We start from the raw sequence: 455,879 nt of genomic DNA on the forward strand, positions 1-455,879 counted from the left end.
TCTTCAAGACAGGCCGGCAAAAAGCTCGCCTGGTCACGGTCAACAGCTTCAACGAAACGTCCCATATGGCACCCCCGAAGCAGTGCCAGATCATAGCATCATCAGGGGTTTTCACACAGCCTCGGGTCGGGAGCTGCCCTCAGCCCAAACGGCGCCAAACGGCGGCTATTCGATCCTGGCGTCCCGAAAGCTGACAGACTGCAGGCGGCCCCCACCCCGCCATCACAGGTGGTCGCGATGCGAGAGCACGTGCTGGGCAGCGTATTGCTACCCAACACCTTGAAGGGATACTTGCGGTTGCGGACTGGCTGACGGGCGGCAATCCAATGATGTGTCCAGCATCGTCACTGTGTCGTCGCCGCCCCGCGGTGTGCCGGACCCGGTCACGTCTAAAACGGCGCGTCCCGCGTGCTCGCCTAGTACATAGAGGTTCACAGCGAGCCAGAGCACCTCCATGTTAAAGGAAAAGCTATGGCGCTTCTTGTGGAAACGATCCATGGGGATTTCGCTGCGGCCGACGAGGCGGCGGTCTGGTATCCCTGCACTCGCTTGATGGCGACGGCTTCGACGAGTTCTGCGATGCGATAGAGCAGATCGCGGTGAGCCGCAAGGACCGCACCGCGGGAAGCGACGCGTTCGCTACTGCCCCAAGGATAATCGACGGGCAGGTGTTTGGCACCAAACCCGTCGAGTTTCCCGAGCACATTGGCACAAGAGTTGCGGGAGAAAGGAGCATGCCCAATGGCTTCCTACTACGTAAACCGGAACGAACAGACCAATGGCGATCATGAGGTCCATATCCAGACCTGCTACTGCCTGCCGCTGGCTGAAAATCGCATTTACCTTGGCGAATTTTCAGACTGCCGTCCTGCTGTAGCTTCTGCGAAGACCTACTATACGCAGGTCAACGGCTGTTTTTACTGCTGCCCTACCTGTCACACTCAGTAAATAGCAGCATGCAGCGAGGGCCTCCGGCCCTCGCTTGCTTAGGCGCGAAGCGTAGCGCAGCCTCGAACCACGGGGGCGCAGCCCCGATGCCGTCCATAGCACCCACTGCGAGTCCAGCAAGCCGCCCCGTCCTTCGAGGCCGCTGCGCGGCACCTCAGGATGAGGGCTGCCGCAAGGGCGGGGAAAACCGACGCCCCCAGAACCGATCTCCCACCCAGCATTACCGCCCCCTAGCCCTCATCGTGAGGCGCGAAGCGCAGCGCAGCCTCGAACCACGAGGGCGCAGCCCCCATGCCGTCCATAGCACCCACCGCGATTTCAGCAAGCCGCCCCCGTCCTTCGAGGCCGCTGCGCGGCACCTCAGGATGAGGGCTCCCAACACGCCTTGGTAATGGCCGCGCAAGCCCCTTGCACCCACCCCGTTTCCGCCCCAGCATCAGGCTCCGGAGGGCATCATGGAAGTCACCGTTTACCTGCTGCGCTGCTCGGATGGCTCCTTTTACACCGGCCTCACCAAAAAGCCGGTCGAACAGCGGGTTTGGGAACACAATGAGGGGCTCACTGAAGGCTACACCAAAAGCCGCCGCCCCGTGGAACTGGTGTTCACCGAAACCTATGAGCGGATCGTCGATGCCATCGAGCGCGAGCGGCAGATCAAGGGCTGAAGCCGGCGCAAGAAGGAAGCGCTGATCAGCTATGATTATGAGGCACTGCCTGCTCTGGCCAGCCGCAAGGAGCGGTGATTGCCGCCTTTGCCCTTCGAGCCCGCTACGCGGCACCTCAGGATGAGGGCTCATCGAGGTCCCGCAACGACCAGATCCATCCGGAGCCCTCATGGTGAGGTGCGCAGCGCAGCGCAGCCTCGAACCACGAGGGCGGCCAACACCGGTCCCACGGCGCGCCCCCACCCCACAAACTTATCCCCGCCCCCGAAAACCTCAGGCACAATCCCCCTTGTTCCTGGGCAAGCTGCGCGGTCGCGACGAACGGTCGGTGCGGGAATATCGGATGAGTTTGGGGTCGCCCAAGCTCCTTCGGGACGAGGATGATCCGGGACCGATTTCATCCCCCGGTCCATGAAGCCTCAGGGCTTCTGGCGTTTGGCACGGGTCTAGCCACGGACGGTCCTCACCGAAGAGTCTCCGATGGAGCATGGGGCGAAGCTTGCTTCACCTTCTACCCTTTTGCCGGACGACCGGCACCGAGGCGAACTTCGCCCCATGTCGCAGTTCTTGCTGCGATGCCCGCCTGCCCATACCCGCACGGCCCAAGGCCGGTGCGGCTTCAGGCGCACCCAGCAGCCGATGGGGCCTGCTAGGCCTTTGGCTCGACCCCCTGGCAGATGCCGATCGAGGTCCAGCCGCCCTCGCACTGCGTACCGTCACGGCCCGGCTCAACCAGAGACTGATGCTGGCGCCCTCCAGGGTCGTCATCACCTCCGTGATCGCGATCGGGGGGGTGCGACCGCTGGTTTCCCGGTCAACCGCATTGTGCCGGTTGCCAATAGCAGCTTCCTTGCCGATAACCTCGCTGCCGCAAAGCTGCTGGAAATCGCTGCTATCGCGCTCCCTGCGGTGAAACAATGGTGCCGGCAGCACCAAGGCATCGAACAGCAGGATGCCGGCTGGATTGCGAATAATCCCCACCTGGTTCCGCTTCCTTGGGCGAGGCCGCACGGCATCAACCAACTGGTCGCGAGCCGGTCTGGCTTGGGACCGCTTCTGCGGTTCCGGGTTTTAACATTAGCACAAGGGCCGGAGAAACACATGCTGCGATCCATTCGCCCAATCCTGCCGGTGCTGGCCAGCGTCGCCATCCTCATGCTGGGCAATGGGGCGCTCAGCACCCTGATTGGCCTGCGCATGACCAATACCGGGGCAAGCTCGCTCGCTGTGGGCGCCGTGACGGCCGCGTTCTTTGCCGGCCTGACCTTTGGCTCGCTGCAGTGCTTCCGTTTCATCAAGCAGGCGGGCCATATCCGCGCCTTCGCGGCATTCGCCTCGGTCTATTCCGCCGCCTCGCTCGGCCACGCCCTCTCGGACAATCTCATCCTGTGGGCGGCCTTGCGCTTTGCCGAAGGCGTGTGCCTTGCCGGCATCTATATGTGCATCGAGAGTTGGCTCAATGCCGAAGCCAGCAACAAGACGCGCGGCCTGATCGTGTCGTCCTACATGGTCACGCTCTACGCGGCGATGGCTGCAGGCCAGCAATTACTGAACCTCAATGCCAGCGGCAGCCCACTCTTGTTCATGATCATCTCGATCCTGCTTTCGCTGTCGCTGGTGCCGGTCTGCCTGACCCGCTCGGCGCCCCCGTCGCTGCCTGATGTCAGCTCCTTCAGCCTCCGCGCCCTCTACCAAGCCTCTCCACTGGGGTTGGTTGGCGTGTTCCTCAGCGGCGGCGTGATCGGGGCCATCTATGGCCTCGCGCCCGTCTATGCGGCCTCGACGGGCCTCGGCATGACGGGGACGGCAACCTTCATGACCGTGCTGATCGCTGGGGGCGTGCTGTTGCAATTTCCCCTGGGCAAACTCTCCGACGCCTTCGACCGACGCACCATCATCATCGGTGTATGCGGGGCCCTGGCGCTCTTGAGCATTGCCATGCTTACCTCCGGCTATGGCAGCTGGATGTTCCTGCTTTCTACCCTGTTGTTTGGCGGCATTTCCTTCAGCATCTATCCGCTCTGCCTCGCCCACGCCAACGACCACGTCGCCAGGGCCGATCTGGTGGCGGCGAGCGGCGGGCTGATCCTGCTCAATTCCGTGGGTTCGATCCTCGGCCCGCTGATCGCATCTTTCAGCATATCGCTGTTCGGACCCGATGGGCTCTTCATCTTTTCCGCTGCCATGGGTCTCGCAGCTGGTGGCTTTGGCATCTGGCGCACCCGGATCCGACCGTCCCCGCAAGCCAGCGACCAGGCCATATTCCGAACCATCCCCCAGACTACCCCGGTGGTCGCGCCCCTCCATGCCGACGCTGAGGCGCCGGCAAAACCGGCAAACTAGAAAAGCCCATCAGAAGGTCGAGTAAGTCCCGCCCGAAGGGCGACGCCGGCTACAACTCGCGCAGCAGCCGGGCCGGTGCAGCCGTGGTGGCGCGCAGCAAGGTCGCCGCCCCCAATGCGCCGGTAAGCGCAATGCTGGCGATCACGACGCTGAACAGCGTGGCCGCCTCGGCGGTAAATTCCACATCAGTCAACAGCCGGCTGACGAGCCAGCCCAGGCCAAGTCCCACCACCATTGCGGGGATCGCCGCCAGCAGCCCCAGCACAAGATACTGCACCAGCGCCGTGGTCAGGATGGTTGGCCGGGCCTTGCCCAGCATCTTGTTGATCACGGCATCAGCCTCCCGCTGCTTGAGGCCGGTCGCAATGCTGCCCAGCACTACCAGCAGCCCATTACCGACCGCCAATCCACCCACCAGCAAGGCGGCAAAGGAAAGTTGCTGCAGCGCGTCCGTCACCTGCTTGAGCGTTTCACCCACTGGGATGAAGTTCACGTCCGGCAAGGTGCTGGCAAGCGCGCGCTCCACTGGCTCCTCGGCGCCGGGTGCCGCCGTCACCGCGGCAAACAGCGTCGTTGGATACTCCTCCAGCACCCCGGGCGAGAAGGTGGCGAGAAAGTCGATGCCGCCCTGCCAGGAATAATCGCGGAAGCTCGCGACCGTAACAGTGATCGGCTCGCCGAATATGCTGAAGGTCAGCTCGTCGCCAATATCGACACCAAGCCCCTCCCGCAGGCTCCGGTGCAGCGAAACCAGGCCGGGCCCTTCATAGTTCGCCGGCCACCACTCGCCCGCCGTCACCACCGAGGAGGTCGGCAAGGCATCGCGATAGGTCAGGGGCACTTCGCCCGACAGCAGGAACGTGGCTTCGGGGCCGCGCGGCCGCAGCGTGTCCACGGGCTCACCAGCCACCTCGGCCAGCGCGCCGCGGAGCATGGGGGTTGCCACGACAGCTTCGATCCCCGCCGTGGTTGCCCGCATGGCCTCGAGATCTTCCATCTCGTCAGGGAACAGGTCTGAGGCCACCAGCGTGGGGACATCAAAGGCCGAAGCGCCGAGGAACTCCTGGCGCAGATTGCCCTGCAGCACGAGCACGATGATCAGCATGGTCAGCGTCATGCCTACCGCCGTGACGATCGAGGCGGCCGCCGTTTGCGACACTGCAATGGACCGCACGGCATGCCGCAGCACCTGCCCCGGCATTTCGGGCAGTCCGGCAATCGTCGCCCGTACTGCGCGGACAAAGAGCTGGAACAGCACCACCGAGAGCGCACTCGCCACGGCGAAGGCCGCGACCAGCAGTGCATCGCCGGTGATCAGATAAGCCAGCCAGAAGAGGCCAATACCGGCGATGATCATCGGCAGGCCCTGCGGCATGCGCAACAGATCGGTCCACTTGGCGCTGCCAACGTCCAGCCCCTTGGCGCGGAACAGCAGGATGGGCCGGATCGCCTGCGTGCGCTGCAGCGGCTGGAAGGAAAACGCGAAGGCGGTCAAGATCCCTGCCGCAGCTGCAACCAGCAGCGGTTGCGGATTGATGCTCGGCCGCAGGCCGATACCCATGGCTTCGCCCACATAAGGCAGCACGAAATAAGCAACACCGCCGCCAATGGCGATGCCAGCCACCACGCCAACCAGCGCCAGCGCGCCCACTTGGGACAGGAAGTGCACCAACACCCGGTTATGCGTCGCACCAATACTGCGCAGCACCGCAATCACCTGGGTGCGCTCGGCGATATAAGCCTGCATGCTGGTCCAGACGCTGACGCCCCCGATCAGCAGTGAACCCAACCCGACAATCATCAGGAAGCGCATGAACTGGTCGTAATAGCGCACCATGTCGCCCAGCCCGTCACGGGCGGTGCGGATGGTCCAGCCGGTATCAGCCAGTGCCGTAGCGATCTCCCCCTGCACCGCTTCGGCGTCACCTTCCTCGAGCAGCAGCTTGTAGCGATACCATACGCCCAAACCCGGCAGCGGCGAGGTCCGATCCGATACGGTGGCAAAAGCATCGGTTGAAATCAGCGTCGTCAGACCCAGCTTGAAGCCGCGCACCGCCGCATCGGGCAACCTCGACAAGGTGCCGCGCGCCTCGAACTCGGTGCCCCCGAGCTGGAAGCGATCACCGACGCCGATCCCCAACTGGTCCAGCATCACCGCGTCAACCAGCGCGCCGAACGCACCGTCCTGCTCGCTCAAAAATTCGTTGGCGGCGGCATTCCCCAATTCCGGGCTGACCACATGCCCCACCAGCGGATACCCCTCGCCAGCCGCCACCAGGTCGACAAAGGCGTCCGCTTCAGCCCCCTTGGCGCGCAGATTGGTGTCCACGATCGGCGCAATCCGGCCGAACTGGCGCATCGCGTCAAGTTCCTCGGGGGTAGCGGGGCGATCGGCCCGCGACAACTCCAGATCACCGCCCATCAGTTCGGCGGCGCTGCGGTCCATCGCCTCGGTGATGCTGGCGCCGATCGAGCCAACCCCGCCAATCAGCGCGGTACCGATAGCAAGGCACGCGACCAGCAGCACAAAGCGGCGAAGATCGCCGCGCATATCCAGCAACCCAACCCGGATGGCTCGCAACAAAGAGCTCATCGAGCCGCCGTGGTTTCGGTAAGGTGTCCTTGGCTCATGGTCAGCACCCGGTCGGCGCGCGCCGCGAGTTTGGGATCATGGGTGACCAGCACCACGGCGGTCTGATTCTTCCGGGCAAGGCCGAACATCAGCTCGATCACCACTTCGCCGGTCTTCTCGTCAAGATTGCCAGTGGGCTCATCGGCCAGCAACAGGGGCGGATTGGCGATCATAGCGCGAGCAAGGCCAACGCGCTGCTGTTCGCCCCCCGAAAGCGCGGATGGCCGGTGATCGGCCCGGCCACCCAGGCCCACCGCTTCGAGCGCCTCAGCGGCGCGGCGGCGCACCTCTGCCAAAGCCAGTTCAGGCGAGGCGATTTCGAGCGCCAGCCCGACATTCTCGACCGCGGTCAGCGATGGAATGAGGTGGAAGCTCTGGAATACGATACCAAGGGAGCCCCTGCGGAACCGGGCAAGCTCGTCCTCGCCCATCGTGCCAAGGTCGGTGCCGCGCACCAGGATCTTGCCTGAAGTTGCCCGGTCCAGCCCCGCCAGCAGCATCAGCAGCGAAGTCTTGCCGCTGCCTGACGCGCCGACAATGGCGACAACTTCGGCGGGCCGAACCACCAGGTTGACATCGTGCAAAATGTTGAGCGGCCGGGACGCGACATTGAGCGTGTAACCAACGTCATGCCCCTCGATGACGTTTTGGTCCTGTCGGGCCAGGGCATTGCTCCCCATCTCATTCATTGATTCAATCCAACTCTGGCCATTACGAGGCCAGGCCAGACTGCCACGGATCTGTTCCGAGGAACAGAGCCGCAGCGTCGCGTCACCTGTCTGTCTTGAACTAGCGGTTGAAGGGGACCTGGGCGGTAAGCACCTCGCCCGAATTGTTGAACTCGACCTCGAAGTCCACCCGCACCTGATCATTCTTCAAGATGATCGTAGCGCCGATCCGCACATCGCTGCCGCCGCGATCCTTTTGCTGCTCACGCAGGTTGAAGGTGATGTCGCTGCCCCGCTGCTGGCCAACAGCCGTGCCGGTAAAGCCGGCATTGGAGCTCATCGCCGCTTCGTAGCGGTCGGCCTGCCCGTTATAAGCGATGGTGCCGCTCACCGACAGCGTCGAGCGCGCCAGATTGCAGCGGCCCGAATAGTTGATCTTGCCGGCATTGCCTCTGGTGATGTTCAGCCGGCAGCGCAGCGCCTCGGGCTCGTCCCCGCCCACCAAAGCACCGTTGCCGCGCCAGTCACCCGTGTAGGATGCAAGCAATGCCATGTTGGATTCGGCCGCGCTGGCCGGCGCGAGCATGGAGCCAATTTGCAACAAAGCGGCCAGGGCTGCGGTCACTACGTATTTTTTCATCGTCCAGATCATCTCTCAAAGGAACGCATGCAAACGCATGGTTTCGCGCTCGGATGCACTATGCCTATCAATTCATAAGATAAGCAATGAAACAGCGTTAAGGGTTCCCCGGCAGGTACACGAATCCGGCACCGCGACAACGCGCCCCCACCCTTGAAGCCGCTGCGGCGCCCGCCAGCAACTATTCCAAGTGTGCCCCTAGGCCACTAAGGCAGGCGAGCTGCCGCCGGCTGCGCCCCACCCTGTGATTCCTCTTTGGCATAGGGCCAGGCCGTGGGGTCGATATCGAGATCGCTGAAATTTTCGGGCCGGAATACTGGACGCTCGACCCCTTGCTTTAGCTGGGCGCGGAAGTCGTTGAGAATGCGCAGCGCCACCGGGAACAGCATCATGATTGCCATGAGATTGACCAAAGCGAGGACCCCCATCAACGGGTCCGAGAAAAAGAACACGGCCGTGGCTGCCGGTGCCGAGGCGCCCAGAAACACGACAAGGACAATGCCAAAACGCAGAGCGTGCAGTGCCGCATCGTTCCCCGTGATCACCTTGAGCGCGGTTTCACCCAGATAGTAATTGTAGATGATCGAGCTGAACGCAAACAGCAGGATCGCAAAGGTCAGCAGATATTGCGACCATCCACCTAGCTGGCTGACGAGCGACTGCTGCGTCAGCACCACCCCGTCCACTCCCTCGACGCCGGGCACGTAAACCGGACTCAGCAGAATGATGAAGGCGGTGCAGGAACAAACGACGATGGTATCGATGAACACCGAAAAGGACTGCGTGATCCCCTGGCTGATCGGGTGCCTGACATCTGCGGTTGCCGCGACATTGGGCGCCGAACCGAGGCCCGCCTCGTTGGAAAACAAGCCCCGTCGCAGCCCCTGCGCCAGCGCCGCGCCGACCCCACCACCCACAACCTCCTCCAAGCCGAAGGCATTGGCAAAGATCGACCACAGCACCCCCGGCAGCGCCGTGATGTTGAGGGCGATCACCAATAGGGCCATCCCGATATAGGCAACGGCCATGATCGGGATGATCACATCGGCGACCTTGGCGATGCGGCGAATGCCGCCATAAACGATGAGCCCGGTCACCACGGCGAGGAAGGCGCCGGTCCAGATCCGGTCGATGCCAAGGCTGTCATTGGCCGCGCCGGCAAAGGTATTGCCCTGGAATGCATTGAACCCGAGCCCAAACGCCGCCAGCAGGCAAACGGCATACACCACTGCCAACCACCGGTACTGCGCCCCCAGCCCATGAATGATGTAAGCGGCCGGGCCACCCCGATAGGTGCCATCGCCATTGGCGCGCTTATAGAGCTGCGCCAGTGAGGATTCGACGAGACTCGTCGCCATTCCCAGCAGGGCCACGGCCCACATCCAGAATACCGCCCCCGGGCCGCCCAGTGTGATCGCCACCGCCACCCCGGCAATATTGCCGCCGCCGACGCGGCCGCCCACCGAGACCAGCAGGGCTTCCCGCGCACTGATCGCATTGGGATCCCCGCTCTGGTTCTTGGACGACAGCACCCGGAACATGCGCCCGAAATACTCGATCTGCACAAACCCGCTCATGACGGTGATGAAGCCGCCAAAGATGATAAGGATGGGGATCAGCGACCACCCCCAGGTGAACTCTTCGATAAGACTGAACAGCTGATTGAGAAGGTCCACGATTCCTATCCTCTAACTGGGTTGGTCGAGGTGCCGCCTTCAGCCCAGGTCCAAGCTCGGCAAACGGGTGAGACCCTAAGGTTTACGCGCGGCGGGCGGAAACGAAGCCGAAACCGGCGCAAGTTTGTCCAACCATGGTTTCCGCTTCCATTCGTGCACCTGTTGGGAATGGTGCCAACCGGCTCGGCAGGCCGGCCCCTTACTTCTCCCCGCTCCGAAAACCTCAGGCACAATCCCCCCTGCTCCCGCACAAGCTGCGCCGTCGCAACGAACGGTGGGCAGAGGATATCGGATGAGTTTGGGGGAAACATCGACACGCCGCCGGCTCTCTCGCGCTACAGGGGTGCGCGCGCAACACCGGCGTGCTAGGCCACAGCCGCTTGTGAACCCCACACTGGAACCGCCATGCTGACCATCACCCGCCTCGATATCACCGACGCCCACACCATCATCGCGGGCGCCCGCGCCAAGGCTGAATCGATTGGCGTGCCGATGTGCATTGCCGTAACCGATGAAAGCGGCAATCTGATCGCCTTTGAGCGGATGGATGGCGGCAAGATCACCAGCATCACCATTGCCATCGACAAATCCTTCACCGCCTCGGCGGCCAAGAAGGCGACGCACGAATATGGCGCGGCCAGCCAACCGGGCGCCCCCGCCTATGGCATCGGTTCAGCTATCGGTGGCCGCCTGATGGTGGTCGGCGGTGGCCTGCCGATCCTCGTCGATGGCGCTGTGGTGGGCGGCATTGGCGTCAGCTCCGGCACCCCGGCGCAGGACACCGAAGTCGCCCAGGCCGGCATCGACCACTTCACCGCCTCGCTGCAATAATGAACGCTTCGGGGCGGCTGCTTGCGGCCGCCCTCCTCGTTATCCCGCGATAGTGTGCCGGCGCAACTGACTTGGTGTCATGCCATAGGCCTTGCGGAAATGCTCATAAAACTGAGTTTGGCTGCTGAAGCCGGATTGAAAGGCGACATTGGCCACCGATAGACTGCCCGCGAACAACAGCGAGCGGGCGCGGATCAGGCGCATGCGGATGACAAATTTCTGCACCGAGATGTGCATCACCTTGCTGAAGAGATTGGTCGCATAGTTCGGGTGCAGCCCTACCACCTCGGCAATGTCTTCGGCGCTTCCACAAACCGAATATACGGCCCGCCTATTGCGCACGTTCGACATTGCCCCCTAGGAGCATTCAGTTATGGCAAATCCCAAGATCACCTTTATCGGCGCGGGCTCATCGGTGTTCATGAAGAACATCGTGGGCGATATTCTCCAGCGCCCCGCCCTTGCCGGCGCCACCATCCGGCTGATGGACATCAATCCCACGCGCCTCACCGAAAGCGAGATCATCGCCAGCAAGCTGATCGCGACCCTTGGCGTGCCCGCAACCGTCGAGACCTATTCCAACCAGCGCCAGGCGCTTGATGGCACTAATTTCGTGGTGGTCTGCTTCCAAATCGGCGGCTACGAACCCTCCACCGTCATCGATTTCGACGTGCCCAAGAAGTACAATCTGCGCCAGACCATCGCCGACACGCTCGGGGTCGGCGGCATCATGCGCGGCCTGCGTACCGTGCCCCATCTCTGGAGCATCTGCGAGGACATGCTGCGGGTCGCGCCCGACGCGGTGATGCTTCAATACGTCAACCCCATGGCCATCAACACCTGGGCCATCGCCGAGAAATACCCGGCCATCAAGCAGGTCGGCTTGTGCCATTCCGTACAAGGCACCGCCATGGAACTGGCCCACGACCTCGACATCCCCTACGAGGAAATCCGCTACCGCTCGGCCGGCATCAACCACATGGCCTTCTTCCTCAACTTCGAGCACCGCCTGCCCGACGGCTCCTACCAGGACCTTTATCCCGCGCTGCTCAAAGCCTATGCCGAAGGCCGTGCGCCCAAGCCCAGCAGCTGGAACCCGCGCCAGAACAACAAGGTGCGCTATGAAATGCTGACCCGGCTCGGCTATTTCGTCACCGAAAGCAGCGAGCACTTTGCCGAATACACCCCCTATTTCATCAAAGAGGGCCGCGAGGACCTGATCGAGAAGTTCGGCGTGCCGCTCGATGAATATCCCAAGCGCTGCATCGAGCAGATCGCGCGCTGGAAGAAGACGTCCGAGGATTACAAGAAGGCCGACCGCATCGAGGTCAAGCCCTCCAAGGAATATGCCTCCTCCATCGTCAACTCGGTCTGGACCGGCGAGCCTTCGGTGATCTACGGCAATTTGCGCAACAATGGCGTCATCACCAACCTGCCCGACAATGCTGCGGTAGAAGTGCCCTGCCTCGTTGACGACAATGGCCTGCAGCCCACCTACATCGGCGATCTGCCCCCGCAACTCACGGCCCTCATTCGCACCAACATCAATGTGCAGGAACTCACCGTCGCAGCGCTGATGACCGAAAACCGCGAGCACATCTATCATGCGGCGATGATGGACCCCCACACCGCGGCCGAGCTCGACCTCGACCAGATCTGGAACCTCGTTGATGATCTGACCGAAGCCCACGGTGACATGCTGCCCCAATGGGCCCGCGGCACCCGCAAGCAGCGCGTAGCCTAAAGCCGCGCTCAGCACCTCCGAGGCGCCACGTTTTCTTTTGCTCGCCCGCTTCTCAGTGGTGGCGCCCCACCACTTCAGGCAGCTCTTTTACCGAGCGCACCTGTTTGCGCGCCGCGGGTCCCAATCGCGGTTTTTGCCCGTTGCCTTGGCCGAAATGAGCCGGAGCAATTCGTGCGCCAGTTCAGTGCCGTCCAGGGCATCGCCCCGGCCGATTTCGTGCTGGCACGGGCGGCTCCACCTAGCTCCGCAGCGCCCCCCGGTTTCGTCGAACACATGCAGCGAGCCTAGCGGCACGGCCATGTAAGATCGTGAGCGTCTGGGTTTGCGTGCCCGGCCAGGGGATCGGGCAAGCCATTAAGGGCACCCGCTACCATCTGACCGTGATCCCCGAATTTGACCGGCACTCGTCGGCCGACACCATCCGCTATGCGAGGATGTGTTTTCGGCCGGCGAGGAGCTTACCCGACTGCTGCTGCAGCGTATTGCGGGCGCCGAGATCAACACCCTGCAAACGCTGGCCGAACCGGTCCCGCATTGGCGCAGCCAAGAACCTTCGTCGGCGCTTAGTGCAGCTCAGGACCTATAGATCGGCGAGCCGCATCACCTCCGCCGTATGCGGGTCAGCCGGGAAAAAGGTCTCGATCGTCAGTTCTGACAGGGTGATATCGAGCGCCGACCCGAAGATCGTGGTGGTCGAAAGGAACGACAACACGCCCTGTGGGCTGGCAAGCCGAAGCGGAACCGCTATGGGGTGACCGCCTGCGACCTTCCCCGAATGGGGCTCCGCCTTGGCGGGCACCGGAAAGGATCGGATCTCGTCCAGCAATGCCACCAGCTCTTGGTCGCCGGTGAGTTCGATCTGCTGGATCAGCCGTTGGACGATATGGGCTTTCCAATGCCGATAATTGATGATCCGCGCTGCTAGACCCCGCGGATGCAGGCTCAGCCGCAACACATTGACCGGCGCTTGCGCCAGACTAGCGTCGGCGCCGTCCATGAGCCGCAATGCCGGCGCGTTTGCCAGCAGCAGGTTCCAGTGCCGGTCAAGGGCAAGCGCCGGGTGCGGGCGGTGGCCATCGAGGATGGATTGCACCGCCTGGCGGGCCGCCGCCATCTCGATGTGGTCGATGCTTTGCTCCCGAAAGCTCGGCGCATGGCCTGCCGCCACGAGGAGGGCATTGCGCTCGCGCATAGGCACGCTCATCTGCTCGGAAAGCCGCAGCACCATGTCGCGGCTGGGGCGCGAACGACCCGATTCGAGAAAGCTGAGATGCCGTTGCGAGATCCCCGCTTCCAGGGCCAGTTCAAGCTGGCTCATCCTGCGGCGGCGGCGCCAGCCCGCAATAAGTTCACCAATGCTGAGGGTATCGGTCATACTCATGCGCCCTGAATATCGGTGCGGTCATCTTGTGCCGATTACCTGGCAGGTAATCGACCTCAGCACACATCAATAGCAGATTTTCCTCACCGGCCGTGCTGGCCGGCTCAACCGAGGACCAATCCGATGCCAAATCTATCGCTTCGTCGTCTGCTGTTCATTGATGCGGCAACTTGCACCGCAATGGCTTTGCTGTTGCTCACTGGCTCAGGGCCGTTATCGAGGCTGACCGCCATCCCGTCCAGCTTCCTGTTCTACGCTGGCATGCTGCTGCTTTCCGTCGCCATCTTCATGGCCATCACCGCCCGCCGCCAGTACCCGGCGAACTGGGCAACCAACTTCATCATCCTGGGCAACATTGCCTGGGTAGTCGCCAGCATCGCCCTGCCCTTCGCTGGTCTCTTTACCCCCAGCGCATTGGGCTGGACCTTTCTCCTCGTCCAGGCCGCGATCGTTCTTGTGCTGGCGCTGCTGGAACGTCGCGCCGCAGCGGAAATCCCGGTTATTGCCGCGTGACGGGGGAATGGACGATCGAACTGAGGAAAATGCCGGCCGCCCGGACCAACATGAAACCACGTCCGGGTGGCCACTGCTCGGGGTGCCAGGAAAGGCCGGACCCAAGCCCCGCATCGCCGCTAGCGACACGCGCGCGCCGAACGGCTAAGCTAACCCGTGTAACGCCAGAACCAGGAGCCTCCCGATGCCCCGCTTTCTCGCCCTTTACACCATGCAGCCCGAGAACGTCGTCCGCTTCCGCGCCCTCCCGAAGGCCGAACAGGACGCCATTGATGCCAAAGGCGTCGCGCAATGGACGGAATGGGAGAGCCGCAACGCCGCTCATATCCCCGACCGCGGCGGCATGGTCGGCAAGACCCTGCGCGTTTCCAGCTCAGGAGCCGCGCCCGACACCAACGCGGTCTGCGGTTATCTCACGGTGGAAGCACCAACCATCGAGGACGCTGCGCGCCTCTTTGAGAACCATCCCCATTTCAGCGTGTTTCCCGGGGACAGCGTCGATATCATGCCCTTCGTGACCGAGCCGCCTGCTTAGGATCGCCCGGCCCTAGCTACATTTAGCCAGCACCTTGGCGATGGCGCCCGAGGAACCCTTGGCGCCAAAGACATTGGTGTCGAATACGTCGAGCCCACTGGCGGCCGGCCGCACATAGGCGACCCGGATCAGATCGCGCGCGCCCTGCGCGATCTTGGCCCACTGGCGCGCTACGGGTCCGCGGACGATCACCGAAGAGCCATCGGAATGCACCAGCGGCATGTCCTGGGCAAAGCTGGTGCCGGCCCCACCAGTAACTTTGCTGCCCTCGGCCGGGTCTGGAGTAATGGCGAGGCTTAGGGCCGTGCTGCCGGCAACTGCCGCCTCGGGCTTGCGCACCCAAAAGCCCATGGCCAACTGGCCGCCACGACAGGCGAACTGGAACTGGGCATCGCCATTGTCGAACCAGGCAATGGGAACATTGCCCCCTTCATATTTCCATTCGGCAGCACCAGCGGAGGTCACTAGCAACAGGCCGAGGACGGCGAAAAGGGCTTTGCGCATGCGTTATTCCTGGTGGGACAATTGCCACCACTCCTCCCCGAAACTGGCTAATTTTCCCTTTCACCCGCGCCTTGCAGCGCTCGGGCACGCTCACAAGCCTGAAACGGGATGACAAACCGAGCGCGCGCAAGCGGCCGAGTAAACACGGAGCCGGAGCCCTCATGGTGAGGTGCGTAGCGAAGCGCAGCCTCGAACCACGAGGGCGGCCATCACCGCCCCACCCCAAAATCTTATCCCCGCCCCGAAAACCTCAGGCACAATCCCCTTGTTCCCGGGCAAGCTGCGCGGTCGCGACGAACGGTCGGTGCGGGAATATCGGATGAGTTTGGGGTCGCCCAAGCTCCTTCGGGACGAGGATGATCCGGGACCGATTTCATCCCCCGGTCCAATGAAGCCCCAGGGCTTCTGGCGTTTGGCACGGGTCTAGCCACGGACGGTCCTCACCGAAGAGTCTCCGATAGTGCATGGGGCGAAGCTTGCTTCACCTTCTACCCTTTTGCCGGACGACCGGCACCGAGGCGAACTTCGCCCCATGTCGCAGCCCTTGCTGCGACGCCCGCCTGCCCCATATCCGCACGGCCCAAGGCCGGTGCGGCTTTAGCTGCAGCTTGCCGGCTTATGCGATGTCCACGATCTCGAGTTCTTGCGCGCCCAGGTTAGCCGCATCGCCTACGGCCTTGCCCATCAGCGCCGCGGCGATCGGCGAAGCGTAGGAGATGGAGCCGGCCTTCGGGTCGGCCTCGTCTTCCCCCACGATACGATAAGTCTGCACCCGCCCATCATCGCGCTGAAAGGTCACCGTGCTGCCAAACAGCACCCTATCGGTGCCTGCCGGCTCGGGCATCACCTGCGCAGTGCGCACCCGTTCGGTGAAATAGCGCAGGTCGCGCAAGGGGCCCGCCCCTTCGCGCCGCTTTTCATCGGTGTCCTCGATCGCCATGGCAGCTTCATAGGCGGCGCGCGCCGCCTCCAACTGCGCCTGCAGCGCCGTCAATCCCGATTCGGTCACCAGATTGGGTGCCGCCGGGATCGGGCGATCCGGCAGCATGGTTTCCGCCGCGGTTTGCGCACTGTCTTCCTTGGTAAAGGCTACGCTCACTCGCATTCCTCCCTGCGGCGGTGGCTCGCTGCATCCCTAAGGCCATAACGCCAATCGCCAGCGCTTGGCAATCAACCCGCCGGGGTCCAGCCGCTGCCACAGCGGCTAACAGCATATTGGCAACAATTGTTGCGCAGAAGAAATCCACGTGGCACCCAAACCGTGACAGACTGCGCCCTCGCGGCCAAACCTGCCTCCACCTGGCTGCGCGAGCTGCCCGGTCGCCGGGCCCCCGGCAGGCGGTTCGGAGCGTCTCGGCGAGATGGACACATGCATACAATGCTCGATCTGAACGATCTCTACTTCTTCCACTCCGTTGCCACCCATGGCGGCTTCACCGCTGCCGGCCGAGCTACGGGCACGCCCAAGGCAACGTTGAGCAAGCGCGTAGCCCAGCTCGAAGCCCAGCTCGGCGTACGCCTGCTGGAGCGCACCACGCGCCACTTACGGCTCACCGAAGTCGGCCGCGCCGTCTTTGAGCAGGCGGAAACCATGCTGGCCGGTGCGGAAGGCGCCCAGGCCGTCGCCGCGCAAGCTCAGACCGAGCCCAACGGCATCGTCCGTCTCAGCTGTCCCCAGGCCCTGCTCGATGAACTGATCAACGATCTCCTCCCCGAATTCCTCGCCCGCTATTCGCGGGTTCGCGTGCAGGTTAAGGTCATCGACCGGGCTGCCGATCTGGTCGAGGACGGCGTCGATGTCGCCATTCGGGCCCGTTCGAGCCTGGATTCTGACCCCAACTTGATCGTGCGCCGTCTTGGGCAGGCCCGGGGCGTCCTTGTCGCCAGCCCCGCCTTGGTAGAAGCGGTGCGTCACCCCATCACTATCGATACCCTGCCGCAACTGCCCACCTTATCCTCTCTCAACGTCCACGAGGAGGTGGACTGGCTTTTAACGGGGCCCGATGGCGAAACCCGCCAGATCCGCAGTCGGCCGCGCCTGATGTGCAGCAGCTTTGTTGTTCTGCGCACCAGCGCCATTGCCGGCCTCGGCGTCACTGTCTTGCCTGAATATGCTGCGGCTCCCGCCTTTGCCCGCGGCGAATTGGTGCATTTGCTTCCTGGCTGGTACACGCCGGACGGCATCGTTCATGCCGTTTTTTCGTCACGCAAAGGTCTTGTTCCGGCTGTAAGGGTCTTGCTGGATTACCTCGCCGGCGCAGTACCCGAGCGGCTCGCCACCTGCGAGCGATTGGCCGATCAGGCCAACGCGGCAGCCTGACAGGAGCTCCTGGCTCCCACCAGCTGATTGTCTCTGTAGAGAAACAAAGCTTCTACATTCCACGTCTTATTCGGGGACCATGGTCGACCTAGCTATCAGTCACACGGAAATTCAAACGAAAGGATTCTTCCATGTCACTGAAAATCAGCCTCGTCACCCTCGCTCTCCTCGCTACAGCACCCGTCACAATGGCCGCTGAAAGCCTGGTTGAGACCCGCGAAATCAACGGCCGCACCATCAACGAGATCACCTCGGTTCTGGCGCACCGCGACATCGACGCCACCAGCGTCGAGCAGTGGGGCGACGCCATCCGCGTGCAGGCCGTCAACCCTGATGGCAGCCACTATGTCGTGCTCGTTGATCGCTATACGCTCAGCCCACTCGGCAGCACCAACGCTGTTGGGACCAATCTCGATGTAGGCGCCAGCGCACCAGCGGCCCGCACCTCTTCGACTTTCGCTCCCGCATCGCTGTCGCTCAACACCGACGACTAAGTGGCGACTGACTAACGCTTCGACCCGGGGCGACCAAGCCCTGGGCCCTAACTGCGTTCAACCATCCCGACCTTGCGCTCCGACCGATTTTCGGCCAGAGCGCTGACCCTCTTCCCCCTCAGCCCATCGTCGGCCGCTGGAATCCAGCGCCATCCTTGCGGCTCCTCCGCCGCGTTGGCGGCCACCGCAGCGTCCTCGCCGAAATCGTGGAACGCGAGTGCTCCGCCTTCTGACCGGCCCCGTCTCTAATCGACCTCCACCCAGCGCTGCTCGCGATGCGACTGACCCATCGCATGCACCGCCCGTTCGATCTGCAGCCCACTCTCGAAATCGATCACCTGCGCCGGCTCGCCGGCAATCGCCCGCAGCAATTCGTGGCATTCGATGATCTTGAGATCGTTGAACCCCAATGTATGCCCCGCCGCCGGCACGAAGCGGTCATAAGGCGGATGCCGCGGACCTGACAGGATGGTGCGGAACCCCTGCTCGCTTGGCTTGTCGCTCGTCACATAAAGCTGCAACTCGTTGAGCCGCTCCTGGTCATAGGCAATGCTGCCCTTGCTGCCAAAGATCTGCAGCGCGATCCGCCCCTTGCGCCCCCACGCCGTGCGGCTCAGCGCCATGAGGCCGCTGATCTCGGGCCCGAGTTCAAACAGGATACTGCTGACATCCCAGTTCTCGACACTGCGCCGCCCGCCCTCGCGGCTGGGCCGATCAGGATAGGGCTTGCTGAGATTGGCAAACACCCGGCTGGGCAGGCCGAACAGCACCTGCAAGAGGCTGAGCGGATGCACCCCGAAGTCGTCGATCGCGCCATAGCCCGCCGCCAGCTCGTTCTTCCAGAAGAACGGTGCCTCGGGATCGGCCATGAAATCCTCGTCCATCTCCAGCCGGACATGATTGACCGTGCCAATCGTGCCCTCGGCGAGGATCGCGCCGATCTGCCGGACCATCGGGTTCTGAATATAGTTGTAGCCCAGCACCGCTGTTTTGCCTGAGGCCCGCGCCGCCGCGGTCATCCGCTCGGCATCTGCCAGCGTCACCGCCATCGGCTTTTCGCACCACACATGCTTGCCCGCTTCGAGCGCCGCCACCGCCATCTCCGCGTGAAACGCATTGGGCGTCGTGATCGACACCACCTCGACATCGGGGTCGGTCACGAGTACGCGCCAGTCCCCGGTTGAGCGCCCGAACCCGAACTCCTCGGCCCGGCGCGCCGCCAATCCCGCATCTACCTCTGCCAGATGCACCAGGCGCGGCCGCGGCCCGTCGCCGAACACCGCCTTGACGCCGGTCCATGCCAGTGCATGGCATTTGCCCATATAGCCGGTGCCGATCAGGCCCACACCAATCGAATTATCCATCACGTCCTCCCTCGTGCTAAAATGGATAATCGAGCTTGGGGTGATCGGGAATAGGGCTCGCGCCTTGCGCCGTCCGGGGCTTTGAGGATTATGGGAGGGGAACCGGGATTTCGCCGATGACTGACGCCGCTGCCAAGCCCCTCACCCCTGCCGACTACGATGCCCTGCGCGCCACCATTCTCGAGCGCAAGAACGAGCTGCCCAAGCGGCTGACCCAGGTGGCCGCCTATGCCCTCGACAATCCCGACGAGATCGCCTTCGGTACCGCCGCCAGCATCGCCCTCTCGGCCGATGTCCAACCCTCGACCCTGGTGCGCTTCGCCCAGCATTTCGGCTTTGACGGCTTTTCCGGCCTGCAACAGCTCTTTCGCGCCCGCCTGCGCGAACGCACTTCATCCTATGAGGAGCGCCTGCGCACCCTCGAGCTGGACGGGACGGCGCGGGCGGAGAGCACCAATATCTTCAACGGCTTTTTGGCGGCGGCACACCGCTCCATTGATGCCATCGGCGCCGCTGTCGATCCGGACAGCTTTGAGCGGGCGGTAACGCTGCTGGCCAGGGCCGACACCATCTACCTCATCGCCAAGCGCCGCTCCTACCCCATCAGCAGCTACATGGCCTATGCCTTCGGCAAGCTGCGCGTGCGCTGCCAACTCGTGGGCACCGCCAATGGCATGGATGACGACCTTCTCGCCATGGCCACCCCGCGCGACGCCGCTTTTGCGGTGAGTTTTTCGCCCTACGCGCCCGAAAGCGCCGCCCAGGCGCGCACCCTCGCGGCGCGAGATATCCCCGTCGTTTCCCTCACCGACTCCGCCTTTTCGCCCCTCGCGGAATGCTCGCGCGAATGGTTCGAGGTGGTGGAAGCCGACCATGCCGGGTTCCGCTCGCTCTCCGCCAGCATGGCCTTTGCCATGGCCCTGACCGTCAGCATCGCCGAACAGCGCCGCCGCGCCTGACCACCGCGATCTTTGGCATCCGCATGGAGGCTCCAGCCCTCCCGATTGGAACGGCAGTTCCATGTTGACGCAGCGCAGAACCCATGTTTCAAAAGGTTAAGCAGCACGCTGCATGACTGCAAATCGGCAAAGCCGAATGGGAGGATCGCTGTGAGGAGTTCAAATCCCAGCACCGGGGATAAACCCCTCGACGTCATCACCATCGGACGCGCCTCGGTCGATCTCTATGGCCAGCAGATCGGCACTCGCCTCGAAGACATCGGCAGCTTCGCCAAATCCGTCGGCGGCTGCCCCGCCAATATCGCCGTGGGCACCGCGCGCCTCGGGCTCAAATCGGCGCTGATCACCCGGGTCGGCAACGAGCAGATGGGCCGCTTCATCCGCGAACAGCTCGAACGCGAAGGCGTGCAAACCGCCGGCGTACATACCGATCCCGAGCGCCTCACCGCTCTGGTGCTGCTGTCGGTGGAAGCCGAGGGCGTCTCGCCCATGATCTTTTACCGCACCGATTGCGCGGACATGGCGCTGTCCGAGGACGATATCGACGAAAGCTTCATCGCTTCGGCTGGCGCCGTGATCGTCACCGGAACCCATTTCTCCCGCCCCCACAGCGAAGCGGCCCAGAAAAAGGCCATCCGCCTCGCCAAGGCCCATGGCGCCCGCGTCGGCTTCGATATCGATTACCGCCCCAATCTCTGGGGCCTGGCCGGGCATGAAGCGGGCTTCTCGCGCTATGTCGCCTCGGATGTTGTCAGCGAAAAATACAAGAGCGTCTTGCCCGATTGCGACCTGATCGTGGGCACCGAGGAAGAAGTGCTGATCGCCTCGGGCGAGGCCGATCTGCCCGCGGCCCTACGCACCATCCGCACCCTTTCGGATGCCACGATCGTCCTCAAGCGCGGCCCCATGGGCTGCATCGTTTATGACGGCCCCATCCCCGACAACCTCGAGGATGGCATTGTCGGCAAGGGCTTCCCCATCGAGGTCTACAATGTCCTGGGGGCCGGCGATGCCTTCATGAGCGGCTGGCTCCGCGGCTGGCTGCGCGGCGAGGATCATGCCACCAGCGCCACCTGGGCCAATGCCTGCGGCGCATTTGCGGTGTCGCGCCTCCTCTGCTCGCCCGAATATCCCAGCTGGGCCGAGCTCAACCACTTCCTCGCCAAGGGCAGCAGCGAACGCGCCCTGCGCAAGGATGCCGAGCTCAACCACATCCATTGGGCCACGACCCGTCGCCGCCAGATCCCCAGCCTCATGGCGCTGGCCGTCGATCACCGCAGCCAGCTCGAGGATCTTGCCGGCGGCGATCCGCAAAAGCTGGCCCGCATCCCCGCCTTCAAGGCCTTGGCCGTCAAGGCCGCTGCCGCAATCGCTGGGGGTCGCCCGGGCTTTGGCATGCTGCTCGACGACAAATATGGCCGCGATGCCCTGTTCGCCGCAGCCGCCCTGCCCGACTTCTGGATTGGCCGCCCCGTCGAGCTGCCCGGCTCCCGGCCCCTGCGCTTCGAGTTCAGCCAGGACCTTGGCTCGCGCCTCGTGGATTGGCCAGTCGACCACTGCCTCAAGGTGCTCTGCTTTTTCCACCCCGACGACGCCGCCGATCTCAAGCGTGACCAGATCGACAAGCTGCGCACCGCCTACGAGGCCGCCCGCAAGGTCGGACGCGACATTCTGGTTGAGATCATTGCCGGCAAGCACGGCCCCATCGCCGACGACACGATCAGCCGCGCCATGACCGAGATCTATGCCGCCGGCATCAAGCCTGATTGGTGGAAGCTCGAAACCCAGAAGAGCACCGCGGCCTGGTCTGCCATCGACACCGTGATCGAAAGCAACGACCCTTATTGCCGGGGCGTGGTGCTGCTGGGCCTTGAAGCGCCGCACGATGTGCTCGAAGCTGGCTTCCAGACCGCTCGCAATTCGCGGTGGGTCAAAGGCTTTGCAGTGGGCCGCACCATCTTCGCCGACGCCGCCAGACAATGGCTCGCCGGCACCATGAGCGACGAGGAGGCAGTCGCCGACATGGCCCAGCGCTTCGGCGCGCTGGTGGAAGTATGGGAGCGGCTGGGCGAAAGCCGGCGGCTTGAGGTGGCCGGCTGAAAGCATCAGGCTGCCGAGTTGACCCCGAAGGGCACCACATTGCAGACGCAGGAACCGAGACAAAGATCATGAGCCAGCAAACTGTTCGACTAACCATGGCCCAGGCCGTGGCCCGGTTTCTGACCAAGCAGATGACGGTGGTCGACGGCGAAACCGTGCCCATCTTCGGCGGTGTGTTCGCCATTTTCGGACATGGCAATGTCGCGGGGATCGGCGAGGCGCTCTATGGCGTCCGCGACACCCTGCCCACCTATCGCGGCCAGAACGAGCAGGGCATGGCCCATGCGGCCATTGGCTTTGCCAAGGCAAGCTTTCGCCGCCGCTTCATGGCTGTCACAAGCTCCATCGGCCCGGGCGCGCTCAACATGGTCACGGCTGCCGCCCTTGCCCATGTCAATCGCCTGCCGCTGCTGCTCCTGCCCGGCGATGTTTTTGCCAATCGCCTCCCCGATCCGGTGCTGCAGCAGGTCGAAAACTGGGGCGACGGCACGACTTCCGCCAATGACTGCTTCCGCCCGGTGAGCCGCTATTTCGACCGCATCACCCGCCCCGAGCAGATCATTCCCGCCCTGCGCCGCGCCATGCAGGTGCTGACCGATCCGGCCGAATGCGGCCCGGTGACCCTCAGCCTCTGCCAGGATGTGCAGGCCGAAGCCTACGATTATCCCGAGAGCTTCTTCGCCGAAAAGATCTGGACGGTCCGCCGCATCATGCCCGATGGCGACGAGTTCGCCCAAGCCGCCACGGCGCTGCTCCACGCAAAAAAGCCGGTGATCATCTCTGGCGGCGGCACGCTGTATTCGCTAGCCACCGACACCCTGCGCAACTTCGCCGAACGCTATGGCGTGCCGGTGATGGAAACCCAGTCCGGCAAATCGAGCCTCCCCCACGATCACCCCCTCAACATGGGCTCGGTCGGCGTCACCGGCAGTTCCGCTTCCAACAAGCTCGCCGAAGAGGCCGATGTGGTGCTGGCCGTCGGCACGCGGCTGCAGGATTTCACCACCGGCTCCTGGGCCCTGTTCAAGAACCCAGATCTCAAGATCATCGGGCTCAATGTGCAGCCCTTTGATGCGCAAAAGCACGCCGCCCTGCCCCTCGTCGCCGATGCCCGCGCGGGCCTCGAAGCGCTCAACGCCGCCCTGACCGGTTGGCAGGCTGACCCCGAATGGACCGACAAGGCCCATGCCGAGAAAGACGAATGGCTCGTGGCGGCCGACGCCGTCACCGCCGCCACCAATGCCGAGCTGCCCTCCGACGCCCAGGTGATCGGAGCCGTACAGCGGGCCCGCCCCGGCGCCACCCTGGTCTGTGCCTCGGGCGGTCTGCCCGGCGAATTGCACAAGCTCTGGAAAGCCGAAGGCCCCGGCAGCTACCACATGGAATACGGCTTTTCGACCATGGGCTACGAAATCGCCGGCGGCCTCGGCGTCAAGCTCGCCCGCCCGGAGGATGACGTCGTCGTTATGCTGGGCGATGGCAGCTATATGATGCTCAATTCCGAAATCGTCAGCGCCATCATGCTGGGCGCCAAGCTTACGATCGTGCTGCTCGACAATGCCGGCTTTGGCTGCATCAACCGGCTGCAGATGGCCACCGGCGGAGCCAACTTCAACAACCTTCTCAAGGACACCCAGCACACCACCCTGCCCAATATCGACTTTGCCGCCCATGCCGCCGCCATGGGTGCCGTCTCGCGCAAAGTGGCCTCGATCAGCGAGTTGGAAGCGGCGCTGCAGGAAACCGAAACCTCCACCCAGACCACGGTGATCGTCATCGACACCGATCCCCTGATCGCCACCGAAGCGGGCGGTCACTGGTGGGACGTGGCCGTGCCCGAAGTTAGCGATCGCCCTCAGGTCAACGCCGCCCGCGAAGCCTATGTGGCAGCGCTCAAGGCCCAGCAGGTCGGCTAGGTGCCACGTCCTCGCAACGAGGACCATCGGAAGCTCGTACCAACTCAGCGCCCCAGTAGCCCTCATGGTGAGGCGGGAGCGCAGCGGCCCTCGAACCACGAGGGCGTGGCAGCAAAGAAGGCAGAAAAATGAAAGCCAAGCTTGGCATGTCCCCCATCGCCTGGTGGAACGACGACCTCGCCGAACTCAGCGATGACGTGTCGCTGGAGGAATGCCTGCGCCAGTCGCGCTCGGCGGGCTTTACCGGCATGGAAAAGGGCCGCCGTTTCCCCGAAGACCCCGCCACCATGCTGCCCATCCTCCGGGCCGCCGATGTCACGCTCTGCGGCGGCTGGTTTTCCGGCACCCTCGTGGATGAGGAGCTGGCTACCAACCAGGACCGCATCGCCCCCATGATCGAGCTCTTCAAGGCCGTGGGCGCGCCCTGCATTGTTTATGGCGAAGTCGGACGCTCCATCCAAGGCGACCGCTCAAAGCCGCTCGCCACCAAACCGCGCCTGTCCGACGATGAGATGAAGACCTATGCCGCCCGGGTCACCCGCTTTGGCGAGTGGTGCGCCGGCCAAGGCATGCCGTTGAGTTACCACCACCACATGGCCGCCGTAGTGGAAACCGAAGCCGAGCTCGACGCCTTCATGCGCAATTCCGGCCCCGGCATTCCGCTGCTGCTCGATGCCGGCCACCTCGCCTTTGCCGGTGGGGATGTGCTGCGCGCCATCGACAACCACCACGCCCGCATCAATCATGTCCACGTCAAGGATGTCCGGCTCGAGGTCATCAAGGCCCTCGATCGCTCGCGCCAGTCCTTCCTCGATGCCGTGGCCCTTGGCGCCTTCACCGTGCCGGGCGATGGCTCGCTCGATTTCGGCGCCATCGTGCAGCGCCTTGCCGATTACGGCTATGAAGGCTGGTTCGTGGTCGAAGCCGAACAGGACCCGCGCCAGAACCCGCCGCTGCGGATGGCGCAAATTGGTCATGCCGAACTTATGCGCGTCATGAGCGCCGCGGGTTACACTGTGGAAACACAAGGCTTTCCCAACGGGCAGGCTTTCCCGTAAGTAAAAGGGGGGAGTTCCCCGCAGGAGGCTCGCACGTGGCGCTTAAATCCAACGACATTTCCTGGTTTCAGCCCCTCTGGCGCCGCGTGGCCGTCGCGGTCTTTCTGGTGATCTGGTGCGCCTGGGAATGGTTTTGGAACCAGGAGCCGTTCTGGGGTGTGCTGGTCGGTGCTGCCTTGGCCTACTTCCTCTACAATTACTTCTACGCCTTCCCCAAGCAGGAGCCCGGCAATGAGCCAGAGCAGTCTACGCGTCCGCCCGATGGCCAAGACGGGCCTGGTGCATGATGTAACCCCCGCTTCGGCGGGCTGGAGCCATGTCGGGTTCGCCCTCCACAAGCTCGAGGCCGGCCAGGTGGCGGGCGGCGAGGCGGGCATCAACGAACTCTGCCTCGTCTTCGTCAGCGGCAAGGCCCGCGTTTCGGTGGATGGGGTCGATCTGGGCGAGTTGGGCGAGCGCATGTCGCCCTTTGATGGCCCGCCTTGGGCCGTTTACCTGCCGATGGGCAGCGAATGGGTGGTGGATGCCACCACCCCGCTCGAACTGGCGGTCTGCTCGGCCCCCGGCGGCGTCGCATACACCGCCCAGGTGATCGAGCCGGGCCGGCATCCCCGCATCACCCGCGGCAAGGGCGCCAATGTCCGGCATGTCTACAACATCATGCCCGAGGATGACGGCGCGGCTAACGCGCTGCTGGTGGTCGAAGTGATCACCCCTCAGGGCAACACCTCGTCCTACCCGCCCCACAAGCATGACACGGACAATCTCCCTCATGAAAGCCAGCTGGAGGAGACCTATTTCCACCGGCTCAACCCGCCCCAGGGCTTTGCCATGCAGCGGGTTTACACCGATGATCGCAGCCTTGATGAAGCGCTGGTGATCGAGGATGGCGACGTCACGCTCGTGCCGCGCGGCTACCATCCTGTGGCGACCACCGCCGGCTACGACCTTTATTATCTCAACGTCATGGCCGGGCCCAAGCGCATCTGGAAATTCCACAATGCGCCCGACCATGAGTGGCTGCTGAAATAGCGCTTAGCTGAGAATTTCAGTGAGCTTGACCGTGCGGCCCTCCCGCACGGATCGGAGCGCCGCATCCGCCAGCGCCAGCGCTATCAATCCATCAAGCCCGCTCGGCGACGCCGGTGCCTTGGCTTGCACGGCATCGATAAACGCCTCGATTTCGCGGGCATAGGCTTCGGTATAGCGCGTCATGAAGAAGTCGTGCAGCGGCGGGCGGGTATAGCCAGAGGCATTGGCGACCTCGATCGACACCGGACGCTGGTTCTCGGCGGCCACCGACCCCTTGGAGCCATGCACCTCGATGCGCTGGTCATAGCCATAGGTGGCGCGCCGGGAGTTGGAGATCGTGGCGTGCTTGCCCGTAGCGGTCTGCAGCATCACCGAAACGCTGTCGAAATCACCGGCCTCTCCGATAGCCGGATCGACCAGCACGGAGGCCTGCGCCGTAACGCTCTCGATCTCCTCGCCCAGCAGGAACCGCGCCATGTCGAAATCATGGATCGTCATGTCGCGGAAAATGCCGCCCGAGCGCTTGATGTAATCGACCGGCGGCGCCCCGGGATCGCGCGACACGATAGTGACCATCTCCACCTGCCCGATCTCGTGCCGGCCGATCACCTCCTTGACCGCGGTGAAGTGCGGGTCGAACCTGCGGTTGAAGCCCACCATCAGCGTCGCGCCTTCCGCATCCACCACGGAAAGGCATGCCCGCACCCGAGCCACATCGAGATCGATCGGCTTCTCGCAAAAGATCGCCTTGCCCGCACGCGCAAACTGCTCGATCAGATCGGCATGGGTATCGGTGGGCGTGCAGATCACCACCGCATCGACATCGGCGGCGTTGAGGATCTGCTCGGTGCTGCGGATCTCGGCGCCATAAAGCCCCGCCAGATCGCTCGCAGCCTGCGGGAAGGCGTCGGCCACCGCCACCAGTTGCGCCTGGGAATTGGCAGTGATCGCCTTGGCATGCACCTTGCCAATGCGGCCAGCACCCAGAAGGCCGAAACGAACCGTCATGTGTAGTCTCCAAAATATGCGCCAGGCTCCTGACGCGGCTGGTTCAACTCTACTCGGCGCATAACCCGGCCATGCGCCGCGGTCGATGCCGAGATTTCAGGATGCTACCGGATGAAACCAGCCGGCATCGTGATGGACGTGGAGCTGGCGCGCTGCGCCAATCCTAGACTTTCTTGCGCTTGCGCTGGCGATACTGGTCGGCCACCACGGCCGCAACGATGATCATGCCCTTGATGATCTCCTGGTAGTAGGCGTCGATGCGCAAAAAGGTGAATCCCGACGTCATCGTCCCGAGGATAATCGTACCGATCACCGTGCCGGTGATCCGCCCCTGCCCGCCCGCCAGCGACGTGCCCCCGATCACGGCGGCAGCGATGGCGTCGAGTTCATACATCACCCCCATGCCCGACTGCGCTGTTTGCGCCCGGGCCGCGGTTACAAGGCCGGCGAGCCCCGCCAGCATGCCGGCAATGGCATAGACCTTGATGAGGTGGCGCTCGATATTGATGCCGGATACGCGCGCCGCCTGCGGGTTGGCGCCAATGGCATAGGTGAACTTGCCGTAGCGCGTATAGCGCAGCGCTATGTGGAAGATCAGCGCCACCCCCAAAAAGATCAGCACCGGCCAGATCCCGAAGCCGATCGAGGTGAACTCTGGCGTAAGCCCCGAAACCGGCTGCCCCTTGGTGTACCATTTGGCGACGCCCCGCGCCGAAACCATCATCCCGAGCGTGGCAATAAAGGGCGGGATCTTGGTGAAGGCGATCAGCGAGCCATTGATCACCCCGGCCAGCGTGCCGATCGCCAGCCCGATCAGGATCGGCACCACGACGGGAAGGCTGACCAGCCCCGGATAAACTGGCCGCGCCCAATCGGCGCTCTGGGCAAAGCTCGCGGCAATCATCGCTGTCATGCCCACCACCGAGCCAGAGCTCAAATCGATGCCGCCGGTGATGATCACCTGGGTGACGCCCACCGCGATGATCCCCACCACCGAAACCTGCAGGATCATGATGGTGAGGCGCTGCTGATTGAGCAGGAAGGATTGGCCGATAAATATCCAGCCCAAGGCTTCAAAGGTGAGGGCAATGCCCAGAAGAACCAGCAGGATCGAGAGTTCCGTTGGCAAGCGGCGCCGGCGGACCCGCGGAGGGGCCATGGTATCGGATGTGATGGTCATGGCTCAGGTCCTCCCTGCGGCCGTGTTGCAGTAATCACTCATCGTGCAGCCAGGTCCATGATCTTGACCTGATCGGCCTCGGCGCGATCGAGGATCCCCGTAACGCGCCCCTGATGCATCACCATGATGCGGTCGCTCATGCCGAGAACTTCGGGCAGCTCGGAGGAAATCATGATCACCGCCACGCCCTGCCGCGCCAGTTGCGTCACGAGCCGGTGGATCTCGGCCTTGGCCCCCACATCGATGCCGCGGGTCGGCTCATCGAGGATCAGTATCTTGGGTCCGGTCAGCAGCCAGCGCCCGATCAGCACTTTCTGCTGGTTGCCGCCCGACAGATTCTCCACCCGCTCCTCAAGGCTCGGCGCCTTGATCCGCAACTTGGCACTCATCTCCTCGCAGGCGCGGCTGAGCGGCCCCTGCTGCACAAAGCCTGCGCGGGTGAACCTGTCTTGGATCACCGCCAGCTGCATGTTCTCCTGAATGTCGAGCATCAGCAGGCAGCCCGTCTCCTTGCGATCCTCGGTGATCAGCGCCATGCCATGATGGATCGCGACCGTGGGCGAGGTAACGTCCAGTTGCTCTCCCCGCACCTCGATCGTGCCCGCAGTGGCCGGCGTGATGCCAAAGATCGTTTCGGCAACATTGGAGCGCCCCGAACCCACAAGGCCCGCAATGCCCAGGATTTCCCCGGCATGCACATCGAACGAAATGTCGGCGAACACCCCCTCTAGCGCGAGGTCCTTGACCGAAATCACCACCTCCCCGATCGGCACCTCCTCCTTGGGGAAGAGCTGGGTGATCTCGCGGCCCACCATCATGCGGATGATCTCGTCGCGCGTGACCTCTGCCGCAGGATGGGTGCCGATATAGCGTCCGTCCCGGAACACCGAGACCTCGTCGGCGATCTCGAAAAGCTCGCTCATCTTGTGGGTGATGTAGACAATGCCCTTCCCGTCGCTGCGCAGGTCGCGGATGATCGCAAACAGATGCGCCACTTCCTTTTCGGTCAGGGCCGAAGTGGGCTCGTCCATGATCAGCACATCGCTCTCATAGGAGACTGCCTTGGCGATCTCGACCATCTGGCGGCTGGCCACCGTGAGACTCGAAACCTGCACTTCTGGGTCGATGTCGATATGGAGCCGATCAAACAGCTCCTGCGTCCGCCGGTTGAGTACGCGATGGTCAACCAGCCCGAAGCGGTTGAGCGGCTCGCGCCGGATCCAGATATTTTCGGCCACCGTCATATAGGGCATCAGGTTGAGTTCCTGATGGATCATGGCAATGCCGTTCTCGAGCGCATCGAGCGGAGACTTGAGGCGGATCTCCTGCCCCCGCAGCCGCACCGAGCCACTATCGGGCGTGTAGATCCCGGCAATGATTTTCATCAGCGTCGACTTGCCCGCCCCATTCTCTCCCATCAGCGCATGCACCGTGCCGCGCCGCAGGTGCAACGACACGTCGTCCAGCGCCACCACCCCCGGGAACTCCTTGCGGGCATGGGCAATCTCCAGAAGGAACGGCGAATTGGGCACCGCCCCGCTCTCGCGAACGGCGCGCATCGTCTGCGGACTAACCATCGCCCCGCCTCCCTTGCTCAGGGTCGCTTCCCCTCCGACGGGAAGCTAAGCCTAGTTTTTGTTCTGGTACTCGGCCATGTTTTCGGGCGTGACGAGTTCAAACGGCACCCAAATTTTCTGTTCAGTCGCCTCACCGCGTGCCAAGGCAATGGCCGCGTCCACGGAGGCGGCCCCTTGCGCCTGGGCGTTCTGGAACACGGTCACATCAAGATCGCCCGCCGCCATCGCGGCCAATCCATCTGGCGTCGCGTCCACGCCCGCAACTACAACTCCATCCATGTCACGACCTACTGACTTCAGCGCCTGGATCGCGCCGATCGCCATCTCGTCATTGTTGGCGATAACCGCATCGAACTCCATGGAGGAGGATAGCCAGTTGGTCATCAGATTGGCCGCTTCCAGGCGATCCCAATTGGCGGTTTGCTCCTCGAGCACGCTCATCCCCTTGCAGTCGTCCGTTGCGATGACGTCGTGCACGTCCTTAGTGCGCTGAAGGGCGGAGTGGTTATTAAGCGGCCCCATAAGGATCAGCACATTGCCGCTGCCCCCCAAGAGTTGGCACACTTCGCGGGTCTGCAGGGTGCCCGAGTCCACCTCATTTGAGCCTACGAAGGCGCCCTTCTCCGGCAGGGCATCAATGTCGGCTGGTGGGTGGTTGGCATAGACAATGGGGATGCCGGCGGCGTCCGCCAGGGCACTCATACCCGGCGTACTCTCAGCGTCCACCGCCGCGATGATGATGGCATCAACCCCCGATGCAATGAAATTGCTAACCTGGTTAAGCTGGGTGCTGGGATCATTGACGGCATCTTCCACCTGGAGCGTGACGTCACCCAGTTCGGCGGCACGCGCTTCCATGCCGTTGCGAAGCAGGGTCAAGAAGGTGCTATCAAACCTCGCCATGGACACGCCAATATTCTCGGCATGGGCGGGTAGCACCAAAGACAAGGGCAGCGCGCTCAGAGCCAGAAGTACAGAATTCAGTTTCATCATGATGTCCCGAACCAATGATGTTAATGGCGCACCGAAGCGGTGCGCCAAGGAGGATCAGTTCTTGTTCTGGTACTCGGCCAGATTGTCAGGCGTCACGAGTTCAAACGGAATCCAGACCTCCCGCTCAACCTCTTCGCCCCGGGCCAAAGCGAGGGCCGCATCGAGCGCCCCCTGGCCCTGTCCGGCGGCGTTCTGGAACACGGTGACATCGAGATCCCCGGCCTCCATAGCGGCCAGGCCATCCTGGGTCGCGTCCACCCCGCCCACGATCATGGCGTCCATGTCGGTACCGGCGGCTTTGAGGGCCTGGATTGCGCCAATTGCCATCTCGTCATTATTGGCGATGACCGCGTCGAACTGGATGCCCGCCGAAAGCCAGTTCGTCATGAGATCGGCCCCCTGCTGGCGTGACCAGTTGGCAGTCTGCTCTTCCACAACCGTCATGAACGAGCATTCGTCCGCGGCAATCACATCATGCACATCCTGCGTGCGCTGCCGGGCCGCCTGGTTGGACAGCTCGCCCATCATCACCACGACATTGGCCTCCGTTTTGCCGGCCTCCTTGAGCAACCGGCAAACTTCCTTGGTCTCGAGGGTCCCGGAATCCACCTCGTTGGACGCAACGAAAGCCTGGTTCTCGGGCAGCGCATCGAGGTTCACCGGCTGCCGGTTCACATAAACCAGCGGAATGCCCGCATCGACTGCGAGCTGGGACATGGGAGCCGTCGCATCCGTATCCACCGCATTGACGATGATGGCGTCGACGCCTGATGCGATGAAATTCTGGATCTGGCTCATCTGCTTGGAAACGTCGCTCTGGGCGTCCTCCACTTGCAGTTCAACCCCCTCCAGCGTCGTTGCATAATCAGCCATGCCATTGCGCAGCACGGTCAGGAAATTGTCGTCGAAAGCAGCCATGCTGACACCCACGGTTTCAGCATGGGCAGCACCGGCAAATCCGGTCGACAGCATGGTCGTGGCCAGTGCGGCCAGCGCGATCTTGTTCATGTCCTCGTCTCCTCCACAGAGCAGGCGTCCGGTCTCGCCCCTTTGTTCCGGATGTCCCTTTGCGGGAATTGAAATCTCCGACGTTCACGACCTCGAGCCGGCCCGCCCCTCCATCATGGAAACCTGCGAGGCGCCCGGGGAACAGCAGGCATCGAGCCGCGCCTCCACGGCACTAGCCCAAAGCCCTGCAAGCCGCGGCCGCGGCACAAATATGTGGTTGATTGCGAACTGGGACGCCACAACGGAACTCCCCCTCAACCGGGGCTCTTCGTGGCCCATTCATCCGGCTGAGTTGAGGAAATCCCGGTTCTGCTGCTTTGTCAACGCGGAACATACATTCCAAACTACCCAGCGGCCCGCGGGTGCCGCTGGCGGCAAGCCGCCGCGTCGTCTAGCGCCGGAAGTGCTGCCCGACTTCCCGGAACAGCCTGAGATCTTCGAGCGAATCCTCCAGTCCGGTGCGCGGAGGCTGGCCGGTGCGGACGCTATCAAGAAACGCATTGAGCTCGATCCGGAACGGATCCTCATAAACGGGGCCGATGATCTCCGTCGCCGTTTCCGTGTCCGAGGAAGTGGTGATCTCGAGCCGCGTGGGCAAGTTGCGGATATAGGGCGTGTCGTAGTTGAGCTTGAAGTGCTGAGTCTGTGTCAGCACCTCAATGCCGGCATCAAAGCGCGAGACATCATCGATCACGGCCTCATAAAGCGCGGTGAAGTGGCCATAGTCAAACAGGGCGATCACCGTTTCGCCCTTGTGCTGGGTGGCATAACGCACGCCCTTGGGCGGGCCCAACAGATCTCGCATGGCGGAAAAGCTGTGTGAAGAAAGGCCAGTCAGCACCTGATAGGCGCGCAGAGTTTCGGGCGGGCACTCTTCGCCCATAACCGATCGGAGCATGGCTTGCGTGCTAGCCCGACCTTGCGCGATCACCTCGGCCGGAACGTCACTGGGCCGGAACACATTGCGGGTCTGGCCCACAAAGAACGGTGCCTCGCGGATGATATCGCGCACCCGCACATGCCGGATGGCCGCCAGGGGCGGACGGCGCCGTTTGAGTTCGAGAAACGGACGCGAGAACCGGCGCATGTAACCGACAAAGACGATCTGCCCGTCGCGGCGCGGCACCGACAGGATCGGCTCCAACTGTTCCACCGTCAGGCAGGCCGGCTTTTCCACAAAGACATGCTTGCCCGACCGAATGGATTTTTCCAGCAGCTCGGCATGGAGATGATCGGGCGTGAGGATAAAGACGGCATCGACAGACGGATCGGCAATCAGCGCGTCAGCCGTGCTGTGTCGCGAGGGGACACCGTAGCGGGTGGCAATATAGTCCAGAAGGCTCAGCGAAACATCGCTGATTGCAGTGATGGCGAAGCGCTGGTCATCGGCGAGGAGCGGCAGGTGCATAAGCTGGGCGACTTCCCCCAACCCGATCAGCCCGACCTTGAGTGGAGTGGTCATTCCCCAATCCCTTTCACAAACGCAAGATTGCGCGCGGCTAGCTGCACTGGCGTTTCGGCGGCGTTAGCGGCAACATCCTGTTCCACCACAACGGGTCCGGCGAAATTGCCCGCTTGGAGGAAAGCCATCACGCCTGCGATATCGACAACGCCATCGGGCAGCGGACACATGATGCCGGCGCCGTAGGAATCCGCGATCGAAAGCTCTCCAGCAAGCATCCAGCCCCGCACGACGGGGTCGACGTTCTTGAGATGCATATAGGCGATGCGGGGGAAGACCTTTTCCATATAGGCGAGCGGGTCCTGCGCCCAAAAGGCGTGATGGCCGGTGTCGAAGCAAAGGTCAATCTCGGTGTCGTGCAGCAGCCGGTCGATTTGATCCTCCCGCTCCACTGCGGTGCCGACATGTGGATGAAAGCTGAGCTTGAGGCCGAACTCACCCTCGACCAGCTGTTGGGCATCCCGGACCATGCCAATCAGCCCGTGCCAAGCCGGCGCATCAAGCACACCCTCCTGCCCTTCAGGATACCAATTGCTTTCATCCATGATCACGAGGTGCCGCGCGCCAAGCTTGGCAAGCAGGTCAGACAATTCGCGCAGGGTCTGGGTGAACTGCGCAGCAGTCGTGGCATCGCCAAAAGTGTGCACATGGGTGGCGCCGATCAGCGTCAGCTGGCGTTTGGCCAACTCATCCTTGAGCAGGGCGGCGTCCTTGGGCAAAAAGCCAAACGGCCCCAGCTCGGTCCCGGCATAGCCAGCCTCTGCCACTTCATCGAGATATTGCTGCCAGGTGTAGCGGTTGCCGGTGGGATAGTTGATGCCCCAGGAACAAGGGGCGTTGCCGATAAGCATGGTGTTCAAGACCTGAGATAGATGGGATTGCTGAGGGCACGACGAACGGGTTGATCGAGCAGATCCGCCCCCTTGAGCTGCCAGGGCAGTTCGCGGCCCTCGAGCGCGGCGGTGAACTGGTCAACAAGGGCCGCACGGCTCGCCCCGGCGATGATTTCCGCCCGAACGAATTTTTGTGGCGCAGACAGTGCGACAGTGGTGCGCCAGTCGTCGCTGGTGATCTCGGCGCGGGCGACAGGTCCGGCAGCATCGATCAGCACCAGTTCATCGCCTGCGGCGCCACTGACGCGGACGTCGATGCTTGCAAGACTGGCCGCGGTGCCGCCCATCGCGACTGGCCCGGCGCTGATCTCAAGATGCGGGCCGCTCGGGCTTTCAGTGACATAGCCGTGGCCCGACCTCATCGCGGCCAGAACAGCGTCTTCGCTGAGTTGGGGCAGCCAAAGCACCGTGGTCGGACGCGCCAGCACTAGGGGCCCCTCCGGCAGCAGGCGGTCCGGCTGGTGGAAGTCGGACCCGCCTATAGCCGACAGCTTGAGGCCGGAGGCGAGCCGCTGCTGGTAGCGCTCCAGTGCGATCCAGTTCCAGGCCAGCCAGGTCGATTGCCACACTTCCTGGCAATCGGCGGCGGGAAATTCGTAGTCCCAAGGAATGGTGGGCTTGTCGTGGTTGATCGACAACAGCCCGCCACGCCGGTGCACGAGGTCAGCCAGCACATGCGCGTCAGCTGGCGCGGTCATGCGGAAATCGATCCATTCATCCACGCCAAAAACATTGGCGTGCCCCACAGCGGTGGTCACCTCCATGGCGCGCACAAAGATGAGGTCGGGCGAGGACTGCGGGTGGAAATAGCGGCGCTGGCTGATCGTGTTGTGGTCGGCGACCGCCAGGAAATCGAGTCCTGCCTGCCGCGCGGCTGCATGGAGTAATTCCGGCCCGCCGCGAGCGTCGGAATGGAAGGTGTGGCAATGCAGATCCCCCTTGTACCATCCGGGCCCTTCCCGCACGGGCAAGGTTCGGGCGGGCTGCGGCGCGAGCTTACGGGGCGCGGCGTCGAGGTTGATCGTGACGCTGACCTGCGCACCTTCGGGCGGAACCTTGTAGAGCCCAAGGACGATGTTCCAGGTGCCGGGCTGGATCTCGCCGTGGATATAACCGGGCGTCGCATCATCGGTGGCGATGAAGAAGCTCTCACGCGCCCCGCCGCTCCAGCCGCGGAAGCCCTCTTGGGTGGGATAGCCGGTGTCGCGTGGATCAAAAGCCCCGAGATCGATCACGCAGTCCTCGGCCTTGGAGTAAACGAGGGTCACGTCGATGCGGGTTATTCCCTCGGGTACTTCAAAGGGAAGATAGAAATAGGGGTTCCGAGCCTGCTCGGCCGGGGTGACCCGGGCAGTGATGGTCTGGCTCACGCCCGATCCTCCCCCAGAGCGGGAATACGGTTCTGCGCGCCGTCGAACAGATGCACATGCTCGAGCGAGAAGCCGAGGGTGACCATTTCATCAAGGTCCAGGTGCTCGTCGGTGAAGATGCGGGCTGTGGCACGCACCCCTTGCCCGCGATCAACGGTGACGAGGCTTTCCGGACCCATATTCTCGTTGGCGAACAAGGGCGCCGTGATGGTGTTGGCGCTGCCAGCAGTTGCAATGCCGAGATGCTCAGGGCGAATGCCCAAGGTGAGCTTTGGCCCCTGCGCCAGCGCCTTGCCAATGGCGTCGCTCATCGGCAAGGCGGCGATGGTCAGACCATCGGCCGAGAGGCGCAGCATGCCGCCGCCGTTCATGCCCTCGACCTCGATCAGGTTCATCGGCGGATTGCCGACGAAATTGGCCACGAAAGTGGTGGCAGGCCGCCGGTAGATCTCGATCGGCGGGGCATATTGCACGATGCGCCCGGCGTCCATCACCGCGATACGGGTCGCCAGCGCCATGGCCTCGGCCTGGTCGTGGGTCACGTACACGGCGGTGATGCCCATGTCGCGCTGCAGGTGATTGAGAAAGCCGCGGGCTTCGAGGCGCAGCTTGGCGTCGAGGTTGGAAAGCGGCTCGTCGAACAGATAAACCTTGGCCGGATACACCAGCGCCCGCGCGAGCGACGTACGCTGCTGCTGGCCGCCCGAAATCTGGCTCGGCAGCCGGTCGAGCAGATGGCCGATCTTGAGCACATCGGCCACTTCCTTGGCGCGCCCGTGCCGGTTGGCAACGGACTGGCCGCGCACCTTGAGTGGATAGGCGATGTTGTCGGCCAAGTTCATATGCGGATAAAGCGCGTAGTCCTGGAACACCATGGCGATGTTGCGGTCCTTGGGGTGGAGGCCCGTCACCTCCTCGCCACCGATCAGGATCTGGCCGGAGCTCGGGGTTTCAAGTCCCGCAATCATGCGCAGCGAAGTTGTTTTGCCGCAGCCGGACGGCCCGAGCAGGCAAACGAACTCGCCATCCCCGATATCCAAGCTGACATCGTTCACGGCATTGAACTCGCCGAAGCGCTTGGTGATGTTCTTGAACTGGACTGATGCCATGTAACCTAAGCCTTGATGCCGCCAAAGAACCGGAAGCCGAACCTCCAGCTGACAAAGAGATAAAGCGCGATCACCGGCAGCGAGTAGATCAGTGAATAGGCCGCAAGCAGCGTCACGATGGGCATGCCGGCCTCCGAATAGAAGGAATAGATCGCGACGGACGCCGGCATGTTGCTGTCACTGCGCAGCAGAATGAAGGGGATCAGGAACGAGCCCCAGATATTGACGAAGCTCCACACGACGATGACGACGATCCCCGGCCGGATCACCGGCAGCGCTACATCAAAAAACGCTTGCACCGGGGAAGCACCTGCCACCATCGCACTTTCCTCATAGGATTTGGGGATGGAGTCGATGAAGTCGCGCAGGATGAACATCGCGGTCGGCAGCAAGCCACCGGCAAAGGTCAGGATCACGGCAAGATGCGTGTCCATGAGCCCGGCGGCCGAGATGATGAGGAAGATGGGCACCATTGCCGCCGACCCGGACACCACCGAGGAGAACAGCAGCAGGATATAAGTGACAGCGCCCTTGCCCGGGATGGATGAGCGGCTCAGGGCATAAGCGGCAAGCGTTGCCGCCGCACCCACCAGGATCACCCCGCCAATGGCCTGGATGAAACTGTTCCACAGCGCCTGCACCGCATAGGAATTGCCGAAGACCGTGAAGAAGTTGGATAGCGTCCAGGGGTCGGGCACCGCCAGCCCCAGTTCCGCGCGGGCGTTGAATGGGGCGAACAGGAACCACAGCAAGGGCAGTGCGAAGACGACGCCGATCAACGCGGCGAGTGCCGAGAAGGCGATGCGACCGACAAAGGCGGGAATGGTCAGGCCCATGCTCAGCGCACCTTTTTCTTGCGGCCAAGGCTGAGATAGATCAGCGCAAATGCCAGGTTGATCAGCATCATGATCACGCCCACCGCCGCGCCCTTGCCGAACTGGAAATCCTGGAACGCGACGCGATAGTTGTAGATGGACACCAGCTCCGTCCGATAACTCGGCCCGCCATTGGTGAGCAGAAAGGGCGTGAAGGTATTGAAGGTCCACATGGTGATGAGGATGAGATCGGTGACAATATGACCGCGGATCAGCGGCAGCCCGATATCCCGGAACTTCTGCCAGTTCGACGCGCCGGCCACGTCAGCCGCCTGGAAGTAGCTGGGCGGGATCGATGAAAAGGCCGAGCTGAACAGCATCATCGAGAAGGCCGCGCCGCGCCAAGTATTGAAGGCAACGATCACCCAGAACGGCTGCTGAAGGAGGAAGTCGCCCGGCGGCAGGCCAACGCCTTCAAGGATCATGTTCAGCGTGCCCTGGTCGCGATCGAGAAACGCGAACCAGGCAAAGCCGATGACAACCTCGGGCAGAATCCAAGCGGCAATGACAAAGGTTTCGGTGATGCGCTTGACCCAGGGTGGCACCGTCTGGATCAGCCAAGCCAAGAGCAGACCCAGCAGCGCCTGTCCCAGCAGCGCCGAGGCGAGCACGAACTGCGTCGTCAGGATCAGCGAGAAACCGAACTGCCCGCGCTGAAAGAAGGTCGCCGGATCAAACAGGGTGAGATAGTTGCCGAGACCAACAAACTCCGGGTTGAGCGCCGTGCGCCCCAGGAGCGTTCGGTTGGTGAATGAAACAAAGATCACCCAGAAGAAGGGCACGATCACGAACACCGACACCAGGATCCCCGCCGGCGTAAGGAACGCCGCTCCCGCCCAGTTCGACAAAAGGGCGAAATTGCGGGGCTTGCGCTTGCGCGGAGCTGCGGTGGTCTCGGTGGTCATGCTGGCCCCGCGTAGTCAGAAGTCAAACTAGAGTTCGGCCGCACTGGCCTTAGGATGAGAGGCTGGCACAAACGCTGCTGCGCTGACCGGCTGGTTCAAGGCTTTGCCCGGGCAAAGCACCTCATGGTGTGAGAGCAGGCGCGCCGGATTGCTCCGGCGCGCCCAGCGCCTGGGAGGGCTAGAGCAGACTGACGGTGTTTTCCTCGCCGACGATCGCAATGACCGCCGACCCGTACTGAGCCATTGCATCCTCGGGCGAGAGTTCGCCCGAAACCACCGCTTCGGTCATGCGCTGGATCTCAGCCGACACCGCATTGTAGTTGGGATCATTGGGCCGCGCGGTGGTGAGTCGCAGCAGCGCCTGGCTGGTTTCTGTCAGAAAGGGGTTGTTGGGAATCTCAACATCGGTACGCGCGGTGATCCGCGGCTGTATCGCCTGGAAGGCGGCTAGCTGCTCGGGCTCGTTCATGAACGACAGGAACGCCCACGCCTCGGCGGGTGCATCAGTTGCCGGGTTGATGACAAACCCGGTACCGCCTGAGATGGTGACAAAATCCTGCCCGCGAATGCCAGCGCCGGGCGCCTTGGCCGGGATCTTGGCCCACCCGAGGACGGCATCACGATCAGGCACTGCGAACTCGGAGCCCTCGGGGGTCACGGAGCGATAAAAATAATCGCCCTCAAACAACAACGCCGTTACACCGTCGCGGAAATTGGCAAAGGAGCGGTTCCGCCCATCGGCCAGGAGTTGGGCGCGCTGATCACCCAATTGCTCATCGACATAGATGGTCTTGTAAAGGTTGAGCGTATCGAGAATGCCCTGGCTGGCAACAATGAACTTGCCGCTCTCGTCGGTAACACCCTCGCCAGTGCCGAGCAGCGCCAGCCAATAGCCCTGCATCGTGGTGGCCTCGCCCATCGCCACGCCTGCATTGAGTTGGATCGGGAAGCTGTCAGGCTTGGCCTGCTTGATCGCCCGCGCAGCGGCCAGAATATCGTCCCAGGAGGTGGGCTGCCAGTTCTCTGCATCGATCCCCGCTTCGCTCAGGATATCCTTTCGCGTGTAAAGCATACGCACATCGGTCCCCAGCGGGATGCCGTAATAATCGCCCTGATATGCCATCAGCGCACGCGATCCCTCCGAAAGCGCCGCCCAGCCCGTCCAACTATCGACCGCTTCACCGGCGACCGCGTTCAATGGCTTGAGCAAGCCGCCTTCCACAAAGGAGGGGATCAGGAAGCCATCGAAGGCAGAGACATCGGGACCTGCGCCGGTCGAGAAATCCAGCGCCAGCTGCTGGGTGAGCTGCGCGTCCTCGCCGCCGAACTGATTGAGCCGGACATCGACGTCGGGATGCGCCGCTTCAAAAGCCGGGATAACGCTGTTTTCGATCCACTCGGCCGTGCCGCTGTTAACGCCACCAATCACGCAACGGCAGGTGACATCGAGATCAACGGCAAGAGCCGGAGTAACCATGGCTGCTGCCCCGGCCACACCAAGCGCAACTGCACGCCAACGATTGCTCATTGCAAAACCTCCCATGTGGTGGCTCCGAATTCTCCGGTAGCCCTATATTGGCCGGGGCGTCGGACAGTGCCTGTGCTCTACCAGCCCAACCAGAATGAACACGTTATCACAGAACGTCAATGCGGAGATTCGCAGCCCCGTTCGCGGCCCCATTGAGGCCCGGCAGCCCAGATGGCATGTATTGGTGACGTTCCAGTGACGATTACCGACGAAATGCCAGCTCCTGCTCAATGGGCCATTCTTGACAGACCGACGCGCTGCGCCCAGAGGTTTGTACACGCTTTCATCTTTTTGGCAGATGACGGGAGGCGCGTTTGAACGAATTAGGTGGGGCCCTTCGCGGCAGGGCGACTGCGGAAATGGTCGCAGCGCGCGCCAATGTTTCGCGGGTTGCCGTGTCCCGCGCCTTTAATCCCCATGCGTCGCTCAAGCCCGCCAAGCGCGAACTGATCCTGCGCATCGCCAAGGAGTTGGACTACACTCCCGACCGAGCTGCCCGTGCGCTGGTCAGCGGGCGCTCCCACCTAGTTGGCATCATCGTGCCCGACGTCTATGCCTATTGGGAAAGCCAGGAGATTGACGCGCTGACCACTGCACTGCAGCACGAGGGTTTTGCCACCCTCCTGTTCAAGACGCGCACCGACTACTCCATGGACGAGCAGCTGCTGGCCACGATGCGGGGCCACAACCCAGATTCCGTGATTGCCTTCGTCGAGAACGTCAAGCCGAGCACCTTGGCCCGGTTCATGGGCCGCGCGGTGCCCATTTATGTGCACTATCCCGCGCCCGGTGCCGCCGACCAGCCCAGCAGCGGCCCTATGCATGACCGGCTCAACGTGTTGCACTGGGATGGGATCGATCAGGCGGTTGCCCTGCTGCAGGGTTATGGTGCGCGGCGCCTCGCCTATCTTTCGGGAGCGCGCGGATCTCGCGCCAACGCGTCGCGGCAGCACACCCTCGAACAGGTGATGGCGCGACGCGGCCTGCCTCCACCAGTCGTGATCAAGGGGGACTACAGCTATGACACCGCCTACCAGGCCACGGTGAACTTCTTTCGCGTTCGCGACGGCGCGGATGCGATTTTCGCCGCCAACGATGTCGGCGCCTTCGGGGTTATCGATGCCCTGCGCCATGAACTCGGTTTGCGCGTGCCTCAAGACGTCAAGGTCGTAGGCTTTGACGACATCGCCCAGTCCCATTGGAAAAGCTACAACCTGACCACGGTCAAGTTCGACCTAGACGAGCGGGTCAGTGCCCTGGTGCGTCTCATTCTGCGCCGCCTCAACGAGCCCGAAGCTGCGGGGCTTCATGAAACCCTCAACACCAGGCTCATCGTGCGCGGTACGGTTGGTTGAGCTCCATGGCCAAACATATCCACCTGATCTTCAAGACCCATCTGGATATCGGCTTCACCGACCAGGCCGCGCGAGTTCGCGAGCAATATCATGACCAGTTTATTCCCCAGGCGATCCGGACGGGGGAGCACTTTTTTGCCGAAAATCCCGTCCATCCCGCATTTATTTGGACCACGGGCGCCTGGCTGATCTGGGATCACCTCCATTCCCAGGACGCCGAGCGTGTCAAGCGTCTGGAGCGTGCGATCGGGCGCGGGCTGATCACCTGGCACGCCCTGCCTTTCACCACCCATACCGAGCTCATGTCGCCAGCCTTGTTCCAAGCCGGGCTATCCTATTCCGAGGAACTCGACCGCCGCTTCGGCCGCACCACCACCGCGGCCAAGATGACCGATGTACCGGGACATACGCTGGGCATGGTCCCGCTGCTCGCCGCCGCCGGGGTGCGCTTCCTGCATCTCGGGGTTAATACCGCGAGCCCGGTTCCCGACGTGCCGCCGATTTTCCGCTGGCGCGCCCCGGGCGGCGCGGAAATCGTCGTGATGTATCAAGGCTCCTATGGCGCCACCGACTTTCCCGCCGGCCACCATATTGGGCTCAGCTTTGCCCACACCGCCGACAATATCGGGCCCCAAAGCGTGCCGCAGACGGTAGAAGCGCTCCGCCATATCCAGCACGCCAATCCAGGTGCAACCATTGCCGCCTCGACCCTGGATGCCTTTGGCGAGTTGATGTGGGACCGGCGAGACAGCTTTCCCGTAGTGACCGAGGAGATCGGCGATAGCTGGATCCATGGCACGGCGAGCGACCCGCATAAGCTGGCGCGTTTTCGCGCTCTGCAGCGGCTTCATGACGGCTGGATTGGCGAACCGACGACCGAGCGCCGCGCCTTTGGCCGCGGCCTCGCCATGGTGGCGGAACATACCTGGGGCGTCGACATCAAGACCTATCTGCGCGACGAAACGGCCTGGGATCGGGTCGACTTCGAGCGCGCACGCGCAACTGACTACCGCTTCAGTTATACCGAGCAATCCTGGGCCGAGCAGCGCGCTTATCTCGATGCCGCACTGGCAGAGCTCCAGCCCATCGATTGGGAGATCGCCGAAGCGGCACTTGCAGAAACTTCGCCGGGCACTGCGCCGGTGCCAGATGCAACTGGCAACCGGATCAGCGATGCCGGCTGGGTCGCGGATCTAGATCCAGTCACCGGCGGAATTCGAGCGCTGCTATCGCCCGCTGGCTCGCGCATTGAGGGGCAAAACGGGCTCCTGCTCGGCTATAGCCACGAAAGCTATGACTGGGCGGCGTTGCAGGAGCACCTCGACAGCTATCTTCAGCATCGCGAAATCTGGGCCATTCTCGACCACGACAAGCCCGGCCTGCAAACCGCCAGGACTGCGCGCACCGCCAGCTTCGTCCCAAGCCTGGTTGGGGTAGCGGGCGTCAGCACGGCCATGGCCACTCTGCCCCCCCAAGCTCATGCCGAACTCGGCGCGCCGGCTCAGTGCGAAATTGCGCTACATGGTCTCGGCGAGCGGCAGGTTGAGATCCGCCTCATCTTGCGCAACAAGCCGGCCAACCGCATGCCCGAAGCTGGCTTCCTCCAGTTCAGCCCTGCAGGCCTCAGCAACTGGTACCTGTGCAAGCTGGGACTCTGGCACGACTCGAAGGCCATCGTCCGCAAGGGCGGCGGTCAGCTTCAAGCAGTGGAGGCGGTTCGGGCCAAGGGTGCAATTGGCGAGCTTACGCTTGACCTGCTCGACGCCGCCCTCGTCGCCCCGGCCGGCTCGCCCTTCCTGCCGTTCCAGCCTGATGTGCCAGATTTTTCTGCCGGACTGCGGGTCAATCTCTATAACAACAAATGGGGCACCAATTTCCCCATGTGGTGGGAAGGCGATGCGCTCTTCCGCTTCGTGCTGACGCTCTGAGCGGCTTGCCCGCCGATCCCAGCACTGCCGAACACCCTCCCATCTTGACGTCGATTGTGTTCTCCCGGCTAATCGCGCCGCCCGAGCAGGATGGCGCACACCATGAGCGACAGACCCAGAACCTTCGTCACAGCCCAGATGGTGGCGGAGCGCGCCGGCGTCTCCCGTTCGGCGGTGTCGCGCACCTTCACGGACGGCGCCAGCGTATCGGAAGCCACCCGCCGCAAGGTGCTCGATGCAGCGAGCGCCCTTGGCTACCACGTCAACCACCTTGCCCGCGGCCTGCGCGAAAACAGCAATATCGTCTGCTTGGTCGTCGCCAATCTCACCACCCCTATCCGCGCCCGCCTCGTCGATGTGCTGACGCGCAGGCTGCAGGCGGTGGGCAAGATCATCATGATCATCAACACCGAAACCGATCAGGAAAGCGCGGCGCAAGCCTTGCGCCAAACGCTCAACTATCGCGCCGATGCTACGGTGGTGCTATCCGGCACGCCCCCCGCGAGCCTGATCGAGACTGGCCTTGCCAACGGCCAGCAGGTGATTCTGATCAACCGCGACGAGCGGCTGGTTGGTAGCTCCAATCTGGGCGTCGACAACGCCATGGCGGGCGCCGAGGCGCAGTACCTGCTACAGCGCGCGGGCTGCCTGCGCCTTGCGGTTGTCACCTCCAACACCCGCACGGCGAGTCTGGTGGAACGGCAGCGTGCATTTGTTGCGGCCGCGACAGCTGCCGGCATGGCCGTAGCCGCCACCGAGGTCGGCCCTTCCAGCTATGCCGAAGGACAGCTGGCAGCCCGGCGGCTGTTTGGCCGCTCCCAGGCTCCGGACGGCGTCTTTTGTGTCACCGACCTCTTTGCGCTAGGGTTTATGGACGCTGCGCGCCAGGAATTTGCCTTGCGCATTCCGCAAGACCTGTGTGTCATCGGTTTCGACGATATCGAGCAAGCCGGTTGGGCATCCTACAACCTGACCACCTTCTCCCAGCCGCTAGAGCTGATCGCCGATGAAGTCGTGGCACTGCTGCAGCAGCCCGACAATGCGGACTCGACGCGAAGGGTGATCGAGCCGATGCCGATCTGGCGCCGCTCGGTTCGTCCGGGCGCGCCCTAGCCGCATCCTTGCACACGTGCGCAACGCGCATGTTTGTCATTAAAGCGTTATGCAACCGCGCTAGACACACCGACGAAAAATGTTCGCTGCTGCACTTGTGTGCAGTCGTATTTCGGTGTTGTCTTGGCCCCAGCATATGTCTCGCCGGCCGGCAAAACCCAGCACCAGATTGGGTCGGCCTCGTCGATGCGCATGCGCGGGAGGAGCCCATGGGGCGAACGAGTCGGCGCCGATCCGGTTCGTTGTTTGGCCAAGAGCCGCCATCCGCCTCCGCGATCGGCACGGAAAGCGCGGCGATCCGCCCCGGATCGCCTCATGGGAGAAGCACAATGAAACGCCGCACCTTTATGATCTCAGCTGCCGGCGCCGCAGCCGGAATGGCCGTCCTACCCCGCATGTCCTTCGCCGCCGAAGGCACCATCGACTGGTACACGAGCTCGGATCAGAACATTCTCGACTTCTGGACCAATGTAGTGAAGCCCGCTTTCGAAGCGGCCAATCCGGGCACCACGCTCAACCTGGTGGACGGCGGGGACAATGCGGGCCTCCAATCCATCGCCGAGCGCGGCCTCGCTGCCATGAGTTCGAACGCCGACCCCCAGGCAGATTTCTTCGAAGGCTTCGACTCGCGGCAACCGGTCGGCGCCCTGGAACAAGGTCTGTGGGTCGACTTCGAGCAGGCGGGGCTGTCCAACTACTCCAAGCTTAATCCGCTCGGCATCGACATCCCCACCAATTTGCCCTACCGCGGCTCGCAGGTGCTGCTGGCATACGACACCACCAAGCTTGATCCCGCCAATGCGCCCAAGACCTGGCCGGACCTGATGGCTTGGATCAAAGCCAATCCAGGCCAGTTCATCTATAATCGCCCCAACAAGGGCGGTTCGGGTCTCAATTTCGTGCGACGGGCTGTGCTCGAAGCCAATGGCCAGGATCTCAGCAAGTTTACGGTCGATAATGCCACGCCCGAAAACACCGCGGCTATGCTGCCCGGGGCATGGGAAATCCTAAAGGATATTGCCCCGTCGCTGTTCGACCAGGGTGCGTATACATCCGGCAATACCCAATCGCTGCAGTTGCTCGGGCAGGCTGCCGTAACCATGATCCCGGCGTGGTCCGATCAGGTGCTCAAGGCCATCGAACAGGGGGTGCTCCCAGAAACCACGGGCCTGGTGCAGTTGCAGGATCTTGGACTGCCCGGCGGCTTCTCGCGCATCACCATTCTCTCAAATGGCGTCAACAAGGATGCGGCGATCAAGCTGGCTGATTTCGTTCTGAGCGAAGAGATCCAGTCGGCAGTTCTGACCGAACTCGGCGGCTTTCCCGGCGTATCTTGGGACTATGTGGCGTCTGATCTGCGCGAGCGCTTCGCCGACATCATCCCCAGCTCCATCCCGGTTTTCCCCAGCGGCCCCTGGGAAGTTGCTATCAATGATGGTTGGTATCGCACGGTGGCGCCAAACGTGGACCCCGCCTCGTGACCGCAATCGACGCGGGCCGACCGGTTATGCCCGCTTCGCCAGAACGCAGGAGGCCGGTCGGCCTCCTGCTCGTCGCCGTGCCGGTGCTGCTGGTTCTCTGGCTCGTGATCTGGCCCATCATCTCGGCCGTGATCACCACCATATGGTTGAGGACACCCGAGGGGACCCAGTTCTCGCTCGAGACCTACCGCTTCTTTTTTTCAGACGGCTACAGCCTATCAAACCTCTCGGTCACACTGTGGACCACTGGCGTCTGCGCCATTTTGCTGCTCGTCATCTGCCTGCCGATCGCGCTCTACTTGCGCTTCTCCGACAGCAAGGTTGCGGCCTATGTGCAGGGCCTCGCCATCTTTCCCATGTTCGTGCCCTCGATCATCCTGAGCTTCGCCCTGATCCGCGTTCTTGGCCCCAATGGCACCGTAGACTTGCTGCTCAATGCAATTAGCCTGCCCAAGATCCGCTCCCCCTATCTAACGCCATGGGGACCCGTGATCGGCCTCGTCTGGGACAATATCCCGCTGACCGTTCTGATCCTGCTTTCAGGTCTCGGTAATGTGTCCAACCAATCGATCGAGGCCGCAAGAGACGTCGGCGCCGGCCGCTTCACGCTTCTCTGGCATATCATTCTGCCGCGTATCACCAATTCCATCCTGGTCGCCATCTCCTTTGCCGTGCTGGGCATCTTCTCGGCCTTCACCCTGCCCTACATCCTGGGCCCAGCGGCGCCCGAAATGATGGGCCCCTTCATGCAGCGCACCTTCCGCGACCTTTATGATCCAACCAGTGCCATCACCCAGGCCGTCGTGACCTTCGGGTTCTGCATCGTGTTCGGTCTTTTCTATGTGCGCTCGGTCGCCAAGAACAGGACGCCCTAGCATGGCCACTCTTGTGCATCGCCGCGTCGACTGGACCGGCATCATCCTGGCCGTTGTTTTAACGCTAGCTATCGTGTTCCCGCTGCTCGTGGTGGGCACCTGGGCCTTCACCAATGTGTGGCGCTATCCTTCGGTGATCCCGCAGGAGTTCGGTCTCCGCTTCTGGGGGCAGACCTTGGGCCGCGCCGATGTCTGGACCTCCATCACGATGAGCCTGACCCTGGCGACCACGGTCACGCTGATCTCGGCTGCCATCTGCCTGCCGGCCGCCTTTGCCTTCGCCCGGTTGGAGTTTCCCGGCCGGGACCTCCTGTTCTTCTCGTTTCTCGCCGGCCACGCCTTCCCCAAATTTGGCCTCCTCGTCGCCATTGCCGGCATTTTCCTGCAACTCAATCTTATCGGCACCTTTTGGGGCGTGGTGCTGATCCAACTCGTGGGCACCTTGTTGTTCATGATTTGGATTCCGGTGGCGGCATTCCAATCCGTGGACCGGCGCATGGAAGAAGCGGCGCGCGATGTCGGTGCCGGGCCGTTCCGGGTGTTCTGGTCCATCACCCTGCCCCAGGCTGGCCCCACCATCGCAGCGGCAATCCTCCTCAGCTTTGTCGGCACCTTTTATGAAACCGAAGGCGCCTGGCTGATTGGCGCGCCGCAGGTGCGCACCCTGCCGGTGCTGATGATCTCCTTCATCAACAATCAGCCGGTGATCCAGTTTGGCGCGGTGCTGTCCGTGCTGCTTTGGGTGCCAAGTTTCATTGCCCTGCTGTTTGCCCGCCGGGTTGTCAATTCCGGTTCGTTCGCCCGCGGCTTCGGCGGCTAGGAAAAACTGATGTCCGTTCTCAAGATCAAAGACGTATCCAAAATTTTTGGCGGCGCCGTCAGCGCCGTGAACAGCTTCTCGCTTGATGTGGCCGATGGCGAACTTGTGTGCCTGCTCGGCCCCTCCGGCTCTGGCAAATCCACCCTGCTGCGCATGGTGGGCGGGTTCGAGCGCCCCACCAGCGGCCACATGACCATTGATGGCGAAGACATCACCCATGTGCCCGCCGAAAAACGCCCTACCGGCATGGTGTTCCAGAGCCACGCGCTTTGGACCCATATGAACGTGTTCAAGAACCTCGCCTTCGGGCTAAAACTGCGCAAAGTGGCTCCGGATGAGATCAAGCGGCGCGTCGAGGCCGTGCTCGATCTCGTGGGCCTCTCCGGCTACGGCACCCGCCATGTCGCCAAGCTTTCGGGCGGGCAGCAGCAACGCGTTGCGCTCGCCCGCTCGCTGGTGCTTGAACCCAAGATCCTACTGCTGGACGAGCCATTTGCCAGCCTCGACCAGCACTTGCGCGAACGCCTTCGCGAGGAGGTGCGCGACATCCAGCAGCGCCTCAAGATTACGACGCTGTTCGTCACCCACGGCCAGGACGAGGCGCTGTCCATGGCCGACCGCATCGTCGTAATGCGCGATGGTCGCACCGAACAGATCGACCGGCCAGACGTGGTGTATCGTGATCCGCAGACGCCCTTCGTCGCTGGTTTCATCGGAACCATGAATCTGGTGGAAGGCGAGGTGCGCAACGGCAGTTTCAGCCATGCGGGTCTCACAGTGCCGCTGCCTATCTCTGACGGTGCGGCAATCCTCGCCGTACGGCCTGAAGCACTCGACTTGGAAGCTTCGGAGGATGCTCCAGCCAAGGTGCACCGCGTCACTGATTTTGGCACCCACGGCCTAGTGGACCTTGCGCTGCCTGACGGCACTCGCCTCAAAGCGATGGTGTCCCACCCCGACCTGTTCAAGACCGGGCAAGGCGCTCATCTCCGGCCGCGGGCCATAATGGCCTATCGCGACGATGGGCAGGTCTTTCGGAGCTGAAATGACTGATCCACTCTTTATCGAGCGGAACGGCCACCGCACTTGGCTAAAATGGCATAGGGCACGCCGCCGGGTTTCCGACCCGGTGTTTACCGGCCCCCGCATTCTCGAAGCCATGCGGCTGGGCGCCAGCGTGGAGGTTGACCTAGTCGTTCACGCCGACCACGGCTTTGCCATCCTCCACAACCCAACTCTCGAAGCGGAAACAACTGGCGCCGGACGGGTGCGCGAAACCGGTACCGCGATGTTGCGCGGTCTGCACTTGCGGGACAATCAGGGCACACCATTACCTGACCGGGTGATGCTGCTGGAGGACCTCTGCCAGCTGTTGCAGCGCAATCCTCCCCATCCTGACGCTTTGCTGCAGCTGGACTTCAAGGAAGATCTTGCGGCACTGGATCGGCGGACAGTCGCAAACTTTGCTGCAGGCGTTGCGCCGGTAGCTGGTTCATTGATCCTTTCGGGGGGCGACGCGGCGGCGATCGAAGTCCTCGCCCAAGCGGCGCCGGGTCTCCGCACCGGCCACGACCCCTGCTACGGGGAGTCGCTGGCACGACTGCGTGCTACCGGCGACTACTGCAGCTTCATTGCCGACGCGTTCGCGGCCGCTCCGAAAGCCGAGATGATCTACCTGGCCTATGAAATCGTCTTGTCCGCGCGAGCCGCGGGCTTTGACATCATCGCGCCCATCCACGCCGCGGGGCGCCGGATTGATGCCTGGACCATTCGCCAGATCACCCCCGAAACCCTCGCCCAGGTTGACACGCTCCTTGAGCTCAAGGTTGACCAGATCACAACCGACGACCCGGAGGAGCTGCTCGCGGCTCTCGCAAGATGATAACCGATTACAGCAAAATACTCGACGAAATGGTTGCTACGGCGCGCGAGGCGGGAGCCTTGACCCTGGAGCACTTCAAGAATTTTCGCGACCTTGAGGTCGGCATCAAGGGTCCGGGTGACTTCGTTTCCGATGCGGATCGAGAGTCCGAGCAACTGATCCGCAAGCGCCTTTTTACCATCAATCCCGATTGGAGCCTGACGGGAGAAGAGTTTGCCCCGGTCGAAGGCGCGGACCGGGAGCACCGCTGGCTGGTTGACCCCATCGATGGCACCACCAACTTCATTTTCGGCCAGCACTACACCATCACCATCGCCTTGCGGCGGGGCAACGAGACCGTCTGTGGCCTCGTCTATAATCCGGTCTCGGACGAGATGTTCACGGCCACCAAGGGGGGCGGCGCCTGGCTCAATGGCGAACGCCTCTATGTCAGCCGCTCCACTGACATCGGCCTTATGTGCGTCGGCACTGGCCTGCCCACCCCAGGGCTGCAGCTTTACCCTGGGGCCTACGAGCGGCTCGATGCCATCCGCGCCGAGATCGGCGCCGTACGCGTTGTCGGCAGCGCGGCCAATTCCTGCGCCTATGTGGCGTGCGGGCGCCTCACCGGTTATTTCGAGGAAACCGGTTTTGTCGATACGGCGGCGGGTATTCTACTTGTAGAGGAAGCGGGTGGTGTCGTCACCGACTGGTGGGGTCGCGGCCCCGACATATTCGAGCGCACCGGCGCGCTTATCGTTGCGAACGCTGCAACCCACGCCCACCTGCTCCAGCACCTCAGCGCCGTGCCAACAAAGGATCCAGTTGTGTGAGGATCGGGTAGCCTCCGCAGCAAGTTCTCACGCGGTACTGCTGATCCGTTAGACAAGCCGAACCACCCGGGCCTGCCTCGTCTCTCGTCCACATCTAAGCGCCGATCAACAGGTAGGAATCGGCAAGCCATAGCGCCAACTGCATGATCGTGAAGGTCGGATTGGCGCTGCCTGCGGTTGGAAACACCGAGGCGCTGGCGACCGCAACATTGGGCACGTGGTGGCAGCGAAGATCGGGGCCAACCACCGAGGACGCTGGGTTGGTTCCCATGCGCGTCGAGCCAGACGGGTGGGCGCAGGCTTCGACCGTTTCGATGATCTGGCCATCCGGGCTGTTGACGCCAGGAGCCCAGATCAATGGGCAGAGATTATCCAGACCCGCTCGGGACCAATAGGTCCTGAGCCTGCGCGCGGCCGAGCGGAAGGTCCGCTCGTCTCTAGGTAGCACCTTCCAGTGCAGCAAAGCTTTGCGCACCCCCATCTGGTCGGTTTTCTCCGATAGGGAGATGCGGTTCCCGGGGTCGGGCAGTTGCTCGACCAGCGCCATGAGGCGCAAATCCACGGCGGGCGGCACATAAAGCTGCTTGTGCCAGAAGCGCCAGAACCCGCTTTTGGCGATCAGGCCGACATCCCGAACTGCCGTGCCGATCTGGCGTGGTTCCACTTCCTGTCGTTGCACGCCCTTGGCGATACTCTTGATCGCCGCCATACCGCTATTGCCCATATCCATGGCGACATAGATGAACCCGCTTGAAACCTGGTCTTCGCGCTGGGCGCTGCCGGATAGCTCAAGATGCAAGTCGCGGCGGATACCCCGAACGAAGCGGCAACTCAGCAGATGATTGGTAAGGTCGGCACGGGTACGATCCACCAACGCAACTTCCGCTTTCAAATGATCCTGGAAGTAGCGCCCCAAGGCCTCAGTTCGCTCGAAGGCGCGATTGCCGCTGGCCGCGTCAAGCAGCAGCAGCAGTCGTGTGGACTCGATGGTCCCGGCTGCAAGGGCGAATTCCTCGGCGCGCACGGTAAGCTCGTGCCCGTAAAGGCTCTTGGCGGTGATGGCGCGCAGCTTTCCAGCTTCGGTGTCCAGATCGAAGCCCCACACCGTCGCGTTTAGCCAGACCGTAATGTTGGGATTGGATCGGATCTCCCGTCCCAGGATCGAGATGATGTTGCAGCGCTTGAACGTGGGGCATTTCGCCCAACGGGTCATGAAATCCTCACCGGTATCGATGAGCAGGCCCGCCGAACCCGGCGCTCTCGTATCAAGCTCATCAAAAGAATCGTGGCCGACACCAAACAACGCTTCCAGCTCTTGCTGGTAGCGTCTCAGGATGTGCGGGGCCACCGGCCACTCGGGCTGGTCGACATGTTCGCGAGCGCCCTGATCGAACCCCGCAATGGGGATCATCCGCCCGCCCCAGCGTGACGACGAGCCTCCAAGGCCGCGATAGCGGCCCGTCATGGCACGGCCATACCCCCCACCCGCGTCATCAATGTCGTTGAGCTCGTGGATAGCGGGATCAAACGCCACGGTGCCGCTTTCAACGACAATGACTTTCCTGTTGTGCCGGGCAAGTCGTGTGGCCAGCAGCAATCCCGCAATGCCGGCTCCGACCACGCAAAACGGTGCGCTATGGCTTTGGCCACTGAGCTCCCTTGCGAGGTCCCGAATTGGCATGACCTTGATCCTCCTGCCCAGTATTGCATTTGACCCAAATCCTATCGGTGGCTCGCGCTTCTGTGATCTGAACACATCGGGGCGTCAGGCCAGCCTTCTTAGTTAGCCAGGCCCGCGATGGGATTATTGCTGCACAAATCTGGTCGGACCACAGTGAGTGCCTAGGGGCAATCGAGGCGAAGCAACAACGCTTCCGCCGCTTGGTGAGGGGCATCAAGATGGCTAATCCACCGCTCGTCAGCATCATCATTCCACATCTCAACGAACCCGATCTGCCGGCATGCCTGCATTCCTTGGCCCGGCAGGCAGGCCGGGGCATTTCGTTCGAAATCATCGTGGTCGATAATGGCTCGCGCGACCTGCCGCGCGCTGCGGTCTCTGCCGTTCCGCAAGCCCGTCTGGTGGTCCAACCTATCCCGGGACCAGGCCCGGCCCGCAATCTGGGTGTGGCGGAAGCCGCCGGTGAGATCCTGGCCTTCATCGATGCGGACTGCGTCGCCGCGCCAAACTGGCTGGCGGCAATCGTAGCCTGGTTTCAGCACCACCCCGAAACCGACATTGTGGGGGGTGACATCCGGATCCGGCCGAACGATCCCGACCAGCTCACGGCGATCGAAGCCTACGAGAATATCTTCAGCTACCGCGCTCGCGAATATGTCGAACGGCATGGCTTCGCCGCCACAGGCAATATGGCCGTGCGCGCCAAGATATTCCCCAAGGTCGGGCTGTTTGGGGGCATTGGCACCATGGAAGACACCGAGTGGGGTCAGCGCGCCACCGCCATGGGCCACGGCATCGCCTTTGTCGGGGATGCTCGCGTCTATACCCCCTCCTGCAAGTGCTTCAGCGAGCTGGCTCGCCGTTGGGACCGCCATGTGGCCCATGAATTCAAAGCGGCCAGCGGGACCCAGGGTCGGATCAAATGGCTGGCCAAGAGTGTCGTTATTGCGGCCTCGCCTGCCGTGGAGGTGGTACGAATCTGGCGCTCCGATCGTGCCGGCAGTTTGCGCGAACGTGTCCTGGCGCTCAGATGCGTGACCCAGGTCCGGCTTTATCGCGCCGGCCGGATGCTGCGCCTGGTCTGGAACGACAACGCCGCAAGCATGGTGAACATGTGGAATCGCTAGGGCGACGCTCCCTAAGCACTGCGGGGCGCTAGTCCGCCCGGGTGATCCTGCCCTCTTCAAACTGCACCATAAGAGCGAAGTGCGCACCACCACCCCCCATGCAAGATTCAGATTCTGGCGGACCCCATGCAAAGCGCGCGCATGGAAATCAAGGGTATCAACATGTTGCAGGATTTCGGCTCCAACCCTAGTCCCAAGCGAGTGCGAGGACCTGAGTTCGATCGCATTTTACAGCTCGAAGAGGATTATCCCCTAGCGCGCGAACGCCTGCCCAAGCTGTGCAGCCTGGCGGTTGACGGCCTGCGGCACATGGCGCTGCCAAACATGCGGTTTCCCCACACGATGCGCAGCATCGACGCCAGAAAAGCTGCCGCACCCCGCCCCGAAGGCGACAATCTGCGCTACACGATCAATGTTGCCCAAGGTCTGGCCTGGATGCCCGAAACGGTGCAGCGGGGCGTGCTACATGGGCATAGCGCGAGGGAACTCGCGCAGTCCTGCATTGACCGTGCCGCCCAATCGCGCGAGCCCGGAGCCGTCGCACTGGCTGCGTGGGCTGCAGCGGAAACTGCGGGGATCTTTGCCCGGAACCTCTACGATATCCTTGTCGAGATCCTTGCTGAAAGCGAGAGCGTCGAGTTGGTGCCATGTGCCTGGGCGCTCACCGCCGCAATTGCTGGACAGCACTTGGGAGATACGAGGCGCGTCAAGGATCTGGCCTGGATCATGTTGCGTGACGCCCAGTCGCCCAGCGGAGTGTTTCCCCATGTTACCCCGGTCTCGGCCGGTGGCTGGGTGCGCGGCCATGTGGGCTCTTTCGCCGATCAGGTTTATCCCATCCAGGCCATGGCCCGCCTCGGCTATGCCGACGACAACATAGCCGCTCTAAAGGCCGCTGATGCCTGCGCTGCTAGGATTGTCGAGTTGCAAGGCAGCGCCGGCCAATGGTGGTGGCACTACGATACGCGTGATGGCAGCGTAGTTGAGGGCTATCCGGTGTATAGTGTGCACCAGCATGCCATGGCCCCAATGGCCCTGCTCGATCTGCTGGATGCCGGCGGACAGGATCACCGCGCCGCCATCGTCAAGGGCCTGGGCTGGCTGGATGATCATCCCGAAACGGACCAGCCGATGATCTCGGAACAGCACAGCGTGATCTGGCGCAAGGTTGCCAGGACCGAGCCCCCTAAGCTGGCCCGTCGGATCGCCGCCGGCACCACGGCGCTCAAAAAGGGTTGGCACCTACCTGGCCTCGACGCAGTGCTGCGGCCCGGCAAGATCGATTACGAATGCCGGCCATATGAATTTGGCTGGTTGCTTTACGCTTGGCGCTCGCGGGCTGTGGTGCAGGACTTGCACCCCTGAACTGACGCGCCCGCCGCTTAGGGTTCATGCAGGCTTTCATCGATGCCGCGCATCAGGGGATAAAGGAAATAGGAGATCACGCTCCGCTCCCCCGCGTGGATCTCGGCTGAAACCGTCATGCCCGGGAGCAAGCGGAAATCGGCCGGCGTCTGCCGCAGCTTTTCTTGGCTCAGACCGATGCGCACCCGATAAAACGCCGTGCCGCCCGCCGGATCCTCGCCGGGCTGCTTGGCAAAAGAGTTTTCGCTGATCGAGGTCACTGTGCCCGCAACTGTCCCATGTTCCTGGAAGGGGAAGGCATCGAACTTGATCCGTGCCGCATCGCCAAGGGCCAGATGCCCGATGTCATTACTGGGCACAGCCACTTCAACCTCAAGCGCAACATTGAGCGGCACCAGGGTAACCAGCGGCTCGGCGGCTTGCACCACTGAAGCCTGGGAGCGTTGCGCCACCTCCAGCACCGCGGCATCCGCTGGCGCCAGCAGATGGGACATGGCAGCGCGTAAGGTCACTTTGCGCACTTCCTCGTTGATTCCCGCCTGCTTCTCCTCTAGCTCAACCAGCGCTTCCAAGGTCTGGCGCCGGTAATCCTCGACGAAGTTCTGCCGCTCGGCCTGCACCTGCTGAAGCCCGTGCAGAGCTTCGGCATACTGCCCTTGCACCTGAGTGAGCGTTACTTCGAGCTCCAGCCCGAGATCACGGCTCTGCAGAAATGCCAGCCGCGAACCATTCCCGCTATCCGCCAGCGTAGAATGCATATCTTGGATTTCGCGCAAACCGCCTAGGCGCCTGCGCAGCGTTACTTCCTGCGCCTTTGCCGCCTGCATCAGCGCCTCGCCATGGGCAATCTGCGCGTCAAAATCGGCCAACCTGGCTTCGAAGGCGGCCCGCCGCTGCCGGGCCAATTCCGCCTGCATCTGCGCCTCGGGAGAAGCGTGGAGCGGTGGCGCATAAACCGCTCCTGACAGCTCAGCCTCCATGCGGGCGATTTGGGCCACAAAGCCCGCGAGCTTGGCTTGCAATTGACTGGCATCGGCATCGGCAAAGGTCGGATCAAGGGTAGCGAGCAGTTGACCTTTGCGCACCACATCGCCAGGCTTGACCGCGATCGACTGGACAATGGAGGTTTCAAAGGGCTGCACTACCAGGGTCGGTTGGCTGGTGGTCAGCTTGCCCGGCGCGACAACAATCTGGTCGATCCGCGACACGCTGGCCCAGAAAACACCAGCACCAATCGCGGTGGCGACGAGGTAAAGCGTCAGCCGGGCCGTGATCGGCGGACGGCGTTCTTCGAGCGCAATCGCGTCGGTTTGGAAATCCCGGATCGCCGGCGCGGTTCCTGGCTCCACGAGTTTGAGTTCGGGCCTGCCGGTGGGCCTGAGCCGCGCTGGTTCCTTTTCAACGGCACTCATCCGACAAGCTTCATCTGCTGGTTCCACAAATGGCGATAGGTGGTGCAGCGCGAAACCAATTGGCTATGGGGTCCCACATCCACCAGCCGCCCGCGGTCGATAACAAGGATTGCATCGGCATCGGTGAGCATGGAGAGCCGGTGCGAAACGATGATCACGGTGCGCCCCGCGGCGATGCCCTTGATGCTCTGCTTGACGATCGCCTCGCTTTCGGGATCCAACGCGCTGGTCGCCTCGTCGAGGATCAGGATACGCGGATTGGTGACGAGGGCTCGTGCGATCGAGAGCCGCTGGCGCTGGCCGCCCGAAAGATTCTCTGCCCCCTCCTCGATCAAGGTGTCGTAACCGCGCGAGAGCTGCTCGATGAACTCGACGGCGCCTGCGAGTCTGGCTGCATCCACCACCTCCTCGAAGGTCGCATCCGGCTTGGCTGCCGCGATGTTGTCGCGCACCGTGCCACGGAACAGGAAATTGTCCTGCAGCACCACACCGACGCTGCGGCGGAGATGGTTGAGGTCCAGTTCGCGCAAGTCATGGCCGCCGATGCGGATCACCCCTTGCTGAGCCGGATAGAGGCCCTGGATCAGTCGGGTGACGGTGCTCTTGCCACTGCCGCTGCGCCCCACCACCCCCATGATCGTATTGCCCGGCACGGCAAAGCTGATTTCGTTGAGCGCAAAGGGCCCGTCGTCACGATAACGAAACGAGACATCCTGGAATTCCACCGCGCCCTCTAATTCGGGGCGCAGTCCTTCCGTGCTGCCGCTGCGCTCCACCTTCTCGTTCATCACCTCGCCCAGCATGCGCACCGACAGCGCCACCTCCTGGTACTCGTGCACCATGGTGACGATCTGCACTAAGGGTCCTGAAACGCGGCCAGCCAGCATGTTAAAAGCGATCAGCGCGCCCACGCTCATCGCGCCATCAAACACCAGAAGCGCGCCAACACTGATGATCGCGACCGCCATCAGCTTTTCCAGCAGCCCGGTGACGGCCTGCGCCGAGATCGAGATAGTCTCGACTTTAAAACGGGTGTTGATGGTCTGGGCTGACCGGTCATCCCAAACCCGCCGCTGCAGCGGCTCCATGGCGAGGGACTTGAGAGTTCGCATGCCGTGCATGGTCTCCACCAAGAGGCCCTGGCGTTCACCCTCCGCGGCGTAAAGCGCTGCCAGCCGCTTGCGAAAGGGCGCCACCAGCAGCGCCACCACCAGCGCGATCAGGGCACTGAATCCGAGCACGATCAGGGAAAGTTGCACGCTATACATCAGCAGAACGGGGATGAAGACCAACAGCGACAGCGTGTCGAGCATGGTCAGAAACAGCCTGCCGGTGAGAAATTCCCGAATGCGGCTGGATTGCTGCATGTGCTTGACCAGAACGCCTGCCGAGGAGCGTTCGAAGAAGTTGATTGGCAGATCGAGCATGTGCCGGAAGGTGCGGGTTGCCACCCGAATATCGATCCGGTTGGTGGCGTAGATCAGCAGGTAGCGGCGCAGGAACACGAACATCGCCTCAAACACCAGCGCCACACCAATCCCGATGGCGAGCACGATCAGCGTTGAATAGCTCTGGTGCACCAGCACCTTGTCGATCACGAGCTGGAAAAAGACCGGCGTGGCCAGTCCCAGCGCATAAAGAAACAAGGCGGCGATCGCGACATCGATGAACAACCGTTTCTGATGCAAAATTTCAGGGACGAACCACGCAAAGCCAAAGGGTTGCTCAGGATCGGCAATGGCATAGCTGCGCTTGACCAGCAGCAACTCGCCATTCCACCGCGTGGCGAACTGCTCGAGCTTGACCACGATCATCCCGCCCGGAGTATTCGCTAGGGGGTCGAATATGCGCAGCACCACGGCGCCGGTTTCATCCTGCTGGGCCCCCAGGATCGACACCCAATTGCCGTTCCCGAGCCGAGCCAGCGCCGGATAAGCCTGCCCCAAGCGCAGGATGGTGGCGGGCTTGGCCTTGATGCGGCGCGCCCGCAGCCCTGACTCCCGCGCCATGCGCAGCATCAGGTCAAAGCCTATGCCTTCGGCGCCGATCGCATGCTCGGCCACCAGCCGCCCACCGTTGCCATCGAGGCCATGGTGGCGCAGAGCCGCGGCAAGGCATTCCGGGCCAGTTTGAACAAACGCCTGCATGGCAATGGGAACCGGCTAGGAGTCGAAATTGGGTGAGGCGCTTTGCTGGCTGTTGCCGTTTGCCCTGGGCGGATTCACCGGAATGACATTACTCGGTTCATTGCGTCGAATGGCGCCGGCCTCGATCAGTCCGTTCATGGCGTTTTGCAGCACCTCGAAACTGTTGGCAAACCCCTCGAGCGACATGACGATGCGCTGCCGGTGCTCTGGTATCGGCTGGCCGCCCGTATCGCGCATGGTTGCGGAAAGGCTGACCAGATCGATCCGCACCACCGTCCCCGTGACGGTGATCTCCCCGATGGCATCTGCATAGAGTTCGCCTTGCATGACTGCTTCCCTGACTTTAGTTCTGGCTCAAGAGGCCAGTGCGTTGAAGATCACATCGACATGGTAGTTTGTGGCGTTGTAGCTGCCGTTGGGGAAGGCGCTGGTCCCGCCATAGGCGAACAGACCATTGCCGCCGCTTGAGGCGCTTGACGGTGCAGTCAGCGGCCCGGAGGTTACCGGGGAGGCGAGGCCAAATGGCGTCGCCGAGTAGTTGCCATTGGTGTGGTAGGAAACGACATAGGTGGTGTTCGCCTCAATGGCGATCGGGGTGGCAAAGGAGGCTGTCTGCCAGCCGCTGGCGGTCTCGTTCTGGAAGGTCACGCTGCCCTTTGACTGGCCGTCGGCAGTCCAAAGCGCGCCCGTGTGCAGCCCCGTATTTTGGGGCCCCTTGTAGAACTTGATCCCGCTCACCACGCCAGCCACCGAACTGGTGAACTTCATTCCCAGTTGAACCGGACTAGGATCATTGACGGTCACTGTTGCGGGCGTCGCCGTTTCGGGGAACAGCGAGATCCCCGTCGCCGCCGGAGCTACCGTCACCGCCACCTGGGCCAAAGCCGTCCCGCCACGCCCGTCAGCCACCGTATAGGAGAACCCTGCCGGACCGGCGTAATCCGCTGCTGGTGTAAAGGTGACCAGCTTGGTCTGTGGATCAAATACCACCGTGCCATTGCTGGCGCCGCTCACGCCGGTGATCGTGAGCGCATCGCCATCACTATCGCTGTCATTGGCTAACAGGGACGCGGCCGTGATCTGCATCGCAGCATTGAGCTGCGTGGTTAGGCCAGCATCGTTGACTGCAAGCGGCGCAGTGTTGGCGCCCTGCTGATAAAACACGTCCACCCAGTAATTGGTCGCGTTCAGGCTACGGTCGGGCGGGGTATTTGTGTTCTCATAGGAGAACAGCCCGTTGAGACTCCCCGGACTGCTCTGCGGCGCAGTGAGCAGCCCACTTGTTGTAGCAGTGTTGAAGTAACCGGGGCTGGCCGAGTAATGGCCGTTCGGTGCGCGATAAGAAACGATGTAGCTGGCGCCGGCGGAGATCGCGATGGGCGTGCTGAAATTGGCCGATTGCCACCCAGATGCCGTCTCGTTTTCAAAGACGACAGTGCCCATCACGGCACCAGTGCTGGACCATAAAGTGCCGGTATGGGTCCCCGTATTCTGTGGGCCCTTGTAGAAGCGCATCCCCGAAATGAAGCCGCTGGATGCAGCGGTGAACCGCATGCCCAATTCCACTGATCGCGCCTCATTTACGCTGACCGTTGCCGGCGTAACGTTATCGGCAAAGACGTTGCTGCCTACCACTGGCTCGGTGACGGCCACGCCCACGGAAGCTGACGCGGTTCCGCCCCGGCCGTCAGAGACTGCATAATTGAAACTCGCCTGCCCGGCATACCCAGCATTGGGTGTGAAGGTCACGATATTGGTCTGGGCATTAAAGCCCACGGCACCGTTCACCGCGCCACTGACGCCCGTGATGGTCAGCGGGTCTCCGTCTGGGTCATTGTCATTGGCAAGGAGGGTCGGGGCGGCGATCTGGAGCACCTGCCCCTGCCCCGTGACCATCCCCGTGTCATTGGCGGCCACGGGAGCACGATTGACGGGTGGCGTGACGGTCACGGCCACACTTGCGCTGGCCGTCCCGCCCTCCCCATCCGCTACCGTGTAGCTAAAGGAGGCCGCGCCGGAAAAGCCGCTGGTGGGGGTGAAGACGATCGTGTTGGTCTGGACGTTGAACACGGCCGTGCCATTGTTGGACCCGCTGATGCCCGTAACGGTCAGCGGGTCACCGTCGGGATCGGTGTCATTGGCGAGGAGGGTCGCGGCATTGATCGTTAGCGCCGTATTGACGACCGTGTTGAAGCCGCTATCGTCGCCCGGGACAGGGTCCCGGTTGAGCTGAACGGCTGACTCGAACAGCACGTCCACCCAGTAGTTCGTTCCCTTAAAGCTACTGGTCGGCATGAGGTTGTCGGCGCCGTATGTGAAAACGCCGTTGCCTGCTGCTGGCGCCGTAAGCGGGCCGTTGCTCTGGGGGGCGGTGAAGTAATTTGACGTCGTGGCGTAGCCTCCATTGCTTTGGAAGCTGGCGACATAGGTCGTGCCGGCGGTGATCTGAACCGGATTGCTGAAGAGAACCGTCTGCCAGCCACTGGCCGTTTCGTTCACAAAGGTTGCCGTGGCCAGTTGCTTGCCGGTGCTGCTCCAGAGCGTGCCGGTATGCGTGCCGGTATCGGTAGCGCTCTTGTAGTACTTGATCCCGGTGATTGCCCCGGCCGCGGAAGCCACGAACTTGACGCCCAGATTGACCTCCGACTGGTCCGTTCCGCTCACAACGGCCGGGGCCGCCCCTGGCGCAAACAGCGAGGTGGTGGAAAGTGTCGGCACCACCACCATGTTGACCTGCGCCGAACCGGTGCCACCGCGCCCATCCGACACCGAATAGCCAAACGAGGCTTCACCGACAAAGCCTGGCGTGGGGGTGAAAGTCAGGGTCTGCGCGTTAGCGTCGAAGACCACCGAACCGCCTGAGGCCGCCCCAGCCCCGATAATGGTGAGTGGATCATTGTTGGGGTCGGCATCGTTCGCCAGCAGTGTCGAGGCGAGAAACGTAATCGGCCGATCCCGGAGCACCGGGAAGCCGTCGTCGTTCTGTGGCGCGGGCGGATCATTGGGCGTGGGAACACCGCTATAAACGACATCTACCCAGTAATTGGTGTTGGACTGCGTAACTGGAGCTACGTCTGAGTTGCCGTAGCTGAAGACCCCGCTGGTTGATGTCAGCCCTCCACGCGTTTTGGGCGTGGCAAAATAGTTGGTGGTTGCCGCATAGCCCCCGCGGGTGGACAAGCTCGCCACATAGGTGGTCCCCGCGGTGATGGAAACGGGCGAGTCGAAGATCACCGTTTGCCAGCCGCTCGCTGTCTCCGCTGTGAAAGTAGCCTTGGCCAGCCGAACGTCCCCGGGACCCCATAAAGTGCCGATATGCTCGCCGGCATTGCCCATGCCCTTGTAGTAGCGGATCCCCACTATGCTGCCCGAAGTGGCGGCGCTGAAGCGCACGCCGACATTGACCGGGTTGGGATCGCGGTTGAGCGGGTTGGCCGGAAGATCATTGGGCCCGAACAGGTGACCCGTGCCACCCTGGTCGACATTGACGGTCACCCCGGCAGTTGGCGTTTCCAGATTGATGCTGTCATCCACCGCGCGCGTACGGATGGTATAGTTGCCTCCCGAAATGGGCGTCCAGCTATAGGTCCAGTTTGTGGTGCCGCTGGCCCGGTGCCACGAGGTGCCGCCATTGGTCGAAACCTCGACCACGGCCACACTCCCCCCGCCGGCATCACTTGCCGTGCCGGTGATCGTCACTGTTTGGGCAGCAGTCAGCTGGCCCGTTGCCGTTGGCGACGTGATCGTTGTCGTGGGCGCCAGATCATCTTCGCTCTCGGAAGCGGCAACCAGGCTTTCCATCAGGGTGGCCGGTTGCACCCCCATCTCGGCGAACAGGTTGACCATGGCCTGTTGCACATTGGGGTCGGTCGGGGTCGCTTCGTTGTCGTGGTGGCTGTCCAGGCCCCAGGACCAGTAAACCGTGCCGGCACTAAACACCAAGGCGCCGCTGGGAGCCCGATACATGGTCAGGCTGTGGGACGCCGTTCCCGAGCCAACAGCACTGCCATAGTCCAGCAGCAGGCTTTCGACGTCCACAGTAGTGGATGACAGCGGCACCAAGCCCGCTGGCCGGAAACCGTTGTCGAGATCGGAATTCCACTCATAACCGAGCAGGTTCTTGGTGAGCGTATAAACCTCGCCCGGCTCCAGATCGGCAACCTCCGTATTGCTCCAAAAGCGCAGGTTGGACATGTCATAGGGTATGTCGATGGCGTCCAGCCGATAGGAATCGACGGTGAAGATCGTGCCCGTTAGCGCGTTCTCGGGCTTGCCGGAGCCAAGCACCGGGTCGCGCCAGGTGGACGTAGTGCCCTCTGCGTCCGTATTAGCGTTGTCCCAGCGCTCTTTATAGGAGACCAGCGTCTTGTATGGCGTATTGGTGCCATCGATGCTGTTTTCCCAGCGGGTCTCCCAATAAACGTCATTGCCGCTCCAGAACGACAGATTGACGCCCGCATCGCGTGCCGCCTCGACATTGGCCCGCTGCTCGCTCGACCAATATTCGTCGTGGCCGACGGTGAGGAAGATCTCGCCATTAAGCAGTTGGGCTGCGTCCGAGGCGGTGTCGATCCCAGAAATGTAATCGACGTCATAGCCGTTCTGCTCGAGAAAGCGGATCGCGGCATATTCCGCGCCAAACACATAGTTCTGCGGGCCGGACGAGAAACCACCATCGCGTGAAATAATCGGCCGGTTATAGCTGACCGCACTCGCACGACCCGCCCGGCCGCCGGCTTCAATGCCGCCATAAAGGTTGTAACCGCCCCACCAGTTGTAGGCCTGCCAGGTCGTGTCTGAAGTCTGGAAGGTTATGTCGCTCGGAGCATCATCATCGCGCACGATGAAGGGGATCATGTTTTCCCCGCCTGAGCCGTCAAACCGCGTCAGCTTGGCGAAATACACGCCTGAAACGGCGTCGTCCGGGATTTCCCACGAGGCTGATACTGACCAGTTGCCCGCATCAACCAGCTTGGTTTCCTCATCCTTGTAGGGGATCGGCTGCATCACCGGGGCGGCCAAGTCCCGGTCGATGCTGTCCATCAGCCGGGCACCCGCCCCGCCATAATAGCCCAGCCGGTAGATATCGATGCGATAGTCAGTCGAATCCGTGTTGATTTTGAAGTCGACGGTTTCACCATGATTGCTGGTGAACTGCGCCGCAAAACCCTCGATCGAGGCATCGGCCTTGCCAATCATCCACTCGCTCTCGGGCGTACCCTCTTCCAGGTTTTCCAGCACAATGGCGTTGGGCGGGGGCGCGCCAGGGAGATCGGAAGGAGCGGCCGACGGATCCAACCCAATTCCGGGCGATCCCCGCGGCGGCGTAGGGGCGGCAATCTCATCGGATGGCTCAAGCAGGATCAGCGTATTGGGCGAATAGCCGGTCGGCAGCCCACTGCTGGCCGTCGGCCCACCGGTGCGCACCGAACACATGGTGCAGGCCCGTCCGGTACAGGATCCGCAGGGGGTCGTGGCAGCAGCGTTCAGCCAGCTGCCGCGCCAGTCGGGGCTGGCCGCTCCCGCCGGCGTCAATGTGGGAGTCGCTGCAACAGTCGCCGTTTCGGCGCTGACCTTGAGGGCTGCAGGTGTCGCTGCGCTCGACTTGTCTTCCCGGCCCAAGCTGGCACTGGCTGCAGTTGCCTGGGCAAGATCGGGCGCGCTGCTCGTCGGCAGTTCCACCGAGCCGGCTGCAGCCATGGCCACTGCTGCCGGCGGCAACATAGGTGTTGGCTTACTCGCGGAACTGTCCCGGGCGGACGGAGCTAAGTTGGACGGGGACACCTCGGCACTTCGCAGCAGAATGGGCTTTCCCGTTTGGGAAAAATACATTTCCTTATCGCTATTTGCACCGAGGTTTTGAAGTCTGTTCGGTCGATGCTGCATCGCGCCGGACGCGGCAGTTCCGACGGAGCTCGCGGCATTGCCCGCCCGGTAGCTGGTGCTTGCGCGTTCGCCTGCCTTGAATCGGGAAACCGGGCTGCCGAACATTGCGCTGCCGCCCGACGCACCCTGGTAACGGGCCGTCGACTGGCTGCCGCCGTTGCTGCGATAGGATTTCATGTCAGCCCGCCAAATGCTTGAAGACCATGAAAATTGCATGCGTCGCCGTAGGCCGAAATCAACCGAAGGATTGCTCGCACCTAGCTCACATTGCAGCCTGATCCGGAAAGATACGCAGGTTGCACCCCGCAGGTCCGCTCGGAGCGGCGCCACTACTCCTAGCCCGTTCCGGTGATTGCAACGCCACGCGCACTATTCCTAGCATCGGCTGTTCGACCGAGCTCCGCTTGAGGGGCCGTTAGCAGGAGCACCGCCTTGAAGATTCTGGTCTTTGCGCACAAGCTCGAGGTCGGCGGCACCCAGGTTAACGCCATCGAGTTAGCCGCCCAGATGCGCGATGCGCATGGCCACGATGTCGTGCTTTTCGCCGTGCCCGGCCCCATGGTCGCGCTCGTCGAGGACAAAGGGCTTCGTTATATCCCCGCCCCGACCGGCGCCGGCTATTCCCCTAGCCGGATGCGAGCGTTATATCGGCTAGCCCAAGCCGAGCGCCCCGACCTCATCCATGTCTGGGATGCACCGCAATACCTGGAAGCGATGTTTGCCGTCCACCTTTGGACGCGGGTGCCTATGGTGGTCACCTCCATGGCCATGGTGGTGAACAACGAGTTCCCCCGGCACATCCGGACTACTTTCGGGACGCCCGACCTCGTGGCCCAGGCGGTGCGCTCCGGCCGCCGGGCAAGCCCGCTCTTGCCGCCGGTGGATACCGACTTCAACCAGCCCGACCCCGCGCAAGGCCAGGACTTTCGCGATCGCCACTCCTTCTCGGAGCGCGACATTGTTCTCGTCACCGTCAGCCGTCTTGTGCACTGGATGAAAGCCGAAAGCTTGCGGGACACGATCGAGGCCGTCCGCACTCTAGGTCACGATCTGCCCCTGCACTTCGTGATCGTTGGTGACGGCACCGCCCGCCCCGAGATCGAAGCGTTATCCGAAGAGGTCAATCGCGAACTCGGCCGCACCGCCGTGCATGTGATCGGCCCGATGCTCGATCCCCGTCCCGCCTATGCTGCGGCTGACATCGTCATCGGCATGGGCGGATCCGCTTTGCGGGGCATGGCTTTCGCCAAGCCGGTTATCGTAGTGGGCGAACAGGGGTTCTCCGGCGCTTTCACGCCCGAAACGGCACCCAGTTTCCTCCAGATGGGCATCTATGGCCTTGGCGACGGCCAGTCCGGCCGCGCGCAACTAACCCGGCATATCGCCGAGCTTGCGGCCGCCCCCGAACGTCTTGCCGAACTGGGCGCGTTCGGCCGAGCCTTTGTCACCCGCAATTTCAGCCTGGCCCAGGTCGCGAGCGATCTGCACCAACTCATGGCCGATTGCGTCGTCGCACAGCCGAGCTTTGGGCAATTTGCGGCCGACATGACGCGCACAACCGCGCTGTTCGTCGCGCATCGGCTTCTTCCCTATCAATGGCGGGCACGGCTCAGCTGGGCCAAGTCCCGGCACCGCCAGCAGCTGCTAACCTCCCTCCAGTTCCGGGGACAGGCTTCGGCGACCTTCGACTTGCCGACTAACCCGACTGCACCAAGCCAAGGCGCTGGCCCGCCAGCGTAACCCCGCCGCGGAGTTTCCGGCTCAAGCTTTCAAGAACCGTCATCGTGCTGGGCGGATAATGAGCAATGCTGGCCAGCAACAGCCGCCGCGCCATTCTGGGCTTGCCGGTCTTGAGCAGGACGCGGGCCGCGTTACGCATGATGGCAGCCTTTTGCCGCGGATAACGCTGCAGCAGTTGCTTGTTGTTCTTGGCGATCAGCAACTCTCCCAGCATCTGGCGGCGCGAGTTCATCGAGATGCTGTCACCCGACACAAACCCTAGCACTGCCGCGTCGGTATGCTCGAAAATCTTGGTGTGCTGCGCCAGCCGAACCGCAAATTCCCAATCCTCATTGGCCCGGGCCCGCTCATCGAACCAAGGGCCTGGCGGCATGCAGTCGGCCCGGAACAGCGCGCACTGAACGCTTAGCCGGTTCTCATCGAGCAGGCGGCCCACCTGGTCACCAACCGCGGGCAATCGGCCCTTGGGCGAGGGCGTCACCGAAACATGGCCCGGCCCGTATCGGAGCCGGTCATCCCGTCCATAATAGATCTTGGGCCCGGTCACCGCACCGAACTCGCCCCCGAGCCCTGCTAACAGCACAAGCTGCGCTTCGAGTTTGCCGGGCAGCCACAGATCATCGCTATCCTGAAAGGCGATGAACGCGCCACGCGCCTCGTCAATCCCGCTATTGCGCGCCGCTGCCGCGCCGCCATTGACCGGCCGGCGAACCAGCCGCACCCGTGGGTCATCGATCTGCTGCACCAACGCCGAGATATCCTGGGTAGAGGCGTCGTCTACGACGATGAGTTCGAGATCCTGGAACGACTGGGTCAGCACCGAACCCATCGCGCCGGGCAAACTATGGGCTCGATTGAAGGTTGGCAGGATAACCGAGATGAGTGGCATGGATGCGCTCTGCTTGATCTTCGGCACGACCCAAACCGGCCGCGCGGCTCTGTGCTGGCGACAGTAAGAAGTTCACCCCCGCAAGGGAGGCTACCCAAAGGACAGCTGACCCAAACCATTGGGCGTAGCCCACGGCGCCACCTACATCGAAGCACGGATCGATGTTGCCGCTTCACCCTGATTGCTGAGGTGAATAACCGTTGGAGATCAACAAGGATAACAGCCAGTTCCGACCCTTGCTGTCCATGGCGTGGGAAACCGGGCATGCGTTTACGGAGACACTGAATTGAACGCGATCGCTGAACCGGCCGAGCGGCTGGCCATCATCATAGTGGCCTACAACAGTGCCGATGCCCTGCCCGGCTTGCTCGACTCGATCCAGCAGCACCGCACCGAAGTCGCACGGCTGGACGTCTTTGTGATCGACAACGACTCCCACGATGACTCCGTCGCCATTTCCCAAGCCCATCCTGTGGGTGCCATTGTCGTGCCAACCCGCCGCAATGGCGGCTATGCGGCCGGCATCAATATCGGTGCGGCCCTGGCCGGACCTGAGGCGCACCTGCTGATCCTCAATCCCGACACGAGGCTCCAGCCTGGCACCATGCGCCTCTTGCTCGAGCGTATCGTCGATCCGCGGATCGGGGTTGCCGTGCCCAAGCTGCTCCACGACGACGGCACCCTCGCCGCTTCGCTGCGGCGTGAGCCCTCGGTGATCACGGCCTGGTCCGACGCCTTGGTCGGCACCGCCGTTGCCGCCCGCATGGGCTTGGGTGAAATCGTCGCCAGCAAGGACCTTTATGAAAAGGGCGGGGAAATCGAATGGGCCAGCGGCGCCGCGTTGCTGGTCTCGGCCGAGGCGCGCCGCGCCGCCGGTGAATGGGACGAGTCCTTCTTTCTTTACAGCGAAGAGGTCGATTATCTCCGCCGCGTCCGGGACGCCGGTTTTACCCCGGCCTATGTCGCGCAAGCCCATGTCACCCATAAGGGCGGCGCCTATCATGAGAGCACCTATCTCTCGGCGCTGATGACCACGAACCGCATCCGCTACTTCCGCCGCCATCATGGTCCGCTGGCCACTTGGGTCTTCCGGATGGCGCTGATTGTGGGCTCCACCATGCGCACGCCCCTTGGCCGCGGCCATCGCGCCGCCCTGCGTGCCGCCCTGGCTGGTTAGCTGGAACCAGCCAGCCGCACGCTTAACTGCCCGGCCTCGATCTCGTCATAGATCGCCTCGATCCGCGCCATACGGGCGGACCACAGGCCGGTCGCCTTGACGTGGTGGTAGGACGCCTGCCCCATCCGCGCGCGCTGCTCGGGATCGCCGGCCAGCTGCCGAATCGCAGCGGCAACTTCCCGGGCCAGGTTCTCGGGCGTGCTCGCCTGCAGCCGGATCGCACATTGGGGCGAGACCGCGTTCCCCGGTCCTCCTCGGTCCACCACGATCAAGGGCAGCGAATAGGACATGGCTTCCAACGCCACATTGCCGCCAGGTTCGCGATAGCTTGGAAATACGAACAGATCAGCATTGCGGTAGAAGGCGTCGAGCTCGGCCCTGGCCTTCCAGCCATGAAAGGTAATGCGGCTGGACACACCCATCTCCGCCGCCAGTGCCTCGCAAATCGACTGCTCGGGGCCGGTGCCCACCACGTCTAGCGTCACCGCAACGTCACTCAGCAACTGCATGGCCCGGACAATGTCGCGCACGCCTTTGGTGCGCACCAGCCGCCCCACAAACAGCAGCTTGACGGTGGGCCCCCTGTCCGTCCGGACAATTGGTTCGGGCACCTGCTCAAGGGCCGTTTCGCTCATGAACTCGAGCCGTTTCAGCGACAACTCCGCCAGCGTCTCGCCCACATAGGGTGCAATGCCCAGCACGCAATCGGCACTTTCATAAGAGGCGCGCAGCAGCGGATCGAACTGCAGGCGATACCGGTCCATCCCCCGCAGTCGCATGAACCAGGGATTGCTGCCTTCTTCCTCCGCAAAGCCAGGCGGCGACGCCAGCGCACCCCCAACGGGGCCGATCACCAGCGGAATGCCCAGCCCCGCCGCTGGCGACGGATAGCGCATGGCCACCGGCGTTGGCTGATGGGCGACATCGAACTGCTCCCCCCGTGCCAGTGCCGTTTTGATCCAGCGGCGCGCGCGAAAATAGAACGGTACATAACTCGGCTTGAGCATGCTGTTGAGCCGCTCGGCACGGGTGAACAGCGCCATTTCCGGCCACTCGATCACCCGCAGCCCCGGCAACTGCTCGGCCGCAGGGCGAGCATTGCGCTTGTGATAGGTCAGCAGCGTCACCTCTGCCCGCTCCGCTAGCCGTGACGCCCACTGGAACGCAACCCAGGCTTCACCGACATCCGCGCCATCGCAAGTTGGCGCAACCAGCAACAATTTGCGACGACCCATCACGCTCTCCCGACCCCTCGCTGGGGAGGCGGCTCCGGACGGCCGTCTCTTGTTATCGACGGGCGAGCCGGCCGGGGATCACGCGGTGCCCGGCCCTCGCGAGCCGGCGCCACCGCCTCGACGCGGCTTCCCTCAGGCACATCCATCAGCCACAGCCCGCTGCCCATCAAAAACATGAACAAGACATAGGTCGCGTTCCAGTAGTGAACGGTCCACCCGACCACAAAGAACCCGGCCATGCAGATGAGGTATCCCATCCGATAGGAATACTCCCTGGGCGGCAAATTGCGCTTGCGGCCAACACCGATCGTGCTGCCCAGGAAAGCCATGAACATCATCAAGCTGGCGGGGATTCCGAACACGATGGCGGGATAGAGCCAGAACATGTCGATGCTCTGCGTCATCCAGGACGGGTGGTCCCACATCCCATAGCCGACGCCGAACCAGGGATGGTTCAGGGCCGATTCCGAGCCGAAATTCCAGATCAGGACGCGGTAATAGGCGGACTCCCCATCGAGCGCGATGGTGGACAGCAGCACATTGGGCAGCGGCCGCTTGGCGAAAAGCTCGATGGCGAGGAGCGCAAGGCCGATCATTACAAGCAAAATCGTCCAGCGTGCCTTGAAGGGCCGCAACACCCACCCCCACAACAGCAACAAGATTTGCGCAACGAGCCCACTCATCGGCCCGGCTGACAGCGAGGTGAAGGAGGTGAGCGCCACAAGGAAGGCGGTGCCCCAGCGGCGCCAAACCGGCCGCTCGTAACCCAAGACTGTAAAGCTGAGGGCCAGCGCGCTTCCGGTGCAGACACCAAAAAGGATCGGGTGATCAAGAACCGACTGCACCCGCTCCAGCCCCAGCCGCCCCGGCATCCTGAACTCGTTGATCGACGACATCACGGAAGAAAAGGTCCGCAACAGGATGTTCTGGCCTGTCACCGTTTCAATCAAAGCAAAGGGCAGCAGGAGGAGAATGGCGGTAACCAGTACCGCGCACATGCGGCGAAATTCCTCGGCAGTCCGGATCAGGGTTCGGGCAAGGAAATAGCTGCCCACCGTTTCCATGCCCTGCACGCCGCCGGACTGGAATCCCACATCGCCACCATGATTGACCCCAAGGCTGATCGCGCCCCAAAGCGCATATCCAAGCACGGCAAAATCGGGGAGACGTACCGGCCCCGCCCTGCCGCTCGCCCACAGCCACAAACAAGGAATGGCCGTCAGCAGCAGCAGGAGCCGGTAAGGACTGATAACCAGCGCCCCCACATGGAACAGCCAGGGCACGAACAAGGAGAATAGCAGCACCGGAACCAGTGGGTTCAGACCCTTGACGCGATCTGCCAACGACGATGCTTCCCTCGCGCTCATGAGCGCGCCCCGATTTTGGGATGCGGTGGACCGAAGCCCACTTGCGGTTCGACCGGCCCCGGCAATTGCGACTTGTTCCATCAACCCTACCAGCAAGTCCCGGTCAGCCCCCGTCTTGCTGCAGACTAGAGAACAGCGTGACGCTCTCAACTACATCCTTCGGATCAGCCCCTCCTCCCGCGACAGCCTTGATTGGCTAATGCGGGCCGCCTTGTCCTCCTGAATGCTCGCACCTGGGACGCCTAGCATCTGCCGGCGCCGAACAAACTCGAGCAAGCGGAGGAACAAAGTGAACGTAAACAACCGTCTTGCATCCATGCTGGCTAGCTCCCGGTCGCACGCCTACAAGCTTGGCTGGGGCATGCGTTCGGTAGGGATCACGGCGACGCTTCGGGGTGCTGTGCGTTCCGCCCTTCTCCATCTGCAGCGCCCGCAACACGCCCAGATCAAGCTCGCCTCCGGCCCTGTCATTGAGTTCGCTTATCCCAGCCAGGTTCCCACGGCGCTCGTCATGTTCGGTGACCTGATCGATCCCGAATTCGCATTCCTGCGCCGCATTGCCCGGCCAGACTGGATCGTCGCCGATATCGGCGCCGCTATCGGGCAGTTCACGTTATTTGCCGGCTGTCTGCCAGTTGCTTGCGTCCATGCCTTTGAGCCGAGCGGGGCCAATATCCGCACCCTGCAGCGCAACATCGAGCGCAATTGCCTTGCCGACCGCGTCCATATCCATCAGCTGGCGCTCGGTGAAGCCGAATATGAGGCGGTATTCGAAACCACTGACCACACCTGGGTCAGCCGTCTGGCCCAAAGCTCCGGCCATTCGGGGGCCGTAGAGCAAACCGAGACGGTGCAGGTGCGCACCCTCGCGGGAGAGCTCGAGCACCTCGGCGTTGACCATCTCTCCCTACTTAAGATCAACGTGGCTGGCTTTGAAACCGCTGTTCTAGCCGGCGCCGAACCGCTGCTCAGGCGCGGCGGCGCCGACATTCTGGTGCTGCTCCTCGGTCTCGCATCGCTGCCAGAATATGCCAAACTTGCGGGCTGGGGTTACCGCTTCTTCTACTTCCATCCGCGCGAAGCGGCCCTCTATGAGGTCACCCAGTTCGATGCTGCTGCCGTTCTCGATCATCGTCCCTGGCCAGCTCGCCACATCATCGCCATCCATAATGCGGCTCTGGCACGTGGCCTGATCGGCGACTTGGCCGTCAGAAAGCCCCATGCTGCCCCGGCAGCTCCCGAACCACGTGAGTTGGAGCTTTCATAATCCTTGCCTGTACTTAGATAGTAGTCGGCAAGAAACAGAACGAATCAGGATCAACAAGCCCCTTCCACCATCAAATCTCACGGAAGATGTTGCATACCTGCATCATCTGGGTTGAATCCATATACTTTCCCGCCAAGAACCTGGCGGAGTATTGCTCCAAATGGGGCAGCTCTTCGACCACCGCCAGTTCAAGAAAACGGAATGTCGATCAACGGATTGCCTGGAAAAACGTGACGCCGGCGCGTTTGGCATGTGGCAGCACTATGGCGGATCATCCCGATGGGAACACCAACTGGTCCCATTCCGCCGTCACCTAATACCGCGCATCCAAACGGGGGTGCGGTAATTCAGGAGACGTACATGCCCTTGGATCTCACAAGGACGCTGCAAGGCTTCCCTGACGCGGACAGCACCGGCGTTCGGTCAGGCGTGAATCTTAAACAGGTCGGCGGGTTCACCGTCACCGAGGACAACGCGGTGATCAGTGGGCTCGATATTCGCGGCACTCTGACCATCGAAGCAAAGAACGTCACCATCGTAGACTGCCGCATTGTCGGCAACAGCTACAACGGCATCATCTCGCAGCGAAACGACGTAACCGTCGAGCACTGTGACATTGTGGGCGGCACCAACGGGATCTCCGGGTCGGGGACCTTCCGCTACAACGACATTTCCCAAGTTGACAACGGCATCAACGTTTATTCGCCCAGCGTGATCGAGCACAACTACATCCACGATCTGGAGGGCGGTCCCGACGCTCACTACGATGGGATCGAGATCAATGGTGGCGGCGGTTCAGCCGAGCAGACCATCATCCGCCACAACACGATCATCAATGATCACGGCCAAACCTCCGCGATCATGATCGACAACTACTTTGGCGGTGTCGGCAATATCCTTATCGACAACAACTACCTGACCGGCGGTGGCTACACCATCTACTCCGATGGCCGGTTCACCGACGAACAGATCAGCGGCGTGCAGATCACCAACAACGTTCTCGGCGAAGGTCAATGGGGCTACTACGCCTTCTTTGAGAACCGCCCCCAAGTGTCCGGCAATACCGAGATCGGGGACCTTTGGCCCCTACCCGACTCTGGCGGCGCTCCCAACGAGCCGGCTCCTCAGCCACAGCCACAACCGCAGCCTGATCCTGATCCTCAGCCCCAGCAGCCCGGTGGAACCGGCACTGATGCCGCCGACACCCTCACGGGGGATGGCGCTGCCAATGTGCTGGATGGCAGGGCCGGCAATGACGTCATCAATGGCGCCGGTGGCAACGACACCATCATCGGTGGTCTGGGCCGTGACACCCTGACCGGCGGCGCTGGCAATGATCTCTTCGTCTTCAAGAACGTCGCCGAGATGGGCCGCAGTGCCTTTAGCCGCGACGTCATCACCGACTTCACTCCGGGGCAGGACAAGATCGATCTGTCAGCCCTTGACGCCAATAATCAATTGGCGGGCAAGCAGGGCTTCACCTGGCTCGCCCAGGACAATGCCAGCTTCACCGGTCGTGCCGGTGAATTGGCCTGGCACACAGAGGCGGGCGCGAACCGAACGGTGATCCAGGGCGACACCAATGGCGACCGTATTCATGACTTCGAAATCCAGCTCAGCGGCATCGTCAAGCTTAGCGCCAGCGATATTGCCGGGCTGGCCAGCGGGACCACCCCTTCCCCCGCTCCTGAAGTGCCACCCGCCACTGTTATTTCCGGCACCTCGCGCAGCGATAATCTGGTTGGCGACGACGGCGCCAATTCTATCGACGGGCGCGGCGGCAATGACACGATAGATGCTCGGGGTGGTGCCGACACCATCATCGGTGGCTGGGGCTGGGATACCATGACTGGGGGCGGAGGAGATGACACCTTCGTCTTCCGAACCGCGGCGGAGACGGGCTCCTATGTCGGCTCGCGTGACGTCATCACCGACTTCGAGGCCGGTCGGGACACGATCGACCTGTCCAGCCTGGACGCTGACCCCAATGTCGATGGCATCCAGAGCTTCTCCTTTCTGGCCCGGAATGGCGCCAGCTTCACCGGCACACGCGGGGAAATCGCCTGGCACACCGAGCCGGGGCAGAACCGCACCGTTGTCCAGGGCGATGTAAACGGAGATGGACGGCATGATTTCGAAATCGAACTCAGCGGCACCGTCCAGCTGACCGCAAACGACTTCCTGTTCTAGTCCATGCATCACCCCGTGAGGGCCGGCGTCAACCTCGTCGGCCCTCACGCTTAGCAACTATGGTTATCGCTGCACTGCGCGGTCTGCCCGAGCCCTCAAAAGCTAGCGAGAACGAACTATCGACAAGCTCGGCTACCTCCGCCCTCAGTCCGGCCGCTCCCCGCCTAAGCCCACTAGCTTAAACTCCCGCAAAATGGGCTTATTGCGACCCCGTCAGCGACGCACCTAGGCTCCCTGCAGCAGAAGAAATCTGCCGGAGGAGCCTCCATGCACCAGGGAGTTCATTCACCCCAGGGGCGGCCAGATGACCCCTCACAGGGGGGAGCCGTCCCGGATCGACGCCTGCTGTTTGGCGTGCAGCTTGATGCCGTGTGCATGGAGCAGGCGGTGGATCGTTGCCGCGAAGCGATGCTCACCCGCAAGCCCCTGCTGATCGGCGTCGTCAATGCCGCCAAGATCGTCAACATGCGGCGCGACCCGCAGCTCCAGGAAGCCGTGCTCGATTGCGACATGGTGCTGGCCGATGGCCAGTCCGTCGTCTGGGCCAGCAAGCTGCTGCGCCGGCCCCTGCCCGAGCGCGTCGCCGGCATCGATCTCTTTGAACAATTGCTGGACATGGCCCACCGTGAAGGCCGCAGCGTTTACCTGCTAGGCGCCAAGCCGGAGGTACTCGCCGCCCTCATGCGCCAGATCGCCACGCGTTGGCCAGGATTGCGGATCGCTGGAAGCCAGCATGGCTATTACGCCGAGGCGCAGGTCGAGGATGTAGCAGCCCAGATCAGCGCCTCGGGAGCCGATATGCTGTTTTTGGGCATGGCCTCGCCGCGCAAGGAAATCTTCCTCAAGCGCTTCCGGCACGAGCTAGGCGTGCCGATCCTGCACGGGGTCGGCGGTTCTTTCGACGTAATGGCCGGCCTCACCAAGCGCGCTCCGCGCAGCTGGCAGCGGCTCGGCCTCGAATGGGCCTACCGCCTGCTCCAGGAGCCCGGCCGCATGTGGAAGCGCTATCTCGTCACCAACACCGCCTTTGTCGCCCTGACCCTGCGCGAAGCTTTGCGCCCGGCCGGCGCCCTTTCCCCCACACCGCCAGCTGCGCCGCCGCCGCGCACCCCGGCTTGATGTCTGCGGCTCACAGGATCGAACTCATGTTGAACGAAGTCTTCAGCGGCACGCTGGCCGTAATCGGGATGGGCTATATCGGCCTGCCCACCGCTACCGTTCTCGCCACCCGGGGCATCCAGGTCATCGGCGTGGACGTCAATCCGCGCATTGTGGAAGCGATTTCGCGCGGTGAAACCCCCTTTATCGAGCCCGACCTGGCGGTAGCCGTCAGCGGTGCGGTGGCGATGGGGCGCCTGTCCATGTCGCGCGAGATCCCTGAGGCGGATGCCTTCATCATCGCCGTGCCCACCCCATTCAACCCCGATCACACCGCCGATCTTTCCTATGTCCAGGCGGCGGCCGAGCAGGTCGCGCTCAAGCTGCGCCCCGGCAATATTGTGGTGCTCGAATCCACCAGCCCGCCCGGCACCACCGAAAAGGTCAGCCGTTGGATCGGTGCGGTCCGGCCCGATCTCAAGATGCCCCATGTTGTCGGGGGCAGCGCCGATGTTTACGTCGCCCACTGCCCCGAGCGGGTGCTGCCGGGCCGCATCATGATCGAGATGATCACCAATAATCGCGTTGTTGGCGGACTAACCACCACTTGTGCCATCAAGGCAGCCAGCATCTACCGGGTCTTTTCCCAAGGTGAGATCCTCCTCACCGACGCCGCCAGTGCTGAAATGGCCAAGCTGGTGGAAAACGCCTACCGCGACGTCAACATCGCCTTTGCCAATGAGCTCTCCCTGATCACCGAGCACCTGCGGCTCGATGTGTGGGAAGTCATTCGCCTCGCCAACCAGCATCCCCGGGTCAATGTCCTGTCACCTGGCCCCGGTGTTGGCGGCCACTGCATCCCGGTTGATCCCTGGTTCATCGTCGCGGCTGCACCGGATACCGCCAGACTTATCCGCACGGCGCGCGAAGTGAATGACCACAAGCCCCACCATGTCGCCAATCAGGTCATCGCCAAGGCCCAGCGCTTCCGCACGCCCTCCATTGCCTGCCTTGGGCTCACCTTCAAGGCCAACGTGGATGACGTCAGGGAAAGCCCGGCCATCGATGTGGTGGGCTTGATCGCCAATGCCCTGCCGGAGGTCGAGATCATGGTGGCCGATCCCTATGTCAGCGATCTCCCACCCAAACTGCACAGCAATGCCAATCTGCGGCTGGTGCCCGCCGGGCAGGCGGTGGACGAGGCCGATATCATCGTGCTCCTCGTCGAGCACGATGCCTTCAAGGCGCTACGTCACAACCGGCACAACGGCAAGGTGGTTTACGACACGCGCGGTGCCTGGGCCTGAGCGGGATCGAGACTGGGAGCGAAATCGACCGGGCGTTCAGCCACGAGGCCGAAATAATGCGCAATGGCCTTCACGCAACGATCTGAGGCATGGCCGTCGCCGTAAGGGTTGACGGCCTTTGCCATCGCATCATAGGCGGCCCGGTCGGTGAGCAACCGGCTCACCTCGTCAAAGATGCGGTTCTCATTGGTGCCAACCAGCTTGACCGTTCCTGCCAGCACAGCTTCCGGTCGCTCGGTGGTTGCCCGCATCACCAGCACCGGCTTGCCAAGGCTGGGCGCCTCCTCCTGCACGCCCCCGCTATCGGTCAACACAATGTCCGAGGCCTGCATCGCGCCCACGAAGTCGCTATAGCCTAGCGGCTCGGTGATGAGCACGTTCTCCAGATGCTGCAGGTGCGGCAGCAGAATCTCGCGCACAGCCGGGTTCAAATGCACCGGCAGCAACAGCTGGATGTCGGGGAACGCCTGCGCGAGGCGCGCCATGGCCCGCGCTGCCTGCGCCATCGGTTCCCCCCAGGACTCGCGCCGATGGGCGGTGATCAGCACGGTGCGGCGCCCTTGTAGCTTGAGCAGGTCCGGATTTGCCGGCGGCAGCTGGAGCGCCGCCACTTCCAGCAGCGCATCGATCACCGTATTGCCCGTCACGGCAACCGCGCTTGGCGAAATCGCCTCTGCTACGAGGTTCTGCCGCGATGTCGCCGTGGGTGCCAGATGCAGCTCGGCGATCCGGGACACCATGGTCCGGTTCACCTCCTCAGGGAACGGATTATAGTTGTTGTGCGTCCGCAGGCCCGCCTCCAGATGGATCACCGGCACCCGCTGGTAGAATGCCGCAAGCGCAGCGGCAAAGCAGGTGGTGGTATCTCCCTGCACCAGCACTGCGTCCGGTTGCTCCTCGGCAATAATGGCAGAAACCCCTTCCAGGGCTCGGCAGGTGATTCCCGTCAGCAACTGGCGCTCCGTGATGATGTTGAGATCATGCTTGGGGACGATGCCGAACAAGGCATTGACCTGGTCGAGCATCTGCCGATGCTGCCCCGTTACCGCAACCACCGGCTCGACCAGCCCCGACTCCGCCAGCGCCGCCACCAGCGGCGCCATCTTTATCGCCTCGGGTCGGGTTCCATAGGCCACCAGTATCTTGGGCATGATCTTGTCCTCGTCCACGCCCCGGTCGGGCGCGGAAAGACGCTAGGGCGCGGCTGCCACGATCGGCATAATCACATCAACCTAGTGGGCGGAGCGGCAAGCACGCTTGCTCCCTCCACGGTATGGCACGGCAATCAATTAGATAGGTCGGGCGCCAGCGGCAGGCGGAAATGGCCTAGGCCGAGCCGCACCCGTAACTCCTTGAGGGTACTTAAACCTACGGAAACCCTCGCAATTATTGATACGAAGCCGACTTCACCTAAGGCGCTCGGAGCTTGTTGGGGTTCCTCTCTGCGACAGCTTAATCCCCTCGGCGAGTTTTGCCCCCGTGTGGGAGGTCCTAACGTCCCAGCACGCAGGAACTGCATCCGCATGAGCTTTGGCGGCAACAACTGCCCCGGCTGCCGCCACTCGCCAACATCGGCATCTGGCGCCTGCCATGCAACAAGCGAGGCCTATGATGTTTGACAGTTTCGTCGGCAAGCCGGCCAAGCCCGGTGCCGGTGTCGCCCCCAGCAAGCGCCGGCTCGCCCTCGCCCGCCGCTTCTATCAACCAACCAAGCGCCTAAGCGATCTGGTGTTGGTACTGGTGTTCGGGCCACTGTTCCTGCCGCTCATCGCGATGCTTGCCCTGCTGGTGCGCCTTGATGGAGGGCCTTCATTTTATCGCCAGCCGCGCCTGGGGCGTTACGGGCGCGTGTTTCGGCTGGTTAAGCTTCGCACCATGGTGGTGGATGCCGATGCCGCGCTGGCCCGGCATCTCGAGGGTGATCCAGCAGCACGCGCCGAATGGGCCGCAACGCAAAAACTGCGCCGCGATCCGCGGCTGACACCCATTGGCGGCTTCCTCCGCCGCTATTCGCTCGATGAACTGCCCCAGCTCTGGAATGTGCTGATCGGGGAAATGAGCCTTGTCGGCCCGCGTCCCATGCTGCCCTCCCAACGCCCACTTTACCACGGCACCGCTTATTTCGACATGCTGCCGGGACTGACCGGCCTTTGGCAGATCAGCGAGCGCAATGACTGCTCCTTTGCCGCCCGGGCCGATTACGACACGCGCTACGGGCAAATAGCCTCAATCGGCACTGATTTCCGCATCCTTTGGCGCACGGTTGAAGTCGTGTTCCGCGGCACCGGTTGCTAGGCTGCCGCCTTTCCTAGGGAATGATGGCGAGGTCCACCGGGGCCGCCGTGCCGCCGGGCGTCTGCGCTGGTGATCGTCCCGGTAGTTGCACCTCCAGCGCTACCCGCACCAGGTCTCCCGGCACCAACACGCTGGCTTCACTGGCGTCCAGCGACACTGTTTGCTCCCCTTCCTGGCGCAATATGGAATAGCTGATCCCCGTTTTCGCCGTCTGGGCCAGCGTGGCGTTGGCGTCGAAATCCATCGATTGGCGCAGCATGCGCATCGTTGCTGTTTGGTTGAGCATCAGCTTTTCCAGCGTCGCCTGCTGTTCTTGCAATTGCGCCGCAGCATAGGATTGCTGCTCGTCCTGCAGCTTGGCCAAGTCCCGCTCGGATCGGTTGAGATTTTCCCGCGCCGACATCGTGGCAATGACATTGTCGAGCTTGTCCGAGCGCAGATCATCAAGGATACGCTCCGCATCGGTCAGCCGCGCCACCGTGGAAGCACCTGCGGCCAGCAGCGTCTTGAGCGAATCCACCTGCTGTTGCGCCCGCTCGATCTGCTGATCGATTGCGCCCGACTTTTGCTCCAGCGCATCGATCTCGGCTTTGTAGAGTACGGCCAACTGCTCCAGCCCCACCTGCTGGCGCAACAACTCGTTGGTGTGAGCGTCAAAGATGCGCCGCTCCTGCTCCATAATTTCGGCCACCACCGGATCGGCAGAGTTGAGCGTGGGGTCGAAGGTGATCTCAGGCTCGCGGGCAAATTCGGCCTTGAGCCGCGCCAACCTCGTCGTGGTGCGCAGGATATCGCGGCTATAACCCTCAAGGTCCCACTGCAGCTTGATGGTTTCGGACAAACCCGAGGCGCCCTCGATCCGCTGCTCGCCCCCTGCCAACGCCATGGCCTGGATCACCGTCATCCCGGGACGATAGCTGTATGCGCCAGGCGCTTCGACATTGCCCACCACATAAACCGGCGGATATTCAAGCACCTGCACCGACGCATTGGGCGCATCGAGCAGCCCCAGCTTGGTCTGCAGCAACTCGCCGATGCGCGTGCCAAGATCCTCCGCGCTCAGGCCCGAGACATCCATGGAGCCCAGCGTCGGAACCGCTAGCGACCCATCGGGCTCGATCACGAACTCTCCGCTCACTGCGTCCCAGCGCTTGTAGTCGCCCGTTGCCGGAACAAACTGCACCACACTGATCCTGAGCTTGGTCAGCGGGGCAAGTGGCGCCGGCGCCGCCATCGCGGTGGAGGCGAGCGAAACACCCGCCAGCAGCACCGCCAGGCGCATCCGGCGCCGTATCGCCAGCGAGAAATCGTGCAAGTTCAACATGGTTGGGCCCCGCTCCAGCAGCATTGCGTGATCGTATCGCGAGGCAGGGGCAAAAGAACCAGCTACAGCGGCTTAGCTCCAGCGGCGTACCATATCCCCGGTCTCACCCGTGTTGGCGATGGAGCCGCTGATGAGTCGCGCTCTAGGTTCAACGCCAGACAGTTTGGCTGAGGCGCCGCTGCAGACCGGTCGGGTGATTGACGTGAATGCACTGAGCAATATCGACTTCAGATTTTATCTATCCCTCTTTATGCGGCGCTTGCCGCTTTTCCTGATCGTCCTGGTGATCGCGACAAGCGCCGGCGTGATCGCCACCGTGTTGCGCCCCATCGTCTTTCAGGCCACCGCTCGCATTCTTGTTGAATCCCCGCAGATCCCGGCAGAACTCGCCAAGTCCACCGTGCCTACCGGCGCGGCCGAGCAGTTCCAGATCATTCAGCAGCACGTGCTTTCGCGCGACAATCTGCTCGCGCTCGCCGACCGACTGGCGCTCTATCAGGGCCGCCCACCAATGTCGCGCGCCGAAACCTATGACGATCTGATCCGGCGCCTCGAAATCGCGCCCACCCATATTGAAAGCGGCACCGGAGCTGTTGCCACCGTATTCCGGATAGCCTTCAAGGCGGGCGACCCTGATAGCGCCGCGAACTTCGTCAATACACTCGTGACCCAGATCCTCGACAAGGACATCCAGCTGCGCACCGGTCGCGCCACCGACACCGTCACCTTTTTCGATGGCGAAGCGGCGCGGCTCGATCAAGCCCTGCGCGAAGCGGACAGCAGGATTCTTGCCTTCAAGAACGAGCACATCGACGCACTGCCCGACAGCCTCGACTTCCGCCGCGAGCAGCAAACCGTTGAGCAGCGACGCCTTTTGGTTTTGGCGCAGGAAGAATCAATGCTGCGCAAGCAGCGCACAGACCTCGAATCCCGCCCGCTGGAACTTGGCGTACTACCGACTTCCCCGGTAGAGCAGAACCTCCAGGCGCTGCGCCAATCGCTGGTTCAGCAGCAGGCGCTGTTTGCCGAAGACAGCCCGACCATCAAGGGACTGCGTGGCCGTATCGCCGCTATCGAGGGCGATCTTGCCGGAGCCAGCTCTCAACCCGGCTCCGACCGCCCCACCAACGCGCGCCAGTTCCAGATCGCTGACATCACCGACCGGCTCGCCGCCATCGCTCAGGAGCGCGAGCAGGTCCAGCGCAAGATCGCCGATCTCAGCGCGTCCATCGCCCGCACCCCGAGCAATGAAACCCGGCTCAATTCGCTCCTGCGCGATCATCATAACCTGCAGGCGCAATACGACCTGGCTGTAGCGCGCCTCGCCGAAGCATCCACGGGCAAGCAGATCGAACTGCTGCTAAAGGGCGAACGGCTTTCCCTGATCGAAAGCGCGGTCCCGCCGCGTAACTTCCAAGGATTTGGCACCCGCATGCTGCTGTTCGCCAGCCTCATTGTCGGCGTGCTGGCCGGTCTTGTCGCCGTGGTCGTGCCGGAGTTCTTCAACCGTCGCATTCGCCGTCCAGCCGAGCTCACATCTCGCTTGCAGATCGTCCCCTATATCACTGTTCCCTATATCGAACGCCGCATTTTTGATCATCGGCGCCTCGCAATGAGCGTCGCGGCGACTCTCACCATTCCCGTGGTGCTGCTGGTCGCCGGCATCTATCTTTCTCCGCACAAGAACATCATTGGCCAGACCCAGGCCGCGACTGCCTCACCCTTGCCGGGAGTTCAGCCATGACCATCGAAGCCGAACGCCACGCCGCCGCGACGACTTTCCCGCTAAAGCCCACGGGCGCCGGTTCCCTTGCCTGGTCGCAACTGACCGACCTGCCAGTGGACCCGCGCTGGCTCACCAAGCAGAAGATCGTTTCCTTCCAGCGCCGGCACAAGGCTGCTCTCGCCTTTGACATCTTGCGCACCAAACTGCTCAAGGCCGCCCGCGAGCAGGGCTGGAAAACGCTGGGCATCACCTCGCCCGATGCTGGCTGCGGCAAGGCGACCATTGCGGCCAACCTGGCGATCAGCCTGACCAAGCACGAGCAGGTCCGCGTCGCCCTTGTGGATATCGACCTGCGCCGGCCAGGCATCGCCCAGATCTTTGCCCATAAGAGCCGCTACAGCACCGAGGAATTCCTGCGCGGCGAATGCCTGCCCGAAGACTTCCTGGTCCGCGTCGGCGACAATCTGGCAATTGGCGCCAGTTCCGACTCAACCGGTTACCCAGCCGAACTGCTGCACGGCCCCGGTGCAGCCCAAATGCTCGAACGCTTGCGCCAGGGACTGGGCGCCGACATGCTCATCTTTAACCTGCCTTCCATGCTGGAAAGCGATGACTGCCTGGGGCTCTTGCCCCAAGTGGAAGCCGCACTGCTGGTGGTTGGCGCCGACCACAGTACCGTCGATGACATTGATGTATGCGAGCGGGAGTTGCGCGCCCAAACCCGCATGCTCGGCGTCGTGCTCAACAAGTGCCGCTACGCCTTCGACCAGAACGTGAACTTCCAGCTTTAGCGCAGTCCCGGCCCTGCCGGACCGCGGCCCCGCGCCCCGCCACGGCTCGTTTGACGCGACCTCCCCATCGTTTCCCATCCACATCTCGAACAAGGTGCGGCTTGCCACGTCCACCGCAGAGTTCCACGGCGACCCATAACTATCCCGACGGGAGTGCCCCGCTCAAAGGACGGGTGCGGACCTCGGCAATAAATCCTTAAGCTTACGGGGCACGCGCCGACCAATAGCCCCGGCAGCGATTTTAGCTCGCTGCCCGGAAAGGCAGCTAACTCGCTAGCTCGATTAGCAAATTGCCCATCGCCCAGGGATCGCTAGCTTTGCCGGAAGTCGAGCACTGCGCGCAGCAATCACTGCCTTCACCCGCTCGCCATCTCAGGGGTAACCACATGCTGACGCGCGTCCAGCTCGAAGACGGGGTGATTATCCGACAACCCGATCTGGTCAATCTTTACGACTGCTGCATCGGTGCCGGCACCCGCATCGGCGCTTTTGTCGAGATTCAGAAAAACGCGGTCGTGGGCCGCAACTGCAAGATCTCGAGCCACAGCTTCCTCTGCGAAGGCGTCACCATCGACGACGGCGTGTTCATCGGCCACGGCGTGATGTTCACCAATGATCTCTTCCCCCGGGCCACCACCGCCACCGGAGAGCCGCAGGAAGGCGATGACTGGACGGTGGTGCCCACTTTCGTGCGCCGCAACGCCTCGATCGGCAGCAATGCCACCATTCTCGCCGGCATCACCATTGGGGAAGGCGCCATGATCGGCGCCGGCGCCGTGGTGACCCGCGACGTGCCCGCCGGAGCGGTGGTGGCGGGCGTGCCCGCGCGCCCCCTCGCCGCCTCCGCCCAACCCGCCCAACTGGATACCGGAAGGCTGCAACAATGATCGGCGTCGGCGTTATTGGCTATGGCTATTGGGGTCCCAACCTCGTTCGCAACTTCTCGGATATCCCCAGTGTCGATCTGCGCTGGGTATGTGACCTGCAGACCGAGCGGCTGGCCCGGCTGCGCCTGCGCTATCCGGCGGTCAGCATCACGGAAGATCTCAACGATGTGCTCTCCGATCCCAAGGTGGATGCCGTAGCCATCGCCACCCCCGTTTCCACCCATTTCGATCTGGCCATGCGTGCCCTGCGCGCCGGCAAGAGCGTCTTTGTCGAAAAGCCGATCACCGCCACCGCCGAACAGGCGGAGCGCCTCATCGAGGAAGCCGACCGGCGCGGCCTCGTCGTCGCGGTCGATCACACCTTCATCCACACCGGCGCCGTCAAGAAGCTTCGCGAGGTCATCCAGAAGGACCTGGGCCAAGTCTACTACTACGACTCCGTCCGCGTGAATCTTGGGCTCTTCCAGCACGATGTCAGCGTGGTCTGGGACCTCGCGGTCCACGATCTCTCGATCATGGATTACGTGCTGGGCGTACAGCCGCGCGCTGTTTCGGCCACTGGCATCGCCCATATCGCCGGCTCACCCGAAAACATGGCCTATCTCAACCTGCATTTCGACACGACGCTGATGGCCCATATCCACGTTAACTGGCTGGCCCCGGTCAAGGTGCGCCGAACCCTGGTGGGCGGCAGCAACAAGATGGTGGTCTACGACGATCTCGAGCCCAGCGAGAAGATCAAGGTCTATGACAGCGGCATCACGCTCGACCCCATGGCCCCTCGCGCCGGCGAGCAAAAGCAGCAGATGCGCATCGGCTACCGCGCGGGCGACATGTTCGCCCCCAAGCTCGACATCACCGAGGCGCTGGGCTCCGAACTCGCCGAATTCATCGCCTGCGTACAGCGCGGCACCAGCCCTACTGCCGATGGCGTAGCGGGCCTGCGCGTCGTCCGCATTCTTGAAGCTGCAACCCGCTCCATGGCGCAAGGCGGGACTGTGATCGAACTTGCCCCTCAACGAGTGCTGGCATGATCCCCTTTCTCAACCTGCGCGCACAATACGCCGCCATTCAGCCCCAGATCGAAGCCGCCGCTCTTGGCGTCCTGCGCTCCACCCAATATGTGCTGGGCGCCGAGGTGGAGGCGTTCGAGGAAGAGTTCGCCGCCTATTGCGGCACGCGCCACGCCATCGCGGTCAATACCGGCACCAGCGCTCTGCAGTTGGCGCTGCTGGCCGCCGGCATCAAGGCCGGCGACGAGGTGATCACCACGCCGTTCACCTTCGTGGCCACCGCCGCCGCCATCCGCTATATCGGCGCCCGCCCGGTCTTTGTGGATATCGATCCACGCACCTTCTGCATCGATCCCAATCTCATCGAGCGGGCGATTACGCCCCGCACCCGCGCGATCATGCCGGTCCATCTCTACGGCCAGATGGCCGATATGGACGCCATCGGCATGGTCGCCGCCAAGCATGGCCTTGCGGTCATAGAGGACGCTTGTCAGGCCCACGGCGCGACCACCGAGGGACAACGCGCCGGCAGCTTTGGCCTTTCCGGCTGCTTCAGCTTCTATCCCGGCAAGAACCTGGGCGCCTGCGGCGAAGGCGGCATCGTTGTCACCAGCAATGACCAGCAGGCCCGTCTCATCCGCATGCTGCGCGACTGGGGCCAGGACCGGCGCTATCACCACGTGCTCGAAGGCTACAACTTCCGCATGGATGCCATCCAGGGCGCGGTGCTGCGCGTCAAGCTGCGCGAGCTGGAGAACTGGACCGAAGCGCGCCGGGCCTGCGCCGGCGAATACAAGCAGCTGCTGGCCGGCGGCCCGGTGGAGCTCCCCTACGAAGCGCCGGGCCGCCGCCATGTCTGGCACATCTTCGCCATCCGCACCCGCGACCGCGATGGCCTGCGCGAAATGCTCGCCCGCGATGGCGTCGAGACCGGGCTCCACTACCCCGTCCCGGTGCATCTGCAGCCCAGCTATGTCGATCTGGGCCACGCGCCCGGCGACTTCCCCCAGGCCGAGGCGGCCGCCGCCACCGTCCTGTCCTTGCCCATCTACCCCGAACTCAGCACCCAGGAAGTCGAGATCATCTCCGATCTGGTGCGTCAGGATGCCTATGTCCATTGAAATGGTGGATACCCCGCGCATCGCCCGCTCGGTGCATGGCCGCCGCGAGATTGATCCCGGTCCCACCTTTGAAGACGGCATGGTCGGCTGGCTGCGCCAGCACTACCCGGCCTCAGCCGTACGCGACCTTTATGGCCGCTTCGCCGTTGGCGATGGCGACCTCGACGCCTTGATGCGCCAGTTCGTCTGGCGCAGCGCCGCCCGGCGCTGCGGGCCGGGGCTGCAGGTCGGCAGCCAGGCTGGCTTCAAGCACATCGAAACCTTCGAGATCGGCGCCAATGTCTTCATCGGCGCTGGCGCCTACATCCAGGGCCGGTTCGATGGCACCTGTATCATCGGCGACAAGGTCTGGATCGGCCCCCAGGCCTATTTCGACGCCCGCAATCTCGTCATCGGCGATTATGTCGGCTGGGGCCCCGGCGCCAAGTTGCTGGGCTCCCAGCACACCGGCCTGCCCGTCTCCGAGCCCATCATCGCCACCGATCTCGACATCCGCCCCGTGCGTATCGGCGCCGGCGCCGATATCGGCACCAATGCCACCATTCTGCCCGGCGTCACCATCGGGGAAGGCGCCATCATCGGCGCCGGTGCCGTGGTGACCACCGATATTCCCGCCTACGCCGTCGCCGCGGGTGTCCCCGCCCGCGTGCTGCGCTGGCGCAAGGACGACGACATCGTCCAAAACCCCAATCAAGGAGCGTCCTGATGCAAGGCAAACGGGTTCTGATCACGGGTGGAGCCGGCCTTATCGGCTCCCATATTGCCGATCTGGTCGCCGACCAATCTCCAGCCGAAATCGTCATCCTCGACAATTTCGTGCGCGGCCGCATGGACAACCTGGCCGCAGCGCAAGCCAAGGCGCCGATCCGGATCATCGAGGGTGATGTCCGCGACATCGCCCTGGTCCATGCCAGCATGGCGGGGATCGACACGCTCTTTCACCAGGCCGCCATCCGCATCACTCAGTGCGCCGAAGACCCGCGCCTCGCCCATGATGTGCTGGCGACCGGTACCTTCAACGTGCTCGAAGCCGCGGTGAAAGCCGGCGTCGGCAAGGTCGTTGCCGCCTCTTCCGCCTCGGTGCTCGGCGCCGCCGATCAGTTCCCCACCACCGAGCTGCACCACCCCTACAACAACCGCACCATCTATGGCGCCGCCAAGACCTACAACGAAGCGCTGCTGCGCAGTTTCAACGAGATGTATGGCCTGCCCTATGTCGCCTTGCGCTATTTCAACGTCTACGGCCCGCGCATGGATGTCTACGGTGCCTATACCGAGGTGCTGATCCGCTGGATGGAGCGCATCGCCAATGGCCTGCCCCCCATCATCATGGGCGATGGCACCCAGACCATGGATTTCGTGCATGTGCGCGATATCGCCCGCGCCAATGTGCTGGCCGCCGCAGCGCCCGCCAGCGACACCGTCTACAATGTGGCGAGCGGCACTGAAACGAGCCTCGCCGAGCTGGCCCGCACCCTCCTCGATGTCATGGGCTCGTCCTTGGCGCCGATCCACGAGCCGGCCCGCAAGGTCAACCCCGTCGCCCGCCGCCTCGCTTCAACCGAAAAAGCGACGCGCGAGCTGGGCTTCACCGCCGAAATCTCGATGAAGGAAGGCCTGCGCGATCTCGTCGCCTGGTGGCAGGCGAGCCGCGGCCTTGTCAGGAGCGATGTAGCATGACCGCCATCCGCCCCCAGCTTCCCGTCGCCAAGCCCGTGCTCGATGAACGCGAGGTCGAAGCCGCCCGCCGCGTCATCCTTTCCGGCTGGGTCACCCAGGGCCCCGAAGTCGCCCAGTTCGAGCAGGAATTCGCCGCCTATGTCGGCGCCCCCCATGCCTGTGCCCTCTCCAACTGCACCACGGCGCTGCACTTGGCGCTGATGGCCGTGGGCGTCGCCGCCGGCGACGAGGTGATCACCGTCAGCCATTCCTTCATCGCCACCGCCAACGCCGTGCGCTATTGCGGCGCCACTCCGGTCTTTGTCGACATTGCGCCCGGCACCTTCAATATCGATTCCGATCGCATCGCCGCCGCCATCACGCCGCGCACCCGCGCCATCCTCGTCGTGCACCAGCTCGGCATGCCTTGCGATCTCGCTGCGATCCTCGCCATTGCCCGCGAACATGATCTGAAAGTGGTGGAAGACGCCGCCTGCGCCACCGGCAGCGAAATCCTCTGGAACGGATCTTGGGAGCGCATCGGCCGCCCGCATGGCGACGTCGCCTGCTTTTCCTTCCACCCCCGCAAAGTCGTCACCACCGGCGACGGCGGCATGTTGACTACAGCCAGCCCTGACTTCGACCGGGCCTTCCGCCATTTGCGCCAACATGCCATGTCGGTGCCCGACACCGTCCGCCACGGCGCCCGCCAGGTGATCTTCGAGAGCTATACCGAGGTCGGTTACAACTACCGCATGACGGACCTGCAGGCCGCCATTGGCCGCGTCCAGCTCGAGCGTCTCCCCGGCATCATCGCTGATCGCCGGCGTCTTGCGGCTCTCTACACAAGCTTGCTCTCGGCCATTCCCGGTCTGCAACCACCGGCTGAGCCAGCCTGGGCGCGCAGCAACTGGCAGAGCTATTGCGTCACCCTGCCCACCCATGCCGATCAGTTGGCTGTTATGCAGGCCCTGCTCGATCGCGGCATCTCTGCCCGGCGCGCCGTGATGAACTCCCATCTCGAGCCCGCCTATGCCCGCAAGAACCTCCATCGGCAGGCCGGCTCGCTCGAGCACTCCGAGCACGCCCAGCGCACCGGGATCATGCTGCCGCTCTTTGCGCAGATGAGTGAAGACGATGTGCGCTTCGTTGTTGCGGAACTGGCCCAGATTCTCGAGCAGGTTCCCGAACTCGCGTCCTAAACCCCATCAACAGCTGACGCCGTCCGCGTCGGCTTCATCCCGAGCCCCACCCGTACCACCGTGGGCAACCAAGCGGGTATCCAGCGCTGCGGCAACAGCGCAATTAACTGGCTGAGTGCATACCAGCTCGCTCCGGCCGTCGCGATCGCCGCAACCGCAAAGCCGGGCCAGAATGGCAGCAGTTCCACTGCCGCCAGCACCGCGGCGCTCAGGGTAACAAACCCCGATCCCAGCACCAGGTTCTCGCGCGACCAGCGAAAGCCATCAAGGCTCCGCACCAGCCCATAGATCAGCATGCCGTGCCAGAGATAAAGCCCCACAAAGGCGATGCCTGCGCCGGCCAGGCCAACAAGATCGAGCAGCAACCAGGTCAACCCGACCTGCACCGTTGCCGCCGCGAGCTCCGTCCAGAAGAAGATCTGCTGCTTGCCCTTGGCTAGGATGATGAACCCCATCGGCCAGGCCACCACGCGCAACAGCATCCCGAGACAAAACCAGCGTAGCAACGGCACCGCGCCTGCAAACTCTGCTGAGTAAAACACCGCCATCACCAGCGGAGCCAGCGCCAGCGTGGCCAGCAGTCCAGGTCCCGCGAGTAGGAGACTAACCCGCGCCTGCTCGTTGACCATGCGTGTGCTGGCGACCTGGTCATCGGCAACCGCCGAAAGGCGCGGGTAAAAGTCGGTGCCCATCGCCTGGAGGATAAAGCCGACATAAATGCCCCCCAGCGCCCAGGCCGCCTGGTAGTTGCCGGCGGCATCCACGCCCAGTTCCTGCACCACGAGGATCCGGATAAGAAAGGCCGATCCGGCCATCAGCAACCCGCTAGCCATGAAGGCAAAGCCCAGCATCAACAGCCCCTTGGCCTCGGCACTAAACTCAGGCAGCGAAAGGCTGACCTCAGGCAGCGTGATTTTGCGGCAATACCATAGCGCAGCAATCCAGGTGGTCGCCGCCACCGCAATCAGCGACGGCACAATGCCGGCCTCCCCGAGCCAATATACCAGGGGAACCGCCACCACCGTGTTGAGCACCGCACCCACCACCGTCATCCTCGCTAGATCCCCGATGCGGCGACTGCCTTGGATGATCGCCATCGGTGCGCCCGCGAGAATCCGCAGCAGCACCGCTACACTCACCAGCATCACCGCGCCCGCATGCGCCGCCGTTCCAAAGGACAAGGTGGCGATCGGAACCGCAAAACCGATCAGCAAAACCATCCCCAGTACACCCAGCAGCAACGAAGCGCGCGCCAGCACTTTGGCCACGCGTGCAACCTTGAGTGCGTCCCCGGTCCCGCTGGCGAGTGCCACCTGCCGCACCCCGCTGGCCTGGATGCCCAACCCGGCAATGCTCGAGCCGAGGTCAATGATCACGTTGAACAGCCCGAACAGCCCCACGCCTGCAGGGCCCAGAAGCACAGCAAGCACTTTGAGACGCACTACGGACATGAGGATATTGATGACCGATGACCCTCCAATGAGGGAGGTTGATTTCAGAATCGCTCCATATCGGGTTTGCGCCCGATCATCCTCACTTGTATCGCTCACCACGGTTCCTGAAATATGCTGCCTTGTCCCATCAGGATTGCAGCCGCCAAGGCCAATGGGCAATCGCCCGAACTTGTGGTGTCGCGGCAATCGCTAGTCCAGAGGATCGGCCGTGCCCCGGTCTGCTAAAACATGTGGACTAGCGGGCCTGCTGCCACACCACCCGCGAGCGAACACTGCGTCGCATCAATTGTCAGTGGCCGCGCCGCCGGCCGCCACATGCCGTCCCAAACTGAGACACTCCCGCCACATGCGAAGCAGCGGTCCGTCAGTTATCCTGACCTTTATTGAGAGTTCAATCCATAATTTACTTGCTCATTGATCGCACAAATCAGCGAAAGCAAGCAACTTACAAGGACAACAGAGATATGATGATTCTTGTCGCCAGTATCTTTCCTGTGGCAATTCAGCCGCATCTTGCGCGCAATCTCGCCGACCGCGACGGGGAAACGGGCCGAAAAGCGCCCGCCCGATAGGAGGTTGCAACAAGCCATAAACCCTATGGCTCCTCGCTTACCAAGATAAGGGCCCACTGGGGAGTTGCCGGAACTCGGCCGCCCGAACAAACTACTCCGGTTCACGAAACCAGCTTAATTATCTGAAAATGCAACTGATTTCTCAAGAACGCCAGTTCGGCCCCACCCCGTGCACAAGAAAATCTCACCCAGTTTGACCCGCTTCGAAGAACTCCCGGCGGAACCCAAAGCAACCCCCCGGAGCGTTTTTCGGCTACTATTTTGGCCTACTAGCCTTACCGCACCCAAAATAATCAATTGCCAAGATACTTGCGCTCGTCTGGCTTGAGCCGCGAGTTTGTCACGGCTGTGTCACGACGGGTATGTTCCTTGGGAGCGTCCTAAGTTAAATAGGACTAAAAAATCATCAGTTGGGGCAATCATGTTGGAAGTCATCAACCACAAGGAAGAAGGCATCTATGCCTTCTGGCACACGACCCCGTCGCGCGATGCAGAGGGCCGAGACGGAATTCTCATCCTGGCGAACACTGGCGTGACATTCCAGAGTCTGCTCAAGGCCGCTCAGCAGTGCTTCTTGCGCGTCGGGGTAACCCTATCGAGTCAGCTGCCTGAGGACGCCACGGTTCCATACAAGCCGCGGCTGATCCTGCTGGACGCTCTCGCCTTTCGCAATATACCGGGCATGATCTCGCAATGCCGCGAGCGCTACCCGGACTCGCCCATCGCGCTTTTGGTCGAGAATGGCTGGAGCGAGGATCCGGCGCTGCGTGCTGTTGTGGCCGAACGCGCGATCCAGGGCCTTGTGCCCTTCAACCTCCAGATCAATGTCTGGCTAGCTGCAATCTGGCTCCTGCTTAATGGTGGCGAGTATTTTCCGAGCGTCGCCTCCCCTCGCTCAGCCGCGCGCGGCTTTCTGACCCGCCGCAGTCCCTCGAGTGGCCCGGAAGGAGCCACGGGCAGCGACACCGTTGGGGTACTGTCCAACCGGGAAGCCGAAGTGCTTGAGCTGATGTCCGACGGCTATCAGAACAAGATCATCGCGGCCAAGATGGAGCTGTCCGAGCACACGGTGAAAGTGCACGTGCACAACATCATCCGTAAGCTAAAGGTGCATAACCGCACCCAGGCAGCGGCTGTGTTTCGCTCGTTTGATCGACGACCGGGCTATGACACCCCACCAGCCGGCACCATGCCCGCTATCGTACGGACGCTATGAAGGGGCGTTAAAAACCCCTAGCGTGAGTAAATTGAAGTCCAGGCGGCCACGGACAGCAACACCAGTCAATCCGCGCAAACCACTACAATAATAGACTGACTGTTGCCGCGACCCATCCGCTACGATCACCGTCGTAAGGAGGGCCGACGAGTTAGGCGTGTCATAATTGCTAAACTACAGATCGTAAGCCGGAACCCGGGGGGGATATCATGTATGTGATAGACGGCCGAACGGCACAGGTGTCGATTTTTACCTTCGGAAATTGCCATGTGCAATCTTCGGGCAGGTTGATCAATCCACCGTTCAACTTGCTGCGAATTTTGGTCTACATCCTGCTTGAAGGACACGGAAAACCGGTTGTGCGACGGCGTATCGGCGATCTGATCTGGTCGGACAATGGCTCCGAACAGGCCAATGCCGATATCCGCCAAACGGTGGCGCGTATCCGCAAGTTCCAGGACGACAACAACTTCGAGTTGTTTTCTGCCGATCAACAGATGGCCTGGCTTAATCTGGACCAGAACATCTATATCGACTTGGCCGAATTCTTGGATATCGCCGCCAATCCCACCTCCAAGGGCTGCGTGCGGATGTGCGAGATCTATCGGGGGGAACTGCTGGAATCCCTGCGCTCGGCGGGCGAAGGGTTCGAGGAGTGGCTGGCCTTTCAGCGAACTGCCCTGCGTTACGAATTCATCAGTGCGGTCTCCCAGGCCATCGAGCTCGACACCGATCTAACGGCTCAGGAGCGCCATGCCTGTGCCACCCGCTTGCTGCAGATCGACCCATATCATGAGGGCGCCCACCGCGCCTTGATGTATGACGCGGCTGCCAAGGGCCAGTTCTCGTTCGTCAAGCAACTCTTCAATGATTGCAGCAAGCGGCTGCGGGAGGAGCTGGGTGTCGGGCCCGATGACGAAACAGTACGGCTTTACCGCGAACTGATCAGCAGAAGCCCTACCGCCTAGTTCGCCGCTTCGAGCACTTCGCGCGCGATGTGCTCGCCGATCGGCAGGGCCGATGTTGCTGCGGGAGACGGTGCATTGCACACATGCAGCATGCGCTCCCCCCGCAGCAGCAGGAAATCCTGCACCATGGTCCCGTCGCGCCGCACCGCCTGCGCCCTGATGCCCGCCGGCATCGGGGTCAGGTCTTGAAGGGTCAGCGACGGGCAGTACTTGCGGCACGCCTCCAGATAGCGCCGCCGGAACAGGCTATTGGCCATTTCCTCGGCGCCCGCCCGAAAATGGCGGCCCATCGTGCGCCAGAACCCCGGAAACCCCACCGCTGCCGCGATGTCGGGCAGGGAGACCGCGCCCTTGTTGTAGCCCTCGCGCGCCAGGCCCAGCACCGCATTGGGCCCTACGCTCACCCCACCGCCGATCATCGGCGTCAGGTGAATGCCCAGAAACGGCAAATCGGGGTCGGGCACTGGATAGATCATGGCCTTGACCACCTGGTCGCGCTGGCTGGCGAGCCGGTAGTATTCCCCGCGAAACGGCACGATGGCAAAGTCTACCTCAAGGCCGGCGAGGCGCGCCACCCGGTCCGATTGCAGCCCGGCGCAGGCGACCAACTGCCCTGCCGTGAACGGCACGCCTCCCGCTGACAACTCCACCCAGCGGCCGCGCGCCTGAATATAGTCCGCCGTGGTGGATAACCGGATCTCGGCCCCCGCTTCGGCCAACTCGGCCGCCAGCGCCGCAAGGATCTGCTTGTAGCCGACAATGGCCGAACTCCTGACCAGCAGGGCGCTCAGGCCGGTGATATTGGGCTCCATCGCCTCAATACCAGCGCGGTCGAGCAACTCCACCGCAATCCCGTTTTCCTGCGCCCGCTGGTGCAGCTTGGCCAGACGCTCCTCCTCAAGTGCATTGGTCGCCACGATCAGCTTTCCGCGTTCCTCAAAGGCAATGCCCTGCTCGCGGCAATATTGCTTGGTCCGCGCCATTCCCTCCTTGCACAGCCGGGCCTTGAGGCTCCCCGGCGCATAATAAATGCCCGAATGGATCACCCCCGAATTGCGACCTGTCTGGTGCTGTCCGAGGCTGGCTTCCTTTTCCAGCAGCACCAGCGTAGCGCCTGGCCGCTTGGCCAACAGCGCCTTGGCCGTCGCCAGGCCGACAATGCCGCCCCCGATCACACAGAAATCGTAATGCATGCTGCTCGGTCCGCTTTGGCGCGCGATCGCTCGAGGGAGGGATGCTCACCACTACGCTCATCCTCGCTTGCCCGCCAAGCCAATCATAGTGATTGCCCGGTTAATCCCGAGCCGGCGCCGCGATGAACCCATTGCGCCGCCTCCGCGTTTATCGCCCTTGCCGACCGCTCACGCCGATCCCATTGTCGGTGCTATCCGGCTCATACCCCCTGGAGGTTGCCCATGCGTATCGCCGTATTTGGAACTGGTGAGGTCGGTTCGGCCGTTGCCGGCAAGCTCAAATCTCTCGGCCATGACGTCGTGTTCGGCTCGCGCCATCCCCGCCCTGATCAGGATGGCATCCCCGTCCTCAGCCATTCGGAGGCGGCCGAGCATGGCGAATGGCTAGTCAATGCCCTTCACGGCGAAGACGCCATGGCGATCCTGCCGCCCCTGCCCCTTGCCGGCAAGCTCCTGATCGATGTCGGCAACTTCCAATCCGTCATCACGGGTCCCCTCACCCATACGCTGGGCGAAAGCTTGCAGAACGCGCTGCCCGACACCCGTGTGGTCAAGACGCTCAACTTCGTCAGCGCCCAACTGATGGGGGCCCCCGAACGCCTGTCGGCGCCCCACACTATGTTTATTGCGGCCAATGACGCAGGAGCCCGCGCCGCAGTCATCGAACTGCTGCAGGATTTCGGCTGGCGCGACATTCTTGATCTGGGCGACTTGACGGCCTGCCGGGCCATGGAAAGCCTCGCGTCCATGTGGATCCGGCTCTACGAGACCCTTGGCCATGTTTATTTCAACATCGCCATAGTCCGCGATCCCGTCTGAACGGGGCGCTACTCCGCCCCTTTTCGCACCACCTCTACCTGGAGCGAGCCTGCGGGCAACGGCGCCAGCAGTTCCGCTTCCGGCCGTGTCAGGAACAGCCAGGCTGCCCAGTCCTTGGGCCGCAACACGCAAATTTGCCGGTCATGGATCGGTGCTATGTCGGGGCCAGGCTCTGTGGTAAGCATGGTAAAGCTCAGGGCCCCGTCTTCCGCCTCGCTCCACAACCCGGCAATTCCCATCACAGGCGAGTCGTGCAGCGTAAAGCGGTACTTGGTCTTGGGATATTTGCTGCCGGTGAATTCAAAGAACCCGGACAGCACCACGACGCAGCGCCGGGAATCGGCAAAATGCCGCCCATCGGATTTGAAGTTGAACACGGGCCCCGCCTTGGGCCGCGGCGGCGGAAAGCCAAAGCGCATCAGCACCAGTTCCACCCCGTTGCCTGCGGCGCGCAGCACCGGCCCCTCATCGCCGATGCGGATATCATCGGCCCGGATCAGCGCCGCTTCGGGCTCCCCCGCTACGCCCACCTCCAGCGCCGCAATCGCCCGCGCATAGTCCGCCTGGCTGACATGTTGTTCATAGTCGTTGCACATAGCCGGGAGCAAACCACGCCGCCTCAACGGGTTCAACTTTTCTGCGAGGCCGTGCTGCCCCTCAAGGGCTGAAACCCTTCAAAACCGGGCCCTCCATCACCATATAAGTGGCTGAAAACCGGAGCTAAAAGGATGTTTAACGAAACCACGTTTCGGCGCCATGCCGAAGAAACCTTGGCCTTGTCAGCCAGGCTCAAGCAGGTCCGGCGCCTGTTCAAGACGGAAGGTGGTCACCTCACCAATGCCGGCCGCGCCATTGTCGCCGAGGGCCTCAAGCAGGGCATGACCACCGCCGATCTGGCCGAACTGCTCGAGGTCAATCCAGCCGTGGTGCGTTACCATGCCCGCCAGCTCGGCCACGCCCTCCAGGGTGAACTGCGCCTGCGCCCGGCCCGCCGCGATCACGCCGAACCCCAGCGCCTGCTCCAAGCAAGCTGACCCGTTCGCTCGATCTGGGCTAGGCCCGTGGGCTCCCGGCAAGCGGGGCCGCCCGCTCAACTTATCCCCGGTGCCAAAAGCTCGGTTATTGTTGCCCCATCTTCATGCGCAACTGCGCGGTCGCGACGAACGGTCGGGATGGGGACGCCGGATGGCATGGGGGTCGCTCCATGTCCTGTGGTTTAAAGGATGATCTGTGACCCGATTTGAGCCCCCGGGTTTGTCTTTCGGCACGGGCTTAAGCCGAGGACGGTCCTTTCCATAGAGTCTCCGGGATAGCATGGGGCAAGGCTCGCTTCACCTATACCTTTTGCCGGACGACCGGCACCGAGGCGATCCTTGCCCCATGTCGCAGCCGCTGGCCCTTGGCCGAGCGGAGATTTGGCACGTCCGCATTCCCGCCCCGCAAATAAATTGATCGCCATTGTCGCGCCCCCGCGGCCCCAATCGTCTATGATCAGGCACAAGCTTGGAGGAGCAGGCGATGGAGCGTGGTTATGGTTGGGTGATCGTCGGCGCCGGCGCCGTGATCACCTGTGTGGCGGCGGGCTCGATGTTTGCCCTGCCCGTTTATCTGCAGCCCATTGCCGATGACACCGGCTGGAGCCGCGCCGGCATCTCGCTGGCCATGACCATGGGCTTTCTCGTCATGGGTGTAGCCGGCTTTGCCTGGGGCACGGTCACCGACCGCATCGGGGCCCGTCCGGTTGTGCTGCTCGCCTCCTGCATCCTGGGCTTCGGGCTCCTCGTCGCCAGCCGCGCCCCCAATCTCCTGGTCTTCCAGCTGGCCTATGGCGGGGTCATGGGCGCCTCGATCGGCGCCTTCTTCGCGCCCATCATGGCCACGACGATCGGCTGGTTTAATCAGAACCGCGGCCTTGCCGTCGCGCTGGTGTCGATCGGCGGCGGCGTGGCGCCCATGGTCGTCACCCCGCTCGCCAGCGTGCTCATCACCGCCTATGGCTGGCGCTCGGCCATGCTGCTCACCGCCATTGTTGCCTGGGCCATTCTCCTGCCCACAGCCCTGCTGATCCGCCGCGCCCCGGCCGAAGCCCCCGCTTCCGAGCCAACTCAAAACGCTACCAGCACAGCGCCCAAGGGCTCGATCGGCACCGTGCTGCGCACCCCGCAATTCGTCGTCCTCGCTGGCACCTTCTTTCTCTGCTGTGCCGCCCATTCCGGCCCCATCTTCCACACCGTCTCCTACGCCATGCTCTGCGGCGCCTCCTCCCTCGCTGCCGCCAGCATCTATAGCGTCGAGGGCCTGGCCGGTCTCTTCGGGCGCCTGATCTTTGGCCTCCTCGCCGACCGGCTGGGCGTCAAGCGCATCATCATCGGCGGGCTCCTGCTCCAGGCAGCCGGCATCTACACCTATATCTATGTGACGCAGATCACCGACTTTTACATGCTGGCCGCCGTGCTCGGCCTCGCCTATGGCGGGGTCATGCCCCTCTATGCCGTGCTGGCCCGCGACTACTTCCCCGCCCATGTCATGGGCACGGTTCTGGGCGGCATCACCATGACCTCCAGCATCGGCATGGCCTTCGGCCCCATTGGCGGTGGCTGGATCTTCGACACCTTCGGCGATTACCACTGGCTCTATATCGCCTCCGCCCTGATCGGGCTTGCAGCGGCAGCCGTCGCCCTCGCCTTCCCACGCCCGAGCCAACCCTCCGGGGGGCTCGAGCCGGTGCCGGCCTGAGGGAGCTAAACGGCGCGGCGCACCTGCTCGAGATATTTCTCCCGCTGCGCCGCGCTCGACGTCTTGATCCCCCCGAACCGGGTGACCTTGACCGGCCTGATCCCGCAAAACTGCAGCACCGCATTCTTGACCGTCGCCACATCGCTGTTGCGATAAGCCAGCAGCAGATAGATCGAGGGCCCGTCCGAAGTGGTGAACAGTTGCGCGTCGCGCCCCTTCAAGAGCTTGTCCCAGAACGGGTCATTCTCGTGGTAGCTGAAGGCCTGGCCCGGCAGGATCGCCCGGTCGAAAAAGCCCTTGAGCAGCGCCGGCACCGATCCCCACCACACCGGATAAAACAGCACGATCCGTTCGCACCATTCGATATTCTCCTGCGCGGCCTTGAGGTCAGGCTCGAGCTCCTGGATCACCTCATAGCCGTGCCACAAAATGGGATCGAACTTGAGCTCCCCTAGATTGTGCCGGCGTACCTCATGCCCCTTGGCCTCTGCCGCCGCCTGGTAGGCATCGGCCAGCGCACCATTGAAACTCTCCGCATCGGGGTGTCCGAGAACAAGATAGATGCGCATGGCGGCCCTCCGATTTTTGGCATTGCCCGATCCTGCCGGGCCGTCTGCTGCCAGTGTTGATCAGCCAACTCCCTCGCGCAACCGCTCAGGCCTCGCCCAGCACCTTGCGCCATATCTGCCATTCGCGCCGGGCATCCTCCTGCGCCCGGTGGGCCACTGGCTGACTGTCCGCTTCCGCCCGCGCCGCTTCGATCACCGCCTGTGCCTCATCGGGCCCCAGTCCTCGACTTGCCGCGGCCTCAGCAAAGGCCAGGTCCGTTGCTTCCAGCCGCACCAGATGCCGTGGATGCCCTGCCGCTCGCAGCAACATGCTTAGCCAATGCCCATCCCAGGATGGGGCGCTGGCAAACACGCGGTTGCCATCCCAAAGCTGCAGCACCCGCTCGCAGGCTTCCGTCGCCTCAACACCCTTATCCACCAGCTCTTCCCGCGTGATATGGTGAATAGCTTCGGCACCCGGATCCCAATCGGTCCATCCCGGTGCCGGTTTGATCAGGAGACTTTCGCCGCTGCCGTCTTCCCGCACCCAGCCCACTTCGATCGGATAGCTCTGTTTTTCCAGCGATGATGCCTCGAAGTCGAGAAATACGAGCACGAGCTACACTTCCTTTTCGAGACGCAACGGGGTTTTGAACCGCACATCCTGCTGCGGGAACGGGATCTCGATCCCTTCCACTTTGAACGCGTCCCACAGCGCCAGCAGCACTTGCCCGCGCACATTGGTCAGCCCGTTTTGCGGATCGTTGATCCAGAACCGCAATTTGAAGTCCAGCGACGATGCTCCGAACGCGGTCATCCAGCACACCGGCTCCTTGAAGGCGCTCACCCGCTCGACCCCCCGGGCAGCGGCAATGGCCACGGCCGTGACATGATGGGGATCGGATTCGTAACTGACGCCGAACTCCACATCGATGCGCACATTCTGGTCCGAATAGCTCCAGTTGATCACCTGCTGGGTAATGAAATCCTCGTTCGGGATCAAATATTTGCGCCCATCCCGCGTCACCACCGAAACAAAGCGCGCCCGCAATTCGGTGATCCAGCCAAAGGTCTCGCCCACCTCGATCGTGTCCCCCGGCTTCACCGAGCGATCAAGGAGGATCAGGATGCCAGAGATGAAGTTGGACACGACCTTTTGCAGGCCAAAGCCGATGCCAACACCAACAGCGCCCGAAATCACCGTCAGGGCCGTCAGATCCACCCCGGTCGCTGTGAGCGCAAATGCGCCCGCCCCGATCACCAGCACAATGCGGATCAGCTTGGACAACAGCACCTTGCCCGAAGCCGACATATCATCGGCGCGCGCAATCCGGCCCTCGATCACATGGCTGATAAACAGCGCCAGCCACACGACCCCGGTGACCACCAGTGCCGCGCGGATCACCAGCAGCGCCGAAATGCGCACCTCGCCGATGCTGAACGCCAGATGATCGAGCGCTTGAGCCACGGGCGTGCCGATCCCTAGCACCAGCACGGCCACATAGATCCAGCCGATCGCCGCCACCACCTGGGCCAGGCTCCGATTGCGGATCAGCCGCGTGAGCACCGAAAGCACCAGCCAGGCCGCCGACAGCAGCAGCACGCTCGCCAGCAGCGCATCTGGAACATCGGCCGCGATCATGGTGAGCCGCATTACGAAGAGGACGACCACGAACACCACCCAGCGCGAGCGCCGGATCGTGGCAATCACCAGTCGCAGCAGGTCGGGGTTGCCCTTTATGCTCCGGCCCCAGCGCTCCAGCCGCCGCTCCAGCGCCTTGCCGGCAAACCTCGCGATCACCCAAGCCAGGGCGATGAGCACCGCCTGCAGCAGCGTCCACTCGTTCCAGTAGAGCCCAAGGAAATCGCGCATCCAGCGCTCAACTGCGTTTCCCCACTGCGCCCATTGCTGCGGCATCGTGCCTGGTCCCTCGCCTGCCAGCTTAACGAGGCAGCCGGTGAATGGTTGTCATCCGTCAAGGGAACGCGCCGCCGGGCGCGGCATTCCCTTCTCCGGAGGTACCGGATGGACAATTTCCCGATGCGCTTGGGCGTACCCGTCAAGATCATGGGCAAGCCCGATCTTAAGAGCAACGATGCCCGGCGCGCCCAGAACGCCCCGCATCTCAAAGTCTCGCTGGGGTACCTCGACGCCATCTTCGATTATCTGGTGGGTCACGGCATCCACATGTACCGCATGAGTTCGGACCTGGCCCCCTATGCCACCCACCCCGACATGCCGCTCTTTCATTCCATGGTGGCGGACAGCCGTGCAGAGCTTGCCGCCACCGGCGCCAAGGCCCGCCAGCTGGGGCTGCGCCTGTCCTTCCATCCCAGTCAGTTCGTGGTCCTCAACAGCCCCGATCCGGAGCTCGTGCGCAAAAGCGTCTGGGACCTGACCTCCCAGGCCGAAATGCTCGACGCCATGGAGCTTGGCCCCGAGGCCGTGCTGGTGATCCATGTCGGCGGCGTCTACGACGACAAGGAGGCCGCCCGCACCCGCTGGGTGGAAACCTGGAAGAGCCTGCCCGAGCCGGTGCAGCGCCGCCTCGTGCTCGAACACGACGACCTGCGTTTCTCGGCGGCCGACGTCTTATGGATCCACCAGCACACCGGCGTCCGGCTGATCTTTGACCACCAGCACTTCTGGTGCCTCAATCCCGAACATGCCGGCCTGCGCGAAACGCTCACCGCCATTCTGCGCACCTGGCCAGATGGCGTGCGCCCAAAGGTGCACTTCTCCTCCCCCCGCACCGAGATGCGACAATTGCCGCGCAAGGACAAGAAAACGGGGAAAGCCACAATGGTCAATGCCGCGCCGGTCTGGACGGGTCACGCCGATTTCGTCAACCCGTTCGAGTTCGCCACCTTTATGCGCACGGCGGCCGGGCTCGACTTTGACGTGATGCTGGAAGCCAAGGTCAAGGACCTAGCGCTGATCCGCCTCCGCCCGGACTTGATCCGCTACGCGCCCGATGTGGCCGAACGCTTCGGTCTCGTCCAAGCCCTCCAGGCGCAACTCGACAGCGAGCAGTCAAGCCTGCTCGAACTCGATCCAGCCTAACAAGGGACTCGAAGGCTTCAGCGCCAGTGCTGGGGCCAATACACGTCATCCCGATAATCGGCCGGGATCGGCGCCAGCCGGCAGATCGCTGCCGTGGCCAGGTTGATCTGGTCTTCCATCTGCCGGATCTCGGGTGGCATCTGCCGTCCGGTCACAAATGCCCGCCGTCGCCATTCATCGATCCGCAACAGGCGCAAGCGGCGCTCGGCTTCTGCCTCGACATCCTCGGCAAACACCGCATCGCTTGCCACCGGCCGCCGGGCCTTCGCAGGTCTTGTCCAGGCTGCTTCGAACACTGCTTCCGAATTGCGCATCACGACCTTCAGTCTGGCAGCGTTCCAGTGCTGCCCGTCCCGTAGATTGCGATGCGAAGGTTACAAATCTGCAAACGCTGGGCGGTAACTATTGAGGGGGGGTCTCGTGGTTCTGCGCCGCCTTGCGGTCGCGCCGCTTGCGCCGCCAAGTCGTCCATTTACGCGTGCCAGTCACAATCACGGCGTTCACCGGCCCCCGCAAAAACGGCAGATCGATCGCCAGCAGCAGCAAGCCCAGCGGCAGCATCCAGGCCCCCAGCACCGGCAGAAAGCTGAAGACGCCGCCAAGGATCAACAACACCCCAAGGGGGATCCGCACCAGTCGCGCTCCGGGCCGTCGAAGCCATTCCAGAGCCCTTGCGGCAAAATTGGGCACGCGCCGCTCCAACTTGTCGAACTGGCGAAACAGGCGAGCCTTGCTCTTGCCGGACATTGGGGCGTTCCTCTGATGTAAACGCCATATCGTGACGCCGCTCACGCAATCCAAGGGCAGCCCCTGCGGTTCCCTCCTCAGGGTCTGCAAAAAGCGCTGGCGGAACCCCAATCTTTCCCCGGTGTTGTGCAATCAGTTAAAACCACGGCGGAGCGTCACCCCATGGCCAATGTAACCGAGCATGCCCTGTCCCGCATCGAAGACCTTACCCGCCAACTGGCGCATCTGCGCAAGGAGCTTTCCGGTCGTGTCGCCCCTGCCCGCAAGGCGGGCTCGCATGCTTTGCACGATGCGCAGCATCAGGCGGCCGAACTGGCGCAGGATCTGGGTGAGTATGGTTCTGCAGCCGCCCATCTGCTTGGCCGCCAGGCCCGCCACGCCGGCAAAGCGATCAAGAATGACCCTGTACCACTGGTGGTGGCGCTTGGCACCTTCGTGCTGCTGTCGTCCCTCTTTGCGCGGCGTCGCCGCTGAGGAGGGCACGGTTAACCGGCACTTAACCGCGTTTGGCAGACTTTCCTTAAATATGTTCCGGCATTTTCGGTCTGGCATGCTTTTGTGCCACACACCGGAGTCCGCCGATGCGCGCTGCCACCAGAACCATTCTGCGCCTCGTCGCCGTAACCGTAGCCGCCTCAACTCTGGGCGGCTGCAGTTTTTTGGGCATGAGCTTCGGCACTGCCCGGCTCAGCGAAAAAGAATGCCTGATGCGCGCGATGTATTTCGAGTCCAACCGCTCGAGCTCTGAAGGCATGCTGGCGGTTGGTACCGTGGTAATGAACCGGGTCAATGACCCCCGCTATCCCAAGTCGGTCTGTGGCGTCGTCGGCCAACCCAAGCAATTCGCCCAGGGCGTGCTCAGCCGGAAGATGACGGACTCCGGCGCGATCCTGGCCGCCCAAACGGCCGACCAGGTCATGCGGGGAGCCCGCCACCCCGGGGTGCGGGGCGCCAAGCACTTCCACACCGCCGGGCTGCGCTTCCCCTACAACAACATGCACTATGTGCTCGAAGCGGGCGGCAACGAGTTCTACGAGAAGTACTGACTCCTAGAATTCGCCGCCAATATCGAAGTCGGAGTCGTCGCCGCCTCCAAAATCCTGCTCAGCATCTTGCTCGCTGCCGTTATCCCCGCCCGGCTCATCGGCGTTAAGCTCTCCGGCATGCGCATCTCCCGAAAACATCCCGGCAATCGCACTGCCCAGCAATACGCCACCGGTTATGCCCAGCGCCGTTTGCGCGGCGCCGGCCAGAAAGCCGCCGCCCCCGCCCATCCCCGGGCTGCGGCGCTCCTGGTAGTCACCACTGTCGCGTCGGCCCCAAGGCCCCTGCCGATTGTTTTGCTGCCCACTAGGTCGGTTTGCGTCGCCAAACACGCCGCCGAGAAAGCCGCCGCCCGAACCGCGCTGCGCCTGTGCCAATTCAGCTTCCAGTTGCTCGATGCGCTCCTGGGCGCCTTCCAGGGCGCGCTCCTGCACGATGATGGTTTGCGCCATGTAGTAGGGCGAGGCCGGCGCTTCGGTCAGCCGCTGCCGGATCAGCATCTCGGCTTCCCGGTCCCGTGGCGGGCTGTTGCGCGCCACCTGCTCGATGCGCTCGAACAAGCCGTCAATCGCGTAGCGGTCTTCGGAGTTCATGCTGACTCTCCCTTTCTGGATCAACAGGGAGGAAATGGTCACGCCGGGCAAGCGTTGCAACCATGCGACAAAGCGATGCCTCAGGCGCCGAAGCTGAACCCGAACACATGGCCGAGCACGAACAAGGCGCTCCACAGCAATGCCAGCGTAACGCCCCAAACAATCACCACCGCCGCCACGGCGCAGAACATGCCGATAAGGATCCACACCCCATCCCGTTGCAACACGCCCAGCGACAACACACAAATGGTGAAAGCCGGCAGCATATTTCCCAGTGGGATGGGCAAGAAGAGGATGATGGACAACAATAGGCACACAGCACCAACCACATATTCCGCCGGTGGTCGGGCCAGCATCTGCAGCCGTGGTCGCATCAGGCGTTCCGCCTTGCCGAGCCACGGCGCCGCCAGATTGGCCACCTTCTCGAACTCAGTGCGGGACAAGGAGCGGTTGGTGATCACCTTGGGCAGCCATGGCCGCTGCCCGAGCATGAGTTGGAACGCCAGGAAAATCAGCGGAGCCCCGAGCACCGCGGAGACACCGGGAGGCACCGGGATGGCATTGGGAACCGCGAACAGGAACATCAGTGCCCCGCTCGCCCGATGCTGCAGAGCTTGCAGCAGATCCCCGATGGAGATCCGCTCACGTTCCACATTCTGGGCGATGCCAAGCAGGATTGCAGATAATGGTTCCGGCGCGTCGGGCGCGGGATCTGCAGCTATTTCGATGGTCCGATCCTGGGTTATGGCATTCGCCTTTCGCTTGGGTCCGAACCCATACTGTCCCGCCCAAAATCAAAACGCCAGTGGCTTGTCAGCCGTAGGCCGATTTCTGCTTCGGTGGCAGTTAATTGCGGCGAATGTCGTTGTAGTCCTTGGTCACCGGCTTGCCCCGGAAGGTCACCCAGAAAAAGTTCAGCGTATAGGTGCCCGCGGTGCGGAACACGCCTTCCTTTTCCAGCCGCCGGCCCGATGTCTTCATCTTGAGCGCGAAGGTCCATTTCACGCCACCGACCTTGGACAAGCGCACCGCCACGTCGGTATCCTCGCCAAAGAACTGGATCGATCGGTCATAACCGCCGACCTGGGCCCAGGCGGCCCGCTTGAACACGAAGTTGCCGCCCTGCACCACCGATCCGACGCGCAGGATGAAGCGATTAACGATGTAGATGAGGTAGGTCAGCCCATAAAAGGCATTCACGAGTGCGCGGTTGAACCAGCTCATGTCATAATAGATATAGGGCCCGCTGAGGCAGACAAGCTTGGGGTCTTTGCCGAATTCGCGCAGCACCGTATCGATCCAGCCCTCGGGCACCATCGTATCGCTGTCGATATTGGCAATCAGTTCGGCGTTCGTGGCGTTGAAGCCAGCATCGCGCGCATTGACAAGACCCTTCTTGGGCTCATCCACCACGCGCACCGTGGGGAAGCTGCGCGCGATCTCGCCGGTGCGGTCGGTCGAGGCATTATTGACCACGATGATTTCGGCATCGGCACCGGACCGGGCAATCTCCGCCACCACCGATTCCAGGCACTTTCCGATCAGCGCTTCTTCGTTATAGGCCGGAATAACAAAGGCCAACTTCATGGACATGCCCCTTTTTGCGCACTGGCGCCGGGCCTTGGATTAGCCGCTGCCGTGCGCCAGAGCAACAAGCACCGCTGCCGCAGCAATGCTCGCTGCTGGTTTGCCCACCAAAAGCGGCTATGTTGACCTCATGACCCGCTTCGCCCCCGCCATTGCCCTCCTGCTTGTTACCGGCAGCACGATCCTGATCTCCGGCGCCCTTGCCGATGGCCGGGGTGATTGGCACGGCTATGCGTGGCAGAGCATCAAGGTGGCCGACTGCGTTCCGCAGCCCACCGGCACTCTCGCCTGCCCGCACTTTCACGAAAAGTGGGATTGGAAACGCGACCAATGGGTCGATATCACCATCACGCTTGATCGGGACCGCCAAACCCTGCATCTGCGCCAGCAGCTGAGCGACAATGACCGGCGCGACACCGACTATGTCTGCGTCACCGCCGTGGTGGTCGACGCCGAAGGCCACAACCTGGCTGTGCATCACCAGAACTGGCTGATACACGGTGGACAAAGCCGCGCAGCCGATTTCACCTATGCCAGCCCGCGTCTGCCGACGGCCACCAGCATCCAGATCGGCTCCAAGCAATGCCGCGACGGGGCGGGGCAGGACGACGATGCTTATGCCACCGTGCTGGCCCGCCTGGCCGAAGCACCAGGCCCTCATGGTTAACCAGCCCCTGCTCCAATCGATAAAACTCGCATAAAAACTACTCGGCAGTGTTCGGACCGGTGCAAGCGGCGCCTTCTAGTTTGGTCTCCATCGAGGAGATCACGCAATGCACCGCACCAAGATGGCTTTAGTTTCAGCCTTGCTCACCCTGGCCTTAGGCCTGGGAGCGGTGCCCTCCCAGGCGCTCGATCTCACCAATGTCGCTTATGTGCAAACCGCCACCGCTCCAACGAGCATCCCGGTCGGCCATGCCGAGTTCTGTGCCTCACGCCCGGCGGAGTGCCGGCCCAACACCGAAGTGGTCGCTGCCATGCCGTTGACCCCGGCGCGCTGGCAGCAGCTGCTCGATGTGAACACCAACATCAACACCACGATTGTTCCGGTCACCGACGAGATCCTCTACCAAGTCAGCGAATTCTGGACCTACCCCAATGGCTATGGTGACTGCGAAGACTTCGCCCTCGCCAAGCGCCGCGACCTGATCAAGGCCGGCTGGCCCGCCAGCACGCTGCTGATCACTGTGGTTCGGGAAGCCAACGGCAACGGCCATGCCGTTCTCATCGTCCGCACCGATCGCGGTGACCTTGTGCTGGACAATCAGGACGGCGATGTGCGGCTGTGGAGCGAAACGCCCTATCAGTTCATCAAGCGTCAGGCGCAGGACAATCCGGGTCAGTGGGTGGACATGATCGACAGCCGCGAGATGATCATCGCCGCCGTCAACTAGCCCCGGCAACAGCCAACAAAAAGGTAATTCACTCTGCTTGTCCCGTCAGAACCGGACGGCGACGTAGATGCTCATGAACAACAACCCCGTCACGAACGCCCAACCAAAGGCAACCATCGCCCCTACCAGCGCCGAGCCGACAGAGATATGGCCGCTGTCGCGCTCAAGGCCCATCTGCAACATGATATAGGGGCCGCACACAAAGCTCATCACCAAATGTCCCAGCGACACCGGCAATGTTGGGCCATCGACGCGAAGCAGCGCCTGCTCCCGCGCCAGCCATTGATAAAGGTGGGTACCGGCGCCCGCCACGCACAGCCCCACCCCAATTATGAATCCTGCCAGCAGCAATTCACTCGACATGTTTCGTGTCCCACCCGGACCGGGCCAAGCCCCGGCCATTAACCTTCCATTAAGCATATTGCGCGTCCAATGCGCTGTCACCCCGACCCTTAACACCTGGTTAATGCTGTCCACATGCAAACACGCTCAGCCTCGACCGCCATGTCCCAGGCCCCCTCGGTGGCCTATAATCTTGCCGGGATCGCGGTTCTGGTCTTGTTGCTGGCGGTAGGCGCGGCCTATCTGCTCGACGGCTTCACCAAGGCTTCTGCACCTGCCCAGCCGAACCATGCTGACGGGAATACGATTCGTCAGACCATTTCAGGACGTGAACTCACCATACCGGCGTCATGGTTCCGTTACGGGGAGCCAGTTCACGGTGGCTTTACCGACCAGATCGATCTGCGGGTGATGTTTGCGCCCCAAGGCGCGGGCAAAGCCTTGCCCGTTGACATTTCTCTGGTGCCCCGCAGTCGCGCTCGCACCAGCAGCACCTTGCTGGACGCAGTCTATCTGCACCAGTTCGGGGATGACACACTAGCAGGGGTTCCGGGTCTTGTCGGCAAGCCCCTGGGGATGGGTCAGGGCTATATGGGGGAAAGCGTCTGGTATGACGCGCTCTCACCCAACCCATTTGTCGCCAAATGCGCGGAGCCGGTCGAAGCGGGTACACCGCCCCGTTGCCTGCGCACGGTTTATCTCGGGTCCGGCATCGCTGCCGTCTATGCATTTGACGCCACGATCCTTGGATCGTGGCGCCTGTTCGATGCGGAAATGCGGCGCTGGCTTGAGCCGATCGGCGCCTGGCAGAACGGCTAGAAAACCTAGTTCACTTCATCCAGGTCGATATCGAGGATCGACATGTTGAAGATATAGGATTTGTCGCCGTCTTCGTCGTCGGCATGGATCAGCCCGATCGACTCATCGCCGATAAACACCTCAACGGAGTCGTTGAGCTTGGGACGCGGGCGCACGTCGATATTCTTGTTGCCGAACTTGGTTTGCAGGAACTTCTGCAGCTTGATGATCTCGGGATGGTTCACGGGCGTGGTGTCCTGCTGATTGGTGTTGGCCGCAATCTAGTCAGGAGACAAACGCGCACAACCCCGCCTGGTGGCATTTTAGCGGTAACAATCGCCACTCAGGCGTTGAGGTCGTGGACCAGCACCACCTGATCCATCACCAGCGCCGGCTGAGCGCACCCCGCTTCTCCAATGATCTTTGCCGGCACTCCGGCCACGGTGACGCGCGGCGGCACTTCCTTGAGCACCACCGATCCGGCGCCGATTCGCGAGCAATCGCCGATCTTGATATTGCCCAAGACCTTGGCGCCGGCGCCAATCAGCACACCATTGCCAATCTTGGGGTGTCGGTCTTGGTCCGACTTGCCCGTGCCGCCCAGCGTCACGTTCTGCAGCATGGAGACATTGTCGCCGATGACCGCAGTCTCCCCGATCACCAGCCCCGTGCCGTGGTCGAGCATGATTCCCTGCCCGATCACCACGGCTGGGTTGATGTCCACCTGGAACACCTGGCTCGCCCGGCTCTGCAGATAAAGCGCGAAATCGCGCCGCCCGGATTCGAACATCGCATGGGCAAAGCGATGGGTCTGAATCGCCTGGTAGCCCTTGAAGAACAATAGGGGCTCCACCGCCCGATGGCAGGCTGGATCGCGCTCGAGCGTGGCGGCAAGGTCCACGCGCGCCGCTTGTCCTATTTCAGGATGGTCAGCCAGAACTTCGCCAAAGGCCTGCCGGATCAGGTCGGCCGAAACATCATCATGGTCGAGCCGCGCCGCCAGCCGATGCGCCAGCGCCTGCTCGAAGCTATCGTGGTTGAGCACAGCGGAGAGCGCCAGGTTTGCCAGCGAGGGTTCATTGGCTGCAATCTGCCGGGCACCGGCGCGCACCGCTTCCCAAACGGGATCGACGATTTGCAGGTCAGCAGACTTCTTGGCGTTGCTGGTCACGGCCGCAGCTCCGTTCATCGGGAAGTGCCGATATAGGCCATTTCATTCTACAAGACAAAGCCCCAGCCGCGCTTTTGGTTCACGAACCTTGCTGAGCCGGGAAAGTCCTCCCCAGAAATTCTAGCGCAACGGCCTTGAACTTGGTGTCACCCGTCGCTCGCATATGGTCGCGTCGGGGAATCACGAAAGCTTCCCCTTGCGGCAGCAGCCCCGCCAGATCCTCGGGGGAGCCGGCCATTTCGTCCGCCTCACCAACCGCAACCAGCACGGGAACAGTGATGCGTCGCACATCGGCACGCGCCATCGGTTGCCGCGAGGTTTCCATGCAGGCGGCCAATGCCTCGCGATCGGACTTGGTGTGGTCGGCAAAGATGCGGAACTGGCGCGCAGTCGGATGCGTCAGCCCGGTAAGGCTCGGCGCTGTCAGGCCCGCGATGATGTCACTGCTATCGGTCAGCCCATTGATGAGGTTCATTCCAATGCCCCCGAGCACTAGCGCAGCCACCCGCTCTTCATGCTCAAACGCCATGAACGCTGCCACCCGCGCACCCATCGAGTAGCCCAGCACCGCCGCCTGTCCGATGCCGAGATGGTCCAGCAGCGCCACAGCATCGCGCACCATCGCGGTGGGATAGTAAGCCTCCGGATCATGCGGCCGGTCCGACTCGCCATGCCCGCGATTATCGATGGTGATGGCCTGGTATCCGGCTCCGGTCAGGGTCTCGACCCAGCCGGTGTCCACCCAGTTCACCTTGCCGCTCGAGGCAAAGCCATGGATGCACAATATGGGGGGACCTTCTCCATAGCTGGCAAAGGCAAGGCTCAGGCCATCCGATTCAAAGCGTGGCAAGTTCGCATCCTCTTGAGCTGATTGCCGTCCGGTTTTGCGGCATCGGCGCGTTAAAGCAAGCCCAAAGGCGGGCCGCCGTCGCCCTTTTCTTGTTGCTTGCCTTGCACTATGGTCCGGCCACTCCAATCACTCCGGGTCTGACCATGGCACACGGCACCACGCCTCACTTCCACAACACTGATGGCCTCGCCCAGATTGAGATAGGTGCCAAGGAGTTCCAGTGCATCGGCGCGTTGCCTCCCTTTGACCACCCCCACATCTACCTGGATATGGGCAAGGACGATGACGTTGTCTGCCCCTATTGCTCTACCCATTATGTGTTCAGCCCGACTCTGCCCGCCGGCACTGCCATCCCTCCCACTGCTGTTTACCGGGCCGATGTGATCTGAGGCATCGGCACGTTACGGAACATGCCAGCTTCTGGCCGCACATTCTTCATCGCCGGTGCCGGCATCGGCGGCCTGACCCTGGCTCTCGCGCTCGCTAAGTTCGGCGCTCACGTCGTTATACTGGAGCGGAGCCCTCGGCTGTCTGAGTTCGGCGCTGGGCTCCAAATCAGCCCCAATGCCCGACGTGTGCTCGACCGGCTCGGTGTCGGCGAGCTGATCAACGCTCGCGGCTTCGAGCCGGCCGGTATTGACGTTTATCCGTTCGGCCGTCCCGACCCGCTCGTAACGATGGAACTTGCGCCCTTGATGCTCGAGCGATTTGGTGCGGCCTATACGGTGATGCACCGCGCCGATCTCGCCGAAACGCTCTATGAGGCCTCGCGGCGCTTCGCCAATATCGACGTGATGTTTGGCGTGGGCAATTGGAACGCCCAGACCACCAAGGCCGGCGTCTCCCTCACGATCGAGGAAGCGGACGGCCAAAACCGCACCTTGCGCGGCGCCGCGCTGATTGGCGCGGACGGCGTACACTCCCGCACCCGCACCCAATTGCTGGGCGGTCCCGCCGCGACATATTCGGGTCGGATTGCTTGGCGCACGCTGCTCCCGCTCGATGCGCTGCACGGGCAGATAGCGCTTGATCGGGTGTCTGTGCTGTTCGGTCCCCACCTGCACCTGGTGTGCTATCCCCTGCCTCATCGAAACCTCGTCAACCTGGCGCTCTTCACCGAACACAGGGACGACAAAACTGCGCAGCATCCAACATTGGCCTTCAAGCCATCTCGTAGCCCGCGGCTGCGAGCGATCTTGGATTTGGCGGGTGATCAATGGACTGCGTGGCCCCTTTACACCGTCTCGACCGACACTTGGCACCGGGGGCCAATCGCGCTGTTGGGTGATGCCGCGCACGCCATGGTGCCGTTCCAGGCGCAGGGCGCAGCCATGGCGATTGAAGACGCTGCCTCGCTGGCGCCTCTGCTCATAGAGACCAATGATCCGGCCGAAGCTTTCATGCGTTACGCGGCACTCCGCCAGCCCCGGGTAAAAAGGGTAGCCAAGCTGTCACGCAAAAACGGCCGCATCTTTCACCTGCCCTGGCCATTCTCCAGCGCCCGCAACCTCGGCATCACCCTGCAGGGTCGCCGCGGCCACCTCAGGCGCTTGGCCTGGCTTTATGGTTTCGACACCGATGCGCCACAGCCTCGCCCCAGATAACGCTCTATTGCGGATCAAGAGGCGGGATGTTCGCTTCTGATCTGCCCTCATGCCCTTGCGTTGGGGAGCCTGCCTGTGTCAACTGCAAGCCGTTTCGACAGTAATTTCAATGGGAGCGCCCGCTCATGCAAACCGCGATCCGCTCCCGCCTGACCCTTACCTGCATCCTCGTAACTATCCTTCTAGATATGATCGGCGTCGGCATCATCGTGCCCGTGCTGCCCGAGCTGCTTGAGGAACTGACAGGCGGCGGTGTCGCGCAGGCGGCGGTCATCGGCGGCTATCTTGTGTTCGCTTATGCGTTTATGCAGTTCGTGTTTTCGCCCGTGCTCGGCAATCTGTCCGACCGCTACGGGCGCCGACCAGTCTTGCTGTGTTCCCTGCTCGGCCTTACCTTCGATTACCTGATGATGAGCATCGCGCCCTTCGTCTGGTATTTGTTTATCGGCCGGATCATTGCCGGCATCGCTGGAGCGGCGCTTGCCACGGCAACCGCCTATATGGCCGACATCACTCCGCCCCATAAACGCACCCAGCGCTTCGGCTTGATCGGTGCGGCATTCGGCCTCGGCTTTATTATCGGCCCGGTGATTGGCGGCGAATTGGGTGAAATCGGGCCGCGCGTTCCTTTCTATGCTGCAGCCGGCCTGGCCTTTGCCAATTTCCTGTTCGGCCTGCTGGTCCTCCCCGAAAGCCTGCCTAAGGCATCGCGCCGCAAGTTCGACATCCGCCGCGCCAACCCCTTCGGCGCGGTTGCCGCCCTTCGTAAATACCCGGCCGTACTCTGGCTACTCGCCGTGCTCTTCTTCTTGCAGCTGACCACTCAGGCGCTGCCCAATGTGTTCCCCTATTACGCTGTGGATATGTTCAACTTCACATCGTCCTCTATCGGCCGCACGCTGGGCGCATTCGGGGTCGGTTTCGCTATCAGCCAGGCTGTCCTGGCAGCGCCTTTGTCGAAACGCATCGGTGAACCTGCGGTCGGTATTATCGGGCTATTGGCAGCAGCAACGGCCTTTGCCGGCATCGCCTTTTCAGCGGATGTCTACCAGCTCTATCTGTTCATCGCCGTCGGAACGATCAGCGGGCTCGCCCCACCTGCCATCAACGGCGTGCTGTCGCGGCAGGTGCCAGATAACTCCCAGGGTGAACTACAAGGTGCGGTCAATGCCGCCAGCTCCCTCGCCACGATCATCGGTCCGCTGGCCGCCACACAGATATTTTCCTACTACACGAGCGCACCGGAATCCGGACACTACTTCCCCGGCGCTCCGTTCGTCGCCAGCGGCATCGCCGTGCTCGTAGCCTTGGTGCTCTTTGGCGTTGCCGCGTGGCGTTTCGAACTCAGCCATCGCCCGAGCGTGGCTAACCACCCCGTTGTTCCCGAAATGGCGCCGCCCGGCCAGCTGCGCACCCCGCCTCTGGACGAGAAATAACCAATGCAGATTCGCCCGGCCTTTGAGGGTGACCGTTCGGCGGTCCTCGCCATCGTTGCGCCAGTCCTCCGGGCCGGCGAAACCTACGCCATGCCTCGCGACCTCGATGACGAGCAGGTGCTGGCATATTGGTTTAGCCCCGCCCATCAGGTCTTCGTGGCTGAAGATGACAACGGCGTGCTGGGTACCTATTACCTTAAACCCAACCAGCTCGGCCCCGGCGCCCATGTCGCCAATTGCGGTTACATGACCGCCGCTGCCGCCCAAGGGCGCGGCGTTGCGAGGGCAATGGGCACGCACTCGATTGAGCAGGCCGGCGCCTGCGGCTTTCGGGCCATCCAGTTCAATCATGTGGTCTCCACCAACCAGCGCGCTGTGGCCCTGTGGCAGTCGCTCGGCTTCGCCATAGTCGGAACCCTGCCGAAAGCGTTCGACCATCCCGTCCACGGCTTTGTGGACAGCTACGTAATGTTCAGGACGCTCTAGGCAACGGAAAAGGGCCCCGCCTCAGCGGAGCCCCTGTGCTTGCTGTGTCTTTGAGTCTCAGCCGCCGATCACCGGCTTGAGCGCTGCGATCTCGAGGGTTGACGGCCACTTGGCATGCAGGTTCGAGCCACGTCCCTCGATCTCGAACCCATGCGCACCAAAGAAATCACGCTGCCCCTGGATCAGATTGGCCGTGCCCTGAGCCTGGCGATAGCTGTCGAAATAGCTCAGCGCCGCCGAAAGGCAGACCAGCGGGAATTCTCCCACAGCGCCCGCCGCCACCACCTTGCGCAGCGACGGATGGGCTTCTTTCATCAGAGCGACAAAGTCTGGCACCACCAGCAGATTGGTGTTGCCCCCTTTGGCATAGGCCGCCGACATCTGGTCGAGGAAGCGAGAACGAATGATGCAGCCAGCGCGCCAGATCTTGGCGATGGTTGCCAGCGGCAAGGCCCAGCCATTTTCCTCGGAGGCCTTGGCGATTACCGCAAAGCCCTGCGCATAGGACACGATCTTGCCGGCGAGCAGTGCCTGTTCCAGTTCGGCCAGCGTCACCTCGGTCTTGGTCCGGTTCGGCTTGCCATAGATCGCTTCGGCCGCTACGCGCTCATCCTTGCGCGCCGAAATCGAGCGGGCTGCTACGGCGCCCTCGATGGCGGTTGCCGGCACGCCCATCTGCTGGGCGGCAATGGCCGACCAAACGCCGGTGCCCTTCTGCCCCGCCTTGTCGAGAATCAACTCGACCAGCGGCTGCCCGGTCTGCTCGTCGATGGCGGCCAGCACATGGCCGGTGATCTCGATTAGGTAGGAATTAAGCGGACCCTTGTTCCATTCCTTGAACACATCGGCGCATTCACCCGGGCTCATGCCCAACCCGTCGCGCATCACGCCATAAACTTCGGCGATCATCTGCATGTCGCCATACTCGATGCCGTTGTGGATGGTCTTTACGAAGTGGCCCGCGCCACCTTCACCCAGATAAGCGCAGCAGCTTTCACCATTGAACTGGGCCGCAATCGCGGTCAGCACCGCCTCGGCATTGTGCCACTGCTGCTCGGAACCACCCACCATGATCGAGGGACCATGGCGAGCGCCTTCTTCGCCGCCCGAAACGCCGACGCCGAGGTAGCCGATATTCTTGGGCTTGAGGTAATCGAATCGGCGCTGGGTATCGGTGAACAGCGAATTGCCGCACTCGATGATCGCGTCGCCTTCTTCCAGATAAGGCAGCAGGTGCTCGATCATCTCGTCAACCGGCGCGCCGGCCTTGACCATGATGATGATCGAGCGGGGACGCTTGATCGACTGAATGAACTCAGCCAGGTCAGCCTTCGCGATTACATTGCCGACCAGACCCTGCTCGGTTGCCATTGCAACAAAGTCATCGATTCGAGACGCTGTACGATTGTGAACGGCAACGGTATAGCCTTTTTCGGCGATGTTGAGCGCCAGGTTCGAGCCCATCACTGCCAGCCCGATAAGGCCGATATCCGCTGTCGACATGCAAACAGTCCTTCTGAGAAAATGCGTCGCCATTCATGCGCGAGACATGCTTGCCCCGCGCGGCGGCGAACCTGACCACAAACGGACCATCGACGGAAGGCCCTGCCGAGGCATATTTTACGCCTAAAAGCCTCATGTATGGAAGGCGCCATTGCCTCGCGCCGTTCGCGCCCGTAGGTTTGCGCAAGTTTAGGGGATCACCGTGCCATCTTCGTCTCTGTTCAGCCTTGCGGGAAAGCGGGCTCTTGTCACTGGCTCAAGTCGCGGCCTTGGGCTCGCCATGGCAACTGCCCTAGCCCAAGCGGGCGCCGCCGTGATCCTCAATGCCCGTGATGCCACCGCGCTGGGCCGGGCAGCGGCCGAACTCGCCACCACCGGCGCCACCGTCAATGCAGTGGCCTTCGACGTCACCAGCATCGATAGCATCGAGGAGGCGGTCGCCTACTGCGAAGCCGAGCTCGGGTCCATCGACATCCTCATCAACAATGCCGGCATCCAGATTCGGGGTCCCCTCGAGGACTTCCCGCTCGACAAGTTCGAAACCATGCTGGCGACCCATGTCACGGCCACCTTCGCGGTCAGCAAGACCGTGGCCAAGAACATGATTGCCCGCCGCCAAGGCAAGATCATCAATATCTGCTCGATCCTGACCAATGTCGCCCGGCCCAATGTTGCCCCTTATGGCGCAGCCAAGGCTGCCATTGCCAATTTGACCCGCGGCATGGCGGCCGACTGGGCTCGCCATGGTCTCAACATCAACGCCATTGCCCCGGGCTACTTCAAGACCGAGCTCAATGAGGCGCTGATAGCCGATCCTCAGTTCAATCGCTGGGTCGAAACCCGCACCCCCATGGGCCGTTGGGGCGAAGTTGCCGAACTTGGACCGCCCGCGGTATTTCTCGCTTCCGACGCAGCCAGCTTCATCAATGGACACATTCTCTATGTCGACGGCGCCTTCTCAGCCACGGTCTAACGCCCGCATCATCATCGTTATGGGGGTCAGTTCCTCGGGCAAGTCCACCACGGGCCAGTCCATCGCCCGGCGCCTCCATACGCCATTCCTCGATGGCGACGGCTATCATCCGCCCGCCAATGTGGAAAAAATGCGCGCCGGCATTCCGCTTGTCGATGAGGATCGCTGGCCCTGGCTTCAGCGGCTCGCTCAAGCCCTGCACGAGGCCGCGGACAAGAAGGGTGCAGCAGTCGGCGCCTGCTCCTCGCTCAAGCGGGCCTATCGCGACTACCTGCTCGAGCAGGCGGGCGAGCCGATCCTGTTCGTCTACCTCCAGGGCGACCGACAGGTGATCGGCGAACGCATGGCGCGGCGCCAGCACGAATACATGCCGGCCAGCCTGCTCGACAGCCAGTTCGCCACCCTGGAAGAGCCCGATCCCGCCACCGAGAACGTGCTCGTCGTGCCTGTTACCGACAGTGTGGAAAAGATCACCACCACGGTGACCAAGACGCTCGAACACCTCAAGACCTTCAAGCGCTGGCAATAAGCCGCGTTCGGCTAAAAGGAATGCCCCGCTGCAAGGCGGGGCACCGAACCGTCAATGGCCCAGCATGCGTTCCATCGCACCGGGCTGGTCATGCTCGGCGAACTTGTCCATGATCGTGGCGCTCGCCTCATTCATGCCGACCAGTTCGACTTCTGCTCCATTCCGGCGCAGCTTCAGCACCGCCATGTCGATCGCCCCAACTCCGGTCAGGTCCCAGATATGAGCGCGGCTGACATCGATTCGCGCCCGCGCGAGCTTCTCCTTGAAGTCGAACGCGGCGAGGAAATCGTCAGCTGACGCAAAGAAGAGCTGCCCCTCAACGAGATAGCGGCGTTCCTGCCCGTCAGGCGACAGGGTCGAGCTCACCCGGAAAAATTGCGCGACCTTCCAGGCGAAAAAGATCCCCGACAGCAGCACGCCCACCCCCACCCCGAAGGCTAGGTTGTGAGTCCAGAGCACCGTTATCACCGTCGCCAGCATCACGATGCTCGACCGCCGCGGATGGGAGCGCAGATTGTTGAGCGAGGCCCAGCTGAACGTGCCGACCGAAACCATGATCATGATGGCCACGAGCGCCGGCATGGGGATGAGCCCCACCACATCGCCCAGCACCAGCAGCAAGAACAGCAGGAACGCACCGGCCACGAAGGTCGACAGCCGCCCGCGTCCACCCGAGCGGACATTGATCACTGACTGCCCGATCATCGCGCAACCCGCCATGCCGCCAAATAGGCCCGAAGCAATATTGGCGAGGCCCTGCCCCACCGACTCGCGGTTCTTGTCGCTGGTGGTGTCGGTCATCCCATCAACGATGGAGGCCGTCAGCAGGCTTTCCAGCAGCCCCACAGCAGCTACCCCGGCCGAGTACGGCAGGATGATCCACAAGGTCTCGAGCGTCAGCGGCACATTGGGCAGCAACAGGCTGGGCAGTGCGGACGGCAACTCGCCAAGATTGGCGACGGTGCGTACATCAACCCCCAGCGCCAGCGACACCGCCGTCAGCACGAGGATGCACACCAGCGGCGATGGAATGGCTTTGGTCACCCGCGGAAACAGGTAAATGATCGCCAGCCCCGCCGCAATCATCGCATAGGTCTGCCACGACACCCCGAACAGCTCGGGTAGCTGTGCCATGAAGATCAGGATTGCCAGCGCATTGACGAAGCCCGTCATCACCGAGCGCGACACGAACTTCATCAGATACCCGACCCGGGCGTAGCCCGCGAGGATCTGGAGCACGCCGGCCAGCAGCGTGGCTGCCAGCAGATAGTCCAGCCCGTGCTCGCGGACCAGCGTTCCCATCAGCACGGCTGTTGCAGCCGTAGCGGCGGAGATCATTGCCGGTCGCCCCCCGGCAAAAGAGATGACGATGGCGATCACCACGGAGGCATAAAGCCCAACCTTGGGGTCTACCCCCGCGATGATCGAAAAGCCAATCGCCTCGGGAATAAGGGCAAGCGCGACAACAATGCCCGCAAGCACATCGCCACGGATGTTGGAAAGCCAGTCACGGCGCAGAGTTTGGGTAAAAGTCATGGTGGTCCAGGCTGCGCTGACCCTGCCGCAAGGCGAACAAGGCAAAGCAGTTCTTGCTGGATTGTCTGGCGGATCGGCGGCCAGAAGAGCCACCCGGATTTGCACCGGGTCCGACGAATGCTGCGCTTGTGCAGAAGCTCACAGCAAAAATCAACCCACCGGGAGCTCCGCGTCCAGGATCAAGCCCGCGTGGGTCAACAACAGCAAGGGATGCGGCGCGCTAGCTGCGCGCCAGAGTTGCGTTATAGTAGCGCTCGTCATCGCTGACTTCTTTGCCAACCCAGCTCGGCAGGTCCACCTGCTGGTCGTCGCTATCGAGCTCGATCTCGGCCAGCACCAATCCATGGTGCCGGCCCTCGAACACATCCACTTCCCAGGTCAACCCGTCATGGGGCACATGGTAGCGCCGTTTCTCCAGCACTTGTGGCTGCGCCATCAGCAACAGCTCACGCGCGTCCTCGATCGGGATAGGGTACTCGTATTCCGGGCGAACAATACCGGCGACCTTGCCTTTGAGCGTAATCACGGCCTCCCGATCATCAAAGCTGCGCACCCGCACCGTCGCCTTGGCATTGGCCGAGAGATAACCCTGGCGGATCAGCCGGCCACCGTCAGCAGAGCCACGCCACTCGTCTGATCGCACGAGGAACTTGCGTTCGATCTCTTGTCCCACCTCAATGCCCCTTCTTGGCCAGTGCCCAATACTGGCCCAACCGGCCGACCAGCGCGTCGGGCTTTTCCGCACTCAGCTGCCGTCCCAAGCCAATAGCCTGCTGCCCGAGGTGATCGCGCTTCTGGCGGATGGTGATCTGGATCGAAGGGACGCTGGGGTCGGACAGACCGCCGACAAACTCATCCAGAACCGTCAGGTCGTGGTGGTTGCCCAGGGTCGTTTCGAGCTCTGCAACAGCGGCGCGATAGGGCTTGGTTATGGCCGGAGCACAGGCACTGAGCAAGCTCAGATGATGCCAGAAATACTTGGCGGCCTTTCGCCACTCGTGAAATTCGTTTGGATCTTCACTTGCTTCAGCTGCGTCCATTTCCTGGCGCATCCGTCGATAGTTGTCATGCAGACCATCCGCCAGACTATCAAACCCGTGCCCACGCACTTTCCAATGTGGAATGCGTTCCTGCAACGCCTCGAAGCGCTCGCTGAACTGCTGGACGAGCGTGTCTGGGTCGCCTTGTTCCGCAGCAGCCTCGATGTTGGCTCCGAGCATTGCCCGCACTGCGGTGATGGGAAGGTTGACGTCCTCCTCCCGCAGGCCTTCCAGCGTCTTGATCATCACCGCAGCATCGCGATTCCCTGCCAAGCCTGTGGCTGCCTCCCGAATTGCGGCGTTTTCCTCGGCAAAGTGCTTGAAATTGGGCTTGATGAGCCGAAGCAGCCCGCGCAGCTTCTTGCAGCGCCGCCGCAGCGAATGGATCGTCTCATCAGGATTGGACAGGTCTTTGGCTTCCGCGAGCGCGGCCTCTACCTGTTCAAGCGCGATGCGGCGAACCCCTACACCTGAACCCTCATCCTGCGGCTGAAACTTGAAACCCAAGGCTGCGCTCCTTTGCTTGCTTGCAGGATCTAGCACGACGCCACTGTCATAGTTCCAAAACCCGGCAAGCCGGCTTAGAGGTCATCCCACGCCTTCTCACGTAACGCCTCAAAAACAGTAAAGGCCGCCTATTGGGCGGCCTTTGAAGAACTTGGTGCAAGACGTGCTACTTTTTAAGCATATCTCGGGCGGCGTCTTTAACTTCGCCGACCTTCTGCTGGACCTTGCCCTGCGCCTTGTCAGCCTTGCCTTCGGCCTGGAGACGTTCGTCGCCCGTGAGCCCGCCAACGGCGTCCTTGATCGCGCCCTTGGCCTGGTTACCGGCGCCCTTTGCTTCGTCCTTATGCATCGAAAGCTCCTTTGTTTGGTGTCGTATAATAAACGACTGGCGTCACGCATGGTTCCGAATGCGCCGTCTTGTCGACTATGCCTGCCCGGCAGGACCTGCTAGATCGCGCCATGCCCGGTCCAATGCCCACCCTCCTCAATTACCATCCCCCACTCGAGCCCTACCTGTCCGTCATTCATGTGGATGACGATATTCTGGTGCTCGATAAACCGAGCGGCCTGCTCAGCGTGCCCGGCAAGGACCCCTCCCTGTGGGATTGCCTCGAATACCGCGCCCGCCAAACCTGGCCGACCGCGGGCATGTGCCATCGCCTGGACAAGGACACCTCTGGCGTTCTCGTCATGGCGCTCAACAAGCGTGCCCATGGCCGTATCGGCTCGCAGTTCGAGCACCGGCAAACCAAGAAGAGCTATGTTGCGCGCGTGAGCGGCTTCATCGAAGCCGATACCGGCCTGGTTGACCTGCCGCTCGCCACGGATTGGGACAACAAGCCGCGCCAGCGTGTCGACTATGAGAATGGCCGGCCGGCCCAAACCGAATGGACCGTGCTGGACCGCGAAGCCGCCGCCACCCGGGTGCGCCTCCATCCCCTGACCGGCCGCACCCACCAGTTACGGGTGCATATGATGGCCATGGGCCACGTCATCCTGGGCGATGCATTCTACGCCGGCCCTGAAGATTTCGCCGCCGCCGATCGCCTGCAGCTGCACGCTGCGGAACTGGGCTTCACCCATCCCACGACCGGCGAGTTCATTCTGTTTCAGGCACCCGTGCCGTTCTGATCCCCACCCAGATAGCGCAGCCGGATGCGGTGAAACAGATGGCCCGGCTTCATGCTGTCGAGCCAGCGCCGGAACGCATCGAGATCGGCAACGCCCGCCCGTTGCGCATCGGCAAGGCTCACCTCGGCCGGGTCCATTTCATCCATTGCGTCGATGGCTAGAATGGCAACCTTGGTCTTGAGCGTGCCGCCGGCCCGGACGGTCGGCCGGCTCCAGCGCCTAAACACCAGATCGACCTTGCCGGCCTTGATGTCCTCGAGCAGTTCGCGTTTGAGCAGCACTGCTAGCTCAGCACAGCAGTAGCAAGCATCTCGACGCGCAAGCCCTCGGCGAGCAGGTCCTTGACCACCACCGTTGCACGCACGGGATAAGGCGGCTGGAAGTGCCGGGCATAGGCGCGGTTCATGCCTGCCGCATCGGCCTTGTCGATCAGAAAAACCTGCACCTGCACGATATCGGCCAGTGCGCCCCCTGCCGCACGCATGGCAATCTCAAGATTGCCGATGGCGCGCTCGGTTTGCACCTCGATATCACCGCTCACGATTTCGCCGGTTGCCGGGTCTTCAGCCACGGCCACGAGCCAAACCTGTTCGCCGGCGCGTACCGCATCATTCACGGGAGCCGAAGAAGGCGCAATGCCAGTTTCAATTCGTTCAAACATGACTGTCCAGTTCTGGTGCGGGCGGCGGGACTCGAACCCGCACGGGGATACCCCCTCCGGATTTTAAGTCCGGTGTGTCTACCATTCCACCACGCCCGCGCTTGGGTTTCAGCAGTGCCGAAACTCGTGCTTAGTCGGTGCCGCCGCTGATCGGGGCGACATAGGCCACGTCCAGATCCCACGGGAAGAAGATCCAGGTGTCCTGGCTGACCTCAGTGATGAAGGTATCAACCAGCTCGCGCCCCATCGGCTTGGCATAAACGGTCGCGAAATGGGCGCCGGGCAGCATGTCGCGCACGGCGCGCGCCGTATTGCCGGTGTCCACCAGATCGTCGACGATCAGCACCTTGCCGCCGCCCTGCGCCATCTCAATGATCTGCGGCGCGATGGGCTTGAGCACCTTAACCGAACCCTTGTTCTGGTGATCATAGGATTTCACCGAAACAGACTCCACCACGCGGATATTGAGTTCGCGCGCCGCAATGGTCGCCGGCACCAGCCCGCCACGAGCGATGGCCACCACCGCGTCGAAATTCCCCATCCCCATCAGGCGCCATGCCAGGGCGCGGCTATCACGATGGAACTGGTCCCAGGTGACGGGAAAATTCTTTTGGTAAGGGTTGCTCAAATCGATCTCCATACGCATCCAAGGCCAGGGAGGCGCTCGAAGCCGTCGCTTCCTTAGCAAACCTAGGATGCAACGCCAATCAGTCTTGCGGCGCGTCCACACCCGCGGCGCGATGTGCCGCATCCACCATGGCGCGCACCTTCTCGGTCGCCTCAGCCAGCCTTTGCGCATCCGAGGAGCGTAGCACCAGCTCGGTCATCACCCGGCCATGCCCCATCTGCGGATAGGAGCCCATCTTCACATCGGGATACTGCGCCTGCAATTCGCCCAACGGGCCGCCAACCGTGCCTTCGCCCACCGCCGCGCGCACCGTCTCCGAAAGGACGCGCTTGCCGCCCTGGAGCGTCGGCGCCAGCGCCTCGAGCATGGCGCGCATGATGATCGGCACCCCTGCCATCACATGCACATTGCCGATGCGGAACCCTGGCGCAGCGCTCACGCTGTTGACGATGAGGTCGGCGCCCTCGGGAATGCGCGCCATGCGCAGCCGCGCTTCGTTGACCTCGGTCCCGGTTTCGCGCCAGCGCGCCTCGAGCATTGCCCGGGCGTCCGGGTTGATTGGCAGCGCAACCCCGAAAGCCTTGGCGATGGCATCGGCGGTGATATCGTCATGCGTCGGCCCGATGCCGCCGGTTGTGAACACGTAGGTGTAGCGCGAGCGCAGCGCGTTCACCGCCGCAATGATGTCGTCGGTGTCATCGCTGACCACCCGCACTTCCTTGAGCTCGATTCCCAGATCGGTGCAGAAATCGGCGGTGGCGCCGATATTGACGTCCTTGGTGCGGCCCGAAAGAATCTCATCGCCAATCACCAGAAGCCCGGCGGTCACGGAAGCTGCGCTCGACATGGGAAATCAACCTGTTATTGCCCCCCAGCAATGCCCCGCCCCATAAGGTGCGTCAAGCCAACACGCAGTAAGCGTTGGCTCTTCCAATCACCCGATTGGACGATTATCTTTGCCCCTTAGCCGGAGAGCATGATGATTACCTATGTCGATGCCGAAACCAAAGGCCGCCGCACGCCAGGCGTTATTCCGCTGCACGGACCGGAAGGCTTTGAGGGCATGCGCAAGGCCGGCCAGCTGACCGCGCGCGCCCTCGACATTCTCACCGAATATGTCGAGCCGGGCGTGCCTACCGCCACGCTCGACCGCATTGCCTATGAGTTCGCGCGCGACAATGGCGCGATGCCGGCAACCCTGTTCTACAAGGGCTTCCGCCACTCGCTGTGCACCTCCATCAATCACGTCGTGTGCCACGGCATTCCCGATGAACGCCCGCTCAAGGAAGGCGACATCGTCAATATCGACCTGACGCTGATCGTGGACGGTTGGTACGGCGATTCCAGCCGCATGTATCCGGTGGGCGAAATTTCGCGCAAGGCCGAGCGGCTGATCGAAGTGACCTATCAAAGCCTCGAAGCGGGCCTTGCGGCCGCCAAGCCGGGCAACACCACGGGCGATATCGGCGCCGCCATCCAGACCCTGGCCGAAGGCGAGCGCACCAGCGTCGTGCGCGACTTCGTGGGGCATGGCGTTGGCAAGCTCTTTCATGACGAGCCCAATATCCTCCATTTCGGCCAGCCCGGCACGGGGGTGCCCCTAAAGCCCGGCATGATCTTCACCATCGAGCCGATGCTCAATCTGGGCCGGCCGCACGTCAAGATTCTCTCCGATGGCTGGACCGCGGTCACCCGCGACCGCACCCTGTCCTCGCAATGCGAGCACTCCATCGGCATCACCGAAACCGGACACGAGATTTTCACGACCTCCCCGGCCGGCCTGTTCAATCCTCTCGCCGCACGGCAAGCCGCATGACCAAGGCGCGGGGCGAGGAGTTCGACGAAGCCAGTTTCCTTGTCGCCGACACTCCTGCCCCCAACGATCAGGCCTCGGTGGCTCCCGCCAAGAGTGTCGCGCCAAAGCCCGATCACGCGGGTCATCGCAAACGGCTGAGGGACCGTTTTCTCAAGGTCGGGGGCGATGCCTTCGAGGACTACGAACTGCTGGAGCTGGCCCTGCACCTGGTCATCCCGCAAAAGGATACCAAGCCGCTGGCAAAACAGCTGCTAAAGGAGTTCGGGTCTTTTTCGGGCGTGTTCGCTGCGAGCGAAGCCCGCCTGCGCAACATTGACGGGCTTGGCGAAACCTCAGTGGCCAATCTCAAGGTCATCCAAGCCGTCGCCGCCCGCTTTGGCCGCGACAGGATCGCCGTGGAAAAGCCGATCCTTTCCTCCTGGTCCCAGCTGATCGACTACTGCACCACCCAGATGGCCTTCGAAACCATCGAGCAGTTCCGCATCCTCTTCCTCGACAAAAAGAACCGGCTGATTGCCGATGAGGTGCAGCAAACCGGCACCGTCGATCACACCCCGGTCTATCCGCGCGAAGTGATCAAGCGCTCGCTCGAGCTGGGCGCGACCGCGCTGATCTTGCTGCACAACCACCCCTCGGGCGACCCGTCCCCCTCCTCGGCCGATGTGCGGATGACGCGCGAAATCGCGGATATCGCCAAGCCCCTCGGCATCACGCTGCACGACCATCTCGTGATCGGCAAGAACGGCCATGCCTCCCTGCGCGCACTCAAGCTGATCTGAGTTCAGCCGAAGGTCGCCAGCACCGGGAAGGTCTCGAGAAACCAGAACGAGATGCGGGTGAAATTGCCCGTCAGGAACAAGACGCCGGTCACGACTAGCAAAGAGCCCATCACCCGCTCCACCGTGTGCAGATGCTTCTTGAAGCCGTTGAAGAAGGTCAGGAACGGCCCGATGGCAATGCCGGCCAGAAAGAACGGCACGCCCAGTCCCAGGGAATAAAGCCCGAGCAGCGAAGCGCCCTCCCAGGCCGTATCCCGGCTTGCCGCCACGGACAGCACTGCCGCCAGCACCGGTCCGATACAGGGCGTCCAGCCGATGGCAAAGGCGAGGCCCAGCAGGAACCCGCCCAGCGGACCGCTGGCAACGCCCGGCCCCTGATGGCGCACTTGCCGATCGAGCAAGGCGATCCGGTACACGCCCAGGAAGTGCAGCCCCATGGCGATGATCAGGAGGCCCGCCAGCGGCGTGAGGATCGGCAGCGCCTGCCGGAACACCTGCCCAAATGCGGTAGCCGTGGCGCCCAAGGCGATGAACACGACGCTGAAGCCCAGGATGAAAAACACCGAAGTGCCCATCACCCGCCGCTGCAGCGCTCCGGCGCCACCCTCTTCGGCCCGCAGCTGGTCGAAGCTCGCACCGCTCATATAGGTCAGATAGGGCGGCACAAGCGGCAGCACGCATGGGCTGAGAAAACTCAGCACCCCGGCGCCAAACACCATCGGCAGCGAAAACTCCACAACACAGCTCCGTTGATCGCGACCCTGTGTAGCGCGTCACCCACACAAAGCAACCGCCACGCCGCCGCATCGCCCCCTTGTGAAACCCGCGCCCGCACCACGCACTGCCTTGTCGCAGCCGTGGCCCTTATGTAGAGCAAAGGCTTCTCCTGCGGCAAAAAGGCCAGCCTCATGACCCAACCCATCCGCATCGCACCCTCCATCCTCTCGGCAGACTTTGCTCGGCTGGGCGAGGAAATCAGCGCTATCGATGCGGCGGGTGCGGACTATATCCATGTGGATGTGATGGACGGCCATTTCGTGCCCAACATCTCCTTTGGCCCCGCCGTCATGGCTGCCGTGCGTGCCCGCACCAAAAAGCCGTTCGACGTGCATCTGATGATTTCCCCCGTGGATGTTTATCTGCCCGCCTTTGCTGCGGCGGGAGCCGACATCATCACCGTCCATGCCGAAGCGGGCCCGCATCTTCACCGCACGCTCCAGGCCATTCGTGGCCTTGGCGTGAAGGCAGGCGTAGCGATCAATCCCGGCACCCCGGTATCAGCCATCGAACCCGTGCTCGACGATGTCGACCTGGTTCTTGTTATGAGCGTCAATCCCGGCTTTGGCGGGCAAAGCTTTATTCCCTCCACGCTTTCGCGCCTGCGCCAGGCCCGTGCGCTCATTGGCGGCCGCCCGATCGATTTGGAAGTGGATGGCGGCATTTCCGCCGACAATGCCCGCGCCGTGGCGGAAGCGGGCGCCAATGTCTTTGTTGCCGGCTCCTCCATCTATGGCGGCAACGATCCGTCCACCTATGCCGCGCGCATTGCCGCCATCCGCGGCGCGGCCACAACACTCAGTGTCTGATCCGCGGCCGCAGGGCCTGAGCCACCTGACCTTCATCGTGGCCGACCTGGACCGGATGGAAACCATCCTCACCCGGGTGCTTGGGGCGGAAAAGATCTACGACAGCGGCAGCACGACCTTTTCGCTCTCGCCCGAGCGCTTCTTCCTGCTGGGCGATGACGAACTCTGGATCGCCATCATGCAGGGCGACCCCCTACCCGCCCGCAGCTACAATCATGTCGCCTTCAAGATCGCCGAGGCCGACTTCGAGCTTTACCGCGAGCGCATCACAGCTTTAGGGCTCGACTTGCGCGAAAGCCGCCCCCGCCTTGCTGAAGAAGGCCGATCGCTTTATTTCCACGATCACGACAATCACCTGTTCGAACTTCATACCGGAACGCTGTCGGAACGCCTGACGCGCTACCGGGCCGCGCCGCCTGCTCAAACTCAAGGTCCAGATCAATGATCCCTCGCTATTCCCGTCCCGAAATGGTCGCCATCTGGTCCGCCGAAACGCGCTTCTCCATCTGGTTTGAAATCGAGGCACACGCGACCACCAAGCTGGCTGAACTTGGTGTCGTGCCTAAGGAAGCCGCCCAGCGCATCTGGGACGTGATGAATGCCCGCAAGGCCGAGCAAGGTGATTACGCCTTCGACGTCGCCCGGATCGATGAGATCGAGCGCACCACCAAGCACGATGTCATCGCCTTTCTCACCCACCTCTCCGAGATCGTCGGCCCCGAAGCCCGCTTCGTGCATCAGGGTATGACCTCGTCCGATATCCTCGACACGACGCTCTCGGTCCAGCTTGCCCGCGCTGCCGACCTGTTGATCGCCGATATTGACGCGCTTCTGGCTGCCCTCAAGCGCCGCGCCCTAGAGCACAAGCACACCATCACCATCGGCCGCTCGCACGGCATCCACGCCGAGCCCACGACCTTCGGCGTCAAGCTGGCCGAGGCCTATGCCGAGTTCACCCGCAACCGGCAGCGCCTGGTTCACGCCCGGGAGGAGATCGCCACTGCCGCCATTTCTGGCGCGATCGGCACCTTCGCCAATATCGATCCCTCGGTTGAGCAATATGTCGCCGATAAGCTCGGCCTTGCCATCGAGCCGGTGTCCACCCAGGTGATTCCGCGCGACCGCCACGCCATGTTCTTCGCGACTCTGGGCGTCGTCGCCTCCTCGATTGAACGCGTCGCCGTCGAGATCCGCCACCTGCAGCGCACCGAAGTGCTCGAGGCTGAGGAATATTTCTCGCCGGGCCAAAAGGGCTCCTCGGCCATGCCGCACAAGCGCAATCCGGTGCTGACCGAGAACCTCACGGGGCTTGCCCGCCTGGTGCGCGGCATGGTCACCCCCGCGCTCGAAAACGTCGCCCTCTGGCATGAGCGCGACATTTCCCACTCCTCGGTCGAGCGCATGATCGGCCCCGACGCTACCGTCACCCTCGATTTTGCCCTCGCACGCCTCACCGGCGTCATCGACAAGCTCGTGGTCTATCCTGAGAACATGCGCCGCAATCTCGACCTGCTGGGCGGCCTGCACAACTCCCAGCGCGTGCTGCTGGCCCTGACCCAGGCCGGCTACTCGCGCGAGGACAGCTATGCCGCCGTACAGCGCAACGCCATGCAGGTCTGGGAAATGCGCGGCGACCGCACCGGGCAGTTTGCACGCAACCTAAAGGCCGATCCGGCCGTCTCCCTGTCTGACGAGCAGATCGACGCCATGTTTGACGATGCCTATCACCTCAAGCATGTCGACACGATCTTCGCCCGGGTATTTGGGGAAGCGGCATGAAGCTGTCTGAAGCTGACATTCTGATCATTCCGGGCCTGGGCGGCTCGCCGTCCGGTCACTGGCAGCAACGCTGGGCCGAACGCATGGCCAATGCCGCCATTGTCGAGCAAGCCGATTGGGACGAGCCCGACCCCGACGACTGGATTTCGACGATCGAGCAGGCCGTGTTGATGGCGACCCGTCCGGTTGTTCTCGTTGCCCATTCCCTCGGCGTGCTTGCCGCCGTGGGCGCTGCCGGCCGCTTGACCGACACCAAGGTGCGCGGCGCCTTCCTCGTGGCGCCTCCTGATGTCGAACTGCACCCCGATGCGCCCGAAGCGGCAAGTGCCTTCCGCCCGATCCCGCGCGACCCGCTGCCCTTCCCCTCGCTGATGGTCGCGTCCACCAATGACCCCTATTGCACGGTCGAGCGCGCCGTGGAGTTCTCGACCTGCTGGGGCTCGGAATTTCACGAAGCAGGCGAAGCGGGTCACATCAACCTCGACTCGGGGCATGGCCCCTGGCCCGAGGGTCTCTTGATGTTCACCCGACTGATGCAGCGCATTCGCCAATAAAAAACCCGCGGACATGGTCCGCGGGTTCTTCCGTTCGACAGCAAGCCAACTCAGCCCTCGGCGGCGATCTGCTCGCTGGCCGTCTGCTTGAGTTGGACCATCTTCTGGCGAATCACGTCCTCGCCGATGTTCAGCCCCTTGGCCTTGAGGTCGCCCGATACCTTGCGGAACACGTCCTCGTCGCCCGCTTCGGCGAAATCGGCAGCGACCACTTCCGCCGCATAGCTCTTGGCTTCATCCGCAGGCAGACTCATCAGTTCCGCCGCCCAGATACCCAGCAACTTGTTGCGGCGCGCTTCTGCCTTGAACTGCTTTTCAGCGTCAAAGGCGAACTTGGTTTCCTCGCCCCGCCGACGATCTTCGAATCCGCTCATGCAACACTCCGATTGCTTCGCCGCCCTCCCTTTGGGGCCGCCTTCAGTCTCGACATAGGCGGTCGGCGCGGCCAAATCAACGCTTCGGCGACAGGCGCAACACTCCAGCTGCGGCACTCTGCACACGGCAAGGCTTTGGAAGCTGACTCGAAATAGCTTGCATTTTTGCGCGGTTCTGGCGCATGAAGCGGCCCATTCCTCCCCTTCCCCTTCATCGCTATTGGACCCCTCATGACCCGTCGGCGCAGAATCTATGAAGGCAAGGCCAAGATTCTTTTCGAAGGCCCCGAGCCCGGGACCCTGGTTCAGTATTTCAAGGACGACGCCACCGCTGGCAACGGCGCCAAGCACGACGTCATTGACGGCAAGGGCGTGCTGAACAACCGCATCAGCGAGTTCATCTTCACCAAGCTCAATGGCCTTGGCATTCCCACGCACTTCCTTCGCCGCATCAACATGCGCGAACAGCTGATCAAGGAAGTCGAGATCATCCCGCTCGAGATCATCGTGCGCAATTACGCAGCTGGCTCGCTGGTCAAGCGTCTCGGCCTTGAGCCCGGCACGCAGCTGCCGCGCTCCATCATCGAGTTCTGCTACAAGGACGACGCCCTGGGCGACCCCATGGTCTCCGAAGAGCACATCACCGCCTTTGGCTGGGCCACCCCCGCCGAGCTCGACGACATCATGTCGCTCGCCATCCGCGTCAACGACTTCCTGACCGGCCTTTTCATGGGCGTCGGCATCCAGCTGGTCGATTTCAAGATCGAGTGCGGTCGTCTCTATGAAGGCGACATGATGCGCATCGTTCTGGCCGACGAGATCTCGCCCGACAGCTGCCGCCTCTGGGACATCAAGACCCGCAACAAGCTCGACAAGGATCGCTTCCGCGAAGACCTTGGCGGCCTCGTCGAGTCGTACCGGGAAGTAGCGCAGCGCCTCGGCATCTTGGTGGAAACCGAGAATGCGCTGACCACCGGCCCCCGGCTGGTCCAGTAACTACTCGTTTAGGACAACACCATGAAAGCGCGCGTCACCGTTACGCTCAAGCCAGGCGTCCTCGACCCGCAAGGTCAGGCGATTGAAGGATCTTTGGCCAGCCTGGGCTTTGCCGGTGTTGCATCCCTGCGACAGGGCAAGGTGTTTGATATCGAGCTGCACGGAACCGAGGAGTCGGACGTGCGTTTTCAGATCAACAGCATGTGTGAACGCCTGCTGGCGAACACCGTGATCGAAAACTACGCCGTCGAAATTCTCGATTAACGCCTTTGTTGTATTTTTATATTCGCGCCGTTCTTGGGGGCGCAGGACCATATTGCCATGCTTAAAACCGTTTCCCTCTCGGTCATGTTCTTCGCCACTCTTGGCCTGATGTTTGCGGCCTACGCTTCGGTTCCGGTCTGAAGCTCCCAAGCGTCCCGGCCCGTTCACCTGCCCTTCACCGGAGCAGCTGACAGCGCGTTAATCTTGTTCCAAGCTCAACTGTCACTTCACCTCCGTTCAACCCTATAAGGGGCTCGAACTGGCGCGGAGTGAACCATGAGCGAGAGCAAGCAACGCTTGGATTGGGTCGATACTGCCAAAGGCATTTCGATCCTTTTGGTGGTGATGATGCACTCGGCGATCGGGGTCGGTGAAGTCACCAGCCAGGTCAGCTATCTGCATTGGATCATTGCTTGGGCCTCGCCATTCCGTATGCCCGAGTTCTTCTTGATCTCGGGCCTATTCCTTTCTCAGGTCATTGATCGCGACTGGCGGCGCTATGCCGACCGGCGTGTGGTCCATTATCTTTACTTTTACGCGCTCTGGGCCTTGATCCACCTCCTGTTCAAGGAAGCGGTTGGCGCCGGCCATCCGGTTACGGCCATGACCCATATGCTCTGGGCCATTGTCGAGCCCTATGGCGTGCTGTGGTTCATTTACATGCTCGCCGCCTTCAGCGCCGTAGCCAAGCTACTCCACAACGCCAGGGCGCCCCATTGGCTTGTGCTCATCGGCGCCGCTCTGCTCCAACTCGTCCATGTTCAGACCGGCTGGTATCTGCTCGACCAGTTCGCCGAGCACTTCATCTATTTCTATTCCGGCTACGTCTTCGCACCGGTCGTGTTCCGGCTGGTTGCCTGGGCGCAGGACCATGTCGTCCAGACCTTGGCTGGCCTCTCGCTTTGGGCACTGCTCGAAACACTGCTCGTGTTCTCGCCAGGTTATCGGGTTCTGCCCATGACCATCCATATGGGCCTGTCGACCGCCCCGGGCATTCACCTGGCGCTGGCGCTTGCCGGCTCTGTCGCCCTTTGCGTTGTTGCGGGCCTAGTGTCCAAGCTTGCGTTCATGGATTGGCTGCGCTGGCTCGGAGCTCAGTCCATAGTGGTCTACCTGGCCTTCGCCCTGCCCATGGCCGCGACCCGCATCCTGCTTGTCAGAGTCGGATTCACCAATGCTGATCTGATCAGCACCCTGGTGATGTCCAGCGCCGTCCTTACGCCCTTGGTTCTGTTCTGGCTGATCCAGCGGACCGGACGCGGCCGCTGGCTATTCGAACGCCCGGCTTGGGCGCGTCTGCCCGGCACACCGGGTGCGCGAATCGGCACAACGACCGTGCGGACGCCAGCGGAATAGGCGCTCTTCGGCTCTTGCCCCTTGCCTTTTGCTGCAAGAGCCACGACAAGGTCCCCGCATAATCCCTAGCTCGCGAGGACCCCGCCGATGAAGGCCGCTGTCATCATCTTTCCAGGGCTTAACCGCGACCGAGATATGGTTGCTGCGCTCACCAAGATTTCCGGCCGCGCGCCAACGACGGTCTGGCACGGAGAACGTGACCTTCCCGAAGCCGACCTGATCGTCATTCCCGGCGGTTTCTCCTACGGCGACTATTTGCGTTGCGGCGCTATTGCTGCCCGCTCCCCCATCATGGACGCAGTGCGCGAACGCGCCGCCGATGGCGTTCGCATCCTGGGCGTCTGCAACGGCTTTCAGATCCTGACCGAAGCCGGTCTCCTGCCCGGCGCCCTCATGCGGAACACCTCACTCAAATTTGTCTGCCGTGAGGTGAAGCTGCAGGTGGCTAACGCGGACACGCCCTTTACCCGGCTTTACCAGCAAGGTCAGGTCGTCCGTTGCCCCGTGGCGCATCACGATGGCAACTACTTCGCCGATGCCGAGACGATCGAGCGGCTCGAGGGCGAAGGCCGGGTGGCCTTCCGCTATGCCGACGGCACCAATCCCAATGGTTCGATCAACGACATCGCCGGCATTCTCAACGAGAACAAGAATGTCCTGGGGATCATGCCGCACCCGGAAAATTTAATCGAGCTCGCCCATGGCGGCGATGATGGCCGCGCGCTCTTTGCCAGCGCCCTTGATCTCGTCGCTTGACCCAGCCGCTCCAGCCGGACAGTTCAACCATGCCCTACGACAATCACATCGCCATCACGCCTGAACTCGTCGCCGATCATGGCATCAAGCCCGACGAGTTCGACAAGATTGTTGCCCTGATTGGCCGGCAGCCGACCTATACCGAGCTGGGCATCTTTTCCGCGATGTGGAACGAGCACTGCTCCTACAAATCCTCCAAGAAGTGGCTCAAGACTCTTCCAACCACCGGCGCTCGCGTCATCCAGGGTCCGGGCGAGAACGCTGGCGTGGTTGATATCGGCGACGGCCAGGCGGTCGTCTTCAAAATGGAGTCGCACAACCATCCGAGCTTCATCGAGCCCTATCAGGGCGCCGGCACCGGCATGGGCGGCATCTTGCGTGACGTCTTCACCATGGGTGCCCGTCCTGTTGCCGCCATGAACGCGCTGCGCTTCGGCGCGCCCGACCATGAAAAAACCCGCCATTTGGTGTCCGGCGTCGTCGCCGGCATCGGCGGCTACGGCAATGCCTTTGGCGTGCCCACCGTGGGGGGCGAGGTCGAGTTCGACCAGCGCTACAACGGCAATATCCTCGTCAATGCCTTTGCCGCCGGCCTAGCCGATACCGACAAGATCTTCTACTCCAAGGCGGAAGGTGTCGGCCTTCCCGTGGTTTATCTCGGCGCCAAGACGGGCCGCGATGGCGTTGGCGGCGCCACCATGGCTTCCGCCGAGTTCGGGGATGACATCGAGCAGAAGCGCCCCACCGTCCAGGTCGGCGACCCCTTTACCGAAAAGCGGCTCCTGGAAGCCTGTCTCGAGCTCATGGCCACCGGCGCCGTCATCGCCATCCAGGACATGGGCGCGGCCGGGCTGACTTGCTCGGCCGTGGAAATGGGCGCCAAGGGCGATCTCGGAATCGAGCTGAACCTCGATATGGTCCCGGTCCGCGAAACCGAAATGACGCCCTACGAGATGATGCTCTCCGAGTCCCAGGAGCGCATGCTGATGGTGCTGCATCCGGCCAAGGAAGCCGAAGCACGCGCCGTGTTCCAGAAATGGGAACTCGATTTTGCCACCGTCGGCAAGACCACCGACGATCTGCGCTTCCGCGTCATGTGGCGCGGCGAGGAAGTCGCCAATCTCCCCATCAAGGATCTCGGCGACGAAGCGCCCGAATATGATCGCCCCTGGATCGAGCCGGCCCGCCCCGCGCCGCTCGCCGCAAGCGACGTCCCGCAGATGGATGTCGCCGACGCTCTCCTCAAGCTCATGGGCGGCCACCAGATCGCCTCGCGCCGCTGGGTCTACGAGCAATATGACACCCTCATTGGCGGCAACTCGCTCCAGCGTCCCGGCGGCGATGCCGGCGTCATCCGCGTCGATGGCCATCCTGCCAAGGCGCTCGCCTTCTCGTCCGACGTCACCCCCCGCTATTGCGAGGCCGATCCCTTTGAAGGCGGCAAGCAGGCTGTGGCCGAGTGCTGGCGCAACCTGACCGCTACCGGCGCCGAGCCCCTGGCCGCCACCGACAACCTCAATTTCGGCAATCCCGAACGCCCTGAAATCATGGGCCAGCTGGTCGGCGCCATCAAGGGCATCGGTGAGGCCTGCCGCGTGCTCGAATTTCCGATCGTCTCGGGCAATGTCTCGCTCTACAACGAAACCAATGGCCGAGGCATCCTTCCCACCCCCACCATCGGCGGCGTCGGCCTGATCGATGATTGGTCGAAGATGGCCCGCACCGGCTTTGCGGCCGCTGGCGAGGTCATCCTCCTCGTGGGCGCCCCGCCGCAGCGTGGCACCCATCTCGGGCAGTCCATCTATCTGCGCGATCTCTTCGGCCGTGCCGATGGCGCTCCGCCGCCGGTCGACCTCGCCCACGAGAAGCGCACCGGAGATTTCGTGCGCAAGCTGATCCGCTCGGGCATCGCCACTGCCGTGCATGACCTCTCCGACGGCGGCCTTGCCGTGGGGCTAGCGGAAATGGCCGTAGCCTCCGGCATCGGCGCTACAGTCGTCGACCTCGAGGACCAGGACCCAATTCTGCAATACTTTGCCGAAGATCAGGGGCGCTACCTTGTCACCGTGAACCTGGACCCGCAGGGCGAGGAACTGGCCGATCTCTGGGCCGAGGCCCAGGCGCTCGGCATTTTTGCACCCTGGATCGGCTCGACCGGCGGCACGGACCTTGTCCTCGGCGCCGCCCGCCCCCTTCCCGTGGCGCAGCTGAAGTCGGCGCATGACGACTGGTTCCCCAGCTTCATGTCGGGCATGGCTGCCGACAATGCCGGCCATTGAAGCGCCTCGGCGACCATGCAATATCAAAGTGACCGGCCACGTCGCCGGCGACCTATGACGGAGTAGCGCTATGCCAATGGACGCAATCGAGATCGAGCGCCGAATCAAGGCCGCGCTGCCCGATGCCGAAATCGACATTCGCGATCTGGCCGGCGACGGCGATCACTACGCCGCCACTGTCGTGTCCACCGCGTTTAAGGGCAAATCGCGCGTGCAGCAGCACCAGATCGTTTATCAGGCGATTGGCGGCGACATGGGCGGTGCCCTCCACGCTTTGGCGCTGCAAACCAGCGCCCCGCCCGAGTAAGCACCATGTCGCTGCGCGACTCGCTCGATCTCATCCGCATGGTCCGCCCGGAAGCGGGCACATCGGCAATCGAGCACGAGATTGTTGCCGAGCGCGCGTCATCGCTCGGCAGCGCCGAAGCCCGGGTGATAGCGGCAATGGCAGCGCTCGCCGAGCCCGACTCGAACCGCCAGCAATGTCTTGAAACTGCCCGCCAGGCGGTCTGGGCCTACTTCGTTCAGCGTGAACTCATCGGCTTCCGTAGTCACAATGATGTCATCCGCGAACTCAAGATCACGCCCGAAGTGCTCGTCGGACTGGGCGCGGCGCCCTCTCGCCGCTAGAGCCGCGTGATTTCGCTGCCACCGTTCTCGACACCGCTGGGACGATGACCTATTTATCCACCAACAATGTCCGCTTTTCGGAGCGTGCAAGCGAGAGAGCAGCCATGACCGACATCAACGCCTTCATCACCGACAAGGTAACCAACAACGACGTGTTCCTCTTCATGAAGGGGTCGCCTGATTTCCCGCAATGCGGTTTTTCCGGCCAAGTCGTCCAGATTCTCAACTATCTCGGCGTTGAATTTGGCAGCGCCAATGTGCTGGAAAGCGCCGAACTGCGCGACGGCATCAAGGCCTTCACCAATTGGCCAACCATTCCCCAGCTCTATGTAAAGGGCGAGTTTGTTGGTGGCGCCGACATCGTGCGCGAGATGTTCCAGGCTGGTGAACTGCAGTCCCATTTCGAACAGGCTGGCATCCCCGTCAAGCAAACCGCCTGATCGCGACGACTCAGACAACGACGCCGGCCCTTGCGGCCGGCGTTTTTGTTTCAAACCTCAATATCGGCCGAAAAGCGCAACTCGCGCATGGGCTGCACCTTGCGGGTCGTTTCCGCATAGGTCGGATGCACCTTGTAGGCTGCCAGTGCAGCGGCATCGGCGAACTCGGCATAAACCACCACGTCAATCTCATTGGAGATTTGGTCGACCTTGCTGTTGCGCCGCACCTCGAAATGGGACGAGTGCGGGATAGTGCCCAGCGGCTCAAGGCCCTGGCAGATCGCCTCGATCTTGTCGGGTGATGGGGCGGTGAAGAATATGATATGGCGTATCAAGGCAAACGGCTCCTGCGCGAAGCGCGTGTTGTTCCCGCCGGCGGGGCAACGGTCAACCCCATCACCCAAATTCATCGAAGTCATTCCGCATTATCGCTTTGCGACATAGGACCGCAGGCGTAGACAGGATTGTCTTTCTTGGATTCCTGCCATGCCCAGCAGCCTTCGCCCCGCCGTACCTCTGCTTGCGCTGATCATCTGCGGCTGCCTCATCGCCGCGATCGGCAACGGCGTTCGCACCAGCTTCGGGCTTTTTACGCTGCCCATCTCCACCGATCTGGGCCTCACCCGCGAAGGCTATGGCATGGCCATGGCGATCCAGAACCTGGCCTGGGGCATAGCCCAACCCTTTGCGGGCGCTTGGGCTGATCGCTACGGCACCGGCCGCACCCTCGCCGGCGGCGCCGCCATCTACGCCTTGGGCGTAATTCTCATGGCCTTCTCTCCCACGGCCAGTCTGCTCACCGTCACCGGCGGCGTCATCACCGGCGTTGGCATCGCCGTATCATCCTTCAGCGTCGTGATGGTCGCCTTCGGCCGTTCCGTCCCGCAGGAAAAGCGCACCCTGATCTTCGGCGTCGCCACTGCCGCCTCGTCCTTCGGCCAGTTCATCTTTGCCCCGATCAGCCAGGGCTTCATCAACAGCTTTGGCTGGCACACCGCCCTCATCTATCTCGGCATGATGCTCGTGCTCATCATCCCCTTGAGCTACGCCCTGCGCGGTCGCACCGAGAACCCCGTCGGCCATGCCGACCTGCGCTTCATGCAAGCGCTGGCGCGCGCCTGGGGACATGGCTCATACCGCCTTCTCGTCATCGGCTTCTTTGTCTGCGGCTTTCATCTGGCGTTCATCAACGTTCATATGCCGGCTTATCTTGTGCAGTGCGGCCTCTCGCCCGAGGTCGGCAGCTGGACCATTGCCGTGATCGGGCTGTTCAATATCGTCGGCTCGCTCCTCTCCGGCTATCTCGGCAGTCGCCTCCCCAAGCAGATGCTGCTCGCCAGCATCTACTTCCTGCGGGCAGTGGCTATCGCCGTGTTTCTGCTGGTCCCGGTCTCGGAATGGACCGCCTATGCCTTTGCCGCGACCATGGGCGTGCTCTGGCTCTCCACCGTTCCACTCACGGCTGGCCTCGTGACCCTGTTCTTTGGTGCCCGCTACATGGGCATGCTCTACGGCGTCGCCTTTTTCAGCCACCAGGTCGGCTCTTTCGTGGGCGTCTGGTTGGGCGGCTATGTCTATGACGTGACCGGCTCCTATAGTCTGGTCTGGTATCTGGGCATAGTTCTCGGCCTGGCCTCGGCCGCCATCCACCTTCCCATCAACGAAAAAGTCGACGTAAAATTCGCCCCGCAACCCGCCTGACCTTGACCTAAAAGGCGCTTCCACCATCGCCTTTTAACGATATAGCCGGTTGCCAAATTAGGCTTCCGGGTTCATGGTCCGGCACATCGTGTCGCGTCCGGCGGCAGCCTCGAGATCCAGAACATGTCCAAACATTTGACCCGGGTGCTTTCCCGTCCGGAATTTATTGCCCTGATGGCAGCGATGATGTCGCTCAATGCCCTCGCCATCGACGTCATGCTCCCCGCCCTGCCCTATATGGGCGAAGCCCTTGGCATCAGCAGCGAAAACGAGCGCCAGTTCGTCGTCTCGGTCTACATGTTCGGCTTCGGCGCCGCCCAGCTTGCCTTCGGCCCACTGTCTGATCGATTCGGGCGCCGCGCGCCGCTCCTGCTCGGCATTATCCTTTATATCGTCGCGGTGGTCGCCGCGGCCTTCTCGCCCAATTTCGCCACCCTGCTGATTCTGCGCTTCGTGCAGGGCATCGGCGCCGCCGGCACTCGCGTCATCACCACCTCGCTGGTGCGCGACCTTTATTCCGGCCGCGCCATGGCCGAGGTCATGTCGCTGACCTTCATGGTCTTCATGGCCATTCCGGTGATTGCGCCCGGCATCGGGCAGATCCTGCTCCTGACCGGCCCCTGGCAGACCATCTTCATCTTCATGGGCGTACTGGCCACGATCTTCGGCATCTGGGGCTATTTCCGCCTGCCCGAAACCCTGCCGCTCGACAAGCGCCGCCCGCTGACCTTCGGCTCCGTGGTGGATGGCTTCCGCATCGTGTTCACCAACCGCGTGGCCTTCTCCTATGGCCTTGCCGGCATGTTCCTGTTTGCGGCGCTGTTTGGCTTCATCAGCTCCTCCCAGCAGATCTATGTCGACATCTATGGCCTGGGCGTCTACTTCCCCGTCGCCTTTGCCGCCATTGCCGGCCTGATGGCCGTCTCGTCCTTCACCAATTCCAAGATCGTGCGCCGCTTCGGCATGCGCCGCCTCTCGCATGGGGCGGTGTTGGTCTACACCCTGGTGAGCGGCGTCTGGGTTGTCCTCGCGGTCACCGGCAACCTGCCGCTCTGGCTGTTCCTGAGCTGCCTGGCCGTCATCATGTTCTGCTTTGGCTGGGCCGCCTCCAACATGAACTCGCTCTCCATGGAGCCGCTCGGCGCCGTTGCCGGTACCGCTTCCTCGGTCTTTGGCTTCATCCAGACCGTGGGTGGCGTGATCATCGGCGGCTATATCGGCCAGCACTTCGATGGCACCGTGGTGCCGGTGGCCGTCGGCTACTTCATCATGGGCTGCCTCGCCATCGCCTGCATCCTCGTGGCCGAACGCGGCAAGCTGTTCCGCACCGAGAACGGCCCCATTGCGGCCGATCTCTCCGCCGCCCACTAGGCCCCGCTGCTGCGGCTCAGAACGTGAAAACGTTACGCCGCAGCTGCTCCCAGCTTTCCTTGTCGATGGCGGCCAGCAGACCGCCCTCGATATGGTGCGGACGATAGGCCGAGCCATCCATCCGCGCCACATAGCCACCGGCCTCCTGCGCCATAAGCGCGCCCCCTAGGTGGTCCCAGGGCATCAGCTTGTTGTAGCTCACGAACTGCGAATGCCCCGACACAAAGGTGCGGTATTCGTGCCCCGCCACGCGGTAATGCGACACGAGCCGCACCTTGGCGAAGTTCTGCAAGATCTCGACCTTCTTGCCCGGCGGCACAAAGGCAATGGAAGCGGTGCCCACCATCTCGGGCAACGGCAAGGGTGGGGCAACATGCAGGCGTCTGCCGCTGCCATCGGGCCGGCGCAGCCAGGTGCCGCCGCCCTGTTCCGCCAGCATCCAGTCATCCCCCATCGGGTCGTAGATGATCCCGGCAACCGTTTCGCCGCCCACGACCACCGCCGCCATCACGGCAAACAGCGGCAAGCCAGCTGCGTAGTTGGCGGTCCCATCAATCGGGTCAACAACCACAGCCAGCTCCGCATCGGCGAGCGCCCTGAGCAGTTGCGGGTCGGCGGCCACCGATTCTTCGCCGACAAACAGCGCCGATGGCATTTTCCGGCTGATCTCGGCCTTGATGAATTGCTCGGCAGCCAGATCGGCCGCGGTCACCAGGTCGATGGCCTCGGTTTTAACCTGAATGTCGATATCATCAAGCCGCCGGAACCGGGGGAGGATCTCAGCCTTGGCCGCTGCGCGCAGCACGCCGGCAAGCCACTCGATATCGATGTTCACGATTAGCTTCTCCGTTCGGCCAGGCCGGCAAAGTCAAACAACCGCGGATCGAGCATATGACTGGGATTAATGTTGCCTAGCGCACGGATCATCACGTCCTTGCGCCCCGGCATGCGTTTTTCGATATCGGCAAGCATGGCCTTCATCGCATTGCGCTCCAGCCCATCCTGCGACCCACAAAGGTCACAGGGAATGATGGGAAACTGCATCTGCTCGGCAAAGCGCGCTAAGTCGTCCTCGGCGCAATAAATCAGCGGCCGCAGCACTTCCACATTGCCGTCATCGTTCAACAGGCGCGGCGGCATGGCGGCGAGCTTGCCACCATGGAACAGGTTCATGAAAAACGTTTCGAGACTATCGTCCCGGTGGTGCCCCAGCACCAGCGCCGAACAGCCCTCCTCGCGCGCAATGCGATAAAGATTGCCGCGTCGCAGCCGCGAACAAAGCGAACAATAGGTCGCACCGGCCGGCAGCTTGTCGGTGACGATCGAATAGGTGTCCTTGTATTCGATCCGGTGCTCGATCCCGAGCCCACTGAGAAACTCGGGCAGGATGTGCTTGGGAAAATTGGGCTGCCCCTGGTCGAGATTGCACGCCAGCAGCTCCACCGGCAGCAGCCCGCGCCATTTCAGATCCAGCAGCAAAGCCAGCAAGCCATAGCTGTCCTTCCCCCCTGACAGCGCCACCAGCCACCGCTCGCCCGGTCGGACCATGGCAAACTTCTCGAGCGCCTCGCGCGTATTGCGGATCAGCCGCTTGCGCAGCTTGTTGAACTCCACGCTGCGCGGGGCATCGGCATAGATGGGATGCGCGCCGCTTTCCGCCGCATCTGTCTCGGGCGTGGCAAGATCGTCCATCACCGCACTCATGGCGTTAACTCTCGTTGAACAACGTGTCCTGCTGATAGCCCTATGGAACACGGAGGGGAAGGAAAACCGGACTTCGCTATCCTTACCAAAGCTTAATTTCGCTTTCTTGCATTCGCCCAAACTCGGCGGCTAGATGCGGCGATATTCTCGGCACCAAGGAGTCGCGCGGTGTTTCGGTCCTTTTTCCCCGTTCCAAAAATCTTCTTCAGTTCAGCGGCCTTATGGCTGCTGGCATCAGTGCTGTTGTGGTTCTCCATCGGGGAACCATTGCGCGCCGTGATCAGCATTGACCGGTTCACTCATCCAGTGATGGCGGCCACCGTCTCCGATCAGCCCACCACCGCCGACCAGCCGGTGCCGGATCCTGCCGCGGGAGCCGAGCAAACCAATCCTAATGCTCCCGCTTCCACCGAGAGCGAAGCTCCGGTCACTCCCAATCCAGCGGCAGCTGCCGCCGAAGGTGCCAGCCTCAATTTCCTGACGGCCGAGCGGGTATGGCTCTACCAATACGTCGTTATGGTGGCGCTGGTTTTCTGCGTCTTCTGGTACTTCTACAAACGCAATGAATGGTACTGGTGGTCGGTGGTTTCTTCCGCTGTCATCCTGCTGGTCATCTACTTCCAGGTGCAGGTGCAGGCCTTCGTCAATGAATGGTCGGGCTCGTTCTTCAACACCATCCAGCTGGCATTGACGCAGCCGGGATCAGTAACACCCGACCAGCTTTACGGACTGACCTGGACCATCATCCTCGTCACCATCCCCAATGTGCTCGTCGCCGTCGCGCTGGCCTTCTACACGTCCCACTACGTGTTCCGCTGGCGCAAGGCCATGAACTTCTACTACATGACTTACTGGCCCGAGATCCGGCACACCGAAGGGGCGGCACAGCGCGTTCAGGAAGATACAATGCGCTTCGCCTCGATCATGGAGGATCTGGGCACCGCGTTCTTCGACTCACTGATCACGCTAGTCGTCTTTCTGCCCCTGCTCTGGAGCCTTTCTGCCAATATCAGCGAGCTGCCGATCTTTGGCGCCGCGCCAGGTGGCCTAGTCTGGGTGGCTCTGCTGGGTGCTGCAGCGGGCACGGCGCTGCTGGCGCTCGTCGGAATAAAGTTGCCGGGCCTCAACTTCGCCAACCAGCGTGTCGAAGCAGCCTACCGCAAAGAGCTGGTCTTCGGCGAAGACCATGCTGATCGTGCCCAACCCCCGACGATCCGTCACCTCTTCGCCGATGTGCAGAGGAACTACTTCCGCCTGTATTTTCACTACACCTACTTCAACCTTGCCAGGTACGGGTACACCAACATGGTCGGCTATGTGCCGCTCCTCGTCATGGCGCCTTCCATCCTTGCCGGCACACTCACGATGGGCCTCTACCAGCAGATTCAGATCGCCTTCGGACAGGTTTTTAGCTCCTTCCAGTTCTTCGCGCGCGCCTGGACGGTAATTGTGGAGCTACAATCGGTCGTCATGCGCCTGCGCAAGTTCGAAAGCTACATCCCCCAGGATCAGGAACCGATAAAGGTTAGCCTCAGCGGCGCCTCCGCCTAGCAACTGCCTCGCCGGACGCAATGAAGGGTCGCTCATGGAGCGGCCCTTCTTCTTTGGTACGAGTTCCGATCACCACATCAGGACGCGCCGCTCTGCCCGGTGACCATCCCCAACGCCCCCGCAGCCCACAAACAAAAAAGGGCCGCTCCGAAGAGCGGCCCTTTTACATTCAAAACTCTGGTTCGCTTAGCGCGAGTAGAATTCCACCACCAGATTTGGCTCCATCTGCACCGGATAGGGCACATCCGAGAGGGCCGGCACGCGAACATAGGTCGCGGTCATCTTGTTGTGGTCGACTTCCACATAGTCGGGCACATCACGCTCAGCCAGCTGAATGGCTTCGAGCAGAACGGTGAGCTGCTTGGAGCGCTCGCGCACTTCGATCTTGTCGCCAACCTTGACCTGGTAGGATGGGATGTTGACGCGCTTGCCATTGACCATCACATGGCCATGGTTGACGAACTGGCGGGCAGCAAACGGGGTTGCCACGAACTTGGCACGATAGACGATCGCGTCCAGGCGCGACTCAAGCAGGCCAATAAGGTTCTCGCCGGTGTCGCCCTTGACGCGGGCAGCTTCGTTGTAGAGCTTCTTGAACGACTTCTCGGTGATCGAGGCATAGTAGCCCTTCAGCTTCTGCTTGGCGCGCAGCTGCAGACCATAATCGCTCAGCTTGCCCTTGCGGCGCTGGCCGTGCTGGCCGGGGCCATAGGCACGAGCGTTAAGCGGGCTCGACGGACGACCCCAGATGTTTTCGCCAAGACGGCGGTCAATCTTGTGCTTGGCAGAAATGCGCTTCGACATCGCGTATCCTTTCATGAAACGTCGAAATGGATCGCGCCCTCCTCTGCCTGCCGGTGAACCGACAGGCTGACAGACCTCTGATGAAAGAAGATCCCGGGTGCGCCTAGGGGCCCGAAGGCCGCAATAGGTGGCCGGTTGATAAAAGGGGCCAGCGGCAAAGTCAAGCCGGCCGACATCTAAGGGGTAGACAGCGGCTCGGCCACGCCATCCCTGACCATCTTGCGGTCAAGCGTATCCTGCTTGCGCAGCCCGGGAAACACCCGGCTCCAGATCGCCGCGACCGCCATGGCCCCCACGCCACCAACCACCACCGCGCCAACCGGCCCAATGAAATGGGCCACGGTTCCGGCCCGGAACTCGCCCAGCTCGTTGGACGCGCCTATAAATACCGAATTGACCGCATTGACGCGCCCGCGCACCTCTTCGGGCGTCCAGAGCTGCATGATGGTCTCGCGGATGGTCACGCTCACCATATCCGAGGCGCCCACCAGCATCAGTGCTCCAATCGACAGCCACACATTGCTCGACAGCCCGAACACCGTCGTGAACAAACCAAACAGCGCCACGAACACGAACAGCATCTTGCCGGCATGATGCCGGATGGGGAAGCGCGTCAGCGTCAACGCCATCAACAGCGCGCCAACGCCGGGCGACGCCCGCAAAATGCCGAACTCCACCGGCCCACCATGCAGTATCTCTTCAGTGAAGGCCGGCAGCAAGGCCACTGCCCCGCCCATCAGCACGGCGAACATGTCGAGCGAAATGGCGCCCAGTACCACCTTGTTGCTCAGGATATAACGGAACCCGCCAAAGATCGTCTCAAGGCTGGTCGCCTGCTGCGATTGGCGCTGCTGCGGCTTGGGGATCAGCAGCACACAACCGCTGGCTACCAGCAACAGCACGCCCGCGGTGCCAAACGCAACGACCGGGCTCAGGGCATACAGCACACCACCAATCGAGGGTCCCATGATCGCCGCAAACTGCCAGGCCGAAGCATTGACCGTAATCGCATTGCTCAGGGCTTCAGGGGGCACCAGGTTTGGGGCCAGCGACTGGGCTGCCGGGCTCCAGAAGGCGCGGGCGGTGCCCAGCACTACTAGGATGGCAAAGATCGGCCAAACCTCATGCTCCTGCGCATTCACCAGCATGAGAAAACCGAGCGCGCAACCCAGCTCCACTGCCAGGCACACTGCCATGATCATCCGGCGGTTGAACCGGTCCGCCGCTAGGCCCGTCACCAGCATCAACACCAGAGCCGGCATAAACAAGCAAAGGCCCACCAGCCCGAGCAGGAAATAATCGCCGGTGATCGCAAAGATCTGCCAGGCGATGGATACAGACATGATCTGGACGGCAAAGCTGACCAGCAGCGTGGTCAGCCAAAAGAAGCGGAAGCCGGTGTAACTGAAAGCGAGGCGGGATTTATCATGCGGTGCGGGCGTGCTCATCATTTGCCCATGGCATGCCGGTAAACGCTCGTCAAAGCCTCAAACACACCCGAACTCAGACCGACCGCCGATTTTCTAGCCTTTGTCACTTTCGCGCGGCTGCCGGTTTGGATTGGGGCGCTGATGGCGCCGGTCAATCGAAGAAATTACGCCGCGCAAAGTGCGGATTTCCTGGCTGGTGAACTTGCCGCGCTCGAGCATCGTGCGCAAATTGTTGACCACTGTGGGCCGCTTGTCCGGTGCGGTAAAGAACCCCGATTGGTCCAGCGTCGCTTCCAGATGCCCGAACAAGCCAACCAGTTCTTCGCGCGGGGCAACCTGCGCCAGATTATCATCGAATGGCAGCGTGGTTCCGGCGGCGCTGTGGCGGCGCCATTCATAGGCCAGCAGCAACACGGCCTGGGCAATGTTGAGCGAAGCAAAGGCAGGCTCCACCGGCAAGGTCACGATGGCATCGGCCAAGGCCACCTCGTCATTGAGCAACCCCCAGCGCTCACGCCCGAACAGAAGGCCGGCACCACGACCACCACCGATATGGCTGGCCATCCGTTGCGCTGCCTCGTCGGGGCCGATCACCGCCTTCTGCAAGTCGCGCGAGCGGGCCGTCGTGGCATAAACCAGGGTGAGGTCGCTGATCGCCGCTTCAAGCGTATCGAACACCCGCACCCGTTCGAGCACATGATCGGCACGGGAAGCAGCGTTCACCGCCTTCTCATTAGGCCAGCCGTCGCGCGGCCGCACCAGCCGCAGGTCCCACAGCCCGAAATTAGCCATGGCCCGAGCGGCCGTGCCAATGTTCTCGCCCAGCTGCGGCTCGCACAGGATAATCGCCGGTGACGGCGCCAGGGTGATGGGAATGGATGAATCGGTGCCGGCCATGATGCCCCTTCTCGCTATCAGCCGCACTTAGCGGAGCGCCGCGGCAAACGCAAACGGCGCCCCGCTGGAGCGCCGTTCTGAATTCGAGATATCCAAGCGCGGTTCAGGCCACGCGATGGCGGATCGGCAGTTCCTTGACCTTGCTGGAGCGGTTCCATTCCCGGTCGAGAATGGCGAAATGCAGTTCTTCGTCCCACTCGCCCTGGAACAGCGCATGCTCGCGGTAATGCGCTTCGAGGCGCAGGCCGAGCTTTTGCATCAGCTTGATGGAATTGTGGTTGCGCCCGTCACACCGGACAAATACCCGGTGGATGTGGAACCGCTCGAAAGCGAGATCGAACATGGCGCCCAGCGCTTCGGCGGCATAGCCCTGTCCCGAATAGCTGGGATTGATGCAGAAGCGAACTTCGCCCTGCCCCGATGTTGCGTCCTGCCAATTCAGCGAAACATGGCCGATGACCTTCTTGTCGCCCTTGCGCACCATGGCCAGGGTCAGCGTGTCGCCAGGCCGCTGCAGGCTCACATGTCCCCGCAGGACGTTAAGCGCATCGGCAACATCGGCCTCATCGCGCGTTCGGCTGAACACATAGCGCTGCATGGATGGAAGGGTATGATAGGCCGCGAGATCCGCAAGGTCGGCGCGCTCGAAGGTCCGCAGCATCAACCGATCTGTTTGCAAGGGCAAAGATGGTGACGACATGATGGCGAACCTCCCCAATAGATACTGACCGATCATGAACGGATCACGTCAGCGGGAAGTTCCAGCACTAGCGCAAGTTAGTTGAAGATGCTGGGACTAGGTCTGGGGCGTGTTCCGGCTCAGCCACTCGCCCTGCAAAATAGCGTAAATGAACTCTTCATCCCACACACCCTTGGTGATGGCGTGCTCGCGGAAATGCGCCTCGCGCCGCATGCCCAGGCGCTCCATGAGATGGAACGATGGCGCATTCTCGGCCGCACAGCGGGCAATCACCCGATGCAGATTTGCCTGCCTGAACGCCAGGTCCAGCATCGCGCCCGCCGCTTCCGTGCCATAGCCCTGCCCGTGATAGTCCGGGTGCAGGATCCAGCCCACTTCCCCTTGTTGGCTGTCGACGCTCCGCCAGATCAGCGAAACTTCGCCGATCAGTTCGCCGGTGCCGGGCAGTTCCACCCCGAGAACGATTTTGTCGCCCTCTTCGATCAGCGTGGTTTGCGCGATCCGCTGCTGCACCGCCAGTGCGCATTCCTCCCGGCTGAGTGCCGAGTCGAACAGAAATCGCGCCACGTCATCGCGCTGCCGATAGGCAAACACGGCATCAACATCGCCGCGTGTAAACGGGCGCAAACGCAGCCGCTTGGTTTCCATAGGATAGGTCGGATAAAGCGCCATGCGTCCTCCTGGCGGAAGCCGTTCATTGTTGCGGTTCGGGAGAATCAAGGCAAGGCCATTGCTCTTGTTCCTCGCCAACCTGCATGGCAGCCTGCCTCCATGAGCAAACAAGACCGAGTGTCGGTGAACGTGAAAGCCAGTTGCGCCTGCGGGGCGCTGACCATGGCCATCGTCGGTCCGGTCGGCTCCATGTTCATGTGCGCTTGCCTACATTGCCAGCAGGCGAGCGGCACGGGTCATTCCACCGTGGCCCTCGTGTCCGAGCAACACCTGATCGTCTCCGGCCAAGCCGGCAGTTTCTCGCGGCCAAGTGCGTCGGGCGCAACCTTCACCCGTCACTTCTGTCCCTATTGCGGCACGCCGCTTTATGGCCAGTCCTCCCGCGCTCCATCCGTGCGCCTGGTCGCGGCAGGCTTTTTCGCCGGCGACAACGCTTGGTTTGTGCCCAATCAACTGATCTTCGCCCGCACCCACCAGGGCTGGGACTCGATTGCCGATCACCTTCCACACCACGAGACCTACCGCCCTTCGCCCGCCTGAACCTGCCCGCCTTGGGCAAGAGGCCTTGCCGAGCCAGTCTTTGCGCTTTTCCCCTGCAATGCTATAGGGGCGCCAACACGGCTGTGGGCCGACAGGCAGGACACCAAGGGAGAACTCTTCATGAGCAAGATCAAAGTCGCCAATCCGGTCGTCGATCTCGACGGCGATGAGATGACGCGCATCATCTGGCAGGCGATCAAGGACAAGCTCATCCACCCCTATCTCGATCTGCCGATCGAATATTACGATCTCAGCGTCGAAAGCCGCGACGCCACCAACGACCAGATCACGATCGATGCCGCCAAGGCGATCCAGAAGTACGGCGTCGGCATCAAATGCGCCACCATCACCCCCGATGAGCAGCGCGTCGAGGAATTCAAGCTCAAGAAGATGTGGAAGTCGCCCAACGGCACCATCCGCAACATCCTGGGCGGCGTGATCTTCCGCGAGCCGATCATCTGCCAGAACGTGCCGCGCCTCGTCCCCGGCTGGACCCAGCCGATCATCGTCGGCCGCCACGCCTTTGGCGATCAGTACCGCGCCACCGACTTCACCTTCCCGGGCAAGGGCACGCTGACCATCAAGTTCACCGGCGAAGACGGCCAGGTGATCGAGCACGAAGTGTTCCAGTCGCCCGGCGCTGGCGTTGCCATGGCCATGTACAACCTGGACGATTCCATCCGCGACTTCGCTTATTCCAGCTTCAACTACGCGCTTGCCCGCGGTGTGCCGTGCTATCTCTCGACCAAGAACACCATCCTCAAGGCCTATGACGGCCGCTTCAAGGACATCTTCCAGGAAATCTACGAAGCCGAGTTCAAGGAAAAGTTCGAAGCCGCCAAGATCTGGTACGAGCACCGCCTGATCGACGACATGGTCGCCTCGGCACTCAAGTGGTCCGGCGGCTATGTCTGGGCGTGCAAGAACTATGACGGCGATGTGCAGTCCGACATCGTGGCCCAGGGCTTTGGCTCGCTCGGTCTGATGACCTCGGTTCTGGCCACCCCCGATGGCAAGATCGTCGAAGCCGAAGCTGCCCACGGGACCGTGACGCGTCACTACCGCCAGCATCAGCAGGGCAAGGAAACCTCAACCAACTCCACCGCCTCCATCTTTGCCTGGACGCGTGGCCTGGCTCATCGCGCCAAGCTCGATGACAACGAAGCCCTCGCCAAGTTCGCCGCGACCCTCGAAAAGGTCACCGTCGACACCATCGAAGAAGGCAAGATGACCAAGGACCTTTCCCTGCTCGTCGGCCCGGATCAGCCATGGCTGTCGACCATCGGCTTCCTCGATGCCATCGATCAGAACCTGCAGAAGGCCATGGCCTGAGCGACCTCGAGAGAGTAATGCGAGCGGCGCCCCTGGGCGCCGTTTTGCTTTTGCGCCTTTCGCGCCGGCCTGAATAGCAATGCCCCTTTCTCCGCACGCCAGCCCGGTTGAACTCCAGCTCGATGCCATGCGGCAGGCGCTGCACCTGTCTGCCAGCGGCCAAGCGCCGGAACTGACCTTTTCGGGCCTCATCCAGGTTCTTGGCGTCAACAGCCACACTCTCATCATCTTCGTTTTCAGCTTGCTCAACATGATCCCGGGTGCCCCAGGCTATGGCGGGGTAGTGGCACTGGCCATGTTTGGCTTTGCCATGGCCATGCTGCTGGGCCGCCCCGTGCGCCTGCCGCGTTTTGTGGGTGACCGGCGCGTCCCAGTTAAGCTCCTGCTCAAACTGCTGGCCCGTTTGCTGCGCTATTCGCGCGCATTGGCGCGCATCTCCTTTCCCCGCTTCCGAGCCCTGGTTGGAACAGGAACGGGTCGCCCCTTCGCCCTCATCGTCATGGTGCTGTGCCTGCCCATGGTGGTCCCTATCCCCTTTATGAACGCCATCCCCAATGTCGGGGTCGCGGTAATGTGCCTGTCCCGGTTGAACCGCGACGGTTTGGGCCTCATCATCGGCGTCCTCATCGGGGCAGTCGGCTTCCTGGTCGATGCGTGGGTGATCTGGACGGTGATTTCGCTCGGTTTTTCTGCCGGCGGTTTTCTGAGGGGGTAGTGCATTGGGCGCCTGGTTGTTGGCATTTCGGGCTCCAGCGCTCCCGTGGAATGGCCATGCGCGCACCTGCCGCTAGCGCCTGGCGCATGCAGCGTCTCCTGCCGCGCCTCCTCCTGGCGCTGGATCGCTTGCCCACGGGCGGCGTGCTAGTCGGAGTGTTGTTCTTTGCCCTTTCCCTCACGCCTTCGCTGCTGCCTCGTCACTTCGTGCTGCAGGGTATTCTGAGCGGCTGCGTCTTTGCTGCCGGCTACGGCATCGGCGTGTTTGGCGAGTGGCTGTGGACCTTCATGGAACTGAGCATCCCGGGTCGCGCCCGCGCGCGCCGGATCAAGCTGATCGCCCTTTTGGTCTGCACGCTCACGGCCATTGTTTTTCTGTGGCTATCCACCGGTTGGCAAAACTCCATCCGCGAGGTCATGGGCATGACCCCCGTTCATTCCACCCAGCCCGTACGCGTTGCCGCGATTGCGGCTCTCCCCGCCGCCCTGCTGATCGGCATCGGCACCGCCATCGTGCGCTTCGTGCGGGCCGTGGCGAATTGGCTGGCCCGCATCCTGCCGCGCCGGGTGGCGCTGGTTGGCGGCATGCTCATCGTCGGCGTCGTGACCAGCCTCTTTGTCAACGGCATCGTGGTACGCGGCGTTCTTTATGCTGCCGATCAGTTCTATGGCGAACTGGATGCCCTCGCGGGCCAATATGAAGAGCCCCCGGCCGATCCCCTGCGTTCGGGCAGCGCCGGCTCCCTCATCGACTGGGACACGATTGGGCTCGACGCCCGGGTTTACGTCCAGTCCGGTCCCACCGCCGCCGATATCCAAGCCCTAATCGGGCGCCCAGCCAAGAGCCCGCTTCGGGTTTATGTTGGGCTCCGTTCGGCCGAAACGGTGGACCAGCGGGCCCAGCTTGCCCTTGCAGAAATGGAGCGGATCGGCGCCTTTGATCGCTCGGTGCTGGTGCTGATCATGCCCGTGGGCACGGGCTGGGTTGATCCCCCCGCAATTGACACCCTCGAAATCCTGCATGCCGGTGACGTCGCGAGCGTGGCGCTGCAATATTCATATCTCACCAGTTGGCTCTCGCTCCTTGCCGAACCTGATGTTGGCACCGCTTCGGCCCAGGCGCTGTTCAACGCGGTTTATGATTACTGGACCGAATTGCCCTCCGACACACGGCCCAGGCTTTATCTGCATGGTCTGAGCCTGGGTGCCTATGCGTCACAAGCCTCCGCCACCCTTTACGATGTGCTGGCCGATCCGTTCCAGGGCGCGCTTTGGGCCGGCCCGCCCTTCGCCAGCCCGCCCTGGCGCAATGCCACCGCGAACCGCCAGGCCGGCACTCCGGAATGGCTGCCGCGCTTCAACGACAGTTCCATCATCCGCTTTACCAACCAGAGCAATGCCCTCGACATTCCCGGTGCCAGCTGGGGTCCCATGCGCCTGGTTTACCTGCAATATGCCAGCGACCCCATTGTCTTCTTCGAACCCCAGGTGCTGTATCGTCCGCCCGAATGGCTGACCAGCAATCGGCCGCCCGACGTCTCGCGCCAGCTCACCTGGTACCCAGTCGTCACCTTCCTGCAGCTCGCGCTCGACATGGCCCTGGCCCAAACCTCGCCCGTTGGGTTCGGCCATGTTTACGCGCCCCAGCATTATCTGGATGCCTGGCTCGCCATCACCGATCCCCCAAATTGGGACCCTCCAAATCAGCAGCGACTGCGCGACCGGCTCACGCGCTCCGGCGGGGCACAGGATATCGGCCCCGGCTGGTTCAAGGATAAAGCGCCTGTTGTAACATCCGCTGTGCCTTGAGCGACGTAGCCGCCTAACGCAACTTTCCCGCGCTCTCATGGCTTTCAGGGGATGCAATTGCCTAGCCCTGCCCCCATATAGGCTTCAAGTTCAGTCCTAGGAGATTTTCCTGATGTTCATCGCCCGCCGCTTCCGGCTAGCCAGCGCGTTTGCCGCACTTGTTGTCGCATTCTCGATGGCCGCCGTGGATACCGCGGACGCGCGCGCCCGTGGCAGCTTTGGCAGCCGCGGCACCCGCACCTTCCAGTCGGCGCCTCCAACCAACACGGCACCCAACACCGTAGCCCCTATCCAGCGCTCCACCACACCCGCACAGCAGGCACGGCCCAACGCTAACGCCCAGAACCCTGCCGCCGCCCAGCAGCGTGGCGGATTCCTGGGCGGCCTTGGTGGCTCCCTGTTCCGTGGCTTGATGCTTGGCGGCTTGCTCGGTTTGCTCTTTGGCGCTGGCTTTGGCGGCATTGGCGGCTTGTTCAGCCTGCTCTTCCAGGTTCTCCTGATCGGCGGCGTCGTCTGGCTGGTAATGCGCCTGGTCCGCGGCGGCGCGCGCCGGCCGGCCATGGCCGGCGGGCCCGACAACACCAACCGCACGGGCTTTGAGAACTTCGGCCGCAATCTTGGCGGCCTGGGTGGCTCGGGTGCCGGCAATGCCACCCGCCCCTCGCGCGCTCGCCCGGCCAATCCGGACGAGCTGGGCGTTGGCCAGCGGGACCTCGATAGCTTCGAGCAGATGCTGGGTCAGGTTCAGACTGCCTATGGCGCCGAGGACTATGAAACCCTGCGTCGCCTGACCACGCCCGAAATGATGGGCTACCTGGCCGAACAAATGGCTGCCAACGCCACCCGCGGCCTGCACAACCAGCTTGCCGACATCAAGCTGCTCCAGGGTGACATTGCCGAAAGCTGGCGCGAGGATAACAGCGATTACGCCACCGCTGCCTTGCGCTACAGCCTGCGCGACTGGACCGTGGAACGCGCCACTGATCGGGTCGTCGAGGGCAACCCTGCCGAACCCACCGAGGCCACCGAGCTCTGGACCTTTGTCCGCCCGCGGGGCGGCGACTGGAAGCTCTCGGCGATCCAGGAAGCTTAAACGCCCCGCTACAACCGAACAAAAAGGCCCGCCTCCAGCTCAGGAGGCGGGCCTTTCCTTTTGTCCCTAGCCTTGGTCTAGAGCAGCGCGCGGATAGCGGCCAGTGCTTCTTCGGCCTTGCTGCCATCCGGACCACCGGCCTGCGCCATGTCAGGACGACCGCCGCCGCCCTGCCCGCCCATGGCAGCGGATCCCGCCCGTACCAGATCCACGGCCGAAGCCTTGCCGATCAGATCCTCGGTGATTCCGACCGCCAGTCCGGCTTTGCCGTCTTCGGCCAAGCCGATGATCGCAACAACGCCCGAGCCAACCTGCTTTTTGGTCTGGTCAACCAACCCGCGCAGATCCTTTGGCTGCAAGCCGTCGACGATCCGGCCGATAAAGGGCGTGCCGTTGATCGCTTCCACCTCACTGCCCCCGGCGGCGCCGCCGCCCATGGCCAGCTTCTGCTTGGCATCGCTGAGCGCCCGCTCGGAGCGCTTGAGCTGCTCCTGCAGCGCTGCGATACGCTCAAGCACATCCTGGCTGCCGGCACGCAGCATCCCCGCTGCAGTTTCAACAATGGCAACATGGGTATTGCCGCGATGGCGCGCCGCATTGCCGGTCAGCGCCTCGATGCGACGCACGCCGGCCCCCACGGCACTTTCAGCTACCACCGACACGAGCCCGATATCGCCGGTGCGCCTGACATGGGTGCCCCCGCACAGCTCCACCGACCACCCGAGGCTGTTGCCCGTCGGCTCGCCCATCGAGACCACGCGCACTTCGTCGCCATATTTCTCGCCGAACAGCGCGCGGGCGCCTGAATCCTTGGCTTCCTCGACTCCCATCAGCCGCGTTTCGACCGGCGTGTTCTGCAGGATAATGGCATTGGCCAGATCCTCGACCTCCGCCAGTTCCAGCGGGCTCATGGCCTTGGTATGCACAAAGTCGAAACGCAGCCGATCCGGCGAAACCAGCGATCCCTTTTGCGCAACATGGTCACCCAGCACGATCCGCAGCGCTTCATGCAGCAGATGGGTGGCGGAGTGATTGGCACGAATGGCCGAACGGCGAGCATGGTCAACGACGAGTTCGACGGCCTGTCCCACGCGCAGCGCTCCAGTCTCGACCTTCACCTTGTGCGCGAACACACCATGGTACTTTTGCGTGTCGGTGACCACAACGCTGACGCCGTCACCACGCATGGAGCCGGCATCGCCAACCTGCCCGCCGCTCTCGCCGTAGAACGGGGTTTGGTTGAGTACCACATAACCTTCTTGCCCGGCCTCAAGCCGATCGATCTCGGCTCCGTCGCGCAGCAATGCGGTGACTTCCCCTTCGGCCGTTTCGGTTTCGTAGCCCAGAAACTCCGTGGGCCCAAGCCGATCAGCCAGCCCATACCAGACCGCGCCGGTGGCTGCCTCGCCCGAGCCTGACCAGCTCCGGCGCGCTTCTGCCTTTTGCTGGGCCATGGCGGCATCAAAGCCTGCTTGGTCGACAGCAATGCCGCGCGCCCGCAACGCATCCTGGGTGAGATCGAGCGGGAACCCATAGGTGTCATAAAGCTTGAACGCGGTGGCGCCGTTCAGCGTATCGCCTTCCGCGAGAGTGCTCGTTTCATCCGAGAGAATCTGCAGGCCCCGTCCAAGGGTCTTAAGGAAGCGCCCCTCCTCCAGCCGCACCGTTTCGCTGATCATGGCCTCCCCGCGCGACAGCTCGGGATAAGCTTGGCCCATTTCGCGCACCAGCGCTGGAACGAGCTTATGGATCACCGGCTCTTCAGCGCCGAGCAGCGTGGCATGGCGCATTGCGCGCCGCATGATCCGGCGCAGCACATAGCCACGTCCTTCATTAGACGGCAGCACGCCTTCGGCGATCAGGAACGACATCGAGCGCAGGTGATCGGCGATCACCCGCAGGCTGCGGTTACCCTCGCCCTCAACTTCGGTGCCGATCGCCGAGGCAGCAGCCCCGATCAGCGCCTTGAACAGGTCGATATCGTAATTGTCGTGCACACCCTGCATCACGGCGGCAATACGCTCAAGGCCCATGCCAGTGTCGATTGACGGGCGTGGCAATGGTGTGCGCGAGCCGTCGGCATGCTGCTCGAACTGCATGAACACGAGGTTCCAGATCTCGATCCAGCGATCGCCATCTTCATCCGGCGAGCCGGGAGGGCCGCCCCAGACCTTGTCGCCATGGTCGTAGAAGATCTCCGAGCACGGCCCGCACGGGCCTGTGTCGCCCATCTGCCAAAAGTTGGACTTGGCGCCCAGCCGCACAATCCGGTCCTCCCCGATCCCGGCGATCTTCTTCCATAGCTCCATGGCCTGGTCGTCGTCCTCGTAGACGGTGACCATCAGCCGGTCCTTGGGAAGACCCCAGTCCTTGGTCAGCAAGGTCCAGGCCAGTTCGATGGCGTGGTCCTTGAAGTAATCGCCAAAGGAGAAATTCCCCAGCATCTCAAAAAAGGTGTGGTGCCGGGCGGTAAAGCCGACATTGTCCAGATCGTTGTGCTTGCCACCGGCGCGCACGCATTTCTGCGCCGAAGTGGCGGTCGTATAGGGGCGCTTTTCGAGACCGGTAAAGACGTTCTTGAACTGCACCATGCCAGCATTGGTGAACATCAATGTGGGATCATTGCGCGGTACCAATGGGCTCGACGGAACCGCCTCGTGACCATTCCGGGCAAAAAAGTCGATAAAACTCGAGCGGAGATCGTTTACGCTGGTCATAGAATGGCTTTCATGGCGGATTGGCGCCCGTGGACGCCGCAAGACTTTGGCTGGCTTTCTAGCCCGTGCGGCGCAGCGCTGTCCAGCATCGGTGCGCCCCGCTTACTGCTAGGTATGGGGACGCCGGCTAAAGGGCTCGATGAGCATCGCCAGGCCCGATATAAACGATGCTAGATTGCGTTGGCGGCAGCTCTGTCTCGCCTGCTTGCAGCCGGGCGCCTGCGGTTCAGACTCAAAAGAAAAGGCACCGCTCTCGCGATGCCTTTCTTCACCCTGCATGGGAACTGCTTATTCGTCGCTGTCGGCAGCGTCGTCACCGCCCGATACCAGCAGTACTTCTCCGAGCAGGCCCGAGCTTTCGCGCACGCCCTGCTCGATGGTTGCCGCAGCCGCCGGATTGTCCTTGAGGAACTGGCGCGCATTCTCACGCCCCTGCCCCATGCGCTGGCTGTCATAGGAGAACCAGGCGCCCGACTTTTCCACCACGCCGCTCTTGACCCCAAGATCGAGCAACTCGCCAGTCTTGGAGATACCTTCGCCATACATGATGTCGAATTCAACCTGGCGGAACGGCGGGGCCAGCTTGTTCTTGACCACCTTGACGCGGGTCTGGTTGCCCACGATCTCCTCGCGGTCCTTGATGGCGCCGATCCGGCGAATGTCGAGCCGCACCGAGGCATAGAATTTGAGCGCATTGCCGCCGGTCGTGGTTTCGGGCGAACCATACATCACGCCAATCTTCATGCGGATCTGGTTGATGAAGATCACCAGGCACTTGGATTTGGAAATCGACGAGGTCAGCTTGCGCATGGCCTGGCTCATCAACCGGGCCTGCAGCCCCGGCAGCGAGTCGCCCATTTCGCCTTCAAGCTCGGCCCGCGGCGTCAATGCCGCTACTGAATCAACCACCAGCACATCGATCGCGCCCGAGCGCACCAGTGTGTCGGTGATTTCGAGCGCCTGTTCGCCAGCGTCAGGCTGGGAGATCAGCAGATCATCCACATTGACGCCCAGCTTGCGGGCATAGATCGGATCGAGCGCGTGCTCGGCATCCACAAAAGCGCAAACGCCACCCTTGCGCTGCGCTTCGGCAATCACATGCAGCGCCAACGTGGTCTTGCCTGAGCTTTCCGGCCCGAAAATTTCAACGATGCGGCCCTTGGGCAGGCCACCAATTCCGAGGGCGATATCAAGCCCGAGCGAGCCCGTCGATATTGCCTCAACCTCGATCGAGGCAGCCTCGCCAAGGCGCATGATCGAGCCCTTGCCGAAATTGCGCTCGATTTGGCTCAGCGCCGCGGCGAGAGCCTTGTCCTTGTCCATTGATCCACCTTCAACGATCCGAAGCGGGGTATTTGCCATACGAGTCTCTCCTTATTCCACGCTCCGGGACCGGGCGCAACGCGCTGCTTTCCGGAAGATCAATCCACGAGAAGTGCCCTCTTGTTCTCATTTTGTTCCGCTCCTGTCAAGGCGATTTCTCGCGCCCATTGCAACAAAAGAACCGCAGTCCCTGGACCGCAGCCCTTCCGTGCCCAGATGGAACTCTGACCGCCACGCGGCGCGCAAAAGAGCTTGCCGGGCCGGCCCGGGTTGCGCTTTATGCACGGGACGACCGCAACGGGCAATCGAGGAGCAAACCCCGTGAATCTCATCCAGTTTTTCGATCAATCGGGCGCCCGCGCCGTGGCCGCAGTAGAGGGTGACGTCGCCCGCCGGGTCAACACCACCACCAGCGTTTATGAGCTCGCCACGACCGCCCTCGCCCAAGGCACGGGTCTTGCGGCGCTCGTGGCCCAGCGTGGGCTTGGAGACGCCGTCAATCGGCACGACATCCTGGCTGAAGGGCGCATGCTCGCGCCGATCGATCATCCCGATCCGGCCCATCTTTATATCACCGGCACAGGGCTGACCCATCTGGGCTCGGCCGCCACGCGCGATGCCATGCACAAGGGCAACGCCGCCAAGCAAGCCGAACAGCTGACCGATTCCATGAAGATGTTCCAGATGGGCCTTGAAGGGGGCAAGCCTGAAGGCGGCGCCCGGGGCGTCCAGCCGGAATGGTTCTACAAAGGCAACGGCACCACCGTGGTCAATCCCGGTCACCCCATTCCGTCCCCGTCCTTTGCCCGCGATGCTGGCGAAGAGCCCGAGATCGCCGGCATCTACCTGATCGACGCCAACGGCCAGCCGCGTCGCCTTGGCTTTGCGCTCGCCAATGAGTTTTCTGATCACGTTACCGAGCGGGTCAACTATCTCTATCTCGCCCATTCCAAGCTGCGCGCCTGCGCCTTTGGGCCCGAATTGCGGGTCGGCGACCTGCCGGAGCATATCGAAGGCATGTCGCGCATCTATCGCGATGGTGCGGTGATCTGGGAAAAGCCGTTCCTCTCGGGCGAGGCCAATATGAGCCACACCATCGCCAATCTGGAATATCACCACTTCAAATATGGCCTGTTCCGCCAACCCGGCGACGTGCATGTGCATATGTTCGGCACGGCGACGCTCAGCTTTGCCGATAACATCGTCACCCAGCCCAATGACGTATTCGAGATCGAGGAAAGCCAGTTCGGCGCTCCCCTGCGCAATCCCGTCCGGATCGAGGACGAGCATCCGCTGATCATCGGCGATCTCTACTAGGGGGAGCCGTTCAATTCAAATCGCGTGCATGAGCCTTGAGATCAGCAAGGCTCAGCCCGTCCAGCACCGCTTCATTGGTTGAGTGCATGAAGACGCGGGGCGCCTGCCCCGCTTCCAGCGCCTGTGCCCACCGCTCGGCCAGAAGGCACCAGCGGTCTCCCGCCTTGAGCCCGGGAAAGCCCCATTCGGGGCGGGGCGTGGACAGATCATTGCCCGCCCTTTTGGAGTAGGCGAGAAAGGCTTCGCTCGCCTCGATGCAGACCAGATGCCGGGCCACGCCGTCTGGGCCCGCGGCACAATAGCCGCTGCGGAAGAACCCCGTCAGCGGACTGGTGGAGCAGGGCTCGAGCGGTTCGCCGAGCACATTGCGCTCCCCCGCCCCTTCACCGAAATTGCGCGCGTTCACTGCGCCTGGCCTTCGTCCTGCTTTTGCAGCACCTCTTTGACCTTGGAATTGATCTGGTCCAGCGAATAAGGCTTGGGCAGGAACTCGACGCTCTGGTCATCCTCGATATCGCGGCGGACGCTTTCCTCGGCATAACCCGACACAAAGATCACCTTGAGCCGCGGCATGGTCTTGCGCACATGCTTGAGCAGCGTCGGCCCGTCCATCTCGGGCATCACCACATCCGAGATCATGAGATCGATCTTGAACTCGAGCTCCTCGAGCACCTCTAGCGCTTCTTCGCCGCCGTCAGCCTCGAACACCTCGTAACCAGTCGCGCGCAACGCGCGAGCGGAGAATGCCCGCACGCTTTCCTCGTCCTCAACCAACAGGATACGCTCTTCGCCCGTCAGGTCCCGCACTGGCGCAGCCGCCGCGGCTACCTTGGCGGTTGCCTCGATCTCAGAGGGCACATAGCGGGGCAGGAAGATTTTGAACGTGGTGCCAACCCCGACGGTCGAGACCGGATAGATGTAACCTTCGGTCTGTTTGATGATGCCGTAGACCGTCGACAACCCCAGCCCGGTGCCTTTGCCCAGCTCCTTGGTGGTAAAAAAGGGCTCAAAGATTTTGGTGAGCACTTCCTGGCTCATCCCGGTGCCGGTGTCCTGCACTTCGATCAACACATAATCGGCCGCCACCATGCCATCGAACTGCATGGCCTCGGCCTCGGCGCGGCTGACATTGCTGGTGCGAATGGTGATGGAGCCACCATCGGGCATGGCGTCGCGGGCATTGACCACGAGGTTGATCACCACCTGTTCGAGCTGAACCACATCGGCGCGCACCGGCCAGATATTGCGGCCGTGATCAACGCCCAGCGTGTTCTTGTCCCCGATCATCCGCTTGAGCAGCACGGTCAGATCGTCAACGATCAGCGGCAGCTCAAGCACTTGCGGCCGCAGAGTCTGCCGGCGCGAGAACGCCAGCAACTGCCGTGTCAGCCCCGCTGCACGGTTGGCGTTCTGCTTGATCTGCATCAGTTCGCTGAACGATGGATCGCCCGGCTTATGCTTGAGCAGCAGCAGATCGGAAAAACCGATGATTGCGGTCAGTAAGTTGTTGAAATCATGCGCAACGCCGCCGGCGAGCTGTCCCACGGCCTGCATCTTCTGGCTTTGGGCAAACTGCGCCTCAAGCTTGCGCTGGTCGGTCATGTCGAGGGCATAGACATTGACCTGCTCGGGCGAGCCCGACAGGGTTTCAGAGCCCGATAGATAAAGCCGCACGGCGTGCTCGCCTTCCGCGCTCAGCAACGCATCCACCGGCTCCACTGCCGAGCGATGCGCCGAAGCATCGGCGATGGCGCGCGCAAAACGGTCGCGGCTGCCTTGGCCGATCAGGTCGATCAGCGGCTGCATTTCAAGGCTCTTTTCCTCACCCGACCAATGGAAGATGCGCCCAAATGGGGCATTGGTGCGGATAATCCGCCCTTCGCTGTCGAGCGTCGCGATTGCAAATGGCGTATCGTTGAAAAAGCGCGAGAACCGGATTTCCGCCGCCCGCAACGCTTCCTCGGTATCGGGCGCGCTGGTCATGTCGAGCACCAGGGTGCGCGTTTCGCCCAGTTCACCGTCGGCCATGCGAGCTGCGCGATGCAGGAGACGCACCGGCAATGTTGTGCCGTTGCGGCGCACCAGGTCGATATCGATGATCTCGGTGCGGATTTCCCCGTCACCGCGACCACGCATCAACAACGTCGCGCCATCGCCATGCACCACGTCGCGCAGACTGAGCTGGCCGGCATTGAATTCAGCCAGATCGTAACCCAGCCAGTCGGCAAGGGTTGAGTTCAGATACTGGATCCGCCCACGCGCATCAGCCGAGAAAAAGCCCGCCGGCGAATGATCGAGATAATCGATCGCGCGCTGCAGATCGCGGAAAGCGCTTTCATTATTGTCGCGGTCGCGGGTGATGTCCTCGACCGTCCAGATCACCTTGGGCTTGGATTCGCCTTCGGTGACCGGCAATGGCCGCACTCCAACCCGGTACCAGAAGGCGCGATTGCTTTCGGCCTGGGACCCCCCCAGCCCCCCGATCAGGCGGATATCCTCCACCGCGCTGCGCCCGTCCTTGGCCGCGCGCGACAGGCGGTAAATCGCTTCGCTGGCATCGGATTGTCCGGCAAACAAGCGCGGCACGCCCACCGGAACCCCATTGTTGAGCGCCCCCGCAAAGCTGCCATAGTGCGCATTCACATAGGAAATGCGCCCATCCCGATCCGCCACCACCGCGCCAAAGGGCAGGCTGTCGACGATCGCGTGGGACGTGGTGCGCCGCTCCTCATTACCGGCAAAGCGGAACAGGCCCGCAGCCAGTCCAAACAGGCAGAACACGCCGACCACTGCCAGCATGCCCACAAAGGTCATCACCAGATCAAGCGGCACGTGATCACCGAACATCGCGTAGCCCACCGCCAGCGCCACCAGCGCCAGTCCCAGTGCCACAACGCGCCAGAGCCCGTATCCACCCCGCCCCGAATCCACCAGCGGCTCGGGATAATTGTCATCCCGGATCGGCGTGACGGCCATGTTCAAGCTCCTAGGTCTTCGGTCGCAAGGCTTTCGGACCGCTTCGCATGGTCTGGCACAGAGCCAGCTTACCAAGGCAATGCTTGGCTTTCGTTCGCAACGCAAGCGCGTACACCATCTGGCCGCCCGAATCAGGTGCCCAGAAAGGTTTAGCAAATGGTCTGCCGCGGGGGGAGATATTGCTTGTTATCAACAGGCTTGCCAGCCTCAGCGTGTTGGCCGCCACCCTGTGCTGGGGCGCAATCGCATCACGAAGCCGATCACCTCCGCGACGGCCTTGAAGTGCTCGGCCGGAATGGGCTCATCAACTTCGACGCTCGCGAACAATGCCCGAGCTAGCGGCGGGTTCTCTACAATCGGCACATTGTGCTCGCCGGCCAGCGTGCGGATGCGCAGGGCCACCGCGTCAGCGCCCTTGGCAACGCAAAGCGGCGCTCGCATTGAGCGATCATATTTCAGCGCTACTGCAAAGTGCGTCGGATTGGTGACCACCACCGTGGCGTCAGGCACCGCGGCCATCATGCGCTTGCGCGAGCGCTCCTGGCGCAGTTGGCGGATGCGGCCCTTGACGTGCGGGTCGCCTTCCATCTGCTTGTATTCGTCCTTGGTTTCCTGGAGCGTCATCATCTGGCGCGTCCACCATTTGCGGCGCACATAAACATAATCCGCCATGGCGATCAGCGTCACTACGGCCAGCGTCGCACCGAACACCTTGAGCCCGATATCCTGGAAGAATTGCAGGATCAGCAGCGGGTCGGCCGTCATCATCGTGTCGAGCCGGTCGCGCTCGGGCCAAACGACACCCACCAGCACCGCTCCCACCAGTCCCAGCTTGACCAGCCCCTTGAGGAAGTTGACCAGCGCTTCCCCCGAAAACAGCCGCTTGAACCCCGCCAGCGGCGAAATCTTGGACAGTTTGGGCGTGATTGGCTCGGCCGAAAACAGGAACCGATGCTGCACCAGATTGGCCACAACAGCGCAGAACGACAAGATCAGCAGCGGCACCATGATCGTGCCGACAAGCGCCAGCGCCAGCCCGTTGAAGAACGAGCCGAATGCGGGACCACCCAGCTCGTACCGATCGGCATTGGTGAGCAGCGTTTTGAGCGACCCCATCAAGCTGGCGCTGGTGGATGGCCCAAGCAGCGCAAACACCGCCGCCGAGCCCGCCAGCATGAACCAGGTGGTCACCTCCTGGCTCTTGGCCACGTCACCCTTTTTGTGCGCGTCCTCGAGCTTTTTGGCGGAAGGGTCTTCGGTTTTGCTGGATTTTTCGGGCGCCTCGTCCGACATCTGCCCGGCCCTAGCCCCGCCACATCGCCAGATGCTGCTCGAAGGCGGTGATATACCAGCCCATCATCATCGTCAGCAGCAAGGCAAATAGGATCAATCCGACCATCACATTGGCCGGCATCAATACGAAAAACACCTGCAGCGCCGGCATCAGCCGCGCCAGGATCCCCGCGCCCAGATTGAACACGAGACCGAACACGATAAACGGCGCCGACATCTGCACCCCGACCGTGAACGCCCCGCTCACCGTGCGGATCGCCAGTTGCGCCGCATCCTCCCACATCAGCGGATCGGTCGGGCTGAACAGGGTGTAGCTGTCATAGGTCGCGGCGAGCGCCACATGATGCAAATCGGTGGCAAAGATCAGCGCCACGCCCACAAACGACAAAAAGGTGCCAAACACCGCGCCCTGGATGCCGCCCTGGGTAGGGTCGGCGGTCTGGGCCATGCTCATCCCGGCATTGAACGCCACGATCGCGCCCGCCACCTGCGTCGCCATCACCGTGATCCGGGCGATCGCGCCCAGGATCAGGCCCACCGCCAGTTCATGAAACAGCAACGGCACGATGCCCATGATCCCTGTCGGCAGCGGCGGCATCTGCCCGGCCAAGAGCGGGTACAGCACCAGCGTAAACGCCAGCGCAAAACTGAGCCGCATCCGCGCCGGGATGGTTTGCTCCCCCAGCCCCGGCATCAGCATCAAAATGGCCCCGATCCGGGCAAACAGTAGCAGGTACACAAAGGCCATGTTGGGCAGCCAGTTGAGCGCGAGAGACACCTCAACCGCCCACGATGATCATGTCGACGACCCGAGACATATAGGCCCCCATCTGCGCGCCCGCGAATGGCAGCGTCAGCAGCATGGTGATGAAGATCGCGATGATCTTGGGCACGAACACCAGGGTCTGCTCCTGGATCTGCGTCAGCGCCTGGAACAACGCGATCACCACGCCGACCAAGAGCCCGACGATCATCATCGGCGCCGAAACAATGATCAGCGTCCAGATCCCATCGGTGGCAATGTCGAGAACTTCAGCGCCGGTCATCGCAATCTCGGGTCAGCGGCGAATCATGGGCCGCCCGCTTCGATCATAAGCCAGCTCGGTCGCTTCTGCTCAGCTTACCCTCGGTGCCGGCCTAGATCGGCATCCGCATGATTTCTTCATAAGCCGAAATCACCCGGTCACGTACCGCTACCATGCTTTCGATCGCGATTTCCGTCTGTGAGATGGCCGTCACCATGTCCACCGGATTGGCTTTGCCATTGACCATGTCGATGGCCATCTGGTCCGAGGCTCGGCCGGTTTCCACCACGCCTTGGACGCTTTGCGCCAGCATCTGCGCAAAGTCTGGCCCGCCAGCCCCCTTGGCGAGCAGGTCCGTGCCCGGCTTGGCCGCCTGGCTGATCAGGCGCGAAGCATTGCCATAGGCGGCGGTGGCGGCATTGAACGGGATGGCCATGGGTGAACTTCTTGCTGAAGGGAAAAGAACTAGCCGCGCAGGATGTCGAGCGTGCGCCCGAGCATCTGGCGGGTCACGGAAACGACGTTCAGATTGGCTTCATAGGTGCGCTGGGCCTCGCGCATATCCATGCTTTCGATCAGCGGGTCGACATTGGGATATTGCACATAGCCGCTCTCGTCGGCGGCCGGATGGCCTGGCTCATAGCGGCTGGTGAAATCGCTCATGTCATAGGCAAGCTTGCCCACTTCCACGATGCGTGCTCCCGTCTCGTTGTCGAGCCCCACCTCAAAGGTCGGCACTCGCCGACGATAAGGCTCGTCCCCCGGCGCCTTGCCGGCCGAATCGGTGTTGGCAAGGTTTTCCGCGATGACGCGCATCCGCGCGGTCTGGGCATGCAGCCCCGTAGCGGCAATGCGGAGTGAGGCGTTGAAATCCATGAACCCTGATACTCCTAAGCCGATTTGCCGAGCGCGGTGCGAATGATCTTGATGCTCTTCTGGTAGAGCGAGGTGGCTGCCTGGTAATCCATCAGATTGGTGGTCACCTTCATCATCTCGTCTTCCAGCGTCACCCCATTGCCTTCCGGCGTGATCTCGAAATTGGCCATGCGCTGGGCGCCAAAGCCCCCATTGCTGCTTGAAACGCTGAAATGGGTGGGCTGCGTCGCCGAAGTGACAATGCTGGCGGATGAGCTGGGACCCTGCGCCCCGAATTCGAACTGCGCTAAATCGCGGCCGCGATAGCCCGGCGTTTCCGCATTGGCAACGTTCTCGGCCAATAAGCCTTGACGGGCTTGGTGCCAGCGCATTTTGTCGGTCAAGGCATTAAAGACCGGCAGATCCATCAGGCCCATGGCCAGCAAACCCTTTAGGTGGGAGCGATGGGCAATTCTTGCCGGGTCCATGGTTAACGTCGCGTTAATCTGATTGTCGTCATAGCTCGTGCGGCCTCGTATTAGCGGCGATTGCAGCGTTTACTCGGCAAGAATTACCGCCGGCAAAGCGGTTTGGAGGAGAATGATCATGGGTTTCATCACCAGCATACTGGGCGACTCGGGAGCAACGCTCCTTACCGCCCTGTTCGCCCTGGGCGCGGTGCTGGTCCTGATCGTGCTTGCGGTATGGCTGCTCAAATTCGTGTTCACCGCCACCGGCAAGCCGGCGCGCGCCGGCCGCGGCCCACGTCTGGGTGTGGTGGAAACCCTGCAGCTCGATGGCCGGCGCCAATTGCTCCTCGTTCGCCGCGACAATGTCGAACATCTCGTGCTGACCGGCGGTACCCAGGACCTGCTGCTTGAAGCGGGTATCCCGGTTGATGACCTTCCCACGCCGACGCGTCGTCCGGTCCCCGTGGTCCCCTCCCGCCGCACCCGGCCCGCGCCGGCGCCTCAGGCGGCCACACCGGCAGTTGCTCCCGCCCCGGCAGCACCTGCTCCGGTGGCTCCTGTTGCGGCACCGCCCCCTTCCGCCATCGAGCGTTTGCGCGATTTCGGCCGGGGCACTCAGCCCAAGCCAGTTTCCTTGCGCCACACCGGCCTGCTCAAGCCCGGCAGCAACGGCGACAATCACCCGGCGCATAACCCCGACAATTCGGCTGCGCACCCGCTCGACTCAGCTAAAGAGAACACTGGGGCGAAGAGCAGGGAAAACGCGGAGAGTGTCGGCGGCACCACCAAAGGCGATCGATAACTCGCAGCCAGGCCGGCGGCGGTTGCGCGCCGCTCATCTTCTTCCCCTCGCCAGCATCATCTTGCTGCTGGCGCCGAGCCTGGCATTTGGCCAGGACGTCAACATTGATTTCGGCGACGATGCCAGCCTGACCGAGCGTGCCGTTCAGCTGATCGGCCTCGTCACGATTCTCGCGCTGGCGCCCTCGATCCTCGTCATGGTGACAAGTTTCACCCGCATCGTCGTAGTGCTGTCGCTGCTGCGGACCGCCATTGGCCTGCAAACCGCTCCACCCAATTCGGTGATGGTGTCGCTAGCCCTGTTCCTCACCATCTTTGTCATGCAGCCAACGCTGCAGCAGACCTATGACCTGGGTATTGCTCCCCTCATTGCCGGGGAGATTGAAGCCCCCGAGGCCTTTGAGCTGGGCAGCGCCCCCATCCATGCGTTCATGCGCGCCAATGTGCGCGACAAGGATCTCGAGCTCTTCTACGACCTGACCGAAGCCGAACCTCCCGCCGATCCCGAGGCGATCTCGCTCCAGCTCCTGATCCCCGCCTTCATGATCTCCGAGCTGCGGCGCGCCTTCGAGATCGGCTTTCTGCTTTTCCTGCCCTTTGTCATCATCGACATGGTCGTAGCGTCGGTGCTGATGTCCATGGGCATGATGATGCTGCCGCCCGTGGTGATCTCGCTGCCTTTCAAGCTGATCTTTTTCGTTTTGGTGGACGGCTGGTATCTGGTCGCCGGATCGCTGGTGCGCAGCTTTGTCAGCGGCTAGTGCCTAGTTCGCCGATGCAAGATCCCCATCGGCCTTGCTTGCCGCCAGCGGCGTCAAGGCGCCGTCCTTGCCATAGAATTCACGATAGGACGCAAGAAACGCATTAAGGCCATCGAGACCGGCCACCTCATTGGCCACGCTCTTGAACTCAAGGCTGGAGGCGGTGATCGGCCCGGTGACGAAGTCGAACATCGCCCATTCCGGTGTCTTGACCAGCCGCTCGGCAAACTTCTCGCGCAAGCGCAACAGGCCGCTATTGTCATTGGCCAGCACAAAGCCCACGGCCGCCTTGATCAGGTCCATGCGCGCCGGCTGGCTCAGCGGCTCGCTGACGCCTGCCTGCCCATACATGGTTTCCAGCAACCCGCTGGCCTGGCTGTAGCGCTTGGCCCGCCACTGGGCATCCACCCGCAACAGGTCGGCATCGCGTCCATCCATGTCGCTCAGCAATTGCAGCGCCAGCTCGTTGCGTCCGCCATCGATCATCGCCCGAGCTTCGAGCAGCCGTCGCTGCCGCGCCAGCCCGGCCGGCAGGTCCGGTAAGCGTGAGGCGTTGAGCACGCGCAAGGCGTCCTGCGGCCGCCGGTCCGCGAGGTAGATCACCGCCAGGTCAGCGGCCACCTGCGTCTGCGCCACCCCACGGAGGCGGTTCTCCAGCTGATACTGCAACAGCTCGGCCGCCTGCGCTAGGAGATCCACCCCGACCAGCCGGCGCGCCAGCTTGCGGATCATCTCGTCACCGCGCGCGCCCGGCGGCGTCAGCTGCGGGAAGTCGTAAAACAATCCCAGCGCATCCACCGGCCCGAGCTTGTCGGCCTGTCCATCCAGGAACAATTCCTCGAACACCTGCTGCGCCCGATCGCCCAGCGCATTGATCGAGGGATCAGCGCCATGCTGGGCCACCGCCTGCTTTACCGCTTCAAACCCCGAGCGATATTCGCCCGACCTGAAGTAAAGGTCGGCCAGCAGCTTTTGCATTTCCGCTTCCAGCGCATTGCCGCGCCACATCAGTGCCTCAGCGGCCAGAGTGTGCGTTGCCTTTTCGAGGTTGAGTGTCCCCTTTCCATCCAACAGCAGCAAGGTGCGGTAAACCGCCTCTGCCCGCGTAGGCCGAAAATCGGCAGCAATCACCTGGCCATAAGCATCGATCGCTTCTTCCACCGCCCCGCCTTCTTCCAGGAGGCGCGCGGTCAGCAGATGGTAGCGGCTCGACTCCTCCGCGCTCAACTCGGCCGGGGTAACCTTGTCCAGCAACTGTTCTGCGAATGTGCGATCCCCGGTTTGCAAGCTCGCCCCGCTGGCGGCGAGCAGGAATCGATTGCGCGCCCATTGCGGGTAGCTCGCAAGCACGCCCTGCGCCTCCCGCGCATCCTGCCGAGCGCCCTGATAGTCGGCGAGATCAGCCCGAGCAATGGCGCGCCAAAACAGGGCATCCACATCCCCGTTAAACGCCGGCGCATTGAGCACCTTCAGCGCATCCGCCGATCGCGAGGCCACCGTATTGGCGATGACCTCTGTCATGCCGATCCGGCGGGTCAGTTCTTCCGCACTGGCTTCACCCGCCACGGTGCGGAGCACGCCGAGCGCCTCATGGGCAAACCGGTTGGCGACAAGATATTGCGCCAGATCCAGCCGCGCTACGTCGCGCTGCTGCCCTTCGGCCGCCGCGGCCGCGCGCATCAGCTCTTGGCGCCGCTCGATGAAGCCGTTCGGATCGCTTTGTTCCAGCGCCGCCAAGTCGATGAACCGGTTCCTCGCGCCGTCCCCCGCGCCCTGGCCTGCGCCCCGTGGGGCATCATAGGCGGAAACGCTCAGCCCACGCGCCGCCGAGATCACCGCCAGCTGCTCTTCGATCTTGACGCCCAGATCGCCGGCTTCGGGCTTGATCACCAGCCCATGCACGCTGCGCAGCGCCGAAAATTCCACATAGTCGAGCAGCCGGGTGATGCCGCGGGCCGGCGGATAAGCCGTCACCACCTGTAGGGTATCGCCCACCAGCGGGTCGCGGAACTCGTGCACGCGAGCGGGCCGCAACACATCGGCCACCATCTCGAACGAACCAGCATTATCGCGCCGTCTCGTCAGCTGCATCGGCTGGGTCGGGGTCAAAACCACATCGCCCAGCGAGAGAACCCAGGCCATGCCTTCCGAGCCAAGCGTTGCCAGCCGATCCTGCGCCAGATCGATCCGCACCACCTGCGTATCCGCAGCCGGCACCACGCTGAACTCTTGCGCGATGGTGTCGAGTTCGGGCGACTGGGTTGGCGCGGCAATGCCAGCCACCGTGTCGAACATCAGCCAGACAGTGTCGCCGCGCCGAAACACTGCTGCCGGCGTTTCCTGCTCAAACGGAAATACCACCCGCACCGTGGAGCCCAGCACGCTGGCAAACGGCGTCACAACCGCTGCGGGATTTGCCGGATAGCGGGTTTGCTCGCTGCCGGCGGCGGCATGTTCCGTCCCATGCGCCTCCGCCTCGGCATGTGCTACCTCAGCGACAACATCTTCAGCATCAAGGCTGGGCAGCCCCTGCCCCGCCAGATCCACATCCAGCACATATTGCCGGTCCGAGTTCTGGTAAAAGCGCGGTACCACGCCCTTGGCAAACTGCATTTGCACCGACGACCCATCAGGCGTGACCACGTTATCTGCCGCCACGATCTCGGCCGGCAGGTCGACCAGCAGATCGCGCAAATCCACCGGCACCGGCCATTCAAAGGCGATCAGCCCGTGCTCGCCCTCGGGCAGGTATTGGCCAGAGGTGGGCACGTTCCAGTCGAACTGCAGGCGCAGAAAGGTCGGGTTGCGCCCCACCCGAACGCTGGGCGTGGCTCCAAGCTCGGCCGCCTGCCGCGCCTTGCGCTCCTGCTCGGTCTCGATGGCTTCGAGGCGAGCACGCTCCGCCAGTTCATCGAGCACCTCCTGCGGCAGCGCCGGCGGCATGCCCTGCCAATCGGCCGGCAACAGATCGATAAACAGCTTTTCGCCCGCTTCAGTGCGATTGAAATTGAAGCTCGATCTCAACCCGACGCGCAAGCCGCGCCCATTGGCATCGAGCCGGGCGATGGACAGATATTGCGGCAGCGTCGTGCCTACATCGGGCAGCACGAGTTGCACCGCTTCATCGAACTCAACCGACAGAACGCCATTTTCAACGCGCAGCTTGTGCCTTGGCAGATCGTCACGGCCAGGAAAGCTCAGCACCAGCCGGGCATAGCCCTCTTCGGCGGTTGCAAAGAGCTGCCCCTGCTCCTGGGCCGCCGCGGGGATGGCCAGCGTGGCCAGCCACAACACGCCGCCCAACCCGCACAAAATCTTCTGTTTGCCGCTCTTCACCAACTGCCTACCGCACCCAGCCGCGCGGTTCCGGGCAAGGCTTGCAACCACCGAACCCACGCAGGCGACACATCAGAGCGCCACCCTAGCTCCTTCGGCTTAACACCCGCTTACGCAACCGCCGCGCAGTGTGCAGGCGCTACTGCCCCACAATCTGCGGCAGTTGCGACAGGTCATTGGCTGTCATCTGCCCGGCAGGCTGGTCCGCCAGATCGGCCATGCGCACGGTGAGCTCCTGCGCTCGCGCCGGCTCCATTGCCGCCAGGATGGGCGCCATCTTGCGGGGGCTCATGATCTTGGCGACCCGCAGCAGCACTTCCATCTCGAGCGTATTGAAGATCTTGGCGGCGTCCTTGGGCTTCATGGCCTCATACATCGCCACGATCCCGGCAAACTGCCCGGTTTCCAGCTTCTCGCGCTGGTCGACCAGAGCCGTGATCTGCGCTTCCATGGCCTGGAGCGTTCCCTGGCGTTCTTCAAGTCGCTTTTCGGCGGCATCCACCAGCGCCTGCCGCATCGCCAGCTCTTCGGCATAGGCATCAAGCTCGCCGCGCCGCCCCGACAGGCGCTCCAGCAGCGCGGCTTGAGCGGCAGATGCGCCGTCGGGGCCCGTGAGAGGTACCTTGTTGCCCTGCGCGTCGAACTGCATGGGAACAGCGTCCCCGCCCGTGTCGCATTCGGTGCTGAGCAGGCTCTCGGCGAGCGGATTGGCAGTGCCGTGCCCGTCACCAGCAGTTTCCGCCGGCTCACTTTCTCCATGCGTCGCTGTGGTCACCGCTTCTGCGCAACTGGTTTCCGCCGCCACTGTGGCACCATGCTCGGCTTCGGCAGCGTGCTCGGCAGGCGCACCATGCTCGGCCGCAGGTGCCGACGGCGCACCGTGGCCGCCAGCCGCGCCCGAAGATCCGAGCACGGGTGCGGGATCAGCCATGGTGGGGCTGGCATCGCTCATTGTGGGTTCGCTCAGCATTGCGCCGGCCTCCCCCGCTCCGGAGGTCTCTGCAGGAGCGCCATGCCCGCCCGAACTGCCACCACCGGCAGCAAGCGCTGGCATCGGCCCAAGCACATATGAACCGTTGAACACCAGTCCAGCGGTCTTGAGCACCAGCAGCGACGAAATCGCTACCACGAGGACGGGCAGCAGGCGGATCGATTTCACGCCGCGTTCTCCCGCTCGCGCTGCCGCGTTTGCAGCTGCGCCAATGCTGATTGCAGCTTGCTTGGCTGCTCGGCCATCTGGACGGATGCCGCCGGCTCTGCAGGACTTGCCGCCCGGGCCGCCGTGGTGATCTTGACGATGCGCTCCATCAGCGCCGTGCCGGCACTTACATGATTGGCGAGTTCGATCCCGAAGCGCTCGGCTTCCTCGAGCCGGGTGTTCAGCGTCACATCGGCCTCGACCGCGGTGGCTTTGAGCTCCTTGATCGCCTGGTTGGCCAGATTGGTCGCCCCCACCAGGTCGGAAATCATCTGCCGCAATACATCGCGATCGGCATGGAGCCGCTTCAGGCGGCCGTTCAGTACGACGCAATAACCGATGGTTAGCGCCAGCAGCACCGCCACGGCGCCTTCGATCACCAGCCCCAAAGAAAATCCAGCCATCATCGCCCTTCCCCCACTTCGCCCAGCGCTTCGAATTCTGCCATCGTCACCTTGGGCGGGTTGAGCGGCCGGGTCACCCGCACCGAAACATGGCTGCCAATATGGCCCATAATCGCTTCGGTCAGCTCCACCCCGCCGCACCGCAGCAAGATGGGATCGGTAGGCGCACGCTCGAACATCACCGTGTCCCCCGCCTTGAGCGCCAGCATGCGCGACAGCGGCAGCTGCTGCTCATGCAGAACGGCATCGATCTCGACCTCGGCGGCATAGATTTCCGTCGCCAGATGCCCTTCCCAGATCGGGTCTCGGCCGAATTTTTCGCCCATGAACATCTGCAGCAATTGCTCGCGGATCGGCTCGATCGTGGCATAGGGCAACAGGATCTCGATCTTGCCGCCCCGCTCCTCCATTTCGATGCTGAGCTCGATCAGGATCGCCGCATTGGCGGGGCGCGAGATTGCAGCAAAGCGCGGATTGGTTTCCATCCGCTCCAGCTTGAAATTGACCTGGGTCAGCGGCTCAAACGCGCGGTGGGTATCATCAAGGATCACCTCGATCATGCGCCGCGCCAGCGCCAGCTCGATTGTCGTATAGGGTCGCCCGTCGACTCGAACCGGGCTGGTCACGCGCCGGCCACCCAGCAGCACATCGATCATGGAATAGATGAGGCCCGAGTCCACGGTCAGCAGGCCATAATTCTCCCATTCCTCAGCCTTGATCACCGAAAGGATCGCCGGCAGGGGAATGGAATTGATGTAGTCGCCGAACCGGACCGAGGAAATGGCGTCCAGCGTCACTTCCACATTGTCGGACGTAAAATTGCGCAGCGACGTCGTCATCAACCGCACGAGACGGTCGAACACGATTTCGAGCATCGGCAAGCGTTCATAGCTCACCAGCGCCGAATTGATCAGCGCCTGAACGCCCGTGACTTCCACGTCACCCTTGGCGGCTGGCTCAAAGCCAGGGCCCGCTACGGCGGAGCCCCCGTTTCGAGATGCTTCCCTGACCCCGTTTGCCATCACCGCAGTTTCGAGTTCATCGAGCGGCCATTCTTCAGCGAGTTTGTCGTCGTCGCTCGCCATCACTGCACCAGGATTTCTTTGAACAGCACGCTGTCCACCTGGGCGGGATAGATCGCAACATTGACCCGCCGCAGCAATTCTTCCTTCAGCCGGTAAATTCCCGCCGATCCTTCAAGATCGCTGCGCCGCAACTCACGCAGATAAACTTGAAAGGCATCGACCACCTTGGCCATGCGAGGCTGGATCTCGACCATCACCGCTTCGCTCGCCACTTCCAGCGCCACGCTCAGCTTCATGAAGGCGGGAGCAGCCTCGCCTTCCGAGTTGAGGTTCACCGTCATCGGGGGCAAGTTGAAGATGAAACTTGGGGCAGCCGCTTCGGCATGCGCGGTCTCGCCGTGCCCCTCGGCACTGGCGCTCGCGCTGCCCGCCGACAGGAACATGTAGAGCCCGGCGCCTGCGAGCAGCACCACGACTGCTGCTGCGCCGATAATCATCAGCTTGCGCGATTTCTTGGGGGCCACGGCCTCACCGGCTTCTGCTTCTGCGGCCATGCTTGTTCTGTGCTCGGACTCGGAAAAAACCGGAGGAATCCGGCTCTGCTCCAGCTAAGGGCGAGATGGTTAACGAGCCGTTACCATTAGCGCGCGGGCGGCAGATTTTGCCGGGCAGCTTTTGCCGCACGCCCTACGCTTCCCGCAAGCATTGCCGCACACCCGTTCTTCTACATCGTTGAAATGTAACGACAAACTGGAATGGCATGGTTCTCGCAAGGTAAACAACGAGACCAAGGCTTGGGGAAGCGGCGGTCTCGTAACCGATGGGGATCGGAATGATCGAGAATGCGCAACTGATCAGCCTGTCACGGCAGATCGCCTTGCAGCGGCAGATGAATGTGGTGGCCAACAACATGGCGAACATCAACACCACAGGCTTCAAGGCCGAGAACATCCTGTTCGAGCAATACAAGATGCCGGTGGCCAGCAACCGCGACTTTCCGCGGGGCGACCAGACCCTCTCCTATGTGCAGGATTGGGCCACCATGCACGATCTGTCCGCCGGTGCCACGGTGCAGACCGGCAACGAACTCGATCTCGCCCTTAGTGGCGACGGCTTTTTTGCCGTGCAAACCCCGGCCGGCGAACGCTGGACCCGCTCGGGCTCCTTTGCCATCGACAATACCGGAACTCTCGTTGATCTGAACGGCAACCCCGTCCTCGGTGAAGGCGGTCCCTTCCAGTTCGGCCCCGAGGAAACCGGCGTCTCGGTCGCCACCGATGGCTCGGTCACCTCCAGCGCTGGCCCCAAGGGTCAGCTCCGTCTCGTCGAGTTCGCCAATGCCCAGCAGCTGACGCGGGACGGCGCCAATCTGTTCAACGGTGGCACACCCGTTCCCGCCACCGGCACCAGGGTAATGCAAGGCTTTATCGAACGCTCCAATGTTTCGGGCGTAGCCGAAATGGCCGAAATGATCCGCGTCACCCGCGCCTATGAATCCGTCGTGTCCTTGACCCAGAAGCAGGATGAGCTGCGCCGCTCCGCCATCCAGCGCCTGGGCGACACCAACGCTTGAACCTGAGGAACCCGCCATGAAAGCGCTTTATATCGCATCCACCGGCATGAGTGCCCAGGAACGCAACGTCGAAGTCATCTCCAACAACATCGCTAATATGCGCACCACCGGCTACAAGCGCGCGCGTGCCGAGTTCCAGGATCTGCTCTACCAGCAATATAACCGCGCCGGCTCGCAGACCTCGGCTCAGGGCACCATGATCCCGGCCGGCCTCGAGATTGGCTCTGGTGTGCGGACTGTCGCCACACCCCGCGTCATGAGCCAGGGCACCGTTACCCCCACCGACCGCGAGTTGGATCTGGCCGTCCGCGGCGAGGGCTTCTTCATGGTTCAGATGCCCGATGGCCGCATGGGCTATACCCGCGACGGCTCGTTTGAGCGCAGCCCCGATGGCACCCTGGTCAACTCGAGCGGCTACCAGCTCGAGCCGGGCATCGCCATTCCCGACAACGCCAATTCGGTGTCCATCTCTGCCGATGGTACGGTCGAAGCCTTTATCGGCACCGCCGCCACCCCCACCCAGCTGGGCCAACTCCAGCTCGCCCGCTTCGTCAACAAGTCGGGCCTGGAATCAGCCGGTGACAACCTGTTCACCGAAACCGCCGCCAGCGGACCCGCCCAGATCGGTACCGCCAACAGCGAAGGCATGGGCAATCTGCTCCAGGGCAATCTGGAAATGGCCAACGTCAATTCCGTCACCGAAATTGCTGACCTGATCGCCGCTCAGCGCGCCTATGAGATGAACGCTCGCGTCATCTCCGGAGCCGACGAGATGATGCAGGCCACGAGCCAGCTGCGTTGAGGAGCCGCCCCATGATCCGTCCTATCCTCGCCCTCATGGCTACCGCCCTACTTGCCACTACGGCTATTGCCGCCCCGGTGCTGCGCAACGAGGTTGTGGTCGCGGCCCCCATCGTCACCGTGGGCGACATGTTCGCGGATGCCGGTCCAGTTGCCGAACAACCCCTGTTCCGCGCCCCCCAGCCCGGCACCAGCGGCCAGGTTTCCCTCGCCGAAGTCACCGCCGCCGCAACCCGCGCCGGCCTTGTCGCCTTCCAGAACAATGGCGCCCTCTCGGTCCGCGTCAGCCGCGCCGCCGCCACGGTCGACGAAGCCGTCCTGGCCGACCTCCTTACCCGCGAACTGCAGACCCGCGGCATCGCCGCTGCGGGCACCTCAGCCGAAATCCTCTTCAGCACCCCCGTCCCCACCGTCGCCGCTGAAGCGGTGGATGAGCCCGCCCGCATCGAAAGCCTGCGCTACCTGCCCGCAAGCGGCGCCTTTACCGCCCGCTTCGCCATTGCCGGCCATCCCGCTCCCCTCGATCTGGCCGGCTCGATCGAACTTCTGGTCGAGGCTCCCCACCTCGCCGCCAATCTTGCCGCCGGCACGGTCCTCACCCCGGCCGATATTGTGATGCGCCCGATCCCCGCCCATTACGCCGAAAGCCTCGGGGTGGCGCAGCCCGATCAACTCGTGGGCATGCAGCTCAATCGCCAAAGCCGCCAAGGCATGATCCTCAAGCCTGCCGATGTAACCAGGCCACTGACCGTCGCGCGCAACGATCTCGTCACCATCTATTTCCGCCGCGGCGCCATGACCCTGACCGTCAAGGGCCAGGCCGTCACCGGTGCCGCGGCCGGCGCACCCCTCCAGGTGCTCAACCTCATGTCCAACCGCGTGCTGAGCGCCACCGTGCTGTCCCCCGGCGCGGTGGAAGTGAGCGCCGACCCCCTTACCCTTGCCGGCCTTTGATCCGCCGCTTCAGGAACCCTGCCATGAACCGCTTCAAACTCACCGCCGTCCTGATGCTGGCTGCAGCCCTTGCCGGCTGCAACACCACCGACCGCCTCGCCAATATCGGCAATCCCCCGCCGCTGACCGCCATTGAAGACCCCACCACAGTCGCTGGATACCAGCCCGTGCGCATGCCCATGCCCGCGGCCATCGCCGATACCTACCAGGCCAATTCGCTCTACCGCACCTCGGCCAAGGGCTTTTTCAAGGATGAGCGCGCCCACCGCATCGGCGACATCCTCACCGTCATCGTCACCATCGATGACAGCGCCAAGATCGCCAACAACACCCAGCGCAGCCGCAATTCCACCAACACCGCCGGCATGGGCGGCATCTTCGGCACGGCCGTCACCTCTGTCACGGGCGGCGCCATCGACCCATCGGCGGCGGTGGACTTCACCTCGGGCCTCAAGGATGCCGGCAATGGCTCGGTCAACCGGTCGGAATCGCTCGAAACCTCGGTCGCGGCTGTGGTCACGCAGGTGCTCCCCAACGGCAACCTGGTGATCGAGGGTCGCCAGGAAGTGCGCGTCAATTTCGAAGTGCGTGACCTCGTCGTCGCAGGCATCGTGCGCCCCTCCGATATCCAAGCCAACAATACCATCCCCTCCACCAAGATCGCCGAAGCGCGCATCGCTTATGGCGGCCGCGGCCAGATCACCGACGTCCAGCAGCCCCGCTACGGCCAGCAAGTGATGGACGCCATCCTGCCCTTCTAAAGCCACTCCGCGGCCAAGCACCGCCCGGACCAGCAAACCCCTGCCGCAATCCCCCTTTTTGTGCGGCCGGGGCTTCCCCAAGGCGCAGCCCTCCCCAGGCTGCGCCTTTCGCTTGCCCGCCGGCTCAGCCGCCCCCATCACATCACCTGGGTTGCCGGCGTTAATAAAGGGGCAACCTTAGCGGCCAGCCTCCGTTGGATGTCTCCCCCTGGAGCACCCCAATGCCCAAAGCCGTGATCTTCGACGTCGATGGCACTTTGATCGACTCCAACGACCTGCATACCGAATGCTGGCTTGAAGCCTTCCGTAATTTCGGTCTCCATTTCACCTTCGACCAGGTCCGCGACCAGATCGGCAAAGGGGGCGACCAGCTCCTGCCAGCCCTGCTCCCGCCCCAAACCTTTCAACAACAAGGGGAGGCCATCTCCGAGTTTCGGAACGACCTGTTCAAGCGCAACTACCTGGCGCAGGTCCGTCCATTTCCCGGCGTCAAGGCGCTGTTCGAGCGCATTCACGGGGACGGCGCGGTGATCGTGCTCGCATCTTCCGGCCTCAAGGTCGAGGTGGACCAGCATGTCGAGATGCTCGGCATCGGCGCCCTCATTTCTTCCGCCACCACCGCCGATGATGCCCAAAGCTCCAAGCCCGCGCCCGACATCTTTGAGGCAGCGCTCAAGCGTCTCCGGGCGGACGCCCGCAATGACGTCTGGGTGGTCGGTGACACGCCGTATGATGCGCAGGCCGCTGGCAAGGCCGGGTTGCGCACCATCGGTCTGTTATGCGGCGGTTTTCCCGAAACCGTCCTCCGCGACGCCGGGTGCCTCGCTATCTTCGAGAGCCCCGAACATCTGCTCGCCAACTACGACACTTCGCCCCTCGCCAAGCTCGCTCCTGCCTACGCCTGACCTGACACCAATAACCAGCGAGGGGGTGCCGATGAACGTCTATCAATTCGCCGCTCTCATCCTCGCCGCAATCGGCCCGGTGCTGGCGTTGAGCGGTTATCTCAAGGCGCCCGCCTCGGTGGTTCTCTTCGCTCTTGGTGTTGCTTCCGCCTTTCTGCCCGGCCTACCCCAGGTCAATCTCGATGCCGATCTGGCGCTGACCTTATTTCTGCCGCTGCTGGTTTACGCCTCTACCCTGCGTGTTTCCTGGCATTTGCTGCGCTTCACCTTTGTGCCAGGCGTCCTGCTCGGCGGCGCGCAGATCCTCGTCACAGTTGTGCTGGTGGTCGGCGCCGCCAAGCTGCTTCTGCCCGGCCTGTCCTGGCCCGCCGCGCTGTTCTTGGGGGTCATTGCCTCGATATTTGATACCCAGCTGTTTCACGAAGCCAAGGGGCGTCCTCGCGTGCCGCGCGCCATCGCCGATGTCCTCAAGGCGCGCGAACTCGTTTCGCGCGTCTTCATCCTCGGCACCCTCGCGCTCGCCGGAGAAGCGTTGAACGCCGGGGAGATCACGGCTTCGAGCACCGCCTTCAACTATCTCTTCGACATCCCCGCCGGCATTGTCCTCGGCTGCGTAATTGGCTACGCCATTGTCTGGCTCCGCCGCCGCGTCGACCCTGCCCCGGTGGAAATTGCCGTTTCCATCGCCGCCCCATACATCGCCGCTCTCTTGGCCGAACTTCTCGGCATCTCCGGCGTCGCCGCAATCACCGCTACAGCCCTCGTGATCTCGGCCGAACGGATCAATCGCCACACCGGCGCGACGGTATCATCGGCGGAGTCGCGCATCAGTTCGGTCGCCTTTTGGGAACAGGCGAGCCTGATGGTCTCGAGCGTCCTGTTCTTTCTCGCCGGCAGAGCCCTCCCCGAAGCGCTTGCAAGCCTGGAAAGCTGGTCCATCTCCATGCTGGTTCTGGTCACCAGCGTCCTTCTCGCGATTACCCTCGCCGTTCAGTTCGCCGCATCGCTCCCCGCCGTGCTGATCGAACCCATCGCTGGGGCCTTGCAGGCTCGCAAAGGCCGGCCTGCGCTGGGGCTGCAGACCGCCGGCGTCATGGCCTGGGCCTCGACGCGCTCGGTGATCGCCCTGATCATTGCACTCTCCATCCCCGCTCAAACCGAAGCAGGCGCCCCGTTCCCAGAGCGCAACCTGATCGTCGTGATCGCCGCCTTCCTTGTGATCGGCTCCCTTGTCCTTCAGGGCCTCACCCTCAAGCCGGTCGTGGTGCGTGCCGACCTCGTGGATGAGGGCGAGGAAGAAGGCGAGGTAGACCTCGCTCGCGCCACCATCCGCCGGGCTGCAGAATCTGGCGATCCCGACGAGCCGCACCGACCGGCCCGCCAGGCGCTTCTGGCCCTGCGCGTTGACAACCGCATCGGCGACGAGGTTCTCACCCGCATGCTGCGCGAAACCGATCTCGACGCTCGCGCTTCCGAAGAAAACGTTCTCCCCGGCGCAGGCCCGCCGAACCCCTGATAGGGGCGAGCCACCAACCCGGCGCATGCGCCAGCTTCCTTGGGGCGCTCGGCGGGGGAACAATCTCGGAACCCTGCGCCCGAACGCCCTAGCGCGTCCCCTACGCAGCCCGCTTGCGCATCACCACCACATTGTCGAGCACCTCAGCGGTTTCCCCATGCGGGCCCTTCGCCTGACGCGCCGGCGCACCAACAAAAATCGGCTCCCAGCTCTCATCCAGTTCGAGTGACGCAAGCGTTTCCTCAACCGTGCTGAAGGGTGTGGTACTTTTGAACGACCACGGCGCGGCGGTGGAATGCTCGACAAGGAGGAACACTCCTCTCGACGCGACGGCCGCGGCCGCTCGCCGCAGCACCTGGGCGCGCGGAAAGGCGATCGGCGACTGGAAGTAAAGCGCCGTCACCAGCTCGAACTCCCCGGCCGGAAAGCTCTCGGCCAAGTCATGCCGCTCCCAGCGCACTCGGTCGCTCACCCCGGCAGCCTTGGCCCGCTCCGCCGCAACCCCCAAGGCTGTGGCCGAAATATCCACTCCCGTGGCCTGCCAGCCTCGACTGGCAAGCCAGATCACGTCATCCCCGCGTGAGCAACCCAGGTCCAGTGCTCGCCCGGCCGGCAGATCGGCGGCATATTCCACGAGCTTGGCCGTTGGCCGCCCGTTCGGTGTCCCGGTCATGTTCTGATAGCGCTGTTCCCAGAACTGTTCGGAAGTTTGGTTTGTCATGGTTCATGTCCTCGGTTGACCCAGGCGGTGCTCGGCAGGCAGCCACAAGCTCGTCCGCAGCTGCAGATCACGCAACTACACTGGTTGCATAATTCTCGCAACACTCAAAGTTGCAGACCTGGTAAAGCTGCGCCTGCCCGGATCTGGCACAAAACAACGCAGCGGATGTCGGCAGGGCCGCGGGTCGGCCGTCAAGTGAGCGCCACCCGGTTGCGCCTTGAGCCGTAGGGCTGCAAGCTCATGCTCTTGAGCAGACCAACCAATAAAAGCTGAACTTCAGGAGGAACTGCCATGGCCACGGCCAAGAACACTCTTTGCCTTTGGTACAACAACGACGCGGAAGACGCCGCGCGCTTTTATGCAGCGACCTTCCCCGATAGCGAGGTCACCGCTGTCCACCGCGCCCCCAGCGACTATCCTTCAGGCAAGGCCGGGGACGTGCTCACCGTGCAATTCACCGTCTGCGGCATCCCCTGCATCGGGCTCAATGGCGGGGACATCTTCACCCACAGCGAAGCCTTCTCGTTCCAGATCGCCACCGACGATCAGGAGGAGACCGATCGTTACTGGAATGCCATCGTCGGCAATGGCGGCGAGGAAAGCCAATGCGGCTGGTGCAGGGACAAATGGGGCCTCTCCTGGCAGATCACCCCGCGCGTCCTCACCGACGCAATGGCGCGCGGCGGTGGCGAAGCCAAGCGCGCCTTCGAGGCGATGATGCCGATGCGCAAGATCGATGTCGCCAAGATCGAAGCCGCCATCCGCGGCTAAGCACCGGATAGTCGCCACCTCGCGCCCGCCGCGCAGTTCTGCTTCCCCTCCCCCTCGGGGGAGGGGCAGGGGGTGGGCTCCCTCACCTCGTCACCGGACCCTGACATACGCAAGTCTGGTGCTCCGAGGCTGACCCTATGCCCCTACCTCGCGCATCGTCGCATGGCGCGAGTGGCATTTCCCGCAGCCGTCACATAAGCCTCCAGCGATTTTTCAAGCTCCGCCCGTGCCGCGTCCAGTTCCACCATCGCCTGCCGCTCTACGCCCCTGAACCGGGTCAGCACGTTGAGATTCTCTGTCCGCTGCAGCCCCTCCAGCAGCACGCCCATTTGCGTGGTCATCGCGGCCAGCGGCTCCTGCATCGCCCGGCAATTGGTTTTGCTGGACTGGGCGGCCGCAGCCGAATTCATCGCGAGAACCAGAAGCAAGCTGATCCACATCCGCATGGCTTTTCCTTTCAGATCGCGTGGCGCCGCTGGCAGTCGAACTGGGACGCCGGTGAAGTGAATCTAGGCTAGCACAGCCCCGGGCGCCAACCATGCAATGGCACGGCTCGGCTCGATCCTATTCTGTGTTCCAGCACAGGCGCTTGCCCGCGCTTCTGGCTTGTGAAACATCTGGTTGCGACCTTTGGGAGCCATCATGTCCTTTGAAAAACTCGATCAACTCGGCCGCCGTCTGGAAGCGCTTGAGCATGCCCTGTCCATTCTTGGCGCCGATGAAGCGACGCACATGGCGGTCGGCGGCGGCGAAAAACGCGCCGAAGCCATGGCAAATCTTGCCGGCATGTACCACGCCCAATCCACCGCTCCGGAGATCGCCGACTGGATCGAGGCCGCGCAGCCCCAAACCGAGGACCAGCAACTCGCCCTGGCCGAATTCAAGCGGCAATATCTCAACGCCACCTGCCTGCCCACCGAGTTTGTTGAGCGCAAGACTGCCGCGACCATGCGCTCCGAACAGCTCTGGCGCGAACTGCGCGCGGTGGGGGACTGGGACAGCTACCTGCCAGCCCTGGAAGGCGTTGTGGAACTGGTGCGCGAAGAAGCCCGGCTGCGTGCCGATGCCCTGAAGCTCGCCCCCTATGACGCCCTGATGGAACAATATGACCCGGGCAACCGCACCGCAACTCTCGATCCGGTCTTTGCCGACCTCAAGACCTTCCTCAAGGAATTCGTGCCCGAAGCCCTGGAAGTGCAGGAGCGGCGCCACCAGCGCCGCCCACGCAGGGACCTGAACGGCCCCTACCCCATCGAGCATCAGCGCGAACTTGGCCTGGCCGCCATGCGCGCGGTCGGCTTTGATTTCACCCATGGCTCGCTTGCCGTTTCGCACCACCCCTTCTGCGGCGGCGTACCCACCGATGTGCGCATGACCACCCGCTACCGCACGGACGATTTCCTGTCCTCGCTGATGGGCGTGCTGCACGAAACCGGCCACGCCCTTTACGAACAGGGACTGCCAAAGGAATGGTCGCATTGGCCCCTCGGCAAGGCGCGCGGCATGGGCATCCACGAAAGCCAGTCGCTCTTTGTGGAGATGCAACTGGCCCGTAGTCCCGAGTTCTGGCATTTCATGTTGCCCCTGGTGCAATTGCATCTGGGGCGGAATGCGCTGCCCGGCTGGGACATCGAGGACGTGCTGAGCGAGGTCAACCATGTCGAGCGCGGCTATATCCGCGTCGACGCCGACGAGGTGACCTACCCCCTCCACGTCATCCTCCGCTACGAGTTGGAGCAGGATCTTGTGGCGGGCAAACTCGAGGTCAGCCAGATCCCCGAGGCCTGGGACGCCAAGATGACCGAATATCTCGGCATCTCCACCATCAACGATCCCAAGGACGGCCCCATGCAGGATGTGCATTGGCCAGGCGGCGCCTTTGGCTATTTCCCCAGTTATACCTTGGGGGCCATGATCGCCGCCCAGCAATGGGCCGCCCTTGAGCGGGCCCAGCCCAATCTGCGCGACAATGTCCGCAAGGGCGACTTCAGCGACATCAATGCCTGGCGCGCCGAGCAGATCTGGAGTCAGGGCTCGCGCTGGTCCACGCCCGACCTGATTACCCGCGCCACCGGGGAGCCCCTGAACCCGGCTTATTTCAAGGCCCATCTGCGCCGCCGCTACGGCGACTGATCGTCGTCCCCAAGGACAGAAACAACAAAGCCCGCATCGCTGCGGGCTTCTTCTTGTCTCTTAGCTCTTTGCTTACTCGTCGCGATAAACCTTTTCGCGCCGCTCATGCATTTCCTGGGCTTCAAGGCTCAGCGTCGCGATCGGGCGGGCATCAAGTCGGGCGAGCCCGATCGGATCCCCGGTTTCCTCGCAATAGCCGTAAGTGCCATCATCGATCCGCTTGAGCGCCGCATCGATCTTGGCGATCAGCTTGCGCTGCCGGTCCCGCGTCCGCAACTCCAGCGAGCGATCGCTTTCGGAAGAGGCACGGTCGGCCATGTCGGGATGGTTCTGGCTTTCCTCCTGGAGGTTCTCCAGGGTTTCGCGGCTTTCGCGAAGAATATCTTCCTTCCAGGCATTAAGCTTGGCTCGAAAGTAATCCCGTTGGCGTGGGTTCATGAACGGCTCATCGTCACTGGGCCGGTATGCGATTACGTCAACCCCCGAGTTCATCAGCAGACTCAACTCCAATGCGCCCTTTATTTGCGCCTCTATAGTGCAGCTATTTAAACCCTGCAAGATGGACACGGCGCAGTGATTGACTGGGGCAATGATTGTTGAACCGCCGCTTTCATCAATGCCGCACGGGGTTTTACTGATCTCAGCTTGCGCTCAAGGGAAGCGGCCAAACTTAGCCAATTCCACCCGCACTCGAAGTTCGATGTCGTCCAGCACCCCCTCCAGCCCCGGCTCGGACTGGCCACGCTCTTCCGCGATCATGCTCATCAATTGGTCCAGCCGGTTGGCGCTGACTTGCCCGACGAGGAGATCGGCCTTGATCGCCTCCATCTGGTCCAGCATGGAAGCACCGCGCCGCACCGCCTTGCGTCGTCCCTGGGTCGGATCTTCCACCGCCTGCAACGCCAGCAACGCACTCAGGCTAGCCGTGGGCGCCGTGCCGGCAACTTGTCCGGCCTGCCGCGGCGCCTCTGTACCGGCCGGAACAAAAGCGGGTCCGCCCGCCGCACGCTGGGCCGAACCGCGCCCCGCCAGGCCGGCGGCGCGAGAATTGCTGTCGATGCGCATGGGCGGACTCAGCTGGGAAAGGAAAACCTCGGCAAAATCTGCCCGCTTTGGTTAACGGCGGCTTAACGCGCCCGGCAAGAATTGCTCACCCCCATTCCGGCGAGAAAACAAGAGAGGCCCACCATGCTCAGTAAGGCTGCAATATCAGCGCACTAGCCCCTCGACCCGAGCTTGGCACGCTTCTGGCAAAGCACTGGGCAGACCATCCCGCGGGAGCCCATCAGTGCACAGTTTCGTCCGAACCATCTTCGCATCGCTGCTGACGCCCATGCTCTTGCTCGCCCCCACGCTGCCCGCTGTCGCTGCCTCTGCCCGCATCAAGGATGTCGTCGACATCGAAGGCGTGCGTGAAAACCAGCTCGTGGGTTACGGCCTCGTGGTCGGCCTCAACGGCACCGGCGATAGCCTCAACAACGCGCCCTTCACCAAGCAATCGTTGCAATCCATGCTGGAGCGCCTCGGCGTCAACACGGCCGGCGAGAATGTGCGCACCGCCAATGTGGCCGCCGTCATGGTCACCGCCAATCTGCCTCCGTTTGCCACCCAGGGCTCGCGCATGGATGTCACCGTGTCGGCGCTGGGCGATGCCGACAGCCTCCAGGGCGGCACCCTCCTCGTCACCCCCCTGCTCGGCGCCGATGGCGAAGTCTATGCCATTGCCCAGGGCTCGGTTTCCATCAATGGCTTCAAGGCCGAGGGCGACGCCGCCACAATCATCTCGGGCGTGCCTACCACGGGCCGCATTTCCTCGGGCGCCCTCATCGAGCGCGAGATCGAGTTCGCCCTGGGCGCCCAGCACTCCCTGCGCCTCGCCTTGCGCAACCCCGATCTCACCACCTCGCGCCGCATTGCGCTGGCCATCAACGACTTCATCGGCGTGCCGACCGCCACGCCGGAAAATCCCGCCACTGTCCGCATAACCCTGCCCAAGGGCTTTAACGGCAACATCGTCGATCTCCTGACCGATATCGAGCAGTTGATGGTCCAGACCGATCAGACCGCCAAGATCGTCATCGACGAGAATTCCGGCATCATCGTCATGGGCAAGGATGTCCGCGTTTCGAGCGTCGCCGTTGCCCAATCCAATCTCACCGTGACCATCGCCGAAACCCCTGAAATGGTTCAACCCGAGCCCTTCAGCAATGGCGTCACCGCGGTGGAGCCAAACACTGACCTTGATGTGATGCAGTCCGATACCGCGCTCGCCGTGGTCAACGAGTCCGTGACGCTGCAGGAGCTCGTGGATGGCCTCAATGCCCTGGGCATCGCCCCGCGCGATCTCATCGCCATTCTCCAGGCCATCAAGGCCACCGGCGCCCTCCAGGCCGAAATCGAGGTTCTGTGATGCTCGCCCACCAACTCCAGGCCAAGCCCGGCTCCAGCCTCACCCCTGCCCAGGTGGCCAAGGTGCGCAGCCAGGCCGAGGAATTCGAAGGCGTGTTCCTCAATACCCTCGTCAAGGAAATGTTTGCCACCCTTAAAGGCGACGGCGGCTTTGGCGAGGAAACCTGGCGCTCCATGCAGTCCGAGCAGCTCGCCGCCAGCATGGCCGGCAACGGCGGCCTTGGCATTGCCGACCAGATGCTGGGCGACCTGCTGGCCATGCAGGAAGCCGCCAACAACCAGATCAACCAACCCGTCCTTATGGGAGTTTCCACCCGATGACCGCTGCCGCCCGCCTCGCCGCCCGTGATGCCCTTTCCGCCCACGAGCTGTGCCGAAATGCCGAAGCGGCCCTGACGGCGCTGGTTGATGTGATGAACCAGGAAACCACGCTCCTGCGCGCCGGTCGCTTGCGCGACGCTGGAACCCTCACTGCTGATAAGGCCCGCCTGGCGCAGGATTATGTGGAATTTGCCCGCTCCATCCAGCGCGAAAACCTTCGCCTCAAAGCCGAAGCACCTGATGCCCTCGACCGGCTCCGCCTCGGCCACGAGCAACTTGCCACCCAGATGGCCGAAAACCTGCGCGTCCTCGCCACGGCCCGCACCGTCACCGAGGACCTCCTCTCCGACGTCGCCACGGTCGTGGGCAAGCAGAATCGCGCTCAAACCTACGGCCGTGCCGGCACCCTCGCTACCGACCCCGCCCACGCCGCCCGGGGCATCGCAGTAAACCGGGCTCTGTGACGGTTCCACTGCTCCCGCAGAATTGCCCGTCGTGGTTAACCGAAGCTTTCGCTGCGAAAACAGCTAAACACCCGCAAAGGCCCGCAGCGCGGGCCTTTCGCGCCAACGCCGCATCAACTGCGCCACCCCAAGCAACGAAGCCTTAAGGCCCTCACTTAACTGTTCTTTATGCGCTGCTGCGCCAGGATCGACCGTGCCTCAGGAAGAGGCGCGTTAGTAATGCGTATCCTAGAAAAGGACTACTACTTTGGGTGATATCTCCCTCTCGAAAGCCGTTCGCTCGAACCTGCTTTCCCTCCAGAACACCTCCGCCATGATGAACAAGACGCAGGACCGTCTTGCCACCGGCAACAAGGTGAACTCGGCGCTCGACAACCCCACCAACTTCTTCACTGCCGCCTCGCTCAACAGCCGCGCCGGCGACCTGAACCAGTTGATGGACAACATGGCCAATGGCATCCAGACCCTGGAAGCCGCTGACAATGGCCTGACGGCCATGACCAAGACCCTCGAGTCGATGCAATCGACGTTGCGTCAGGCCCGCCAGGACAAGTCTTTCCAGACCCAAAGCTTCAAGCTCGACACCGCCTTCGCCACTGGCGACAAGCTCACCTTTTCGGGCGGCGCCGTTTCCGGCAACGTAGACATCGACGTCGGCAGCATCGCTAGCCCTATTGGCACTAAAACCACCCAGCCCGGCGGCACTTATGCCACCCCAACAGCAGGAACCGACCAGACCTTTACGGTGAACGGCGCCTCGGTAACGCTGACTTCGACTGAAGATACTGCCGCCAAGGCCATTGCTAAGATCAACACTGCACTCGGCGCCAGCAGCGCGGTAGAAGCCTTTGATGACACCGGCAAGGTGTCGTTCCGCAACAAGGAAGCTGGCCCCTCCTCGATCACTGTAGCGGGTACCACCACCGCCCTTGGCACCCTTGGCACCCAGGTGCCGGGCACTGCTCCCAACAAGGGTGCTGTTGACAGCATCGTCAGTGCTATCAACGACAAGTCCGAACTTCAGGGCAAGATCCGGGCTTCCAACGACAATGGCACCCTGCGCATCGAGAACCTCTCCACACAGAAGCTCGACATTGCTGGCGCGTCCACCTCTAGCGGCGTAACCGGCAAGGCAGCCGCGAAGTCCAGCGTTGCGGGAAACACCGTCCGCGCCGATTTGGCCAACCAGTTCAACGAACTGCGCGATCAGCTCGACAAGCTGGCTGATGACGCCTCCTTCAACGGCATCAACCTGTTGCGCGGCGACAAGCTGAGCATCACCTTCAACGAAACCGGCACCTCCTCGATCGACGTCCAGACCCGAGGGGAGAAGCAGGTTAATTCGGCGAATCTGGGCGTGTCGACCACGCTGAACCAGAAGGACCTGGATAACGACAGCAACATCGACGCAGAACTTGGTAAACTGAAACTGGCTTTGAACAGCGTCCGTTCTCAGTCATCCGCTTTCGGTTCCAACCTGTCCATCGTTCAGAACCGCCAGGACTTCACCAAGGCAACGATCAACACGCTTCAGACCGGCGCCGCCAACCTGACCTTGGCTGATATGAACGAGGAAGCCGCTAATCTCTTGGCCCTCCAGACTCGTCAGTCGCTGTCCTCGAACTCGCTGTCTCTGGCTTCGCAGGCCGACCAGTCGATCCTCCAGCTGATCCGTTAATCGGCAGCTTGAACAAACCGGAGAAGGCGGGCCTCGGCCCGCCTTTTTTGTTGCCGGCCGACCAACCGTGCTGCCTATTACACGAACTCGCCGCCCAGACATTGAATCCTCCTCACTCCCGATGTCACCCCGGCCTCGAGCCGGGGCCCATCTCGAGATTGTCCCAAAAGCCGCCAGATGGCGGTTCACCCCCAGATTTCCTCACGCCTCGTAACCGGCTCGATGGGAGTCCCCACTTATCCCCGCGCCAAAAACCTCCGCTATACTCCTTCCCATTCCCCCGCAGGAGCGGCGCTGCAGCGACCAGAGGGCGGGTGGAACCACGGGACTTCGGGGAGATCGCCCCCGAAGTGGGTCCGAGCGGTGTTGGACAGTTATCTCCTGCCGATTTTGGGGATCGCAACACGGGCTGGTCCGGCAAATCCCGGCACCCCCGAGGCGGCACCGTCTCAATAAACTACCCTTCAGGGGCGGTAACCGCCTCGGGGTCCGCTCCCCAGCAACAACCGATGGGACCAACCCGGCGGTCGAACCCGCACGCCTGGTGAACGAACATGCTTACTGCCCCGCCAACAAGCATGGTTAACGCCCTTTTAGGAGTCGGCGCGCTATAGCTCAGTCAACCTCGAAGCGAGGACCTGCCGAGCGTCGGCGCGTAATGAAGGAAGCATCATGTCCGATATCTCTCTTTCGAAAGCCGTTCGGTCGAACCTGCTTTCGCTTCAGAACACCGCTACAATGATGGCCAAGACCCAGGACCGCCTTTCAAGCGGCAACAAGGTGAACTCGGCGCTCGACAATCCCACCAATTTCTTCACCGCCGCCTCGCTCAACAGCCGGGCCGGTGACCTGAATCAGCTCATGGACTCCATGGCCAACGGCATCCAGACCCTGGAAGCCGCCGACAACGGTCTGACTTCCATCACCAAGACCCTAGAGTCGATGCAGTCGACCTTGCGCCAAGCCCGCCAGGACAAGACATTCCAGACACAGAGCTTCAAGCTCGACAGCGCCTTCGCCGCCGGCGACAAGCTCACCTTTTCGGGCGGCGCCGTAGGTGGCGATGTTGAAGTCGAGGTCGGTACTATCTCTAGCCCTGTGGGTACCAAGACTAATCTACCTGGCGGCACCTTCGCCGCCATTGCCCCGAACGGAGCAGACCAGACCTTCACCGTGAATGGGACCACGGTGACGCTGACCGATGACGAGGACTCCCTCGCAAAGGCCATCACCAAGATTAACACTGCGCTGGGGGCTGGTCACGCGGTTGAAGCCTATGAAGGCGCCGCCAACCAGATCTCGTTCCGCAACAAAAACGCTGGTCCCTCGACGATCACCGTTGCGGGTACCACCACGGCATTGGGCACACTTGGCACCGAGGTGCCAGGCACTGCACCGAACCGGGGGGCCATCGACAGCATCGTCAACGCGATCAATGATAAGGCTGAGCTTCAGGGCAAGATTCGCGCCTCCAATGACAATGGAACGCTGCGCATCGAGAACCTCTCGACTCAGAAGCTTGACATCAGTGGAGCTTCGACCTCGGGGGGCGTTACCGGCAAGGCCGCTGCCAAGTCCAGCGTGGGTGGCAACACGGTCCGCTCCGATCTCGCCAACCAATTCAATGAACTGCGCGACCAACTCGATAAGCTCAGCGACGATGCTTCCTTCAACGGCATCAACCTGCTGCGTGGTGACAACCTGAAGATCACCTTCAACGAGACGGGTACCTCCTCGATCGACATACACACTAAGAGCGGCAAGGCCCTCAATTCAGCCAATCTGAAGCTTACCGACATTGTCGCCCAACAGCTCGACAGCGATGGTGACATCGATGTGCTGCTTAATGACGTAAAACTTGCCCTTTCCGATGTTCGCTCCCAGTCCAGCACCTTCGGCCAGAATCTGTCCATCGTGCAGAACCGCCAGGACTTCACCAAGAACATGATCAACACCCTGGAAACCGGCGCTTCCAACCTGACGCTTGCTGACATGAACGAGGAAGCCGCCAACCTCCTCGCGCTCCAGACCCGGCAGTCGCTGTCCTCCTCCTCGCTGTCGCTCGCTTCGCAGGCTGACCAGTCGGTCCTGCAGCTGCTCCAGTAAGGGGCCGACAGGCAACTTCAGATCGCCAAGGCGGGCCGCGGCCCGCCTTCGTTGTTTTTGCGCTCACCGCGGGCTAGAACGGCCCTTGCTCTGCCCCGATCGGAACCAGCACCATGGCGCTCAAAGTCGAACTGAAACCCGGCGAAAAGCTCCTCGTGGGTCAATGCATCATCACCAATTCCGACCAGCGCACCCGCCTCTTTATTGATGGCCACGTCCCGATCCTCCGGGAAAAGGACATTTTGACCGCTGAAACGGCCAACACTCCCGCCAAGCGCATCTATCTGGCGGTACAGCTCATGTATATCGCCGAGGATATTGAAACCCCGCGCGAAGCTTACTTCGCTCTGGTCGATGAGTTCCTTGAAGCGGTTCCCTCGGCGGCCGAACTGATCGGCGAAATCAACAACGAGATATTAACTGGGGCTTTATATAAAGCTCTGAAGGCCGCTCAAAGGCTGATCGACTACGAACAGGACCTTCTTTCCCATGTTTCAGCAAGGCGCCCGGGCCTACCAGCAGACGGCGAAAGTCGTTGAGAACCCACGCGAGCGTGAATCAGCACTCCTGATGAAGGCTGCAGCCAATCTGCAGCGCGTCAAGGACGAGTGGCCGGCAAGCTTTGACGACCTCGCCCCCGCCCTGACCTTCAACCGCAAGCTCTGGACCATTTTCATGAGCTCGGTGACCCGGCCTGACAATCCGCTGCCCCAGGATGTGCGACAGAACATCGCCAATCTTGGTCTCTACATTCTCAACGAGACCCGCGAGATGATGATGCAGCCCCAGCCGCAAAAGCTTGATGCCCTGGTGCGCCTCAACCGCCAGATCGCCGCCGGCCTGCGCGGCGCCTGACCCACCTGACGCTGCCCGTAAAAATAAACCCCCGCCTCGCAGCGGGGGTTTTATATTGAGAAGCCTAGCTAGACGAAGTTGACGAGGCTGAGCTGGCTCACCATGGAGGTTACCTGGTAGCTCGCCTGCAGCCGCGTCTGCAGCGCGAGGATCTCCATGGCGACGTCTTCCTTGGAAACGCTTTCCACATCGCTCAGGATGTTCTCCAACTGGGCTTTGTAGTCCGTGTGGCGCTTGGAAGCATTGTTGGCCGCATTGCGGGCAATCGCCAGATCCATGGTGATCCGCTCGACCGAGCCGGGCGATGAGTTGTGGCTTTCCGACAGCGCGCTCTGCTGACGATCCGCCATGCCGTCGAACAAACCGCGCGATTGCTGATACTGCGAGCCCACGACCCGTTCATATTCAGCCAGCGCTGCATCGCGAGCCGAGCCCGCCGGCAGCGCGTGCGCATCAACCCGCATTTGTTCGTTTTCGGGCTTGGCGCGGATATCGGCTTCCGACGAATACTTCGTTACGGCCAGCGCCGCCTGGGACTGCACCAGCTTGAGGATCCCGCTTTCCGTCGCCCGTAACCCATACTGGATTGTGGTGGAATCATCCACCTTAGCGGCGACGCCGGATCTGGCGTCTCCCTCCTTTTCACCCCGGTACCAGAACACCACTTCAGCGGGGTCCGCGTCCGCCAGCGTCGTAGCCGGGGGTCCGCCAGCTGGACGCTGGGGCACGCCGCTCTCGCTGAAAAAATCTGCCGCCGCTGCAAAGGTCGATGCTGCCTTGAGCGTCGAACCAGCCGCCTCCGCGAGTGCACCCTGCAGCGCCGATCGAAAGTTTTGCGCCATCACATCAGGATCGGCATCAATGCTGAACGCACCCCGCCCTGGGTTATCTTCGGCGCTGGCAACCAGTGTAACCTGCGTTTCCGTACCGTCAGGCAGCGTCAGGCCTATGGTTACGCTCTGCCCCGGGGTCGGCTGGGCAGTGAAACTGACGCTCACCTGCCCCGTCGCTCCGGGTTGAGTGACTGCAATAGCGGGAGCACCCGTTGTGGATGTCGTCGAGAGCTTGAAACCAAAGGGATGCGTACCGTCTTGAGCGACCACGACCTCCCCGCTGCCGGCGGCAACGGCGGGCAAGTCGAGGCGGCCAAATCCGTCTCCAAGATCCGCACTCTGGCGCTCGGCAAGCATCTGCTTGAAGCCCAGCCTGCCGCCTTCCCCCTCCAGCAACACCTTTGCGTCAGGCAGTGGAGGAGTGTCCGTCACATTGCCGCCAAACAGATACCGGCCGGCAATGTCCTGGTTGAGCAGGGTGACGATCTCGTCGAACCGCGCCGTTGCCTGGCCCGGAAGCGTGGCCATGCTGATATCGTTGGTGCCGTATTGCCCCTGGATTGCGGAATTTCGTGCCTCCCCTTCCATAGTGTCGAAGCGGGACATGGTCTTGTCGAGAAAGCTCAGGCGCAGGTTCACGGTCTGGATATTGGCGGCATAGCCTTCGATCTTGTCCAAGCGGGAGCGAACGGACAAGGACATCGGCAAGTCGCGCCCCATTTCAGCCAGGCTGCCCGCCTTCATCCCTGTGCCAAGCTGGGTCTGCAGGTTCCCCATCTTGCTCTGCATCTTGGAGATTACCGAGAAGCCTGTCTGCACCGGATACATCGACTTGTTGACGATCATCTATTGTCTCCTTCAGGTCGATGCGAAGAGTTGGTCGAGCAGTTCCTTGACCACCGACACAACCCTAGCATTGGCGGCGTAGGCGTTCTGCAGCTCAAGCAAGCGCGACATCTCTTCGTCGACATTGACGCCATATTCGCTCTGCATCTGGTCCATCACGGTGTCGAGGGTGAGTTGCTTGTCGCTGCTGCGCGTCATGGTGGCGGCGATATTGCTGCCCTGAAAGCCGATAGTCTGGGAGATCAGCTCGCCCACATTGCCGTTCAGCGGGAAGCGACCATTGCTAGTCCCGGACACAAAATCCATGCTCCCAAGCTGCCCCAGGATATGATTGGCACGATCGGCGCTCCCGAGCGACTGGCCCGGCGTGCTTTGAACCAGCAGGCGGTTGTCTGCGAGCACTGCTGCATTGATCGAAATGCGGGCGGCAAAGCCCGCCTTCTGGGGGGGCATGCCGTCCACGCTGTTGGTGAAAGGCGCCCGCGCACCATCCGTGAACAAGGACAGACCCAATCCCCCATCCTGAAGCTCACTGGAGGTTGCCCTCTTGGTGACACCCGCAACTGTCGTGGTTGGTCCAGTGGCACTGAATGTCATTTCATTGCCGGCGCCGCTTACTGCAACCGCGACGAGCGGACCTGGAGCAAAGCTGTCAAATTTCGCCTGCAGCTGCGCAGCGGCAGCAGTGCTTCCGGCCGCGAAGTCGATGCCGATGACGCGTGCACCGGAGGCGTCGCGGTAATCGACATCAGCCTTTGTCGTGTTGACGATCTTGATCGACTGCGAAGTGCTACCGGTCTCGAGTTTCAGCAGCAAGTCGTTGCCTGGCTGCAACCCGCTGACATCGATAGCAAAGCCTCCCGCCACCGCTGTCCCCGGCGTCTGCACCGTCGAAAATGCCTGGGCCAGCCCGGCCGCAATCTCGTCCAGCTGACTTTGCGCCTCCGGGAGGGTCTTGTCGCGGAGCGTCAGCAAACCGCCAAGCTCTCCACCCCGGATTCCGCCCGACCGTTGCACGTCGATTTCCAATCCCGACGCGGTCACGAGGGTCAACTTGCCCACGCCAGACAACGCGGAGTCGCTGTTGAACTCCGAGGAAGCCGTGAGCCTTCCGGGTGTATCGAACCTGAAGCTTGCGGCCCGGCCATCAACCAACCCCACCCCGGAGCCGGTCATCAGGGCAACAGTCCCGTCAGCCTTGTAATCCGCCTTCACGTCGATGAGTTCAGCCACCGAGGAAACCAGGCGATCGCGCTGGTCCAGCAACGAAGCCCTGGCCGCATCATCGCCGCCGCGATCGAGCAAGCGGGTATTGACCTCGTGCAGGGAAGCCAACATGCCGTTGAGGTTCTGAACATTGGACCCGATCTGGACTTCTGTCTGAGAACGCATCGTCTGGACATCACCGGAAAGCCGGTTCAGTGCTTCAGCCATGGCCTGGGCCTGGCTAAGCGCCTGCGCGCGCACCGTATAGTCGTCGGGGCTGGTGGCGAGACTCTGCATGGCGTTCTGCAACTGGCCGTAAAGGGTGTCGAGCGAACCCGCGCTACCCGGCTTGCCGAGAAGCCCCCCCAGCCGCTCCAGATAGCTTGCCTGAACCCCGGCGTTCGCGGTGTCAGAGACCTGGCGGGTGTAATAGGTCTGAAGACTGGTGTTGAACGCCCGGGTAGTCCCGAGCGTACGCGCATAGCTGCTGTTCTCGTTGTTGTAGTCGCCAACGGAGAGCGACTGCCGGTGATAGCCTGGCGTGCCCTGGTTGGCCACATTGCGGCTCAGAATGGTCAGGGAATCCTGGTTCACCCGCAGTCCGGAAACCGCGTTGTTCAAGGAGGTGGTCAGACCCATGGCGCATGCTCCTGTTCAAACAGGCGAGGTCGAATCCATCGTCCTCGCCGCTCCGATCCTCGGCTATCGGATCATGTTCAAGGCTTCTTGCAGCATCTCGTCAGCGGTGCTGACGATGCGCGTGCCGGCAGCATAGGCCTGCTGGGTCACGATCAGCTTGGTGAACTCGTCCGAGATATCGGTGTTGGACGCCTCGAGGGCCCCGCCGATGATGCCGCCGCCGGAAAGATCGAGAATGGCCTCGCCCGATTCCGAAGTGGTGGCATAGACGCCACCATCGAGGCGCTTGAGCTTGTTGATGGCGTTAAACTCAGCGGTCACGACCTGCGCCACGTCGATGCGCTTGCCGTTCGAGTACGTGGCAACGACCCGGCCGCTGTCGCTGATCGCCACCGACACGAACTCACCCGCGGCATAGCCATCCTGGCTAAGCGTCGACACGTCAGCAGTGCCATTCACGTCATCGAACTGGGTCAAGCCGCCCTTGCCGAACTGCAGCTTCACATCACCGATAGGCGTGCCATTGACGTTGAGCCCCGTGATAGTGATCTCGCCGTTTGTCGGCTCGGTCATCGCCCCATCAGACCCGAACGAGAACTCGCCGGCCTCAGCCCAGTCACCCCCGTTGCCCAGATAGTACAGCTGCCAGGTATCCTCGCTCCCGGGCGTTGCCGGATCAGCATGCGAAACCTTACCCCAGCGCAACTGCACGTCGGCGGGAGCACCGTTCTTGGCGTAAAGCGTGACCGAGCCGCCTTCGATGGATTCCGAGACGAACTGATCAGCATCCGCAACCGGATATGTGATCAGCGCCGTGGCTGGATCGGCGCCATCATAAGCCGCCGGACGCGGCATCTGCGGCAGGTTGGCCTCATATTTGATGACGCTGGACTGCCGGGCGCCCAGAAAGCCGTTGGAGATCTGGATCGGCGCCGGCACCGAACCCGAGACGTTCCCAGTGGCCCGATCAACCGGCAGGCCCTTGAGGTAATAGCCCGCGCCATTGACGAGACGCCCGTCCTTGTCAAGTTCGAAGTCGCCCCGCCGGGTGTAGAAATTGGTCCCCGAGAACACGGCATTGCCGTCGGACTGCCCAACCTTGGGCTCGACAACGAAAAAGCCATTGCTGTTCAGCGCCACGAAGGTCTCACTCGAAACCGTCTTGATATCGCCGCGAACCTCGTTGGTGCCGCGCGACTGCGCCAGTACCGCACCCGGAACCTGCCGTTTGGTGGGAGCATCCGGGATCAGATCCACGAAATCGGTCTCGATGCGCTTATACGCCGTGGTCTGCGAGTTCGCGATATTGCCCGAGATATTCTCCAGCGCGTGCGCTTGTGCCCGCAGCCCGGTGACCGCGCTGGAAAGAGCCCCGTAAATTCCCATTCTAAACTCCAACACACCTTGCGCCTGCGCGCTTCACCCTTGGTAATGCAAGCAGAGTGCCAAAACACAGAAGCTTGGAAAGCAAGGAGATTTGCTCAAGATGCGCGGCTTTCGGGCGCCAGGCCCGGCATGATCAACCCACGACCCGGCAAGAATTGCCGCGTGCTTGTGGAGCGGGCGCCGTTGCAGTAAACGCGGGCAACCACCACCATCGCCCCAATTCTTTCGGACTGCCGGTACCCATGCTGTTCAAATCCGCCGACGAGTTTATCCAGTCCCCGCGCCGTGCGGTCACCGTGTTTGGCATGGCAGGGGTCGGTAAGACCCGGCTGGCGTCGATGCTGCGCGCCTCGAACTGGTTCCACTATTCCGCCGATTACCGCATCGGCACCCGCTATATGGGTGAGGCCATCGTCGACAATTTCAAGCGCGAAGCCATGAAGGTGCCGTTCCTCGCCGAACTGCTGCGTTCGGACTCGATCTATATCTCGTCCAACATCACCTTCGACAATCTCGATCCGCTCTCGACCTATCTGGGCACGCCCGGCAATCCCGAGGCGGGCGGGCTGCCGCTGCACGAATACCAGCGTCGGCAGGAGCAGCATCGCGTGGCCGAGATTGCCGCGCTCCTCGATGTGCCCCATTTCATCGAGCGCGCGCATGCCCTTTATGGCTACAACGACTTCATCGCCGATACAGGCGGCTCGCTGATCGAGGTGATCGATCCCGCCGACCCGGCCGATCCGGTGGTCAACACCCTGGCCGCGAGCACCGCGCTGCTCTATATCAGAGGCACCGACAAGGACGCAGCCGAACTGGTGCGTCGCTTCAAGCAGAACCCCAAGCCGATGTATTACCGTCCGCACTTTCTGGTTGAGAAATGGGCCGAGTACAAAGCCTTGAACGGCATCACCGAGGATCGTGACGTGGACCCCGCCGGCTTTGGCGCCTGGGGCTTTGAGGCCCTGTTGCATGACCGGCTGCCGCGTTACCAGCAGCTGGCCGACAATCACGGCTATGTCGTTGAGGCGTCTGACCTCGCCATGGTGCGCGACGGCCAGGGGTTTGTGGATCTGATGGCCGCGGCGATCGAGCAGCGAATGCGCTAGCGCGCCTCCCCCGGGAGACGCGCATTGCCGACATCGCCATGATCTCCTGCCCCTACGAGGCTCGCTATGCCTATTCGCATTCCCGACAATCTACCCGCCCGCAAGACGCTCGAAGACGAGGGCGTCAACGTCATGGATTCCTCACGCGCCGCGCGCCAGGATATCCGACCGCTCGAAATCGGCCTCCTCAACCTGATGCCCAACAAGGAGCGCACCGAAACCCAGTTCACCCGGCTGATCGGCTCGACCCCGCTCCAAGTCAACCTGTCGCTGGTGCGGATCACCGATCACCGCTCCAAGAACACCTCCGAAGAATATCTCAATAGCTTCTACCAGACCTGGGAAGAGGTGCGCGAACGCAAGTTCGACGGCTTCATCGTCACGGGGGCGCCGATCGCCAATATCCCGTTCGAAGAGGTGCGTTATTGGCGTGAGATGGTCGAGATCATGAACTGGACGCAGACCAACGTCCACCACACCATGTTCATCTGCTGGGGCGCGCAGGCGGCGCTGCACCATTTCCATGGCGCCCGGCGCTATCGCATGGACAGCAAGGCATTCGGCGTGTTCCGGCACCGGGTGGTCAACCCGCGCTCGCCGTTCCTGCGCGGCTTCTCCGATAGTCCGATGATCCCGGTGTCGCGCTACAATGACATCGATCGCACCACCCTTGGCAGCAATCTCGAGATCCTGATCGACAATCGCGAGATCGGGGTCAGCATGCTGGGCGACCGGCAGCACCGCGCGGTCTATTTCCTCAATCATCTGGAATACGACAACCGCTCGCTGGCCGACGAGTTCGAGCGCGACCGCAAGGCCGGCCTCGACACCCCGCCTCCGGCCAACTTGTTCCCTAACGGCGACACATCTGCCGAACCCGAAAACCGTTGGCGCAGTCACGCCCATCTGTTGTTCCAGAACTGGATCAACGAGATTTACCAGACTACCCCATATGATCTCAGCAACATCGGCACGCCGGAGGACTAAATAAGTGCGGGGAAGGCTAAGGCGCCTTCCCCGCACTTAGCCTATACGGCGATCTTGCCGCCACCCTGCTTGGTGATCACCACCACAGATGGGCGCACGGGCATGGCGTCTTCAAAGTCCGGCCAGCGCGTGGACAGATCCTCGTAGTACGAGACGCGGCCAAAGCCCTCCCAGTCCTCACCACCATCTGCGGGGTGCTGTACGGCGACAAAGGCGGTTTCGTCATCCGGGGTGAACAATGGCCCGCACATCTCGGCGCCTACCGGGACGCGGAAGAACAGCTTGGAGGTCGCCCGTGCATCGCCTTCGGTGTCTACGGCCCACAAGCCGTCGGTGCGACCGGTGTCCGACGGATTATTGCCGTCGGTGGAAACCCAGAGGCGCCCCGCAGCATCGACCGCACAGTTGTCGGGCATGCCAAACCAGCCATTTGCCGTGGTCGCAGTCGAGAATGTAGCGCCAACTTCGGCGACTGAGGGGTCGCCGCACTTGAGCATGACATCCCAGGTCCCGGTAGTCGCCGCAAAGTCGCCGTCTGTCTCGCCAATCTCGATGATGTGGCCGAAAGCGTTCTTGGCTCGCGGATTGGCGGCGTCTTCCTGTCCAGCCTCACGCCTCGTGTTGTTGGTCAACATCACGTACACTTTGCCATTGATGCCATTGGGCTGAATGTCCTCAGGACGATCCATCTTGGTAGCCCCGAGCAGATCGGCAGCAAGCCGCGTTGCGATCACCACATCCGCTTGGCTGGCAAAGCCATTCTCGGGCGTGAGGGGGCCTTCGCCCTGCACGAGCGGCATCCAGACCAGAGTGCCATCTTCAGCGAACTTGGCGACATAAAGCGTGCCCTCGTTGAGCAGGTCCATATTTGCCGTTCGGTCATCCGGATTGAATTTTCCAGCGGTTACGAACTTGTAAACGTAGTCGAAGCGCTCGTCGTCGCCGAGGTAAAACACTACCCGGCCATCCCTGGCTATGATGGACTCTGCACCCTCGTGCTTGAAGCGGCCCAGCGCGGTACGCTTCTTGGGAATGGAGCTGGGATCCATGACGTCGACTTCAACAACATAGCCAAAGCGATTGGGCTCGTTGGGCTCCTTGGACAGATCGAACCGGTCATAATAGTTGGCCCACTCATAAGAGCCTTCGGGGATGCCGAGGCGCTTGTAGTTCGCCGCTTCCGGGTGGTCGGGAGCGAGTTCTCCGGCAAAGTAGCCGTGGATGTTCTCCTCGGCCATGATGTAGGTGCCCCAGGGGGTTACGCCGCCGGCACAGTTGTTGATGGTGCCAAAGACTTTAGTGCCTGTGGGGTCCGCATTGGTCTTGAGGCGATCGTGGCCAGCGGCGGGACCAGTGACTTCCATTTCCGTGTTGACGGTGATGCGACGATTGAGTGCTCCGTCCTTAACCACGGCCCACTTGCCATCCGTTTTGCGGATTTCCACCACTGTGCCGCCATGCGCCATCAGCTCGATGTCGACCTGATCCTTCGTGAGCGGCTTGGTCGTGATCTCGCCCTCCACGATTTCCACGATGCCGGGAAACATCAAGTGCGGGTTGGTGTACTCGTGATTGACCACAAGCAAACCGTGCTCGGATGAGTCGTCGAATGGGATATAACCGACATAGTCGTTGTTGTAGCCGAATTGGTGGCTCTGAGCGTCCGCCGTCTGGGCGGCGGGATTGAACTCGGGCGCGTCCGCGAACAAGGCGTCGCCCCAGCGCAGCAGAATATCGGCGTCGTAGCCCTCGGCTACGTGGTGTGTCTCGTCGATACCAGCTTCAACCTCGGTGAAGTTGAATGCTGACCCTCCCGCGGCCTTCGCCTTCCCCGCCGTCATCAAGGCAAGGGGGCTGATGGTTGCGGCAATAGCGGACACCGCCAGCGAGCCCTGCAGGAAGCCACGACGCGAGAAACGGGCGCTGATCAACTCCCCCATAGTGGGGTTGGTTGTCGGGTTGCGTGGCGCTGTGTCGACGGCCTCAAGCTGCGAAGTTCGGAAAGGGGATTGATCGTTCATGGATGAGCTCCTCAACAAGCCTGGAACGCGGATAGATTTGAACCATTCCAAGCTGTAAGCAGCCATCCTGAAAGTTGCGCGACGGCCGAACGACAGTTCGGTGACAGCTGCGGCTCGCCAGGTGATCTGCCCAGCGGCTTGAACGGGCCGCACAACACCCTATGTTCGCAGCCGAACCGGAGAACAGCCGCGTGGCAGGATCGCCCACTACCCTTGTCGACGAACTGGGCATCGCTCTCGCCAATCTGGCCGATTCCGCGACGGGGGCCTTCACTCCAACGCTGCGGCTGGGGGTGACAGGCCTCAGCCGCGCCGGCAAGACCATCTTCATCACCGCCCTCGTGCATAACCTCCTCACCGGCGGGCGCCTTCCCGGTTTTGCGGTTATGGCCGAGGGGCGCTTCATCGGTGCTCGGCTGGCCGAATATCCTGAAGCCACCATCCCGCGCTTTGCCTATGAGCAGCATCTGGAATCCCTCACCAGCCGCGAACCTTTCTGGCCCGAAGGGACCCGGCGTATTTCGCAACTGCGGCTAGTGCTGAAATACCAGTCGGCCGGCTGGCTGTCGGGAATGCGAGGCGCGCGCACGCTCAACCTCGACATTGTCGATTACCCCGGCGAGTGGCTGCTGGACCTGCCGCTGCTGGCGCTCAGCTTTGAGGACTGGAGCCGGGAAGCGCTCGAGCGCGCACAGCGGCCTGTTTCGCTCCGCCAGGCCGGCCCGTTCCTGGAACTACTGGCCGCCACTGACCCTATGTCGGCGGCTAACGACCTGGAGGCCGAACGGCTGGCCGCCGCCTTCACTGAGTATCTGCGCCGCAGCCGCGAGGACGATGCGCTATCGACCTTGCCGCCAGGCCGGTTCCTGCTGCCCGGCGACCTCGAAGGCTCGCCCGCCCTGACCTTTGCGCCGCTACCGCTGACTGCTGGGGCGCGCAGCTCGAGCCTTTATGCCATGCTGGCGGGCCGCTATGAGGCCTATAAGGACCAGGTGGTACGCCCGTTCTTTCGCGAGCACTTTGCCCGGCTCGATCGCCAGATCGTCCTCGTCGACACCTTGCGCGCCCTCAATGCGGGACCCGCTGCCGTTGCCGATCTCGAGACGGCACTGACGGCTGTGCTTTCCTGCTTCCGGCAGGGCGAAACCAACCCGCTGCTGCGTCCCTTTACCCGCAAGATCGATCGCATCCTGTTTGCAGCCACCAAAGCCGATCACGTCCATCACACCAGCCACGATCGGCTCGAAGCCATCCTCAACCGCCTGGTCGCCGATGCCAGCAAGCGGGCGCGCTTTGCCGGGGCGCAATCGCGCTCGATTGCCCTCGCAGCCATCCGCGCCACCCGCGAAGGCACGATAACCGAAGGCGGTGAAACCCTGCCGACCATCATCGGCACCCCCATGGCCGGCGAGGAGCTCGATGGCACCCGCTATGATGGCATGACCGAGATCGCGCTGTTCCCGGGCGATCTGCCCGCCCGTCCGGATTCCCTCTTTGCCGATGGCGGGCCGGTGTCACTGAACTTCCTGCGCTTCACCCCGCCGCGCAACCTCGAGCATAATTCGAGCGGCGACGTGGTGCTCCCCCATATCCGGTTCGACCGGGCTCTCGACTTCCTGCTGGGAGACCGTCTGGCATGAAACGCCCGGTCGCTTATCCCACCAATCAACCCAGTGAGACGCCCGAACTCAGCCGCGCGCCGCGCGCCTTTGCTCCGGCCGACGTTGTCGTCGCCGAGCCCCAGTTCGATCCGAGCCTTGAGGAAGACCTTGTTGCTCCACCGATCAAGACGATGGGTTTTTGGGGCAAGCTCGCCTGGGGCGCCGGCAGCATCCTGGTGTCAGCGGGGCTGGGCCTGGCCGCAGATCGGTTGATCCGTGATCTCTTCGCCAGCAATCTCTGGCTGGGCTATGCGGGCCTGGTTGCCCTCGCGATTTTCGTTATGGCCGTCATCGCCCTTGCGGCCCGCGAAGTCTTCGCCCTGCGCCGCCTGCGCGTCCTCGATGCCCTCCGGCATGACGCCGACAGCGCCTTTACCAGCAATGATGCCGATGAGGCCAAGCGCACATTGCAGCGGCTCGAAGCCGTTTATGCCGACCGAGCCGATCTTGCGCGCTCCCGTCAAACCGTGGCGGAAAACCTGCCGCATCTGTTTGATGGCCACGAGATGATCGCGCTTGGCGAGCGCAGCTTGATGGCGCCGCTCGATGCGCGCGCCAAAGCACTCACTGCGGCCTCCGCGCGACGGGTTGCGCTGGTCACCGCCGTATCGCCCCGGGCGCTGGTCGATGTCGCCTTCGTTGTCTACGAGAGCTTCCGGCTGGCCGGGGCGATCGCCCGGCTCTATGGCGCCCGCCCGGGCTTCTTTGGCTCCTGGCGCCTGCTGGGCGCCGTTCTCACCCATCTGGCAGTGACGGGTGGCCTGGTGCTGACCGACGGGCTAGTTGAGCAGCTGATCGGCCAAGGGCTGGCCGCCAAGCTCTCCGCCCGGCTGGGTGAGGGCGTTGTGAATGGCTTGATGACGGTTCGGGTCGGCATTGCAGCCATCCGCGTCGTCCGCCCCCTGCCCTTCAAGACCCAGACCCAGCCCATGGTGCGCGACTTCATCCCCGAGCTTACCAAGCTGGCCGGGGACGCCGCCAAATAGCTTAAGCGGCCTTGGCCAACTCGCTGAAGCCCTGGAAAATTTCGACCTGTGGGCGGGCGAAATAGTAGCCCTGGAACAGCCGGATCCCCATGCCGCGCAACACCGCAAGTTCCTCCGCGCTCTCAACGCCCTCAGCCAGCAGGGTGATGTCGAGTTCGGCGGCGATACCCGCAAGACCGCGCACGATGGCCTGCTTGACCTTCGAACTGCCGATGCCGCGCAGCAATTCCATGTCCAGCTTGATCAGATCGGTCTGGAACTGGGCCAGCAGCGACAGCCCCGCATAGCCGGCGCCGAAATCGTCCAGCGCCGTGGTGAAGCCCATGCGATGGTATTCGGCCACGATGTGGCTGACATGAGCGACATCATCCATGCGCTCATTTTCGGTGAATTCGAACATCAGCCGGGAAGGATCGAACTGCGTCCTTGCGGCCGCTGCCAGGGTAGCACGGATGCAGGCCTTCGGCTCATAGACCGCATTGGGCATGAAGTTGATGCTCAGTTTGGCGTCGCTGTCGCGCAGCTTCGGGCCGGCCAACTCGATTGCCTTGACGCGGCAGGCCTGGTCGAAGGCGTAGCGGTTCTGCTCGTTGACCTGGCTCAGGACCTGGAACGCCCCTTCCCCGCCCACGCCGCGCACCAGGGCTTCATAGCCCCAGATCTTGCCGGCAGGAACATCGACGATGGGCTGGAACGCCATGGTGAAGGGGATCGAAAATGCATTGGCGTCGGCATTGCGACAGCCCTCGCATGAAGTTGCGCTCATTTGGGAAACTCGTGGTGCAGGACTGTAACGACGCACCACTACTGTTCTGCGCCAGAAGTTAAACAACCGCCAACAGCAACAGAGTTATTCCTTGGCTGCACTTGGCGCGAGCGTAACCTTGAGCCCGTCGAGGCCCTCATCCATCAGGATCTGGCACGACAGGCGTGAATTGGGGCGAACATCCCCGACGCTGTCGAGCATGTCTTCTTCTTCGTCGCTCGGCGGACCGACAGTTTCGAGCCAATCGGCGTCGACATAGACATGGCAGGTGGCGCAGCTGAGTGCGCCCCCGCACTCGGCCTTGATGTTGAGCCCCCAGTCGCGGATGACTTCCATCACCCGCCAGCCTTCGAGCCCTTCCAGCGTATGGGTTTCCCCGGCCTGATCCGTGACATGGATTTCCATCAGGCGACGCCCAGCTTCTTTTGCAGCTTGGTGGAGCTGGTGGTGTACTGGAAGATCACGCGCTCGCCGGGCGAAACAATGGCCTTGGCCGCCTGCGCCATCAAAGCAGCCTCATGGAAGCCCGACAGGATCAGCTTGAGCTTGCCGGGATAGGAATTGATGTCGCCAATGGCGAAGATGCCCGGTACGGAGGTTTCGAACTTTTCGGTGTCGACCACGATGGTGTTGTCGTTGAGCTCGAGCCCCCAGTCGGCCACCGGGCCCAGCTTCATGGTCAGTCCGAAGAACGGCAGCAGGCGGGTCGCGGGTACCGACAGATCGCCGGCGCTGGTGGTCAAATGCACATGGTTGATCTGCCCGTTCTCGCCATCGAGCTTCGCGATCTGGCCGGTCAGGAAGTTGATCTTACCCTCGGCCACCAGCTCCTGCATCTTGTTGACCGAAGCGGGCGCTGCCTTGAACACCGGGCGGCGGTGCACCAGGGTCAGAGAATTGACGATGGGCTGCAGATTAAGCGTCCAATCGAGTGCGGAGTCGCCGCCCCCGACAATCACCACATCCTGGCCGCGGAAATCGTCCATGCGGCGCACGGAGTAGAACACCGACTTGTTCTCGAAAGCTTCGATACCTTCGACGGGCGGGCGCTTGGGCTGGAACGAGCCACCGCCGGCGGCGATCACCACCACCTTGGTGTTGAAGACCTCGTCAGCATCGGTCACCAGACGGAACGAGCCATCGGCTTGCTTGTCGATGGAATTGACCATCCGGTTGAAGTGGAACTCAGGCGAGAACGGCGCGATCTGCGCCATCAGATTGTCGGTGAGCTGCTGGCCCGTGATCACCGGGAAGCCCGGGATGTCGTAGATCGGCTTTTCCGGATACAGCTCGGCGCACTGCCCGCCCGGCCGATCCAGAATGTCGATGAAGTGGCATTTGAGATCCAGCAAACCGAGCTCAAAGGCGGCAAAGAGCCCGCAAGGGCCCGCGCCGATCACAACAACATCGGTGGTGATTTCAGTTCCGCTCATACTGTTCTCAAGTCCGCTTCGGCTTGGCGCCTGCTCTCAAATTTCGGATCGCCTGCGGGCACAGGGGCGCTCACAGGTCATGACGCATGGGGTCAGGATCGGCCGCTTGTGCCGCCAATCCTGATAAGCATGCTCGACTTACCTCAGGAGACGCGGCGAAGATAGGGTCGAGTGCCAATCGGCACTTCGGCCTGCCCCACCGGCTGATAGAAGATATCCATCTCGGGCAGCCGGTTCTCCAGCAGAGCCTGCCGGGTTGGCTCATGGGTTACAACGAGGGCATTAACTCCGCAACGACGCATCAGCGGGATCTGATCCTGCAGCACATCGCCTACGGCACGGATCTCACCGGCAAAACGGTAGCGCTCGCTGAGGAGGCGCACGGTGGAATAGCCCCGCCCGTCGGTAAAGGCCGGAAACTGCACCGCGACAGAAGCAAAGCGGCCCAGATCGCCAGCGACCTCTTCCACCTTGTCGCCCGGCACAATCAGCAGCCCCAGAGGGTGCGGGTTGGCGAGGAACGCGGCCCGGTTCGCTACAAAAGCGGCAAACGGGACATGCTTGTAGCGGGCACTGGATGGCTCATCGCCCTCGCCCCAAGCCCTGAATGGATCCGCAATAAACGCGCCATCCTTGAACAGCGTCAGCGGGGCAGCAGGAGAGGTCATGGGATTGGCAATGGCTCCGTTGAAGTCGAAATGGATGCCGCATTCCTTCTTGTTGAGGCCACGCCAGCGTCCTGCACGCGGATCCTCCCCTTCGGCAACCGCCGAGGTGCAGGGTGCGCAGCCGATCGACTTGTAGCCCTTAGCGAACAGCGGGTGCTCGGGCAAGCCATGCTCGATCTTGTACTGGTTCACATCCGCATCGCTGAAATAGGCGAGCGGATTGACCTTGATGCGGTTGTCGCTGGTGAGCTCGAAATGCGGCAGCACGCCCCGCTCGACCGTCTGGAAGCGCTTGCGGCCCGTCACCCAGCCGCCGAAGCGTTCAGTGATGGGCTCGAGCGGCTCGGTCTTGCGGATGTGGCAGCAGGAGTCCGGATCACTCTCCCACAAGCTGCCATCCGGATCAAAGCGGGCGAGATCGCTGGGGTCAGGCAGCACGGCGGAAACATTGATCAGCCCGAGATGGCGCTTGAGCGTCTCGACATATTCGAGGGTTTCGGCAAAGTGCTTGCCGGTTTCGAGAAAGAACACCGGGATGGAGGGATCAACCTGCGCCGCCACATGCAGCAGCACGGCCGAATCTGCGCCAAAGGATGACACGATGGCGAGGTCCCCCGGCAGCACTTCGCTCGCCGCATAACGCAACACGCCGAGCGCATCCATGTCATCGAACATGCCGTTGAGGGCAACGATGCCCAGCGCGCGCAGCTTGTCGGGCTTGGGTTCAACCAGGATCTTAGGCAGCGCCATAAAGGGCCTCCTTGAACGGGGCTTCCCCCAACCGCCGCACGGCGGTGATGAAGCTTTCATCGCCGCCCTGGCGGTTGGCGAGATAGGTGTCCACCAGCGTTTCAATGGCGCCGGGCACCTCGTCGGCCTCAAAGCCCGGGCCCAGGATCTTGCCGATGGCCGCGGACTCGGTGGCGTCGCCGCCTAGCGTGATCTGGTAGAGTTCGCCGCCTTTTTTCTCGACCCCCAGAATGCCGATATGACCCACATGGTGGTGCCCGCAGGCATTGATGCACCCTGAAATCTTGATCTTGAGCTCGCCGATATCGCGCTGCCGTTCGGGCGCGGCGAAGCGATGCGAGATCGCCTGTGCGATGGGGATGGAGCGCGCATTGGCCAAGGCGCAGAAATCGAGGCCCGGGCAGCAGATCATGTCGGTGATGAGCCCGATATTGCCGTCGGCCAACTCGGCCTCCACCAGCCCATCATAGACTGCGCGCAAATCGGCTACCGCGACATGGGGCAGAACGAGGTTCTGCTCATGGGTCACGCGCAATTCGTCAAAGGAATAGCGTTCGGCCAGATCGGCAACGGCCTCCATCTGCGCATCGGTGGCGTCGCCGGGCGCTCCGCCCACGGGCTTGAGTGACACAGTCACGCAGGCATAGCCGGGCTGTTTGTGGGAATGGATGTTGTTTTCGAGCCAGCGGCTAAAAGCGGGATCGAGAATCTTCTCGCGCTCCACATCAATGCGCACGGCACCCTGCTCCCGAAAGGCCGGCGGCGAGAAGTAAGCGGTGATGCGGTCGAGCTCCTCCCGCGGCAGGGTCAGAACGCCACCGCGCACTTCGGCAAATTCGGTTTCCACCTGGCCCTTGATGGATTCAAGACCCTCTTCATGGACGAGGATCTTGAAGCGCGCCTTGTACTTGTTGTCCCGCCGGCCATAGCGGTTGTAGACGCGCATGATGGATTCCAGATAGGCCAGCAGGTGCTCGTTGGGAACGAAGCTGTTGATCAGCTTGCCGGTGATCGGGGTGCGCCCGAGCCCGCCCCCGATCCAGACTTCCCAGCCCGTTTCGCCGGCAGCATTGGCTGCGGCCTGCAGGCCGATATCGTGAAAGCGAATGGCGGCACGGTCTTCCCGCGCCCCCGTGATCGCGATCTTGAACTTGCGCGGCAGATAGGAAAACTCGGGATGCAGGCTCGACCATTGCCGGATAATTTCGGCGACCGGGCGGGGATCAATGATCTCGTCGGCAGCGGCGCCGGCGAACTGATCCGTGGTGACATTGCGGATGCAATTGCCCGAAGTCTGGATCGCGTGCATCTCGACCGATGCCAGCTCGGCCAGGATCTGCGGAATGTCGCGGAGCTTGGGCCAGTTGAACTGGATGTTCTGGCGCGTGGTGAAGTGCCCATAGCCGCGGTCGTAGGTGCGCGCGATATGGGCGAGCTTGCGCAGCTGCCGCGATGACAGCGTGCCATACGGCACAGCGACGCGCAGCATATAGGCGTGCAGTTGCAGATAGAGCCCGTTCATCAGCCGCAGCGGCCGGAACTGGTCTTCACTGAGCTCGCCGGAAATGCGGCGCTTCACCTGATCGGCGAACTGAGCGGTACGGCCCTGCACAAAGGCCGCGTCGAATTCGTCATATCGATACATGACCGTCCTCACTCAGATGCTGGCGATCATAGATCTCGCCCTTCAAGGTCAGCGGCGCCGTCGGCCCCGCCGCACGGATACGCTCGCGCAGGCGCTTGGGCACGATCTGCCCCGCTTCCACGCTGACGTCCTCGACTTCAACGCTGACGATCCGGCCCGTTGCCTTGCTCGCGGCAATGGCTGCGTCGCGCGCTTCGCTCTCGCTCTTGTCAAAGAGGCGCGCCGCTTGCAGCTGCTCGACCCAGTGGCCTTGCGCGTCCAGATAAACCGTGCCGCCCGAAAGCAGCTCGTTGCCGGTAATGATTTCCATTGTCATGCCACCTTGAAGCTTGAAGCGGCCATCTGGGCGGCTTCCGCCCAGTCGCCTTCAGCCACAGCCTCACCCACCAGAATAACCGCCGGCCCATCCGCAAAATCGAGCTGGTTGGCCGCCAGGGCCCCGAGCGTGCCGGAATAAAGGGTGCGGCTCGCCCGGCCGGCATTGACGACGATACCGACCGGCAGCGTCTCGCTCGCGCCATGCGCCACCAGCCGGGCTGCGACTTCGCCGGCAATCGACTTGCCCATGTAAAGGCCCAGGGTCATGCCAGCCCCGGCCAGCAAAGCCCAATGCTGCAATTCATCATCCTCGGCGCCGTGTGCCGTTGCCATGATGAAGCCGCTCGACACCTTGCGCAGGGTCACTGGCGTTGCCGTATCGGCCGCAGCGGCCAGCGCCGCGCTGACGCCCGGCACCACCTGATAGGCGATCCCTGCCTTGCGGAGCGCGGCGATCTCTTCCCCAGCCCGGCCAAACACCATGGGGTCGCCCGACTTGAGGCGCGCCACGCGCTTGCCTTCGCTGGCCAGCCGCACCAGCAGCGTATTGATCTGCGCCTGCGAAAAGGAATGATGCCCCTTGGCCTTGCCAACGGCGATCTGCTCGGCATCGCGGCGTGCCATCTGCACCACCACATCGGGCACGAGCTGATCATGCACGATCACATCGGCATCCTGCAGCAGCCGCTGCGCGCGCAAGGTCAGTAGATCTTCCGATCCGGGCCCTGCCCCGATCAGCCAGACCACGCCGGCCCCGCTGCCCGCCTCGACATGCGCGGCCAGCAGGCTCTCGGCCGCTTCATGACCGTGCCCGGCTGCTTCCGCCCGCTCGATCTCGGGAGAGGTCACCAGCGCCTGGTAAAACCGGCGCCGGGCGGCGCCATCCTGAATCAAGCTCTCAACGCGGTGCCGTAAACCACCGGCAAGACTCGCCAAATTCCCCAGCCGCGGCGACAGCACGGCCTCGATGCGCGCCCGCACCAGACGTGCAAGCACGGGCGCTCGCCCTTCGCTGGAGATGGCTATGGTCAGCGGCGCACGATCGATGATGGCCGGCGTGAAGAAGTCGCATTCGCCCGGAACGTCAACGACATTGAGCGGAATATTGCGAGCCCGAGCTGCATCCTGTGCGACCGAAGCATCAGGCCCATGGTCCGCCACAAACACCATCGCGGCGTTATCGAGGTCGGACGGTTGGAACCGCCGCTCAAGAACCTCAACCGGCAGGGCTGAGAAGTCTGCTTCCAGATGAGGAGAGACAATCACGACTTGCGCGGTAGTCTTAACAGCGAGCCGGGCTTTGTTGAGGGCTTCTTCGCCACCGCCAACAATGACGATGCGACGACCCTGCACTTTCAAGCTCAACGGAAATGTGTTGAGGCGACCCATTTCAACCCTGACTGTAGACGCCCGGAAATTAGCCCATCCCGCCCAGCGGCAACAGGCCCCGGGGTGCAGTTAAGCCGGGTTTTTCCCTGCGGCGCCTACGCTTGGAACAGGGAAAGAGGCCCGACCAGAGCCGGGCCAAAATAATGCGCCGAAACGCTCTCGCGCGAAAATTGCGCGGCGGGAAATCCTAGCCCTGGCGGCTCGGAACATGCACGACCAGGCCATCAAGGGCATCGCGTACCTTGATCTGGCAGCTAAGCCGACTCGAGGGCTTCACGTCAAAGGCGAAGTCCAGCATGTCTTCTTCCATGGCCGAGGGCCCGCCGACAGTTTCTTCCCAGGCCGGGTCAACATAGACATGGCAGGTGGCGCAGGTGCAGGCGCCCCCGCATTCGGCCACAATCCCCGGCACGCCATTCATGATGGCCGCCTCCATCACCGTCGCGCCGTTCTGGGCTTCGGTTTCGATGCGTTCCCCGTCCTTCTGAACGAATGTGATCTTGGTCATGGCGATCCAGGCTGTTGTGTTTGGGCGTCGGAGTGAAGCAGGGTTTCGAGATAATGCTGGCGAATGCCGAACATGGCTTTGGTGTCGGCAATCTGGCGCAAGATCGTGTCGCGGTCGCGTCCCGCACGACCATCTTTTTCGGCCACGATCAAATTGTTCTTGGGCGTATGGGCATCCGAAACGAACTCGAAGACCTTGGTGCGATACCCGCTGAGCTCCAGCAGCAAGGCCCTGAGCGTATCGGTGACCATCTCGGCCTGCCGCTCGAGGAACGTGCCGTGACGCAGCAGCACGCCCAGCCGATCGTCGGCTTGACCGGCTTCCATTTCCCGCCGGATCTGCTTGTGGCAGCAAGGGGCCACCGCGATCAGCGCAGCGCCAGCCTTGATGCCCTTGTAGATTGCATCGTCGGTGGCGGTGTCGCAGGCATGCAGGGCGATCACGGCATCGGCGCCACCGGCGTCATAGTCCATGATCGTTCCGGGCACGAAGCTGAGGCCGGTAAAACCCGATTCCGCCGCGGTCGCATTGCCGTCTTCAACCAGCTTGGGCCGCATTTCAACGCCGACGATCTCGGCCGGACGCCCCTGCCCGGCAAGAAAGTCGTATAGCGCAAAATCGAGATAGCCCTTCCCCGCGCCCATATCGACGATGCGGGGTGCGTCGGCCTTGATCCCCTGAATCAGTGGAGCAAAGATCTCCACCATCTTGTTGATCTGCCTGAACTTGTCCTGCGCATCATTGCGCACGGTCCCGTCCTTGCCGGCAATCCCGAGCGCCTTGAGATAAGGCTTGTCGGTCTGGGTCAGCGGCCGGTTCTTGGCGCGGTTGTGCTCGGTTGGAGCCGCTTCCCGCCCCGCGACCTCGGTGCGCTTGAGACGCACCTTATCGCCAGTGCGCTCAAAGCTCATGTCGAACTCGGTGGTGGCGAGCTGGGCGCTGCGGAATTCGGCCTTAAGTCCCGCGCGCAGCGTTGCGAGTGCTTCGGGCTGGGTCTGGTTCTTGATGATGTCACGCGTTTTGTAGTGGAAGGTGAAGCTGAACTTCTCCACCCCTTTAGCAACGATCTTCTTGACCTCGACGGATTTGAGGTCAGGCTCGCCGCCCTGGTAGCCGCCCAATTTCAGCCGCAACAATGAACCGCTTATGAACGCGCTCTTAACGGCAGCCAGAAACTCTTCAATGCGCTCGGAAGTGGTCAATGCCGTTCCTTGGTAGTGAGGAAGCGGATCTTGGGCCAATCCTGCTTGGCGCGATCGGCCCACCAGGCGTTTTGGGCGAGGAACACCGGGGCTCCGGTGCGGTCTTCGGCCATGTTGACCTTCTGGGCGGCGATGAAACGCTTGAGCTCTTCAGGATCGTCGCTTTCAACCCAGCGCGCCACTTCATAGCCCAGCGATTCAAAGGTGATCGGCACGCCATATTCCTTGGCGACCCGGGCGGAAAGCACTTCGAGCTGCAGCTGGCCGACAACACCCACGATCCAGTCGGCGCCCACCATGCGGCGGAACACCTGTGTGACGCCTTCTTCGGCAAGGTCGGACAGCGCCTTGCTCATCTGCTTGGTCTTCATGTGATCGGTCAGGCGGACGCGGCGGATGATTTCGGGCGCGAAATTGGGAATGCCGGTGACGTTGATCGCGGCTCCTTCGGTGAGCGTATCCCCCACCGAAAGCGTGCCGTGATTGGGGATGCCGACGATATCGCCCGCCACCGCTTCTTCGGCCAGCTCGCGATTATTGCCGAAAAAGAACATCGGGTTGGAAACGGCCATATCCTTGCCCGAGCGCACATTCTTGAGGCGCATGCCGCGCTCGAACTTGCCCGAGCACAGGCGCACAAAGGCGATACGGTCGCGGTGGTTCGCGTCCATATTCGCCTGCACCTTGAACACAAAGCCGGTGACCTTTTTATCGGCCGGGGCGATGGGCGCGGGCAGAGCCGGCTGGGGCCGCGGCTCGGGGCCCCAGTCACCGAGCGTGCGCAGCAGTTCGGCAACGCTGACGCCCTTGAGGGCCGAGCCAAAAAGGACCGGGCTGAGGTGACCCTGGTGGAAGGTGTCGAGATCGAAGGCGGGCAACATGGCGCGCGCCATTTCGAGCGTTTCCAGCGCCGCCATGAACACAGGATTGTCGATCAGGGCATCGTTGTCGAGCAGGTCTTCGAGTTCGTCAAACTCGGCAATGGTCTTGCCCTGCGGGTTGACCACCCGCTTTTCGACCAAGTCGATATAGCCGCCGAAATCCACCCCCTGCCCGATCGGCCACAGCACTGGGGTCAGATCGAGCGCCAGCTTGCTCTGGATCTCATCGATAAGATCGAGCGGGCTTTGCCCTTCGCGGTCCACCTTGTTGATGAAGGTAATAATGGGAATATCGCGCAGGCGACACACTTCAAAGAGCTTGAGCGTCTGCGATTCGATACCTTTCGCCGCGTCGATCACCATGATCGCGGCATCCACCGCCGTCAGGGTGCGGTAGGTGTCTTCCGAAAAGTCGGAGTGGCCTGGCGTATCGAGCAGGTTGAGCGTCAGCCCGTCATATTCAAAGGTCATCACCGAGGAGGTGATGGAGATGCCGCGCTGCTGCTCCATTTCCATCCAGTCCGAACGGGTGGAGCGCTGCCCCGCCTTGCCGCGCACGGCACCGGCCTGCTGAATGGCACCGGCAGCCGCCAACAGGCGCTCGGTGAGCGTCGTCTTGCCGGCGTCAGGGTGCGAAATGATCGCAAAGGTCCGGCGCGTACGGTAAGCTTCGGTGGAGACGGCGCGCGGCGAAAGCTCGGGCGCCAGGGTCGGCATAGTCATCGGGGTGGGGCCTTGTCTTGGTGGCCATCAACCATGGGCGGCGATGCACCTGAAAGCGCATTAGATATCGGGCGCTCTATAGGCGTTGGCAAGGCAAGCCGTCAAATTCCTGCGTTGTGCACAGCGCAAAGCGGCCGGGAGGTCCTCGCAGGCCTCACCGGCAGCGGTGCGCGGCGCACTTGCTAATTTAAGTCGTCGGTCAGCATGCCGGCGATGAAGACGCTCACTTCTTCCACAGCCATGGCGAGGTCGGCAAAGCGCTCCGGCCCTACCACCGCAGCATCGGCCAGTTCCTCCTCGGCAGCCTGCGCCTGATCGGCAACCGTCCAGGCCCCTACCCCGCGCGCAGCGCCCTTCAGCGTGTGCAGGGCAATCCGCGTTTCCGCCCCATCTTCGGCCCGCTGCAGCCGAGCCATATAGCTCTTGATCGTGTCGTGGAACAGCCGCAGCACTTCTTGCTCCAGTCCCTCGTCACCCAGGCACTGGCGAGCCAGGTGCAAGCGATCGATCGGGCCCCCTTTGTTGGCCTCGCTAGGCGAGAACTGCTGGGGGAGCGATGCTGAGGGATTGGCCATGGTTTTCCACTTGAACAACTACGGCCAAGAACGCGACCGGTCGTCCAAGCCTAAGCGGCTGGCGTGAATACCCTATTAAATCGACGGCGCAGTTTGCGCGCATCGAGCGGTCCGTGTTACCCACTGCAAAAATTAACCTTTGGGTAAGAAACCGTTCGGTTTGAGTTAAATTGCATGTACTACTTAACGATGAACCAGCGCGCGGCGGCGATGGTAGAGGACCGATGCAGGGCCATTTGCATCGAATTGAACCAATTTGGCGACAAGCCCGGCAACGGCTTGGCGTTAGATCACCCTCTTAAAACCGCCCCCGCTGCCAGGCCGATGCGAGAGTTGTAAAGAGTATGGCGAAAAACCCGACCCCCCCAGCAAACGATCCTGCGGCCCTTGCGTTTTCAGCGGTGGAAGACGCGCTGAAGGACTCGGTGTTCAATCTCGACAGCTCCGGCGACAAGCCCGCCGAAAAGCGCAACGATCCTGCCAAGACAGAGCGCCTTTTGGCGGCCGACAAGATCGCGGCGCAGGCGGGACCGGTCGCCAATGACGATCGGTTCGGCACTTCCAAAATCCTTTACGGCCTGCAGACCCGCTCGTCAGCGACGCCAGTCTGGATGGCGGTGATCCTGTCGGTGCTGTGGCTGGGCGCCACCGGCGCGGCCGGCGCTATGCGCTATCGCGACCAGTTCGCCGATTTCGGCAGCTTTGTCGGCACCATCGATTTCATCTTCCTTGCCGCGCTGATGCTCTTGCCCGTGCTGGGCTTTTTTGCCGTCGCTACCTTGTTCCGTCGCGCGCAGGATCTGCGTAACGCGGCTTCCACCATCACCCAGGCCGCCATTCGCCTGGCTGAGCCCGAAGTCACCGCCGCCGACAAGGTTGCCTCGGTGGGCCAGGCCGTGCGCCGCGAGGTCAATGCGCTGGGTGACGGGCTGGAGCGCGCCCTGTCGCGCGCCGGCGAACTCGAAGTGATGATCCACAACGAGGTCACGGCACTCGAGCGCACCTATTCCGACAACGAGTCGCGCATGCGCGCGCTGATCGCCGAACTCGCCAGCCAGCGCGAAAGCGTTCTGACAAATACCGAGCGGGTGCGCGAAGCCATTACCGAAAGCCATACCGGGCTGGTCTTTGATCTCGATGCCATCTCGCAGCGCATCGCCGGCACCTTGGTGGAAAGCGGCGGCACTCTGACCCGCGCCCTTGAGACTGCCGGCAATACGCTCAACAGCAGCTTTGGCGAGCGCACCGAAAACTTCGTTGCCCTGGTCGACAACCGCACCACCGACTTCATCTCCGCGCTCGACAACAGCGCTGGCCGGGTGTCACAGAACTTTGACGAGCAAACCGCCGCCATGGCGCGCACGCTCGAGGCTCGCACTGGTGAGCTCGACTCCACCATCGAAACCCGCATGCGTGCGCTGACGGAGGCGCTCGATAGCCGCGTCGGCGACATTGCCAGTGCCATCGACGACCGCACCGCCCGGCTCGATGAGCGCAGCCGCGAACTGGCTGGCTCGTTTGAAGAACGCACCGGCAATCTGGCCGGCCTGATTGCTGACCGCAGTGCTACCCTGGCCGATACGCTTGAGCAGCGTAGCAACGCCCTGGCGGGCATCCTGGAAGACCGCACCAGTGTGCTCTCGGCCGTGCTGGAGCAGCGCGCCGGTGACCTGTCCGGAGCCCTGGGCGACCGCACCAGCGAAATCGCGACCCTGTTGTCGGAGGGCGGCAACAATCTTCTGGAACAGCTGCGCGAACGCGGCGACTCCGTCACCACCGCGCTCGACACCATCGGCAGCCGCATTGCCGAGGAGATCGCCAACCGGTCGCGCGAAGCCGAAGGCATTCTGAACTCGGCCAGCCGCCAGATCGACGAAACCGTTTCCATCCAGCTCAATGGCATCGAGAGCCGCCTGCAAACGGCGCTGATCGAGCTCAATGGCGCTTTGGAAGATTCCTCCGAACGCGCCCGTTTGACCCTTTCCACGGCCGGACAGGATGCGCTGGGCCAGTTCGATGCCCGCCTTGCCGAGGTCACCGGTGCGCTCGATAGCCGCCTGCACAGCCTTGACGATGTGATTGGCGACAAAGGCGAGCAGCTGCTGCGTCGCCTAGAAGCGCAAAGCAGCAGCTTTGCCGCGCGCGCCAATGTTCTGGAAATGGCGCTGAACGAAGAATCGGGTCGCTTCAACGCCGTGGTTGCCGAGCGCACCCGGGAATTGGGCGAAGTGCTGGGTTCGCGCACCCAGGCCATCACCGATAGCCTCACCACCACCTCGCGTGAGCTCGGTGAAAAGCTGGATGGCCATGCCGGCATCATCGCCGAAGCCATCGATGGTCGCACCCAACGTCTCGATGAAATCCTCACCGCCCGCAGCGGCGAAATCCGCGGCGCCTTTGAAAATCGCTTCACCGAAATCGATGAAGCGCTGGGCGCCCGCACCGGCGAACTCGACCAGGTGCTGAGCACCCGCGCCGGTGAGATCAACCGCGTCATGGGTGCCCATGCCGCCCGCGTCGAGCAGGTCCTGGGCAGCCGCGCCGGCGAAATCGACCAGACGCTGAGCGCCCGCACGGGGGAACTTGAGCAGGTGCTCACCGCCCGCGCCGATCAGATCGATCAGGTGCTCGGTGCACGCGCCAGCGAAATCACCACCGCCATAACCATCCACACCGATGAGCTCACTGCGACGCTTGATGGCCGTGGCAACGAGTTCAGCGAGGCCATCCGCCTGCGCTCGCAGGAACTGGGCGAAACCCTACTCACCGGCACCGAGGCTTTCGACCAGGCCATTGCCGGCCGCACCCAGCGCCTTGCCGATACGCTGCAGGACCGCACCGCGGCCCTTTCGACGCAGATCGAGGAAAGCGCTACGGGCCTCGCCGCATCCATCGACCAGCATACCGGCGCGCTTTCGGCCCGCTTCCATCAGCACACCAACCGCTTCGCCAACGAAGTGGATCAGCGCGCAGCTGGCCTCGCCGCCATGCTCGACGAACGTGCCACAGGCTTTACCGGCACGATCGAAAGCCAGACTGCCGATCTGACCGAAGCGCTCGACAGCCGCACCGGCGCATTTATCAATGCGCTCGATACGCGTGCTGCCGACCTCACTGGCGCGCTGGACAGCCGCCTGACGGATATCACCGGGTCGATGGACAGCCGCGTCGCCGATATCACCGGCGCCCTCGATACGCGCGTTACCGATTTGACGGGGGCACTCGACACCCGTTTGAGCGGCATCACCGGGGCTCTGGATCGCAGCGTTGCCGAACTGTCTGGTGCGTTCGACAGCCGCGTTGGCGGGATCACTGGCGCCCTGGACCAGGGCGTATCGCAGATCACGCAAGCGCTGGAAGGTCGTCTGGAAGGCATCAGCGGTGCGCTTGATCACGGCGTTTCCCAGCTCGGCGAGACCCTGGATAGCCGCCTCGGCGGCATTGCCGGCACACTCGACCAGGGCGTGTCGCAGATCAGCGAGGCCCTCGACAGCCGCCTTGGCGGTATTACTGGCACGCTTGATCAGGGCGTGTCGCAGCTTGCTGGAGCCCTCGACAGCCGCGTCGGAGGTATTGCGGTAACGCTCGACCAGGGTGTGTCGCGCCTCACCGGTGCGCTTGACAGCCGCCGCGCTGGGTTCACCGAAGCCCTGGATAGCCGCACGGCCGAGCTCACCGAAGTACTCGACACCCGCACCGCAGAACTGACCCAGGCGCTCGACAGCCGCAGCTCGGGCCTCACCGGCGCGCTTGATGCCCGCCTCTCGGAGCTGACCGGGGCCCTTGACGGCCGCGTCAGCGACTTTACCGAGGCCCTTGATGGCCGCGCCTATAGCCTCAACGCAGCACTTGGCGCGCGCACCGAAGAGCTCGCTTCCGCGCTCGACGAGCGCACGGCGAACCTTTCGGGCCAGATCGCTGCCGGCACGGAAAAGCTCAGCACCGAGCTCACCACGCAGGCTGCGGCACTCACCGGTGCGCTCGATGCGCGCACCAATGAGCTGGCCAGCACGATCGGCATGCGCACCCACCAGCTCAACGACGCCCTGGGTGCGCGCACCCAGGCGCTGTCCGACACGCTGGCGACGCACACCACCTCCATCGGTGAAACCATGGGCCTACGCACGGCCGAGCTGGCCGACACTATCGCCCAGCAGAGCGAAGAGGCCCGCACCCGCATCGATGCGTCGCTGCGCGAAGTCACCGACACCATGGCCGAACGCGTCAATGGCATGTCGGACGTGATCGCCAGCAAGGTTGCCGAGGTGAACACCCATCTGGGCGTTGGGCTCGACAGCGCCGTGGCCAAGATCTCGGATGCCGAAAATGGCGTTGCCGCCCGTCTCGACGCGGTCAGCGCCACTGTGGGCGAAAGCGCGCGCAAGGCTGCCGATCTCATCGAGACCGGCGTAAACATGGCGCGTCGCGCCATCACCGACATGGTTGACCAGCGCTTGGGCACCCTGCCCGAGGCCATCACCGCCCGCGCCGATATCACCGCTGAGCGCCTGGCTGCGCTCAACGCCTCGATCAACACCTCGATCACCCAGTCCATGGCGGATCTGGAAGCCGGCGCTGATCGCATCGAGGAAACCATTTCGACGCGCATCATCGCGGCAACCCACAATATTGCCGAGGATATCAGCGCCACCGCCAATAGCATGGACGCAGCCGTTCGCGCGGCGATGAACCAGATTCGCTCGGCTGCGGCTGGCATCGACGAGGTCGTTTCGGTCAAGGCCGTTGGTGCGGTCGATGCGATCGGCAATCAGATCGCCGATCTCAACCGCTCGGTGGAGGAGCAGACCAATGCCTTTGCGGCGCTGGTGACCGAGCGCTCCGACCAGTTGCAGGGCGCCCTGCTCAGCCATGGCAATGTGCTGCGCGACGCCTTGGCCGACAATGCCCGCGAAGCCGAAACCATCATGTCGGCCTCGACCTCGCGCATCCTGTCCGATGTCACCGCGGCACTGGGCAAGCTCAACGACTCCAACCTGCTGCTGCAGCGGGTGCTCGATGCCTCGACCGCCAATCTGGCGAGCCTCGAGAGCAGCGTTGCCCAGCAGACCGCGACCTATTCGGCCACTGTTCGCGAAGCGATCGGCCAGACCGAAGAAGCCGGCCAGATGGTCAGCCAACATGTTGGTGCGCTGCAGAACACCATCCGCACCATGGTGGACGAGTTCTCATCCATGCTCGGCAAGCTGGACGCGGAAGCGGCCAATATGGACCGTGCCTCCTCGGCCCTTGCAACCACGGGCGACTTCGCGGTGGAAACGCTGGAAGAACGCCGCAACGCCATGGACGCTCTGGCGGCCAGCTTCACCTCGCGTGCCGACGACATCGACAACCGCATGCGCATGTTCGCGCAGTCGATTGCCGAAACGGTCAACGACACCGAACGCCGCCTGATCGGTGCGCGTCGGGCCATGGACGAGGCCCTGGGTGAAACCACCCATACCGTCGCCGATACGCTGGCCAGCACCACTTCGGCGGTGACCGAAGCGCTCAGCCAGACTTCGGCCCAGGTTGCCGAGGTGATCCAGGCCAATACCAGCAGCGTCAATGATGCGATCTACGCGACCAATGAGCGCCTGAACTCGACGCTCAATGCCAGCACCGAACGCTTCGCGGCGACGCTGAATTCAAGTGCCGCCCAGGTCGATGGCGCCCTTTCCCGCGCCAGCGACGCGGCCACCGGTGCGCTCAACGAAACCACGAGCACCATCCGCTCGGCCCTTTCCGAACAAACCGCACAGGTCAGTTCGGCGCTGGAAGAAAATGCCAACCGCGTGGCCGACATCCTGACTTCGGCCGCCGGCAGCGTCACCGATGTGCTCAGCGCCACCACCAGCACGCTGGCAGAAACCATCAGTGATAGCGCCGTTTCGGTGCGCAATGCGGTTTCGAGCAATACCGGAGTGCTGCGCCAGGCAATCGACCAGAGCACGGGCACGTTCCGCGAGGCTCTGGAGCAAACCAGCGGCGATGTGGCATCGCGCCTGGGTGACTTCCGCAGCACCGCGGAAACCGAAAGCGGGCGCGCCAGCGCCGCGCTCCAGGACGACCAACAGCAGATGATCGGCGAAATGCAGCGAGCTCTGGAAGAAGCAACGCGCCGGTTCAACGACACCGCCCGCGCCATGCGCGACACCGCCCGCGAAGTGGGCTCCGAGCTCGAAGCAACCCGTTCCGAGCTGGCCCGCGGCGTTGCCGAACTGCCCGAGGAAACCCGCGCCAGTGCAGCCGCCATGCGACGCGTGGTTGCCGAGCAGATCGAGGCTCTGAGCGAGCTCAACGCCATTGTGCGCGCGCAGCCGGCCACCCATGACCTGCACGACCGCCGTCCGGCCCAGCGCGCTAACCGCTATGAGGCACCGCGCGCCGAAGCCAGCTATCCGCAGCCGCGCGAAGCTGCGCCCGAGCCCGTGCGTCAGGCCCGGATGGAGCCCGCCCGTCCGGCCCAGCCAGAGCCACAGCGCCAGCCGGCACCCGAGCCGGTCCGCCAAACCCTGGTGGATCCGATCCGTGCGCCCGAGCCCGCTCGTCAGCCGCTGGTCGATCCGATCCGCGCCCCTGAGCCGGCTCGTCCGGCGGCAGTCCAGCCGGCCGCACCAGTCCAGCCAGCTGCGCCAGTCCAGCCAGCTGCACCGGTTCAGCCCGCAGCACCTGCGGAAGCTGAAGCAAGCCCGGCCGCGCAGGATACCGGTGGCTGGCTGCGTGATGTGCTGCGCAATGCATCGGCCAAGCAGGCCAGCACCCAGCAGCAAGCGCCGCAGCAGGGTCTTTCGGGGCTGACCGAGGATATCGCCCGCGCCATCGACGATGCCGCTCTGGGCGAAGCCTGGGCTCGCTACCAAGCCGGGGAATCCAACGTGTTCTCGCGCCGAATCTATACGCTGACCGGCCAGGGCACCTATGACGATGTCCGCAAGCGCGTGCAGCGCGACGCCGATTTCGCCCGTACGGCCCAAGCTTACATGGGTGAGTTCGAGCAGCTGCTGAAGCGTGCGGCTGCCGGTCCCCGTGCAGCTGCCGAAACGCGCGAATATCTGCTGTCCGATCGCGGCAAGGTCTACACCATGCTGGCCCATGCCAGCGGGCGCCTGAACTAGTCGGAACTGCAACAAACGAACAAAGGCCCCGGTGAAAACCGGGGCCTTTTTGTTGGGCGTGGCCACTGTGAATTCCCGTCAACGGCTGAGCCCAGACGCGGAACTCAAGCAGCCCCGGGTCGGTGCTCCCCGGCATTCCCCTCTGCTCACGAGGATGCGGCTGAAGCGACCAGGCAAGCTGACGGCAACATGTCTTGAGAAAACCAGCCCCTCCGCCGACGCGCGCCGAGGCTCAGGGCAGCACCGCATCCTTGGGTGGCCGCAGGCGCAACGACAGCAGCACGCAGCCGATGCCGAGCAGCGACAGCACTGAAATGGCGAAATATGAGGCGACGCCCACATGGGCGACAAGCCAGCCGAACCCCGCTAGGGTAATCACCAAGGTGGCCTGCTGCAGCATGGTCGCAAAGCCCTGGGCTTCGGCGGCAATGTCTTCGCCGGTCCAATTGGCGATGAAATGCACGACGCCGAAATAGCCGACGCCATAGGTTACGGCATGGAGCGTCTGGAGGCCGAACAACACCGCGACCGGCGGATCGAAGGCCATGGCAGTGAACCGGATCAGCGCGGCGATGCAGGCCGCCAGGATCATGCTGCGCGCCGTGACCCGGCCGCCAAAGCGCTGCCACAAGAACATCATCACCGCCTCGGCCAGCGCCGAAGTGGCGATCAGCGGCCCGATGTAATAATCGGGAACGCCGTGCTGATGCCAAAGCAGGGCCGCAAAGCTGCCCAGCACGCCATGCCCGGCATTGACGAGGGCAAAGGCGACGAGTGGTAGCACGAACCAGGGCTTGAGGGCAGCGCTCAGCTTGGCGGGCTCCGGGCTGAGCGCAGCCAGGGTCGGCACCGGCTCGGGGGCACGGAAGCGCGGCAGTTGCAGCGACACCAGTGCGCGCAACAGGGAGACGGCGAAAAACAGCGGCACAAAGGCCGCCGTGCCAAAGGCGGTGACGGCAAAACCGACTCCGGAAGCGGCAACGACATAGCCCACCGTGCCCCAGGCCCGGATGGTGCCGAAATCGCCGCCCGTGCGTTGCACCAGCCGCATCGTGGCCGCGTCGATCACCGGGGCGATGGAACCCGAGGACATGGCGCAGAAGGCCCAGACAAGGACGATGCTCCAGAACTCACTGACGAAAAACAGCCCTAGCGGAAAGGCACCGCCCAGCAGCGCCAGGATCACGATCACCGTGCGCCAATCCTTGGCCTTGTCGGCCAGTCGCCCGATGAAGAGATTGAGGATCAGCAGGCCCGCCACGGGCACGGCACCCACAATGCCGATCTGGTCGGCTTGAATGCCTTTTTCACTGAGCCAGATGGCCAGATACACGGAACTGACCGCCATGGGGGCGAAGACGGTCAAGTGAAACAAGGAAGCGCGCAGGCTGGGACTGTCCCAGCGCGCAGATACCGACGGCATGAAAGAAAAACTCCGGGCAAATCGCCCGGAAGCAAGTTTTGCTGGCTATGCCGTGGAGTTCAAGAGCAGATTCGCTGGAGCCGGGCTAAATTGTGCTGAAATGCAGCACGTTCCTCAGGATGCGCGCCGCAAGCGGAACTTGCGCGGCTCTGTGGCCGACATATCAGTCCACTTGATCAGCTCGAAGCCGCCCTCTGGCGTTTCGACGATGGCGGTGCAGCTTTCCACCCAGTCACCGGTATTGATGTAATGAATGCCGAGGCGGTCATGCATATCGGCGAAGTGGATGTGACCGCAGATCACCCCATCTACGCCCGATTGCTTGGCTTCGTAAACCAGGGCCTCCTCGAAGCGCCCGATTACGGAAACAGCGTTCTTGACCTTTTGCTTGGCCCAGGCCGATAGCGACCAATATTGCAGCCCGAGGCGCCGGCGCACCCAATTGATGGCGATATTGACGCGCAGGGCAGCGTTATAGGCCCAGTCGCCCACATGGGCGAGCCACTTGGCATTCATCACCACGACGTCGAACTGATCGCCATGGATGACGAGATAGGTTTTCCCCAGCGCACTGGTGTGAACCGTACGATCGACGAATTCGATTTCGCCGAAATAGGTGCCAAGATATTCGCGCAGGAATTCGTCGTGGTTGCCGGGCAGATAAACCACGCGTGTGCCAGCCGTCGCCTTGTCCAGCAGCACCTGCACCAAGACATTATATTCGCTGGGCCAGTGCCAGCCCTTGGCGAGCCGCCAGCCATCGATGATGTCGCCGACGAGGTAGATCGTCTCGGCGTCATGGGCGCGCAGGAACTCGATCAGCTGTCCCACCCGGATGGGCTTCATGCCCAGGTGGACATCCGAGATAAAGATCGCCCGGACCTGTCTGGTTTCGCGGCTTTCCGCCATGCGCTAACGACTCCTCTGCCCTATGGGGGAGGCGCACTTTAACCTCCAGCGTGCCCGGAGGAAAGCGCAAGCGCCGTCACGGAGCGATGCGAGCCTTGAGGCGAGCAATACGATTGTAGCTTTGCTCGATGCGCCGAGCAAAAGCGGGGTCTTTGTCGGCTTCTGACACGAGAATTTCGAGAACTTCGCGCCCCAGGCCCGGCCGATATTTGGCCGTGTTGGAAAGCAACAGCACGTCCATTCCGGCCCGCACCGCGCGGGTGACGGTGTCGGCGAGCCCGAAATGAGCGCGAATCGCTCCCATCTCCAGATCGTCGCTGATCACGACGCCATCAAAGCCCAAATCGCCCCGTAACACGCCTTCGATCCAGTCGGGCGAAAGGGAAGCTGGCAAGCGTGTGTCGCCGCCAGAATAAGCGGCATGATAGAGATGGCCCACCATGATCATGTCGGCATCGTCAGCCTCGATCAGGGTGCGATAGGGCTCCAGTTCGCTCGCGTCCCAGGTCTTGGTGATGTCGACAAAGCCCGCATGGCTGTCGCGGGTGGACGAGCCGTGGCCCGGGAAATGCTTGATCGCGGTCAACACGCCCGCGGCGCGATGGGCGGCGATAAAGGCCGCGTCATAGGCGGCCACGTCCTCGGCATCAGCGCCATAGGCGCGGCCGAACTTGGCGATGATCGGGTTCTTGGGATTGACCTCCATATCGGCCACAGGGCCGAAATTGAGCGTAAAACCCAGCTCGGCAATGGAGGCGGCCATGCGGGCGTAGATTGACTTGGCTTCGGCCGGGCTGTTGCGGGCCGCGACCGAGCGCGCCGAAGGCACCTCACGAAAGCCGACCTGTTTGGTGAGGCGCTCGACGGAGCCGCCTTCCTGGTCCAGCGTGATCAGCGGGGGCAGATCGGGAGCAGCGGCCCGGAACTGCCGGTTCATTTCGGTAACGGCGGCAAGGCTCTTCACATTGCTCTTGAGGAACATGACGCCACCGAGGTGGCCCGCGGCCAGCTCCTCGCGCAAGGCGACGACGGAAGCATCGTCGGCATCATTGCCCTGAAAGCCGACGACGATCATCTGTCCGGCCATGATTTCCAGCGTTGCCGCGGCCGCAGGAAGGCTCAGTGCGAGAGCAAACACCGCACTGGCGGCGAAACGAGGAAGAGCTTTGATCAAGGAATAGTCCGGAAGTTGAGGAAGCGAGCGGACCTAGACGGCCCAAAGCCGCCCAAACGATGGCCAAAGGCACAACGACAGGCCGCGGCGCCCAAATAGCGGCGGCGCCGGCGGAAACTGCGTCAAAGGGTCCGTTGCAGATAAAGGTGGGAGCGGGCGGAGAGCTGGCCCTCCGCCCCTACGGACTAGCTCGCGGGCCGGTTTTGCCGGTTGGCGATGAGGTCATCGACCACGGCGGGATCGGCCAGGGTCGAGGTGTCGCCCAGCGAGGCGAAGTCGTTCTCGGCGACCTTGCGCAGGATGCGCCGCATGATCTTGCCCGAACGTGTCTTGGGCAGGCCGGGGGCCCACTGGATGAGGTCAGGCGTTGCGATCGGGCCGATTTCCTTGCGCACCCAGCTGCGAAGTTCGGTGCGCAGCGCGTCGTCGCTGGTTTCCCCTTCCATCAGGGTCACATAGCAATAGATGCCCTGCCCCTTGAGATCATGCGGGTATCCCACAACAGCGGCTTCGGAAACCTTGGGATGGGCAACCAGCGCGCTTTCGATCTCGGCCGTCCCGAGGCGATGGCCGGATATGTTGAGCACATCGTCGACCCGGCCGGTGATCCAGTAATAGCCGTCCTCGTCGCGCCGACAGCCATCGCCGGTGAAGTAGTAGCCCTTATAGGTCTCGAAATAGGTCGAGACGAACCGGCTGTGATCGCCGTGAATGGTACGGGCCTGGCCGGGCCAGCTGTCCTTGATGGCCAGCACGCCCTGCCCCTTGGTTTCATCCTGCACGCGACCCTCTGGCGAGAGCACCACGGGCTGCACGCCAAAGAACGGCAGGGTGGCCGAACCCGGCTTGGCGGCGACTGCGCCGGGGAGCGGGGTGATCATGATGCCCCCGGTTTCGGTCTGCCACCAGGTGTCGATCACCGCGCAGCGCTCGCGGCCCACATGCTTGTGGTACCAGAGCCAGGCTTCGGGATTGATGGGCTCGCCCACCGAACCGATGAGGCGCAGCGAGGACAGATCGGCCTTATCAACCCATTCCACGCCCGCGCCCATCAGCGCGCGGATGGCGGTGGGAGCGGTATAGAAGATGTTGACCTTGTGCTTGTCGATCACCTCCCAGAAGCGGGCGGGATTGGGATAGCTCGGAATACCCTCGAACATCACCGTGGTCGCGCCATTGGCGAGCGGGCCATAGACGAGATAGCTGTGGCCGGTGACCCAACCGATATCGGCGGTGCACCAGTACACCTCGCCCGGCTGGTAGTCGAAGGCGTATTGATGCGTGATCGAAGCCCAGACGGCATAACCGCCCGTGGTGTGGAGCACACCCTTGGGCTTGCCGGTGGAGCCGGAGGTATAAAGGATAAACAGCGGATCCTCGGCGCCCATCGGCACGGGATCGTGGAAGGGCTCAACGCCGGCAGCCGCCTCGTGCCACCAGATATCGCGGCTGCCCTTCATGGTGACGGCCGCGCCGGTGTTGTGCACCACCAGCACCTTGTCGACGCCCGGCGCGTCCGCCAGGGCCTTGTCGACATTGGCCTTGAGCGGCACTGTCTTGCCGCCGCGGCGGCCTTCATCGGCGGTGATGACGATGCGGCTGTCGCAATCGTTGATGCGGCCGGCCAGGGCGTCGGGCGAAAAGCCGCCGAACACGACCGAATGGACGGCCCCGATGCGCGCGCAGGCCAGCATGGCATAGGCGGCCTGCGGAATCATGGGCAGGTAGATGGTGACGCGGTCGCCCTTCTTAACCCCGAGCGAAAGCAGCACATTGGCGCAGCGGCAAACCTTTTCGTGCAGCTTGCGATAGGTGATGTGTTCGGCTTCGGTGTTGGGATCATCGGGCTCCCAGATGATCGCGACCTGATCGCCACGTTCTTCCAGATGCCGGTCGATGCAGTTGGCGGCAAGGTTCAGCACCCCGTCTTCGAACCATTTGATCGAGACATCGGGGTAAGCAAAGCTCGTGTTCTTGATCTTGGTGGGGGCCTTGATCCAGGAGATGCGCCCGGCCTCGTCGGCCCAGAATCCATCGGGGTCGCTGACGGAGCGGGCATACATCTGCTCATACTGCTCCTTGGTCGCATGGGTATGAGCGGTTGCGGCTGCATCTGGCTGGAATACGAGCTCTTGGCTCACACTGGTTCTCCCCTTTTTTGCCTTGCGCTGTTGTACCGCCGGGGCTGCGCATGGGCAAGGCTGTGCTCCATTAACCCCAGCAAACGAGCGCACTTAGACCCAGGATGAACTGGTGGTACTGTGCGGGGGTCAAGCCGGGTGAACCATATGAGCGACATTGCACTGACGCCAGCGAGTGCCGTGAGCACAGCCGCCCCCAAGGCACCGCTGTTCCGCGCCGCCAGTTACGCCGATATCGGGCTGGTCCATGCCCGACTGCAGGAAGCTATCGTGACCTCGCCCTTTTACTCGAGCGAGTTCAAGGCCTACGAATCGGCCCGGCTGACCAAGCCCTATCTCGCCTCGCTGATCGATGCCGATCCGCACCACGTGATGATGTTCATCCTCAAGGGCGAACCCGCTGGTTTCATGATCTCCGGTCCCGAACTGGGCACGCTCTGGCTCTATTGGTCCTATGTGTTCCCCGACAAGCGGCGCAGCACGCTTGGGGTCCAGGGCATGCGCGCCTTTATCAACCATTGGGACAATGGACGCTTCCACAAGATCGCCACCTATACCAAGGCCGGCAATGATCCCGCGGCGGCGATCATGACCCGCATGGGCTTCAAGCAGATCGCGGTGCTCGAGAACCATATCTTTGGCGAAGACTACCTGCTTTATGAGCGCCCGCTGACCAAGGTGATCCCCGGTTATGACCGTGGAGTTAGCGGCGGCATGGTCAATCGGCTGCGCCGTTCCGCCCGACTGGCGCTGACCCGGTGAGGCGACTGCGGCTAGCCAGTCGCCAGGGTAGCGGCCCGCCTAGCACGGAACCATTGCAGAATGGAAACATCGAGCCCGGCCAGCTTATAAGCCGTCAGCCACAAACCCGCTGACCAAGCGGTAATGGCGATCAGCGCCGACAGCGACGCGCCCATCAGCCCGAATGGGGGCACCAGCAGGGCATTGCCGGCCACCAGCATGACAATGCCCAGCCCTACCGCAGGCAGGCTGGCATAGGGGCGATCATGGATCGAGAGTACCAGCGATGCCGGCCCCGCGACCGAGCGCACCACGAGGGACAGGCACAACACGGCAAGCGGCAATGCTCCGGCGGTAAAGGCTGGCCCGAACAGCAGCAGGCCGAACGGCGCGCCTACGGCCATGACCACGAAGAGCAGGACCGATAAGCCACTGGCGACCACATTGGCCTCGCCCACCTTGCGCAGAAAGGCGCTGCGGTCAGAATTGGCCTGGCTTTCAAAGATCTCGGGGAGGGTCACGGCATACACCGCCCCGACCCCGAAGGCCGCCAGGGCAAAAATGCGTGTGCATACGCCAAAGATGGCCAATTGCTCGCGATCGAGCAGATGGCTGAGCAGCAGCAGGTCGATATCGAAAAAGAAGTCGGTGGCGAGCCCGATCAGCACCCAGGGCACGGCGAAGCGCCACCACCGGGCGAGCTCACGCGGCTGAGCCGGTGCCTCGTTTTGAACGCAGCGGAACACCCGCACGACATAGGCGAAGTGCACCAGCGACACCAGGGCACAGCCGACCCCGATTACCCACAGCATGTTGGAGAATGCCTCGGCTGGCGGAGCCAGGCTCGCAGTCACCAAGAAGGCGCCTACGACAATCAGCGGGCGGAACACGGAATCAACCACATAGCCGGCCAGCGGGTGCTTGAGCCCGACCAGCAGCGCGCCATTGACGTAAAACATCGCGGTGGCAAAGGCGAGCAGCGCGGCGGGCACCAGATGCTGCGCCAGCACACTGCCGCCCTGCCCGATCGCCTGCAGCAGTGGATAACCAGCCACCAGCAGCAGCGCCAGCGTGCCCAGGACATGACCATAGGCCCAGAGCATGAAAATCAGCAGCTGCCGCTGCTGCGCGCGCGCCCGGTATTCGGCGGCGAAATAAGCGCCCACGGTCTGGAAGCCGAAAGGCATGGCGACGCTGATCAGGTTCACCGCGGCCACGATCAGCAGATATTCGCCAAGCAGGCCCGGCCCCCACCAGCGGGCGATCAGCGCCTGGACGACAAAGATCAGCCCGGCACCGAACAGGCGGGCGCCGAAGATGATGGTGGACTGGGAAGCCAGCCGACGCGCCAAACTCATGGGGCGCGGCCCTGCCCGCTGTCGCGGGCCTGGTCGGGCCGTGCAGCGGGGTTGAACAGCCCGGCGACATGGCGGCGCAGCGCGTTAGCAGTATCGCGGGCCATGAAGGCACCATTGCCAACAAGAAACGGCCAGGGGCGCGAAGCGTAGTTGGCAACGGGCGGCACGGGGCGGATCACGCCCCGGTCGCCAGCCATGCCCTTCTTGAACTGGTGCAGACCGTGATTGCCATCAGTGCCGCCCAGATCATACCAGCGTGCCGAGGTGTTATCGCGCAGCCAGCGGATGATGTGCCAGTGGATGAAATAGCCCGCGCGCAGCGGCAGCGCGTTATCTGCGGTGGCGCCGTAAAGATAAACGGCCCGATCGCCCGCCTTGAAGATCAGGGCCCCGGCGATCACCTCGCCCTCGTGGCGCACGAAGAACAGCTCGGGCCGCAGCGCAGCGATCTCGGTGTTCATCAGCGCAGGCACGGTTTCATAGGCGGAATGATCGGGGAAATTCTTGCGGTCGAGCATCGCCTCATAAAGCGCGGTGAACTCACCCAGCCGCCCGGGCTCGGCATGCTCGAAACTCAAGCCTGCTTTTTCGGACTTGTTGAGGTGGTAGCGCCATTTCTGCGCAAAGCTCTTGCGCTGCTCGGCATCAGAAAGCCTGAGATCGATGATGTAGCGGTTGGGATAAAGCAGCTGCGAGCCCTGCTGAAAACCGCGAGCGCGCAGTTGAGCATAGCTGGCGTTGTCGGGCTCGATCGACGCGCGCGGCAACACGGAGAGCATCATGCCGCGATTATCGGCATATTCAGCCACCAGCGCCTCGACCATGCCGGCATGAATGGCTGACGCCTGGGGGTGATCGGCATGTTTGAGCATCGGCGCCCATTTTGAAACCGCCAGCGCGCCCAGCCGCAGCGGCAGGGGTTGGATCATCACCAGGGCACCGCCGACGATTTCCCCATTCAGCCGGAACACCATGGGCTCCTGCCGCACCGAGGGCCAGCGCGCGGTGCTGAAAAGGTGGAGCTGTTCCTGGCAGACTTCATCGAATTCGGCGATGATCCGATCCCACTGCGCCCCGGAGGCCAGTTCGGGAGCGAGGGACAATGCCGGAGCCTGGGCTTTCGCCGGTGCCCGGTGGTCCAGGCGTGGAACGGTTTGATCCAGGATTGCGGGCATGGGCAGCTTTCGGCTCGGACTGACAAGCCGAAAGCTACTGCGTCGGGATGAGCAAAACCCTAGCCGAGCGTGGCAAATGCCACAAAACTCGGCCACTGGTTACCAAAGGCTAATGCGAGCCGGGACCACCATAGAACAGCGGAATGTGCGGCAGGGTGTGGTCCAGCAGGGCGTCGGCGCCTTCATAGACCATCTTGGCGGCGACATAGAGGATGATCACCAGGCCGACCCAGGCAATCCAGCGATGCTTGGTCAACAGGCCGGCGATGAAGGTGGCGGCAACGCCCATCATCACGACGGAAAGACCCAGGCCGAAGATCAGGGCTTCGGTGTGGTGCTGGGCCGCACCGGCCACGGCCAGCACGTTGTCGAGCGACATGGAAACGTCCGCAATGATGATCTGCAGCACAGCCTGGCGCAGCGTCTTCTTGGGCGCGCGCCCCGCAACCGAACCATCGGCGTTGAGATCGGCGTCGCCCAGGGCTTCGAGTGCTTCATGTTCCTCATGGGCCGGCTGGCTGAGTTCGCGATACATCTTCCAGCACACATAAAGCAGCAAGATGCCGCCGGCGATCAGCAAGCCACCGCCCAGCGAGAGCAACTGGGTCGTGATCAGCGCAAAGCAGATGCGCATGATGGTGGCCGCGATGATGCCGATCAGAATGGCGCGCTTGCGCAGATCCGATGGCAGGCCGGCTGCTGCCAGGCCGATCACCACGGCATTGTCGCCGGCCAGCACCAGGTCAATCATGATGACCTGCAGCAGCGAAGAAAAGAAACTCGGATCAATGCCGAACATGAGGGTGGTCCTGTGGGGGAGAAAAGGCGGTCGCTGGGCTATAGCCGCGATGATGGCCGCTGGAAAGCATTTGGCTGAGAAATTTCAGCAAAACCTAGCGGGCAATACTTTACCGCTCCAGCTGAAAGCTCTCCAGATCGGCCGAAATCGTGCAGCGCACGCCCTGCGGCGCGAACTCGAGCGCGACCTTGCCGTCGATGGTCCCCGCGAGCCCGGCGCGGATCAACCGCGAGCCCGAACCAACGGTTCGCGGAACACTCACCGGGGGACCGCCAACTTCCTCCCAGTCGAGCACGAAACGCTCGCCCTCGGGACTGTCTTGCCGGCCCCAGCCCACCTTCACATAGCCTTCGCCGCCTGAAAGGGCGCCGTATTTGACTGCGTTGGTGGAGAGTTCGTGCAAGATCAGCGAAAGGGAAAGCGCTGGTCGCGAGGCCACCTCGATGGTTTCGCCCGATAGGCGGAACCGGCTTTGGGCGCCATCGTCATGCAGCCGCACCAGCTTGCGCACGATCTCCCCGACGGTGGCGGATCCGGTTTCCCCGGCGATCAGCAAGTCATGGGCGCCGGCCAGCACCTGGACGCGATCGCCCAGTGACTTGGCCGCCGTCGGGATATCGGGAGCTGTGCGCAGCGTCTGGTTGACGATTGCCTGCACCAGCGCCAGCTGGTTTTTCATGCGATGGCCAAGTTCGCTGCGCAGCAGCGACTGCTGCTGGTCCGCTTCGATGCGTTCGGTGACATCGATCGCGTGGACAAAGATCGCGTCCACCTGCCCATGCAGGTCGCGCAGCGGCTGATAAAGGAAGTCGATGATGCGCTGCTCGATAGCGCCGCCGGGCTTACGCTGCAGCTTTACTGGCGTTCCCCTGCCCAAATGGGCAACGCCGCTCCGGTACACCTCGTCGAGCAGTTCCACAAAACCCTGGTTGACAACCTCGGGCAGCGCTTCACTCACCGGCTTGCCGACAATGTCGCGGCGGCCCACCAGCATCTGGTAATCGGCATTGGCAACGGTGATCACATGATCAGGCCCGCTGAGCACGGCTATAGCCCCCAGCGTAAGCTCGAAGACCTGCAGGAAGCGCTCGCGTTCCTGCAGTTCGCGCCGTCGCATCAGCACTTCGGATGTGGTTTCCTGGCAGGCGCAAAAGATGCCGACAATGCGCCCCTCGCTGTTGCGCACCGGGGTATAGGAAAAAGCGAAGTGGGTTTCCTCGGGATAGCCCTTGCGGTGCATGGTAAACTCGATGTCATCCATCGAGGTCCCGCGCCCCGCATATGCAGCGTCGATGATGGGCAGCACCTCGTTCCAGATATCGAACCATAATTGCTGGAACGGCCGGCCCAGGGCCTCCGGGTGGCGGTCGCCGCACATTGCGGCATAGCTATCATTATAAAGGACGGTGTGTTGGGGCCCCCAGAGGATCAGCATAGGCTGCACCGAGCCCAGCATCACCCCGACAAGGGTGCGCAACTCGGGTGGCCACGCGCTGGGCACCCCTAGTGGATGAACTGTCCAGTCTATGGCGCGCAGCAGCGCTCCGCATTCGCCGCCATCCTTAAGGATTGTGTCGTTGGTGGATAAGGGCATCGGGACCGGAAATGAACTGAACAAGGCAGACCGCCGCACTGCCCTCCCCATTTGAAAATTCAGGGCGAGCCCAGCGGCAACTCGCTTCATTGCAGGTCTGGGCCCGATTGGGAAGCGCTCTGCCGGAGCCTAGATCACGGTTACGCGATCCGCTCCCTGCTGCGGCTTTCTTGGTTATGGCAGTGCTAACTCTGCCGGATAATCTCGCCCGAACTAGCGGACATATTGGCGCCAGTTGTGCTCCTCGCGAAAGCCCAGCACCTCGCGCGCCTTGCGATTCGACAGCGGCGCCTCAAAGCCCTCGAGCGGGCGCCGGATCGGCGTGTTAGGCGCCCATTTGGCCAGGAACTCCTCGGTGGGCTCGTCGGCAGTGATCTCGTTATTGACGGCGTTGAACACTGAAAATCCGAGGCCATCCTTTTGCACGCAAAGATCGACGATCTGCCCGAGATCGCGCGCATCGATATAGCTCCACGCATTGCGCTTGCGCGACAGGGGATCAGCGAGAAAGGCCGGGAACTTGTCGTATTCGTGCGGCTCGATCACATTGCCGATGCGCAGCGCATAGATATCAGCACCCGAGCGCATGGCAAAGGCGCGCGCGGTTTTCTCGTTGACCACCTTGGACAGGCCATAGCTGTCCATCGGATCGACGTCATAAGCCTCGTCGAGGGGGAAGCTGTGATAGTCCTTGTCGCCTTCGGCAAAGCACACGCCATAGGTGGTTTCACTCGACGCGATGATGACCTTGCGGATCCCGAGCTTCACCGCCGCTTCGATCACATTATAGGTCGAGACGACATTGGCTTGGAATGTAGCGTTGTCCGGTCGCAGCAGGATGCGCGGTATGGCGGCAAAATGCACCACTGCATCCACTGGCGCCGGGCCGGTGCCGGTTTCAAGGCCGGCAAAATCGAAATGCATGGAGAGGGCATTAAATGCCTCCCCGCTCTGCGTGAGGTCGGTTGTCAGGGTGTTGACCCCTGCCATGGCCAAAGGCGCCAGATCAACATTGAGCACTTGATGGCCGCGCCCCAGGAGATAGGCGATCACATGCCGGCCGGCCTTGCCGCTGCCGCCGGTAAAAACGATACGCTTGCCCACCGCATTCTCCTTTGCGCTACCAACCAGCAACGGCCCAGGCCGCAAGGCGTTCACCCACGATCGCAATAATCACCCGCGTTGCAGGGGCTGCAACAAACTGCGCCGAAACGGCTGCGGCCGGCGCTGCACGGCGGCGCGCGGTGGTGGATTGGGACCTTCGCAGTTCATCGCTGCGGCAAGGTTCGGCAGGCATCGGGCGTGGGGATGTTTGGGCACCATGATAGTGCTCCGTGTTGATCTCTGTGCCCGCCAACGCAGCCCCAGCACAGCCGATCCATGTGCCTGCCGCGCAGCAGCATTGCCGCGACCGAGGTCACTGTGCGATACGGCCTGATCGAGCGCGCTGCTAGCGGATGCTCGCGACCTGGGTGGTCCCGCCCACGGGCTGCTGGATGTCGAACTTGGGCGTGAAGATCAAGATGCCAAGCACCAGATATAGCATGATTTTTGCCGCCCGCCTGCGTCGCTGCCGGGCACGATAAGTCAGTCTCATGGCAAAACCCGGCGGGAGGGGCGGAACATTAATGAAGCCTCAAGGGAGAGGTCTTCATTGCAGGCTTCCGGGTCCGCGCCAAGCTTTGCCTCGCAAGAAGGTGAACGGGAGCGCTTAACGCCGCAGCCCCTGTGAATAGGGGGGATTACCGGGCGTTGTTCCAGGCTGGAGCGACTCACCTCCGTGCACGGCCGGGAACAAGTGCGCCCCTCTGCAGTTGACCTTGCCTAACACCATGGAGAACACGATGAGCAAGGACGATCGTCAAAAAGAACAGCTCAAGCACGTGGATGCAGGCGGCCATCTCGGCGGAACCAATTTCGGTCAGCAAGGCGGCGAAGCCAAGACCGAGGACACCAAGGAAGGCGGCGACAAGCAGCGCCCGAACGACGGCTCAAACTAGCTGTCTGATCTTCTCTCCAACGCAACGGCCTCGCTGATCAGCGGGGCCCTTTTTCATGATGCGACTGCTACTGGCCGAGCGCCGACTGAGCGGCCGCAATCCGGCCGATCAATTGGTCGAACCCGGTGTCCACCGTCAATCCGGCGGCCATGCGCCGCCGCAAATGGGCCAGCGGCTCCTCGAGCACTGTTTCGAGCACTTCGGCGCACTCGAACTCCCCAACGACGCTCTTGATCTTGGAATTGTCGAACAGCGCCGACCAGCTCTTGTCGCCCCGCAATGGCCCCTCCCATTCCGGGTTGAACCGCACCAGGGTGTCGGTTGGAACATGCACGATCTGCGCCTGAACGCCCAAGCCCGCAGCAATGGCGGTGTGGATTGCGTCCCAGCTATAGCCGCGATCTGAAGTGATATGGAAAATCTCGCCCAGCGCATCCGGATGGGCCAACAGCCGCACAAAGGGAACGGCAAAATCGGCCGAGCGGGTCAGTGTCCAAGGGGTCGCGCCATCGCCCGCCACAATGATCGGCTTACCATCGAGCAGGCGCTGCACGGTGGTATCCGCCGGCCCCATCATGGTCGGCAAGCCCGTCCGCACGGTATGGCTGGGCCGCACAATGGTCCAGGGCAGACCGGTGCTAGCCTGGAGCATGGTTTCGCAGGCAATCTTGTCCTGGCTGTATTTCCAGAACGGATTGATCGCCGGGGTTTGCTCGGTGATCACGTAATGGCGGGCCGGCTTTTCATAAACGGACGCCGAGGAGATGAAGACGTACTGCCCCACCCGCCCCGTAAACACCGCGATGTCCTGCGCCATCTGCTCGGGCGTGAACACCATGAACTGGCACACCACATCCCATTGCTGCTCGCCGAGTTGGCGATAGCTGGCTGGATCCTTCATGTCGCCGGCGATCACGCTGACGCCGGGTGGCAGCGCCACGTCGGACTTGCCGCGGTTGAACACCGTGACCTCGTGCCCCGCCTCCACCGCTTCTGCCACGCAGGGGAGCGAAATCTGCCCCGTCCCGCCCACAAACAGCACCTTGGTTGCCATCGCCCGTTTCCTCCTCGGCTGGTTCAGCGCACGGCACACCATGCCGCGACCCAGCGATTCGCACACCGGGCACGCCTTTTGGGGCACCAACGCCGTGACGGGTCAAGGCGACTGCCTTGCCGATCACCACAAATACGGGGAAAGAAGAACCTTGGTGGGTGCGCACGGACTCGAACCGTGGACCCGCTGATTAAGAGTCAGCTGCTCTACCATCTGAGCTACGCACCCGGTTGAGAAACCCGGTACCAAGGTTGGCGCCTCTCTAGCAAAGGGATCGGGGACTGTCCAGCGCCCGCTGTCACTTTCCACAAGGGCTTGATTAGCTAGATTAACAAGTCCATCCCCCGAAGAACAACCGGCGCAACCATCGGCGAACCATCGTCTTTGGCTCGCGCAAGCCTTGGAGACCTCTATGCTCGATTCCGATTTCCTAGCCCTTTCCTCCACCTGGATCATCGCCAATGTCTGGTCGGGGCTGGTCGCCCTGGTCGTGCTGGTCGGCGGCTGGATGTTGGCGGGGCTCCTGTCCCGCTACGTCGTGCAGCTCCTGCCCGGGCGCTTACACCGCGACCCCACCATCGTACCGCTCCTATCGCAAGTGGTGCGTTATGGCGTGCTGCTGGTGACAATCATTATCGTGCTGGGCCAGTTCGGGGTGCAGACCGCTTCCATCCTTGCCGTGCTGGGTGCTGCCGGCCTCGCGGTCGCCCTGGCCTTGCAGGGTACCCTTTCCAATATTGCCGCGGGCATCCTGCTGGTGCTGCTGCGCCCCTTCAATGTGGGCGATCAGATCGATGCCGACGGCATTGCCGGCACCGTGGTGGAAGTGGGCTTGTTTGCAACGCAGATGCGCACGGCTGAAGGGGTCTTCATGTTCGCCCCCAATTCCAAGCTCTCCAACGCCAAGATCATCAACTATACCCGCGAAGCGTCGCGCGTTCTCGAGCTCAAGTTCAATGTGCCCCGCACGGCCGATATCGGCGCGGTGCGCCAGGCGGTGCTGGCGGGCCTTACAAGCGGGCAACCCGAAGCTGCCGGCCAGCCGGAAATCCTGGTTGATGCCCTGGGTGATTCGACTGTGACCCTCGCGGTGCGGGTTGCGGTGTCCAGCCGCAACTGGATGCAGGCGCGGGCTGATATGCAGGAGCGGCTGAAATCCGTCTTGGATACTGCCAATGGTTTTGCCCAGCCCGCTGCATAGGCCTGCCGTTAAGTCCTAAAGTCCACGCCGCTCCCTAAACGACTGCAAATCCAGCACGTTTCCCTGCCAAGCGGGCGCATCTTCGGTCAGATCATCGATCAGGGTGATGGTTCGCTCGACGATGTTACGCAGCTGCCGCGACTGGTTGTCGCCACCCTGCAGCATGGCCGCGGCGCGTCGGAGATGCTCGCGCGCAAGATCGTAGGTTGGCTTCATGGCAATGGCTCCTGTCGGAAGATTCTGGTGAGTCGGTGCACTCGGCACGCCCGCAGAAGATGGGACCGCATGCCTTCGCGGTCCTTGCGGGAGCCGGGCGCATTTGCATCAAATGCAATCTAAAGGACAACGAGGCGCAAAGGCCTGCACACAATGGGAAACTGCGCCGTCCAGCCCCTTTTTGGCTGTGCACAACAGCGGTAAAGCGGGTTCGGGGTCGGCGAGGCGTTAAGGCGCGGTGATGCCGATGCGGGCGCGCAGGCCCCGATGGTTGGAGCCAAAGGTTTCGGGCAGCGCTGCCAGGCTTTCCACCACCGCATTGCCGCGGGTGAAGACATTGTCGATCGGCACGCCAAGCGGTCCGAACTCAGGCGGCCAAGTCGAGGGATAAAATGGCGCCACCTGCAATTGGCTGCCCCGCACCAGCCGATTAATCGCGTAGGACCAGGGCGCGGCATTGAAATCCCCCGCAATGATCGCGGGCCCCTCGACCGCTTCCAGGATGTCGCGCAGCCGGCGCAGTTCCGCTTCCGACTGCATGTCGAAATATGGCTTGGTCAGGTGCACGGCGACGAGGGTTACCGCTTCCCCACCGATCCGCGTGCGCGCGGTGATCACCCGCTGCTGGGAGAAGTTCGACAGGCTGAGGGTTTGCACATCTTCGAGCGGGGTGCGCGAGAACATGGTGAGGTCGCAGGTCAGCTCCTGCTCGCAGCCGATGCGATAGGGGTAAACGGCAGCAAGCGCGCCCAGCTCGGGAAACAAGGGCGCCGATTCGAGGGTAAACGCCACATCCGCCGACGAGGCGGCGAGCATCCCGGCAATAGCCGGCCCATTCTCGGTATTGTTGTTGAGGATGTTGAAGCTGACCAGCTCAACCGTCTGCGTCACCGGGCGGGCAGCAGCCGCCTGGCGCGCTTGTTGTTGCCCGTAGATAATCCAGCCACCCTGCCCCACGCTCAGCAGCGCGAGCAGCGCCAGCAGCCCGGCGCGCCAGCGTGAGCCGGCAATGGCCAGGGCTATCGCCAGGGCAAGGCAAAGCAGTGCCGAGTGGAAGCGGAGCGTCTGCAGCAGTGGCTGACCGGGCAGCAATGGCCAGACCGTGCCTCCGACCAGCAGGACAAGGGCCGTGACGGCCAGCCCGGTTAGAACGCCCCTGATTTCGCTCCGGCTGATCATGGCAAGCACCTCGCCCGCCTTGATGCCCGATGGCAGGCGTTTACGCAACGCGCGGCTAAGCCTGCCGCACAACTTGGCGCGACAGGCTTGGGGGTGTTGTCAGCGGGTGTTAGCCAGCCATAGCGCCCTGGGCGGCAGCGCCGCGCTCGATCATCAAGCGGTTAAAGGCATTGAGGTAAGCGCGGGCGGAAGCCACCAGCGTATCGGGCTCGGCGGCATTGCCCGAGGCAATGCGGCCGTTCATTTCGAGGCGCACATGAGCACTGGCCTGCGCATCGGTGCCGCCGGTCACGCCGTCCACCGCATAAAGCACCAGGTGCGGCTGCTGGCCCACGGCCTCCTTGATGGCATTGAAGATCGCATCGACCGAACCGGTGCCATCAAAGCTCACCGAGCTTTCATCGCCATCGATCGACAGGGTAATATTGGCGCGGTGCGTGCCGCCGGTCTTGGAAATGACTTCCATATCAACAAGGCGGATGCGATCGCCGACCGAGCCGACTTCATCGTCCACCAGCGCCACGATATCGGCGTCATAGACGTGCTTTTTGCGGTCAGCCAGATCCTTGAAGCGCTGAAAGGCTTCCTGGAAGGCATTCTCGCCCAACTCGTAGCCCAGTTCCTTCAACTTGTCCTTGAAGGCGGCGCGACCGGAATGCTTGCCCATCACCAAGGTCGTTTCCTTGATGCCGACGCTGGCAGGCGTCATGATCTCATAGGTCTCGGCATTCTTCAGCATGCCATCCTGGTGGATGCCGCTTTCATGGGCGAAGGCATTCTTGCCCACGATGGCCTTGTTGTATTGCACCGGGAAATTGGCCGCGGCCGAAACGATGCGGCTGGCGCGGGCGAGATGGGTGGTTTCAATTTCGGTGCGGTAGGGCATGGCGTCGGCGCGGGTGCGCAGCGCCATCACCACTTCTTCGAGCGCCGCATTGCCGGCGCGTTCGCCCAGGCCATTGATCGTGCATTCGATCTGGCGGGCGCCGGCGGCAACACCGGCCAGCGAATTGGCGACAGCCAGGCCCAGGTCGTTGTGGCAATGCACCGAGAAGATCGCCTTGTCGGCATCGGGCACGGTGTCGATGATGGTCTTGAACATGCGGAAATGCTCTTCGGGCACCGCATAGCCAACTGTGTCGGGCAGGTTGATTGTGGTGGCGCCGGCGCGAATCGCAGTTTCAACGCAGCGCTTGAGGAACTCGAGCGGCGTGCGGGTCGCATCCATCGCCGACCATTCCACATCGTCCACCAGGTTGCGCGCTTGGGCCACCGTGCGCGCGATGATCTCGATCACCTCGTCCTCGGTCTTTTTCATCTGGTGCGCCAGATGGATCGGCGAGGTCGAAACGAACGTATGGATACGCCCCTTGCGGGCATGACGCACCGCTTCGCCGGCCCGGTCGATATCGGCGGTGATGGCGCGCGCCAGCCCTGCCACGGTGGCGTTCTTGACCTGCTTGGCGACGGCGACCACGGCTTCAAAATCGCCATTGGAGGCGATGGGGAACCCGGCCTCGATGATATCGACGCCCATTTCGTCGAGCGTTTCGGCAACCTGCAGCTTTTCTTCCAGCGTCATCGTGGCGCCGGGCGATTGCTCGCCGTCGCGCAGCGTGGTGTCGAAGATGAAGACGCGGTCTTTGTTGGTGTCGGTAGCGGGGGAAGTCATGCGGATGATCCTATCAAACGGCCCAAAGCCAAGGCTCTGCAGGCCGGACATTTACTGTTCGGCTGGTGGCGTAATCCCCTGACGACCCGCTCGCTTGATCGAGCTGCCGGTGATCAGGGGCTGATAAGAAGAAGCACTAGCGCTGGAAGCAGCAACAAAGCGGCGGCAACGAAAAGGCGGGCCTGAAGGGCCTGGCGCTGTTCGACGGCAATGGCAATGGCGCGCTTGCGCTGCATAACATTCATCCGGTTGCGTGGCGATAATGGCCCACATCAGCCTGGGTTGCAACCCTGGAGGACAGGCTGGGCGCAAGGAACTGTGCTGATAAGCTCAGTCCCCCAGATCCAGGGCCCCTTCCCCAACGATGACGGCATGCCCGCCAATGCCCCCATGCACCAGCCGGTCGCGCTCCTTGCGCAACTGGATGGTGATGCGGCAGGGCCGCCCCATCTCCACCCCCTGCCGGATCACAAGGTCGATCTGGCCGGTGCCGATATTAACATGTTCGGAGAGGAGCCCAATCAGCGCCGCCGCGGCCGAACCGGTGCCCGGATCCTCGGCAAGGCCAAGCCCGGGCGCAAACATGCGGGCGGCAATATCATTGCCGGGCTCATCGGGGGTGAGCGTAAACAGATAGACCGAGTGCCGCCCGTGGGGGAAAACCTCGTTCCATGCCGCCATGTTCGGCCGTGCCCGCTTCAGCACCGCAGCGTCCCGCACCGGCACGAGGTGGAACACCACCCCGGCCGAATACACCGTGGGGCGATAAGGACCGCACCCAATCTCCTCGGGATCAATGCCCAGAGCCTGGGCGATTGCCAGCATGTTGTCGAGCTTGCCCACCTGCTCGGGCAGTTGCGGCAGCGCAAAACGCGCCTCGCCCGAGCTCTTGTCGGTTTTTTCGAACAGCGCCGTGATCAGCCCGATCTTTTCCTCTAGCCTGACGGCGCTGACCTTGTTTTGCAGCCCCAGCACCACCGCCGCCCCGACAGTCGGATGGCCGGCAAAGGGCAACTCGGTCATCGGCGTAAAGATGCGCACGCCAGCCGAATTGCGCTCGGTCTGTGGCTTGAGCAGAAACACTGTTTCGCTGAGGTTGAACTCGCGGGCAATGGTTTGCATCTCGTCGTCGAGCAAGCCATCGGCCTTGCAAACCACCGCCAGTGGATTGCCGGCAAAGCGCTCCTGCGTGAAGACGTCCAGCAGCAGATAATTGAGTTTCATGACAGGCCCCCTGCCCTCAGCAATGGGGTTGCTTTGGGGGGCTGTCAAGTCAGCCGCCATTACTGAAGCGCCAACGCGTAAGCGGCACGATCTAGCCCCAGATGCTCGCAAAGGGCCGCCGCGGCAACATTATGATCTTCCCGCCCGGGCAGGCCCGAAATGGTCAGGCACCCGATAATCCCCGCGCCCGGCACCCGCAGCGGAAAACCGCCACCGGCAAAGACATAATCCACCGGGTCCACCCCGGCTTGTGGTGGTGGCGGCGCTTCGCCCCGCTCCAGCACCAACCGGTAACTGGCGCGCTGAAAGCGCCGCACCGAATTGATCTTGCGCCGCACCCATTCGGCGTTGTCCGGGCCCGTCCCCGCCGTGGCCGCGAAGAACAGCCGCCGGTCCCAGGTGCAGATATCCACCACGAGAGACAAACCCTCGGCCAGCGCGCGTGCCCGCACCGATGAGCCGATGCTGAACGCCACATCCTCATCCAGCTGCGGCAAGGCGAGTTCGAGTTCCTGGCGTTTGATCAGCGCGATATCGTCGTGAGTTGTCATGTTTCAGTCCTGATGAAGGCGGGTCCAGGCGTCGAACAGCGGCGTGCGATCCACGGCGCCCTGGGGAAAATTGACGAGATCAGGATCGATGCTGGCCCAGGCGGCCTTGCTTTCCGTCCAGATATTGCCCACCGGCACCGCCCAATCGATGTCGTCAAGCGTGCCAGCCCGCATCACGCGGATGCCTGGCATTGGTGGCACGTTCCACACCCAGCCATGGCAATGGGCACAAAAATGCATGGCAATGACATTGCCGCTATCGGCGCGTCGGTCGTAGCGCACCGTGTCACCCGACAGCTGCTCGATATCGTCTTCGCGGGCGATCATCGACATCGACCATCCCGCCCCCGAAAAGCGCTGGCAGTCCTTGCAGTGGCAATTATAGACCGAAAGCGGGGCAGCCTTGAGCCGGTAGCGCACGTCGCCACACTGGCATCCGCCCTCCTGTGGGAAATCTGGTAAGCGCATGGGTCACTCCTCCCGAACTAGTTACCGGGTTTGGCGGCAGCGCGGAAGATGGAGTGCGGCAAAAGAAAACGGGGGCTGAAGCCCCCGTCCATAGCGATTTAGTTCTTGGCCTTGTCGACCAGCGCGCCGGCCTTGATCCAGGGCATCATGTCCCGCAGCTTGGTGCCGACTTCCTCGATCTGGTGCTCGTCATGCAGACGCCGGGTCGCCTTGAAGCGCGAACCGCCGGCCTTGATTTCCTGCATCCACTCGGAGGTGAACTTGCCCGACTGGATGTCGTGCAGCACGCGCTTCATCTCGGCCTTGGTTTCCGAGGTGATGATGCGCGGACCCGTGACATACTCGCCCCACTCGGCGGTGTTCGAGATCGAGTAGTTCATGTTGGCGATGCCGCCCTGGTAGATCAGGTCGACGATCAGCTTCACTTCGTGCAGACACTCGAAATAGGCCATTTCAGGCGCATAGCCGGCTTCCACCAGCGTCTCGAAGCCGGCGCGGATCAGCTCCACGAGGCCACCGCAGAGCACAGCCTGCTCGCCGAACAGATCAGTCTCGCATTCCTCGCGGAAATTGGTTTCGATCACGCCCGAACGGCCGCCGCCAACGCCCGAAGCATAGGCGAGCGCGATGTCATGGGCATTGCCCGAGGCGTCCTGGTGCACGGCGATCAGGCATGGCACGCCGCCGCCCTTCTGGTATTCGCCACGCACGGTGTGGCCCGGGCCCTTCGGGGCGATCATGATCACGTCGACGGTCGACTTGGGCTCGATCAGGTTGAAGTGCACGTTCAGGCCATGCGCGAAGGCGAGCGCGGCGCCATCACGGATATTCGGCTCGATATGCTGCTTGTAGATATCGGCCTGCAATTCGTCGGGGGTCAGCATCATGATCACATCGGCCCAGGCGGAAGCCTCGGCAACCGACATGACCTTGAGGCCTTCGCCCTCGGCCTTCTTGGCCGACGGGGAGCCGGGACGCAGCGCCACCACCACATCGGTAACGCCGGAGTCGCGCAGGTTCAGCACATGCGCATGGCCCTGCGAGCCATAGCCGACAATGGCGACCTTCTTGGACTTGATGATGTTGAGATCGGCGTCACGATCATAATAAACGCGCATGGAGCACTCCCCTGTTATGGCGCTGTATCCGCCCCGTAGAGGGCGAAGAATTGGTTGGTCGCGGCCGTGGCATCGGCCTCGATATTGGCTTCGACATTGGACTGGGTGAGCTTCTTGTCACCCAGCAGCAGCCGAATCTGGACATCGCGCACGACGAGTCCGAAAAAGGTGCGATACGCGTCTTCGCTGTTGTCGAACCGTAGCAGGCGCGCATCGCGCCCCGCTTCGAGAATCGGTTTCAAGCGCCGGCGGATCGCCAGCGGCCCGTTTTCGAGCACGATAATCCCGAGCCGGTCCTTTTCCTGAGCGGCATGGGTCACGGCAGTCCGGTTGAGCGTGATCGAGACTTCCCCCACAATCGTGGTGAGGAGGTCGCGCGCAAACTGCTCGATCGACGAGCGCAGCGTTTGTGCATTGAGGCCCGTGCGATCCACCTGGGGCATGCGCACCTTGGCCGCCTGCCACTGCACGGTTGCGGTCAGCAGGCCGTCGCGGTCGCCGAACCACTTATAGAGCGTTTCCTTGGAACAGCTGGCCCGCCGCGCCACCGCGGTCATGGTCAGTCCTTCCCCATTCTCAACCAACAGATCGAGCGCCGCCGTCAGCACCGCCTGCTGACGCGGGGTAAAACTCTCTTCATTGACCTTGATGGTCACCGGCACGCACGAACTCCCCTGGCAGGCTGATCTGCCGCAACTTTCATCGGCATGCCGTACCGTACGGTACGGTTCTGCGCAACTGTTTCTTTGCCAGTGTGTATGAGGGCCGGTTGGCAGCGGCAGGCCGGAAGCTCAAGCCCGCAGCTAGCACGAGCCGCGTTCAATAAGGCTGAGGGGGAGGACCATGCGTTCCTGCTCCGGCCTGTCGCCGGACAACCGGCTGACCAGCATCTCGCCTGCGCGCCGCCCAATCTCGAACGGGTCGCAGGTGACGGTAGTGATTCCGGGCTGCAGTTCGCGCATCAGGCTGTTGTCGCCAAAGCCGATCAGGGCCAAATCCTCAGGCACCCGCAGGGCTCGCGATCGCGTTTCCATGAGCGCTCCGCAGGCCATCAGGTCGTTGGCACAAAACACCGCGTCGGGCATAACGCCACTATCGAGCAAATCGGCCAGTGCGCCGGCCCCCTCCTCCCAGGATTTCACCGTCGGCAGGGAAACGCCGCCGACATATTGCGCGCCCAATCGCCCGCATTCCTCCTCGAACGCAAGCTGGCGGATGCGCCCGCGGCCGGTTTGACGGCCGATGAAGCCGAGGCGGCGATAGCCTTTGTCAAAGAGATGACGCGCCACCGCCGCGGCCCCGTCGGTATTCGACATCCCCACCAACATGTCGATCGGCTGGTCGGTATAAGCCCAGCTTTCCACCACGGGGATGTTCATGCGCTCGAACATGGCGCGGTTGCGCTCCTGCTCCAAAACGCCGGTGATGAACACGGCCGCGGGACGAACCTGGGTCAGGCTTTGGGTGAGCTGGATTTCGCGCTGGTAATTGTAGAAGGTCCGGGCCAGCACGACTTCGAAACCGGCCGGCTCCATTACCTCGGAAAAGGCATGCGCGGCATTGACGAACTGCTCGCTATAAAGCGAGGACATGAACACCATAACGACGTTGGATCTCCCCGAGCGCAGGGCACTGGCGTGAGGATTGAGGCTAAAGCCCGTAGCGGCAACCGCTTCCTCAATCCGCGCGCGAGTTTCCTTTGAAACGATCTCGGGCTTCCGCAGGGCGCGCGACACGCTGATGATGGAAACGCCGGCCAAGCGCGCGACTTCTTCTATGCGCGGCCGTTTGCCGGGCGGGGGAACCGCAGGACCGGTGCCGGGATCCGGGATATGCTCAACCGGATCAAGGCGGTCCACCGGGATAATCGTTGACGGCATAATCTGCCCCTCGATCAGGAATGAAGGGCATGCGGTCGCCCTTCCGAGCGACCGCACTCGGTTTTGTTACAGGGCTGGCAGGTCACCGCGGTCGGTGTCAAACCACTTCTTCTGCAACTCGGGCAGCTTGCCATTCACGACATTGCTGAAGATAAACGTGTTCACCCACTGCAGCAAATTGTGCTCGCCCATGGCGACACCGATATGAGCCGGCGACTGGCGAATTTCAAACACCGGGTCGATGACGATTTCCGGACGCTCGCGGCGCAGATTGGCGATGATGGCGCTATTCTCGGCAAACAGATCAGCCTGCCCTGCGAGATAAGCCGACATGGCGCCAGGAACGTCTTCAAAGCGCGACAGGGTCGTGCCTTCGGGCGCATTGTCGGTCAGCCATAGATCGAGAGTGGTGCCACGGGCGACCGCGATCGTGTGTCCGGCCAGGACGGAGACATCTTCGGACTGCCCGATATCAGGCGATCCATACACGCCCAACTGCACGGCGGTATAGGGCTGCGAGAACATGATCTGCTGGGCACGCTCGGAGTTTGCGCCCATGGCCGCGATGATGATGTCGACCTGGTCCGACAGCAGGTTGGGAATGCGGTTGGTGCCAGTGACCGGCACGATCTCGAGCTCGACCGACAACTCCTGGGCGAGCAGCTGGGCGACTTCCACGTCAAGGCCGGTGGGCGCGCCATTCTCGTCATTCATGCCCCACGGCGGCACATCCAACAGGATGCCGACGCGCACCTTGCCCGAATTGACGATGTCTTCGAACTTGTCGGCATAGGCGGCAACCGGCGCCAGTGCCATGGCGGCGACCGATAGGGTTGCCAAAAGCTTCCTGATAATCATGTTGTTCCTTCCTGAGTGACCAGCTTAGTTGTGCGTCGAGCTGATGAACGCCCGCAGTTCCGGCGTCTGGGGATTGCCAAACACCGCTTCGGGAGTGCCCTCCTCCCAAATCTTTCCTTGATGCATGAACACCACCTTGCTCGCCACATTGCGGGCAAACGACATTTCGTGGGTGACCAGCACCATGGTCATGCCCTGGCGGGCCATATCTTCCATGACCTTGAGAACCTCGCCGACCAGCTCCGGATCAAGCGCCGAGGTCACTTCGTCGAAAAGCATCAGCTCCGGCGCCATGGCGAGGCAGCGGGCAATGGCGACGCGCTGCTGCTGACCACCGGACAATTGCTCGGGCCAGGCGTCGATCTTTTCGATCATCCCCACTTTGGTCAGGCATTCTTCGGCCAGCTTGCGCGCCACGATCTTGTTGACCTTGCCCGTCAGCACCGGCGCCAGGGTGACGTTTTTTTCAACATTCATGTGGGGGAACAGGTTGAACTGCTGGAACACGATGCCGACGCGCTGACGGTATTCGCGCAGCCCCTCCATCTTGGCGCTAATCTGCCGGCCGCCCACTTCGATCGTGCCGCCCTGGGTTTCCTCAAGGCCATTGATGCAGCGCAGCAGCGTCGATTTTCCCGATCCCGACCGGCCGATCAGGGCGACGATGTCGCCTTTTTCCACCGTGAGCGAGACGCCCTTTAGGACTTCGAGATCCTTGAAGGATTTACGCAGGCCTTTGATTTCAACGAGAGCCATGCAGACGGACCTCCAATTTGCGCGACAAGAGGGTCAAAGGAAAACAGATCGCGAAGTAGATCGCGGCGATGATGGAATAAACCAGTAGGGGCTGGAGGGTCGCCGCGGCAGAGAGCTGCCCGGCCCGCGTCAGCTCGATAAAGCCCACAATGGCGGCGAGAGAAGTGCCCTTGATCAGCTGGACCAGGAACCCGACCGAAGCCGGCAAGGCGATGCGGAAGGCCTGCGGCGCAATCACATAGCGGAACTGCTGCACCTTGCTGATCCCCAGCGAGGCGCCCGCTTCCCACTGGGTGCGCTTAATCGCCTCGATGCCGCCGCGCCAGATCTCACCAAGGAATACCGCGGTATAGATGGTGTAGGCGATCACCACAGCCATGAGTGGCGGAATGCGAATGCCCAGGAACACCGGCAGCCCGAAATACACGAACATCAGCAGCGCCAGCAGCGGAATGCCTTGCATGATCTGGAGCACGATCGCCGCCAGCCAACGCACGGGTGGCAAACGCGAAATGCGCATGGTGGCAAAGCCCAGGGCCAGCGGCGCGCCCAGAACAAGAGCCATAACGACCAGCAGCACCGTGTACTGAAACGCCGTTGCGAAGGAGAGCAGATCGATCGAACCGAATGAACGCATCTTGCCTCTCCTCAGCGCGCAGTTGGCCAGCGGAAAGCAAGCTTTCCGAACGCAAAGAAGAAGAGCCGGAAGGCAATCACCATGCTCACATAGATCGCCGAGATCAGCGCATAAACCTCAAAGCTGCGGAAGGTCCGGCTGTCGACGAAAGCTGCCGTGTGGAACAGCTCTTCGGTGGAGATGAACGAGGCAATCGAGGTGCCGAGCAGCAGCAGGACGAACTGACTGGTCAGCGAGGGATAAACATTGCGCAGCGCCGGCAGCATGACAACATGCAGGAATACCTGCAGCTTGGTTAGCCCCAGGCAATGCCCCGCCTCCATCTGCGAACGCGGAATTGAAGCAAGGCCGGACCGGACGATTTCCGTTACGAAGGCGCCGAAATACAACGTCAACGCCACCACCGAAGCCTCGAAAGGCGGCAGCCGCAAACCGATGGTGGGAAACACGAAAAAGATGATGAAGATCTGGATCACCGGCGGGGTGTTCCGGATCAGCTCGATATAGGAGCGGATAACGAGATTGATGGCGCGGTTGCCCCGGCCCAGCAGCAAGGCGCACACCAGCCCGAGAATGAGACCTGCGGCCCCGGCTTGGAAGGCCAGCTTCAAAGTAGTCAGGATGCCTTCGATGAAGGCGTCTTGGTATCGAAACAGCGGGCGGAAATTAAACAGATTCATGGACCTATCCGAAATGCGTCCGCAGGGCCCCGATGATCTTGCCGTCTGGGGCGGTCTCCAGCATCCAGGACCAGCGGTCCAGGGCTGTGCAGGGATGGGAGATGCCGAAGCTGACGACATCGCCCACGGCAAGGTCAGCCTTGGCAGGTAGCTTCAGGAAGGCGTGCTGGTCGTTCAGCTTGGTGACCGTGACATCTTGGGGCAAGGCCAGATCCCGCCCTGCCCGCCAACCCGCTATCGGCACCGGCAGACCCTGGTCGAAGGACACATCGCGCATGCCCATGCCGCAGATCACCAGCCCCGGCTCGGGGCGGGACAACACTTCGGCATGAACCAGCAGCGCGGGAACAAAGGCATTGCTGGCAGCACCAAGACGGGCAGGTTCGAAGCCGCTACGATGGTCCATGTCGAGCAGGCGCTTGGCATAGATTCCGTGATCGGAAAAGAAGATTGCGCCCGAGCGCAGCAGGATGTCGCAATTGCCGTCCGCCTGGGCGACGGGCCCAAGATCATCCAGCACCAGATCGAAAAAGCTAGAACCGCCTGACGAGAGAATGAGCCGCTCGCCCGGCTGGCGAGACCGCAACAGGGCAAAGGCTTCCGAGGCAAGAGCATGCACGGCGGCGATGTCACGCCGGGTGGCGGTGGCATCGGCGGTGACCGAGGCACCCTCATAGGCCGCGATGCCCGAGGCGCGCAGATTGGGTAGGTCACTGAGGCGGACAAAGATGGCGCGGACGACGTCCAGCCCTCGCGCCCCGGCCCGACCGCCGCCAACTTCGATCAGGAAGTCTAGCCGGCGTCCGGCGGCGTCAGCCACAGCGGCTGCCGTTTCCAGCGCGGCGACGCTGTCCACATAAAGCGTCAATTTTGCCGAAGGGTATTGCGCCAAGAGACGACCGAGCCGGGCTCCACTCGAGGTGCCGCCAATCTGGTTCGCCAGCAGCAAATGATCGATTCCATGCTCGAGCATGACAGCCGCTTGCCGGATATCGGCGACCGTCATAGCGACGGCGCCCCGATTAATCAGTTCCTTGGCCAGTTCGGGCGACATCGGGGTCTTGGCATGCGGCGCGATCCGTGCACCCACAGCGGCGCAATAAGCAAACATCGCGTCGCAATTGCGATTCCACGCGGAGCGATCAAAGGTCAGGACCGGCAGCTGCGCGCTTCCATCCCGAGGGTTGAGCCCGAGCGAGCCAATCTCGCTGGCAGCGACGGAAGCCAAGTCGGCGGGGTATCCACGCTGGCTGCCGTCTAGCACGAACTGCTTCACTTTTTGCATCCATTCGCCTGATCGCAGCGCGGAAAACGCTTTGGTCTTGGTCGTGACAACGTTAACATCATATCAGCGCAACGCGGCTTGCTCGTCAATGCTCAATGCGTAAAAGCTTGGATAACTGAAGCCCAAAACGGACAAGTCGATGATCACCCTAGAAAACATTCAGGCCGCAGCAGCCCGCATCGACGGGCTGGTGCGCCACACGCCGCTGGTTGCCGCCAATCAGATCAAGTCCCCCATAACCGAGGCGAATCTGGCATTGAAGCTCGAGTGCCTGCAGGTATCGGGCTCATTCAAGGCCCGCGGCGCCATCAACAAGGTCATGTCGCTCAATGAAGCCGAGCGCGCCAAAGGCCTCGTGGCGGCTTCTGGCGGCAATCATGGGCTGGCAGTCGCGCGCTGCGGCTTTGTGCTGGGCGTGCCGGCAACGATCTTCCTCCCCAATTCCGTGGCTCCTGAGAAAGTCGCCAAGATGGAGGAATGGGGCGCCAGGGCCGTGGTGGGCGGTGATGACTTCGACCACTGCAACAAGCTCGCCCGCGCCATGGCCGAACGCGGCGAAGCCACCTATGTGCACCCCTTTGCCGACCCTTACGTGGTCGCCGGCAATGCAACGGCTGCGCTTGAAATGCTGGCGGCCCGGCCCGACACCGAGACGGTGATCATCGCGGCGGGCGGTGGCGGCTTCATCACCGGTGCAGGCACGGCCATCAAGGCGCTCAACCCCTCGATCCGCGTGATTGGCGTCGAGCCCGTGGGGTCGCCAACGCTACACGCCTCGCTGGCTGCCGGCGAGGTCGTTGAGCTTGCCAAGATCACCAGCGCAATCCCCACCATGTCGTGCCGGCGCACCGATGATGCCCTTTTCGCTCAAATGCGGACCGTGGTCGATGACGTGGTGCTGATTGAAGACGAGGATATGGCCAAGGCTGCACGCTGGCTTTGGTTTGAAATGGGCATTGCCGCCGACGCTGCCGGGTCGGCAGCCGTTGCTGCATTGCTTTCGGGCGCCTATGTCGCCCGTCCCGGTGAGAAGATCACCGTTCCGGTCTGCGGCGCCGGCCTGCCCGCCTGATTCTGCCCAGTCTGGATCGCGCCCCTAGTGAGGCGCGTCCAGATCATGCGCCAGGTCCACCAGCATCTTGGCGGCCTGGATGATCGGCGTGATCTCGGCGAACTCATCGACCGTATGGGCCTGCTCGATGCTACCCGGCCCGAAAATGACGCTCGGGATATTTGCGATATTGACCAGCTTGGTGGCGTCGGAGCCATAGGGCACCCCAACGGCCGCTTCGGGCAGCCCATGCTGGGCGCAGATCCGGCCTAACCGCTGCACTATTTCGCTCGCCGCCGGCACATCCATCGCCGAGGAATCGACAAAAGGCGCACCCACCACGATGCGCGCGTCGGGGAATAGCTCGCGAACGCCTTCCGCCAGACTTTTGAAGTGCAGGTAAACGGCCTGGCCGGTTTCGGTCGGCAGGTAGCGATAATCGAACCGGATGCGGCTGGTGCCGGGGACGGTGTTGGGCCCGATCCCCGCCTCAAAGGCCGTGCAGGTCAGGGTTGGCTTGCCAAGTAGCGGATGATCTTCGGTTCGCCGCTCCATTTCGGCATCATAGGCATCGAGCACCTTGCGCGCCACTGTGACGGCATTGATCCCCTCCTCGGGGCTGCCAGTATGGGCATTGCGCCCCTCGATCTCGACCCACCAGCGCACCGTTCCCTTGCAAGCGCGAACTACCCTGAGCGAAGTGGGCTCGCCCGCTACGCCCACATCGTAGCGTTCGCCCCGCGCCAGATGATGCATGACGCCGCGATAAGCAAATTCCTCATCAGCCGCGGCAAGGAAATCCACATCGGCCCTAGGTGGCTCCGCCTTGAGCGCGCGCAGCGCCAGCATGAAGGCTACTATGCTGGCCCCGTCGTCCACGGCGCCTCGGCCATAAAGCCGGTCGCCCTCTAGCCGCGCACCAAACGGTTCGGCCATGCCTGTGACCTGCACCGTATCAAGATGCCCTTCCCAGAGCATGCGCTTGGCGCCAGTCGTCCCCTTCACCTGCGCGATGAGGTTGGGCCGACCGGGCTCAACACTATCCAGGCTGCTTTCAATTCCATTCTCGGTGCACCAGGACTGCAGCACATCTGCAGCCGCCGCTTCTCCAAACAATGACGGGTCATCCTGTTCTGCCCGGAAGGCGGGATTGATGGACGGTACCCGCACAAAAGCGGAGAGCAGTTCGACGGCGGCGCTATGATCTATTCCGGAGTATTTTGACACTTTAAACGCTTGCTCACGTGCACGAATGACAACGTTAGCATGGCATGGAATCCTGTCGACGGGAAGCAGGTCTCTCGGCGGACCAATTTCGCCGAAGTTGTCCCTTCCTTGCATCTTGGCTACAGGCGCGCCTGCAGCCATCGGTGGAGTTAAGGGATATTCAGCTGCCTACAACCGCAACTTCAACGTTGTATATCTGCTGATTGTATTACAATCTTAGGTCATTAGATTGCCTACCCTCCTCCCGCGCTGCCTGGCGCCCTCCTCCCGACCCGAAAGGACGCCGCAATGGCCATGGTCGATATCGCGTTCGACACCTACTACACCTATGACGAAATGACGGCGCATCTGCAGGCGCTTGCCGCGGCCTATCCCAAGCTCGCCAAGCTCACCTCGCTCGCCAAGTCCCACCGCGGCCGCGATGTGTGGCTGATGGAGATCACCAATCCCGACACCGGCCCTGGACACGAAAAGCCCGGCTTTTACATCGATGCGCAGATCCATGCCGAGGAACACGCCACCAGCGCCACAGCTCTTTATGGCCTCTGGTACATCCTGACCAATTACGGCAGTGATGAAGAGGTTACCCGCTTGGTCGATAGCCAGGTGTTCTATGTGCTGCCCCGCATCAATCCGGATGGCGCCGAGCTTTCGCTGGTGGAACCCTATTACGCCTGGTGCGGCAATGGCCGCTGTCTGCCCGGCGAAGATCGCCTCGAAGGCCTTGTCCCGCAGGACATCAATGGCGATGGCCATATCGTCAATATGCGGGTCCCCGACCCGACCGGCGAGTGGAAGAAGTCCGAGCGCGATCCGCGCCTGATGGTCCAGCGCGAACCGGGCGAAGAAGGCGGCCAGTACTATCGTGTTTACCCCGAAGGACTGATCCGCAATTACGATGGCGCGCACGTAAAGATCGAGAAGCAGCAAGACGGTAATATGAACCGTAACTTCCCGATCAACTGGTCACCCCAGGAATATGGGGCGGGCGCCTATCCCTTTTCCGAGCCCGAGGCGATGGCCATGGGCAAGCTGGTGCTGGAGCACCCTAATATTTGCGGCATGTGCGCCTACCACACCCATGGCGGCATCATCCTGCGCCCATCTATGCTGAAATATGACGCCGATATGAGCCCCCGCGACCTCGCGCTCTACAAGGATCTAGGCGCTGTCGGCACCCGCCTTACCGGCTACCCAGTGATCTCGACCTATGAGGATTTTACCCCCGACAAGACCAAGGGCCGCCATGGCAGCCTTAAGGATTGGGTCTATGAAGAGCTCGGTATCATCTGCTTTTCCACCGAACTGTGGGACATGGAGCGTACCGCCGGGGTCGACAAAAAAGGTTACCTTAATCTCGGGCCACGCGACGCTGATACCCAACAGAAGGTGTTCGACTGGGTGCTCGACAATGTCGGTGACAAGGGCTTTCGCGATTGGGAGCACTTCGACCATCCTCAGCTCGGGCCAGTTGAGGTGGGCGGCATGGTTTACATCTGGAGCTACCGCAATCCCCCCGGCAAGCTGCTCGAAGAGATCTGCCACAACAACACCCTGTTCAACCTGCGCCACGCCGCGGCTGCGCCCCAGGTCAGGATCGACAAGCTCACCGTGGAAGCACTGGGCGCCGATCTCTTCAAGATCTCGGCCGTGGTTGCCAATCATGGCTATCTGCCGACCAATCTTTCCGACGTTGCCATCGAGAACAAGGTTGCCAAGCCGGTGACCGTGGCGCTCGAGCTTGACAATGCAAGCCTCATCATCAACCCGCAGCGGCAGGATTTGGGCAATCTGGCTGGCCGCAACGAGCGCAAATTCAACTGGTCGAACTGGGGTCCGCAATGGTCCCCCACCGCCAAGCCGGCTGAATGGCTGGTCCGCGCTAACGGCCCGGACGCCCGGATCACCGCTGTAGCTACGTCCGAAAAAGGCGGCACCCACCGCCTGACCGAAGCCCTCGCCTAAGGGCAAGCACATCAAACAACAACAGGGCCGGCGCAACCCGGCCCTGGTTTCCGCGCACTCAGTCTCTCTTCATCGGCACTTGCCGATGGATGCGCTTGTGTGCAATCTGCGGGTTCTGTTTTCCCCACCGGTTTTTCCCTCATGTCCTTGCTGTTTACCCCCACTGCCTTGCGCCGCCTCAAGCTGCGCAATCGCACCGTGATTGCCCCAATGTGCCAGTATTCGGCTCGCGATGGCTTTGCCAATGACTGGCACCTGGTGCATCTCGGCCGCTTTGCCATGGGTGGGTTCGGGCTGGTGATCACCGAGGCAACGGGCGTTACCCCCGAGGGCCGCATTTCCTATGCCGATCTCGGCATCTGGAAGGACGAGCACATTCCCGGGCTGACCCGCATCGTCGATTTCCTCCACGCCCAGGGTGCCGCTGCCGGCATTCAGCTGGCCCATGCCGGGCGCAAGGCCTCGACGCCCATTCCTTGGCGCAAGGGCTTTGACGAAACCGAGGAGGAAAAGCCTGGCGTCGGCTTCCAAAGCTGGACGCCAGTCGGTCCCACCGACGAGATCCACGCCGAGGGCAAGAACTTCACCAAGCCGACGGCCCTTGATGCCGCTGGCATTCGCAATGTCATCGAAGCTTTCGTCGCCGGCGCGCTGCGCGCCAATGAGGCGGGCTTTGACCTCGTCGAAATCCACGCCGCCCACGGTTATCTGCTCAACCAGTTCCTGTCGCCACTCGCCAACAAGCGCACCGACAACTATGGCGGCAGCCGCGAAAATCGCATGCGCCTCGTACTGGAAGTTACGCAGGCCGTGCGCGCCGTGTGGCCGGCCGACAAACCCGTCATCGTGCGCCTGTCGGTCAGCGACAATGATCCCGCCGGCTGGCAAGTGGAAGACAGCGTCGTGCTCGCCCGCGAGCTCAAGGCGCTGGGCGTCGATGCGATCGACTGCAGCAGTGGCGGCTTTGATTCGGGCGCCATCCGTTCCACCCCCGGCTACCAGGTGCCCTTCAGCGCCGCCGTGCGCAAAGGCGCCGATATCCCCACCATGGCGGTTGGTCTGCTCGGAGGTGATCCGGCGGCCGATGAAGCCGTGCTCGCCAATGGCGATGCCGATTTCATTGCGCTGGCCCGGGCGGCATTGGATGACCCCAATTGGGCCGTCCATGCCCGCCACGCGCTGGGAGAACCGGGCTACGAGCTGTGGCCCAACCAGGCGGCCCGGGTGCGCGAACGCGACCGCTGGCTCAAGCAGCGCGAGTTTGCCGAACAGGATACGTAAGCGCACCCATCCTATTTCTGCCGCTTTGCCGGCGGCAGATCGCTCTTGGCCAGCCGGTCAACCAGGAGAAGCTCGGTGGATACCAAAGCCGCTGTTATTGCACTGCTCAGTGTCTGGGGTGTGGGCGCCTGCCCCACCCTGCCCGCCACGGCTCAGGAAGCCGAAGGCAGCATGGAGGAGGATGAGCGCGAGACCGGCAATCCGCTGCTTAACAAGGTCTGGGTGCGCTCCGATGCTGACGAGAACCTGCCCGGCCCCATGCAGATCTTTCTGGGGGACGGCACGCTGGTCAGCGATAGCTGCTGGGAAACCTACCGGCTGTCCAAATGGCAGCAGGTCTCGTCCACGGCCATCAGCTGGGACGAAGATGGCATGACCATCGACGCCGATATCGCCACCCTCACCGAAACCGAACTGGTGCTGCGCATGCACCTGGGCACGGAAACCCAGGAACAGCGCTTCGTCACGGCAACCGTGCCCTATGTCTGCCCGGACATGCTCAAGGGCTAAGGGCTATAGCACCACCTGCGTGCCGATCTCGACGACGCGGCCCGTTGGTATGTGGAAATACTCCGTGGCGTCGCTGGCATTGCGCGCCAACCGCGTGAACAACCGGTCTTGCCAATAGCGCACCAGCCCTTGGCGCGGCCCGGGCTTGAGCGAGCGGCGCGACAGGAAGAACGAGGTCGACATGATGTCGAACTTCCAGCCCAGCTTGCGCCCCAGGATCAAGGCCTTTGGAATATTGGGGCTTTCCATATAGCCAAAGGTCACGACCACGCGGCTGAACAGCTCGTTATAGGCGTCGATCGTCACCTTCTCGTCGTCCGGCACGCGCGGGGACGCCGATGTGCGCACCGTCAGAATCACGTTTTGCTCGTGCAGCACCTTGTAGTGCTTGAGGCTATGGAGCAGCGCCGTTGGGGCGCCTTCGATATCGCTGGTCAGGAACACGGCGGTGCCGGGCACCAGTGTCGGGCGTTTCTTGGAGAGATTATCCACGAGGAACTGCAACGGCACTTCATCGCGCCGGGTCTTTTCCGCCAGGCGCCGTCGGCCGCCAATCCAGCTTGCCATGATGACCGCGACTGTCAGCGCCACCGCAGCGGGGACCCAGCCGCCCTGGAACAGTTTGGAGACATTGGCGGCGAAGAACCCGCCATCGATCACAACGAACACCACGCCGAACAGCACCACGACCGCCGGGTTCCACTTCCAATTGCGCCACATCACCACCAGCAGCAGCGCCAGGGTAACGATCATCACGCCCGAAACCGCGATACCATAGGCGTTCGACAACGCCTCGGAACTGCCGAACGCAATCACCAGCATCAGCACGCCGAGCATCAGCATCGTATTGATCTGAGGCATGTAGATCTGACCGCTTTGGGTAGCGGAGGTGTGCTGCACCACCATGCGCGGCAGCATGTTGAGCGCGATAGCCTGCTGCGCCAGGCTGTAGGTGCCCGAGATAACCGCCTGGCTGGCGATGATTGTCGCCATGGTCGCAAGTGCCACAAACGGCCCCAAGGCCCATTCCGGCTGCATTTCAAAAAACGGGCTTTCGACATTCTCGACGCCCATCTGCAACACAAAGGCGCCCTGCCCGAAATAGTTGAGCAAGAGGCACGGAAACACCAGGGCGAACCAGGCAATCACAATGGGCCGACGCCCGAAATGCCCCAAATCCACATACAGCGCCTCGGCCCCGGTCACCGCCAGGAACACAGCGCCGATCACCACAAAGGCAATGCCGAAATGCGTGGCCAGAAACTCGACGCCCAGGAAAGGATTGATCGCCAGCAGCACCGCTGGGTACTGCACAATATGCACCAGCCCGGAAATGCCCAGGGTCAGGAACCAGATCCCGGTTACGGGACCAAACACGATCGAGACCTTGGCAGTGCCAAAGCGCTGCACCATGAAGATGCCGACAATGATCACCAGCGTGATCGGCACCACCCAGCGGCGCATATTGGGGGCTACGAGTTCAATACCCTCAACCGCCGACAACACCGAGATAGCGGGAGTGATGATCGCGTCGCCAAAAAACAGCGAGGCTCCCAGCACGCCGAGTACGGTGATCCACATCGGCGGATTGGTGAAGGTCTTGCGCGCCAAGGCCATCAGCGAAAGCGTACCGCCCTCGCCCTTGTTGTCCGCGCGCGTAACGAAGAACACATATTTGACCGCGACGGTCAGCGTCAGCGCCCAAACAATCAGCGACAGCAGTCCCAGGATTTCGCTGCTGCTCGAAGCGGCACCGGGACGAATGCTCATCGCCTGCCGGAAGGCATAGATCGGGCTCGTGCCAATATCGCCATAGACCACCCCAAGCGCGCCGAGCAGCAGCATGGGCAGGTCTTTGTTGTGAGAGTGGTCGTGAAGATCGCTCGCATCGGCACCGGTGCTGGCACCGGCCGTATTCGTCTGCGTCATAAACCTGTGCTCTCATGGGTAACGGCGGGCGCCGCTATACACCTCGGATATCTCACATACAACACAACTTCTATTCAAGCGCCCAAACGCACAGGGGCCGCTCACACCGAGCGGCCCCTGACGTCAACGAAAGCTGGAGGTCTGGCTTTCGAAATACCTATTCGGCCGCGACGGCAGCCCGGGCATTATCCTGGGCGCGAGCGGCCTTGGTGGCAGTGCCCCACCAGATCAGCTGGTCTAGCATGTCCTTGGCGCTAGGGCCGATCGAGCCTTCGATATCGCTGAAGCTCTTGTTCTGGCCGCCGAGCGGATGCACGGCAAAGAAGTCGCTGCCCCCGATATGGACGGCCGAGCGGGTCGAGACCATCTGCATCTCGACGCCGATGCCGCGCAGATGTTCGGCCGCACGGGTGCCGCCAACGCTGCCATAGGCGACGATGCCGAAGGGCTTGCGATTCCACTCGACATAGGACTGGTCGATCGCGTTCTTAAGCGCGCCGGTGATGGACCGGTTGTATTCGGCGACGACGAAGATGAAGCCGTCAAACTCTGCGACCTTCTTTTGCCAGGCGACAGCACGGGGGTCGCTTGAAGGCATCCACATATTGGACGCCACTTCGTTGAAGAAGGGCAGGTCGAAATCGCGCAGGTCGACCAGTTCAGCCTCGATCTCGTCACGGGCATTGGCCTTGTCGAGAATCCACTGCGCCGGCTTGTCGCCGAAGCGGCTTTCGCGGGTGGACGAGATAATGACGCCAATCTTGAGTTTGGACATTGCGTGCCCTCCTTGGTAACAAAACGTAACTGAGGCGATATATGTGCCTGTACGATTTCCACGCAAGTGGGCACGCTCATGTCCGTGGGTTCCCCGAAGGGAGCTAAGGCACATGGGTGTAAGTATCTGACTGCCTTAAGTTGCCGGATTTCTGGGCTTTTGAGGGCTGCGCACCAACAGCTGCACTCGGTGTGTTCAACGCAGCGTTCGTCAAACCTGACCGACGGGCTGTTGGCTCAACCGCCCAGCACGGCACGATAGCGGCGTACTGCTTCGGCAAACCCCATCAGCAGCGCATCGGCCGTGATACCATGGCCGATGGAGACTTCGGCTACGCCAGGCACCGCATCCTGAAACGCGGGCAAATTGTCCAGGGTCAAATCGTGCCCGGCATTGACCCCAAGGCCAAGCGCCATGGCGTCGGCCGTGGTGCCAGCAAGCTTGGACAACTCAACCGCCGCCCGCTCGGGATCATCAAAGCAGGCGCCATAGGGGCCGGTATAAAGCTCGATCCGGTCCGCGCCCAAATCGCGCGCCGCTTCCGTGCCATAAAGCCCCGCATCGGGATCGCAAAACAGCGACACGCGGCTGCCCATCTCCTTGAGCTGCTTGATCACCGGCCACAGCATCGCCGCCGAAGCAGCAAAATCCCAGCCGTGATCGGAGGTCGCCTGTGCCGGATCGTCGGGCACCAGCGTCACCTGCTGGGGCCGCACCGCATCGATCAGCGCCAGGAAATCGTCGCTCGGATAGCCTTCGATGTTGAACTCGGCTCCGGGATAGTCCTCCCGCAGCAAGGCCGCGAGTTCGAACACATCCGTGCGCCGGATGTGGCGCTGATCCGGGCGGGGATGGATGGTGATCCCGCTTGCCCCGGCATCCAGCACCACCCGGGCGATGCCGGTTACGCTGGGCCAGGGCAGATCGCGTCGATTGCGCAGCTGCGCCACGGCATTGAGATTGACGGAAAGCAGGGTCATCGCGAAAAACTCGGCGTTGCGGTGCGGTTTAGGAACTGACTGCCATCAGCAGTACTGATCCTGCGCGCCCGGCACAACACCGCGATCACATCCCCTCGGGACCCCGGGAGATCGCCGCCAACCCAGTGCGCACCACTTCCACCAGGCCGAGCGGCGCCATCAAGGCGATGAAGCTGTCTATCTTGCTCGACTTGCCCGTCACTTCGAACACGAAGCTTTCGACGGTTGCGTCAACGATTTGCGCCCGAAACGCATCGGCCAACCGCAAGGTCTCGGCGCGGTGGTCGCCCGAACCCGCCACCTTGATCAGCGCCAGCTCGCGCTCCACCGAGCCCCCTTCGCTGGTCAGGTCATGCACCTTGTGCACCGGCACCAGGCGCTCAAGCTGCAGCTTGATTTGCACCAGCACCTTGGGCGTCGCCACCACCACCACAGTGATGCGGCTAAGTCGCTTGTCGTGTTCGGTCTCGCTGACGGTCAGGCTCTCGATATTATAGCCCCGGGCCGAAAACAGCCCCACCACGCGTGCAAGAATACCCGGCTCATTGTCCACCAGCACCGACAGCGTATGCCGCTCGATCTCCTGGTTTTCCTTGGTCATGAAATAAGCCGAACCGGTCGGCTGCAGATGTGCGTTCATTTTTTTGGTCCTCAACTGCTGGGCTCTGAAACGGTGCCTCCCGCCCCGGTATCATCCCGACCTTGAGCCGGGATCCATCTCGAGATCTCAAGATGGGCCCCGGCTCAAGGCGGGGGTAGACACGGAGCGCGGGAGAAATCGCGCCTCCTAAACCAGCGCCCTTCCCTTTTCATCGATGATCGAGCCGATATTGGCGGTATCGGGCAAGATGATCTCATTATGCGGCTTGCCCGATGGGATCATCGGCAGCGCATTCTCGTCCTTCTCCACCACGCAGTCGAACAGCACCGGACCATCATAATCGAGCATCTCGGCAATCGCCGCATCGAGCTCGGCCGGGTTCTCGCACCGGATGCCCTTGCCGCCATAAGCCTCTGCCAGCTTGACGAAATCGGGCAGCGATTCCGAATAGGAATGCGCATAGCGCGAGCCATGCAGCAGGTCCTGCCACTGGCGCACCATGCCCATGCGCTCATTGTTGAGGATGAAGATCTTGACCGGCAAGCGGTACTGCACCGCCGTGGACATTTCCTGCATCGTCATCTGCACGCTGGCTTCGCCGGCGATGTCGATCACGAGAGCGTCGGGATGCGCCACCTGCACGCCGACCGCCGCTGGCAGGCCATAGCCCATGGTCCCCAAACCGCCCGAGGTCATCCAGCGATTGGGCTTTTGGAAATGGAAGTGCTGCGCGGCCCACATCTGGTGCTGCCCAACCTCGGTCGTGATGTAGACATCCCGGTCCTTGGTCGCCTCATAAAGGCGCTGGATCGCGTATTGCGGCTTGATCGTCGTGTCCGAGTTCTGGAAGCCCAGCGAGTTGACCGAGCGCCACTTGCCGATCTGCCCCCACCATGGCGCCAGCGCTTCGGTACGCGGCTGGTTGGTCTTGGAGCGCCAGATTCGCACCATTTCGGCCAAAACCCGCCCGCAATCGCCGATGATGGGCAGGTCCACGGGGATGATCTTGTTGATCGAGCTTGGGTCGATATCCACATGGATCTTGCGGCTGCCGGGCGAAAACGCGTCAATCCGGCCGGTGATGCGGTCATCGAACCGCGCCCCGATATTGATCATCAGATCGCAGCCATGCATGGCGAGGTTCGCTTCATAAGTGCCGTGCATGCCCAGCATTCCCAACCACTGCGGATTCGCCGCCGGAAACGCGCCCAGCCCCATCAGGGTCGAGGTCACCGGAAAGCCGGTCAGCTCAGCCAGTTCACGCAGATGCTCAGAGGCCTGCGGCCCGGCATTGATCACGCCGCCACCGGTATAAAACACCGGGCGCTCGGCCTTGAGCATCATGTCGACGGCAGCCTCGATCGCGGCGATGTCCCCATCCACCTGCGGGCGATAGCTGCGCTGGCGCAGGCTCTGCGCGTCCGGCTTGTAGTAGGTGCCTAGTGCAAACTGCACATCCTTGGGAATATCGATCACCACCGGGCCGGGCCGGCCGGTCGTCGCGATCAGGAACGCTTCATGCAGCACCCGCGGCAGGTCCTCGATGCGCTTCACCAGATAATTGTGCTTGGTGCAGGAGCGGGTGATCCCCACCGTGTCGCATTCCTGGAACGCGTCGGTGCCGATCAGCGAGGTCGGCACCTGGGCGGTGATGCACACCAGCGGAATGGAATCGAGCAGCGCATCGGTCAATCCGGTGATCGCGTTGGTCACCCCCGGGCCCGAGGTCACCAGCACCACGCCCGGCTTGCCGGTCGAGCGGGCATAGCCCTCGGCCATATGGGTCGCGCCCTGTTCGTGGCGCACGAGGATATGCTGGATCACATCCTGCTGGAACATCGCGTCATAGATCGGCAGCGCCGCGCCACCGGGATAGCCAAAGATATGCTCGACACCCTGATCGGTTAGCGCCTGGATCACCATCTCGGCGCCCGTCATCTTCTCGTGTTCCGCCATCTTGCTTGCTCCTTGGTTGCCCCACCGGGCCGTTCGGTTCCGCCCCTCCGCCCCGGCGGAAAATGGGCAATAAAAAAGGCCCCGTTTGGGACCTGTTTTCGGCGCATCAGCATTCGCGCGGGATGTTATCCCACGTCGCCGATGCGCCAGCCTACTACGAGAATGAGTGCCCGCACGGGACCTCTCCATAAAAAAGTTGGTTTGTTTCTAGCCCCTCGCCCGAAATCGGTCAAGCGGGCAAATGCCATCGCCCGAGCCGGGCACAAAAACAAAAAAGGCTCCCCGGAGGGAGCCTTTCCAGATCCGATAAGGGATCGCTTAGTTGTCGAGCAGGGTCAGGTTCGTTGCTGAAACCTTGCCATCGCGGCCGGTCTCGAGCTCGTAGGTGACCTTGTCGCCTTCATACAGGCCCTGCAGGCCCGAACGCTGAACGGCAGAGATGTGCACGAATGCGTCCTGGCCGCCATTCTCAGGCGAAATGAAGCCGAAGCCCTTGGTGGTGTTGAAAAACTTAACGGTACCGGTGATCATGGCTGACCCTTTTCTGTGTGCTCTCGCCGAGGCGAACGAGCCGTTGCCCATGACAACATGTCGGTGGGCGCATACACGTTCGCAAGTTGAGCAGGTAGCCAGGCCGAAATTCGGCAGATCAGGCAGCCGACGTAGGCTGTAAAACGTATGCCTGCCTTATGCACGGAACTGAAGAAAAAGTAAAGCCCCCCGGGGCGCTAGCGGTATCGGCATGCCGAACGGCGCTCTGCGGCGGGACAAAAAAGGCCCCGGTACCGGGGCCTTCCGAAACTCGAACCTGTTGAGTTTAGCTCAGCAGGGTCAGGTTGGTGGCGGAAACCTTGCCGTCACGGCCGGTCTCGAGTTCATAGGTCACCTTGTCGCCTTCATACAGGCCCTGCAGGCCCGAACGCTGGACGGCGGAGATGTGGACAAACGCGTCCTTCTCACCATTTTCTGGCGAGATGAAGCCGAAGCCCTTGGTGGTGTTGAAGAATTTCACGGTACCGGTGATTGCGGCCATGGAATTTGATCCTCGTAACAAGTGGTCGCCGCCGCGGCGGCTAAGGGTTGAATACGGGCGGAAAGCCCGGTCTAACGATTCACAGTCAGGAGGTAGCCAAGTTTCCGGCACGCCGGTGATTGGATTAGCGCAAGACGAGTGTAACGTATGTTGTGAAATATGCCGCGCCCGCAAACAAATTTCAAGTCCTTCATAAACAAAGACACTCGGCCCGGGAGGGACTCCGGACCGAGTGTTGGCGCCCCGAGGGGCGCGCGCCGCATGGGGCGATGCGGCGACCTGTTTAGCCGCGTGGGCAAACGTCCTTGTACCGGCCGCCATTGCGGTTTTCGTACCAGCACATATTGTTGTCGCCGTCGACACGACCGAGGACATTGCCGGCGGCTGCGCCGACCACGCCGCCAATGCCTGCGCCGACAGCCGCACCGGCAACGCTACCGGTGGCAACAGCGCCGGTAACAGCGCCTACGCCTGCGCCGACAGCAGCACCCTCTTGTGTGGCAGTGCACGCAGCCAGCGACAGGGTGGTAGCGGCGATGATCAGAAACTTATGCATGGAAAACCCTCCAGGTACTATCGGAGGAGCAAATGCACGATTGAGTGATTGGTTCCGCACAAATCTGCATTCCTAGATTTTTTCTTCCGGCGCCCTACGCGCCAGTGCGGCAAGGCTGATCGCGACCCAGCCGCCGATCATCCCCATCCCGCCCATCGGTGCCGCGCCGGGAAAGGCGCCCTGCCCCAGCCATTCCCGCACGCCCAGGTCCAGCACAAACAGGCCCGTGCCCATGGCCAGCAATGCTCCCGCCGCACCCAGGATCCGCCCGCGCCCCGCCAGCCCAAGCGCCAGCAGCGCGGGGCCATGGGCGAGGCACACCGCAGCGATTGCCTCGATGTTGCGGGACCCGCCAGCATGCGAGGCACCCGCAGCCGCAGCGACCCCAATCGCTCCTACAACTCCAGCCCCCGCCAACAATAATCGCGCCAGAACCCCACCTTGCACCATCGTCATTTCCCTCTCCGCTCTTCCACCTCATCCTGTGATGGGCTAGAGCATGCGCCCGCGAGTAGGACGAAATCACATGAGCGAGCAAATCACGGTTGTGGCCGACGCCACCGCTGCACCTGAGCCCGTGCGCGTCAGCTGGATTGCCGAACTGCGCGCCACCTTTGCCCTCGCCTGGCCGCTGGTGATCGCACAGCTGGCGCAAAACGCGCTTGCAACCACCGATGTCATCATGCTGGGCTGGCTGGGTCCGAGCCAGCTGGCGGCTGGTACCCTTGCGACGACTTTCCTGATGCCTTTTCTTGTTGGCGGTATCGGGCTGGTTGGCGCCGTAGCGCCCCTCGTGGCCCAGGCGCGCGGCGCCCGTGACACCCGCTCCATCCGCCATATCGTGCGCCAGGGCCTGTGGGCCGCGGCCATTCTGGCGCTCGTGCTCACGCCCATCATATGGCAGATCCGCCCGGTTTTTGCCTTGTTGGGGCAAGATCCCGCGGCAACGCTTCTTGCCGAAGAATACATCCATGTGGCCATCTGGCTGCTGTTTCCCGCCCTTGGCATTGTCGCGTTCCGCTCGCTGCTCGCCGCGTTTGATGCCACGCGGGTCGTGCTGTTGATCACCGTCGGCGGGGTCGTCGTCAACGCCCTCGCCAACTATGGCCTGATCTTTGGCAATTGGGGCTTGCCGCGGCTTGAGCTGCGCGGCGCTGCCCTTGCAACCCTTTTGACCAATATCGTCATGTTTACCGCCATGGCGATCTTTGTGCTGCGCCACCGCCGCTTCCGCCGCCTGCATCTGCTGCATCGCCTTTGGGCCGCGGACTGGAAGCGCCTCGGGCAGATTTTCCGCGTCGGCACGCCGATCGGCATCACCGTCCTGGCCGAAGTGGGCCTCTTCACGGCCAGCGCCTTGCTGATGGGCCGGCTCGGCACTGATGAAGTCGCCGCCCACGCCATTGCCCTGCAATGCGCTTCCACGGCTTTCATGGTGCCGCTGGGCCTCGGCACCGCCGCCACCGTCCGGGTCGGTCATGCCTTCGGTCGCGGCGACCCCATTGGCATCGCTCGCTCAGGCTGGACTGCCTTTGGCCTTGGCACCGGCTTCATGGCCTGCTCGGCCCTCGTTTTCCTGGCGTTTGGCCCCGCTATTGTCACCATCTTCCTCGACCCTGACCAGCCAGCCAACCACAATGCGCTTGCCCTTGCCGCCAGCTTCGTCGCGGTCGCCGGCTTGTTCCAGATCGTGGATGGCGCCCAGGTCGTGGCGGCGCACGCACTGCGTGGCCTTAGTGACACCAAGATCCCCATGGTTGTGGCCATCATCGGCTATTGGCTGGTCGGCATGCCGGTGGCCTATCTTCTTGGTTTCACCTTTGACATGCGCGGCGTCGGCATCTGGATCGGCTTGGCCGTGGGGCTTGGCTTTGTGGCGGTGGTTCTGGTTGCCCGCTTTGCCATGCGCGAACGACTAGGGCTCTTGCGTCCCCGCTAGATCCGCTGCACGCGCAGCGTGCTGGCGCCCCGCCGCACGCTCCGGCGTGCTGCGACCTTAACTGGCGCGACGCGGCCAATCGGCGAAGCGGTTGCGAAGCCAGGTCCGTTGCCGCTTGGCATATTGCTGGGTGGCGATCGTCGCCAGCCGCACCGCCTCTTCCTTGCTGCTGCGGCCCTCGAGCCAGTCGCCGATCTCGGGCACCCCGATAGCCTTCATCACCGGCAAGGAAGGGTCGAGCTCCTGGGCACGCAGCGCCTGCACTTCTTCCACTGCCCCGCTCTCGAACATCGCCGCAAACCGGCGCGCAATGCGCTCGCGCAACACCTGCCGGTCCGGATCAAGCACCATGCGCTCCACTTCAAACCCACCGAGCAGCGCCGCCTGCGGCGCATCCTGAAAGCTCGACAAGGTCCGCCCCGTCGCGCGCTTGACCGCCAGCGCCCGCGTCAGCCGCTGCGGATCGGCCACCCCGAGCCGGGCCGCACTCACCGGATCCTCTGCCTCCAGCAAAGTCAGCCTTCCGGCGGCGTCGAGCGCTTGAATCTCTTGTTGAACTTGAAGCACCAGTTCGGCCGCAATCGGGGGAATATCGGCGAATCCATTCAGCAGCGCATCGAAGTAAAGCCCTGTGCCGCCCACAAAAAACAGCGCCCGCTCCGGATCGATTTCCTCTGTCACTTGCCGCACCGCTCCCAGCCACTGGCCGGTGGAAAACCGGACCCGCGCCGGCACCACGCCATAGAGCCGATGCTCCGCCAGTGCCTCCTCATCGGCGCTCGGACGGGCCGTTACCACCCGCAAGGTGTCATAGACCTGCATGGCATCGGCATTGATGATCACGCCGCCCTGCGCCCGGGCAAGCTCGAGCGCCAAGGCCGACTTGCCGCTCGCGGTTGGACCCGCTATCAAAACGGCGCGCCTGTGGCCCTTCACTCCCATCCCTCCCCGAGTTTCATTCCCGCCATGCCGGTTCTTTGCCTGATCGCCAATCCCGCTGACTCCGAACTCGATCCGCCATTGGCAGAAGCCGTCCTGCGTCAAACCGGGGGCGAGCTCAACTGGCTCAATCACGGCATTGCCTGCGAGATCATCGAGCCAAAGTCAACCGAAGCGCTGGAAGCCGCCCGCGCCGTCATCGGCACCCGCGCCGTGGATGCCGCCCTCGTGCCCAGCACCGGCCGCCGCAAGCAGATCCTTCTCGCCGACATGGATTCCACCATGATCAACGAGGAATGCATCGACGAGCTCGCGGCCGCCCTCGGCATCAAGCCCCAGGTCGCCGAAATCACGGAGCGCGCGATGCGCGGCGAACTCGATTTTGCCCAGGCGCTCGACACCCGCGTCGCCCTGCTCAAGGGCCTTGAGCGCAAGGTCATCGAGGAGGTCCGGCGCGAAGCCATCACCCTCGCGCCCGGCGGCCGCGCCCTTGTGCAAACCATGAAAGCCTATGGCGCCTATACCGCCCTTGTCTCAGGCGGCTTCACCATCTTTGCCGATCATTTCGGCAAGCGCATCGGCTTCAATGAAGTGCTCGCCAATGTGCTTGAGTTCGATGGCGACCGCCTCACCGGCACGGTGCAAAAGCCCATTGTCGACAAGGACACCAAGCGCACCAAGCTCGAAGCCCTCGCCGCCGAGCGTGGCCTGTCGCTCAGCCAGACCATGGCGGTTGGCGATGGCGCCAATGATCTCGACATGATCCGCGCCGCTGGCATGGGCGTCGCCATCCACGCCAAGCCCGCCGTTGCGGCCGAAGCGGGCGTGCGGATCGACCATGGCGATCTCACCGCCCTCCTCTATCTGCAGGGCTATACCGACGAAGACATCGTCCGCTAACCCGCCCACCACCTGCCCAACAAAAAACCCCCGCCACTGGCGGGGGTTTTCGTTTCGCTATCCGGTGCCGCTTAGGGCGTCGGAGCCGCAGCGGGAGCCGGAGCCGGTGCCGCCGGTGCTTCGGGGGCGGGCGCTGCCGCAGGAGCGGTCTCGCCTTCCACTGGCGGCGGCACATCCGTGCCGACGGTCGGGGCCAGTTCGGAGCCGTCGTCCAGCGTCAGGCTAGGCGTAGTGGCATCCTCGATCCCGAGGCCATCAAGGGCCGGACCCTCGCTAGTCGGCACGGCTGGAGCCGGTACCGGTGCAATCGGGGGCGCAAGGTTCGGATTGGCTGCCGGCAATTCGCCATTCGAGCCGAAATACCGGAAGAACTCGCTCTCGGGCGACAGCACCATGGTCGTGCCCGTATTGGACAGTGCCGTCCGGTACGATTCCATCGAGCGATAGAACTCGAAGAACTCAGGATCCTGCCCATAGGCGGCAGCAAAGATCCGGTTCCGGTCGGCGTCACCCGTACCACGGATGATCTCGGCGTCACGCGTTGCCGCTGCCACGATTTCCACGGCCTGACGATCGGCAATGGCGCGCAGCGACTGGGCCTGCTCCTGGCCGCGAGCCCGCAGCAATGCGGCCTCCGCCAAACGCTCGGCGCGCATCCGCTCATAGGTCCGCTCGGACACTTCAGCGGCAAGGTCGGTGCGCAGGATACGCACGTCGACCACTTCGATGCCCAGCTCCGCCATATCGGGACGGATCAGGTCACGGGCTTCCCGCATCATCTGCGGACGCTGTTCCGACAGCGCCGCATTGAATTCACGCAAGCCATAAACCTGGCGCAGCGCTGCATCGAAGCGGGTGGCGATACGGCTTTCGGCAACCTGCAACTGGCCCAGCGCACGTTCGCGGAACAGCCGCGGATCGGTGATCCGGTAGGTCAGGAACGCATCCACCTCGTAAAAGGCGCCGCCCGAAACCTGCACGGTCATGTCAGCGATATCCTGGCGCAGCAGCCGATCTTCGATGATCTGCACGCTGTCCACGATATCGGTCGGGATCTTGAAATAGATGCCCGGCTCGGTGCGGATATCGGTGATCTGGCCAAAGCGCATCACGATGGCCTGGTCGCGCTCATTGACCACATAGATCGACGAGAACAACACATAGAGCGCGAGAACGACGGCAACGCCGATGACAATCAAACGGTTTTGCATGGCTTAGTTCCCGCTCGTCGTGGTGGGAGGAGTGGTCGGTGCATTGCTGCGCGTACGCAGCTCAGGCAATGGCAGATATGGCACCACGCCCTGGCCCCCGGCCCCGCTTTCCATCAGCACCTTGTCGGAGCCGCCCAGCACTTCTTCCATGGTTTCAAGGAACAGGCGCTTGCGCGTCACTTCGGGCGCGTTGACATATTCGGCATAGATCGCGTTGAAGCGTTGGGCCTCACCGGTTGCTTCCTGCACCACGCGGTTGGTGTAGGCTGCCGCATCTTCCCGCAGCGCCGCTGCCCGGCCTCGGGCATCGCCGAGAAGGGTGTTGGCATAGGAACGGGCTTCTTCCTGCAGGCGGTCTTCGTCTTGCTCGGCACGCTGCACTTCGTTGAAGGCATCGGCCACTTCGGCTGGCGGCGCGGCATTTTCGATCGAGATCCGGCCGACGCGAACGCCAATGCCGTAGCTGTCGAGAATGGCCTGGGTGATTTCCTGCACTTCGATGGCGATACCGGCACGGTCGTCACGGAAGATGTCCTGGGCCGGACGACGGCCCACCACTTCGCGCATCGCGCTTTCGCCGGCATTGCGGACCATGTCTTCGGGGTCACGCACATTGAACAGATAGTCGATCGGGCTGGAAACCGACCACAGCACCGAAAAGCGCACATCGACAATGTTCTGGTCGCCCGAAAGCATCAGCCCATCATCGCCGCCCGTGCGTGAGCCCGAGCCGCTAGCACCCGAGCCGCTGGCGCTGCCAATATCGGTCTGGTTCTCGGTAACCGTGACGCGTTCAACCGTTTCGATCGGCCACAGATGGAAATGCAGCCCTGGATTGGACAATTCTGGCTTGGGGGCACCGAACCGTAGTTCAACGCCCACTTCCTGCGGATCAACAGTATAGATGGAGTTCAGCGCCCAAAAGCCGATCACCAGCACAACACCGCCGATAATTGCCCAGCGTCCGCCGGGCAAACCACCCTGGAACCGGTCACGTCCGCGGTTGAGTATATCTTCAAGGTTTGGCGTGTTGCCTGGCCGACGTGGACCGCCGCCACCACCACCGCCACCGGGGGCTTGTCCCCACGGGCCGCCATTATTGCGGCCACCCCCGCCTCCATTACTCTCCCAGGGCATCATAATCCTTTCAGCCATCGTCGTTTACTTGCCGACCTATATAGGCAGGCACAGGGAACCGATCAATGAGCGCGCCCTTAACGACGGGCGTACACTTTGACGCGGTAGGCGGCCTCGTCATCGGCCGATGGGGCGATATCGGGTTCATCCACCACCACCCAAACCTCGGGATCGATCGGGGGAAACAATACGTCCCCCTCCGGCTCCAGCTCGACATGGCTGATGTAAAGCCGATCGGCGCGGTCCATCAGCTGGCGATAGATTTCCCCGCCTCCGATCACCATGATCTCATCGACGTCGTCGGCGCCAGCAATCTCGGCTGCCTTGGTCAACGCGGCTTCAAGAGTTGGCACCACAATCACGCCGGGTGGCCCAAAGTCCTGCCGGCGCGTGATGACAATATTGGTCCGCCCCGGCAGCGGCCGGCCCACTGTGTCATATTGCTTGCGGCCCATCACGATCGGCTTGCCCATCGTGCTGTCGCGGAAATAGGCAAAGTCCGATGGAATGCGCCAGGGAATGGTCTGGGCGCTGCCGATCACCCCATTGCGCGCCACGGCGGCAATCATTGCGATCTGGGCGCTCATGGCTGGCCCAACCTGGCCAAAGCCTCGCCATCCACCCGCACCTTGGTCCATTCATCCTGCATCACGCCACCCTGCCCCAGGTAAAAATCAATCGAAGGCTGGTTCCAGTCCAGCACCCACCATTCCAGCCGGCCTAGCTTCTCGGCGACACAGCGCTGCGCCAGGTGGCGCAACAGCGCCTTGCCAAGACCCTTCCCCCGCAACGCCGGATCCACGAACAGATCTTCGAGCCAGATGCCGTGTCGGCCCTGGAAGGTCGAATAAGTGTAAAACCAGAGCGCGAACCCCGCCGGCTTGCCGTCCCATTCGGCAATCTCGCAGAACACCCGCGGATTGGCACCAAAAAGGTCGCGCGCAATGTCCGCTTCGGTGGCAACCACCTCGTGCTCGAGCTTTTCGTAGCGCGCCAGATCCTTGATGAACCCGAGCACCAATGCTGCATCAGCCGGGGCGGCCGGCCGGATGCGCAGGCTCACGGCTGCGCCTCATGGCGCTGCAGGATCAGGATATCAAGCTCGCGCTGCGGCCAGTAATTGCTTGCTTCCATCTCGAAGGTGGTTGGCCCGATCTTGCGCACATCGGTGCCGCAGAACGACACCAGGTTTTCGGGCGCGCCCTTGTCGACCACAAGCCGGAACCGCTCGATCGCTCCGCCGGCCCAGTTGGAACCGGTCGAAACAATGTAGGAAATCCACCTTTCGGTGAAGGGTGCCGTCCAGGGCTCGCCGGGCTTGGCGGTCTTGAGCACCGCATTGCGGAAGGCCTCGTCTACACAATATTTGCGCTCATATTCCGCGGCAGGGTTGTAGTTGCCACCCGCCTCGTTGAGAAAGCTGATCCCTGCCGTCCCGCCGACGCTAGGCTTGTAGCGATGCACGACCTCAACGGTCGCCCGCGCGGGGAAAGTGGCTTCCCAGGTATAAGCCGCCCGCCAGGTCCAGTATGGCCGATGATGCAGCTCCCACCCTTTGCCCGCATCGAACTCGTCCGGGACGAGGAGCCCGAGATGCAACATTTCGGCAGTCGTCGCCTCGTCGAGCTCGTCTACCGCTTCGGTAGCCGTCTCCCCGAAGGGCAGCAAGGGAATTCCCCGCTTGCGCAAATAGTCGGTACGATCCACCCCCGCCGCAAAGGCATATTCATGCAGCTCCGCCTCGACCGGCACCCCATCGAACGTCGTTTCGAAGCGGAACGGGTTGTCTTCGGGACCATCGGGAAAGGCTACCGGCGACCACGGGTCAGCCGCAATATCGGGCATGGGAAAGGCCACCAGCACATCCTGGTCGACATCCCCATCATTGCGGAACTGGTAAACGACCCGAATCTCCTCGGCCGAGATGAACAGCTCTTCGCTCGCCATGGCGATGGAATTGTTGGACACGAACTCCAGCCCACCCGCGCCGATCACCGCCGAGGTGTCATTGGCCAGCGCCGGGGCCGTCGCCGCCACCCAACAAACAATGCCAATCCAGCGCATCGCAGACCCCTCTTTGCCGGGGACGGCCACGCCCCCGCACCCCGATAAACGCACCCTAGCCCGTCACGCGCAGCGGGGGAAGGAGCCCCTATACGGCAACGGCCGCCTTGATATGCGGATGCGGATCGTAGCCACTGATCGTCACATCCTCGAAGCGGAAGTCCTCGATCCGGGTCACCGCCGGGTTCAGCGTCAGCTGCGGCAATGGCCGCGGCTCGCGCGTCAGCTGCAGGCGCGCCTGCTCCAAATGGTTGGAATAAAGATGCACATCGCCAAAGGTGTGCACGAAATCGCCCACTTCGAGCCCCGTAACCTGCGCCACCATATGGGTCAGCAAGGCATAGGAGGCGATGTTGAACGGCACGCCCAAAAACGTGTCCGCTGAGCGCTGATACAGCTGGCAGCTCAATTTGCCGTTGGCCACATAGAACTGGAACAAGCAGTGGCAGGGCGGCAGCGCCATCTCATCCACTTCAGCCGGGTTCCAGGCCGAAACGATATGGCGCCGGGAGTCGGGCTTGGTGCGGATGGATTCGATGACGGCGCCGAGCTGGTCGATCTTGCGCCCGTCGGGCGCCGGCCAGCTGCGCCATTGCGAGCCATAAACCGGACCGAGATCACCATTCTCGTCAGCCCATTCGTCCCAGATCTTGACCCCATGCTCCTGCAACCAGCGCACATTGGTGTCGCCGCGAATGAACCAGAGCAGCTCATAGATGATGGATTTGAGATGCAGCTTCTTGGTGGTGACGAGCGGAAAGCCCTCCGCCAGGTTGAACCGCATCTGGTAGCCGAACAGCGAGCGCGTGCCGGTGCCGGTCCGGTCGCCCTTGTCGACGCCGTGCTCGAGGATATCGGATAAAAGCTTGAGATAAGGCTGCATGCCCCCAGCCTAGCCGATTCCGGGGCGGCGCGCCTGCCCGTCGCCTCACTTTTCCCCGGTAGCTTCCGCCCTTTTGCGGAGCCGCGGGAGTAGCCTAGTACCGCCGCTGCTGCTGTCTTTGCGTGTCAGCAGTCTCGGTCTAGCCTTGGCTGAAAGGAGCAGCGCCATGACCATCCCTGTTATCGCTTCAAGCCTGCGCCTCCCCGCGCCTTTTCAAAGGCCAGCACGCGAGCAGAAGGAAATCGCACGGTGAGCCCCAGGCTGCGTCCTTTACGCGCGCGCGAGGAGATGCCCGAGTTTGTCCGCGATGCTCTGGGGCAGCGGGGCTTGCGGGACAAATACGACGCCCGCCCGCCCTATCAGCGTAACGACTACCTGCTGTGGATCAACAAGGTGAAGCGTCCCGAAACCAAGCAAAAGCACCTCGAGCAGATGCTTGGCGAACTCGAACGCGGCGGCGTTTACATGGGGATGCGCTGGAACGGCTAGACCGCCGGCTGCACCTGTTCGGTCACCACCTCGAAGCCCGACAGGGTGCCGGGCCCGAACTGGGTCGACAGCGCCACATCGGTGGCATCGCGGCCGATCCCCATCAGCACGCGCCCAATCCGCGGGGTGTTATGCCGCGCATCGGCGGTATACCAGTGCCCGCCCAGATACACCTCGAACCAGGCGGAAAAATCCATCGGCGCCGGGTTGGGCGGAACCCCGATATCGCCCAGATAGCCCGTGCAATAGCGCGCCGGTATATTCATGCAGCGGCAAAGAGTGAGCGCCAGATGCGCAAAATCGCGGCACACGCCCACATGCCCCTGATACGCGCCGAAAGCGCTGCGCGTGCGGTCGGCCTGCCCGTAATCAAACCGGATATGGTTGTGCACCCAATCCAGGATTGCCTGCACCCGCGGCCAGCCTGGCTCGGCAGCGCCGAACAACTCCCAAGCCACCGGCGTCAGCAAATCGGTTTCGCAATAGCGCGAACCCAAGAGGTAGACGAGCGCTTCGTCCGGCAATTCCTCGATTGCGTGCTGATGTGCAGTGGCAGGCACCACATCGGGCAAGCCGGTATCGAACACCCAGAACTCGGTTGAAATGGTCAGCTGCCCCGCCGGGGCAACGATCCTGGTGCAGGAATTGCCGAAGCCATCAAGGTAGTCCCATGCGTCCACCGGCCGTGAAAACACCAGAATCTGCTCGCTCAGCAAATCGGCCCGGCGTGATGGATGCACATGCAGGCAAAGCAGCATGGGCGTAGGTTGGGGACACTGGTAGCTGAGGGTGAAGCCGGCCTTGATCTGCATCGTCTGCACTCCGGGCTTTTGCCGCGCCAGTGTGACACAGGCGCGCGCAAACACCAAGGCCTGCGGATGCTGCCGCCTTTTTGCATCAAGCCATTTGCATCGGGCGGGGGCGCGTCCTATATATGTCGTGCTCGCAAGAGCTATGGCGATAAACTGCCATCGTAATAAACCTTTCGGACCCGGGGGCAGTACCCGGCGCCTCCACCATCTACCCTCCCCGCGAGAGTAGCCAATGGGGGCGAAACAGGATCGACGAGGGCGTAAAGGGTGTGTTTTCGCTCGGTGAGGTACCACCGTTATCGGTCCAAAACTTATAGTTGCAAATGACAACCATAAGGCTCCAGTCGCTCTCGCTGCGTAAGCAGCGCTAGTACTGGGAATCTAAGTCCTCCAGCCCTAGCCGGCTGACAGGCGGGGTCCGCAGGCACCTGGCAACAGAAGCCTGCACTTCCCTCCCCGCTTATCGCCGCAACTTTTGCCTTTGTCCTTGAATTCTCAGGGAACGTGAGGCTGATATGGGCCGTTCTGAATCGACACCAGCCGGAAACTATCGATATGGCCGAAGATCACCTGCGCTACGACATTCTCGCCCAGGAGGCACTGCGCGGCGTCGTGCGCAAAGTCCTGGCAGAAGTGGCCAAGACCGGCCTGCCAGGCGATCATCACTTCTTTATCTCCTTTGTCACTCGCGCCCCCGGCGTGCGCCTGAGCGAAAAGCTCCTGGCGCAGTACGACAAGGAAATGACCATCGTCATCCAGAACCAGTATTGGGACCTCAAGGTCACCGAAACCGGCTTCGAGGTCGGCCTGAGTTTTGATGGCCAGCCCGAACTGCTCGTCATTCCCTTTGCCGCGGTAAAGGGGTTCTTCGACCCCTCCGTGCAGTTTGGCCTCAACTTCGATCCCACGACGGCACCCGCCGGTGCCACGGCCGACGAGATTGCCGAGGCGCGGGAAACGGCTGCCACTGATCAGCCCGCCGCCGACGGCGAAGCCACGGGCGAAAAGGTCATCAGCCTCGACGCCTTCCGCAAGAAGCCCTGATCGGGGCGGTGCAGAAGCGCTCCCTGTCCATTGCCGGCCACCGCACCAGCATCGCGCTTGAACCCGAGTTCTGGGCCGTGCTGGAGCAAATGGCCGCACAATCCGGGCAAAGCCTTGCCGGCCTCGTCAAATCGGTCGACGAAACCCGTCACACCACCAACTTGTCTTCTGCCTTGCGTCTCGCCGCCCTGGCCTGGCTGCAGGGGCGCATTCCGGCTACCGATTAGCGTCCGAAACTCGCGCCCGGCAGCACCTGCAGCGGCGTAAACTCGAGATTGAGCGGCCCCTGCGGCAAAGCCGGTGGCGCCTCCTCGATAGGCTCCTGCGCCGCCTCTGCCTCGGCTTCGGCTTCTGCTTCAAGGCGCTGCCGCTCGGCCTCTTCTTCAGCCAGCCGCTCCGCTTCCGCTGCTTCCTCGGCCAGGCGCGCCGCTTCCTCGGCGGCGCGCTGCTGGCGCTGCTGCTCGATCAGCCTGTTGCGCGCTTCTGCCGCCGCACGCTGCCGCTCGGCATCCTCGATGCGCAAGGCTTCGAGCCGGTCCACCTCGATCTCATTGGCCCGCACCTGGATCGCGCCGACCATCGGCTCGAGGTCGAGCCGCACTTCCGGCGCCCCGATCGTCCCCCCAATCGCGGTAAAGATCTGGCTGGTGTCGTCGCGCACCAGCCCCTGCGGATCAACAAAGCCCTTCGGCGTGAGTGCAAACCGCCCCTGCAGCGCCAGCGTGCGCAGATCAAGGTCAACGCTGCCCGCCAGCCGCGCCGTCGGGTTTTCGGCCAGGAGATTGCCCAGCCGGACCACCCCGCCCGCAATGGTGAATGCGCCAGTGACGCTGGGCGCCCGGAACGGCCCCTCGCCCAGCGCGATCCCCATCAGCGTCGTCAGCGTTTCAGGCGGTGTTTCCAGCACATCCTCGAGCCCTGCCACCGTGCCGAACACATCGGGGTCGAGTCCGGCCGCAGTGAAATCGGCCAGGGTGAAATTGCCTTCCCCCGCCAGGCTTTCCGCCACGCCGGCCAGGCTCGCACCCGTGCCCTCGAACTGCACCCCGCCATCGAGCCTGCCACCGAGCACCGATGCCAGCCCTGCCGGCGCCAGGCCAGCCAGGTCAACCCCTGCCACCGACAATCGCCCGGTGACGGTCTTGTCGGCCAGCGCCCCCGAGCAACACACCGCGCCATCGAGCCGCACTTCGCCATTCCCCGCCCGCGCCGTAAAGCCCGCCAGGCGCAAACGGTTGTCGTCCCAGGCCAGCTCCCAGCCCGCATCGCGCAGCAACGGGGCACCCCCGGCAGAGATGGCCTCCGCGGTGACCCGGACCGAGCCCCGCGTACCGCGCCCTCCAGCGCCCGCACTGATCGGCCCTTCGGGCCAGGCGCCATCCGCCCCTACCAGCGCCGCCGGTCCAAACACCGTCGCCGCAATCCCCTCGACGCTCGCCGCCTCGAGGGTCAGCTCCCCCTCCAGCGCCGCCGCATCGCCTCTTCGTGTCCGCGTCAGCCTGCCCGAAAAGCCGGCATCCCCAGCCTGGCCGCCGATCTCGCTCAGGGCCAGCACGCGCTCGCCTTCGAACCGCAATTGCGCACCGACACTTACGCCCGGCAGACTCACCCCATCGGCCCCCACCACCTGCGCCAGCCCGCTGGCATCCTCGAGCGCGAGCTCGATGCGCCCATCGCCCTGCAACTCGCCCGTGTCGGCCACCGCGACATCACCGTTGAAGCTCACCCGTTCCTCGCCCAGGCTCGCATTGAGCCCAAGGGTAAAGCCGTTCTCGGCGTTGCCCTGCAGCCCTGCCACCACCAGCGCCGAGCCGCTGCCGCTGAACACCACCGCATCACCGAGTCCCAACTGCCGCGTCAGCGCCTCGATATCCGTGCTTTCGAGATTGGCTTGCAGGCGCACTGGCGCCGACAGCGCCCCGTTGAGCCCACCCGACAATTCCGCCCGCCCATGCAGCGCCGCGGTCCCGAGCGTGCCGTCGAGGGTCAGCGATTGCGCGCCCCCATCGACGGGCGCCGCCAGATCGAAGCGCAGATCAGCGGGAGCCGAACCCGCCAGCCATTGCCGCCAACCCTCCGGCACCGCCAGCAGGTCGTAAACGGCACGCAGCGCCGGCGCATCGGCCGCCGCAATCTGCACGCTGCCATCCCCGCTGATCACCGGTTCCGTCAAACTCCCTGCCAGCTGCAATTGGGCATCCAGCCCCACGCCCCCCAGGTCAGCTGCCGCGAGCCGCTCCAGCCGCAATTGCCCTGGCGACCACTCGCCTTGCGCCTGCAGCTCGCGTCCCGCCTGCCCCAGCACTTCGGCGCTGCGGGCATTCACGGCAAAGCTGCCTTCGGGAAAGCTGTTGCCGAATTGCGGTTCATTGCCGATGCCCGGCAGCAGCGCCGCCAAAATTGCGCTGCCCTGGCCACCGAGCTCACCCAGCTGCGCCACCACGTCGAGCCGCGGTTCCTCGCCGAACCCGATCCGCATTTCGAGCCCATGCACCTGCTCGTCCAGGGTCAGCCGACCGCCCGTCAGTCCCAACGCGTCGGGACCCAGGATCACCCGGGCCGCGAGCGAGCCCGGCTGGTTGAACAGCGGATTGTCTTCGGCTGGCTTGCGCCACAGCTGCGCCAGCGCATCGAGCCTTTGGCTGGTCAGTGCCAGCTCGCCCGTGAACACGGGCTGGTCCCCTTCGCCCGTCACCATTCCCTGCGCGCGCAACTCGGTTTCCCCCGGCAGGCGCGCGATCAGTTGCTCGATGCGCCATTGGCTGCCATCGCTGCGCGCATCGAGCCGCAAATTGCGTAAGGCGAAGCCGCGCAAGCCCACCTCTGCCAGATCAACCCCGATCCGCCCAGGCAGCTGCGGTACCGGTGCCGCGGGCAATTCCGCCAGCATCCGCACCAGTTCATAAGGCAGATCAGCAGTGTTTTCGTAAGCGTCGCGCGGCGGCAGCGCAAATACGCCCCCCGAAATCACCGCATCGAAACTGCGCTGCGCGCCCAGCTGGATGCTGGCCGCGCCAGTCAGCCGCGTTCCCGCCCGCGTCTCGTCAGGCTGCAAGGTGTAACCGGACAAGACAATCCGGTCGGCAGACCCGCTGACGGGGCTTTCAAACACCAGATCGCCATGGATCGCATCGGCGTTTTCGCCCGCTGGCGGGGTTTGTCGATATACCAGCCGGCCATCCAGCTTGGGCGCCATGCCACCCAGCAGCACGCCCTCAAGGCTCAGCGATGAGGAGCGATCCACCGGCTCGAGATAAAAGCTCACGCGGCTGCTGCCATCGCCTTCGGGCACCGCAGCGTTGAACCGCAAGGCATAGCGGCGATCAGCGTAATCGGCATTGCCCTGAAACTGGAACGGTCCCGAAAAACTCGCCAGCCGCAATTCGCCATCGAGATCGTCGAGCACGAAGTTGTCGCCGGCCCGCCGGTCCGCCAGGCGAATCGTTGCATCCACGATGCTCGCCTGCTGCAGCGCCACGGCCGAGCGATCACCCGAAACATCGACGCCGCTGCCAAACAACCCGCTTTCATCCACGGTGAAGTCGATCACCGGTTCGCGCAGCACCAGCCGGGTGACATTGTAGTTGTCGCGCAGGAAATCCATCAGCGAGAATTCAGCTTCGACCGAGCCAACCGTCGCGGCCGGCTCCTCGGGGGAACCCACCAGCACATCGGAAAATTCGAGGCGCGGATTGGGCAACAGGCTGAAGGCGATGTCGCCACGCACCGTCACAGGAGTGCCGAGCACGCTTGTGGCCAACTCTTCCATCCGCCCGCGATAATCGCTCCAGCGGATGAAATAGGGTGCGATGAATGCGCCGGCGAGCACGATGATCGCCAGGGTACCGATGATGATATAGATGCGGTTCAGCACGGCGCGTGTTCACCCGGTGTTCGCAGCGGAGTTTAGGCAAGCCCGCGCCTCGCGCAACCCCGCCTGTCCCCGCATATCAGCGCATTCGCGCCTTTGGCGAGCCTTGCTTGTCGCTGAGGCGGTAAAAGGGCTGAAGGATGGCCCGCGAAACGGCAAATCGGCCCCAATATGGCCGTGCTGCCCGGCGATGGACCATGCCGCGTTCTATACACCGGCGCCCTGCGCACCTATATTGCGGTGAGAACAAACCAAGATTCGTCAATCCTCGCGCCGCGCCGCACGATGGCGCCAGGCGATGGAAAGCAACTCGATGCCCGCTGAAGCTCACGACCATGACCGCCCCGCCCCCGGGCCGATCACCAGCCAGCTGCGCCGCGCCGCCGCGCCAGATTATCTGTCCGGGCTCAATCCCGAACAGCGCGAAGCGGTGGTCTCGACCGAAGGCCCGCTCCTCGTGCTCGCGGGCGCCGGCACCGGCAAGACGCGCGTTCTGACCACCCGCATCGCCCATATCCTCAACCAGCGCATGGCCTGGGGCAGCCAGATCCTTGCCGTGACCTTCACCAACAAGGCCGCCGCCGAGATGAAGCGGCGCATCCACGACATCGTGCCCAGCCTGGACGGACTGCCCTGGATGGGCACGTTCCACTCCGTTTCCGCCCGCATCCTGCGCGCCCATGCCGAACTGGTGGACCTCAAGCCCCAGTTCACCATTCTCGATACCGATGATCAGATCCGGCTGATCAAGCAGTTGCTGGCCGCAGAGAACATCGATGAGAAGCGATGGCCTGCTCGGCAATTCGCCGGCATGCTCGACGCCTGGAAAAACCGCGGCTGGCTGCCCAAGGACGTGCCAGCTGCCGAAAGCGGCTTTTACGCCAATGGCAAGGGCGGCAAGCTCTACTACGACTATCAGTCCCGGCTGAAGACGCTAAACGCCGCCGATTTCGGCGATCTGCTGCTCGAATGCATTCGCCTGTTCCGGGAAAATCCCGAAGTGCTGGCCGAGTACCACCGCAAGTTCAAATACATGCTGGTGGACGAATACCAGGACAGCAACACCGCCCAATATCTCTGGCTGCGCCTGCTGGCCCAAGGCAAGCCGGCGCCCGAAGCCAATATCTGCGTCGTGGGTGACGACGACCAGTCCATCTATGGCTGGCGTGGCGCGGAAGTGGACAACATCCTGCGCTTTGAAAGCGATTTCCCCGGCGCCAAGGTGATCAAGCTCGAGCGCAATTATCGCTCCACTGCCAATATCCTAAAGGCCGCGTCGACCCTGATCGCCTTCAACGAAGGCCGCTTGGGCAAGACGCTCCACACCGATATTGCCGAAGGCGGCGAGCTGGTGTCCTTCACTCAGGTCTACGACAGCGAGGAAGAAGCGCGCACGGTCGGCGAGGAGATCGAGCAGTACCAGCGCGCCGGTGAGCCGCTCAATTCAATGGCGATCCTCGTGCGCGCCTCCTTCCAGATGCGCGAGTTCGAAGAGCGCTTCATCACCCTTGGGCTCAACTACCGCGTTGTCGGCGGCCCGCGCTTTTACGAGCGCAAGGAAATCCGCGATGCGCTGGCGTATCTCAGGCTCGTCGCGCAACCCGCCGACGACCTCGCCTTCGAGCGCATCATCAACGTGCCCAAACGCGGTCTCGGTGATTCCACCGTCAACATGCTGACCGCCACCGCCCGCCACCAGCGCATCCCGCTGCTCCAGGCAACACGCATGATGGTGCAAACCGAGGAACTCAAGCCCAAGCAGCGCACCACGTTGCGCAGCCTTGTTACCCAGTTCGACGATTGGGCCTATCGCTCCCAAAGCCTGCCGCCCTACCAGCTGGTCGAGCAGATCCTCGAGGAAAGCGGCTATATGGACATGTTGGCGGCCGACCGGTCGGCCGAATCCGACGGGCGCAAGGAAAACCTCAAGGAACTCAGCCGCTCCATGGAAGAGTTCGAAACCCTGGGCGGTTTTCTCGAACACATCTCGCTTGTCATGGAGCGCGACAGCGTCGAAGCGACCGATGCGGTCACCATCATGACCCTCCATTCCGCCAAGGGGCTCGAATTCGACACTGTGTTCCTGCCCGGCTGGGAGGATGGCACCTTCCCCAGCCAGCGCTCCATGGACGAATCCGGTCGCGCCGGGCTCGAGGAAGAACGGCGCCTGGGCTATGTCGGCATTACCCGCGGCCGCAAGCGCGTGCGCATTTCGGCCGCCCAGAACCGGCGCATCCACGGCCTCTGGCAGTCCGCCATCCCCTCCCGCTTCATCGACGAACTGCCTGCCGACGCCGTTGAAGTCACCGACCGCGGCTCCGCTTATGGCGGCTATGGCTATGGCGGGGGCGCGAGCTCGCGCTTCAACAAGGCCGACCCGTTCGAAAGCGTCTATCAGACCCCCGGCTGGCAGCGCGCCCGCGCCCAGCAGGCCAGTCGCAAGGGCGGCGGCCCCACCACCATCGAGGGTGAACTGGTCGCCCGCTCGGTGGATCTGGGCTCAAGCTCGGGCTATGCCGCCGGCGAGCGCGTCTTCCACCTTAAGTTCGGCTACGGCCTCATCACCGATATCGAGGGCAACAAGCTGACCATCGAGTTCGAAAAAGCGGGCCGCAAGAAAGTGCTCGATAGCTTCATCAAAAAGGGCTGACCGTCATGATCGTTTCCACCACCCCCACGCTAGAAGGCCGCCCGATCCGCGAATATCGCGGCATTGTCACGGGCGAAGTGATCGTGGGTGCCAATGTGTTCAAAGACCTCTTTGCCGGCATCCGCGACTTTGTCGGCGGCCGCTCGGGCGCCTATGAATCCACCTTGCGCCAGGCGCGCGAGCAGGCCTTCGAGGAACTGCGCGACGAAGCCCGCCGCCTCGGCGCCGATGCCGTGGTCGGCGTCGATATCGACTATGAAGTTGTCGGCGACAGCGGCTCGATGCTGATGGTCTCGGTCTCGGGCACCGCGGTCAAGCTCTAGCCTTAGTCTTCGGCCGGCACGATCTGCGGCAGCAGCCCCACGCCCCCGAGCGGCTCGGTTTCGAACCGCTCGCCAAACCCGGCAATGATCGGCCGGGCCCGCGCAATCATCTGCTGCACGCGTGGCAGCTGCAGCGAAGCGGCGTGGCTATCCTTGTTGTCCCACACCTCGGTGACCCAGATCCCGTCCGTGCTCGCCGGATCGATGGCCACCACATAGGAGAGGCACCCCGGCATCCGCGCATTGCCCTCCATCAGGATTTCCAGCAAGTCCACCCGCTTGCCCGGTGCCGCCAAAAGCTTTCCGATCAACCCGTACATGGTATTTTCCTCCCCAACCCCCTAGAAGGGCACCATCGCCCTGCTCTCTTTTGGAAGCCCTGCATGTCTGTCGATCAACTCTCCACCCCGCTCTCCAAGGATGACGCTTATAAGCTGGTCGATGCCGTGATGGAGCGCGACGACCTCGCGCTCACCGCCTCTGCCCATGAGAACGAAGCGACGGGCGAATGGTTCTTCGAAGCCGTCTGCGATTCGCCGCCCGATCTCGAAGCCTTCTCCGCCCTCGCCCGGCAAACCCTCGGTGGCACCGTGCAATGGAGCGTCACGACACTCGATCCCGAAGTGAACTGGGTGGCCAAATCCCTTGAAGGCCTGCCCCCCGTGATCGCCGGCGGCTTTTATGTCTATGGCAGCCACCACGAAGGTGCGATCCCGCATGGCTATACCGCCATGAAGATCGACGCTGCCCAGGCCTTCGGCACCGGCCACCACGAAACCACCACCGGCTGCCTTGAAGCCATTGATCGCGTCCTCAAGCGCGGCCGCCCTCGGCGCATGCTCGATGTCGGCACCGGCACCGGGGTCCTTGCCATCGCGCTGGCCAAGCGCCTCAAGACCCCGGTGATCGCCAGCGACATCGATCCCATCGCCGTCACCACCACCGCCGAAAATGCCGCCATCAATGGCGTATCGCGCTTCATCGTGCCCATCGAGGCCACCGGCCTCAACCACCCCACGATCCAGGCCGGCGCGCCCTATGACCTGATCGTCGCCAATATCCTCGCGGGGCCCCTCACCGCGCTCGCTCCCGCCATGGGCCGCATCGCCGAGCCCGGCGCCTCCATCATTCTGTCGGGCATTTTGGAGCACCAGTCGCGCGGCGTCATTGTCGCCTATGCCCGCCAGGGCATGGTGCTGGTGCAAAAGCTGCAGCGCAAGGAATGGACCACCCTGATGCTGCAAAAGCGCTGAGGCGCAGCCCCTAAAAAGCAAAATCCCCGAACGCAGGTTCGGGGATCCTCGGATCAGCTCGTGATCAGGTCCGGCAAAAAACCAAACAGCGGCCTCAGGGGCGCTTGGTGAAGGCGCCGATCAGCTGGTGCTGCATGTGGTAGTTGCCCGGACGGCTGGTTTCGCGACCGCGCGCATCCACGACGGAACCCAGCGCCTTGCGGAAGTCGATCTTGTTCTCGGCCATTGCAGCAAACTCCATGCACGGTGACGACAAATCTTATCGCCGCGTTCACATCTAGGCCGAACCGCCTACCGGGGTAAGGCCCGCGCGCACAGACCAGCCATGCCAGTCCTGCAACCCCGGTTACCGCCGCTTTAATCTCCCGTCGGCGCCCGGTTTTCCATCCGCCTCATACCCCGCTACAATGGGGTCAAACCTCCCATGCTTCCGAGGACTTCCCATGCCCGCCACCTTCCCGCCCGCCATCTTCCAGAGCTTTGCCGAAAAGTCCGACCCGGCCAATGTTGCGCCCCGGCTCCAGGCCTTGCGGGCGCAAATGTCGCAGGCCGGTGTCGATGGCTTCCTCATCCCGCGGGCCGATGCCCATCGCGGCGAATCAGTGCCCCCGAGCGAAGCGCGCCTCGCCTATGTCACCGGCTTTACCGGTTCCGCCGGCGTCGCCGTGATCGGCCCCGAGCGCGCCGCCCTTTTTATCGATAGCCGCTACACCCTCCAGGCTCCCGCCCAGACCGACACCACCTTGGTCGATGTCATCGAAATCGGCCAGGGCACCACCCTCGGCACCGAAATCGGCAACTACGTGCCGGCCAATGGCGTGCTGGCCTATGATCCCTGGCTCCATACCCCCGCCGAAATCCGCGAGCTGACCGAGCGCCTGGCCGGCCGCGTCACCCTGCGCCCGGTTGCCAACCTCGTCGACGCCATCTGGACCGACCGTCCCGCTCCGCCCAACGCCCCCATCACCCTGCGCTCGGACAATCTCACCGGCAAATCCAGCGCCGGCAAGCTCGAGGACCTCGCGACGGCGCTTCAGGCCGAAGGCGCCGATGCCGTCGTTCTGAACCTGCCCGAATCCATCTGCTGGCTGCTCAATATCCGCGGCAGCGACGTGCCCAACGCGCCCTTCGTCCTGGGCTATGCCACGGTCGACAAGGACCGCAATGTCGCCCTTTACGTCGATGGCGCCAAGCTCACGCCCGAGCGCCTGGCTGCCATCCGCCCGCTCGCCGACCTCGTCCATCCCGTAGCCGAGTTCCCCGCCGCGCTCGAAGCGCTTGGCGGTGCCGGCAAGCGCGTGCTAGTGGATCCCGCCACCGCGCCCGAAGCGGTCGCAGCCGCCCTCAAAGCCGCTGGCGCCACGCTCGTGGAAAAACGTGACCCGGTGCTGCTGCCCAAGTCGCGCAAGAACGAGGCGGAACTGGCCGGCATGCGCGAAGCCCACAAGCTCGATGGCATCGCTCTCGCCAAATTCCTCGCCTGGTTCGCCCAGAGTGCACCCACCGGCACCCTGACCGAGATCGCCATCGTTACCGCCCTTGAAGCCTTCCGCCGCGAGGAGCCCACCTGCCTCGACGCCAGCTTCGACACCATTTCAGGCGCCGGCCCCAATGGGGCCATCGTGCACTACCGCGTGACCGAAAAAACCAACCGCACCCTCGCACCGGGCGAGCTCATGCTGGTGGATTCGGGCGCACAATATCTCTCGGGCACTACCGACATTACCCGCACCATGGCGTGCGGCCCCGCCACCGATGAACAGCGCGACCGCTTCACCCGCGTCCTCAAGGGGATGATCGCCATTTCGATGGCCCGCTTCCCTAAGGGCACGTCGGGTGCCCAGATCGATGTGCTCGCCCGCCAGTTCCTGTGGCAGGCCGGGGTCACCTATAATCACGGCACCGGCCACGGCGTGGGCGCCGCCCTCAGTGTGCACGAGGGCCCCATCGGCATCTCCTCGCGCTACACCCTGCCGCTCGAGCCGGGCATGGTGCTGTCCAATGAGCCCGGCTACTACAAATCAGGCGAATACGGCATCCGCATCGAAAACCTCCTCGCAGTCCGCGACAGCGCCGTAGCTCCCGGCTTTCTCGAATTCGAAACCCTGACCCTCGTCCCCATCGATCGCCAGCTGATCGACGAGACCCTCCTCCTGCCCCCAGAACGCGCCTGGCTCAACACCTACCACGCCCGCGTCCGCACCGAGATCAGCCCCCACCTCACCGGAGAAGTCAGAACCTGGCTCGAAGCCGCCACAGCGCCGCTCACAGATTGATCCTCTCCTTTTTCGATCCACCAGCTCATCAGTCGACACCCTCCCCCTAGCGGGGAGGGATCAAGGGTGGGGGGCCATCCAGCCCCGATCTACGAACGATCAACACCAACCGATCTGGGCGCCCCCACCAGCCCCTCAGTGAGCCTTCCCTCCCCCTTGAGGGGAGGGACCGAGGGAGGGGGTCGCCGAACGGAGCACTGCGGCCACCCATGCGAAAACCACTCCACCTTCGACCAGGATCGGGTAAACGAAGCGGGAGAAATGACGATCCAGTTCCACCCATCGACCCCCTCCCCAACCCTCCCCTCCAAGGGGAGGGAGGCCCACGCCCGAGATCGTGCGTCTAGGTCCACAGCCCCGCAGTCAGCCTTCCCTCCCCCTTGAGGGGAGGGATCGAGGGTGGGGTTCAGGCGGCCCCACATGCTCGGAGTCTGCCGAGGCACGCCCCCCTCAAGAGCGAGAAGACGAGGGAGCCAGCCCCTCACTCCCCCTGCGCCTCGGCAAAAATCTCGCTCAGCCGATACGAGTTCTCCGGATCGTTGGACGCTACATCGTCGATCTTCCAGCCGCCGTCTTCCAGCACTAGCTCATAGGTCAGCTCGGTCGGCTCGCCGAAGTTCTCAAAGCTCACTTCCACCACCGCCGCATCGCCGGTCACCGCCGCTTCACCGATGGCAAGGTCAGTGATCTCGAAATCCTGCCCATTGATGAAGGGGTCGAACGACAACGCGCCCATCTCGCCCTCCGGCGTATTTTGCGCATCGGCGTCGTAAAGCGCCTGTAACGCCGCCGAGCGGAACTGGGACTCGTCCTCGGCGAACTCACCCGAGAAATAAGGCGCGTAGAACGCCTCCAGCAGCGCCTCGGGGGTTGGGAATGGCTGCGCCATCGCCCATCCACTCAAGCCCAAAACCGCCATGGCGGCCAGCATCATCACGCGCATCTTGCTCTCCATCCCATCCGGGGCGGGAGCCCTGCCCCGCCTGCCGTCCCAAACCCATGCTCGCGACCACCCGTCAGCGAAGCGGCTCACGGCGTGACCCGCTCGAACCACTCTTCTTCGCTGATCACCTCAACCCCAAGCTCCTCGGCCTTTTTGAGCTTGGAGCCGGCGCCGGGCCCCGCCACCAGAATATCGGTTTGCGCCGAAACCGAGGCGGCAACCTTCGCGCCCAGCCGTTCGGCCATCGCCTTGGCTTCCGACCGGGTCATCTTTTCGAGCGATCCGGTAAACACCACGGTCTTGCCCGCCACCACGCTATCGACTGCAATGGTCACCACATAGGGTTTCGGCTTTACCTCCTTGAGGAGATCATCGAGGGCCTGGATGTTGCGCTCATTGCCGAAGAACGCCAGCACCGACGAGCGCACGGTTTCCCCGATGCCGTTGATCTGGGGAAAGACCGGGCTGATCTCGCCTTCATGGTTGGCCGAATCCACCGCCGAGTCGCGCAACGCCTCGATTGTCCCGAACGTGCGCGCCAGCAGCGCCGCCGTGGTTTCCCCGACATGGCGAATCCCCAGCGCAAAGATGAAGCGATCGAGCTCCGGCTCGCGTCGAGCATCGATGGCGTCAAACAGCTTGCGGACGGATACGGCGCCGAACCCCTCCACGTCCTTCAATTTCTTGACCGAGCGCTCGTCGCGCGCCCGCAAGGTGAAGATATCGGCCGCCCGCGCGATCCGCCCTTCGGCATAGAACTGTGCTACCTGCTTGTCGCCCAAGCCATCGATATCCATCGCGTTGCGCCCCACAAAGTGCTTGAGGCTTTCCACCGCTTGGGCCGGGCAGATCAACTCGCCGGTGCAGCGGCGCACCGAATCGAGCTTGCCGGTTTTTTCGTTGATCTCGCGCACCGCGTCGGACCCGCAGGCCGGGCATTGATGGGGATACACAAAGGGCTGCGCATCGACGGGGCGCTGCTCCATCACCACATCGACGATCTGCGGGATCACGTCCCCGGCGCGCTGCACCACCACCGTGTCGCCAATGCGCAGATCGACGCCATTGCGGATCGGCTCGCCATTGCTGCCCTTGCCCGCGATATAATCTTCATTGTGCAAGGTGGCGTTCTCAACCACCACGCCACCCACCGTCACCGGCTGAAGCCGCGCCACCGGGGTCAGCGCTCCGGTGCGCCCCACCTGGATGTCGATCCCCAGCAGCACGGTGGTCGCCTGCTCAGCTGGAAATTTATGCGCGATCGCCCAGCGCGGCGCGCGCGACACGAACCCCCAGCGCTCGCGCAGGTCCAGCCGGTCGAGCTTGTAGACCACGCCATCGATGTCATAGCCGAGGCTCGCCCGCTGTGCCTCGATCTTGCGGTACTGCTCCAGCAACTCGCTCACCGAAGCCGTGCGGGTCAGCAGCGGATTGACCACAAAGCCCCAGTCGCGGAACTTCTGCATTGCGTCCCACTGCGTCGCCGCCGGTGGCGCACTCGCCTCGCCCCAGGCATAGGCAAAAAAGTTGAGCTTGCGGCTGGCGGTGATTTTGGGATCCTTCTGGCGCAGCGACCCGGCCGCAGTGTTGCGCGGATTGACAAACTCCTGCCCGCCAAACTTGGCCGAATGATCCTTGAGCCGCTTGAACTCGGCATGGGTCATATAAACCTCGCCGCGGATCTCGATCAGGTCAGGCCAACCCTCCCCCTCAAGCTTTGCCGGGATATCGGCGATCGTCCGGAGGTTCTCGGTGATGTCCTCCCCCACCGTCCCATCGCCGCGCGTGGCGCCACGCACAAACACGCCCTTCTCGTAGCGCAATGATGCTGAAAGCCCGTCGATCTTGGGTTCAGCCGTAAACTCGAGCTGCATGGCCGGATCGCGCGCCAGGTCCTTCTCGAAGAACTTGCGCCCCCGCTGCACGAACTCGGCCACCTCCTCATCGGCAAACGCATTGCCCAGGCTGAGCATCGGCACGCCATGCCGAACCTTGGCGAAGGCTTCGGCTGGCGCCGCACCCACCGTTTCGGTCGGGCTGTCTGCCCGCACCAGTTGCGGAAAGCGCTCCTCGATTGCCGCATTGCGCTGCCGCAACGCATCGTATTCCGCGTCGGTCATCACCGGCGCATCCTGCTGATGATAGGCGAGATCAGCCTCGCGGATCAGCATGGCCAGCCGGGCCAGCTCCTGCTGCGCCTCCGCTTCGTTCAGATCGCGTTCATCTTTGTGGCTGAAATCGGACATGGGAGCACTCTGACTGGGTGGTCGCCTGCGGCGCGGCGGTCAAGAATACTCCAGCAAGCTACTCCACAGCCAGCCTTTCCGCCCCCCGAACCCTGGCTTTCCCCGCCGATTCACGCACCACCAGATGCGCTGCAAACGAGATCCGAACCGCCACATCCGGCGCTATGCGCCCCTTGATCCGGTCATCCAGCACCCGCACCAACCCTGCCCCGATCTGGCGCCCATGCACCCTAACCGTTGTTAGGTGCGGCGTGATCTGGGTAGCGGCAGAATAGTCGCCAAACCCTACCACCGAGACATCTTCCGGGATCCGATAGCCCAGCGTCAGCAGCTCGGTCACCACCGTCAGCGCCATCCCGTCATGGGCGCAAAAGAGGGCCGTCGGCTCGAAACCATCTGCCTTCGCTTCCTTCAGATGCGCGGTGAAGCGCTTCTCGCTGTGGAACTTGATCTCCCGAAACTCCACGTCCTCTCGGGCTTCCAGCACTTCGCGCATGCCATAGAACCGCTCGGTGCGGCCGCGATAACCAGGCGTGCCATGCACATAGGCGATGTTACGGTGACCCAGTTCAATCAGGTAATTAGCCACCGCGGCGCCGCCCTCATGATCGGTGCCTGACACGAGATCAAATGGTGCCAGAGGGTCCACCCACCCATTGCGCGCCATGGGAATGCCGAGTTCCTTGATGCGCGTCATGCTTTCCAGCGAATGTGGGCCAACCAGAGCAACACCCTGACATTGCAAGGCAAACTCCTCCACTTCATCCAGCAAATGAGTGGAAGCCATGCGCACCTGATAGCCGTATTTCTGCGCTTCGGTGTGAAAGCCACTCTGCACCAGCAGGTGCAGTTCCGAGTTTACGAGGTCGGTGTCGTGGAACACGATCCCCAGCGCCGGCACGCCGCTGTCGCCACCCGCGCGTTCATAGCCAAGCTCGTCGGCCACCTGCTGCACCCGCTGGCGCGTTGCCTCACTGACACCGTCCTTGCCGGACAGCGCCCGCGAAACCGCAAATTTGGAAAGCCCCATATGCTGGGCGATAGTGGACAAGGTAACGCGTGCCATCGAAGCTCCTTGTAAGGCTCAGTTCGAGGTACTGCCGCAGCCTTGCATCCACCTACCCTGCCCAATAATCCACATCAATAACAACATAACGCTTTACCTAACGATTTTGTAGTCGCAAGCTCCCCGGCAGCTGACAACGCCATAGGCGGTTAGTTTTTTGGAGGAGATATTCATGGTATCCATCAGCCGCAGGGCTTTCATCGTCGCCAGCTCCGCACTTGTCGGCGCTGCTGCCATGCCGGGCTGGGCCTGGGCCCAGACCACCGGGGAATCAGCCTTCCTTAAGGCGCGCGTCGACAGCGGCGAACTGGCCCCCGTCGCCGAACGCCTGCCCGCCAACCCGCTCGTTATCACCCCGCTCGAGCGCGTCGGCCAGCAAGGCGGCGACTGGAACCACGCCCTCGTCGGGGGCGGCTCCCTCTCCATGCTGGTGCGCTACCAAGGCTATGAGCCGCTGGTCCGTTACAACCAGGATTGGTCGGGACTCGTTGAAAATGTTGCTGAATCCTGGTCGGTGAACGACGCCGCGACCGAGTACACCTTCACCCTGCGCAAAGGTCACAAGTGGTCCGACGGCCATCCCTTCACCACCGCTGACGTCCAGTTCTGGTACGACGCCTACTTCATGGACCCCGAAACCTCCCATGGCAGCAATGCGTGGTGGATGGTCGATGGGGAACCTGCCAAGCTCGAAGTGGTCGACGAGCAGACCTTCAAAGTCATCTTCCCCGGCCCCAACGGCTTTTTCGTGCAGCAGCTCGCCTGGGCCAACCAGGACCAGCTGACCCGCACCCCTAAGCACTACCTTGAAAAATTCCACATCCGCTACAATCCCGAGGCCGATGCCCTCGCCAAGGAAGCGGGCCTTGAAAGCTGGATTGCGCTGTTTCAGCGCGAGATCGGCATGCTGGACGACAACACCTTCTACCAGAACGGCAACCGCCCGACGCTCAACGCCTGGGTGTTTGATCGCGCCCCCGGCTCCAGCACCGAACAGGCCATCGCCACCCGTAATCCCTACTACTACAAGGTCGACACCGCCGGCACCCAGCTGCCCTATTTCGATCGCGTCGTTTACCAGATGGTCGCCGATCCCGAAGTGCTGCTGCTCAAGACGCTGCAGGGCGAGGTCGACATCATGGACCAGTATATCGCCACGCCGGCCAACAAGCCGGTCCTGTTCGACAGCCAGGAGACGGGCGACTACAGCTTCTATACGCTCAAAGAAACGGCCGCTAACGTCATGGCCTTCCAGCTCAACCTTAACCACAACGATCCCGTCAAGAACGCCCTGTTCAACAACAAGGCGTTCCGGCAGGCGCTTTCGGTCGCTATCGACCGGCAGGCCATGATCGATGCGGTCTTTGTGGGTCAGGGTTCCCCTGCCCAGCCTTCTATGCGCGAGGGTGATCCGCTCTACAACGAGCAGTTGGCCAAGCAATTCACCGAATACGATCCAGCCAAGGCTAACGAGATGCTCGACGCCATCATCCCCAACAAGGATGGCGAGGGTTATCGGCTGGACGAGCAAGGCCGTCGCGTCACGATAATCTTCGAGATCGACCAGACCCGTACGACCTTCCTCGACATGTTCGAGCTGGCTATCCCGATGTTCCAGGCGGTCGGCATTGATGCGCAGATGCGCACCATGGACCGCTCGCTCTGGGAAGAACGCGTGCGGCGCGGTCGTGAATACGATGCCACCGCGCACCAGTTCGGAGCCAATTCCGGCATTGCCGCCATGCTCGACGCGCGCTTCTACGTGCCCATCAACAACAACTGCTTCTATGCCCCCGGCTGGGCGCTCTACTACACCCAACCCGACAATGAAGCGGCGGTTGAGCCTCCCCCGGAGGTTAAGGCGCAGCAGGAGCTCTACCGCGATCTCGTCGCCACTGCCGACCCGGCTGGCCAGAACGAGCGCATGGCGCAGGTCCTACAGAACGCGGCCGATCTGTTCCTCACCTTCGGCGTCAGCCTCCCCCCCGATGGCTATGGGATCGTCAAGAACAACGTGGTGAACCTGATGAAGGAGATGCCCAACTCCTTCGGCTGGCCCACCCCTGGCCCGGCCCGCCCCGAGCAGTTCTTCAAGAGCTAACTGCCGCTAACCAGTCGCCCTTTTCCACTCCGCCGCCCCTACCGGGCCGGCGATAGCGAACCCATGCCCAGGGACATCCCATGCTCGACAGCAAGTCGCAGACAACCGACCACCTCCGCACTCATGACTGGTACAAGTCAGCGACCCGCTGGACGCAGCTCACCCTGGCCGAAGACGACCCCATCAAATACGACCCGGCCTTCTGGGTGGACGTGTTCAAGCGCACGCGCTCCAACGCCACCTGCCTGAGCGCGGGCGGCTATATCGCCTATTATCCCTCCAAGGTGCCGCTGCATTACGTGTCCAAGTTCATTGGCGATAGCGATCCGTTCGGTGAGCTGGTCGCCGGCGCCCGCAAGCTCGGGATGCACGTCATGGCGCGCGTCGATCCGCACGCCATCCACCAGGATGCCGCCGACGCCCATCCGGAATGGATTGCCGTGGATAAGGACGGCAACAAGCGTCGCCACTGGGCGTTCCCGGAAGTTTGGGTGACCTGCGCCTATTCAGACTACAACTTCAAGTTCATGCCCGAAGTGCTACGCGAGCTGACGTCCAACTACGATATCGACGCCATCTTCGCCAATCGCTGGCAGGGCCATGGCGTCTGCTACTGCAATGCCTGCAAGAGCAATTTCCGCGAAGCAACCGGACACGAACTGCCCCTCGATCAGAAGCTCGAGAACCCCGCCTGGCTAGCCTGGACCGCCTGGCGCCGTGGCGTGCTGAGCCGCCTGGTGGTGGAATGGGACGAGGTGATGAAGGCCATCAAGCCGCATACCAGCTTCATCCCCAATATGGGCTCGGTATCGTTGACCGAGTTCGACCTCGAGATCATCGAGAAATACTGCCCCTTCCTGTGCGTCGACGATCAGGGCCGCCGGGGGACCGAACCCGTGTGGATGAGCGGGCGCAACGGCAAGCGCATGCGCGCGACCTTCCGCGACCGCCCTGCCATTCTGATCACCTCCATCGGTCCGGAAGAGGAATATCGCTGGAAGGACTCCGTCACCACCGGCGCCGAGATCCAGGCCTGGGTGGATGACGGCACGACTCAGGGCCTCCTGCCCTGGTTCACCAAGTTCAATGGCGTGGTGCCGGACACCCGTTGGGTCGAGCCGGTGGTCGATAGCTTCAACCTGCATGCCGATCTCGAGCCGGTCCTATCGCAGATGACGCCAACCGCCGAGATCGCAATCCTCGACCCCGCTACGACCCTGCGCCACCATGGCCTCGACACCCGCAGGGCAGCAGAAGCTGACGATCTCGGCTTTTATCTGGCTCTGGTGGAAGCGCGCATTCCATTCGAGATGGTTTCAGACCAGGCGATGACCCCGGAGGCATTGGACAAGTTCAAAGTCCTGATCCTCGCCAATGCCACCTGCCTTTCCGACGAGCAGATCGCGGCGCTGGAGGCTTATGTCGCCCGTGGCGGCAGCATCGTCGCGGCGCACGAAAGTTCCACCCGCACGCCGGACAACAAGCTCCGCAACGCCATTGGTCTGGGCCAGCTGCTGGGTGTGACCATGACCGGGGCGGCCCGCGGACCGGTCAAAAACACCTATGTCGCCATCAACGGCGAACACCCGATCTCCGACGGCTTTGAGGGCGCCAACCGTATTATTGGCGGCACCAGGCTTCTAGCCGTAGATGCGGCGCCCGACACCAGCCAGCCCTTCCTTTACGTCCCCGACTTCCCTGACCTTCCCATGGAAGAGGTCTACCCGCGCGAAGAGCCCAAGGGCGCGGCGGTGGTGACCCGCGAGCATGCCGGCGGCGGTCGCACCGTCTACATCCCGTGGAATATCGGCGCCATTCTGTGGGAGGTTCTCGCGGCCGACCACTCCCGCCTTATCGGCAATGCCGTACGCTGGGCTCTGGGCAAACGCCCTGACGTCGAGATCGGCGGCCGCGCGGTGCTCGACCTCGCAGTGCGCGAGAACGAAGCCGGCATGGCTGTCGTGCTCAACAACATCTCCAACCCCATGATGATGAAGGGCCCGATCCGCGAAGTCTATCCAACCGGCGAGATCACGGTCTCCATCGCGGTGCCAGCTGGCAAGACTGTGGGCAAAGTCGACTTGCTGGTCGCCGGCCAGCGCTTGGAGACCAGCCCTGTGGACGGACGGCTTAATGTCGTTGTGCCCAGCATCGAGACACTCGAAGTTGTCCACCTGACCTGGAGCTAGAGGGGGCGGCGCCATGTTGAACTATGTAATCAAGCGGCTGATCTACATGATCCCGACATTGTTCGGCATGTCGCTCATCGCCTTCATGATTATCCAGCTGCCGCCGGGGGATTATCTCACCTCCATGCTGGCGACCATGGCCGAGAGCGGCCAGAACGTCGATCCCGCGCAGCTCGAAGCCATGCGCCGCGCCTATGGTTTCGATGACCCGATCTGGCTGCAGTACTGGAAGTGGATCAGCGGCATCATCTTCCGCGGCGATTTTGGCTATTCCTTTGAATGGAACCGCCCCGTCGCCGACCTGATTTGGGAGCGGATGGGCTCGACGCTGGCCATTTCGATCGCCGCCCTGCTCTTTGTCTGGGCTGTGTCCCTGCCGATCGGCATTTATTCGGCGATGCGCCGCCACTCGGTGGGCGACTATGCGTTCACCTTTCTCGGCTTTATCGGCCTCGCCGTGCCCAACTTCATCATGGCGCTGGCGCTGATGTATTTCAGCTACAAGGTCTTGGGCCAGAGTGTGGGCGGACTGTTCTCGCCCGAATATGTCGAGGCGCCCTGGAGCTGGGGCAAGTTCGTCGATCTCCTCGCTCACCTCTGGATCCCGATCATCGTCATCGGCACCAGCGGCACTGCAGCGCTGATCCGCATCCTGCGTGCCAATCTCACCGACGAGTTGAACAAGCCCTATGTGGTGACGGCCAAGGCCAAGGGCCTGCCCGAATACAAGGCCGTGTTGAAGTATCCGGTCCGGATCGCGCTGAACCCCTTCGTTTCGGCGATCGGCTGGGTCCTGCCCGAGCTTGTTTCTGGCGTCACCATCACCGCCATTGTCCTCAACCTGCCCACGGCCGGCCCGCTGCTGCTGCGGGCCCTGATCAGCCAGGACATGTATCTGGCCGGCAGCTTTATCCTGCTGATGGGCGTGCTGACGCTCTTTGGCATGCTGATCTCCGACATCCTGCTCGCCCTTCTTGACCCACGGATCAGGTTCAACTGATGCTTGCGCACACTTTCATCGAGGGAACGCCCGAAACCGGCCCTGCCGTCTCTTCCCTGCAGGTCGGCAAGCCGATCGAAACTGCGGTCGCGGGTCCATGGCGGCTGATGTGGGCCAAGTTCTCGCGCAACAAGGTCGCGCTCGTCGCCGGCGTGATCATCCTCATGCTCTATCTCATCGGCATCTTTGCCGAGTTCCTGGCACCCACCCTGCCCGACGCGGCCCGCCCGCAATTCACCAATGCGCCGCCCCAGGAACTAAGGCTTTTCGTGACCGAGCAGGATGGTAGCCAACACTTCCAACTGCACGTCACTGGCTACACTATGAGTGTGGATCAGGCATCGCTGCGCCGTAGCTACGTAATCGATGAGAACGCTGTGGTTCCGGTTGGTTTCTTCGTGAAGGGCGCGCCCTATAAGCTCTGGGGCCTGTTCCCTTCCGACGTACATCTGCTCGGGCCGCTCAAGTCGACCGATACCATGTATCTGCTTGGCACCGATAAGCTCGGCCGCGACCTGCTGAGCCGGCTGATCCATGGCACCAGGGTGTCCATGTCCATCGGCCTGATCGGCGTCGCCATTAGCCTCTGTCTCGGCGTGACGCTCGGTGCGATCTCTGGGTTCTACGGCGGCCTGGTTGATCTCCTGATCCAGCGCGTGATCGAGGTGATCTCCTCCATGCCCACCATCCCGCTCTGGCTGGGCCTTGCCGCGGCCATTCCGCTGAGCTGGTCACCCCTGACGGTGTATTTCCTCATCACCCTTATCGTCTCGCTGTTCGGCTGGACCGGACTGGCGCGGGAAGTGCGGGGCCGCTTCTTTGCCCTGCGCGGCGAGGATTTCGTTACCGCCGCCCGTCTGGATGGCTCAAGCGAACGCCGGCTGATCTTCCGGCACATCATGCCCTCGCTGACGAGCCACATCCTCGCGGTCGTGACCCTCGCCCTGCCCACGATGATCGTTGCTGAAACGGCGCTGAGCTTTCTCGGCATTGGGCTCAAGGCACCGGTCGTGTCCTGGGGGGTGCTGCTGCAGGACGCGCAGAATGTGCGCACCATTGCGGGCGCGCCCTGGCTGCTGATCTGGCCGGCAGGCGCTGTGGTTCTGACCGTGCTGGCCTACAACTTCCTTGGCGATGGTCTGCGCGACGCGGCCGACCCCTATGAAAGCTGAGCCATGACTGTCCATCCCCTCTCTACCGGCACGCAGCCAGCAGGCGATGAGGCGCCGATTGTCCTCAGTGTCGAGCATCTCAGCCTCGATTTCCGGCTCCGCACCGAGATCCTGCATGCGGTGCGGGATGTCAGCTTTGTGCTGCGGCGCGGCGAGACCCTGTGCCTTGTCGGTGAAAGCGGCTCGGGCAAATCGGTGACCGCCCGTGCCCTGCTTCGTATCCTTGATCGCAACGGGGCCATTACCGGCGGCCGCATCCTCCTGGGCAGCCAGGGCGAAGAGATCGACATCGCAGCGCTCTCGGACCGCGATCCCAAGCTGCTGCAAATCCGCGGCGGACGCATTGGGCTTATCTTTCAGGAGCCGATGAGCTCGCTCTCGCCAGTGCACACGATCGGCAGCCAGATCATCGAAGCCCTGCGCCTGCATCGACGCATGGACAAGAAGCAGGCGCGTGCCGAAACCATCGAGCTCCTGCGGCAGGTCGAGATCCCCAATCCCGACAAGATGGTCGACCGCTATACCTTCGAATTCTCCGGCGGCATGCGCCAGCGCGCCATGATCGCCATGGCGCTGGCGGCTGATCCAGACATCCTGATCGCCGACGAGCCCACCACCGCACTCGATGTCACGACGCAGGCGGAGATCCTCGACCTCATCAAGCGTCTCCAGGTGAGCCGTGGCATGGCGATGTTGCTGATCACCCACGACATGGGTGTGGTGGCCGAGGTGGCCGACGCCGTTGCGGTGATGCGCTACGGCCGTATTGTCGAGGCGGGCAGCGCCGAGGACATTTTCCATGATGCCCGCCATCCCTATACGGTGCGCCTGCTCAACTCGACGGTGAAGCTCGAGCAGAACCAGCGCACTGCGGCCCGTGCCGAGACCAGCACGCAGGCGCGCCAGCCGGTCCTTAGCGTGCGCAACCTGTCCAAGGTTTATGGTGCCTCGAGCGCGTGGTTCGGTGGCAACAGCCATGCGCTCAAAGCCGTCGATGATGTGAGCCTCGATCTTTATCCAGGCGAGAACCTCGGCATTGTGGGCGAGAGCGGCTCGGGCAAGACCACGCTTGGCCGCTTGATCCTGCGCACGGTCGAGCCATCTGCCGGCACGGTCACCTATCACGGTGCCGGCGCGCCAATGGACGTCACCGGGCTGAGCAAGCAGGGCCTCAGGGCCTTCCATCGCGACGTGCGGCTGGTGTTCCAGGACCCATTCGCGTCTCTGAACCCGCGCATGACGGTCAAGGAGATCATCGGCGATCCGCTTTATGTGTCGGGCAAGATGCGCGGCGCGGCGATCGAAGCGCGCGTCGCCGAATTGCTGACGCTGGTGGGGCTCGATCCCATGGCGATGGAGCGCTATCCCCACGCGTTCTCCGGCGGCCAGCGCCAGCGCATCGGCATCGCCCGCGCCCTTGCTCTCGACCCCAAGATCATCATCGCTGACGAAGCCACGGCGGCGCTCGACGTGTCGATCCGCGCGCAGATTCTCGATCTGCTGCTGGACATCCAGCAAAAGCTGGGCCTGAGCTTCATCTTCATCTCCCACGACATCTCCGTGGTCCGCTATTTCTGCGACCGGGTTGCGGTGATGCGCCTGGGCAAGCTGGTGGAGGTCGGCACCGCCGAGCAGATCTGCACCCAGCCGCAACACCCCTACACCCAGAGCCTGATTTCGGCTGTTCCCAACCCCGATCCCCGCAACAAACGGATGCTGCACCGCACCCGCTATGTGGCCTGAAGGAAAACCGCCTTGCCCAAATTCTCCGCCAATCTCTCCTTCCTCTATGCCGACCAGCCATTCCTTGAGCGCTTTGCCGCGGCGGCGGCCGATGGGTTCAGCGCCGTCGAATATGTTGCCCCCTATGCCTTTGGCGCCGATGAGGTCGCCGGGCGCCTGAAGGACAATGGTCTTGAGCAGGCGCTGTTCAACCTGCCCCCCGGAGACTGGGACGCTGGCGAGCGCGGCATTGGCTGCCTGCCCGACCGGGTCGAGGACTTCCGGAGCGGGGTGACGACGGCAGTCGCCTATGCACAGGCCCTTGGCTGCACCAAGGTGAACTGCCTTGCCGGCATTGCCCCCGCGGGAAGCAGCGTGGACGAGCGCGATGCGGTCCTGATCGACAATTTGCGCTATGCCGCGCCGCGCCTCGCCGATGCCGGCATCAAGCTGCTGCTCGAGCCGATCAATCTGCGCGACATTCCGGGCTTCCATGTCTCGACGACCCACCATGCCGAGCGCATCCTTGATGCGGTGGGGTCCGACAACCTCTTCATCCAGTTCGACGTCTACCACACCCAAGTGATGCAGGGGGATCTCGTGCCCACCTATGCCCGGCTGCGCGAACGCATCGCCCATGTGCAGATCGCCGACAATCCCGGCCGCAACGAGCCGGGCACCGGCGAGATCAACTATCCCTTCGTCCTCAGCGAACTCGATCGGCTCGGCTACACCGGCTGGGTAGGCTGCGAGTACAAGCCCAAGGCCGGCACCAGCGCCGGGCTCGGCTGGATGAAACCCTATCTCTAAGGAGCGCAACATGAATATCGGTTTCATCGGCCTCGGCGTCATGGGGCGCCCCATGGCTGGCCATCTGATCGCTGCCGGGCACCAGGTCGCCTTGCACCGGGTCAAGGAAGTGTCCCAAGCCTTGGTCGAGCAGGGCGGCAAGGCGCTGTCGAGCGCGCAGGCTGTGGCTGAGGCCTCCGACATCGTCATCCTGATGCTGCCCGACACGCCCGATGTCGAAGCGGTGCTGTTTGGACCCGAGGGCGTGGCCGCCGGCCTTGCCCCCGGCAAGCTCGTGATCGACATGAGCTCCATCTCGCCCATTGCCACCAAGGACTTCGCCAGCCGCATTGAGGCTCTCGGCGCTGATTATCTGGATGCACCGGTTTCGGGCGGCGAAGTGGGCGCCAAGAACGCCGCTCTCACCATCATGGTGGGTGGCAAGGAGGCGGTGTTCGAGCGCGCCCTGCCGCTGTTCCAGACCATGGGCAAAAACATCACGCTCGTCGGTGGTGTCGGTGATGGGCAGACCGCCAAGGTCGCCAACCAGATCATTGTCGGGCTCAACATCCAGGCAGTCGCCGAGGCCTTGCTGTTTGCCCAGAAAGCCGGCGCCGATCCCGCCAAGGTGCGCGAGGCGCTGATGGGCGGCTTTGCCGCGTCCCGCGTGCTTGAGCTGCATGGCGAACGCATGATCAAGCAGACCTTCGATCCGGGCTTCCGCATCCGGCTGCACCGCAAGGATCTGGCGCTGGCGGTGGATGCGGCGCGCGCCCTTGACCTTGCCCTGCCCAACGCCGCAGCCACCCAGCAACTGATGAATGCGGCTGTCGCCAGAGGTGACGGCGACAAGGACCATTCCGCCCTGATCCGCACCCTTGAGGCGCTGGCGGGCGGCGGCAACTAGACCCGCGCACCAGCACAAGCTTGCCAGCAGCGGCGCCGAGGTGCCGCTGAACGAACCTTCATGCCCAGGAACCAAGCCATGCCACTCGACAAGCTGCCGCAGACGCCATTCGGAGCCGTGTATTTCCGCAAGTCCAACCCGCCGCGCGAGGACTGGGAGCGCGATTATGCCGTTGCTGCCAAGGACGGCATGAATGTGTTCCGTCACTGGTTCATGTGGTCCGCCATCGAGCGGCGCCCCGGCTTTTATGACTGGGAGGATTATGACCGGCAGATGGACCTTGCCGCCAAGAACGGGATCAAGACCATCATCGCCGAGCTGACCCATACGGTGCCGGACTGGGCCTATCGTCAATTCGCCCACGCCCGTCAGTTGCGGGCGGATGGTCGGCCGATGACTTCTAATATGGGGGTGAGCGCCGCCACCGGCGGCTTTTCTAATAATGGCGGTGGCGCCGGTGCCTTGAGCATGAACGCGCCCGAGGTCAAGGAAGCCGTCGGCCATTTCCTTTCCGCCCTCGCCAAACGCTACAAGGGCCATCCCGGTCTGCTCGGCTATGACGTGTGGAACGAGGTCAACTATGCCGCAGATGTCGATTATTCCGAGTTCATGAAGGCCGATTTCCGCCTCTGGCTGCAGGCGAAATATGGCAACCTCGATACGCTCGCCAATGCCTGGTATCGTTATTCCTACGCCGAGTGGGACGATATCGAACCGCCCCACGAGGTGGCCGCTTATCCCGAAAATCTCGACTGGCTCGCCTTCAAGCGCGAGAACTACTACGACCAGATGCAGTTCAAGATCGACACCATCCGCGGGATCGATCCGGACTGCCTGATTGCCGCCCATGGCGTGGGCGGCGCGATCCCCAACATGGCCGCCAATGGCTCGGATGACTGGCTCGCCGCGTCCAAGGTCGAGCTTTATGGCCTGACCTGGGTGCCCAGCCGGCGCGGCTTTGCGCCCTGGCAGAATTTCTTCGGGCCAGACATTACCCGGGCGGCCGCCCGCGGCAAGCCCTGGTGGCATGCCGAGCGGCCCGGCGGTCCGTTGTGGCTGCAGCCGCAGGTGCTCGGCCGGGATAAGGAAGATGGCCGGGTGATGGATCCCGAGGATATCCGCACCCTCACCATGACGTCCTTTGCTGCTGGTGCTACCGGCGTGCTCAACCTGCGCTACCGCCCGCTGCTGGACGGGCCCCTGTTTGGTGCCTTTGGCTCCTATGGCATGGATGGCTCGCGCACGCCGCGCTCGGACATGGCGAGCGAGATCGGTAAATGGGCCAACGCACCCGAACAGAAGTCGCTGTTCGCGGCCAAGCCGGTCAAGGGCGACATCGCGCTGCTGGTGATTCCGGAGGCACAGGCATGGGACTACCTGCTCAACCACAACCACAAGCCCGAGACTTATCGTGAGGCGATGTGGGGTGCCTATCGCGGCTTTTTCGACAATGGCATCCAGGCCGACTGGGTCCATATCGATCACATTGACGATTACGACACCATCTATGCCCCCTACCCGATCATGTTGACTGGTGAGCATGCGCAGGCCTTGGCAGCTTGGGTGAAAGCCGGCGGAACCCTGATTTCGGAAGCAACGCCGGGCTATTTCGGCGATCGCGGCAAGGTGGGGACGGTGCAGCCGAATAATGGGCTCGACGGCGTGTTCGGCGCCCGCGAAAGCGAGGTCGAGTTCATGCCTGATATCGGGGATCGCATTCGCTTCGATTTCAGTGGCAAGCCGGTTGGCGGCGGCGGGTTCCTGCAGTCCTATGCTCCGACCACGGGCACTGCGCGGGGCGGTTTCACGGACGGCCGCACCGCGGTGGTGGAGAACAGCTTTGGTGAGGGCCGGACATTGCTGGTCGGCACCCATCCCGGCATTGCATATTTCCGCACCAGCAACGCGGAAAACCTGGCTTACTTTGCTGATGTGCTCGCCTGGACCGGCAATAAACCGCGCGTCACCCTTTCAAACCCCCAACTGCATGCCCGCCTGCATGAAGGACCGGAAGGAGCTGTGCTTTGGGTGATCAATCCGACGCGCGAGGCGCAAAAGGCGGAAGTCATGGTGGACCAGCAAATCGCCTCCCTGGGTGAGCCTTACTGGTCATCATACAACGCTGCGGATGGTGCGGGGACAATTACCGTGCCGGCCCGCGATGTGCTGATCGTACGGCTGAACAAGAGCGGCGGCGAAGCGGCTTAGATTGTAGCCCTGCAGCAGCGGGAAATCCGCTGCTGCCAATGCTCCGCGCTTCCAGATCCGTCAGTGCACTTCGCTCAAAAGCTTGCTGGCAGCGGCCCTGGCTTCCTCGGTAACCTTGGCGCCGGCGAGCATGCGCGCTACTTCCTCGCGTCGCGCCGGAGTATCCAGCGGTTTGACATGCGTGCGGACAAAGGCGCCCTCTTCTACCGCCTGCTTCTCGATCAGAAGATGCCGTTGAGCACGGGCGGCAACCTGGGGAGCGTGGGTCACGGCCAGGACCTGCACCTTGTTGGCCAGGCGCGCCAAGCGCCGCCCAATGGCGTCTGCCACCGCGCCGCCGACGCCGGTGTCGATTTCGTCAAAGATCAGCACCGGCGCCGAACCACGATCGGCCAGCACCACTTTGAGCGCCAGAAGGAAGCGGCTGAGCTCGCCCCCTGAGGCAACCTTGAGCAGCGGCCCGGGCATGGTGCCCGGATTGGTTTGCACATGAAAGGCGATCTGGTCGTAGCCAGACGCCATGAGCCGGCTTTCATCGATCTGGTGATCGACGATGAAGCGTGCCGAACCCAGCTTCAAATCCGGCAACTCGGCGCCCACGGCCGCGCCCAGTGCCCCGGCAGCCTCGGCCCGACTAGCACTGAGAGCCTTGGCATGGCTGCGGTAGAGCGCTTCAGCCTGCGCCGCCGCGGCTTCAAGGGAGGCCAGTCGGCTTTCCCCACTTTGCAGGGTCTCCAGGTCAGCGGAGAACCGCGCCAGCACGGCTGGCAGGTCATCGCAGCTGGTCTGGTGCTTTCGTGCTGCAGCGCGCAGGGCAAACAAGCGCTCTTCCACGCCCTCCAACTCGGCCGGATCAAACGCCATCTCACGCTTGAGCTCTTCAAGCGCATCGGCGGTACGATCAAGCGCAATTAACGAGTTGTCGAGCGCATCAACAATGGGCTGGAACAGGTCTGCCCCACCGTCGATCTTGCGGAGTAAGCGGCGCATCAGCCCGGCAAGGGCTGGCGCCGGAGCCATGGGTCCGTTGATCAACTCGTCAATTTCCCCGACCTCGGCGGCCGAACGCTCAAGCTGCTGCAGATGTTGCCGGCGCTCGGACAACTCTTCTTCCTCGCCGACCTGCGGTGCGAGCTTGGAGAGCTCTTCGACAGTGTGACGGGCGAAGTCCTCCTCTGCCAACGCCGCCGCAACCAAGGCTTTCTGCTCCTTGACCGCAGCTTGTGCATCGGCGAGTTCCTGCCAGGCGTCCCGGACCAGAGCCGCTTGGGTGTCCAATTCCCCAAAGGCGTCGAGCGCCGCGCGGTGGGTTGCGACATCCACCAGAGCGCGGTCATCGTGCTGGCCATGGATTTCCACGATCTGCGAGCCAACGCGTTGCAGGAGCGCAGCCGACACCGGCTGATCATTGATAAAGGCTCGGGTGCGGCCATCGGCATATTGCACCCGCCGCAGGATCACATCTTCGTCGTCGGGAATGGCATTGTCGCGCAGCGCCGCACGAGCGGGGTGATCGGCCGCAAGTTGCAGGACGGCGACAACCTGACCGTTCTCGCTGCCGCGGCGCACCAGCGAAGCGTCCCCTCGCCCACCGAGAGCAAGCGTAAGCGCATCAAGCAGGATCGACTTGCCGGCGCCGGTCTCGCCGGTAAGAACCGTCATGCCGGCGCCCAGCGCCAGATCAAGCTGATCGATAAGGACAATGTTGCGAACCGAAAGCGCGTTCAGCATTCCCGGAAATCCCAAGCTCCACCCAGACCGGCACCGCTGCGCGGCATGGCCGGCAAATAATCGGGGCACGCCAGCAAACTAGCGCGCCCCGGAACAAACAAGCAACACTTTAGTTAGTTACTTGCGCAGCGAACTCATCCAGCTGCCGCTTCCCATGGCAGGAGCTAGACCCTGCTGGCCCAGTTTTTTGAAGGCTTCCTGGTACCAGGTGCTGGAGGGATAGTTGTGTCCAAGCACAGCCGCTGCGGTTTTTGCCTCATTGACGAGACCGAGCAGGAGATAGGCCTCGGTCAGGCGATAAAGCGCTTCCTCGATATGGGTCGAGGTCTGGTGTTCTTCCACAACCACCCGGAAGCGATTGATCGCGGCCGTGTACTGGCCGTTGCCGAGATAATAGCGGCCAACCGACATTTCCTTGCCAGCGAGTTGGTCATAACCGACCAGCAGCTTTTCCTTGGCGTCTTCGGCGTAAGGCGACTTGGGATAGTTGGCGATCAGCAGATTATAGGTGTCGATGGCATCGCGCGACAATTGCTGGTCGCGAGTGATGTCCTTGATCTGCCCGTAATAGGAGTTGCCCTTGAGATAGAGCACGTAAGGAACGTCCTTGCCGTTCGGATAAAGGGCAAGGAAGCGGTCGGCGGCGAGGATCGCTTCAGCGAACTTGCCGATGCGGTAATGCGCATAGACCTGCATCAGCTTGCCCTTTTCCGCCAAGGGCGAATTGGGGTGCTGGCGCTCCAGGCGCTCAAGCTGGGTCACAGCCGTGTTGTAGCGCTGCGCGTCCATATTATCGAGAGCCTGCTGATACAGCGACTCCGCCGGGATGATCGGCTCTTCCTTGGCCTTAGGGGGCCCGAACAGGTTCATGCCCGAGCAGCCCGTAAGCGCCACGACCATGACGCCAACTGAAAGCAACCGGACTGTCCGGCTAGCGCGACCACCAAAAGCAACAACTGTCACGAACTGTCCCGTCCTTACACGTACCGCTGCTGCGGCGTAGATAGAAAATGGATCAAAACTGTGGCCGTGCCGGCCACGAAGAATTAACGCACCGAACGCAGGTAATGATTGACAGCCAGACCATCAGGTTGATCGTCAAACGCCTCGAACTCGAGCGGCAATGCCTCGGCGCCCACTATTTCATAGTTGGCTTCGCTCGAAAATAGCCCAGCCAGAACATGGGCGTTCAAGGCATGGCCACCCTTATAGGAGCGGAACCGGCCCCAGATCGGCAAGCCACCGAGTGACAGGTCGCCGATGGCATCGAGCAGCTTGTGACGGACGAATTCGTCCTCGTAGCGCAAGCCGCCGGGATTGAGGATCTTGTCCTCATGGACGGTGATGGAATTGTCGAGACTCGAGCCCATGGCGTAGCCGGCCTGGCGCAGGATCTTGGCGTCGCGAACGAAACCGAAGGTACGGGCACGCGAAACGTCGTCGTAGTACCGGCGTGGCGTCCAGTCGAAGATCATGCGCTGGCGGCCGATGACCTTGCTGTCGAAATCAATCTCGAGATCGAGGGCGCGGCCGTTATAGGGCTCGAGCGCGGCAAAGGAGTCGTTGTTGCGCACGGTAACGGCGCGCATGACCTTGAGGAACTTGCGCTGGGCCGGCTGGATTTCGAGCCCTGCTTCCAGAATCGCCTGGGCGAACGGGAATGCACTGCCATCAAGAATGGGGCATTCCGGGCCGTCCAGAGTGATCAAGGCATTGTCGACGCCCATGCCCGACAGAGCCGAGGTCACATGCTCGATGGTGGCGACGCTGACGCTGTCGCCCAGATCGAGCGTGGTGCAAAGCGTGGTGCGGGTAATGCGTGAGAAATGCACCGGAACGGGCTTGGTCACCCTTCCGTCGCTCATTTCGCGGCAAATCAGGAACCCGCTATCGACGGGCGCGGGGCCCAGGGTAAGCGTAACGGGCTGTGCCCCGTGAACACCATATCCAGCAAAGGACAGGGTGGATGACAGGGTGCGCTGGCGCGTGGACAGTTTATTCATACTCGGGATCACTCCACCCCAGCGGGGTACGCGGAAACTGTTAGCCAAAAAAAACTCGGTGCGGAAGCCGCACCGAGTGATGTTGGATGCTCGCTACAAGGAACCGTTAACCGTGCTTGCGCAGGAAAGCGGGGATCTCAAGATGCTCTTTCTGAGGCGCAGGAGCGGGCTGGCGACCATGCGGATCAAGAGCGCCGCGCGCACCTTCAGCAGCAGCCGGAACCCGCGAAGCCCTTGGGCCGCCTGCCTCAATCGCGCTGCGAGCAGCGGCATCATCGGCTCCGGAATAGACCGCTTCGTCGCGTCCGCCTTCAGCGGTTTGACCCAGGCTCAGGCCCACATTGGAGGCCAAACGCTTGAACAAGGCACGGGCATTGCGGGGTTCGGCGTCCTGCCTTTCCTGCGGCTCCTGTGACCGGCGCGCAACAATTGGAAGCTCCTCAGTGCGGGGCATCCGGCGCTGACCTTCGGGGCGAGCGGCGTGCGAAGGCACATAAACGCTCGGCACCGGCGATTCTTCAGGCATTGCGGGCTCGTCCATCTCGTCGATGGCCTGGGCCGAAGGGATATAGGGCTCCACCATCACACCATCATCGTCATGGCCGCTATAAGCGGGGGCTGGCGCTTCATGGGAGATAGCCTCGGCCACCGCAGCTTCGACCTGATGCTCGATCTGCTGCTGAACAACGCCCTGGGCGCTACGCTCGGCGGCAATACGGGTCGGCTCGACGGGAACATGACGCTTTACCGAAAGCGGCGTGCGCGAAGCATGGGGCTTTGCGGGCTCAAGCGCCTGCACCATGGTTGCATCGGTGCCGGTCGCCACGACGGAGACGCGGATCGTGCCGGTCAGATCGGGATCATAGGTTGCACCCAGGATGATGTTGGCATCCGAGTCGACTTCCTCGCGGATGCGGCTGGCAGCCTCGTCCACTTCGTAAAGGGTCAGGTCAGGGCCGCCGGTGATCGAGATCAGCAGGCCACGTGCACCCTGCATGGACACATCGTCCAGCAGCGGATTGGCAATGGCAGCTTCGGCAGCGTGACGCGCACGGTCTTCGCCCGATGCTTCGCCGGTACCCATCATCGCCTTGCCCATGCCGCGCATCACGGCGCGAACGTCGGCGAAGTCGAGGTTGATGAGGCCTTCCTTGACCATCAGATCGGTGATGCAGGCGACGCCCGAGAACAGCACCTGATCTGCCATCGCGAAGGCGTCGGCGAAGGTGGTCTTTTCGTTGGCAACCCGGAACAGGTTCTGGTTGGGGATAACGATCAGGGTGTCGACATGGCGGTGCAGCTCATCGATGCCGTCTTCAGCCAGACGAGCGCGACGATTGCCTTCGAACGAGAACGGCTTGGTGACCACGCCAACCGTCAGGATGCCCTGCTCACGAGCGGCCCGAGCCACAACCGGTGCCGCACCGGTGCCGGTACCGCCGCCCATGCCCGCGGTGATAAACACCATGTGCGAGCCCGAGAGGTGATCGTTGATCTCGTCCCAGCTTTCTTCGGCTGCGGCGCGACCGACTTCCGGGTGCGAGCCGGCACCCAAGCCTTCGGTAACGCCGACACCCAACTGGATGATGCGCTGTGCCTTGCTGAGGGCGAGAGCCTGTGCGTCGGTGTTGGCAACGACGAAGTCGACGCCATCGAGCCCAGACTCGATCATGTTGTTAACGGCGTTGCCGCCGGCGCCACCACATCCGAATACGGTGATGCGGGGCTTAAGTTCCTGAATATCTGGGATCGTGAGGTTGATGGTCATTAGGGGCCCCATAGTGGCTTGGTTGGTAAAGATTTACCTCCCAAATCGTTAACGGGCACCTAACAACTGTCCCATTGCCGTTAACCCTCATGCAAAATGCAACACTTCCCCGCTCTCTGGAGACCAGGGGACATGCGGCGTTTCAGGCCGGCTTTCAGCTTCACGAAAACGAGATGGTAAACGGCGCCAGGGCGGCTGAAACGTGCCGAATCTCCGCTCGACCGGAGGTCAGCGGCTGCGACATGGGGCAAGGATCGCCTCGGTGCCGGTCGTCCGGCGAAAGGGTATAGGTGAAGCAAGCCTTGCCCCATGCTATCCCGGAGACTCTATGGAAAGGACCGTCCTCGGCTTAAGCCCGTGCCGAAAGACAAACCCGGGGGCTCAAATCGGGTCACAGATCATCCTTTAAACCACAGGACATGGAGCGACCCCCATGCCATCCGGCCTCCTCATGCCGACCGTTCGTCGCGACCGCGCAGTTGCGCATGAAGATGGGGCAACAATAACCGAGCTTTTGGCACCGGGGATAAATTGAGTCGCCGGGCAGCGGAGGCTGCCCGGCCAACCACGCTAAAAGCTGGCCTTCAGCCAGTGCCCGACCCGCGCCAGGTAACCATCGGTGCCGGTCAGCTTGCTGGCGCCGCGCGGCTCGGCATATTCATGCGAGCACACCTGCGGGTAAATCAGCATGCCGGCAACGGTCGCGAAGGCTGCGCCCTTGGCCATCTCCGGCAGCCCCGCGATTCCCATCGGCCGGCCATTGCGCACATTGCGTGCGAGCACGCGTCGCGCGACTTCGGGCAGGCCCGTCATTTCGCTGGCGCCGCCAGTCATCACGAAACGCCGCCCGCACATATCCATCATGCCCGTGGCTTGCATGCGATCGCGGATGGCCGTCAGGATTTCTTCGATTCTCGGACGCATGATCCGGGTCAGCACGGAACGAGCCACCTGCCCCGGCGCCTCATCGTGAGTCGCGCCCACCGGTTGGATGGGAATCATGTCGCGTTCATCGGCCTGGCCGGGCAGCACCGAGCCATAAAGCGTCTTCAGGCGCTCGGCATCGGCAACGCTGACCGAGAGCTGGCGCGCAATATCCAGAGTCAGATGATGCCCGCCAATCGCGATCGCGTCGGCATAGCAAAGATGGCCTTCGTTGAAGACCGAAACGGTCGTCGTCGCGCCGCCGAAATCCAGGCAGGCCACACCGAGCTGGGCTTCATCATCAACCAGGGTCGCCAGACCCGAGGCATAGGGCGTGGCGACCAACGCTTCGATCTGCAGATGGCAGCGATGCAGCACCAGTTCGAGATTGCGCATGGCAAGGGTTTCCGAGCTCACCACCGCCACGTCGACGCCGAGCTTGTCGCCGACCATGCCCTTGGGATCCTGGATGCCCTTTTGGCCATCGAGCGAATAGCCGATGGGCAAGGCATGGATGATGGAGCGCTCGGGGCGAACGCTGCGCTCGTTAACGGCGCGCAACACGCGTTGCAGATCGGCCTTTTCGACTTCCTGGCCATCAAGCGAGACGGCTGCGGAGAAGGTTTCCGAGCCGAGCCGGCCGGCAGTGACATTGACGAGCACCGACTCCAGCGTCAGCCCGGCGGCGCGCTCGGCCATGCCCACCACAGAGCGAATGGCCTGCTCGGCCTTCTCAATATCGGTGACGACCCCGCTCTTGACGCCCGAGGACGGGCCATACCCAAAGCCGATGACCTCGGCCTTGTGCGAGCGGCCCTTGAGCGACTTGCCTTCCGGCCGGGGCGACAAACGCGCAATCACGCAACAAATCTTGGTGGAGCCGATGTCGAGCACCGCCACAAGCGTGGTGCGCCCGGGCTGAAGGGGACGAAGCCGCGAAGTCATGGCATCGGTCATCATGGTTTCTTGGTTTCTTTTTCTTCTTCGATCTCGGCCGGCCGGACTGCCACGAGGCTATCCACGCGCAAATCGATCACGGTGACGTCGCGGTCGAGGAGCTGGTATTCAGTTTGATACATATCGAGCTTGCGCAGCGCCTGGGCGACGCCAAGCTCGGGCAATTGCACGCGCAAGCCGGTTTCGTAGATCATGTCCCAGCGGCGGTCGGCGATGCGCGACAGGGCCACCAGACCCTCCTGCAGCACCGGATATTGCTGCAAGGCCCGGATCATCACGAGGGCATCATCCGCCGCGCCATCGCCCACGACGAGGGGCAGATCGCCATAAGCACCAGCATCTTCGCCGATCTGGTCGCCCTGGGCATCCACCACAAAGGTCACGCCATCCACGCGCCAACGCGCCACCGGTACCTTTTCAGTGATGGTGACGACGATGTCACCAGGCAGGCCCTTGCGGACACTGACGGCTTCTACCGAAGGCAGCTCGGCAATGCGCAGGCGGGCCGCTTCGACGTCAAAGGCGACGGTCGAGGTGTAGGGCTGCACGCCAAGGGCATCGAAGACGTCCTGCTCGCGCGTCAGGGCTTGGCCCGTGATCGAGATTTCACCAATGGCAAAGCCGGCAGCGGCAGCCTGCCCTTGCGCCAGCTCGCCAAGGGTGGCCATCCCCAGCCCGATCGGCTCGCGGACCTGCCACACACCCAGCCCAATGGCGAGCAGCGCCATAGCGCTGGCGGCCCGCACGAGGGCGTGGCGGTGCAGCACCCAGGCGCGGCCTACAATATTGGCCAGCTTGCGCCGGGGCGGTCGCATGCGAACAGGCAGCTGGCGCGGATTGACCACCCGCGCTCCGGCGAAAAACGCCTCGCTTTTTACCTGTTGCAACTCGCGTCCTCCACCAACCAGGTGACCAGTTCTTCGAAGGAATGCCCGGCGTGAGCCGCTTGTTCGGGCGCCAGCGAAGTGGGGGTCATTCCCGGCTGGGTGTTGATTTCAAGGCAGACCAATTCACCATCTTCGCCTGCCGCGTCGTTGAAGCGGAAGTCGCTTCGGGTAATCCCGCGACACCCCAACGCCGCATGGGCAAGCAGGCTCATCTTCTGCACTTTGTCGTAAATTTTCGGTGAAATTTGCGCCGGCAGCACATGATGTGATCCGCCGGCGGAGTATTTCGCCTCGTAGTTGTAGAAGGCCAGATCGGTGACGATCTCGGTGACGCCAAGGGCTACATCGCCCATCACGGCACAGGTCAGCTCGCGCCCAGGGATATAGCGCTCGACCATCAGCTCTTCGCCGCCCTTCCAGTCTTCGCCCAGTATCTCCTGGGGCGGATGGGACTGGTCAGCCTTGACGATCAGGATGCCAAAGCTCGAACCATCGGCGACGGGCTTGACCACATAGGGCGCGGGCATGACATGGGCGCGGCCCACTTCGGCGCGGCTCGCCACCACATGGTCGGTCACCGGCACGCCGGCGGCCTTGAGCATGATCTTGGTCTGGTGCTTGTCCATGGCCAAGGCCGAAGCCAAAACGCCCGAATGGGTATAGGGAATGCGCAGGAATTCGAGCACCCCCTGGATGGTGCCATCCTCCCCGTAGCGGCCATGCAGGGCATTGAAGGCGACATCGGGCGCGATCTCGCGGAGCTGTTCGGCGACGTCATAGCCGACATCGACCTCGGTCACCTGGTAGCCGACGCGGCGCAGGGCTTCGGCACAGCCCTTGCCGGAGCTCAGGGATACGGGACGCTCATTGGACAGGCCGCCCATAAGGACGGCAATATGCTTGGCCATCAAATTGCTCCAGGAACAGCGAACGCGACGGGGTGGCTCACTGGGGATCCTCCCCCATAAGCGCGCCGAGTTCCGCCGGCAGCGCGGCGGCCCATTGCGTAATGTTGCCGGCGCCCAAACACACCACATAGTCGCCCTTGGCCACCCGGCTGGCGAGCAGCGGCGCAAGGGCTTCGGCGCGGTCGATCACGCGAGCATCGCGGTGGCCGCGGGCGCGGATACGGTTGACCAGCTCGTCGTGCGTAACGCCTGGGATAGGCTGCTCGCCGGCGGCGTAGACCGGAGCGACAATCACCGTGTCGGCGTCGTTGAAGCAGGCAGAGAAGTCGTCGAACAGGTCCTGCAGGCGCGAATAGCGATGCGGTTGGACCACGGCGATAACGTCGCGCTTGGTGGATTGGCGGGCCGCGCGCAGCACCGAGGCGATCTCGACGGGATGGTGGCCGTAATCATCGATCACGGTGACGCCGCCGACGACGCCGGTCTTGGTAAAGCGGCGCTTGACCCCCGAAAAGCCCTTGAGGCCCTTGCGGATGGCTTCGGCCGGAACATGCAGCTGGTCGGCCACAGCGATGGCGGCGGTAGCGTTGAGGGCGTTATGTTCGCCCGGCATGGGCAGTTCGAGCCCATCAATGCGCAACTGGGTCAGGCGGATGCGGTCGCGGATCTCGACGGAGAACTTGCTGACGCCGTCCACGGTTTCCAGGTCCACGAGGCGCACATCGGCCTGCGGATTGGTGCCATAGGTGATGACGCGGCGATCGCGGATCTCGCCGACCAGCGCCTGCACTTCGGGGTGATCGAGGCACATCACCGCAAAGCCATAAAAAGGGACGTTCTCGACGAAGTTGTGGAAGGCGCGCTTGACGCCTTCGAAGTCGCGGTAATGGTCGAGATGTTCGGGATCGATATTGGTGACGACGACGACGTCGGCCGGCAGCTTGACGAAGGTGCCGTCGCTCTCGTCGGCCTCCACGACCATCCATTCGCCCGCGCCCAGCCGGGCATTCGTGCCATACGCATTGATGATGCCGCCATTGATAACGGTGGGATCAAGGTCGCCGGCATCGAGCAGCGTCGCGACCAGGGTGGTGGTCGTGGTCTTGCCATGGGTGCCGCCGATGGCGATGGCGTTCTTGAAGCGCATGATCTCGGCCAGCATCTCGGCGCGCCGAACTACCGGCAGCGCGCGGGCGCGAGCGGCAACCAGCTCGGGGTTGTCCTTCTTGATGGCCGAGGAGACGACGACAACAGCCGCTTCACCGAGATTTTCGGCGCGCTGGCCGACCTCGATGCGGATGCCCATGTCGCGCAGGCGCTGCACATTGGGATTGGCGGCGGCATCCGAGCCCTGCACCACATAGCCTTGATTGTGCAGGATTTCGGCGATGCCACTCATGCCGATGCCGCCGATGCCGACAAAGTGGACCGGCCCGATATTGCGCGGCATTTTCATGGGGTATGTTCCAGTTCTTGAAAGTCTTTGCCCGCCAGCATTTCGGCGAGGTCAGCGAGTTTTTCCACAGCATGGGGCGCGCCCAGCCCCTTGGCCCGGGCCGCTGCGGTGGCAAGAGCCGGAGGGTCGGTCAACAAGGTGGCAAGGCGTGTCGCAAGCGATTGCGGTGAGAGCGTGGCCTGCTCGGCCACCCAGCCGCCCCCGGCCGCTTCGACGGTAAGGGCGTTGTTTTTCTGATCGGCATCGATCGAGCCGGGCAGCGGCACAAGGATTGCGGGGCGCCCGAGGACGCAGAGTTCCGCCACCGTCGATGCACCCGAGCGGGCGATCACCAGATGGGAGGCGGCGATGCGCTCCGGCAGGTCGCCGAAAAAGGCCGCCAGTTCAACATTGACTCGAGCCTTGCGGTAAATTTCGGCCACCCGGTCGAGGTCTTCGGCGCGGCACTGCTGCAGCACCTGCAGGCGCTGGCGCAGGGCTTCGGGCAACTCGGCAATGGCGGCGGGGACGATGTCGGACAGCGCCTTGGCGCCCTGGCTGCCGCCGAACACAACGAGGTGCAACGGCCCCTCGGCATCGGGCGCCGCATAGGGGCGATCGGCAACGGCGCGCACCCGATCACGCACCGGATTGCCGGTGAGCACGGTTTCGATCTGCAGCGCCTCGGCATATTTGGTGCTGGCAAAGCTCAGGGCAAGCAGATCGGCGAAACGCACCAGCGCGCGGTTGGCGCGACCCATTACGGCATTCTGCTCATGCAGGATGCCGGGAATGCCCAGGAGGCTTGCTGCGACGAATGGTGGGAAGGTGGGATAGCCGCCAAAGCCAATAACGGCATCAGGTCGGCTGCGCCGCAGCTTGCGCAGGGCAACGGCAACGCCGCCGCTCAGCTTGACCGCGGCCGCTGCAAACTTCACCGGGTTGCGCGTCGAGGGCGTGGCGGAGGGCACGATGTGGATTTCGCGCGCCGGAAATTCGCTGCCATAGCTTTCCACCCGATGGTCGGTCATCAACTCGATGACGTGACCACGACGGCGCAGTTCCTGGGCCAGGGCCATGGCGGGAAACAGGTGCCCGCCCGTGCCGCCGGCCATCAACATAAACTTTTTCATTCTGCGGGCACCAATGCGCTTTTGTAACTGGGAAGCCCGGTGGCCAGGCGTTCTTCGGGCTTGGTGCGGGTGAAGGCGAGCATCAGCCCCATGCCAAAGGCAATCGCGATCATGGAGGTGCCGCCATAGGACACGAAGGGCAAGGTCATGCCCTTGGGTGGAACGAGGTTGAGGTTCACGGCGAGGTTGATGCCCGACTGCATGGCGAACTGGATTGCGAGCGTCGAGGCAGCAAGGCGGGCGAACAGGCTGCTCTGGCGCTGCGCCCCGAGCATGGCGCGGATAACGATAAAGCCGATCAATCCCACCAAAACCATGCAGAAGAGAATGCCGAACTCACCGGCGGCGGCGGAGAACACATAGTCGGCATGGGCGTCAGGGATGAGCTTTTTGGCAATGGATTCGCCCGGGCCCCGCCCGAACCAGCCGCCTTCCAGCAAGGACTGGAGGGCGCGGTCGATCTGGTAGGTATTGCCACCACCATCGGGGTTGAGGAAGGTATCGATGCGGCGCGAAAAGTGCGGGAAGAACATATAGGCGCCGAACAGCAGCACGGCTGCTACACCGGCCAGGCCAAAGATGATGAACCAGGAAATGCCGGACAGGAACAGCAGCACGGCCCAGGTCGCCAGTACCAGCGCGGTCTGCCCGATATCGGGCTGCAGCAAGAGGCCACAAACGATCACCAGCATGATCACGGTGGCAAGGATCTTGCCCGGCACATTGCGGTGGATCATCGATTCCGAGAACAACCAGGCACCCAGCACGGCAAAGGCCGGCTTGACGAATTCGGATGGCTGAATGGATTGACCCGCCAGGGTGATCCAACGCCGCGCGCCCTTCACTTCCGTGCCCAGCTTCAGGGTCGCCCAGAGCAGGACAACGCTGACACCCAGCGCAATGAGAGCGCCAACCCGCGCCTGCCGGTGGCTCAACAAGGAGGTTGCGACCAGCACGGGCAGCGCCAGGCCACAAAACATGGCGTGGCGAATGATGAAGAACCAAGGGGAAAGCCCGATGCGCTCGGCCACTGGCGGACTGGCGGCAAAGCTCAGCACCATGCCGCAGGTCAGCAACAGGATCAGCGCCCCAAGCAGTTCGCGATCGATCGACCACCACCATTCGGCGATGGGTGTTTTTTCGGCACGGGAAAACATCATGGGCAGTCGGCCTCGCGGCCTCCAGACGGAACACTAGTCCCCATATCTAACCCAGGGATGGTTACCGATTTCCAACTTGCATCGCATTTTGCAACAAGTTGGACAACTGCGGCGCAGCGCCGCCAATTAGCGTAGCTTGAGGGAACTCAACCCGATCAGCGCCAGTACGAAGGAAATGATCCAGAACCGGATCACGACCTGACTCTCGGTCCAGCCCATATGCTCGAAATGGTGGTGGATGGGCGCCATGCGGAACACCCGCTTGCCGGTGAGACGGAACGAGGCGACCTGAACGATCACCGACACGGTTTCCAGCACGAAGAGGCCCCCAATAATTGCAAGGACGATTTCGTGCTTGGTGGCGACGGCGATTGAGCCGAGCGCGCCGCCCAAGGCGAGCGAACCAGTGTCGCCCATGAAGATCTGGGCTGGCGGGGCGTTGAACCACAAAAAGCCGAGGCCGGCGCCAATCAGGGCGCCGCAAACCACCGATAGTTCGGCTGTGCCGGGGACATGGTTAAGCAGCAGGTAATCCGAGAAGACCTGGTTACCCACGAGATAGGCGATCAGGGCAAAGCAGGCCGAGGCAACCATCACCGGCACAATGGCGAGGCCATCCAGCCCGTCGGTGAGGTTAACTGAGTTACCGGCGGCCATGATGACGAAGCCGCCGAACAGCACAAAGAAGATGCCGAGATCGACGGCAAGGCCCTTGGCAAAGGGGAAGAGCAGCGCGTTGGAGAACGCGCCCGGCGAGAGTTGCGAGATGGCATAACAAGCCACAACGCCAATGAGCGCTTCAAGGGCGAGGCGCTGCTTGCCGCCAAAGCCCTTGTGGCTCATGCGCTTGACCTTGAGATAGTCATCGTAAAAGCCGATAGCGCCAAAGCCGACCGTGACGAACAAGACCACCCAGACATAGCCATTGGTGAGGTTTGACCAAAGCAGGGTCGATATAACCGCGCCCGACAGGATCATCAGCCCGCCCATGGTGGGCGTGCCCTTCTTGGTCAGCAGGTGGCCCTGGGGGCCATCTTCGCGGATCGGCTGACCCTTGCCTTGCTTGAGGCGCAGCAAGGAGATCATCCCCGGCCCAAACAGGAACACGAAGAACAAGGCGGTAACCACCGCCCCCGCCGTGCGGAAGGTGATATAGCGGAAGACGTTGAACGCCGCGAGCGTGTCCCCCAACTGGGCAAGAAAGTACAGCATTTTTGGGAGGTGTCCTCGCGTGGGTGGGCTATTTCTGGTGGAAATGGCCCCGGATTTTTTCAACGACGCCCGCTAGCCCCACGCCGTTGGACCCTTTGATCATAACTGCATCGCCCGAAGCAAGATCGTTGAGCACGATCATCCCCATCTCTGCTGCCGTTTGTGTGTGGCAAGCCACACGCCCGGCGCCCAGTGTAGTGGCAAGGGCGGCCATTTCGGGGCCGACCAGGTAGATACGCTCGGCGCCCGAGCGCAGAACTGCTTCGGCCAGGCTGGCATGGAGTGCAGCGCTTTGAGCCCCGAGCTCACGCATGTCGCCCAGCACCAGCAGTTTGCGGCCGCCGGGTGCGGGCTGGGCCGCAAAGACGTCGAGCGCCGCAGTCATCGAGGCGGTGTTGGCATTGTAGCTTTCATCAATCAGCAGCAGCGGGCGCTCGGGATCGCCCAGGAGCAGGCGCTGCCCCCTGCCCGGCTGTGCGCCAAAGCTGGCCAATGCTGCCACGGCAGCCTCCCGGCCCATTCCGGCGAGGTCAGCGACAATCAGCGCTGCAACGGCATTGACCACCATATGGCGGCCCGGAGTGTTGAGATGGAGGGAGATGCGCTCGCCGGCATGCTCAAGCGTGGCGGTGCTGCCCTGGACCTGCAGATCCGTTTCGAGGATGCGCCAGTCGCAGTTCTCGGTGAACCCATAGGTGATCACCCGTTGAACGCCCACCTTGCGTGCCGCCTCGAGCAGCAGCTCGATCTGGGGGTGATCGGCATTGAGCACCGCGGTGCCGCCAGGCTCGAGACCCTCGAAGATCTCCGCTTTGGCCGCGGCGATGGCTTCCAAAGAACCAAGATTTTCCAGATGTGCGGCGGCTACATTGGTGATCACGGCGACATGCGGTCGCACCAGTTGCGACAAGGGCGCGATCTCGCGGGCGGCGTTCATGCCCATTTCGAAGACGCCGAACTGCGCTTCCGCTGGCATCCGGGCCAGCATCAGCGGCACGCCCCAGTGATTGTTGAAACTCTTGATCGATGCGTGGGTCGGACCTGCTGCCTCGAGCACGGTGCGGATCGCCTCCTTGGTGGTGGTCTTTCCAACGCTGCCGGTGACGCCTACCAGCAGCGCCTCGCTCCTGGCACGGGCGGCGCGAGCGAGATCGCGCAGTCCCTCCAGCGCATCGGGGACGACGATGCAGCCGTCTTGTTCGCCCCGACCCTCGCTCACCAATGCAGCAGCAGCGCCATTGGCCAGGGCTTGGGCCACAAAGTCATGACCGTCGAAGCGGTCACCCTTGATGGCGACGAACAAGGCATCGGGACCCAGGTCACGCGAGTCGATGGAAACCGAGCCGATGCTCGCCCCAACCGTTCCCACCATCCGCCCCCCTGTGGCTTGCAACAGGGCGTCTCGGGTCCAGAGTGCGGGCATCAGAGTCTCTTGATTGCCTCGGCCACGGCTTGGTGGTCCGAGAAGTGGTGCTTGGTCGTGCCGATGATCTGGTAATCCTCGTGCCCCTTGCCGGCAACGAGCAAAACGTCGCCGGGCTGGAGCGCGGCAACGGCGGTGCTGATGGCTTCGCCGCGATCGCCGATCTCTGCGGCGCGGGGTACCGCATGCATGATCTCGGCGCGGATCGTGGCGGCAATTTCGGTGCGGGGATTGTCGTCAGTGACGATGATCTTGTCCGCCAGCTCGGCGGCAACGGCGCCCATCTGCGGACGCTTGCCCTTGTCCCGGTCGCCGCCGGCGCCGAATACCACACGCAAATCACGCGTCACATAGGGGCGTAAAGCCATGAGCGCGGTCTTCAAGGCGTCGGGCGTGTGGGAATAATCCACAAACACCGCCGCGCCATTGTGCTCGGCTACGAGTTCCAGGCGCCCCTTGGCGCCACGCAGCTCCTCAAGCGCGGCGAAAACTATCGCCTTGGGGACACCGCTCGCTATCGCCAACCCAGCGGCAACCAGGGCGTTGCCGACCTGGAATTCGCCGGTGAGCGGGAGGTGAAAGCTCACGGTTTCGCCTTCGAAGCGGACCTCGACGCGCTGCCCGTAGCCCTGCGTTGTCACCGAAAGGATCTGGATGGCAGCCCCGGGGGCATGGCCAACGCCCAGCAGCTTTGCGCCCCGGTCGACCGCGGCCGCGAGGAAAGCCGCGTGCTCGGGATCGTCCATATAGACCACCGCCGTGCCACCATCGGCCAGCAGATCGCTAAAGAGCCGCAGTTTAGCCGCGCGATACTCATCCATATCGGCGTGGTAATCGAGATGATCGCGCGTCAGGTTGGTGAAGGCGACAGCGGCAAAGCGCATACCGTCGAGACGCCGCTGATCAAGACCATGGCTGGAGGCTTCGAGCGCGACATGGTCGATGCCCTGCCCCTTGAGCGCGCGCATGTTCTGGTGGATTGATCGCGCGTCGGGGGTGGTGAGGCTGCCTTCGATGTGCCGGGTGGCGGTTTGCACCCCCAGCGTGCCGATGCTGGCGCCAGCAATTCCGGCATGCAGCCAGATCTGCCGCACGAAAGACGCGACGGACGTCTTGCCATTGGTGCCGGTGACCGCCACCACGGTTTGCGGCTGGGGCGCAAAAATGCGCGCGGCGGCGCGGGCATAGGCGGCGCGGACATCGGGAACCACGATCACTGGCACGCCGGGATCTTGGGCGGGCACGAGATCGGTGACCACTGCCAAGGCCCCGCGCCCCACCGCATCGGCGATAAAGGCATTGCCATGCACCGCTGCGCCGGGGAGCGCAAAGAACAGCTCGCCCAGCTCGATCCGCCGGCTGTCCGAGTCGAGGCCGAACACCGCACCCAGATCCTCGACCGGCGCGGCGCCTGATCCTTCCAGCAACTGGGATACGCTCAGTGACACTGCAACAGGTCCTTGTGGTTGGCCTTAGTAAACGCCAGCGGGCTTCAGCGCCTGATCAAGCGCTTCGGAGAAATCGGGCGCGATGCCCAGCATGGGCGCAACCCGCTGCACGATGCGACCGGTGACGGTACCGGCATTCCAGCCCGCGGTGGTGCCGGACTGCGGGTTTTCGGCCTTGGGCTCGTCGACCATGATCACCATTGCATAGCGCGGATTGTCCAGCGGGAACGCCGACGCAAAGAAGTTGGTGACTTTGCTGGAAGAATAGCGGCCGTCAACCACCTTTTCGGCCGTGCCGGTCTTGCCGCCGACGCGATAACCCAGCGCTTCCTTGTTCATCTGCGAGCCCGAACCTTCAAGGGCATTAAGCCGCATGAGATAGCGCAGGGCATCACTGGTGGATGGCTGCAGGACGCGCCGGTACAGGGACTCGGCCTCCCCCAGGTCACGTTTGTAAAGCGTGGGAGGCACGTAATTGCCGCCATTGACGAATGCTGCATAGGCTACCGCCATGTGCAGAGGGGAGACCGATAAGCCGTGACCGAAAGACGCGGTGGCCGCGCCAACTTCGGACAGCTGCTTGGGAACCGTTGGCAAGCGCATCTCGGGCAGCTCGAAGGGTACCCGCTGGTCAAAGCCCATCGTGCTCAGGAACTGCCGATAGGGCTCCTTGCCCATGGCCTGCATGATGCGGATCGTGCCGATATTGGACGAGTATTTATAAACTTCGGGCAGGCTGAGAATGCGGTGCTTGCCGTGAAAGTCATCGATGGTGAAGCGGCCAAAGCGGACGCCGAAGCGAGCATCGAACTGATCGCTCACCGACACCGCACCGCTATCGAGTGCACCGGCAATGGTCACGGTCTTGAAGATGGAGCCGGGTTCGAAAATGCCGGCGGTGATACGGTTGAAGCTGTCTTTGACCAGTGCCGAGGCGGGATCATTCGGATTGAAATCGGGCACAGAGGCGAGCGCGATGACCTCGCCGGTGTGCACATCCAGCATGATGCCGGCGGCAGCAATCGCCTGGTAGCGCGTCATCGCGTCCATCAGCTGCTCGTGCATCACATGCTGGGTGCGCATGTCGATGGAAAGCTCAACCGGGGTCAGCGCATTGCCGCGGGCAAGACCCAGCTCCTGCAGGAGAGCGACGTTCTCGCCGTCCATGTGCCGCTCGATGCCGGCAATGCCCTGGTTGTCGATATTGGTGGAGCCCAGAACGTGGGAAGCCTCGGCCATGCCGGGGTAAAAGCGCTTGGATTCGGTGATGAAGTCGATGCCCGGGATGCCCAGCCGCATCACCCGCTCCTGGATGGAGGGCGACAGCTCGCGCTTGAGCCAAACAAAGCCCTTGTCGCCAGTGAGCCGGTCGCGCAGCCACTTCTCGTCGAGATCCGGGATGACAGTGCGCAGTTTTTGCACGGCTTCTTCCACATCGATGATGCGGCGCGGCTCGGCAAAAAGTGAGGGGACGCGAATATCGACCGCCATTTCGAGCCCATTGCGGTCAAGAATTGGCGGGCGAGTCGCGGTGATCAGGTCGCGTGCCTGCCCTTCGATCGTGGAGTCGGGCACGACCATGCCCAACTGCACCAGCCGCGCGCTCACCAGAGCAAAACCCAGCACGATCGCGAAGATCATCCAGCGAATGCGCGCCTGGGTGAGATTGCCGCGGACTTTGCGTGCGCCGTCGAGCGAAATGGGCGGGGCGAAGTTCTCGTGCGCCAAGGCCATTACTCAATACCCTCAAGTTCGAGAATAGCGTCGATGGGGTCGATGCCGGCGTCCAGCGATTGGAACAGCGCGTTAAGCGCGGCGCTGTTGGGCTTGACCGGCCGCATGGGGAGACTCGCAAACGAGCCAAACTGCTCCTGCTTGACCGGCACAACGCCTAGCGCCGCCTGGTGCCGACGAACGATCGGATCGATATGGCCGGGCTGGTTGAGCACCGCCCAATCGGCCTTGAGCAGAGAAAGGTCACCCTCCTGCTGGTCGATGCGGGCGATCAGCGCCGTGCGCTCGCTGGCGGTGTGCTCGATGGAGAATTTCAGCGCGTAAACGCCCGAAAGCATCAGCACGCTGGAAAACAGCAGCAGAATGTTGAGGTTGCGGATCATGCATTTCCCCGGATTGTTGGCACGCCAAGGCCCTCCATTCGCACCGGACGGGCGGGCGCAGCGCCCCGGACCGCCCAGCGCAGAATGGCCGACCGCGAGCGGCTGTTGCGCTCAAGCTCGGCGCTGCCAGGCTTTTTCGCCTTAGCAACTTCGACCCAGCGCCGCTCTTCGCCCACCACCTGCGGCAGGTGCCGTGACTGAGTTGGCGCGCCCTTGTCGGGATCAAAGAAGCGTTTGACGATGCGGTCTTCAAGGGAGTGGAAGGTAATGACGGCGAGCCGCCCACCTTCACCTAGCAGGCGCTCGGCCGCGAACAGGCCCTGCACCAACTGCTCGAACTCGGCATTAACGGCAATACGCAGCGCCTGGAACGAGCGGGTGGCCGGATGGGCATCGCCGGGTTTGCGGCCGATGGCTTTCTCGATGATGCGGGCCAGCTGCAAGGTTGTTTCGATTGGCGCTTCCTGGCGGGCCGCCACGATGAACTGGGCGATACGCCGCGACTTGCGCTCTTCGCCGAAGGCATAAAGCAGGTTGGCAAGCGCTTCTGCCTCAAGGCCATTGACGAGATCAGCAGCGCTTTCGCCTGCCCCGCTCATGCGCATGTCGAGTGGACCCTCGCGCATGAAGGAAAAGCCGCGCTCGGCCTCGTCCAGCTGCATCGAGCTGACGCCGATATCGAGCACCACCCCGTCAAACGGGCCCTGCTCGCCCGCCAAATCGTCAAGCTGGGAAAATGTGCCCGGCAGAAAGGTAAACCGGTCGGGGTAGTCGGCCTTCAATGCATCGGCAAAGGGCAGCACGCTTGGATCGCGATCAATGCCCACGACCTCGGCCCCGGCAGCCAAGAGCGCGCGGGAATAGCCGCCGGCACCAAAAGTGCCATCAACGATTCGCTTGCCATGAACAGGCGCAAACACCGCCAGCACCTCATCGAGGAGCACGGGGATATGCGACATATTCTCTTGGCTGGCTTCGGGCATCTTACTCTTGCCCATGCGACCATAACTCCACGCCCGCGTCGATGCGGGTCACTCAAACCAAGCTCACTCTTGGACCAGTGTGTTTAAGATTCTGTTTCCCATGTCGCGCGCACGGCAAGTTGCCGATCACACCCGAGGCATCGCGCGCGATGCCTGCCCACCTGGAGGGCGGAATTCAAGGTTGCCCCCTCCAGCGGATTAGGCCATGAACAACCGTCACTTCAGGGTAATTTGATGCCGATATCGAACAATGCCTTTGTTCGCGCGACCACCATTCTCTTGTTGGTCGGCTTTTTTGCACTGGTCGGCATTGTCGGCACGACGATCTGGCTGGTTGAGCGCACCCAGGGCTATTTCAACGAGGTGGTCGTATCGCGCGAGATCCGCAGCGCCGCTACCGATCTGCGCAACGCATTGGTGGATGCCGAAACAGGGCAGCGCGGTTTTCTGCTGACAGGCAACGAAGCCTATCTGGAACCCTATACCGGGGCCGTTCAACGACTGCCCGTGTTGCAGCAGCGGCTGGTCACCGTGCTCGCGCCCTATCCCCAGCTTCGCGAAGGCCTTGTCGAACTCCAATCTGCCATCGACATCAAGCTGCAAGAACTTGCCCGAACTATTGATCTGATGCGCGCTGGCGATCGCGATGCCGCCCTGGCGATCGTCAACAGCGACACCGGCAATGAGAACATGGGGCGCACCCGCGACTTCCTCGTGGCGCTGGTGGCAAGCGCACAGGAGCGCCTCGATACCGGCGTGGTCGACCAGCGCAATGCCGCCACCGCGCTGCGTTGGGTCGCCATTTTTGGCGCGCTGGTGATCGTTGCTGTGGTGGGGGGCTCAGTCTGGACAGCGTTGGCCTATACCAGGGAAATTGCCCGGGCCCGCCGCGAAGTGGAAGAAGCCAATCAAAGCCTTGAGGAGCGGGTGCAGGAACGCACCGCGGACCTGGGCAAGGCCAATGAGGAAATCCAACGCTTCGCCTACATCGTGACCCATGATCTGCGCGCGCCTCTCGTCAACATCATGGGGTTTACCAGCGAACTGGAAACCAGCGTCGCTATCCTGCGTGACTATATGAGCGAGCGCGAAGAATCGGGAGATCCGAAATTCGCCGAGGCGCGCCTGGCCGCCACCGAGGACCTGCCGGAGGCGATCGGCTTTATCCGCTCTTCGACCCGCAAGATGGATGCACTGATCAACGCCATCCTCAAGATTTCCCGCGAAGGCCGGCGCCAGCTCAAGCCCGAAGCACTGAACCTCGCCGAAATCATCGACGCCTCGGTCAGCGCCATCCAGCATCAGGTGACGGAAAATGGCGGCTCGGTTACAACCGAGGTCAAGGTCGCACGCCTCGTCACTGACCGGCTTTCGCTGGAACAGGTGCTCGGCAATCTCCTGGACAATGCGGTCAAGTACCAGGAACCTGGCCGACCGCTGACCGTGGCCATCCGGGCCCTGCCCGCCGAGCGCAACCGACTCAACATCGAAGTGATCGATAACGGCCGCGGCATTGCGTCTACTGACCATGAGCGCGTCTTTGAACTTTTCCGCCGCTCTGGTAGCCAGAGCCAACCGGGCGAAGGCATCGGCCTGGCGCATGTGCGCACCATGGTGCGCAGCCTGGGTGGCGAAATTACCCTCTCCTCGGAGCTGGGCAAAGGAACGACCTTTAGAATCAATCTGCCGCGCGATCTGCGCAGCTATCTCGGGAGCAATGCAAAATGAACTCCGGCACACCCGTCACCATTGTCATGATCGAGGACGACGAGGGACACGCGCGCCTGATCGAGAAGAACATCCGGCGAGCCGGCGTCAGCAACCAGATCATCCCCTTCACCGACGGCACCTCGGCGCTGAACTATCTAATGGGCAATGATGGCAGCGGCGAAGTCAGCAGCGGACGGCAATTGCTGATCCTGCTCGATCTGAACCTGCCCGACATGACCGGCGTCGACATCCTCGAGAAGGTCAAGAGCAACGAACATACCCGCCGCTCACCAGTCGTGGTGCTGACCACCACTGATGACCAGCGCGAAATCCAGCGTTGCTATGATCTGGGCGCCAATGTCTATATCACCAAACCAGTCGACTATGACGGGTTTGCCAACGCGATTCGCCAGCTGGGATTGTTTTTCTCGGTGATTCAGGTTCCGGAAGCCGACTGACCCATGCCTAACCGCACGCCCTATGTGCTCTATATCGATGACGATGCCGGCCTTGCACGCCTTGTGCAGAAGGCAATAGAGCGGCGCGGCTATATCTTCGAGCATGCAACGACGGGCGAACAAGGCCTGGCGCGCATTGCGCAAGGCGGCATCGACGTGGTGGCGCTGGATCATAATCTGCCCACCGGCACCGGGCTCGATGTTCTGGCTCAACTGGCCGATATGCCTGACCGGCCGGCGGTGGTTTATGTCACTGGCACGGTGGAAACGGCCGTGGCGGTGGCGGCGCTCAAGGCGGGCGCGGCCGATTACGTCCTTAAAACCGTCGACATGGACTTCCTGGAACTCCTGACCAGCGCAATCGGCCATGCCGTGGACCTGCAACGCCTCAACCGCGCCAAGGCCAAGGCGGAGCAGGAAATGCGCGAGGCCAAGGACCGCGCCGAAACGCTGCTGGGCGAGGTCAACCACCGCGTGGCCAATAGCCTGGCCATGGTGGCGGCGTTGGTGGGCCTGCAGGCCAATGCCATCACCAATGAGGAAGCTCGCAGCGCGCTGGCCGAAACCCAGGCCCGCATCCAGGCTATCGCGGGCGTGCACCGGCATCTCTACACCACTGACGATGTGCGCTCGGTCCATATTGGCGAATATCTGCAAAGCCTTGCCAGCGAACTTGAAACCTCGATGCAGGCGGCGGGCAGCCTTTCGCGCATCCTCGTTGCGGTCGAGAACATCTCCATTCCCACGGAAAAGGCCGCTTCCGTGGGTGTTATCGTGACCGAGCTCGTCACCAACGCCATAAAATACGCCTATGGCGCCGATGCCGGTGGCGAAGTGCGCATCAGCGTTGCCCGCAAGGGCGAACTGATCGACCTGGTGGTGGAAGACGATGGGATCGGCTGGAACGGCACCGGCAAGCCCCAGGGCACGGGCCTGGGCAGCCGTATTGTCAAAGCAATGGCCCACGGCCTTGGGGGCACTGTCGCCTATCAGGCCGAGGGACGCGGCACCCGCGTGTCGCTCCAGTTCTCTGCCTCGTAAAAGGCGCCAGTTGACCTGTAAGCCGGGTTCTGTAGGGCACCGCGCTTGCGCGCGGTACGTGGTGACCATTCATCTAGGACGCCTGTTGCCAGGCGCCTCGTGCAACCAACCCGGATGATCTGGCCTCAAAACCGGCTGGGGCATGAAGCCCCGCGTCATCCCTATTTGGTCTTGCTCCCGGTGGGGTTTACCGTGCGGTCCCCATTGCTGGGTCCCCGGTGCGCTCTTACCGCACCCTTTCATCCTTACTCCGGCGCGCCGGAGCGGTTTGCTTTCTGTGGCACTTTCCCTGAGGTCGCCCTCGCCGGGCGTTACCCGGCACCGTGTTTCGAAGGAGCCCGGACTTTCCTCTCCCGGATGGTTACCCATCCGGCAGCGGCCACCCGGTCAACTGGCATGGGCCTTGTAGAAACGGATCGTTGGTGCCGTCAAGCACTGCTGGGCAGCAGCGGCTGGACGCGTGGCTTGGTAATCGCCTGATAGGCCAGATTAATCGCCGCCATGCGCGCTGTAGCAACCTCGATCAGTTCCTCAGGTACGCCCTTGGCGATGAGACGGTCAGGGTGGTGTTCGGCAACAAGAAGGCGATAAACGCGGCGCACTTCTTCTGGTGGCGCGCCGGGAGTCAGGCCAAGCACGAGATAGGGGTCAAGATCGCTATCCAGCATGACATGCTGGGCCGAGATCTGCTCGAAGCGCGCTTCATCAAAGCCGAAGATGTTGCTGACGGAGTGGAGATATTCCAGCTCGGCCTCATGCACCATGCCGTCGGCGGTCGCGATAAAGAACAGGCTATCGAGCACATGCTCGAGCGTATCGGGACTATCGGCGAAAAAGCGGCCGATCTTGCGGGCATAGCTTTCAAAACCCGCTACATCCTGCTTGGCCAGATTAAACAAGCGCTCAACCTGAGGCTCCTGCTCCTGGGAGACTTCGACCGTCGCGTTGAAGGCACGCACTTCCGAGGCGGTCACCGCCCCATCGGCCACCGCCATCTTGGCCGATAGCGCTATCAGCGCGAGGGTAAAGGCCGCATCGCGTCCGCCCGGCAGCCAGGTGTCGGGATCAAGGATATTGGCGACGGAGCCGGCCAGTCCAGTGCGACGCGTGAACGAGCCGAGAAAGGCCGAGAGTTTCTCCCAGCGATCCTTGTTCTCTTCCACTTTGCGCACACAGCACAGCATTGCGGCTCCTTTCGGCAGCGTCCGGCGAACGACTCGTCCGCCAGTTGGGTTGGGAAAATACCGGCGGCGCGGGGCGGCGTCCACCACTCCCCGCGCATGCCAGCCCATCAGCGGAAGGGGACGATATAAACTTCCTCGACGGGCCCGATCAGGCGATCCCGGCCCCGGCGAACGGGTTCCTCGGGATAGAATTCTTCCTCAAAGCCAGCGGTCCTTCCGGATCCGCCCTGGCGCCGGTTGAGGAATTCGGAAAGCGGGCCGGACTCCCAGTCCTCCAGATCGTCAGCGTCGATCCGGCCACGGTCGGCACTGACAACATCGGGCGGAATGATCACGGGCTCATCCCGGCTCGGTGCCACGGCAATCTGCGCCGGGGGACGCATGGACAGTGGCATCGGCACGGGTGCCACCTTCTGGGGCGGCAGCGAAGCGACTTCCACGGGGTCAACTCCAGGAGCCGCGGGATCGAGGGGCGCAGCGGCAACGGCCGGAGCGGGAGCCGGAGCCACAACGGGAGCCGGAGCCGTCGGTTGAGCGGGGGAAGCCTGGGGCGCAGCATTGGCCTCGGTGATATAGGAAGGCATCGCCTTGCCGGACTCGAGGAACGAGTTCACCGGATCGCCGGGCTTGTTGCCGGTTTTTGCGGGCTCGGCCACGGGCTTGACCGGCTCTACTGCCTTGGCGGGCGCCGCCGACTCAGCCTTGACCGGGGCGATCGCGGCTGGCTTAGCGGCGACCGGAGTTGTTGGTGCGCTGGCGACAGCTTCCTTTACCGGCTTGGCTGTGGGCCGTTCGCCCGCTGGCGCAGGGATCGGCGCCTGCGGCGAGATGACGGCCACGCGCTCGGGCTCGCCCAGCAGCTGGGCTGACAGCATATCGGCGACGGGTACGCCGACAACAACAAACAGACCGGCCCATGCCAGGCCATTGGTGAGACGACGATCGAATTTCATGTTCTCAAACCCTGTTGTCCCGCCCTCAAAACCGGTAGAAAGACGGTTTTCATGGCCATTTCAAGGAGACCATGTCAGCCCGCCACATAGCGGCCACGCGCCTGAACAGAACCTGAACGGCATCTGGCCATGCCACCAGAACATGGTTAAGGCGGAATTAATTGGCGCGCCGACCCAGCAGCCGGGCAAGCGCCAGCACCAGATTAGAGCGGTTGAGCGTATAGAAGTGGAAGGCGGTGACGCCTTCGTCGAGTAGCTCGGTGACCTGCTCTGCAGCCACGGCGGAGGCCACAAGCGCATGGGTTTCCGGATCATCGTCCAGGCCCTCGAATCGCTCGACCATCCAGGGTGGGATGGAAGCGCCGCAGCGGGCGGCAAAGCCCGAGATCTGCTTGAAGCTGTGGATGGGCTGGATGCCGGGGATGATCGGGGCGGTGATGCCGGCGGCGCGAGCACGTTCCAGGAAGCGCAGGTAATCGGCATTGTTGAAGAACATCTGCGTGATCGCGCGGGTGGCGCCGGCGTCGAGCTTGCTCTTCAGATTATCGATATCGCTTTGCCAATCGGGGCTTTGCGGGTGCCGCTCGGGATAGGCCGCAACGGAAATGTCGAAATCACCGATGCGGCGGATACCGGCGACGAGGTCCGCGGCGTTGCGGTAGCCTTCGGGATGGGGCGTGAAGGGCTGCCCTACCCCTTCAGGCGGATCGCCGCGAAGGGCAACGATGCGGTTGACCCCGGCGGCTTGATAAGCGCGCACGACGGCATCAACCTCGTCGCGCGTGGCGCCGACGCAGGTCAGGTGCGCGGCACCCGATAGCCCAGTCTGGTCGGTGATGCTCGACACCATGCGCAAGGTGCGTTCGCGCGTCGTGCCGCCGGCGCCATAGGTGACGGAAACGAATTCGGGGTGGAGCGGCGCGAGCTTGTGCAGGCTTTCCCAGAAGCGCTCCTCGGTGGCGTCGTTCTTGGGCGGGAAAAACTCAAAGGAAAGGTGAAGCGGCGGGCGCTTTTCCGCAAGTTGCCGGCTGGTGCGGTCGCTGTCTTCGATCATGGCTGTTCCATTCAAGTTTATGCGCAGAGGCGCCACAGGCAGACGGTCAGCCCGCGGTCGCCATTGTCACTGGGGAATTCCCGCACGGTCTGCACCTGCAGCCCGGCACTCGCGGCCCAACCGCTCATCTGCGCCTGGGACAAGCCCAGCCGTCGATGCGCATGCTCGGTGCGCAGGAATTCGAGTTCATGAGGGGCAAAATCGACAATCACCATCTGCCCGCCTGGCTTGAGCAATTCGCGCGCGCCCATCAGCATGCGGCCGGGATCATCGAAATAATGCAGGACCTGGTGGATCACGATGGCATCGGCGGGTCCGAGTGCAGGGTCCAGTTCGGCCATGTCTCCGAGCCGCACCTGCGCATGGGTCACGCCGGCCGAACCAAGCCGCGCGCGCGCCACGCTCAACATTTCGCGGCTGGAATCAACGCCAATGCCGCGCTTGTAGCGATCGGCCAGCAGCTGGAGCATGCGCCCGGTGCCGGTGCCCAGATCAAGCAGCAACTCCACCGGCCCCCCCTGGAAGCCCCCAAGCACAGCCGATTCGACGGCGTCTTCAGGAACATGGAGCGTTTTGAGCAGGTCCCAGCTGCCGGCGACCTTGGCAAAGTAATGCGCCGCCTGCGCCTGCTGGGCGGCACGCACCTCGGCCTGCCGTTCGCAGTCGCGCACCCGCTCTGGGTCGGTGTGATCCACCCGCCCCACCAGCCATTGCGCAACCGCTCCCGCTTCGCCGTCCTGGGCGAGGCCGTAATAAGCCCAGGCGCCCTCGGCATTGCGTTGCACGAGGCCAGCATCGGCTAGGAGCTTGAGATGGCGCGAAACGCGCGGCTGGCTTTGATCAAGGATTTCGGTCAGGTCCTTGACGGAATGATCCCCGCCAGCGAGTAAAGCCAGAAGGCGCAGGCGAGTCCCCTCACCTGCCGCCTTGAGCACTCCCACCAATTCCGCCAACTCAGCCATCAGCCCTCACGAGATATAAAGATATCTTTATATCCCTTTGGGACGGAGGTCCAGAGGCTTAGGCCTAGGCGGAGGCGCGTTCGTCGGTCGCGGTGCGCTTGCGGAAGGAATGGGCCCGCCACAGCGCAAATATCTCGTCGGCTTCCTCGCGATCCATGCCAACGAAACGCTGCTGGATCAATACCTTGTCATCGGCACTGGGCAGATCGCGCCAGGGCAGCACGGCAAAAAGGGCTGCAAACAGGTCGGGCGCAACGCCCGCGGCCTTGAGCGCGACGCTTACCGCGACATAATCCTGGCTCGCGAGCCACTTCACCACCACTTCGGGGGTGATGCGCAGCATTACGCTGATGGCAGCGGCCGCGTGGTGGCCATAGCCAAAGCGAGCAAAGCGCGCGAGCGCGCGGTCGTCCAACTGCTTGCGATCGGACAGCGCCTTGACCTGGTTATAGGCCAGCTTCCACTCGGAGGCGGCAAAGCCGACGCCATTGCGGATGCGGTTGAACACCACCGCGTTGACCTTGCCAGCGGCCACCGGATCCAGCGTGCTCTCGGCCCGCGAGAGATCTTCCAGCACCTTATCCGACAGCTGATGGATCTCGCCGCGCAGCGACTGCCAATCCAGATCGTGCCGGCCGCGCAGGTCATGGGCGATCTCGGCGTCCTGGGTGGCGCGGGCGACCAGCTTTTGCAACGTCGCCCGGTCGAACTCGGCATGGGAATTGCGCACCAGCCGCACCAGCGAGGAAGTCTCGCCATGCTCGATAATGGCCTCGCCCACCCGTTCGGGCACGCTGGGGCGACTAGCAATGGCGACACGATGCGCTTCGCTCTGCTTGCTGATGATGTCGATCAGATCGTCGTCACTGAGGACATTGGAGAATTCGAGCAGCGGACGCGCTACTTCGATATCATCATTGGCGAGCTTGACCACGACAGTGCCCGGAGCGCGTTCCAGTGGCGCCAGCAACTTGGCGACATGGGCGCGCGCTTCCACCTCGACCAGCTCGGCCAGGTGGCAAAGCACCTCGTCATACTGGGCAACCTGCTCGTCGTCGCAGCGGTCGGAAACATAGCTGAACAATTGCGCCATGTTGCGGAACAGCTGTTCGCGCTCGGAGTGATTGTCCTCGCCATTCAAGACCCGGAAGCTGGAGAATGCGCGTTGGCCTTGATCGAGTTCGTTCATCGGTGGTCTCCACGACTATGCGTAGAACCACCCTGCGCCCGCACTCGCTTGCGCCCGGTCAAACGGATGCGGAGCAATTGACTAAAATTGTACGCAACCAGATAGAAGAAGGGGCGCAACCAGTGCGCCCCTTCCATCATCTCTGCGACTTAGTGCGAGCCGACTTCGCTGCTGTGGCTGGTGCTGATGCTCGAGGTCTTCTCGGCATCGGTTTCGCCCTTCACCTTGACCAAAGCCGCCCGTACGCCGGCGCCATAGGCCGGGTCCACCTGATCGAACAACGCCAGCTGGCGATCTTCGATGAACTGGGGGATGCCGTTCATGGCTTCGGCAATGTTGGAGAACAGCCGCTGGCGCTGGCCTTCGTCAAAAAGGGCAAACAGTGCCCGCGGCTGGCTAAAGTGATCGGCCGTGCCACGGAAGTCATAGCGGCCCACAACGCCTTCATAGCGGTGCGGTGGTTCGGCAAACCTTGGATCTTCCACCGGGCCGCCAAAGCTGTTGGGCTCGTAATAAGCGTCCGCATTGGTGCGCATACCGAGCGTGGCTTCGCCGTCGCGATGATAGTGATGCACCGGGCAGCGGGGCTTGTTGACCTCGATCGACTGATAGTGGACGCCGATACGGTAGCGCTGCGCATCGGGATAGGAGAACAAGCGGCCCTGCAGCATCTTGTCAGGCGAAAAGCCGATGCCTGGGACGACGTTGGACGGGTTGAAGGCAGCCTGCTCGATGTGCTGGAAGTAGTTCTCGGGGTTCTTGTTGAGCTCGATCTCGCCGACCTTGATCAGCGGATAGTCGGCATGGGGCCAGACCTTGGTCAGGTCGAACGCGCTCCAGCCGGTGCGGCTCTCAAACTCGTCTTCTTCGCCTTCCGGCATGACCTGGATGAAGAAGGTCCACTTGGGGAACTGACCGTTCTCGATCGTGGTGTAAAGCTCTTCCTGGTAGCTCTCGCGCGACTTGGCAATGACGCCCTCAGCTTCACGATTGGTGAAGGTGCGGTGGCCCTGCTGGGTCTTGAAGTGGAACTTCACCCAGAATCGCTCGCCATTGGCATTCCACATTGAGAAAGTGTGGGAGCCGTAGCCGTTCATATACATCGGCGCCTGGGGGATGCCGCGGTCGGACATCAGGATGGTGACCTGGTGCAGCGATTCCGGGCACAACGACCAGAAATCCCACATTGCGGTACCCGAGCGTAGATTGGTGCGCGGATGACGCTTCTGGGTGTGGATGAAGTCAGGGAACTTATAGGGATCGGCGACAAAGAACACGGGCGTGTTGTTGCCCACGATGTCCCAGTTGCCCTCTTCGGTATAAAATTTGAGCGAGAAGCCGCGCACGTCGCGTTCGGCGTCGGCGGCACCCTGCTCGCCGGCCACGGTCGAGAAGCGGAGCAGCATTTCGGTCTGCTTGCCAACATGCGAGAACAAGGCAGCACGGCTATAACGCGTGATGTCCTCGGTGACAGTCAGCGTGCCATAGGCGCCCCAGCCCTTGGCATGCACCACGCGCTCGGGAACGCGCTCGCGATTCTGGTGCGCGAGCTTTTCGATCAGCTGGTAGTCCTCGAGCAGCACCGGGCCACGCGGGCCGACGGTCTTGGCATTCTGGTTATCGGTAACCGGCGCACCGGCGGTGGTGGTCAGTCTTGGTCTGTCGCTCACGAGAAACTCCTTGCGCCCAACGAGTCAGCAAGCTGGACTCGTTCTAATCTGGCAGCCTTGTGCCCAATCAATCTTCATCAGGCAAATTGATTGATCTTCTTAATGCGATAAGATGAACCTATCATGAGCTTTACCCTCAAACAGCTTCGCTACGCCATCGCGGTCGCCGATCTCGGCCATTTCGGCCGCGCGGCCGCCGCCTGCAACGTTACTCAACCCGCCCTTTCCCAGCAAATTCAGTCACTTGAAGCCTGGTGCGGAATCCCGATCTTCGATCGGCTGGTGCGGGAAGTGCGCCTGACGCCCTTTGGACGCGAGTTCGTTGGGCGGGCTCGCCCCCTGCTATCGGGAGCCGAGGCGCTGGCGAGTTTTGCCGCTGGCCCCGCCACCGCGCCCGACCGACCGCTCAGGTTCGGGCTGATTCCAACTGTGGCGCCCTATTTGCTGCCCGATGTTTTCCCGGCCCTGGCGCAGCGGCTGCCCGAAATGCGCTTTGCCATTAGCGAGGACCGCACGGGCGCCTTGCTGGCGGCGCTGGGCGACGGGAGCCTTGATCTGGCGCTGATCGGCTCCGAGCTGCCAAGGGGCGGCCCCAAGCTGAGCAGCCTCCCCTTGTTCGAGGATCCCTTTGTGCTGGCCACGAGTTTGGCGGAAGCGCGCGAGGGTCCGGTATCGCTGGCCGGCGTGCCGCCTGAGCGCATCTTGTTGCTCGATGAAGGCCATTGCTTTCGTGACCAGGCCATTGCGGCTTGCGATCTCGGCAGCGAGCTATCGAGCCGTACCTTTGCCGCCACTTCGCTGTCCACCATTGTGGAATTTGTTGCCGCCGGCCAGGGCGTGACGCTGTTGCCCCGGATCGCTTTGCGCAAGGAAGCGGGCGACCGCATCGCCATCCACCCCTTGGCGCCGCCTCGCCCAGGCCGGCACCTGTCGCTCGTATGGCGAGATGGATCGCCATTCGCTGGGGTGTTTGAACAAGTGGCCGAGCTGATCCGCGAAACCGGGATGGGCGAGGCCAAAGGCTAGCCCGCCGGGACGGGCTCCACCGGCAGCCGGCGATTGCGGAAGCTGTCATAGCTGAACACGGCAAGGGACAGCCAAATCAGCCCGAAGCTGACGAGCCGCACACCGTTGAGCTCCTCGTGGAACACGAAGACGGCGACCATGAACTGCAGGGACGGCGAAATATATTGCAGCATGCCGATCGTGGTCAGGCGCAGCCGCTGCACGCCATAGGCGAACAGCAGCAGCGGCACCGCCGTGGCGGGGCCGGTCAGCATGAGCAGCACCATCGTGCCCGGATCAGCATGGGCGCCCCAGCCATAGGTCGCGATGTTGAACACCACGTAAGCCAGGGCCGCGGGAGCCAGCAGCACGGTTTCCCCGAATAGCCCGGAGACGGGGCCGGCCATCACCGTCTTGCGGAAATAGCCGTAAAAACCAAAGCTGAGCGCCAGCCCCAGGGCGATGAACGGAAAGCTGCCCATGCCGATGGCCTGGAGCAGGATGGCGAAGGTGGCGATGGCGATGGCAATGGTTTGCAGGCGGTTCTGCCGCTCGCCCAGCAGCACCATGCCCATGGCTACATTGACCAGCGGGTTGATGAAATAGCCAAAGCTGGCTTCGATCACCTGCCCGGTTTCCACCGCCCAGATATAAAGGAGCCAGTTGCCGCCCAGCAGCACCGCGGACACCAGCATGATGATGGCCTTGCGCCGATCGGCAAAGAGAGCGCGAACTTCGCCGAACTTGCGCGTGACGAGCAGGATAACGCCCAAGAGCAGCAACGACCACAGGGTGCGCTCGGCCACGATCATCACCGAGCCCACCGCATCGAGCTGCCGGAACAGCAGCGGCAGGAAGCCCCAGCACAGGAACGTGCCGATGGCGGCAAGGACCCCGGTGCGCGCGTCGCCGCTTTGCGGGCGGGTCGTGGATGGGGACGTAGCGGGGGAAGTTGGCGCGGACATGGGATGCTCCGCCCCGGAACCGGGGCTCGGGTGTCCTTAGCAGGGGCGTGACAGCGGCGCCAAGACCCTTGTGGTCACCGGCTAGTCGAGCTCAGGCGAGCCGCCGCCTTCGATGGCATCGAGGAACTGCAGCAGCAGCGTGTTGACCAGATCAGGCCGCTCGATGCTGGGCAGGTGGGCGACGCCTTCGAGTACCGCGGCAAAGGCGTTGGGCATTTCTTCGGAGAGATGGTCGTGCCGCTCGATCAGCGCGCCGAAATCCTCGTCGCCCACCAGCAGCAGCGTCGGGGCGGCAACCTCCCCTACCCGGCTCCAGACTTCGGGCGCGGGCTCCCCTTGCGTGAGTTCGGGTTTGCGCAAAGCAATGCCGTTCATGTCGAGGAACAGCTCGCGCACGGCCCCGCCAACGCGGCCGCTTTGGGCGCGCGGACCATCGAGCCACTGATGGGCCTGCACCTTGTTGAGCATGTCGAGATCACCGCGCTCATGGGCGTCTTCCTCGGCCGCTTCCACCGCCGCTTCCATGTCCGAAGTGCTCCAGGGCGCGCCGGTCACCGACGTGCCGAGCAGAACAAGGCCAATGATGCGGCCGGGATGGCGCAGGGCAAAATCGAGGGCGAGGCCACCCCCGAGCGAGCAGCCCACCAGCACGGCGGCGTGGATATCGAGCGCGTCGAGGAGAGCCTCGAGATCATCGAGATGGCTGAAGGGCTCGTCGGGGCTTTCGGTTTCGCCAAAGCCGCGACGGTCATAGGTGATGGCGTGCCAGCCCGCAGCGGCAACCGCCTGCATCTGGCTGGCCCACATGCGGCTGTCAGCAACGCCGGCATGCAGGAAGACGACGGGCAGGCCTTCGCCCAGTTCGGAGCCGGCCAGGATTGCCTGGCCGATCTCGATGTCGAAGGGCTCGCCCGTCATCATCGGTCCGATCAGCGCGTCAGCGGCTTATAGGTGGCGCGCTTGGGATTGACCGCATCGGTGCCGAGGCGCCGGACCTTGTCGGCTTCATAGTCGGCGAAGTTGCCCTCGAACCATTCCACATGGCTGTCGCCTTCAAAGGCCAGCATATGGGTCGCCAGCCGATCGAGGAACATGCGATCGTGGCTGATGATCACGGCGCAGCCGGCGAATTCCTCCAGCGCCTCTTCGAGCGCCGCAAGGGTTTCGGTGTCCAGATCGTTGGTCGGCTCATCGAGGAGGAGGACGTTGGCGCCAGACTTGAGCATCTTGGCCAGGTGCACCCGGTTGCGCTGCCCGCCCGAAAGATTGCCCACCTTTTGCTGCTGATCGCCGCCCTTGAAGTTGAAGGACGAGGTATAGGCGCGCGAATTGACCTCGCGCTTGCCCAGCATGAGGATTTCGTCGCCCTCCGAGATCTCTTCCCACACAGTCTTGTTGGGGTTGAGGCTGTCCCGGCTCTGGTCGACATAGCCCATATGGACATTTTCGGCGACCTTGATGGTGCCGGAGTCAGGCTGCTCCTGGCCCGTCAGCATCTTGAACAGCGTGGTCTTGCCCGCGCCATTGGGGCCGATAATGCCCACGATGCCGCCCGGGGGCAGCTTAAAGGTGAGATTGTCGATCAGGAGGCGATCACCAAAGGATTTGGAGAGGCCTTCCACGTCGATGACGTTCTGGCCCAGGCGCTCGCCCACCGGAATGATGATCTGGGCGGTCGAGGACTGCGTCCGCGCCTCATTGATCTTGACCAGTTCGTCATAGGCCTTGAGGCGAGCCTTGCTCTTGGACTGGCGCGCCTGGGGGGACTGCCCCATCCATTCGCGTTCGCGCTCAAGCACCTTGGCGCGAGCCTGGTCTTCGCTCTTTTCCTGGGCGAAGCGCTTGGCTTTGGCAGAGAGGTAAGCCGAATAGTTGCCTTCATAGGGCACGCCGCGACCACGATCGAGTTCCAGGATCCAGCCGGTGACATTGTCGAGGAAGTAGCGATCGTGGGTGATGATCAAAACGGCGCCGGCGAATTCGCGCAGATGGCGCTCCAGCCAAGCGGTGGTCTCGGCATCGAGATGGTTGGTGGGCTCGTCGAGCAGCAGCAGGTCGGGCTTGCTGAGCAACAGGGCGCACAGGGCCACGCGGCGGCGTTCGCCGCCTGAAAGCTTGGTCACGTCGGCTTCGCCCGGAGGGCAACCCAGGGCTTCCATCGCCACCTCCACCTGGGACTCGAGGTCCCACAGGTTTTCAGCGTCGATCTGGTCCTGCAACTTGGCCGCTTCATCGGCGGTCTCGTCGGAATAGTTCATCATCAGCTCGTTATAGCGATCGATGACGGCCTTCTTTTCCTTGACCCCGGTCATGACATTGCCGAGCACGTTGAGCGCCGGATCAAGCTCGGGCTCCTGCGAGAGGTAGCCAAGCTTGGCGCCCTGGGCCAACCAGGCTTCGCCGGTGAACTCGGTATCGATGCCCGCCATGATCTTGAGCAAGGTCGACTTACCCGAGCCGTTCGGACCCAGCACGCCGATCTTGGCATCGGGGTAGAATGACAGGTGGATGTTGTCCAACACCTTCTTGCCACCGGCATAGGCTTTGGACATTCCGCTCATGTGATAGATAAACTGGCGAGCCATAGGCTTGCGACCTCGTAGGAACCTTGGTTTGGGCTGCTATGTAGGCCAAGCCGAGCGCTACGGCAATGCGCCCGTAGGTAGCGGAGCCGCCGGCGAGTGCCGCCACGCCTGTGTCACCACCGCGCCCTTGCGTAACCAGCTTGGGAACGCCGAGCCCACTCGCCCCGTTGCGCCCCCTGTTGTTCAGGGAGCCGCCATGACTGCCAATCTTTGGTACAAGAACGCCGTAATCTATTGTCTTGACGTCGAAACCTTCATGGATGGAGACGGCGACGGCGTTGGGGATTTCGCCGGGCTGGCGCACCGGCTCGATCACCTGGAGCGGCTGGGGGTCAACTGCATCTGGCTAAACCCATTCTACCCCTCGCCCAATCGCGACAACGGCTATGACATAACCGATTACTACGGGGTCGATCCGCGCTACGGCAATCTGGGTGATTTCGTCGAGTTCATGCAGGCAGCCCAGGACAGGGGCATGCGCGTGATCATCGACCTGGTGGTGAACCACACGTCCATTGATCATCCGTGGTTTCAATCGGCGCGACAAAGCGAGGACTCGCCCTTTCGCGACTGGTATGTGTGGAGCAAGGAAAAGCCCGACAACATCACCGAGGGCGTGGTGTTTCCGGGCGTGCAGGAAGCGATCTGGAGCTTTGATCGCAAGGCGGGCGCCTGGTATCTGCACCGCTTCTACAAGCATCAACCCGATCTCAATGTTGCCAATCCGCAGGTTCGCGCGGAGATCCTCAAGATCATGGGTTTCTGGCTGGCGCTTGGCGTATCGGGTTTCCGGGTCGACGCTGTCCCGTTCCTGATCGAGGATATGGGCCTACCCAATGGGGGCACGCAGGACCCGTTCTCGCTACTCAACGACATGAAGGATTTCATGACTTGGCGCCGGGCCGGCTCGGTGCTGCTGGCGGAAGCCAATATTGAATACGAGCTGGCTGAAGATTATTTCGACGGCGGCAACCGGATGAGCATGATCTTTGACTTTCCGGTCAACCAGACGCTGTTCCTGTCGCTGGCCCGCCACACAGCCGCGCCGGTGCGCCAAGCGCTGATGCACCGGCCCGATCCGAATGGCATGGGGCAATGGGCCAGTTTCCTGCGTAATCATGACGAGCTGGACTTGGCGCGGCTGACCAAAGCCGAGCGTGGCGAAGTGTTCGCTGCCTTTGCGCCCGACACCAATATGCAGCTCTATGGTCGCGGTATCCGCCGACGCCTGGCGCCAATGCTCAGCAACGATCAGGCGCTGATCCGCATGGCGCAATCGCTGATGTTCGCGCTGCCGGGCACGCCGGTGATGTGGTATGGCGAGGAGATCGGCATGGGCGAGGACTTGTCCCTCAAAGAGCGCGAAGCGGTGCGCACGCCCATGCAGTGGAGCGACCAGCGCAATGGCGGTTTCTCGACGGCCGAGGCGGCTGCCTTGTTTCGGCATGTGCCCGAGAAGGGACCCAATGGCTGCGAGCGGATCAACGTAGCCGAGCAGATCAGCAACCCCGATTCCCTCCTGCACGCTGTAACCGGCATGATCGCGGCTCGCCGCTCGGCCCCGGAAATTGGCTGGGGTGAGTTCGAGGTGGTTGACCTCGGCACCGACGAGGTGCTGGCGATGAGCTATCGCTGGCGCGGCGGGCACGTGGTGACACTGCACAATTTCACCGACAAGCCAGTGAGCTTCCCGCTCGAGATCGAAGGCATCGAGCACTTTGTGCCCCTGCTTTCGGACGCGGATAATCGCACACCTTTCAACAGCGGCGCCAAACTCACCTTGCCTCGTTTCGGCTATTGCTGGCTGCGCTGCGGGGGCGAGCGGCACTGAAAGCGGAACAGAGCCACGCGAGTGCCGTTATGCCTCAACGCAAAAATGGAGAAACACCATGCGACGCTTAGTTCTGATCAGCGCCTTCGCTCTCGCCGCCGCCCTGCCCGCCCAGGCGCAGGACACCGCTACGGCTGCAGCCACATTCATCGATGCCTCGGGCAATGAAGTGGGCTCGGTGACGCTCACCCAGGACGGCGATGCCGTGAGCATTGTTGGCCATGTGATGGACATCACCCCGGGCGAGCACGGCCTCCACTTCCACGAAACGGGCGATTGCGATGCCTCGACCGCGTTTGAATCGGCGGGTTCGCACTTCAACCCAACCGAGCATCAGCACGGCACCGAGAATCCCGAAGGGCCGCATGCCGGTGACCTGCCCAACATCACGGCTGATGCCGATGGCATGGCAGACATCGAGCTTTCCACCGAGATGATTTCGCTGGAGGAAGGTGACGACGCCTACGTGTTCGATGACGATGGCACCGCCCTGGTGATCCATGCCAGCGCCGACGACTACAAGACCGATCCATCGGGCAATTCGGGCGATCGCATCGCTTGCGCCGTGATCGAAGCGACAGCCGAATAGAACAACGGGCGCCTCGGCGCCCGTTTTTTTTGCCTATTGCGCCATGGTGGAGCGGTGCGCCCAACCGGTCATGCGCCGTTCCAGCCACGCCATCAGCGCATACATGGCGATGCCTTCAACGGCGAGCATCAAGAGGCCGGCAAACACCAGCGGCACGTTGAAGTTGGACTGCGCCGAGGCCATCATATTTCCGAGGCCATTGTTGGAGGCGACGGTTTCGCTGACCACCGAGCCGACAAAAGCCAGGGTGATGGCGATCTTGAGCGAGCCGAAGAAGTACGGCATTGAGCGCGGAATACCGACCTTGAGCATGATGTCGAGCTTCTTGGCACCCAGTGCGCGCAACACGTCCTCGGTTTCCGGCTCGATGGTGGCAAGCCCCGTCGCGACATTGACGACGATGGGAAAGAACGAGATCAGGAAGGCGGTCAGCACGGCGGGCACCGTGCCGATGCCGAACCAGATCACCAACACGGGCACCAGCGCCACTTTCGGGATGGCGTTGAAGCCAATCATGATCGGGTACAGCCCGGCATAGATGGTCTTGGACCAGCCGATGAAGAGGCCAATGCCGAGCCCCGCCACCACCGCGATCAGGAAGCCCAGCGTCGTGGTGTAAAGCGTCTGCAGCGAGTTCTTCCAGATCGGCGACCAATACTGCACGATCGCTTCGAATACGCGCGAGGGCGCGGGCAGAATGGTGTGCGGCAGGCCGGACAGGCGCACCCCGATCTCCCACAGCACGAAGAGCCCGATGGTGTAGAGCAGCGGCGCGAGGCGGATCCAGTTGATGCGGAAGGCTGGGCGCGGCGGGGTGCCGGCAACGGCGGTGTTCTGGGTGATGACGCTCATGCCGCCACCCGCGCACTGGCAATCTCGCCATGGAGCGATTGCACCATCTCGTTGAACTCCGGCTGGTACATGATGTCGAGCTGGCGCGGGCGCGCGAAAGGCACCCGGTGCTCGGCAATGACCCGGCCCGGCCGGGCGCTCATCACCATGACCTTGTCGGCCAAAAACACTGACTCGCGCAGATCGTGCGTGACGAGCACGATGGTGACGCCCTGCGCGGCATGCAGGTCGCGGATTACGCACCAGAGCTCTTCGCGGGTAAAGGCATCCAGCGCGCCGAAAGGTTCGTCCAGCATCAGCAATTCAGGCTGGTGGATCAGCGCGCGGCAGAGATTGGCGCGCTGCTGCATGCCGCCCGACAATTGCCAGGGAAATTTCGAGCCAAAGCCCTTGAGCCCGACGGTTTCAAGCAATTGCTCGGCCTGCTCGACATAGTCGCGCTTGTGGCTGCGCAGGCGATGGCGGTGGCGCTCGACGATTTCGAGCGGCAAGAGGATGTTCTCGAGCGTGGTGCGCCAGGGCAGCATGGTTGGGTTCTGGAAGGCCATGCCCACGATGGAGACGGGTTTGGTCACTGGCGAGCCGGCCACGACTACGTCTCCGGCTTGAGGAATATGGAGACCCGTCACAAGCTTCATCAGCGTGGACTTGCCGCAGCCCGAGGGCCCAACCACGGCCACGAACTCGCCCTTTTGGATGTTCATGGAAAGGCCGGATACGGCGAGCGTGCCGTCCGGGCCGCCATAGCGCATATCCACGTTTTCAATGCTGACCAGCGCCATGCATTCTCCCCCGTCGGTGGTGATGGCCCGGCGCGCCGGACCACCCCGTGGTTGTTGTTATCAGGGCAGCATACGCTCGGCCGCGGGCGGCAGATAGCTGGGGTCGAACACATCGGCAGCGGTGACGGCACCCTTGAGATCCATGGAGATCTTGAGGGTTTCGATGGAAGCGGCGAGCCGCGCCTCATCGATGCCGCCAAAGCCGTTCTCGACCACGTAAGGGGTCTTGATGTTCATCTCATTGGCCATTTCGAGGCGGGCGGTTTCGGTATCGATGTTGAGCGTTTCGTTGCGGGCCAGAACGGCCGCGGCGCCAGCAGCGGGATCAGCCACGGCATCGGCAAAGCCCTTGGCGAGAGCGCGCAGGAAGCCGGTCACCAGCTCTGGGTTTTCTTCGGCGAAGGTTTCATTGACGAGGATGGCATTGCCGTAAAGCTCAAGGCCGTGATCGGCAAAGAGGATGGTGGAGATATCGTCTTCCGGCACGCCATTGGCGAGAAGGTTCAGGATCACTGAAAAGGCAAAGCCGAAGACGCCATCCACATCGCCCGAAGCCAGCATCGGCTCGCGCACGGGAAAGCCGATGCTTTCGATAGTGATGGAGGAGGTGTCGAGATCGGCGGCTTCCACAAAGGCGGGCCACTGCGCGAAAGCGCCATCAGGCGGCGGGGCGCCGAGCTTTTTGCCTTCCAGCGACTTGGGATCGTCAGTTACGCCCAGCGACTTGCGGCCGACCACCGAAAACACCGGCTTGTCATAGACCATCATGACCGATTTGACCGGCTGGGCAGGATCTTCGTCGAGGAACTTGATCAGGGAGTTGATGTCGCCAAAGCCAAACTGGTAGGCGCCGGTGGCGACGCGGGGAATGGCTTCCACCGAGCCGTTGCCGGTGTCGATGGTGACATCGAGCCCTTCGGCGGCAAAGTGGCCATTGTCCTGCGCTAAAAGGAAGCCGGCAGCAGGGCCTTCGAAGCGCCAGTCGAGCGTCAGCTTGACCGAAGTCTGCGCCCAGGCGGGCAGGCTGCCAAAGCCAGTAACGGCCAGGGTGGCGGTAACAGCTGCACAAGCAGTGAAGTGTCGGCGATTGAACATGCGTTTGTCCCTCAACAATGTTGGGGGAAGTCAAGCGCACGGCACAGCGAGGCGCAAGCAGAAACTGCACCATTTCGCGCCAGCGAGCTCTGTTGCACAAAATGGCGGCGCAATGCCTACCGAAGCGAGGCAGCGAACATCAAAAAGGGGCGCGAGACCAAAGCCTCACGCCCCCACCGGAGGCACTGCAAAGGAGCGTCAGCCTTTGCAGCGCCCGCCGATCATTTGGCGCGGCACCGGGCCATCACCAATTCCTGCCGGCCACCAGATCCTCGGGGCTGCAGCTTGCTGGAAGAACGGGTTGCCCGGTGAAATGTTCCCGCGTTTTGCGCCAGCTGAAATTTCGTGAACAGCGACTGTTATGCGCAATTCAGCAGCAGTCACGGGCAGCGCCTAAAATATAATCGCACCCTTGGAGGCCTGCTTACAAATGCAGCACGCGCCCACCGCAGCTGGGCAGACACCGGCCAGTAGTTGCCGGTGAGCCTGTATTTGAATCAGTCTCTTAGCCGCCGCCGCGAGCTGCTGGCACAGGCTTTGCAATTACCTCGCTGCAATCATCTGCCGGAGGTAAGCATGACAAAAGTAAACCGCCTGATCGCGGGACTGGGCCTGGGCGCGAGCATCACACTGGGCGCGGCGGTGGTCCCCGCTTTCGCCCAAGACGACACCATCAAGGTCGGTATCCTCCATTCGCTCTCGGGCACGATGGCGATCTCCGAAACCACGCTCAAGGACACCATGCTGTTCCTGATCGAGCAGCAGAACGCCAAGGGCGGCCTGCTGGGCAAGCAGATCGAGCCGGTCGTAGTCGATATCGCGTCGGACTGGCCGCTGGCTGCCGAAAAGGCGCGCGAACTGCTGACCGTCAATGAAGTGGATGCCGTATTTGGGTGCTGGACCTCGGTATGTCGCAAGTCGGTGCTGCCGGTGTTCGAGGAGCTCAACGGGCTGCTGTTCTATCCCGTGCAGTATGAAGGCGAAGAGTCCCAGCGCAACGTGTTCTACACCGGCGCGTCCCCCAACCAGCAAGCGATCCCGGCTGTCGATTACCTCATGAACGACGAAGGCGTGGAGCGCTGGGTGCTGGCCGGCACCGACTATGTCTATCCGCAGACCACCAACAAGATCCTTGAACAATACCTGCTCGACAAGGGCGTCGCGCAGGAAGACATCATGATCAACTACACGCCTTTCGGTCATTCCGACTGGCAGACCATTGTCTCCGACATCGTCACCTTCGGCTCGGAGGGCAAGAAGACCGCTGTGGTCTCGACCATCAATGGCGACGCCAATGTCCCCTTCTATCGCGAACTGGGCAACCAGGGCGTCGCGGCTGAAGACATCCCGGTCGTGGCCTTCTCAGTGGGCGAGGAAGAGCTTTCGGGCTTCGACACCACGCCGCTGGTCGGGCACCTGGCGGCCTGGAACTACTTCATGTCGGTCGATACGCCCGAGAACGAGGAGTTCATCACCGCCTGGCACGAGTTCATCGGCAGCGAGGATCGCGTCACCAATGACCCGATGGAAGCGCACTATATCGGCTTCAATCTTTGGGTGAAGGCGGTCGAAGCGGCCGAGAGCACCGAGGCTGATGCGGTGATCGCAGCCATTGTCGGGCTCGAAACGCCCAACCTGACCGGCGGCGTCGCCAAGATGCTTCCCAACCACCACATCACCAAGCCGGTGCTGATCGGCGAAATCCAGGACGACGGCCAGTTCGACGTCGTGTGGGAAACCGAAGACCTGGTCCCGGGCGATGCCTGGTCGGACTTCCTGCCCGAGTCGGCGGTGCTGGAAGCCGATTGGACCGCGCCCATCAACTGCGGCAACTACAACACCCAGACCAAGAGTTGCGGCGCGGCTGTCGCCGCCCAGTAACACCCCAACCTGAGCTGGCGAAGGCGGTCTGCCGCCTTCGCTCCTGTCTAGGCGGAGCAAAGCATATGAGCATGATCGAGGGCAGCCTAATCGGCGAGCGGTCTGGCAGCAAGACGGCCAGCCTCGGCTTGCGGTTAAACCGTCAGTGGAACTGGCGCTCCTTGGCCGCTCGTTTGACTCTGCTTTTGGCGCTCCTCGTCTCCTTCTCCTCACCCGGCTTCGCCCAGGCACCCGACGAGCAACTCTCCGCGCTGGTGGATGCCCTTTATCCCGGTGACTATGGTGACCGGCAAGCGGCTATCGCCGCGCTGGTGGCCACCGGCGACCCGCGCGCCGTGCCGGTGCTGCAAGTCCTGGGGGAAGGCGATCTTTACGCGGTGGAAGCCACCGGCAAGGTGGCCTTTGTCGAGCGCAACGGCAGCAATTATGCCCTGACCGATCCGGTGACCGGTGCCGCGCTCGGCGAGGTTGCGCGCAGCGACACCGAAAAGGTGCGCGTCAACAATTCGCTTCGGCGCACCATCCGTACGGCTATCGGGCAGATGACGCTGCTGAGCGACAACCCGGGCACGCGCCTGTCGGCTGCCCAATCCATTTTACGCGATGCCGATCCAGCCAATCTGGACCTGCTCGACACCGCGCTCGCCAGCGAAGCCGATCCCAAGATCCGCACCACCATGGAGCTGGCCCGCGCGGTGATCCTGCTCAAATCCGACGATGTGAGCTTTGAAGACCAGCAGCAGGCCGCAGCCACCGTCGCGGCTTCCGGCAGCCGCGATGCGATCACCATCCTCACATCGGCATTGGCCAGTGCGCCCGACGACCTCAAGCCCGCCATCCAATCGAGCCTTGATGGGCTCCAGCGTGATCGAGCCGCCTGGGCGGCGCTGCAAAATGTTTGGTTCGGCGTGTCGCTGGGCTCGGTGCTGCTGCTGGCGGCCATCGGTCTCGCCATCACCTTTGGCGTCATGGGCGTCATCAACATGGCCCATGGCGAGATGGTGATGCTGGGCGCCTACACCACCTTTGCGGTGCAGGAGGTGATCCGCCAGAACGCGCCGCATCTGTTCGACTATTCCCTGACCATCGCCCTGCCCCTTGCCTTTCTCCTGACCGCCCTTATCGGCATTGCCATCGAGCGAGGCGTGATCCGCTGGCTTTATGGCCGCGCTCTCGAAACGCTGCTCGCGACCTGGGGCCTGTCGCTGATCCTGCAGCAAACCGTCCGCTCGATCTTTGGCCCCACCAACCGGCAGGTCGGCAATCCGAGCTGGATGTCGGGGTCGGTGGATTTCTACGGGCTGTCGCTGACCTGGAGCCGAGTCTGGATCGTCGTCTTTGCCATTGTCGTATTCGTCGCCCTGCTGGTGGTGCTCAACCGCACGGCTTTGGGCCTGCAGATGCGCGCCGTCACCCAGAACCGGCGCATGGCTTCGGCCATGGGCATCCGCACCCCCTTTGTCGATGCCATGACCTTTGGCCTCGGCTCGGGCATTGCCGGGCTCGCGGGGGTGGCGCTCAGCCAGATCGACAATGTCTCGCCCAATCTGGGGCAAGGCTACATCATCGACAGCTTCATGGTCGTGGTGTTCGGCGGCGTCGGCAATCTCTGGGGCACGCTGGTGGGCGCCATGACCCTCGGGATCGCCAACAAGTTTCTCGAGCCCTATGCCGGCGCAGTGCTCGGCAAGATCCTGATCCTGGTGCTGATCATCCTCTTTATCCAGCGCCGGCCCCGCGGGCTATTCGCGCTCAAGGGAAGGTCGGTAGAGGCGTGATTATGCGGTTGCTTGTGGAACTTCGGGCATGCGCCTCCCTCCCCCTTGAGGGGAGGGATCGAGGGTGGGGGTTCAGGCGCAACCATCATCATCGAGCCAACGGAATGGCCCGAACCCCCACCCCCTGCCCCTCCCCTCAAGGGGGAGGGGTGCTAAAGCCTCGTAGGCGGCGCCAGATCAACCAATACCGGAGTGCCCGCCCATGCTGACCCAGGCCTTGTTTCGCGCGCTGGATCGCAAGGCGATCTGGTTGATTGGCATTCTCGTGGCGCTGGCGGTGCTGGTGCCGGCCGCCAATCTCTTGATCCCGCCGGGCCAGTTCGGCCATGTGCCCAACTATGCCGTGACCCTCTTCGGCAAATATCTGAGCTACGCCATGCTGGCGCTCGCCCTTGATCTGGTCTGGGGCTATTGCGGCATTCTTTCGCTTGGGCACGGGGCCTTTTTCGCGCTGGGTGGCTATGCCATGGGCATGTATTTGATGCGCCAGATCGGCAATCGCGGCGTTTATGCCAATGCCCAGCTGCCTGACTTCATGGTTTTCCTGAACTGGAAGGAACTGCCCTGGTATTGGCAGGGCTTCGACAATTTCGCCTTTGCCATGCTGATGGTGATGCTGGTGCCGGGCATCCTCGCCTTTGTGTTCGGCTTTCTCGCCTTCCGCAGCCGGGTCACGGGCGTTTATCTTTCCATCATCACCCAGGCCATGACCTATGCACTGCTGCTGGCCTTTTTCCGCAATGACATGGGCTTCGGCGGCAATAACGGGCTGACCGATTTCAAGGACATCCTGGGCCAGCCGATTGCCGCGCCCACGACACGGGCCTCCCTGTTCGCCGCGACGGCAATCGCGCTCGCCCTTTCGGTGCTGGTCTGCTCCACCATTGTGCGCTCCAAGCTCGGCAAGGTGATGGTGGCAGTGCGCGACGCCGAAAGCCGCACGCGCTTTTTGGGCTACCGGGTTGAGTATGTGAAGCTGTTTGCCTTTGTGGTGTCGGCCGTCATGGCGGGCATCGCCGGGGCGCTTTATGTGCCCCAGGTCGGGATCATCAATCCCGGCGAGTTCGATCCCGCCAATTCCATCGAGGTGGTGATCTGGACCGCAGTGGGCGGACGCGGCACCATTGTCGGGCCGATCATCGGGGCAATTCTCGTCAATATGGGCAAGTCTTATTTCACCGGCGCCCTGCCCGAGTTGTGGCTGTTTGCGCTGGGTGCATTGTTTGTTGGCGTCACGCTCTTCCTGCCCAAGGGTATTGTCGGCCTGCTTGGACAGTATCGCAGCCTGACGACGAGGCGCGAGCAGCACCAGCCGCAAACGCCCAGCTCGATCCAGCTGGAAGCCGGCCTTGATCCTCAACCCAAGGCGGCGGAGTAAGCCATGTCCGACAAAACCGGCACCATGCTGTATCTCGACGGCGTTTCGGTCACCTTCGATGGCTTCAAGGCCATCAACAACCTGTCGCTGATCGTTTATCCCGCCGAGATGCTGGCCATTATCGGCCCCAACGGCGCGGGCAAGACCACGATGATGGATATCATTACCGGCAAGACCCGGCCCGACGATGGCGAAGTGCTGTTCGATGGCCGCACCGACTTAACCCGCCTCGATGAAGCGGCGATCGCCAATTTGGGCATCGGGCGCAAGTTCCAAAAACCCACCGTGTTCGAAAGCCAGAGCGTCTGGGACAATCTGGAGATGGCGCTGAGCAAGCCGCGCGGCATCTTTGCAACGCTGTTTTATACCGCCGACGCCGCGGACATCGCCCGGATCGAGGACATCCTCGACACAGTGCGGCTCGGTCACCGCAAGAATGATCTGGCCGCCAATCTGAGCCATGGGCAAAAGCAGTGGCTCGAAATCGGCATGCTGCTGGCGCAGGATCCCAAGCTGCTGCTGGTGGATGAGCCTGTTGCGGGGATGACCGACAGCGAAACCGCCGAAACCGCCAAGCTCCTGCGCGAGATCGCCACGACCCGCTCAGTGGTAGTGGTGGAACACGATATGAGCTTTGTGCGCGATCTGGGCTCGCGCGTCACCTGCCTCGCCGAAGGTGCGGTGCTGGCCGAAGGCAGCCTCGAGCAGGTCAGCGCCAATCCCCTCGTCATCGAACGCTATCTGGGACGCTGAGCATGACCGCCCTCTCCATCGACGCCATCGACCTGCATTACGGCGCAGCCCAGGCGCTGCGCGGCGTCTCGATCACCTGCCAGCCCGGCCGCATCACCGCCGTGCTCGGGCGCAATGGGGTCGGTAAATCCTCGACCCTGCGGGCCATCTCGGGGATCAACAATATTACCGCAGGCTCCATCACCCTCGGGGACGAACTGCTGCGCAAATCCCCGCCCTATAAGCGCGCGCGGCTGGGGCTCGGCTATGTGCCGCAAGGACGGGAGATCTTTCCCCTGCTCACCGTGCGGGAAAACCTTGAAACTGGGTTCGCGAGCGTTCCCCGCGCGGAGCGCACCATTCCCGATTACATTTTCGAGCTGTTCCCGGTGCTCAAATCCATGCTCAACCGGCGCGGCGGGGATTTGTCAGGGGGCCAGCAGCAGCAACTGGCCATCGGGCGGGCGCTGGTAACCCGGCCCAAAGTGCTGGTGCTCGATGAACCAACGGAAGGCATTCAGCCTTCGATCATCAAGGATATCGGCCGCGCCCTGCAGTTCCTGCGTGACGAAAAGGGCATGACCATCCTGCTGGTGGAGCAGTTCTTGGATTTCTGCCGCGAGATCGCCGATGATATCTATGTCATGGATCGAGGAGAGATCCAGCATGCGGGGCCTGCCAGCGATCTGGATCGGCCGGAGGTGCGCAGGCACCTCATGGTTTAAACAAAAACGCCCGGCAAGGCCGGGCGTTAAAGCAGAAGCTTGGAGTGCTTACTCGCCGAGACCGGCAGCTTCGCACTGTTCCAGCGTGATCGTATCGAGGTCGATATTGATGCCGGCATTTTCGACTTCATTGGCGGCCGGAGGATTCTCGACCTGGGGGGTAGAATCCGCACCGGCACCAGGAGTGGATTCCGTAGCACCGTCGCCGTCGTCGGAAGCACTATCTTCGGTCAGCGACTCGGTGGTGGCAGCGGTTGCCAGCTGCGTGCAGCGCTGCTGGACAGCATCAAGCTCGGATCCGGTCAGCTCAACACCGTTGAACATGGTCTGTGCAAAGGCGGAGCCAGAAAACGTCATGGCGGAGACAAGTGCAACGGCTGAAAGCAGAGACTTTGTACGCATGCAAGGTTCCTCTTTATTTTTTGTGCTGTAAGAGCATGTGCTCATCCAAAGAACGCCGATCCCCGCAAATCGTTGCTCGCCCCATTCAACTGTCACGATGAAGCATTCGCCGATTATAGACCTGGCTCATACACCATTGCAGCGCGCGCGCGGCGCCGGCCGGCTCGGCACCAAGGAGCGTGCCGGGGCGACGCGGATCGACACGCTGTGTCAGGAAGGCTGCGCCAAGATCCGCCTGCCGAATACCCATGGGCCGCATCTGGAAGCGGTGTTGATCAACACCGCGGGGGGCCTGACCGGCGGCGACCAAATGGCCTGGTCGGCGCAGGTGGCCCCGGACGGCAAGCTGCTGGTGACCACCCAGGCTTGCGAGCGCATCTATCGCTCCTTAGGCGGGCCTGCGCAGGTGCAAGCCCGGCTCGAAGTGCGCGCTGGCGCGCATCTGGACTGGATGCCCCAGGAAACCATTCTCTTTGAACATAGCGCCCTCAACCGTCGTATCGACATCGAACTGGAGGCCGGCGCCACTCTCACCGCTGTTGAAGCGGTTCTGCTCGGGCGCGATGCGATGGGAGAAACCGCGTCCCATGCCGCCCTGACCGATCAATGGCGGGTGCGGCGCGAGGGCCGCCTTATCCATGCCGAAGCGAACCGGCTGACGCCGGAATCCTTGCCGCGCGAAGGTTTGTCGCTGCTGGCCGGCCATCGCGCCTTTGCCACGATCCTCCACATCGCCGCGAGCGCCGATGCCGCCGAAGCCCAACTTGCCCGAGTGCGCCAAACCATTGCGGATCTGGACGGGCCCGTCGCGGCCAGCGTCGTGGGCGAGCGGCTGGTGATCCGCGCACTCGCTCCAGGCGGGCTTGCGCTACGGCGCCAAATTGTTCCACTTCTTGCCCAGCTCTCCGGGACCGGCAGCGTGCCGCGCCTGTGGCACCTATAGGACAACAGATGAACCTGACCCCCCGCGAAAAAGACAAGCTGTTGATCTCCATGGCCGCAACCGTCGCCCGTCGGCGGCTGGAGCGCGGCGTCAAGCTCAACCATCCCGAAGCCATCGCGCTGATCACCGACTTCGTCGTGGAAGGCGCGCGCGACGGGCGGCCGGTGGCCGAACTGATGGAAGCCGGGGCCCATGTGGTCAACCGCGACCAGGTCATGGAAGGGATTGCCGAGATGATCCATGACATCCAGGTGGAAGCAACCTTTCCCGACGGCACCAAGCTGGTTACCGTCCACCAACCGATCCGCTGAGCCGAGTCTGCTCGGCAGCCCAAGAACCAACAGGTCCCGTCCATGATTCCAGGTGAAGTCATCACCGTTCCCGGCGATGTTGAACTAAATGCCGGCGCTGCTGTGACCGTGCTCGAAGTGGCCAATACCGGCGATCGCCCGGTGCAAGTCGGCTCGCACTATCACTTCTATGAAGCCAATGCGGGACTGCGCTTTGAGCGCGAGCAAGCCCGCGGCATGCGGCTCGATATCGCAGCGGGAACTGCCGTGCGCTTTGAGCCCGGGCAAACCCGAGAGATCAGGCTGATCCCGCTTGGCGGCGACCGGCAGGTCTATGGATTTCGCGGGCAGATCGGCGGGGTACTATGAGCGAGACCGAAGTGGGACAGCGCGAAGAGTTCAAGCGGCGCCTGGCAGCAGTGATGGCAGACCTCAACGGGGATGGCATTCGCAGCGCGCCTGCCATGCTGACGCTGGGCCATCTGGCGCAGGGCATCGCCGACCAGCTCAGGGTTGCAACCTGGCCCGATGCCAAATCCGCCATGAACATGACCTTTGTGCGCGCGGTGCTTGGGGAATTCGGCACCCAGATGGACACCCATCAGCGCGCCGGGCGGATCAACCAGGCCTATGCCATCCAGGCCCTTTCCATGTCGATCCTGGCGCGCAGCCATGCCGATGATCCCGTAGTGGCTCAAGGCGAGCAACTGATCGACACGCTGATCGAACGCGCCATCGCCTTTTACCGCCAGCAGCGCCCCGCCAAGTCGAACTGATCGCCGGACCAACCCTCAGCCGCCCACCACCGGAGCCGTTTCAATGCCCGCCCGCATTTCCCGCGCCACCTATGCCGACATGTATGGCCCGACCACCGGCGACCGGGTGCGCCTGGCCGATACGGAACTCTTTATCGAGGTGGAAAAGGACTTCACCACCTATGGCGAAGAGGTCAAGTTCGGCGGCGGCAAGGTGATCCGCGACGGCATGGGCCAGTCCCAGCGGACCCGGGCAGAAGGCGCCGTGGATACGGTGATCACGAATGCCTTGGTTGTCGACGTAACAGGGATCTACAAGGCCGATATCGGCTTGAAGGACGGCCGGATCTTTGCCATCGGCAATGCGGGCAATCCCGATACGCAGTCGGGCGTCAACATCATCATCGGCCCCTCCACGGAGGCGATAGCCGGGGAAGGCAAGATCCTGACGGCGGGCGGCATGGATGCCCATATTCACTTCATCTGCCCCCAGCAGATCGAGGAAGCGCTGATGAGCGGGGTGACAACCATGCTGGGCGGCGGCTCGGGCCCGGCGCATGGCACTTTGGCGACCACCTGCACCGGCGCATGGCATATCGGGCGGATGATCGAGAGCTTTGATGCCTTTCCGATGAACCTGGCGCTAGCGGGCAAGGGCAATGCTTCGCGCCCTGCCCCCTTAGCCGAAATGATCCTGGCCGGTGCATCCTGCCTAAAGCTGCACGAGGACTGGGGCACCACGCCCTCGGCCATCGACAACTGCCTCTCTGTCGCTGACGAGTTTGACGTGCAGGTGATGATCCACACCGATACGCTCAATGAATCGGGCTTTGTGGAAGACACGATCGGCGCCTTCAAGGGCCGCACTATCCACGCCTTCCATACCGAAGGCGCCGGTGGCGGGCACGCACCCGACATTCTGAAGGTGGCGGGGCTGCCCAATGTGATCCCCTCTTCCACCAATCCGACCCGACCCTATACGGTCAACACCATCGCCGAGCATCTCGACATGCTGATGGTGTGCCACCACCTCGACCAGAACATTCCCGAGGATGTGGCTTTTGCCGAGTCGCGCATTCGCAAGGAAACCATTGCGGCCGAAGACATCCTGCACGACATGGGCGCGCTCTCGATCATCTCGTCGGACAGCCAGGCGATGGGCCGGGTCGGCGAGGTGCTGATCCGAACCTGGCAGACGGCCGACAAGATGAAGCGGCAGCGCGGACAATTGCCGCAAGAAACGGGCAGCAATGACAATTTCCGCGTCAAGCGCTACATCGCCAAATACACCATCAACCCCGCGATCGCCCATGGCATGAGCCAGCATATCGGCTCGATCGAAGTGGGCAAACGGGCGGACCTCGTGCTCTGGAGCCCGGCTTTTTTCGGCGTCAAACCCGAAATGGTGCTGCTTGGCGGCTCGATTGCCGCTGCCCCCATGGGTGACCCCAATGCCTCCATCCCAACGCCCCAGCCCATGCATTACCGACCCATGTTCGCCGCCTTCGGCAAGCTCGTGACCAACTCATCGGTCACCTTCATTTCGCAAGCGGCCTATGAAGACGGCTTGCGCGGCAAGCTGGGCGTCGACAAGCAATTGTTGCCCGTCACCAATACCCGTGGTGGTATCGGCAAAGCAGCGATGATCCACAACACGGCAACCCCGGTTATCGATGTTGATCCCGAAACCTATGAAGTGCGCGCCGATGGAGAGTTGCTGACCTGCGAACCGGCAACCGTGCTGCCGATGGCGCAACGCTATTTCCTGTTTTGACTGGGATCGGCCTAGATACAAGCCTTCCCGGCTGCAGTAATCTTGCTGGGCGGCAGTCTGCCGCGGATCGTTGCTGGAGGCGTCGATGATCTACCTTCTCGCACTTCTTATCGGCGTTGTTGCCGGCTTGCGCGCCGTGACCCCGCTGGCGGCGGTCAGTTGGGCGGCCGCTCTGGGCTGGATCGACCTCAGCAACAGCTGGGCGTCGTTCATGGGGTCGGCGATAACACCCTGGATCTTCACCATCCTGGCCGTGGTGGAGCTGGTGACCGACCAACTGCCGCAAACACCCAGCCGCAAGGTGCCGATGCAATTTGGCGCCCGCATCGTGACCGGCGCCTTTGCTGGAGCCGTGCTTGTCATCTCGGGCGACGCGCTGATCGGCGGATTGATCGCCGGTGCCATAGGGGCGATTCTGGGCACCCTCGGCGGCGCTGAATTGCGCGCCCGCATGGCCGCCGCCTTCGGCAGCGATCGACCCGCGGGGCTGGCGGAAGACGTTATCGCGATTGTTCTGGCTTTCGCTATAGTGGCGCTGGTCTGAGCGCCATCCAACTTCCGCCGCTTGTTGGTGCAAGTCTTTGGGCTGAGGTCGATAGGGAGAGCCACGATGATCACGAAACGAGTTCTGGCCGCGCTTGCGGTGCTCACCGGCACGGCGGTGCCAGCCATGGCAGCGCAGACCAGCGTTTCCATAACGCTGGGCAACGAAGGTGGCGATCTGGAGCGCCGAGTCACCGTCTATGATTGCGAAGTGGGTGATCCCATCAGCGTGCAATACATCAATGCCGCCCCCAACTTCCTCGCCATCCTGCCCGTGCCCGACCAAACCGAACCGCTGGTGTTTGCCGCGGTGCTCTCCGCTTCGGGTGTGCGCTATGCCGCGGGGCAATTCATCTGGTCCACCAAGGGTGTCGACGCGACGCTGATCGACATCACCGAAGGCGAGGATGCCGACCCGATCAATACCTGTAGTGAAGTCAACAACACCCCCTGAGCCCTCGTTCAGGCAACAGAGTGAACCCATGCTGCGTGCCTCCGCCCACCTGCCCCCCGGCCATGGCCGTGGGGATGCCTTTGACGTCATCAGTCTTGCCCATGACGAGCGGCGCCTACGCCGCAAGCTCCTGACCCTGCGCGGTGGCACCGAAGTGCTGGTGGATTTTCCCCAAACCCTGACCCTTGAGCATGACGGGGCCTTGCTACTCGAGGACGGGCGCCTTGCAGGGATCATTGCTGCGGACGAATTGCTCTATGAGATTCGGGCCGACGATCGCGCCCATCTGGTGCGGCTCGCCTGGCATATCGGCAATCGCCACACTTCAGCGCAATTGGAGGCGGATCGCATCCTGATCAAGCGCGATCACGTGCTCAAAACCATGTTGGAAGGGCTCGGTGCGCGCATCACCAATATCTCCGAGCCGTTTTTCGCCGAGCACGGCGCCTATCACAGCCATGGCGATGCCGGGCACGCCTTGCTTAACCGATGAGCGGCGGCGACCTGCAAAAGCTGCTGACCTGGCTGTCACCCGCCTTTCCCGTCGGGGCTTTCGCGTGGTCGGCGGGGCTCGAAACCGCCATCCAGACCCGTGTGGTGCATGACCGCGCCACGACGCAGGACTGGATCGAGGGCAGCCTGCATCATGGTGGGCTGCGCACCGACGCCATCCTCCTGGCCGCCGCCCATCGCGTGGCCGATGACGCGGCAGCATTAAGTGAGCTTGCCGACTTGTGCCTCGCACTGACGCCGGCGCGAGAACGACACACGGAAACCGTCACTACCGGCGATGCCTTTGCTGCGGCAGCGCAGGCCTGGTCTCGGACGGGGACCCTGGTGCTGCCCCAGCCCTGCCCCTACCCCATCGCCGTAGGCGCCATTGCCGGCAAGCACGGGCTTGAGCCCGGCGCCACACTCCTGGCCTTCATCACTGCGGCCGTGCATGCGCAGGTCTCGGTGGCTGTGCGGCTCGTGCCCATCGGTCAAACCGATGGCTTGCGGATCATGGCTGCGCTGGAGCCGGCGGTCGCGCAAGTGGCGACGTTGTGCGGGAGCGCTGGCCTAAACGAGATCGGGGGCATTGCCTATGCCGCCGATATCGCGCAAATGGCCCACGAGACCCTCCATACGAGAATCTTCCGCTCATGAGCATGTTCATTGCCGCCTTCATGTTCATTCCCTTGCTGGCGGTTTCGTTTGCCCACCTACTCTGGTCGGTGGGCACAACCTGGCCGATCCGCAACGAGCAATTGCTCGCCCAAACCATTGTGGGCACCCCGGGCGTCACGCGGATGCCGCCTCGGCTGGTTTCGCTTGCCGTAGCAATCGGCACGCTGGCCGCCGGCATCGTCGCCCTGGCACTCGCGGACCATGACAGCGGCGGCGCCACCCTGACACTGGTCGGCGGGCTGTGTGCAATCCCATTTTTGGCGCGAGGAGGCCTGGGCTATACCGCCCGCTGGGCGGAACGGACGCCTGAACCAAGCTTCCGGTTCAACGACCGGCGGGTTTATTCACCGCTTTGCCTGTTTATCGGGCTGGGCTTTCTGGCACTTGTTCTCTTGAGGCTCCTATGAAGTCGCTCAACGGTCCCCTCCGCATCGGCATTGGCGGTCCCGTCGGTTCGGGCAAGACGACGCTATGTGAAATGCTGCTCAAATCCATGCGCGAGCGCTATTCCATGGCCGTGGTGACCAACGACATCTACACCCAGGAGGACGCGCTGATCCTCGCCCGGGTGCAGGCGATCTCGGAAGACCGCATTGTTGGGGTGGAAACCGGTGGCTGCCCGCATACGGCGATCCGCGAGGATGCCTCGCTGAACCTGGCCGCAATCGACGCGCTCAACCGCAAGTTCCCCGATCTCGACATCATCCTGATCGAAAGCGGCGGCGATAATCTGGCCGCAACCTTCTCGCCCGACCTGGCTGACCTCACCATCTATGTAATTTCGGTGGCCCAGGGCGAAAAGATCCCGCGCAAGGGCGGCCCGGCGATCTCGCGCTCGGACCTGCTGGTGATCACCCATACCGATCTGGCGCCACATGTGCGCGCCAGCCTTGAAGTGATGGAAAGCGATACGCAAAAGGTGCGCGAGGGCCGCCCCTATGTGTTCACCGACCTGCTGCGACGCGAAAGCCTCGATCAGATCATCGCCTTCATCGAAAAGGCCGGCGGGCTGGCCGAGGTGACCGCGGCGGCGGAATAGCAGTGACCGTCTTTCTGCGCTTGCGGGCGAGCCTTACGGGCTCGCCGCCGGCGCCGGTCTGGCCCCAAGGCACATACCGGATGCCGCTGGCGGAGGCCCGACCGCGAGACCTGCACGATCTGCTGGTGCTGGCTTACCGCGATGGCGGCGGCAGTGTCCCGCCCTTCGAGACCTGGTGGACAGGGCTTGTCGAGGATGACGAGTTTCATCCCGAGCTCGTCATCATCGCCGCGGACGCGAACGACCGGCCCATCGGCATTGCCCAGTGCTGGACTAGTGGCTTCATCAAGGATCTGGCTGTTGCGCCAGGGTGGCGCCATCGAGGTATTGGCGCAGCCTTGCTGCGCACCGCCTTGGTCGTCTTTGCCGCCGAGGGGCTGACCCAGGTTGATCTCAAGGTCGAGGCCGACAACATAGTGGCGCAACGCTTTTACCGCCGCATGGGCATGGTCGAGGCGTCGGACTAGGAAGCGATCATCACCACATGGCTGACCAGACGGCCATCGGCGAAATGATGGATCATCAGCCCGGGCGGGTCGACGCGTTGAGCCTCCTTGCCATCGAGGCGCAGCTTGTTGGAGCGCGCCACAGAAGGAGCCATCGTGGCGGGGCGGCCGGCAAAGCTCGTGAACAATGGTCGGTGCACATGCCCGCAGGTAAGGCCCAGCACCGGCGAGGCAGCCGCAGCGATCGTGTCCGCCAAGGCGGCGCCGTTAAGGCAAATATTGCGATCCTTGTTGTCGATCCCGCAGCGAAAAGGATGCTGGTGCTGGAACAGGAGCGCTGGCGGGCCCTGCTCCGCCAGCTGCTCCGCGAGCCACCCTAGCACGGGTGCAGCGTCACCATGGTGCTGACCGGCCACGGTCACATCCAGCCCGATCAATCGCAGCGACCCCAGATCCCTGATGCTGTGAAGCGCGCCCTGCAGCCCCCAACTGTGCTCGGCGCCGAAGACGCGCCGCATGGGGCCGTGGTGATCCATATTGCCGGGCACCACCTGAACCGGCGCCTTGAGCGATCCCAGCCGTTCGGCAACATCAGCATAGCTTTGCAGTGCGCCATCTTCCGCCAGGTCCCCACTCACGATTACCGCGTCGGGCGCGAGAGGGCGCAGCCAGGTCAGCACGGCATCGAGCCGGGCCAGCGCCTCTCGGGTTCCGTTGGCGTGGATATCACTGAGCTGGGCGATGATCATTGTCTGCCTTTCCCCGAACCAGAGCCACTACCGAACGGGGCCCCAAAGTAACCGTTCCGCCGCCGATCACCGGGTGCAGGTCGGAAGCGAGGCCCACACTCCAGTCGCCAGCGGGCAGTTGCGCGACGAGGCTATCGTGCCGGCGGTTAAACCAGATCAGCACGTCATCGGAGCCGTAGCAGAGATGCATGCCCAGAACCGAAGCATTGGGATGCTCCCATTCGACGCTGTTCATCTCGTGACCCGATGGGTGCAACCAGGTCACGTCGCGGTGCCCGGCGGCTCCGGTCCCGTTGAGGAAGCGGTCAGCATGCACCGCCGGATGCTCCTGGCGAAAAGCGTAAACGGCAGCAACAAGGGCCGCTAGCTCCCGATCACCGTTGGACCAGTCCAGCCAGGTGATCTCGTTGTCCTGCGCATAGGCATTGTTGTTGCCTCCTTGCGTGCGGAACAACTCGTCGCCCTGTTGCAGGAGGATGCCGCCGCGCGACAGCAGCAGCGTGGCGAGCAGCGCGCGCACATCGCGGCGGCGGGCTAGATTGATCTGCGCATCCTCGGTTTCCCCTTCCACGCCGCAATTCCAGGAGAGATTGTGATTGTGCCCGTCGCGGTTGTCTTCGCCATTGGCTTGGTTGTGCTTGTGCGCATAACTCACTAGATCACGCAGGGTGAAGCCGTCATGCACCGCCAGCAGATTGATCACTGAAGCGGGCGTGCGCCCATCGCGGTCAAACAACTCGGCGCTGCCGGCAAGCTTGGCTGCAAACCGGCCGATGGAGCCGGGCTCGCCCCGCCAAAAGGCCCGCACCCCATCCCGATAAGTGTCGTTGTGCTCCCGGAATGGCGGCCCGAACTGGCCCAGCCGATAGCCGCCCGGACCCGGATCCCAGGGTTCCGCGGCAAGGATGCACCGGCTCAGCAGTGGATCGGCCTTGATCCGCTCGAGCAGTTCGGCGCGGGGATTGAACTCTGGTTCGCGCCCCAGCACCGGCGCCAGGTCGAAGCGAAAGCCCGATACACCGCCCTCCTCCACCCAAAAGCGCAGGCTGTCGATGACGAGGCGCTGCGTCGCTGGATGATTGCAGCGCAGCGTATTGCCAGTGCCGGTATAATTGACGAGTTCCTGCCGTTCTTCGCGATCGGCAAACCAGAAATAAGCTTGCGGATCGAGACCCATGAGGCTCAGGATTGGGCCTTGCGCATCGCTTTCGCCGGTGTGGTTGAACACCACATCCAGGATCACCGCAATCCCCGCCTCCCGATAGCGGTCCGTGAGCTGACGTAGATCGGCGATACCGCCGGGTGCAAGGCGCGGATCAATGGCGCCATAGGCGATGGGATTATAGCCCCAGGCATTGCTCAGCCCCAGCGGCGGCAGGTGCCGCTCGTCAATCCAGGCGGTCACGGGCATCAACTGCAGGGTGTCGACGCCAAGCTGCTGGAAGTGCTCGATCACGGCCGGCGCACCCAAGCCCTTCAGCGTACCGCGCTCGGCCGGTGGGACCTGGGGGTGGCGCATGGTGAAACCACGCACATTGAGCTCGTAGAAGAACTTGGGAGTCGTCAGGAGCGGTCCAATCGCAGCCGCAAGCTTTTCGACCACGACGGCCTTGGGCACCAGTGGCGCGGCATCGAAGGAGGGGTCTCGTGGGCAACGCAAGTCGGGCAAATAGGCGAAGGCCCGATCCAGTTGCCGGGCATAGGGATCAACGAGGAGCCGCGCGGGATCGAAAAACAAGCCGCTATCGGGCGCATATGGACCATCGACACGCAGCCCGTAGCGCGTGCCGACGCCCAGACCGGCGATCAGAGCGGCATGGATACCGTCGTGATGCACATCGAATGGAAAGCGATGAACCTCACTGTCATGCTCATCGAAGATCGATACCCAAAGCGCTGTTGCAGCAGAGGAAAAAACCGCGAAGTTGACCCCCTCAGGGGTGATCGTCGCCCCCAGATCATGGGTGTTGCCGCGGCCGGGGAGCAGCCGCGGCACCATCTCAGGTGATAACACTCGGTGCCTCACGGCCGGTGCGTTGCCGAACTCCGGCAAGTTGGTCGGCAATGGCGATCAAAGGCTCCAAGGCCATCTGCGTTTCCAGATCGTGACGTCCGTCGGCCGCCTCGTAACGCTCGAGATAAAGCCGCAAGGTGGCACCAACGGTACCCGTGCCGCTCAGGCGCAGGACGATGCGCGAGCCGTCGGTAAAACCGATGCGAATGCCCTGCTTGGCGCTCGTGGAGCCATCCACCGGATCATGGTAGGTGAAGTCATCGGCATAGGCGATCTGCAGGTCCTCGCCGAAGGTCTGGCCGGCAAGGCTCGGCAGGCGCGCACGCAAATCATCGACCAGCGCATTGGCAATAGCGGCATCGACCTCCTCATAATCGTGCCGCGTATAGTAGTTGCGCCCGTAAGTGGCCCAATGTTCGCGCACAATCTCGTCCACGCTCTGCCCGCGCGCGGCGATGATGTTGAGCCACAGCAGCACGGCCCAGAGCCCATCCTTTTCGCGCACGTGATTGGAGCCCGTGCCCGCGCTTTCCTCGCCGCAGATGGTGACGCGGCCAGCATCGAGAAGATTGCCGAAGAACTTCCAGCCGGTGGGCGTCTCGTGCATCTCGATGCCCAGCTTTTCCGCGACCCGGTCTGCCGCGGCGCTGGTGGGCATGGAACGAGCAATCCCGGCAATGCCGTTGCGATAGCCGGGCGCGAGATGCGCATTGGCGGCGAGCAGCGCGAGTGAATCCGAGGGGGTAACGAAGCGGTTCTTGCCGATAATGAGGTTCCGGTCGCCGTCGCCATCAGAGGCGGCGCCGAAATCAGGACCCTCAGGCGTCATCAGCAGGTCGTGCATGTCCTTGCAATAGACGAGGTTCGGATCGGGGTGGCCGTTGCCGAAATCAGGCGACGGTGTGCCGCTCACGACAGTGCCCTGAGGAGCACCCAGTCGGTCCTCGATGATATTCTTGGCGTAGGGCCCGGTAACCGCATGCATCGCATCAAAGGTCATGCGGAAACCACCGGCAAACAATGCGCGGATGGCGTCGAAGTCGAAGAGAGTTTCCATCAAGGCAGCGTAATCAGCCACGGGGTCGATCACCTCGACCACCATGTCGCCGACGCGCTGGCTACCCACCTGCCCCAGCGCCACATCGGGCGCATCGACGGTTTTGTAGCTCTCGATCACCTTGGTGCGCGCGAACACCGCATCGGTGATCTTTTCGGGCGCCGGCCCGCCATTGCCGATATTGTACTTGATGCCGAAATCGCCGTCCGGTCCGCCCGGATTGTGGCTGGCCGAGAGCACGAGGCCGCCAAAGGCGCCGTAGTGGCGAATGATGTGGCTGGCGGCGGGCGTCGAGAGCAGGCCGTTCTGCCCCACCATCACCTTGCCAAAGCCATTGGCAGCCGCGATGCGGATCGCCTTCTGGATGGCCACATCATTGTAGAACCGGCCATCGCCGCCGATCACGAGGGTCTGGCCCGCAAACCCCTCGAGCGAGTCAAAGATCGCCTGGATGTAGTTCTCGACATAGTTCGGCTGCTGATAAACGGTTACGCGCTTGCGCAGCCCGGATGTGCCCGGCTTCTGGTCGGGGTAAGGCGTGGTTTCAATCGTCTTGATCATCGTCATTCTTGAGCCGGAGGAGAGAGGCATAAAGGTCTGCATAAAGGCCGGCGCTGGTTTCCCAGGACACATCAGCCTTCATGCCGCGGCGTTGCATTTTCTTCCAAACCTTGTCCTGGCGGTAAAGCCGGACGGCTTTGCGCAGGGCTTCAGAAAGGGCCTCGACACTGTTGGGCGCAAACTGAAATCCGGTGGCGACTTCCGCCCGCAGCGCTGCGGGATTGGCGTCGATCACGGTATCGACCAAGCCACCGATGCGGCTGACAACCGGCACGCAGCCATAGCGCAGGCCATAAAGCTGGGTCAGCCCGCAGGGCTCGAACCGGGAGGGGATCACAATAGCGTCGCACCCGCCCTGCATGAGGTGAGACAGGTTCTCGTTATAGCCCACGACGAGGCCAACCTTGCCGGGGTAAGCAGCGGCCATGTGGCGGAAGCCATCCTCAAGATAAGCTTCTCCCGAGCCCAGGACCGCGAGCCGCCCACCGGCCCCGATCAGGTCGGGCACAGCTTGCAGCAGCAGGTCCATACCCTTCTGGTCGGTCAAGCGGCTGACGACACAGAACAGCGGACCGTCGGCCCCGTCGAGGCCGAACTCCTCAACCACCGCGGCCTTGTTGACGCGACGCATATGCACAGTGCTGGAGGTATATTTCTGCGCCAGCGCCGGATCGGTCGCGGGGTTCCAGGTCTGGGTGTCAATGCCATTCAGAATACCCGCAACGGTACTCTGGCGGGCGTTCAGCAGCCCTTCGAGGCCAAGGCCGAACTCGGGCGTGCGGATTTCCTCGGCATAGGTGGGGCTCACGGTGGTGACAAAGTCAGCGCATTCCAGCCCCGATTTCAGGTAAGAAATGCCGCCATAGTACTCGACGCCGTGCACGCTGAAGGCCTGTGGCGGCAAGCGGAGCTGGCCAAAAATCTCGGCGCCGAAGAAGCCCTTGAATGCCATGTTGTGGATGGTCATCACGGTCTTGATCCGGTCCGAGCGGCCGAACTTGATATAGGCCGGGGCAAGGCCCGCCTGCCAATCATGGGCATGGATGATCTGGGGGTGATAGCCACCCACCATGCCCATGCCCAGTTCAGCCCCGACCCAGCCCAGCGCGGCAAAACGCTGCCAGCTATCCGGCCAGTCCCCTTCGGGGCCGACATAGATATTGCCGGGGCGATTATAGAGATGCGGCGCATCGATGATGATCACGTCGAGGCCAGCCGTCCGGCCGGCCAGCAGCCGTGCGGGACCGCCAAAGAGATCGTCGACTTCCTTGACCACCCGCCCGCCTTCCATCTGTCCAAGCACGCTTGGATAGCCGGGGACAAGGGTGCGCATATTGACGCCGCGGCCAGCCAGTGCGGCGGGCAAGGCGCCCGTCACATCTGCCAGGCCGCCGGTCTTGATCAGCGGGTAAACCTCTGACGCGACCGAAAGAACTTCGATCATCGGCTCGCCAGGTATTTGTTGATCATGGGCTGGGTGATCAGCGTCACGCCATCATCGCTGCGGCGGAACCACTTGGCGTCGAACTCGGGATCCTCGCCGACCACCAGGCCTTCGGGAATGTTGACGCCGCGATCGATCACCACCTTGCGCAACCGGGCGCTGCGGCCGATGTCGCAATAGGGCAGCACCACCGCTTCGTTGAGTTCCGAATAGGAATGGACGCGCGACCCGGTCGAGAGCAGCGTGCGCTGCAGCGAGCCGCCCGAGATGATGCAATCGCCCGAGACCAGGGAGTTTACCGCTGCGCCGCGCCGCCCGTCGTAATCATGCACGAATTTGGCCGGCGGGGTGATCTCGGCATAGGTCCAGATCGGCCAGTCGCGGTCGTAGAGATCGAGCTGGGGCTGGATGTCGGTGAGGTCGATCGAGGCCTTCCAATAGGCGTCGATCGTGCCGACGTCGCGCCAATAGGAAACTTCTTCCTTGGACGAGCGCACGCAGGAGCGTGGGAAGCGGTGCGCCCAGGCGGTGCCGTTCTTGACGATATAGGGGATGATGTCCTTGCCGAAGTCGCGGTTGGAGCCTTCGGTGGCAGCATCGCGCCGCAGCTGCTCCATCAGGAACCGCGTATCGAACACATAGATGCCCATCGAGGCCAGCGCCATGTCCGGCTTGTCCGGAATGCCCGGCGGGTCCTTGGGTTTCTCGACGAAATTGACGACGCGGTCGCGGCCATCCACATGCATCACGCCAAAGCCGGTGGCTTCCATCCGCGGCACTTCCAGGCAGCCGATGGTCACATCGGCGCCAGTGTCCACATGCTGGCGCAGCATGATTTCGTAGTCCATCTTGTAGATGTGGTCGCCCGCGAGGATGACGATATAGCGGGCGCCGGAATCCTCGATGATGTCCATGTTCTGGTACACGGCATCGGCGGTGCCGGCATACCACATATCCTCCCGCACCCGCTGGCTGGCGGGCAGCACGTCAAAGCTTTCGTTACGCTCCGGACGCAGGAAGTTCCAGCCGCGCGACAAGTGCCGGATCAGGCTGTGGGCCTGGTACTGCGTGGCCACTGAAATCCGGCGAATGCCCGAATTGATCGCGTTGGACAGGGCAAAATCGATGATGCGCGACTTGCCGCCGAAATAAACGGCCGGCTTGGCGCGCCGGTCGGTCAGTTCCATTAACCGCGTGCCACGGCCGCCGGCCAACACATATGCCATCGCCTCGCGTGCCAGCGGCGACGGCGCCCGATAATCAGCCATTTAATCCCTCCAAAATAGCCCGGTTTGACCCGGAGCGTTCTTCGGCCCCCGCCGGTTCACGCAGGTTCGAATTTCAAGAACAGTGTCGAAAGCGGCGGCAGATAAATCTCGGCTTCCGCCGGCCAGTGCATGCCTTCAACGGGATAAGCGGTCACTGCACCCTGGTTGCCCGTGTTGCTGCCCGAATACCAACCCGCATCGGTGTTGATACGCTCGACCCACTTGCCGGCAATCGGCATCGGGATCTTGTAGTTGCTGCGCGGCACGGGGGTCATGTTGGAGACCACCAGCACCGGATCGGCGCCCGGGGCCTTGCGCAACCAGGCAAAGACGGAATTGGCGTGGTCATTGCCAATGACCCACTCAAAGCCCTCCGGCTCGCAATCACGCTCGTGCAGGGCGGGAAGCTGGCGATAGGCAGCATTGAGGTCGGCAACGAGCCGCCGCAGTCCCTCATGCATGCCTGCTTCCAGCAGCCACCAATCCAGCGAATGGGCCTCGGTCCATTCTTCGCGTTGGCCAAACTCCTGCCCCATGAACAAGAGCTTCTTGCCAGGATGGCCCCACATGAAGGCGTAGTAAGCCCGCAGATTGGCGAATTTCTGCCAGTCATCGCCCGGCATTTTCTCGATCAGTGACTTCTTGCCATGCACCACCTCGTCATGGCTGAGCGGCAACACGAAGTTTTCCGTGAACGCGTAGACCGTGCCGAAGGTCATGTCGTTGTGGTGATAGCGACGGTGGATCGTTTCGCGGCTCATGTAACGCAGGGTGTCGTTCATGAACCCCATGTTCCACTTGAACCCGAAGCCCAGCCCGCCCGCATCAACGGGGCGGCTCACCCCGGGCCAGGACGTGGACTCTTCGGCGATCATGAATGTGCCCGGATGCAGCCGATAAGCTTCTGTGTTTACCCGCTGCAGGAACTCGACCGCTTCCAGGTTTTCGTTGCCGCCATGCTGGTTGGGCACCCACTCGCCGGGCTGGCGGGAGTAGTCGAGATAAAGCATCGAGGCGACGGCATCGACGCGCAAGCCGTCAAGGTGGAACTGCTCGAGCCAATACAGGGCATTGTTGACGAGGAAGGACACAACCTCGCGCCGGCCAAAATTGTAGATCGCCGTGTTCCAGTCGGGGTGGAAACCCTGGCGTGGATCGGCATGCTCATACAGTGCGGTGCCGTCGAAATGCGCCAGACCATGCGCATCGGTGGGGAAGTGCGCGGGCACCCAGTCGAGAATAACACCGATGCCGGCTTCATGAGCGGCATCAACAAAGCGGGCAAAGCCTGCGGGATCGCCGAACCTTGCCGTCGGCGCATAAAGCCCGGTGGGCTGGTAGCCCCAGCTCGGATCATAGGGATGCTCGGTGATCGGCATCAGCTCGATATGGGTATAGCCCATGTCGGCGGCATAGGGGACCAGCTGCTCGGCAAGCTGTTCATAGGACATGAAGCCGCCATCGGGCTTGCGGCGCCATGAGCCCAGATGCACCTCATAGATGGACATAGGCATGCGCCGCCAATCCTTGGAGCGGCGCTCTTCCATGTATTGGGCATCCGTCCACACGAAGGGCGATGGATCGGGGACCACGGAAGCGGTGCGCGGGCGCATTTCCGCCTGGCGGGCGTAAGGATCGGCCTTGAGCGGCTGGGTGACGCCGTCGGGACCGACGATCTCGTATTTGTAGAGCGTGCCCGTTCCGAGCACGGGGATGAAGACTTCCCAGACCCCGGTATCTAGCCGCTTGCGCATGGGATGGCGCCGGCCGTCCCATTCGTTGAACGAGCCAACGACGCTCACGCGCTGCGCATTGGGCGCCCAGACAGCAAAGTGAGTGCCATGGATGCCTTCGAATTCCATCTCATGCGCGCCAAGCTTGTCGTAAAGCCTGAGATGGCTGCCTTCGCCGATATAGTAGTCGTCGAGCGGGCCGAGTACGGGACCAAAGGAATAGGGATCATAGACATCCCACTCCCCGCCCGCATTGCTTGCCCGATAGCGGATCGGCTGGCGGGCAGCTAGCGGGACCGGGCCTTCGAAAAAACCAGCCGGATGGCTCTGCAACAGTTGGCCAAGGAACTCGCCGCCCAGCGTCCAAGCGCTCAGTTTCTCGGCGTGCGGCACGAATGCGCGCAGCACCATCTGTCCGTTACTCTCGTGCAAGCCCAGAAAGGCGAACGGGTCGGCATGACGCCCACCGACGATCGCTTCCACTTCCCGGGCATCTGCCTGCCAGTCCTGCCTGTCCACCCGCGCATCCTTTGTCCGATCACAGCCGGTCAAAGCCGGCTGGACCTCATTGTCTTATTGCATTCATCGGACGCGCTCCGCTGCAACCTAGGTTGCAGCGACGGGCACGCCCCAGATTTCTTCGGCATATTGCTTAATCGTGCGATCCGAAGAGAAAAAGCCTACGCGCGCCGTGTTGCGAATGCCCATGGCATTCCAGCGCGCCTTATCGAGCCACAAGCCATCCACCCGGGCTTGGGCCGCCACATAGGAGTCGAAATCTCGCGCGACCATGAACCAGTCGCGGTCATAAAGCCCGCCGATCAGATCGCCATAGCGATGCGGATCGTCGGGCGAAAACACGCCCGACGCGATCGCTTCGAGGGCTTCCTTGAGAGCTGGCGAACTATCGATGGCCTGGATGGGCGCCTCGTGCCGCGCTCGCTTGTCGTTGACCTCTTCAGTGGACAAGCCAAAGATGACGATGTTTTCCGCGCCAACTTCCTTGTGCATCTCCACATTGGCGCCATCCATGGTGCCAATGGTGATGGCGCCATTGGCCATGAACTTCATGTTGCCGGTGCCCGATGCCTCCATCCCCGCTGTCGAGATCTGCTCAGACAAATCGGCTGCTGGCATGATCACCTCGGCGAGGCTGACATTATAGTTGGGCAGGAAGACCACCTTGAGAAGACCGCGCACCGCCGGGTCATTGTTGATGACCTTGGCGACGTCGTTGATGAGTTTGATGATGAGCTTGGCGTTCCAGTACCCTGGCGCTGCCTTGCCCGCGAAGATCTTAACGCGGGGCACCCATTCGCGTTCCGGGTGAGCGCGAATTTCCTGATAAGCGGCAACGGCTTGGATGATGTTGAGCAACTGTCGCTTGTACTCGTGGATGCGCTTTACCTGGACGTCGAACACGGCATCCGGTGAGACTACGATGTTCATGCGATCCTTGATCAGGCGGGTCAGCCGATCCTTGTTCCCGCGCTTGACTGCGGCAAACTTATTCTGAAAGCCCCTATCCTCGGCGTGATCAGCGAGCGCCTGGAGCGCATTCACATCATCCAGAAATGCGGGCCCAATGGTTTCGGTGATGAGCTTGGTGAGTTCGGGATTACACTGCATCAGCCAGCGACGCGGCGTAATGCCATTGGTCTTGTTGGTGATCCGGTCGGGATAAAGCTTGTGCAGATCGGAAAACACCGTCTGCTTCATGAGCTCGGTGTGGAGCGCCGACACACCATTGGTGGCGTGCGAGCCGACGAAAGCCAACTGGCCCATGCGCACCCGCCGACCGCTATTCTCATCGATCAACGACAGATTGGCCACCTGCGCATCGCTGAACTCGGCGCTGCGCCGCGCTTCGCCCAGAACTTGGCTGTTGATCTGGTAGATGATCTGCATGTGCCGCGGCAGCATGCGCTCGAGCAAGGCCACCGGCCAGCTTTCCAGCGCTTCGGGCAGCAGGGTGTGGTTGGTGTAGCTGAAGGTTGCCTTGCAGATCGGCCAGGCGACGGACCATTCCAGACCATGCAAATCCACGAGGATCCGCATCATTTCGGCAATCGAGATGGCCGGGTGCGTGTCGTTGAGCTGGATGGCAACCTTGTCCGGCAGGGAATGCAGATCGCCATATTGCTGCAAGTGCCGGCGCACGATGTCCTGCAGGGAAGCCGAGGAGAAGAAGAACTCCTGGCGCAGTCGCAACTCCTGCCCGGCGGCGGTCGAGTCAGCGGGGTAGAGCACCCGGGTGATTGCCTCGGCCCGTGAGCTTTCCTCGAGCGCCCCAAGATGATCGCCCGAATTGAACTTGTCGAGGAGGATCGGATCGATCGGCTGGGCGCTCCAAAGGCGCAGCGTATTCACCCGCGCTCCGCGCCAGCCGACAATGGGTGTGTCGAAGGCGACGGCAAGGAAATGATCGTTGGGGCGCCATTCCTGGCGCACCGTGCCATCGGGTCCTTCAACCGGCTCAACGATGCCGCCGAAGCCAATTTCATAGGAGCTTTCGCGCCGCTCGAATTCCCAGGGATTGCCGTGGGCGAGCCATTCTTCGGGTAGTTCCACCTGCCAGCCTTCGCTCATTTCCTGGCGGAACAGCCCGTGCACATAGCGGATGCCATAGCCATAGGCAGGGATCTTGAGCGAGGACATCGACTCAAGAAAACACGCGGCAAGCCGGCCCAGGCCGCCATTGCCGAGCGCGGCATCAGGCTCCAGATCGATGAGGTCGCCCAAATCGACATTGAGGTTCTTGAGGGCTTCTCGCACCGGCTCAAGCAGGCCCACATTGCTCATGGCGTCGCGCATCAGGCGGCCGATCAGGAACTCGAGGCTGAGATAATAGACGCGCTTGTGGGAGGTGCGCCAGGTTTCGCGCGAGGACTCCATCCAGCGGTCCATCACCCGATCGCGCACCGCCAGAATTGTCGCCGCCAGCCAGTCATGAGGCCGCGCGACAATGGGGTCCTTGCCGACCGAATAGATCAGCCGTTCAAGGATCTCGGCTTCCAATGCCTCCACTGTAGTGGCACGAGGCTGGGGGGTGGGAGCGTCGTAGACGATTGGCTTCTGGGGCATATCGCGATCCGGAATACGTGACGAACAGGTCCCTCTTAGACTTTAGTCTGGCATTTAACCAGTGTTGGTTAAAGCCCTCACTTTGGCGGCACTAACGGGCTCCTCCCACCGAAGACGCTTCTTTAGCGTCTTCGTCGATGTCCTCCTCACGCACGGCAACACCGCTTTCACGCGCCTGATCGACCGCATTGCTGAGCAGCAAGTGGCGCCCTGCCATTTGCGCGCCGCCCACCATCTGCAACTCGAACCGCTGGCTGTCGCGCTCGCGAACGCCCGCCACGACCTGGTCGGCTTCTTCCTGGCTGGCGCCAAGCAGCGTGATCGCCTTGCCGCCAAGGATCAACGAGGACTCGAACAGTTCGCGCTGTTGATACTCGACCCCTGCTTTGACCAGTTCAATGGCGTGCCCGCGGTCGAATGCACGGGCCATGACCTTGGCAAGGGGAAACTCGTCACGCACCAATTCGGCGATGCGCGTTGCACTGGCCTTGTCATTGACGCAAATCAGGATGATCTCGGCATTGTCAGCCCCTGCGGCATGCAGGATATCGAGCCGCGTTCCATCCCCGTAATAGACCTTGAAGCCGATCTGCGAGGCAGCCCGGATCATGTCGGTATCATTGTCGATGATCGAGACGGAATGATGCATCGCCAGCAGCGGCTGGCTGGCGATCTGGCCAAAGCGCCCGAAGCCGATGATGAGCACCCTGCCCCTTAGATTGCTGGCCCTATCCACCCCGTCCATGGACTGGGCGGTCTTTGGCGTCACAAAACGCAGGCCCGCGATCGCAAAGGGGGTCAGGACCATCGAGATCACGACTGTGGCGGTGAAGATGGAATTGGTGGGTGCGTCGATGATGCCGGCGACTGTCGCAGTCGTGTACAACACAAAGGCAAATTCGCCGCCCTGTGACATGAGCACGGCGCGCTCCAGCGCTTCGCCATGGGAGGACCGCAACAGGCGGGCAATCGCATAGATGCCAAGACCCTTGACCAGCATGTAGCAGGCAACACTGAGCGCAATGATTGCCCAGTTGTCGGCGACAATGCGCAGGTCCAGCGACATCCCGACGGCAAGGAAGAACAGCCCGAGCAGGATGCCGCGGAACGGCTCCACATCCGCTTCCAGCTGATGCCGGAAGGTCGAGGTCGAGAGCAGCACGCCAGCCAGGAAGGCTCCCATGGCCATGGAAAGCCCGCTCAGCTGAAACAACAAGGCCGCGCCCAGGACCACCAGCAATGCAGCGGCAGTCATGACCTCACGCTGCTTGGTGGAGGCGAGCGCCGCAAAGAGCGGGTTCATGATGCGGCGCCCGAGAAAGATCAGCAGCAGCACGGCGCCAAGCGCGATGGCAATGCTCACCAGGCGGGTACCGAAGCTGTCCGATCCGCCGGAATGGCCGAGCAGCGCCACGATGGCCAGGAGCGGCACGATGGCAAGGTCTTCGAGCAGCAGAACGGAGACCATTTTCTGGCCGCTATCGGTGGCAAGTTCGCCGCGCTCGCCGAGAATTTGCATGACGATGGCCGTCGAGGTCAAAACGAAGCCCATGCCGGCGACAAAGGCCACCGCTGGCGCAAAGCCGAGGAGAATGCCCACCCCCGTCAGCAGCGCGCCGCAGACCAGTACCTGGACGACCCCCAGGCCAAAGATCTGCTTGCGCAGTGCCCACAACCGCGTCGGCTCCATTTCGAGGCCGATGATGAACAGAAAGAGGACGACCCCGAGCTCGGCGGCCGAAAGCACGGCTTCGGGCTCATGGATCACGCCCAGCACGGACGGGCCAAGCAACAACCCAGCGGCGAGATAGCCCAGCACTGAGCCGAGCCCGATGCGTTTGAACAATGGTACGGCAAACACACCTGCCGCCAGCAGCACCACGATGGGTATCAGGTCCACCCCGTGACCTGCCGCTTCCGTTACCACGTGTTCCACACTCGATTCCTTGTCATTGATGAACTCGGACTGTTCGGCAGCCAAGCGACATCCGTCAAGCACATGAGGGCATGGCAGCTATTCGGCTATCGCGCCGGGTGCCGGCCGATGTAAGGTTTGGCGCGCCAGGCCCTTGGCGCCACACATGTATTCTTCGATCCAACAAAATTCAGGTTCTTCCATGACCCGCAAGATCATCATCGACACCGATCCCGGCCAGGATGATGCTGTCGCCATGCTGCTGGCGCTGGCATCACCTGAGGAACTTGAGGTTGTGGGGGTGGTCGCTGTTGCAGGCAATGTCGGGGTTGCGCAAAACGCCCGCAACGCACTCAAGGTGGTCGAGCTTTCCGGCCGCAAGGACATTCCCGTGTTCGCCGGCTGCGGCCGCCCCATCCGGCGCCCGCTGATCACGGCCGAGCATGTGCATGGCGAAACCGGCCTCGATGGCCCCCACCTGCCGGCCCCCAAGCTCCTGCTCGAGCGGATGCATGGGGTGGACTTCATCGTAAATACCCTGCTCGCTTCCGAGCCGGGCACGGTAACCCTCTGTGCGCTGGGGCCTCTCACCAATATCGCGATGGCGCTCATCAAGGAGCCGCGGATCGCCGAGCGCATTGCCGAAATCGTGTTGATGGGCGGCGCTTACTTCGAAGTCGGCAACATCACGCCAGCGGCCGAATTCAACATCTATGTTGATCCCGAAGCCGCGGATGTTGTGCTGCGTTGTGGGGCGCCAATCACCATGATGCCGCTCGACGTTACGCATGGCGTACAGTCCACACCGGAGCGGCTCGCCGCCATCCGTGCCCTGGGCAATCGCGCCGGCGCGGCGGTGTACGAGATGCTGAGCTTTTCCCAGGATTTCGATTTGCAGAAATACGGCTGGTCAGGCGCGCCGCTGCATGATCCCACGGTGATCGCCTATCTGCTCAAGCCTACTCTGTTCACCGGCCGTCACTGCCATGTTGCGGTTGAAACGGGGAGCGAGCTGACGCGCGGCATGAGCGTGGCCGATTATTGGCATGTCACCGGCAAGCCAGCCAATGTGCAGTTCATGCGCCACGCCGATGCCGATGGCTTCTATGCCTTGCTGGCCGAACGGCTGGCCCGACTACCCTGATCCTTGCCGGTCATGCAGAATTGAGCGGACTCCTGCGCGCTTCTTGCGCATCGCGCTTGCCTTGCCAACGGCTAATGCCTAGCTGGCATCATGCAGTTTGAAGTGACCCATGCCCGCTATTCGGCCGAGCACCGGCGGCTGCATTTCACCGCGTCGGGCATCCGCAACGGCGTGAGTTTCACCGTTGTCAGCGATGTGCTTTGCCTGCGTGATCCCTCCACCCCCGAGAACGTGCATCTGGCGGCGCTGCTCAAGCTCACCGAACTGTTCAGCCGCCCCAGTGCCTCGGGGCGCTGAGCCCCAGCTCCAGCACCCAACGTCAGACCCTGACGGAAGTGTCACTTCCTTGGCAGTTGACCCTTTCGGCCCTCCCGACACTTTGCTACACACCCAGCCGGGGCCTATAGCTCAATGGTTAGAGCCGACCGCTCATAACGGTCTGGTTCCAGGTTCGAGTCCTGGTGGGCCCACCATTCTATTCAAGTGCTTAGAGTTAGGCCCTTCGGGTCGGTCTGGCTCGGATACGGTCGGACCTTGCGCTTTCGCGCGGCTCCCCCAACACATCGATGATATAGAGTTCGCGCAGGGCTACTAGCAGCACCACCGTCAGCGGCACGCCCAGGACAATTCCCAGTGGTCCGAACAGCAGTGCCAAGCCCACCACCGAAAATAGCGCGACGACTGGCGGCACCTCCACCGTCCGTTTCTGGAGGAGCGGCATGAGGATATTGCCCTCGCTTTGCTGGATGAGGACGTAAACCCCTAAGACCCACCAGAAGGTGTTGACGCCCTGAGCAATGGCGGCCAACCCAAGTGGAACATAGGCGACGATGGCGCCGACATAAGGCACGAACTCCAGCAGACCTGCAATCAGCCCCAGGGCCAGCGCGGAGGGAACTCCGAACATGGCGAGAACCGCAGCGGTTGCACCGCCGATAATCACCATGGCAATCATCTGCCCCGCCAGCCAATGTTGCAGTGACCGTGCCGCCAGATTGAGCGTTTGGCGCAGCCGCTCGCGTCGGGACCGGGGCACCAGCAAGAGGGCCCCTTCCCGATGACCCTGTGGATCAAGTGCCAGAAAGACGCCGCCGGCCACGACAAGGATGCTGGATGATACCGTGCTGAACACACTCGGCACATAGCCCAGAGCGTCCTGGAGCCAACTGGTGTAGTCAGCATGGGCGACCCATTGCTGCACATCCAGGCCAAATCGGGTTTTCAGTTCAGATGCCACCAAGGGAACTGCGTCATGCAGGGTCGAGACTTGCTCGACCACCTGAGCGCCCATCAGCCAGACCAGGCCGACAACGAGGGCGACAATGATCAGGCAAGCGACTGCCACCGACCCTTTGAGACGGAGCGGCAGGATTTTGCGCACCAGTTCGGCCACGCTCCAGATGATCACTGCCAACAGGATCGCCGCGAAAAACAGCAGCAAGATCTGGCGCAGGAACCATGCGATGAGCATCAGGCCAACAACCGCGCCGATCACCAGAGCATAGAGCGCGACCTGGGCTGGACCGGTCTGGATCGGCGCGGGAGTGGGGGTGGTTTGCTGGTCGCTCATGGCTGAACCCTGCAAACGAAAGTCAAACGCTGCGACGAGCGGTTTGTATCCGGGCGGGAAAGCAGCGCTTTTTAGCGGTCCTGGAAAGCGACACCTGCAGGCGAAGCGCAGTTGGCCCACTATTGGCCGAACCGAACGTCAGCTGATTCCAAGCGCATGGTCATTGCTGATCAAGACCGGAGATCAACAATGACCGCCTCCAGGCCGCGAGCGGCGAAAGCCGCCAGCACGCCGCCTTTGAAGCCTGCTAAGCCGCCGAGGCCTTTGGCTCGACTCGGGCCACCATCGCCTTGCGGCCATTGGCGATGCGTTGGGCGATAACGGCGCAGACCAGAAGCTGGATCTGGTGGAAGATCATCACGGGAAGGATGATCAGGCTCACGGCTTGCCCGGCAAACAGGATATTGGCCATGGGCAACCCGCTCGCGAGGCTTTTCTTGGAGCCGCAGAACAGCAGCACCAAGCGGTCCTCCTGTGACAAGCCGCAGGCCTTCCCGACATAGACTGTGCCGATCATCACCACGGCAAGAAGAAGGGAGCTGATCAGCATGAGAATGAGGATCGCCACCCAATCCACCTGACTCCAGATGCCGGCCACCATGCCCGCGCTGAAGGCGGAATAAACGATCAACAGGATCGAGCCACGATCAACGATCGAAGTCAGCAGCTTATGCTTTTGCACCCAAGGTCCAATCAGCGGACGGGCCATTTGCCCAAGAAAGAAGGGCAGCAGAATCTGCACGCCGATGCTCAGCATGGCGCTGGCATCAACCCCATGCCCGCCGGTGTGCAGGAGTAGCGCTGTGAGCGCCGGGGTGATGAAGACACCCAACAGGTTCGACACCGATGCCGCGCAGACTGCAGCGGGCACATTGCCACCGGCGATGGACGTAAAGGCGATGGAAGACTGCACCGTTGAAGGCAGGAGGCTGAGATAAAGCAGCCCCATTACGATTTCCGGCTGCAGCACCGAGCCCAGCGCGGTCGACGCAAGAAGGCCCAGCAACGGGAAAGCGATGAAGGTGAACGCAAACACCAGCAGCTGCAGCCGCCAATTGGAGATGCCCGCCACAATGGCCGAGGTATTGAGCTTGGCACCATACAAAAAGAACAGCAGCATTACGGCGAAATAGGAGGCCTTCGAAACCACCTCCGCCCCAAAACCACGCGCCGGCAACAGCGTCGCGAGGACCACCATGCCGATCAGCAGCACCATGTAAATATCAATGCCGAGGCTTTTGAGTCGCGTGGAAAATGCCATTGAAGTCGCCGAATTGGTTGGGCCGCAGAAGCGCGCCGGAAGGAATGAGAAGAAAGAGAGGTTAGTCTGGCTCGAAGCTCGAAACGTGATTCAGCGCGATCACCCACCGCCCGTTCCGCTTACGCATCAGCCTTGTATTAATGCCCTGCTGTGCCTCGCGCGGCCGCGACAGGCGGTAGGAACTGATGAGTTGGGCCGCATCGGGTGCAAGCATCTCGATGCGAATATTGGAGAACTCAAGCTCGCCACGCATCTCGGGGGCCGCGCCATAATCGCGGATATAATGGTCGAGCGTTGCCTGCCAGTCGCGCTGCATGCGCCCGCGGGAGACGAAGACCACGTCAGGGTTGGCGAAGCCAGCCATGTAGCCGTGGAAATCACCGTGATTCCAAGCAGCTTGCATGTCGGCAATTACGGTGCGGATGGCGGCTTCGTCTTTGGAATGGGACATTGTGGGGTCTTGTTCAAGCGGGTGAAAGGGTGGAATGGCTGGCGCCGCTGTCCTGGACCTGCCGGCGGATCAGCACTTCCTGGGCCGCCGAAACAAGATGGCGCCGCAGGGCGGTTTCGGCCGCACGCGCGTCCTGATCGAGGATCGCATCGACAATCTGCTGATGCTCGATGCAGGACCGCTTGAGCCGGCCGGTATCCTTGAGCTGATACTTGCGGAACGGAGCAAGTTTGACGCGCAGGGCCTGGGCTATCCCAGCCAGATCGCTGTTGTGACTGCCCTGGAATAACAGCTCGTGGAACGCGGCGTTGGCGGTGTCGTAGCCGCCGTGATCGCCCGCTTCAGCCAGGGCATTCATCTGCTGATGCAGGCGCTCGAGTTCGGCCCGCTCGCTCATGGTCATTCGCTGCGACGACAGCCGGCCGCAGGTCGCCTCCATCTCAGCCATGGCCTCGAACATCTGGTCGATGCGCTCGGCCGAAATCTGCACCACCAGCACGCCCTTGTAGGGCACGCGTTCAGCCAGCGACCTGCCGCACAAAATGTGGAGCGCTTCGCGGACCGGAGTTCGTGAAATGCCGAATCGCTCGGCGATCGAAGTCTCATCGAGGCGGGATCCCGCCGGGATGATTCCGGCGATGATTTCCTCCTCCAACTCCTCGGCCACCACATGGCTGTGGACTTTGCGCGTCTCCAGCATCGTGCTCCTTCCTCGCGGACCCTCTTGGCGCCGCGGCATTCTTGCATCGGTGAATTATGCAACAGCCTTGCAATGTGCGCAAACAATATACACTATGCCGCCTTATCCCCCCGCTGTGTTGGGGCTGCACAGCTGTATCGTATACAATACTCACAGCTGATACGAGTTTTGTCCACAGCGCCTCAAGGGCGTATCCGAGAAGCTGAAGGGAAAAGATGAGCTTTACAACACGTCCGGAACTGCGCGGTACGTTCGGGGGGGTGTCCACCACCCACTGGCTCGCATCGGCTACGGGGATGGCGATTCTCGAAAAAGGTCACACAGCCTTTGACGCCGCTGTCGCGGCGGGCTTTGTGCTGCAGATCGTGGAGCCGCATCTGAACGGCCCCGCGGGCGAAGTTCCAATTCTGGTAACGCCCGCCGGCGCCTCCGAGCCGATCGTGATTTCCGGGCAAGGCCCCTCTCCCGCCAAGGCAACGCTGGACTATTTTCGCGAACTTGGCCTGACCGTTGTTCCGGGCACTGGCATGCTGCCGGCCTGCGTGCCGGGGGCATTCGGCGCCTGGCTGACTCTGTTGCGTGATTTCGGCACGGCCGAACTCGAAGATGTGCTGGCGCCGGCCATTTACTACGCGGCCAACGGCCATCCCCTGGTGCCACGCATCGCCAACACCATCGCGTCCATGCGCGAGCTGTTCACCACCCATTGGCCAAGCTCGGCCGAACTATACCTGCCCAACGGCGCGGCACCCGAAGCAGGCAAGCTGTTTCGCAACCCGCAGGTCGCGGCGCTTTACACCCGCATTCTGGATGACGCCCAAAAGGCGCCAACGCGCGAAGCCCGCATCAATGCGGCGCTGGACTTCTGGTACAAGGGACCCGTGGCCGAACAGATCGACCGGTTTTGCGCGACAGAGGAAGTGTGGGACGTTTCGGGCAAAGCCCACAAAGGCCTGCTGACCGCCGAGGACATGGCCAACTGGCAGCCTCAGATCGAAAAGCCCGTTTCGGTCAGCTACCACGGCTACGACGTTTACAAATGCGGGGCCTGGTCGCAGGGGCCGGTGCTGCTCCAGATGCTGCAGTTGCTCAAGGGCACGGGCATCGACAAGGTCGACACCCTCGGCCCGGACTTCGTGCACTTGGTGGTGGAAAGCGCCAAGCTCGCCATGGCCGACCGCGAAGCCTGGTATGGCGACAGCCCCGATGTGCCGCTGACCGCGCTGCTCTCCGATGCCTATGCCGATGAGCGCCGCCAGCTGATCGGCGACACGGCCTCAATGGAGGTTCGTCCGGGCTCCCCCGAGGGGCGCAATTCCGCCCTGCCGCCGTTGCGCCCTGTGGGCACGATCCCCCAGCCGGGCATCGGCGGCGGCGAGCCGACCGTTGCGCGCGATGTGCTTCTGCCCACCGATAAGCAGGGCGAACCCGCCCTCACCCGCGATGGCGCCCAGCGCGGCGACACCGTGCAGGTGAGCGCGGTGGATCGCTGGGGCAACATGGTTTCCGCCACGCCGTCGGGCGGCTGGTTGCAGTCGAGCCCGGTTATTCCAGGTCTCGGCTTTGGCCTCACGACGCGCGGACAGATGTTCTGGCTCGATGAGGGTCTCAATTCCAGCATGGCGCCGGGTGTGCGGCCGCGCACGACGCTGACGCCCTCGATGGTGTTCCGTGATGGCCTCCCGTATCTCGCATTCGGCACCCCGGGTGGGGACCAGCAGGATCAGTGGCAGCTCATCATGCTGCTGCGCCACATTCATGGTGGCATGAACCTGCAGGAAGCCATCGACGCGCCCAGCTTCCATACCGACCATCTGCCCAGCTCCTTCTGGCCGCGCGAGATCAGCCTTGGCGCCGTGACCCTCGAGTCGCGCTATTCGGCCGAGACGCAGGCGGAACTGGAACGGCGCGGTCACAAGATCACCTTGGGCGACGCCTGGTCCGAAGGCCGGCTCAGCGCCGTGGCCCGGGAGATGGACGGGACGACGCAACTTATCAAGGCGGCAGCCAATCCGAGGGGAATGCAGGGCTACGCCATCGCCCGCTAGCCGCCAATTGCAACCAGTGGAGAGAAGACACCAATGACACTAAAGCCCTTACACATCGCCCTGATGGCGAGCCTTGCCCTGACCGGCATCGCTGCCGCGCCGGCCCAGGCGCAGTCGGTACTCAATATCGGCCTGCAGGATGATCCTGACACCCTTGATCCGGCAACCAACTGGAGCTTTGTGGGCCGCCACGTGCTGCAGTCGCTGTGCGACAAGATCGTCGACATCGACGCACAAGGCCAGATCGCACCCATGCTGGCCACCAGCTGGGAATGGAACGCGGATAGCACCGCGCTGACCCTGACCATCCGCGAAGACGCCACCTTCCACGATGGCGAGAAGGTCGATGCCGAAGCGATCAAGTACAATCTCGATCGCGCACTGACCATGGAAGCCTCGCGCCGCAAGTCCGAGATCAGCAGCATCGCCAACATCGAGGTGCTCGGCCCCTTTCAGCTCCAGATCAATCTGAGCGAGCCTTCGGTGCCGCTGCTGGCCGCACTCACCGATCGCGCCGGCATGATCATCAGCCCCAAGGCCGGCGAAGAGCTGGGTGAGAACTTCACCAACAGCCCCGTCTGCTCGGGCCCCTACAAGTTCGTCGAACACATCGCCCAGGACCGCATCGTCCTCGAAAAGTTCGCCGAATACCACGACGCCGACAACTACCACTTCGATCGCCTGGTTTATCGTGGCATGCCCGATGGCAATGTGCGCCTGCTCAACCTGCGCTCGGGCCAGATGGACCTGATCGAGCGCCTTGCCGCGACCGACGTTCCGGCGGTTCAGGGCGAAAGCAACCTCGCGGTCGCTCCCGTCGTGGGTCTGGGCTACTACGGCGTGACCTTCAACATCGACGGCTCGGGCGCCGACCTCGACGCCGGCAAGCAGGCCGCTGTGCGCGAAGCCTTCAGCCTCGCCATTGACCGCGACGCTATCAATCAGGTGGTGTTTGAAGGTCAGTTCACCACGGGCAACCAGCCATTCCCGCCCAGCAGCCCCTATTACGACCAGAACTATCCCATTCCCGCTCGCGACCTTGACGCTGCCCGCGCCAAGATGGCCGAAGCCGGCGTGAGCTCGGTTGACGTGGAACTGCTGGTGCCCACCGACGCGGAGCGTCAGCAGGTCGCCCAGATCATCCAGGCCATGGTTGGCGAAGTCGGCATCAATGTCGAAATCAAGCCGACCGAGCTGATGACCTTGCTCGACATTGCCCGCGAAGGCGCGTTCGAGGCTCACCTCGTCGGCTGGAGCGGTCGCGTCGATCCGGACCTCAACATCACGCCCATGCTCGCGTGCGGTGCGGCCGGCAATGATGCGCACTACTGCAACGAGGAACTGGACGCGATCATGACCGAAGCGCGCGCCGTCGGGGACACCGAAACGCGCAAAGCCAAATACGCCCAGGCTATCGAGATCCTGCTGCGCGATCTGCCGATCGTTTATCTCTACCACTCGCAGTGGATCTTCGCCCACAACGCCAATCTGTCCGGCTTCCAGCCCTTCCCCGACGGCATCATCCGTCTAGGTGGCGTGACCCGCCAGGACTAAGCACAGGCATTACCGCTGCAATGAGCACGCCCACTCCGCTTCGCACCCTGTCAGCCCGCCCAGAAGAACGGGCTGACCTTGCCGCCAACCCGGTTCTCGAGGTCAACGATCTGCGCGTCGTTTTCGCCGGCGAAGATCGCACCGTAACCGCGGTTGATGGCGTGAGCTTTGCCGTCCGTAAGGGCCGCACGCTCGCCATCGTGGGTGAGTCAGGCAGCGGCAAGAGCGTGACCTCGCTAGCGGTAATGCGCCTCCTGCCCCAAGACAGCGCCCGCATCTCGGGCGCTGTCAATTTCGCCGGCCGCGAACTCCTGGGCGAACCGCACGGGACCATTCGCGACCTGCGCGGCAATCGCATCGCCATGATCTTCCAGGAGCCGATGACCTCGCTGAACCCCTCCTATACGATTGGGGACCAGATCAGCGAAGCCATCCTACGCCACCGTAAAGTATCCAAACAGGCGGCTGCGGAACGCACGATTGAGATGCTGCGCCTTGTGCGCATCCCCTCGCCCGAAACCCGCTACCACCAATATCCGCATAATCTGTCGGGCGGCATGCGCCAGCGCGTGATGATCGCCATGGCCCTCGCCTGCGATCCCGAACTGCTGATTGCCGACGAACCCACCACGGCGCTAGACGTCACCATCCAGGCGCAGGTGCTCGAACTGATGGGCGAGCTGCAGGAGAAAACCGGCACCGCCATCATCCTCATCACCCATGATCTGGGCGTTGTGGCTGAAGCCTGCGACGACGTGATCGTCATGTATGCCGGCCAGGTGGTTGAGCAATGCTCGGTTGAGCAGCTCTTCGCCTTTCCCGAACACCCCTATACCGTTGGCCTGCTCGGCTCCCTGCCCCGGCTTGATGGCAAGCGCGAGCGCCTGACGGCGATCAGCGGGACCGTGCCCGACATGGCCAATCCGCCGAGCGGCTGCCGCTTCCGCGCCCGCTGCCCCTTCAGCATCGACAAATGCGCCGAGATGCCAGACCTGCTGGAAGTCTCGCCGGGCCATTTCAGCCGCTGCTGGCGCACTCCGCTGGAGAACCTCGTCCCATGACCGCCTCCACCCTATCAGCCCAGACTGCGCCGGCCGTTCACCCGATTGTCGAAATCCGCGGCATCGAAAAGCAGTTCGTCGCCAAGCGCAGCTTCCTGGGTCGCCCGCTGGCCAGCGTCAAAGCCGTTGACGACGTGTCGTTGGCGCTGATGCCGGGCGAAATCCTCGCCATTGTCGGCGAATCCGGTTGCGGCAAATCCACGGTCGGGCGCCTGCTGATGCGCCTGATCGAGCCGACCGCCGGGCAGGTCTGGATCGACGGGGAAGATGTCACCAAGCTCGGCCACGCCGCCATGCGCCGCCGCCGGCACAAGGTGCAGCTGATCTTCCAGGATCCCTATGCCTCGCTCAATCCGCGCATGACCATCGGCCAGACCATTGCCGAACCGCTGATGCTGCACAATGTGGTGCCCGCCAATCAGCGCCGCCAGCGCGTCGCCGAACTGCTGAAAATGGTTGGCCTGCGGCCCGAACAGGCCAACCGTTATCCGCATGAATTCTCCGGCGGCCAGCGCCAGCGCGTCGTGATTGCCCGCGCCCTCGCCTCCGAGCCGCGCGCCATCATCTGCGATGAAGCCGTCTCAGCTCTCGACGTCTCCATCCAGGCCCAAATCCTCAATTTGCTCAAGGATCTGCAGAAGCGACTTGGACTGGCGCTGGTGTTCATTTCCCACGATCTGGGCGTGGTCAAGCACATCGCCGACCGCGTTGCCGTCATGTATCTGGGAAAGCTCGTGGAAATCGGCACCGCCGACATGATCTTTGGCGCCCCGCGCCATCCCTATACCCGCGCGCTGCTGGCCGCGATCCCCGTCGCCGCGCCCACCAAGCGCGAATCGAGTGCCGCGACCCTGCAGGGCGATCTGCCCAGCCCGCTGGCGCCCCCGCAGGGCTGTCGCCTCCACACCCGCTGCCCCCATGCCCGCCCCGCTTGCAAGGAGGTGGATATGCGGCTTGATGTTGAACCCAACGGCCACGCCAATGCCTGCGCCTTCTGGCGCGAATTGCCCGAGCCTGGCCCGGTGACCCGGACTGACGCCAGCCGCAATCCCAAGCTCGAGCAGCTCTTTGCCGCCTTCGAGACGGCCCCGCTTGCCGCAGCCGGGAGGAACTAGAGCCATGTGGAGCCTCTTTGCCCGCCGCCTCCTGCAGCTGGTCCCCACCGTATTCCTGCTGTCGCTGATCATCTTCTCGCTCCAGCATCTCCTGCCTGGCGATCCAGCGCTGATCCTCGCCGGCGAGAACCCCGATGCCGAAACGGTGGCCGCCATCCGCGCACAGTACCATCTCGATCAGCCTATTTTCGTTCAGTATCTCTACTGGGTGCGGGGCGTGTTCTCGGGCGATCTGGGCATGTCCATGCGCCATGGCCAGCCCGTCGCCTCACTGATCCTGCTCAAACTGCCGGTGACGCTGCAGCTCGCCGTGATGGGCATCGTCATCGCCCTGCTGCTCGGCATCGCCGGCGGCGTTATCTCCGCCCTCAAGCGCAACACTCCCGTCGACTATGTGACGAACGTCGTGTCGCTGGCCGGCATCTCGATCCCCAATTTCTGGCTCGGGATCATGATGATCCTGTTCTTCTCCATCTATCTGCGCTGGCTGCCGGCATCGGGCTATGTCAGCCCCGGCGAAAACTGGCAGATGAACCTAGCCACCACGATCATGCCGGCCTTCGTGCTGGGCTGCAGCATCGCCGGCGTCATCATGCGCCACACACGCGGTGCCATGATCCAGGCGCTGCAGAGCGACTACGTCCGCACCGCCCGCGCCAAGGGCCTGAGCGAATGGGTCGTGCTGTTCAAGCACGCCATGCGCAATGCCCTGACGCCGATCATCACGCTTGGTGCACTGGAGTTCGGTGCCCTGCTCTCCGGGGCGGTACTGACCGAGCAAATCTTCACCATTCCCGGCTTTGGCAAGCTGATCGTGGATGCCGTGTTCACCCGGGATTACCCGGTGGTGCAGGGCGTCGTCCTGGTGACGGCCCTCTTTTACATCATCCTCAATCTCCTGGCCGATATCGGCTATATCCTTGTTAATCCTCGTCTGAGGAGCTGATCTTGGCCGCACTCTCTTCTTCTGCGCCGCGCACCAACCCACTGACCGCCTGGACCCAACATCGCGTCTGGCGCCGCCTCGTGCGGCACAAAAGCGCTATGTTCGGCCTGATCATCGTAGTGTTCATGGTGCTGGTCGCGATCTTCGCGCCCCTTATCGCACCCTATGATCCCACGGCCCAAAGCTGGACGGCCGTCCGCAAGCCGCCAAGCGCGGAATTCTGGATGGGCACCGACGAGGCCGGGCGCGACATCCTTTCGCGCATCATCTATGGCGCCCGCGCTTCACTGATGGCGGGCCTGACCTCGGTCGCCATTGCTATCGCCATCGGCGTGCCGCTTGGGCTCGCCGCCGGCTTCATCGGCGGCTTTGTCGATGGCCTCATCAGCCGTTTTACCGACGCGATGCTGGCCTGCCCCTTCCTGATCCTTGCCATTGCACTTGCCGCTTTTCTCGGGCCCAGCCTCACCAATGCCATGCTCGCCATCGGTATCACCGCCATGCCGCTCTTTATCCGGTTGACGCGCGGTCAGGTGCTGCAGATCAAGAGCGAGGAATATGTGGAAGCGGCAAGCGCCGTCGGCAATCCGCGCTGGCGCATCGCCTTCCGGCATATCCTACCCAATATCCTGCCCCAGCTGATGGTGCAGAGCACGCTGACGATTGCGGCGGCCATTATCGCCGAAGCCAGTATGTCCTTCCTCGGCCTCGGCCTGCAGCCCCCCGCTCCCTCCTGGGGCTCGATGCTCAACACCGCGCAGCGCTTCATGGGCAATGCGCCGTGGATGGCACTCTGGCCCGGCATGGCCATCTTTATCACCGTCCTGTCCTTCAACCTGCTGGGCGACGGTTTGCGTGATGCACTCGATCCACGCTCCAAGTAGGAAAGCGCGCGGACGGGTTGCAATCTGAGCGCCAAAGCCTCACCTACGCAGACATACAGAAAGAGGCATCCATGGCGCGCAAACCCAATTACGACTTCGAACGGCGGGAACGCGAGCGGCTGCAAAAGCAGAAAAAGGCTGAACGAGCCGAAGCCAAGCTCAAACCCGCCGGCGAAACCGAGAACACCGATCCCGACCAGACCTCCAGCGAGCAGTAGATGGCTTCGCAGGGATCGACCTATGGGCTGCAAACACTGCTTCTTGTCAGGGCCGGAGCGTGAAGTCGCCCCCGCCCCCGGACCAGGCAGATTCGTTGCGCCAGCTGGGTTGGGGAACATTTCTCCAGGAACAGCTTTCGGCCGGGGAGGCAGAGTTTACCCCAGCCAGGATCGATGCCGTGCACCGTGCGAGGCTCACCGCGCTCTCGGCAAATGGCCAGATCGACATCGATCTACCGGTGCGTACCGACACGGCTGACTTCGCCGTCGGGGACTGGGTCCTCGCAGATCCCCTGACAGGGCTCCTGCACCGACGGCTGGAGCGCAAAACGCTGTTGCAGCGTCCCGGCGAGGGCCGAAGGCCGGCCCAGCTCGTCGCGGCCAATGTCGATACCCTGCTGGTTGTCGTTTCCTGCAATGCCGACTTCAACACCGCTCGGCTCGAGCGCTACCTCGCTTTCGCCAATGATGCAGGAACCGAACCCGTTATCGTCTTGACCAAAGCCGACATGGCCAGCGACCCAGCCGATTACCTGCGCCAGGCCAAGGGCCTGCAGCGCGACCTGGTTGCGCTTACACTCAACGCTCGCTCGCCTGATGCCGCGTTGGCGCTGCAGCCCTGGTGCGGGGCTGGCTCCACAGTAGCCGTGGTCGGCTCATCGGGCGTTGGCAAATCTACCTTGGTCAATACGCTGGTGGGTGAAACCGGAGAGCCGCCACAGCAAACCGGAAGGGTCCGGGAGACTGACTCAAAAGGGCGCCACACAACGACGTCGCGCTCTCTTCACGCCATTCAAGGTGGCGGCTGGGTGATCGACACACCCGGCGTGCGCAGCCTGCATTTGAAGGATGTTGGGCAAGGCATCGACATGCTGTTTGCCGAAATCACCGAGCTTGCCCCCGCTTGCAAGTTCCGCAACTGCAGCCACGATCACGAGCCAGGATGCGCCGTTCGCGCAGCTGTGGCGGCAGGCACGCTCGACCCGGAGCGCTTGGCCCGCTGGCGAAAGCTGCAGCTGGAAAGCGGCGGCAAAGGCCACTAGGCAAAGCCCAAGCTGGACCATTAAGCGGCGGTTCGTTGACTATGCGGGCGAACTATTTGCGAAATGCATCACCGCAGATCACAGTCCCGCGATGTAACAGATTTGATCGACCTTCTTCACACATCGCTAACCATCGGCGGCGCACCGTCCATGCAGGAGAACACCCTCATGAACGCTGAACTGCATCCCGATACCAAGCCGACGCGCCATTTGATCATGAAGGAAGACAAGGTGGACCCGATGTGGGCTGCCGACGAGGACGATCGACGTGCCGCCATTATTCGCCGCGCCGCGGCCGGAGCCCGCAAGGCCCTGCGCGAGCGGAAGTGAGGTTCAGCTTCAACCCTCTTGATCGTTGCTGAGGCCAATATCCACTGAGTTCATCCACGGTGGGCGCCACTCCGCTCTGGACCAATTGATGTGTCCATGCCAGGAGGAACCCCGTCCGGCCCGAACCATTTGGCTCGCAGCTTGAGTTAAATATCAGGAGTTTGGATGAGTAAGGCTGTTGGCGCGGACGGCTCGCTTCTTTCCGCTGCGACCCCATCCCTCTCCTGGATCTCGGTGGCGCGTCACGCGCCATACTTTGTCGATGAAACCGGCTCCCCCTGGACGCCCATCGGGCAGAACGACGCTATCAGCTGGCCCGAGCTGAACGGCCTGTTTCGCCGCCGCGACGCGGAAAGCGTCGAAAAACACCTGCTGTGGCTCAAGGACAGCGGGGTTACCTGTCTGCGGCTGATGCTGGAATATGCCCAAGTCCGGCACCGCTATTTCGAACGCCCCGCTGGCCGCTACGTGCCTTCCATGGTGCAGTTCTGGGACGACCTATTTGCCCTTTGCGAGCGCATCGGCCTGCGCCTGCTCCTGACCCCGGTCGATACGTTCTGGACCTGGCTGCATTGGCGCTGGCACCCTTGGAACACGGCCAATGGCGGTCCGCTCCGCTCGCCCACGGAGATCCTCACCTGCCCCGAAACCCGGCAGCTGATCAAGGCAAGGCTGGGCTTTGCCGCCCGCCGCTGGGGTGGATCAGGCGCGCTCTTTGCTTGGGATCTGTGGAACGAAATTCACCCCGCTCAAGCCGGCGACAGCGCCGACAACTTTTCTGAATTCATCCATGACCTCTCCAGCTATGTCCGTGAACTGGAAACCGAACTCTACGGCCGCGCTCATCCCCAGACCGTTTCCGTCTTCGGGCCCGAGTTGACGTGGAAGCCGTATATGGCTCTGCACGAGCATATCTTCCGCCATCCGGATCTCGATTTCGCAACCATCCATATCTATGGCTCGGGGCCGATCGACAATCCCAAGGACACGGTGCAGCCGGCCGTCCTGTTTGGCCAGATCGTTCGCGACAGTCTTGCCGAGATCCGCGACAACCGCCCCTTTCTCGATTCCGAGCACGGGCCGATCCATAGCTTCAAGGACAAGAAGAAGACGCTGCCCGAAGCGTTTGACGACGAGTATTTCCGTCACATCGCCTGGGCGCATCTGGCCTCGGGTGCGGCGGGCGGGGGCATGCGCTGGCCCAATCGCCACCCCCATGTGCTGACGCCCGGCATGCGCCGCGCACAAAGGGCCATGGCCGACTTTCTGCCGCTCCTGAACTGGACCGAGTTCAGGAGCCGCAACCTCAATGCCGAGATCACCGCCGAAGGCTTTCACGCCTTTGGCTGCGGCGACGCCCAGCAGGCACTGGTCTGGCTGTTGCGCGGCGATGAACTGGCGGCCGATGGGCGGGTGCGAACCGACGTTTCCCCCCGCTCAACCATGGTCCGCGTTCCTGGCCTTGCCGACGGCACTTACCAGGTGACGGGCTGGAACACTTCGGATGGGCGGGCCGTCGATCAGCAGGTCGCCAGTGGCCGCAACGGAGCGCTTGAATTCACGCAGCAGCCAATCGTGGCTGATCGCGCTTTCGCCATCACGCCGCTTTAGCCGAAGCGTGACCCTGGAGACGACCGCTCATAACGGTCTTACTCCAGGTTCGTCGGCAGCGGCGCCCTGCCCTTAGCTGGCAGCGGAACGATACGCCACCGAGCGCTGATACAGCGCCACCAGCCGCTCGATCCGGGCTTCCTCGATCACGGTAACCTTTGGCGTGCCCAGCCGGCCCGAGGGGTCCACCACGGTCATGCCGCGGGTGATGCCGGGTGCCAGCGCCACATCGATCGATGCTTCGATCGTCTTCGTCACGATGCCGGGCTCGATTACGGCCGCAGCGGCTAGCGGGTCGACGAAGCGGAAATGGTCTTCCCCGCCATAGCCGATATTGGTCTGCCGGGCATGGTGGGCCAGGGCCAGCGAGAACTGCTTTTCGAAGCACTCGGGGAGCGCAGCGAACATCGCATCCACTTCCGCCCCCGTCATGTAATGGGTAACGCAGGGCTCCCAGGGGGCCACGAGGGTCTCGATCTCGGCCCCGAACACGATCGCGGCCGCCTCCGGGTCGGCATAAATATTGAACTCTGCCGCGGGCGTGGTGTTGCCGCGGCCATAAACCGTGGCGCCCATGATCGTGAGCTGTCCGATGCCGCCCACGATGTCCGGGGCGACCCGCAGGGCCAGCGCCAGATTGGTCAGCGGTCCGATCATCAGGATATCGATCTTGTCGCCGCCAGCGGCCGCTGCCCGCAGGCTGGAAACGAGGAAGCCAACCGCATCTTCGCTGGCGGGCTGCGCCGTTTGCGTCGGGCGCGGTGCACCGCCAAGGCCATCTTCGCCATGGATATATTTGGCGTCGATGATGGGCTGGGTCAGCGGCCGTGCCGCCCCCTTGTGCACGGGCACATCGCCCGCCCCACCCACGGCAAGAACCGCCAGAATGTTCCGTGTGGCGGCATCAAGCCCCACATTGCCAAACACGGTGGTGATGGCATTGGGCGTGCGCCCCGCTGCGATCAGCATCAGCAGCGCCTGCGCGTCGTCGACGCCACCATCGGTATCGAGAATAAACTTGCGAACCATAAAACTACCCTTTGCGCCGTTGGGCAGCTGACCTGCACTTTGCTCCGGGCCAGCAAAACGGCATTGAAAACGCTTACGCCGCCGCGCCCCGGGAGGGGCGTTGCGACGCTCGGCTTCCGCTTAACCCGGCAGCGCGGCGATGTCAGGGCTTAAGCGCACAAGAGGATTGTTAATTTCTCGCGAGTGGCAGGCGCGGTGAACGCGCCCACCGTGCGGTTTACAGCGGCACCGCGCTGAAATCGTCGGCATAAACGCCGACCGAAGCGATCCCCTCGGCTGTCACCGAGCCGCGATACATGCCTTCGGTGTTGTGCGGCATGGCGATCCGGCCCTCGAAATCAACCGCAATGAGCCCGGCGCCGCACTGGTCTTCCGTCAGATCGGCAATGGCAGCCTGTGCAGCATCCGCCACAGCTTCCCCGCGATAGCGGATGCGCGCGGCAATGTCATGGGCCGTGCCACGGCGGATGAAATACTCGCCCAGGCCCGTGCAGGACACCGCCACCACGCCATTGCAGGCATAGGTGCCGGCCCCGATCACCGGTGTGTCGCCAACGCGGCCAACGCGCTTATAGGTATAGCCGCCGGTCGAGGTCGCCGCGGCCAGATTGCCCTGATCGTCAAACGCCACCGCACCCACGGTGCCGTGCTTTTCGGCTTCGCTGCGCGGCCGCATCAGCAGGCCCGCCTTTTCTTCCTGGGCCCGCAGCCAGTGCTGCTGGCGCAGCGGCGTCGTGAAATAGGACTGCTCCACCATTTCGAGCCCCTGCTCGCGCGCAAAGGCATCGGCACCGCCGGCCGACAAGAGCACGCAATCACTGTCATCCATCACCCGGCGCGCCGCACGCACCGGGTTGCGGATGGCACGGGCGGAGGCGACGGCCCCTGCTGCACGGGTGCGGCCGTCCATGATGGCGGCATCCAGCTCATGGTCGCCGGCGGCATTGAGCACCGCGCCATGGCCGGCATTGAAGCTCGGGTGGTTCTCGAGCGCCACCACGGCCGCTTCCACCGCATCAACCGCCAACCCACCACGGGAGAGGACGTCCCAGCCGGCGCGCAGGGCATCACGCAGACCATCCCGGGCGGCCTGGTAGGTCTCGGGCGTAAAGTTGGCACGCGGAATGGTGCCGGCGCCGCCGTGGATCACAAGACTTGCCATGCTTTATGCCTCTTCCGAATAACGGGCTTGGAGATAGTTGAGATAGGGCGCGATCTCGAGCGAACGCCCGGTCACGCGCTGGAGCAGTTCATCGCGCGAGAACCGCCGGCCATGCTGCCAGATATTGTCGCGCAGCCACCCCGCGAGCGGCGCATAATCACCTGCTTCGCTCGAGGCGATCACTTCGGGAACGTTCTTGCGTGCAGTTTCCATCAGCTGCGCTGCCGTGATGTTGCCGATCGTATAGGTCGGGAACGAGCCGAGGTAACCCACCGACCAGTGGATATCCTGCAGGCACCCCTGCAGGTCATCGGGCACGTCGAGCCCAAGATCGCGCTTGATCGCCTTGTTCCACTCGCCTGGCACATCCGCGACAGCCACGCTGCCATCGAGCATGGCCTGCTCGAGCTCCACCCGCAGCATGATGTGGAAGTCGTAGCTCATCTCGTCGGATTCGACGCGGGTCAGGCCCGGCGAAACCCGGGTCACGCCCTTGTAGAACTCCTCGGCAGTGACATCGTCATAAACGCCCGGCACATCGCTGCGCAGATCGTCCATATGCCGCTGCCAAAATGAGCGGCTGCGCCCGACATGGTTTTCCCAGAGGCGCGACTGCGATTCATGGGCGCCAAAGCTGGTGCCGCCCACCGCATAAAGCCCGATGAGATCGGTCGCGAGCACCGAGCGGGTCAGCTCGGGCGCAATGTTCTGCTCGTAGAGCCCGTGTCCGGTTTCATGCAGCGTGCCGAACAGCGCCATCGGCATGTAGTTGGGACGGTAGCGCGTGGTCAGGCGCACATCGTTGCGCGTGAACGACACCTCGAACGGATGCACCGAAATATCGAGCCGGCCGCGGTTCTGATCGAAAGTGAACGCCTCCGCCATCCGGGCCGCGAACTTGCGCTGCAGCGCCGGATCGACCGTGCGGAACAGGAAATCGCTGCGCGGCGCGGGACGGGCCACGGCCGCGTCGTAGATCGGCTTAAGTCCGGCCCGCAGGGCGCTGAAAAGACTCGTCAAACTAGCGGCGGTCTCGCCGGGTTCATAGAGCCCCACCAGGGCATCATAGGGATGCTCCTGCCAGCCAATCGCATCGGCATAAAGCTTGGAGAGGCGCAACATTTCCGCCAAGTGCGGCGCAAAGATCGAGAAGTCGTTGGCCTGCCGGGCCGCAATCCAGGCGTCATTAGCCACCGAATGCTGGGCTGCCCGCTCGCGGACCAGTTCACCAGGCACGCGCAGGTGGAACTCGATGGCTTCCTTGGCCTGCACCACGCTGCGCCGCTCGATGGAATCTTCGGGCAGGCCAGCGGTTTCAGCGTCGGCGGCCGCGGTCAGGTCGCGCGTCTTGTTGTCGACGATCAGATCGCGGGCGAGGCCCGTCAGCGTGCCCACCTGTTCGGAGCGCGTGACGCTGGCCTGCGCCGGCATCATCGTACGCGCATCCCAGTTGAGGATGTTCACGGCATTGAGCACGTCGTTGACCGCGCCGAAGCGGGCGACGAAATCTTGGTAAGCAGTCATGTCAATCAGGCTCCTGTGCCACCATCATAAAGGTGGCAGGCAACATCGCCGGGGGCACCGGCGGCAGGCTTGAGAACGGGACGGTCGACCTTGCAGCGCGGTCCGGCATGAGGGCAGCGCGGATGGAACGGGCATCCTGGCGGCGGATTGAGCGGCGAGGGAATTTCCCCGACCACGGCCGAAAACGCACCGCGCCCGGCACCCAGCTTGGGCACGCTGTCGAGCAGAGCACGCGTATAGGGATGGGCCGGCGCATCGAACAGCGGCACGGCATCGGCCAGTTCCACGATCCGCCCCAAATACATGATGGCGACGCGGTCCGATACGTGGCGCACAACGCTGAGGTCGTGGCTAATGAAGACGGCGGTAAGCCCCAGCGTCTGCCGCAGATCGAGGAAGAGGTTGAGCACCTGCGCCTGGATCGACACGTCGAGCGACGCTACCGGCTCGTCCAGCACCAGCAGTTCGGGCTGCATGGCAAGGGCGCGCGCGATGGCCACGCGCTGGCGCTGGCCGCCCGAGAACTGGTGCGGAAAGCGGCGGCGCGTGCTGGGATCGAGACCCACCCGGCGCAGCATGTCGGCGACATAGCTGTCGGCGCCGCTGGCCGGCACGAGCTTGTGGTGCACGGGGCCTTCGGCCACCGTGTCACCCACGCGCATGCGTGGATCAAGGCTCGAAAATGGGTCCTGATGCACCATCTGTACGCGGGTCGTCAGCTTGCGCGGGCGGCCGCCCGTGCTGGTGGCCACGGGCTTGCCGTCAAGGGTGATGGCCCCGTCGCTCGGGTCATAAATGCCGGCAATCATCCGCCCAAGGGTGGATTTCCCGCAGCCCGACTCCCCGACGAGGCCGACCACCTCGCCCTTTTGCACGCCCAGACTGACGTCCGTTACGGCATGCACGGTCTGCGTGCGGTCTTTGCCGCCCAGCTTATGGGCGACCTTGTCGGTCAGGGCCGGGCGGCGCACGAAGCGCTTGGAGGCGTTGGTGATGGCAAGGATCGGCTGGTTCATGCCGCGCCCTCCAGAATGGGGTGATAACAACGCACCATAGTGTCGCCGACCGGCGCCAGTGGCGGCATGGTTCGGCAGATCTCGGTGGCGCGCGGGCAGCGCGGCTGGAATGGGCAGCCCGGCGGCAAATTGGCCAGCGAAGGAGTCGAACCCTTGATCTGCGCCAGCTTCTCGCCGCGCTTGGCTTGGCTCGGCACCGAAGCGATCAGCCCGGCCGTATAGGGGTGCTTGGGGTGAGCTAGCACGGCCGCGCTTTCCCCCGACTCCACGATGCGGCCCGCATACATCACCGCAATATCGTCCGCGAGGCTCGACACCACCGACAGGTCGTGGGTCACCCAGACAAAGGCCGTGCCGGTGCTATCGGCGAGCCGGCGCACCTCGGCCAGGATCTGGCTCTGGATCGACACGTCGAGCGCCGTGGTCGGCTCGTCGGCGATGATCACCGCCGGCTTGTGCAGCAGCGCAATGGCAATGGCCACGCGCTGACGCATGCCGCCGGACAGATGGTGCGGGTAGACATCGAGCCGCTCATCAGGAGCGGGAATACCCACCAGCGCGAGCGCATCCCGGGCGCGCTTGCGCGCGTCGGCGGTGGAGATTTTGACATGCGCCTTGAGCGCCGCCACCATCTGCGTGCCGATCTTGAGCACGGGATTGAGCGTCATCATCGGATCCTGGAAGATCATCGAGATGACGGCCCCGCGCGTTTTGCGCATGGCCTCGTTGTCGAGGCTCGCCAGATCGGTCCCGTTCAGCAGGATCCGGCCACCGACGATCTTGCCCGGTGCATCCACCAGCCGCAGGATCGAATAGCCGGTGACCGACTTGCCCGAACCGGACTCGCCAACCAGCCCCAGGATCCGACCCTTGCCGACGGAGAAGGATACCCCGTCCACGGCCTTGAGCACGCCCTTGCGGGTAAAGAAATGGGTCTGCAGTTCTTCCACAGACAGAACGGCATCACTCATTGGCCGCGCCTCGGATTAAGCACATGCCGAACCTGATCGCCGACAAGATTGATTGAAACGATGGTGATCACCAGCGCGACCCCCGGATAAACCGAGATCCAGAACCGGCCCGACAGCAGATACTGGAAGCCGTTGGAGATCAGCGCGCCGAGCGAGGGCTCGGTGAGCGGCAGCCCAAGGCCGAGGAACGACAATGTCGCTTCCAGCGCAATGGCGCTTGCGACCTGCACGGTCGCCACCACGATGAGCGGGGGCAGCGAATTGGGCAACAGGTGCCGCAGGAGGATGATGTGCGCCGGCAAGGGCGTGGCAATGGCCGCCTCGATATAGTCCTTGTCGCGTTCGGCGCTCGCCGAGCCGTGGATGGTGCGCGCAAAATAGGCGTATTGCGCCACGACCAGAGCCGTCACCAGCTGCCACAGCCCCTGCCCCAGCATGGCTGTCAGCACCAGCGCCAGCAGGATGGCCGGCATCGAGAGCTGCAGATCGACCACGCGCATGATCAGCGCCTCGACCCGGCCGCCCTTGAAGGCGGCGACGAGTCCGATGGTCATGCCAACGAGCAATGCCAGGGCACCCGACATCAGCCCGATCAGCAGCGATATCCGCAAGCCGTAAAAGATCGCCGACAGCAGATCGCGACCCGCCGCATCGGTGCCCAGCACATGCACATAGCCGCCCGAGCCAACGCTGCCTGGCGGCAGGCGTGAGTCGAAGAGGTCGAGCTTGGCCAGGTCATAGGGGTTCTGTGGCGACAGCCACGGCGCAAAGATGGCGATCAGCACGATGGCGACGATGACCACCAGCGAGAGCAGCGCCACCTTGCTTTCGGAGAACTCGCTCCAGAAGTCGCGCAGCCGTGTGCGCCAGGTTTCAACCTGAAGATCTTCAACCATGCTCATGCCGACCGCCTCGCGCGAATACGCGGATCGAGAATGCCGTAAAGCAGATCGACCACCAGATTGATGAGAACAAAAAGAAGCACCACCAGGATGAGGTAAGCCACCATCACCGGGCGATCGAGCACCATGATGGAGTCGATGATCAGCTTGCCGACGCCGGGCCAGTTGAAGATTGTCTCGGTCACAACCGCAAAGGCTAGGGTCGAACCGAATTCGAGGCCGAACACGGTCACGATCGGGATCGAGATGTTCTTGAGCACATGCAGGCCCACGACCTTGCTTTCCTTGAGGCCCTGAGCGCGCGCAAAGCGCACATAATCGGAGCTCATCGCCTCGATCGTGCCTGCGCGGGCCAGCCGGATCAGCAGGCCCATATTGAACAGCGCGAGGTTAAAGGCCGGCAGGATGATGTAGCTCCAGCCCTCGGGCGTGAAGAACGAGAAGGGCACGCCAAGAAGGTCGCTGGTCGGCCCGCGCCCGCCTGAAGGCAGCCAATGCAGCTGCACGGCGAAGGTCAGCACCAGCAACAAGCCCACCCAGAAGGTGGGCAGCGAAAAGCCGAGGATCGACAGCGCCATGATGGCCTTGGACGAAAACGCCCGTGGCCGGTAGCCGGCCCAGATCCCGAGGGGTACACCGACTACGGCGGCCATCAAAATGGCGCCGAGCGCCAACTCAAAAGTCGCTGGCAAGCGCGAAAAGATCAGGTCCAGCACCGGTACGCGGTACACGAATGACTGGCCGAACTCGCCCTGCAGCACATTGCCTACGAACACGAAATACTGCTCGTACAGCGGCCGGTCGAAGCCGTACTGCCGGATGAGGTTTTCTCGAATTTCCTGGGTCGAGGCCGGATCGATCATCACATCGATAGGATTGCCGATGGCGTAAACGCCAATAAACACCAGGATCGACATGACCACCACGACGATGGCTGCCTGGAAAATACGTTGGATGAAGAATCCCAAGAACAGGAAATCCGCTAGCGTGAAGCCCCATCGGGCTCAACAGGTTGATGGGAACCGCCCGGCTGTCAGCTGAACAGCCGGGCGTCGAGAGCTTTACTGAGCGACAGGCTGGATCAGGTGGGCGAGCGTTTCCTGGTCAACACGCGGCTCGAAGGTCAGCGTATCGGCCTTGGCAGCCCAAACAGTCTGGATGATCACGGTCGGGATCAGCACACGGTCGTTCATCGACAGCTCGGTAGCCTGCTTGTAGAGCCCACGGCGCTTTTCATCATCCAGCGTGCGCGAGCCTTCCTCGAGCAGAGCATCGATCTCCGGGTTGGAATAGCCAGACTTGTTGAACGCGCCGAGACCATTTTCCGGATCAGCGGTGTGCACCAGCGAACCATAGGTGTAGGAGGCTTCGCCCGTCAGCGTACCCCAGCCCGAGAGCCAGAGGCTGAATTCGCCAGCCTGCTGGGCCGGGAAGAACACCGTGCCGTTAAGTGCATTGGCGTTGATCTTGAGACCGGCACGCGCCCACATCTGCGACAGGGCCTCGCACACAGCAGCATCGCCGGGGAGACGATTGTTGGTGCAGGCAAAATCGAGCTCGAAACCGTTGGGGTAGCCAGCTTCCGCCAGCAGTGCCTTGGCACGTTCGAGGTCGTACTCACGAACCGGCAGATCGGTGGAGCCGCCAAAGAACGTGGCTGGCATCAGCTGGTTGGCGGGTTTGCCCAGGCCTTCCAGCACGACTTCCGACAGGATGTCGCGGTTGATGGCGAGGTCCATGGCCTCACGAACGCGCAGGTCCTTGAGCGGGTTTTCAGCGATCTCGGCGCCGTTCACCTTCGCCTTGACCGGCAACTCATCCTTCACGTTGGGCGTGATGTTGAGGATGTAGACGCTGTCGGCAATGAAGGTGTCGAGGCGCGAGTCATTCTGCATGGCGGCATAATCGGTCGCCGGCACATAGTTGATCAGGTCGACTTCACCGGACTGGAGAGCCGCAACGCGCGATGCGTCATTGGGGATTTCCTTGCGGACGACATTCTCCCAATGGGCTGGCTCGCCCCAGTATTCCTCATTGCGCACGAGGACGAGGTCGCCCTTGGGCTGCCAGGACACGAACTTGTAGGGGCCGGTGCCGATAGCGGCCTTGCCCGAGTTGAACTCTTCATTGCCCACTTCCCCGATCTCGGAGGACACAACGAACAGGCGAATGAAGTCGTTGGGGAGCGTGGCGGCCGTGCCCTTGGTGTGGACATGCACGGTGTAGTCGTCGATGACCTCAACCGAATCCACCGACTTGGTGTAGATGGTCATGCTCATCGGGCCAGTAACCTGGGGAATGCGGTCGATCGAGAACTTGACGTCCTCGGCGGTCAGGTCGGAGCCGTCATGAAACTTGACGCCTTCCCGGATCTTGAATTCCCAGGTGTCGTCATCGACTGGCGTCCACGAAGTGGCGATCGCCGGCTGCAGCTGCAGGTCCTTGTCGACGCCGATCAGCGTATCGAAGATGTGGCGCAGCGACTCTGCCTGGCTACCCAGGGTCGACCAATGCGGATCGATGGAGTCAGGACCGGCGCGCACGCCGATCGTCAGGTCGTCAGCCATGACCTGGGCGGACAGAGTTGTGGAGCCGATCAGGGCTAAGGTGAGGGCGAGGACGGCATTCTTCCGGAAAAGCATTTGAACCCCTTGATTACGTGGCGCCACTGTTCAATCCTGTACTGACTGACTAGAACGCTTGCGCCCAAACGGAACCAGATCGGCCCTTGATGTCAAGCTCTCCTCGCACTAATCTGCCGGAAAAACGATCAAATCGTTCTGACCGCCTAGGACATGCGCAGGCTGAGCTAATCCTGGCCACATTTGCTGCGAAACTCGACCGCTCCCTGCCCGTCCCACTCGGCGTGCAGCTCCAGGGCCTTATCCAATATGGCATTGCGCTCGGTGACCTCCCGGCCGGAATGCGGCTCCCCTCTGTACGCGAGCTGGCGGAAAGTGCCGGCGTAGCCCCCATGACCATTGTGGGCGTCTACAACGAACTCAAGCAGCAAAAACTGATCGAGTCCCGCGGCAGTTCGGGCACATTCGTAGCCAAGACCGAGAGCTTGCCTGACCCCACGGTGTTCCAGCGGCTTAATCCTGCCATTGACGCCCTGCTGCAACTGGGGCAAAGCCTGGGCGTGGACGCTGGCAGGATCACCGCCATGATTGCCGGTCGCGCTGGCCATCTGCGGTTCCAGCAGGCAAACGGGCTCAATCTCGTGCTGGTGGGCTTGTTTGCCGATGCAACCCAGGCCTATGCCGACCACATTCGCCCGAACTTGCCCGCAACTGACACTCTTGTGGCAGTAACCGTCGATGCCTTGCGCAATGGAGCGCCCCTGCCCCCTGCCGACCTGATCCTAACCTTCGCCAACCGGCGGGCTGAAGTCGAGCAGATCGTTGGCACCAATATCCCGGTGCTCGGCCTTCAGTTTATTGCCTCGGAGGCCACCCGAACGCGCCTCGCCGGCCTCGATCCAAGCATGCGGGTCGGCATCGTCTCCATCTTCCCCCAGTTCATGGCGATGATGAAGTCCGGCGTCATGCGCTTTTGCCCTCATGTGACCAGCACGGCGATCACCATGGCCGACGATCCCGAGCTCGAACGCTTTATAGAGCAGGTCGACGTCGTGGTTTATGCCACCGGCCTGGACTGGATGGCCGCCAAGGTCGCTCCCCATCAACAGGCATTCGAATACCGGCACGCGCCGGACCGGACTTTCGTGCAGCAACACGTCCTGCCGCTGCTTGATACCCTGAGAAACAATACCACTGCCAAGGAGACAGCATGAAAATCGCCGACATGAATTGGTTTCAGGTCGAAGCCTACCTGAAATCGGATGACCGGGCGATCGTGCCTCTCGGCTCTACCGAACAGCACGCCTATCTGAGCAATGCGGTGGACTCGATTCTTGCCGAGAAGATCTCGGTGGAAGCTGCTGAACCTTATGGCATTCCGGTGTTTCCGGCCCTGGCCTTCGGCATCACCCCCTATTTCGCCACCTACCCCGGCAGCATCACCCTGCGCATGGATACCTATGGGCGCATCATCACCGATATTCTCGATAGCCTCGCGAGCACCGGTTTCAAGCGCGTGCTGTTCGTGAACGGGCATGGCGGCAACACCCCCGGCCAGACCGCGGCGCTCGAATGGCTCAACAGCAACCCCGATTGCCGAATCCGCTGGCACAACTGGTGGAACGCCCCCAAGACCCTCGCCAAGGTGCACGCCATCGATCCCGTGGCTTCGCACGCTTCCTGGATGGAGAACTTCCCCTGGACGCGCCTGCCCAACATCGGCATGCCCGACGAGCAAAAGCCGATGGCCGATCTCGACAAGCTCAAGACCATGGACGCCGGCAAGGTCAAGGACTACCTCGGCGACGGCAATTTCGGCGGCCGCTACCAGCGCTCGGACGAAGACATGCAGGCGATCTGGGACGTTGCCATTGCTGAAACCCGCGCGCTGATCGAGGACGGCTGGGCATGACCGACACCATCCTGATCTGGGGCGGCGGCGCCATTGGCGGCACGCTCAGCGCCTTCATGGCCCGCGCCGGCGAGGATGTGCTGCTGGTGGACATCGTCCCCGAGCACGTCGCTGCCATCAACGAAAATGGCCTGCTCATCGAAGGGCCGGTGGAAACCTTCACCCAGCCCTTGAAGGCGGCCCTACCCGCTGAGGTCACCGGCAAGTTCAAGACCGTGATCCTGGCGGTCAAGGCGCAGCACACCGAAGCGGCCATTGAAGCGCTCCGGCCGTTCCTGGCCGAAGACGGCTATGTTGTGTCGGCACAGAACGGCCTCAACGAGCTCACCATCGGTAAGCTGATCGGCGCCGAGCGCACCATTGGCTGCTTTGTCAATTTCGGCGCCGATTGGCTCGAAGCGGGCAAGATCCTCCTGGGCAATCGCGGCAAGGTGGCGATCGGTGAACTCGACGGCTCGGTCACCGACCGGCTGCGCGAAGTGCATCGCCTGTTCTCGCTCTACGAGCCTGATGCCGAGCTCACCACCAATATCTGGGGCTATCTCTGGGGCAAGATGGGCTATGGCGGCATGCTGTTTGCCACCGCCCTCACCCCCGCCTCGATGTCGGACAACTTCGCCAGCGCCAAGCACGCCGCCGTCTTTGAAGGCCTTGGCCGCGAAGTTATGGCCGTCGCCCGCGCCCGTGGCGTGACACCCTTGGGCTTCAACGGGTTTGATCCCGCTGCCTTCATGCCGGGCTCCTCAACCGAGGACGCCAAGCGCTCCATTGCCGCCATGGAAGAACACAACCGCCACACCGCCAAGACCCATTCGGGCGTATGGCGCGACATCGCCGTGCGCAAGCGCAAGACCGAGGTGGACGCGCAATTCGCCATCATCATCGATCTGGCCAAGGAAGCGGGCGTTGACGCCCCGGTCACCAAGCGCTTGGTTGAGCTGGTGCACGAAGTGGAAAATGGCCGCCCCCAATCCTGGGACGTTCTGGACGAGTTGTTGGCAGCATGCAGCTAGATTTCACCGGTAAACGCGCGGTCGTCACGGGCGCCGCCCAAGGCATTGGCCGCTCCATCGTTGCGGCGCTGGTTGAAGCCGGCGCCCGTGTCGTGGCTCTTGACCTGGACCCACAAGGGCTCGTCGAAGCCAAGGCCGCAGGTGCTGAACACACCATGACCCTTGATCTGTCCGACCGCAGTCAGGTGCAGGCAAGGTTCAGCGAAATCAACGCCCTGCTCGGGGGCATTGACGTTCTGGCTCTGGCGGCCGGGGGCGTGCGGGGCCAGGTGGCCCAACCGCTCGAGGACGTATCCGAACAGGCGTGGCATCAGCTCTTTGCCGCCAATGTCGATGCTGCCTTCTGGTGCGCCCAGGCCGCAGCGCCCGGCATGAAAGCACAAAAAGGCGGACGCATCGTCACCATTGCCTCGGGGGCCGGGCTGCGCCCAAGCCTGACTGGCATCCAGGCTTATAGTTCTGCCAAGCACGCCCTGGTCGGGCTGACCAAGCAACTCGCCCTGGAGCTTGGGCCTCATGGCGTCACGGTCAACAGTGTCGCCCCTGGCTTTGTGCTGTCCAATCCCGCCACCCAGCGGCAATGGGAAAGCTATGGTGAGGCGGGGCAAAAGGCGCTTGTTGACTCCATTCATCTCCGCCGGCTGGGCGAGCCCGCCGATATTGCCAAGGCCGTGCTGTTCCTAGCCTCCGAACATGCCAGCTGGATCACCGGGCAGATCCTGAGCGTGGATGGCGGCCGCGCCTGATCTAAAAGGAGCCGCCCCCAGGGCGGCTCCTTTTAGATCAGGCGGGCTGTTGGCGCAGTGCCCGCTCGATCAAACCGGCTTACTGTGAGGCCTCGGCGCCGCCTTCCAGAGACTCTGGTGCCGTGACGTCACGCTGCGGACCTGCGGCATTGAACGAGCTGACCACGACGGCCCCGATGCCGAGAACCACAAAAATTGCGAGAGCGATAAGAACGTTTCTCATAGGGCCTCCTGTCCGTGAGCTAACGGTCAGATCTCGCCTGCGGTTCAATTCTCCCCGTGTTAATCCCGCAGCGGATCGCCCGAGGCACTCCGTGGCATGCCTACTCACCTATGCCGCCTGGGAACGCCCGTCCTTTGGCAAGCGTGGCGTTGTCATTGAAATTCGCTCTTAGCCGCAATGGCTTGCACCGTCACACAGGTGTTGCACATCCGTAATAAAACCGTCGCCACGGCTTCATAGGTTGGCCGGGTCACAGCGCGGGCCCGGACTTGCCGGATCGGCTAACACGATAAAGACGAACTCCGAAAAGGGAACCACATGAAAACTGCACTTCTTGCCAGTGCTGCAGCCGTTGCGCTTGTTGCCGGCTCCACTGCTGCGTTCGCCCAGACCCGCGATACCATCCAGATCGCCGGCTCCTCCACCGTTCTGCCTTTCGCGTCGATCGTCGCTGAAGAATTCGGCGCAGCTTTCCCTGAATTCAACACGCCAGTGGTTGGCTCGGGCGGCACGGGCGGTGGCTTGTCCCAGTTCTGCGCTGGCGTTGGCGACAACACCATCGACATTGCCAATGCATCCCGCCAGATCCGCGACGGCGAGCGCGAAGCCTGCACCGCCGCCGGCGTGACTGACATCCGGGAAATCCAGTTCGGCTTTGATGGCATCGTCTTTGCCTCTGCCGCATCGGGCCCCGACTTCGCCCTCACTCCTGTCCATGTCTACAAGGCAATCGCGGACAAGGTCGTTGTGGACGGCGAGCTCGTGGACAATCCCTACACCAACTGGTCCGAAATCGATCCTTCGCTGCCCGACCAGCCCATCATGTTGGCGGTTCCGGCTTCGAACCACGGCACGCGTGAAGTGTTCCAGGAACGCGTTGTGGACGCCGGTTGCGAGGAAGCCGGGCTGCCTGAAGGGCTGAGCGAGGACGAAGCAGAAGCCGCTTGCACCACGTACCGTCAGGACGTGGTCACCGAGATCTCGGGTGACTACACCGAAACTCTGGCGCGTCTCAACTCCGACCCCAACACCGTCGGCGTTTTCGGACTCTCCTTTTACGAGCAGAACACCGATACCCTGAAGGTCGCCACCGTTGACGGTGTAACGCCCTCCAAGGAAACCGTTGCAGCGGGTGAATACCCTGTCAGCCGTCCGCTGTTCTTTTACGTCAAGGGCCAGCATATCGGCGTCATCCCGGGCCTTGAAGATTATGTCGCCTTCTTCCTGTCAGAGGCCGTTTCCGGCGAAGGCGGCGTGCTTGAAGCTGCCGGCCTGATTCCCCAGCCCGCCGAAAAAACCGAAGAAGTTATGGCCGCTTTCGAAGCTGGCCCGACACAGTAATCGATCCGGCGGGCCACCCTCCAAGGTGGCCCGCTCCCTTATGTGCGGGAGCATCGCATGAATTCCCTTGCTGTTGCCGGCCTCTTGCTGGTGTTGCTCGGCTTGTCCTACCAGACGGGTTGGTCGCGCAGCCGCGCTCTTGCCACAACCAGTGGCCAGAAGGTCCATTCGCGCCCGCAATATCACGGTGCCTATACCGCCATCTGGACCATGATCCCCGCCCTGCTGGTTCTGCTGCTCTGGGCCTGGTTCGGTGGCGAGATCACCCACAACTACATCGTTGCGCAGATTCCCCTCGAAACCCTCCAGTCGCTCGACCAGACCGGCCTGAACGCCACCATCGGCCGCATCCAGGCTATCGCCTCGGGCTTTGGCGTTGCTGGCGAAGTCGCACCCTATGAGCAAGCCGCCGGGGAGCACCTGCGCTGGTTCCAAATGCTCACCAATGCCGGCGTGCTGCTGGTCGCCGCCCTGTGTGGTGGTGCCGCGCTTCTTTACGCCCGCAAGCGGATTACTGCCCGTCTTCGCGCTCGCAACGCAGTGGAGCGGGTCATCAACATCGTTTTGCTGCTCTGCTCGGCGGTCGCAATCCTCACCACCCTTGGGATTGTTGCGTCCCTGCTGACCGAAGCCATCCGCTTCTTCACCTTCATCCATCCGTTCGATTTCTTCTTCGGTACGGTTTGGGCCCCCAATAATGCCCCCGCTGCCGGCAATTACGGCCGCTACGGGCTGCTCCCGCTCCTCGCCGGCACGCTGATGATCACCGCCATCGCGATGCTGGTGGCCGTACCTTTAGGCCTGATGGCCGCCATTTATCTAAGCCAATATGCGCCGCGCCGGCTGCGGGCCGTCGCCAAGCCCTTGATCGAGGTGCTGGCCGGCATTCCGACCATCGTCTTCGGGTTTTTCGCACTCGTGACCGTCGGGCCATTCCTGCGCGATTTCGGCCGTCTAGTCGGGCTCAACATCAATGCCACCAGCGCCCTCACCGCCGGCATTGTCATGGGCATCATGATCATCCCCTTTGTCTCCTCGCTCAGCGACGACATTCTCAACCAGGTGCCACGCACTCTGCGCGATGGTTCATACGGGCTTGGGGCCACCCAGAGCGAAACCATCCGAAAAGTGCTGCTGCCCGCCGCGCTGCCGGGCATCGTTGGCGCCTTTTTGCTGGCCGTCAGCCGCGCGATTGGCGAAACCATGATCGTGGTGCTTGCCGCGGGCAATGCACCCGTGCTGCGCGGCAACCCCTTCGAGCCCGTTGCGACCATCACCGTGTCCATCGTCAACCAGCTCACCGGCGATACCGATTTCTCCGGCCCTCAGTCCCTCGTCGGCTTTGCCCTGGGGCTCACCCTCTTCGTGATTACCCTCTGCCTCAACATCTTCGCGCTTTATATCGTCCGCCGCTTCCGGGAGCAGTACGAGTAACATGGCCACCACCCTCACCACTGCCCCCCGCGAAATCTCCCAGCAGCGCACGCGCCTGGTCCGGTCGGGCTTGCGCCGTCGGCACCGGAACGAAGCGATCTTTCGAGGGCTGGGCATCGGCGCCATTGTTCTGGCACTGGGCTTTGTCGCCCTCCTGTTCGTGGATGTGACCCGCAAGGGGATCCCGGCTTTCGTCCAGTCCAACCTGCATCTGGAGGTGTTCTTCGATCCCGCCATCATCGATGTCGGCCCTGCGCCCGTGGCGGGCGAATTCGCCTCGCCCGCGGAATATCAGGCGGCGGATTTGCGCTGGCGGCGTGAACTGGCTTTGTTGAACTGGAACCGCATCCTAGAGGCCGCGCTGCTCGCCAAGCTGCCGCCGGGGACCGAGATCACCTCGCGCGAACTCCTCTCGATTCCGGAAACCAATGCCCGCCATCAACTCCGGGAGATGTTCGTTGCCGATCCAGCGCTGCTTGGCCGCACTGTGCCGGTGGACGTTCTCGCCTCGGCCAACGCCGATAATTGGATCAAGGGCAACATCAACCGCTCGCTCGGCGATGCGCAGCAGCAGCTGTCACCGGCCGCCCGCAGCGTGATCGATGCGTTCGAGGCGAACGGCACCGTCACCAATGGCTTTGCCTGGTCACTGTTCACCAATGCCGATAGCCGCGCCGCGCCGGCCTCCGCGGGCCTGCTGGGCGCCTTTGTGGGCTCCCTTTACATGATGCTGATCGTGATCGTCCTGGCCGTTCCTATCGGTGTCGCCGCGGCGATCTATCTCGAGGAATTTGCGCCCAAGTCGCGGCTGACCGACTTCATCGAGGTCAACATCAACAACCTCGCCGCCGTGCCCTCCATCGTCTTCGGTCTGCTCGGCGCCGCGGTCTTCATCAACTACATGCACCTGCCCATCTCGGCTCCCTTGGTTGGTGGTCTGGTGCTGACGCTGATGACGCTTCCCACCATCATCATCGCGACCCGTGGCGCGCTGCTGGGCGTTTCCCCCGCCCTGCGCCAAGCCGCCTTGGGCATGGGGGCCAGCAAGACGCAGATGGTGTTCCATCATGTACTGCCGGTGACGCTTCCCTCCATCCTCACGGCCACCATTCTGGGCGTCGCCCACGCCCTTGGTGAAACAGCGCCGCTCCTGCTGATCGGCATGAAGGCCTTTGTGGCCCAGGTGCCCGCTACCCCGCTCGATCAGGCCACCGCCCTGCCCGTCCAGATCTATCTCTGGCAGGGCAACGAGAACCGCAACTTCTTTGAACCGCGGACGGCAGCGGCCATCATGGTGCTGCTCGGCGTCATGATCGTGCTGAACGGCACGGCCATCTATCTGCGCTCGCGCCTCGAAAAGCGCGTCTGATCGACCTCACGCAACAAGGACATCGAAAATGGACATGCTTGCCGGTAAGGTGAAGTTGACCCAACAATCAGTGACTAGCGCCATGAACCCGTCTGCCGCCTTGGATCGTCCTATCCGGATCGAAGCCCGGGACGTAACCGTCCACTACGGCGCCAAGCAGGCTTTGTTCGGCATCTCCATCGACATCCCCGATCGCGCGGTGACCTCGTTTATCGGCCCCTCGGGATGCGGCAAGTCGACTTTCCTGCGCTGCATCAACCGCATGAACGACACCATCGAAGGCGCTCGAGTCGGCGGCACCATCAAGCTCGACGGCGAAGACATCTACGATCCCGCGCTCGACGTGGTGGAACTGCGCGCGCGGATCGGCATGGTGTTCCAAAAGCCCAACCCGTTCCCCAAATCCATCTACGAGAACGTCGCCTACGGACCGCGCATTCACGGCTTAGCGCGCAACAAGTCCGATCTCGACGAGATCGTTGTCTCCTCGCTCCGCAAGGCCGGTCTGTTCGAGGAGGTCAAGGATCGCCTCAACGAGCCCGGCACCGGTCTGTCGGGCGGCCAGCAGCAGCGTCTCTGCATTGCTCGCGCCATCGCGGTCGGCCCCGAGGTCATCCTGATGGACGAGCCCTGCTCGGCCCTTGATCCGATCGCCACCGCAATCATCGAAGAACTTATCGATGAGTTGCGCGAGAACTACACGATCGTGATCGTCACCCACTCCATGCAACAGGCAGCGCGTGTGTCCCAGAAAACCGCGTTCTTCCACCTGGGCAAGCTGATCGAGGAAGGGGTGACCGAAGACATCTTCACCAACCCGGTCCACAAGCAGACGCAAGACTATATCATGGGCCGCATCGGCTGATTTGCCCGGCACCAACGGAGGAAACGCCATGCCCGCCACTAAAGACCACATCGTAACGTCCTACAGCGACGAACTGGTCGCGCTTGCCCAGGCCATCGCGGAAATGGGCGGCATGGTGGAACTCGCCATCGAGAACGGCACCAAGTCGCTGCTCAAGCTTGACCGCGAACTGGCCGACCTCACCATCATCGCCGACCAGCGCATCGACGACATGCAGCGCCGCATCGACGACATGGCGGTGTCAATGATCGCCCGGCGCCAACCCATGGCTTCGGACCTGCGCGCCATCATCACCGCGATCCACGTCGCCCAGGACCTGGAGCGCGTCGGCGACATGGCCAAGCAACTGGCCCGCCGCTCCCTCAAGCTCGAAGGCATGAACCTGCAGCCCACCTTCTATAACGGCGTCAAGAACATGACGGCGCTGGTGCTGGGCCAGATCAAGAACGCACTCGATGCCTATTCGAACCGCGACGCTGCCGCTGCCATCGAGGTTTGCAATCGCGACGACGAGGTCGATGCCATGCACACATCGCTCTTCCGCGAACTCCTGACCTATATGATGGAAGACCCGCGCAACATTACCACCTGCACCCACCTCCTGTTCTGCGCCAAAAGCCTCGAGCGGATCGGCGATCACGCCACCAACATTGCCGAGCGGGCCTACTACCTGCAAACCGGCCGGCAGCTTACGGGCGACGTTCAGGAACTGCACCGCACGCAAATCAAAGCATAGCACGCACCAAGGTTTATTTTGGCGCCACCCTGCCCCTAGGGAAAGGGAGTGCGCAGTTGAACAATCGGGCCAATGAGCCCGACTGGAGGGTAACCCATGCCAGCCACAATTCTTGTTGTCGAAGACGAAGAAGACCTCTCGATCCTCCTGCGCTACAATCTCGAGGCAGAGGGCTTTGCGGTGCTCACGGCCGAAACCGGCAATGATGCGCTTGAGCATATCAAGGACAAGGTTCCCGACTTGATCCTGCTCGATTGGATGCTGCCCGAGATTTCCGGGATCGAGTTGTGCCGGCGTCTCCGTGCCCGCCAGGAAACCGCATTGATCCCCATCATCATGCTGACGGCTCGCGGCGAGGAAGAAGAGCGCATCCGGGGTTTGGCGACCGGCGCCGATGACTACATGGTCAAGCCCTTCTCGGTGCCTGAACTGGTTGCCAGGGTGCGGGCCCTGCTGCGCCGCGCCAGCCCAAATCTCGTCACCGCCTCGCTCAAGCTGGGTGACCTGGAACTCGATCGCACCACTCACCGGGTGCGCCGGGGCAGCCGCGACGTCCATCTTGGCCCTACTGAATACCGCCTGCTGGAATATTTGATGCGCCATCCCGGCCGGGTTTATTCGCGCGAGCAGTTGCTCGACGGCGTTTGGGGCAACGAGGTTTATGTCGATGAACGCACCGTTGATGTGCACATCGGCCGCCTGCGCCGCGCGATCAACCGGGGCCGCGATGCCGATCCGATCCGCACGGTGCGGGGCGCTGGTTATGCCTTTGACGAGCGTTTCGCCCAGCCCGCCTGAGCGATCCTGCTCTCGCCTGTTGATGATTTTGTAACGATCTGCTCAAGCGGTTTGTTAAAAGCCGGCTGCTAACGCTGTTTTCTTGAGGGAACGGCGGGGCAGTGCATGACCACCACGGATCAACGCCTGATCAACGAGCTTGCCAACCAGCCGGCTCCGGGTTCCACGACGTCCGGCGGCGGCATCACCCTGCAGCGCGGCCTCGCCGCTGCCGAGCCGGCGTGGCGCGCTCTTGAGCGCGAGGCGATCTTCACGCCCTACCAGCGCTTCGACTGGATTGCCGAGATTGCCCGCGCCCAGCAGCTCGAAGATGCGGACTTCGTCACCCTACAGATCGAATTCGATGGCAGCCCCGCCGCCCTGCTTCCCTTGCATCTTCACCGCAAGGCCGGCTGCACCTTTGCGGCCATTCCCGGCTCCTCCTTTGGCAACAGCGACTGGATGCCTGTTCGGCGCGATGCTGCGGCGCTTCTTACCCGACCCGTGCTGAACCGGGCCTTTGCCCGGTTGCGAGACGAGGCCGGCGTCGATGTGCTCAGCTTCGAGCACCTGCCTGCCCAATGGCGAGGCATAGACAATCCCCTGCTCAGCTTTCCCCATCAGCCTTCGCCGGACCATTTCTATTATGCCGACATTGCGCCCACCATGCTCGAAACGCTTCCTAAGAAGCGGCGGGTCGATATCCTGCGCGGGCGTCGCCGGCTCGAGGAAACGCTAGGTCCCGTCACTTTGCGCCGCGCCACAACGCTCGAGCACATCGACCAAGTCCATGCGGCCTTCCTTGAGCATCGCTCCGTGCGATTCCGGCAAATGGGCGTGCCAAATGTCTTTGCCGAGCCTCACTTCCGCGCCTTGTTCCGGGATGGGGCCATTGCCGGCGCCAGCGAGGACAAGCCGGCCGTAGCGCTCCATGCGCTTTATGTCGGCGAGGAAATCGTGGCGACGGCGGTAGGCACCTATTCCCCCTGTCATTATTCGCAATACATCAACTCCAACACGGACGGGCCGGCCTCCAAATACAGCCTTGTGGGCCTCCTGATGTTCCTGCTGGTGGAAGATCTTATCGCCGCCGGGATCAGCAGCATCGATATGGGCGTGGGCGATTTCGCCTACAAAACCTCCTGGACCCAGAAGACGCCGATCAACGACGCGGCGATTGCGCTAAGCGCTAAGGGCACTGCCGCCGCCGCCCTCCTTAATGGCAAGCGCGCGCTTAAGCGGCACATCAAGCAGAACGACAAGCTTTGGAGCTTTGCCAAGCAGCTGCGCCAGTGGCGCCAGCCAAAACCCGACTGATCGACCCTATCCTGCAGCCGGACGACGGGCCACAAGGCTCGTGACGATCAGATAGGTCAACACCAGCGCTCCCGCCGTGATCATCACCGCCAGCAGTACCAGCCCGGTCTTGGGCGAAACCGGTGCACTCGACACCACCGGATGCGACACCAGGCGCATATCAGGGAATGCAGCGCCCCCGTCTACCTGAGCCCGCGCCGCTTCCGCCTGCTGCAGGTAACGCTCGAGGACGCTACGTTGCGCCGCCGCATCGCGCTGCAGCGCCGCGAGGGCCACGCTGTCGCGCTCTTCCCCGCCGACGGATTGTTGCAAGATCTGCTGGTCGGCCGCCAGTGCCGCAGCCAGAGCCGCTTCAGTCTCGGCCTGCCGATCCATCTGGTCAGCAATGTGCCGCGCCGCGGTAGCGAGTTGCGCATCGACGTCCGCAATCTGCGCCCGCAATCCCAGAACATTCGGATGGTTGAACGATAAACTGCTGGCTTGCTGCGCCAGCTGTCCCTGCAGACTGGCCCGGAGCTGAATGAGACTTCTGCCCCTTGCATCCGCCGCCAGTTCCGTGCTGCCCACCAGCGAACCTCCTAGCGCCAGGCGCTGCCGCAGCACCGCCGCACGCGCCCTGAAGCTCGAACTGCGCTCCTCAGCCGCAAGCCGTCGCCCCGCCATGTCGCTCAATTGGCTGCCAACCATGCTGCCCTCCGGCAGGTCCCCAATCGTCCCCCGCGCAATGCGGAACTTGGCCACGGCGTCCTCGGCTTGAAACACTCGCTGCCGCAACTCCGGTATCGTGCTCTCAAGCCACGCTAATGCCTGCCGGGCATCGTCGAGCCCCTGCTGCGCCCGCCGGGCGATCGCGGTTTCGGCGATGCTCAGCGCCAATTGGCGTGCCAATTCGGGTGCATGTGCCCGGGTCTTCAGCCAGATTATCGCGGTTCCCAATTCGCTCGTTACCAACGTACGCTCTTCGAGCGCCAGCACCGCGGCGTCAAACGCCGCCTGCCCCGTTTCGCCGCCGTTGAACTCGGCTTGCTGCGCCAGCCCGAGCTGCGCCACCACATCCATCAAAGTGTCGCGTGACCGCAGCAATTGCACATTGCTGGAAATGGTCGCTCGGTCCGGAACTGATACGGACGCTGGCTGACCCGCCCCGAAGTAGTTGGGTCGTGGCTCCACCAGGATCGTGGCCGAAGATTCATAAAGCCGGGGAACGCGTGACACGGCAACATATGCCAGCACGGGCACCACAAGGAGCACCAGCAGCGCGGCCCACCGGCGCGCCCAGATAATTCCGAGCAGCTGATAAAGGTCGATCTGGGAGTCAAACGCGCGCAAGCAACTGGCCTCTAACGGCAGGAACCGGGGCAGCCTAGTGCCTTTCCATGTTCACGCCGTTAACCGCGGGTGGAAATGCTTGGGAAAGCATAGAAACAGCAACACGACTGGCGCTCAGCCCCAATCATCTTCCCTCCCAATTGTTGCTAATTGCAGCGAGATTTTCTTCATTCTTTGCTGGCTAGGTTTTTGCCCAGTAATTGGGGGCAGAAGTGAACAGCAAGCGTCTTGTTATCTCAGGGGTGCTGGGCGGGCTCGTCCTCGCCTTCCTCGCCGTCATGGCAGTTTCGATTTTGCGCGAAGTGCCCGGCACCAACAGCTACGCGCTGCTCGCCCAATCCTGGCTCGAAGGGCGGCTCGATACCACCGGGCCGTGCTTTGACGGCGACTGCGCGCTTTATGAGGGCCGCACCTATGTGGTGTTTCCGCCCGCGCCCGGGCTGGTCATCCTGCCCTTCGTAGCCCTGTTCGGCAGCAGCTTTCACTTCTTCTTGCCGCTGACGATCCTTGCTTTTGGCCTCACCGGCTGGCTTTGGTGGCGCATCGCCAACGCGTCGATACAGCTCAACCGCGATCTGACCATTCTGCTCGTTTTGCTGGTGCTGTTCGCGACGCCGCTCGCCTTTGTCACCATTCGGGGCGACCGGGTCTGGTTCTTCGCCCAGAGCTGGGGGACCTTGTTCAGTACGGCAGCGATCTACTTCGCGGTTGGGCGCCGCAACGGTTTGCTCGCGGGGCTCTTCATCGCGCTCGCCTTCCTGTCGCGGCAGATGACGATCCTTTACCTGCCCTTCCTCTACATCCTCCTGCTCGAAGATGGCGTGCCCCTGTTCCGCATCGATCGGGCCGCCTGGCGGCGAGCCTTTACCCTTGCTGCCTTCCCCATTCTCGGGGTGCTGTTCTACCTCGCCTACAACTATGTCCGCTTCGATTCCTTCACCGAAACGGGCTACAACTATATCTTCCCACCCCAGTTCGACACGGGGGAGACAGCAGGCAACTTCCTTGTCTCGCGGGTACGCGAAATCGGGATCTTTGCCCCCGCCTACTTCATCTTCAACTTCATCTACATGTTCATCGCCGGCCCGCATGTGGATTTCACCGGCCCTTATCTGACCGAGATGGGCGGCTTTGACACCAATGGCGCGTCCCTATTCCTCGTCACGCCAGTGCTGTTGTGGGTGTTTCTGGGTAACTGGAACCGCAGCTTCTGGTGGGGTCTGGGCACCTGCGCCGCCATTCTTGGCTTGACGCTGCTCTACCATTCCAACGGCTTCTCGCAATATGCCGCCCAGCGCTTCACCCTAGACTGGCTGCCCATCCTGCTGCTGCTGCTAGCGCGGGCCCTTAAGCCCGAACACGCGCCGCCGCTGTCCATTCTGCTGGCCTATTCCATGCTCGTTACGCTGGCGATGATCGTGCTGGGGGGCGTGCTCGCAATGGGCTGACGCTTCCCGCCCGCCTGAGGGTCATAGCCCTCGGGCGGCCTGCTTGCGCAAAGCGGGCAGCCGCAGGTCTGGATCGGCCCGGACAGTCACGCCCCAGATCAACCCTACGACGAGAAAATAATGCCGCCAGTGATCGGTATCGATCACGCCCGATTGCAGCGCGAGCGGGATAAACACCGCCAGTGCCGGGATCAGCAGCTTGCGCCGGCTCCGGTCGGCCAGGCCGCGGAACCCGCGCCACAACGTCGCCAGCACCAGCAGGTAATAACAGGCGCCGCCACCCCAGCCATAGGCCTGGATCACGGTGACATAGGTGTTGTGCGGCTGCTCGATGATGCGCAGATTGTGGAACTCGGTCGGTCCAAGTCCCAGCGGATGCGACAGCGCAAGGTCGAACGCATAGCCCTGCCGCCCGAACCGCCCGGTATCGCCGGTATCATAATCCTGCGTGACGCTGGCCCGCTCCTCGAACAGGCTCCCCACTGCCGGGATACTCAGCAACCCGGCGAACGCGATCATGATCACAAACAAGCCCGCCAGCGCCAGGATCAGCATCCGCACCTTGTCGCGGGCATAAGCTTCCAGAAAAAAGCACAAGCCGAACACCAGCAGCGACGACAGGGCAAAATGCCCCCATGCCGCCCGCGAAAAGCTCATGAACACGCCGATCATCACCAGCATGAACAAGATGGCGGGGATCAAGAGCTTGCCGCCGCGCAGGAAAAATACGTCGCGCAGCACATACATGGCCGGCAGGATCAGGAAGGGGCCATACACATTGGGGTCCTTGAACAGCCCCTTGGCGCGACCATACAGCACAAAGGCATCAGCGCCCGGCATGAGGCCGAGATAAGCCAAGACGCCGAGCACTGACGACAGCACGGCGATGGCCATATAAGCACGAACGATCAGCCGGACCCGCCGTTCCGGAGCTTCACCCACGAAGTTCGCGACGAAATAGCTGGTGATGAACAGGAATATCGTCACCGCGACGAAGGTGAATGCCTCCGTCAGCGGCGTGTAGCGCACCTGGAATGCCGCGATAAGCCCGAACGGGATAAACGCCGTCGTCAGCAGCAGCAACGGGATAGTCGAACTAAAAAGGCTCATCCCCGCAGCCAGTGCCATGGCAAGCACCAGCACGAAGCTGAACTCATAAGGCGATGGCTCGAACAGCACGACGCCACCCGAGAACACCCATATCGCCACCGTTGCGTGTAACAGCCAGATCGCGCGGTCGCGCAGGAAGCTGCGCCCTAGCCGAGTGCCGATACCTGTGTGAGGCGCAAAGGCGCCCGCCAATTCAGCCATGAGCCGGCCCTGCAGCGCTGCGGCGCCGCCTGACGCCTATCGCAGCAACACTACGGAGTTGCGCGTGAAGGAAGTGCTAAGCACACGGAGGGATTTTAGCCCCGCCCCGCCGCGCCTTAACCCCGCTCTCGCCGCAACTCGCTAGCCTTGAACAAAGGAGTACCGGCAATGATCCAGCGACGCAGCATCTTGGCCTTGGGTGTGATGGCGAGCGCCGCAGCGCTGGCTTCCCCCCTGCGCGCCCAACCGGCCCTTGACGCATCAGCCTTTGGCCTCGATGGCACGTCAAGCGCCGACCAGTCCGGTGCCTTGCAGGCCGCCATCGACGCCGCCACCGGCCTGGGGCAGCCGCTCGCCCTCCCCTCCGGTACCTACGCGGTCGCCAATATCCGCATCACGGCTCCCATCCGCCTGCAGGGCTCCGGCCAGACCATCCTGGCGCTCGCCGCCGGCGGCGACAGCATCCTTTCCATCGAGAACACCGCCGACGTCATCCTCGATGGCCTCACCTTCGCCGGCAACGGCAATGGCACCGGCCGCAGCGATACCGGCCTCGTCCAACTGGTGGACGCCACTGACACCATGCTGCGCGATTGCCGCTTCACCGATGCCCCGGCCCAGGGCCTCCTCCTTGCGCGCAGTGCCGCCTCCATCACCGGCTGCAGCTTTTCGCGCAGCGCCGACGCCGCCATCTATTCCATCGACAGCTTGGGCCTGCTCATCTCTGGCAACCGCATCACCGGTTGCGGCAATGGCGGCATTCTGATCTGGCGCAGCGAACCGGGCTGGGATCGCTCCATCATCACCAACAATGCGGTCAGCAGCATCGACTGGCGCGACGGCGGCAATGGCCAGAACGGCAATGGCATCAACATTTTCCGCGCTGACGGCGTGATCGTTTCCGACAACCAGATCAGCGACTGCGCCTTTTCGGCGATCCGCCTCAACACCACCAACGACACCCAGATCACCGGCAATACCTGCACCAATGGCGGCGAGATCGCGATCTATTCCGAGTTTGCCTTTGCCGGCTCGATCATCGCCAACAATCTGGTGGATGGCGCCGCCGGCGGTATTTCCATGACCAATTGGGATAATGGCGGGCGCCTCGCCATGTGCTCGGGCAATATTGTGCGCAACATCACCGCGACCTCGCGCACCAATCCCGACGTCAACCCCTATGGCATCGCCGCGGAAGCGGACGCCGTCATCTCAGGCAACATCATCGATACCGTGCCCGGCATCGGCATCGGCGTGGGCTGGGGGCCGTTCCTGCGGGATGTGCTCGTGAGTGACAACTTGATCCGCGGCACCGAGCGCGGCATCGTCGTCAGCGTCGCCGATGGGGCCGGAGCCGCCCGGATCACCGGCAACTTGATCTCCGAAACCCTGCATCCACTCGTGGGCGCGCGCTGGAACGAGATCGCCTCGACGCGCCTCCAGGACGATGCGGGCCAGTTCCCTGCCCTCACCGTGTCCGGCAATACGCTGCGCTAAGCCGCCTCAGTACGGCGTGCCGTCCTTGTGGGTAAAACGCCAGCCCTCGGGCGTGTGGTTGGCGACGAGGTCGTCATCGGGATAGCTGCCGACATCGCCTGGGCTGCGATCGCCGATCTCGAGATAGATCGCGGGCTCCCAGGAGCGGTTTTCCAGATGGTGGCTGATGCCGCCGGCCGCAAAGCCAGCGCACATCCCCGCCTCAAGCCGCATCTCGGTCTCGCCCGCCACCAGCCACAACTCGCCTTCGAGCACGTAAACGAACTCGTCCTGGCGGCTGTGCCGGTGCTGGAGGGCGCTGACCGCCCCCGGATTGAGCGTCGTGCGGTTGACGCCGAAATTGCGCAGGGCGAACAGATCGCCCAGCGGTTGCTTGACCCGCCCTTCCATCCGCACGGCAAATACCGGCGGATAGTTGGACGGCTTGGTGCGAACCGGGGCCTCGGCGGCAATGATGGCCAATGGGGTCGCCGCTCGCGGGTCTGCCTTGTCCATCATTGCCCTCCTGGGTAGGCCTAGCCGGCCGCGGTATAGGCGGTCTTGACCACGGTGAAGAACTCGGCCGCATACTTGCCCTGCTCGCGCGGGCCATAGCTCGAGCCCTTGCGGCCACCGAAGGGCACGTGGAAGTCAACGCCGGCGGTGGGCACATTGACCATCACCATGCCCGCTTCAGCATTACGCTTGAAGTGGGTCGCGTATTTGAGCGAGGTCGTGACGATACCCGCCGACAAGCCAAAGGGAGTGTCGTTGGAGACGGCGAGCGCTTCCTCGTAATCCTTGACCCGGATCACCGAAGCGACCGGCCCGAAGATTTCCTCGCGCGAGATGCGCATCTGGTTGGTGGTTTCGGTAAAGAGCGTCGGCTGGAGGAAATAGCCCTCCGTGTCCTTCTGGACGCGCTCGCCGCCGGCCACCAGCTTGGCGCCTTCCTGCTTGCCGATCTCGATATAGTCGGTGTCCTGCTTGAGCTGGTTGGGATCAACCACCGGCCCGATCTCGGTGTTTTTATCCAGCGCATGGCCGACGCGCAGATTGCGGGCGCGCTCGGCGAGACCCTCGACGAACGCATCATGAATGCCTTCGGTCACGATCACGCGCGAAGAGGCCGTGCAACGCTGGCCGGTGGAGAAGAACGCCGACTGCGCCACGCTCTCGATCGCGACCTTGAGGTCGGCATCGTCCAGCACCACGACCGGGTTCTTGCCGCCCATTTCGAGCTGGAACTTGCGGTTGTGCTCGATGGAAGCCGCAGCCACGCGCTTGCCGGTGCCCACCGAGCCGGTAAAGCTGATCGCGGTCACATCGGGGCTGTCGAGCAGGGTCTGGCCCACGACCGAACCCTTGCCCATGACGAGGTTGAGCACGCCCTTGGGCAGCCCCGCGCGCTGCAGGATATCGACAATGGCCCAGGTCGAACCGGGAACGAGGTCGGCCGGCTTGATCACAACAGTGTTGCCATAGCAAAGCGCCGGCGCAATCTTCCAGCTCGGGATGGCGATAGGGAAATTCCAGGGCGTGATGATGCCGATCACCCCGATGGGCTCGCGGGTGATCTCGACACCGACGCCCGGGCGCACGCTCTGGACCACTTCGCCCGTCAGGCGCAGCACTTCGCCGGCAAAAAAGTCAAAGATCTGCCCGGCGCGGGTCACTTCGCCGATGGCTTCGGGCAGGGTCTTGCCTTCTTCCCGGCTCAGCAATTCGCCCAGTTCGGCCTTGCGGGCAAGGATCTCGTCGGCGGCCTTGCGCAATATCGCATGCCGCTCGAGAATGCCCGAGCGCGACCAGGCGGGAAATGCCGCCTTGGCCGCAGCAATGGCCTGCTTGGTGTCTTCGGCCGAGGCACGGGCGTAAACACCCACAACTTCGGCCGTGTTGGATGGATTGATGTTCTCGGCGCCATCCGAGCCGACCCATTCGCCGTCGATCAGGTTCTGGTAGAGGTCAGTCATGGTTTCGTGCCTTTCCGAAAAGCCTTAAAGCAGGTTCGCCTTGGCGAGGTCGCGCAGCAGGTGGCTGGCGCCATAGGTCCAGGGCGGACATTGGGTGGATAGTTGCACCCGGTTGGTGAGCTTCCCCAGCGAAGGGGTCGAGATCGACACCACATCGCCCAGCTTGTGGGTAAAACCCTTGCCGGCGCCGCCGCGATCCTTGACCGGGGCGAACATGGTGCCGAGATAGAGCACCAGGCCGTCGGGATATTGATGGTGATCCCCGATCGTGGCTGCAACCAGCGATGCCGGCGTACGCGAGATCTGGCTCATGGACGAATGGCCGTCGAGCTCGAAGCCATCCTCGCCTTCCACCCGCAGCGTGATCTCGGCATTGCTGACCGTTTCAAGCGTGAAGTCGCCGCTAAAGAGGCGGATGAACGGCCCGAGCGAAGCCGACGCATTGTTGTCCTTGGCCTTGCCCAGCAGCAGCGCCGAACGGCCTTCCACGTCGCGCAGATTGACGTCATTGCCCAGCGTGGCGCCGATGATCGCGCCCTTGCTGGTCACCACCAGAGCCACTTCCGGCTCGGGGTTGTTCCAGCTCGAAGCGGGGTGCAGGCCCACATTGGCGCCATAGCCCACCGAGCTCATCGGCTGGCCCTTGGTGAAGATCTCGGCGTCCGGCCCGATGCCGACTTCCAGATACTGGCTCCACACGCCCCGCTCGATCAGCGCTGCCTTGACGCGCGCTGCCGTTTCCGAGCCCGGCACCAGTTCGGACAAGTCCGTGCCGATCAGGTCGAGGATCTCTGTGCGCAGGGAATCGGCGCGGCTTTTGTCGCCGCGTGCCTGCTCCTCGATCACGCGCTCGAGCAGGGACACCACAAAAGTGACGCCCGAAGCCTTGATCGCCTGCAGATCGATGGGCGAAAGCAGGCTGGCCTGGCTGGCATCGTGGCTGGGGGCATGGCTGTTGCGTAGCACCGCTTCGACAGGACCGACCGGCGTACCCTGCGCTGAACTGACATATCCCGACGCATCTTGGCTTTCGGCAATGTCGCGCACTGTGGCAAAACCCGGCGCCGTGATGTCCAGCAGCACGTCGTCGCGCACCGTCACCACGCGTGGATGATTGTGTCCCGGCACTCGTGCCCGCCCCAGCAACACGCCCTCGGGATAATCCTGCCCGCTCATATAATGCTCCCTCCGCTTATGGGATTTGACTACTCTCGGGCGCCCGCTCGCGCAAGACCTCGCGGCGCCCGAAGCGTTCGGCTGCGCTAAACGATTACCCACAGCCTTGTTCAACTTCGGTTCAGCTGTGCCGCAATACTGACGCATTGACTGGGGAAGTCTCCCCGCCCCTGATGGAGTGTTCAGATGCGTCACCTTGCTGCTCTTTTGCCCCTCGCCCTCGTTGCCGGTTTTGCACTGCCGGCCTATGCCGGGACCATCTCCATCGAAGGTCGAGGCGAAGTCACCGCCGCCCCCGATACCGCCTTCATCACCTCGGGCGTGACCACCCAAGGCGCCACCGCCCGCGAAGCGCTCGACCTCAACACCAAGGCCATGGCCGAGCTGATCACCGAGCTCAAGGCTTCGGGCATCGAGGCCCGCGACATCCAGACCTCGGGTTTCTCAGTCAGCCCAAATTATGTTTATTCCGACGAGCGCGACACCAACGGCTATACCCTGCCGCCTCGCATCGCCGGCTACCAGGTGGCCAATGTCGTGACTGTCAAGGTTCGCGCGCTCGACCAGCTCGGCGCCATTCTCGACAAGTCGGTGACCATCGGCGCCAACACCATTAATGGCGTGTCCTTCAGCGTCGAGGATCCAAGCGAATTGTTGGACGAGGCCCGTAAGGCAGCCTTTGCCGATGCCCGCACCAAGGCCGAGCTTTATGCTACTGCCGCCGGCGGTTCGCTCGAGGAGATCGTGTCGATCAACGAAAGCCAGAACTTCAGCGGCCCGCAGCCATTCGAGGCGCGCAGCATGGCCGCCGCTGCGCCCCAGAAGGATGTTCCTGTCGAGGCTGGCGAGCTCAGCTTCGCCATCAATGTCTCGGTGCAATGGGAACTCGACACCGACAAATAAGAATCCCACTCTCCTCTCGCGAGGGGTATGGGCGATGGGGGCGGACCACCGTAGTCAAACCGCCCCCATCAACCTATCCAGCCAACACCTTCCAGAGCATGTTGAGCCCGACCAGCACCAGGAACGCCGCGAACAGATAGCGGAGCGTTTTTTGGTCCAGCCGATGCGCCAGCGCCGCCCCATAGGGCGCGAACACCGCTGCAAGCGTTCCCACCAGCACGAGCGCCACCAGGTTGATGTAGCCCAGGCTGAGTGGGGGAAGGCCCGGCACGCCCCAGCCCGAAATGATAAAGCCCAGGGTTCCCGAGACGGCGATGGCCACCCCGATCGCCGCTGAGGTCCCGACCGCGGCATGCATGGTGGCACCAAAGGCGACCAGCGTTGGCACGGTGAGCGAGCCGCCCCCGACCCCCATCAGCGCCGAATTATAGCCAACAATGCTGGCTGCGATCCGGTGCACCAAGCGCGAGCCGTTCAGGTGCCCCATCAAGCGGGTCTGCCAGCTGGACACGATATTGGCGGCGATCAGAAAGGCCATCACCGCAAAAACGATGCGCAAGGCGTCACCGGAAAATAACCCCGCCATCAAACCACCCAGGAATGTCCCTGCGACAATGAATGGCACCCAGAGCCTGAGCGTCGGCACATCCAGCGCCCCACGCGCCAGATGCGCTCGTGCGCTCATCAGGCCAGTGGGAATAATGATGGCGAGCGAGGTGCCTACCGCGGCGTGCTGCACCACATCGGCATCGAACCCTAGCAGGAGCAGCGCATTGCTCAATGCCGGCACGATGATGGCACCACCCCCGATCCCGAGCAGACCCGCGGCAAGGCCGGAGAACACCCCGGTCACCATGAGGCCCAGCACGAAAGGCCAGTACCCGACCAGTTCAACCCAGGCCATCAGCGCTCTCCTAACAGGTGCAGCACGACCTCCCGCCGATGCGGGCGGCGGCGGTGCTCGAACAAAAACAAGCCTTGCCAGGTCCCGAATACGGGGGCGCCGCCGATAACCGGAATACCGATAGAGGTCTGGGTAAGGGCAGTGCGCAGATGCGCCGGCATATCGTCGGGACCCTCGGCGGTATGCACCAGCCAATCCATGCCCTCGGGCACCAGCCGCTCAAAATAGCCCTGCATGTCGGTTTGCACATCCGGATCGGCATTTTCCCCGATCAGCAGCGAGCATGAAGTATGCCGGCAAAACACGGTCAGCAGCCCCGTGCCGACCCCAGCGCGCGTGACCACGTCCCAAGCCTTGGCGGTGAACTCGTAAAGTCCCTGCCCCCGGGTCGGGATCGTCAGCGTTTCAATGATCTGGTGCATGCAAGGTCCACGAGCCTGTTCCCGCCCTAGCATGGCGCCCGTCCTGCCGCCACTGGCCCACGCCGCAATCGCGCCATCTTTGGCTTCAAGACAGTAAGCCGCAGCGCTCTGGTGGAACCACCCCTAAGCCCCGGCGTTGCGGGCCTTGCGGGGATAAGAGCATCATCCAGCCAGCTGTCGTTTCGTTCAGAAGCCGTTCATCTGAGATGCTGATGCTTGATGCCAACATTAAAAATTAAAGGAAAAACAGCAATGCGCATCCGAAACTGGCTCCTGACCAGCACGAGCCTGGGCCTTCTGGCCGTTGCCCCATTGAGCGTCTCGGCGCAGGAAAGCGTCGCACCAGCCGAACTGCCCCAGGCTTGCGTTGACGCCGGGTTCAGCACGCTGGAATCTTGCATCGCCGCGCAGCCCGCCGGCGCCGATGCCGAAGCCGCCCCGGACGAAGAGGAAGCTCCCGCTGCCGACGAAGCCACCGAAGAAGCCCCTGCCGAAGAGCCCGCCGTTGTAGACGAGGCGCCGGCTGAGGAGCCTGCCGTCGAGGAAGAAGCTCCGGCCGAAGAACCTGCGGCTGTCGAGGAAGCGCCCGCTGAAGAGCCTGAGGTCGAGACGGAAGCCGTTGAGGAACCATCGGTAGACGAAGAAGCGGCTGAAGAAGAAACCGTCGACGAAACCGTAACCACCCAGGAAGCCGAGCCCGAAGCGGAGCCCGCGGCCGCTGAGGATACCGCTCCGGCAGCCGAAGAGCCTGCTGCTGAAGAAGAAACCGTTGTCCCGGAAGAACCCGCGACCGCCGAAGAGCCAGCAGCCGAGCAGACCACCGAGACCGGTGAAGAGCCAGCCGCTACCACCGAAACCGGCGAACAGCCTGCAACCGAACAGCCCGCCGAAACCGCCCCCGAGCTGACCACGCCCGAAACCACCACCACTGAACAGCCTGCTACCTCGGAGTCGATCGAGACCCTGTCGGCCGAAGAACCTGCCGAAGTCATCGAAGATCTGCCCGAAGGCGTCACCCAGGAACAGGTCGCCCCGGTTCTGGACAGCGCCAAGGACGCCGAAACGGCTCCCGTGGAAGGCCAGGCTGCCCCCGAAACTGCAGCACAGCCCGCAGTTGCCGAAGAGCCTGCCGCGCCCCCGCCAACCAGCGATGCGGACGCCCAGGCTCGCCTGGCGGTTCCTGAAGAAGCTGCCGTCCTTGCCGTTCGCGAGGAGCAGGGTCAGGTTATCGAGGCTCAGGCTTTGCCTGCCCAGCAGGTGCCGCAGAACGTCACCGTTGTTAACCAAACCAATGTGGTCAACAACGTCACGAACAACACCACCAACAATACGGCCATCGACAACTCGACCAACATCGGTCAGCAGAACAATGTTCAGCAAAACAACGTTCAGCAGAACAATGTCCAGCAGACCAATTATGGCGATACCTTGACCCAGGTCGTCGTGGAGCTTGGCAACCAGCTTTATGTCAACACTCCCGGCCAGGACACTTCGCGCTTCTACAATGCCAATGAAGACGAGGTCTTCTACGAAGAGCTCCGCAACGGCCGCATCCGCGAAACCGTGACGCGTCCCGACGGCACCCAGATCGTAACCGTGCGCAACCGCAATGGTGACGTGCTGCAGCGCACCCGCATCCGGCCGGACGGGCAGGAAGTCGTGCTCGCCTATTTCGACGAACAGTATGATGACGAACTCCTGGAATGGCGCGACCCCGGTCAGGACCTCCCCCCGCTGCGTCTCAACATTCCGGTGCAGGAATATGTGCTGGATGCCGCCGATGCTGACGAGGAACAGGTTGAAGTGTTCTTCCGCCAGCCACCAGTGGAACAGGTCGCGCGCCTTTACTCCATCGACGAGGTCAAGCGTTCGGCCCGCGTTCGCGACAGCGTGCGCAAGCTCGAAGTGGGCGGTCTGACCTTCGACACCGGTGCTGCCACGATCAGCCAGGACCAGGTTGGCTCGCTGTCCAAGGTCGCGGCCGCGATGCTCGACCTGCTGGAAAGCAACCCGGCTGAAACCTTCCTGATCGAAGGCCACACCGACGCGGTTGGCTCCGACATCTCGAACCTGCAGCTCTCCGATCTTCGCGCCGCCACGGTCGCTCGTATCCTGACCGACTTCTACGACGTGCCTCCTGAGAACCTTGCTACGCAGGGCTATGGCGAACGCTATCTCAAGATCCGCACCGAAGCTCCCGAGCGAGAAAACCGTCGCGTGACGATCCGCCGGATCACGCCGCTCATCACGGTCGCCAACAAGTAATCGGCGCTCAGAGCCACTATTTTGGAAAGGCCGGGCAATGTGCCCGGCCTTTTTCTTTGTCCCGAAGACTCCCGGAACGGCATGATCCTTGTGATCACTTAATCGGGAACGAAAGTAAAAACCTCGCGTTTCTGGACTACGGAACAGCATAGAGGAGTGAGTACTATGGCAAATCCAGAACGCGACACCGTGTATGATACAGACACAACTCGGACCACCTATGTGCGCGAAAGTAGCGGCACTGGCTGGTTCGTAGGCATTATCGTAGCTCTCGCCCTGCTGGCGATTGGCTATCTGGTATTTTCTGCAAACTCCGGCACGTCAACTGCAGTTGATGGCGCAGCGGCGCCCGCAGCTGTCACCGAACCCGCAATGACGGCTCCAGCTCCGGCCATCGAATCGGCTCCCCCGGTTGAAGCTACCCCCGCCGCAGCCGCCCCGGCGACTGATGCTGCCCCTGCTGCTGGCGCTCCAGTGGCTCCATAATAAACTTCAGATACGGTGCCCTTGCACTCCCAAGGCAGGCATCTTCAGGGCCCTGGCATTCGCCGGGGCCCTTCTGTTTGGGCAACAGGAATGCCCCTATAGGGCAGTTACAACCATGTGCGTTCTTGATTGCGCCAGGCAGCAGGGTCATCTCCGGGCGGACGGAAAGGACATCGCATGGAACTTGGACTTTATTCCTTCGCCGAGAACACCCCGGATCTCTTGAACAATGGTCATCTGCAAAGCCCGGCAGAACGGCTGCGTGACCTCCTGGAGGAGATCGAACTGGCCGATCAGTTGGGCCTGAGCTTTTTCGGCTTGGGCGAACATCACCGGCCTGACTATGTGGCTTCCGCACCCGTAACGATCCTGGCCGCAGCGGCCGCGCGCACCAAATCCATTCGCCTCTCGAGCGCCGTTACCGTGCTGAGCTCGGATGATCCAATCCGCGTCTACCAGCAGTTTGCGACCCTGGATTTGCTCTCGAACGGCCGTGCCGAGATCATGGCCGGGCGAGGCTCGTTCATCGAGAGCTTTCCCCTCTTCGGCTACGACCTCAACGATTACGACGAGCTATTTGAGGAAAAGCTTGAACTGCTGCTCAAGCTGCGCGAGGGCGGCAAGGTCGTCTGGCCCGGCAGCAAGCATACGCACGCCATCCCCGGCATCACCGTCTACCCGCAACCCGTGCAGCAGCCGCTGCCGCTCTGGATCGCGGTGGGTGGCACTCCAAACTCGGTCGCTCGCGCCGCCTATTACGGCCTGCCCTTGATGATCGCCATCATTGGCGGACAGCCCAGGCAGTTCGCGCCTCTGGTGCAGTTTTATCGCGACACTCTGGCGCAAGTTGGCCGAGAGACCAACCTACCCGTCGGCATCAGCTCGCACGGCTTCATCGCGCAAGACAGCCAGGACGCCCGTGACATCGCCTTTCCCGCCCATAGCGATGCCATGAGCCGGATCGGCAAGGAGCGGGGCTGGTCACCAACCACCCGGGCACAGTTCGAGGCTGGAGCGAGCCCACAGGGAGCCTATGTGATGGGTTCGCCGCAGGAGGTCATCGACAAGATCCTGCAGCAGCATGAATGGTTCAAGCACGACCGTTTCGGGCTGCAGATGAGCGTCGGCACCCTCCCCCATGACAAGGTCATGAAGGCCATCGAGCTTTATGGAACGGTGGTCAAGCCGGCGGTGGACAAAGCCTTGGGCGCGCCTGCCGCGCCATAAAACGCAAGCGCCTACTTGCCGCTGCGGCGGATCGACTTGATCTGCAGCGGCGGCAGGCCCGACTTCTCGGAAATGGCGCGATCTTGCTCCATGATGGCGGCACGCGCCGGCTCATCGCCGTCGAGGCCACCCAACAAGGCTGCGTCGACCTTGCGGTTAGAGCGCTGGCTGCCATCTTCATAGATGACGTCAAACATCACGAATTCACTGCGGGCGGTTGGCTTCCTGGCCATGATAGGTTCTCCTAAACAGCAGCAACCGCCAGGCGCACGACTGCGCGCCCGGTCCGGTTGCAAAGATTGAAAAAAGGGCTAGCTGAAAATATTCTCGCCCTGTTCGTCGATGATCTGCCGGCCCTTGTTCAAAGCCATCGCAATCAGATCATCCTTGGAGCTCATGCGGTCTGCCCGAACGAACCGATAGGTCTTGAGCTCGCCGCTGATATCCTTGTCGATGGTCCCGGCCAGCTGGTATTCGCTTCCCGCCCGCATCTCGATGGCCCGGATGATGAAGTCCTTGTAGCTTTCTTCGCCCAGGACCTTATCCCCTGCCGGCTCAGCCGATGTCTTGGCCCCGCCACCAAAAAGCTTGCTCAGAAACGACATCGCCATCCTCCTTATGGGCGCTGCCGCGCCGGGCGCGGCACAATTAACTCACCGCGCCGCTCCATTTCTTCGCGGAGCCAGCTAGGCGACAGGTCGAAATAGTTCGGCCAGGTCGGCACGCCATTAGCCAGGGCTACGCTGCCAAAATAACGCCGGTCGCGCAGAGGCTCGACCCCCTCGCCGCGCTCGCTCAGCATCTGAGCGGCATCGAAGGTCCCGCTCGAGCCATCCGAGAACGTAACCACCAGCTTGAATGGCACTATGGCGCGGATCGCCGTAACCTTCAGGCGCTGCACAGCGGACATGGAAAAGCTTGCCTTGCCGACATCAGCATCCCCGCCACCGGCGAGGATGCCCGGTTACACTTAGTTATCAAGGAAGCTGCGCAGCTTGCGGCTGCGGCTGGGATGCTTGAGCTTGCGCAAGGCCTTGGCCTCGATCTGACGGATACGTTCGCGCGTAACCGAGAACTGCTGGCCCACTTCCTCGAGCGTGTGGTCGGTGTTCATGCCGATACCAAAGCGCATGCGCAGCACACGCTCTTCACGCGGCGTCAGCGAAGCCAGCACGCGCGTCGTCGTCTCGCGCAGATTGCTCTGGATAGCCGCGTCGATCGGCTGGATCGCATTCACGTCTTGGATGAAATCGCCCAGGTTTGAGTCTTCCTCGTCCCCGATCGGGGTTTCAAGCGAGATCGGCTCCTTGGCAATCTTGAGCACCTTGCGCACCTTGTCCAAAGGCATCTGCAGCTTTTCGCTGAGCTCCTCTGGCGTGGGCTCGCGGCCGATTTCGTGCAGCATCTGGCGCGAAGTGCGCACGATCTTGTTGATCGTCTCGATCATGTGCACCGGAATACGGATGGTGCGCGCCTGGTCGGCGATCGAGCGGGTAATGGCCTGCCGGATCCACCAGGTCGCATAGGTCGAGAACTTGTAGCCGCGCCGATACTCAAACTTATCGACGGCCTTCATCAGCCCGATATTGCCCTCCTGGATCAGATCCAGGAACTGCAACCCGCGATTGGTGTACTTCTTGGCGATCGAGATCACGAGGCGAAGATTGGCTTCCACCATCTCCTTCTTGGCGATGGCAGCTTCGCGCTCGCCCTTTTGCACCTTGTGCACGATGCGGCGATATTCGCCGATATTAAGGCCAGCTTCGGTTGCGAGCGTCGCCACGTCACCACGTATCTCGCGGATCGTGTCGACTTCGCGCTTGGCGAACTCAGCCCAGCCCTTGCCATCGAAACTCGCGAGGTTCTCTTCCCAGGCCGGGTTCACTTCCTGGCCGTAATAGCTTTCAAGGAACTTCTCGCGCTTTACGCCATAGCTTTCCGCCAGGCGTAGCAAACGACCCTCGAGCTTCACCAGCCGCTTGTTGATGTCATAAAGCTGCTCGACCAGGTTCTCGATGCGGCCGGCATTGAGCGACAGCGACTTGACGTCGGCGATCACCTCGCCACGCAACTCATCGAGCTGCTTGCGATCGGCATCGCTGATATCGGCGCTGCGATCCTCGGCATGCCGGTCCTGCATCTCGCGCATCTTGCCATAGGCTTCGGCGATGCGGTCAAAGGTCTCCACGACCTGCGGCTTGAGCTCGGCTTCCATCGCCGAGAGCGACAGCGCGTTCTCGAACTCGTCGTCGTCATCGTCGACCGGGTCCTGCGGGGCCTGCGGCTCCTCGGGCACATAGTCGTCATCCTCGCCCGAACCGGCGCGGCGCGAGGCCGGCGCAGCCTTGGGCTTTTCAGCGACGCTCTCCATGCGCGGGGCAGCGTTGAGGTTGACGAGGTCGGGCGCGGGAGCGGCCTGCTTGGCATCGGGGCCTGCATAGGTTGCTTCCAGGTCGATGATGTCGCGCAGCAGGATTTCACCTTCGGCGAGCTGATCGCGCCAGATGATGATGGCCTGGAAAGTGAGCGGCGATTCGCACAAGCCTTCGATCATGGTCTCTCGACCAGCCTCGATGCGCTTGGCGATGGCGATTTCGCCCTCGCGGCTCAGCAGCTCGACAGAACCCATTTCGCGCAGATACATGCGCACGGGATCGTCGGTCCGGTCTGAACCGGCCTTGGCATTGGATGTGGTCGCAACCGCGCTGCCGGTGCTGCTGGCAGGCGCGATTTCACCGCCGCCGCCCTCGTCCTCGTCCTTCTCGACTTCGGTTTCTTCGACCTCGTCTTCATCAACGACATTGATGCCCATGTCCGAGAACATCGACATGATGTCCTCGATCTGCTCGGAGGAAACTTCCTCGGAAGGCATCACCGCATTGAGTTCTTCGTAAGTCACATAGCCGCGCTTCTTGGCGACCTTGATGAGCTTTTTGACGGCGGCATCGGATAGGTCGAGTAGCGGGCTGTCATTCGTCGCCTCGGGGGCGCCGGCTTCCGGCTTCTCGGTTTCCTTGGTGGTCTTGGTAGCTGCCTTAGTGGCCATCTGGTACTCCTCGGGACCCGCTGCAGGCGAGTGCCGGTAAGGTCTTTAAGTGGTGACACCTCAAAGCGCGGTAAAGGTGCGGTAGCTCAAGCGTTAACGCCGCGGCGCGCTACCGGGTTCGCTTCGGGTTCTTCACATATGCAAAATCGCGCGTACCCGCGGCATTTAGGGAGAAACCCTAAAAACTGCGTGTCGCGCGTCCCGATAGCGAACCAAATCCTTCTATCAGTGCCTCTGTGCCATCGACAGTGGTTATCTGGTTCTTGATGTCGCGCAGCCTTTCAAAGGTCTCTTCGCTCGGGTCATCGCCCAGCGCCGCTTCGGCTGCCTTGAGTTCCTTATTTAGCTGAACTTTCTTGTTATGCAAGGCCAGCGCGTGACTCAATCCAGTTTCCGCGTCAATAAGGGCAATCTCCAGCCCGATCTGCCAGACGCCCTGCCCCTGCAGGACTTGCTCCATTCGCTCCAAGGCTGGCCCAAATCCGCGAATGCTCAGTGCCGATTTAAGATCGGCCGCCGAAATATCGTGGTGCCGTACCACCAGCCGTAAGATTTCGCTTAGCGCATTGCGAGCCGAAGGAGTCTCAAAGTCGAGCGCCGCCAGCGCTTCGAACTTGTCTTCCACCAATGCGGGATGATTGACCAGACTAAGGATGATGGCTGCCTCGCGCGGCGTTGCCTCGGCGGCAAGACCTGGCTTCAGCAACCGCGAATTGCGCAACGTATCGGACACGACCACCCGCGGTGAGCCGCGACCCGACCGAGCATACCCGCCAGCACCGTAGGGCGATCGCTTCTCGCCTCCGCCACCCCGCCGTTCATAGCCTCCCGAGCGCACAGGCGAGAAGAACGCCTTCAAACGCTCATCAAATGCCTGCGCGTAATGAAAGCGCACCGAACTGTCGCCGATGGAGTTGGCGCGCTCGCGCAGTCGCGCCTGCAAGGCTGCCCGCTCCTCGGGCGCTTCGGGCACCAACCCACCCGTTTCCAGGCTCCAGATCACATCCGACAAGCTGCGCGCTCGCTCGATCACATCGGCAAAGGCTGCCCTGCCCTGCGCCTTGATCAGGTCATCGGGATCCTGCCCTTCCGGCAGCGTCGCGATCTTCACGGTTTGACCGGGCTTGAGGTGGGGCAGCACCATTTCGGCCGCGCGCTGCGCTGCCTTCTGGCCTGCCGCATCGCCGTCAAAACACAGCACCGGCGTATCGCTCAGGCGCCAAAGCAGCTGCAGATGCTCCTCGGTCAGTGCCGTCCCCAGCGGCGCCACCGTCCCTTCAAAGCCGGCGCTGACCGCGGCAATCACATCGAGATAACCCTCAACCACGATCACCGTCGCTCCGTCATGGGCGGCCTGTCGGGCGGTATGGCCGTTGTAAAGCGTCTGCCGCTTCTTGAAGAGCTCCGTTTCGGGCGAATTGAGGTACTTTGCCGGCACATCCGCCGACAGCGCCCGCCCGCCAAAGGCGATGATGCGCCCACGAAAATCGGTGATCGGGAACATCAGCCGATTGCGGAAGCGATCATAGGGCATGGGATCATTGTCGCGCGTCGCCACGAGCCCCGTTTCGAGCATCTGCTGGCCCGATACGCCATTGGCCGCCAGATGCTCCTTGAGCCCGTTGCGGCTATCGGGGGCAAAGCCGAGGCGGAACCGCGTCTGGCTGGCGGCAGAAACACCCCGCTCGTGCAGATAGCCCCGCGCCCGCGCTCCGATATTGTGATGCAGCGCCGCCTCGAAATACTTGGCGGCCAGCTCCATCACATCCATCAGCGTGCGCTGCTGCGCGGCCCGCTTCTCCTGGCGCTCGTCGCGCGCCGGCATCGGCACGCCAGCCATCCCAGCCAGCCGCTCTACCGCTTCGGGAAAGCTCAACCCGGCTTTTTCCACGAGGAAGCGAAAATGGTCCCCGCTCACCCCGCAGCCAAAGCAATGATAGATGCCGCGCCGGTCATCAGCGTGAAAGCTGGGCGATTTTTCGCCATGAAACGGGCAACAGGCCCACATGTCGCCCTTGCCCGGCTGCGACTTGCGCTTATCCCAAATGACGTGCTCGCCCACCACCTGCGTTATCGGCAGGCGCTGACGGATTTCATCCAGGAACTGATCGGAAAAGCGCATAGCCGCTAGGTAAGCACTGGCTTGACCGATGTCACGTCCTCAGCGGTTTTCCACAGCCTCAGGCGCGCTTGCTGCGCTGATACAGCCGCCAGGCCCAGCCAAACAGGCCACAGGCGAATAGCACCAGCATGATGCCGCCCAACACCACCATCACGCTTGAACTGACGAGGGGAAAAACCAGAAACACCAGACCAAGCACCACATAGGCGATGCCCGACAGCAGCACCGGCCAGATGCGCGCGTAGATTTCACGCTCGCGAATGATGACGACGATTTGCATGATCCCCACCAGCAGCGCCGCCAGCCCGACAAGGCTCGCGAGGAACGTCGCCGTTAAAATCGTGGCGACCAGCGGGCTGAGCAGAATCAACACACCAAGAAGCAGCGACAAGGCATTGGAAATAACGTCGAACCAGTAATTGCCGCTCTTGCCGCCACCAAACGTGAGGCTCCACAAACCCAGGGCTCCGTCGACGATCAGAATAATGCCGCCGGCCAGCACCAGCACCGTCAGCGCATCGCCCGGCGCCAGGATCGCATAAAGCCCCGCCAGCAACATGATGAGGCCGCGCAAGGCGGTAATCGCCGCAAAGCGCCGCTTGATTTCTCCATTAATCGCCATCAAAAGATCTCCCGGCCGGCCCCGCTGCCAGCACCCCACTCTAGCGCGGCGCAAGCCATCGGTCACCCTTGCCCTGGTTGCCGCCGAGCCACTGCGACCCTGATGTGGATTGCCCTGCCGCTTCGGGCATGGTTTGTCGCCCCGCCCCATCCATGCCGAGGTTTGCTTTGATGTCGTTGCCGCTGCTCGCCCTGTTTCTTGCGGCATTTGCCTTCGGCACCGCCGAATTCGTCATTGCCGGCATTCTGCCTGATGTCGCCACCGATCTCGGCGTTTCGGTTCCGGTCGCCGGCTACCTCATCTCGGGCTACGCCATCGGCATCGCCATAGGTGGCCCCCTCCTTGCGCTCCTGACCAATCGCATGTCGCGCAAGACCCTGATCCTTCTTCTAGGCGCCGTGTTCACCTTGGGCCAAGCCTTGTGCGCGCTTGCCCCCAACTTCGAGCTCTTGATGGCTGCGCGGGTCATCGTCTCGGTCGTGCATGGCGCCTATTTTGGCATCGCCGCCGTGGTCGCAGTGACCTTGGTCGCGCCCGAACGGCGCGGCTTTGCCGTCGCCCTGATCCTGTCGGGCCTCACCGTCTCCAATATTCTTGGCGTGCCCGGCGGGACCGCGATCGGCAATGCCCTGGGCTGGCGCGCCACCTTCTGGACCGTCGGCGCTATCGGCTTTGTCGCCACGTTGGCGACCGCCTTTTTCCTGCCCGCCGCCCCCGGCGTTCAAGCCGCTGCCGGCAGTTTCAAGCGCGAGTTCCGGGCCCTCGGTCGGCAAGCCATTATCTGCTCGCTGCTGATCGTCGTTCTGGTGATGATCGGCCAATACAGCCTCTTCACCTTCATCGCCCCGCTCCTGCTCGAAGTTACCCAACTCGAACCTGGCGTCGTTCCGTGGGTGCTGCTGCTCTTCGGCATCGGCTCCACCATTGGCGTCTTTATCGGCGGCCGCCTCGCCGACTGGAAACTCATGCCATCGCTGATCGGCATCATGGTGCTGCAGGCCAGCGTTTATGCAGCCCTCTATCTCGCCAGCCCCGTCCCCTGGTTGATGGCGATCACGGTGATCGCTTGGGGCGGCGTCAACTTCGCCTTCGGCTCACCCGTGCAGTCGCGCATTCTAGCCTGGGCCGGCGACGCCCCCAACCTCGCCTCGGCGCTGGTGCCCACCGGCTTCAATATCGGCATTGCGATCGGCGCGGTGCTGGGCGGCACCTTGCTCGAGCACGGCTTTGGCTACCGCAACCTCCCCCTGATCGGGGTCGCGGCGCTGCTGCTGGCGCTCGCCATTGCAGTTGTCTCCTATGCGTGGGAGCGCCACAGCGGTGACGTGCCGCCCGGCGCGCCTGCCGCCGCCTAAGGAGCGCCGGGCGGACCTTTTTAGAGAGCTGCTGCGCCACGCTGACGACGCTCTTTATTATGCCGAGGCGGGTGGGCCGGAACTGCGTCCGCGGCCCCACTGCCGGGCCCCGGCTAGTGGCCTAGGCCGACAGCGCAGCCTTCACCTTGCCGCTGGCTTTGCCGAAATCAATCCGTCCGGGATAGTCAGCCTTAAGCTGGGCGATGACCTTGCCCATGTCCTTGGGTCCCTCGGCGCCCGTAGCCGCAATGGCGGCCTTGATGGCGCTGTCCACCTCATCGTCCGTGAGTCCTTTGGGCAGGAACTCATTGAGAATATCGATTTCTTCCTTCTCCACCGTGGCCAGGTCCGCGCGTCCCGCCTGCGCATAAATGGCAAAGCTTTCTTCGCGCTGCTTGACCATCTTCTGGATGATGGCGAGCACTTCCTCATTGGTGGCCGGTCCGCGATTGTCCTGGCGGATCGCGATATCCTTGTCCTTGATGGCCGCACTGATCGCCCGGAGCGTGGCCGTCCGGCGCTGGTCCCGGGCCTTGAGCGCAGTTTTCAGGGCTTCGCTGATGGTCTCGCGCACACTCGATCTCCTCTTGCCATGCAATTCTGCCGGCCCATATAGGCGTAAACAAAGCCGTGCGCCACTTGCGCGGTCCCGTGGCTCCTTCTAGAAGGAGACCTCAATCGACATTGCCAAGAACCCTGGAGGCCCACCGTGACCGGCTGGCAGCAATCCCCCGCGACCGCCCTTTTGATCCTTGCGGATGGTACCCGTCTTGAGGGGCGCGGAATCGGAGCCACGGGCCAGGCAGCGGGCGAAGTGTGCTTCAACACCGCCATGACCGGCTACCAGGAAGTGCTGACCGACCCGTCCTATGCCGGGCAGATCATCACCTTCACCTTCCCCCATATCGGCAATGTCGGCACCAACGACGAAGATATCGAGATGGTCAACCAGGCCGCCCTGTCAGGCGTTCGTGGCGTGGTGCTCAAGGCCGACATCACCAACCCATCCAATTACCGGGCCGCTGAAAAGCTCGACGCCTGGCTCAAGAAGCGCAACATCATCGGCATTGCGGGTATCGACACGCGCGCCCTGACCGCCAAGATCCGGGAAGGCGGCATGCCCAATGGCGTGATCGCCCACCAGCCCGACGGCGCCTTTGACGATGCGGCCATTGCCGCCGAACTCGACGCCTTCCCCGGCCTTGAAGGGCTCGACCTGGCCAAGGAAGTCACCACCGCCCAAACCTATCATTGGTCCGAGACCGGCTGGAAATGGGGCGAAGGCTATGCCGAAGTCACCGATCCGGCCTTCCACATCGTCGCCATCGACTACGGCGCCAAGCGCAACATTCTGCGTTGCCTGGCCGATCAGGGTGCGCGCGTCACTGTCCTGCCTGCGACTGCAACGGCCGAGGATGTGATGGCTTACCAGCCGGACGGCATCTTCCTGTCCAACGGCCCCGGCGATCCGGCGGCGACCGGCGAATATGCCGTGCCCACCATCCAGAAGCTGATGGATACCGGCAAGCCGGTCTTTGGCATCTGCCTCGGCCACCAACTGCTTGGCCTGGCGCTTGGCGGCAAGACCTCCAAGATGCACCAGGGTCATCACGGCGCCAATCACCCGGTCAAGGACCTGACCACCGGCAAGGTGGAGATCACCTCGATGAACCACGGCTTTGCCGTTGATTCCGCGAGCCTGCCCGCCGGCGTGACCCAGACCCATATTTCCCTGTTCGATGGCTCCAATGCCGGCCTGGCGGTCGAGGGCAAGCCGATCTTTTCGGTACAATACCACCCCGAAGCCAGCCCCGGCCCGCGCGACAGCCATTACCTGTTCACGCGCTTTCTCAACCATGTGCGCGAGCAAAAAGGTGTGGCCCCCGAGCCCGAACAAAAGCAGCCCGGCGTCTAAGGGCACCTAAGTCTCACGCGAGGAAGCGTTTCGCCTCATGAACCGTAGCGATTTCCTCGCGGGCCTGCGCAGTGGCTTTGTGGTGGCCGTCTCCTCGGCGCCGTTCGCGGTGCTGTTTGGCGCGGTAGCGGTGGACAATGGCCTGAGCGTTCTCGATGTCGGCTTGATGAGCGCCCTCGTTTTTGCGGGCGCCAGCCAGCTCGTTGGCATCGAGCTCTTCGGCAGCCACGTTCCAGCCTGGCTGATCGTCCTTTCCATCCTCGCGGTGAACTTTCGGCACGTGCTCTATTCGGCGGCGCTGGCGCCGATGTTCAGCCGCTACAGCCCCATGCAGCGGCTACTCGCTTTCTTTCTCCTCACCGATCCGCAATATGCCGACGCCATCCGGCGCTCCGAGACAAACCAGTCGCTCAGCTTCACCTGGTATCTCACCTTCGGCCTTGTGGTCTGGCTGCAATGGGGGGTGTTCTCCGTCCTTGGCGCCTGGTTCGGCGGCCTGCTCGGCGACCCCCGCACCTTCGCCATCGACGTGCTGCTGCCCATCTATTTCCTTGGTCTCGTGGTCACTTTCCGCCGGCGGACCGGCTTTTATCCGGTTGTGCTCGCCAGCATGACTGGTGCCGTGCTCGCCTATCACTTCGTCGGCTCCCCCTGGCATGTCAGCATCGGCGCAGTCCTCGGCATCCTTGTTGCCGTGCTGCTGCCCGCTCCGCTGGCGCAGGCTAGGTCTTCCGTAGCGCCGGAGGCTCACTGATGGGGGTCGATGCTGGAATGCTGGCCCTGATTGCTGCGGCTGCAGTGGCCACCTACCTGACCCGGATTGGCGGCTATGTGCTGATCACCCGGCTCCACACCATCCCGCCCCGCCTGCAGGCAGCGCTGGATGCCGTTCCGGCGGCCGTGCTGACAACCCTGTTCGCTCCAGCCTTCTTCAATGGCGGCTGGGACGTCAAACTCGCCCTGCTGGTCGCGGGCCTCGTGTCGCTGCGCTATCCCGGCCTCATCATGCTGTTTGCCGGCTGGGCCACCGCCATGGTCGCCCGACACCTCTTCGGCCTTTAAGCACGCGCGGCGCTTAGCGCCACCGCTCCACCAGCGCTCCAGTCTTGCCCAGCACCGGGTCGCTCTCGGGCAGCGGCAACTTGGCGATGTTCTGGTCGGCCCGGGGCCGATCATCGGGCTGCCCGCGCAGCGTGTCCCATTGCTCTTCACCCGGCGGGTACGCGCCCACCACCATGAAGTCGATGCTTGCCAACATGCGCTGATGCGCCACCCCGGCGGGGATCACCACGACGTCCCCCGCCTCCACCTTCACTTCGGCACCGGACGGCCCGCCCAGCCGCAGCGTCGCATTACCCTCGGCCACGCCAAGGCACTCATGCGAGTTGGAGTGGTAATGGTGGAACGTGAACACGGTGTCGCGCCATTTGGGCGGCCAGCCATTACGCTCGAACAAGCGCTCCAGCGCCGGCGCGCCGTCTTCGGGCTTGACCGCGCCACGATACACCAGCACCGGCAGCCGGCTATTGGGAAACACGCCGTCATCGGCGAGCAGCAACTCTTCCGGCTCAAGCATTAGATACGCGCCGAGAAAGTGTCGCAATCGGCCGGATCCCCCGAACGGTAACCGCGGTCAAACCAGTTGCGGCGCTGCTCGGATGTGCCGTGATTGAAGGTCTTGGGCACGACGAACCCCTGCGAGCGCATCTGCAGCGTATCATCCCCGATCTGCTCGGCCGCATTGAGCGCTTCTTCAAAGTCGCCCGTTTCCAGCAGGTTTTGCTGGCCCGCATAGTTTGCCCACACCCCCGCATAGCAATCGGCCTGCAATTCAATGCGCACCGAATAAGCATTGGCATCTTCCTGGCTCATGCTCTGCCGGCGCTGGTTGAATTCGGGGAGGATGCCGGTCAGGTTCTGCACATGGTGGCCAACTTCATGGGCCAGCACATAGGCCTGGGCAAAGTCCCCGGGCGCGCCAAACTGCCGGTGCAGCTGATCATAAAAGCTCAGATCGATATACACCCGCTGGTCGCCGGGGCAATAAAACGGACCCGTGCTCGAATCGGCTGTGCCACAGGCGGTGTTGACCACATCGGTGAACAGCACGACGCGTGGCTCCACATATTCCGCGCCCTGGGCGGTGAACACCTCGGTCCAGAGATCCTCGGTTTCCTTGACCACCACGCCCACAAAATCGGCGAGTTCATCCTCGCCCTGCGTGGGCAGACTGCGCGACGAGCTTTGCGCCGGAACCCCGCCGGTGCTCGAGCCGCCCGTGAGCATATCGAGCGGATTCTGCCCAGTCGCAAACCAGAGGATGCCCAGTACGACGATGGTGCCAAACAGCCCCAGGCCTCCGCCCGTGCGGCCGCCCATGGGAATGCGAATACCACCGCCGCGTCCAAGCCCGCCCAGCCCGCCGCCACGACGGCCGCCAAAACCGCCGCCCTGCCCGCGCCGGTCCTCGATATTGGAGCTACGATTTCTTCCTTGCCACTTCATGCTGGATCCTTGCGCGGGGCGTAACAATGCCTGCCACCATAAGCCTTGGAGGAGGATGTGAGTTCCCCCGCGGCCCTGATGCGCCAAATTGACCCGCCCCGACAGAAGGCCTAGCCTGCTCCTGCCGCTGTCATCGCAGCGTCACGGCGACACGGCAGACCACCCGAGTTCGACACCGCCCCCCACGGGGGCACTTACTCCCAGAGCCGCAGTTCGGAGAACGCGATGAAGTTCAATCCCAGCATGTCCCGGCGCCATTTTCTCGCCGGCTCGGTCAGCATCGGCGCCCTCGCCGCCATGCACCCCTTTGCCAGCCTCGCCCAGGCCAATCAGGCCCATCTTCGCATTCTCCAGACCACGGACCTGCACGTAGCGGTGTTCCCCTACGACTATTATGCCGATGCGCCCAACGACACGATGGGCCTGGCCCGCACCGCGGCGATCATCGAGCAGATCCGTGCCGAGGCGGGTAACTCCATGCTGGTCGACAACGGCGACATTATCCAGGGCACGCCCATGGGCGATTACATCGCCTATGAAAAAGGCCTTGAGGGCAATGTGCACCCGATGATCGCGGCCATGAACACGCTGGGTTACGAAGCCGCCACCCTCGGCAATCACGAATTCAACTACGGCCTCGACTATCTCGACGCCGCCCTTTCGGGCGCCAGCTTCCCCTTTGTATCAGCCAATCTGGTGCGCGGCACGACGCTGGGCGACGACCCCACCGCCGACGACACCTATATCGCGCCCTACCGCATCATCGAAAAACAGCTGACCGATGGCTCGGGCGCGGGCAAAACCATCCGCGTCGGCATCATCGGCTTCCTGCCACCCCAGATCATGACCTGGGACTCGAGCCACCTCACCGGCAAGGTCGCCACGCGCGACATCGTGGAAACCGCCAAGGCCTATGTACCGCGCATGCGCGCCGAAGGCGCAGACCTGATCGTCGCCCTATCCCACTCCGGCATCGCCGAAGACAAGGGGCCGGGCTCGGAAAACGCTTCCCTGCAGTTGGCTGGTGTCGAGGGCATCGACGTGGTCCTCACCGGCCACCAGCATCTGGTGTTCCCCGGCCCCGATTTTGCCGAACTGGAAGGCGCCGACATCGAGGCTGGCACGCTCAACGGCAAGCCGGCCGTGATGCCGGGCTTCTGGGGCTCGCATATGGGCCTGATCGACCTGCTCCTCGAGCAGGACGCCGAGGGCAAATGGTCCGTCGTTTCCCACACCGCCGAAGCGCGCCCGATCTTCGAACGCGTCGATGGCAAGGTCACCCCGCTGGTGGAGGACCAGGCGGAAGTCACCGCCGCTGCCCAGCAAGAGCATGAGGAAACCCTCGATTATATCCGCCGCCCTGTGGGCGAAACCTCAGCGCCCCTCCACTCCTATTTCGCCCTCGTGGCCGATGATCCATCCGTGCAGATCGTCTCCCAGGCTCAGACCTGGTACATCGCCCAGATGATGAAGGGTACTGAGTGGGAGGGTCTGCCGATCCTGTCCGCCGCAGCCCCCTTCAAGTCCGGCGGTCGCGGCGGCCCCGATTATTACACCGATGTGCCGGTGGGCCCCGTCGCCATCAAGAACGTCGCCGACCTTTATCTCTACCCCAACACCATCCAGGCCCTTGTTATCACCGGGGCCGACGTCAAGAACTGGCTGGAGCGCTCCGCCGGCATCTTCAACCAGGTGAAAAAGGGTGCCACCGACGCGGAACTCATCAACCTCGATTTCCCCGCCTATAATTTCGACGTCATCGATGGCGTGACCTACAAGATCGACATCACCCAGCCCTCGCGCTTTTCCGCCGACGGCAAGCAGGAGCTCAATCCCGACGCCAACCGCATCGTCGATCTGCAGTTCAACGGCGCACCCATCGATCCCGCGGCCCGCTTCGTTGTCGCCTCCAACAACTACCGCGCCGGCGGCGGCGGCACCTTCCCCGGCATCGGTGCCGACAAGATCGTCTTTAAGGGCCCCGATACCAATCGCGACCTCATCGTGCGCTACATCGTCGAAAACGGCACGATTGACCCCAAGGCGGACAGCAACTGGTCGCTCGCCCCGATCGGCGACACCACTGTCCTGTTTGCCACCGGCCCCAAGGCCGCCGAGCACGTCGCCGATGTCACCGCCGTCAAGGTCGAGCCCACCGGCGACAACAACGAAGACGGCTTCGGGCTGTACCGCATCACGCTCTGAACAAAAACAAAGCGGGCGCCCCTGAAGGCGCCCGCTGCTGCATTTGGTGTTAACGGGGCTTACTGCCCGTCGGGAACCACATCGACGCTGACTGCTGGAACGTCGACATCGACTGTCCCGCCGCCACCGCCATTATTGTTGAAGAACACGAGGTAACCGATGGCGAGCAGCGCGAGCGCCACGATGATGCCGATCAACAAGCCGCTGCCACCGCCGCGGCTCCCGCGATCGACCACAACGGTTTCACGTTCGCGAATATCCATTTGTAACTCCTGCACTATGTTGTCGCCACAATGCGCGCGGCGCCAACTTGGTTCCGGAAGCTAGCTCTGCCGCTCGTTCGGTGAGGCTAGGGGCGCACGGCCCTTGTAACTCTCATCACGGCTATGCGCCTTACCCTCGACAACGGTGGTGCCGACCACGAAGTCACCCTCACCGGCGTTTTCTTCAGCGGCAACCGGCTCCTGATCCACCAACGCATCTTCGATCTCGGTTTGCGGCCGGTCTTCGCCCGTGGCGAGTTCCTCGTGCCATTCGCCCTTGGCGTCCTGGTAAAGAATGGCCGCGGTGTCGCCGGCCAGTTGCTGCCGGTCGGCCGCAGCCACGGCCGCATCGAGCGCCAGCTCGTGGGTAGGATAAGCCTCGGAGAACACGTCCCCTACCTTGTAGGCGAACCCGCCATCATGCTCCACAACTTCATACTTCACTTCAGCCATTATAGAACCTCCTGGGTTGGGGTTTGAACACCCCTAGGGCCGGGTTGGTTGCCCGGCTCCAGCAAATGCCGCTTTGCCGAACATTAACTGCCCCCCTTCACGCCACCGCAACGCTCCCGGCGTTAAACCTGGCTTTGTCAGCCGGAGTTCGCCAATGACCGCCGCCCCTGCCCTCGCCATTTCCGATCTGTCCAAATCCTTTGATCGTCCTGTGATCCAGCAGCTCGATCTCACCGTGCGGCCCGGCGAGTTCTACGCCCTGCTCGGTCCCAATGGCGCGGGCAAGACCACGATCCTGCGCATGGTGGCGGGACTGCTGCAGCCCGATCGCGGCGCCATTTCCATCTTCGGCATCGATGCGCGGCGAGACCCGGTGGCAGCCAAGCGCATCCTCGCCTGGGTCTCGGACGAGCCCATGGTTTATGACCGCCTCACCCCGCTGGAATATCTCGAATTCGTCGCCGGCCTTTGGCAGATGGACGCCTCCACCGCCCGCCGCAAGGCCCATGACCTGATCGACTGGCTCGGCCTCGCGCCCCACGCCAATCAGCTCTGCGGCAGCTTCTCCAAAGGCATGCTGCAAAAAGTCGCCCTTGCCGGCGCCCTCGTCCACGACCCGCGCCTCATCATCCTCGACGAACCGCTCACCGGACTCGACGCCGGCTCGGCACGCCAGGTCAAGGACGTGCTGCTGGGCAAGGTGCGCGAAGGCGTCACCGTCATCATGACTACCCACATTCTCGACGTCGCCGAACGCATGGCCGAGCGCATCGGGGTGATCAGCGGTGGCCGGCTCATTGCCGAAGGCACGCTTGCCGAGCTGCGCAGCCGGATCGGCGGAGCCAACCAAAGCCTCGAGGATATTTTCCTCGATCTGGTCGCGCGCAACGAACCGGATACCGCCGCTGCATGACCACAGCGCCCACATCCCTTTTCTGGTTTGCCCGCCACGAGCTCAAGCTCGCCTGGCGCGACTGGCTGGTCATGATGACCGGGGGCCAGACGGGTCGCCGCGTAGCGATTGTACTGTTCGGTATTTTTGCCGCCGTCCTCTTCCACCTCCTTGCTTATGGGCTGGTGCGCCCCTGGGTCGCGGCGGGCATCGTCCCCGACAAGCCAACGCTGGTGTTGCTGACCGGCACCGGCCTGCTGTTCTGGTCCGTCACGCTTTCCCAGGCCCTTGAGTCGATCACCCGCGTTTATTACGCGCGCTCCGACCTCGATCTGATCCTGTCCTCCCCCGCCTCCTCACGCCGCCTCTTTGCCGTTCGCACCGGCGCCGTTGCCATCACCACCGTGGCCCTCTCCGCCTTGCTCGCCAGCCCGCTCATCAACATGCTGGCCCTGCTCGATGGCCCCCGCTGGCTCGCTGCCTATGGCCTTCTTCTCGCCGCGGGCGCGCTTTCCACCGCCATTGCCGTCGCCATCACCATGGCCTTGTTCCGCCTTGTGGGCGCTAAGCGAACCCGGCTGATCGCCCAGATCGTCGCCGCCATTATCGGCGCCGGCTTCATCATTGGCATCCAGGCGGTCGCGATCATTCACTACGGCAGTTTCTCGCGCTTCACCCTGTTCCAGTCTGCCGATCTGGTGAACGCCGCTCCGGCTCTCAACAGCCCCGTTTGGCTTCCCGCCCGCGCAGCCCTGGGGGACTGGGCGGCCGTGGCGCTGGCCGCAGCGATCAGCTTTGGTGCCCTCGCTGGCATGATCGCGCTTTCCGCCTCGAGCTTTGGGCGCCACGCCATTGCCGCGGCGGGTCTAGCCCATGTCCGCGCCGGCAGTGAGCCATCCCCGCCGCGTTTTCGCCCGATGACGCAAGCCCAGGCGCTGCGCCGCAAGGAATGGCGCCTTCTCAAGCGCGACCCCTGGCTCTTGTCGCAAACGCTGATGCAGATCCTTTACCTGCTGCCGCCAGCTCTTTTGCTCTGGATCAACTATGGCGACAGCGCCGGCGCCTATGTCGTGGCCGTGCCCGTTCTCGTGATGGCCGCGGGCCAGCTTGCCGGCGGGCTCGCCTGGCTCGCCATCTCGGGTGAGGACGCCCCTGACCTCGTGGCCACCGCGCCCCTCGCAGCGCGCACGGTGCTGATCAGCAAGATCGAGGCGGTGCTCGCCGTCATTGCGATCATCCTCCTGCCACTGCTCGCCTTGCTGGCTCTGTCCTCGCCAGCCATGGCGGCCGTCACGGCGCTTTGCGCGGCCTTGTCCGCCGGCTCCGCCACGGCCATCCAGCTCTGGTTCCGCGTCACCGCCAAGCGCTCCATGTTCCGCCGCCGCCAGGTCGCCTCCCGCGCCGCCACCCTGTCGGAAGCCTTTGCTTCTATCATGTGGGCCGGCACGGGCGCGCTCATGGCGGCGGGCTCGCTCCTGGCAATTGGTCCCGCGCTCGTCGCCGTTTTTGTGCTGGGGCTGGCCAAGCTGCTCAGCCCCAGGCACGGCTAGTTCCTACCAGATCGCGTTATTGGTCGCCGGATCGCCACCCGTCTTGCCATCTGGCCGGTCGAGCCCCGCAATCCGCTGCAGGTCTTCCCCGTCCAATTCGAAATCGAACACGTCGATATTAGCCCGGATGCGCTCCGGATGGGTGGACTTGGGAATGACGATAAAGCCTTCCTGGATATGCCACCGCAAAATCGCCTGCGCCGGGCTCTTGCCGTGCTTTTCGGCAATCTCGGCGATTGTGGGGTTCTTGAGCGCCGCCCCGCTGCCGAGCGGGCTATAGCTCTCGATCGCAATGCGGTTCTTCACATGGAAATCCAGCACGTCGCGCTGCTGGTACTCGGGATGCACCTCGATCTGGTTGACCGCCGGGGTCACGCCAGTCTCCCCGATGATTCGCTCCAGATGCTCGGGCAGGAAGTTGGAAACCCCGATGCTCTTGCTCAGGCCTTCTTTTTGCAGCTGCACAAAGGCCTTCCAGGCTTCGGGATACTTGTCCTGCCCCGGCACCGGCCAGTGGATTAAAAACAGATCGAGATAATCGAGCCCGAGCTTTTCGAGGGACCCATGGAAGCTCTTGATCGCTTGATCATAAGCTTGGTCCCGGGTGCGCAGCTTGGAAGTGACAAACAGCTCCTCGCGCGCAATGCCGCTGTCCTTGATGGCGCGTCCCACGCCTTCTTCATTATTATAGCCCTGGGCCGTATCGATAGAGCGATACCCCGCCTGCAAGGCTTCGCTGACCGCTGCCTGCACTTCATTATTGGGCACTTGCCAGACCCCGAAGCCAAGCTGGGGAATGGAATTGCCATCATTGAGGGAAATATTGGGGACGCCGGCCATGCGAAAGCTCCTTGCGCAGGTTCAAACTCCCTGCCCAACGGCTCTCCGCTCCAAGAGTTCAGCGCCTGGGGATGATCTATCACCCAGGAGGCACCAGCTAGCGCTTAGCCTGCGTCGGCACGAGCTTGAGTTGCGGCCGGCGGGACGCATGGAACAGCGTGATTTCGGCTTCGGCTTGCTCGTCGCTTTCGCCCCCAACCAGGCGATACCCGAACCGCTCGGCCAGGGGGCGCAGTTGCTCGACGCACTCAGCCCGCACCCGCCGCTCGATCACCGGCTCGCCAAGAGCCATCAACACAACCGCCGCACCGATCTCTACACCCAGGTCGAACTCATCGTCCCGGCCCGGAAACCGTACCCGCACTCCATCTAGCACCTCGATCTGGCGCATCCACGAACTCCTACTAACACTCGATCATCACTCTGACGTGGTGAAAGCCATGTTAACAAAACCGTGCCCGCCCGGCACTTCACAATTGGGAACCAAGCCTGAATCCGCCCGTTCCCTTGGCCTCGACACAGCGGCGGAACAGCAATGACAGACGCCCAAGATACCCTGCAGGTCGTTGACGAGTTTTCGACCATTCGTAAGCAGGACGTGGTCACCGGCAAGGTCCGGGTTAGCACCAAGACTGAGCTCGTGGAGGACGTGGTTTCGGCCATGCTCGACCGCCAGGATGTTGAAGTGACCCGCGTCCCGCGTGGGATCGAGATCACCGAGGCCCCCCCAATCCGCACCGAAGGGGATACCACCATCATCCCCGTGGTTGAGGAGGTTCTCGTGGTCGAAAAGCGCCTGGTGCTCAAGGAGGAGCTTCATCTGCGCCGTTCTGTATCGCGTGAGCACGTCGAATTACCGATCACCCTGCGCAAGCAGCACGCGGTGGTTGAAAGAAGTGAAACGGACCAACCCAACATCGAAGAGGAACAATAAATGAGCCAGTTTTCCGCAACCGGCGCCGAGCGCACGCTTTCGGCATTTTTTGACTCCCGCAGCGAAGCTGATCGCGCTGTCGAGCGGCTGATTGACGCGGGCATCTCGCGCGACAATGTTCGCCTTATGCCTGGCTACGAAAATGACGAACCCGTGCAGAATCGCGAAGAAACCCACCGCGGCTTCTTTGCCTCGCTGGCTGATTTCTTCATGCCCGACGAGGACCGCTACACCTATGCCGAGGGCCTGAGCCGCGGCGGTTATCTGGTGACGGTCAGCGATCTGGATTCAACGAACCACGATACCGCTCTCGACATCCTGGATGACGAAGGGGCCATCGATCTGGACGAGCGCGAGGAAAGCTGGCGCACGGAAGGCTGGACCGGTTACACGACCGATTATTCCGGCACTGCCCGCCGCGCCGCCGACTCCACCAACAGCTCCGGCGGCACTCTGGGTGCAGGCACCACCAGCGGCAGCACGCTGGGCGCGAGCGGCGTAGGCGCCACCACCACCTCTGACATTGCCGGCTCGACTGGCAGCGCGGGCTACGCCTCGGCCAGCCAGGGCCAGACAACCTCCACCTCGGGTGCCGGATATACCGATCGCACCACTTCCGAGTTCGGCACCGATGAAGTGATCCCGGTGGTTGAGGAAGAACTGCGCGTTGGCAAGCGCGACGTCAATCTGGGTCGGGTCCGCGTCCGCTCCTATGTTCGCGAGGAACCCGTCAGCGCCAATGTGAACCTGTATGAGGAGCGCGTGACCATCGAGCGTCGCCCCGTGGATCGTGCTTTGGGCGCCGGCGACGCCGCCTTCCAGGATCGCACCATCGAGGCCGAGGAGCACGCCGAAGAAGCTGTGGTCGACAAGCAGGCTCGCGTTACCGAGGAAATCTCCCTGCGCAAGGAGGGAGCCAGCCGCGAGGAAACCATCAGCGACACCGTGCGCAAGACCGAAGTGGAAGTCGAGGACGACCGCAATACCGGCCTCGGCGACCGCAAGACCAGCATCTAGCCCAGGGCTTGATGCCTATATCGGCCCCGCTCTTTGGAGCGGGGCTTTTTCATGCCTGCCGCTCTCCGGGCCGCTCCGCCACCGGCGGCAGCCCGGTAGTGGGTTAGCCCTGCGCGCGCGCCAGTGGATAACCTTCCGCATAATACAGATCACGAATATCGCTGCCTTCGAAGCGCTGCTCGTCGACTTCGAGCAACGAGCCGCGCAGCAATTCCGCTGGCATCTCTTCGATGGCGTAGCGTAGCGCCTCGGCGGCCGAAGTGAAGCGCTGGTAACGCACCTGGCGAGATTTGTAGAAGCTCTTGCTGGGGTAAAGTTCGGCCGCGGCATTGTAGTTGAAACTGGACATGGGCACCTGCCTGGGGATCAAGATGGACGGGCAGCACGGGCTCAAAAGCGGGGCGCTGCGGGGAGTCGCAAGTCTCGGGGATCGCCAAGCAACCGGCAGGACCGGGAGGATCAGGTAGCCAATTGGCCGAAAACATACCGCTCATATATGCTCTTCCGCAGGGCTAATTACAAGGCGGCGCCCTTGGCCGCGCCTTTGCCTTAGGTCTGCAGCCCTTGCCCAGCGCCCCTCCTGCTCTGCCAGCAGATGTGCTAGAATTTGGCGGCGCTCCAGGCACCATCACCACCAGGGAGGCTTGCTCATGGCTGGAACCAACACCGACTCAAAGCCTCGCGTCGAGACGCGCCAGAAAACTGCCCGCCCGCCCTTGCACAAGGTCATCCTCGTCAATGACGATTTCACGCCGCGCGAATTCGTCGTGCGGCTGCTCAAGGCCGAATTCCGCGTGCCCGAAGCTCAGGCCCTTGGCATCATGCTGACGGCCCACACCAAGGGGTCGTGCGTGGTTGCCGTGTTCACCAAGGAGATCGCCGAGGAAAAAGCCAACCGGGCCACCGAAACGGCGCGCAGCAAGGGCTACCCGCTGCTGTTCACCACCGAGCCGGAGGAATAAACATGTGCCGCAACATCAAGCCGCTGTTCAATTTCGAGCCGCCCGCGAGCGGCAACGAGATCCACGACGCCGCGCTCCAGTTCGTGCGCAAGGTCTCGGGCTTTACGGCACCATCAAAGGCTAACGAGGCCGCCTTCCATGAGGCCGTCGAAGCCATCGAGCGCAATCTGCGCCACCTACTGCAGTCGCTCGAAACCGCCGCCCCGCCCAAGGATCGGGAGATCGAAGCCGCCAAGGCGCGCGCTCGCAATCGCGAGCGCTACGGCAGCGCTTCAGCCAACTAGAAGCTTAAGCCGGCCGGCACCGGCGGGGCTTGGTTGAGCACGACGATTTTGATCCGCTCATTGGCTGCCTGATAGGGGTCGTTGGGAAAGAACGGATCGGCACTCGCCCTGCCGCTCACAGCGCTCACCCGGTCATCGGAGAGCCCGAACTCGCCCAACAGCCCCCGCACCACATTGGCCCGATCGCTCGAAAGCTCCCAGGAGCCATAGCGCGGATTGACATATGTGCCACCCGCCGCCGTGTGGCCCGAGATCGTGATCTGGCTCGAAAGCTTCTGCAAAATCGGCCCTAGCGCAGCAATCGCCTGGCGCGCCGGCTCGGTGGGGTATTTCGATCCTTCGGGGAACATGGGCGTCCCTTCCTGGTCGATGATCTGGATGTCGAGGCCGTCCTCGGTCGCTTCCACCAGCAGATTATCGGCGATCTCCGTGATATCGGGCAGCGCCTGCCAGGCCTGGCGGATGCTGGCCGCAGCGCTGTGAAAGGCCTGGACTGTGTTCAAGTCCTTGGGCGCAACGCCAGTGGTAGTTTCGGTTGCGCCGGTCTCGCCCTTGATCCCCTCGGTTCCCGCTTCCTGGCTGCCCGCGCGCGTGCTTGCGGGGGAAGTAGCCGCCTCCTGCTGGTCCTTGAGCGAAGTGCCGGCCATCTTGGCGCCAGCGGCGTCAAGCGCCGTGCCCCCCAGTAAGCCCCCCGCCCCGCTCGTCGTCGGCGCAATGCTCGGCGGGGCGAAATAATCCGCCAGGCCTTCCTTCTGCTCCGGCGTCGTCATGCTGATCAGCCAGAGCAGCAAGAAGAACGCCATCATGGCCGTCACGAAATCGGCATAGGCGATCTTCCAAGCCCCGCCATGATGGGCGTGGGCCGCCTTCTTGACCTTCTTGATGATGATGGGCTGATTATACTGGGCCATGGCGTTCTACTCTTATGCCGCGGCCAGGTTTGCCGTTGCCGCATCGACCTCTTCAAAACTCGGGCGGTCTTCCGACAGCAGCGCCTTGCGCGCAAATTCGATCGCCATCACCGGCACCTGCCCCGATATATGGGCGAGCAGGCCGACCTTGAGCGACAGGAAGTATTTCGATTCCGCCTGGTAGATATTGTTGAGCGACTGGGCGAAGGGCGCAAAGAACCCATAGGCGACGAACACGCCAAAGAACGTGCCCACCAGCGCGCCGCCGATCATGTGGCCCAAAACTTCGGGCGGCTCGCTGATCGCGCCCATCGTGTGGATCACGCCCAGCACCGCCGCCACGATCCCGAGCGCCGGCGTACCATCGGCCAGCGCCTGCATGGCGCCCACGATCCGATATTGCTCCTGATGGTGGGTCTCCAGCTCCTCATCCATCAGGGCTTCCATCTCATGGACATTATTGGACCCGAGCGTCACCATGCGCAGATAGTCGCACACGAACTCCACCGCATGGTGGTTGTTGGCAAAGGTCGGGAAACGCTTGAACAGCTCCGATTCATGCGGGTTTTCGATATGCGGCTCGAGCGCCAGGATGCCCTTGGCCTGCACCAGCTTGAACAGCGTGAACTGCATGCCCAGCAGCTCGACATAAGCGGCCTTGTTGTATTTTGGGCCTTTGAACAGCGTCGCAAAAGCCCCCAGCGTGCCCTTGATCACCGGCCCGGTATTGCCGATCACGAAGGCCCCGATCGCGGCCCCCAGGATGATGATGAATTCAAACGGCTGCCACAACACCGCAAAATGTCCGCCCACGCCGGCATAGCCGCCCATGACGCAGCCGACCACGATCAGAATACCGACAAGAAGGCGCATGCAGCATACACTCGCTTTGAAGGCCGCCCTCGCGCCGCGAACTTTGCCGCTGCTGCCGGATCTGCCCACTTGAACTCACGGGCGCCGCGATCCTGGCTCCCCAGCCGCACTATTGGCCAAGTCCACTTAACATGCCGTGTATTTGCCGCATTTGCGCAACACCGCAGCCAAACCCCAGCGGCAGCGCAGTTTTTACCAGGCCCGGGCAAGGCGCCCCGCGTCAGTTCCCCGCGTTATGCAGAGCTGCCACCCCCTTCCCTTTCCCCACCATCTCGGCTAGACAGCCCACCTAACCACCATGTCTGGAATCTGACCCCGCGCGCGCAGCGCTGCCGCCGCGCGAGTTTGCCACGAGACAGGTGCTGTCCGGGCGATTCCCTCCTTCTCGCCGGGCTCTCGGAGCGTTGCCGAAAAAGTGGTTCTCACTTTTGCTCGGCAGCGCGCCACTACGACGTGAACAGTTGAGCGAGCACCATGCCAAAACGTACCGATATCAAATCGATCCTCATCATCGGTGCCGGCCCGATCATCATCGGCCAGGCCTGCGAGTTCGACTATTCAGGCACCCAGGCCTGCAAGGCGCTCAAGGAAGAGGGCTACCGGATCATCCTGGTCAACTCCAATCCGGCCACGATCATGACCGACCCGGATTTGGCTGACGCGACCTATATGGAGCCGATCACCCCCGAAGTGGTCGCCAAGATCATCGAAAAAGAGCGCCCCGATGCGCTCCTGCCCACCATGGGCGGCCAGACCGCCCTCAATTGCGCGCTCTCGCTGCGCAAGATGGGCGTGCTCGAAAAGTTCGGCGTCGAGATGATCGGCGCCACCGCCGAGGCCATCGACAAGGCCGAGGACCGTGAACTCTTCCGCGACGCCATGAAGAAAATCGGGCTCGAAACCCCGCGCTCCATGCTGGCGCACAACACCATCGAAGCGTTGCAGGCGCTCGAAGTGATTGGCCTTCCCGCCATCATCCGCCCGTCCTTTACCCTGGGCGGCACCGGTGGCGGCATTGCTTATAACCGCGAAGAATATCTCGCCATCGTCGAGTCCGGCGTCGACGCCTCGCCCACCAACGAAGTGCTGGTCGAAGAATCGGTGCTCGGCTGGAAAGAATACGAGATGGAGGTTGTCCGCGACAAAAAGGACAACTGCATCATCATCTGCTCGATCGAGAACATCGATCCCATGGGCGTGCATACCGGCGACTCCATCACCGTCGCCCCGGCCCTGACCCTGACCGACAAGGAATACCAGATCATGCGCGACGCCTCGCTGGCGGTGCTGCGCGAGATCGGTGTGGAAACCGGCGGCTCCAACGTTCAGTTCGGCATCAACCCGGCTGACGGCCGCATGGTTGTCATCGAGATGAACCCGCGCGTGTCGCGCTCCTCCGCCCTCGCCTCCAAGGCGACCGGCTTCCCCATTGCCAAGGTCGCGGCGCGCCTCGCCGTCGGCTACACGCTCGATGAGCTCGACAACGACATCACCGGCGGCGCGACCCCGGCGTCCTTTGAGCCCACCATCGACTATGTCGTCACCAAGATCCCGCGCTTTGCCTTTGAGAAATTCCCCGGCGCCGACAACCGCCTGACCACCTCGATGAAGTCGGTTGGCGAGGCCATGGCCATCGGCCGCACCTTCCAGGAATCGCTGCAAAAGGCGCTGCGCTCGCTCGAAACCGGCCTCACGGGCCTCAACGAGATCGGCATTCCCGGTCTTGGCGAAGGCGAAGACAAGAACGCCATCAAGGCCGCTCTCGGCACGCCAACGCCCAACCGGCTCCTCCATGTCGCCGAAGCCATGCGCCTTGGCACCAGCCTTGAGGACATTCACGCCGCCTGCAAGATCGATCCCTGGTTCCTCGAGCAGATGCAGGGGATCGTGGATACCGAAGCCAAGGTCAAGCAGTTCGGCCTGCCCAAGGACGCTGCGACCCTGCGCTCGCTCAAGGCCATGGGCTTTTCCGATGCGCGGCTCGCTCAACTCGCCGGCGTAAAAACCACGGACGTGCGCAAGCTGCGCCAGTCACTTGCCGTGCGCCCGGTCTACAAGCGCATCGACACTTCGGCCGCCGAGTTCGCCTCCCCAACCGCCTATATGTACTCGACCTATGAGGCACCCTTTGCCGGCGAGCCCGCCGACGAAGCCCGTCCCACCGACCGCAAGAAGGTCGTCATCCTTGGCGGCGGTCCCAACCGCATCGGCCAAGGCATCGAGTTCGATTATTGCTGCTGCCATGCCGCCTTCGCGCTCGGTGAGGCCGGCTACGAGACCATCATGGTCAACTGCAATCCCGAAACCGTCTCGACCGACTACGACACCTCCGACCGGCTCTATTTCGAGCCGCTGACCGAAGAAGACGTCATCGAGATCCTGCTCACCGAAAAGCAGAACGGCACGCTCCATGGCGTGATCGTGCAGTTCGGCGGCCAGACCCCGCTCAACCTCGCTGAAGCCGTGCTCAAGGCTGGCGTACCCATTCTCGGCACCCAGCCCGACGCCATCGATCTGGCCGAAGACCGCGACCTCTTCTCCAAACTCCTCAACAAGCTCGAATTGACTCAACCCAAGAACGGCATCGCCTATAGCCTTGAACAGGCTCGCCTTGTTGCCGAGCGCCTGGGCTACCCGCTGGTGATCCGCCCTTCCTATGTGCTGGGCGGCCGCGCCATGGCGATCGTCCATTCCGCCAGCGAATTCGAGCGCTATGTGCAGGATACCCTGACCGGTCTTGTGCCGCCCGATATCCTGCAGCGCTACCCCAATGACCGCACCGGCCAGATCAACTCGGTGCTGTCCGACAACCCGCTGCTGTTTGATGCCTACCTGTCCGGCGCCACCGAAATCGACGTCGACGCCCTTTGCGATGGCAAGGATGTCTTTGTTGCCGGCATCATGGAGCACATCGAGGAAGCGGGCATCCACTCGGGCGACTCCGCCTGCTCGCTGCCGCCGCAAAATCTCTCCCCCGAGATCATGGACGAGCTCAAGCGGCAGACCCGCGAACTCGCCTTTGCCCTCAAGGTGGGCGGCCTGATGAACGTGCAATATGCCCTCAAGGACGGTGTCATCTACCTCCTCGAAGTCAATCCGCGCGCCTCTCGCACCGTGCCCTTCGTGGCCAAGGTGATCGGCCAGCCCATTGCCAAGATCGCCTCGCGCATCATGGCCGGTGAAAGCCTGGCGAGCTTCAATCTCCAGGAAAAGACCTTCAAGCACATCGCCGTCAAGGAAGCCGTGTTCCCCTTCAGCCGCTTCCCGGGCGTCGATACCGTGCTCGGGCCGGAGATGAAGTCGACCGGCGAAGTGATTGGCCTCGACTACGATTTCGCCATGGCTTTCGCCAAGTCGCAGATGGGTGCGGGCTCCAAGGTCCCCACCAGCGGCGCCGCCTTCATCTCGGTGCGCGATGACGACAAGGAGTTGATCATCGACACCGCCCGCCATCTCGAGCAGGCTGGCTTCACTATCCTCGCTACCGGCGGCACCCAGCGCTATCTGGTGGAAAACGGCATTGCCGCCACCAAGATCAACAAGGTGCTCGAAGGGCGCCCGCATATTGTGGATCTGATGAAGAATGGCGGCGTGCAGCTGGTGATCAACACCACGGATGGCATGAAGTCGATCTCCGACAGCCGCGACATCCGCCGCACCGCGCTTTATGCCAAGATCCCCTATTACACCACGATCGATGGGGCGATGGCGGCCGTGCAGGGTATCCTCGCTTATCGCGACGGCAACCTTCAGGTCCGCCCGCTGCAGGACTACTTCGCCCACTAGATCGGCTGGGAGCCAAAGTTTCGCCATCTGGCGAAGCTTTCCTGCCCATCCAACCAAAGCTCAAGGGAGGCGGTCTTGGCCCGTCAAAGCCGGCAAACCCGCCTCCCCGCTCCCTTCCTCAAGCGCTTGTGGCGACTCCCCGATTGGGGTACCCACTCCGGCTATCCCTTCAACCTCCCCTGGTTGCAGGATCCCGACTGGAGCCTTGAGTTCACCACTCCCATCACCATCATCGTGGGCGAAAACGGCACCGGCAAATCCACCCTCGTGGAAGCCATCGCGGCCCTCAGCGGCTATGATGAAGCGGGCGGCGGCAAGGGCTATATGCCGGTCGACCATTCCAGCGCCCTCGACCGCAGCGGCGCCCTCCTCACCGACGTGCTGCGCGCCTCCTGGCTCCCCAAGGTCACCAATGGCTGGTTCTTTCGCGCCGAGTCGTTTTATTCCGTCGCCCGCTATCTCGATGCCGCAGCCATCGACGCCGGTGGCGCAGCCCCGGACTACCTGTCGCAAAGCCATGGCGAGGGCTTTGTTGATTTCTTTGAAAGCCGCATGACCCGCCAGGGCATCTATTTCCTCGACGAACCTGAAAGCGCCCTCTCGCCCCAGCGCCAGCGCGAACTGCTGCGCCTGCTCCATCGCCTGGGCCAGAACGCCACCGCCCAGATCATCATGGCCACCCACTCGCCCCTGCTGATGGCGCTCCCCGGCGCCACCCTCCTCGAAATCACCCGCGACGGCCTTGCCCCGGTGCGGCTCGCCGATACCCGCCACTTCCGGCTTTACCGTGATTTCACCGCCGACCCCAAGGGTTGGATCGCCGAAGTGCTCGAAGACCTCTAGCCTGGCGCCCGCTTGCACTCGGCGCCGCTTTTGCTATCCTTGGCTCACCATGATGATGATCCTGTCCAACAAGTTCGCCGTGTTCCTGCGCGCCTGATCGGCGCCTCCTGAGGCACACACTGGCGGCCCAGCCGCCTCCAGGCCGCCGTGCGGCCACGCGAACTCATGGACATCTCAATGCCCGAAACTTCCAACGCGCTCACACCAGCGCAGATCACGGCTTTCATCACCGACGGCTTTGTGCGGATCGATAATGCCTTTCCCGCCGACCTCGCCGCCGGGGCCCGAGCCATCCTCTGGGCCGCCACCGGCTGCAATCCCGATGATCCCGCTACCTGGACCAAACCGGTAATCCGGCTCGGCGAGTTCTCCCAGCCGCCGTTCCGCGAAGCCGTCAACACGCCAACACTGAGGGCCGCCTATAACCAGCTCGTCGGCCCCGGTCGCTGGTTGCCACGGGGCGGCCTCGGCACCTTCCCGGTCCGCTTCCCCAATCCCCAGGATGAGGGCGACACCGGCTGGCACATCGATGCGAGCTTTGGCGACGACAACCCGGACTTCCTCGAATGGCGCGCCAACATCAACTCGCGCGGCCGTGCGCTCTTGATGTTGTTCCTGTTCTCCGATGTCGGGGCGGACGATGCCCCCACCCGCATTCGCCCGGGCTCGCATCTCGAAGTCGCCCGTTATCTGGCTCCGGCTGGGGAAGACGGACGCAGCTTGCGCGACATGCTGACGGACCGGCCTGACTGGTTCGACACCGGTCGCGAGGCCCTCGCCACAGGTCCCGCGGGCACGGTTTATCTGTGCCACCCGTTCCTCGTCCACGCCGCCCAGATCCACCGCGGCAAAACGGTCAAGTTCATGGCCCAGCCGCCACTCCTGCCCGCCGAACCCCTCCAGCTCGAGCGGGCAGACAACAACTACTCCCCGGTGGAAAGGGCCATCCGCCTGGCCCTGGGGTGAAAATCAAAGGGGCGGCGGCTTGTGCTCCCGCCCCTACGTCTCAGCCCCCGAAAAACTCGCGCACCCCCGCCAAAGCGCCGTCCACGGCTTCGTCGTCGATATCCAGATGCGTCACCCAGCGCTGCTGCCCATATTGCCCACCGACCGCAATGCCGCGCTCCCCCAGGAACTGCGTCATCGCCTTTTCGAGCTCGGCATCAGCCTTCACGAAGACGATATTGGTGTCCGGCATCGGCACACTGAGGTCCGCAAAACTCGCAAGCCCCTCTGCCAGCTGCTTGGCCCGGCGATGATCCTCGGCCAGCCGCTCCACATTGTGCTCCAGCGCATAAAGCCCCGCCGCCGCTAGAATGCCGGCCTGCCGCATCCCGCCGCCCAGCATCTTGCGATTGCGCCGCGCTTTCTCGATCAGCGTGCCGGTTCCCACCAGCACTGACCCAACCGGCGTGCCCAACCCTTTGGACAGGCAAATCGACACCGTATCGAACGGTGCGGCAAACTCCGAGATCTCGATCCCCAGCGCCACGCAGGCATTGAACGCCCGCGCGCCATCAAGATGTAACCCCAGCTCGCGCTCGCGCGCCAGCTCGGCCACCTCATCCATATAAGCGAGCGGCAGCACCCGGCCGCCAAAGGTGTTTTCGAGCGCAATCACCCGGGTGCGGGCAAAATGCATGTCGTCAGTCTTGATGGCTGCCGCGATGTCATGGAGCGCCATCGTCCCATCAGGCTGGTGGGCAATGGGCTGGGGCTGGATCGAGCCCAGCACGGCCGCCCCGCCCGCTTCGAACATGTAGCAATGCGCGTTTTGCCCCGCGATGAACTCGTCGCCGCGCCCGCAATGGCTCATCAAGGCAAGCAGGTTAGACATTGTCCCCGACGGCACGAACAGCGCCGCTTCCTTGCCCAGCAGCGCTGCCATCCGCTGCTCGAGGTGCTGCACGGTCGGGTCATCGCCATAAACATCGTCCCCCACTTCCGCCGCCGCCATCGCCGCCCTCATACCGGGGGAAGGACGGGTCACCGTGTCGGAGCGGAAATCATAACGCAGCGTATTCATGCTTCATCCTCAAGCTGGGCCGGATCGGGCTTTTGCGCCACCACCAGCATACCGGCAATTGGCGCGCCGCGGTCTTGGCGCAGAGTCGCGGTCTCAAACTGACACACATGCAGGCCCGCATCGGCAAGGGCCACCCGCGTTGCCGCAACCCCATGCGCATAGCGGAGCGACGGGCGCAAGAACATCGGCTCCTCGCCCTCATGCGCCTCGAGCGAAAAGGCCAGCAGCCCACCCGGCTTGAGTGCTCCCACCATGGCGTTGAGCACCGGGGGCAGCGCGCCGCAATAAATCAGCACATCGGCCGCGGTGATCAGATCGGCCTCGATTGGCCGGCGCTGGAGGAACCGGACAAGCTCGTCCTTTTCCAGCTGATCATAAATGTTCTTGCGCCGGGCTGTCGCGACCATGGCAGCGGAAAGATCGACCCCGTCGAGCCGCTCGACCTTGCCTCGCAGCCGCTCGCCCATCAGGCCCGTGCCACAGCCAAGGTCCAGCGCCAGGGTCCAGCGCCCGATCCCCTGCCGCGCCATCTCCTGCTCGATCATTGCATCGAGCAGTTCGGGCACCTGGTAGCCAAGCTTGCCCACCAGCGACGCCTCGAACCGCGGCGCATATTGATCAAACAGCGCTTCCACATAGCTCACTGCCGTCCCCGCGGCTGCGACCGCGGCACCATGGGCCGAAAGCTTGAGGGCGGTGCCGAACACCCCCTCGTCGTCCAGCGCTTCGAGGTGCCGCCAGGCCGAAATGGCCCCGCTCACATCGCCCGCCTTCTCGCAGTAGGTGCCCAGCAGGTCCCAGCCCCCGGCCCAATCGGGCGCCAGTTCCAGGGTTTGCGCCATCACCTCTGCAGCTGCGTGGTGATCGCCTTCTTCGGATAGGAGTCGTGCGAAACCGGCACGTCGGTCGGCGATCATGTCGCCCGAACTCTGGAACGCCTTGGTCAAGCGTATACGATCTCTGAATGGAGGTGATGGAGGGCGGATGTGACGGATTTCTTGACGAAAAGCAAGAACACGCTTTGCGCAAAAGGGTTACATTGGGATGCATTTGAGCTAACATCTTTTCATCGCCTGCAGCTTTTTGCTGCTGTCGAGCATTGGGTCCCTTACGGAGCCGTCTTCAGTTCCCGCCTTGGCAGCGCGCAAGTCTATGCCAAGCACTAGAGCCATGTTGCTCCTGCCCTAGCCAAAACGAATGTTTGGCCGGGTGCTTCGGCACGATCATTCGCTGTATTGAACCCCCCATTGTTTAGAGCTAAGCTCCCCTCATCGAATAAAGCGGCCGACTGATCTGATCATGCGAATACCATTCGCTCCTGCTGACGTCATTATCCGACAATTCGATTCAACCAAGTCTTGGTCGCTGTGACCAAGGCCGCCTACAGCAGCGACTGCACGAGGGAACGCGCATCATGGCAACTGGCACCGTAAAGTGGTTCAACGGTCAAAAGGGCTACGGCTTCATCCAGCCCGACGAAGGCGGGACCGATGTCTTCGTCCATATCTCGGCGGTTCAGCGCTCCGGCCTGAACGGTCTGGATGAGGGCCAGAAGATTACCTACGAGATCGTCAAGGACAAACGCACCGGCAAATCCGCCGCCGACAATCTCGTCGCCTCCTGACCTCAACAATCCCCCAACCGATAGGAAGCGCATCCCACCGGATGCGCTTTTTTGTTGCGGCTTTGCGCTGAGACCCAAACCCAACAGCCGCCATCCCTGGGCGCTGGGCTTTTGCCGACGGGCGCAACCCCTCGCTTATCCGCACCTTCCCCGAGCGGCGCGCGCGAATGCTAGCCGGCAGCGCGACGCCCAGGTGCAAACAGCCCAATAATGACGGAAGAACATCGTGTTGCGGAAAGACGGCGCATTGGCAAACCTCCTCTTGACACCAGGGCGGAGCTTGAACGCACGTGTGGACACCCCATGTTCTTGAGCGTCACCCGCTTGACCGCAACGCGTCTGGCGGGCAATTTGAACCATCTTCCCCGAAAACTAGTCGTGAAGCGGATGCCGAACGGGTTTTGGCTGGAAGACACCTGCATTTGCCCTGGAGGCGATACGAATGGACAAGATCCCGATGACGGTGGCTGGTCACAAGGCCCTCACCGTTGAATATGAGCACCGCACTGCCAATGAGCGCCGTCGCATCATCGACGCCATCTCCGAAGCGCGCGCCCATGGCGATCTCTCCGAAAATGCCGAATATTCGGCTGCCAAGGAACAGCAGAGCCTGAACGAAGGGCGTATCCAGGAGCTTGAATCGATCCTGGCGCTGGCCGACATCATCGATGTCTCCAAGCTCTCGGGCTCCACCGTCAAGTTTGGTGCCACCGTCACCTATGTCGACGAGGACACCGAAGAGGAAAAGACCTATCAGATCGTGGGCGATCCAGAGGCCGATGCCTCGGGTGGCCGCATCTCCATTTCCTCGCCCATCGCCAAGGCGATGATCGGCAAATCCGTCGGCGATTCGTTTGAAGTGGCGGCCCCTGGTGGCTCGCGCTCCTATGAAATCCTGAAAATCCGCTACAGCTAAGCCTGTTTAGCGAGCAAAGGCTGGTGCAGGCTGTGCTTTTTCGGTGCACAGCCCCAGCTGAATTGCCCCCGCCGTGTTGGCGGCCTTGAAACCGCCCGCACTTCGGCCTTTAACTGAGGCCAAGGGAGGCCTCGTACTCTGGGGAGAGCGTTGCGATGCACGCTAAAGTCATCATCATCGGTTCGGGTCCGGCCGGCTACACCGCTGCAATCTACGCGGCGCGCGCCATGCTGGAGCCCGTGATGATCCAGGGCATCCAGCCCGGTGGCCAGCTCACCATCACCACTGATGTTGAAAACTATCCCGGCTTTGCCGACGTCATCCAGGGCCCCTGGCTCATGGACCAGATGCGCGCGCAGGCCGAGCATGTCGGCACGCGCATCGTCAACGACGTGATCACCTCCGTCGATTTCGACCGCCGCCCCTTTGTGCTCCACAGCGACAGCGGCACGACCTACACCGCCGACAGCGTCATCATCTGCACCGGCGCCCAAGCCAAGTGGCTCGGCTTGCCCTCCGAGCAGAAATTCCAGGGCTTTGGCGTTTCCGCCTGCGCCACCTGCGATGGCTTTTTCTATCGCAACAAGGAAGTGGTCGTAGTCGGGGGTGGCAACACCGCAGTCGAGGAAGCGCTCTTCCTCACCAACTTCGCCTCCAAGGTCATTCTCGTGCATCGCCGCAGCGAGTTCCGGGCCGAGCGCATCCTGCAGGATCGCTTGTTCAAGAACCCCAAGATCGAAGTACGCTGGAACACCGAGATCGACGAAGTCCATGGCAGCGCCATGCCCCCTTCGGTCAACGCGGTGACCCTGCGCGACCTCAAGACCGGCCGCACCTATTCCCAGCCGATCGACGGCGTGTTCGTCGCCATCGGCCATTCGCCCGCGACCTCGATCTTTGCCGGCAAGCTCGACATGAAGCCGGGCGGCTATCTGCAGGTCCAGCCCGGCACGACCCAGACCAACATCCCCGGCGTGTTTGCCGCCGGCGATGTCACCGACGACGTTTATCGCCAGGCCATCACTGCAGCGGGGATGGGCTGCATGGCCGCGCTCGATGCCGAACGGTTCCTGGCCGAACACGAACTCGCCGAAGCGGCGGAGTAGACCACCCACTAAGAAGAAAGCACTGTGTAATGCTCGACTGGGACAAGCTCCGGATTTTTCATACCGCCGCAGAGTCGGGCAGTTTTACCCACGCCGCCGAAAAACTGGGAATGAGCCAATCGGCCGTCAGCCGCCAGATTTCGGCCCTCGAAGACGATCTTGGGCTTAAACTCTTTATCCGCCATGCCCGCGGCCTCGTGCTGACCGAAGTCGGCGAGCAGCTGTTCCGCACCGCCCACCGCATGCACTGGGAACTCCAGCAGGTGGAAACCCAGATGTCCGAATCCCAGGACGAGCCCACCGGCCCGCTGATCGTCACCACCACCGTGGGCATCGGCTCCACCTGGCTGTCCTCGCGCATCAACGAGTTCATCCGCCTGTATCCGCTGATCCAGCTCGAGATCCGTCTAAACGACGCCGAGCTCGATCTGGCCATGCGCGAAGCCGACGTCGCCATTCGCCTGCATCGTCCCAATCAGTCCGAGATGATCCAGCGCAAGCTGTTCACCGTGCATAACCACTTCTATGCCACGCCTGAGTATCTGAGCGAATTCGGCACCCCTAACAGCCCCGAGCAGCTCGACGATCACCGCATCATCAGCTTCGGCGAGCCCGTGCCGTCCTACCTGCCCGAACTCAACTTCCTCGAGCGCATGGGCCGCAGCGATTCCAGCCCGCGCCGTGCGGTGCTCAAGGTCAATTCGATCTACGGGATGCTCCAGGCTTGCCAGGCCAGCATCGGCATCGCCATGCTGCCTGACTATGTCACCGAGCAGGAAGACGGCGGCCTCGTCCAGGTTTTGCCCGAAATCGAGCTACCGGCCTATGAAGCATACTTTGTTTACCCTCCCGCGCTGAAGAACTCCAAGCGCGTTGGCGTCTTCCGCGACTTCATCGTCGGCAAAGCGCGCGAGTGGAGCTTTTAGCGGGCGAACGCGTTCACTGTCGGATGCGCCTTCCAAATACCCATCGCTGGGCGGACCTGCCCCGCCAGCGACACGGTCTGGGCCCCTACCCATCTAACGCCCTGTCAGTCCCAAATATTCCCGCGGAATGACGCTGCGCGCCCAGCGCAACAATCGCGAATCTTTCTGCAGCACGCCGGGCGCTTCCGGCTCCAAAACCCACAATTGTGATCGTGTAGCGCCTGCATGTGGCGCATGGCTGGCATGACCCATAGCGCATTGCTGGCGGGCCGGCTCTCCCTCATATTGAACCTGTCGCTGAGGCGCCCTCCGAATCCTCCTCCCTCGGACCCCGCATCGCGACGCCGGATTTGGATCGATTCTCCTCCCTCGATCCCGGTCCATCGGTGAAGCGCTTTCCTCCTCCCTTGCGCTTCGCCATCACTATCGATTTGGCTTCGGCCCTATCATCAGCCCCATCTTCGGATGGGGCTTTTTTTTCGCCTGTTCCGGCGGGTTGCAACGCCGAGCAATGCGCCTGCTTATTTAGTGGACACATTGTCGCTGTGCCTAACGCATAGCTCCTATTCGCTCTTCCGCGTTGCACTAACTGATCGGGCTATCTATATACGTCCTTGTCGCTGCGACGCCGTCCGTTTCCTCCTCCCTCGGACCTGCGTTGCCCGACACCGGGTTCAAGCCGTATCCTCCTCCCTCGGCTTGGGTCCACCCGGTCCGGCGCATCTCCTCCTCCCTTGCGCGGGACCATTACTAGCGATTTGGCTTCGGCCCTATCCATGGCCCCATCTTCGGATGGGGCCCTTTTTTTTGCCCCACCCGCTTCGTTGATCGCTAGGGCGCCAGCACTGGCCGGCACCCCCACAACTCTTTTGGTCTAGCGTACTGCGGCGCAGAACTGCTGCACGCGCGCCACCGCTTCGCGCAGTTGCGCATCCGCCGCCGCATAGCTCAGCCGGAAATGCCCGGGCAGCCCGAACGCGGCCCCATGCACCAGCGCCACCCCCGTTTCGGCCAGGAGCGCCAAGACGAAGTCCTCGTCCGTTTCGAGCTTGGTGCCGCCGCCGCTGGTGCGCCCCAGCAATTCAGCGCAGGAGGGGAACACGTAAAACGCGCCTTCCGGCACCAAGCACTCGACACCCGCGGCCGCGTTCAGCCCCTCGACCACAAGGTCGCGCCGCGCCTGGAACGCCGCCCGCCAGTCTTTGAGAAACTCCTGCGGCCCATTCAGCGCCGCCACCGCCGCCCATTGCGAAATCGAGCAGGCATTGGTGGTGGATTGGCTTTGCAGCTTGGTCATCGCCGCCAGCAGCGGCTTGGGCCCGGTGCAATAGCCGATGCGCCAGCCCGTCATCGCGTGCGATTTGCTGACGCCATTCATAGTCAGCGTGCGCTCGCGCAGCGCCGGCTCCACCTGGGCAATGGTCGCGAACTGGCGCCCGTCATAAACCAGTGGCTCATAGATGTCGTCGGTCAGGATCATCACCTGCGGATGGCGCAGCAGCACCTGCGCCAGCGCCCGCAATTCTTCGGCCGAATAGGCTGCGCCCGTTGGGTTGGACGGGGTATTGAGGATCAACCATTTCGTGCGGGGCGAAATCGCCTGTTCCAGCACTTCGGGCTTGAGCTTGAAGCCGGTCGAGGCATCGGCCCGCGCCAGCACGGGCTCGGCGCCGCAAAATCGGGTGATTTCGGGATAGCTCACCCAGAACGGCACCGGCACCACCACTTCGTCGCCGGGGTTCAGCGTCGCCATCAGGGCATTGAAAATGATCTGCTTGCCGCCCGAGCCCACAAAGCACTCATCGGCCCGAACATCGAGCCCGTTGTCGCGCCGGAATTTTGCCGCCACTGCTTCCTTGAGCTCGGCGATCCCATCCACATTGGTGTAGCGCGTCTTGCCCTCATTGATGGCGCGGATCCCGGCTTCGCGCACGTGCAGCGGGGTGTCGAAATCGGGCTCCCCCGCCGAAAGGGCAATCACGTCCTTGCCCGCGGCCACCATGTCGCGCGCTTTTTGCGTGATGGCCACCGTGGCCGAAGGCGCCACCCGGTCCAATGCATCCGACAACAGTTTCATCGATCATCTCCACATCTGTGGGATGTGATACTGGCCCGTTCGGGCACCGGCAAGCGCTATGGCGGCGGCGCTCCCGTGGAGCCGCGGACCACCAGCGACAGCGGAACCACCTGGCGCTCCACCGGCCCGTCGAGGATCGCCGCCACGGCCCGATGGGCAATATCCGCCAGCGGTTGCTGCACCGTAGTCAGCGGCGGCTGCGCCGCGGCGCTTTCAGGCACGCCATCAAAACCCACCACCGAAACATCCTCAGGCACGCGCAGCCCGCGCTCGCGTAGCCAGTCCAAAGCGAGAATGGCAATCCGGTCCGACATGCACAGCAAGGCCGTTGGTTTGGTCGCCCCGGTGAACACTGCCTCCAGCGCCGCCCATACGCTGGCCGGCTCATTGCGGGTTTCATGCACCGGCACGTCAGCGCGGGCAATGCCGGTACCGTCCAGGACCTGCCAATAGCCCAGCATACGGTCGCGCGAGGTGGAATAAATTGCCGCGGCGATCTCCGCCTCCCCTACCGGGCCCGCATGTCCCTCTTTGAGCTCGGTGCTCAGCACCGCAAAGCGCCGGTGGCCTAGTTCCACCAGGTGCTGCGCCGCCATCGCCGCGCCGGCAATATTGTCGATCCCGATCGCAGGGATGGAGTCGTCGCCTGTTCCCAGCGCCAGCGCCACGAAAGGCAGGTCCCGCTTGCGCGTCAGCGCCACCAGTTCGTGCCCGCCCTCCACACACAGCAGCACAAATCCGTCCACTAAAGCCGTTTCGATGTTCCAGGCCAACTTTTCCCGGTTCACCGCCGAAACCAGCGCCATGCCGGCGCCGCGCCGATCGCAGATTTCGGACATCTCCGCGAGCAGGCTGCGGGCCCACGGATCCTCAAAGAAATATGACAGCGGCTCAACCGCAGCGACCCCGATGGCATTGACCTTGCCCGCCCGCAGCAGCCGCCCCTTCAGGCTCGGTCCGCCATAGCCCAACTCCTTGGCAACGGCTTGCACGCGCTCGCGCACCTCTTGCCGGACGAGTTCAGGTCGGCTGAACACATTGGATGCCGTGCCCTGCGACACACCGGCGGCCGCCGCTACATCCCTCAGTTTTATGGTGACCGGCGGTTTGACCACGAAGAACTCCTTCCCTCACCACTAGCAAAAAAGATGTATCGGTTCAAATCGGGTTGACGCCGGCAATCGCAATGCTAATTTGAACCGATTCAACCCGCACTCACGTCCTCGGGTTGA

At 62.7% G+C, this 455,879-nt stretch carries 420 protein-coding genes, 3 tRNA genes, 2 other RNA genes, 3 pseudogenes and 1 other annotated feature; of the genes and pseudogenes, 199 read left to right on the forward strand and 229 right to left on the reverse strand.

Features of this window, described 5'->3' with window-relative positions:
• The first annotated feature begins 1,403 nt into the window (after positions 1 to 1,403).
• Positions 1,404 to 1,691, forward strand: a pseudogene (locus tag HRU92_RS06935) (GIY-YIG nuclease family protein).
• 1,023 nt (positions 1,692 to 2,714) lie between these two features.
• On the forward strand, positions 2,715 to 3,956 hold the full coding sequence (locus HRU92_RS06940; protein ID WP_172123463.1) for an MFS transporter: 1,242 nt from the start codon (positions 2,715 to 2,717) through the stop codon (positions 3,954 to 3,956).
• A 49-nt stretch (positions 3,957 to 4,005) separates the two neighbouring features.
• Here HRU92_RS06940 and HRU92_RS06945 read toward each other — a convergent pair whose 3' ends face one another.
• From HRU92_RS06945 to HRU92_RS06960, 4 genes are all read right to left on the reverse strand, one after another.
• Positions 4,006 to 6,507 carry an FtsX-like permease family protein gene (locus HRU92_RS06945; RefSeq protein ID WP_173087961.1) on the reverse strand — a complete coding sequence of 834 codons (2,502 nt, stop codon included), beginning with the start codon at positions 6,505 to 6,507 and terminating at the stop codon, positions 4,006 to 4,008.
• A gap of 38 nt (positions 6,508 to 6,545) precedes the next feature.
• Complete coding sequence (locus tag HRU92_RS06950; RefSeq protein ID WP_248307047.1) at positions 6,546 to 7,277, reverse strand: ABC transporter ATP-binding protein; 732 nt, start codon at positions 7,275 to 7,277, stop codon at positions 6,546 to 6,548.
• Between the two features lie 100 nt (positions 7,278 to 7,377).
• Positions 7,378 to 7,896 carry a hypothetical protein gene (locus HRU92_RS06955; protein WP_127753304.1) on the reverse strand — a complete coding sequence of 173 codons (519 nt, stop codon included), beginning with the start codon at positions 7,894 to 7,896 and terminating at the stop codon, positions 7,378 to 7,380.
• Positions 7,897 to 8,102: 206 nt separating this feature from the next.
• Positions 8,103 to 9,572 carry an alanine/glycine:cation symporter family protein gene (locus tag HRU92_RS06960; RefSeq protein WP_173087962.1) on the reverse strand — a complete coding sequence of 490 codons (1,470 nt, stop codon included), beginning with the start codon at positions 9,570 to 9,572 and terminating at the stop codon, positions 8,103 to 8,105.
• Between the two features lie 405 nt (positions 9,573 to 9,977).
• Between HRU92_RS06960 and HRU92_RS06965 the strand changes: the two genes are divergently transcribed.
• Entirely contained in the window at positions 9,978 to 10,403 is a 426-nt protein-coding gene (locus HRU92_RS06965) for a heme-binding protein (protein WP_172123466.1), read from the forward strand.
• 39 nt (positions 10,404 to 10,442) lie between these two features.
• Here HRU92_RS06965 and HRU92_RS06970 read toward each other — a convergent pair whose 3' ends face one another.
• Positions 10,443 to 10,754, reverse strand: coding sequence for a helix-turn-helix transcriptional regulator (locus HRU92_RS06970; RefSeq protein ID WP_172123467.1), 312 nt, complete (start codon positions 10,752 to 10,754; stop codon positions 10,443 to 10,445).
• A gap of 22 nt (positions 10,755 to 10,776) precedes the next feature.
• Here HRU92_RS06970 and HRU92_RS06975 point away from each other — a divergent pair, with 22 nt between their 5' ends.
• Complete coding sequence (locus tag HRU92_RS06975; protein WP_172123468.1) at positions 10,777 to 12,147, forward strand: alpha-glucosidase/alpha-galactosidase; 1,371 nt, start codon at positions 10,777 to 10,779, stop codon at positions 12,145 to 12,147.
• 580 nt (positions 12,148 to 12,727) lie between these two features.
• On the opposite strand, the gene HRU92_RS06980 is transcribed toward HRU92_RS06975, so the two are convergent.
• Complete coding sequence (locus tag HRU92_RS06980; protein WP_172123469.1) at positions 12,728 to 13,522, reverse strand: helix-turn-helix transcriptional regulator; 795 nt, start codon at positions 13,520 to 13,522, stop codon at positions 12,728 to 12,730.
• A gap of 129 nt (positions 13,523 to 13,651) precedes the next feature.
• On the opposite strand from HRU92_RS06980, the gene HRU92_RS06985 reads away from it, so the two are divergent.
• Together HRU92_RS06985 and HRU92_RS06990 are read left to right on the forward strand one after the other, a co-directional pair.
• Positions 13,652 to 14,041 (forward strand): hypothetical protein, encoded by a 390-nt coding sequence (locus tag HRU92_RS06985; protein ID WP_173087963.1) that lies wholly within the window; start codon positions 13,652 to 13,654, stop codon positions 14,039 to 14,041.
• 184 nt (positions 14,042 to 14,225) lie between these two features.
• Positions 14,226 to 14,576 (forward strand): hypothetical protein, encoded by a 351-nt coding sequence (locus HRU92_RS06990; RefSeq protein ID WP_173087964.1) that lies wholly within the window; start codon positions 14,226 to 14,228, stop codon positions 14,574 to 14,576.
• 12 nt (positions 14,577 to 14,588) lie between these two features.
• Here the strand turns inward: HRU92_RS06990 and HRU92_RS06995 are convergent, their stop codons facing one another.
• The gene (locus HRU92_RS06995; protein WP_172123472.1) at positions 14,589 to 15,080 is read right to left on the reverse strand and encodes a hypothetical protein; all 492 of its coding nucleotides are present in this window, start codon (positions 15,078 to 15,080) and stop codon (positions 14,589 to 14,591) included.
• A 616-nt stretch (positions 15,081 to 15,696) separates the two neighbouring features.
• The gene (greA, locus tag HRU92_RS07000; RefSeq protein ID WP_172123473.1) at positions 15,697 to 16,179 is read right to left on the reverse strand and encodes a transcription elongation factor GreA; all 483 of its coding nucleotides are present in this window, start codon (positions 16,177 to 16,179) and stop codon (positions 15,697 to 15,699) included.
• Positions 16,180 to 16,458: 279 nt separating this feature from the next.
• Here greA (HRU92_RS07000) and HRU92_RS07005 point away from each other — a divergent pair, with 279 nt between their 5' ends.
• Both HRU92_RS07005 and HRU92_RS07010 read left to right on the forward strand, forming a co-directional pair.
• On the forward strand, positions 16,459 to 17,400 hold the full coding sequence (locus HRU92_RS07005) for a LysR family transcriptional regulator (protein ID WP_172123474.1): 942 nt from the start codon (positions 16,459 to 16,461) through the stop codon (positions 17,398 to 17,400).
• A 131-nt stretch (positions 17,401 to 17,531) separates the two neighbouring features.
• The gene (locus HRU92_RS07010) at positions 17,532 to 17,894 is read left to right on the forward strand and encodes a hypothetical protein (protein ID WP_172123475.1); all 363 of its coding nucleotides are present in this window, start codon (positions 17,532 to 17,534) and stop codon (positions 17,892 to 17,894) included.
• A gap of 245 nt (positions 17,895 to 18,139) precedes the next feature.
• Here the strand turns inward: HRU92_RS07010 and HRU92_RS07015 are convergent, their stop codons facing one another.
• Positions 18,140 to 19,258, reverse strand: coding sequence for a Gfo/Idh/MocA family oxidoreductase (locus HRU92_RS07015; RefSeq protein ID WP_172123476.1), 1,119 nt, complete (start codon positions 19,256 to 19,258; stop codon positions 18,140 to 18,142).
• A gap of 116 nt (positions 19,259 to 19,374) precedes the next feature.
• Here HRU92_RS07015 and HRU92_RS07020 point away from each other — a divergent pair, with 116 nt between their 5' ends.
• From HRU92_RS07020 to iolB, 6 genes are all read left to right on the forward strand, one after another.
• Positions 19,375 to 20,217, forward strand: a complete 843-nt coding sequence (locus HRU92_RS07020; RefSeq protein WP_172123477.1) for a MurR/RpiR family transcriptional regulator — start codon at positions 19,375 to 19,377, stop codon at positions 20,215 to 20,217.
• 150 nt (positions 20,218 to 20,367) lie between these two features.
• Entirely contained in the window at positions 20,368 to 22,317 is a 1,950-nt protein-coding gene (iolC, locus tag HRU92_RS07025; RefSeq protein WP_172123478.1) for a 5-dehydro-2-deoxygluconokinase, read from the forward strand.
• Between the two features lie 68 nt (positions 22,318 to 22,385).
• Entirely contained in the window at positions 22,386 to 24,233 is a 1,848-nt protein-coding gene (iolD, locus tag HRU92_RS07030; protein ID WP_173087965.1) for a 3D-(3,5/4)-trihydroxycyclohexane-1,2-dione acylhydrolase (decyclizing), read from the forward strand.
• 128 nt (positions 24,234 to 24,361) lie between these two features.
• The gene (gene iolE, locus HRU92_RS07035; protein ID WP_172123480.1) at positions 24,362 to 25,291 is read left to right on the forward strand and encodes a myo-inosose-2 dehydratase; all 930 of its coding nucleotides are present in this window, start codon (positions 24,362 to 24,364) and stop codon (positions 25,289 to 25,291) included.
• Positions 25,292 to 25,326: 35 nt separating this feature from the next.
• On the forward strand, positions 25,327 to 25,578 hold the full coding sequence (locus tag HRU92_RS07040; RefSeq protein WP_172123481.1) for a hypothetical protein: 252 nt from the start codon (positions 25,327 to 25,329) through the stop codon (positions 25,576 to 25,578).
• Positions 25,523 to 26,323, forward strand: a complete 801-nt coding sequence (gene iolB, locus HRU92_RS07045) for a 5-deoxy-glucuronate isomerase (protein WP_172123482.1) — start codon at positions 25,523 to 25,525, stop codon at positions 26,321 to 26,323. Before HRU92_RS07040 ends, iolB begins: the two co-directional genes overlap by 56 nt.
• A gap of 3 nt (positions 26,324 to 26,326) precedes the next feature.
• On the opposite strand, the gene iolG is transcribed toward iolB, so the two are convergent.
• From iolG to HRU92_RS07105, 12 genes are all read right to left on the reverse strand, one after another.
• Positions 26,327 to 27,331 carry an inositol 2-dehydrogenase gene (iolG, locus tag HRU92_RS07050; protein ID WP_172123483.1) on the reverse strand — a complete coding sequence of 335 codons (1,005 nt, stop codon included), beginning with the start codon at positions 27,329 to 27,331 and terminating at the stop codon, positions 26,327 to 26,329.
• A gap of 163 nt (positions 27,332 to 27,494) precedes the next feature.
• Positions 27,495 to 28,511, reverse strand: a complete 1,017-nt coding sequence (locus HRU92_RS07055) for an ABC transporter permease (RefSeq protein WP_172123484.1) — start codon at positions 28,509 to 28,511, stop codon at positions 27,495 to 27,497.
• A 38-nt stretch (positions 28,512 to 28,549) separates the two neighbouring features.
• Positions 28,550 to 30,088, reverse strand: a complete 1,539-nt coding sequence (locus tag HRU92_RS07060; protein WP_248307048.1) for a sugar ABC transporter ATP-binding protein — start codon at positions 30,086 to 30,088, stop codon at positions 28,550 to 28,552.
• 51 nt (positions 30,089 to 30,139) lie between these two features.
• The gene (locus tag HRU92_RS07065; RefSeq protein WP_127755237.1) at positions 30,140 to 31,078 is read right to left on the reverse strand and encodes a sugar ABC transporter substrate-binding protein; all 939 of its coding nucleotides are present in this window, start codon (positions 31,076 to 31,078) and stop codon (positions 30,140 to 30,142) included.
• A 57-nt stretch (positions 31,079 to 31,135) separates the two neighbouring features.
• The gene (locus tag HRU92_RS07070) at positions 31,136 to 32,089 is read right to left on the reverse strand and encodes a sugar ABC transporter substrate-binding protein (RefSeq protein WP_127753337.1); all 954 of its coding nucleotides are present in this window, start codon (positions 32,087 to 32,089) and stop codon (positions 31,136 to 31,138) included.
• A gap of 391 nt (positions 32,090 to 32,480) precedes the next feature.
• On the reverse strand, positions 32,481 to 33,551 hold the full coding sequence (locus tag HRU92_RS07075; RefSeq protein WP_173087967.1) for a Gfo/Idh/MocA family oxidoreductase: 1,071 nt from the start codon (positions 33,549 to 33,551) through the stop codon (positions 32,481 to 32,483).
• Positions 33,548 to 34,402: a sugar phosphate isomerase/epimerase gene (locus tag HRU92_RS07080; protein ID WP_172123486.1), complete on the reverse strand. Its 855-nt coding sequence runs from the start codon at positions 34,400 to 34,402 to the stop codon at positions 33,548 to 33,550. Before HRU92_RS07080 ends, HRU92_RS07075 begins: the two co-directional genes overlap by 4 nt.
• 5 nt (positions 34,403 to 34,407) lie before the next feature.
• Complete coding sequence (locus tag HRU92_RS07085) at positions 34,408 to 35,814, reverse strand: CehA/McbA family metallohydrolase (protein WP_349236863.1); 1,407 nt, start codon at positions 35,812 to 35,814, stop codon at positions 34,408 to 34,410.
• Positions 35,811 to 36,923 carry an ABC transporter ATP-binding protein gene (locus HRU92_RS07090; RefSeq protein WP_172123487.1) on the reverse strand — a complete coding sequence of 371 codons (1,113 nt, stop codon included), beginning with the start codon at positions 36,921 to 36,923 and terminating at the stop codon, positions 35,811 to 35,813. Before HRU92_RS07090 ends, HRU92_RS07085 begins: the two co-directional genes overlap by 4 nt.
• A 5-nt stretch (positions 36,924 to 36,928) precedes the next feature.
• Positions 36,929 to 37,759: a carbohydrate ABC transporter permease gene (locus tag HRU92_RS07095; protein WP_172123488.1), complete on the reverse strand. Its 831-nt coding sequence runs from the start codon at positions 37,757 to 37,759 to the stop codon at positions 36,929 to 36,931.
• Between the two features lie 2 nt (positions 37,760 to 37,761).
• Positions 37,762 to 38,703, reverse strand: coding sequence for a sugar ABC transporter permease (locus HRU92_RS07100; protein ID WP_172123489.1), 942 nt, complete (start codon positions 38,701 to 38,703; stop codon positions 37,762 to 37,764).
• A gap of 178 nt (positions 38,704 to 38,881) precedes the next feature.
• The gene (locus HRU92_RS07105) at positions 38,882 to 40,231 is read right to left on the reverse strand and encodes an extracellular solute-binding protein (RefSeq protein ID WP_172123490.1); all 1,350 of its coding nucleotides are present in this window, start codon (positions 40,229 to 40,231) and stop codon (positions 38,882 to 38,884) included.
• A gap of 314 nt (positions 40,232 to 40,545) precedes the next feature.
• Here HRU92_RS07105 and HRU92_RS07110 point away from each other — a divergent pair, with 314 nt between their 5' ends.
• The 9 genes from HRU92_RS07110 (at position 40,546) to HRU92_RS07150 (ending at position 50,497) form a co-directional block, all read left to right on the forward strand.
• Entirely contained in the window at positions 40,546 to 41,586 is a 1,041-nt protein-coding gene (locus HRU92_RS07110) for a LacI family DNA-binding transcriptional regulator (RefSeq protein WP_248307049.1), read from the forward strand.
• Between the two features lie 5 nt (positions 41,587 to 41,591).
• Positions 41,592 to 43,514 carry a DUF5054 domain-containing protein gene (locus HRU92_RS07115; RefSeq protein ID WP_172123491.1) on the forward strand — a complete coding sequence of 641 codons (1,923 nt, stop codon included), beginning with the start codon at positions 41,592 to 41,594 and terminating at the stop codon, positions 43,512 to 43,514.
• A gap of 102 nt (positions 43,515 to 43,616) precedes the next feature.
• The gene (locus HRU92_RS07120) at positions 43,617 to 44,627 is read left to right on the forward strand and encodes a substrate-binding domain-containing protein (RefSeq protein ID WP_172123492.1); all 1,011 of its coding nucleotides are present in this window, start codon (positions 43,617 to 43,619) and stop codon (positions 44,625 to 44,627) included.
• Positions 44,628 to 44,956: 329 nt separating this feature from the next.
• Complete coding sequence (locus HRU92_RS07125; protein ID WP_172123493.1) at positions 44,957 to 46,108, forward strand: extracellular solute-binding protein; 1,152 nt, start codon at positions 44,957 to 44,959, stop codon at positions 46,106 to 46,108.
• 26 nt (positions 46,109 to 46,134) lie between these two features.
• Positions 46,135 to 46,983, forward strand: coding sequence for an ABC transporter permease subunit (locus tag HRU92_RS07130; RefSeq protein WP_172125018.1), 849 nt, complete (start codon positions 46,135 to 46,137; stop codon positions 46,981 to 46,983).
• A 1-nt stretch (position 46,984) separates the two neighbouring features.
• Positions 46,985 to 47,803: an ABC transporter permease subunit gene (locus HRU92_RS07135; protein WP_127753347.1), complete on the forward strand. Its 819-nt coding sequence runs from the start codon at positions 46,985 to 46,987 to the stop codon at positions 47,801 to 47,803.
• 9 nt (positions 47,804 to 47,812) lie between these two features.
• Positions 47,813 to 48,847, forward strand: a complete 1,035-nt coding sequence (locus HRU92_RS07140; RefSeq protein WP_172123494.1) for an ABC transporter ATP-binding protein — start codon at positions 47,813 to 47,815, stop codon at positions 48,845 to 48,847.
• Position 48,848: 1 nt separating this feature from the next.
• Positions 48,849 to 49,685, forward strand: a complete 837-nt coding sequence (locus HRU92_RS07145; RefSeq protein ID WP_172123495.1) for a glycerophosphodiester phosphodiesterase family protein — start codon at positions 48,849 to 48,851, stop codon at positions 49,683 to 49,685.
• Entirely contained in the window at positions 49,682 to 50,497 is an 816-nt protein-coding gene (locus HRU92_RS07150) for an inositol monophosphatase family protein (protein ID WP_172123496.1), read from the forward strand. Before HRU92_RS07145 ends, HRU92_RS07150 begins: the two co-directional genes overlap by 4 nt.
• Positions 50,498 to 50,591: 94 nt before the next feature.
• Here the strand turns inward: HRU92_RS07150 and HRU92_RS07155 are convergent, their stop codons facing one another.
• A complete protein-coding gene (locus HRU92_RS07155; protein WP_173087969.1) occupies positions 50,592 to 52,178 on the reverse strand; it encodes a GMC family oxidoreductase in 1,587 nt (528 codons plus the stop codon).
• A gap of 218 nt (positions 52,179 to 52,396) precedes the next feature.
• On the opposite strand from HRU92_RS07155, the gene HRU92_RS07160 reads away from it, so the two are divergent.
• Entirely contained in the window at positions 52,397 to 53,305 is a 909-nt protein-coding gene (locus tag HRU92_RS07160; RefSeq protein ID WP_172123498.1) for a glycosyltransferase, read from the forward strand.
• A 126-nt stretch (positions 53,306 to 53,431) separates the two neighbouring features.
• Complete coding sequence (locus HRU92_RS07165) at positions 53,432 to 54,670, forward strand: hypothetical protein (protein ID WP_172123499.1); 1,239 nt, start codon at positions 53,432 to 53,434, stop codon at positions 54,668 to 54,670.
• 17 nt (positions 54,671 to 54,687) lie between these two features.
• Here the strand turns inward: HRU92_RS07165 and HRU92_RS07170 are convergent, their stop codons facing one another.
• Genes HRU92_RS07170 through HRU92_RS07185 form a run of 4 tightly spaced genes read right to left on the reverse strand, consistent with a single transcriptional unit; the run spans position 54,688 to position 63,929 of the window.
• Entirely contained in the window at positions 54,688 to 56,082 is a 1,395-nt protein-coding gene (locus HRU92_RS07170) for an HlyD family type I secretion periplasmic adaptor subunit (RefSeq protein ID WP_172123500.1), read from the reverse strand.
• Positions 56,079 to 58,229, reverse strand: a complete 2,151-nt coding sequence (locus HRU92_RS07175; protein ID WP_172123501.1) for a peptidase domain-containing ABC transporter — start codon at positions 58,227 to 58,229, stop codon at positions 56,079 to 56,081. Before HRU92_RS07175 ends, HRU92_RS07170 begins: the two co-directional genes overlap by 4 nt.
• 15 nt (positions 58,230 to 58,244) lie before the next feature.
• Positions 58,245 to 58,556 (reverse strand): hypothetical protein, encoded by a 312-nt coding sequence (locus tag HRU92_RS07180; RefSeq protein ID WP_206524720.1) that lies wholly within the window; start codon positions 58,554 to 58,556, stop codon positions 58,245 to 58,247.
• Between the two features lie 27 nt (positions 58,557 to 58,583).
• Positions 58,584 to 63,929, reverse strand: coding sequence for a DUF4082 domain-containing protein (locus HRU92_RS07185; RefSeq protein WP_173087971.1), 5,346 nt, complete (start codon positions 63,927 to 63,929; stop codon positions 58,584 to 58,586).
• Between the two features lie 618 nt (positions 63,930 to 64,547).
• Here HRU92_RS07185 and HRU92_RS07190 point away from each other — a divergent pair.
• Positions 64,548 to 65,855, forward strand: coding sequence for a glycosyltransferase (locus HRU92_RS07190; RefSeq protein WP_172123503.1), 1,308 nt, complete (start codon positions 64,548 to 64,550; stop codon positions 65,853 to 65,855).
• On the opposite strand, the gene HRU92_RS07195 is transcribed toward HRU92_RS07190, so the two are convergent.
• The gene (locus tag HRU92_RS07195; RefSeq protein WP_172123504.1) at positions 65,812 to 66,744 is read right to left on the reverse strand and encodes a glycosyltransferase family A protein; all 933 of its coding nucleotides are present in this window, start codon (positions 66,742 to 66,744) and stop codon (positions 65,812 to 65,814) included. The two genes, HRU92_RS07190 and HRU92_RS07195, sit on opposite strands and share 44 nt — an antisense overlap.
• A gap of 286 nt (positions 66,745 to 67,030) precedes the next feature.
• Here HRU92_RS07195 and HRU92_RS07200 point away from each other — a divergent pair, with 286 nt between their 5' ends.
• Positions 67,031 to 67,921: a glycosyltransferase family 2 protein gene (locus HRU92_RS07200; protein ID WP_173087973.1), complete on the forward strand. Its 891-nt coding sequence runs from the start codon at positions 67,031 to 67,033 to the stop codon at positions 67,919 to 67,921.
• Here HRU92_RS07200 and HRU92_RS07205 read toward each other — a convergent pair.
• Both HRU92_RS07205 and HRU92_RS07210 read right to left on the reverse strand, forming a co-directional pair.
• On the reverse strand, positions 67,918 to 69,156 hold the full coding sequence (locus HRU92_RS07205) for a glycosyltransferase family 4 protein (protein ID WP_172123506.1): 1,239 nt from the start codon (positions 69,154 to 69,156) through the stop codon (positions 67,918 to 67,920). The genes HRU92_RS07200 and HRU92_RS07205 overlap by 4 nt on opposite strands.
• Positions 69,156 to 70,499 carry an O-antigen ligase family protein gene (locus HRU92_RS07210; RefSeq protein ID WP_173087975.1) on the reverse strand — a complete coding sequence of 448 codons (1,344 nt, stop codon included), beginning with the start codon at positions 70,497 to 70,499 and terminating at the stop codon, positions 69,156 to 69,158. The genes HRU92_RS07205 and HRU92_RS07210 overlap by 1 nt, the downstream gene beginning before the upstream one ends.
• Positions 70,500 to 70,812: 313 nt before the next feature.
• Between HRU92_RS07210 and HRU92_RS07215 the strand changes: the two genes are divergently transcribed.
• The 4 genes from HRU92_RS07215 to wecC all read left to right on the forward strand — a co-directional run bounded on the left by HRU92_RS07215 (position 70,813) and on the right by wecC (position 76,385).
• Complete coding sequence (locus HRU92_RS07215) at positions 70,813 to 71,790, forward strand: FkbM family methyltransferase (protein ID WP_173087977.1); 978 nt, start codon at positions 70,813 to 70,815, stop codon at positions 71,788 to 71,790.
• Between the two features lie 360 nt (positions 71,791 to 72,150).
• Entirely contained in the window at positions 72,151 to 73,980 is a 1,830-nt protein-coding gene (locus HRU92_RS20735) for a M10 family metallopeptidase C-terminal domain-containing protein (protein WP_172123509.1), read from the forward strand.
• 267 nt (positions 73,981 to 74,247) lie between these two features.
• Positions 74,248 to 75,099: a WecB/TagA/CpsF family glycosyltransferase gene (locus HRU92_RS07225; protein WP_172123510.1), complete on the forward strand. Its 852-nt coding sequence runs from the start codon at positions 74,248 to 74,250 to the stop codon at positions 75,097 to 75,099.
• Positions 75,100 to 75,125: 26 nt separating this feature from the next.
• Positions 75,126 to 76,385, forward strand: a complete 1,260-nt coding sequence (wecC, locus tag HRU92_RS07230; protein WP_172123511.1) for a UDP-N-acetyl-D-mannosamine dehydrogenase — start codon at positions 75,126 to 75,128, stop codon at positions 76,383 to 76,385.
• Here wecC and wecB read toward each other — a convergent pair.
• Positions 76,358 to 77,536 carry a UDP-N-acetylglucosamine 2-epimerase (non-hydrolyzing) gene (gene wecB, locus HRU92_RS07235; RefSeq protein ID WP_172123512.1) on the reverse strand — a complete coding sequence of 393 codons (1,179 nt, stop codon included), beginning with the start codon at positions 77,534 to 77,536 and terminating at the stop codon, positions 76,358 to 76,360. The genes wecC and wecB overlap by 28 nt on opposite strands.
• A gap of 460 nt (positions 77,537 to 77,996) precedes the next feature.
• Here wecB and HRU92_RS07240 point away from each other — a divergent pair, with 460 nt between their 5' ends.
• Positions 77,997 to 78,680, forward strand: coding sequence for a sugar transferase (locus HRU92_RS07240; RefSeq protein ID WP_210258657.1), 684 nt, complete (start codon positions 77,997 to 77,999; stop codon positions 78,678 to 78,680).
• A 13-nt stretch (positions 78,681 to 78,693) separates the two neighbouring features.
• Here the strand turns inward: HRU92_RS07240 and HRU92_RS07245 are convergent, their stop codons facing one another.
• The gene (locus HRU92_RS07245; protein ID WP_172123514.1) at positions 78,694 to 80,004 is read right to left on the reverse strand and encodes an SLBB domain-containing protein; all 1,311 of its coding nucleotides are present in this window, start codon (positions 80,002 to 80,004) and stop codon (positions 78,694 to 78,696) included.
• A gap of 130 nt (positions 80,005 to 80,134) precedes the next feature.
• On the opposite strand from HRU92_RS07245, the gene HRU92_RS07250 reads away from it, so the two are divergent.
• From HRU92_RS07250 to HRU92_RS07285, 8 genes are all read left to right on the forward strand, one after another.
• Complete coding sequence (locus HRU92_RS07250) at positions 80,135 to 81,748, forward strand: Wzz/FepE/Etk N-terminal domain-containing protein (protein WP_172123515.1); 1,614 nt, start codon at positions 80,135 to 80,137, stop codon at positions 81,746 to 81,748.
• Positions 81,745 to 82,521 carry a CpsD/CapB family tyrosine-protein kinase gene (locus tag HRU92_RS07255; RefSeq protein ID WP_172123516.1) on the forward strand — a complete coding sequence of 259 codons (777 nt, stop codon included), beginning with the start codon at positions 81,745 to 81,747 and terminating at the stop codon, positions 82,519 to 82,521. The genes HRU92_RS07250 and HRU92_RS07255 overlap by 4 nt, the downstream gene beginning before the upstream one ends.
• 386 nt (positions 82,522 to 82,907) lie before the next feature.
• Positions 82,908 to 83,408: an acyltransferase gene (locus HRU92_RS07260; protein ID WP_172123517.1), complete on the forward strand. Its 501-nt coding sequence runs from the start codon at positions 82,908 to 82,910 to the stop codon at positions 83,406 to 83,408.
• Positions 83,405 to 84,442: a Gfo/Idh/MocA family oxidoreductase gene (locus HRU92_RS07265; protein WP_127753371.1), complete on the forward strand. Its 1,038-nt coding sequence runs from the start codon at positions 83,405 to 83,407 to the stop codon at positions 84,440 to 84,442. The genes HRU92_RS07260 and HRU92_RS07265 overlap by 4 nt, the downstream gene beginning before the upstream one ends.
• A complete protein-coding gene (locus HRU92_RS07270; protein ID WP_172123518.1) occupies positions 84,439 to 85,542 on the forward strand; it encodes a DegT/DnrJ/EryC1/StrS family aminotransferase in 1,104 nt (367 codons plus the stop codon). The genes HRU92_RS07265 and HRU92_RS07270 overlap by 4 nt, the downstream gene beginning before the upstream one ends.
• Entirely contained in the window at positions 85,532 to 86,248 is a 717-nt protein-coding gene (locus HRU92_RS07275) for an acyltransferase (protein ID WP_172123519.1), read from the forward strand. The genes HRU92_RS07270 and HRU92_RS07275 overlap by 11 nt, the downstream gene beginning before the upstream one ends.
• A complete protein-coding gene (locus HRU92_RS07280; protein ID WP_172123520.1) occupies positions 86,248 to 87,222 on the forward strand; it encodes an NAD-dependent epimerase/dehydratase family protein in 975 nt (324 codons plus the stop codon). The genes HRU92_RS07275 and HRU92_RS07280 overlap by 1 nt, the downstream gene beginning before the upstream one ends.
• A complete protein-coding gene (locus tag HRU92_RS07285; RefSeq protein WP_172123521.1) occupies positions 87,219 to 88,403 on the forward strand; it encodes a DegT/DnrJ/EryC1/StrS family aminotransferase in 1,185 nt (394 codons plus the stop codon). Before HRU92_RS07280 ends, HRU92_RS07285 begins: the two co-directional genes overlap by 4 nt.
• Here HRU92_RS07285 and HRU92_RS07290 read toward each other — a convergent pair.
• Complete coding sequence (locus tag HRU92_RS07290; protein ID WP_172123522.1) at positions 88,400 to 89,953, reverse strand: O-antigen translocase; 1,554 nt, start codon at positions 89,951 to 89,953, stop codon at positions 88,400 to 88,402. The two genes, HRU92_RS07285 and HRU92_RS07290, sit on opposite strands and share 4 nt — an antisense overlap.
• 897 nt (positions 89,954 to 90,850) lie before the next feature.
• Between HRU92_RS07290 and HRU92_RS07295 the strand changes: the two genes are divergently transcribed.
• Positions 90,851 to 91,645, forward strand: a complete 795-nt coding sequence (locus HRU92_RS07295) for a response regulator transcription factor (RefSeq protein WP_127753376.1) — start codon at positions 90,851 to 90,853, stop codon at positions 91,643 to 91,645.
• Positions 91,646 to 92,004: 359 nt separating this feature from the next.
• Positions 92,005 to 92,613 carry a BTAD domain-containing putative transcriptional regulator gene (locus HRU92_RS20855; protein WP_164854832.1) on the forward strand — a complete coding sequence of 203 codons (609 nt, stop codon included), beginning with the start codon at positions 92,005 to 92,007 and terminating at the stop codon, positions 92,611 to 92,613.
• On the opposite strand, the gene lhgO is transcribed toward HRU92_RS20855, so the two are convergent.
• Positions 92,610 to 93,806: an L-2-hydroxyglutarate oxidase gene (gene lhgO, locus HRU92_RS07305; protein ID WP_173087979.1), complete on the reverse strand. Its 1,197-nt coding sequence runs from the start codon at positions 93,804 to 93,806 to the stop codon at positions 92,610 to 92,612. The two genes, HRU92_RS20855 and lhgO, sit on opposite strands and share 4 nt — an antisense overlap.
• A gap of 222 nt (positions 93,807 to 94,028) precedes the next feature.
• Between lhgO and HRU92_RS07310 the strand changes: the two genes are divergently transcribed.
• Positions 94,029 to 94,625 carry an NAD(P)-binding domain-containing protein gene (locus HRU92_RS07310; protein ID WP_173087981.1) on the forward strand — a complete coding sequence of 199 codons (597 nt, stop codon included), beginning with the start codon at positions 94,029 to 94,031 and terminating at the stop codon, positions 94,623 to 94,625.
• Positions 94,626 to 94,633: 8 nt separating this feature from the next.
• Here the strand turns inward: HRU92_RS07310 and HRU92_RS07315 are convergent, their stop codons facing one another.
• Positions 94,634 to 95,221 carry an SOS response-associated peptidase gene (locus tag HRU92_RS07315; protein ID WP_172123525.1) on the reverse strand — a complete coding sequence of 196 codons (588 nt, stop codon included), beginning with the start codon at positions 95,219 to 95,221 and terminating at the stop codon, positions 94,634 to 94,636.
• Positions 95,222 to 95,353: 132 nt separating this feature from the next.
• Between HRU92_RS07315 and HRU92_RS07320 the strand changes: the two genes are divergently transcribed.
• Positions 95,354 to 95,659: a hypothetical protein gene (locus HRU92_RS07320; RefSeq protein WP_172123526.1), complete on the forward strand. Its 306-nt coding sequence runs from the start codon at positions 95,354 to 95,356 to the stop codon at positions 95,657 to 95,659.
• A gap of 484 nt (positions 95,660 to 96,143) precedes the next feature.
• Entirely contained in the window at positions 96,144 to 97,361 is a 1,218-nt protein-coding gene (locus HRU92_RS07325) for an MFS transporter (protein WP_172123527.1), read from the forward strand.
• 5 nt (positions 97,362 to 97,366) lie between these two features.
• On the opposite strand, the gene HRU92_RS07330 is transcribed toward HRU92_RS07325, so the two are convergent.
• The 3 genes from HRU92_RS07330 to HRU92_RS07340 form a co-directional block, all read right to left on the reverse strand.
• Complete coding sequence (locus tag HRU92_RS07330; protein WP_172123528.1) at positions 97,367 to 97,930, reverse strand: NAD(P)H-dependent oxidoreductase; 564 nt, start codon at positions 97,928 to 97,930, stop codon at positions 97,367 to 97,369.
• Positions 97,931 to 98,015: 85 nt separating this feature from the next.
• Positions 98,016 to 98,525 carry a transcriptional regulator gene (locus HRU92_RS07335; protein ID WP_173087983.1) on the reverse strand — a complete coding sequence of 170 codons (510 nt, stop codon included), beginning with the start codon at positions 98,523 to 98,525 and terminating at the stop codon, positions 98,016 to 98,018.
• A 3-nt stretch (positions 98,526 to 98,528) separates the two neighbouring features.
• Positions 98,529 to 99,782 (reverse strand): mechanosensitive ion channel domain-containing protein, encoded by a 1,254-nt coding sequence (locus HRU92_RS07340; RefSeq protein WP_248307050.1) that lies wholly within the window; start codon positions 99,780 to 99,782, stop codon positions 98,529 to 98,531.
• A gap of 153 nt (positions 99,783 to 99,935) precedes the next feature.
• Between HRU92_RS07340 and uvsE the strand changes: the two genes are divergently transcribed.
• Entirely contained in the window at positions 99,936 to 100,973 is a 1,038-nt protein-coding gene (gene uvsE, locus HRU92_RS07345; RefSeq protein WP_172123531.1) for a UV DNA damage repair endonuclease UvsE, read from the forward strand.
• 17 nt (positions 100,974 to 100,990) lie between these two features.
• Here the strand turns inward: uvsE and HRU92_RS07350 are convergent, their stop codons facing one another.
• Together HRU92_RS07350 and HRU92_RS07355 are read right to left on the reverse strand one after the other, a co-directional pair.
• On the reverse strand, positions 100,991 to 101,287 hold the full coding sequence (locus tag HRU92_RS07350) for a hypothetical protein (protein ID WP_172123532.1): 297 nt from the start codon (positions 101,285 to 101,287) through the stop codon (positions 100,991 to 100,993).
• Positions 101,288 to 101,375: 88 nt separating this feature from the next.
• A complete protein-coding gene (locus HRU92_RS07355) occupies positions 101,376 to 101,720 on the reverse strand; it encodes a hypothetical protein (RefSeq protein ID WP_127753387.1) in 345 nt (114 codons plus the stop codon).
• Positions 101,721 to 101,882: 162 nt separating this feature from the next.
• Here HRU92_RS07355 and HRU92_RS07360 point away from each other — a divergent pair, with 162 nt between their 5' ends.
• Together HRU92_RS07360 and HRU92_RS07365 are read left to right on the forward strand one after the other, a co-directional pair.
• Complete coding sequence (locus tag HRU92_RS07360) at positions 101,883 to 102,194, forward strand: hypothetical protein (protein WP_127753388.1); 312 nt, start codon at positions 101,883 to 101,885, stop codon at positions 102,192 to 102,194.
• Positions 102,195 to 102,406: 212 nt separating this feature from the next.
• A pseudogene (locus tag HRU92_RS07365) lies at positions 102,407 to 102,760 on the forward strand (cell wall hydrolase); the annotation flags it as partial.
• Positions 102,761 to 102,769: 9 nt separating this feature from the next.
• Here the strand turns inward: HRU92_RS07365 and HRU92_RS07370 are convergent.
• The 3 genes from HRU92_RS07370 to HRU92_RS07380 form a co-directional block, all read right to left on the reverse strand.
• Positions 102,770 to 103,357: a DUF2076 domain-containing protein gene (locus tag HRU92_RS07370; protein WP_173087985.1), complete on the reverse strand. Its 588-nt coding sequence runs from the start codon at positions 103,355 to 103,357 to the stop codon at positions 102,770 to 102,772.
• Between the two features lie 80 nt (positions 103,358 to 103,437).
• Positions 103,438 to 104,085 (reverse strand): exopolysaccharide biosynthesis protein, encoded by a 648-nt coding sequence (locus HRU92_RS07375; RefSeq protein ID WP_349236870.1) that lies wholly within the window; start codon positions 104,083 to 104,085, stop codon positions 103,438 to 103,440.
• Positions 104,086 to 104,203: 118 nt separating this feature from the next.
• Entirely contained in the window at positions 104,204 to 104,944 is a 741-nt protein-coding gene (locus HRU92_RS07380) for a glycosyltransferase family 2 protein (protein WP_127753392.1), read from the reverse strand.
• Positions 104,945 to 105,074: 130 nt separating this feature from the next.
• Between HRU92_RS07380 and HRU92_RS07385 the strand changes: the two genes are divergently transcribed.
• Positions 105,075 to 105,611: a hypothetical protein gene (locus HRU92_RS07385; protein ID WP_127753393.1), complete on the forward strand. Its 537-nt coding sequence runs from the start codon at positions 105,075 to 105,077 to the stop codon at positions 105,609 to 105,611.
• A 106-nt stretch (positions 105,612 to 105,717) separates the two neighbouring features.
• Positions 105,718 to 106,338, forward strand: a complete 621-nt coding sequence (locus HRU92_RS07390; RefSeq protein ID WP_248307051.1) for a transglutaminase-like cysteine peptidase — start codon at positions 105,718 to 105,720, stop codon at positions 106,336 to 106,338.
• 45 nt (positions 106,339 to 106,383) lie between these two features.
• Here HRU92_RS07390 and HRU92_RS07395 read toward each other — a convergent pair whose 3' ends face one another.
• Complete coding sequence (locus HRU92_RS07395) at positions 106,384 to 106,701, reverse strand: hypothetical protein (RefSeq protein WP_127753394.1); 318 nt, start codon at positions 106,699 to 106,701, stop codon at positions 106,384 to 106,386.
• Positions 106,702 to 106,815: 114 nt separating this feature from the next.
• Here HRU92_RS07395 and HRU92_RS07400 point away from each other — a divergent pair, with 114 nt between their 5' ends.
• On the forward strand, positions 106,816 to 107,499 hold the full coding sequence (locus HRU92_RS07400) for a hypothetical protein (protein ID WP_172123534.1): 684 nt from the start codon (positions 106,816 to 106,818) through the stop codon (positions 107,497 to 107,499).
• A 5-nt stretch (positions 107,500 to 107,504) separates the two neighbouring features.
• Here HRU92_RS07400 and HRU92_RS07405 read toward each other — a convergent pair whose 3' ends face one another.
• From HRU92_RS07405 to HRU92_RS07415, 3 genes are all read right to left on the reverse strand, one after another.
• Positions 107,505 to 107,723 (reverse strand): DUF3126 family protein, encoded by a 219-nt coding sequence (locus tag HRU92_RS07405; RefSeq protein ID WP_127753396.1) that lies wholly within the window; start codon positions 107,721 to 107,723, stop codon positions 107,505 to 107,507.
• A gap of 98 nt (positions 107,724 to 107,821) precedes the next feature.
• Positions 107,822 to 108,649, reverse strand: coding sequence for a serine O-acetyltransferase (cysE, locus tag HRU92_RS07410; protein ID WP_248305088.1), 828 nt, complete (start codon positions 108,647 to 108,649; stop codon positions 107,822 to 107,824).
• Positions 108,650 to 108,728: 79 nt separating this feature from the next.
• The gene (locus HRU92_RS07415; protein WP_172123535.1) at positions 108,729 to 109,499 is read right to left on the reverse strand and encodes an alpha/beta hydrolase; all 771 of its coding nucleotides are present in this window, start codon (positions 109,497 to 109,499) and stop codon (positions 108,729 to 108,731) included.
• 143 nt (positions 109,500 to 109,642) lie between these two features.
• Between HRU92_RS07415 and HRU92_RS07420 the strand changes: the two genes are divergently transcribed.
• From HRU92_RS07420 to HRU92_RS07435, 4 genes are all read left to right on the forward strand, one after another.
• Positions 109,643 to 109,888, forward strand: a complete 246-nt coding sequence (locus HRU92_RS07420) for a zinc-finger domain-containing protein (protein WP_172123536.1) — start codon at positions 109,643 to 109,645, stop codon at positions 109,886 to 109,888.
• Between the two features lie 21 nt (positions 109,889 to 109,909).
• Positions 109,910 to 111,103: an FAD-dependent monooxygenase gene (locus HRU92_RS07425; RefSeq protein ID WP_172123537.1), complete on the forward strand. Its 1,194-nt coding sequence runs from the start codon at positions 109,910 to 109,912 to the stop codon at positions 111,101 to 111,103.
• 125 nt (positions 111,104 to 111,228) lie between these two features.
• On the forward strand, positions 111,229 to 112,539 hold the full coding sequence (locus tag HRU92_RS07430) for a TCR/Tet family MFS transporter (RefSeq protein ID WP_127753401.1): 1,311 nt from the start codon (positions 111,229 to 111,231) through the stop codon (positions 112,537 to 112,539).
• Between the two features lie 3 nt (positions 112,540 to 112,542).
• On the forward strand, positions 112,543 to 113,025 hold the full coding sequence (locus HRU92_RS07435; protein WP_172123538.1) for a GNAT family N-acetyltransferase: 483 nt from the start codon (positions 112,543 to 112,545) through the stop codon (positions 113,023 to 113,025).
• A gap of 57 nt (positions 113,026 to 113,082) precedes the next feature.
• Here the strand turns inward: HRU92_RS07435 and gndA are convergent, their stop codons facing one another.
• Complete coding sequence (gndA, locus tag HRU92_RS07440) at positions 113,083 to 114,528, reverse strand: NADP-dependent phosphogluconate dehydrogenase (protein ID WP_172123539.1); 1,446 nt, start codon at positions 114,526 to 114,528, stop codon at positions 113,083 to 113,085.
• A 202-nt stretch (positions 114,529 to 114,730) separates the two neighbouring features.
• On the opposite strand from gndA, the gene HRU92_RS07445 reads away from it, so the two are divergent.
• Positions 114,731 to 115,501: an SDR family oxidoreductase gene (locus HRU92_RS07445; RefSeq protein ID WP_349236701.1), complete on the forward strand. Its 771-nt coding sequence runs from the start codon at positions 114,731 to 114,733 to the stop codon at positions 115,499 to 115,501.
• On the forward strand, positions 115,470 to 116,030 hold the full coding sequence (locus HRU92_RS07450; RefSeq protein WP_172123541.1) for a gluconokinase: 561 nt from the start codon (positions 115,470 to 115,472) through the stop codon (positions 116,028 to 116,030). The genes HRU92_RS07445 and HRU92_RS07450 overlap by 32 nt, the downstream gene beginning before the upstream one ends.
• A 51-nt stretch (positions 116,031 to 116,081) precedes the next feature.
• On the opposite strand, the gene HRU92_RS07455 is transcribed toward HRU92_RS07450, so the two are convergent.
• The 4 genes from HRU92_RS07455 to HRU92_RS07470 form a co-directional block, all read right to left on the reverse strand.
• Complete coding sequence (locus HRU92_RS07455) at positions 116,082 to 117,566, reverse strand: SulP family inorganic anion transporter (protein WP_172123542.1); 1,485 nt, start codon at positions 117,564 to 117,566, stop codon at positions 116,082 to 116,084.
• Between the two features lie 59 nt (positions 117,567 to 117,625).
• Positions 117,626 to 117,681, reverse strand: a sequence feature (sul1 is cis-regulatory element that is thought to sense ions involved in sulfur or methionine metabolism; They are found in Alphaproteobacteria).
• 105 nt (positions 117,682 to 117,786) lie between these two features.
• Positions 117,787 to 118,239 carry a CYTH domain-containing protein gene (locus HRU92_RS07460; RefSeq protein ID WP_172123543.1) on the reverse strand — a complete coding sequence of 151 codons (453 nt, stop codon included), beginning with the start codon at positions 118,237 to 118,239 and terminating at the stop codon, positions 117,787 to 117,789.
• Position 118,240: 1 nt separating this feature from the next.
• Positions 118,241 to 119,113, reverse strand: coding sequence for a CHAD domain-containing protein (locus tag HRU92_RS07465; protein WP_172123544.1), 873 nt, complete (start codon positions 119,111 to 119,113; stop codon positions 118,241 to 118,243).
• 166 nt (positions 119,114 to 119,279) lie between these two features.
• Entirely contained in the window at positions 119,280 to 119,462 is a 183-nt protein-coding gene (locus tag HRU92_RS07470; protein WP_172123545.1) for a CsbD family protein, read from the reverse strand.
• A gap of 110 nt (positions 119,463 to 119,572) precedes the next feature.
• Between HRU92_RS07470 and HRU92_RS07475 the strand changes: the two genes are divergently transcribed.
• Positions 119,573 to 120,244 (forward strand): RluA family pseudouridine synthase, encoded by a 672-nt coding sequence (locus HRU92_RS07475; RefSeq protein ID WP_172123546.1) that lies wholly within the window; start codon positions 119,573 to 119,575, stop codon positions 120,242 to 120,244.
• On the opposite strand, the gene HRU92_RS07480 is transcribed toward HRU92_RS07475, so the two are convergent.
• From HRU92_RS07480 to HRU92_RS07500, 5 genes are all read right to left on the reverse strand, one after another.
• Entirely contained in the window at positions 120,223 to 120,525 is a 303-nt protein-coding gene (locus tag HRU92_RS07480; protein ID WP_173087987.1) for a hypothetical protein, read from the reverse strand. The genes HRU92_RS07475 and HRU92_RS07480 overlap by 22 nt on opposite strands.
• A 2-nt stretch (positions 120,526 to 120,527) precedes the next feature.
• A complete protein-coding gene (locus HRU92_RS07485; protein WP_172123548.1) occupies positions 120,528 to 120,905 on the reverse strand; it encodes a Rid family hydrolase in 378 nt (125 codons plus the stop codon).
• A gap of 13 nt (positions 120,906 to 120,918) precedes the next feature.
• Positions 120,919 to 121,004 (reverse strand) — tRNA-Leu (locus HRU92_RS07490).
• Between the two features lie 31 nt (positions 121,005 to 121,035).
• On the reverse strand, positions 121,036 to 121,533 hold the full coding sequence (gene gpt / locus HRU92_RS07495; RefSeq protein WP_127753412.1) for a xanthine phosphoribosyltransferase: 498 nt from the start codon (positions 121,531 to 121,533) through the stop codon (positions 121,036 to 121,038).
• 79 nt (positions 121,534 to 121,612) lie between these two features.
• On the reverse strand, positions 121,613 to 122,380 hold the full coding sequence (locus HRU92_RS07500; RefSeq protein ID WP_127753413.1) for a molybdopterin-binding protein: 768 nt from the start codon (positions 122,378 to 122,380) through the stop codon (positions 121,613 to 121,615).
• 132 nt (positions 122,381 to 122,512) lie between these two features.
• Here HRU92_RS07500 and map point away from each other — a divergent pair, with 132 nt between their 5' ends.
• Together map and radC are read left to right on the forward strand one after the other, a co-directional pair.
• The gene (gene map / locus HRU92_RS07505) at positions 122,513 to 123,349 is read left to right on the forward strand and encodes a type I methionyl aminopeptidase (RefSeq protein WP_127755246.1); all 837 of its coding nucleotides are present in this window, start codon (positions 122,513 to 122,515) and stop codon (positions 123,347 to 123,349) included.
• Positions 123,346 to 124,128 carry a DNA repair protein RadC gene (gene radC / locus HRU92_RS07510; RefSeq protein WP_172123550.1) on the forward strand — a complete coding sequence of 261 codons (783 nt, stop codon included), beginning with the start codon at positions 123,346 to 123,348 and terminating at the stop codon, positions 124,126 to 124,128. Before map ends, radC begins: the two co-directional genes overlap by 4 nt.
• A gap of 2 nt (positions 124,129 to 124,130) precedes the next feature.
• Here radC and HRU92_RS07515 read toward each other — a convergent pair whose 3' ends face one another.
• Positions 124,131 to 124,865, reverse strand: a complete 735-nt coding sequence (locus HRU92_RS07515) for a cytochrome c biogenesis protein CcdA (protein ID WP_349236702.1) — start codon at positions 124,863 to 124,865, stop codon at positions 124,131 to 124,133.
• A 171-nt stretch (positions 124,866 to 125,036) separates the two neighbouring features.
• Between HRU92_RS07515 and rpe the strand changes: the two genes are divergently transcribed.
• Genes rpe through HRU92_RS07535 form a run of 4 tightly spaced genes read left to right on the forward strand, consistent with a single transcriptional unit; the run spans position 125,037 to position 128,047 of the window.
• Positions 125,037 to 125,714 (forward strand): ribulose-phosphate 3-epimerase, encoded by a 678-nt coding sequence (gene rpe, locus HRU92_RS07520; protein ID WP_173087989.1) that lies wholly within the window; start codon positions 125,037 to 125,039, stop codon positions 125,712 to 125,714.
• Positions 125,707 to 126,159: a FosX/FosE/FosI family fosfomycin resistance hydrolase gene (gene fosX / locus HRU92_RS07525; protein WP_349236703.1), complete on the forward strand. Its 453-nt coding sequence runs from the start codon at positions 125,707 to 125,709 to the stop codon at positions 126,157 to 126,159. The genes rpe and fosX overlap by 8 nt, the downstream gene beginning before the upstream one ends.
• Positions 126,156 to 127,493, forward strand: coding sequence for an adenylosuccinate lyase (purB, locus tag HRU92_RS07530; RefSeq protein ID WP_172123553.1), 1,338 nt, complete (start codon positions 126,156 to 126,158; stop codon positions 127,491 to 127,493). Before fosX ends, purB begins: the two co-directional genes overlap by 4 nt.
• Positions 127,490 to 128,047 (forward strand): alpha/beta fold hydrolase, encoded by a 558-nt coding sequence (locus HRU92_RS07535; RefSeq protein ID WP_172123554.1) that lies wholly within the window; start codon positions 127,490 to 127,492, stop codon positions 128,045 to 128,047. The genes purB and HRU92_RS07535 overlap by 4 nt, the downstream gene beginning before the upstream one ends.
• Positions 128,048 to 128,097: 50 nt before the next feature.
• On the opposite strand, the gene HRU92_RS07540 is transcribed toward HRU92_RS07535, so the two are convergent.
• Positions 128,098 to 128,421 carry a DUF1476 domain-containing protein gene (locus HRU92_RS07540; protein ID WP_172123555.1) on the reverse strand — a complete coding sequence of 108 codons (324 nt, stop codon included), beginning with the start codon at positions 128,419 to 128,421 and terminating at the stop codon, positions 128,098 to 128,100.
• Positions 128,422 to 128,652: 231 nt separating this feature from the next.
• Between HRU92_RS07540 and purC the strand changes: the two genes are divergently transcribed.
• The 8 genes from purC to grxD all read left to right on the forward strand — a co-directional run bounded on the left by purC (position 128,653) and on the right by grxD (position 135,142).
• Positions 128,653 to 129,417, forward strand: coding sequence for a phosphoribosylaminoimidazolesuccinocarboxamide synthase (gene purC, locus HRU92_RS07545; RefSeq protein WP_127753420.1), 765 nt, complete (start codon positions 128,653 to 128,655; stop codon positions 129,415 to 129,417).
• 21 nt (positions 129,418 to 129,438) lie between these two features.
• A complete protein-coding gene (gene purS / locus HRU92_RS07550; RefSeq protein WP_172123556.1) occupies positions 129,439 to 129,681 on the forward strand; it encodes a phosphoribosylformylglycinamidine synthase subunit PurS in 243 nt (80 codons plus the stop codon).
• 276 nt (positions 129,682 to 129,957) lie between these two features.
• Positions 129,958 to 131,037: an acyltransferase family protein gene (locus tag HRU92_RS07555; protein ID WP_172123557.1), complete on the forward strand. Its 1,080-nt coding sequence runs from the start codon at positions 129,958 to 129,960 to the stop codon at positions 131,035 to 131,037.
• Positions 131,038 to 131,124: 87 nt separating this feature from the next.
• Positions 131,125 to 131,793 carry a phosphoribosylformylglycinamidine synthase subunit PurQ gene (purQ, locus tag HRU92_RS07560; RefSeq protein ID WP_172123558.1) on the forward strand — a complete coding sequence of 223 codons (669 nt, stop codon included), beginning with the start codon at positions 131,125 to 131,127 and terminating at the stop codon, positions 131,791 to 131,793.
• A 29-nt stretch (positions 131,794 to 131,822) separates the two neighbouring features.
• Positions 131,823 to 134,072, forward strand: coding sequence for a phosphoribosylformylglycinamidine synthase subunit PurL (gene purL, locus HRU92_RS07565; protein WP_172123559.1), 2,250 nt, complete (start codon positions 131,823 to 131,825; stop codon positions 134,070 to 134,072).
• A gap of 70 nt (positions 134,073 to 134,142) precedes the next feature.
• The gene (locus HRU92_RS07570; protein WP_127753425.1) at positions 134,143 to 134,379 is read left to right on the forward strand and encodes a BolA family transcriptional regulator; all 237 of its coding nucleotides are present in this window, start codon (positions 134,143 to 134,145) and stop codon (positions 134,377 to 134,379) included.
• Positions 134,380 to 134,384: 5 nt separating this feature from the next.
• Positions 134,385 to 134,702, forward strand: a complete 318-nt coding sequence (locus HRU92_RS07575; protein WP_127753426.1) for a DUF6665 family protein — start codon at positions 134,385 to 134,387, stop codon at positions 134,700 to 134,702.
• Between the two features lie 104 nt (positions 134,703 to 134,806).
• Positions 134,807 to 135,142, forward strand: a complete 336-nt coding sequence (gene grxD / locus HRU92_RS07580; RefSeq protein ID WP_172123560.1) for a Grx4 family monothiol glutaredoxin — start codon at positions 134,807 to 134,809, stop codon at positions 135,140 to 135,142.
• Positions 135,143 to 135,192: 50 nt separating this feature from the next.
• Here the strand turns inward: grxD and HRU92_RS07585 are convergent, their stop codons facing one another.
• Positions 135,193 to 135,477: a Dabb family protein gene (locus tag HRU92_RS07585; RefSeq protein WP_172123561.1), complete on the reverse strand. Its 285-nt coding sequence runs from the start codon at positions 135,475 to 135,477 to the stop codon at positions 135,193 to 135,195.
• A 151-nt stretch (positions 135,478 to 135,628) separates the two neighbouring features.
• On the opposite strand from HRU92_RS07585, the gene HRU92_RS07590 reads away from it, so the two are divergent.
• A complete protein-coding gene (locus HRU92_RS07590; protein WP_127753429.1) occupies positions 135,629 to 136,843 on the forward strand; it encodes an MFS transporter in 1,215 nt (404 codons plus the stop codon).
• Positions 136,844 to 136,966: 123 nt separating this feature from the next.
• Positions 136,967 to 138,214: a multidrug effflux MFS transporter gene (locus HRU92_RS07595; protein ID WP_172123562.1), complete on the forward strand. Its 1,248-nt coding sequence runs from the start codon at positions 136,967 to 136,969 to the stop codon at positions 138,212 to 138,214.
• A gap of 16 nt (positions 138,215 to 138,230) precedes the next feature.
• Here HRU92_RS07595 and HRU92_RS07600 read toward each other — a convergent pair whose 3' ends face one another.
• Positions 138,231 to 139,049 (reverse strand): inositol monophosphatase family protein, encoded by an 819-nt coding sequence (locus HRU92_RS07600; RefSeq protein ID WP_349236864.1) that lies wholly within the window; start codon positions 139,047 to 139,049, stop codon positions 138,231 to 138,233.
• A 2-nt stretch (positions 139,050 to 139,051) separates the two neighbouring features.
• The gene (gene ttcA, locus HRU92_RS07605; RefSeq protein WP_127755248.1) at positions 139,052 to 139,918 is read right to left on the reverse strand and encodes a tRNA 2-thiocytidine(32) synthetase TtcA; all 867 of its coding nucleotides are present in this window, start codon (positions 139,916 to 139,918) and stop codon (positions 139,052 to 139,054) included.
• Between the two features lie 168 nt (positions 139,919 to 140,086).
• Between ttcA and HRU92_RS07610 the strand changes: the two genes are divergently transcribed.
• The gene (locus tag HRU92_RS07610; protein WP_172123563.1) at positions 140,087 to 141,469 is read left to right on the forward strand and encodes an SbmA/BacA-like family transporter; all 1,383 of its coding nucleotides are present in this window, start codon (positions 140,087 to 140,089) and stop codon (positions 141,467 to 141,469) included.
• 186 nt (positions 141,470 to 141,655) lie between these two features.
• Here the strand turns inward: HRU92_RS07610 and rpsD are convergent, their stop codons facing one another.
• The 5 genes from rpsD to HRU92_RS07635 form a co-directional block, all read right to left on the reverse strand.
• Positions 141,656 to 142,273 (reverse strand): 30S ribosomal protein S4, encoded by a 618-nt coding sequence (rpsD, locus tag HRU92_RS07615; RefSeq protein ID WP_127753433.1) that lies wholly within the window; start codon positions 142,271 to 142,273, stop codon positions 141,656 to 141,658.
• A 176-nt stretch (positions 142,274 to 142,449) separates the two neighbouring features.
• Positions 142,450 to 143,721, reverse strand: coding sequence for an MFS transporter (locus HRU92_RS07620; RefSeq protein WP_172125028.1), 1,272 nt, complete (start codon positions 143,719 to 143,721; stop codon positions 142,450 to 142,452).
• Positions 143,722 to 143,796: 75 nt separating this feature from the next.
• A complete protein-coding gene (locus tag HRU92_RS07625) occupies positions 143,797 to 144,600 on the reverse strand; it encodes an RNA methyltransferase (RefSeq protein WP_172123564.1) in 804 nt (267 codons plus the stop codon).
• Between the two features lie 103 nt (positions 144,601 to 144,703).
• Entirely contained in the window at positions 144,704 to 145,300 is a 597-nt protein-coding gene (locus HRU92_RS07630) for a GNAT family protein (RefSeq protein WP_164854834.1), read from the reverse strand.
• A gap of 96 nt (positions 145,301 to 145,396) precedes the next feature.
• Positions 145,397 to 145,972 carry a GNAT family protein gene (locus HRU92_RS07635; RefSeq protein WP_172123565.1) on the reverse strand — a complete coding sequence of 192 codons (576 nt, stop codon included), beginning with the start codon at positions 145,970 to 145,972 and terminating at the stop codon, positions 145,397 to 145,399.
• A gap of 99 nt (positions 145,973 to 146,071) precedes the next feature.
• On the opposite strand from HRU92_RS07635, the gene HRU92_RS07640 reads away from it, so the two are divergent.
• The 5 genes from HRU92_RS07640 (at position 146,072) to HRU92_RS07660 (ending at position 151,460) form a co-directional block, all read left to right on the forward strand.
• Positions 146,072 to 146,512 carry a GFA family protein gene (locus HRU92_RS07640; RefSeq protein ID WP_173087993.1) on the forward strand — a complete coding sequence of 147 codons (441 nt, stop codon included), beginning with the start codon at positions 146,072 to 146,074 and terminating at the stop codon, positions 146,510 to 146,512.
• 120 nt (positions 146,513 to 146,632) lie between these two features.
• Positions 146,633 to 147,844: an NADP-dependent isocitrate dehydrogenase gene (locus HRU92_RS07645; protein WP_127753439.1), complete on the forward strand. Its 1,212-nt coding sequence runs from the start codon at positions 146,633 to 146,635 to the stop codon at positions 147,842 to 147,844.
• A gap of 79 nt (positions 147,845 to 147,923) precedes the next feature.
• On the forward strand, positions 147,924 to 148,559 hold the full coding sequence (locus HRU92_RS07650; protein WP_172123567.1) for an exopolysaccharide biosynthesis protein: 636 nt from the start codon (positions 147,924 to 147,926) through the stop codon (positions 148,557 to 148,559).
• Between the two features lie 56 nt (positions 148,560 to 148,615).
• Entirely contained in the window at positions 148,616 to 150,367 is a 1,752-nt protein-coding gene (locus HRU92_RS07655) for an alpha/beta-hydrolase family protein (protein ID WP_248307052.1), read from the forward strand.
• A gap of 112 nt (positions 150,368 to 150,479) precedes the next feature.
• On the forward strand, positions 150,480 to 151,460 hold the full coding sequence (locus HRU92_RS07660; RefSeq protein ID WP_172123568.1) for a Tim44 domain-containing protein: 981 nt from the start codon (positions 150,480 to 150,482) through the stop codon (positions 151,458 to 151,460).
• Positions 151,461 to 151,537: 77 nt separating this feature from the next.
• On the opposite strand, the gene alaS is transcribed toward HRU92_RS07660, so the two are convergent.
• Together alaS and recA are read right to left on the reverse strand one after the other, a co-directional pair.
• A complete protein-coding gene (gene alaS / locus HRU92_RS07665) occupies positions 151,538 to 154,177 on the reverse strand; it encodes an alanine--tRNA ligase (protein ID WP_173087995.1) in 2,640 nt (879 codons plus the stop codon).
• A 288-nt stretch (positions 154,178 to 154,465) separates the two neighbouring features.
• On the reverse strand, positions 154,466 to 155,539 hold the full coding sequence (gene recA, locus HRU92_RS07670; protein ID WP_127753443.1) for a recombinase RecA: 1,074 nt from the start codon (positions 155,537 to 155,539) through the stop codon (positions 154,466 to 154,468).
• Between the two features lie 291 nt (positions 155,540 to 155,830).
• Here recA and araD1 point away from each other — a divergent pair, with 291 nt between their 5' ends.
• Positions 155,831 to 156,817 carry an AraD1 family protein gene (gene araD1, locus HRU92_RS07675; RefSeq protein ID WP_349236739.1) on the forward strand — a complete coding sequence of 329 codons (987 nt, stop codon included), beginning with the start codon at positions 155,831 to 155,833 and terminating at the stop codon, positions 156,815 to 156,817.
• A gap of 10 nt (positions 156,818 to 156,827) precedes the next feature.
• Here the strand turns inward: araD1 and HRU92_RS07680 are convergent, their stop codons facing one another.
• The 8 genes from HRU92_RS07680 to flgB all read right to left on the reverse strand — a co-directional run bounded on the left by HRU92_RS07680 (position 156,828) and on the right by flgB (position 163,454).
• Positions 156,828 to 157,223, reverse strand: a complete 396-nt coding sequence (locus tag HRU92_RS07680) for a DUF2237 domain-containing protein (protein ID WP_172123571.1) — start codon at positions 157,221 to 157,223, stop codon at positions 156,828 to 156,830.
• A complete protein-coding gene (locus HRU92_RS07685; protein WP_172123572.1) occupies positions 157,220 to 159,793 on the reverse strand; it encodes a cell cycle histidine kinase CckA in 2,574 nt (857 codons plus the stop codon). Before HRU92_RS07685 ends, HRU92_RS07680 begins: the two co-directional genes overlap by 4 nt.
• A 207-nt stretch (positions 159,794 to 160,000) precedes the next feature.
• Positions 160,001 to 161,086: a flagellar biosynthesis protein FlhB gene (gene flhB, locus HRU92_RS07690; RefSeq protein WP_127753447.1), complete on the reverse strand. Its 1,086-nt coding sequence runs from the start codon at positions 161,084 to 161,086 to the stop codon at positions 160,001 to 160,003.
• Positions 161,087 to 161,096: 10 nt separating this feature from the next.
• Positions 161,097 to 161,864 carry a flagellar biosynthetic protein FliR gene (gene fliR, locus HRU92_RS07695; protein ID WP_349236706.1) on the reverse strand — a complete coding sequence of 256 codons (768 nt, stop codon included), beginning with the start codon at positions 161,862 to 161,864 and terminating at the stop codon, positions 161,097 to 161,099.
• 1 nt (position 161,865) lies between these two features.
• Entirely contained in the window at positions 161,866 to 162,132 is a 267-nt protein-coding gene (gene fliQ, locus HRU92_RS07700; protein WP_127753448.1) for a flagellar biosynthesis protein FliQ, read from the reverse strand.
• Positions 162,133 to 162,223: 91 nt separating this feature from the next.
• Complete coding sequence (gene fliE, locus HRU92_RS07705; protein ID WP_172123573.1) at positions 162,224 to 162,547, reverse strand: flagellar hook-basal body complex protein FliE; 324 nt, start codon at positions 162,545 to 162,547, stop codon at positions 162,224 to 162,226.
• Positions 162,548 to 162,576: 29 nt separating this feature from the next.
• Entirely contained in the window at positions 162,577 to 162,987 is a 411-nt protein-coding gene (gene flgC / locus HRU92_RS07710; protein ID WP_172123574.1) for a flagellar basal body rod protein FlgC, read from the reverse strand.
• A 14-nt stretch (positions 162,988 to 163,001) separates the two neighbouring features.
• Positions 163,002 to 163,454, reverse strand: a complete 453-nt coding sequence (flgB, locus tag HRU92_RS07715; RefSeq protein WP_248307053.1) for a flagellar basal body rod protein FlgB — start codon at positions 163,452 to 163,454, stop codon at positions 163,002 to 163,004.
• 118 nt (positions 163,455 to 163,572) lie between these two features.
• Between flgB and HRU92_RS20525 the strand changes: the two genes are divergently transcribed.
• Together HRU92_RS20525 and fliP are read left to right on the forward strand one after the other, a co-directional pair.
• Positions 163,573 to 164,238: a flagellar biosynthetic protein FliO gene (locus HRU92_RS20525; protein WP_248307054.1), complete on the forward strand. Its 666-nt coding sequence runs from the start codon at positions 163,573 to 163,575 to the stop codon at positions 164,236 to 164,238.
• Between the two features lie 55 nt (positions 164,239 to 164,293).
• Positions 164,294 to 164,998: a flagellar type III secretion system pore protein FliP gene (gene fliP / locus HRU92_RS20530; protein WP_349236740.1), complete on the forward strand. Its 705-nt coding sequence runs from the start codon at positions 164,294 to 164,296 to the stop codon at positions 164,996 to 164,998.
• A gap of 3 nt (positions 164,999 to 165,001) precedes the next feature.
• On the opposite strand, the gene HRU92_RS07725 is transcribed toward fliP, so the two are convergent.
• The 5 genes from HRU92_RS07725 to HRU92_RS07745 all read right to left on the reverse strand — a co-directional run bounded on the left by HRU92_RS07725 (position 165,002) and on the right by HRU92_RS07745 (position 171,515).
• Entirely contained in the window at positions 165,002 to 168,334 is a 3,333-nt protein-coding gene (locus HRU92_RS07725; protein ID WP_172123576.1) for a hypothetical protein, read from the reverse strand.
• 139 nt (positions 168,335 to 168,473) lie between these two features.
• Positions 168,474 to 169,493, reverse strand: coding sequence for a hypothetical protein (locus tag HRU92_RS07730; RefSeq protein ID WP_172123577.1), 1,020 nt, complete (start codon positions 169,491 to 169,493; stop codon positions 168,474 to 168,476).
• Complete coding sequence (locus tag HRU92_RS07735) at positions 169,490 to 169,936, reverse strand: DUF6468 domain-containing protein (RefSeq protein ID WP_173087997.1); 447 nt, start codon at positions 169,934 to 169,936, stop codon at positions 169,490 to 169,492. The genes HRU92_RS07730 and HRU92_RS07735 overlap by 4 nt, the downstream gene beginning before the upstream one ends.
• The gene (gene fliM / locus HRU92_RS07740) at positions 169,936 to 171,021 is read right to left on the reverse strand and encodes a flagellar motor switch protein FliM (protein ID WP_127753456.1); all 1,086 of its coding nucleotides are present in this window, start codon (positions 171,019 to 171,021) and stop codon (positions 169,936 to 169,938) included. The genes HRU92_RS07735 and fliM overlap by 1 nt, the downstream gene beginning before the upstream one ends.
• Complete coding sequence (locus HRU92_RS07745) at positions 171,021 to 171,515, reverse strand: flagellar basal body-associated FliL family protein (protein WP_172123579.1); 495 nt, start codon at positions 171,513 to 171,515, stop codon at positions 171,021 to 171,023. Before HRU92_RS07745 ends, fliM begins: the two co-directional genes overlap by 1 nt.
• Before the next feature lie 281 nt (positions 171,516 to 171,796).
• Here HRU92_RS07745 and flgF point away from each other — a divergent pair, with 281 nt between their 5' ends.
• The 6 genes from flgF (at position 171,797) to HRU92_RS07775 (ending at position 177,471) form a co-directional block, all read left to right on the forward strand.
• The gene (gene flgF, locus HRU92_RS07750; protein ID WP_172125034.1) at positions 171,797 to 172,534 is read left to right on the forward strand and encodes a flagellar basal-body rod protein FlgF; all 738 of its coding nucleotides are present in this window, start codon (positions 171,797 to 171,799) and stop codon (positions 172,532 to 172,534) included.
• A 16-nt stretch (positions 172,535 to 172,550) separates the two neighbouring features.
• The gene (gene flgG, locus HRU92_RS07755) at positions 172,551 to 173,336 is read left to right on the forward strand and encodes a flagellar basal-body rod protein FlgG (RefSeq protein ID WP_172123580.1); all 786 of its coding nucleotides are present in this window, start codon (positions 172,551 to 172,553) and stop codon (positions 173,334 to 173,336) included.
• Positions 173,337 to 173,347: 11 nt separating this feature from the next.
• Complete coding sequence (gene flgA, locus HRU92_RS07760; protein WP_172123581.1) at positions 173,348 to 174,289, forward strand: flagellar basal body P-ring formation chaperone FlgA; 942 nt, start codon at positions 173,348 to 173,350, stop codon at positions 174,287 to 174,289.
• Between the two features lie 23 nt (positions 174,290 to 174,312).
• Entirely contained in the window at positions 174,313 to 175,050 is a 738-nt protein-coding gene (flgH, locus tag HRU92_RS07765) for a flagellar basal body L-ring protein FlgH (RefSeq protein WP_172123582.1), read from the forward strand.
• A gap of 221 nt (positions 175,051 to 175,271) precedes the next feature.
• Positions 175,272 to 175,955: an HAD family hydrolase gene (locus tag HRU92_RS07770; RefSeq protein WP_172123583.1), complete on the forward strand. Its 684-nt coding sequence runs from the start codon at positions 175,272 to 175,274 to the stop codon at positions 175,953 to 175,955.
• 31 nt (positions 175,956 to 175,986) lie between these two features.
• Entirely contained in the window at positions 175,987 to 177,471 is a 1,485-nt protein-coding gene (locus HRU92_RS07775; protein WP_172123584.1) for a cation:proton antiporter, read from the forward strand.
• 100 nt (positions 177,472 to 177,571) lie between these two features.
• On the opposite strand, the gene HRU92_RS07780 is transcribed toward HRU92_RS07775, so the two are convergent.
• Positions 177,572 to 178,192 carry a methyltransferase domain-containing protein gene (locus HRU92_RS07780; RefSeq protein ID WP_172123585.1) on the reverse strand — a complete coding sequence of 207 codons (621 nt, stop codon included), beginning with the start codon at positions 178,190 to 178,192 and terminating at the stop codon, positions 177,572 to 177,574.
• 291 nt (positions 178,193 to 178,483) lie between these two features.
• Between HRU92_RS07780 and HRU92_RS07785 the strand changes: the two genes are divergently transcribed.
• Positions 178,484 to 178,963, forward strand: coding sequence for a VOC family protein (locus HRU92_RS07785; RefSeq protein WP_172123586.1), 480 nt, complete (start codon positions 178,484 to 178,486; stop codon positions 178,961 to 178,963).
• 143 nt (positions 178,964 to 179,106) lie between these two features.
• Here the strand turns inward: HRU92_RS07785 and HRU92_RS07790 are convergent, their stop codons facing one another.
• Positions 179,107 to 179,409: a hypothetical protein gene (locus tag HRU92_RS07790; protein ID WP_127753465.1), complete on the reverse strand. Its 303-nt coding sequence runs from the start codon at positions 179,407 to 179,409 to the stop codon at positions 179,107 to 179,109.
• A 196-nt stretch (positions 179,410 to 179,605) separates the two neighbouring features.
• Between HRU92_RS07790 and HRU92_RS07795 the strand changes: the two genes are divergently transcribed.
• Entirely contained in the window at positions 179,606 to 181,096 is a 1,491-nt protein-coding gene (locus tag HRU92_RS07795; protein WP_172123587.1) for a carboxypeptidase M32, read from the forward strand.
• Between the two features lie 72 nt (positions 181,097 to 181,168).
• On the opposite strand, the gene dksA is transcribed toward HRU92_RS07795, so the two are convergent.
• Positions 181,169 to 181,588 (reverse strand): RNA polymerase-binding protein DksA, encoded by a 420-nt coding sequence (gene dksA, locus HRU92_RS07800; protein WP_127753467.1) that lies wholly within the window; start codon positions 181,586 to 181,588, stop codon positions 181,169 to 181,171.
• Between the two features lie 159 nt (positions 181,589 to 181,747).
• Positions 181,748 to 182,161 carry a flagellar assembly protein FliX gene (locus HRU92_RS07805; protein WP_127753468.1) on the reverse strand — a complete coding sequence of 138 codons (414 nt, stop codon included), beginning with the start codon at positions 182,159 to 182,161 and terminating at the stop codon, positions 181,748 to 181,750.
• A gap of 268 nt (positions 182,162 to 182,429) precedes the next feature.
• On the opposite strand from HRU92_RS07805, the gene HRU92_RS07810 reads away from it, so the two are divergent.
• The 7 genes from HRU92_RS07810 to flaF all read left to right on the forward strand — a co-directional run bounded on the left by HRU92_RS07810 (position 182,430) and on the right by flaF (position 188,929).
• A complete protein-coding gene (locus HRU92_RS07810; protein ID WP_172125036.1) occupies positions 182,430 to 183,506 on the forward strand; it encodes a flagellar basal body P-ring protein FlgI in 1,077 nt (358 codons plus the stop codon).
• Positions 183,506 to 183,826 carry a rod-binding protein gene (locus tag HRU92_RS07815; RefSeq protein ID WP_172123588.1) on the forward strand — a complete coding sequence of 107 codons (321 nt, stop codon included), beginning with the start codon at positions 183,506 to 183,508 and terminating at the stop codon, positions 183,824 to 183,826. Before HRU92_RS07810 ends, HRU92_RS07815 begins: the two co-directional genes overlap by 1 nt.
• Complete coding sequence (locus tag HRU92_RS07820; protein WP_127753470.1) at positions 183,823 to 184,290, forward strand: flagellar protein FlgN; 468 nt, start codon at positions 183,823 to 183,825, stop codon at positions 184,288 to 184,290. The genes HRU92_RS07815 and HRU92_RS07820 overlap by 4 nt, the downstream gene beginning before the upstream one ends.
• Positions 184,291 to 184,537: 247 nt before the next feature.
• Positions 184,538 to 185,968, forward strand: a complete 1,431-nt coding sequence (locus HRU92_RS07825) for a flagellin (protein WP_172123589.1) — start codon at positions 184,538 to 184,540, stop codon at positions 185,966 to 185,968.
• A gap of 672 nt (positions 185,969 to 186,640) precedes the next feature.
• Positions 186,641 to 188,074: a flagellin gene (locus HRU92_RS07830; protein WP_172123590.1), complete on the forward strand. Its 1,434-nt coding sequence runs from the start codon at positions 186,641 to 186,643 to the stop codon at positions 188,072 to 188,074.
• Positions 188,075 to 188,187: 113 nt separating this feature from the next.
• Positions 188,188 to 188,613: a flagellar biosynthesis repressor FlbT gene (flbT, locus tag HRU92_RS07835; RefSeq protein WP_127753473.1), complete on the forward strand. Its 426-nt coding sequence runs from the start codon at positions 188,188 to 188,190 to the stop codon at positions 188,611 to 188,613.
• Positions 188,564 to 188,929: a flagellar biosynthesis regulator FlaF gene (flaF, locus tag HRU92_RS07840; protein WP_172123591.1), complete on the forward strand. Its 366-nt coding sequence runs from the start codon at positions 188,564 to 188,566 to the stop codon at positions 188,927 to 188,929. The genes flbT and flaF overlap by 50 nt, the downstream gene beginning before the upstream one ends.
• A gap of 68 nt (positions 188,930 to 188,997) precedes the next feature.
• On the opposite strand, the gene HRU92_RS07845 is transcribed toward flaF, so the two are convergent.
• The 3 genes from HRU92_RS07845 to HRU92_RS07855 form a co-directional block, all read right to left on the reverse strand.
• Entirely contained in the window at positions 188,998 to 190,608 is a 1,611-nt protein-coding gene (locus HRU92_RS07845; RefSeq protein ID WP_172123592.1) for a hypothetical protein, read from the reverse strand.
• A gap of 12 nt (positions 190,609 to 190,620) precedes the next feature.
• The gene (flgK, locus tag HRU92_RS07850; protein WP_172123593.1) at positions 190,621 to 192,453 is read right to left on the reverse strand and encodes a flagellar hook-associated protein FlgK; all 1,833 of its coding nucleotides are present in this window, start codon (positions 192,451 to 192,453) and stop codon (positions 190,621 to 190,623) included.
• 63 nt (positions 192,454 to 192,516) lie between these two features.
• On the reverse strand, positions 192,517 to 193,839 hold the full coding sequence (locus HRU92_RS07855) for a flagellar hook-basal body complex protein (RefSeq protein ID WP_172123594.1): 1,323 nt from the start codon (positions 193,837 to 193,839) through the stop codon (positions 192,517 to 192,519).
• Between the two features lie 242 nt (positions 193,840 to 194,081).
• Between HRU92_RS07855 and HRU92_RS07860 the strand changes: the two genes are divergently transcribed.
• Complete coding sequence (locus tag HRU92_RS07860) at positions 194,082 to 194,948, forward strand: ATPase (RefSeq protein WP_172123595.1); 867 nt, start codon at positions 194,082 to 194,084, stop codon at positions 194,946 to 194,948.
• Positions 194,949 to 195,014: 66 nt separating this feature from the next.
• Positions 195,015 to 195,935 (forward strand): homoserine O-succinyltransferase, encoded by a 921-nt coding sequence (metA, locus tag HRU92_RS07865; protein ID WP_172123596.1) that lies wholly within the window; start codon positions 195,015 to 195,017, stop codon positions 195,933 to 195,935.
• Positions 195,936 to 195,976: 41 nt separating this feature from the next.
• On the opposite strand, the gene HRU92_RS07870 is transcribed toward metA, so the two are convergent.
• Positions 195,977 to 197,956 carry a PhoX family phosphatase gene (locus HRU92_RS07870; protein ID WP_172123597.1) on the reverse strand — a complete coding sequence of 660 codons (1,980 nt, stop codon included), beginning with the start codon at positions 197,954 to 197,956 and terminating at the stop codon, positions 195,977 to 195,979.
• Positions 197,957 to 198,147: 191 nt separating this feature from the next.
• On the opposite strand from HRU92_RS07870, the gene HRU92_RS07875 reads away from it, so the two are divergent.
• Together HRU92_RS07875 and HRU92_RS07880 are read left to right on the forward strand one after the other, a co-directional pair.
• The gene (locus HRU92_RS07875; protein ID WP_172123598.1) at positions 198,148 to 199,596 is read left to right on the forward strand and encodes a YcjX family protein; all 1,449 of its coding nucleotides are present in this window, start codon (positions 198,148 to 198,150) and stop codon (positions 199,594 to 199,596) included.
• The gene (locus HRU92_RS07880; protein ID WP_172123599.1) at positions 199,593 to 200,603 is read left to right on the forward strand and encodes a TIGR01620 family protein; all 1,011 of its coding nucleotides are present in this window, start codon (positions 199,593 to 199,595) and stop codon (positions 200,601 to 200,603) included. The genes HRU92_RS07875 and HRU92_RS07880 overlap by 4 nt, the downstream gene beginning before the upstream one ends.
• 1 nt (position 200,604) lies before the next feature.
• On the opposite strand, the gene HRU92_RS07885 is transcribed toward HRU92_RS07880, so the two are convergent.
• From HRU92_RS07885 to HRU92_RS07940, 11 genes are all read right to left on the reverse strand, one after another.
• On the reverse strand, positions 200,605 to 201,369 hold the full coding sequence (locus HRU92_RS07885) for an EAL domain-containing protein (protein ID WP_172123600.1): 765 nt from the start codon (positions 201,367 to 201,369) through the stop codon (positions 200,605 to 200,607).
• 84 nt (positions 201,370 to 201,453) lie between these two features.
• Entirely contained in the window at positions 201,454 to 201,774 is a 321-nt protein-coding gene (locus HRU92_RS07890; protein WP_172123601.1) for a 2Fe-2S iron-sulfur cluster-binding protein, read from the reverse strand.
• On the reverse strand, positions 201,774 to 202,802 hold the full coding sequence (locus HRU92_RS07895) for an NAD(P)/FAD-dependent oxidoreductase (RefSeq protein WP_172123602.1): 1,029 nt from the start codon (positions 202,800 to 202,802) through the stop codon (positions 201,774 to 201,776). Before HRU92_RS07895 ends, HRU92_RS07890 begins: the two co-directional genes overlap by 1 nt.
• 143 nt (positions 202,803 to 202,945) lie before the next feature.
• Positions 202,946 to 204,220 carry a phosphoadenylyl-sulfate reductase gene (locus HRU92_RS20360; RefSeq protein WP_210258552.1) on the reverse strand — a complete coding sequence of 425 codons (1,275 nt, stop codon included), beginning with the start codon at positions 204,218 to 204,220 and terminating at the stop codon, positions 202,946 to 202,948.
• Positions 204,207 to 205,865 carry a nitrite/sulfite reductase gene (locus HRU92_RS07910; protein ID WP_172123603.1) on the reverse strand — a complete coding sequence of 553 codons (1,659 nt, stop codon included), beginning with the start codon at positions 205,863 to 205,865 and terminating at the stop codon, positions 204,207 to 204,209. The genes HRU92_RS20360 and HRU92_RS07910 overlap by 14 nt, the downstream gene beginning before the upstream one ends.
• The gene (locus tag HRU92_RS07915; RefSeq protein ID WP_172123604.1) at positions 205,852 to 206,175 is read right to left on the reverse strand and encodes a DUF2849 domain-containing protein; all 324 of its coding nucleotides are present in this window, start codon (positions 206,173 to 206,175) and stop codon (positions 205,852 to 205,854) included. Before HRU92_RS07915 ends, HRU92_RS07910 begins: the two co-directional genes overlap by 14 nt.
• A gap of 2 nt (positions 206,176 to 206,177) precedes the next feature.
• A complete protein-coding gene (cysG, locus tag HRU92_RS07920) occupies positions 206,178 to 207,572 on the reverse strand; it encodes a siroheme synthase CysG (RefSeq protein ID WP_173087999.1) in 1,395 nt (464 codons plus the stop codon).
• Positions 207,573 to 207,759: 187 nt separating this feature from the next.
• Positions 207,760 to 208,080, reverse strand: coding sequence for a 2Fe-2S iron-sulfur cluster-binding protein (locus HRU92_RS07925; RefSeq protein WP_127753490.1), 321 nt, complete (start codon positions 208,078 to 208,080; stop codon positions 207,760 to 207,762).
• A complete protein-coding gene (locus tag HRU92_RS07930) occupies positions 208,077 to 209,282 on the reverse strand; it encodes an SAM-dependent methyltransferase (RefSeq protein WP_172123606.1) in 1,206 nt (401 codons plus the stop codon). Before HRU92_RS07930 ends, HRU92_RS07925 begins: the two co-directional genes overlap by 4 nt.
• Positions 209,279 to 210,886 (reverse strand): peptide chain release factor 3, encoded by a 1,608-nt coding sequence (locus tag HRU92_RS07935; RefSeq protein ID WP_349236707.1) that lies wholly within the window; start codon positions 210,884 to 210,886, stop codon positions 209,279 to 209,281. Before HRU92_RS07935 ends, HRU92_RS07930 begins: the two co-directional genes overlap by 4 nt.
• Positions 210,887 to 211,068: 182 nt before the next feature.
• Complete coding sequence (locus HRU92_RS07940; RefSeq protein WP_127753493.1) at positions 211,069 to 211,461, reverse strand: Hpt domain-containing protein; 393 nt, start codon at positions 211,459 to 211,461, stop codon at positions 211,069 to 211,071.
• A 344-nt stretch (positions 211,462 to 211,805) separates the two neighbouring features.
• On the opposite strand from HRU92_RS07940, the gene HRU92_RS07945 reads away from it, so the two are divergent.
• Positions 211,806 to 218,576, forward strand: a complete 6,771-nt coding sequence (locus HRU92_RS07945; RefSeq protein WP_173088001.1) for a hypothetical protein — start codon at positions 211,806 to 211,808, stop codon at positions 218,574 to 218,576.
• 232 nt (positions 218,577 to 218,808) lie between these two features.
• Here HRU92_RS07945 and HRU92_RS07950 read toward each other — a convergent pair whose 3' ends face one another.
• From HRU92_RS07950 to acs, 4 genes are all read right to left on the reverse strand, one after another.
• A complete protein-coding gene (locus tag HRU92_RS07950) occupies positions 218,809 to 219,999 on the reverse strand; it encodes an MFS transporter (RefSeq protein ID WP_172123608.1) in 1,191 nt (396 codons plus the stop codon).
• A gap of 114 nt (positions 220,000 to 220,113) precedes the next feature.
• Positions 220,114 to 220,908, reverse strand: a complete 795-nt coding sequence (locus tag HRU92_RS07955; RefSeq protein WP_127753496.1) for a UDP-2,3-diacylglucosamine diphosphatase — start codon at positions 220,906 to 220,908, stop codon at positions 220,114 to 220,116.
• Positions 220,909 to 220,984: 76 nt separating this feature from the next.
• Complete coding sequence (locus HRU92_RS07960; protein ID WP_172123609.1) at positions 220,985 to 222,082, reverse strand: glycoside hydrolase family 3 N-terminal domain-containing protein; 1,098 nt, start codon at positions 222,080 to 222,082, stop codon at positions 220,985 to 220,987.
• Between the two features lie 185 nt (positions 222,083 to 222,267).
• Positions 222,268 to 224,223 (reverse strand): acetate--CoA ligase, encoded by a 1,956-nt coding sequence (acs, locus tag HRU92_RS07965; protein WP_172123610.1) that lies wholly within the window; start codon positions 224,221 to 224,223, stop codon positions 222,268 to 222,270.
• 147 nt (positions 224,224 to 224,370) lie between these two features.
• Here acs and HRU92_RS07970 point away from each other — a divergent pair, with 147 nt between their 5' ends.
• Positions 224,371 to 224,985 (forward strand): GNAT family protein, encoded by a 615-nt coding sequence (locus HRU92_RS07970; protein WP_172123611.1) that lies wholly within the window; start codon positions 224,371 to 224,373, stop codon positions 224,983 to 224,985.
• Between the two features lie 11 nt (positions 224,986 to 224,996).
• Here HRU92_RS07970 and HRU92_RS07975 read toward each other — a convergent pair whose 3' ends face one another.
• From HRU92_RS07975 to HRU92_RS08000, 6 genes are all read right to left on the reverse strand, one after another.
• Positions 224,997 to 226,322: a polysaccharide biosynthesis C-terminal domain-containing protein gene (locus tag HRU92_RS07975; RefSeq protein WP_172123612.1), complete on the reverse strand. Its 1,326-nt coding sequence runs from the start codon at positions 226,320 to 226,322 to the stop codon at positions 224,997 to 224,999.
• A complete protein-coding gene (locus tag HRU92_RS07980) occupies positions 226,319 to 227,497 on the reverse strand; it encodes a GNAT family N-acetyltransferase (protein WP_173088003.1) in 1,179 nt (392 codons plus the stop codon). The genes HRU92_RS07975 and HRU92_RS07980 overlap by 4 nt, the downstream gene beginning before the upstream one ends.
• 109 nt (positions 227,498 to 227,606) lie before the next feature.
• Positions 227,607 to 228,296, reverse strand: coding sequence for a YjbE family putative metal transport protein (locus HRU92_RS07985; protein WP_127753502.1), 690 nt, complete (start codon positions 228,294 to 228,296; stop codon positions 227,607 to 227,609).
• Between the two features lie 109 nt (positions 228,297 to 228,405).
• The gene (locus HRU92_RS07990; RefSeq protein ID WP_172123614.1) at positions 228,406 to 229,890 is read right to left on the reverse strand and encodes an HWE histidine kinase domain-containing protein; all 1,485 of its coding nucleotides are present in this window, start codon (positions 229,888 to 229,890) and stop codon (positions 228,406 to 228,408) included.
• A gap of 213 nt (positions 229,891 to 230,103) precedes the next feature.
• Positions 230,104 to 230,994: an NAD(P)-dependent oxidoreductase gene (locus HRU92_RS07995; RefSeq protein ID WP_172123615.1), complete on the reverse strand. Its 891-nt coding sequence runs from the start codon at positions 230,992 to 230,994 to the stop codon at positions 230,104 to 230,106.
• Between the two features lie 346 nt (positions 230,995 to 231,340).
• Positions 231,341 to 231,487 carry a hypothetical protein gene (locus HRU92_RS08000; RefSeq protein ID WP_172123616.1) on the reverse strand — a complete coding sequence of 49 codons (147 nt, stop codon included), beginning with the start codon at positions 231,485 to 231,487 and terminating at the stop codon, positions 231,341 to 231,343.
• A gap of 247 nt (positions 231,488 to 231,734) precedes the next feature.
• Between HRU92_RS08000 and HRU92_RS08005 the strand changes: the two genes are divergently transcribed.
• Positions 231,735 to 231,890, forward strand: coding sequence for a hypothetical protein (locus HRU92_RS08005; RefSeq protein WP_173087960.1), 156 nt, complete (start codon positions 231,735 to 231,737; stop codon positions 231,888 to 231,890).
• Between the two features lie 67 nt (positions 231,891 to 231,957).
• On the opposite strand, the gene HRU92_RS08010 is transcribed toward HRU92_RS08005, so the two are convergent.
• Together HRU92_RS08010 and HRU92_RS08015 are read right to left on the reverse strand one after the other, a co-directional pair.
• Positions 231,958 to 232,944: an SDR family oxidoreductase gene (locus HRU92_RS08010; RefSeq protein WP_172123617.1), complete on the reverse strand. Its 987-nt coding sequence runs from the start codon at positions 232,942 to 232,944 to the stop codon at positions 231,958 to 231,960.
• A 152-nt stretch (positions 232,945 to 233,096) separates the two neighbouring features.
• Positions 233,097 to 233,172: transfer RNA gene (locus HRU92_RS08015), tRNA-Lys, on the reverse strand.
• A gap of 184 nt (positions 233,173 to 233,356) precedes the next feature.
• Between HRU92_RS08015 and HRU92_RS08020 the strand changes: the two genes are divergently transcribed.
• Positions 233,357 to 234,145, forward strand: coding sequence for a mechanosensitive ion channel domain-containing protein (locus HRU92_RS08020; RefSeq protein ID WP_172123618.1), 789 nt, complete (start codon positions 233,357 to 233,359; stop codon positions 234,143 to 234,145).
• 15 nt (positions 234,146 to 234,160) lie between these two features.
• Here the strand turns inward: HRU92_RS08020 and HRU92_RS08025 are convergent, their stop codons facing one another.
• From HRU92_RS08025 to HRU92_RS08090, 15 genes are all read right to left on the reverse strand, one after another.
• Positions 234,161 to 234,361, reverse strand: a complete 201-nt coding sequence (locus tag HRU92_RS08025; RefSeq protein ID WP_172123619.1) for a hypothetical protein — start codon at positions 234,359 to 234,361, stop codon at positions 234,161 to 234,163.
• Positions 234,362 to 234,589: 228 nt separating this feature from the next.
• A complete protein-coding gene (locus HRU92_RS08030) occupies positions 234,590 to 235,588 on the reverse strand; it encodes an endonuclease/exonuclease/phosphatase family protein (RefSeq protein WP_172123620.1) in 999 nt (332 codons plus the stop codon).
• A gap of 61 nt (positions 235,589 to 235,649) precedes the next feature.
• Positions 235,650 to 237,212 carry a 2-isopropylmalate synthase gene (locus HRU92_RS08035; RefSeq protein WP_172123621.1) on the reverse strand — a complete coding sequence of 521 codons (1,563 nt, stop codon included), beginning with the start codon at positions 237,210 to 237,212 and terminating at the stop codon, positions 235,650 to 235,652.
• A 113-nt stretch (positions 237,213 to 237,325) separates the two neighbouring features.
• Complete coding sequence (locus tag HRU92_RS20740; protein WP_282567553.1) at positions 237,326 to 237,448, reverse strand: hypothetical protein; 123 nt, start codon at positions 237,446 to 237,448, stop codon at positions 237,326 to 237,328.
• A gap of 94 nt (positions 237,449 to 237,542) precedes the next feature.
• A complete protein-coding gene (locus tag HRU92_RS08040; RefSeq protein WP_127753510.1) occupies positions 237,543 to 238,436 on the reverse strand; it encodes a PhzF family phenazine biosynthesis protein in 894 nt (297 codons plus the stop codon).
• Positions 238,437 to 238,495: 59 nt separating this feature from the next.
• On the reverse strand, positions 238,496 to 238,987 hold the full coding sequence (locus HRU92_RS08045) for a heme-degrading domain-containing protein (RefSeq protein ID WP_172123623.1): 492 nt from the start codon (positions 238,985 to 238,987) through the stop codon (positions 238,496 to 238,498).
• A gap of 3 nt (positions 238,988 to 238,990) precedes the next feature.
• Entirely contained in the window at positions 238,991 to 239,455 is a 465-nt protein-coding gene (locus tag HRU92_RS08050) for a GFA family protein (RefSeq protein ID WP_172123624.1), read from the reverse strand.
• Positions 239,456 to 239,553: 98 nt separating this feature from the next.
• Positions 239,554 to 240,573 carry a ketol-acid reductoisomerase gene (gene ilvC, locus HRU92_RS08055; RefSeq protein WP_172123625.1) on the reverse strand — a complete coding sequence of 340 codons (1,020 nt, stop codon included), beginning with the start codon at positions 240,571 to 240,573 and terminating at the stop codon, positions 239,554 to 239,556.
• 14 nt (positions 240,574 to 240,587) lie between these two features.
• Entirely contained in the window at positions 240,588 to 241,235 is a 648-nt protein-coding gene (locus HRU92_RS08060; protein ID WP_127753514.1) for a TetR/AcrR family transcriptional regulator, read from the reverse strand.
• A gap of 141 nt (positions 241,236 to 241,376) precedes the next feature.
• Positions 241,377 to 242,453 (reverse strand): LacI family DNA-binding transcriptional regulator, encoded by a 1,077-nt coding sequence (locus tag HRU92_RS08065; protein WP_172123626.1) that lies wholly within the window; start codon positions 242,451 to 242,453, stop codon positions 241,377 to 241,379.
• Positions 242,454 to 242,519: 66 nt separating this feature from the next.
• Positions 242,520 to 243,311, reverse strand: a complete 792-nt coding sequence (locus HRU92_RS08070; RefSeq protein ID WP_172123627.1) for a transporter substrate-binding domain-containing protein — start codon at positions 243,309 to 243,311, stop codon at positions 242,520 to 242,522.
• 24 nt (positions 243,312 to 243,335) lie between these two features.
• Positions 243,336 to 244,067: an amino acid ABC transporter ATP-binding protein gene (locus HRU92_RS08075; RefSeq protein ID WP_172123628.1), complete on the reverse strand. Its 732-nt coding sequence runs from the start codon at positions 244,065 to 244,067 to the stop codon at positions 243,336 to 243,338.
• Positions 244,054 to 244,704: an amino acid ABC transporter permease gene (locus tag HRU92_RS08080; RefSeq protein ID WP_172123629.1), complete on the reverse strand. Its 651-nt coding sequence runs from the start codon at positions 244,702 to 244,704 to the stop codon at positions 244,054 to 244,056. Before HRU92_RS08080 ends, HRU92_RS08075 begins: the two co-directional genes overlap by 14 nt.
• A gap of 11 nt (positions 244,705 to 244,715) precedes the next feature.
• Entirely contained in the window at positions 244,716 to 245,384 is a 669-nt protein-coding gene (locus HRU92_RS08085; protein WP_172123630.1) for an amino acid ABC transporter permease, read from the reverse strand.
• A gap of 4 nt (positions 245,385 to 245,388) precedes the next feature.
• On the reverse strand, positions 245,389 to 246,669 hold the full coding sequence (locus HRU92_RS08090) for an alanine racemase (RefSeq protein ID WP_172123631.1): 1,281 nt from the start codon (positions 246,667 to 246,669) through the stop codon (positions 245,389 to 245,391).
• A 139-nt stretch (positions 246,670 to 246,808) separates the two neighbouring features.
• Between HRU92_RS08090 and HRU92_RS08095 the strand changes: the two genes are divergently transcribed.
• A complete protein-coding gene (locus HRU92_RS08095; protein WP_172123632.1) occupies positions 246,809 to 247,741 on the forward strand; it encodes a pyridoxal-phosphate dependent enzyme in 933 nt (310 codons plus the stop codon).
• A gap of 24 nt (positions 247,742 to 247,765) precedes the next feature.
• On the opposite strand, the gene HRU92_RS08100 is transcribed toward HRU92_RS08095, so the two are convergent.
• Positions 247,766 to 248,947 (reverse strand): M20/M25/M40 family metallo-hydrolase, encoded by a 1,182-nt coding sequence (locus HRU92_RS08100; RefSeq protein WP_172123633.1) that lies wholly within the window; start codon positions 248,945 to 248,947, stop codon positions 247,766 to 247,768.
• A gap of 288 nt (positions 248,948 to 249,235) precedes the next feature.
• Here HRU92_RS08100 and HRU92_RS08105 point away from each other — a divergent pair, with 288 nt between their 5' ends.
• From HRU92_RS08105 to HRU92_RS08115, 3 genes are all read left to right on the forward strand, one after another.
• Positions 249,236 to 250,912 (forward strand): M14 family metallopeptidase, encoded by a 1,677-nt coding sequence (locus tag HRU92_RS08105; RefSeq protein WP_173088005.1) that lies wholly within the window; start codon positions 249,236 to 249,238, stop codon positions 250,910 to 250,912.
• A 141-nt stretch (positions 250,913 to 251,053) separates the two neighbouring features.
• A complete protein-coding gene (locus HRU92_RS08110) occupies positions 251,054 to 252,193 on the forward strand; it encodes an NADH:flavin oxidoreductase/NADH oxidase (protein ID WP_173088007.1) in 1,140 nt (379 codons plus the stop codon).
• A gap of 75 nt (positions 252,194 to 252,268) precedes the next feature.
• Positions 252,269 to 252,703, forward strand: a complete 435-nt coding sequence (locus tag HRU92_RS08115; protein ID WP_172123636.1) for a hypothetical protein — start codon at positions 252,269 to 252,271, stop codon at positions 252,701 to 252,703.
• A 3-nt stretch (positions 252,704 to 252,706) separates the two neighbouring features.
• Here the strand turns inward: HRU92_RS08115 and HRU92_RS08120 are convergent, their stop codons facing one another.
• The 9 genes from HRU92_RS08120 to HRU92_RS08160 form a co-directional block, all read right to left on the reverse strand.
• Positions 252,707 to 254,548, reverse strand: coding sequence for a potassium transporter Kup (locus tag HRU92_RS08120; RefSeq protein WP_248305338.1), 1,842 nt, complete (start codon positions 254,546 to 254,548; stop codon positions 252,707 to 252,709).
• Positions 254,549 to 254,789: 241 nt separating this feature from the next.
• Complete coding sequence (locus HRU92_RS08125; RefSeq protein ID WP_127753523.1) at positions 254,790 to 255,407, reverse strand: NADPH-dependent FMN reductase; 618 nt, start codon at positions 255,405 to 255,407, stop codon at positions 254,790 to 254,792.
• 236 nt (positions 255,408 to 255,643) lie between these two features.
• A complete protein-coding gene (locus tag HRU92_RS08130; protein WP_127753524.1) occupies positions 255,644 to 256,387 on the reverse strand; it encodes a pyridoxine 5'-phosphate synthase in 744 nt (247 codons plus the stop codon).
• Positions 256,388 to 256,472: 85 nt separating this feature from the next.
• Positions 256,473 to 257,027 carry an acetolactate synthase small subunit gene (gene ilvN, locus HRU92_RS08135; protein WP_127753525.1) on the reverse strand — a complete coding sequence of 185 codons (555 nt, stop codon included), beginning with the start codon at positions 257,025 to 257,027 and terminating at the stop codon, positions 256,473 to 256,475.
• 147 nt (positions 257,028 to 257,174) lie between these two features.
• Entirely contained in the window at positions 257,175 to 258,944 is a 1,770-nt protein-coding gene (locus HRU92_RS08140) for an acetolactate synthase 3 large subunit (RefSeq protein WP_127753526.1), read from the reverse strand.
• Positions 258,945 to 259,262: 318 nt separating this feature from the next.
• Complete coding sequence (locus tag HRU92_RS08145; protein ID WP_127753527.1) at positions 259,263 to 259,475, reverse strand: cold-shock protein; 213 nt, start codon at positions 259,473 to 259,475, stop codon at positions 259,263 to 259,265.
• A gap of 286 nt (positions 259,476 to 259,761) precedes the next feature.
• Positions 259,762 to 259,977: a cold-shock protein gene (locus tag HRU92_RS08150; RefSeq protein WP_127753528.1), complete on the reverse strand. Its 216-nt coding sequence runs from the start codon at positions 259,975 to 259,977 to the stop codon at positions 259,762 to 259,764.
• 283 nt (positions 259,978 to 260,260) lie between these two features.
• Positions 260,261 to 260,533, reverse strand: a complete 273-nt coding sequence (locus HRU92_RS08155) for a glycine zipper domain-containing protein (RefSeq protein ID WP_127753529.1) — start codon at positions 260,531 to 260,533, stop codon at positions 260,261 to 260,263.
• Positions 260,534 to 260,605: 72 nt separating this feature from the next.
• Positions 260,606 to 260,989: a DUF423 domain-containing protein gene (locus tag HRU92_RS08160; RefSeq protein ID WP_248307055.1), complete on the reverse strand. Its 384-nt coding sequence runs from the start codon at positions 260,987 to 260,989 to the stop codon at positions 260,606 to 260,608.
• 70 nt (positions 260,990 to 261,059) lie between these two features.
• On the opposite strand from HRU92_RS08160, the gene HRU92_RS08165 reads away from it, so the two are divergent.
• Positions 261,060 to 262,472 (forward strand): MATE family efflux transporter, encoded by a 1,413-nt coding sequence (locus tag HRU92_RS08165; RefSeq protein ID WP_172123637.1) that lies wholly within the window; start codon positions 261,060 to 261,062, stop codon positions 262,470 to 262,472.
• Between the two features lie 57 nt (positions 262,473 to 262,529).
• On the opposite strand, the gene miaA is transcribed toward HRU92_RS08165, so the two are convergent.
• Positions 262,530 to 263,414 (reverse strand): tRNA (adenosine(37)-N6)-dimethylallyltransferase MiaA, encoded by an 885-nt coding sequence (miaA, locus tag HRU92_RS08170; RefSeq protein WP_172123638.1) that lies wholly within the window; start codon positions 263,412 to 263,414, stop codon positions 262,530 to 262,532.
• On the opposite strand from miaA, the gene serB reads away from it, so the two are divergent.
• On the forward strand, positions 263,397 to 264,311 hold the full coding sequence (gene serB, locus HRU92_RS08175; RefSeq protein WP_349236708.1) for a phosphoserine phosphatase SerB: 915 nt from the start codon (positions 263,397 to 263,399) through the stop codon (positions 264,309 to 264,311). The genes miaA and serB overlap by 18 nt on opposite strands.
• Positions 264,312 to 264,382: 71 nt before the next feature.
• Here serB and HRU92_RS08180 read toward each other — a convergent pair whose 3' ends face one another.
• The 6 genes from HRU92_RS08180 to HRU92_RS08205 all read right to left on the reverse strand — a co-directional run bounded on the left by HRU92_RS08180 (position 264,383) and on the right by HRU92_RS08205 (position 269,606).
• Positions 264,383 to 265,522 carry a protease modulator HflC gene (locus HRU92_RS08180; protein WP_172123639.1) on the reverse strand — a complete coding sequence of 380 codons (1,140 nt, stop codon included), beginning with the start codon at positions 265,520 to 265,522 and terminating at the stop codon, positions 264,383 to 264,385.
• Between the two features lie 3 nt (positions 265,523 to 265,525).
• Positions 265,526 to 266,659, reverse strand: a complete 1,134-nt coding sequence (hflK, locus tag HRU92_RS08185; protein ID WP_172125046.1) for an FtsH protease activity modulator HflK — start codon at positions 266,657 to 266,659, stop codon at positions 265,526 to 265,528.
• A gap of 77 nt (positions 266,660 to 266,736) precedes the next feature.
• Positions 266,737 to 267,246: a dihydrofolate reductase gene (locus HRU92_RS08190; RefSeq protein WP_172123640.1), complete on the reverse strand. Its 510-nt coding sequence runs from the start codon at positions 267,244 to 267,246 to the stop codon at positions 266,737 to 266,739.
• Positions 267,243 to 267,722: a GNAT family N-acetyltransferase gene (locus tag HRU92_RS08195; protein WP_172123641.1), complete on the reverse strand. Its 480-nt coding sequence runs from the start codon at positions 267,720 to 267,722 to the stop codon at positions 267,243 to 267,245. The genes HRU92_RS08190 and HRU92_RS08195 overlap by 4 nt, the downstream gene beginning before the upstream one ends.
• Positions 267,719 to 268,723 (reverse strand): DUF4424 domain-containing protein, encoded by a 1,005-nt coding sequence (locus HRU92_RS08200; protein WP_127753536.1) that lies wholly within the window; start codon positions 268,721 to 268,723, stop codon positions 267,719 to 267,721. The genes HRU92_RS08195 and HRU92_RS08200 overlap by 4 nt, the downstream gene beginning before the upstream one ends.
• An 88-nt stretch (positions 268,724 to 268,811) precedes the next feature.
• Complete coding sequence (locus HRU92_RS08205; protein ID WP_172123642.1) at positions 268,812 to 269,606, reverse strand: thymidylate synthase; 795 nt, start codon at positions 269,604 to 269,606, stop codon at positions 268,812 to 268,814.
• Positions 269,607 to 269,855: 249 nt separating this feature from the next.
• Here HRU92_RS08205 and HRU92_RS08210 point away from each other — a divergent pair, with 249 nt between their 5' ends.
• A complete protein-coding gene (locus HRU92_RS08210) occupies positions 269,856 to 270,095 on the forward strand; it encodes a YdeI/OmpD-associated family protein (RefSeq protein WP_349236865.1) in 240 nt (79 codons plus the stop codon).
• Here the strand turns inward: HRU92_RS08210 and HRU92_RS08215 are convergent.
• The gene (locus tag HRU92_RS08215) at positions 270,092 to 270,907 is read right to left on the reverse strand and encodes a transglutaminase family protein (protein ID WP_172123643.1); all 816 of its coding nucleotides are present in this window, start codon (positions 270,905 to 270,907) and stop codon (positions 270,092 to 270,094) included. The two genes, HRU92_RS08210 and HRU92_RS08215, sit on opposite strands and share 4 nt — an antisense overlap.
• A 90-nt stretch (positions 270,908 to 270,997) precedes the next feature.
• On the opposite strand from HRU92_RS08215, the gene ssrA reads away from it, so the two are divergent.
• From ssrA to HRU92_RS08230, 3 genes are all read left to right on the forward strand, one after another.
• Positions 270,998 to 271,356: a transfer-messenger RNA gene (ssrA, locus tag HRU92_RS08220) on the forward strand.
• A gap of 106 nt (positions 271,357 to 271,462) precedes the next feature.
• Complete coding sequence (locus HRU92_RS08225; protein ID WP_172123644.1) at positions 271,463 to 271,951, forward strand: SspB family protein; 489 nt, start codon at positions 271,463 to 271,465, stop codon at positions 271,949 to 271,951.
• Positions 271,952 to 271,959: 8 nt separating this feature from the next.
• On the forward strand, positions 271,960 to 272,178 hold the full coding sequence (locus HRU92_RS08230) for a ribbon-helix-helix domain-containing protein (protein WP_349236710.1): 219 nt from the start codon (positions 271,960 to 271,962) through the stop codon (positions 272,176 to 272,178).
• Here HRU92_RS08230 and HRU92_RS08235 read toward each other — a convergent pair.
• On the reverse strand, positions 272,175 to 275,825 hold the full coding sequence (locus HRU92_RS08235; protein WP_172123645.1) for an AsmA-like C-terminal region-containing protein: 3,651 nt from the start codon (positions 275,823 to 275,825) through the stop codon (positions 272,175 to 272,177). The genes HRU92_RS08230 and HRU92_RS08235 overlap by 4 nt on opposite strands.
• A 310-nt stretch (positions 275,826 to 276,135) precedes the next feature.
• On the opposite strand from HRU92_RS08235, the gene HRU92_RS08240 reads away from it, so the two are divergent.
• Entirely contained in the window at positions 276,136 to 278,472 is a 2,337-nt protein-coding gene (locus HRU92_RS08240; protein WP_248307057.1) for a UvrD-helicase domain-containing protein, read from the forward strand.
• Between the two features lie 5 nt (positions 278,473 to 278,477).
• Positions 278,478 to 278,795: a heavy metal-binding domain-containing protein gene (locus HRU92_RS08245; protein WP_127753544.1), complete on the forward strand. Its 318-nt coding sequence runs from the start codon at positions 278,478 to 278,480 to the stop codon at positions 278,793 to 278,795.
• A gap of 2 nt (positions 278,796 to 278,797) precedes the next feature.
• Here the strand turns inward: HRU92_RS08245 and HRU92_RS08250 are convergent, their stop codons facing one another.
• The gene (locus HRU92_RS08250; protein ID WP_172123647.1) at positions 278,798 to 279,115 is read right to left on the reverse strand and encodes a putative quinol monooxygenase; all 318 of its coding nucleotides are present in this window, start codon (positions 279,113 to 279,115) and stop codon (positions 278,798 to 278,800) included.
• Positions 279,116 to 279,178: 63 nt separating this feature from the next.
• Between HRU92_RS08250 and HRU92_RS08255 the strand changes: the two genes are divergently transcribed.
• On the forward strand, positions 279,179 to 280,048 hold the full coding sequence (locus HRU92_RS08255) for a 50S ribosomal protein L11 methyltransferase (RefSeq protein ID WP_173088009.1): 870 nt from the start codon (positions 279,179 to 279,181) through the stop codon (positions 280,046 to 280,048).
• A 94-nt stretch (positions 280,049 to 280,142) separates the two neighbouring features.
• On the opposite strand, the gene HRU92_RS20745 is transcribed toward HRU92_RS08255, so the two are convergent.
• On the reverse strand, positions 280,143 to 280,274 hold the full coding sequence (locus tag HRU92_RS20745; RefSeq protein ID WP_282567554.1) for a hypothetical protein: 132 nt from the start codon (positions 280,272 to 280,274) through the stop codon (positions 280,143 to 280,145).
• Positions 280,275 to 280,491: 217 nt separating this feature from the next.
• Between HRU92_RS20745 and HRU92_RS08260 the strand changes: the two genes are divergently transcribed.
• Positions 280,492 to 282,324 carry an aminopeptidase P family protein gene (locus HRU92_RS08260; RefSeq protein ID WP_173088011.1) on the forward strand — a complete coding sequence of 611 codons (1,833 nt, stop codon included), beginning with the start codon at positions 280,492 to 280,494 and terminating at the stop codon, positions 282,322 to 282,324.
• Positions 282,325 to 282,805: 481 nt separating this feature from the next.
• Here HRU92_RS08260 and HRU92_RS08265 read toward each other — a convergent pair whose 3' ends face one another.
• The 3 genes from HRU92_RS08265 to HRU92_RS08275 all read right to left on the reverse strand — a co-directional run bounded on the left by HRU92_RS08265 (position 282,806) and on the right by HRU92_RS08275 (position 286,579).
• Positions 282,806 to 283,267: a DUF3828 domain-containing protein gene (locus HRU92_RS08265; RefSeq protein ID WP_172123650.1), complete on the reverse strand. Its 462-nt coding sequence runs from the start codon at positions 283,265 to 283,267 to the stop codon at positions 282,806 to 282,808.
• 86 nt (positions 283,268 to 283,353) lie between these two features.
• Positions 283,354 to 285,513 carry an NAD-dependent DNA ligase LigA gene (ligA, locus tag HRU92_RS08270; protein ID WP_172123651.1) on the reverse strand — a complete coding sequence of 720 codons (2,160 nt, stop codon included), beginning with the start codon at positions 285,511 to 285,513 and terminating at the stop codon, positions 283,354 to 283,356.
• A gap of 58 nt (positions 285,514 to 285,571) precedes the next feature.
• Positions 285,572 to 286,579, reverse strand: coding sequence for a LacI family DNA-binding transcriptional regulator (locus tag HRU92_RS08275; RefSeq protein ID WP_172123652.1), 1,008 nt, complete (start codon positions 286,577 to 286,579; stop codon positions 285,572 to 285,574).
• Positions 286,580 to 286,751: 172 nt separating this feature from the next.
• On the opposite strand from HRU92_RS08275, the gene HRU92_RS08280 reads away from it, so the two are divergent.
• From HRU92_RS08280 to HRU92_RS08315, 8 genes are all read left to right on the forward strand, one after another.
• Positions 286,752 to 288,680, forward strand: a complete 1,929-nt coding sequence (locus tag HRU92_RS08280; RefSeq protein WP_173088013.1) for an ABC transporter substrate-binding protein — start codon at positions 286,752 to 286,754, stop codon at positions 288,678 to 288,680.
• An 80-nt stretch (positions 288,681 to 288,760) separates the two neighbouring features.
• The gene (locus HRU92_RS08285) at positions 288,761 to 290,869 is read left to right on the forward strand and encodes an alpha-amylase family protein (RefSeq protein WP_173088015.1); all 2,109 of its coding nucleotides are present in this window, start codon (positions 288,761 to 288,763) and stop codon (positions 290,867 to 290,869) included.
• A 13-nt stretch (positions 290,870 to 290,882) separates the two neighbouring features.
• Positions 290,883 to 291,869: an ABC transporter permease gene (locus HRU92_RS08290; RefSeq protein ID WP_173088017.1), complete on the forward strand. Its 987-nt coding sequence runs from the start codon at positions 290,883 to 290,885 to the stop codon at positions 291,867 to 291,869.
• Positions 291,869 to 293,041 (forward strand): ABC transporter permease, encoded by a 1,173-nt coding sequence (locus HRU92_RS08295; protein ID WP_172123656.1) that lies wholly within the window; start codon positions 291,869 to 291,871, stop codon positions 293,039 to 293,041. Before HRU92_RS08290 ends, HRU92_RS08295 begins: the two co-directional genes overlap by 1 nt.
• Positions 293,042 to 293,044: 3 nt before the next feature.
• Positions 293,045 to 294,784 (forward strand): ABC transporter ATP-binding protein, encoded by a 1,740-nt coding sequence (locus HRU92_RS08300; protein ID WP_173088019.1) that lies wholly within the window; start codon positions 293,045 to 293,047, stop codon positions 294,782 to 294,784.
• A 12-nt stretch (positions 294,785 to 294,796) separates the two neighbouring features.
• The gene (otnI, locus tag HRU92_RS08305; protein WP_172123658.1) at positions 294,797 to 295,573 is read left to right on the forward strand and encodes a 2-oxo-tetronate isomerase; all 777 of its coding nucleotides are present in this window, start codon (positions 294,797 to 294,799) and stop codon (positions 295,571 to 295,573) included.
• A gap of 10 nt (positions 295,574 to 295,583) precedes the next feature.
• Positions 295,584 to 296,459, forward strand: coding sequence for a 2-hydroxy-3-oxopropionate reductase (locus HRU92_RS08310; protein WP_172123659.1), 876 nt, complete (start codon positions 295,584 to 295,586; stop codon positions 296,457 to 296,459).
• A gap of 78 nt (positions 296,460 to 296,537) precedes the next feature.
• Positions 296,538 to 298,667 carry a beta-galactosidase gene (locus HRU92_RS08315; protein WP_172123660.1) on the forward strand — a complete coding sequence of 710 codons (2,130 nt, stop codon included), beginning with the start codon at positions 296,538 to 296,540 and terminating at the stop codon, positions 298,665 to 298,667.
• Positions 298,668 to 298,727: 60 nt separating this feature from the next.
• On the opposite strand, the gene recN is transcribed toward HRU92_RS08315, so the two are convergent.
• The 16 genes from recN to rsmH form a co-directional block, all read right to left on the reverse strand.
• Positions 298,728 to 300,398, reverse strand: coding sequence for a DNA repair protein RecN (gene recN, locus HRU92_RS08320; RefSeq protein WP_172123661.1), 1,671 nt, complete (start codon positions 300,396 to 300,398; stop codon positions 298,728 to 298,730).
• A gap of 117 nt (positions 300,399 to 300,515) precedes the next feature.
• Positions 300,516 to 301,361 carry an outer membrane protein assembly factor BamD gene (locus tag HRU92_RS08325; RefSeq protein ID WP_127753560.1) on the reverse strand — a complete coding sequence of 282 codons (846 nt, stop codon included), beginning with the start codon at positions 301,359 to 301,361 and terminating at the stop codon, positions 300,516 to 300,518.
• An 83-nt stretch (positions 301,362 to 301,444) separates the two neighbouring features.
• The gene (lpxC, locus tag HRU92_RS08330; RefSeq protein ID WP_127753561.1) at positions 301,445 to 302,401 is read right to left on the reverse strand and encodes a UDP-3-O-acyl-N-acetylglucosamine deacetylase; all 957 of its coding nucleotides are present in this window, start codon (positions 302,399 to 302,401) and stop codon (positions 301,445 to 301,447) included.
• Between the two features lie 106 nt (positions 302,402 to 302,507).
• Complete coding sequence (gene ftsZ / locus HRU92_RS08335; RefSeq protein WP_127753562.1) at positions 302,508 to 304,169, reverse strand: cell division protein FtsZ; 1,662 nt, start codon at positions 304,167 to 304,169, stop codon at positions 302,508 to 302,510.
• Between the two features lie 570 nt (positions 304,170 to 304,739).
• A complete protein-coding gene (gene ftsA, locus HRU92_RS08340) occupies positions 304,740 to 306,053 on the reverse strand; it encodes a cell division protein FtsA (protein WP_127753563.1) in 1,314 nt (437 codons plus the stop codon).
• Complete coding sequence (locus HRU92_RS08345; protein ID WP_172123662.1) at positions 306,050 to 306,937, reverse strand: cell division protein FtsQ/DivIB; 888 nt, start codon at positions 306,935 to 306,937, stop codon at positions 306,050 to 306,052. Before HRU92_RS08345 ends, ftsA begins: the two co-directional genes overlap by 4 nt.
• Complete coding sequence (locus HRU92_RS08350) at positions 306,925 to 307,848, reverse strand: D-alanine--D-alanine ligase (RefSeq protein WP_172123663.1); 924 nt, start codon at positions 307,846 to 307,848, stop codon at positions 306,925 to 306,927. Before HRU92_RS08350 ends, HRU92_RS08345 begins: the two co-directional genes overlap by 13 nt.
• Positions 307,849 to 307,882: 34 nt before the next feature.
• Positions 307,883 to 309,301, reverse strand: a complete 1,419-nt coding sequence (gene murC, locus HRU92_RS08355; RefSeq protein ID WP_172123664.1) for a UDP-N-acetylmuramate--L-alanine ligase — start codon at positions 309,299 to 309,301, stop codon at positions 307,883 to 307,885.
• Entirely contained in the window at positions 309,298 to 310,413 is a 1,116-nt protein-coding gene (gene murG / locus HRU92_RS08360; RefSeq protein WP_172123665.1) for an undecaprenyldiphospho-muramoylpentapeptide beta-N-acetylglucosaminyltransferase, read from the reverse strand. The genes murC and murG overlap by 4 nt, the downstream gene beginning before the upstream one ends.
• Positions 310,410 to 311,570: a putative peptidoglycan glycosyltransferase FtsW gene (locus tag HRU92_RS08365; protein ID WP_172125050.1), complete on the reverse strand. Its 1,161-nt coding sequence runs from the start codon at positions 311,568 to 311,570 to the stop codon at positions 310,410 to 310,412. The genes murG and HRU92_RS08365 overlap by 4 nt, the downstream gene beginning before the upstream one ends.
• Before the next feature lie 129 nt (positions 311,571 to 311,699).
• A complete protein-coding gene (gene mraY / locus HRU92_RS08370; protein WP_127753568.1) occupies positions 311,700 to 312,785 on the reverse strand; it encodes a phospho-N-acetylmuramoyl-pentapeptide-transferase in 1,086 nt (361 codons plus the stop codon).
• Positions 312,786 to 312,813: 28 nt separating this feature from the next.
• Positions 312,814 to 314,208, reverse strand: coding sequence for a UDP-N-acetylmuramoyl-tripeptide--D-alanyl-D-alanine ligase (gene murF / locus HRU92_RS08375; protein WP_210258553.1), 1,395 nt, complete (start codon positions 314,206 to 314,208; stop codon positions 312,814 to 312,816).
• On the reverse strand, positions 314,208 to 315,656 hold the full coding sequence (locus tag HRU92_RS08380) for a UDP-N-acetylmuramoyl-L-alanyl-D-glutamate--2,6-diaminopimelate ligase (RefSeq protein WP_349236711.1): 1,449 nt from the start codon (positions 315,654 to 315,656) through the stop codon (positions 314,208 to 314,210). Before HRU92_RS08380 ends, murF begins: the two co-directional genes overlap by 1 nt.
• Positions 315,657 to 315,680: 24 nt before the next feature.
• Positions 315,681 to 317,390 (reverse strand): penicillin-binding protein 2, encoded by a 1,710-nt coding sequence (locus HRU92_RS08385; protein WP_173088021.1) that lies wholly within the window; start codon positions 317,388 to 317,390, stop codon positions 315,681 to 315,683.
• Positions 317,390 to 317,773, reverse strand: a complete 384-nt coding sequence (locus HRU92_RS08390) for a hypothetical protein (RefSeq protein WP_173088023.1) — start codon at positions 317,771 to 317,773, stop codon at positions 317,390 to 317,392. The genes HRU92_RS08385 and HRU92_RS08390 overlap by 1 nt, the downstream gene beginning before the upstream one ends.
• A complete protein-coding gene (rsmH, locus tag HRU92_RS08395; RefSeq protein ID WP_248307058.1) occupies positions 317,770 to 318,771 on the reverse strand; it encodes a 16S rRNA (cytosine(1402)-N(4))-methyltransferase RsmH in 1,002 nt (333 codons plus the stop codon). The genes HRU92_RS08390 and rsmH overlap by 4 nt, the downstream gene beginning before the upstream one ends.
• A gap of 219 nt (positions 318,772 to 318,990) precedes the next feature.
• Between rsmH and HRU92_RS08400 the strand changes: the two genes are divergently transcribed.
• From HRU92_RS08400 to HRU92_RS08410, 3 genes are read left to right on the forward strand one after another with little or no spacing between them, the layout of a single operon-like run.
• Positions 318,991 to 320,484, forward strand: coding sequence for a CHASE3 domain-containing protein (locus tag HRU92_RS08400; protein ID WP_172123667.1), 1,494 nt, complete (start codon positions 318,991 to 318,993; stop codon positions 320,482 to 320,484).
• Entirely contained in the window at positions 320,481 to 320,924 is a 444-nt protein-coding gene (locus HRU92_RS08405; protein ID WP_127753573.1) for a response regulator, read from the forward strand. Before HRU92_RS08400 ends, HRU92_RS08405 begins: the two co-directional genes overlap by 4 nt.
• Before the next feature lie 3 nt (positions 320,925 to 320,927).
• A complete protein-coding gene (locus HRU92_RS08410) occupies positions 320,928 to 321,965 on the forward strand; it encodes a histidine kinase dimerization/phosphoacceptor domain -containing protein (RefSeq protein ID WP_172123668.1) in 1,038 nt (345 codons plus the stop codon).
• A 2-nt stretch (positions 321,966 to 321,967) separates the two neighbouring features.
• On the opposite strand, the gene rnpB is transcribed toward HRU92_RS08410, so the two are convergent.
• The 7 genes from rnpB to HRU92_RS08445 form a co-directional block, all read right to left on the reverse strand.
• An RNA gene (gene rnpB / locus HRU92_RS08415) (RNase P RNA component class A) lies at positions 321,968 to 322,360 on the reverse strand.
• 33 nt (positions 322,361 to 322,393) lie between these two features.
• Complete coding sequence (locus HRU92_RS08420; RefSeq protein ID WP_127753575.1) at positions 322,394 to 323,149, reverse strand: DnaJ family molecular chaperone; 756 nt, start codon at positions 323,147 to 323,149, stop codon at positions 322,394 to 322,396.
• Positions 323,150 to 323,256: 107 nt separating this feature from the next.
• The gene (locus HRU92_RS08425; RefSeq protein ID WP_173088025.1) at positions 323,257 to 324,102 is read right to left on the reverse strand and encodes a hypothetical protein; all 846 of its coding nucleotides are present in this window, start codon (positions 324,100 to 324,102) and stop codon (positions 323,257 to 323,259) included.
• Between the two features lie 157 nt (positions 324,103 to 324,259).
• Positions 324,260 to 325,156: a methylenetetrahydrofolate reductase [NAD(P)H] gene (gene metF, locus HRU92_RS08430; protein WP_172123670.1), complete on the reverse strand. Its 897-nt coding sequence runs from the start codon at positions 325,154 to 325,156 to the stop codon at positions 324,260 to 324,262.
• A gap of 17 nt (positions 325,157 to 325,173) precedes the next feature.
• Positions 325,174 to 326,118 carry a metalloregulator ArsR/SmtB family transcription factor gene (locus HRU92_RS08435; protein ID WP_173088026.1) on the reverse strand — a complete coding sequence of 315 codons (945 nt, stop codon included), beginning with the start codon at positions 326,116 to 326,118 and terminating at the stop codon, positions 325,174 to 325,176.
• Between the two features lie 64 nt (positions 326,119 to 326,182).
• Positions 326,183 to 327,307 (reverse strand): DUF2336 domain-containing protein, encoded by a 1,125-nt coding sequence (locus HRU92_RS08440; protein ID WP_172123672.1) that lies wholly within the window; start codon positions 327,305 to 327,307, stop codon positions 326,183 to 326,185.
• Positions 327,308 to 327,456: 149 nt separating this feature from the next.
• Complete coding sequence (locus HRU92_RS08445; RefSeq protein ID WP_173088029.1) at positions 327,457 to 328,977, reverse strand: catalase; 1,521 nt, start codon at positions 328,975 to 328,977, stop codon at positions 327,457 to 327,459.
• A gap of 123 nt (positions 328,978 to 329,100) precedes the next feature.
• Here HRU92_RS08445 and HRU92_RS08450 point away from each other — a divergent pair, with 123 nt between their 5' ends.
• Positions 329,101 to 330,003: a hydrogen peroxide-inducible genes activator gene (locus tag HRU92_RS08450; RefSeq protein WP_172123673.1), complete on the forward strand. Its 903-nt coding sequence runs from the start codon at positions 329,101 to 329,103 to the stop codon at positions 330,001 to 330,003.
• On the opposite strand, the gene rarD is transcribed toward HRU92_RS08450, so the two are convergent.
• From rarD to ettA, 3 genes are all read right to left on the reverse strand, one after another.
• On the reverse strand, positions 330,000 to 330,947 hold the full coding sequence (gene rarD / locus HRU92_RS08455) for an EamA family transporter RarD (protein WP_172123674.1): 948 nt from the start codon (positions 330,945 to 330,947) through the stop codon (positions 330,000 to 330,002). The genes HRU92_RS08450 and rarD overlap by 4 nt on opposite strands.
• A gap of 81 nt (positions 330,948 to 331,028) precedes the next feature.
• Complete coding sequence (locus HRU92_RS08460) at positions 331,029 to 331,868, reverse strand: alpha/beta hydrolase (protein ID WP_173088031.1); 840 nt, start codon at positions 331,866 to 331,868, stop codon at positions 331,029 to 331,031.
• 8 nt (positions 331,869 to 331,876) lie between these two features.
• Positions 331,877 to 333,532: an energy-dependent translational throttle protein EttA gene (gene ettA, locus HRU92_RS08465; RefSeq protein WP_173088033.1), complete on the reverse strand. Its 1,656-nt coding sequence runs from the start codon at positions 333,530 to 333,532 to the stop codon at positions 331,877 to 331,879.
• 196 nt (positions 333,533 to 333,728) lie between these two features.
• On the opposite strand from ettA, the gene HRU92_RS08470 reads away from it, so the two are divergent.
• Both HRU92_RS08470 and HRU92_RS08475 read left to right on the forward strand, forming a co-directional pair.
• Positions 333,729 to 335,363 carry an alpha-amylase family protein gene (locus tag HRU92_RS08470; protein ID WP_127753585.1) on the forward strand — a complete coding sequence of 545 codons (1,635 nt, stop codon included), beginning with the start codon at positions 333,729 to 333,731 and terminating at the stop codon, positions 335,361 to 335,363.
• A 58-nt stretch (positions 335,364 to 335,421) separates the two neighbouring features.
• A complete protein-coding gene (locus HRU92_RS08475; RefSeq protein ID WP_172123677.1) occupies positions 335,422 to 335,952 on the forward strand; it encodes a superoxide dismutase family protein in 531 nt (176 codons plus the stop codon).
• Positions 335,953 to 335,985: 33 nt separating this feature from the next.
• Here the strand turns inward: HRU92_RS08475 and HRU92_RS08480 are convergent, their stop codons facing one another.
• The 3 genes from HRU92_RS08480 to HRU92_RS08490 all read right to left on the reverse strand — a co-directional run bounded on the left by HRU92_RS08480 (position 335,986) and on the right by HRU92_RS08490 (position 338,681).
• Positions 335,986 to 336,804 (reverse strand): ABC transporter permease, encoded by an 819-nt coding sequence (locus tag HRU92_RS08480; protein WP_127753587.1) that lies wholly within the window; start codon positions 336,802 to 336,804, stop codon positions 335,986 to 335,988.
• Complete coding sequence (locus HRU92_RS08485; RefSeq protein ID WP_172125060.1) at positions 336,801 to 337,556, reverse strand: ABC transporter ATP-binding protein; 756 nt, start codon at positions 337,554 to 337,556, stop codon at positions 336,801 to 336,803. The genes HRU92_RS08480 and HRU92_RS08485 overlap by 4 nt, the downstream gene beginning before the upstream one ends.
• Positions 337,557 to 337,646: 90 nt before the next feature.
• Complete coding sequence (locus HRU92_RS08490) at positions 337,647 to 338,681, reverse strand: ABC transporter substrate-binding protein (protein ID WP_172123678.1); 1,035 nt, start codon at positions 338,679 to 338,681, stop codon at positions 337,647 to 337,649.
• A 576-nt stretch (positions 338,682 to 339,257) separates the two neighbouring features.
• Between HRU92_RS08490 and urtA the strand changes: the two genes are divergently transcribed.
• From urtA to urtE, 5 genes are all read left to right on the forward strand, one after another.
• Positions 339,258 to 340,562, forward strand: coding sequence for an urea ABC transporter substrate-binding protein (urtA, locus tag HRU92_RS08495; RefSeq protein WP_173088035.1), 1,305 nt, complete (start codon positions 339,258 to 339,260; stop codon positions 340,560 to 340,562).
• Positions 340,563 to 340,627: 65 nt separating this feature from the next.
• The gene (urtB, locus tag HRU92_RS08500; RefSeq protein WP_248307059.1) at positions 340,628 to 342,340 is read left to right on the forward strand and encodes an urea ABC transporter permease subunit UrtB; all 1,713 of its coding nucleotides are present in this window, start codon (positions 340,628 to 340,630) and stop codon (positions 342,338 to 342,340) included.
• A gap of 202 nt (positions 342,341 to 342,542) precedes the next feature.
• A complete protein-coding gene (gene urtC / locus HRU92_RS08505) occupies positions 342,543 to 343,718 on the forward strand; it encodes an urea ABC transporter permease subunit UrtC (protein ID WP_172123680.1) in 1,176 nt (391 codons plus the stop codon).
• 3 nt (positions 343,719 to 343,721) lie between these two features.
• Positions 343,722 to 344,471: an urea ABC transporter ATP-binding protein UrtD gene (gene urtD / locus HRU92_RS08510; RefSeq protein ID WP_172123681.1), complete on the forward strand. Its 750-nt coding sequence runs from the start codon at positions 343,722 to 343,724 to the stop codon at positions 344,469 to 344,471.
• A 2-nt stretch (positions 344,472 to 344,473) separates the two neighbouring features.
• A complete protein-coding gene (gene urtE, locus HRU92_RS08515; RefSeq protein ID WP_127753592.1) occupies positions 344,474 to 345,175 on the forward strand; it encodes an urea ABC transporter ATP-binding subunit UrtE in 702 nt (233 codons plus the stop codon).
• 48 nt (positions 345,176 to 345,223) lie between these two features.
• Here urtE and HRU92_RS08520 read toward each other — a convergent pair whose 3' ends face one another.
• Positions 345,224 to 345,577: a hypothetical protein gene (locus tag HRU92_RS08520; protein WP_127753593.1), complete on the reverse strand. Its 354-nt coding sequence runs from the start codon at positions 345,575 to 345,577 to the stop codon at positions 345,224 to 345,226.
• Positions 345,578 to 345,674: 97 nt separating this feature from the next.
• Here HRU92_RS08520 and HRU92_RS08525 point away from each other — a divergent pair, with 97 nt between their 5' ends.
• The 12 genes from HRU92_RS08525 (at position 345,675) to HRU92_RS08580 (ending at position 353,012) form a co-directional block, all read left to right on the forward strand.
• Positions 345,675 to 346,520 (forward strand): urease accessory protein UreD, encoded by an 846-nt coding sequence (locus HRU92_RS08525; protein ID WP_172123682.1) that lies wholly within the window; start codon positions 345,675 to 345,677, stop codon positions 346,518 to 346,520.
• Between the two features lie 8 nt (positions 346,521 to 346,528).
• Positions 346,529 to 346,831: an urease subunit gamma gene (locus HRU92_RS08530; protein ID WP_127753595.1), complete on the forward strand. Its 303-nt coding sequence runs from the start codon at positions 346,529 to 346,531 to the stop codon at positions 346,829 to 346,831.
• Between the two features lie 42 nt (positions 346,832 to 346,873).
• Positions 346,874 to 347,179: an urease subunit beta gene (locus tag HRU92_RS08535; protein ID WP_173088037.1), complete on the forward strand. Its 306-nt coding sequence runs from the start codon at positions 346,874 to 346,876 to the stop codon at positions 347,177 to 347,179.
• Entirely contained in the window at positions 347,176 to 347,586 is a 411-nt protein-coding gene (locus tag HRU92_RS08540; protein ID WP_127753597.1) for a hypothetical protein, read from the forward strand. Before HRU92_RS08535 ends, HRU92_RS08540 begins: the two co-directional genes overlap by 4 nt.
• A 43-nt stretch (positions 347,587 to 347,629) precedes the next feature.
• Positions 347,630 to 349,339, forward strand: a complete 1,710-nt coding sequence (ureC, locus tag HRU92_RS08545) for an urease subunit alpha (RefSeq protein WP_173088039.1) — start codon at positions 347,630 to 347,632, stop codon at positions 349,337 to 349,339.
• Positions 349,340 to 349,424: 85 nt separating this feature from the next.
• Complete coding sequence (locus HRU92_RS08550; protein WP_172123684.1) at positions 349,425 to 349,883, forward strand: DUF4126 family protein; 459 nt, start codon at positions 349,425 to 349,427, stop codon at positions 349,881 to 349,883.
• A gap of 66 nt (positions 349,884 to 349,949) precedes the next feature.
• Positions 349,950 to 350,336: an MliC family protein gene (locus HRU92_RS08555; protein WP_127753600.1), complete on the forward strand. Its 387-nt coding sequence runs from the start codon at positions 349,950 to 349,952 to the stop codon at positions 350,334 to 350,336.
• Between the two features lie 28 nt (positions 350,337 to 350,364).
• Positions 350,365 to 350,829 (forward strand): urease accessory protein UreE, encoded by a 465-nt coding sequence (locus tag HRU92_RS08560; RefSeq protein ID WP_172123686.1) that lies wholly within the window; start codon positions 350,365 to 350,367, stop codon positions 350,827 to 350,829.
• Positions 350,826 to 351,485, forward strand: a complete 660-nt coding sequence (locus HRU92_RS08565; RefSeq protein WP_127753602.1) for an urease accessory UreF family protein — start codon at positions 350,826 to 350,828, stop codon at positions 351,483 to 351,485. The genes HRU92_RS08560 and HRU92_RS08565 overlap by 4 nt, the downstream gene beginning before the upstream one ends.
• Entirely contained in the window at positions 351,482 to 351,913 is a 432-nt protein-coding gene (locus HRU92_RS08570; RefSeq protein ID WP_172123687.1) for a DUF3995 domain-containing protein, read from the forward strand. Before HRU92_RS08565 ends, HRU92_RS08570 begins: the two co-directional genes overlap by 4 nt.
• Positions 351,910 to 352,545, forward strand: coding sequence for an urease accessory protein UreG (ureG, locus tag HRU92_RS08575; RefSeq protein ID WP_127753604.1), 636 nt, complete (start codon positions 351,910 to 351,912; stop codon positions 352,543 to 352,545). The genes HRU92_RS08570 and ureG overlap by 4 nt, the downstream gene beginning before the upstream one ends.
• A gap of 2 nt (positions 352,546 to 352,547) precedes the next feature.
• Positions 352,548 to 353,012, forward strand: a complete 465-nt coding sequence (locus HRU92_RS08580) for a GNAT family N-acetyltransferase (RefSeq protein WP_172123688.1) — start codon at positions 352,548 to 352,550, stop codon at positions 353,010 to 353,012.
• Here the strand turns inward: HRU92_RS08580 and HRU92_RS08585 are convergent.
• The 8 genes from HRU92_RS08585 to HRU92_RS08620 form a co-directional block, all read right to left on the reverse strand.
• Positions 353,009 to 353,740 carry a metallophosphoesterase gene (locus tag HRU92_RS08585; protein ID WP_127753606.1) on the reverse strand — a complete coding sequence of 244 codons (732 nt, stop codon included), beginning with the start codon at positions 353,738 to 353,740 and terminating at the stop codon, positions 353,009 to 353,011. The two genes, HRU92_RS08580 and HRU92_RS08585, sit on opposite strands and share 4 nt — an antisense overlap.
• On the reverse strand, positions 353,718 to 355,754 hold the full coding sequence (gene glgX, locus HRU92_RS08590; RefSeq protein ID WP_349236866.1) for a glycogen debranching protein GlgX: 2,037 nt from the start codon (positions 355,752 to 355,754) through the stop codon (positions 353,718 to 353,720). Before glgX ends, HRU92_RS08585 begins: the two co-directional genes overlap by 23 nt.
• Positions 355,741 to 357,378, reverse strand: coding sequence for an alpha-D-glucose phosphate-specific phosphoglucomutase (locus HRU92_RS08595; RefSeq protein WP_173088041.1), 1,638 nt, complete (start codon positions 357,376 to 357,378; stop codon positions 355,741 to 355,743). The genes glgX and HRU92_RS08595 overlap by 14 nt, the downstream gene beginning before the upstream one ends.
• Entirely contained in the window at positions 357,356 to 358,813 is a 1,458-nt protein-coding gene (gene glgA / locus HRU92_RS08600) for a glycogen synthase GlgA (protein ID WP_173088232.1), read from the reverse strand. The genes HRU92_RS08595 and glgA overlap by 23 nt, the downstream gene beginning before the upstream one ends.
• Entirely contained in the window at positions 358,813 to 360,084 is a 1,272-nt protein-coding gene (glgC, locus tag HRU92_RS08605; RefSeq protein ID WP_127753609.1) for a glucose-1-phosphate adenylyltransferase, read from the reverse strand. The genes glgA and glgC overlap by 1 nt, the downstream gene beginning before the upstream one ends.
• A 56-nt stretch (positions 360,085 to 360,140) precedes the next feature.
• Positions 360,141 to 362,336 carry a 1,4-alpha-glucan branching protein GlgB gene (gene glgB, locus HRU92_RS08610; RefSeq protein ID WP_349236713.1) on the reverse strand — a complete coding sequence of 732 codons (2,196 nt, stop codon included), beginning with the start codon at positions 362,334 to 362,336 and terminating at the stop codon, positions 360,141 to 360,143.
• An 87-nt stretch (positions 362,337 to 362,423) separates the two neighbouring features.
• Positions 362,424 to 364,901 (reverse strand): glycogen/starch/alpha-glucan phosphorylase, encoded by a 2,478-nt coding sequence (locus HRU92_RS08615; protein ID WP_127753610.1) that lies wholly within the window; start codon positions 364,899 to 364,901, stop codon positions 362,424 to 362,426.
• 91 nt (positions 364,902 to 364,992) lie between these two features.
• Complete coding sequence (locus HRU92_RS08620; RefSeq protein WP_172125070.1) at positions 364,993 to 366,828, reverse strand: monovalent cation:proton antiporter-2 (CPA2) family protein; 1,836 nt, start codon at positions 366,826 to 366,828, stop codon at positions 364,993 to 364,995.
• A 190-nt stretch (positions 366,829 to 367,018) separates the two neighbouring features.
• On the opposite strand from HRU92_RS08620, the gene HRU92_RS08625 reads away from it, so the two are divergent.
• The 3 genes from HRU92_RS08625 to HRU92_RS08635 all read left to right on the forward strand — a co-directional run bounded on the left by HRU92_RS08625 (position 367,019) and on the right by HRU92_RS08635 (position 368,433).
• Positions 367,019 to 367,960 carry a nucleoside hydrolase gene (locus tag HRU92_RS08625; RefSeq protein ID WP_172123691.1) on the forward strand — a complete coding sequence of 314 codons (942 nt, stop codon included), beginning with the start codon at positions 367,019 to 367,021 and terminating at the stop codon, positions 367,958 to 367,960.
• A 90-nt stretch (positions 367,961 to 368,050) separates the two neighbouring features.
• Positions 368,051 to 368,257 carry a hypothetical protein gene (locus HRU92_RS08630; protein ID WP_127753612.1) on the forward strand — a complete coding sequence of 69 codons (207 nt, stop codon included), beginning with the start codon at positions 368,051 to 368,053 and terminating at the stop codon, positions 368,255 to 368,257.
• A 100-nt stretch (positions 368,258 to 368,357) separates the two neighbouring features.
• Positions 368,358 to 368,433, forward strand: a tRNA-Ile gene (locus HRU92_RS08635).
• Positions 368,434 to 368,453: 20 nt separating this feature from the next.
• On the opposite strand, the gene HRU92_RS08640 is transcribed toward HRU92_RS08635, so the two are convergent.
• The 4 genes from HRU92_RS08640 to HRU92_RS08655 form a co-directional block, all read right to left on the reverse strand.
• On the reverse strand, positions 368,454 to 369,530 hold the full coding sequence (locus HRU92_RS08640) for an AI-2E family transporter (protein WP_173088043.1): 1,077 nt from the start codon (positions 369,528 to 369,530) through the stop codon (positions 368,454 to 368,456).
• 247 nt (positions 369,531 to 369,777) lie between these two features.
• Positions 369,778 to 370,791, reverse strand: coding sequence for a bile acid:sodium symporter family protein (locus HRU92_RS08645; protein WP_172123693.1), 1,014 nt, complete (start codon positions 370,789 to 370,791; stop codon positions 369,778 to 369,780).
• A gap of 61 nt (positions 370,792 to 370,852) precedes the next feature.
• Complete coding sequence (locus tag HRU92_RS08650; protein WP_127753615.1) at positions 370,853 to 371,242, reverse strand: nuclear transport factor 2 family protein; 390 nt, start codon at positions 371,240 to 371,242, stop codon at positions 370,853 to 370,855.
• Positions 371,243 to 371,255: 13 nt separating this feature from the next.
• The gene (locus HRU92_RS08655) at positions 371,256 to 371,942 is read right to left on the reverse strand and encodes a GntR family transcriptional regulator (RefSeq protein WP_172123694.1); all 687 of its coding nucleotides are present in this window, start codon (positions 371,940 to 371,942) and stop codon (positions 371,256 to 371,258) included.
• Between the two features lie 215 nt (positions 371,943 to 372,157).
• Between HRU92_RS08655 and HRU92_RS08660 the strand changes: the two genes are divergently transcribed.
• From HRU92_RS08660 to HRU92_RS08705, 10 genes and pseudogenes are all read left to right on the forward strand, one after another.
• Positions 372,158 to 373,990: a gamma-glutamyltransferase family protein gene (locus HRU92_RS08660; RefSeq protein ID WP_172123695.1), complete on the forward strand. Its 1,833-nt coding sequence runs from the start codon at positions 372,158 to 372,160 to the stop codon at positions 373,988 to 373,990.
• Positions 373,991 to 374,023: 33 nt separating this feature from the next.
• Complete coding sequence (locus HRU92_RS08665) at positions 374,024 to 375,544, forward strand: ABC transporter substrate-binding protein (RefSeq protein WP_172123696.1); 1,521 nt, start codon at positions 374,024 to 374,026, stop codon at positions 375,542 to 375,544.
• Positions 375,545 to 375,564: 20 nt separating this feature from the next.
• Positions 375,565 to 376,605, forward strand: a complete 1,041-nt coding sequence (locus tag HRU92_RS08670; RefSeq protein WP_172123697.1) for an ABC transporter ATP-binding protein — start codon at positions 375,565 to 375,567, stop codon at positions 376,603 to 376,605.
• Complete coding sequence (locus HRU92_RS08675; RefSeq protein WP_172123698.1) at positions 376,602 to 377,720, forward strand: oligopeptide/dipeptide ABC transporter ATP-binding protein; 1,119 nt, start codon at positions 376,602 to 376,604, stop codon at positions 377,718 to 377,720. Before HRU92_RS08670 ends, HRU92_RS08675 begins: the two co-directional genes overlap by 4 nt.
• A gap of 4 nt (positions 377,721 to 377,724) precedes the next feature.
• Complete coding sequence (locus tag HRU92_RS08680; RefSeq protein WP_127753621.1) at positions 377,725 to 378,666, forward strand: ABC transporter permease; 942 nt, start codon at positions 377,725 to 377,727, stop codon at positions 378,664 to 378,666.
• A 41-nt stretch (positions 378,667 to 378,707) separates the two neighbouring features.
• On the forward strand, positions 378,708 to 379,550 hold the full coding sequence (locus HRU92_RS08685) for an ABC transporter permease (RefSeq protein ID WP_282567761.1): 843 nt from the start codon (positions 378,708 to 378,710) through the stop codon (positions 379,548 to 379,550).
• Positions 379,551 to 379,621: 71 nt separating this feature from the next.
• Positions 379,622 to 379,768, forward strand: coding sequence for a hypothetical protein (locus HRU92_RS08690; protein ID WP_164854843.1), 147 nt, complete (start codon positions 379,622 to 379,624; stop codon positions 379,766 to 379,768).
• A 59-nt stretch (positions 379,769 to 379,827) separates the two neighbouring features.
• Positions 379,828 to 380,908, forward strand: a pseudogene (gene rsgA / locus HRU92_RS08695) (ribosome small subunit-dependent GTPase A).
• Between the two features lie 71 nt (positions 380,909 to 380,979).
• A complete protein-coding gene (locus tag HRU92_RS08700) occupies positions 380,980 to 381,141 on the forward strand; it encodes a hypothetical protein (RefSeq protein WP_164854844.1) in 162 nt (53 codons plus the stop codon).
• A 165-nt stretch (positions 381,142 to 381,306) separates the two neighbouring features.
• Complete coding sequence (locus HRU92_RS08705; RefSeq protein ID WP_173088045.1) at positions 381,307 to 382,752, forward strand: hypothetical protein; 1,446 nt, start codon at positions 381,307 to 381,309, stop codon at positions 382,750 to 382,752.
• Between the two features lie 72 nt (positions 382,753 to 382,824).
• Here HRU92_RS08705 and HRU92_RS08710 read toward each other — a convergent pair whose 3' ends face one another.
• From HRU92_RS08710 to HRU92_RS08745, 8 genes are all read right to left on the reverse strand, one after another.
• Positions 382,825 to 383,781 (reverse strand): nucleoside hydrolase, encoded by a 957-nt coding sequence (locus tag HRU92_RS08710; protein ID WP_172123702.1) that lies wholly within the window; start codon positions 383,779 to 383,781, stop codon positions 382,825 to 382,827.
• A 217-nt stretch (positions 383,782 to 383,998) separates the two neighbouring features.
• Positions 383,999 to 384,943 carry an isoaspartyl peptidase/L-asparaginase gene (locus HRU92_RS08715; protein ID WP_172123703.1) on the reverse strand — a complete coding sequence of 315 codons (945 nt, stop codon included), beginning with the start codon at positions 384,941 to 384,943 and terminating at the stop codon, positions 383,999 to 384,001.
• Between the two features lie 3 nt (positions 384,944 to 384,946).
• Positions 384,947 to 386,467 (reverse strand): carboxypeptidase M32, encoded by a 1,521-nt coding sequence (locus tag HRU92_RS08720; RefSeq protein WP_173088047.1) that lies wholly within the window; start codon positions 386,465 to 386,467, stop codon positions 384,947 to 384,949.
• Positions 386,468 to 386,472: 5 nt separating this feature from the next.
• Entirely contained in the window at positions 386,473 to 387,483 is a 1,011-nt protein-coding gene (locus HRU92_RS08725) for an ABC transporter ATP-binding protein (protein ID WP_172123705.1), read from the reverse strand.
• Complete coding sequence (locus HRU92_RS08730) at positions 387,480 to 388,454, reverse strand: ABC transporter ATP-binding protein (protein ID WP_172123706.1); 975 nt, start codon at positions 388,452 to 388,454, stop codon at positions 387,480 to 387,482. The genes HRU92_RS08725 and HRU92_RS08730 overlap by 4 nt, the downstream gene beginning before the upstream one ends.
• Positions 388,451 to 389,350 carry an ABC transporter permease gene (locus HRU92_RS08735; RefSeq protein ID WP_210258671.1) on the reverse strand — a complete coding sequence of 300 codons (900 nt, stop codon included), beginning with the start codon at positions 389,348 to 389,350 and terminating at the stop codon, positions 388,451 to 388,453. The genes HRU92_RS08730 and HRU92_RS08735 overlap by 4 nt, the downstream gene beginning before the upstream one ends.
• A gap of 2 nt (positions 389,351 to 389,352) precedes the next feature.
• Positions 389,353 to 390,324 carry an ABC transporter permease gene (locus HRU92_RS08740; protein WP_282567756.1) on the reverse strand — a complete coding sequence of 324 codons (972 nt, stop codon included), beginning with the start codon at positions 390,322 to 390,324 and terminating at the stop codon, positions 389,353 to 389,355.
• A gap of 93 nt (positions 390,325 to 390,417) precedes the next feature.
• A complete protein-coding gene (locus HRU92_RS08745) occupies positions 390,418 to 391,998 on the reverse strand; it encodes an ABC transporter substrate-binding protein (protein WP_127753630.1) in 1,581 nt (526 codons plus the stop codon).
• Between the two features lie 89 nt (positions 391,999 to 392,087).
• On the opposite strand from HRU92_RS08745, the gene HRU92_RS08750 reads away from it, so the two are divergent.
• The 4 genes from HRU92_RS08750 to HRU92_RS08765 are packed head-to-tail and all read left to right on the forward strand — an operon-like array spanning position 392,088 to position 395,609.
• Positions 392,088 to 393,152, forward strand: coding sequence for a GntR family transcriptional regulator (locus HRU92_RS08750; RefSeq protein ID WP_282567757.1), 1,065 nt, complete (start codon positions 392,088 to 392,090; stop codon positions 393,150 to 393,152).
• Complete coding sequence (locus HRU92_RS08755) at positions 393,149 to 393,850, forward strand: creatininase family protein (protein WP_172123709.1); 702 nt, start codon at positions 393,149 to 393,151, stop codon at positions 393,848 to 393,850. Before HRU92_RS08750 ends, HRU92_RS08755 begins: the two co-directional genes overlap by 4 nt.
• A complete protein-coding gene (locus HRU92_RS08760; protein ID WP_172123710.1) occupies positions 393,847 to 394,863 on the forward strand; it encodes a ketopantoate reductase family protein in 1,017 nt (338 codons plus the stop codon). The genes HRU92_RS08755 and HRU92_RS08760 overlap by 4 nt, the downstream gene beginning before the upstream one ends.
• Positions 394,854 to 395,609 (forward strand): SDR family NAD(P)-dependent oxidoreductase, encoded by a 756-nt coding sequence (locus HRU92_RS08765; RefSeq protein ID WP_172123711.1) that lies wholly within the window; start codon positions 394,854 to 394,856, stop codon positions 395,607 to 395,609. The genes HRU92_RS08760 and HRU92_RS08765 overlap by 10 nt, the downstream gene beginning before the upstream one ends.
• A gap of 79 nt (positions 395,610 to 395,688) precedes the next feature.
• On the opposite strand, the gene HRU92_RS08770 is transcribed toward HRU92_RS08765, so the two are convergent.
• Complete coding sequence (locus tag HRU92_RS08770; protein WP_172123712.1) at positions 395,689 to 395,832, reverse strand: hypothetical protein; 144 nt, start codon at positions 395,830 to 395,832, stop codon at positions 395,689 to 395,691.
• Positions 395,833 to 396,150: 318 nt separating this feature from the next.
• Here HRU92_RS08770 and HRU92_RS08775 point away from each other — a divergent pair, with 318 nt between their 5' ends.
• The 7 genes from HRU92_RS08775 to HRU92_RS08805 all read left to right on the forward strand — a co-directional run bounded on the left by HRU92_RS08775 (position 396,151) and on the right by HRU92_RS08805 (position 403,671).
• Positions 396,151 to 397,173 carry a substrate-binding domain-containing protein gene (locus HRU92_RS08775; protein ID WP_127753635.1) on the forward strand — a complete coding sequence of 341 codons (1,023 nt, stop codon included), beginning with the start codon at positions 396,151 to 396,153 and terminating at the stop codon, positions 397,171 to 397,173.
• 57 nt (positions 397,174 to 397,230) lie between these two features.
• The gene (gene pstC / locus HRU92_RS08780) at positions 397,231 to 398,607 is read left to right on the forward strand and encodes a phosphate ABC transporter permease subunit PstC (RefSeq protein ID WP_172123713.1); all 1,377 of its coding nucleotides are present in this window, start codon (positions 397,231 to 397,233) and stop codon (positions 398,605 to 398,607) included.
• Position 398,608: 1 nt separating this feature from the next.
• Positions 398,609 to 399,976: a phosphate ABC transporter permease PstA gene (gene pstA / locus HRU92_RS08785; RefSeq protein WP_172123714.1), complete on the forward strand. Its 1,368-nt coding sequence runs from the start codon at positions 398,609 to 398,611 to the stop codon at positions 399,974 to 399,976.
• Positions 399,977 to 400,058: 82 nt separating this feature from the next.
• Positions 400,059 to 400,841: a phosphate ABC transporter ATP-binding protein PstB gene (gene pstB, locus HRU92_RS08790; protein WP_127755266.1), complete on the forward strand. Its 783-nt coding sequence runs from the start codon at positions 400,059 to 400,061 to the stop codon at positions 400,839 to 400,841.
• 28 nt (positions 400,842 to 400,869) lie between these two features.
• Complete coding sequence (phoU, locus tag HRU92_RS08795) at positions 400,870 to 401,577, forward strand: phosphate signaling complex protein PhoU (RefSeq protein ID WP_127753638.1); 708 nt, start codon at positions 400,870 to 400,872, stop codon at positions 401,575 to 401,577.
• Between the two features lie 96 nt (positions 401,578 to 401,673).
• On the forward strand, positions 401,674 to 402,375 hold the full coding sequence (gene phoB / locus HRU92_RS08800; RefSeq protein ID WP_127753639.1) for a phosphate regulon transcriptional regulator PhoB: 702 nt from the start codon (positions 401,674 to 401,676) through the stop codon (positions 402,373 to 402,375).
• Positions 402,376 to 402,480: 105 nt separating this feature from the next.
• The gene (locus HRU92_RS08805) at positions 402,481 to 403,671 is read left to right on the forward strand and encodes a GNAT family N-acetyltransferase (protein WP_173088049.1); all 1,191 of its coding nucleotides are present in this window, start codon (positions 402,481 to 402,483) and stop codon (positions 403,669 to 403,671) included.
• 6 nt (positions 403,672 to 403,677) lie between these two features.
• On the opposite strand, the gene HRU92_RS08810 is transcribed toward HRU92_RS08805, so the two are convergent.
• Positions 403,678 to 405,000 (reverse strand): GumC family protein, encoded by a 1,323-nt coding sequence (locus HRU92_RS08810; protein WP_172123717.1) that lies wholly within the window; start codon positions 404,998 to 405,000, stop codon positions 403,678 to 403,680.
• A gap of 212 nt (positions 405,001 to 405,212) precedes the next feature.
• Between HRU92_RS08810 and HRU92_RS08815 the strand changes: the two genes are divergently transcribed.
• Positions 405,213 to 406,448, forward strand: a complete 1,236-nt coding sequence (locus tag HRU92_RS08815) for a hypothetical protein (RefSeq protein WP_172123718.1) — start codon at positions 405,213 to 405,215, stop codon at positions 406,446 to 406,448.
• 21 nt (positions 406,449 to 406,469) lie between these two features.
• On the opposite strand, the gene HRU92_RS08820 is transcribed toward HRU92_RS08815, so the two are convergent.
• On the reverse strand, positions 406,470 to 407,759 hold the full coding sequence (locus tag HRU92_RS08820; RefSeq protein WP_172123719.1) for an O-antigen ligase family protein: 1,290 nt from the start codon (positions 407,757 to 407,759) through the stop codon (positions 406,470 to 406,472).
• Positions 407,760 to 407,927: 168 nt separating this feature from the next.
• On the opposite strand from HRU92_RS08820, the gene HRU92_RS08825 reads away from it, so the two are divergent.
• A complete protein-coding gene (locus tag HRU92_RS08825; protein ID WP_172123720.1) occupies positions 407,928 to 409,256 on the forward strand; it encodes a TIGR03808 family TAT-translocated repetitive protein in 1,329 nt (442 codons plus the stop codon).
• A gap of 6 nt (positions 409,257 to 409,262) precedes the next feature.
• Here the strand turns inward: HRU92_RS08825 and HRU92_RS08830 are convergent, their stop codons facing one another.
• From HRU92_RS08830 to HRU92_RS08840, 3 genes are read right to left on the reverse strand one after another with little or no spacing between them, the layout of a single operon-like run.
• Entirely contained in the window at positions 409,263 to 409,751 is a 489-nt protein-coding gene (locus HRU92_RS08830) for a cupin domain-containing protein (protein WP_172125074.1), read from the reverse strand.
• Positions 409,752 to 409,771: 20 nt separating this feature from the next.
• The gene (locus tag HRU92_RS08835; protein WP_172123721.1) at positions 409,772 to 411,211 is read right to left on the reverse strand and encodes an aldehyde dehydrogenase family protein; all 1,440 of its coding nucleotides are present in this window, start codon (positions 411,209 to 411,211) and stop codon (positions 409,772 to 409,774) included.
• A gap of 24 nt (positions 411,212 to 411,235) precedes the next feature.
• Positions 411,236 to 412,387 (reverse strand): fumarylacetoacetate hydrolase family protein, encoded by a 1,152-nt coding sequence (locus tag HRU92_RS08840; RefSeq protein WP_172123722.1) that lies wholly within the window; start codon positions 412,385 to 412,387, stop codon positions 411,236 to 411,238.
• A 186-nt stretch (positions 412,388 to 412,573) separates the two neighbouring features.
• Here HRU92_RS08840 and HRU92_RS08845 point away from each other — a divergent pair, with 186 nt between their 5' ends.
• Complete coding sequence (locus tag HRU92_RS08845) at positions 412,574 to 413,290, forward strand: SIMPL domain-containing protein (RefSeq protein ID WP_172123723.1); 717 nt, start codon at positions 412,574 to 412,576, stop codon at positions 413,288 to 413,290.
• A gap of 73 nt (positions 413,291 to 413,363) precedes the next feature.
• On the opposite strand, the gene HRU92_RS08850 is transcribed toward HRU92_RS08845, so the two are convergent.
• Positions 413,364 to 414,194 (reverse strand): sulfite exporter TauE/SafE family protein, encoded by an 831-nt coding sequence (locus HRU92_RS08850; RefSeq protein ID WP_172123724.1) that lies wholly within the window; start codon positions 414,192 to 414,194, stop codon positions 413,364 to 413,366.
• Positions 414,194 to 414,616: a secondary thiamine-phosphate synthase enzyme YjbQ gene (locus tag HRU92_RS08855; protein ID WP_172123725.1), complete on the reverse strand. Its 423-nt coding sequence runs from the start codon at positions 414,614 to 414,616 to the stop codon at positions 414,194 to 414,196. Before HRU92_RS08855 ends, HRU92_RS08850 begins: the two co-directional genes overlap by 1 nt.
• A gap of 252 nt (positions 414,617 to 414,868) precedes the next feature.
• Here HRU92_RS08855 and HRU92_RS08860 point away from each other — a divergent pair, with 252 nt between their 5' ends.
• The 3 genes from HRU92_RS08860 to HRU92_RS08870 all read left to right on the forward strand — a co-directional run bounded on the left by HRU92_RS08860 (position 414,869) and on the right by HRU92_RS08870 (position 418,594).
• Positions 414,869 to 416,881 carry an OmpA family protein gene (locus tag HRU92_RS08860; protein WP_172123726.1) on the forward strand — a complete coding sequence of 671 codons (2,013 nt, stop codon included), beginning with the start codon at positions 414,869 to 414,871 and terminating at the stop codon, positions 416,879 to 416,881.
• Positions 416,882 to 417,046: 165 nt separating this feature from the next.
• The gene (locus tag HRU92_RS08865; RefSeq protein ID WP_173088051.1) at positions 417,047 to 417,367 is read left to right on the forward strand and encodes a hypothetical protein; all 321 of its coding nucleotides are present in this window, start codon (positions 417,047 to 417,049) and stop codon (positions 417,365 to 417,367) included.
• Between the two features lie 177 nt (positions 417,368 to 417,544).
• On the forward strand, positions 417,545 to 418,594 hold the full coding sequence (locus tag HRU92_RS08870; protein ID WP_172123728.1) for an LLM class flavin-dependent oxidoreductase: 1,050 nt from the start codon (positions 417,545 to 417,547) through the stop codon (positions 418,592 to 418,594).
• Between the two features lie 11 nt (positions 418,595 to 418,605).
• Here HRU92_RS08870 and HRU92_RS08875 read toward each other — a convergent pair whose 3' ends face one another.
• The 6 genes from HRU92_RS08875 to HRU92_RS08900 all read right to left on the reverse strand — a co-directional run bounded on the left by HRU92_RS08875 (position 418,606) and on the right by HRU92_RS08900 (position 424,384).
• Positions 418,606 to 418,827: a hypothetical protein gene (locus HRU92_RS08875; protein ID WP_127753654.1), complete on the reverse strand. Its 222-nt coding sequence runs from the start codon at positions 418,825 to 418,827 to the stop codon at positions 418,606 to 418,608.
• Positions 418,828 to 418,905: 78 nt separating this feature from the next.
• The gene (locus HRU92_RS08880) at positions 418,906 to 419,199 is read right to left on the reverse strand and encodes an HlyU family transcriptional regulator (protein ID WP_172123729.1); all 294 of its coding nucleotides are present in this window, start codon (positions 419,197 to 419,199) and stop codon (positions 418,906 to 418,908) included.
• A gap of 11 nt (positions 419,200 to 419,210) precedes the next feature.
• Entirely contained in the window at positions 419,211 to 419,504 is a 294-nt protein-coding gene (locus HRU92_RS08885; protein WP_127753656.1) for a DUF2442 domain-containing protein, read from the reverse strand.
• A 60-nt stretch (positions 419,505 to 419,564) separates the two neighbouring features.
• Positions 419,565 to 421,640 (reverse strand): RNA polymerase sigma factor RpoD, encoded by a 2,076-nt coding sequence (gene rpoD / locus HRU92_RS08890; RefSeq protein ID WP_172123730.1) that lies wholly within the window; start codon positions 421,638 to 421,640, stop codon positions 419,565 to 419,567.
• Between the two features lie 178 nt (positions 421,641 to 421,818).
• On the reverse strand, positions 421,819 to 423,762 hold the full coding sequence (dnaG, locus tag HRU92_RS08895; RefSeq protein WP_172123731.1) for a DNA primase: 1,944 nt from the start codon (positions 423,760 to 423,762) through the stop codon (positions 421,819 to 421,821).
• 58 nt (positions 423,763 to 423,820) lie between these two features.
• Positions 423,821 to 424,384: a DUF308 domain-containing protein gene (locus HRU92_RS08900; protein WP_164854848.1), complete on the reverse strand. Its 564-nt coding sequence runs from the start codon at positions 424,382 to 424,384 to the stop codon at positions 423,821 to 423,823.
• 170 nt (positions 424,385 to 424,554) lie between these two features.
• Here HRU92_RS08900 and HRU92_RS08905 point away from each other — a divergent pair, with 170 nt between their 5' ends.
• Positions 424,555 to 425,739 (forward strand): MFS transporter, encoded by a 1,185-nt coding sequence (locus tag HRU92_RS08905; protein ID WP_172123732.1) that lies wholly within the window; start codon positions 424,555 to 424,557, stop codon positions 425,737 to 425,739.
• Between the two features lie 121 nt (positions 425,740 to 425,860).
• Here HRU92_RS08905 and HRU92_RS08910 read toward each other — a convergent pair whose 3' ends face one another.
• Complete coding sequence (locus HRU92_RS08910; protein ID WP_172123733.1) at positions 425,861 to 426,313, reverse strand: GatB/YqeY domain-containing protein; 453 nt, start codon at positions 426,311 to 426,313, stop codon at positions 425,861 to 425,863.
• A gap of 135 nt (positions 426,314 to 426,448) precedes the next feature.
• On the opposite strand from HRU92_RS08910, the gene carA reads away from it, so the two are divergent.
• From carA to HRU92_RS08925, 3 genes are read left to right on the forward strand one after another with little or no spacing between them, the layout of a single operon-like run.
• The gene (gene carA, locus HRU92_RS08915; protein WP_172123734.1) at positions 426,449 to 427,654 is read left to right on the forward strand and encodes a glutamine-hydrolyzing carbamoyl-phosphate synthase small subunit; all 1,206 of its coding nucleotides are present in this window, start codon (positions 426,449 to 426,451) and stop codon (positions 427,652 to 427,654) included.
• A 37-nt stretch (positions 427,655 to 427,691) separates the two neighbouring features.
• On the forward strand, positions 427,692 to 428,408 hold the full coding sequence (locus tag HRU92_RS08920) for an AzlC family ABC transporter permease (protein WP_173088053.1): 717 nt from the start codon (positions 427,692 to 427,694) through the stop codon (positions 428,406 to 428,408).
• A complete protein-coding gene (locus tag HRU92_RS08925) occupies positions 428,408 to 428,716 on the forward strand; it encodes an AzlD family protein (RefSeq protein WP_172123735.1) in 309 nt (102 codons plus the stop codon). Before HRU92_RS08920 ends, HRU92_RS08925 begins: the two co-directional genes overlap by 1 nt.
• 13 nt (positions 428,717 to 428,729) lie before the next feature.
• Here HRU92_RS08925 and HRU92_RS08930 read toward each other — a convergent pair whose 3' ends face one another.
• Both HRU92_RS08930 and HRU92_RS08935 read right to left on the reverse strand, forming a co-directional pair.
• Positions 428,730 to 429,230, reverse strand: coding sequence for a cupin domain-containing protein (locus tag HRU92_RS08930; RefSeq protein WP_172123736.1), 501 nt, complete (start codon positions 429,228 to 429,230; stop codon positions 428,730 to 428,732).
• On the reverse strand, positions 429,230 to 430,159 hold the full coding sequence (locus HRU92_RS08935) for a neutral zinc metallopeptidase (RefSeq protein WP_127753665.1): 930 nt from the start codon (positions 430,157 to 430,159) through the stop codon (positions 429,230 to 429,232). Before HRU92_RS08935 ends, HRU92_RS08930 begins: the two co-directional genes overlap by 1 nt.
• 225 nt (positions 430,160 to 430,384) lie before the next feature.
• Here HRU92_RS08935 and HRU92_RS08940 point away from each other — a divergent pair, with 225 nt between their 5' ends.
• Positions 430,385 to 432,364, forward strand: a complete 1,980-nt coding sequence (locus tag HRU92_RS08940; protein ID WP_172123737.1) for a bifunctional 2',3'-cyclic-nucleotide 2'-phosphodiesterase/3'-nucleotidase — start codon at positions 430,385 to 430,387, stop codon at positions 432,362 to 432,364.
• Positions 432,365 to 432,423: 59 nt separating this feature from the next.
• Here HRU92_RS08940 and HRU92_RS08945 read toward each other — a convergent pair whose 3' ends face one another.
• Positions 432,424 to 432,627, reverse strand: coding sequence for a hypothetical protein (locus HRU92_RS08945; protein ID WP_127753666.1), 204 nt, complete (start codon positions 432,625 to 432,627; stop codon positions 432,424 to 432,426).
• A gap of 60 nt (positions 432,628 to 432,687) precedes the next feature.
• Positions 432,688 to 433,080: a hypothetical protein gene (locus HRU92_RS20860; protein ID WP_348983114.1), complete on the reverse strand. Its 393-nt coding sequence runs from the start codon at positions 433,078 to 433,080 to the stop codon at positions 432,688 to 432,690.
• Positions 433,081 to 433,234: 154 nt separating this feature from the next.
• On the opposite strand from HRU92_RS20860, the gene HRU92_RS08955 reads away from it, so the two are divergent.
• Together HRU92_RS08955 and HRU92_RS08960 are read left to right on the forward strand one after the other, a co-directional pair.
• Positions 433,235 to 433,993, forward strand: a complete 759-nt coding sequence (locus HRU92_RS08955; protein ID WP_172123738.1) for an ABC transporter ATP-binding protein — start codon at positions 433,235 to 433,237, stop codon at positions 433,991 to 433,993.
• A complete protein-coding gene (locus HRU92_RS08960; protein WP_172123739.1) occupies positions 433,990 to 435,522 on the forward strand; it encodes a permease in 1,533 nt (510 codons plus the stop codon). The genes HRU92_RS08955 and HRU92_RS08960 overlap by 4 nt, the downstream gene beginning before the upstream one ends.
• A gap of 3 nt (positions 435,523 to 435,525) precedes the next feature.
• On the opposite strand, the gene HRU92_RS08965 is transcribed toward HRU92_RS08960, so the two are convergent.
• Both HRU92_RS08965 and HRU92_RS08970 read right to left on the reverse strand, forming a co-directional pair.
• Entirely contained in the window at positions 435,526 to 436,362 is an 837-nt protein-coding gene (locus HRU92_RS08965) for an aldo/keto reductase (protein ID WP_172123740.1), read from the reverse strand.
• A gap of 97 nt (positions 436,363 to 436,459) precedes the next feature.
• Entirely contained in the window at positions 436,460 to 436,753 is a 294-nt protein-coding gene (locus HRU92_RS08970) for a hypothetical protein (RefSeq protein WP_172123741.1), read from the reverse strand.
• A gap of 144 nt (positions 436,754 to 436,897) precedes the next feature.
• Between HRU92_RS08970 and HRU92_RS08975 the strand changes: the two genes are divergently transcribed.
• Together HRU92_RS08975 and HRU92_RS08980 are read left to right on the forward strand one after the other, a co-directional pair.
• Positions 436,898 to 437,296 carry a DUF2382 domain-containing protein gene (locus HRU92_RS08975; protein ID WP_172123742.1) on the forward strand — a complete coding sequence of 133 codons (399 nt, stop codon included), beginning with the start codon at positions 436,898 to 436,900 and terminating at the stop codon, positions 437,294 to 437,296.
• Positions 437,297 to 438,313 carry a YsnF/AvaK domain-containing protein gene (locus tag HRU92_RS08980; RefSeq protein WP_172123744.1) on the forward strand — a complete coding sequence of 339 codons (1,017 nt, stop codon included), beginning with the start codon at positions 437,297 to 437,299 and terminating at the stop codon, positions 438,311 to 438,313. It begins immediately after the preceding gene.
• A gap of 103 nt (positions 438,314 to 438,416) precedes the next feature.
• Here the strand turns inward: HRU92_RS08980 and HRU92_RS08985 are convergent, their stop codons facing one another.
• Positions 438,417 to 438,662 (reverse strand): hypothetical protein, encoded by a 246-nt coding sequence (locus tag HRU92_RS08985; protein WP_127753673.1) that lies wholly within the window; start codon positions 438,660 to 438,662, stop codon positions 438,417 to 438,419.
• 301 nt (positions 438,663 to 438,963) lie between these two features.
• Between HRU92_RS08985 and clpS the strand changes: the two genes are divergently transcribed.
• Both clpS and HRU92_RS08995 read left to right on the forward strand, forming a co-directional pair.
• Complete coding sequence (gene clpS, locus HRU92_RS08990; protein ID WP_127753674.1) at positions 438,964 to 439,275, forward strand: ATP-dependent Clp protease adapter ClpS; 312 nt, start codon at positions 438,964 to 438,966, stop codon at positions 439,273 to 439,275.
• Positions 439,276 to 439,277: 2 nt separating this feature from the next.
• Positions 439,278 to 439,559, forward strand: coding sequence for a DUF2277 domain-containing protein (locus HRU92_RS08995; RefSeq protein ID WP_127753675.1), 282 nt, complete (start codon positions 439,278 to 439,280; stop codon positions 439,557 to 439,559).
• Here the strand turns inward: HRU92_RS08995 and HRU92_RS09000 are convergent.
• Together HRU92_RS09000 and motA are read right to left on the reverse strand one after the other, a co-directional pair.
• Positions 439,556 to 440,470: a flagellar motor protein MotB gene (locus HRU92_RS09000; RefSeq protein ID WP_127753676.1), complete on the reverse strand. Its 915-nt coding sequence runs from the start codon at positions 440,468 to 440,470 to the stop codon at positions 439,556 to 439,558. The genes HRU92_RS08995 and HRU92_RS09000 overlap by 4 nt on opposite strands.
• A 12-nt stretch (positions 440,471 to 440,482) precedes the next feature.
• Positions 440,483 to 441,343: a flagellar motor stator protein MotA gene (gene motA, locus HRU92_RS09005; RefSeq protein ID WP_127753677.1), complete on the reverse strand. Its 861-nt coding sequence runs from the start codon at positions 441,341 to 441,343 to the stop codon at positions 440,483 to 440,485.
• 474 nt (positions 441,344 to 441,817) lie between these two features.
• Between motA and carB the strand changes: the two genes are divergently transcribed.
• From carB to HRU92_RS09020, 3 genes are all read left to right on the forward strand, one after another.
• Positions 441,818 to 445,129, forward strand: coding sequence for a carbamoyl-phosphate synthase large subunit (carB, locus tag HRU92_RS09010; protein ID WP_172123746.1), 3,312 nt, complete (start codon positions 441,818 to 441,820; stop codon positions 445,127 to 445,129).
• Positions 445,130 to 445,204: 75 nt separating this feature from the next.
• Entirely contained in the window at positions 445,205 to 445,972 is a 768-nt protein-coding gene (locus HRU92_RS09015; protein WP_172123748.1) for an AAA family ATPase, read from the forward strand.
• 177 nt (positions 445,973 to 446,149) lie between these two features.
• On the forward strand, positions 446,150 to 446,938 hold the full coding sequence (locus HRU92_RS09020; RefSeq protein ID WP_127753680.1) for a phytanoyl-CoA dioxygenase family protein: 789 nt from the start codon (positions 446,150 to 446,152) through the stop codon (positions 446,936 to 446,938).
• A gap of 40 nt (positions 446,939 to 446,978) precedes the next feature.
• Here the strand turns inward: HRU92_RS09020 and ltaE are convergent, their stop codons facing one another.
• Both ltaE and HRU92_RS09030 read right to left on the reverse strand, forming a co-directional pair.
• Positions 446,979 to 447,998, reverse strand: a complete 1,020-nt coding sequence (gene ltaE / locus HRU92_RS09025; RefSeq protein ID WP_172123750.1) for a low-specificity L-threonine aldolase — start codon at positions 447,996 to 447,998, stop codon at positions 446,979 to 446,981.
• Positions 447,995 to 448,945 carry a methyltransferase gene (locus tag HRU92_RS09030; RefSeq protein ID WP_248307061.1) on the reverse strand — a complete coding sequence of 317 codons (951 nt, stop codon included), beginning with the start codon at positions 448,943 to 448,945 and terminating at the stop codon, positions 447,995 to 447,997. Before HRU92_RS09030 ends, ltaE begins: the two co-directional genes overlap by 4 nt.
• Positions 448,946 to 449,412: 467 nt before the next feature.
• Between HRU92_RS09030 and HRU92_RS09035 the strand changes: the two genes are divergently transcribed.
• The 4 genes from HRU92_RS09035 (at position 449,413) to HRU92_RS09050 (ending at position 452,570) form a co-directional block, all read left to right on the forward strand.
• Positions 449,413 to 449,622, forward strand: a complete 210-nt coding sequence (locus tag HRU92_RS09035; RefSeq protein ID WP_127753682.1) for a cold-shock protein — start codon at positions 449,413 to 449,415, stop codon at positions 449,620 to 449,622.
• Between the two features lie 442 nt (positions 449,623 to 450,064).
• Positions 450,065 to 450,538: a transcription elongation factor GreA gene (greA, locus tag HRU92_RS09040; protein ID WP_127753683.1), complete on the forward strand. Its 474-nt coding sequence runs from the start codon at positions 450,065 to 450,067 to the stop codon at positions 450,536 to 450,538.
• A 155-nt stretch (positions 450,539 to 450,693) separates the two neighbouring features.
• Positions 450,694 to 451,644: a thioredoxin-disulfide reductase gene (trxB, locus tag HRU92_RS09045; protein WP_172123751.1), complete on the forward strand. Its 951-nt coding sequence runs from the start codon at positions 450,694 to 450,696 to the stop codon at positions 451,642 to 451,644.
• Positions 451,645 to 451,673: 29 nt separating this feature from the next.
• Complete coding sequence (locus HRU92_RS09050) at positions 451,674 to 452,570, forward strand: LysR family transcriptional regulator (RefSeq protein ID WP_172123753.1); 897 nt, start codon at positions 451,674 to 451,676, stop codon at positions 452,568 to 452,570.
• A gap of 874 nt (positions 452,571 to 453,444) precedes the next feature.
• Here the strand turns inward: HRU92_RS09050 and HRU92_RS09055 are convergent.
• Both HRU92_RS09055 and HRU92_RS09060 read right to left on the reverse strand, forming a co-directional pair.
• Positions 453,445 to 454,647: a pyridoxal phosphate-dependent aminotransferase gene (locus HRU92_RS09055; RefSeq protein WP_172123755.1), complete on the reverse strand. Its 1,203-nt coding sequence runs from the start codon at positions 454,645 to 454,647 to the stop codon at positions 453,445 to 453,447.
• 56 nt (positions 454,648 to 454,703) lie between these two features.
• Positions 454,704 to 455,762, reverse strand: coding sequence for a LacI family DNA-binding transcriptional regulator (locus HRU92_RS09060; protein WP_172123758.1), 1,059 nt, complete (start codon positions 455,760 to 455,762; stop codon positions 454,704 to 454,706).
• Positions 455,763 to 455,879: the final 117 nt, after the last annotated feature.

It is taken from the genome of Devosia sp. 1635 (genome assembly GCF_013185955.1).
In the GTDB taxonomy this organism is placed as follows: domain Bacteria; phylum Pseudomonadota; class Alphaproteobacteria; order Rhizobiales; family Devosiaceae; genus Devosia.

Bases quoted from the DNA above. Each gene is read 5' to 3' on its own strand.
- HRU92_RS06940 (WP_172123463.1), top strand. From the start codon at position 2,715: ATGCTGCGATCCATTCGCCCAATCCTGCCGGTGCTGGCCAGCGTCGCC.
- HRU92_RS06945 (WP_173087961.1), bottom strand. From the start codon at position 6,507: ATGCGCGGCGATCTTCGCCGCTTTGTGCTGCTGGTCGCGTGCCTTGCT.
- HRU92_RS06950 (WP_248307047.1), bottom strand. From the start codon at position 7,277: ATGAATGAGATGGGGAGCAATGCCCTGGCCCGACAGGACCAAAACGTC.
- HRU92_RS06955 (WP_127753304.1), bottom strand. From the start codon at position 7,896: ATGAAAAAATACGTAGTGACCGCAGCCCTGGCCGCTTTGTTGCAAATT.
- HRU92_RS06965 (WP_172123466.1), top strand. From the start codon at position 9,978: ATGCTGACCATCACCCGCCTCGATATCACCGACGCCCACACCATCATC.
- HRU92_RS06970 (WP_172123467.1), bottom strand. From the start codon at position 10,754: ATGTCGAACGTGCGCAATAGGCGGGCCGTATATTCGGTTTGTGGAAGC.
- HRU92_RS06975 (WP_172123468.1), top strand. From the start codon at position 10,777: ATGGCAAATCCCAAGATCACCTTTATCGGCGCGGGCTCATCGGTGTTC.
- HRU92_RS06980 (WP_172123469.1), bottom strand. From the start codon at position 13,522: ATGACCGATACCCTCAGCATTGGTGAACTTATTGCGGGCTGGCGCCGC.
- HRU92_RS06985 (WP_173087963.1), top strand. From the start codon at position 13,652: ATGCCAAATCTATCGCTTCGTCGTCTGCTGTTCATTGATGCGGCAACT.
- HRU92_RS06990 (WP_173087964.1), top strand. From the start codon at position 14,226: ATGCCCCGCTTTCTCGCCCTTTACACCATGCAGCCCGAGAACGTCGTC.
- HRU92_RS06995 (WP_172123472.1), bottom strand. From the start codon at position 15,080: ATGCGCAAAGCCCTTTTCGCCGTCCTCGGCCTGTTGCTAGTGACCTCC.
- HRU92_RS07005 (WP_172123474.1), top strand. From the start codon at position 16,459: ATGCTCGATCTGAACGATCTCTACTTCTTCCACTCCGTTGCCACCCAT.
- HRU92_RS07010 (WP_172123475.1), top strand. From the start codon at position 17,532: ATGTCACTGAAAATCAGCCTCGTCACCCTCGCTCTCCTCGCTACAGCA.
- HRU92_RS07015 (WP_172123476.1), bottom strand. From the start codon at position 19,258: ATGGATAATTCGATTGGTGTGGGCCTGATCGGCACCGGCTATATGGGC.
- HRU92_RS07020 (WP_172123477.1), top strand. From the start codon at position 19,375: ATGACTGACGCCGCTGCCAAGCCCCTCACCCCTGCCGACTACGATGCC.
- iolD (WP_173087965.1), top strand. From the start codon at position 22,386: ATGAGCCAGCAAACTGTTCGACTAACCATGGCCCAGGCCGTGGCCCGG.
- iolE (WP_172123480.1), top strand. From the start codon at position 24,362: ATGAAAGCCAAGCTTGGCATGTCCCCCATCGCCTGGTGGAACGACGAC.
- iolB (WP_172123482.1), top strand. From the start codon at position 25,523: ATGAGCCAGAGCAGTCTACGCGTCCGCCCGATGGCCAAGACGGGCCTG.
- iolG (WP_172123483.1), bottom strand. From the start codon at position 27,331: ATGACGGTTCGTTTCGGCCTTCTGGGTGCTGGCCGCATTGGCAAGGTG.
- HRU92_RS07055 (WP_172123484.1), bottom strand. From the start codon at position 28,511: ATGACCATCACATCCGATACCATGGCCCCTCCGCGGGTCCGCCGGCGC.
- HRU92_RS07060 (WP_248307048.1), bottom strand. From the start codon at position 30,088: ATGGTTAGTCCGCAGACGATGCGCGCCGTTCGCGAGAGCGGGGCGGTG.
- HRU92_RS07065 (WP_127755237.1), bottom strand. From the start codon at position 31,078: ATGAAACTGAATTCTGTACTTCTGGCTCTGAGCGCGCTGCCCTTGTCT.
- HRU92_RS07070 (WP_127753337.1), bottom strand. From the start codon at position 32,089: ATGAACAAGATCGCGCTGGCCGCACTGGCCACGACCATGCTGTCGACC.
- HRU92_RS07075 (WP_173087967.1), bottom strand. From the start codon at position 33,551: ATGACCACTCCACTCAAGGTCGGGCTGATCGGGTTGGGGGAAGTCGCC.
- HRU92_RS07080 (WP_172123486.1), bottom strand. From the start codon at position 34,402: ATGCTTATCGGCAACGCCCCTTGTTCCTGGGGCATCAACTATCCCACC.
- HRU92_RS07090 (WP_172123487.1), bottom strand. From the start codon at position 36,923: ATGGCATCAGTCCAGTTCAAGAACATCACCAAGCGCTTCGGCGAGTTC.
- HRU92_RS07095 (WP_172123488.1), bottom strand. From the start codon at position 37,759: ATGGGCCTGACCATTCCCGCCTTTGTCGGTCGCATCGCCTTCTCGGCA.
- HRU92_RS07100 (WP_172123489.1), bottom strand. From the start codon at position 38,703: ATGACCACCGAGACCACCGCAGCTCCGCGCAAGCGCAAGCCCCGCAAT.
- HRU92_RS07105 (WP_172123490.1), bottom strand. From the start codon at position 40,231: ATGAGCAATCGTTGGCGTGCAGTTGCGCTTGGTGTGGCCGGGGCAGCA.
- HRU92_RS07115 (WP_172123491.1), top strand. From the start codon at position 41,592: ATGGCCAAACATATCCACCTGATCTTCAAGACCCATCTGGATATCGGC.
- HRU92_RS07120 (WP_172123492.1), top strand. From the start codon at position 43,617: ATGAGCGACAGACCCAGAACCTTCGTCACAGCCCAGATGGTGGCGGAG.
- HRU92_RS07125 (WP_172123493.1), top strand. From the start codon at position 44,957: ATGAAACGCCGCACCTTTATGATCTCAGCTGCCGGCGCCGCAGCCGGA.
- HRU92_RS07130 (WP_172125018.1), top strand. From the start codon at position 46,135: ATGCCCGCTTCGCCAGAACGCAGGAGGCCGGTCGGCCTCCTGCTCGTC.
- HRU92_RS07135 (WP_127753347.1), top strand. From the start codon at position 46,985: ATGGCCACTCTTGTGCATCGCCGCGTCGACTGGACCGGCATCATCCTG.
- HRU92_RS07140 (WP_172123494.1), top strand. From the start codon at position 47,813: ATGTCCGTTCTCAAGATCAAAGACGTATCCAAAATTTTTGGCGGCGCC.
- HRU92_RS07145 (WP_172123495.1), top strand. From the start codon at position 48,849: ATGACTGATCCACTCTTTATCGAGCGGAACGGCCACCGCACTTGGCTA.
- HRU92_RS07150 (WP_172123496.1), top strand. From the start codon at position 49,682: ATGATAACCGATTACAGCAAAATACTCGACGAAATGGTTGCTACGGCG.
- HRU92_RS07155 (WP_173087969.1), bottom strand. From the start codon at position 52,178: ATGCCAATTCGGGACCTCGCAAGGGAGCTCAGTGGCCAAAGCCATAGC.
- HRU92_RS07160 (WP_172123498.1), top strand. From the start codon at position 52,397: ATGGCTAATCCACCGCTCGTCAGCATCATCATTCCACATCTCAACGAA.
- HRU92_RS07165 (WP_172123499.1), top strand. From the start codon at position 53,432: ATGCAAAGCGCGCGCATGGAAATCAAGGGTATCAACATGTTGCAGGAT.
- HRU92_RS07170 (WP_172123500.1), bottom strand. From the start codon at position 56,082: ATGAGTGCCGTTGAAAAGGAACCAGCGCGGCTCAGGCCCACCGGCAGG.
- HRU92_RS07175 (WP_172123501.1), bottom strand. From the start codon at position 58,229: ATGCAGGCGTTTGTTCAAACTGGCCCGGAATGCCTTGCCGCGGCTCTG.
- HRU92_RS07180 (WP_206524720.1), bottom strand. From the start codon at position 58,556: ATGCAAGGCGAACTCTATGCAGATGCCATCGGGGAGATCACCGTCACG.
- HRU92_RS07185 (WP_173087971.1), bottom strand. From the start codon at position 63,929: ATGGCTGCAGCCGGCTCGGTGGAACTGCCGACGAGCAGCGCGCCCGAT.
- HRU92_RS07195 (WP_172123504.1), bottom strand. From the start codon at position 66,744: ATGCCACTCATCTCGGTTATCCTGCCAACCTTCAATCGAGCCCATAGT.
- HRU92_RS07205 (WP_172123506.1), bottom strand. From the start codon at position 69,156: ATGGGTCGTCGCAAATTGTTGCTGGTTGCGCCAACTTGCGATGGCGCG.
- HRU92_RS20735 (WP_172123509.1), top strand. From the start codon at position 72,151: ATGCCCTTGGATCTCACAAGGACGCTGCAAGGCTTCCCTGACGCGGAC.
- HRU92_RS07225 (WP_172123510.1), top strand. From the start codon at position 74,248: ATGCACCAGGGAGTTCATTCACCCCAGGGGCGGCCAGATGACCCCTCA.
- wecC (WP_172123511.1), top strand. From the start codon at position 75,126: ATGTTGAACGAAGTCTTCAGCGGCACGCTGGCCGTAATCGGGATGGGC.
- wecB (WP_172123512.1), bottom strand. From the start codon at position 77,536: ATGCCCAAGATACTGGTGGCCTATGGAACCCGACCCGAGGCGATAAAG.
- HRU92_RS07240 (WP_210258657.1), top strand. From the start codon at position 77,997: ATGTTTGACAGTTTCGTCGGCAAGCCGGCCAAGCCCGGTGCCGGTGTC.
- HRU92_RS07245 (WP_172123514.1), bottom strand. From the start codon at position 80,004: ATGTTGAACTTGCACGATTTCTCGCTGGCGATACGGCGCCGGATGCGC.
- HRU92_RS07250 (WP_172123515.1), top strand. From the start codon at position 80,135: ATGAGTCGCGCTCTAGGTTCAACGCCAGACAGTTTGGCTGAGGCGCCG.
- HRU92_RS07255 (WP_172123516.1), top strand. From the start codon at position 81,745: ATGACCATCGAAGCCGAACGCCACGCCGCCGCGACGACTTTCCCGCTA.
- HRU92_RS07260 (WP_172123517.1), top strand. From the start codon at position 82,908: ATGCTGACGCGCGTCCAGCTCGAAGACGGGGTGATTATCCGACAACCC.
- HRU92_RS07265 (WP_127753371.1), top strand. From the start codon at position 83,405: ATGATCGGCGTCGGCGTTATTGGCTATGGCTATTGGGGTCCCAACCTC.
- HRU92_RS07270 (WP_172123518.1), top strand. From the start codon at position 84,439: ATGATCCCCTTTCTCAACCTGCGCGCACAATACGCCGCCATTCAGCCC.
- HRU92_RS07275 (WP_172123519.1), top strand. From the start codon at position 85,532: ATGTCCATTGAAATGGTGGATACCCCGCGCATCGCCCGCTCGGTGCAT.
- HRU92_RS07280 (WP_172123520.1), top strand. From the start codon at position 86,248: ATGCAAGGCAAACGGGTTCTGATCACGGGTGGAGCCGGCCTTATCGGC.
- HRU92_RS07285 (WP_172123521.1), top strand. From the start codon at position 87,219: ATGACCGCCATCCGCCCCCAGCTTCCCGTCGCCAAGCCCGTGCTCGAT.
- HRU92_RS07295 (WP_127753376.1), top strand. From the start codon at position 90,851: ATGTTGGAAGTCATCAACCACAAGGAAGAAGGCATCTATGCCTTCTGG.
- lhgO (WP_173087979.1), bottom strand. From the start codon at position 93,806: ATGCATTACGATTTCTGTGTGATCGGGGGCGGCATTGTCGGCCTGGCG.
- HRU92_RS07310 (WP_173087981.1), top strand. From the start codon at position 94,029: ATGCGTATCGCCGTATTTGGAACTGGTGAGGTCGGTTCGGCCGTTGCC.
- HRU92_RS07315 (WP_172123525.1), bottom strand. From the start codon at position 95,221: ATGTGCAACGACTATGAACAACATGTCAGCCAGGCGGACTATGCGCGG.
- HRU92_RS07320 (WP_172123526.1), top strand. From the start codon at position 95,354: ATGTTTAACGAAACCACGTTTCGGCGCCATGCCGAAGAAACCTTGGCC.
- HRU92_RS07325 (WP_172123527.1), top strand. From the start codon at position 96,144: ATGGAGCGTGGTTATGGTTGGGTGATCGTCGGCGCCGGCGCCGTGATC.
- HRU92_RS07330 (WP_172123528.1), bottom strand. From the start codon at position 97,930: ATGCGCATCTATCTTGTTCTCGGACACCCCGATGCGGAGAGTTTCAAT.
- HRU92_RS07340 (WP_248307050.1), bottom strand. From the start codon at position 99,782: ATGCGCGATTTCCTTGGGCTCTACTGGAACGAGTGGACGCTGCTGCAG.
- uvsE (WP_172123531.1), top strand. From the start codon at position 99,936: ATGGACAATTTCCCGATGCGCTTGGGCGTACCCGTCAAGATCATGGGC.
- HRU92_RS07350 (WP_172123532.1), bottom strand. From the start codon at position 101,287: ATGCGCAATTCGGAAGCAGTGTTCGAAGCAGCCTGGACAAGACCTGCG.
- HRU92_RS07355 (WP_127753387.1), bottom strand. From the start codon at position 101,720: ATGTCCGGCAAGAGCAAGGCTCGCCTGTTTCGCCAGTTCGACAAGTTG.
- HRU92_RS07360 (WP_127753388.1), top strand. From the start codon at position 101,883: ATGGCCAATGTAACCGAGCATGCCCTGTCCCGCATCGAAGACCTTACC.
- HRU92_RS07370 (WP_173087985.1), bottom strand. From the start codon at position 103,357: ATGAACTCCGAAGACCGCTACGCGATTGACGGCTTGTTCGAGCGCATC.
- HRU92_RS07380 (WP_127753392.1), bottom strand. From the start codon at position 104,944: ATGAAGTTGGCCTTTGTTATTCCGGCCTATAACGAAGAAGCGCTGATC.
- HRU92_RS07385 (WP_127753393.1), top strand. From the start codon at position 105,075: ATGACCCGCTTCGCCCCCGCCATTGCCCTCCTGCTTGTTACCGGCAGC.
- HRU92_RS07390 (WP_248307051.1), top strand. From the start codon at position 105,718: ATGCACCGCACCAAGATGGCTTTAGTTTCAGCCTTGCTCACCCTGGCC.
- HRU92_RS07395 (WP_127753394.1), bottom strand. From the start codon at position 106,701: ATGTCGAGTGAATTGCTGCTGGCAGGATTCATAATTGGGGTGGGGCTG.
- HRU92_RS07400 (WP_172123534.1), top strand. From the start codon at position 106,816: ATGCAAACACGCTCAGCCTCGACCGCCATGTCCCAGGCCCCCTCGGTG.
- HRU92_RS07420 (WP_172123536.1), top strand. From the start codon at position 109,643: ATGGCACACGGCACCACGCCTCACTTCCACAACACTGATGGCCTCGCC.
- HRU92_RS07425 (WP_172123537.1), top strand. From the start codon at position 109,910: ATGCCAGCTTCTGGCCGCACATTCTTCATCGCCGGTGCCGGCATCGGC.
- HRU92_RS07430 (WP_127753401.1), top strand. From the start codon at position 111,229: ATGCAAACCGCGATCCGCTCCCGCCTGACCCTTACCTGCATCCTCGTA.
- HRU92_RS07435 (WP_172123538.1), top strand. From the start codon at position 112,543: ATGCAGATTCGCCCGGCCTTTGAGGGTGACCGTTCGGCGGTCCTCGCC.
- gndA (WP_172123539.1), bottom strand. From the start codon at position 114,528: ATGTCGACAGCGGATATCGGCCTTATCGGGCTGGCAGTGATGGGCTCG.
- HRU92_RS07450 (WP_172123541.1), top strand. From the start codon at position 115,470: ATGTCGACGGCGCCTTCTCAGCCACGGTCTAACGCCCGCATCATCATC.
- HRU92_RS07455 (WP_172123542.1), bottom strand. From the start codon at position 117,566: ATGACTTTTACCCAAACTCTGCGCCGTGACTGGCTTTCCAACATCCGT.
- HRU92_RS07470 (WP_172123545.1), bottom strand. From the start codon at position 119,462: ATGCATAAGGACGAAGCAAAGGGCGCCGGTAACCAGGCCAAGGGCGCG.
- HRU92_RS07475 (WP_172123546.1), top strand. From the start codon at position 119,573: ATGCCCGGTCCAATGCCCACCCTCCTCAATTACCATCCCCCACTCGAG.
- HRU92_RS07485 (WP_172123548.1), bottom strand. From the start codon at position 120,905: ATGTTTGAACGAATTGAAACTGGCATTGCGCCTTCTTCGGCTCCCGTG.
- HRU92_RS07500 (WP_127753413.1), bottom strand. From the start codon at position 122,380: ATGTCGAGCGCAGCTTCCGTGACCGCCGGGCTTCTGGTGATTGGCGAT.
- map (WP_127755246.1), top strand. From the start codon at position 122,513: ATGATTACCTATGTCGATGCCGAAACCAAAGGCCGCCGCACGCCAGGC.
- radC (WP_172123550.1), top strand. From the start codon at position 123,346: ATGACCAAGGCGCGGGGCGAGGAGTTCGACGAAGCCAGTTTCCTTGTC.
- rpe (WP_173087989.1), top strand. From the start codon at position 125,037: ATGACCCAACCCATCCGCATCGCACCCTCCATCCTCTCGGCAGACTTT.
- purB (WP_172123553.1), top strand. From the start codon at position 126,156: ATGATCCCTCGCTATTCCCGTCCCGAAATGGTCGCCATCTGGTCCGCC.
- HRU92_RS07535 (WP_172123554.1), top strand. From the start codon at position 127,490: ATGAAGCTGTCTGAAGCTGACATTCTGATCATTCCGGGCCTGGGCGGC.
- HRU92_RS07540 (WP_172123555.1), bottom strand. From the start codon at position 128,421: ATGAGCGGATTCGAAGATCGTCGGCGGGGCGAGGAAACCAAGTTCGCC.
- purC (WP_127753420.1), top strand. From the start codon at position 128,653: ATGACCCGTCGGCGCAGAATCTATGAAGGCAAGGCCAAGATTCTTTTC.
- purS (WP_172123556.1), top strand. From the start codon at position 129,439: ATGAAAGCGCGCGTCACCGTTACGCTCAAGCCAGGCGTCCTCGACCCG.
- HRU92_RS07555 (WP_172123557.1), top strand. From the start codon at position 129,958: ATGAGCGAGAGCAAGCAACGCTTGGATTGGGTCGATACTGCCAAAGGC.
- purQ (WP_172123558.1), top strand. From the start codon at position 131,125: ATGAAGGCCGCTGTCATCATCTTTCCAGGGCTTAACCGCGACCGAGAT.
- purL (WP_172123559.1), top strand. From the start codon at position 131,823: ATGCCCTACGACAATCACATCGCCATCACGCCTGAACTCGTCGCCGAT.
- HRU92_RS07570 (WP_127753425.1), top strand. From the start codon at position 134,143: ATGCCAATGGACGCAATCGAGATCGAGCGCCGAATCAAGGCCGCGCTG.
- HRU92_RS07575 (WP_127753426.1), top strand. From the start codon at position 134,385: ATGTCGCTGCGCGACTCGCTCGATCTCATCCGCATGGTCCGCCCGGAA.
- grxD (WP_172123560.1), top strand. From the start codon at position 134,807: ATGACCGACATCAACGCCTTCATCACCGACAAGGTAACCAACAACGAC.
- HRU92_RS07590 (WP_127753429.1), top strand. From the start codon at position 135,629: ATGCCCAGCAGCCTTCGCCCCGCCGTACCTCTGCTTGCGCTGATCATC.
- HRU92_RS07595 (WP_172123562.1), top strand. From the start codon at position 136,967: ATGTCCAAACATTTGACCCGGGTGCTTTCCCGTCCGGAATTTATTGCC.
- ttcA (WP_127755248.1), bottom strand. From the start codon at position 139,918: ATGAGTGCGGTGATGGACGATCTTGCCACGCCCGAGACAGATGCGGCG.
- rpsD (WP_127753433.1), bottom strand. From the start codon at position 142,273: ATGTCGAAGCGCATTTCTGCCAAGCACAAGATTGACCGCCGTCTTGGC.
- HRU92_RS07620 (WP_172125028.1), bottom strand. From the start codon at position 143,721: ATGAGCACGCCCGCACCGCATGATAAATCCCGCCTCGCTTTCAGTTAC.
- HRU92_RS07625 (WP_172123564.1), bottom strand. From the start codon at position 144,600: ATGGCCGGCACCGATTCATCCATTCCCATCACCCTGGCGCCGTCACCG.
- HRU92_RS07630 (WP_164854834.1), bottom strand. From the start codon at position 145,300: ATGTCGTCACCATCTTTGCCCTTGCAAACAGATCGGTTGATGCTGCGG.
- HRU92_RS07635 (WP_172123565.1), bottom strand. From the start codon at position 145,972: ATGGCGCTTTATCCGACCTATCCTATGGAAACCAAGCGGCTGCGTTTG.
- HRU92_RS07640 (WP_173087993.1), top strand. From the start codon at position 146,072: ATGAGCAAACAAGACCGAGTGTCGGTGAACGTGAAAGCCAGTTGCGCC.
- HRU92_RS07645 (WP_127753439.1), top strand. From the start codon at position 146,633: ATGAGCAAGATCAAAGTCGCCAATCCGGTCGTCGATCTCGACGGCGAT.
- HRU92_RS07650 (WP_172123567.1), top strand. From the start codon at position 147,924: ATGCCCCTTTCTCCGCACGCCAGCCCGGTTGAACTCCAGCTCGATGCC.
- HRU92_RS07655 (WP_248307052.1), top strand. From the start codon at position 148,616: ATGCGCGCACCTGCCGCTAGCGCCTGGCGCATGCAGCGTCTCCTGCCG.
- HRU92_RS07660 (WP_172123568.1), top strand. From the start codon at position 150,480: ATGTTCATCGCCCGCCGCTTCCGGCTAGCCAGCGCGTTTGCCGCACTT.
- alaS (WP_173087995.1), bottom strand. From the start codon at position 154,177: ATGACCAGCGTAAACGATCTCCGCTCGAGTTTTATCGACTTTTTTGCC.
- recA (WP_127753443.1), bottom strand. From the start codon at position 155,539: ATGGCAAATACCCCGCTTCGGATCGTTGAAGGTGGATCAATGGACAAG.
- HRU92_RS07685 (WP_172123572.1), bottom strand. From the start codon at position 159,793: ATGGCCGTCACGCCGATCCGGGATGACAATTATCCCGAGCCGCTGGTG.
- flhB (WP_127753447.1), bottom strand. From the start codon at position 161,086: ATGTCGGACGAGGCGCCCGAAAAATCCAGCAAAACCGAAGACCCTTCC.
- fliQ (WP_127753448.1), bottom strand. From the start codon at position 162,132: ATGACCGGCGCTGAAGTTCTCGACATTGCCACCGATGGGATCTGGACG.
- fliE (WP_172123573.1), bottom strand. From the start codon at position 162,547: ATGGCCATCCCGTTCAATGCCGCCACCGCCGCCTATGGCAATGCTTCG.
- flgC (WP_172123574.1), bottom strand. From the start codon at position 162,987: ATGGATTTCAACGCCTCACTCCGCATTGCCGCTACGGGGCTGCATGCC.
- flgB (WP_248307053.1), bottom strand. From the start codon at position 163,454: ATGGACCCGGCAAGAATTGCCCATCGCTCCCACCTAAAGGGTTTGCTG.
- HRU92_RS20525 (WP_248307054.1), top strand. From the start codon at position 163,573: ATGGGTTTCATCACCAGCATACTGGGCGACTCGGGAGCAACGCTCCTT.
- HRU92_RS07735 (WP_173087997.1), bottom strand. From the start codon at position 169,936: ATGGCTGGATTTTCTTTGGGGCTGGTGATCGAAGGCGCCGTGGCGGTG.
- fliM (WP_127753456.1), bottom strand. From the start codon at position 171,021: ATGGCGAGCGACGACGACAAACTCGCTGAAGAATGGCCGCTCGATGAA.
- HRU92_RS07745 (WP_172123579.1), bottom strand. From the start codon at position 171,515: ATGGCCGCAGAAGCAGAAGCCGGTGAGGCCGTGGCCCCCAAGAAATCG.
- flgG (WP_172123580.1), top strand. From the start codon at position 172,551: ATGAAAGCGCTTTATATCGCATCCACCGGCATGAGTGCCCAGGAACGC.
- flgA (WP_172123581.1), top strand. From the start codon at position 173,348: ATGATCCGTCCTATCCTCGCCCTCATGGCTACCGCCCTACTTGCCACT.
- flgH (WP_172123582.1), top strand. From the start codon at position 174,313: ATGAACCGCTTCAAACTCACCGCCGTCCTGATGCTGGCTGCAGCCCTT.
- HRU92_RS07770 (WP_172123583.1), top strand. From the start codon at position 175,272: ATGCCCAAAGCCGTGATCTTCGACGTCGATGGCACTTTGATCGACTCC.
- HRU92_RS07775 (WP_172123584.1), top strand. From the start codon at position 175,987: ATGAACGTCTATCAATTCGCCGCTCTCATCCTCGCCGCAATCGGCCCG.
- HRU92_RS07780 (WP_172123585.1), bottom strand. From the start codon at position 178,192: ATGACAAACCAAACTTCCGAACAGTTCTGGGAACAGCGCTATCAGAAC.
- HRU92_RS07785 (WP_172123586.1), top strand. From the start codon at position 178,484: ATGGCCACGGCCAAGAACACTCTTTGCCTTTGGTACAACAACGACGCG.
- HRU92_RS07790 (WP_127753465.1), bottom strand. From the start codon at position 179,409: ATGCGGATGTGGATCAGCTTGCTTCTGGTTCTCGCGATGAATTCGGCT.
- HRU92_RS07795 (WP_172123587.1), top strand. From the start codon at position 179,606: ATGTCCTTTGAAAAACTCGATCAACTCGGCCGCCGTCTGGAAGCGCTT.
- dksA (WP_127753467.1), bottom strand. From the start codon at position 181,588: ATGAACTCGGGGGTTGACGTAATCGCATACCGGCCCAGTGACGATGAG.
- HRU92_RS07805 (WP_127753468.1), bottom strand. From the start codon at position 182,161: ATGCGCATCGACAGCAATTCTCGCGCCGCCGGCCTGGCGGGGCGCGGT.
- HRU92_RS07810 (WP_172125036.1), top strand. From the start codon at position 182,430: ATGCTCTTGCTCGCCCCCACGCTGCCCGCTGTCGCTGCCTCTGCCCGC.
- HRU92_RS07815 (WP_172123588.1), top strand. From the start codon at position 183,506: ATGCTCGCCCACCAACTCCAGGCCAAGCCCGGCTCCAGCCTCACCCCT.
- HRU92_RS07820 (WP_127753470.1), top strand. From the start codon at position 183,823: ATGACCGCTGCCGCCCGCCTCGCCGCCCGTGATGCCCTTTCCGCCCAC.
- HRU92_RS07830 (WP_172123590.1), top strand. From the start codon at position 186,641: ATGTCCGATATCTCTCTTTCGAAAGCCGTTCGGTCGAACCTGCTTTCG.
- flbT (WP_127753473.1), top strand. From the start codon at position 188,188: ATGGCGCTCAAAGTCGAACTGAAACCCGGCGAAAAGCTCCTCGTGGGT.
- flaF (WP_172123591.1), top strand. From the start codon at position 188,564: ATGTTTCAGCAAGGCGCCCGGGCCTACCAGCAGACGGCGAAAGTCGTT.
- HRU92_RS07845 (WP_172123592.1), bottom strand. From the start codon at position 190,608: ATGATCGTCAACAAGTCGATGTATCCGGTGCAGACAGGCTTCTCGGTA.
- flgK (WP_172123593.1), bottom strand. From the start codon at position 192,453: ATGGGTCTGACCACCTCCTTGAACAACGCGGTTTCCGGACTGCGGGTG.
- HRU92_RS07855 (WP_172123594.1), bottom strand. From the start codon at position 193,839: ATGGGAATTTACGGGGCTCTTTCCAGCGCGGTCACCGGGCTGCGGGCA.
- HRU92_RS07860 (WP_172123595.1), top strand. From the start codon at position 194,082: ATGCTGTTCAAATCCGCCGACGAGTTTATCCAGTCCCCGCGCCGTGCG.
- metA (WP_172123596.1), top strand. From the start codon at position 195,015: ATGCCTATTCGCATTCCCGACAATCTACCCGCCCGCAAGACGCTCGAA.
- HRU92_RS07870 (WP_172123597.1), bottom strand. From the start codon at position 197,956: ATGAACGATCAATCCCCTTTCCGAACTTCGCAGCTTGAGGCCGTCGAC.
- HRU92_RS07880 (WP_172123599.1), top strand. From the start codon at position 199,593: ATGAAACGCCCGGTCGCTTATCCCACCAATCAACCCAGTGAGACGCCC.
- HRU92_RS07885 (WP_172123600.1), bottom strand. From the start codon at position 201,369: ATGAGCGCAACTTCATGCGAGGGCTGTCGCAATGCCGACGCCAATGCA.
- HRU92_RS07890 (WP_172123601.1), bottom strand. From the start codon at position 201,774: ATGGAAATCCATGTCACGGATCAGGCCGGGGAAACCCATACGCTGGAA.
- HRU92_RS07895 (WP_172123602.1), bottom strand. From the start codon at position 202,802: ATGAGCGGAACTGAAATCACCACCGATGTTGTTGTGATCGGCGCGGGC.
- HRU92_RS20360 (WP_210258552.1), bottom strand. From the start codon at position 204,220: ATGGCGCTGCCTAAGATCCTGGTTGAACCCAAGCCCGACAAGCTGCGC.
- HRU92_RS07910 (WP_172123603.1), bottom strand. From the start codon at position 205,865: ATGTATCGATATGACGAATTCGACGCGGCCTTTGTGCAGGGCCGTACC.
- HRU92_RS07915 (WP_172123604.1), bottom strand. From the start codon at position 206,175: ATGGAAATCATTACCGGCAACGAGCTGCTTTCGGGCGGCACGGTTTAT.
- cysG (WP_173087999.1), bottom strand. From the start codon at position 207,572: ATGGGTCGCCTCAACACATTTCCGTTGAGCTTGAAAGTGCAGGGTCGT.
- HRU92_RS07925 (WP_127753490.1), bottom strand. From the start codon at position 208,080: ATGACCAAGATCACATTCGTTCAGAAGGACGGGGAACGCATCGAAACC.
- HRU92_RS07935 (WP_349236707.1), bottom strand. From the start codon at position 210,886: ATGACTATGCCGACCCTGGCGCCCGAGCTTTCGCCGCGCGCCGTCTCC.
- HRU92_RS07940 (WP_127753493.1), bottom strand. From the start codon at position 211,461: ATGGCCAATCCCTCAGCATCGCTCCCCCAGCAGTTCTCGCCTAGCGAG.
- HRU92_RS07945 (WP_173088001.1), top strand. From the start codon at position 211,806: ATGGCGAAAAACCCGACCCCCCCAGCAAACGATCCTGCGGCCCTTGCG.
- HRU92_RS07950 (WP_172123608.1), bottom strand. From the start codon at position 219,999: ATGCCGTCGGTATCTGCGCGCTGGGACAGTCCCAGCCTGCGCGCTTCC.
- HRU92_RS07955 (WP_127753496.1), bottom strand. From the start codon at position 220,908: ATGGCGGAAAGCCGCGAAACCAGACAGGTCCGGGCGATCTTTATCTCG.
- HRU92_RS07970 (WP_172123611.1), top strand. From the start codon at position 224,371: ATGAGCGACATTGCACTGACGCCAGCGAGTGCCGTGAGCACAGCCGCC.
- HRU92_RS07975 (WP_172123612.1), bottom strand. From the start codon at position 226,322: ATGAGTTTGGCGCGTCGGCTGGCTTCCCAGTCCACCATCATCTTCGGC.
- HRU92_RS07980 (WP_173088003.1), bottom strand. From the start codon at position 227,497: ATGCCCGCAATCCTGGATCAAACCGTTCCACGCCTGGACCACCGGGCA.
- HRU92_RS07985 (WP_127753502.1), bottom strand. From the start codon at position 228,296: ATGTTCGGCATTGATCCGAGTTTCTTTTCTTCGCTGCTGCAGGTCATC.
- HRU92_RS07990 (WP_172123614.1), bottom strand. From the start codon at position 229,890: ATGCCCTTATCCACCAACGACACAATCCTTAAGGATGGCGGCGAATGC.
- HRU92_RS08000 (WP_172123616.1), bottom strand. From the start codon at position 231,487: ATGAGACTGACTTATCGTGCCCGGCAGCGACGCAGGCGGGCGGCAAAA.
- HRU92_RS08005 (WP_173087960.1), top strand. From the start codon at position 231,735: ATGAGCAAGGACGATCGTCAAAAAGAACAGCTCAAGCACGTGGATGCA.
- HRU92_RS08010 (WP_172123617.1), bottom strand. From the start codon at position 232,944: ATGGCAACCAAGGTGCTGTTTGTGGGCGGGACGGGGCAGATTTCGCTC.
- HRU92_RS08020 (WP_172123618.1), top strand. From the start codon at position 233,357: ATGCTCGATTCCGATTTCCTAGCCCTTTCCTCCACCTGGATCATCGCC.
- HRU92_RS08025 (WP_172123619.1), bottom strand. From the start codon at position 234,361: ATGAAGCCAACCTACGATCTTGCGCGCGAGCATCTCCGACGCGCCGCG.
- HRU92_RS08035 (WP_172123621.1), bottom strand. From the start codon at position 237,212: ATGACTTCCCCCGCTACCGACACCAACAAAGACCGCGTCTTCATCTTC.
- HRU92_RS20740 (WP_282567553.1), bottom strand. From the start codon at position 237,448: ATGCAGCGCAAGCGCGCCATTGCCATTGCCGTCGAACAGCGCCAGGCC.
- HRU92_RS08040 (WP_127753510.1), bottom strand. From the start codon at position 238,436: ATGAAACTCAATTATCTGCTGCTGGACGTCTTCACGCAGGAGCGCTTT.
- HRU92_RS08045 (WP_172123623.1), bottom strand. From the start codon at position 238,987: ATGACAACTCACGACGATATCGCGCTGATCAAACGCCAGGAACTCGAA.
- HRU92_RS08050 (WP_172123624.1), bottom strand. From the start codon at position 239,455: ATGCGCTTACCAGATTTCCCACAGGAGGGCGGATGCCAGTGTGGCGAC.
- ilvC (WP_172123625.1), bottom strand. From the start codon at position 240,573: ATGCGCGTTTATTATGATCGTGACGCCGATCTCAACATCATCAAGTCC.
- HRU92_RS08065 (WP_172123626.1), bottom strand. From the start codon at position 242,453: ATGCCGTCAACGATTATCCCGGTGGACCGCCTTGATCCGGTTGAGCAT.
- HRU92_RS08070 (WP_172123627.1), bottom strand. From the start codon at position 243,311: ATGATTATCAGGAAGCTTTTGGCAACCCTATCGGTCGCCGCCATGGCA.
- HRU92_RS08075 (WP_172123628.1), bottom strand. From the start codon at position 244,067: ATGGCTCTCGTTGAAATCAAAGGCCTGCGTAAATCCTTCAAGGATCTC.
- HRU92_RS08080 (WP_172123629.1), bottom strand. From the start codon at position 244,704: ATGCGTTCATTCGGTTCGATCGATCTGCTCTCCTTCGCAACGGCGTTT.
- HRU92_RS08085 (WP_172123630.1), bottom strand. From the start codon at position 245,384: ATGAATCTGTTTAATTTCCGCCCGCTGTTTCGATACCAAGACGCCTTC.
- HRU92_RS08090 (WP_172123631.1), bottom strand. From the start codon at position 246,669: ATGCAAAAAGTGAAGCAGTTCGTGCTAGACGGCAGCCAGCGTGGATAC.
- HRU92_RS08095 (WP_172123632.1), top strand. From the start codon at position 246,809: ATGATCACCCTAGAAAACATTCAGGCCGCAGCAGCCCGCATCGACGGG.
- HRU92_RS08105 (WP_173088005.1), top strand. From the start codon at position 249,236: ATGGCCATGGTCGATATCGCGTTCGACACCTACTACACCTATGACGAA.
- HRU92_RS08110 (WP_173088007.1), top strand. From the start codon at position 251,054: ATGTCCTTGCTGTTTACCCCCACTGCCTTGCGCCGCCTCAAGCTGCGC.
- HRU92_RS08120 (WP_248305338.1), bottom strand. From the start codon at position 254,548: ATGCTGCTGCTCGGCGCGCTTGGGGTGGTCTATGGCGATATTGGCACG.
- HRU92_RS08125 (WP_127753523.1), bottom strand. From the start codon at position 255,407: ATGTCCAAACTCAAGATTGGCGTCATTATCTCGTCCACCCGCGAAAGC.
- HRU92_RS08130 (WP_127753524.1), bottom strand. From the start codon at position 256,387: ATGACCCTGCTTTCCGTCAATCTCAATGCCGTGGCGCAGCTGCGCAAT.
- ilvN (WP_127753525.1), bottom strand. From the start codon at position 257,027: ATGAACGCACATCTGCAGCCGACCGGTTCGGCTTATTTCATGACCAAG.
- HRU92_RS08140 (WP_127753526.1), bottom strand. From the start codon at position 258,944: ATGGCGGAACACGAGAAGATGACGGGCGCCGAGATGGTGATCCAGGCG.
- HRU92_RS08145 (WP_127753527.1), bottom strand. From the start codon at position 259,475: ATGATCACCGGTACCGTTAAGTTTTTCAACACCACCAAGGGCTTCGGC.
- HRU92_RS08150 (WP_127753528.1), bottom strand. From the start codon at position 259,977: ATGGCCGCAATCACCGGTACCGTGAAATTCTTCAACACCACCAAGGGC.
- HRU92_RS08155 (WP_127753529.1), bottom strand. From the start codon at position 260,533: ATGCATAAGTTTCTGATCATCGCCGCTACCACCCTGTCGCTGGCTGCG.
- HRU92_RS08160 (WP_248307055.1), bottom strand. From the start codon at position 260,989: ATGACGATGGTGCAAGGTGGGGTTCTGGCGCGATTATTGTTGGCGGGG.
- HRU92_RS08165 (WP_172123637.1), top strand. From the start codon at position 261,060: ATGAGCGAGCAAATCACGGTTGTGGCCGACGCCACCGCTGCACCTGAG.
- miaA (WP_172123638.1), bottom strand. From the start codon at position 263,414: ATGGGAGTGAAGGGCCACAGGCGCGCCGTTTTGATAGCGGGTCCAACC.
- HRU92_RS08180 (WP_172123639.1), bottom strand. From the start codon at position 265,522: ATGCAAAACCGTTTGATTGTCATCGGCGTTGCCGTCGTTCTCGCGCTC.
- hflK (WP_172125046.1), bottom strand. From the start codon at position 266,659: ATGCCCTGGGAGAGTAATGGAGGCGGGGGTGGCCGCAATAATGGCGGC.
- HRU92_RS08190 (WP_172123640.1), bottom strand. From the start codon at position 267,246: ATGAGCGCCCAGATCGCAATGATTGCCGCCGTGGCGCGCAATGGGGTG.
- HRU92_RS08200 (WP_127753536.1), bottom strand. From the start codon at position 268,723: ATGCGCTGGATTGGCATTGTTTGTTGGGTGGCGGCGACGGCCCCGGCG.
- HRU92_RS08205 (WP_172123642.1), bottom strand. From the start codon at position 269,606: ATGCAGCCTTATCTCAAGCTTTTATCCGATATCCTCGAGCACGGCGTC.
- HRU92_RS08215 (WP_172123643.1), bottom strand. From the start codon at position 270,907: ATGCAGATCAAGGCCGGCTTCACCCTCAGCTACCAGTGTCCCCAACCT.
- HRU92_RS08225 (WP_172123644.1), top strand. From the start codon at position 271,463: ATGGCCGAAGATCACCTGCGCTACGACATTCTCGCCCAGGAGGCACTG.
- HRU92_RS08240 (WP_248307057.1), top strand. From the start codon at position 276,136: ATGCCCGCTGAAGCTCACGACCATGACCGCCCCGCCCCCGGGCCGATC.
- HRU92_RS08245 (WP_127753544.1), top strand. From the start codon at position 278,478: ATGATCGTTTCCACCACCCCCACGCTAGAAGGCCGCCCGATCCGCGAA.
- HRU92_RS08250 (WP_172123647.1), bottom strand. From the start codon at position 279,115: ATGTACGGGTTGATCGGAAAGCTTTTGGCGGCACCGGGCAAGCGGGTG.
- HRU92_RS08255 (WP_173088009.1), top strand. From the start codon at position 279,179: ATGTCTGTCGATCAACTCTCCACCCCGCTCTCCAAGGATGACGCTTAT.
- HRU92_RS20745 (WP_282567554.1), bottom strand. From the start codon at position 280,274: ATGGCCGAGAACAAGATCGACTTCCGCAAGGCGCTGGGTTCCGTCGTG.
- HRU92_RS08260 (WP_173088011.1), top strand. From the start codon at position 280,492: ATGCCCGCCACCTTCCCGCCCGCCATCTTCCAGAGCTTTGCCGAAAAG.
- HRU92_RS08265 (WP_172123650.1), bottom strand. From the start codon at position 283,267: ATGCGCGTGATGATGCTGGCCGCCATGGCGGTTTTGGGCTTGAGTGGA.
- ligA (WP_172123651.1), bottom strand. From the start codon at position 285,513: ATGTCCGATTTCAGCCACAAAGATGAACGCGATCTGAACGAAGCGGAG.
- HRU92_RS08275 (WP_172123652.1), bottom strand. From the start codon at position 286,579: ATGGCACGCGTTACCTTGTCCACTATCGCCCAGCATATGGGGCTTTCC.
- HRU92_RS08280 (WP_173088013.1), top strand. From the start codon at position 286,752: ATGGTATCCATCAGCCGCAGGGCTTTCATCGTCGCCAGCTCCGCACTT.
- HRU92_RS08285 (WP_173088015.1), top strand. From the start codon at position 288,761: ATGCTCGACAGCAAGTCGCAGACAACCGACCACCTCCGCACTCATGAC.
- HRU92_RS08290 (WP_173088017.1), top strand. From the start codon at position 290,883: ATGTTGAACTATGTAATCAAGCGGCTGATCTACATGATCCCGACATTG.
- HRU92_RS08295 (WP_172123656.1), top strand. From the start codon at position 291,869: ATGCTTGCGCACACTTTCATCGAGGGAACGCCCGAAACCGGCCCTGCC.
- HRU92_RS08300 (WP_173088019.1), top strand. From the start codon at position 293,045: ATGACTGTCCATCCCCTCTCTACCGGCACGCAGCCAGCAGGCGATGAG.
- HRU92_RS08310 (WP_172123659.1), top strand. From the start codon at position 295,584: ATGAATATCGGTTTCATCGGCCTCGGCGTCATGGGGCGCCCCATGGCT.
- HRU92_RS08315 (WP_172123660.1), top strand. From the start codon at position 296,538: ATGCCACTCGACAAGCTGCCGCAGACGCCATTCGGAGCCGTGTATTTC.
- recN (WP_172123661.1), bottom strand. From the start codon at position 300,398: ATGCTGAACGCGCTTTCGGTTCGCAACATTGTCCTTATCGATCAGCTT.
- lpxC (WP_127753561.1), bottom strand. From the start codon at position 302,401: ATGAATAAACTGTCCACGCGCCAGCGCACCCTGTCATCCACCCTGTCC.
- ftsZ (WP_127753562.1), bottom strand. From the start codon at position 304,169: ATGACCATCAACCTCACGATCCCAGATATTCAGGAACTTAAGCCCCGC.
- ftsA (WP_127753563.1), bottom strand. From the start codon at position 306,053: ATGATGACCGATGCCATGACTTCGCGGCTTCGTCCCCTTCAGCCCGGG.
- murC (WP_172123664.1), bottom strand. From the start codon at position 309,301: ATGAAAATGCCGCGCAATATCGGGCCGGTCCACTTTGTCGGCATCGGC.
- murG (WP_172123665.1), bottom strand. From the start codon at position 310,413: ATGAAAAAGTTTATGTTGATGGCCGGCGGCACGGGCGGGCACCTGTTT.
- HRU92_RS08365 (WP_172125050.1), bottom strand. From the start codon at position 311,570: ATGTTTTCCCGTGCCGAAAAAACACCCATCGCCGAATGGTGGTGGTCG.
- mraY (WP_127753568.1), bottom strand. From the start codon at position 312,785: ATGCTGTACTTTCTTGCCCAGTTGGGGGACACGCTCGCGGCGTTCAAC.
- murF (WP_210258553.1), bottom strand. From the start codon at position 314,208: ATGCCCGCACTCTGGACCCGAGACGCCCTGTTGCAAGCCACAGGGGGG.
- HRU92_RS08385 (WP_173088021.1), bottom strand. From the start codon at position 317,390: ATGGCCTTGGCGCACGAGAACTTCGCCCCGCCCATTTCGCTCGACGGC.
- HRU92_RS08390 (WP_173088023.1), bottom strand. From the start codon at position 317,773: ATGATCCGCAACCTCAACATTCTGCTGCTGTTTTCCAGCGTGCTGATG.
- rsmH (WP_248307058.1), bottom strand. From the start codon at position 318,771: ATGGGCAAGAGTAAGATGCCCGAAGCCAGCCAAGAGAATATGTCGCAT.
- HRU92_RS08400 (WP_172123667.1), top strand. From the start codon at position 318,991: ATGCCGATATCGAACAATGCCTTTGTTCGCGCGACCACCATTCTCTTG.
- HRU92_RS08405 (WP_127753573.1), top strand. From the start codon at position 320,481: ATGAACTCCGGCACACCCGTCACCATTGTCATGATCGAGGACGACGAG.
- HRU92_RS08410 (WP_172123668.1), top strand. From the start codon at position 320,928: ATGCCTAACCGCACGCCCTATGTGCTCTATATCGATGACGATGCCGGC.
- HRU92_RS08420 (WP_127753575.1), bottom strand. From the start codon at position 323,149: ATGCTGTGCTGTGTGCGCAAAGTGGAAGAGAACAAGGATCGCTGGGAG.
- HRU92_RS08425 (WP_173088025.1), bottom strand. From the start codon at position 324,102: ATGAAATTCGATCGTCGTCTCACCAATGGCCTGGCATGGGCCGGTCTG.
- metF (WP_172123670.1), bottom strand. From the start codon at position 325,156: ATGATCGAAGACAGCGACCGCACCAGCCGGCAACTTGCGGAAAAGCGC.
- HRU92_RS08435 (WP_173088026.1), bottom strand. From the start codon at position 326,118: ATGGCTGAGTTGGCGGAATTGGTGGGAGTGCTCAAGGCGGCAGGTGAG.
- HRU92_RS08440 (WP_172123672.1), bottom strand. From the start codon at position 327,307: ATGAACGAACTCGATCAAGGCCAACGCGCATTCTCCAGCTTCCGGGTC.
- HRU92_RS08450 (WP_172123673.1), top strand. From the start codon at position 329,101: ATGAGCTTTACCCTCAAACAGCTTCGCTACGCCATCGCGGTCGCCGAT.
- rarD (WP_172123674.1), bottom strand. From the start codon at position 330,947: ATGTCCGCGCCAACTTCCCCCGCTACGTCCCCATCCACGACCCGCCCG.
- HRU92_RS08460 (WP_173088031.1), bottom strand. From the start codon at position 331,868: ATGATGACGGGCGAGCCCTTCGACATCGAGATCGGCCAGGCAATCCTG.
- ettA (WP_173088033.1), bottom strand. From the start codon at position 333,532: ATGGCTCGCCAGTTTATCTATCACATGAGCGGAATGTCCAAAGCCTAT.
- HRU92_RS08470 (WP_127753585.1), top strand. From the start codon at position 333,729: ATGACTGCCAATCTTTGGTACAAGAACGCCGTAATCTATTGTCTTGAC.
- HRU92_RS08475 (WP_172123677.1), top strand. From the start codon at position 335,422: ATGCGACGCTTAGTTCTGATCAGCGCCTTCGCTCTCGCCGCCGCCCTG.
- HRU92_RS08480 (WP_127753587.1), bottom strand. From the start codon at position 336,804: ATGAGCGTCATCACCCAGAACACCGCCGTTGCCGGCACCCCGCCGCGC.
- HRU92_RS08485 (WP_172125060.1), bottom strand. From the start codon at position 337,556: ATGCGCTATGGCGGCCCGGACGGCACGCTCGCCGTATCCGGCCTTTCC.
- HRU92_RS08490 (WP_172123678.1), bottom strand. From the start codon at position 338,681: ATGTTCAATCGCCGACACTTCACTGCTTGTGCAGCTGTTACCGCCACC.
- urtA (WP_173088035.1), top strand. From the start codon at position 339,258: ATGACAAAAGTAAACCGCCTGATCGCGGGACTGGGCCTGGGCGCGAGC.
- urtB (WP_248307059.1), top strand. From the start codon at position 340,628: ATGAGCATGATCGAGGGCAGCCTAATCGGCGAGCGGTCTGGCAGCAAG.
- urtC (WP_172123680.1), top strand. From the start codon at position 342,543: ATGCTGACCCAGGCCTTGTTTCGCGCGCTGGATCGCAAGGCGATCTGG.
- urtD (WP_172123681.1), top strand. From the start codon at position 343,722: ATGTCCGACAAAACCGGCACCATGCTGTATCTCGACGGCGTTTCGGTC.
- urtE (WP_127753592.1), top strand. From the start codon at position 344,474: ATGACCGCCCTCTCCATCGACGCCATCGACCTGCATTACGGCGCAGCC.
- HRU92_RS08520 (WP_127753593.1), bottom strand. From the start codon at position 345,577: ATGCGTACAAAGTCTCTGCTTTCAGCCGTTGCACTTGTCTCCGCCATG.
- HRU92_RS08525 (WP_172123682.1), top strand. From the start codon at position 345,675: ATGAAGCATTCGCCGATTATAGACCTGGCTCATACACCATTGCAGCGC.
- HRU92_RS08530 (WP_127753595.1), top strand. From the start codon at position 346,529: ATGAACCTGACCCCCCGCGAAAAAGACAAGCTGTTGATCTCCATGGCC.
- HRU92_RS08535 (WP_173088037.1), top strand. From the start codon at position 346,874: ATGATTCCAGGTGAAGTCATCACCGTTCCCGGCGATGTTGAACTAAAT.
- HRU92_RS08540 (WP_127753597.1), top strand. From the start codon at position 347,176: ATGAGCGAGACCGAAGTGGGACAGCGCGAAGAGTTCAAGCGGCGCCTG.
- ureC (WP_173088039.1), top strand. From the start codon at position 347,630: ATGCCCGCCCGCATTTCCCGCGCCACCTATGCCGACATGTATGGCCCG.
- HRU92_RS08550 (WP_172123684.1), top strand. From the start codon at position 349,425: ATGATCTACCTTCTCGCACTTCTTATCGGCGTTGTTGCCGGCTTGCGC.
- HRU92_RS08555 (WP_127753600.1), top strand. From the start codon at position 349,950: ATGATCACGAAACGAGTTCTGGCCGCGCTTGCGGTGCTCACCGGCACG.
- HRU92_RS08560 (WP_172123686.1), top strand. From the start codon at position 350,365: ATGCTGCGTGCCTCCGCCCACCTGCCCCCCGGCCATGGCCGTGGGGAT.
- HRU92_RS08565 (WP_127753602.1), top strand. From the start codon at position 350,826: ATGAGCGGCGGCGACCTGCAAAAGCTGCTGACCTGGCTGTCACCCGCC.
- HRU92_RS08570 (WP_172123687.1), top strand. From the start codon at position 351,482: ATGAGCATGTTCATTGCCGCCTTCATGTTCATTCCCTTGCTGGCGGTT.
- ureG (WP_127753604.1), top strand. From the start codon at position 351,910: ATGAAGTCGCTCAACGGTCCCCTCCGCATCGGCATTGGCGGTCCCGTC.
- HRU92_RS08585 (WP_127753606.1), bottom strand. From the start codon at position 353,740: ATGATCATCGCCCAGCTCAGTGATATCCACGCCAACGGAACCCGAGAG.
- HRU92_RS08595 (WP_173088041.1), bottom strand. From the start codon at position 357,378: ATGACGATGATCAAGACGATTGAAACCACGCCTTACCCCGACCAGAAG.
- glgC (WP_127753609.1), bottom strand. From the start codon at position 360,084: ATGGCTGATTATCGGGCGCCGTCGCCGCTGGCACGCGAGGCGATGGCA.
- HRU92_RS08615 (WP_127753610.1), bottom strand. From the start codon at position 364,901: ATGCCCCAGAAGCCAATCGTCTACGACGCTCCCACCCCCCAGCCTCGT.
- HRU92_RS08625 (WP_172123691.1), top strand. From the start codon at position 367,019: ATGACCCGCAAGATCATCATCGACACCGATCCCGGCCAGGATGATGCT.
- HRU92_RS08630 (WP_127753612.1), top strand. From the start codon at position 368,051: ATGCAGTTTGAAGTGACCCATGCCCGCTATTCGGCCGAGCACCGGCGG.
- HRU92_RS08640 (WP_173088043.1), bottom strand. From the start codon at position 369,530: ATGAGCGACCAGCAAACCACCCCCACTCCCGCGCCGATCCAGACCGGT.
- HRU92_RS08645 (WP_172123693.1), bottom strand. From the start codon at position 370,791: ATGGCATTTTCCACGCGACTCAAAAGCCTCGGCATTGATATTTACATG.
- HRU92_RS08650 (WP_127753615.1), bottom strand. From the start codon at position 371,242: ATGTCCCATTCCAAAGACGAAGCCGCCATCCGCACCGTAATTGCCGAC.
- HRU92_RS08655 (WP_172123694.1), bottom strand. From the start codon at position 371,942: ATGCTGGAGACGCGCAAAGTCCACAGCCATGTGGTGGCCGAGGAGTTG.
- HRU92_RS08660 (WP_172123695.1), top strand. From the start codon at position 372,158: ATGAGCTTTACAACACGTCCGGAACTGCGCGGTACGTTCGGGGGGGTG.
- HRU92_RS08665 (WP_172123696.1), top strand. From the start codon at position 374,024: ATGACACTAAAGCCCTTACACATCGCCCTGATGGCGAGCCTTGCCCTG.
- HRU92_RS08670 (WP_172123697.1), top strand. From the start codon at position 375,565: ATGAGCACGCCCACTCCGCTTCGCACCCTGTCAGCCCGCCCAGAAGAA.
- HRU92_RS08675 (WP_172123698.1), top strand. From the start codon at position 376,602: ATGACCGCCTCCACCCTATCAGCCCAGACTGCGCCGGCCGTTCACCCG.
- HRU92_RS08680 (WP_127753621.1), top strand. From the start codon at position 377,725: ATGTGGAGCCTCTTTGCCCGCCGCCTCCTGCAGCTGGTCCCCACCGTA.
- HRU92_RS08690 (WP_164854843.1), top strand. From the start codon at position 379,622: ATGGCGCGCAAACCCAATTACGACTTCGAACGGCGGGAACGCGAGCGG.
- HRU92_RS08700 (WP_164854844.1), top strand. From the start codon at position 380,980: ATGAACGCTGAACTGCATCCCGATACCAAGCCGACGCGCCATTTGATC.
- HRU92_RS08705 (WP_173088045.1), top strand. From the start codon at position 381,307: ATGAGTAAGGCTGTTGGCGCGGACGGCTCGCTTCTTTCCGCTGCGACC.
- HRU92_RS08710 (WP_172123702.1), bottom strand. From the start codon at position 383,781: ATGGTTCGCAAGTTTATTCTCGATACCGATGGTGGCGTCGACGACGCG.
- HRU92_RS08715 (WP_172123703.1), bottom strand. From the start codon at position 384,943: ATGGCAAGTCTTGTGATCCACGGCGGCGCCGGCACCATTCCGCGTGCC.
- HRU92_RS08720 (WP_173088047.1), bottom strand. From the start codon at position 386,467: ATGACTGCTTACCAAGATTTCGTCGCCCGCTTCGGCGCGGTCAACGAC.
- HRU92_RS08725 (WP_172123705.1), bottom strand. From the start codon at position 387,483: ATGAACCAGCCGATCCTTGCCATCACCAACGCCTCCAAGCGCTTCGTG.
- HRU92_RS08730 (WP_172123706.1), bottom strand. From the start codon at position 388,454: ATGAGTGATGCCGTTCTGTCTGTGGAAGAACTGCAGACCCATTTCTTT.
- HRU92_RS08735 (WP_210258671.1), bottom strand. From the start codon at position 389,350: ATGGTTGAAGATCTTCAGGTTGAAACCTGGCGCACACGGCTGCGCGAC.
- HRU92_RS08745 (WP_127753630.1), bottom strand. From the start codon at position 391,998: ATGCTTTTCCGGAAGAATGCCGTCCTCGCCCTCACCTTAGCCCTGATC.
- HRU92_RS08750 (WP_282567757.1), top strand. From the start codon at position 392,088: ATGTCAAGCTCTCCTCGCACTAATCTGCCGGAAAAACGATCAAATCGT.
- HRU92_RS08755 (WP_172123709.1), top strand. From the start codon at position 393,149: ATGAAAATCGCCGACATGAATTGGTTTCAGGTCGAAGCCTACCTGAAA.
- HRU92_RS08760 (WP_172123710.1), top strand. From the start codon at position 393,847: ATGACCGACACCATCCTGATCTGGGGCGGCGGCGCCATTGGCGGCACG.
- HRU92_RS08765 (WP_172123711.1), top strand. From the start codon at position 394,854: ATGCAGCTAGATTTCACCGGTAAACGCGCGGTCGTCACGGGCGCCGCC.
- HRU92_RS08770 (WP_172123712.1), bottom strand. From the start codon at position 395,832: ATGAGAAACGTTCTTATCGCTCTCGCAATTTTTGTGGTTCTCGGCATC.
- HRU92_RS08775 (WP_127753635.1), top strand. From the start codon at position 396,151: ATGAAAACTGCACTTCTTGCCAGTGCTGCAGCCGTTGCGCTTGTTGCC.
- pstC (WP_172123713.1), top strand. From the start codon at position 397,231: ATGAATTCCCTTGCTGTTGCCGGCCTCTTGCTGGTGTTGCTCGGCTTG.
- pstA (WP_172123714.1), top strand. From the start codon at position 398,609: ATGGCCACCACCCTCACCACTGCCCCCCGCGAAATCTCCCAGCAGCGC.
- pstB (WP_127755266.1), top strand. From the start codon at position 400,059: ATGAACCCGTCTGCCGCCTTGGATCGTCCTATCCGGATCGAAGCCCGG.
- phoU (WP_127753638.1), top strand. From the start codon at position 400,870: ATGCCCGCCACTAAAGACCACATCGTAACGTCCTACAGCGACGAACTG.
- phoB (WP_127753639.1), top strand. From the start codon at position 401,674: ATGCCAGCCACAATTCTTGTTGTCGAAGACGAAGAAGACCTCTCGATC.
- HRU92_RS08805 (WP_173088049.1), top strand. From the start codon at position 402,481: ATGACCACCACGGATCAACGCCTGATCAACGAGCTTGCCAACCAGCCG.
- HRU92_RS08820 (WP_172123719.1), bottom strand. From the start codon at position 407,759: ATGGCTGAATTGGCGGGCGCCTTTGCGCCTCACACAGGTATCGGCACT.
- HRU92_RS08825 (WP_172123720.1), top strand. From the start codon at position 407,928: ATGATCCAGCGACGCAGCATCTTGGCCTTGGGTGTGATGGCGAGCGCC.
- HRU92_RS08830 (WP_172125074.1), bottom strand. From the start codon at position 409,751: ATGGACAAGGCAGACCCGCGAGCGGCGACCCCATTGGCCATCATTGCC.
- HRU92_RS08835 (WP_172123721.1), bottom strand. From the start codon at position 411,211: ATGACTGACCTCTACCAGAACCTGATCGACGGCGAATGGGTCGGCTCG.
- HRU92_RS08840 (WP_172123722.1), bottom strand. From the start codon at position 412,387: ATGAGCGGGCAGGATTATCCCGAGGGCGTGTTGCTGGGGCGGGCACGA.
- HRU92_RS08845 (WP_172123723.1), top strand. From the start codon at position 412,574: ATGCGTCACCTTGCTGCTCTTTTGCCCCTCGCCCTCGTTGCCGGTTTT.
- HRU92_RS08850 (WP_172123724.1), bottom strand. From the start codon at position 414,194: ATGGCCTGGGTTGAACTGGTCGGGTACTGGCCTTTCGTGCTGGGCCTC.
- HRU92_RS08855 (WP_172123725.1), bottom strand. From the start codon at position 414,616: ATGCACCAGATCATTGAAACGCTGACGATCCCGACCCGGGGGCAGGGA.
- HRU92_RS08860 (WP_172123726.1), top strand. From the start codon at position 414,869: ATGCGCATCCGAAACTGGCTCCTGACCAGCACGAGCCTGGGCCTTCTG.
- HRU92_RS08865 (WP_173088051.1), top strand. From the start codon at position 417,047: ATGGCAAATCCAGAACGCGACACCGTGTATGATACAGACACAACTCGG.
- HRU92_RS08870 (WP_172123728.1), top strand. From the start codon at position 417,545: ATGGAACTTGGACTTTATTCCTTCGCCGAGAACACCCCGGATCTCTTG.
- HRU92_RS08875 (WP_127753654.1), bottom strand. From the start codon at position 418,827: ATGGCCAGGAAGCCAACCGCCCGCAGTGAATTCGTGATGTTTGACGTC.
- HRU92_RS08880 (WP_172123729.1), bottom strand. From the start codon at position 419,199: ATGTCGTTTCTGAGCAAGCTTTTTGGTGGCGGGGCCAAGACATCGGCT.
- HRU92_RS08885 (WP_127753656.1), bottom strand. From the start codon at position 419,504: ATGTCCGCTGTGCAGCGCCTGAAGGTTACGGCGATCCGCGCCATAGTG.
- rpoD (WP_172123730.1), bottom strand. From the start codon at position 421,640: ATGGCCACTAAGGCAGCTACCAAGACCACCAAGGAAACCGAGAAGCCG.
- dnaG (WP_172123731.1), bottom strand. From the start codon at position 423,762: ATGCGCTTTTCCGATCAGTTCCTGGATGAAATCCGTCAGCGCCTGCCG.
- HRU92_RS08900 (WP_164854848.1), bottom strand. From the start codon at position 424,384: ATGGCGATTAATGGAGAAATCAAGCGGCGCTTTGCGGCGATTACCGCC.
- HRU92_RS08905 (WP_172123732.1), top strand. From the start codon at position 424,555: ATGTCGTTGCCGCTGCTCGCCCTGTTTCTTGCGGCATTTGCCTTCGGC.
- HRU92_RS08920 (WP_173088053.1), top strand. From the start codon at position 427,692: ATGAACCGTAGCGATTTCCTCGCGGGCCTGCGCAGTGGCTTTGTGGTG.
- HRU92_RS08925 (WP_172123735.1), top strand. From the start codon at position 428,408: ATGGGGGTCGATGCTGGAATGCTGGCCCTGATTGCTGCGGCTGCAGTG.
- HRU92_RS08930 (WP_172123736.1), bottom strand. From the start codon at position 429,230: ATGCTTGAGCCGGAAGAGTTGCTGCTCGCCGATGACGGCGTGTTTCCC.
- HRU92_RS08935 (WP_127753665.1), bottom strand. From the start codon at position 430,159: ATGAAGTGGCAAGGAAGAAATCGTAGCTCCAATATCGAGGACCGGCGC.
- HRU92_RS08940 (WP_172123737.1), top strand. From the start codon at position 430,385: ATGAAGTTCAATCCCAGCATGTCCCGGCGCCATTTTCTCGCCGGCTCG.
- HRU92_RS08945 (WP_127753666.1), bottom strand. From the start codon at position 432,627: ATGGATATTCGCGAACGTGAAACCGTTGTGGTCGATCGCGGGAGCCGC.
- HRU92_RS20860 (WP_348983114.1), bottom strand. From the start codon at position 433,080: ATGGCTGAAGTGAAGTATGAAGTTGTGGAGCATGATGGCGGGTTCGCC.
- HRU92_RS08955 (WP_172123738.1), top strand. From the start codon at position 433,235: ATGACCGCCGCCCCTGCCCTCGCCATTTCCGATCTGTCCAAATCCTTT.
- HRU92_RS08960 (WP_172123739.1), top strand. From the start codon at position 433,990: ATGACCACAGCGCCCACATCCCTTTTCTGGTTTGCCCGCCACGAGCTC.
- HRU92_RS08965 (WP_172123740.1), bottom strand. From the start codon at position 436,362: ATGGCCGGCGTCCCCAATATTTCCCTCAATGATGGCAATTCCATTCCC.
- HRU92_RS08970 (WP_172123741.1), bottom strand. From the start codon at position 436,753: ATGCGCCAGATCGAGGTGCTAGATGGAGTGCGGGTACGGTTTCCGGGC.
- HRU92_RS08975 (WP_172123742.1), top strand. From the start codon at position 436,898: ATGACAGACGCCCAAGATACCCTGCAGGTCGTTGACGAGTTTTCGACC.
- HRU92_RS08980 (WP_172123744.1), top strand. From the start codon at position 437,297: ATGAGCCAGTTTTCCGCAACCGGCGCCGAGCGCACGCTTTCGGCATTT.
- HRU92_RS08985 (WP_127753673.1), bottom strand. From the start codon at position 438,662: ATGTCCAGTTTCAACTACAATGCCGCGGCCGAACTTTACCCCAGCAAG.
- clpS (WP_127753674.1), top strand. From the start codon at position 438,964: ATGGCTGGAACCAACACCGACTCAAAGCCTCGCGTCGAGACGCGCCAG.
- HRU92_RS08995 (WP_127753675.1), top strand. From the start codon at position 439,278: ATGTGCCGCAACATCAAGCCGCTGTTCAATTTCGAGCCGCCCGCGAGC.
- HRU92_RS09000 (WP_127753676.1), bottom strand. From the start codon at position 440,470: ATGGCCCAGTATAATCAGCCCATCATCATCAAGAAGGTCAAGAAGGCG.
- motA (WP_127753677.1), bottom strand. From the start codon at position 441,343: ATGCGCCTTCTTGTCGGTATTCTGATCGTGGTCGGCTGCGTCATGGGC.
- carB (WP_172123746.1), top strand. From the start codon at position 441,818: ATGCCAAAACGTACCGATATCAAATCGATCCTCATCATCGGTGCCGGC.
- HRU92_RS09020 (WP_127753680.1), top strand. From the start codon at position 446,150: ATGCCCGAAACTTCCAACGCGCTCACACCAGCGCAGATCACGGCTTTC.
- ltaE (WP_172123750.1), bottom strand. From the start codon at position 447,998: ATGAATACGCTGCGTTATGATTTCCGCTCCGACACGGTGACCCGTCCT.
- HRU92_RS09035 (WP_127753682.1), top strand. From the start codon at position 449,413: ATGGCAACTGGCACCGTAAAGTGGTTCAACGGTCAAAAGGGCTACGGC.
- greA (WP_127753683.1), top strand. From the start codon at position 450,065: ATGGACAAGATCCCGATGACGGTGGCTGGTCACAAGGCCCTCACCGTT.
- trxB (WP_172123751.1), top strand. From the start codon at position 450,694: ATGCACGCTAAAGTCATCATCATCGGTTCGGGTCCGGCCGGCTACACC.
- HRU92_RS09050 (WP_172123753.1), top strand. From the start codon at position 451,674: ATGCTCGACTGGGACAAGCTCCGGATTTTTCATACCGCCGCAGAGTCG.
- HRU92_RS09055 (WP_172123755.1), bottom strand. From the start codon at position 454,647: ATGAAACTGTTGTCGGATGCATTGGACCGGGTGGCGCCTTCGGCCACG.